Origin of the sequence: Cytobacillus kochii (assembly GCF_044790165.1) — a bacterium.
GTDB lineage: Bacteria > Bacillota > Bacilli > Bacillales > Cytobacillaceae > Cytobacillus > Cytobacillus kochii.
In genome coordinates this window covers 2997652-3459024 of the sequence record NZ_CP085254.1, presented here as the reverse complement: position 1 = coordinate 3459024, position 461373 = coordinate 2997652, and the positions used below count along the sequence as shown (strand labels likewise).

Genomic DNA, 461373 nt, shown 5'->3' with positions numbered 1-461373 from the left:
GAAGTGCTTGGGACGAAATCGTCACATCACAGCTTCCTGAGGTTGAAACGACATTATTTGATGCGGAAGAATACATAGATAAATATCGGTTCAATAAAGCTAAGGAAAGCTTAAATAAAATTGAAGCAGAATTGAACCTAGTAGAGGAACAAATCGACCAGATTTTAATAGAGCTAAAAGAGTTAGTGGGAAGTGAAGAAAAGAACCGCCTCGAAATGGAAGCGTTAAAAGATACATATCGCAATTATAAAAAACGATTACTAACACAACGTCATGCCTTTGGCAAGCCGGGGGAACAACTCGAAAACAGGTTAGGTGAAATGCATAATGAATTCGAGTTATTTACTCAAAAAACAAATGAAGGAAACTATCTTGAGGCAAGGGAAATCGTTCTCGCTTTAAATCAAAAGATGGAAGAAATGAACGATCATGTAGATCAAATTCCTGTATTATTAGTTGAGGTAAATACTAAATTGCCTAATCAGTTAGCAGAATTAAAGGATGGATTTGAGGAGATGAAGGAGCAAGGTTATCTACTCGAACACCTCCAAGTAGAAAAGAATATAAGTGAAATAGAAGAAGAAGTTAAAAAAATAATTGGGTTAGTTGAAGAGGTAAACGTGAAAGCTGCTTCTGAACTCCAAGATGAAATTAAGGAACGAATTGATAGTTTATATGAACAGCTAGAAAAGGAAGTAATGGCGAAACATTTCGTTTCTAAAGAAGAAAGCAAGGCGAAAGATCTCTTGATTGATAGCAGTGAAAGACATATGGATTTAATAGAAGAAATGCGAATGATTTCCGATACATATCATGTACCAGACACGGAAAGTGATACACAGGAAAGACTTCAGAAGCTATTAACTAATGCCATCAAAAGGTATGAAGTATTAGAAGATAAAATCAAGGAACAAAAAGTCCCTCATACAATTTTAAAAGAAGAATTGACAGCTGTAAAAGAAGAACTAGATATTATAAAAGAGGAACAAACTCGTTTTAGTGAAAAATTAGAAGCACTACGTAAAGACGAAATGGTAGCAAGGGAAAAAATTAATGATTTAAAAAAGCAGGTTAGTGACCTAGCTCGCTTAGTTTCAAAAAGTAATATTCCGGGGTTACCAGAAGAATATAAATTTGTAATGAAAGAAGCAAACGATCAGATTAAAGAGGTTATCTTACGACTTGAAGAAAAGCCACTAAATATTTCATCTGTTAACGATTATATGGAAATCGCCTTTATATCAGTAGAGAAAGCAGTTGAATATACGGAGGATATGATAGAGACATATTCGTTAACTGAGAAAGTCATTCAGTATGGTAATAGATATCGTAGTCGTCATCTAGGGTTAAAGGAAAAATTTACAAATGCTGAGCTTGCCTTTAGGAATTATGAATACAAAGCAGCGCTTGAACTGGCAGCAACCGCGATTGAAGAAGTTGAACCAGGAGCATTAGAGAAGATTAAGGATTGGATAAATGAAGAGGAAAAAAACTGATGTAGTTACATCAGTTTTTTTCGTTTGAATTCGCTTGCTATAGTTGTTTCATTCGGTTAATAAGTGATTTGCGACCTTAATTTAGTGCGACCGTCTGACCAAAAGCTCAAAAGAAATGAATAACATATAACAAAAAGCGAAGGCCCCTTTTCCTTCGCTTTTCTTAGTGACTATTTCTTTTTTTAATCTTCTTGAGTTTGTAACTGTTCTTTCGGGTTTGTATTGAAAGCGATAATAAAACCAACAATTGCACCAATGATAGCAGGTACAAGCCATCCAATACCTACACTAAATAACGGTAAGATAGAAAGTGTGTTATTTAGTCCTTCGCTTCCAAGACCAGCTGCATTTAATCCATCGATTATGCTAATTATTCCTGTTGGAATGAGCGCACAAATATAAACAATAGCTGCTCCTTTAAATACATTGTTTATTAGTGAGAGAAGAATAAGCACAATAGCTAATGGATAAAGGAATGTTAGCACTGGTACTGAGAAATTAATTAATTGTGTCAATCCGACATTTGCAATCGCCATACTAAAAATGGAGAATATAATAACGAACTTTTTATATGAAATACTTGGTACAATTTTATTAAAGTAAGTTGCGCAAGATGAGGTTAATCCCACAGATGTTGTTAAACAAGCGAAAATGATCGCAAATCCGAGAATATAACCGCCTGCAGAACCAAATAAAAATTGTGCAGCTACTGATAATAACGCACCACCATTTGGTTGTACACCTAATGTACTTGGAGATGTAGAACCAATATAAGCAAGTGATACATAAATAATAGCTAGACCAGCTGCGGCAATAAGTCCAGCGGCGATACAAATTTTTGTAATTGAAGCTTTTTTTGTAACACCAAAGCCTTTGATTGAACCGATAACGATAATACCAAATACTAGAGCAGCGATCGTATCCATTGTCAAGTACCCTTCAATAAATCCTTTAAAGAAGGCACTATCTACATAAGCGCCTGTTGGAGCTTGAGGGTCTCCTATTGGTGAGATAATCGCTTTTATTACAATTACAGCTAGAATAATTAATAGCAGTGGCGTTAGAATGTTACCGATTACATCTACAAGCTTACCTGGATTCATTGCTAATAAAGTCGTAAGCGCGAAGAAAACAATTGAGAATATTAAAAGTGGCCAAATTGAATTGGCAGCGTTTTCAGATAAAAACGGCAATATCCCAATCTCATAAGAAACTGTTCCTGTACGAGGAATGGCAAATAGTGGACCAATGACTAAATACATTACCACAGTAAAGATTAATCCATACAATGGGTGAACTCGGTTTGCCATTGTTTGTACATCACCAGATTTTGCAATGGCAATAACAGCAATGAGTGGTAGTCCGACACCAGTAATTAGGAAACCAATAATTGCTACCCATACAGAAGTACCAGCTTCTTGTCCCAAAAATGGTGGAAATATCATATTCCCTGCTCCGAAGAATAGAGCAAAGAGCATTAAACCTATTGAAAAGATTTGTTTGAACGAAAGTGTGTTATTATTCATACAATTTACCCCCTAAGTCGCTCGTCAATAGTCACTATAAAATTTTCAACAGAAACTATAGTACCATGGTTTTGACGAAATGTGTCGAATTATAAAAATGTTGTAATTTTGGGTATATTGAAATAACGGTGGCAAACTTTGAAAGGAATAGATTTTCGGAGTTTTTTTAAACCAATTATTTTCATTATAAATTAAAAACCCAAAATTATAAAGCAAAACCTGTATTAATACACAAAATTTTTTTTGATTGTGTATCGTAATAATTTGTTTTTACAAAATAGTAAAATTACATTTCGTCTTTATACAAATAACATTTCTATCTAAGCGAAAATTATGCTATGATTAAAAATTGCATAAGTGTTCTTCAAGGAGGAGCCGTAATGATTTATCTAGATAATAGTGCAACTACTCAACCATATAAAGAAGTAATTGATGCGTTTGTAAAAGTTTCTTCTACCTTTTTTGGTAATCCATCATCCCTCCATGGAGTTGGTGAGAAAGCTGAAAAACTATTGCAACAAGCGAGGAGACAGATAGCACAATTGCTTAAAGTAAAAGAAAAAGAATTACTGTTTACTTCAGGTGGTACGGAAGGTAATAATATGGCAATTAAAGGAATTGCTAAACAATATCAGCATCGTGGCAATCATTTAATTACAACAACCATTGAACACCCTTCTGTTATTGAGACAATGAAGCAGTTAGAAAAAGACGGATTTGAAGTGACCTATCTACCTGTAGATGGGGATGGAAGAATTTCTCTAGATGATTTACAAGTAGCTATAAAGGAAGAAACGATTCTTGTCTCTGTTATGCATGTCAATAATGAAATAGGTACCATTCAACCAATTAAAGCTATTGGAACTTTATTAAAAGAATATCCTAAGGTTTTCTTTCATGTCGATGCTGTTCAATCAGTAGGCAAAGTCCCACTTGAGTTATATGAATTTGGTATTGATGCTTGTACAATGTCAAGCCATAAATTTCATGGCCTAAAGGGTTCGGGTATTTTATATTTACGACAAGGAGTATCCTTAACGCCCCTTCTTGCAGGTGGTAACCAAGAAAGTGAATTAAGGAGCGGCACAGAAAATACAGGTGGAATTGTCGCGATGGCTAAAGCGTTGAGGATGACAAATGATTATTTCAACTCTAGCTCTAAACTTTCTCATTTAATGAATGAAATTAGAATAGCATTAAGTGAAATAGAAGATGTCATTATCCATACGCCAATAAAGGAGACAGCTCCACATATTCTTAATTTCTCTGTTAAAGGCTTTAAGTCAGAGGTTTTTGTTCATGCCTTAGAAGAGAATGATATTTATATTTCTACCACGAGTGCTTGTTCATCTAAACATGCTCAAGCGAGTAGTACATTACTTGCTATGGGTATAAAAGAAGAAATTGCCTTGAGTGCCGTTAGAGTGAGTTTAAGTTATCATACAACGGCTGATGAGGTAGAAAAGTTTATTCATGAAGTGAAAAACACTATATTTCAACTGAGAAAGGTAATGAAAGCTTAATGAAATACGATAGAATATTAATTCGTTATGGAGAAATTTCAACTAAAGGAAGAAATCGTAAGAATTTTATAGATAAATTAAGAAAAAGCGTAAAGAGAGTCCTACATGATTTTCCTGAAATCAAGGTCGAGGGGCAAAGAGATCGCATGTTTGTTCTGCTTAATGACCAACCACATGAAGAGATTATTGAGAGATTAAAGGGTGTCTTTGGTATCCAGTCTTTTAGTCCGGTTTTGAAGGTGGAAAAAGATTTAGATACAATGAAGGAAAAGGCATTACAATTAATTCAAAAGGTTTATCAAGAAGGCGATACGTTTAAAATCACAGCGAAAAGAGCAGATAAAAGTTTTGCATTAGATACGTTTGGTATTAACCAAGCATTTGGTGCACATATTTTAACAAATATGCCTTCTATCTCAGTTGATGTGAAAAAACCAAGTATAAACTTAGTCATTGAAGTGAGAAAAGAAGCAAGCTATATTTCATGTGAGAATATTAAAGGAGCTGTTGGCTTACCAGCTGGTTCAAGTGGGAAAGGTATGCTCATGTTATCTGGTGGGATTGATAGCCCTGTTGCAGGATATTTATCCATGAAAAGAGGAATTGAAGTCGAGGCTGTTCATTTTTATAGCCCTCCATTTACAAGTGAAAGATCAAAACAAAAAGTCATTGATCTTGCGGAAAAGCTTTCTCGAATTAATGGTGGCGTGGCGCTTCATATTGTTCCTTTTACTGAAATACAACAGCTGATACAGAAACAAATTCCTGATAACTATACAATGACAACGACAAGAAGGTTAATGCTTAGAATAACAGACGCGCTTCGAGAAAAATATCAAGGATTATCCATTATTACTGGTGAGAGTCTTGGGCAAGTTGCCAGTCAGACGATGGAAAGTATGTATGCTATTAATGAGGTGGTTAGCACACCCATTTTAAGACCTCTGATTATGATGGATAAAGCGGATATAATCGATATAGCCCAAACTATTGATACGCACGATATTTCTATTCGTCCATTTGAGGATTGTTGTACTGTATTTGTACCTTCTTCACCTAAAACGAAGCCGAAGCTTGAAAAGGTTCAACATTTTGAAAGCTATACAGACTTCGAGCCGTATATTCAAAAAGCAGTTGAAAATACCGAAAAACTTGTTATTATGCCGAATTCAAACATAGAAAAAGAGATGGAAGATCTTTTTTAAACGGTCTTTATTACAAAAAGATTACAAAAGGAAATATAAATGCAACAATTACCAAATATTTATTGCATAGTGCCATGTGATTCTACACATTCTATACTCACAAGGAGGTGAAATCACATGGCAAACAACAGCTCAAATAATCTTGTAGTACCTGGTGTACAACAAGCTCTTGATCAAATGAAATACGAAATCGCAACTGAATTTGGTGTAAACCTTGGTGGAGAAACTACTTCTCGTGCTAACGGTTCAGTTGGTGGAGAAATCACTAAACGTTTAGTTCAAATGGCTGAACAACAATTAGGTGGTTACCAAAAATAATTTAATATGATGGCTACAAAAGGGCGGAGTAATCACTTCGCCCTTTTTTATATTTAAAAAACTTCAAATTGACGTATTTTGCTTAAAAGTTTTTGAATGGCAGGCGTCATTGATCTGTCTTTCAAATAAGCAAGGTAAACAGTTCTATTAAGAAAAATAGAAGTGATTGGCAAGCCAATAATATGAGGTGTAGGATTATAATCTAAATAGCTTTTAGGCAAAATAGTCACGCCTAAACCTTCTTCAACCATTTTACAAGCAGTTTCTAAGCGCTCGATTTCATACTCAATTTTTGGATAAAGCTGTTCCTTCATAAAAGCTTGCAGCACATCTCCTCTCGTTTGGAACCCCTCACGGCTAATAATAAAAGCCTGATTAGCAATATCAGTGAGCTCTACAGAAGTTTTACGAGCAAGTGGGTGTGTTTCGTAAACTGCTAACATAAAAGGCTCATGATAAAGCGGGTGTGAAGTAATTAATTGATTATGCATAGGCTGATTGGTAATCGTAAAATGAACATCGCCTTCCAATATGGAAGAAATAACTTCTTTTTGGCCAAGTACTTCATTGAATTGAAAGTGTATATCAGGATAGGTATTTTTAAATTCCTTTATGACTTTGAATAGCCAAAACTTGGCAGATTCAATTATGCCTATATTAATATGACCATCACCGGTTTCGGCCATTTCTGCAACTTCTAGTTGGAAATGTTCGAATTGTCTTACTATATGTAGAGCTCTTTGATAAAAAACCTTTCCGATATCTGTCAAATAAATGCTTCTTGTATCTCGTTTAAATAGCTCCATCTTTAAATCATTTTCCAATTTCATAATGGCATTACTTAATGATGGCTGTGATATATGTAAAATTTGTGCTGCCTTAGAAAAACTCTGTTCATCAGCTACCGTAATAAAATACTTTAATTTCCTTATTTCCATTTTTTCACCTGCTTATAGTTAAAAGCTATAGATATATATATATTTGGTATTGGTCATTATAGCATAACTCTTTATATACTTTTTTTATACGAAACGTTTTAAATGAATCTAATCAAAAAGTTCAGAAATTTAATAAAAATGAGGGAGTTCGCAATGTACAGTCAAGGAAGGAAAGATCAATGGATAGGCAGAATAGACTCTTTAGAAGATCGGAAGAGTTTTAGATACCATCAGGTTATTAAAATGGAAAACCTTCTCACGCCGAGTGGTAAAACGCAAATATCTAGCTATGGACTTATAGGTTTCGAAAGTGAAGAAGGAGTAAGAAGAAACAACGGTAGACTAGGAGCGAAAGAGGGACCAAATGCCATAAAAAAAGCAGTTGCTAAATTACCTTTTCCATATGATGTTGATACCAATATTTATGATTTTGGTAATGTGGCTTGTGATAGTGAGCAGTTGGAAGAAGCACAAGTAGAATTAGGGGATTTTGTTAGCATAATTCTTAATAAAAAATCTACACCTATCATATTAGGCGGTGGTCATGAGACACTTTACGGTCATTATTTAGGTGTTAGGAAGTCGATAGGTAAACAAAAGAAACTAGGTATCATTAATATTGACGCACATTTTGATTTGCGATCATATGATGAAGCGCCGTCATCGGGTACGATGTTTAAACAAATATTAGATCAAGACGAAAATGCAAATTATTTATGCCTTGGTATACAAAAACAAGGGAACACTGCTTCTCTTTTCGAGACTGCCTCCAAACTGGGTGTAACCTATATTTTAGAAGAAACCATTCATGCGGAAGGTTTAAATCAAACAAAACAAGTAATAAATAATTTTATTAAAGAATGTGATGTGTGCTTGTTAACACTGTGCATGGATGCAGTTAATTCTGCCTACGCACCAGGTGTAAGTGCACCATCTCCATTTGGCTTAACTCCATTTGAGGTAAGGGAACTCGTTCGATTGGTTACAAATAATGATAAGACGATTTCATTTGATATATCCGAAGTTAATCCTTCATTAGACAGAGATGGACAAACAGCAGCAGTTGCAGCTCAATTAGTGAGTGAAGCAATCAGCGCATTTCACAGGAGGACAAAGAGATGAACATCACTTTAGATTCAATTTCAACATTGTTTCTTGCTGTTGCCCTTTTGTTAATCGGTAGCATATTAATAAAAAAGGTGACATGGTTAAATCGTTATTGTATACCTGCACCAGTTGTCGGCGGATTATTATTTGCTCTACTTATTTTAATTTTAAAACAAACAGGGCTAATGAACATTGAATTAGATACATCACTACAAAGCATTTTTATGCTTACCTTTTTTACAACGGTTGGTTTAGGGGCTAGTTTTAAATTAGTGAAGCTAGGTGGCAAGCTACTTATCTTCTACTGGATTGCCTGTGGCGTACTTGCCTTGTGTCAGAGTGCAATTGGTATTTCTCTAGCAACCGCTCTTGGTCTGGAACCGTTACTAGGTGTTATGATGGGGGCAGTTTCTATGGAAGGTGGACATGGTGCTGCAACGGCATTTGGCGGAACCATTGAGGAATTAGGAATAGAGTCTGCACTATCCACTGGATTAGCTGCTGCTACGTTTGGTTTAATAGCTGGTGGTTTAGTTGGGGGGCCGACAGTTAAGTATTTAATAAATAAATACAAATTAACACCTAAACAATCAAGTGATTCAGCCAGTGAAATTGCTCCAACATTAGAAGAGGAAAAAGATCATTCACCAACTTCTACTAATCATTTTATGGTTCAAGTTCTCATTATTACTTTTTGTATGACGGTTGGATCATTATTAGGAGAGTTATTCTCCGATGCAACAGGTTTTGTATTACCAAGCTATGTTGGCGCAATGTTTGTTGCTGTAATCGTAAGAAATATTGTCGATAAAGTAAATGGACGCATCATTGATATGAAATCAATCAATTTCATTGGTGATATTACATTAGGTATATTCCTCTCAATGGCGCTGATGAGCATTAAACTATGGGAAATTGCTGATCTTGCTCTTCCGATGCTATTCATTGTATTTATTCAAGTGGTCTTTATCGTATTGTTCTCTATCTTTGTTCTATTTAAGCTATTTGGAAAAGATTACGATGCTGCTGTAATGGTCGGTGGTTTTACAGGTCACGGTCTTGGGGCAACACCAAACGCGATGGCGAATATGTCTGCCATTACTGAGAAATATGGACCATCCCCAAAAGCGTTTTTAATTGTACCAATTGTAGGGGCTTTTCTTATAGATGTCTTTGCTATGCCGATTATCATTACGAGCATCAATTTATTATCTTAAACAAACATAATGTACGAAGAATCCGAGCAATTATTCCATTCAAGAGATGAGAATATAGCTCGGTCTTTTTGTATTTGATAAATTTAATTTAGATTCAGATATGGGTAATTAAGAGAATTTAAAAAAGAAAGATAGTGCTGAAAAGGAAAATATACCTATGTTTCAGAGAGGGGAAGTGAGTGTTTATTAACTAACTATTGAGATAGAGAAAGATAAATTATTTTAATTATTTAAATAATTTAGTATAATTATTAGTGACATCTTGAATTCCGCATAGATCTTGAGAAAAAGGAGAGATTTTTGGATGAAACGAGAGGATTTATTAGCACCCGAGGTTTATAACTTAGTCTCAGAGGTTGAGCACTATGCGCAAAATAGTGATAAACTGGCGATTCAATGGGAAGATGAGCAGGGGGAGAAAAAGGAAATTACATATAAGCAATTAATGAACAAAGCGAACAGAATTGGAAACGTTTTCGTGGATAAAGGCTTAGAAAAAGGCGATGTTGTTCTGGTAATCATCCCTCGTCTTGTAGAAGCTTATCAAACATATTTAGCTGCGCTTAAAGCAGGAATGGTTGTCATCCCTAGCTCAGAAATGTTAAAAACTAAAGACTTAAAATATCGTATTAATCATGGTGATGTCAAAGCAATTATTAGTTATGCACCTTATGTATCTGAATTCAACGAGATAAAAGAAGCGGAAAATCTTCCAAAATTCATTATTGGAGGAAAAGCGCAAGGGTGGATTTCTTTAGATGAAGAAATGGAAAGTGCAAATGAGTCGTTTAAAATAGTAGAAACGAAGAAAGATGATATGGCTTTTCTTTCGTATACTTCGGGAACAACTGGCAATCCAAAGGGTGTCGTTCATACCCATGGGTGGGCATTTGCTCATTTAAGAACTGCAGCTACACATTGGCTTGGTATTGAGGAAGGGGATACTGTATGGGCAACTGCAGGTCCAGGTTGGCAAAAATGGATATGGAGCCCATTTCTTTCCGTATTAGGATCAGGCGCAACAGGGTTTGTTTATAACGGAAAGTTTGAACCGAAAAAATATTTACAGCTCTTACAGGATTATGAAGTGAATGTGCTTTGCTGTACACCGACAGAATATCGTTTAATGGCAAAAGTAGACCGTATTGGTCAATATAATTTATCAAAGCTTCATAGTGCTGTTTCAGCAGGAGAACCTTTGAACCGAGAAGTTATTGATATTTTTGAAAAGCATTTTGGGCTTGAAGTAAGAGACGGTTATGGACAGACGGAAAATACATTGCTTGTAGGTGTCACAAAAGGTATGGGGTTAAGACCAGGTTCAATGGGAAAACCAACGCCAGGGAACAGAGTAGAGATCATTAATGAAGACGGCCAACCATGTTCAGTGGGTGAAGTAGGGGATATTGCTGTTCATGTTGATACGCCAGCACTATTTAAGAATTATTATAAAGATCCAGAAAGAACTTCCATGCAATTCCGTGGGGATTACTATATTACAGGAGATAAAGCTAAAATGGATAAAGATGGGTATTTCTGGTTTGAAGGACGAGGTGATGATATTATCATTAGCTCTGGTTATACCATTGGGCCATTTGAAGTTGAAGATGCCCTCGTGAAGCATCCATCCGTCAAAGAGTGTGCAGTTGTAGGTAGTCCAGATGAAGTAAGAGGTTTGATAGTTAAAGCCTTTATCGTTTTAAAAGACGACGTCGATGAAAATGATGCTAATTTAATTCCAAGTTTACAACATCATGTAAAAGAGCTCACGGCACCTTATAAATATCCACGAAAAATTGAATTTGTCAGCGATTTACCAAAAACAACTTCAGGAAAAATTATGAGAAGAGAGTTACGAAAACAAGAGGCTTCAAAAACGACAGCAAACTAAATATAAAAGACAGAAGAAAATAATAATCTTCTGTCTTTTTTATATGGAGTGATATAGAAGAATGTGCTTTTTTTGTTATACTGAAGAAAAATAATAAAAGGAGTCAAATGGAATGGGAACACTTTGGTTTGGCGGAAAAGTGTATACAATGCAAGCAGTAAATGATTATGTTGAAGCTGTTTTTACAAGAAAAGGGCGAATTATTGCAACAGGGAATGAAGCTGAGTTGAGACAGCTCTATCAGCATGAATTGACAAAATTAGTGGATTTAAAAGGTAGAGTAATGCTTCCAGGCTTTGTTGATAGTCATATGCACTTAATTGGTCATGGGGAAAAACTTATTCGCCTTGATTTATCGCAATTCACTTCAAAAGAAGCGAGCTTACAAGCTATAAAAGAATATAGTGAAGATGCCAACCCTGGGGAGTGGATTATTGGAGAGGGTTGGAATGAGAATCTCTGGGATGAAGCAGAACCTATCGTTGCTAGTGATATAGACAGATGGGTAAATGATCACCCTGTTATGCTTAAACGAGTGTGTAGGCATGCGATTAGTGTGAACACAATGGCAATGGCGCTTGCAGGCATTTCAAAAAAGACAGTCTGTCCCTCAGGTGGTGTAATTGAAAAAGATGAGGATGGACAACCGAATGGGTTATTAAAGGATCAAGCACAAGAACTGATTACAACTGTGATACCGTCAGTAACTGATGCTTATATGATGAAGGCTATGAATGCCGCTATTCGTGATGCACACCGATTAGGTCTTACAGGGGGACATACAGAAGACCTGAATTATTACGGTGGGTTTGAACAGACCTATCAAACTTTTAAAAAGGTGATAAAAGAGAGCAATCTTCCGTTTAGAGCGCACTTACTCGTTCATCACGAGGTGGTCGATGAACAGCAAGCGAAGGTGGTTTCTCCTCATCCATTTATTGAATTTGGTGCGATGAAAATATTTGCAGATGGAGCACTTGGCGGAAGAACTGCCTTATTAAGTCATCCATATGCAGATGATAAGGAAACAAGTGGAGTAGCGATATTTACGCAAGAAGAACTAAATAACTTAGTAGAGAAAGCTCGTTCGTATTCTATGCCTGTTGCCATACATGCGATTGGCGATCAAGCATTCGAAATGGCCTTAACTGCAATAGAGGCACATCCACAACATACTAAAGATAGAGATCGAATCATCCATGCGCAAATATTAACGGAGGAACTGATTGAGCGAGCGAAAAAACAACCATTAGTTCTTGATATTCAACCGAGCTTTGTTTCATCTGACTTTCCTTGGGTAATTGAACGAGTTGGAGAAGCGTATATGAAATGGTGTTATGCTTGGCGTACACTCATGCAAGAGGGTGTAATATGTGCAGGTGGATCGGATGCACCTATTGAACCACTAAGCCCTTTGCTAGGTATACATGCAGCAGTTACTAGAACAAATGTGAATGATCCGAATGAAACCGTTTATGATATTAACCAAACACTTTCACCTTTTGAGGCGGTATGGTTATACACGAGAGGAAGTGCTTATGCATGTAGTCATGAGCATGAACGTGGGATGATTGTAGAGGGGTTTGTAGCGGATTTTACGATTTTAAAAGAAGATATCTTTAACATTCCTGTGCAAGAAATTCCCAACGTCTCTATAGAAATGACTGTGGTGGCAGAGGAAATTGTTTATACAAAAAGTTGAAAAACTATTGTCTATTCCATTCTTTTAGGCGTATAATACATTTTATTTCGATAATAGAAAGAATTGAGGATGGGAAATGGCGCAAGATGTTAAGCAAGGTGTAATTTATGCAGGTTTATCGTATGTGTTATGGGGAATACTGCCGATTTATTGGAAGTTGATAGGTGGGGTTAGTGCTGGAGAAACACTTGCTAACCGAGTCATTTGGAGCTTTTTTTTCATGCTGATTCTATTGCTATTATTAGGTAAATTGCGTGCTTTTATGACTGTTGTAAAAGGACTATGGCAAACAAAGAAGCAGTTGTACGGATTAATTATAGCTTCTCTATTAGTAAGTGCGAATTGGTTTATCTTTATATGGGCTGTAAATAATGGACAAATCATTGAAACAAGTATGGGATACTATATTAATCCGTTGATTAGTGTCCTACTAGGGATGGTCGTATTTAAAGAGCGGTTATCTGTTTCTCAATATGTTTCTTTTGCCCTAGCAGCCATTGGTGTGATTATCTTAACAGTTTCGTATGGTTCATTTCCTTGGATTTCCTTTTTACTTGCTTTAACCTTCGCACTGTATGGGTTAGCGAAAAAAATGGTGAAAGTAGATGCAGCCATTGGTCTTACACTTGAAACGATGGTCATTACACCCATTGCTTTACTATATATGGGTAGTTTGTTTGTGCAGCAACGACAGATGCTGTTTCATGAAAATGTCGGTTTAGATTTATTGTTGATAGGTGCTGGAGTAGCAACAGCCGTACCTTTACTGCTTTTTGCTAACGGGGTCCAAAGAATACCTCTCTCAATGGTAGGTTTTTTACAATACATTGCGCCAACAATCATGCTTATTTTAGGTGTGTTTGTATATGGTGAATATTTCTCCAAAGCACATTTTTTATCCTTTTTGTTTATATGGATTTCGCTGAGTATCTATTCTCTATCCCGTACAAAATGGGTTTTATTATGGGAAAGTAAAATAGCCAGAGGAAAACAAGTAGGAATGTGAAGATTCGGCTGATATCACCTTTGTCTAATATCTTATCCGGTATCGGCAGTTTTCTTAAATGAAGGTCATTTAAGTTGGTGGATCTTCAACTTTAACTATTGGATATACCATTTAGAATAAAGCCGTTGAAATTTTATGATCTTAAAATTTCAACGGCTTTTCTTTTCGATATTACCATTCGGTTCAAACACTTATTACATAGCGTTTGTTTGTTGTCCTGACAATTCTTTATAAAAAGGTTCTCTTCACTTTTTCCCAAAAGGAGTTGTCTTTTAGCTTAACGGTTTTTATACTGTGCGGACTTAAGGTAATTTTTATTTCATCTACATGCTGGATACTTAACGCTTCATTATCCATCCCCATGATAGGGTGATCATTTCCCTCGTGTGTAATCTTTAATGTTAAGGTTCTTTGCTCTCCTAAAATAAATGAAGAACCTAGTGTGCGATATTTATTATTATTTAAAGAGGCAAGTTCGCTTACTTGTAGACAAGGTAGCATGGGGTCTACGATCGCACCGTTGACAGATTTATTATAAGCGGTACTACCAGTAGGAGTGGAAACAATCATTCCATCTCCACGGAATGTTTCAAATAATTGACCATCAATATAGATTTCCATCACTAATGTTTTGATAATACTAGAACGGATGGAGAATTCATTTAAACACTGAAACGAGGTTTCACCATCAACTGTAACTTGGATTGTGGGGTATTTACGTACTTCTATATTTTCATTTTGTGCTGCTTCTAGCATTTTCGAAGGCTCATTTAATTGGAAGTCACAGTAAATACCTAATGGCCCATGTGTCGAAATTCCAGCGTATAGACAATCATCACGAAATCCCGTTTTCCTTACTGCTTGTAAGAAAGCCCCATCTTCTCCAATACTAACAATAATGGTCGCATCTCTCGGATCTGTTACTATAGTAAATCCATGATGGGTTGCTTGTTGTTTTAAGTTTTCAACAATTACAAGTGTTTCGGCGTCTTGTTTATGGTAGAAATATAAAAGTCGTTGATGCATGAAAAAAACCTCCTTTAATGTTTCATAAAAAATGTGTTGGAAAGATAGAATGAATAAAGGTGCTTATGATTTGAAGAAGTGACATTTTTTGCTATCATAAGAAGAGATAACCTACTCTTCTCATTCTTATTCTATGGGAAGATGATGTATAATTCAAAGGAGGAATGATGGAATGACAGCAAAGAGATGGGCTGCCTTGGGAATTGCTGCTGTTTTATTTGTCTTTTCGGTAGGAATTAATTTCATGTCTAACGTGGCGTCAACAAATTTTGAAGATACCTTTTCAAACTTGATGGCCACAGGCGAAGATTCTTTTACTGAAGAAATGATCGAAACAGGAGACTCTTTAAATAAAATTGCTGTATTAAATTTAAATGGGACGATTCAGGATACGGGTGAGAGTGGCTCATTATTAGCAACTTCTACATATAACCACAATCGTTTTATGAAATTATTAAACCATGTGAAAGATGATACCACTGTTAAAGGTGTTGTAATTAAAGTGAATACACCAGGTGGGGGCGTTGTTGAAAGTGCGCAAATTCACGATAAAATTGTTGAAATTCAAGAAGAGGCGAATAAACCTGTGTATATTTCTATGGGTTCTATGGCCGCGTCTGGTGGGTATTATATTTCAGCTCCGGCGGAAAAAATCTTCGCTAGTGCAGATACAATGACAGGTTCATTAGGTGTCATCATGCAAGGGGTAAACATTACTGAGCTTGCAGATAAGATAGGCATTGAATTTAATACAATTAAAAGTGGCGAATTTAAAGATATTATGAGTCAAACGAGAGAAATGACTAAAGAAGAACAAAATATTTTACAAGATATGATTGATAATGCTTATCAAGGATTCGTAGAAGTGATTGCTTCTGGGCGAGAGATGTCAGAAAATCAAGTCCGTGAACTAGCAGATGGTCGTATCTATGATGGTCGCCAAGCATTAGATAATCAATTGATTGACGGGTTAGGCTATGCAGAAGATGTCATTAATGAGATGAAAAACGATGTGGGCTTAGAAGACGCTGCTGTTATTCAATATAGCGATAATGTTGGTTTTGGCTCACTTCTTAGTGTAGCAGCAAATAAAGTTGCTGGGAATGATCTGCAAATGGAAGGTGTAATGAAGCTTCTTACACAGCCGAATTCCCCACGCCTAATGTATTTATATGCTGAATAGAAAGGAGGCGCTTTAGGATGCATAATCAAGACGAACCAAAAGATAAGGAATTGTTCCAACAAGAAGGTTCTGAAGAAGCGGTGCTTTCCGAACAACCTGGGCAATTGATAACAATGACTGAAGAATATCGGTTAGCGGGGTTTTGGATGAGATTTTGGGCGTATTTATTAGATTGGCTAATTATTGGTAGCATTAATGGTATCCTTATTTACCCTGTTTTTAGAGCGTTAGATGTTTCTTTAAATAATTCATCTTACTTTTCTGCTGTCGCCATTGCAACCGCGTTGACCTTCTATTTGTATTTTGTTCTTATGACGAAATACCTCGGGCAAACTCTAGGAAAAATGGTATTCGGTTTAAGAGTCATACAAATAGACGGAGGCAAGCTTTCATGGGGAACGATTCTTTTTAGAGAGTGGATTGGTCGCTTCATTTCAGGTACAGTGATGATGCTTCCTTACCTTGTCGTTGCCTTTCATCCAAAAAAGAAGGGCATACATGACCTATTTGCTGATACAACAGTTGTCCATGAGAGATAATTGAATAGCTAGGCATAAAAAAGTCATTCCTGTAAGGGATGGCTTTTTTATTATGCAAAAGAATCAGTGTATGAGATTGATGTAGAATCATTTTTTCTTATCCAAGATTAGAAGTTAAGAAATGCTATTTTGAAAAAATTTATATGATAACCCATATTAATTGGATTTAAAGTTTAACAAAAGGTGAAAATGACCATACTAATTGCTTGAAAGGCAGGGGTGCTCATATGGTTTGGTTCATCATAATTGCTGGTCTTATTCTCTTATTTTTACTTCTTATTTTAGTTATATTATTTTCAAAACTCTCCATTACTGTTCACTTTTATCATTATGATAAACAAAGTCACCTTAGTATAAAGTTAAAATTTTGGAAATGGCTCAAGTATACAATTGATATACCTTTGATGGAAGTTGATCCGCAAAATGCTGAAATTAAAATAAAGGAAGAAAAAACAGCATCAGGAGGAGAGACGAAAGAGGACTCGAAGAATATTACTGCAGAAGATTTGTTAAATAGCTTTAAGGATATGGATGAGCTCTTAAAGCATGTTGTTTCTCTGTATCATATTATTCGTCATTTCATGAGTAAGGTCATTGTTCGTCAGCTGCGTTGGCATACAGTTATTGGTGTAGGTAATGCAGCGTTAACGGGTGTCTTAACGGGTGGGTTTTGGTCTGTGAAAGGCAGTATAATTGGTGTGTTAAGCCATTATATGAAATTAAAGACAAGACCGGATATTGCTATTTCTCCACAGTTTCAATTTGCGGTTGCCCAAACCTCTTTTATATGTATGATTCAATTTCGTATCGGGCATGCTATGCTTGCAGGATTTAAACTGATTAAATTTTGGAAAGGTGGCAAAGCTCATTTTAAGACAAGTCAGCTTTCTGTTTTATCAGGTGATAAACCTAAAACATACTAGATGAGAAGGGGCGATTGAGAATGTCTGATCATCCAATACAAGGCTTGATGACAACTGCAATGGAAAACCTGAAAGAAATGGTAGATGTAAATACGATAATTGGTGACCCAGTAGAAACACCCGATGGCAGTGTAATTATTACAGTTTCAAAAGTGGGCTTTGGTTTTGCTGCTGGAGGCTCGGAGTTTATGATGGATGCAAGCAAAAAAGATAGCAATAATGGTGAATCAAAGGGTCATCCTTTTGGTGGAGGTAGCGGTGGAGGTGTTTCTATCACACCAATCGCATTTCTTATCGTTAACTCTCATGAAGTAAAAATGGTTCATTTAGATGAGAGCACTCATCTATACGAAAAAATCTTAGATTTAGCACCTCAAGCAGTAGATAAAATCCAACATTTATTTAATAAAAAGGACCAAAAAGAAGAATCATCAAATGAGAAAGATCATCAAGAGAAAAATAATTTAGACTTTTAATCTAATATGTTTCAATTAAAAATCTGAACAATATTCAAATTCGACTGTAGGAGGTTTGAATCGTTCGGATTTTTTTGTGCCTGTCTTTTTTTCATTGGATTCATTTCAATTGCAAAAAAGATTCTGAAAAGCTATCATTTAAACGTACATACTTATAAATAAAGGAGGAAGTTATGATGGCATCAGTTACATTTAAAGGGAATCCTGTTACACTGCTAGGAAGTGAAGTGAAAGTTGGGGATCAGGCGCCTCAGTTCTCTGTCTTAGCCAATGATTTATCTGAAGTTACTCTAGCTAATACAAAAGGGAAAATCCGTTTAATTAGTGTGGTTCCTTCAGTTGATACAGGCGTTTGTGATGCACAAACAAGAAAGTTTAATGAAGAAGCATCTGGACTAGATAATGTAGAGGTATTAACCGTTAGTGTAGACCTTCCATTTGCTCAAAAACGCTGGTGTGCTGCTTCCGGATTAGAAAATGTGCAAACTCTTTCAGATCATAGAGATTTATCTTTTGGTGAAGCGTATGGTGTTGTAATGCAAGAGCTTCGTTTGTTAGCTCGTTCGGTATTTGTTGTAGATTCTAATGACCAAGTGGTTTATGTAGAATATGTTGGAGAAGGAACAGATCATCCAAACTACGAAGCGGCAATTGAAGCAGCAAAATCAGCAAAATAAGTAGGATAAAATGATAAAGCACGAGCAGTTTCTGAATCATTTTCAGAAGTTGCTTGTGCTTTTTAGTACAATCTCCTCTCACCATTTCGTTGTTCTATCAGTTGTCGCTTTGCAGCTCTCCCACTGTAAAAAGCTCTACATGACATGTTTCATTTACCACAGCCTCCTCTCTAGTAGAGCATACTATCCCTTATAGATAGTCAAAATTAGCGCAAGTATAGAAATGTTTTCCTTCGTTTTTTATTAAAATCAATTTGTTAGAATATATGAAATAAACTTCATTACTTGTGAATGGTTATAAAGCTAGGTACAATAAGGAGATATAGTATAGGAACGGGAGCGATGATGAACAATGAAAGTTTTGCCGGTGGAAGAAGTGTTTACATTATTAAATGAAACGGCGGAGTTATTGAAGGAAGAATTAAATGTTACATATCTTGAGGCATTAGCAGAAACGGGAGAAAATGTCTTTCAAGGAGCAATACTTCAAGAGGAACTAAGCGAACTGACAACCAAGCGACTTGAGAAAAGTTATGAATCCTTTCATATAAGTAAATTTGAAAAAGAAGATTTAAGAAAGGGATTTCAACTGGCTATTCTTAAAGGCATGAAAGAAAATGTTCAACCTAACCATCAAATGACACCAGACTCTATTGGATTGTTAATGGGGTATTTAGTTAATAAGTTTATTGATCAATCTTCTTTCTCCTTATTAGATCCAGCGGTTGGAACCGGTAACCTCATCACAACAGTGATGAATGCACAATCTGGTAAAGTGGTAGAAGCAACAGGTGTGGAAATTGATGATCTCTTGATTAAACTTGCTTATGTGAATGCGAACTGGCAGGAGCATCCTATCCGCTTCTACAATCAAGATAGCTTAGAGCCATTATTCATCAATGAAGTAGATGTGGTTGTAAGTGATTTACCAGTTGGCTATTATCCAAACGATTTACGCGCGCAAGATTATGAGCTTAAAGCTGATGAAGGTCATGCTTATGCCCATCACTTATTTATAGAACAAAGCTTTAAACATGTAAAAGAGGGCGGATTTCTGTTCTTATTAATTCCTAACGGTCTGTTTGAAAGTCCACAAGCACCAAAGTTACATGACTTTTTGAAGAAGTACGCAATTATTCAAGGTTTATTACATTTACCATTGAATTTATTCAAAAATGAACAAGCAGCTAAAAGTATATTTATCCTTCAGAAAAAAGGTGAAGCTGTCAAACCTCCAAAAGAGTCATTACTTGTCAATTTGCCTTCCTTGTCAAAAGCAGATGACGTTGATCGTGTCTTAACAAAAGTGAGTAATTGGATTAAAGAAAACAAAGGTTCCTAATGATAATGAAAGGATTTCGGTAAAAAATTGCCGAGGTCCTTTTTCGTTTTTGCAGATTATAAACTACATTAGTACACGATTATTATTATTCAGACATGTAAAAAGGAAGTCTTATTTTATGTAATACAATATTTCAGAATTTAACTATTTTCTATTTCCTGTTATTATTTCTTGAAATATGATGAAACTCATGTTTAAATGAATTTTTGATGAGATATAATTCAATCAATAAACGATGATTTTATAAATAGCGTAGGAGATATTAGATATAAGGAAGTGAATCATTTGACAAAAATTATTGCGATTAATGCAGGTAGTTCTTCTTTGAAATTCCAATTATTCGATATGCCAGAAGAAAAAGTAATTACAAAAGGAATAGTAGAAAGAATTGGATTAGCACATGCGGTTTTTACAATAGTAGTGAAAGGTGAAAAAAGAACAAAAGAACTAGAGATTCCCAATCATGAAGTAGCTGTGCAATTACTTTTAAATGAGTTAACAGCACATGAAATTATTGCTGAACTTGATGAAATCGTTGGTGTGGGTCATCGTGTGGTCCACGGTGGAGAAGATTTTTCGCAATCTGTGTTGATTACAGATGAAGTGATGGATAAAATCAGTAAACTATCTGATTTAGCTCCGCTACATAATCCTGCAAATTTAACGGGGATTTTAGCATTCAAACGTGTCTTACCAGATGTTCCAGCAGTAGCGGTTTTTGATACAGCCTTCCATCAATCAATGCCGGAAAGCTCTTATTTATATAGTCTGCCGTATAGTTATTATACTGAGTATGGTATACGAAAGTATGGATTCCACGGAACGTCACATAAATATGTATCGGAACGGGCAGCTGAACTGTTAGGGAGACCACTTGAACAATTACGATTAATTTCTTGCCACTTAGGTAATGGTGCGAGTATTGCAGCGATTGAAGGTGGAAAGTCTATCGATACATCGATGGGCTTTACGCCATTAGCTGGCGTAACTATGGGAACAAGATCAGGAGATATTGACCCTGCCCTCATTCCGTTTATCATGCAAAAAACGGAGAAGTCAGCAGATGAAGTGTTAGATGTATTAAATAAACAAAGTGGTATGCTTGGTGTTACTGGTTTTTCAAGTGATTTAAGAGATATTGAGATGGCAGCGGAAGAGGGCAATGATCGTGCTGAATTAGCATTAGAAATATTCGCAAACCATATTCACAAATATATCGGTTCATATGCAGCGAAAATGTATGGTGTCGATGCGATAATCTTTACTGCAGGTATCGGTGAAAACAGTGATGTTGTAAGAGAAAGAGTATTAAGGGGACTAGAGTTTATGGGTGTTTATTGGGACCCTGCTCTTAATAAAGTCAGGGGGCGTGAGGCGTTTATAAATTATCCGCATAGTCCGGTAAAAGTCATCATCATTCCTACAAATGAAGAAGTAATGATTGCAAGAGATACGATTGAATTAATATCATAATGGAATTAACATTTGCTCCGACTCGCCTTTTTGGTGGAGTCGGTTTTTATATTTTATAAGCAAATGGGTAAGGAAATATCATTCTATGTAAACAGAAGTAAACGATGAAAGATCGCAAAGGATGGTTTTCTATCTACCATTTAGAAAATCGCCTTGTTAGCCTAGAAAATCTTAATCGTCTGACTAACAGCTATCATTCATCAAAGAATTTTATAGTCAAAAACAAATAATTGATTTAGTAATAGTAAGTTTTTGATTATAAGAGCAACGTGCTTATTATCAGTTAATTTGCTATACTATTAACAAAATCTAGTAGCGAATGGAGGATAAGGAGATGCCATTATCTGCACGTGAACAAATGGTACTTAACGAAATCCGTGAATGGGAAAATCAATTATATAGCTACGAAGCGAATGACATCGAGCGTTCATATGAACATTATTTAGAATACTCTTTTGCATTATTACCAGAGAATGTACAAAAGCAAGTGTTTTCAATGATGGATAGTTGGATGTTTCATTTACATGCACTCATTCAAGGATCACAATTACAGCTTGATGCAAAAGAAAGAATTCTGTCTTCAGGAAGGATTTTTCAAAAAGATATTGATACATTACAAGATATGAATGCTTTGACGATTGATCAATTATCATACATAGCTAAACAGCAAATTGCTAGGCATCGAATGTATTCTTTAGCACAAGGCGGTGCAACAGGAACTGGCGGGTTTATGATGCTAGGGAGTGATATTCCGGCAATGGCTGTCATTAATTTAAGAGTCGTGCAGTTAATTGCCATGACTTATGGTGTCGAAGTCAATACACCATTTGAAATGATGAGTTCATTAAAAGTCTTTCATGCAGCTACCTTACCAAGGAGAATCCAAGGAGAAGCTTGGGAGGACTTAATGAATGACTTAGAACAGCATGACGATTTATATTTTTATGAGGGAAAAGAGGAATTAACAGATATTACATGGTTAGAACAACCGATGAAACAAATGTTTAAAGCAGTAGCGATTGTTTTACTTAGAAAAAAAACGTTACAAGGTATACCAGTCATTAGTATGGCGATAGGAGCGGGTACTAATTACCAATTAACGAGAAATGTAACGGACTTTGCTCATAAGTATTATCAGTATCGCTATCTATTAAATAAGTCAGGGTGATTGTAAACGATGAGCGTAACGGAACATAAGAAAGATTCGTTAACTGTAGGCTGTAAAGTCATCACAGTAAGTGATACAAGAGATAAGGAAACAGATAAAAGTGGGCAATTAATGATCGCATTACTTGAACAAGCGGGTCATAAAGTCAATGCCTATGACATTGTCAAAGACGAAAGTGTCGCAATTGAACAAAGTATACGAGCTGGATATAACCAAAAGGATGTTGAAATTATATTAACGAATGGTGGTACAGGCATTGCTCTACGTGATGTCACAATAGAAACGGTACAACGTTTGTTTGATAAAGAGATTGATGGCTTCGGTGAGCTATTTCGTATGCTGAGTTATACAGAGGATATCGGTTCTAGTGCCATTATGTCCAGAGCAATAGCAGGTGTGATTAAGCATAAAGCAGTGTTTTGTACACCTGGATCCTCTGGTGCTGTCAAATTAGCGATGAATAAATTGATATTACCTGAGATCAGTCATGTCGTGAAAGAATTGCGTAAAGATTTATTTTAATGAGAATGAGTCCGAACCATTTACGTTCGGGCCTATTCATTAATAATGACCTTTAAGTGTTACATCTTGATCTGTTCGGAACCACAGCCATAATTCATTGATTTGTGAGGCTAATTCGGCAATTTCGTGATTGAGCTTACAAGAAGTTTCAAAGTCGCTTTCATTAGAGAGCTCTTCTTGTTTCCTATTAATCAAAACTTCTATACTTTTTATCCGGTCAGGGATTTTCCCACGAATGGTTTCCCAATGTACTAAAATTTGTTGTTGCTCAATAGATGAAAATGCCTCCCAATCCTTTTTTATAGTCGGTAAATCGATAGATAATCTTTGGTTAAACGTAAAATGCTGATGCATTGTTTACCCCCCCTGCTAAAATTTTTATTATTTATAAGTGTATCTTCTTTTTCAAATCATAGCTATATACCCTTCCGTTTGCTTGGCCAAGTGAATATAGTAAAGTAATTATAATGAGAAAGGAATGGCAAATTTTGAAAAATATCGTTTGGATTCTTCTATTTATTCTGCTTTGCCTTTCTCCATCCCCTCCTAATGCTAAATCGAATACAAACACCATGCAAGCAAAAAAAAACTATTTTACACAATTACAAAAAGGGCTGCCCGAAGATGTGGGTATCAGTAGTGAGCGTTTAAAAGTCGTTGATGAATGTATAACAACGGAAATATCGCGTGGTTTTCCTGGTGCTGTTTTAGTAATCATTAAGGATGGAAAAATCATTAAGGATTCAGCGTATGGATTCGCCAAACGATATGATGGGCATTCCGAATTGTCGCAACCAATAAAAATGAAAACAACAACGATTTTTGACCTCGCATCAAATACAAAAATGTTCAGTACAAATTTTGCTATGCAACAGTTAGTTTCCCAAGGGAAGGTTGACTTAAAGCAATCTGTCCAATATTATTTACCAGCATTTAAAGATCGTGATAACGATGAGATAAAAGGAAAAGCAAAGATAACAGTAACCGATCTGTTGCAGCATACTGCTGGACTACCGAGCAGTATACACTATCACGATCCAAAAAAAGCGGGCGTGTTATATTCTCAAGATAGAGAGTTAACTAAAAAGATGGTCATAGCTACACCACTGAAGCATCCGCCCCATACAGCACAAATATATAGTGATATTGATTATATGTTATTAGGGATGATTATTGAAGAAGTGACGGGTGTATCATTAGACGATTATGTTGAAAAGGAAATATATAAACCCCTTGGCCTTAGTCATACTAAGTATAATCCTTTACAAAAAGGAGAAAGCCAAAATGAATTTGCCGCAACTGAGTTATTTGGTAATACAAGAGATGGTGCCATTTCCTTTCCCCATATAAGGAAGCATACATTACAAGGCGAAGTCCATGATGAAAAGGCGTTTTATAGCATGGCGGGTGTATCAGGACACGCTGGCCTATTTTCTACTGGTAGGGAAATGGCTGTATTATTACAAGTGATGTTAAATGGAGGTGGCTACGGGAATATTGAACTTTTTAATCAGTCAACCATCAATCAGTTTACAACCCCTTCGTCCCCTGACTCTTCTTTTGCATTAGGTTGGAGGATAAATAGTGACGATCATATGCATCAATTCTTTAGTGAAAGTGCACCGAGCACTGCCATTGGTCATACAGGTTGGACAGGAACGATGACTGTTATTGATAAGGAAAATCAACTTGGCATATGTTTACTAACAAATAAAAGACATTCACATGTAATTAATCCTTATAAGAATCCAAATGTTTTTGCGGGAGATCAGTCAGTTATTAGTAATTATGGGAAGGTAATAGACCTTATTTATAAGGCGATAATCTCTTAGCAATCATTGCTATAAATAAATAAAAACAAGAGTAAGGAAACTAAGATAAAAGCCAATAAGGTTTTTATCTTTTTTTATAATGATTTGCAATATATGCTGTAAATTTTGCTCTTCACTTGTTTCGGTTGGACGGATATTTATGTGGATTTATGCATTTGTGGATATTTTATAGAAATTGTAGATAACCTATTGCAATTTTAGGGAAAGGTTGTTAAAGTATTAACATAATCAGTTGAATAAAAATATAAGTTATTGAATATTTATACGTATCCACTTCAAGGAGGAAATAAAAAATGTCAAATCCAAAAGTTGTTCTTGCCTATTCAGGCGGTTTAGATACTTCAGTTGCAATTAAATGGTTAGGAGATCAAGGTTACGCTGTTGTTGCTTGTTGTTTAGATGTTGGTGAAGGAAAAGACCTTGATTTCGTAAAAGAAAAAGCACTTCAGGTTGGTGCGGTTGCTTCTTACGTGATTGATGCAAGAGAGGAATTCGCACAAGAGTTTGCCCTTGTAGCCTTACAAGCACATGCATTATATGAAAATAAATATCCATTAGTATCAGCGCTTTCTCGTCCGTTGATTGCAAAAAAATTAGTGGAAGTAGCTGAAAAAGAAGGTGCGGTTGCAGTTGCACACGGATGTACCGGTAAAGGGAATGATCAGGTCCGTTTTGAAGTGGCTATTGCGGGATTAAATCCTGACTTAGAAGTATTGGCACCAGTGCGTGATTGGAAATGGTCTCGTGAAGAAGAAATTGCTTATGCAAAAGAAAATGGTATTCCTGTACCGATTCAATTAGATTCTCCATATTCTATTGATCAGAACTTATGGGGGAGAAGTAATGAGTGCGGAATTCTAGAAGATCCTTGGGCTGCACCACCAGAAGATGCATATGATTTAACAAATAGTCTTGAAAATACGCCAGATACACCAGAAATCATTGAGATCGGTTTTGAGGAAGGCGTACCTGTGACATTAAATGGGAAATCATATATGCTTTCTCAGCTAATTACAGAGTTAAATTACATTGCAGGAAAACATGGTGTGGGACGTATTGACCATGTTGAGAACCGTTTAGTAGGGATTAAATCTCGTGAAATTTATGAAGTGCCAGGTGCTACTACTTTAATGAAAGCACATAAAGAGCTGGAAGATTTAACACTTGTGAAAGAATTAGCGCATTTTAAACCAATTATTGAGAAGCAGGTTGCTGAATTAATCTATAACGGACTTTGGTTCTCTCAATTAAGAACAGCACTCCAAGCATTCTTAAAAGAGTCGCAAAAATACGTAACAGGGACAGTAAGAGTGAAATTATTTAAAGGCCATGCGATTGTTGAAGGAAGAAAGTCTCCTTACACTCTATATGATGAAAAACTTGCCACATACACTTCTGATGATGAATTTGATCATAACGCAGCGATCGGTTTCATTAAATTATGGGGTCTACCAACAAAAGTACAAAGTGCGGTGCAAGGCAACAAGAAGGTGACAGTGTGAAAAAGCTTTGGGGAGGCAGATTCACCAAATCTGCTGAAGAATGGGTCGATGAATTTGGCGCATCCATCTCCTTTGATCAGGAGCTAGTACAAGAAGATTTGCAAGGAAGCATTGCTCATGTAACAATGCTTTCTGCAAATGGTATTATTAGCAACGAGGATGCTGAAAAAATTAAATCTGGCTTGCAAACATTACAAGAAAAAGCTGCTAATGAAGAAATTGAGTATTCAGTTAAACTTGAAGATATTCACCTTAACTTAGAAAGTGCATTAACTGAACTTGTCGGTCCTGTAGGCGGAAAGCTACATACAGCTCGTAGCCGAAATGATCAAGTTGCTACTGATATGCATTTATATTTAAAGAAGCAGGTTCAAACCATTATTATGCTTGTTGAAGAGCTGCAACATGCATTACTTACACAAGCGGAAGCGAACGTTGAAACCGTGATGCCAGGATATACACATTTACAGAGAGCACAACCGATTTCATTTGCTCATCACCTAATGGCATACTTCTGGATGCTTGATCGTGATAAACAACGTTATCAAGAAAGCCTCAAACGCATTAACATTTCTCCACTTGGAGCTGGTGCATTGGCTGGAACGACTTTTCCGATTGATCGCTATCAAACAGCCGAATTGCTTGGTTTTGAAGGGATTTATGAAAACAGCTTAGATGCTGTGAGTGATCGTGATTTTATTTTGGAATTCTTATCTTCAAGTTCAACACTGATGATGCATCTATCTCGATTAAGTGAAGAATTGATTCTCTGGTCAAGTCAAGAATTTCAATTCATTGAATTAGATGATAGTTTCGCAACAGGAAGCAGTATTATGCCGCAAAAGAAGAACCCGGATATGGCTGAGTTAATACGCGGTAAAACGGGACGAGTATACGGAAATCTTATGGGGATGTTGACTGTTTTAAAAGGCTTACCACTTGCGTATAACAAAGATATGCAAGAAGATAAGGAAGGCATGTTTGATACTGTCAAAACGGTCGTTGGTTCTCTAAAAATCTTTGTTGGTATGATTGAAACAATGAAGGTGAAGACAACACAAATGGAGAAGGCGACAAAGAATGATTTCTCTAATGCGACTGAACTAGCGGATTATCTTTCAAGTAAAGGTGTACCATTCCGTGAAGCGCATGAAATCGTTGGTAAGCTCGTGCTTACTTGCGTACAAAAAGGTTGTTTCTTAATGGATCTATCACTTGAGGAATACAGAGCTGTTAATGATTTATTTGAAGAGGATATTTATAAGGTGCTTGATCCATATACCGCTGTTGAAAGAAGAAATAGCGCGGGTGGAACAGGCTTCGACCAGGTGAGAATCGCTATAGATAAAGCGAAAGCTAAGTTAAATAAAGAAGAGCATGCCTAAATGCGCATGCTCTTCTTCGCTATTTTTAAGAGTGCTTCTCTGCCACGTTTGCCTCCCCACTTTTTTGCTTTGCGGATTTATTCGGTCTGACCACAAGTACATCACAAGGTGCGTGGCGTGTAATATATTCTGATACACTACCAATTAAGAAGCGTTCGACAGCATTCAGCCCCGTTGCTCCACATATAATAAGATCGATTGGCTTTGTTTTGGCGATATCTTTGGTAATGATGATTTTGGGAGATCCATATTCGATTATATACTCTACTTTAGTAACGTTTGCTTGAGTACAAACTTCCTTATAACGTGCCATTAAGTTTTCAGCAAATTCTGTAGCTCTAACAGAAGTAGAGTGATCATAAGCTTCAATAGCATTGGTACGAGTATCGACAACATGAGCTAAAATGAGATTGGCACCACTATCCTTCACCATTTCAATTGCTTGATTAAATGCCTCATCTGCTTCTACTGAACCATCTACTGCGACTAAAATGTTTGCATAATGTTTACTCATTTAAATCTCCTCCTTTACCTATTATTATACATACCCTTTTTATGAATAAATGTAGCCATTTTTCAAACAATAATGAGGAAAAAATAATGACAAAGGAGTGAACAATCTTGAAAAAAGAAGAAAGAAATGAATGGAATCAATTGTATGATGAAAATGAAGCAGAACAATCTATTAGCGATTCAATAATGGAGGCATATAACGGTGGTGCAGTTAGTCGCCAACAATTGACGAACGAAACCAATGAAGATGAATTAAGCTAAAGTAATATAAAAGGCGTTTTGTCATATGACAAGCGCCTTTTGAGCTTGTATTCAAAAAAACTTCATAAGAGTAGACAAAAACACCTTTACTGTTAAAATAATTTTGTGATAGATATATTGTCATTACCCCTCTATGTTAATAGATGTAAAAAACGGTTGGTTAAAGGAAGCAATTTATATAGGTCATGTCCATTGATAGCTATTTATATTAGAATAGAACGATAGGGGAAAGATTTAATAAGGGGGAGAAGAAGATGGAGCAAAAAAAGCTTGATCCAAGATATAAAGTTGCTAATCGGGAAGCACTTATCGGTGTCGGTATTGCGATGATCAACTTTTTCATATGGTATTCTTTTGCCTACGGCTTAGGTAGTAAGCCTGTTGAAGAGTATCAATATATCTTTGGATTACCTTCGTGGTTTTTCTATAGCTGCGTGTTAGGTTTTCTAATTATTACAGTCATTGTTTGGTTGGTTGTTAAGTTCTTGTTCTCTGATGTACCTTTTGAGGAGGAAGAACAATGAATTGGGGAGTAGCTATACCATTAATTATTTTTTTATGTTCACTATTCTTTTTTGGGATTTATGCAACAAAATATTTAAAGCATGGACCTGATTTTTTACAAGAATATTTTCTAGGTGGAAGAAATCTTGGTGGCTTATTATTGGCGATGACGATGGTGGCTACATATGGGAGTGCGTCAAGCTTCATCGGTGGACCTGGAATTGCTTATAATATGGGTCTTGGCTGGGTGTTATTGTCCATGTCACAGGTGGTAACAGGCTACTTTACACTTGCTATCTTAGGTAAAAAGTTTGCCATTATCTCTAGGAAGACAAAAGCGGTTACTTTAAATGATTTCTTAAGAGAACGCTATCAAAGTAAATGGGTAGTCATCATATCGTCAATTTGTATAGTTGTTTTCTTATTCGCTTCTATGTCTGCGCAGTGGATTGGTGGTGGCCGATTATTAGAATCATTTATGGGATTGTCGTATCAATCAGCACTTTTAATTTTTACATTATCTGTTCTTATTTTTGTTGTGATTGGTGGTTTTCGTGCAGTTGCCATCACTGATACAGTTCTCGGTATGATCATGATAATTGGTACAATTATTATTTTAGTAGGAACAATCATCGCTGGTGGTGGAGTACCGAATATTATCGAGAAATTAACAGTAGAGAATCCTAACTTGATTACACCCTTTGGTGCGGACGGTTCATTAACGCCTTTATACGTATCCAGTTTTTGGCTTCTGGTTGGTGTTGGTGTTGTTGGTTTGCCCCAAATTGCTGTCAGAGCAATGTCTTACAAAAACGCAAAGGCAATGCATACGGCGATGATTATCGGTACACTTGTTACAGGCGCTATTATGCTAGGTATGCATCTTACAGGTGTATTTGCACGAGTAGTGATTCCTGGAATTGAAGTAGGGGATACGGTGATGCCGCAATTGACACTAACCATTTTACCTTCATGGTTAGCTGGAATTGTGTTGGCAGCTCCGATTGCAGCGGTTATCTCAACAGTCAACGCATTGTTACTTCTTGTCAGTTCATCGTTGGTGAAAGATATTTACATAAATTATATTAATAACAAAGCAACAGATCAGTTTATTAAAAAGTTGACGTTATCTGTGACAGCCATCATTGGTATTCTAGTGTATATTGTAAGTATAGAGCCACCTGATCTTCTTATCTGGCTTAATTTATTTGCTTTTGGTGGCTTAGAAGCAGCGTTTATCTGGCCAATTATTATGGGGCTTTATTGGAAAAAAGGAAATGCCTATGGGGCTCTTGCTTCTATGATTACAGGGGTAAGTAGTTATATTATTATTGACCGTTTATTTCCGGACTTATTAGGGGTGCACCCGGTTGTTGTTCCAGTGTTCTTATCTTTCATACTTTATGTAGTTGTTAGTTTGTTCACACAGTATAAAAAACCAATTCAACAACAGCAGATCATCGATAAATTTTGGTATGTTTCAAAGTAGTTATTTTCGAAATGAAGCAAAGTAAAATAAAACCTGAACAAACACAACCTAATGTGTATGTTCAGGTTTATTACTGGATGCCAATCGTCTTTGAAATTACGATATAAAAAAAGACCCCGTCAATAAACTCGGGGTCTTCTCTGTGTTATTTAATGATTTGTAACTCTTTTGGGAATTGTGTTAATGGTATTGCTCCGTCTTTTGTTAGAACAAGATCATCTTCGATACGGACACCGGCAACTCCTGGTACGTAAATACCTGGTTCAATTGTATATACCATGCCTTCTTGTAGAAGCAAATCATTTGTTTCTGTTAATGAAGGATATTCATGGACGGAAATTCCAAGTCCGTGACCGAGACGATGTGGGAAGTAATCGCCATATCCAGCATCTGCAATAATTTTTCTTGCTGCTAAGTCAACCTCTGATGCTTTTGCACCTGGTTTACATGCTGCTATTGCGGCTAATTGTGCTTTGAGCACGGTGTCATAAATTTCTTTTTGTTTCTCATTTATTTCACCATAAGCAACCGTTCTCGTAATGTCTGAACAATAGCCTTTCCAAACAACACCAAGATCAAATAGAACTAGATCGCCTTTTTGAATTTTTGTCATACCTGGTGTACCATGCGGAGATGCTCCGTTTTTACCAGTTAGAACCATTGTTGAAAAGGACATTTCATTAACGCCTTTTTTCTTTAATTCATATTCGATTGTAGCTAAAACTTCCAGTTCTGTCTTTCCTTCAGCTATGGCAGCACAACCTGTTTCAATAGCGAAATCTGCAAGAGCTGTAGCTTCTTTAATAATCGCAAGCTCTTCTTCACTTTTTACCATTCGTAATGTGCGAAGCTTTTCTTCAGCAGATACCATACTTGCATGAGTGTAAAGTTCTTTCACCGCTTCATAACGTTCAACATTCATATGTTCTTTTTCGATGGCTATTTTATTAACTGTTGAAAGACGTGTAACAATGGCATCATTAATCATTGTCCATGGATTTTCAATATCTGTATATCCAATAATATCACCATTCCAACCAGCGTTTTTTGCATCCTCTATTTCCATTTTTGGACAGACAAGGAAAGGGTCAGCATCTTGGAAAACGGCTAATCCTAGTAAACGCTCATTAGGATCACTATGAAAAGAGCTCAAGTAAAATACATTTTCTGTTGATGTAATAAAAGATACATCAATTTTGTTTTCTTTCATCCATGATGATAAAATATCCATTCTTTGCTTCATGGTAGTCCCTCCTGGTCTTTATGTAGTAAGCTATAAGCAAGCGTATCAACTATATATGAAAAAGTAAACTTTTTGAACTGTTTAAATTGAAAGAAATAAGGGAAGAGACAGGATAACTTCATATTGATGTTGAAAAAATTACATAGGAAAAACAGAAAGGAGAATCATTTGTGAAAGTATCATTTCATGGCCATTCTATCGTAAAAGTAAAAACAGAGGATAAAACAATTTTATTTGATCCATTTATTACTGGGAATGAATTAACAGACCTTAAGGTTGAAGAAGAAAAACCGGATGTTATTATCGTAACGCACGGACATGGTGATCATTTAGGAGACACGATTGAACTGGCTAAGAAGAATCAATCGCTAGTGATATGTAATGCAGAACTCTCATATTATTTAGGTTTCCATGGTATTGAAGCACACGGCATGAGTATTGGTGGTGCGTATGATTTTGATTTTGGGAAAGTGAAATTAACTCCAGCTTTACACGGAACAGGGCTCGTAACTGAAGATAACCAAATTGTTTATTTAGGTATGCCGGCTGGTGTCTTACTAACAATTGATGGTAAGACAATCTATCATGCAGGAGACACAGGTTTGTTTTCGGATATGAAATTAATTGGAGAGAGACATCCGATTGATTTAGCATTTATCCCGATTGGTGATAACTTTACAATGGGGCCAGAGGACGCTGCTTATGCTGTAGAGTTGCTGCAACCGAAACAAGTCGTTCCTGTTCATTACAATACATTTCCACCAATTAAACAAGATCCACACGCTTTTGCTAAATTAGTAAAAGAATCTGATGTAAAAGTAATGGAAGCTGGAGAAGTTGTTGAATTATAATAAATTATTGTTGATAGAAACTGAGATAATGCCACAGATGACTGTCTGTGGTATTTTTGATTTCAATTTGTGAACCAACTAGTTACACTTTTTCATGGAAACGTGCGTAAGCTAATACAATTGATTAAACCTCAAACCTCTTTAATATAGTGGGATTAGAATTGAAAAGGCAACTGGGTACATATCAATACTTTTTCACATAATAAATACACTAGTATTGAAGACGATTACTGGTCATGTCCGCTTTCTTCTCTGCATAAATATAGATTATGAGAGGAGAGGATGAGATGAGGAGATATCGTTATATTATTTGTTTATTGCTTGCAGGTGCTATGCTCTTTTACGCAGTCCCTCGATTAGATGTTTATAGCAGTGGTCTTGAGGGTGTTTTTACCATTACTTGGTTAGCATTTGCATTGATAGTTATTGCCGGAAATTTGACAGCCTTATTATATGAGCCGAAATCAAAGGTAAATGTAAGGACAAGGCGAAAAGTGGTTACATCTAACCGCAAACGAATGAGGTCTTATGAATAATATTGCTCGTTCGTTGAACATCACAACTTTTCATTCTATAATAAGGCTATGAAGGATGAAAATAGAGGGTGATGTCTTGGCTACAAAGCATGAACAGATTTTACATTATATTGATGAGTTACCAGTCGGAGAAAAAATTTCCGTTAGACAAATTGCAAAGGCACTATCGGTGAGTGAAGGGACAGCTTACCGTGCCATTAAAGATGCTGAAAATAAAGGGTATGTGAGTACGATTGAAAGAGTCGGTACAATTAGAATAGAAAGAAAGAAGAAAGAAAACTTTGAAAAGCTTACTTACGCAGAAGTTGTCAATATCGTTGATGGACAAGTGCTAGGAGGACGAGCAGGACTCCATAAAACATTGAATAAGTTTGTGATCGGTGCGATGAAGTTAGAAGCAATGATGAGATATACTGGTGCCGGAAACTTATTAATCGTTGGAAACCGTACGAATGCCCATGAACTAGCGTTAAAAGCTGGAGCAGCCGTTCTTATTACGGGTGGTTTTGATACGGAAGAAGACGTGAAGCGGATTGCTGACGAATTAGAGTTACCTGTGATTTCAACAAGCTACGATACTTTTACAGTAGCAACGATGATTAACCGAGCAATATATGATCAGTTAATTAAGAAAGAAATTGTTTTAGTAGAAGACGTACTTACACCTGTTACTCAAACGATTAGCTTGCAAACAACAGATACGATTGAGGAATATTTAAAGCATAATCGAGAGACGAGTCATAGTCGCTTCCCGGTTGTTGATCAACATATGAAGGTTCAAGGAATGGTGACTTCCAAAGATATTATGGGCCATAATACAGATACACCTATTGAAAAGGTCATGACGAAAAACCCGATGACAGTTGGTGGTAAAACAAGTGTGGCTTCTTCTTCACATATGATGGTTTGGGAAGGAATTGAACTCCTCCCAGTTGTTGATCAATCGCATAAGTTAGAGGGAATCATTAGTCGGCAGGATGTGTTAAAAGCGCTTCAAGTCATTCAACGGCAACCACAAGTTGGTGAAACAATTGATGATACGGTGACAAACCAGTTGGTATTAGCGAATGGAAAAACGAAGAATGAAGCGATGTATCGCTGTGAAGTTACACCGCAAATGACGAACCATATTGGTTCCATCTCATACGGTGTTTTCACTACGATAGTGACAGAAGCTGCTAATCGCGTTTTAAGAATGTACAAAAAAGGTGACCTTGTAGTTGAAAATATGACCATATACTTTTTAAAACCAGTTCAAATTGAGAGTATGCTTGATATTTTTCCAAGAGTGCTTGATGTTGGGAGAAAGTTTGGGAAAGTAGATGTAGAAGTCTTCAATGGCGGGGTATTGGTTGGAAAAGCGATGATGATGTGTCAATTAACAGAAAGATAAGCACAAATCGGCTAGTTGATGGATACATCTTCTAATAGATAGTAAAACATCAACTAGACCGAATTTACTTACTACCTTACAATTGAAGCCACCACAGGTGAAATTGTAAGGTTTTAGTTTTGGTGCGATTTAATCCATTCTGATTCTTCAATCGCACGAGGAAGAAAATATTTATAGGCTTTCATACCAGCCCAAATACTGATTCCGCCAATAATGATAAAAAGAGCAGAGATGACATACGTGATCGTACCGCTATAAAGAAATAGTTGGTTGACACCGAAAAAGAATATAAAGGCACCTAGCGCCATACGTGATTTAGCTGAAATCCATTCTTTTTCTGCAGGACGTCTAGAACGTACGTATTTCACTTTATAGAATACGTACAAAGCAAAAGATAGTGCAATAAAAACTGCAAGTACAAGCATGTACAAACCTCCATAAATGAACATATGTCTTTATTTTAACTTCTATAAGAGGAAATTGCTAGAAGAGAGAGAATAATTATTATAATTGCAAGATGCTTTTCTTTCTTGTGTGTTATTTGAGAGGAGTATACAATGAAGAATAAAATTCTGTCCGCGATCAAAAAGTATGACAAAATCATTATCCATCGTCATATTCGCCCAGATCCAGATGCCTACGGGTCGCAAGGAGGGTTGGCAGAAATAATAAAAGCTTCTTTTCCGCAGAAACAAGTATATACAGTGGGGCAAGAGGACGAAACCCTGCTTTATTTGCGTAAAATGGACAAGATAAGTAATGACGTCTACGAAGGAGCTTTAGTGATTGTTTGTGATACTGCCAATACGGAGCGCATTAGTGATCAACGTTATACAAAGGGTGATCTATTAATAAAGATTGACCACCATCCTAATATGGATCCGTATGGAGATTTGCTTTGGGTAGATACTGAGGCGAGCTCTGTAAGTGAAATGATTTATGAGTTTTTTCTAAATGGTCAAAAGGATGGTTTAATAATGACAGATGAGGCAGCAAGGCTGATTTTCGCTGGCATTGTCGGGGATACAGGACGGTTTATCTATCCAAGTACTACGAATAAAACCTTTGCTTATGCAGGAGAACTAATTAAATATCAGTTCTCAAGGACAGAGCTTTTCGATAGAATGTATGAATTAGCACCCAATCTAATTAAGCTCCAAGGATATATTTTACAACATTTTCATATGCTTGATAGCGGAGCGGCGGTGGTGAAAATGGACAGTAGTTTATTGCAAAAATACGATGCTACACCTGCTGAGGCGTCGGTTCTAGTCGGTGAGCTCGGCCATGTTAAAGAATTGAAGGCATGGGTGTTTTTTATAGAAGAAGAAGATCAAATAAGAGTGCGCTTTAGGTCGAAAGGTCCGATCATTAATCAACTAGCTCGATGCTATAAAGGTGGGGGACATCCATTTGCAGCAGGTGCATCTATATATAGCTGGGATGAAGCTGAAAGAGTGATTTCCGACTTAAATGATTTATGTGAATCATGGACCATTTAATCATTAAAAGAGGTTGGGCAATTAATTTAATAACAGCTCAACCTCCAATACGAGTGTTGTATCTATAATAATGGATTGAATATCAGCTCGGTAGCGCTTCCCATTAATGGGGTGGGTTTTATTCACAATAATGCGTTTTACGAGTTCGATACTTTGTCCGACGCTTTTTATATCTCGCGCCATTAAAATACTGATATCTTCTTTGATCGCATCCTCCGTTTGATAGAGACTGTATTCGTCTAAATTATATTTCTTGAGTGCAGATTGGTCGATTTTAACAACGATCTCTTGGACAGTTAATAATTCTTCGTTTTCTTTATTTAATTTTTTAAATTCCTTCTGCCATATCTCCTTTTCATTTTCTAGTTCCTTAATTTCAGCTTCCTGTGTGTGGATTTCTAAACTATAACGCTCTTGCCATTCACCAAAAATGTAAACGAAAACACACCAACTTAATACGCCTCCGATAGCCATTCCAGCAAAAAAACGTTGCCAAGAAGGTCTGCGATAATAAGGGGGAATTCTCATTTAGGTAAATGCTCCTGAGTTAGCCATATGATGATTTGAGCGCCTGTTTGAGCCCCACCAAAAGCTGAGAGAATTAAGAGACATTGTTTGATAATATCTTTCGTTTGCCCATCAAGGACTCCACGCTCAAAACTATAAACCGTATCAAAAGTACCTCCAATAGCAGCGATAATTGCCCAAATTCTAATAGAATTAGATAAATTGAAAATTTCTGTTAAGGGAGGTTTTCCTGTGAAAAACGCGGCAATGCCACCGATGATTGAACCGCCAATCAAAACACCAAGAGCAATAAAGTAACTTTCTAAAAGAGAAGAAAAGAAGGGTTGCTCATTCATTTACATAACCGCCTTTTAGTGATGAATTCTCTCTATTCCATCATATGGACGAACATCAGAAATTATGTTTATTCTTAAATGAATTCATATGCGATTGTACAATGAGAGTTTTCATTAAGAAACAAACGTTCTATAATAAAAGAAGAAGAAAAATGAGGGTGTGAGAAAGTTGTCTTTTATTCACTTGCAAGTATATAGTGCCTATAGTTTACTAATGAGCACAGCTAGTGTTGAACAACTCGTAGCAGATGCCAAAGTAAAAGGGTATCCAGCAATTGCCCTTACAGATAGAAATGTAATGTACGGGACAGCACAGTTTTATAATGAATGTAAAAAGAATAATATTAAACCTATTATTGGGTTGACTGTCGATATTGAAAAGGAACAAGAAGAAGGGACGAACCCAATAGTATTACTAGCGAAAAATAACCAAGGTTATCAAAACTTACTCAAAATAACGAGTAGCCTGCAAACGGCAGCAGAAGGCGGGCTCCCGCTCAAGTGGTTGAGGGCTTACTCAAATGGATTAATTGCTTTAACACCTGGTTTAGAAGGCGTAATTGAGAATTACTTGTTAGAAGACCGGTTTATGGATGCTGAAAAATATGCTCGTATGTATAAAGAGATTTTTTCTGGTGACTTTTATCTTTCTATGCAAAGACATGGGCTAACAGAGGAAGAGAAATTATTGCCGATGCTGAAGGGTTTATCAGAGCAAAGTGATATATCTCTAGTTGTGACAAATGCAGTTCATTATTTAAATAAAGAAGATGCCTTTGCTCAACAATGTGCACTTGCTATACGCAATGGAGAAAAATTAGAAGACGAGAGTTGGGAAAGATTACAATCTGATCAATATTCTTTAAAACGTGTGAAAGAAATGGTTGACCTTTTTGTAGAAGAGGAAGAGGCCATTGTAAAGACGAATATGATTGCCAGTGAATGTGATGTGGAGATGGACCTTGGAATAAAAAGCTTGCCGAAATTCCCCACTGATGGCCATATGACAGCCGATCAACAATTAGAGCAGCTCTGTATGGAAGGGTGGGGTGAGAGATATCCTGATGGAAATGAGAAAGCCAGGAATCGCCTTTTATATGAGCTTTCTATTTTGAAGAAAATGAATTTTAGTGATTATTTTTTAATTGTTGCTGATTTTATGCAGTTTTGCAGAAGGGAAAAAATATTCACTGGACCTGGACGTGGGTCAGCAGCCGGCTCAATTGTAGCTTATGTGCTTTATATAACAGATGTTGATCCGATTCGTTACAATTTGCTTTTTGAACGGTTTTTGAACCCTGAGCGGATTTCTATGCCTGATATTGATATTGATTTTCCTGACCATCGCAGAGATGAGGTAATCCAGTATGTGGCCAGCAAGTATGGTCAGCAACATGTTGCGCAAATCATTACGTTTGGAACATTAGCAGCTAAGGCGGCACTTAGAGATGTGGGTAGGGCATTTGGCTTAAACTCAAAGGAACTAGATCAGCTATCTCGTGCGGTACCTAGTCGACTAGGTATTACCTTAAAATCAGCTTGGCAAGAGTCACATTCCTTGCAAACATTGATTAACCAATCATCGTTATATAAAAGATTATTTAATACAGCACTAAAGCTAGAAGGATTGCCTAGACATACTTCTACACATGCTGCTGGCGTTATCATAAGTGAGCGCCCACTTGTTCAAGTGGTACCAATTACCGGGGGACATGGAGATGTTTTTCTAACACAATTTTCAATGGAGCACTTGGAAAATCGTGGCCTATTAAAAATGGATTTTCTTGGTTTGCGTAATTTGTCACTTATTGAAAATATTTTACAGTCTATCAAAAAGAAAACAGGGAAACTTATTCCCATAAAAGAAGTGCCACTTCAGGACCAAAAAGCTTATCAATTACTATCTAGGGGAGAAACAACAGGAATTTTTCAGTTAGAATCAAGTGGGATGAGAAATGTATTAAAAAAACTGCAGCCGACTACATTTGAGGATATTGTTGCAGTCAATGCATTATATCGCCCAGGCCCGATGGAAAATATTCCGTTATTTATAGCGAGAAAGCATGGTGAGGAGGAAATCACCTATCCTCATCAAGATTTAGAAGATATATTGAAGCCGACTTATGGTGTCATTGTTTACCAAGAGCAAATTATGCAGATTGCAGCAAAGATGGCAGGATTTTCACTAGGGGAAGCGGACTTATTAAGAAGGGCCGTAAGTAAAAAGCAAGAAGAAGTTCTGAATAAAGAAAGAGCACATTTTGTGCAGGGTGCGATTATCCAAGGATACACAGAAGAAACTGCCAATCAAATATATAATTACATCGTCAAGTTTGCTAATTACGGATTTAATAGAAGTCATGCAGTAGCCTATAGTATGATTTCTTATCAACTTGCCTATTTAAAAGCTCATTATCCGCTACATTTCATGGCGGCATTGTTAACTTCAGCTATTGGTAATGATGCGAAAGTAGCCCAATATGTAAATGAGGCGAAGCAATTGGGGATTGCGATCTTACCTCCTTCCATTAATAAAAGTATCTTTTCTTTTCAGGTGGAAAATCAAGGAATTCGCTATAGTTTAGCGGCAGTGAAGACGATCGGGGTAAATGCTTGGAAGGAAATTGTTCGAGTGAGAGCAGGTAGATCATTCCAAGATTTATTTGATTTTTGTATCCGTATGTCAGGGAAAGTATTCAATAGGCGAATGCTTGAAATGCTAGTTCATTCCGGGAGTTTTGATGAGTTTGGTGAGGACCGAGCGACACTACTTGCTAGCTTAGATATTGCCTTAGAGCATGCCGATTTAGTTCAGCCAGATGATGATCAATTTGATATGTTTAGTGAAGAGGAATTTTTCCCTAAACCAAAATACGCAACTGTTGAAGAGATCCCCTTATTAGATAAACTTGCTAACGAAAAGGCGGCTTTAGGGTTATATCTTTCTGCACATCCGGTAACAACCTATGAATCATTTTTTTCACTGTTAAAATCTCAAACGCTACAATACATTGAGAGTCAAGAGAGAAAAGTAATTGTTCAATCAGTCGTGTATATCTCAGAAATGAAGAAGATTAGGACCAAAAAAGGAGAAGCGATGGCATTTTTACTTCTTAGTGATCAAACTGGAGATATGGAAGCAGTCGCTTTTCCGAAAATCTATAATAAGTATTCTTCTATCATGCAAGCTGGCGATATTGTCTTTATGAAAGGTGAAATAGAGGTAAGGAATGGAAAGAAACAATGGATTATTAGAAGTGTTGAAAATGTAGAAGAAGTGATTGAAAAGGAAGAATCTAAGCCACCTACCCTTTACATTAAGATTACGAAAGAGAATGAATCAGATGAGAAATTAACATTGTTAAAAGAAATTTTACAATATGAAGTAGGGAAATCACCTGTCGTTTTATTCTATGAAAATGATCGTAGATCCATCAAACTTAGTCAAGATGAATATGTATCATACAGCGAAAAATTGACTGAACGCTTAAAAGAATTATTCGGAGGAGAGAATATTGTTTTTAAGCGTTAGCCTTTACAAGTTTTTCAGATATGTTATATTGTTATCATAAACTGGTCAGACCACCATGAAGTTGATTTTTAAAGAATTTGTTTTAAGTGCTGCTTTCATTTCCTTATTTATAGGGAAATTGTTCTCTAGTACGGAAGCAATTCTTATTAATGAATACTGAATCATTTTTCTAGTATATGTTTATTGTGAGGTCGACTGCTATTTTGTAACGTCCTAGGTATTTAGTTGTTTTTGCCACATTCTTGATATATGTAATGAAGAATAAGAGAGACAAATTTTACATATTAAGAAAAGAAGAGACAGCTAGTATGTTGGGTTTGTGAAGAATTATAAGAAAGCACTAAGGGGTGTAGGTCATGTCATTAAGAGATGAAGCATTAAATATGCATAAGGTTCATAAAGGTAAATTAGAATCTAAATCAAAAGTAGCTGTTACAAATGCGAAAGAGTTAAGCTTAGCTTATTCTCCCGGCGTTGCAGAGCCATGTAAAGAAATTTATGATAAACCAGAAACAGTTTATGATTATACAATGAAAGGCAATATGGTAGCTGTGGTTTCTGATGGAACAGCCGTTCTTGGACTTGGCAATATTGGACCAGAAGCAGCATTACCAGTAATGGAAGGGAAAGCTGTGTTATTTAAAAGTTTTGCAGGTGTTGATGCTTTTCCTATTTGCTTGAATACCAATGATATTGATAAAATCGTTGATACGGTGAAGTTAATGGAGCCGACTTTTGGCGGTGTGAACTTAGAGGATATTGCAGCACCGAATTGCTTCTATATTGAAGAACGTTTGAAAAAAGAGACAAATATACCAGTGTTCCATGATGATCAACACGGCACGGCCATTGTAACTGTTGCTGGACTCGTCAATGCCCTTAAACTTGCTGGTAAAAAGATGAGCGAGATAAAAGTGGTTGCAAACGGTGCTGGTGCAGCAGGTATTGCTATTATTAAATTACTATACCGTTATGGTGTAAGAGATATTATTATGTGTGATACAAAGGGTGCTATCTATGAAGGGCGTCCAAACGGGATGAATGATATTAAGAGTGAAGTTGCCCGGTTCACAAATCGTAACCAAGTTAAAGGCAGTTTAACAGATGCAATTAAAGATGCAGATGTATTTATTGGTGTATCAGTGGCGGGTGCTCTGACAGCTGATATGGTACAATCAATGAACGACAAGGCAATCATTTTTGCTATGGCTAATCCAACACCAGAAATCATGCCAGAAGAAGCAAAAGCTGCTGGAGCGCTTGTTGTTGGTACAGGTCGTTCAGATTTCCCTAACCAAGTAAATAATGTTCTTGCCTTCCCAGGAATCTTTAGGGGTGCTTTAGATGTTCGTGCAACTCATATTAATGAGCATATGAAAATTGCTGCGGTTGAAGCAATTGCTGAATTGATTGCTGAAGAAGACTTACATTCTGATTATGTCATTCCAGCTCCATTTGACCCACGAGTGGCACCAGCAGTAGCATCTGCAGTAGCTAAATCAGCTATGGAAACTGGCGTAGCTAGAATTAAAGTTGACCCAGAAGAAGTGAAGCAAAGAACAGCACAGCTTGCAGCTATCGGAAAAGATAAATAACGATAGGCGGTGAGTTCGCTGGACAATTCAACGAAATTATATATAGAAATCGTGAAACAGCTGCGAAATATTATTCAAGAAGAAGGTTATCAAACAGGTGATAAACTACCTTCAGAACGTGAAATGTCAGAACGCCTAAATGTTGGGCGTTCTTCCGTTCGTGAAGCTTTTCGTGCGTTAGAGCTACTAGGTTTAATAGAGACGAGAAGAGGCGAAGGAACCTTTATTAAAGATTTTCGCGGTCATAATCTGGTACAATTACTGAGTACATTTATTCTGCAAGACAAACAAGCAAAAACTGATATTAAAGAAACGAAATATTTGGTAGAATGGGATTGTATATGGTTAGCGATGAGAAAAGCAACGCCAAAAGAACTTGAAGCTTTTAGAAATTGGGTCACTTCTGAGGTGTTTCAAGAGAATGAATTTTTTTATCGCATCGTTCTCATAGCAGATAACCATTTATTTAAGCGTCTATGGACGATTTTAACCGATTATTATAATTCGTTAGACTTTGGTTCAGCGATTGTTGATCAAAAAACCTATCTGACATTAATAGATGCGATGATAGAGAAAGATGAACAAACAGCAAAAATTCAATATTGTTTAATAAGAAATTTGTCGAGCATTTAACGACAATGTTTTCCATCTTTTTTAAGCCTATTATTGTATAGTGATGAGACAAGCTATATTCTCGCACTTACGTCGATAGGCAATTGTTTTTTTCTAAGTGGTCTGGCCACCTAGGGAATTGGTAATGATTACTAAAGTAGGAAAGGTAAATTTCACTTTTGTTATTTACTTTGTAATTACAAGGAGGTTTCACCTTGCTAAAAGACATCTTTACAAAATCAAAGAAGAAAAAATATGCAACTATTCCTTCTGAGGCAGCGAAGCAAGATGTCCCAGAAGGAATCATGACTAAATGCCCTGAATGTAAGAAGATAATGTATACGAAAGAACTAATGAAAAACATGAAGGTATGTATTAATTGTGGTCATCATCACCCAATGAACGCAGCAGAACGTTTTGAGAGCTTTCTAGATAAGGGGACATTTCAAGAGCTAGATCGTGAAATGATATCAGAAAACCCGCTTGCTTTTCCAGATTACCTTGAAAAAGTTGAAAAAGACCGTAAGAAAACAGGCATGAATGAAGCGGTAATGACAGGGATTGGAGAATTGGATGGTTTTCAAATTGTTCTGGCCGTAATGGATTCGACTTTTAGAATGGGAAGCATGGGCTCTGTGGTCGGAGAGAAAATCACAAGGGCAATCGAAAAGGCGGATGAATTGAAAGTGCCATTCATTATCTTTACTGCTTCTGGTGGTGCAAGAATGCAAGAAGGTGTATTGAGTTTGATGCAGATGGCGAAGACGAGTGTGGCGCTTAAGCGATTCAGTGATAATGGTGGCTTAATTATCTCGATAATGACACACCCGACTACTGGTGGTGTTTCTGCTAGTTTCGCTTCATTAGGAGATTTTAATTTTGCTGAGCCAAAAGCGTTAATTGGTTTTGCCGGGCGTCGTATTATTGAACAGACAATTCGTGAAGAGTTGCCAGAGGACTTCCAAACAGCAGAATTCTTATTGAAGCATGGGCAGCTTGATGCCGTTATTCATCGTTCTAAGCTGCGAGAGGAGATTGCTAACATTCTTTCCATTCATCAGCCAGGAGGTGAGCTTAAATGGTAACTGAATTAACGTTTGAAAAACCGATTATTGAACTAAGAAAAAGAATAGCTGAATTAAAAGAATTTACGAAGACAGCAGATGTTGATTTAGGAGCTGAAATTAATAAGCTCGAGACAAGATTAGCCAAGTTAGAAAAAGATATATATGAAAATCTAGGACCATGGGATCGCGTGCAAATTGCTCGTCATCCTAATCGTCCTACTACATTAGATTATATAGAGTATTTGTTTGATGACTTTTTTGAATGTCATGGCGATCGTGTATTCGGAGATGATGAAGCGATTGTTAGTGGGATTGCTAAGTTTAGAGGACATCCTGTTACAGTGATCGGCCATCAACGTGGAAAAGATACAAAAGAAAATATCCGTAGAAACTTCGGTATGCCGCATCCTGAAGGTTATCGAAAAGCGTTGCGTTTAATGAAGCAAGCGGAAAAGTTTCGCCGACCAATTGTTTGTTTTATAGATACGAAAGGTGCTTACCCAGGCAAGGCAGCTGAAGAAAGAGGGCAAAGTGAAGCGATAGCTAAAAACCTTTTTGAAATGGCTAGTTTGAAAGTACCGGTTGTGTGTATAGTAATTGGAGAAGGGGGAAGTGGCGGCGCTTTGGCGTTGGGCATTGGTAACTATATTCATATGCTAGAAAATGCTACTTACTCTGTTATTTCACCAGAGGGAGCTGCTTCTATTCTTTGGAAAGATGCGGCGAAAGCGCAAACAGCAGCTGAGTCGATGCGCATTACTGCTCCAGATTTAAAGGAGCTTGGAGTTATCGATGAAATCATACCTGAAGTAAAAGGTGGAGCTCATAAGGATGTTGAGCAGCAAGCACTAGCAATTGAAGATATTCTTTATCAGTCATTAAAAGATTTATCTCAACTAGATGAAAAGCAATTAGTAGATCATCGTTATGAGAAATATAAATCAATTGGGAAATATTCGTTTTTAAGAGATTATATTGGGGTAAAATAAAAACGTGCGAACTGCACGTTTTTCCTATTATTCACGTTATTTAAAAAAGAATTTAATAATTTGTACCAAACGAGAGCAACTATAAAGTAATTTATACTCTGATATGCTTCATAATAGAATGTATACCTTTGTTCATATTTGGCTTGAATATGCTTTTAGTAACAATTCTTTAACGAAACTTAATAAATTATAATTGTGATGTTTATTTTTTCGTGCTATTTTAACAGTAGAAGAAGCTTATTAACCTTTTGTAGGTCCTCTTTTCCCTTTCCCCTAGGTTCGTTCATATTAATAGAATACAAATTGTTTTCCCATAATAGAGGTGATAGAGAAGATGAAAAGAATTGGTGTATTAACGAGTGGAGGAGATTCACCTGGAATGAATGCGGCCGTTCGTGCAGTTGTTAGAAAAGCCATTCATGATGGGATCGAGGTATATGGTATTTATGGCGGTTATACTGGTCTAATTCATGGTAATATAGAAAAGCTAGAATTAGGATCTGTTGGTGATATTATTCATCGTGGCGGTACGATTCTTTATTCTGCAAGATGTGAAGAGTTTAAAACAGAAGAAGGAAGACAAAAGGGAATAGAGAACTTAAAGGCACATCAAATAGAAGGTCTAGTTGTGATTGGCGGAGACGGATCTTATCGAGGAGCGCTTGCCCTCACTGAAGCAGGTTTTCCATGTGTAGGTGTACCAGGAACGATTGATAATGATATTGCAGGTACACAATATACTATTGGATTTGATACAGCATTAAATACAGTCATTGATGCCATAGATAAAATCAGGGATACAGCGAGCTCACACGAAAGAACCTTTATTATAGAAGTAATGGGTAGAGATGCAGGAGATATTGCCTTATGGGCAGGCTTAGCTGGTGGAGCAGAAACCATTCTTATTCCTGAAGTAAATTACGATATAGATGAAATTGCAACAAAACTCAAAAGTGGACTTGATAGAGGAAAAAGGCATAGTATTATCATTGTGGCTGAAGGTGTTTGTAGTGGTATAGAATTCGCAAAACAAGTTGAGAGCGCAACCTCACTTGAAACGAGGGTGTCTGTTCTTGGTCATATCCAACGAGGCGGATCTCCAACGGCATTTGATCGTGTTTTAGCTAGTCGTTTAGGTGCTCATGCAGTGGAATTACTTGCCAAAGAAAAAGGTGGACAAGCAGTTGGTTTGAATAATAACCAAGTCGTAGCAAATAGCTTGCGTGATGTCTTAAGTCAACATAATAGGTTAGATTTAGAACTATACGAGTTATCAAGAGAGCTTTCAATTTAAGTGTACATAATTAGGAGGTATATATTAATATGCGTAAAACGAAAATTGTTTGTACAATTGGACCAGCTAGTGAAAGTATTGAAAAAATTATTGAATTAATAAATGCTGGCATGAATGTAGCAAGATTAAATTTTTCACACGGGAATTTTGCAGAACATGGTGAGCGAATTGCTAATATCCGCGAAGCATCCAAGCAAACTGGAAAGACAGTTGCAATTTTATTAGATACAAAAGGTCCGGAAATACGTACAAATGATATGAAAGACGGTGCGATTGAATTAGAAGCGGGTAACAATATCATTGTGAGTATGAATGAAGTGGAAGGGACAACAGACAAATTCTCTGTTACATATAGTGGCCTCATTGATGATGTTCACATTGGCTCTAGTATTCTTTTAGATGATGGGTTGATTGCTTTGGAAGTCGATGCTATCAATAAAGAGAAAGAAGAAATTCATGCGAAAATCTTAAATAGCGGTACGTTAAAGAATAAAAAAGGTGTGAATGTACCAGGTGTTTCAGTTAACCTCCCTGGCATCACAGAAAAGGATGCCAAGGATATTCTTTTTGGAATTGAGCAAGAAGTTGACTTTATTGCCGCTTCCTTTGTGAGACGACCATCAGACGTTTTAGAAATTCGTCAATTACTAGAAGAAAATAATGCAGAATATATTCATATTATCCCCAAAATCGAAAACCAAGAAGGCGTAGATAATATTGAAGGTATTCTAGAAGTGTCAGATGGTTTAATGGTAGCGCGTGGAGATTTAGGTGTTGAAATTCCAGCGGAGGAAGTACCGCTTGTACAAAAGCAATTAATTAAAAAATGCAACGAACTTGGAAAGCCGGTTATTACAGCAACACAAATGTTAGATTCCATGCAAAGAAACCCTCGCCCAACTCGTGCGGAAGCAAGTGATGTTGCTAATGCCATTTTTGATGGTACGGATGCAATCATGTTATCAGGTGAAACAGCAGCGGGTTCTTACCCTGTAGAAGCAGTTAAAACGATGCATAATATCGCTTCTCGTGCAGAAACAGCCTTAAATCATAGAGAGATTTTATCTCAAAGAAGTAAAAATAATAAACATAATGTGACCGATGCCATCGGCCAATCTGTTGCACATACAGCACTAAACTTAGGAGTCAGCGCCATTATCACACCTACAGAGAGTGGACATACAGCTAGAATGATTGCTAAATTCAGACCGGTGAATCCAATCGTAGCTGTCACTTCACATGAATACGTTTCTCGTCGCTTATCACTTGTATGGGGAGTATATTCGCAAGTTGGCCAAAAGGCTAAGACAACCGATGATATGCTAGATATAGCTGTAGAAGAAAGTCTACAAACAGGAATCGTTCATTCGGGGGATCTTGTTGTTATAACAGCTGGAGTTCCGGTTGGAGAAGCAGGAACAACAAACTTAATGAAAATTCATGTAGTTGGCGATATCATTGCAAAAGCTCAAGGAATTGGCAGAAAGTCAGCATTTGGTAAAGCAGTTATTGCCCGCAATGCGAAAGAAGCGATGGAAAAGGTTACAGAAGGCTCAATACTCGTAACAATTGGGTCTGATCGTGAAATGGTCCCAGCTATTGAAAAATGTAGTGCTTTAATTACTGAAGAAGGTGGTCTAACGAGCCATGGTGCTGTAATTGGTTTAAACCTTGGTATTCCGGTTATTGTCGGTTTAGATATGGCTACAAAATTAATTAAGGACGGTCAAGACATTACAGTAGACTCACAAAGAGGTGTCATTTATAACGGCCATGCGAGTGTCTTATAAACATAGAAGAACTGTCGGATACTATTAATCGGCAGTTCTTTTTTTTATATAAGATTGAAAAATAAGGTTGAAAAAGATATTTAGACAACCTAATTAAATTTTTAACTCAAAATAGAATATAATTGTTGCCAATATCGTTATATTAGTATAACATAATATTAAATATAATATATCACAATTATAATGATAACATATCTCTTAAATTATTTTGAATAGAAATATTGAAAAAAATAAATAAATACATAATTAAAGGGAGTGGTGAGGATATGCTGAATTATATGCAAGGATTTTGGATGGAAATGTGGAGGTTGCATGATCAAATAAAGGACTTATTACGGTTATTCTCAGTGAAGAACGAGTCTGATAAGAACCAATCAAATGAATTGAAGCAATCAGATGAAAATAATGGAGAGAATCCGAAACAGAGAAAAAGAACGAAAAAACAGAATATAGGTTTATTATTAGGGCCCATTCTTTTTGCTTTAACCCTCCTATTTGTTTCACCTGAAGGAATGTCAAGAGAAGCCCAAGCAGTGCTAGCAAGTACTCTTTGGGTTGCTGTCTGGTGGATTACTGAGGCCATACCAATACCAGTAACTTCACTATTGCCGATCATTCTCTTTCCCGTTACTGGTGCAGTGACTGAAGGAATTACGAGTTCATATGCGGATAATACAATATTCTTATTTTTAGGTGGCTTTATTATCGCCATTGCGATGGAAAAGTGGAATCTCCATTTAAGAATTGCACTTGGTATCATTACTGTGGTTGGTACTAGTACATCTAGGCTTGTTCTTGGGTTTATGGTGGCTACAGGTTTCCTTTCAATGTGGATATCGAATACTGCAACGGCCATGATGATGATGCCGATTGCCATTGCTGTTATTACACATGTAAACGATTCCATGAAGTCGGAAAGAGAATCTGCTAACCGGTTTGGTAAGTCACTAATGCTAGGGATTGCCTATGCAGCTTCAATAGGTGGTTTAGGTACTTTAATTGGGACACCTCCAAATATGATTTTTGCAGGTGTTGTAAAAGAAATTTATGGGATTGATATTTCTTTTGCTACATGGATGCTATTTGGGGTTCCTTTCGCAGCTATTTTATTACTTGTAGCCTGGTTTTACTTAATTAAAATGGCTTTCCCTATGAGAATCAAGGAGCTTCCAGGTGGAAAAGAAATCATTTCTTCTGAAAGAAAACGTTTAGGAAATATATCTTTTGAGGAAAAATTAGTATTAGTAGTGTTTCTTGCTACTGCGGTTGCGTGGATTACAAGATCGTTCATTCCTTTTGATTTTATGAGCCGAATCGACGACACGATTATAGCGATTGCTGCAGCGATTATTCTATTTCTTTTACCATCGAAAAGTAGTAAGGATTCTCAGCTCTTAAATTGGAAAGATGCATTGAATATTCCTTGGGGGATATTATTACTATTTGGTGGGGGATTAGCAATCGCCAAAGGCTTTAAGGATTCAGGCTTAGCCACATGGATTGGAGAGCAGTTAACTGTTTTAGAGGGTGTGCATCTTGTTATTGTCATTCTATGCGTAACAGCACTTGTGACATTCTTAACTGAGATTACATCAAATACGGCAACAGCTACAATGATGTTCCCTATTATGGCATCTTTAGCATTAGCGTTAGACCTTCATCCGTATGCGCTTATGGTAGCTGCTGCAATTGCTGCTTCATGTGCGTTTATGCTCCCTGTTGCCACACCGCCTAATGCTATTGTCTTTGGATCTGGCTATTTAAAAATAGGTGATATGGCTAAATCCGGATTTTGGTTAAGTATTTTTACAATTATCTTTGTTGGTGTAATGATTTATTTCTATATGCCAATTGCATGGGGTATCGATATAGGTACGTTCCCGAATTCGTTTAAGTAGCATTTTGTTCTTAAATTTATAAAGTGGGAATTTCCAATGATGGAAATGTGTTATGTTTCTCGGGAGCCCATAATTTTGATATCATTATATATATAAAATATAATGAGGTGGCTAAATGCGCTATATATTATTACCGCTAATTTTAATACCGGCGATTGAAATTGTTGTACTGCTTCTTGCCGGTAAGGCTTTAGGTGTGGCCGTGACATTTCTTCTAATTATATTGACTGGCGTTTTTGGCGTTTATATAGCAAAAAGGCAAGGGATGGAAGTAATGAAAAAGGTACAGATGGAAACGCGCCGAGGGGAAATGCCGGGTGATTCCATGCTAGATGGTCTTTGTATATTCATAGCAGGTGTTTTCCTTGTGTTACCAGGGTTTATTTCAGATTTCATAGGTGTTCTTTTATTAATTCCTTTTATAAGAAATAAATTAAAAATTATTTTGTATCACTTCCTTAGAAGACGTATTAATCATGGCAACATCAAAGTGATAAAATGGTGAGCATTTAGACAAAGGTGATCCCATATATTAAAAAAAGAATAGACAAAAAAAGATCCGAACATATCCAATTCATTTATGTTCGGATTTTTACATTGGCGAGAAGTTGGTTTATAGTCGAGGTTCAAAAAAGGAGTCCCTCAAATTTAGCATCTATTATAATGGCTGTCTTCTACTTCTCCTCTCTTCCATTTTTTATATAAAGCCAAATATCTGTGAATACTTTTGCTCTGTACAAAGTAGAAAGGATGACAAGAATAATTGGACCAATTATGAGTCCGAGGAATCCAAATAGTTTAAAGCCAATAAACAAAGCGATTAAAGTCGCCAATGGATCTAAACCAATATTGGAAGATAAAATCTTTGGTTCCATTACTTGTCTTTGGACAATAATAATAACGTACAGGATAGAGAGTCCAACTGCAATGGTCGTTTCACCAATAAAAAAGGAATAAATAATCCATGGAATAAAGATGATACCTGTTCCTAAATAAGGAAGAATATCAACCATACCGGCGATAATGGCGATTGTCATCGCATAATCTATGTTTAATATTAATAAGCCCAACAAGATGATAAGAGTAGTAATTGAAATTAAAGTTGCTTGTGCCTTTATAAAGCCAAAAAGGGCAGATTTCAGGTCAGTGAAGACGGTAATGCTACTGCGTCTTACATATTCAGGTGCCAGATTAAGAAAAAATAGTTTTATTTTTTCCCAGTCTTTACTAATGAAAAATGAAGCCAAAAGAGAAAAAATAATGACAGTTGCTGCATTAGGTATCCATGAGAATAATGCAGGAAGCTTTTCGAAAAAAGATTGCAGAAAAAGTCCTAATGATTGTCCAATATTCTTACCTATTTCTTCTATATTGGCCATAACGCTTGCTTGTTGTTCTGTTCCTAGATGGTTAAATAAACTGGTTAGTTTATTTAACACAGGCATAAATTGATTGGCGATCCAGTGTTCTATATGTGTAATAAACACTTGTACATGTGCTGGCACAACTTTTGATAGGTGAGCTGCCCCAGAGACCAATTCAGTGATCAAAATAACTGCGCCGCCCAGAATAACACCTATTAGTAATGTTAAAGAAATGAAAACAGAAAAAGATCGTGGTATTTTACATGTATATTGAAAAAAATTGACCGTCCTATTAATGATGTATGCGATACCCAACCCTATTAGAAAAGGATAAGCAATGGATGACAAGTAAAAACTAGCAGATAATAAAGTAAAGATGATGATTAAGACAAAAAAGAATCTCATGATTTGGTAATGTAGGGCACTTGTCATTGTTCGGCGCTCCTCCTTAATGGATTTTAAGTGAAAAAGGTTGAATAATCTGACATTGTTTTCTAGACGCTAATTTTAATCTTTTAACCTAAAATATGCTCTTTTGTCCTTATTATCTTTAGTGGCGTAATGAGCGAAATAGAAATTAATTTTATCTTTTTTCGAAATTATGTTAAAATAACATCATTAGCAGGAAGGTGAGATAGAATATGGAGTCATTCCTGTTTTTACTACTGCTTTTAGCTATCAGTATTGTGGCTAAAAATCAATCTCTTATATTTGCGATTGCTGTCCTCCTATTGTTAAAATTAGTCGGAACAGAGTTAAAAGTGTTTTCATTTATCCAAAGTAAGGGTATTAATTGGGGTGTAACGATTATTACGATTGCTGTTTTAGCCCCTATTGCAAGTGGAGCAATCGGGTTCAAAGATCTAGCAGATGCGTTTAAATCACCTTATGCTTGGGTTGCTTGTATATCAGGCATTATCGTTGCATTATTAGCAAAGGGTGGGCTTACCCTCCTATCAGAAGATCCACATATTACGACTGCTCTTGTTCTAGGAACAATTCTAGCTATTACACTATTTAAAGGAGTAGCAGTCGGTCCGCTAATTGGAGCGGGTATCGCCTATTTATTCATGAAGATATTTGAGTATATTCAATAATTGGTAGAAAGCTATCAATCACTTGTATTTTTATGAATTTTTCGTTTCACAAAAGTCAGATAATTGTTTATAATATACATGTACAAATAGGTTTGATAGTTGAGTCTATGAAAATAGTAGATACTTTATACCAAAAAGAAAATGTAAGCATTTTCTTTCATTATTGTTTGTACATGTTTGTACTGAGCATACGTTCAGAGATTGTTCTGTCAGATGGAAATCTGACTAAGAATGTCATTTAGTCTGTCTCCCAGCTTAATACATATTGGCTGGATTAAATCGGCTACAATAGCCAATAGAGCTATCAGGTTTATCTGATAACAACTTAATGAATAAGTTTCATGCAGACAGAGGGTTTGGGGAAAATATTTCAAAGAAGGAGATGGTTTGTTATGACAGCGACACGCGGTCTGGAGGGTGTAGTAGCTACTACATCTGCTATCAGTTCAATCATTGATGATACTTTAACATATGTAGGCTATAACATTGATGATTTGGCAGAGAATGCTAGTTTTGAGGAAGTCATCTATTTATTATGGCATGGTAAATTACCTACACAATCACAACTAGATGAATTAAAAGCACAATTGGCAGAAAATATGAATTTGCCACAAGAGGTACTTGCTCATTTTAAGACTTATCCAATTGATCAAGTTCATCCAATGGCAGCTCTTCGCGCCGCTGTATCACTTCTTGGTCTTTATGATGAAGAAGCTGATGTAATGGAAGAGGATGCGAACTATAGAAAAGCCATCCGTTTACAAGCAAAAATGCCAGCTATTGTTGCTGCATTTGCGCGTGTGAGAAAAGGCTTAGAGCCAATTGCTCCTAAAAAGGAATTAAGTTTTGCTGCTAACTTCTTGTTTATGTTAAATGGGGAAGAACCAGAAGATGTAGCAGTTGAAGCAATGAATAAAGCACTTGTTCTACATGCTGATCATGAATTAAATGCTTCTACTTTTACAGCTCGCGTTTGTGTTGCGACATTATCTGATATGTACTCAGGTATTACAGCAGCTATTGGTGCATTAAAAGGACCTCTACACGGTGGTGCTAACGAAGCTGTAATGAAAATGCTTAAAGAAATCGGGACATTAGATAATGTTGAACCTGCTATTCGTGAAAAATTAACAAATAAAGATAAAATAATGGGCTTCGGTCATCGTGTATATAGAAAAGGCGACCCAAGAGCGAAACATTTAAGAGAAATGTCTAAGAGATTAACAGAATTGACAGGCGAACCACATTGGTATGAAATGTCTACGAAAATTGAAGGAATTGTGACTGGAGAGAAAGACCTTCCTCCTAATGTTGATTTTTATTCGGCATCTGTATACCACAGCTTAGGAATCGATCACGATCTCTTTACACCAATCTTTGCAGTTAGCCGTGTATCTGGTTGGTTAGCTCATATTTTAGAACAATACTCTAATAATCGTTTAATCCGTCCTCGTGCTGATTATACAGGTCCAGGAATGCAAGCTTACGTTCCTGTTGAACAAAGAGGGTAAACTTTTTTATTGAGTTTTTTCAATACAGATGATAATAATAAATAAAGATAAACAAGCTACCAGTAAAAGGTTAGAGGGTTTGCCTTCTAGCCTTTGATTCTGATAAGTTTGTGATGTGTTACTTTTAACACAAGGAAATTGGAGGGAGAAATTATTATGGCAGCAGAAAAAATTACAGTAAATAATGGTGTTTTAAATGTACCAAACGAACCAATCGTTCCTTTTATCGAAGGTGACGGGACTGGGCCGGATATTTGGGCATCTGCTTCTCGTGTATTAGATGCAGCGGTTGAAAAAGCATATAAAGGTGAGCGTAAAATTGCTTGGAAAGAAGTTTTAGCTGGTGAAAAAGCATTTAACCAAACAGGCGAATGGTTACCAAAAGAAACTTTAGATGTAATTAATGAATACTTAATCGCCATTAAAGGACCACTTACAACACCAATTGGTGGAGGAATTCGTTCTTTAAATGTTGCATTGCGTCAAGAGTTAGATCTTTTCGTATGCTTGCGTCCAGTACGCTGGTTTGAAGGTGTTCCTTCACCAGTTAAGCGTCCACAAGATACTGACATGGTCATTTTCCGTGAAAATACTGAAGATATCTATGCAGGTATTGAATATGCTAAAGGTACAGATGAAGTAAACAAATTAATCTCTTTCTTAAAAGATGAAATGGGTGTCAATAAAATTCGTTTCCCAGAAACATCTGGAATCGGTATTAAACCTGTTTCTCAAGAGGGAACAACTCGTCTAGTTCGCTCTGCAATTGACTATGCAATCAACGAAGGTCGTAAATCAGTAACACTTGTACACAAAGGTAATATCATGAAATTTACTGAAGGTGCATTTAAAAACTGGGGTTACGAACTAGCTGAAAAAGAATACGGCGATAAAGTATTCACATGGGCTGAATATGACCGCATTAAAGATGAAAGTGGCGTAGATGCAGCAAACAAAGCACAAGCTGATGCTGAAGCTGCTGGTAAAATCATCGTTAAAGATGCAATTGCTGATATCTTCTTACAACAAATCTTAACTCGTCCAGCGGAATTTGATGTAGTAGCAACAATGAACCTTAACGGTGACTACATTTCTGATGCGTTAGCAGCACAAGTTGGTGGAATCGGTATTGCTCCAGGAGCAAATATCAACTACGAAACTGGACATGCGATTTTCGAAGCTACACACGGAACAGCTCCTAAATATGCAGGGTTAGACAAAGTAAACCCTTCATCTGTTATTCTTTCAGGTGTGCTTTTACTTAAACATTTAGGCTGGAATGAAGCGGCTGATTTAATTGAAAAATCTATGGAAAAATCTATTGCTTCTAAAGTTGTAACTTATGACTTTGCTCGTCTAATGGACGGAGCTACTGAAGTGAAATGTTCTGAATTCGGTGATGTCCTAATTAAAAACATGGACTAATTAACTTGATCTAGCAGGTTCAATTTAAAAATTGAGCCTGCTTTTCTTTTTATTCAAAAACCTCATCCTTATTGATTGCGATGCAAAATTCAGTAGAAGATAATTTCCATCATATCTGAAATTAAGTTGTTTCCTCATGTTTTAATCTCATAAGAAGCGGTTATAAATTGAATAGTTGTAAATGTATATATAAGGAGATGTTGCAAGTGTCTACACTCAAGCGTAAGAAAGTTTCTGTTATCGGAGCCGGTTTTACTGGAGCGACGACTGCATTTTTATTGGCACAAAAGGAATTAGCAGATGTTGTATTAGTTGATATTCCCCAAATGGAAAATCCGACAAAGGGAAAAGCTTTAGACATGTTAGAAGCAAGTCCAGTTCAAGGATTTGATGCAAATATCTTAGGTACAGCAAACTATGAAGATACGAAAGATTCAGATATTGTAGTGGTTACTGCTGGAATTGCACGAAAGCCAGGAATGAGCCGAGAAGATTTAGTTCAAACAAATGAAACGATTATGAAGAATGTAGCGAAGGAAATTGCACAGTATTCTCCCGATTCACTTATTATTGTGTTATCAAATCCAGTGGATGCGATGACTTATACAATATTTAAAGAAACAGGCTTTCCTAAAAACCGAGTTATTGGCCAGTCGGGCGTGCTCGATAGTGCCAGGTTCCGTACGTTTGTGGCTCAAGAGTTACAGATCTCTATAAAAGATATAACAGGATTTGTGCTCGGAGGTCATGGAGATGATATGGTTCCACTTGTTAGGTATTCATATGCAGGCGGTGTCCCTTTAGAAAAATTAATCTCCAAAGATCGTTTAGAACAAATTGTCGATCGAACGCGAAAGGGTGGGGGAGAAATCGTAAGTTTATTAGGGAATGGTAGTGCCTACTATGCACCTGCAGCAGCCTTAGTAGAAATGGCAGAGGCTATGATTAAGGACCAAAAAAGAATACTTCCTGCAATCGCTTATTTAGAAGGAGAGTTTGGTTATCAGGGCATTTATTTAGGTGTGCCAACAATCCTTGGTGCAAATGGGATTGAAAAAGTCATCGAATTAGATTTAACAAAAGAAGAAAAGGATGCACTAGATCAGTCAGCTGAGTCGGTGCGTCAGGTGATATCGATATTGTCGTAAACCTAATATATAAAGAAAGTACTTGTTGGCGAAGTTCAGTCTTTTACCTGAGCTTCGCTTATTTTTTGTTAACTTTATAATAGAAAGAAAATTATTATTACTATTTTTCTTTTACTTATTAAAATAAAATGTTAATATAATTATAAATAAACAGAAAAATTAGTTTATATTTTCATCTTTTGCAAGCGGTTACAAAAATCGGAGGTGCATCCATGTTAGGGAAAAAGAGAAAAATAGGTAGAAGACTTGAGGAAATTTCGGTTGGAGAGAAGCTGACCTTTACGGAAAAAATAGAAGATAGGGATTTATTATTATATCTAGGGTTAACAGATGATGCCAATCCCATATACTTACAGCATGACTATGCTTCGCAAACACCTTATAAAAAACCAATTGTACCCAATATTATGCTGAATGGTATGGTCTCATCTAGTGTTTCAAAATATCTCCCTGGACCGGGTAGCCACATACTTAAGCAAGAGTTAGAATATGTTAAACCTGTTTATCACTATTCTACAATTGAATTCTTGATGGAAGTAATTCATGTAGATGAAGAGAAGCATAGTATTGAAATGAAGGTACAAGCAACGAATGAAGAAAATGAAACGGTTTTATATGGCCAAATGAAAGTATGTCCACCCTATCCACTTGAGAGTCTCAACAGTAAAGTGCTAGAAAACTTCTAATCATGAATGGTAAGGCATAGATAACCAAAAAAACTAAGCAAAAGTAATTTATACTGCTTAGTTTTTTGTCGTGGGCACGCTTTTTTTTCTTTTTTATATTATAATACATTTATATAAGGGGTTTTACTAAAGTAATTGGTTTATACTAATGGGGAATCTATTTATCGGAGGCTTTTATGGATAAAAAAGTTCTAGTGGTTGATGATGAGCAGTCAATTGTAACGTTACTACAATATAATTTGCAACAAGCAGGTTATGAAGTACTAACAGCATCTGATGGAGAAGAAGGCAAAAATCTTGCTTTAAGTGAACAGCTAGATTTAATAGTGTTAGATCTGATGTTACCTAAGCTAGATGGAATTGAAGTGTGTAAACAAATTAGACAAAAGAAAGTGAATACACCAATACTCATGTTAACTGCAAAAGACGATGAGTTCGATAAAGTTCTTGGCTTAGAGCTAGGTGCAGATGATTATATGACAAAGCCATTTAGTCCGAGAGAAGTCGTTGCGCGGGTAAAGGCCATTTTAAGAAGGTCACAAGCTCAATTTGACGAACCTGTTTCAGAAGATGAGGATGATAGTATACGTATAGCTGGAGTGAAAATCTATCCAGATAGATATGAGGTCTATTATCAAGACGAATTACTTGAGCTGACACCAAAAGAGTTTGAACTACTATTATATCTTGCCAAAAATAAAGGTAGAGTATTAACACGCGATCAATTACTGAGTGCTGTGTGGAATTATGATTTTGCGGGTGATACGAGGATTGTAGATGTTCATATTAGTCACTTAAGAGATAAAATCGAGCAAAATTCAAAAAAACCAACATATATTAAAACGATTCGTGGGCTTGGTTATAAGCTAGAGGAGCCTAAGCCTGAATGAAAACTTTTCGTTCAAAACTATTTTTTGCTATCATTACGTTGATTATCGCTGTTTTACTTTGTTTAGGCTTGTTATTAGGTCAGCTATTTAAATCCTATTATATAAATGTTATAGATGAACGATTATCTAAAGAGATTCAGCTAGTAGCAGGCCAGATTGAGGAAATAGGTGGAATTGAACAACTCACTCAAGAGAAGGTCGACCAGTTTGCTAACTGGTTAGGTGTTAATGTTACTATTGCCAATGCAAATGATCGAGTGATATTTGATAGCGTGAATAAAGAAATTCAAATGAAAAACCGTAAGACAATAAATGAAATATTAGGTGCAGCTGACTCTGATGAGCAGGCTGGTAAAGTGGTAGGCGACGATTATCATTACTTTTGGAAGGAATTAAATGAAGGTACGAATTCCTATTATTTATTTTTAAGTGCCGAAATAGATGAAGTAAAAAGTGGTTACTCGCAAATCTGGTGGATCCTAATTATCTGTCTTAGCCTAGCATTAATTTTAATTATATTCTTAGGAGCTGCTATTACGAATAGATATACAAGACCGATTGATTCTGCAACGAGAGTGGCTATTGAATTAGCGAAAGGAAATTATCGGGCAAGAACCTATGATAATGATGTCGGTGAAGCAGGTAAGTTAAATAGCTCAATTAATATTCTTGCACGTAATTTGCAAGATATGGAGAAATCGAGAGAGATGCATCAAGATAGACTCAGTACACTCATTGAAAACATGGGTAGTGGGCTAATTTTAATAGATAGTAAAGGTTATATTAACCTTGTGAATCGTACATATAGAGAAGTTTTTCATGCTGATGTGACAGAATACATGGACGAACTGTATTATAATGTCATTGAATATAAAGAAATCACTGAGCTTATTGAAGAATTATTTATGACAGAGCAAAAGGTAAGAAAGCAAATACAAATCCTTATTGGCATTCATCGAAAACATTTTGAAGTCTACGGTGTTCCGATTATCGGCACGAATGATGTTTGGAAAGGTGTACTTTTGGTTTTCCATGATATTACTGAGATAAAGAAATTAGAGCAGGTGCGAAGAGATTTCGTTGCGAATGTTTCACATGAATTAAAAACACCTATAACTTCTATTAAAGGGTTCTCAGAAACGCTTTTAGATGGAGCAATGGATGATCAAGATGCCCTTAATCAATTCTTAACGATTATTCTCCAAGAAAGTGAACGATTACAAACACTCATTCAAGATTTGCTTGATTTATCAAAAATTGAGCAACAAGGATTTCACCTTTCTATACAAGAGGTGAATATTATTGGTGTCTTAAATGAAGTAGTAATGATGGTTAAAAGACGTGCGGAGGATAAAGAAATTACCATAGATTATAAATGTGAAGATGAAATAATCGAAATGGAAGCTGATGTTAACAGAATCAAGCAAATATTCCTTAATATTGTTTCCAATGCTATTTCTTACACGCCAAATGAAGGTAAAGTGTCTATTCGTGTAACAGAAGATCAACAAAAAGTGTATATAAAAATAATGGATACGGGGATAGGCATTAAAGAAAGTGAGATTCCGCGAATTTTTGAAAGGTTTTATCGAGTAGATAAAGCAAGGAGTAGAAATTCAGGTGGTACAGGTCTGGGTCTGGCAATTGTGAAGCATCTACTAGAAGCACATAAGGGATTGATTTCTGTTGAAAGCAAGAGTGGAAAGGGCACGGCCTTTTTACTTACGTTTTATAAGAAGTTACCTGATAGCGAATAAAGAGTTTTACAAAAAGTTTACATTGTTTTTTTATGTCATTAACAATAGGGGGTTACAATTAGTATTGTAAAACCCCTTCATCACATGATGTGAAGAAGAGAGAGCTACCCCGCTCTCTCTTTTTTTAAAAAGAAGTTCTAGTCTGAGATAAACATGAAATAAAAGGATGGATATTAAACATCTGCTATTTATAATATTGTAATTTGTGCTGCTATGCGCTAACAAAGTGACCATCACCTAAAAATTTCTACAGTTTCCACCTCCAAAAATACCCTATACTTCCTCGAAATTTGTAAATCTCTTACGTTAAAGAACAATAGCCCCATGAATTTCTATTCCTAATTTTTCTTTATTCTTTTAGACATGATAAAATATAGAATAGATAATGGCTTTTTTCGAAGTATATTCAATGACTTTGTGAGAAGCGAAGGAGGTTGGTGGCGAGATGACAAAGAAAAAACTCGTTTTAATAGATGGAAATAGTATTGCTTATCGAGCTTTTTTTGCTCTTCCATTATTAAATAACGATAAAGGCATACATACGAATGCAGTCTATGGATTTACGATGATGCTTATGCGCATTTTGGAAGATGAAAAACCTACTCATATTCTTGTTGCATTTGATGCCGGTAAAACTACGTTTAGACATAAAACGTTTACTGAATATAAAGGTGGAAGGCAAAAAACGCCGCCAGAACTTTCAGAACAGTTCCCGGTGATTAGAGAGTTACTAGATGCTTATCAAATTGCTCGTTATGAGCTAGAGAATTATGAAGCGGATGATATTATTGGTACGCTATCTTTAAAAGCTGAACAAGATGATTTTGAAGTAAAGGTCATTTCAGGGGACAAAGACTTAACACAGCTAAGTTCGGAAAAGACAACAGTAGGAATTACGAAAAAGGGGATTACTGATATAGAAGAGTACACCCCTCAGCATATCGAGGAAAAGTATGGTATCTCACCTGAACGTATTATTGATATGAAAGGGCTAATGGGAGATAGCTCCGATAATATCCCGGGTGTGCCAGGTGTCGGGGAGAAAACCGCACTAAAATTATTAAAGGAGTTTGGTACATTAGAACAATTAGTTCAATCGATAGATCAAGTGAGTGGCAACAAATTAAAAGAGAAGTTAGAGGAATTTCAAGACCAAGCTTTAATGAGTAAAGAATTAGCAACAATTTTAAGAGAAGCGCCGATTGAAGTAGAGCTAGATAAAATAGCCTTTGAAGGATGGAATGAAGATAAGCTATATCATTTATTTAAAGACCTCGGTTTTAATTCTCTATTAGAAAAAATAAGCTTTGATTTAGCAGAAGACGAAACGGCCGAGCTTGAAGAAATTAATTTTGAGATTGTTACTGATTTTACCGAGGAACAGTTGGATGGAGATAGTGCATTATATATCGAGGTGTTAGAGGATAATTATCATTACGCAGATATTCTTGGAATAGCAGTCACAAACAAAAATGGACACTTCTTTATTTCAACAAAAAACGCTTGTCAATCGAATGTGTTTAAAAAATGGGCAGAAGATGATGCCTCTCCAAAGATCGTATATGATGCGAAAAGGTCTGAAGTCTCACTAAGACATCATGGTATTCATTTAAAAGGTATCCACTTTGATATCCTTTTAGCAGCTTATATTATCAACCCTTCTGAAACAATTGAAGATTTAGCTTCTATTGCGCGTAATCACGGATACTCTGCAGTTCAATCTGACCAAGTTTTTTATGGGAAAGGAGCAAAAAGGAGTATTCCAAAGGAAGAAGAGCTTGCTCCTCATATTATAAGGAAAGCAGTGGCAATGGATTCGCTTTATGAAAAATTGGATACGTCGCTGCAAACGAACCAGCAGTCTGCTCTTTTTTACGAATTAGAATTACCCTTATCATTGATCCTTGCTGATATGGAATCGGCAGGTATTAAAGTGGATTTGAAACGCCTGCGTTCAATGGGAACAGAGCTATTAGAGAAACTTGCGGCCATTGAAAATCGAATTCACGCCTATGCTGGAGAAGCATTTAATATTAATTCTCCGAAACAATTAGGGGTAATCTTATTTGATAAGCTGCGTTTGCCAGTTATGAAGAAAACAAAAACGGGCTATTCTACCTCAGCAGATGTATTAGAAAAATTAGAATCCAAACATGAGATTATCAAAGAAATCCTTGAATATCGTCAATTAGCGAAACTACAATCCACCTATATTGAAGGTTTACTAAAGGTGGTCAATAAAGAAACAGATAAAGTGCATACCCGTTTTAATCAAGCGTTAACTCAAACGGGGAGATTAAGTTCTACAGACCCTAACTTACAAAATATCCCGATTCGCTTAGAAGAAGGTAGAAAGATTAGACAAGCATTTATTCCTTCAAAGAAAGATTGGGTTATTTTTGCAGCAGATTATTCACAGATTGAATTAAGGGTTCTCGCTCATATTGCAGGTGACGAAAAGCTAATCTCTGCATTCAAGGAAGATTTAGATATCCATACGAAGACAGCTATGGAAGTTTTTCATGTTTCTAAAGAAGAAGTGACGGCAAATATGCGGCGTCATGCAAAGGCAGTTAACTTTGGGATTGTTTACGGGATAAGTGATTACGGCCTTTCACAAAGTCTATCTATTACAAGAAAAGAAGCTGGAGAATTTATTGATCGCTATTTAACAAGCTACCCTGCAGTTAAACAATATATGGAAGATATTGTGCAAGAAGCAAAACAAAAAGGGTTTGTAGAAACTTTACTTCACCGTCGTAGATATTTACCGGAAATCACAAGTCGAAATTTTAATCTTCGCAGCTTTGCGGAAAGAACGGCTATGAATACACCTATTCAAGGAAGTGCCGCAGATATTATTAAAAAAGCGATGATTGACATGGCTGATCGCTTAGAGAATGAACAATTACAATCCAAGCTTTTATTACAAGTGCATGATGAACTGATATTTGAAGCACCGGTTGAAGAAATAGAAAAGCTGAAAGAAATTGTTCCAGATGTAATGGAGCATGCCGTAGAGTTAAAAGTACCGTTAAAAGTAGATTATTCATACGGTCCAACATGGTTTGATGCGAAGTAAGAGAGTTCACAATCGGATTGAAAAAAGGAGTCATTATGAATGCCTGAATTACCTGAGGTAGAAACAGTAAGAAGAACTTTAGAAGAGTTGATTATCGGAAAGACTATTGACCAAGTGTTGGTACACTGGCCGAAAATGGTGAAAGAACCAGACGATGTCGTTAGATTTACAAAGGCGTTAGAAGGGGAGACATTTAAAGCGGTTGCCCGTCGCGGAAAATTTTTGATTCTTTATACAGATGATTTAGCCCTTGTTTCTCATTTACGAATGGAAGGGAGATATGGGGTTTATCCGAAATCAGAAACGATTGATAAACATACACATGTGATTTTCTCCTTTACGGATGGAACAGAGTTAAGGTATAAAGATGTGCGCAAATTTGGCACCATGCATTTATTTAAGCGCGGAGATGAGCTTGGTCAACTACCACTTTCACAATTAGGTGTAGAACCTTTATCAGATGCCTTTTCGCCAAATATATTACAAAATGTATTGAATAAGACAGCACGGCCCATTAAGGCGGCTCTCTTGGATCAAAAACTAATTGTAGGCTTGGGCAATATATATGTCGATGAATCTTTGTTTAAAGCAGGTATTCACCCAGAGCGCTCTGCTAAAACATTAACAAAACAGGAAGTAGAAAAGCTTTATACGGAAATTAAAGCAACACTGTCCGAAGCGGTGGAACGAGGCGGCAGTACGATACGTTCTTATGTGAACTCCCAAGGCCAAATAGGATTATTTCAGTTAGAGCTATTTGTGTATGGGCGGCGTGGAGAGGAATGTAAAGTTTGTGCTACACCGCTTGAGAGAATCATTGCTGGAGGACGTGGGACTGTTTATTGTCCACAATGTCAGCCGAAAATAAAATAACCACATTTTTCTTTTGTCATCTTAGCCTAGATTATAGATAACATTGGATGGGCTTCTTCCATATAATATGTTAGCCATTTCATGGAAGGAGCTCTTTTAAATGACGCAGATGATGACACTTATCATACTAGCTATAGCTGTTAGCTTAGATAGTTTTAGTGTAGGTTTAACGTATGGATTAAGAAAAATGAAGATTCCAATTAAATCGATTTTAATTATTGCTTGTTGTTCAGCTTTTACTCTTCTCATTTCAATGGGGATTGGTCATACAATAGCAAAGTTTATCTCACCTGCTTTTGCAAACAGTATTGGAGGTATCATCCTTATTGTATTAGGTGCTTGGGTACTGTATCAGTTTTTCCGCCCTGAAAAGGAAAAGGATAAGGATGCTCTTCCACATGAGAAAATTCTTTTGAATTTTGAAATCAAGTCTTTGGGTGTAGTTATTAACATTTTAAGAAAACCGATGGTAGCCGATATTGATAAGTCAGGTACAATTACTGGTATTGAAGCCTTTTTATTAGGATTTGCTTTGTCACTGGATGCGTTTGGTGCAGGCATTGGAGCGGCTATGCTGGGGTATTCACCATATTATTTAGCTATATGTGTTGCGGTTATGAGTTCCTTGTTTGTTTTTGGTGGGATGAGTATTGGCTCGATATTTTCTAAATCTCAATGGATGCAACGATGTTCGTTTATACCAGGGTTAATTTTAATTATACTTGGAATCTGGAAAATTTAATTTGAGACAAAGGTGTGAAAGTAAGAATGACAGTTATTATCGGACTCACTGGTGGAATTGCAAGCGGTAAAAGCACGGTTTCCACCATGTTTAAAGAAAGAGCGATTACAGTAATAGATGCAGATGTTGAAGCGAAACGAGCAGTTGAAAAAGGTGCGACTGCTTATGATGAAATTGTCTCTCATTTTGGCCAAGAGATTCTTCTTGAAAATGGGGAGATTAACCGTCAAAAATTGGGCTCCATTGTTTTTTATAGTGAAGAGGAAAGAATGAAGCTCAACAGTATTGTCCACCCGGCTGTAAGGAGGAGAATGAACGAGCAAAAGGACGAAGCAGTTGCTAATGGTGAAAAAATGGTCGTTCTAGATATTCCGCTCTTATTTGAAAGTAAACTCACATATATGGTGGATTACACCGTTTTAGTGTATGTTAATAAAGAAAATCAGCTTCAGCGGTTGATGGAGAGAAATGGTTTTGATGCAGAAGAAGCGAATGCACGTATTCGATCACAAATGCTATTGGAAGAAAAAGTACAGCTAGCGGATTTTTTAATTGATAATAATGGCGATCTCGCAAGTACAGAGAAGCAACTAGATGATTTACTGTTACAATTAAAAGATAAACAGTAAAACACAATTACTACTTAGACTTCTACGTTTCATTAGTAATATTTCCACCCTTTTCGTCCACAATAATAAGTGGATTATTTTTTTCCGCTAAAGAAATAGGGCGTAACGATGCATTTTTCACGTAATGTCACGCGTTTTATGGTTTCTTTACATGCACAATATTTCTGAATAGTGGAACTTTAAAATATCCGCAATTTGCTCATCACATTTTGTGGTTAATATGTTATACTATTAGCATGAAAATGGTTAAAAAAGTATAACATTTATACGGAAGGGGCCGTAAGATGAAGGCGAAAATAGCGATTAATGGGTTTGGGAGAATAGGACGAATGGTGTTTAGAAAGGCCATTCTTGATGATACATTGGAAGTAGTAGCAATAAATGCTAGTTATCCACCAGAAACGTTAGCACATTTAATTAAATATGATTCTACTCATGGTGCATTCCAAGGTGAAGTGATTCCCGAAGATGATGCGCTTGTAGTGAACGGAAAAAGAGTTCAATTACTAAGCAATCGTAACCCTGAGGAACTTCCTTGGAAACAAATGGAGATTGATATCGTTGTTGAAGCTACAGGTAAGTTCAACTCGAAAGATAAAGCGATGCTTCATTTAAATGCAGGTGCCAAGAAAGTGGTTTTAACGGCTCCAGGGAAAAATGAAGATGTAACCATTGTGATGGGCGTAAATGATGAAGCGCTTAACATTGCTGAACATGATGTCATTTCTAATGCTTCTTGTACAACAAACTGCTTAGCGCCAGTTGCAAAAGTATTAGAAGATAAGTTCGGCATTGAAAACGGTTTAATGACGACTGTACATGCGTATACAAATGACCAAAAGAACCTTGATAATCCACATAAGGATCTTCGCCGTGCTAGAGCTTGCGCGCAGTCAATTATTCCTACTTCAACAGGAGCAGCGAAAGCATTGTCTCTTGTGTTACCACAATTAAAAGGCAAGTTACATGGTATGGCTCTTCGTGTGCCGACGCCAGATGTATCACTTGTTGATTTAGTTGTTGACTTAAAGAGGGATGTAACAATTGATGAGGTAAATGCTGCGTTTGAAGATGCGGCACAAAATGAATTAAAAGGTATATTAGATATAACAGAAGAACCACTTGTTTCAATTGATTTCACAACAAATCCACACTCTGCTATTATTGATGGGCTTTCCACAATGATGATTGGTGAGAATAAAGTAAAAGTTTTAGCTTGGTATGATAACGAGTGGGGTTATTCTTGTCGTGTAGTTGACTTGGTGAAATACGTAGCTGAAGAACTAAATAAATCTGCAGTGAACGCATAATTTTATGTAGGCAATCCTTTAATGGGATTGCCTATTTTTTGCATTTTTACTATGTAGATAAAATGAAATGTTAAACTGATTACTACATAGATGATCACAGGTTGGGGCAATCTTTTAAATAAAAAAGCTTTTTGATTGTCTTTTCGTTACGTATTTCTGAATGATGTCTATGAAAAATTTGAATAAATTGTGACATTTCCCTTGCTTAATGGAGGGGATGAACACTGATGATAACAATGTTTAGTCACCTTTCTTTATGTGAAAATGTAATTATTATTGAAATTCACTTAAATAAATTTTCTAGGATTTATTGCAAAAGAACATTAAACAAAGTATACTAAAAATCGTGAACTTCTCAACGAGTAAGGCGCTAAATGGCTACTTAAAGGGTTAGGACCTCTTTGGACTAACTTTCCCCCGTGGTAGTTATATGCTTTGCCCAGTAGAAATTCATGTCAATTAGTAAAGGGGGAAATTTGAATATGGAAACAATGGGTCGTCACGTCATCTCAGAGCTTTGGGGATGCGATTTTGAAAAATTGAATGATATGTCATTTATTGAGCAAACATTTGTAGCAGCTGCACTAAAATCAGGGGCAGAAGTGCGAGAGGTGGCATTCCATAAATTTGCACCACAAGGTGTAAGTGGGGTTGTCATTATTTCAGAGTCGCATTTAACTATACACAGTTTTCCGGAGCATGGCTATGCAAGCATCGATGTTTATACTTGCGGTGATCTTAATCCTCATATCGCGGCTGACTATATAGCAGAAGCTTTAGGTGCTGATACACGTGAGAATATAGAAATTCCTCGTGGAATGGGTCCTGTTCAAGTTAAGAACGCAACAAAAGCCAATGTGTTATAATAAAGAAGAAGTCTTCAAGAGTGCAAGCGAATAATTGCACTCTTTTTATTATGAAAAAAACATATCTACTTGTACTAACAACTCCTTTTTTATATGATAGTAAGTAAAGATACATTTTAGGAATGTAAAGATGAGACGGAGTTGATTGTATGAAATGTCCTTCATGCCAACATAATAATACTCGTGTGCTAGACTCTCGTCCTGTTGATGAAGGTAAATCGATACGAAGACGAAGAGAGTGTGAAAAATGTGGTTATCGGTTTACAACTTTTGAAAAGGTAGAGGAAATTCCTTTGATTGTTGTGAAAAAAGAAGGAACAAGAGAAGAGTTTAGCAGAGAGAAAATATTGCGTGGACTAATAAAAGCTTGTGAAAAACGACCGGTTGCATTAAAAGAACTAGAAGATATCACTTTTCAAGTTGAGAAGGAATTAAGAAGCAACGGAGTATCAGAAGTGAAAAGTGATGATGTTGGCGAAATGGTTATGGACAGGCTAGTGAAAGTTGACGATGTCGCCTATGTTCGCTTTGCTTCTGTTTATCGTCAATTCAAAGATATTAATGTATTTATAGAAGAGCTAAAAGAGTTAATGAAGAAGGAACAAGCGTAAAGGTGAGCAAATAGGCTAAAGTGAATTTAGCTTCTTTGCTCATTTTTTTCAAGATATGAAAGAAAGAAGGTATTTTTCATGGCCCAGCATTGGACTGAAGTCATCCCTAGTGATCATTATACAGTGGCTTTAAATGGGCTGTTACATGACTATGATCGAAAAATCTTAGTATTTCTTTATCAGCCACTTATTGGGACCATTGCGTACAGTTTATATATGACCTTATGGATGGAAGTGGAGGAAAACCGTATTTGGTCTTCATCTTCGCGTAACCATCATGGTCTGATGAGTATGATGGACTTAAGTTTAAAAGAAATTTATGAAGCAAGAAAAAAACTTGAAGGAATTGGCTTGCTAAAAGTTTATGTGAAAGAAGGGGAAAATCGTGAATTTATTTATCAATTACAGCCCCCCCTTTCTCCAAGTACATTTTTCTTAGATGGTATGCTCAATATCTTTCTTTATAAAAAAATCGGTAAAACTCAATATACAAGACTAAAGCGTTTTTTTAGTGATGAGGAGTATTCAAACCTTCCTCTTGATTATAAGGATGTAACAACAGCCTTTCATGAGGTTTATACATCTGGACACCAGCTTGCTAAAGAGTATAATGATGACTTATCTGTTTCTCCAAAAGGTGAATGGGTAGATAGAATGGAAGCGAATAAAATTCAAATCCCATGGCAAACATTTAATTTCTCGTTATTGGAAGCGGGCCTTAGTGAATCACTTGTTCCCCGAAAAGCACTTACGCAAACAGTAAAGGATGCCATTAGTAATTTGGCATTTTTATATGATATTGATGTTATGGAAATGAAGAATATTATTATAAGCGCGATGAACGAAGATGATGAAGTTGAGATGGATGAATTGCGGAAATCGGCAAGGGATTGGTATCAAATGAATCATCGTGACGAATTGCCATCACTAATTACACAAACTCAGCCTGTTCATAGTCTCTCAATAACTGAAAAGCCCAAAAGTAAAGAAGAAGAGCTTATTCAATACTTTGATACAACTTCCCCTATTCAATTTTTGAAAGATTTATCTGGGGGGGCGGAACCTTCAAAAGCGGAATTGAAAATACTTGAAGATGTGATGTTTCACCAAAAGTTGCCTCCCGGTGTGATGAATGTTTTGATTGATTATGTGATGCGTAAAACAGATAAAAAGCTGACAAAGGCATATGTGGAAACGATCGCTAGTCATTGGGCGAGAAAGAGCATTCAAACTACGGCTAATGCCATGGCTCTGGCGAAGAAAGAGCACCAACAATATTTGAAATGGGCAGAGAATAAAAAAGTAGGGAAACGTTCATCCAAATCTAATACGAAAAAAGCTGTCACGAGGACAGAGCTTTTACCTGATTGGTTTGACGAGGAAACAAGTAAAAATGAGACTGTCGACCAACAGAAGCAGGATAAGAAAGATGATCATGTAGATCTTAATATGAAGGAATTTCAAGAACTAATGAAAAGAAGAAACGGGGGTGGACAATAGATGGAAAGAATCAATGATACGCTTAAAAAACTTGCAGGAAATCAAGATTTTAAAACGAGATATGAAAAGCAACGAGCAGAGACTTTAAATGATTCAGATGTCCGAGCCTTTTTAACGGCACATAAGGATGAATTGTCAGCAGATATGGTTGAAAGAAGCTTAATTAAATTGTATGAATATAGCAAGCTAAGTAAAGAATGTAATCGCTGTCCGAGCCTAGATAGTTGTATCAATTTTATGCAAGGCTACCACCCAGAGCTCGTCATTGAACGTGGCCTGATTGATATTAAATATGATAAATGCCCACGAAAGCAAATCCATGATGAAAAAAGAAAAAATGAGAAGTTGATTCAAAGTTTATATGTCCCTAAAGACATACTAAATGCAACTTTTGATACGGTGTACAACGATGATGGAAAAAGAATGGAAGCGGTCAATAAAGCTCTTAGCTATTGTATGAATTTTAAAAAGGGCGATGGTCAGAAGGCGTTATATTTATACGGCCAATTTGGTGTCGGTAAATCCTATTTATTAGGTGCGATTGCCAATGAACTTGCCTTGAAGCAAGTTTCATCAATGATTGTCTATGTGCCTGAATTATTTAGGGAACTGAAAAGCTCAATTAGTGATTCGACTTTAAATGATAAACTTGAAGCTATTCGATCATCTTCTGTACTTATGTTTGATGATATGGGTGCAGAAACGATGTCAAGTTGGACAAGAGATGAAATTTTGTCGCCGATTCTACAATATCGTATGCTTGAAAAGTTACCGACTTTTTTCACCTCAAACTTTGATTATAAAGGACTTGAACATCACCTGACCTATAGTCAGCGAGGGGAAGAGGAGCGGATGAAGGCAAGAAGAGTAATGGAAAGAATTAAATATTTAACCGATCCTGTGCTTGTCGAAGGGCCGAATCGAAGGGTTTAGGCAAGATAATTTTTCAATAGTTTTTCTTCATGACTTCTATTTTGGCCAAGTCTCCCATATATATGAATCAGATAGATGTTAAGGGGGGATTTGGTTGATAGAGATCATTTTCCGGAATAAGCATGAAGCTGAGGAGCTATTTCAGCACGCAATCCGGATTCAGAACTATACGGAAGGCGAAACGACAATTCTTCATAATGAAGGTCAATATATAGTAAGAATGTATCCTGAACAATGCAGTGGGCGATCTATTGAAGAAGTAAAACGAACATTTTCTGCTTTTTTAATGGAGAGTAAATGCGATAGTTGGTTTAGAAAGATAATGGCCGAGAAGTTTTATTATCAAGATTCGGAAGAACAACAACAAATTCTTGAAATCATTCATTCCATATTAGAAGGGCAAAGAGAAGATTTATCTACTTTTTTACAGAGAGTGGATATACACGAGCAATTACGAGCGGCTATAGATCGCCTAGTGCATGATGATATCTCTTTTTCTTATGATGCTTTTATAAAGTTTCGTCTTAAACCGCTTTTAGATGATATGACAAAGTATGTTGAGTTGTCTATTGATGAATATAAAATGGAACAGGAATATCAAATGTTTATTCAAACCTTAAGAGACTTTATTAAGGATAGAGAAAGTAAGTTACCCACGATTCATTTATATTTAGGTGAAGAAGTCCGCTTTTTTAATCAGCATTTCGAGGAGCTTTCTCGAATGGATCTAACGGCAATGATAGATCGAAGGCTATTAATTAATCACCCTGTCTATGTAGATTCAGTTACAATCGCACCATTACTCTCAATCGCTCCTCAGGAAATATGTTTATATAGTGAAAGTGAAGAACAACCTTTAGTTCGTACAATTAAAAATATTTTTGAAGAGAGATTGAAAACCCTTCATATAAGTGAATTTAATATGCGTAAACAGCATGCGTGTAAAAATATAAGTGAACCCTCTTGATTTTCCGTAAATTAAAAACTATAATACTTACATATTGAAATTATCAATGAACAGTAATGATAAGGATATGGGTATTCTTTTACGGTTTATAGAGAGGGAAGACAAGGCTGCAATCTTCCTAACACGAATGGAATGCTTACCACCTTTGAACTCCAATACATAAAGATGTCTATGGCGTCGATTAAGTATTGGCGGCAACAAGACCGTTAACTTGCTACGAGTCACTTTTTAAAAGTGAGAAGTAGGGTGGAACCACGTGTATATGATACTCGTCCCTTTTTTTAGGGGCGAGTTTTTTATTTTTCAAAAACAAGGAGGAAGTTATGATGTCAGAAATGATTAAAGTTTCGTTTCCAGATGGAGCAGTAAAGGAGTTCTCCAAAGGAACAACAACGGAAGAAATCGCATCATCAATCAGCCCTGGCTTAAAAAAGAAAGCCATAGCCGGTAAAGTGAATAATGAATTATTCGACCTTCGTCGTCCAATTGAAGAGGATGCGGCTGTGGAGATCATTACCCAAGGCAGTGATGAGGCGCTTGAAATTATGCGCCACAGTTCAGCTCATTTAATGGCGCAAGCGATTAAACGTTTATATAAAAACGTTAAATTAGGTGTAGGTCCTGTTATTGAGAGTGGCTTCTACTACGATATCGATATGGAGGAGTCATTAACACCTGAAGATCTACCGAAAATCGAGAAAGAAATGAAGAAAATCATCAATGAAAATATTGAGATTGTGCGTAAAGAAGTGAGTAGAGACGAAGCTTTAAAAATCTATGAAGAGATTGGCGACGAATATAAGGTTGAACTGATTGGCGCCATTCCAGAAGGTGAAACAGTTACCCTTTATGAACAAGGCGAATTCTTTGATCTTTGTCGAGGGGTTCATGTTCCTTCTACAGGGAAAATTAAAGAATTTAAGCTTTTAAGTATTGCTGGCGCATATTGGCGTGGAGATAGCGACAATAAGATGCTACAACGTATATATGGTACTGCATTCTTTACAAAAGATGACTTAAAAGAACACTTGCGTTTGCTTGAAGAAGCAAAAGAGCGTGATCACCGTAAAATTGGTAAGGAATTAAGCCTCTTTACGAACTCCCAAAAGGTTGGACAAGGGTTACCGCTATGGTTACCAAAAGGTGCAACAATTCGCCGTAATATTGAACGTTATATCGTGGATAAAGAAGTGCGTTTAGGCTATGACCATGTATATACACCAATTATGGCAAATGTGGAACTTTACAAAACTTCAGGACACTGGGATCACTATCAAGAAGATATGTTCCCTGTAATGAAAATGGATAATGAGGAGCTTGTTCTTCGTCCAATGAACTGTCCTCATCATATGATGATTTATAAACAAGGAATCCATAGTTATAGAGAATTACCAATCCGTATCGCTGAATTAGGTACAATGCATCGCTATGAGATGTCTGGAGCATTATCAGGATTGCAACGTGTGCGTGGTATGACATTAAATGATGCCCATCTATTCGTTCGTCCAGATCAAATTAAAGAAGAATTTATACGCGTTGTTAATTTAATTCTCGAAGTATACAAAGACTTTGACATTAATGATTATTCGTTCCGCTTATCTTATCGCGATCCTGAGGATACTGAAAAGTATTTTGATGATAATCAAATGTGGGAAAAGGCACAATCGATGTTAAAAGAAGCAATGGATGAGATTGGCTTGCCTTACTATGAAGCAGAAGGGGAGGCCGCATTCTACGGTCCTAAGCTTGATGTACAAGTAAAAACAGCTCTAGGTAAAGAAGAAACGTTATCAACTGTTCAGTTAGACTTCTTGCTTCCTGAACGTTTTGACTTATCTTATGTTGGGGAAGATGGCAAGCCGCATCGCCCTGTTGTTATTCACCGTGGTGTTGTTTCAACGATGGAACGTTTTGTTGCTTTCCTTATCGAAGAATACAAAGGTGCATTCCCAACATGGCTAGCTCCTGTTCAAGTTCAGGTTATTCCAGTTTCAAATGATATCCATTTTGATTATGCGAAAAAAGTAAAAGAAGATTTACAGCTTGCAGGAATTCGCGTTGAAATCGATGATCGTAATGAAAAAATGGGTTATAAAATTCGTGAAGCACAAATGCAGAAAATCCCATATATGCTCGTTGTCGGCGATAATGAAGTAAGTGAACAGGCGGTTAATGTACGTAAATATGGAGAACAAAAGTCAGAAACTATCTCCTTTAATGAATTTAAACAATTGATTGAGAAGGAAGTTCAAAGAGGATAAAAATATTACAGACCAAGTATTTGATTGTTCAAAGGATCTTTATCCATGTCTTAACTCAAACATCATTTTATGCATGTTGTTAAGCTGGATAAAGGTGGGTACAAAAAAATTTCAAAAGTTGTTGCCAAACACCGCAACTTTTGATATCATTTTCTATGTTGTGAAAAAACAATACCATTTGACAAATATTATGCTTTGTGATATATTTTCTAAGGTAATTTGAATACAGTTTGAGTAAAGAAGAAGCGCCCGCTTCTCACCTGATTGACGCTTTTAGGCAGTTAGCAGGTTTACGTGAATTTTAACATTGTACGTAATGTGTGGGTGTCTTCACCCGCACTTTTTTATTTGCCTCGATTGTATCACTCGGTGCAGCTGGAAGCTTCTTTTAGAAAAGTGACCCAAACATTGTGTTCATATAAAACCATGGAGGTGTCTAACTATTAGCAAAGATATGTTGTTAAACGAGGGTATCCGTGCCCGTGAAGTTCGTCTTATTGACCAGAATGGCGAGCAACTAGGAATCAAATCTAAAAATGAAGCGCTAGAAATAGCCGCACGTGTAAATCTTGATCTTGTTCTTGTAGCACCGAATGCAAAGCCTCCTGTAGGCCGTATCATGGACTACGGTAAGTTTAAGTTCGAGCAACAGAAGAAAGACAAAGAAGCACGTAAAAATCAAAAAATTATCAGTGTTAAAGAAGTTCGCCTTAGTCCAACGATAGAGGAACATGACTTTAATACAAAGCTTCGTAACGCAATCAAATTCCTTGAAAAAGGCGATAAAGTAAAAGCTTCCATTCGTTTTAAAGGTCGTGCGATTACGCATAAGGAAATTGGACAGCGTGTTCTTGTTCGATTTGCAGAGGCTTGCTCTGAAGTCGCAACAGTTGAATCTCATCCAAAAATGGATGGCCGAAGCATGTTTATGATACTTGCACCTAAAAACGAAAAGTAAGAGGAGGAATTCCACATGCCAAAAATGAAAACTCACCGTGGTTCTGCTAAGCGTTTTAAAAGAACAGGATCTGGAAAATTAAAACGTTCTCACGCTTACAGAAGCCATATGTTCGCGAATAAATCTCAAAAACAAAAACGTAAGCTTCGTAAAGGTACTCTTGTATCTACAGGTGATTTCAAGCGTATCCGCAATATGTTAGTAGGACTTAAGTAAACTTGCAAAATAGGAGGGAAATATTATGCCACGTGTAAAAGGCGGTACAGTTACTCGCAAACGTCGTAAAAAGGTATTAAAATTAGCTAAAGGTTATTATGGTTCTAAACATACTTTATATAAAGTTGCTAACCAACAAGTAATGAAATCTTACAACTATGCTTATCGTGATCGTCGTCAGAAAAAACGCGACTTCCGTAAGTTATGGGTTACTCGTATTAACGCAGCTGCTCGTATGAACGGTCTTTCTTATAGCCGTTTAATGCACGGTTTAAAACTAGCTGGTATCGAAGTAAACCGCAAAATGCTTGCAGAATTAGCTGTTTCTGATGCAAATGCATTTGCAGAATTAGCAACTGTTGCAAAACAAAACCTTTCTAAATAAGAAAGTTTAAGAGTCGCTCTTTCGGGGGTGGCTTTTTTTGTTATATTTTTAGTCTATTGAAATTAAAGGAGACAAAATAAACACCTGCAAAGTTCAAGTATATACGTTAGTGAGCATCTCACGCGTATGAAACTAAAAGACCTTTGGCACCGAGTTTGAACTTATAAATACAATTAATCTATTTTATCAGCTATAATTTTGATAACGACATGAGAATAGGGGTGTAAGGAATGATTTTTGCTATCATAATCGTCTTTTTTATACTGAATGGCATTGCAGCAATTATGATGAAAATAGATAAAAGAAAAGCGCAAAGGGGAGAATACCGCATTAGTGAGCAAAATCTATGGCTGGTGGCTCTTTTGTTTGGAGCTATAGGAATGACTTGGGGAATGAGGCGTTATAGACATAAGACGAAGCATTTTTCTTTTAAACTTGGTCTTCCTATCTTATCCGTGTTACAGTTGATATTCCTCGTTTATCTCATCATGGAGTGGGCATAATTTTAGGGCCGTTGCCATATGATGTACTAACATCCAAGAATCTTATAGTTCATGGAAGGTGGGCGTTTATCAGGTGAATGAACATCTTGCTCTTGCAAAGGGGATTATTGAGACAGCAGGTATTCTCGCTCCATTCGCATTTATTTTATTTCATATTTTGCGGCAGTTCCTTTTTATCCCTGTGCCACTTGTTTGTATTGCTGGTGGTGTATTGTTTGGCAGTTTATTTGGTAGTATTTTATCTCTAGTAGGGTTAATGTTATCTTGTTTATTTTTTTATATATTAATTTATCAGCTTCCTACCTTTCATGAAAAACTATCTCATTTAAAAAAGAAATGGTTTGGAGAATATCGTAATTTAACCATTGGTCAAATTTCCATTCTTCGTTTGATTCCATTTATTCATTTTCATTTACTTAACTTTTGCTTGCTAGAAAAAAACCCGAAATTTCGTGATTTCTGCAAAGGTGCTTTGTTAACAAATATACCATTAGCAATCTTTTATACTGTTTTTGGTGAATTTATCAGTAGATTTACACCAACAATGATTGTTATGATTCTACTGTCTTTGTCCATTCTTCTCTATCTAATTAGAGAGAAAGTGACTGTGATAAAATGGCAAGAATTTTTTAAAACAACAAAGGTGAAAAAAGTTTCATAAATGAAAGGTTAGGGTCGTGTATCCTGGCTTTTTTTGTTTATTGGCTTTGAGAGGGGAATTATTTGATTGCAGAAAAGAGGAATATACCGACTGTAGTAAAAATCTAGCAAATGCTACTGAGAGCTATAAATATAGCCCTAACAAAATTTGTAAAATTTTGTTAGGGATTAAAGTTTGGGCTCATCTTTCACTGGTTACGCTTTTTATCCATTAGCTCTTTCACAGGGCTCTTCCAGTCGATTTTTGCATTCGTATAATGACTTTTTAATTTGCTTTCGATAAACATAAAGTCCTCGCCAACAAGTCCTTGTAACTCTGATGGCTGATGAGGCCAAATAAAAATTGAAACCACATCAAAGGAGTTATCTGTTGTACCTAGGTATTTTTCACCTTCAAACATAACCCCTTTATAAGTAATGAAGAAATTTTTCTGAGCGTTATTTGCGTCGTCATAAAAAAAGTATTTTTTTTGTTTATGGGCTTTTTCTAATTTACGCATCGGATTTGTAACATACTTAATGGCGCTATATATGAGCAAAATAATCAAAATGATTAGTAATAGGCGAATGATCAATAACATAAAGAATACCCCTTTGTACATTTTTTAAGTGTTTACGAATAAAAACGAAAAAGGTTTCAACTTTGTTTAAATTTGTTATAATTTTTTTGTTATGTAAAAAATAATTGGCTCTTCGATCGAAAAAAACTGAGGGACATTTACGGTTTATATACCCAATAGTAAGTAATTTTATGCAACAAGATAATAACATCATTCTATAATAAGATGAGGGATAAACAATGACGAATATATTAAACATTAAATTGATTCACAATGATGCTAAAATGCCTTACCGTGCAAATGAGGGGGACGCTGGGCTAGATTTATTTTCAGTTGAAGATGTAATCATACCATCAGGACAGTCAGCTTTAATTAGCACAGGTATTCAGATGGAGTTACCAAAAGGAACGGAAGCGCAAGTAAGGCCAAGAAGTGGTTTAGCTCTTAAACATAGTGTAACGGTTTTAAATAGTCCAGGGACGATTGATGAGGGCTATAGAGGCGAAGTGAAGGTCATATTGATTAATCATGGAAAAGAAGAATTCCGCGTAGAAAAACAGATGAGAATTGCCCAAATGGTAATAGCACCAGTTTTTCAAGTTGAACTTGCGCAAGTAAGTGATTTAACACAATCAGAAAGAAACAGCGGAGGGTTTGGTTCATCCGGAAAATAAGTGAGCGTCTAAACCTCAAAGGTACCTTCAAGTCATCCCGCTTGTTAACACATATGTATAAGTTCTATAGAAATGAAGTACAGTAAGAAGTAGTTTAAGTTTTTACAAAAGAAGGACTAACCATGTATAATAGGCTTAAATAATATTAAGGGAGTCGAAATATGTCTAAGCTTGATGAAACATTAACGATGCTAAAAGAACTAACTGATGCAAGAGGGGTTCCAGGTAACGAACGAGAAGTGCGTGAAGTGATGAAAAAATACATAGAACCCTTAGTAGATGAATTATCCACTGATGGACTTGGTAGTTTAATCGCTAAAAAAATTGGTCAAGCAGATGGGCCAAGGATTATGGTTGCTGGTCATTTAGATGAAGTAGGTTTTATGGTGACAAGTATTGATAATAAAGGTTTTTTGCGGTTTCAAACAGTTGGAGGCTGGTGGTCACAAGTGATGTTAGCCCAACGTGTGACGATTGTAACATCTAAAGGAGATGTAACTGGGGTAATTGGTTCGAAGCCGCCACATATTTTGCCAGCAGAAGCGCGTAAGAAAACAATTGAAATCAAGGATATGTTCATTGATATCGGTGCTTCTAGCCGTGAAGAGGCGTTAGGTTGGGGTGTAAAACCAGGAGATATGGTTGTTCCATATTTTGAATTCACTGTGATGAACAATGAGAAAATGTTACTTGCGAAGGCTTGGGACAACAGAATCGGGTTGGCGATTGCAATTAAAGTGCTAGAAGGGTTGAAAAATGAAAACCATCCAAATACAGTATATGCGGTTGGAACGGTACAAGAAGAAGTTGGCTTGCGTGGGGCAAAAACAGCTGCACAAATGATTGAGCCTGATATCGGTATCGCTGTTGATGTTGGTATACCAGGAGATACACCAGGTGTAACAGAAAAGGATGCGTTAAGTAAATTAGGTGATGGTCCTCAAATTATTCTCTATGACGCTTCTATGGTGTCACATAAGGGCTTAAGAGATTTTGTAACAGATACAGCAGATGAGCTCAATATTCCATATCAGTTTGATTCTGTACCAGGTGGTGGAACGGATGCAGGATCCATACATTTAACCTATAAAGGTGTGCCAGCGCTTTCAATTACAATTGCAACAAGATATATTCATTCACATGCGGGTATTCTTCATCGTGATGATTTTGAAAACGCAGTAAAACTGATTACAGCTGTTATTAAAAGACTAGATAACGATACAGTTGCAAAAATAACTTTTGAATAGAAAAAAAACAGCCTGATGAAAGGCTGTTTTTTTCTTATTGTAAGCCGTTTTCTAACGTCTCTAGCATTTCTTTTTTTTCAGTTTCAGATGAATTTTGCCAAATGACTTCAAATAATACGCCAAGGCCAGGGAGCATTTTCTCTTCGCCTGTTTGTATAGCATCAACAATAGTATCTTTTAATTCATCTTGTGAATTACCTGAAACATTGTGTAAGATGGCATTACGTAAATTTAAGTTCATAAAAGTAAACACATCCTTCGTTAGAATTCGTTACGATTATAGGGTTTCTCATTTAAGATTTATTATGTATGCGTTTTTCGGTATAATGAAATATTAATGGCACGTGTTTTATTGAAGGAGCGAAAAAATGAAGTACTTACAATCCGCAAAAAATCCACAGGTGAAGCAGTGGAAAAAGCTTCTCAAAAGGAAAGAAAGAGATGTAACAGGTACTTTTCTTGTTGAAGGATTTCACCTTGTTGAAGAAGCATTAAAAGAAAATCGTGTAAAAGAGTTAATGATTAGTGAGGAAAAGGATATACCAAAAAGCTGGAATGTAGGAGACTGTTCGATTTATATCCTACCGCCACATGTGATTGGAGACTTAACTGATACACAAACACCGCAAGGAATTGTGGCCGTATGTTATCAAGAAGAAGAGAGATCTTTCGATTCGCTTGGTACGAAGAAATTATTACTATTAGATGAAGTGCAAGATCCCGGAAACTTAGGAACAATGATTCGTACAGCTGATGCGGCTGGCATGGATGCGGTTATCATCGGTCAGGGCACAGTGGACCCTTATAATCCAAAGGTTTTACGTTCCGCTCAAGGTAGTCACTTCCATTTACCAATTATCCATGGCAAGTTGGATGTATGGATGAAGGAGTTAAAGGAAAATAATATTCCTGTATACGGTACTGCATTAGAAGGAGGCAAAGAATATCAAAGCTTTGCTCCACTGGATGAATTTGCATTGCTCGTTGGTAATGAAGGGAACGGTGTAAATAAAGATTTACTTACACAAACAACAGCCAATCTGTATATTCCTTTATACGGTAAGAGTGAGTCCTTAAATGTAGCTGTAGCAGCAGGTATATTGCTATATTATTTGCGAAACGAATAATGAGTAAAAAAATCGTGAGAACAATTTGAATGTCGACTCATAATGTAATATAATAAATAGCAAAATGAAATAATTAAAAGCTATGATAGAGACAAAGTAAAGTATGTTTTGTTCATAATAGGGAGAAAATGCCTGAGACTGAAAGCATTTTTATGAGCGACTTACTCGAAATTTCAGCTCTTGAGCAGACATCGGGACCATCGAATATTTTCGATGTAAAGATGCACCGGCTTTTTGCCGTTATCGAAATGAAGCGAATATAGCATGTTTTTTATTGTTGTATTAAAAAGGGTGGTACCGCGATTCCAAACCTCGTCCCTTTCATGGGATAAGGTTTTTTATTTTGTCAAAAAAGTATTAAAAGGAGGAGTTTCAAGATGCAAGAGCGTTTAAAAGAATTGCAAGCAGAAGCGTTAGAGAAGGTTTCTGCGGCAATAGATTTAAAAGAATTAAATGATATCCGCGTTGCTTATTTAGGTAAGAAAGGCCCGATCACAGAAGTACTAAAAGGAATGGGGAAACTTTCTGCAGAAGAACGTCCAAAAATGGGTGCATTAGCAAATGAAGTACGTGATCAAATTACGCAAGGAATAACGGCAAAACAAGTGCAGTTAGAAGAAGCGCAAATTCAAGCTAAGCTTGCTGCAGAAACGATTGATGTGACATTACCAGGTCGTCCTATACATACCGGTAATCATCATTCATTAACAAGGGTTGTTGAAGAAATTGAGGACTTATTCATTGGAATGGGCTATACGGTAGCAGAAGGACCTGAAGTGGAGAAGGATTATTATAATTTTGAAGCATTGAACTTACCAAAAGGTCACCCTGCACGTGATATGCAAGATTCATTCTATATTACAGAAGATATATTATTACGCACACATACTTCGCCTGTGCAAGCTAGAACGATGGAAAAGCATGAGGGGAAAGGTCCAGTGAAAATCATTTGTCCAGGAAAAGTATTCCGTCGTGATAATGATGATGCGACTCATTCTCATCAATTTATGCAAATTGAAGGACTTGTGATAGATGAAAATATTCGCATGACAGACTTAAAGGGTACGCTAGAAGTATTTGCGAAAAAAATGTTTGGTGAAGAGAGAGAAATTCGCCTTCGTCCAAGTTTCTTCCCATTTACTGAGCCATCTGTAGAAATGGATATTTCTTGTATGATTTGCTCTGGAAAAGGCTGTAATGTATGTAAAACAACCGGTTGGATTGAGATTTTAGGTGCAGGAATGGTACACCCAAATGTACTTGAAATGGCAGGTTTTGATTCTGAAAAATATACAGGTTTTGCCTTTGGAATGGGCGCTGAGCGTATTGCAATGTTGAAATACGGTGTCGATGATATTCGTCATTTCTATACAAATGATAGTAGATTCTTAAAGCAATTCTCAATTCATGAATAAAGGGGGAGGACAACGATATGTATGTTTCATATAAATGGTTACAAGAATATGTTGACTTATCTGGGATTACACCAGAAGAATTAGCAGAGAAAATTACAAAGAGCGGGATTGAAGTTGAAGGTGTAGAGACACTTGATGAAGGAATTAAGGGTGTTGTCGTCGGCTATGTAGCTGAAAAAGAGAAACATCCAAGTGCTGATAAATTAAATATTTGTCAAGTAGACCTTGGCGATGGCGAACTTGTGCAAATCATTTGTGGGGCTCCTAATGTTGATAAAGGACAAAAGGTGGCAGTTGCAACTGTAGGTGCAGTATTACCGGGGAATTTTAAAATTAAAAAAGCAAAATTACGTGGCGAAGCTTCGAATGGTATGATTTGTTCTCTTCAAGAACTAGGCTTTGAAAGTAAGTTAGTCGCTAAAGATTATAGTGAAGGTATCTATGTGTTTCCAGCAGATACAGAGCTTGGAACCAATGCATTAGAGCAATTGCACAGAGATGATCAAGTATTAGAATTAGGGTTAACACCGAACCGTGCAGATTGCCAAAGTATGCTAGGTGTTGCCTATGAAGTCGCTGCTATTTTAGGGAAAGATGTGAAATTACCGCAGCCAAAGGTAGAGACTGTTTCTGAGAGGGCCGCTGATTACATCACTGTAAATGTGGAAGCAGCAGATGATAATCCATTATATGTCGCTAAAGTAATCAAAAATGTAAAAATCGCTCCGTCACCACTATGGTTACAAGCTCGTTTAACAGCAGCTGGTATTCGTCCACATAATAATGTTGTTGATATTACGAACTATATTTTGCTTGAATACGGTCAGCCTTTACACGCGTTTGATTATGATCGCCTAGGTTCGAAAGAGATTCTTGTTCGCCGTGCCAACCAAGGTGAAAAAATCACTACGCTTGATGATGCTGAGAGAGAATTAACAACTGATCACCTAGTTATCACAAATGGGGAAGTACCAGTTGCCTTAGCTGGTGTTATGGGTGGAGCGAATTCAGAAGTTGGTAATGAAACAACGACCGTACTACTTGAATCAGCTTACTTCACTGGCGGTGCGATTAGAAAGTCCTCGAAAGATCACGGATTAAGGAGTGAAGCGAGTGCGCGTTATGAAAAAGGTGTTGATCCACAGCGTGTTCGTCCAGCAGCAGAAAGAGCAGCGCAGTTACTCACGCAATACGCAGGTGGAGAAGTATTAGAGGGATCAGTAGAGGTTGACACGTTAAAAGTAGAACCCGCGGTTATCACCATTACCATTGATAAAATCAATCGTGTCCTTGGAACATCGTTACTAGTGAGTGAAGCAAAAGATATTTTAGAAAGACTGCAATTCACGACAGTGGTTGAAGAGAATGAAATGACAGTAACAGTGCCAACAAGACGTGGGGATATTACAATAGAAGAGGATCTTGTAGAAGAAGTGGGTCGCCTATACGGATACGATAATCTTGCTTCAACATTGCCCGGTGGAACGGCTTCAGCAGGTAGTTTAACGCCTTATCAAAAGAAACGACGTATCGTTCGTCAATACTTGGAAGGCGCGGGATTATATCAAGCCATCACTTACTCTTTAACGAGTGAAGATAAAGCGCAAAACTATTCCTTAGAAGCTAGAGACCCAATCAAGCTTGCGATGCCGATGAGTGAAGAGCGGAGTGTGTTACGTCTAAGCTTAACTCCGCATTTACTAGAAGTCCTTAAATATAATAGTGCAAGACAAATTGACGCTACTGCTATTTACGAAACAGGCTCTATTTTCTTACGTACAGCTGAGAATGAGTTGCCTGAGGAAAAAGAACATTTAGCTGCGGCCATTACAGGTTTATGGGAGTTACATCAATGGCAAGGGGAGAAAAAGCCAGTTGATTTCTTTGTTCTGAAAGGAATTCTAGAAGGGTTATTTAGTAAACTTGGCTTGTTAGAACAAATCACGTTTACCAAATTTGAGAAAGATGGGCTACATCCAGGTCGCTCAGCAGAAGTATTTCTAAATGAAACGAGTATAGGGTTTATTGGTCAAGTTCATCCAAATGTTGAAAAAGAATTAGACTTAAAAGAAACGTATGTTTTTGAATTGTCATTAGAGAAATTATTACATGCTGAAATTAAACCTTTACGCTATGAAGCTATTCCTCGTTATCCATCTATTACGAGAGATATTGCTTTAGTGGTCGATCAAACAACGACGGCTCAAGCATTAAGCACTGTCATTCGTGAAGCAGGCGGCAAATTACTAAAAGACGTTCATGTATTTGATTTATATGAAGGCGATCGAATGGAAGAAGGTAAAAAATCAATTGCCTATTCACTGAAATATTTTGATCCAGAACGGACTCTTACAGATGAAGATGTTGTAAAAGCCCATGACAAAGTGTTAAAAGCATTAGAAGAAAAAACTGGTGCTGTCCTTCGTGGATAAATAATCATCAAAGTGATACTCACCGTTATTTTTCGGTAGTATCACTTTTTTTGTACAGTGTAATTGAAAAGAACAATTAGCTACTTAAGAGACTATAGATATAGGAAGAAATAAGAGCAAGAAAGTGGTAATACGAAGAAACGCTGGTCCCAGAAGAAGCGTCATGCTGAGAACGCAGTATAAGGGAAAAATACTGTATCAGAAGCAGCACATAAGCTGAGAGATTGAGAGCCGCCAGCAAAAGAAAAAATCCGCTCTTCATAAAAGAGCGGCGCCCGATTGCCTTATGCTTTATACTTCTTTCTATAAAGAGCTTTTGCTTTATCGGTGTTAGCAAAATGGAGTTTCACAAAGTGCGTTAGAGAATCTTCACCATGGATATGTATTAATTTCGCACCGCATTCGTCAACCTTAGGACCGGCACCTTTTGTTAGTGGAAAGCCAGCCTTTTTACTTAATTCCTCGAACCGAAGGAGAAACGCATAGCGTGCAAGGATTGATGCGGCTGCCACAGCGATATGTACAGATTCACCTTTCGTACTGAAATATACATTTTCTCTTTGTATATTGGCTTGAGATTTTAAATAATTATAATATACTCCTTCTTGAGCAAATTGATCGATTAAGACGGCGTCTGGCTTCTCTGGAGACATTTTTTCAAGCACACTATTAATAGCTTGGTTATGAAGGAGAGCTTTTAGTTTTCCTTGAGACATTCCTTTTTGTTGCATGTTGTTATATTTATCATTATGTAGTGTAAGTAAACTAAAGGGAATGACATCTTTAATTTGTTTAGCGATTTGGATAATTCTCTGATCATTTAAATTCTTAGAGTCTTGCACGCCAAGCTCTTTTAATAGCGGAATCTTTGTTGCACTTACATAAGCTGCTACTACTGTCATTGGTCCAAAGTAATCTCCTGTCCCAACTTCATCTGAGCCAACAACGGATAAAGATGCAAAATGATCCGGTAATTTGGATCCTTTTGGCAAGCTGGCTTTCTTTTTCGGTGCGACTTCGCTATTGGAGCCCCCCCATTTATCTGCTTCTGATTGACAGCCTGCTCCTTGAAATAATACTTTACCTGATTTGTAGGCAGTAATTGTACAGTTGTTTGTTTTGGCCGTGAAAATACTACCGGGAGGCTGTTTCGGTGATAGTAGAGCTTGGTAATGTGTTTTCATTTGTTGCAGTTCTGCTGTAGACTTTTTTAATACTATTTGACTCATAATTGATTCCTCCTATTTTGACAATTCCTCTGTCTTTTTGACAAGCTTTGACTTCCCTCAAAAAATGGTTCGTGTTATGATAATGTTTAGGATTCTTCAGAATGGGGGCTTGTATGTTGTCAAATACTGATAAAAACCGAACAAGGGTTGATATATATGGTATCCCGTATACAATTGTCGGCACGGAGAGCTCCAGCCACATCCGTTTAGTTGCATCCATGGTGGATGAAACAATGAGAGATATTAGTGCAAAGAATCCTTCGCTCGATATTAGTAAACTTGCTGTTTTAACAGCTGTGAACACAATGAACGATTATTTGAAACTTAAAGACGAAGTAGAACGTCTTAAAGAAGAATTAAATAGAGTAAAGGACTGACACGAATTATGCTTGATCTTGCCATTATTATCATGTTAATCTTCGGGTTTTTCATAGGTCTACGAAGAGGATTAATTCTTCAAGCTATCCATCTATTAGGCTTTATTGTCGCCTTCGTTGTGGCAAGACTATACTATGAGCCTTTAGCTCCTAAATTAACCTTATGGATTCCATATCCGAACTTCGGGAATTCACAGCTTGAAACGATTTTAGGTAACACAGACTTAGAGACAGCTTATTATCGCGCAATTGCGTTTGCAATCATTTTCTTTGCAGTTAAGATTGTATTACAAATTATCGGCAGTATGCTAGATTTTCTCGCAAGTTTTCCGATATTAAAACAATTAAACAGTTGGGCTGGAAGTATTTTAGGATTTATAGAAGTTTATCTTATCATGTTTATCTTATTATACATAGCAGCATTATTGCCAATAGATAGTGTGCAGTCAACTCTAGACGGCTCGTTTATGGCAAACTTTATTATTGAGCATACACCAGTGTTTTCCCAGCAGATAAAAGAGTTATGGATTGATTATGTAGCTTCTTAACTTCTCTACCTTAGGAAGAGAAGTTTTCTTTATTTAAAGCCAATCTTTTTTTGATAGGTCTACCATTAAGGGGCGAGACTGTCTGGAACGGTGGAAATATTGTATGATTTTATAGGTAGTAAGAAAACGGGAAAGACTAAGAAAATATGAAGGTAAATGAGGCGATACACTTATGACAATTAATAAAAAGGATGTTGTTCATTTATTAGAAACGATTGCTATTTATATGGAGTTAAAGGGCGAGAACCCTTTTAAAACAGCTGCCTTTCGTAAAGCAGCAACGGCGTTAGAGACAAGTGATTTAACGTTGGATGAAATAGAGGATTATACGAAGTTACCTGGTATCGGTAAGGGTACTTCTGCTGTTATCACAGAGTTTGTAGAAGAAGGCACAACGAGTGCACTTGATGAATTAAAGAAAGAGGTACCAGCAGGTTTGATTCCACTTTTGCAATTGCCGGGTTTAGGTGGTAAAAAAATTGCTAAATTGTATAAAGAGCTTGGGGTTAAGAATGCTGAAGATTTAAGAACGGCTTGTAATGATCATCAAGTACAAGCTTTAGCCGGATTTGGGAAGAAAACAGAAGAAAAAATTCTCGAAGCATTAGCTAATGTGGGAACTAGACCGGAACGCTTGCCTCTTGCTTTTATGCTACCGATTGCTGAGAAAATTGAAGGATTTTTATCTTCATTTATAGATATCGACCGTTTTTCTCGAGCAGGTAGTATTAGAAGAATGAGAGAGACGATTAAAGATTTGGACTTTATTATATCAACGACGGTTCCTGCTTCAGTGAAAGAACAGCTTTTACAAATAGGTGAGATTAAAGAAGTGATTGCGGCAGGAGAAACAAAAGTTTCTGTAGTGCTTGCAGAAAAATATGATGTCTCTGTTGATTTTAGAATTGTAACTCCTGAAGAGTTTGCTTCTACACTTCACCATTTTACCGGTTCTAAAGACCATAATGTTCGTATGCGTCAATTGGCGAAGGAACGGGGAGAAAAAATCAGTGAGTATGGTGTAGAAGATATAGAAAAAGGAACGATTAAAACGTTCCAAACAGAAGAAGATTTTTATGCTCATTTTAATTTACCTTTGTTTCCTCCTGAAATTCGTGAAGACGGTCAGGAAGTTGAGACATATACTGCAAACACGCCACTTATAGAAAACGAAGATATCAAGGGCGATCTTCATATGCATACAACATGGAGTGATGGTGCTAATTCCATTGAAGAGATGATTGCTGCCTGTCGCACAAAGGGTTATCGTTATATGGCAATTACGGACCATTCGCAATATTTAAAAGTAGCGAATGGATTAACAAAGGAACGGTTATTAAAACAAAAAGAAATCATTCACGAAATCAATGAAAAATATGATGATTTTCAAGTTTTGTCGGGGATAGAAATGGATATTTTACCGGATGGTTCCCTAGATTATGAAGATGATGTGCTGAAAGAGATGGATATTGTTATTGCTTCTATTCATTCAGCTTTTTCACAATCAGAAGAGCAAATCATGCACCGATTAGAAAATGCGATGAGAAACCCACATGTTGATATTATTGCTCATCCCACAGGCCGGTTGATTGGGAGACGGGAGGGTTATGCTGTCAACATTGAGAAATTAATTGCATTAGCAAAAGAAACGAATACGGTACTTGAATTAAATGCTAACCCGAATCGGTTAGACCTCGCAACAGAAGCATTAAAATTAGCACAAGAATCTGATGTGAAGATTGTCATTAATACTGATGCTCATAAAATAGAAACACTCGATCATATGGAAGTGGGTGTATCAGCTGCAAAAAAAGCATGGTTATTAAAAGATACGGTCCTTAATACATTTGAAGCCGATGATTTATTACAGTTTTTAAAGAGTCGTAAGTAAAGAGAGCGGATTGATAAGGAAAAATGAAGGGGGATTACTTCATGCAAGATAGAATTTTGAAAATGCTCGAATTTCATAAAGTGAAAGAACAGCTTTTAACCTATGTGTCCTCAAGCCTCGGGAAGAAAAAAGCGGAAGATTTAGTACCGTCAACAGATTTTTCCGAAGTGATTAAGTTGCAAAACGAAACGGATGAAGCAGCTCAAGTGTTACGTATGAGAGGTAGTGTACCTTTAGGGGGGATTTTTGACATTACTCCTCACTTAAAACGAACAAAGATTGGTGCAATGTTGAGTCCGCATGAACTGATGCAAATAGCCAGTACGATTCATGTAAGTCGACAAATGAAGCGTTTCATTGAAGATTTTGCTGATGAAGAAGAAAATGAAATACCAATCTTGTTCAGCTATAGTGAAAAAATCATTGTTCTAGTTGAGCTAGAAACGGCGATTAGAAATAGTATTGACGAAAATGGAGATGTACTTGATAGTGCGAGTGAAAACTTACGCCAATTAAGGACACAATTAAGAACGAGAGAGAGTCGGGTACGAGATAAATTAGAATCAATGATTCGTTCGTCCAGCGCACAGAAAATGCTTTCTGATGCGATTATTACTATTCGTAATGATCGTTTCGTTATTCCTGTTAAACAAGAATATCGTGGTCATTATGGTGGTATTATTCATGATCAAAGTTCTTCTGGGCAGACATTATTTATAGAACCACAGTCTATTGTCCAACTAAATAATGAATTACAAAATATCAGGGTAAAAGAGCAGCAAGAAATTGAGAAAATCCTGATTCAGCTATCATTATTAACGAATGAGTATAATAATGAACTGCAAACCATTGTTTATGTTTTAGGTGAAATGGATTTTATGTTCACAAAAGCAAGATATGGAAAGAGCATAAAGGCAAGTAAACCATCAGTAAACGACAAAGGTCATATTAGGCTTTTCAAAGCTCGTCATCCATTGATTCCAGCCAATGAAGTCGTAGCGAACGACATAACGATGGGAGAAGCTTATTCTTCCATCGTTATTACGGGACCGAATACAGGTGGTAAGACAGTCACATTAAAAACAGTTGGTCTTTCTACATTGATGGCACAGGCAGGATTACAAATTCCTGCTTTAGACGGGTCAGAAGTAGCGGTATTTGGCGCTGTTTATGCTGATATCGGTGATGAACAGTCAATTGAACAGAGTTTAAGTACTTTCTCGTCACATATGGTCAATATAGTTGATATTTTAGAAAAAGTGGACGGTAATAGTTTAGTCCTTTTTGATGAATTAGGTGCAGGAACAGACCCGCAAGAAGGGGCAGCTTTAGCCATTTCTATTTTGGATGAAGTGTATAACAGAGGAGCTAAAGTCATAGCAACAACCCATTATCCCGAGTTAAAAGCCTATGGTTACAATCGTGAGGGGGTTGTAAATGCCAGTGTTGAATTTAATGTAGAAACGTTAAGTCCTACTTATAAATTATTGATTGGCGTTCCTGGTCGTAGTAATGCTTTTGAAATTTCAGGACGACTTGGTTTAAATGAACGTGTAATTACCAATGCCAAGGAATATATAAGTGCTGATAGTAACAAAGTAGAAAATATGATTGCCTCATTGGAAAGTAGTAAAAAGCAAGCGGAGGCAGAGCGTGAAGAAGCATATGCATTATTAAAAAACGCTGAGAAGCTTCATAAAGATTTGCAAAAACAAATGGTTTCCTACTATGAAGAAAAAGATGAGCTAGAACAAAAAGCAAAGGAAGAAGCCGCATCTATTGTAGAGAAAGCGAAAGAAGAAGCAGAAAGCATTATTAGCGAACTTAGACAAATGCGCATAGAAAAGCATGCAGAAGTTAAAGAGCATGAACTGATTGAAGCAAGAAAACGTCTATCTGACGCCGCACCTGAAATAGTGAAGAAACAAAAGAAAAAAAGTGCAAATCAAACCCATCAATTCCAGCCTGGAGATGAAGTAAAGGTATTAAGTTTCGGTCAAAAAGGCCAGCTATTAGAAAAACTAGCTGAAAAAGAATGGAGTGTCCAAATCGGCATTTTAAAAATGAAGGTGGAAGAAAAAGATTTAGAGTTTATTAAAACACCTAAGCCGGTGGAAACAAAACCAATGGCCACTGTAAAAGGAAAAGATTATCATGTTAGTTTGGAGCTGGACCTCAGAGGCGAAAGATATGAAAACGCTCTTTTGAGAGTCGAGAAATATATTGATGATGCTCTTCTAGCAGGTTATCCGCGCGTGTCTATCATTCACGGAAAAGGAACGGGTGCTCTAAGGCAAGGTGTGCAAGAGTATTTACGAAATCACCGTTCGGTCAAATCCATTCGGTTTGGGGAAGCTGGTGAAGGTGGAACGGGTGTGACTGTGGTAGAATTTAAATAGCGATTATCTTACACATGCATGAAAAAACATGTAAGTACAAAAAGAATTCATTAAAAATTTTTGGGGAGAACATAAAATGAATCAGTTTTGGGAAAATGAATTTGTTCATACCGCTGCCTACTTTAGTGTGGTTATTCTATGTATGATTGTCTTTTTAGCAGTATTTGAGCTTGTAACGAAATATAAGAATTGGGAAGAGATTAAAAAAGGAAATGTTGCTGTGGCAATGGCTACAGGTGGTAAGATCTTTGGGATAGCAAATGTGTTTCGTCATTCGATTATGCATAATGATCATTTACTTGTCATGATCGGTTGGGGTGTGTTCGGTTTTATTTTATTGTTAGTCGCTTATTTTGTTTTTGAATTCATGAGTCCGAAAATAAAAGTAGATGATGAAATACAAAATAATAATATGGCTGTTGGACTGATATCTATGATATTATCTATCGGAATTTCTTATATTATTGGTGCGAGCATATCTTAGGGAGCGTAATTGAATGGAGAGATTAGCAAAAATATTACTTGTATTATGCGTATTATTTATCTTAGCGGGCGTCATCTTTATGATATAAAGGAATTGATTCATTAGTTAGATCTAGACAATTATTCGTATGCAGAATACAACGAATGGTTGTCTAGTTTTATTTTAGTAAAAGAGCGCCGTACTTTATTTGCTCATACAACTTTTCTCCTTCCCTCATGGTGGCCATGGTTTGTGCTATTTAGCATAAGATAAAGAGGTACCTTTAGGAAATAAGGCACAGGTTTATATAATTTCATTTGTCTTGCTTACAAGTGTATATTATAATAAAAGGTGAACAATTTTAAATGTTCTAAAAATATAATATTTGGGGAGGGTCGTAAATGTCTGAAGAAAAACCGTGGCTGAAGCTGTACCCTAATGAAATCCCATCAACACTTGCCTATCCAGAACAGCCTGTTCAGGAGTTTTTAGTTGCTGCCGCAAATGAGTTCCCTGAAAAAAAAGCCATTCACTTTATGGGGAAAGAATTTACGTATCGTTATGTCTATGAATCCGCTCTAAAAGTTGCAGGCTACCTGCAAAGTATCGGAATAACGAAAGGCGATCGAGTCGCTATCATGTTACCTAATACCCCGCAGTCAGTCATAAGTTATTATGGTGTTCTATTCGCAGGAGGAGTGGTCGTCCAAACAAATCCACTTTATATGGAAAGAGAACTTGAATTCCAAATGAAGGATTCAGGAGCGATTGCGATTATCACAATGGATATACTTTTTCCGAGAGTGACTAAAATACTACCTCAAACAGAATTGAAACATGTAATTGTAACCGCTATCAAGGACTTTTTACCATTTCCAAAAAATATTGTGTATCCATTTATTCAGAAAAAGCAATATGGCTTATCAGTCAATGTCAGACATGAAGGCAATTATCATTTATTAACAGAAATATTAAAAGGTGAAGCAAGTCCAGTTCAAACATATGAGATAGAATTCAATGAAGATTTAGCACTATTACAATATACAGGTGGGACGACTGGATTTCCGAAAGGAGTTATGCTTACCCACAAAAATTTAGTATCCAATGCTGCGATGTGTAAAGCATGGTTATATCAAACGAAAAAAGGCGAAGAGGTTATTCTAGGGATACTGCCATTTTTCCATGTATATGGTATGACAACTGTTATGATCTTGACAATTATGGAAGCTAACAAAATGGTTTTACTACCCAAGTTTGATGTTGAAACAACCTTGAAGACGATTCAGAAGCAAAGGCCAACACTTTTCCCAGGTGCTCCGACCATTTATATTGGATTATTGAATCACCCTAAAATTAAAGAATTTGACCTTTCTTCCATCGATTCCTGTATCAGTGGATCAGCGGCACTACCTATTGAGGTCCAACAAAAATTTGAAGAAATCACTGGCGGTAAATTAGTAGAAGGATATGGGCTAACAGAGTCTTCACCTGTGACACATGCTAATTTCCTTTGGGATGAACCGAGAGTAAAGGGGAGTATTGGGATTCCTTGGCCAGACACTGATGCAAAAATTATGTCTACTGAAAATGGCGAATTTTTACCTGTTGGTGAAATTGGAGAGATTTGTGTAAAAGGTCCACAAGTCATGAAAGGCTATTGGAACCGTCCAGATGATACGGAACAAACATTAAAAGACGGCTGGTTATTAACAGGGGATTTAGGGTATATGGATGAAAAAGGCTATTTTTATGTGGTTGACCGCAAGAAAGATATGATTATCGCCGGTGGATTTAATATTTATCCAAGAGAGATAGAAGAAGTGTTATATGAGCATGAAGCAGTCCAGGAAGTAGTAGCAGCTGGCGTGCCCCACCCTTACCGAGGAGAAACAGTTAAAGCTTATATTGTTAAAAAAGAGGGTGCCCATATTACAGAAGATGAATTAAATGAGTTTGCTAGAAAACACTTAGCTGCTTATAAGGTACCGAGAATTTATGAATTTCGTGAGGAACTACCTAAAACAGCAGTAGGAAAAATACTGAGAAGAACTTTAATTGAGGAAGATAAAAAGAAATTTGCTGAAGAGCAAAATGAGGCGATAAAATAATCGGGCCATGTGGCTCATTCTTTTTGAAACCTAGAGCTTGTCCAATTTAAAAACATAATAATTATGCAAAGTTTCTTGACAGAACAATCATTAGATAATAATATAATTTTATGAATGACTATTCATTCATTTTTATCATTCGGAATGGTTGTTCTGTTGATTAGGTGGAAACGAGTATCTCCATTCCGGTATACTCTTTGTTAGGAGCAAGAGTAATATAGGGGGAGAATGATTTTGAAGAAGAACAAACCAAAATACAGACAGATTATTGATGCGGCAGTGATAGTCATTGCTGAGAATGGCTACCATCAATCACAAGTTTCAAAGATTGCCAAACAGGCAGGCGTGGCTGATGGGACGATTTATTTATATTTTAAGAACAAAGAAGATATCTTAATTTCCCTCTTTGAAAACAAAATGGGTCACTTTGTTGAAATGATTGAGGAGAAAATAGCAGGAAAAGTAAGAGCAGCAGAGAAGTTATTAATGATGGTCGAAACCCACTTTCATATTTTATCTCAAGACAAACATTTAGCTATCGTGACACAATTAGAACTAAGGCAATCGAATATCGATTTACGGCAAAAAATTAATGCCATCTTAAAAGGTTATTTAGGCTTAATCGATTCAATCTTACTCGAAGGAAAAAAAACGGGTGAGTTTGCTAGTAATCTCGATGTCCGATTAGCTAGACAGATGATCTTTGGGACAATGGATGAAACTGCCACAACATGGGTGATGAATGATCAAAAATATGATTTAACTGCGTTAGCGCCCGAAGTTCATCGCCTTTTAATCAGTGGGTGCAAAAGCCAGTAATTAAAAATAATGGAGGTAAGCAAAAGTGGAATACTTAAATTGGAAGATTGATAATGAAGTTGCAACAATTACCATTAATCGCCCTCCTGCCAATGCACTATCATCTGGGTTGATTGAGGAATTAGGTGAAGTACTGGATCAGATTGAGCCAAACCAAGATATTAGGGTGATCCTCATTCATGGAGAAGGCCGCTTCTTCTCTGCTGGAGCAGATATTAAGGAGTTTACTTCTATCGAAAGTGGTGAAGGTTTCTCACATCTAGCAGAAAATGGACAAGCGCTCTTTGAGAGAATAGAAACCTTCAAGAAGCCTATTATTGCAGCCATTCATGGTGCAGCTTTAGGTGGAGGTCTGGAACTTGCAATGAGTTGTCATATTCGCTTAGTTGCTGAGAATACAAAAATGGGACTACCAGAATTGCAGCTTGGATTAATTCCTGGATTTGCTGGTACACAACGATTACCTCGTTTTGTTGGAACGGCAAAAGCAGCTGAAATGATTTTAACGAGTGATCCAATTACAGGGCTAGAAGCTGTACAACTCGGTTTAGCCAATCATGCTTACCCTGAAGAAAAGCTGTTAGAAAATGCCTATTCAATGGCACAAAAAATCGCCAAAAAGAGCCCAGTATCTGTCGGTGCAACATTAGAATTACTGAATTATAGTAAATCCAACCGTTATTATGATGGGGTGAAAAAGGAAGCAGAACTTTTTGGTCAAGTTTTCGTAAGTGAGGATGCAAAGGAAGGTATTTCTGCTTTTGTTGAAAAGCGAAATCCAGTTTTCTCAGGAAAATAATTTTTTAAATATAAACGTTTTCATTACCAATTTTGTTCATAATCTATTATAATAGATTTAATAATTTAAATTGTTAAATAATAATCGATTTGAAAAGTATTTTGGGAATAGGTTATTGTAAGACTGAGCATACGCTCAGTCAACAATTTAGTTTTATTTGTCAAAATCTTATGAAGCAATGGAATGTTTGTAAAATTAGGAGGCGAAACCATGAACATCTATGTACTAATGAAAAGAACATTTGATACAGAAGAAAAGATCACGATTTCAGGCGGTAAAATTAATGAAGATGGAGCAGAATTCATCATCAACCCTTACGATGAATATGCAATCGAGGAAGCAATCCAAGTTCGTGATGAACATGGTGGTGAAGTAACGGTTGTTTCGGTAGGGACAGAAGAAGCTGAGAAGCAACTTCGTACAGCATTAGCGATGGGTGCTGATAAAGCAGTACTGATTAATACAGAAGATGACGTTGAAGAAGGAGATCAGTTTACGACTTCTAAAATTTTAGCTGAATTCCTTAAAGATAAAGAGGTTGATTTGATTATTGGTGGGAATGTAGCCATCGATGGTGGATCAGGTCAAGTTGGCCCACGCGTAGCGGAGCTATTAGCTATTCCTTATATCACAACCATCACTAAGTTAGATATTGAAGGTACAACAGCTACAGTTGTTCGTGATGTAGAAGGTGATTCTGAAGTAATCGAGACTTCTCTACCATTACTTGTCACTGCACAACAAGGTTTAAATGAACCGCGCTACCCTTCTTTACCAGGGATTATGAAAGCAAAGAAAAAACCTTTAGACGAAATTGAATTAGACGATCTTGATTTAGACGAAGATGATGTAGAAGCGAAAACAAAGACAATCGAAATCTCCCTACCACCGAAAAAAGAAGCTGGAAAAGTGCTTGAAGGTGAATTAGAGGGTCAAGTAAAAGAATTAGTCAGTCTACTTCATAACGAAGCAAAAGTTGTCTAATAGTGAGCATAAAAGAATAAAAACGTTGGGGGTATAATAATGGCTAGAAAAGTTTTAGTATTAGGTGAAGTAAGAGAAGGTTCATTGCGAAATGTTTCTTTTGAAGCAGTTGCTGCAGCAAAAACATCTGCTGAAGGTGGAGAAGTTGTAGGTGTTTTGTTTGGTGATTCTGTAAGCGCTTTAGGAGCTGAATTCATTCAGTATGGAGCTGACCGAGTGGTAACAGTTGAGGATGAACTGTTAAAACAATATACATCTGACGGTTATTCCCAAGCCTTACTTGCCGTTATTGATCAAGAAGATCCTGAAGGAATTATTTTCGGACATACTGCCCAAGGTAAAGATCTTGCACCGAAGATTGCGGCAAAGTTAGAATCCGGTCTTATCTCTGATGTAACAGATCTAGAAGTTGAGGGTGGTAACTTAGTCTTTACTCGTCCGATATACTCAGGAAAAGCATTTGAAAAGAAAATTGTAACAGATGGACTTCTTTTCGCTACTATTCGTCCTAATAACATTGCACCACTTGAAAAAGATGAAAGTAGAAATGGAGATGTTTCATCTTTATCTGTAGAAATTAAAAACTTGCGTCAAGTCATCAAGGAAGTTGTACGAAAAGCAACAGAAGGTGTAGACCTTTCTGAAGCAAAAGTTATTGTTGCTGGTGGACGCGGTGTGAAAAGTGAAGAAGGTTTTGAGCCGTTAAAAGAATTGGCAGATGTCCTTGGTGGTGCTGTCGGAGCTTCACGTGGCGCATGCGATGCAGACTACTGTGATTACTCACTTCAAATCGGTCAAACAGGTAAAGTAGTTACACCGGACCTTTATATCGCTTGCGGTATATCTGGTGCGATTCAACATTTAGCTGGGATGTCCAATTCAAAGATTATTGTTGCCATCAACAAAGATCCTGAAGCGAATATCTTTAAAGTAGCGGATTATGGTATTGTGGGCGACTTATTCGAAGTCCTTCCATTACTAACGAAAGAGTTTAAAGAATTACTTGTAAATGCATAATTTTCGTTTATATCTGATATGAGCGGGTAGACTTATACTATCCGCTTCTTTACTATGTTGGCAAAAAGATTAATGTTGAATAAAATAGACATTGAATCCTTTTTAAAGGTTCAGTATGATACAATAAAAAAATGGGTAATCTATACGAGCAAAATAATAGCATCCATTATTAATCGATGATATACTTTCGATAAGATTTTTTAGTTATTTATTAGGAGGATATAAATATTATGGCTATCACACATGCAACAGATCAAAACTTTACTGCTGAAACTGGTTCAGGTCTTGTACTTGCAGACTTCTGGGCACCATGGTGCGGACCTTGTAAAATGATTGGACCAGTTCTTGAGGAAATTGATGGAGAAATGGGAGATAAAGTAAAAATCGTTAAACTTGATGTTGACGATAACCAAGAAACTGCTGGTAAATTTGGTGTTATGAGCATCCCGACTCTCATCGTATTTAAAGATGGTGCTGAAGTAGATAAAGTGGTTGGTTTCCAACCGAAAGAAGCACTAGTTGAATTGCTTCAAAAACATGGTGCATAAGAAGTACCATAAAAACAAACCCCGGCTTCTACTTTTAGAAGATCGGGGTTTTTTTACAGTACAAGTATGGCAAAATCAGTAAGAAGGGTATGGTTTCCTCCTGCAATGATATTCTTTTTAGGTATGGATGTGACAGCTAATTATGAATGATAATATAAAAAATAAATTACCTTTATTACCTGCTCAACCTGGTTGTTATTTAATGAAAGATCGCCAAGGGACAATTATTTATGTCGGTAAGGCGAAAGTGCTTCGTAATCGGGTTAAGTCCTATTTTACCGGTTCGCATGATGGAAAGACATTAAGGCTGGTAAATGAAATTGAAGATTTTGAATACATCGTGACCTCTTCCGATATGGAAGCATTATTATTAGAGTTAAATTTAATTAAAAAGCATGACCCCAAATATAATGTCATGTTAAAGGATGATAAGAGTTATCCTTTTATTAAATTAACAAATGAAAGACATCCGAGATTAATTACCACGAGAAAAGTAAAAAAAGACAAAGGTAAATATTTTGGTCCATATCCAAATGTGCAGGCGGCCAATGAAACAAAGAGATTATTAGATCGCCTTTATCCTTTAAGAAAATGTAACACCTTACCAGATAGAGTTTGTCTCTACTACCATATCGGACAATGTCTAGCTCCTTGTGTAAATGAAGTAAAATCTGACACATACAAACAAATGACAGATGAGATTACTCGCTTCTTAAATGGTGGTTATAAAGAGATCAAAAAAGAACTCTCAACGAAAATGGAAGAAGCGTCCGCAGCGCTAGAGTTTGAGAAAGCAAAAGATTTCAGAGATAAAATTATCCATATAGAAACGACGATGGAAAAACAAAAGATTACGATGACGGATTTTACAGACCGAGATGTGTTTGCTTATGCGGTTGATAAGGGTTGGATGTGTGTACAAGTATTCTTTATTAGGCAAGGGAAACTCATTGAAAGAGATGTGTCTATGTTTCCAATCTATAATGAGCCTGAAGAAGAGATGCTCACCTATCTCGGCCGTTTTTATGAACAAGCTAACCATTTTAAACCAAAGGAAATCTACTTGCCAGACTCTGTTGATGTGACGATGGCTGAGCAGCTTTTGGATGTGAAAATATTTATTCCTCAAAGAGGGAGAAAAAAAGAATTAGTGAAACTTGCCTATAAAAATGCAAAGATTGCTTTAAAAGAAAAATTCTCGCTTATTGAACGTGATGAGAAAAGAACGGTGAATGCAATAGAAAGCTTAGGTGAGGAGCTAGGAATTTACACACCCTATCGCATTGAAGCTTTTGATAACTCCAATATCCAGGGTACCGATGCTGTCTCAGCAATGATTGTCTTTATCGATGGTAAGCCTGCAAAAAGGGAGTATCGGAAATATAAGATTAAGTCAGTTAAAGGACCAGATGATTATGAATCTATGAGGGAAGTGACGAGACGGAGATATAGCCGGGTTTTAAAAGAAGGGCTCCCCCTACCTGATTTAATTATCATTGATGGTGGAAAAGGACATGTTGAAGTCGTTCGAGATGTGCTTGAGAATGAACTCGGTTTAGATATTCCACTAGCAGGATTAGTCAAAGATGATAAGCATAAAACATCTCAACTTCTTTATGGAAATCCATTAATGATCATTCCCCTCGCTCGAAATAGCCAGGAATTTTATTTATTACAACGTATTCAAGATGAAGTGCATCGATTTGCGATTACATTTCATAGACAAGTTCGTGGAAAGAGTGCATTTCAGTCACTTCTTGATGAAATTGATGGTATTGGGGAAAAAAGAAAAAAGCAGTTGTTAAAAGATTTTGGTTCTGTAAAAAAAATGAAATCAGCTAGTGTAGAAGACCTTAGGGAATCTGGCTTACCATTAAAAGTTGCACAAGAACTTTATGAAAAGTTACATGAATAGACATTGTCTGAAAAAAACAAATATGGTATAGTGTTTTTAACTTTATATCAAATCACTTTTTAACTTGAAAGTGAAGGTAGAGGTGCGAGTTTCATTAGTAAAAGTTCCTTAGAGGATTGAGCTTCGTTTGAAGGACTTTGAAAGGGAATATTCGCCGAAGTGAAGAAAGACTCAATATTTTCTTCGCTGGTTCTGCATTGAATAAATGCAGGATTGTCAAGACTATCTGTCTTGGAGGGCTATCTCACTGTGTGTGCGTAGATTGTTCATACGTTTGACTACACAGCAATGGGATGGGTTTCATCTCATTGCTTTTTTTTATGCCGAATATGGGTAGAAATGTGTTGGTTGTACATACAGGCGGCAGGGAATAAAAACGAATGACTTGAAAGTAGGGGAGAAAAGTGGGCTTAATTGTACAGAAATTTGGTGGAACCTCCGTAGGCTCGGTTGATCATATTCAAAATGTAGCCAACCGTGTCATTGAAGAAAAAAATAATGGTAATGATATCGTTGTCGTTGTGTCGGCTATGGGCAAAACGACTGATCAATTAGTTGGTATGGCAAAAGAATTATCACCTGCTCCAAGTAAGAGAGAAATGGATATGTTGTTATCTACAGGTGAGCAAGTTACAATCTCCTTATTAACAATTGCATTAAATTCCAAAGGTTATGAGGCAACTTCCTATACAGGCTGGCAAGCAGGGATTAAAACGGAATCAGTACATGGTGACGCAAGAATCACTGATATTGACACAAAGCCTGTTTCACAAGAGTTAAAGAAAGGGAGAATTGTTATCGTAGCGGGTTTTCAAGGTTTAAGTGAGACTGGCCAAATAACGACATTAGGTCGGGGTGGCTCTGATACAACAGCCGTGGCTCTTGCAGCAGTATTAAAAGCGGACAAATGTGATATATACACTGATGTAACAGGTGTATTCACAACTGATCCACGCTATATAAAAAATGCAAGAAAGCTTCCATCAATCTCTTACGATGAAATGCTTGAATTAGCTAATCTTGGTGCAGGCGTTCTACACCCAAGAGCAGTTGAGTTTGCAAAAAATTACAATGTAAAGCTTGAAGTACGTTCCAGTATGGAACGAGAAGAAGGAACAATTATTGAGGAGGTTGCGGAAATGGAAGAGAACTTAGTTGTTAGAGGGGTTGCTTTTGAAGATGATATTACAAGGGTTTCTGTACTAGGGATTAAAGACCCTTTAATAAGCCTTTCATCCATCTTTTCACTCTTGGCGAAAGAACATATAAATGTTGATATTATTATACAAAGTATTACAGATGATAAATCATCAGGCTTATCTTTCTCTATTAAAAACCAAGATCTTACAGAGACTGTGAAAATACTAGAAAAAAATCGAGAAGCCTTAAGTTATGATCAGATTGAATGGGAATCACAATTGGCGAAAATCTCGATTGTCGGTTCAGGAATGATTTCAAACCCAGGAGTAGCAGCGGAGATGTTTAATGTATTAGCTGCTAATAACATCGTTGTAAAGATGGTCAGTACATCTGAAATAAAGGTCTCGGCTGTGATTGACCAAGCGCATATGTTAAATGCTGCTCAAGCTTTACATCAAACGTTTAATTTAGCTGGGGATTTAATAAAAAATTAAATGAGCTAGCAGTAGTATAAGATAGGAAAATCCAAACACCATTTAAACGCCTTAAAAAGAATGATGTTTGGATTTTTTTTACTGTTGGGTATATTTATTAGGTGTGGATATTGTCCTTTTTATCCCATTTGACTGTGAAGAGGACCTTTCCACCTTTTTTACGTGGGTGCTCGAATGTTTCGCAAATCACTTCTTTTTTCTGTTCGATTTGTTGAGCAATAAAACCAGCTTCTAATTGGAATGTTGCGTGAGCATTTTCTTTACAGCGCTTTTGAATGACTTCACTTGTTAACTGGTATTCGATTTCTTTTTTGTTTTCGAGGTTTTTCGTTAATTTTCCCCAACCAGCCTCGACAAAGAAACTGAATAAGTCTTCTTCTGTTTGTAGAGGATATTTACGCGCTAGTCTCTTGCCTGCCCAGTATAAGATATCTGGTGCGTCTTTACCTAGCAAATCATGTAAAAGTTCTTCTCTAATTAATTCATAACCAAAGGATGGAATCACTTCTTTGTTTGGTTCGATTGATTCTGCCATGTTTTCGGTTTGTTCTATTTGGGCTTCTTGAGATGGCATATTATGCTAAATCTCCCCTCTTTCATAAAGTCTAATATATACAATTTACTTGGAAAAAACGAATACGTACAGTGAAAAGGGAAAAATTTTTAGTTTGTAAAACTGGTGTAAATTATGGGAATAATCTTAACACTAATAATAATCTAATGTAAATGCATTTTTATGCGTAAAATATGAATATTATTGCGTGATTTAAGCTATTTTAATATACCGCCAAATAGGGTTGAAAAAACTATATCATTGGTTTTTTGAGTGAAACTAGAATAGAAAAAATTTTCGTAATATCGACAAAATCTGTATCCGTTTTCTTGACGCTAATGGGCGATGGGAGTAAAATGGACATGTCATATAAATGTTTTGAAAATGATTTGCATTTTCTTAGTGATGCGAAGGATTTGTTATGTACATATTCAGCGTGTCATGCTACAAATTCAAGGGGGTAAACTTATGGCGGGTAATCGAGAGTTTTTAAATCGCAGATTGCATTCATTACTTGGAGTTATACCTGTTGGGGTCTTTCTGATCCAACATTTAGTAGTGAACCATTTTGCAACTAGGGGAGAAGAGGCATTTAATAGCGCATCACATTTCATGGAAAGTCTTCCTTTTAGATATTTCCTAGAAATATTTATTATTTTCTTACCTTTGTTATATCATGCAATTTACGGTCTTTACATTGCGTTTACAGCAAAAAATAACACTTCAAGATTCGGATTTTTCCGAAACTGGATGTTCTTAGTTCAACGTGTAACCGGTGTAATTACATTGATTTTCATCGTTTGGCATGTTTGGGAGACTCGTATTGCAGCAATGTTCGGTGCCGAAGTAAATTATGATATGATGGCTGATATTTTGTCTAGCCCATTCATGTTAGCATTTTACATCGTTGGTGTATTATCTGCAATTTTCCACTTTGCAAATGGTTTATGGTCCTTCATGGTAAGCTGGGGAATTACAGTATCTCCTAGATCACAATTGATTTCAACTTATGTAACTTTAGTTATTTTTATCGCATTATCAATTGTAGGTATTCGTGCTATTTTTGCTTTCGTGTAATGAATACATACATTTTTCTATAATTTGTTCGGTTTTTTTTAGAGGTATTAGTATTAAGGGAGTGAGTCAGATATGGGTAAAGGAAAGGTTATTGTTGTCGGTGGCGGATTAGCCGGATTGATGGCAACTGTTAAAATTGCTGAAGCTGGCGGACAAGTAGAATTATTTTCTTTAGTGCCGGTTAAACGTTCTCACTCTGTTTGTGCCCAAGGTGGTATTAACGGAGCAGTAAATACAAAAGGTGAAGGGGATTCTCCTTGGATTCACTTTGATGATACAATTTATGGTGGTGACTTCTTAGCTAACCAACCTCCAGTTAAGGCGATGGCAGAAGCAGCACCTGGAATTATTCACTTATTCGACCGTATGGGTGTTATGTTCAACCGTACACCTGAAGGGTTATTAGATTTTAGACGCTTTGGTGGAACACAGCATCACCGTACTGCTTTTGCTGGTGCGACAACAGGTCAACAATTGCTTTATGCATTGGATGAGCAAGTGCGTCGTCACGAAGTAGCAGGGTTAGTAACAAAATATGAGGGTTGGGAGTTCTTAGGAACTGTCATTGATGATGACGGTGTTTGTCGTGGGGTAGTTGCGCAAAACCTACAAACAATGGAAATCCAATCATTCTCAGCAGATGCTGTCATTATGGCTTCTGGTGGACCGGGAATTATTTTTGGTAAATCAACTAACTCTATTATTAATACAGGCTCTGCTGCATCAATCGTTTATCAACAAGGCGCGTATTATGCAAATGGTGAGTTCATTCAAATCCATCCAACTGCTATACCAGGAGATGACAAACTACGTCTAATGAGTGAATCTGCACGTGGTGAAGGTGGTCGTGTTTGGACATATAAAGACGGGAAACCTTGGTATTTCTTAGAGGAAAAATATCCGGCATACGGTAACTTAGTTCCTCGTGATATTGCTACACGAGAAATCTTTGATGTTTGTGTAAACCAAAAACTAGGTATCAATGGTGAAAACATGGTTTACCTTGATCTTTCACATAAAGACCCGAAAGAATTAGATATTAAATTGGGCGGTATTATTGAAATTTACGAGAAATTCCAAGGTGATGATCCTCGTAAAGTACCAATGAAAATCTTCCCAGCTGTTCACTATTCAATGGGTGGTTTATGGGTAGATTATGATCAAATGACAAATATCCCTGGATTGTTTGCTGCAGGTGAGTGTGATTATTCACAACATGGTGGTAACCGTCTTGGAGCTAACTCATTGCTTTCTGCCATTTATGGTGGTATGGTTGCTGGTCCAAAAGCGCTTGAATATATTGAAGGATTAGAGAAATCAAGTGAAGATTTATCTTCTTCATTATTTGAAGGTGCAGTTCAACAAGAACAAGAGAAATGGAATAAAATCATGTCTCTTGATGGAACAGAAAATGCATATATCCTTCACAAAGAACTTGGTGAATGGATGACTGATAATGTAACAGTTGTTCGTCATAACGATCGTTTATTAAAAACAGATGCTAAAATTGTTGAATTGTTAGAGAGATATGAAAATATCAACATTAACGATACAGCTAAATGGAGTAACCAAGGGGCGGCGTTTACTCGTCAATTACAAAATATGCTTCAATTAGCTCGTGTTATTACAATTGGTGCATATAACCGTAACGAAAGCCGCGGTGCCCATTATAAACCAGAATTCCCTGATCGAAATGATGATGAATTCTTAAAAACAACTATGGCTAAATTCGTTGATGGCAAATCAGCGCCACAATTCCATTACGATGAAGTGGATATCAGCTTGATTAAGCCACGTAAACGTGACTATACAACGAAACATTAAGAGAAAACTCGATGAAAGGGGAGTAATTAATCGTGTCAGAAGCAGCAGTAAAGTCTAAAACCGTATTATTTCAAATTACAAGACAAGATGGTCCTGATTCAGATTCTTATGTAGAAGAGTTTGAACTTGATTATCGTCCAAATATGAATGTGATCTCTGCTCTAATGGAAATTCGAAGAAACCCGGTAAATACAAAAGGGGAGCATACAACCCCAATTACTTGGGACATGAACTGTTTGGAAGAAGTTTGTGGAGCTTGTTCTATGGTCATTAACGGCAAGCCACGTCAATCTTGTACAGCTCTGATCGACCAATTAGAACAACCAATTCGTTTAGCACCAATGAAAACATTCCCGGTAGTACGTGATTTACAAGTTGATCGTAGTCGCATGTTTGATTCATTAAAAAAAGTAAAAGCATGGATTCCGATTGATGGAACATATGATTTAGGACCAGGGCCGCGTATGCCAGAGAAAAAACGCCAATGGGCTTATGAATTATCAAAATGTATGACTTGTGGTGTATGTTTAGAAGCGTGTCCAAATGTAAACAGCAAATCTGATTTTATCGGACCGGCACCACTTTCTCAAGTACGTTTATTCAACTCGCATCCAACGGGTGAAATGAATAAGGCAGATCGTTTAGAGGAAATTATGGGTGACGGTGGTCTTGCTAACTGTGGTAACTCACAAAACTGTGTGCAATCTTGCCCTAAAGGTATTCCTTTAACAACATCAATTGCCGCGCTTAACCGTGATACAACATTACAATCTTTTAAAAACTTCTTTGGAAGTGACCGTGTGTAATAGATTTTATAGAACACTGAGGGTTATAGCCTCAGTGTTTTTTTTATCCAGTTAAAAGAGTAAGAGGTGGATCTTCGTTTAAATTAGCAATATTTTTAATAGTATTAAGCAATAGGTACTGAAAATTCATAATAATAAAACAAAATACCTATTAATTAATAAATAAAGAAAGTACTTTCAGCTTATTTTTGGCAAAAAATGTAGAATTTTTGTTATAAATAAACACGAATCATAGAAAAACTGGTATATTTCAGTTGTTGAAAGATTAATAATAATTTGAAGGAGGAACAGAATGAAATTAGCTAGAAATCGATGGTTGGCCTTATTGATGATTTTTATGTTAATATTTTCTAGCTTCAGCCCTCTAGCGGGACAAGCAGCACAAGAAGATGTATTGACGGTGAATGAAGCGATTGAAAATAACGAAGGAAATGCAACAGTAGAAGGTTACATAGTAGGTCATACAGTTTCGACGAATAATTACAATTTTAATCCACCTTTCAGTAATGACTATAATATTGCGATAGCTGATGATGCGAATGAACAAGATTCGTCAAAAATTTTACCTGTTCAAGTGTCTAGCAGCTTTCGTGCGACATTTGGCTTACAGACTAACCCTGATATTATAGGTGAAAAAGTACAAATAACAGGCAATCTTGAAGCATATTTTACCGTACCTGGCTTGAAAAATCCAACTGCATTTACATTTGCTGATGGAAACCCTGATGATGGTGAAGAGGAAGAACCATCTGATGGTATTGAAGGTCTGCACATTCGTGATATACAAGGAGCGGGGCATGAGTCTCCTTATGTAAATCAAAACGTAACAGCCGTACAAGGTATCGTAACAAAAGTAGTAGATAACAGTAATTTTTATATGCAAGATGATACACCCGATGATAATCCCCATACATCAGAAGGGATTCTCGTGTACAAGCCTACGCATCAAGTGAAAGTTGGAGATAAGGTTACAGTGGATGGGCTTGTGAAAGAATGGGTTCTTGACGGATATAGTGAAAAGTTAGAAACAGATTTAGCCATGACGGAAATCAATGCCCAAAATGGGAAGTTAAGCATTGAATCATCAGGAAATGACCTGCCAGAAGCAATTGTTTTAGGCAAAGATCTACCTATACCTCATGATATTATTGATAATGATGAATTGCAATCTTTTGACCCTGAGGAAGATGGTATCGATTTTTATGAGAGTCTAGAAGGTATGCGCGTCGCAGTGGAGAATCCTCAAGTTGTTGCACCTCAAAAATATGGTGAAATACCTGTCATTGCGAATCAGGAAGAGGATAAACTCTATACGGATCAAGGCGGAGTTTTATTAACGGAAGATAATGCAAATCCAGAAAGACTGCATCTTTTATTAGAAGAGGATAATTATGTAGCTAAAACGGGTGATCGTTTTGATGGTACAGTCACCGGTGTAATTAGTTATGGTTATAGCAACTTTAAAGTATTAGTGGATATGGATTCTTTACCAGATCTTATTGAATCGGAAAAAGAAGAAGTAACGACAGAACTTGGTAAGGATGAAGGAAAATTAACAGTTGCCTCTTATAATATTGAAAATTATTATGAAGGTACAAGCCAAGAAAAGACAAATAGAATAGCGCAGTCAATGGTCAATGAGTTAAATTCACCGGATATTATTGGTCTTGTAGAGGTACAAGATGATAATGGCCCGACTGATGATGGTATAACAACGGCAAAAGCTAGTTATGAGAAATTAATTGCAGCCATTGCCGCAAACGGTGGTCCGACGTATGACTGGGCAGATATTGCACCAGAAGACAAGCAAGATGGCGGTCAACCGGGTGGGAATATCCGAGTAGGATATCTCTATAATCCAGAGAGAGTTACATTAAAAGAGGCACCAAAAGGCGGGGCTAACGACGCGGTTACGTATGAAGACGGTCAATTAACATTGAACCCAGGTCGCATCGATCCGACGAATGAAATTTTCCAAGATACAAGAAAATCGCTAGCTGCACAGTTTGAATTTAATGGAGAAGATGTGATTGTCGTTGCTAATCACTTTAATTCTAAGTCAGGTGATGAACCACTATTTGGGAAGAATCAACCTCCAGAATTAGTGAGTGAAGCACAAAGAATACAGTTAGCAGAAGCTGTAAATGGGTTCGTGAAAGATATAGAGTCTAAAAACCCAGATGCGAATGTTATTGTATTAGGGGATATGAATGATTTTCAATTCACTCCCACATTAGAAACATTAAAAGGTGAAGAGTTAACGAATATGGTTGATACTTTACCGGAAAACGAACAGTATACGTATAATTACCAAGGAAATATGCAAGTACTTGATCATATTTTAGTATCGAATCATTTAGCAGAAGCTGCCAAAGTAGATATTTTAAATATCAATTCTCTATACATGGAGGAGCATGGTAGAGCTAGTGATCATGATCCGTTATTAGTTGAGTTAGACCTCGCAGTTGAAGAGGAAAATGACGGGCCATTCTCAATGAGTATCCTTCATACAAATGATACCCATGCTCATTTAGAAAATGTACCAAGGTTATTTACTGCAGTGAATCAACTAAGAAATGAAAAAGAAAATACACTATTAGTTGATGCTGGGGATGTATTCTCAGGTACATTATTTTTCAATATGTACCTAGGACAAGCGGACTTACAATTTATGAATCGCCTAGGTTATGATGCTATGACATTTGGAAATCATGAATTTGACAAAGATTCGCAAGTGTTGGCTGACTTTGTATCCAATGCGGATTTTCCATTTGTTAGTGCAAATGTGAATGTTGAGAATGATGAGATTTTAAGTGAATTAAAAGTAAATGAGTTTGGATATCCTGGAGAAAACGGTAAGATCTATCCTGCCATTATTAAAGAAGTAGATGGTGAAAAAGTAGCATTATTTGGCTTAACAACAGAGGACACTTCATTTTTGGCGAACCCAGATGAAGCCATTGTTTTTGAAGATGCAGTTGAAATGGCCAGCAATACAGTAGCAGCGCTTGAAGAAGAAGGAATTAATAAAATTATTGCACTTTCACATTTAGGTTATACGCCAGATCAGGAATTAGCTGAAGCTGTTCAAGGTATCGATGTGATTGTTGGAGGACATTCTCATACGACATTAGAAGAGCCAGTTGTAAAAAATGAAGATGGAGAACCAACTTTAATCGTTCAAGCCAATGAATATCATAAATATTTAGGCTCTTTAGACATTGTTTTCGATGATGAAGGCGTACTGTCAGAGTGGGATGGTGAGTTACTTGATCTCGTTAGTCAAGATGAGAACGGTGAATATGTTTATGAAGAAGATGAATGGGCGCGTAATAAACTTGATGAGTTAAGTGAACCGTTGGAGGAATTAAAACAAGAAGTAGTCGGGTACAGTGAAGTTGCCTTGAATGGTGAACGTACTGATGTTCGTACGAAAGAGACCAATTTAGGAAACTTGATTGCAGATGGTATGCTCTCTAAAGCTAATGAATCTGTGCCAACACAAATTGCGATGCAGAATGGTGGCGGTATTCGTGCATCTATTGCTCAAGGTGAAATTACGCTTGGCGATGTTCTTACTGTGTTGCCCTTCGGTAATATGTTAGTAACCCTTGATTTAACAGGAGAAGAAATAAAACAAGCATTAGAACATAGTGTAGCAAATATTGAAGAAGGTGCTGGCCAATTTATGCAAGTGGCAGGTCTTCGCTTTAAATTTGACCAAGCACAGCCAGTGGGTGAACGTGTCCATGGCGTTGAAGTGAAAGTAGACGGTGAATATATAGCAATCAATGAAGACGAAACCTATACGGTTGCGACCAACGCTTTCACGGCCGATGGTGGAGATGGATATGATATGTTCAAAAAAGCCAAGGATGAGGGCAGAATTACTGAACTATTTGAAGTGGATTATGATGTGTTTTCCACCTATTTGGAAAACAATAATCCAGTAGCTCCGGAAGTTGAAGGAAGAATTATTGCAGAAGTGAAATCAACGGATCCAGAAGAGCCAGGTGAACCAGAAAACCCTGAAGAGCCGAGCGCATGTATTCCTGGCCCCGATACTAGCTGGTCTGAGTGTAAACAAGAAATCATTGATCACTTGAAGGACAAGGTAAGAGAATTCACAAGATGGATTTGGGAAATGATTAAAAAATGGTTTGGGTTTTAGGATAAAATCTATTTAAAGTAAGCCCCAGCACACACTTCGTAAAAAAGTTTGTGCTGGGGCTTTTTATTGTAGTGTTAACACCATATCTTTGAGATTTCTCGTTTTTTATAAGAAAGTGTTGGTAAATTATTTGTCGAGTCATCTTATCAGCTTTTTACATTTGAGAAGGAAATCCCTTCAAATGACACCAAAACACGTTTTACGCGGTTTGCCTTAAAGTTATTAAACATGAATGACTCAATTAAGCAATTATAGTTACAAAATCAGAAAAAGTAACATAAGAATATGTAAGAATTTCTCCTTTTGTATTTGTGTGAAAAAAGCTATAATAAGAAAAAGGGTGACTGAATGCTCATTCATTTTCAAGGAGGATTTAAAAGTGAAAAAAACTGATTATATAGAAAATATTGTGACATGGGAAGAAGAATTTATATTTGCTCATCCTGTTAAGGTGCGCTTTTCTGAAACAGATATGTTTGGTCATTTGAATAATACGGTTCCATTTGTTTACTTTGAAGAGGCTCGCATTGAGTATTTTAAAAGTTTAAATCTTATGGACGATTGGGTGAAGGAAGAAAACGAAACATTTATTGTCGTTGCAGATCTCCAATGTGACTATATGAAGCAAGTTTACTTCGATGAGCACCTCTTAATTTATGTAAAAGCAAGCAGAATCGGACAATCCTCGGTAGATATTCATTACATGGGTAAAAGAGAGAATGGTGACATTTGCTTTACAGGAAGAGGAACGATTGTTCAGGTATCTAAATTAACTGGTAAAGGTGCGCAGTGGACTGATGAAATGAAGCTTGCTTTTCATGAGAAAATAAATGTACCTCAATCTTAGATAGGGACAGGCGTACATTTAGAAAATAAACATTCTCTACTTCAAGAATTTCAGTCACTCTCATTGTTTAACATACATATGATATGATGACTAATACACACCCACCCCGCGATTCATGGCTGGCGAAAGGCAAGGAGGGTTACAATACTTGAAGGAGAATGATTATACTCACAAGCCGTTACTCACAAAACGAGAAAGGGAAGTATTCGAGCTGCTAGTACAAGATAAAACAACTAGGGAAATCGCTGGTGAATTATTTATAAGCGAAAAGACAGTTCGGAACCACATATCTAATGCCATGCAAAAGCTTGGTGTAAAGGGGCGTTCACAAGCTGTTGTAGAGCTCCTTCGTATGGGAGAGCTAGAGTTATAATTTTAGACCGGCAGTCCGTCTGGATTGCCGGTTATCAATGTAATAGAGTTTGAGTATTCTAGGCGGGCGCAATGCTCGTTTTTCTTTTCTTGACATATTTTTTTAGTTTGCTTACAGTTCTCGCTTGAATTTTCCTCCGAAAAAGGTGACAATAAAATTAGGGTTAAAAGTAACGGAATAACCGAATATTTCGATGATATATATAGGAGTGTAGTGAATGAACGTAAGAGAACATAGAAATGAACATGTTAATGAAGTTGTAGCAGATATAGAAAAGGATTTACGATATATTTCTGGAATCATTAAGCAACATGGCCGTGAAATTTTAAGCAATTATACCATTACTCCCCCGCAATTTATTGCCTTACAGTGGTTATTAGAGGACGGGGACATGACAATTGGAGAATTATCGAATAAAATGTACTTAGCCTTTAGTACAACGACAGATTTAGTCGATCGTATGGAAAAGAGTGAATTGGTGAAAAGAGTAAAAGATCCTAATGATCGTCGCGTTGTAAGAATCCACTTATTGGAGGAAGGCGAAAGAATTATAGAAGAAGTGATCGACAAAAGGCAAGATTATCTGCAAGAAGTATTAAAGGATTTTTCCGGTGAAGAGGTCGTTCATTTAAGGGAGAATCTAAGAAAATTGCATCAAGATATGAAAAGAGATTGAGGCGAGAAGAAAGTGAAACAACCGATAGGTATTATTGATTCAGGGGTTGGCGGATTAACTGTTGCAAAGGAAGTGATGCGTCAGTTACCTAATGAAAATATTATTTACTTAGGAGATACAGCTCGATGTCCATATGGTCCGAGGTCTGGAGAAGAAGTAAAAGAATTCACATGGCAAATGACGAAGTTTTTATTAGAAAAAGAAGTGAAGATGCTCATTATTGCCTGTAATACTGCGACTGCTGTTGCGTTAGATGATATTAAAAATGAGTTACCAATTCCGGTCATTGGCGTTATTTTTCCTGGAGCAAGAACGGCGTTAAAAGTAACAGAAAATCATATCATTGGCATCATTGGTACAGCGGGAACGGTGAAGAGTCGTGCTTATGAACTCGCTTTAAAAGGGATCAATAATCGTACGGTAGTTCATAGCCTAGCTTGTCCTAAATTTGTCCCACTAGTAGAAAGTGGGGAGTACGAGAGTGTATTTGCGAAAAAAATCGTTCTAGAAACGTTAGGGCCATTAACAAATAAAGGTTTAGACACATTGATATTAGGCTGTACACATTACCCGCTGTTGGAGAATCTTGTTAAGCAAGTGATGGGTGAAGGTGTTAACGTGATTAGTTCCGGAGATGAAACCGCTCGAGAAGCAAGCACGATTCTTTATGATCGCGGCTTTTTAAACACGAGTGAAGAAGATCCTCAGCACCGTTTTTTCACAACAGGTTCTGAAGCGATGTTCAAAGACATAGCAACAAAATGGTTGCATAGAGAGATAAACGATGTGGAGCGCATACAACTCGGATAATATGGAGACACCAAATATAATCAATGAACAATCATTGGTTGTATTTGGTGTTTTTTAAATGAATAGATTGCGAGAAAGAAACGATATGCGTTATGCTTTTAAATATATATCAATAAAAAATGAGGTGAGGATGGATATGCAAACAGCAGAGGAGCATTTGCAGAAGTATTTCGGTTATACAAGTTTTCGACCAGGTCAAAAAGATATTATTTACAATTTAAATCATGGCCACAACGTACTTGGCATTCTACCAACTGGCGGTGGTAAATCACTCTCCTTCCAAATTCCCGCACTTATGAATGACGGTGTGACGATCGTTATCTCCCCTTTAATTTCACTGATGAAAGACCAAGTAGATGCCCTTCTTGAAGCAGGAATTCCTGCAGCCTATATGAATAGTAGTCTTTCTTACAAGGAATATTCGGAAACAGAAGAGCGACTGTTAGCAGGGGAATATAAGCTTGTCTACATAGCTCCGGAACGTCTGGAGTCAATGGAGTTTCTAACGATTATGGAAAAGATTCATTTGTCAATGATTGTCTTTGATGAGGCTCATTGTATTTCTCAATGGGGACATGATTTTAGACCGAGTTATCGATCGGTAGTAGACAGGATTTTCTCTCTTACTGAAACGCCTGTAATTGCTGCATTAACAGCGACAGCGACGAAAAATGTAGAAGAAGATATAAGTCGCTTATTGCATATAGAAAAAGAACATATATTTGTTACAGGCTTTGCCCGAACGAACCTTTCTTTTCAAGTGTTAAAAGGAAGAGATAAGCGCAAGTATTTAGAAGCCTATGTTTCCAGTAGAAAAGAAGAATCAGGTATTATCTATACGTCTAGCAGAAAACAAACTGATCAATTATATGAACATTTTCTAAAGAAAGGTTATAAGGTTGAAAGATACCATGCTGGTCTTTCTGAGGATAATCGTAAACACTCTCAAGAAAAATTTGTCCATGATCAAGTGACGTTGATGATTGCTACCAATGCGTTTGGGATGGGGATTGATAAACCGGATGTGCGTTATGTGGTGCACTATAATATGCCACGAAACATCGAAGCTTATTATCAAGAAGCCGGAAGAGCAGGACGAGATGGGGAAGAAAGTGAATGTATTTTACTTTACTCACCTCAAGATATTCTCCTACAAAAATTTTTAATAGAAAAGAGCGAGCTGTCAACAAGCCTTCGCGAGCAAGAATATGAAAAACTAAGACAGATGACGAATTATTGTCATACGGAAAGTTGCTTGCAATCCTATATTGTCGCTTATTTTGCCAATCAAGATGTCTCGTCATGTAATAAATGTTCTAACTGTTTAGATGAAAGACAATCTGTTGACATTACGAATGAAGCAATGATGATATTCTCGTGTATTAAGCGAATGGGAGAGCGTTTTGGCGTTAAGCTAACAGCTCAAGTGTTAAAAGGGTCCGCGAATAAGCGGATTAAGCAATTGTCTTTTCATACACTTACAACATATGGGCTTATGAAAGAAAAGACGGAAAAGCAAATTGTTGATATGATTAATTATTTACTTGCTGAAGGCTATCTTTCAATGACAGATGGCCAATATCCGACCGTTACATTAGCAGATGAAGCTGTCCCGGTTTTAAAAAGAGAAGCCCAAGTATCTATGAAAATTTCTGAAGATAAAGAGCTAGAAGAACGTCCGGCTGGTGAAGAAAATAGCGAGTTATTTACTATCCTAAGGGAGTTAAGAAAAAATTTAGCGCAAGAACAAGGTGTGCCGCCCTATGTCGTTTTTGCTGATACAGCTTTAAAAGAAATGTGTACTTATTTCCCTACTACTAAAGAAGCGATGTTATCGATTAAAGGTGTTGGTGAAATGAAGTTTAGTAAATATGGGGAAGCATTTCTAGAGGAGATAAAAATTTTTACTGAAAAAAATGACATAGAGGTCAAAGAGCAACACTTTGTGAAGACACCACCAGTAAATAAAAAGGCGGCTGAAGGGACAGGAAGTCATATCCATTCATATGAAGCCTTTCTATTAGGTAAAACGATTGCGGAGATTGCTAAAGAGCGTTCCTTTTCACCGATAACGATTCAAAATCATATTTTTAGAGCGGTAGCAGAGGGCCATCCGATTGACTGGGATCAAGTTTTCAATGAGCAGGTAGAAGAGGAAGTACTTGTAGCTGCAGATAAAGTCGGTGTAGAAAAGTTAAGACCGATTAAAGATGAAATCAATGATGATACAATTGATTACTTTCAAATTAAGGCTGTTTTAACGAAACATCGTCTTGTTTGAATACGCTTTGTCCAAATTTGTCTAAAAGAATAGAAGACTTTCTTTCCTAAAGGCGGTCTATTTTGTAAATAGGCTCGTATACATGTAGTACAAACTGTCTTAGGAGGGAAAGGTTATGTCTTTAAATAAAAAAGCGACCATCGCAGTGTCCGCTGTATTAGTTTCATCTGCTTTGTTATCAGGTTGTGGATTATTTGGTGGAGAGGAGAAAGAGAAAATTGACCCACCGAGTGAAATGTCCATTAATAACGAAGATGCCAATGTAGAGACAGAAGAGACAACTGGTGAGGAAAGTGGAGCTGCTGATGAAGCGGCAGAAACAGCAACGATTCCAACAGAATTATACTTAATTGACAATAATGGATATGTTGTATCACAAACATTAGATTTGCCAAGTACGAATTCTGTTGCTAAACAAGCGTTAGAATATTTAGTGGTAGATGGAAAAGTAACTGAACTCTTACCAAATAATTTCCGTGCAGTCTTACCAGCCGATACAAAAATGACGGTTGATGTGAAAGATAAAGTGGCTCATGTTGATTTTTCTAAGGAATTTGCTGAGTATAATCCAGAAGATGAAGCAAGAATCCTGCAATCAGTCACATGGACATTGACCCAATTCGATGAAATAGAACAAATGAAATTGAGTATAAATGGGAATGCGATTAAAGAAATGCCAGTCAATGGTACACCGATTGGCGAAGAAGTAAGTCGTTCTATCGGTATCAATTATGATAACTCTGTTGTCACAGATATTACAAATACAAAACCAGTTACCGTTTATTACATGGGTGGCGAAGAAGATGATAAATACTTTGTTCCAGTAACAAAAAGAGTGTCCAATAATGTCGACAATAACGTGACGGCAATCATTGATGAGTTAGGGAACCCTTCTTTAGGATCTAAACTTTCTGCCGTCTTACCAAGTGAAGTTGCTTTATTAGGTGAACCTAAAGTAGAAGATGGAACGATTACGCTCGATTTCGATGAATCGATTTTCTCTAGTGGGGAAGAAAATGTCATTAACGAAAATGTATTAAAAGTTTTAGCGTTATCACTTACAGAACAAGCAGAAGTGGAATCTGTTGCTGTTACAGTGAATGGCGAGGGTGATTTACTTGATGAAGATGGCGAAAAGCTAGAGCCTGTTTCAAGACCTGAAAGTGTGAATACAGGAAGCTATTAATTGGTATCACCATCCTTTTATAGTAAAATGAGAAGAGTGAGGAAAGGGGCCTCCTCTTCTCTTTATTTTTTTAATGACGAACGTAAAAGGAAGGAAACGCTATATGTCTGAGATTATTATTGCGACAAAGAATAAAGGCAAAGCAGAGGAATTTAAAAAAATGTTTGCACCACTCGGTTATGAAGTGAAAACATTACATGATTATCCTGATATGCCAGATGTGGAAGAAACGGGTACGACTTTTGAAGCAAATGCCGTTTTAAAAGCAGAAGAGATTTCGCGCTTAATGAATCGACCGGTGATTGCTGATGATTCCGGATTATCAATTGATGCTCTTGAAGGACGCCCAGGAATATTTTCCGCTCGCTATGCAGGGGAAGATAAAAATGATGAAGCGAATATAGATAAAGTACTTGAAGAAATGAAGCATGTACCGGAAGAGAAGCGGGATGCTCGGTTTTATTGTGCACTCGCGGTAGCTATCCCTGGAAAGAAAACATACACCGTTTCGGGAACATGTGAAGGTAAAATTCTTTATGCACGAAAAGGAACAAATGGCTTTGGTTATGATCCCATCTTTTGGGCGAATGCAAAGAATAAGGCGATGGCAGAGTTAACATCAGATGAAAAAGCAGCCATTAGCCATAGAGGACATGCATTAAAGCAATTAGAAAAAGATCTTCCAACTATTCTTTAAGGAGGAGGATAACATGAAGTTACTCATCGTTAGTGACAGCCACGGTGATGGTGACATCCTACAAGAACTAAAAGCACGTCACAGTCAAGAGGTCGATTATATGGTTCATTGTGGTGACTCTGAATTAAGTAGTGACCGAGCTGAAATCACTGGATATGTCGCTGTGAGAGGGAATTGCGATGCCGATGCTCGCTATAAAAACGAAGAATTAATAGAAACGGATAACGGCAAAGTATGGATTACACATGGTCATCTATATGGCGTAAAATCGTCCTTATTAGGTCTAAGCTTAAGAGCAAAAGAAGTAGCTGCACGTATTGTATGCTTTGGTCATTCGCATCAATTGGGGGCTGAAATGGTAGATCAAATCCTTTATCTTAACCCAAATAGTATCTCGCTTCCAAGGCATCCGAAAGAAAAAACATATATGATGGTAGATTGGACAGCGGAAAAAGTGGTCGTTTCCATTTGGACAAGAGACGGTGTCGAGCTCGAGGAATGGCAGCAATCCTTTTCTTTTGCGTAGCCAGAGAACTGCTATTTTTACAGCAGTTCTCTTCCGATCATAAATTTATTTAAAAATTAATTGACACTTCAGTTTATCCTGCGTATAATAAATATTGTCTTGATATTAAGTCCCAGTAGCTCAGCAGGATAGAGCAACAGCCTTCTAAGCTGTCGGTCGGGAGTTCGAATCTCTCCTGGGACGCCATTAGCTACATATTTATCTACCAACACTAGCGTTGATTCCGGTGAAAACTTGGATTAGCGCTTTTTTTATTTGAGCTAGAGATCGATTTCATATTAGTTTTCTCCATAAGTAATCTTCCTTTGTTGTTCTCTATCCTCAATTAAAAACCCAAAAACAAATACAAAAATACTATCTTAAAATAATAGCGATAGGATGCAGTGAATAAAAACCTACTCAAATACTGGTGATTTTTATCGAATATGTACCGATGAGTCGGCATATGGTAGAATTTATCACGTTTGTATGTGATTAAATATTAAAAAAATGGATTAAAATGAAATGGTCTCTGAAGGTTGTAGTTTCTTTGTATAGTATTTATCGTAAATGAACGCACATGATTTATCTTGTAATAGCCTTCAACTAGACGTGTTCGTTTGTTCAATGAGCTGTTCAAATACCCACCTCATAAAAGTAATTCACATGCTTTTACGCATGCCACAGAATGAATAAAATAATAAAAAATTTTGTCCAATTAAAAGGTTAATAGATCAATGATGTAAGCGGATACATGAAAACAGACTAATCTAAATTATCAAATAATTTTCCAAAAAGGTGTTGACGACTTTTAAAAATGGGCGTAAGATAGTCCTCAACAAAGCAAAGCACAATAAAATAAATCGAAAATGAAATTGGAAGCAGCGTTATTTTCCTTTTATTTTTACAAACGAAATTTTAGTGGTTTAAAGTGAGAAACTAAAAGCGTTGATGAGGATAAGTAGTTTTTTGATGTAGGTTTTGCAGAGAGCCGGGCAAGCTGGAAACCGGTAAACCAGTCTTAAAATGAACTCACCTCGGAGTGGAGACTTGAACAATGATAAGTAGAGTCTTCCGGGTCGAAGGAACCCGTTATCTAAGCTTAGCAGTTATTATGCTGTTACTGAGTGCGCGTGGAGATTTAAAACGCGAACAAGGGTGGTACCGTGGAATGGTGATCAAAGCCTTTTCATCCCTTGACCAATGATTGGTCAATGAGGGATGGAGAGGCTTTTTTATATTTAATTTTATTAAGGAGGTTAAAGAGCGATGGTGCGGGAAGCTGCCTTAACAGAAGAAGTGAAAACAAAGCTTGAGACGATTACAGGCGCAGACTTATTAATGGATGCGTTAGAAAGGGAAAATGTAGAAGTCGTCTTTGGCTACCCTGGCGGAGCGGTTTTGCCGATTTACGATAAGATTTATGATGCGAAATTCCTTCATGTTCTCCCTAGACATGAACAAGGCGGCATACATGCTGCAGAAGGTTACGCAAGAATTTCAGGTAAGCCTGGTGTCGTCATTGCAACATCCGGGCCTGGAGCAACGAATATCGTAACAGGTTTGGCTGATGCGATGATGGACTCATTACCAATTGTAGCTTTTACAGGTCAAGTAGCAACAAGTGTGATTGGTTCAGATGCTTTCCAAGAAGCAGATATATTAGGAATTACCACACCGATTACAAAATATAATTTTCAAATTCGCCAATTGGAGGATATCCCAAGAGTCATTAAAGAAGCGTTCTATATTGCAAAGACAGGCAGACCCGGTCCAGTGCTCATTGATATTCCTAAAGATATAGCTTCGACGATTACCGAAAGGCCCGAAGAAGTAGAAATGGAGTTACCGGGTTATCAACCGACATTAAAGCCTAATCGCCTTCAGATTCGTAAGCTCTCAGATGCGATAGGAGCAGCACAGAAACCAGTTATTTTAGCGGGGGCAGGCATTCTTCATTCGAAGGGGGCAAACGAACTCTTACAGTATGTAGAAAAAACAAAAATACCAGTTGTCCATACATTACTTGGTCTTGGTGGTTTTCCAAGTGATCATCCATTATTCATAGGCATGGCTGGCATGCACGGCTGTTACACAGCAAACATGGCTCTTTCTCAATGTGACTTATTGATTAATATTGGTGCAAGGTTCGATGACCGCTTAACAGGTAATTTGGAACACTTTGCTCCGAATGCTAAGGTTGCTCATATTGATATTGACCCTGCAGAAATTGGTAAAAATGTACCGACAGTTATTCCGGTTGTAGCAGACGCAAAGGCTGCGCTTCTCGCACTTCTTCAAGAAGAATGTAATGAACCAGCTCATAGCGAATGGATGGAGACATTAAAACAGTGGAGTGTTGCACATCCTTTCCATTATGATAAAGCATCACCAAAGTTAAAGCCGCAAAGAGTAATGGAGCTCTTGTATGAAAACACGAAGGGCGAAGCGATTGTAACGACAGATGTCGGTCAACACCAAATGTGGGCTGCGCAATACTATCGCTTTAAACATGCGGATAGGTGGGTTACATCTGGTGGGCTTGGAACGATGGGATTTGGTTTACCTTCTAGTATTGGCGCTCAAATTGCTGATCCAGATAGTTGTGTGCTTGCCATTGTCGGTGATGCAGGCTTTCAAATGTCAACACAGGAATTAGCAGTTATACAAGAAATGAACTTACCGATAAAAATCGCAATATTCAATAATCAATCCTTAGGGATGGTTAGACAATGGCAGGAGTTTTTCTATGAATCACGTTTTTCACATAGCAAGATTCCGGTTCAACCTGATTTTGTGAAGCTAGCTGAAGCTTACGATATTAAAGGTTATACCATAACGACAGAAGAAGAAGCAGAGAGAGTGTTAGCTGAAGTATTACACACAAGAGAGCCTGTATTGCTAGATTTCCGTGTCGATGCTGACGAAAATGTCTTTCCAATGATCGCTCCGGGTAAAGGGATTCATGAGATGGTAGGTGTGAAAGAATGAAGAGAATCATATCGCTCCTTGTTTTAAATAAACCTGGTGTACTTAATCGAATTACTAATTTATTTTCTAAACGTAATTATAATATCGAAAGTATTTCAGTGGGTTTATCTGAACAGGAGGGGATGTCAAGAATCACATGTGTAATTTATGTAGAGTCCGACCAACAAAGTGAGCAAATTACGAAACAGCTCAATAAACAGATAGACATACTGAAAGTGACGGATATTACAAATCAAGCAGTGGTTGCTAGAGAACTAGCTTTGATAAAGGTACAGTCTAATCCGCACTCAAGAAATGAGATTTATTCTTTAATTGAACCTTTCAGAGCTTCTGTCATTGACGTAAGCAAAGATAGTTTAGTCATCCAAATCACAGGAGAATCTGAAAAAATCGAAGCTTTCCTAGAGTTAATTAAGCCTTATGGTATTAAAGAGATTGCTAGAACGGGTACAACAGCATTCCCAAGAGGGACACAAAGACAGTCGCAACAAAAACATAATTTTTCAATTGTATAAAAAAATAATGATGAATAGAGGAGAATGAATAATGGCTAAAATGTACTATAACGGAGATGCAAATGAGAACTACTTAAACGGGAAAACAGTAGCAGTAATTGGATACGGATCACAAGGTCATGCGCATGCGCAAAATATGAGAGATAGCGGTGTAGAGGTAGTAATCGGCTTAAGGCAGGGAAAATCATGGCAGACAGCAGTTGAAGATGGCTTTCAAGTTTACTCGGTAGGAGAAGCGACTGCTAAAGCAGATATCGTAATGATTTTATTACCAGATGAATTGCAAACGAAAGTATATAAAGAAGAAATTGAACCAAATTTAACCAATCAAGCATTGATGTTTGCTCACGGATTTAATATCCATTTTAATCAAATCGTTCCACCGAAAGAAAGTGATGTTTTATTAGTCGCACCAAAAGGACCAGGTCATTTAGTAAGAAGAACATATGAAGAGGGAGCGGGTGTACCAGCGTTATTCGCTGTTCACCAAGATGTATCGGGTGAAGCAAGAGAATTAGCACTAGCTTATGCAAGAGCAATTGGTGCACTAAGAGCCGGGGGCTTAGAAACGACATTTAAAGAAGAGACAGAAACAGATTTATTCGGAGAACAGGCAGTATTATGTGGCGGACTGACTTCTCTTGTTAAAGCAGGATTTGAAACGTTAACGGAAGCAGGTTATCAGCCGGAACTCGCCTACTTTGAATGTCTCCATGAACTCAAATTAATTGTTGACCTTATGTATGAAGGTGGATTAGAAGGAATGAGATATTCTATTTCAGATACAGCACAATGGGGAGATTTCGTCAGTGGCCCACGGGTTGTAGATGAACGGGTAAAAGCAGAAATGAAAGAAGTATTAAAAGATATTCAAGAAGGTAAATTTGCTAAAGGTTGGATTATGGAAAACCAGGTGAATCGTCCGGTGTTTACAGCTATTAATGCAAAAGAAAGTGAACATGAAATTGAAAGAGTTGGTAGAGAGCTTCGCAAAATGATGCCATTCGTCCAAAACAATAAAAAGAAAGAAGTGGTGAGCAGTGCAACAAATTAATATATTCGATACAACGCTTAGAGATGGAGAACAGTCAGCAGGAGTCAACTTGAACTTCTCTGAGAAATTAGAGATTGCTAGACAGCTAGAAAGACTGAATGTAAACATCATCGAAGCAGGTTTTCCAGCCGCGTCTAAAGGAGACTTTGGATCGGTAAAATCTATTGCAGAAACAGTGAAGAACGCTTCTGTAACAGGTTTAGCGAGAGCGGTTTTATCGGATATAGATGCAGCATGGGACTCATTGAAGGGAGGAGCCGAACCAAGGCTCCATACCTTCTTGGCAACTAGTCCTATCCATCGTGATTACAAACTTAAAATGACAAAAGAGCAAGTAGTAGAAACGGCAGTTAACACCGTTAAGTATGCGGCGGAACGCTTCTCCATTGTCCAATGGTCAGCAGAGGATGCTTCAAGGACAGAATTGCCCTTCTTGGCAGAAATCGTGGAGAAAGTCATCCAAGCAGGAGCAAGGGTGATTAACATTCCGGACACAGTCGGATATGCAACACCGAAGGAATATGGAGAGATTTTTAAATATTTAAAAAATAATGTCCCGTCTATTGATAAAGTAGCATTATCAGCTCATTGCCATGATGATCTAGGGATGGCGACAGCGAATTCTTTAGCTGCGATCGAAAATGGTGCGACACAAATAGAGGGAACGATTAACGGAATTGGTGAACGAGCGGGCAATGCAGCACTTGAGGAAATAGCTGTCGCCCTTCACATTAGAAAAGATTTCTATAATGCCCAAACAACGTTAAACCTAGGGGAGATTAGCCGAACAAGTAGCCTTGTAAGCAAACTTTCCGGAATGCCTGTCCCAGCAAATAAAGCCATTATTGGAGCAAACGCTTATGCTCATGAATCTGGTATTCATCAAGATGGCGTATTAAAAGAAGTAACCACTTATGAAATTATTTCACCGCAATTAGTCGGTGTGCAATCTAACTCTCTTGTTCTTGGTAAACATTCAGGACGACATGCATTTAAAAATCGTTTAGACGAATTAGGATTAGATGTGGCAGACGAAGATATCAAACCACTATTTACCGTATTCAAAGATTTAGCCGATCGCAAAAAAGAGATGACAGATGAAGACTTAGTCGCCCTTGTGCTAGAAGAAAAATTGTCGAAGGAACAACGATTCTATGAATTAATTCAAATTCAAATTCAATACGGTACGAATCAAGTGCCGACAGCAACGGTTACATTATCCGGTAGCGATAATCAAGTGATCCAGGAAGCGGGTACGGGTGCAGGTAGTATTGAGGCACTGTATAACACATTAGAAGCAAGTGTGAATGGTGAGATTAGTTTACTCGATTATCGCATTCAATCAGTTGGTGCCGGTAGAGATGCACTTGCGCAAGTGTTCGTTAAGTTAGCTTACCAAGGGGTAGAAACGAGCGGTCGAGGGCTCGCTCAAGATGTGCTCGAAGCATCAGCAAAAGCTTATTTAAATGCAGTTAACCGAGTCATATATATGAAGGAAAAAACGGAACCAGCTATGCAGAATAGTTAACATACATTTTAATCGGAGGGATAAAAGATGAAAAAACGTATCGCTGTACTACCAGGAGACGGGATCGGGAAAGAAGTTGCAAAGGGAGCAGTTGAAATTCTCCAAGCAGTCGGAGAGCGCTATAATCACCAATTTGAATTTTCTTATGGTATGATTGGCGGCCATGCGATTGATGAAAAAGGCAAACCACTTCCGGAAGAAACCATTCAACTATGCAAAGAAAGCGATGCGATTCTTTTAGGAGCAGTGGGTGGTCCTAAATGGGATCAAGTAAATCCTGAGATCCGTCCGGAGAGAGGGTTATTACAAATCCGTAAAGAGCTTAATCTCTATGCTAATCTTCGTCCAACAACTTATTTTGAAAGTTTGGCGCAATCTTCTCCTCTAAAAGATGAAGTGATCCAAGGTGTAGACTTATTGATGGTACGCGAATTAACTGGCGGATTATATTTTGGTCAACCGAGTGAACGCATGGATGCTAACGGGGAGTCTGCGGTAGTCGATACACTATTTTATAAAAAAGCAGAAATGAAGCGTGTAATCGAAAAAGCGTTTGTTTTAGCAGATAAGAGAAGAAAAAAAGTCACATCTATTGATAAAGCAAACGTGCTTGAATCAAGTAGGATGTGGAGGGAAACGGCAGAGGAAGTGGCAAAAGATTATCCGCATGTGTATCTTGAGCATATGTTAGTTGACAATGCGGCGATGCAGATGGTGACAAATCCTAAACAGTTTGATGTTGTCGTAACCGAGAATATGTTTGGTGACATTTTAAGTGATGAGGCTTCCGTTTTAACCGGTTCATTAGGTATGCTACCATCTGCTAGTTTATCTGAGAAGGGTCCATATTTATTTGAACCGATTCATGGTTCGGCACCTGATATCGCTGGCAAAAACGTGGCCAATCCGTTAGCAATGATTTTATCTGCTGCGATGATGCTTCGTGAATCGTTCGGGTTAGAAACAGAAGCGAATGAAGTAGAACGTGCTGTAAAACAAGTGTTAGATGCAGGCTTTAGAACGAGTGATATTGCGGAGTTCGGCCAACAAGTGACATCGACAACAGAAATGATTGCGGAAGTAAAAGCGATGCTACTTGATAATGAAGCCATTATGCATATTATGGGTGCGTACGCTTAAATAATGAAGAAGGGACACGGCCCTATTGTGGGTCCGTGTTTCTTTTAGAAAGGTGTGAATATTAATGGGGCAATCAATTATAGAGAAAATATGGGAACAACATATTGTTCATCAAGAAGAGGGAAAGCCGGACTTATTGTACATTGATCTGCATTTAGTGCATGAAGTAACATCGCCGCAAGCGTTTTCTGGCTTAAGAATGAAAGGAAGAACGGTTAGAAGACCAGATAAAACCTTCGCTACGATGGATCATAATATCCCAACAGATAATCGTAAAGTCATTAATGATAAGATTGCATTAAACCAGATGACAACACTAGAAAAAAACTGTGAAGAGTTCCAAATACCACTAGCAGGAATTGATCATCCAGACCAAGGAATTGTTCATGTCATTGGTCCGGAATTAGGCCTAACGCAACCAGGGATGACAATTGTATGTGGAGATAGTCATACATCCACACACGGTGCATTCGGCTCAATTGCATTCGGTATCGGTACAAGTGAGGTGGAGCATGTGTTAGCCACACAAACCATCTGGCGCCAAAAACCGAAAACGCTAAAAATCGAAATCAATGGCAAAAGGCAACAAGGTGTATCAGCAAAAGATGTTATCCTATATGTTCTTTCTCAATATGGGTTTGATTTTGGAACAGGACATGTCATTGAATATACGGGAGAAGTAATTGATCATATGTCTATGGAAGAGCGGATGACGATTTGTAATATGTCGATAGAAGGTGGCGCGAGGGCTGGATTAGTGAACCCTGATGAAACAACATTTTCTTACTTAAGAGGACGTAAGTATGTCCCAACAGGGGAAGCCTTTGAACAGCTAGTGACAAAATGGCAATCATTAGTGTCGGATGAAGATGCAACTTATGATCGTGTGATTACTATGGATGCAGCCAATATTGCCCCAATGGTTAGCTGGGGGACAAACCCAGCGATGACCTCTAAAGTTACTGATTCAATTCCTACATCAAGTGATTATGAAACAGCCGTGGAAAAGAAATCACTTGAGAGTGCTCTTAAATACATGGGACTAGAGGAAGGACAGAAAATAGAAGATATTCAGATTCAACATGTATTTATCGGTTCTTGTACCAATTCACGACTAGAAGATCTACGTGAGGCTGCTTCTGTAATCAAAGGCAATAAAGTTCATCCTGATGTGCGAGCACTAGTTGTGCCAGGTTCACAAACGGTCAAGTCGCTTGCAGAAGAAGAAGGTCTAGATGAAATTTTTAGAGAAGCTGGGTTTGAATGGAGAGATTCGGGTTGCAGTATGTGTTTGAGTATGAATAATGATATTGTCCCTAGCGGTGAACATTGTGCTTCCACATCTAATCGGAATTTTGAGGGTCGGCAAGGATCTGGAGCGAGAACTCATTTAGTCAGTCCAATTATGGCTGCAGCAGCAGCTATTCATGGTCATTTTGTCGATGTTAGAAAAATGGTTGAAAGACAACCAGTAAGATAGGGAGCGGAGTAGATGACTGGATTTAAAACTTTAAAGGAAAAAGCGATTGCATTTGACCGTGCCAATGTAGATACAGATCAGATTATTCCTAAGCAATTTCTAAAACGAATTGAAAAAACGGGCTTTGGTCAATATTTGTTCTATGAATGGCGTTATATGGCAGATGGTAGTTTAAACCCAACATTTGAACTGAATCAAGATAAAAATCAACATGCATCGATTTTAATTGCAAATGAGAACTTCGGATGTGGGTCGTCTAGGGAGCATGCTCCGTGGGCCCTTCTAGATTATGGGTTCAAAGTGATATTAGCACCATCCTTCGCAGATATTTTTCATCAGAATTGCTTGAAAAATGGTGTGTTACCGATTGCGTTACCAAAGGAGCAAATTGTGCAATTACTTGAAAAAGGCAAACAACAGCCTTATCAATTAGAAGTGAATCTAGAGAAGCAAACGATTGGTGATGAAACAGGGTTCCAAGTATCATTTGAAATTGATGCTTATTGGAAAACGATGCTAATGAATGGGTGGGATGAGATTGAAATTACCTTGCAATTAGCTGATCACATCACTGCATATGAACAAGCATTAAGATAAGAAATGAATCATTACTTGTGAGCCCGTATGCATTGTATATAGGGCTCATTTTTTTATGAAGTTTTTCCGCTAAACCTCTCAATGGCACAATCCTTTTGCATTTTTCTCTTTTCATGCTACACTTACCTCTAAATAAGGAATTAAAGGGACGTAGGCAAAATGACAAAACATAATCGTGATGACAAAAAAAATAAAGTGATTCCCTTTCCCTTTTTAGATAGGCGTTTATTAGAGAAAGGGTTAGAGGCTCTACACCGTAGGGAGTTTCAAGAGGCAGTAGAATTCTTAACAGAAGCTTCAGAGCTAAATGATAAGGATGAAGATATTCAAACAGGTCTTGTGCTTGCCTTTTTTGAATCAGGTCAATTGCAACATGCGCAAAAACAAGCGGAATACATGCTCCATAATGGGATAGGTGACTACCTTCAAGTGGTAGATATGTATTTGATGATATTAGTACAATTACATCGCTACGATGAAATTGTGACCACTATTGAATACTTATTTGAAGAGAATAAAGTACCTCATGAAAAATTTGAACATTTTAGTCGGTTGTTAGAATTCAGCCGTAGAATGGCTGAAGCAGATATAAAGTCCAGTGAGGTAGAGGACGACTCGGAAACTTACCTACAGCTTTTTGAAATAAAAGATCAACAAGAACAGATGATGCTCGCTAAAGAATTGGCAGAAAAGAATATTGTGCACAATGTAAAAGAAATCCTTTTCTATTTACGATCTGAGGAGGGACATCCCTTCTTTAAGACATTACTTCTCGATGTGTTAAAACAACATCTATATAATAAGGAAGTTATTGTTGAAAAAATGGGTAATATAAAAAGTTTCGTTCCTGCACATTTGCCGGACTTTGAGCATTTCCAACAAAGGGTTGAAATGCTCAAAGTGTTAGAAGAGAAAATGGAGCAAGATGACCCCATTTTACTTGAACATGCTGCCTCTCTTGTGAACCGTCATTTATTTCTCATGTATCCGATAGAATTAGAACCTTTTTCGATTGAAACATGGTCTGCAGCTTATCATACTCTTGCAATTGATTACCTAGGAATGGACCTTGCTGTGGATGAGATGCTTGAGAAATATTGTGTCGAAGAAGAGGATTATCATGCAGCTATTACTTATATTGAAGCAATAGAAGAATTTTCTTATCCTAAAATATAGTCTCATTGTTGAAAGCTAGAGACGTTATGTTATAATATAATGGTTGTATTATGTGGATAGAAAGCTGATTCACCTTATATAAATGAATAATCGATTAGACATATTCATTCTATTTGCTGTGAATGAAATGATCATAGATTTTGGAGGGAAATAATAGTATGTCTGCTAAATTTGAAAAGTTAGAAGGGAACCAAGGGGTTCTTACAATTGAAGTAGATGCAGAGAAGTTAAACGAAGGTTTAGACGCTGCATTTAAAAAAGTAGTTAAACAAGTAAATGTTCCTGGCTTCAGAAAAGGTAAAATGCCTCGCAGCCTATTTGAAAAACGCTTTGGTGTTGAGTCTTTATACCAAGATGCAGTTGATTTTCTTTTGCCAGAAGCGTATGCAAATGCAATTGATGAAACAGGCATTGAGCCAGTTGATCGTCCTGAAATCGATGTAGAACAAATTGAAAAAGGTAAAGCGCTTATTTTCACTGCGAAAGTAACTGTAAAACCTGAAGTAGAACTTGGCGAATATAAAGGCCTTGAAGTAGAAAAATTCGATACAGAAGTAACGGATGAAGATGTAGAAAACGAATTAAAAGGCCTACAAGAAAAACAAGCTGAGCTTGTTGTTAAAGAAGAAGGTACAGCAGAACAAGGTGATACAGTTGTTATCGACTTTGAAGGTTTCGTTGATGGAGAAGCATTCGAAGGTGGAAAAGGTGATAACTTCTCATTAGAACTTGGTTCTGGACAATTCATTCCAGGTTTTGAAGAAGAATTAATTGGTGTTTCTGCTGGAGAATCTAAAGAAGTAAATGTTACGTTCCCAGAAGAATATCACGCTGCTGAGCTTGCGGGTAAAAAAGCAGTATTCAAAACGACTGTACATGAAATCAAAACAAAAGAACTTCCTGCATTAGATGATGAATTCGCTAAAGATGTAGATGAAGAAGTTGAAACATTAGATGCACTAAAAGAAAAAACGAAGAAACAACTAGTTGATAGTAAAAACCATGAAGCAGAGCACCATGTGCGTGATACTGTAGTAGAAAAAGCAGCAGAAAACACGACAATTGATATTCCAGCTGCAATGGTTGATACTGAATTAGATCGCATGATGCAAGAATTCGAACAACGTATACAAATGCAAGGTATGAACCTTGAGCTTTATTATCAATTCTCTGGACAAGATGAGTCTGCATTACGTGAGCAAATGAAAGTTGACGCAGAGAAGCGCGTGCGTATTAACTTAACTCTTGAAGCAATTGCTGCTGCAGAAAACATCGAAGTTTCTGAAGATGAAATAAACGAAGAAGTAAATAAAATGGCTGAAATGTATAATATGACAGCTGAAAATATTCAAATGGCGCTTGGTGGTAGCCTTGATGGTTTACAATCTGATATTAAAGCGAAAAAAGCAATCGATTTACTTGTAGAAAATAGTAAAACTGTTTAAAATGAATATAACAAAGTAACGGTAGCAACCCGGAACTTAAACATAACAAGGCGCGATCACATCGTGCCTTGTTTTCTACAATTTTAGATAATACATAATAGCAGTACGGCAAAAGCAGGATACCTTATCACATACATAACTGCCTGAAAAAAATTCCACTTATGGATGGGCATAAAAATGGACATGCTTATGGAAGTACAAGTTTTATTGAGTGATTTCCTTCTGCGAATCATGAATAACGTATTACGTACATAACTTAGAGGTAAGTGTTATTATTTCCTGTCTTTTGCTGAAGTGTGTTACAATGCAATACATAACTTAAAGGTTAGTTTTTATCAAGCGTTTTTAATAAGAACTGGCGAGTGAATTGGCTCAAATATTTAGCTAATGATAAACAAAAGTTCGCAGAAGATATATCGCTTAGAAGTTTGATCAAGGGGTGAAGGATTTGTTTAAATTTAATGATGAAAAAGGTCAATTAAAGTGTTCCTTCTGTGGGAAAACACAAGATCAAGTTCGTAAGCTAGTAGCTGGTCCTGGTGTTTACATTTGTGACGAATGTATTGAATTATGCACCGAGATTGTGGAAGAAGAACTTGGAACAGAGGAAGAAGTTGAATTTAAGGATGTGCCAAAGCCGTCCGAGATTCGCGACATTCTCGATGAATATGTAATTGGTCAAGACCAAGCAAAGAAAAACCTAGCTGTAGCAGTTTACAATCATTACAAACGAATTAATTCGAACAGTAAAGTAGATGATGTAGAACTGGCAAAAAGTAATATTGCAATGATTGGGCCAACAGGAAGTGGTAAAACTTTACTAGCTCAAACTTTAGCAAGAATTCTAAATGTACCATTCGCAATTGCAGATGCGACTTCATTAACAGAAGCAGGTTATGTTGGTGAAGATGTTGAGAATATTCTCCTAAAGCTTATCCAATCTGCTGACTATGACGTGGAAAAGGCTGAAAAAGGCATTATTTATATTGATGAGATTGATAAAGTGGCACGTAAGTCAGAAAATCCGTCGATTACAAGAGATGTATCTGGTGAAGGTGTGCAACAAGCATTATTGAAAATTCTTGAAGGCACTGTTGCCAGCGTACCTCCACAAGGTGGAAGAAAACATCCGCATCAAGAATTTATTCAAATTGATACGACGAACATCTTATTTATTTGCGGTGGTGCCTTCGATGGGATCGAACAAATCATTAAACGCCGTTTAGGTCAAAAAGTGATCGGTTTCGGTTCGGATAATAAGCAGAAAGAACTTGAACAAAATGAGTTGCTATCTAAAGTTTTACCAGAGGACTTATTGCGTTTCGGTTTAATTCCTGAATTTATTGGTCGTCTACCGGTTATTGCAAGCTTAACACCATTAGATGAAGAAGCATTAATTGAAATTTTAACTAAGCCGAAAAATGCTTTAGTAAAACAATTCCAAAAAATGCTTGAATTAGATGATGTTGAGTTAGAATTCGAGGATGAGGCACTAATCGAAATTGCTAAGAAGGCAATTGAAAGAAAAACAGGTGCCCGTGGATTACGTTCAATTATTGAAGGAATCATGCTTGATGTCATGTTTGATTTACCTTCTCGTGAAGATATTAAAAAATGTATCATTACAAAAGATACGGTCCTTGAGAATGGTTCACCAAAGCTATTACTTGAAGACGGTACCATTGTGAAAGAAGAAAGAAAAACGTCTGCATAAGTTTGAAAGGAACTAAACTTCGGTTTAGTTCCTTTTCTATTACTCCAACAAAAAGGGTGAAGGACGATAGAGAAAAAAGATAAGTAATTTCGCCCCATCTACGGAGTAAACGGTAGTGGCTCGTAATTGTAGAGTGGAAATCGCAAAGATAGCAGAGGAAAGTCGATTAGCTCGTGCATGTAGAGTGGAAATGTCAAAGATAGCAGACAAAGTCAATTAGCTCGTACATCCAACGTGAAAACCACAAAGATGGCTGAACAAACCAACTCACTCGAAAAAGACCTTATAGTCAAGGTAAGCTGTGGGTTCTTTTAACGTAAAATAATAAATCCGTAAAAAATAGTAAAACTTGTTAATTACAGTACGATCGAGGTTTATTACTAGAGGTTAAACAGTAGATGAAAAGAATATACCACTTTCTTATGTATCACAATTACAGCTAAACAAAAGGCAAAATTTATTTCATTGATTTCCTTTTTTACTAAACTATAATAAATGCTAAAACAACCATAAGCTTCCTCTCATTGAATTTAAAATTCTTGTTTATTCCAACTTTGCGCAGGAGATACTATCCATTAACAGCAAGAAAATGTTCAGGAGGGAATAGGATGAGTTGGACGGGAATTGCATTGTTTGTACAGCTATTTTTTGGGATTGTTATTGGGCTCTATTTTTGGAACTTACTTAAAAACCAACGTACACAAAAAGTCTCTATTGATAGAGAGTCTCGTAAAGAAATGGATCAATTAAAGAAGATGAGGTCAATAAAACTGTCAGAACCTCTGTCAGAGAAAGTTAGGCCAACGACCTTTGATGATATTGTAGGTCAAGAAGATGGCATAAAATCACTTAAAGCGGCACTTTGTGGACCAAATCCTCAGCATGTCATTATTTATGGGCCTCCTGGAGTAGGTAAAACAGCTGCAGCCAGATTAGTATTAGAAGAAGCAAAGAAAAATCAAAAATCACCATTTAAACCATCCTCAGTCTTTATTGAACTAGATGCGACAACCGCTCGCTTTGATGAAAGGGGGATTGCTGATCCACTTATTGGATCTGTACATGATCCGATTTATCAAGGGGCAGGAGCAATGGGGCAGGCAGGAATCCCACAACCAAAACAAGGAGCAGTCACAAATGCCCATGGTGGGGTCTTGTTTATAGATGAAATTGGGGAGTTACATTCTATTCAAATGAATAAGTTGTTAAAAGTGTTAGAAGATCGCAAAGTATACCTTGAAAGCGCTTATTATAATGAAGAAAATATGCAAATTCCTTCTCATATACATGATATCTTTAAAAATGGTTTACCGGCAGATTTTCGGTTAGTGGGTGCGACAACAAGAACACCTAATGAATTGCCTCCAGCTATTCGTTCACGTTGTATGGAAGTGTTTTTCCGGGAATTAACCGAAGAAGAAATCGCAGAAGTTGCTAAAAAGGCAGCCGATAAAGTGAACTTAAAAATAAGTGAACAAGCTTTACAAACATTAGCATCTTATGCAAGAAACGGCCGTGAATCAGTCAACTTAGTACAAACGACGGCGAGTCTTGCAATACAAGAAGAGCGCGATTATATTAAGGACGAAGATGTCGAGTGGGTTATCCAATCAAGTCAGTTAGTGCCGAGAATGGAAAGAAAAATCGGAGAAACAGCAAAGGTTGGTTTAGTTAATGGCTTGGCTGTTCATGGACCTAATTCCGGTGCTTTATTAGAGATTGAAGTTACTGTGATTCCTGCTAAAGAAAAAGGATCAATTAATATTACAGGAATTGTAGAAGAAGAAAGTATTGGCGGACAAGGAAAATCAATTCGAAGAAAGAGTATGGCACGTGGCTCAATTGAGAATGTGATTACAGTTCTTCGCTCAATGGGTGTACCTGCAGATGATTATGATATTCATGTGAACTTCCCTGGTGGTGTGCCGATTGATGGACCATCTGCTGGGATTGCAATGGCTACAGGTATTTATTCAGCTATTTATAAACATCCAATAGACAATACAGTGGCAATGACAGGAGAAATTAGTATTCATGGTGCCGTTAAGCCTATTGGCGGAGTATATCCAAAAGTAAAAGCTGCTAAAAAAGCTGGTGCAAAGACGGTTATTATCCCTGAAGAGAATATGCAATCGATATTAAATGAGGTGGAAGGAATTCAAATTGTTACCGTTAAAACGTTGAATGAGGTGTTCGAGTTCGCCCTTCACAAAGAATATCAACATGAAAAGCCGTTAATTTCACCACTAGATGCGTCAGCGATTGATCTTGCTAAAAAGGAAAGTATGTGAGGTACTAATAACTTCGGCAACAACTGCCGGAGTTTTTCATTCCCTTCGTTTTAAAGTCCTATAAATAGGGAATGAAATAAGTAATTGTCAAGCTAGAAATGAAGAAAACAAACAAAACGGTTGTACTTTTTAACTCTTTTCGCAAACGAACTAGATTAAAAAAGTCGACACTGTGAAGTAAATAAGATAAAATTGTACAAAGAAAATGAATTGAAATCTTGATACATATGCATTTTGGAGGTGCAAGTATATGACGAATAAGAAAGAGATCATCGTCCCCCTCCTGCCGCTTCGAGGTTTGCTCGTTTATCCTACAATGGTCCTGCACTTAGATGTAGGTCGTGATAAATCAGTACAAGCACTTGAAAAAGCAATGGTAGATGACCATTTAATCTTTTTAACAACACAAAAGGACATTTCTATAGATGAGCCTGACAGCAATGATTTATATCATTTAGGTACTCTTACTCGGGTAAAACAGATGCTCAAATTGCCCAATGGTACGATTCGTGTACTAGTAGAAGGACTTAAACGTGCAAAAATAGCAGAGGTTTTAGATGATGAAGACTATTTTTCAGTAAAAGTTGAAGCATTCGATGAGTCTGAATCTCGCGATGTAGAAGACCAAGCATTAATGCGTACTCTTTTAAGTCATTTTGAACAATACATAAAAGTATCTAAAAAAATATCAACAGAAACATTTACATCTGTTACAGATATTGAAGAACCCGGTCGTTTAGCTGATATTATTGCTTCTCATCTTCCTTTAAAACTTAAAGAGAAACAGGAAATCTTGGAGACGATTAATATAAAAGATCGTTTGAATCGTGTGATCAGCATTATTCATAACGAAAAAGAAGTGCTTAATTTAGAAAAGAAAATCGGTAATCGAGTAAAGAAATCGATGGAAAGAACGCAGAAAGAATATTATTTGCGCGAACAGATGAAAGCCATTCAAACCGAATTAGGTGATAAAGAAGGTAAAACAGGAGAAATTGCAGATTTAAAAGCGAAAATCACAGAAGCAAATATGCCTAGTAATGTAGAAAATACTGCATTAAAAGAGTTAAATCGTTACGAAAAGGTTCCTTCTAGTTCGGCAGAGAGCTCTGTTATTCGTAATTATATCGATTGGCTATTAGCTATACCTTGGTCTAAAGAAACGGTCGATGATTTAAACATCAACAAAGCAGAGAAAATCCTTGATCGAGATCATTATGGTTTAGAGAAAGTAAAAGAGAGAGTGCTTGAGTATTTGGCGGTTCAACAGTTAACGAACTCTTTAAAAGGCCCTATCCTCTGTCTCGTTGGACCTCCGGGTGTAGGGAAAACAAGTCTCGCGAAATCAATCGCCTCCTCACTCAACCGAAATTTTGTCCGGGTATCTTTAGGTGGTGTCCGTGATGAATCAGAAATTCGCGGTCATCGAAGAACATATGTTGGCGCAATGCCTGGTAGAGTGATCCAGGGGATGAAAAAAGCAGGAACAGTCAATCCAGTATTTTTATTAGATGAGATTGATAAAATGTCTAATGATTTTCGTGGAGACCCTTCATCAGCAATGCTTGAAGTATTAGATCCTGAGCAAAATCATAACTTCAGTGATCACTATATTGAAGAGACATATGATTTATCGAAAGTTATGTTCATTGCTACGGCTAACAATTTAAGTACAATTCCAGGACCATTATTAGATCGCATGGAAGTCATTTCAATTGCTGGTTATACAGAACATGAGAAGCTTCATATTGCCAAGGACCATCTTTTGCCAAAACAAATTAAAGAGCATGGTCTTTCGAAATCTCAATTGCAAGTGAGAGATGATGCTGTTCAAGCTGTTGTTCGTTATTATACTAGAGAAGCTGGTGTTAGGAGTTTAGAACGTCAACTGGCTAGTATTTGTAGAAAAACGGCAAAAATTATTGTATCAGAGACGAAAAAAAGAGTAGTAGTTACGGCGAAATCACTTGAAGATTTCTTAGGTAAGAAACGTTTTAGATACGGCCAAGCTGAATTAGAGGATCAAGTCGGTATCGCTACAGGACTTGCTTATACAACTGTAGGCGGAGATACACTTCAAATCGAAGTCTCTTTATCAAAAGGTAAAGGCAAGTTAGTCTTAACTGGTAAACTTGGTGATGTGATGAAAGAATCCGCTCAAGCAGCTTTTAGTTATGTGCGTTCAAATGCGAAGGAATTAGGGATTGATGAGAACTTTCATGAGAAATTCGATATTCATATTCACGTTCCAGAAGGGGCTGTTCCTAAAGATGGTCCATCTGCAGGAATCACAATGACTACTGCACTTGTTTCAGCATTAACCGGTGTACCAATTAGAAGAGAAGTAGGAATGACAGGTGAAGTAACGTTGCGTGGTCGTGTCTTACCTATCGGTGGATTAAAGGAGAAATCACTAAGTGCTCATCGGGCGGGATTAACGAAAATTATCTTACCAAAAGATAATGAAAAGGATATAGATGATATTCCAGAATCGATTCGTGAGGAACTTTCATTTGTGCTTGTATCCCATGTAGATGAAGTGCTTAAAGCAGCGTTAGTAGACGGGGTGGAACAATGAAGGTTGTAAGTTCAGATATTGTCATCAGTGCCGTAAAGCCTGAGCAATATCCAGATGTAGAGTTACCAGAATTCGCATTAGCAGGTCGATCGAATGTAGGAAAATCTTCTTTTATTAATAAAATGTTGAATCGTAAAGGATTAGCAAGAATATCTTCTAAGCCAGGAAAAACGCAAACATTAAACTTTTATCTTATTAATGAAATCTTACATTTTGTTGATGTACCAGGATATGGCTATGCAAAAGTGTCAAAAAAAGAAAGAGAAGCATGGGGGAAAATGATTGAGACATACCTCACTTCTCGAGAACAATTACGAGCGGTTGTTCTGATTGTGGATTTAAGACATCAGCCTACTAAAGATGATGTTATGATGTATGAATTCCTTAAACATTATGAGATTCCTTGTATCATTATTGCCACAAAAGCTGATAAAGTACCAAAATCGAAATGGCAGAAACATATTAAAGTGACGAGAGAAACCCTTGATGTTGACCCTAGTGACTCCCTTATCTTGTTCTCTTCAGAAACAGGAAAAGGGAAAGAAGAAGCATGGGCCGCTATGAAAGGATTGATGTAACCGGGTTCAAGGTTAATATCAAACAAACATTTAAAAAGGCGAACAAACCGGATGAAGCCGGATTTGTTCGCCTTTTTTTTGTTAATGATTTCATTTGCTATATCTTTCATCTTGGTAGTATTCAATGGTTATCAAAATAAGTGAAAAGTTAATCATTTTTTGAAGTTTACGTTTATTTTTCTGAATTTAGGGAAATTAGACTATGTACGTAAATTTCGGTTTACATAATTTCACTTGAATCAAGTGAGCCCTTCTCCCGCTATACTTAGTAATAGAGATGATATAGGAGGATACATGTTTAATAAGGAGGATAGAGTATAAGAGGGATGTGTGAGACTTTCTTACAGTTTTATATCTTAAAATATCATAAAATATGAATTTTGAGAATAATTTGTAAGAGTGGTAAGGTTGATAGCGTATATGAAAAAAGAACATACAAGGGGGATATTTTACTAGTGAAAAAGATACTTAAGGGAATGATTGTTGCTGCATCTGTAGCTGTATTAGCTGCATGTGGCTCAAATGAAGAAGCGAGTAGTGGAGGAATGGATTTAGCAGAGGAAGGGAAATTCACTTATGCTTCATCGGGAGAATTTAATCCATTTAGTGTAACGCAAGATGATGGTTCAATGACAGGTTTCGACATTGAAGTAGCAGAAGCAGTTGCAAAAGAGCTAGGACTAGAACCAGTGCAGCAAAAATTTAAATTCGGTGGAATTGTTGAAGGTGTAAAATCAGGACGTTTTGATGCGGCTGTTGCTAGTCATACAATAACAGAAGAAAGATTACAAGCTGTTGATTTCTCGATTCCTTACTATTATTCAGGTCCACAAATTTATGTGAGACCGGATAGTGATGTAGAAACATTAGAAGATTTAGAAGGTCTTGAAGTAGCTGTAGCTAAAGGAACAACGTATCAAAAAACAGTATCAGAAGTTACTGATAATATTAAGTTTTATGATAGCGATGTCGTAGCACTCGAGGCTTTATCTAATGGAAAGCATGATGCTGTAATTACCGATTTTGTTACAGGTAAAGAAGCGATCGGTGCGGGTATGAATATTGAGGGAAAACAGCTTTTAGAAAAAAGTGAGCAAGCGATTGCTGTAGCCAAAGACAATGAAGAGCTACTTGAAAAAATTAACGATGCATTAGAGAAGCTTCATGAAGATGGAACCTTGACTGAAATTAGCAAGGAATATATCGGCGAAGATATTACTGTAGAATCAGAAGAATAATTTTCTGTTGGCGAATGCATCTCCGTTTATTGCGTATGCATTCGCCTCTTGTATCTAAAGAGAAAATACATTTTACCTTAAGGAGGAAATATGGACATACTAACAACGTTTGTTGACACCTTCCCAATGTTTTTTGAGGGAATGCTCCTAACTTTTCAATTAACAATAGTCTCAATTTTTATTGCTATTTTTATCGGTCTCTTTTTTGCTATGTTAAAGATATCTAAAGTGAAAGTATTAGAGTGGATTGCGGACCTCTATATCTTCTTAGTCAGAGGAACACCTCTCGTTGTGCAAATCTTTATCTTTTATTTCGGTTTAACTTCATTAAATATTTCCGGTTTTTGGTCCGTTGTTTTAGGTTTAGCTTTCCATAATGGTGCCTATATTGCAGAGATTTTCAGAGGAGCCATTCAATCTATTGAAAGTGGTCAAATGGAGGCAGGTCGTTCCCTAGGGATGAGTGCAGGCTTAACAATGAGAAGAATTATTTTACCACAAGCAAGCAGACGCGCTTTGCCACCACTCGGGAACCAATTTATTATTGCGTTAAAGGATTCTTCACTAGCTTCGTTTGTAGGTGTCTATGAGCTCTTTAATATTGCCACAACACAAGGATCAATCAATTATGATTATATGACTTACTTATTGATTGTTGCCGTCTATTATTTAGTGCTTGTTCTTCTATTTACAGTGATTGTGAACCTTGTTGAGAAGAAAATGTCTAATAGTGAGCGATAGAAAGGGATGAATATAGATGAGTGAATCAGTTATGATTAGTATAGAGAAATTAAATAAGTCTTTTGGTGATCTTCATGTATTAAAAGATATTGATTTTACAGTAAAAGAAAGCGATGTTGTTTGTCTAATAGGTGCCAGTGGTTCTGGTAAAAGCACATTACTAAGATGTCTTAACTTTCTAGAATTAAAAGATAGTGGAACAATTACATTAGAGGGTGAAGTAATAGAAAAAGACTCTCATGACTTAAATGAAATTAGACAGAGAGTTGGAATGGTGTTTCAGCACTTTCATCTCTTCCCTCATAAAACAGTCATACAAAATATAATGGAAGCACCGATGCAAGTGAAAAAATTATCGAAAAAGGATGCAGAGGAACAAGCGTTAGTACTCTTAGATAAAGTTGGCTTATCGGATAAGAAAGATGTTTACCCATCTAAACTATCAGGTGGTCAAAAACAGCGTGTTGCCATTGCAAGGGCATTAGCGATGAAGCCGGATGTAATGCTGTTTGATGAACCAACTTCTGCACTAGACCCAGAATTAGTTGGTGAAGTGTTAGCAACAATGAAAGAACTTGCTGAAGAAGGAATGACGATGATTGTCGTCACGCATGAAATGGGATTTGCGCGGGAAGTGGCAGATTGGGCAGTGTATATGCATGATGGTAAAATCGTTGAAGTCGGTCATCCTGAAGAGTTATTTAATCATCCAAAGGAAGAAAGAACGAAAAGCTTCCTAGATTCTGTTCTTTAAAAAGAGTTAATTACTAAAACGAAAAAAACGAACATTTTCTTTGCAGATATGTTCGTTTTTTCAATGGAAGTTTCTAATAGATTATTTTCTTTTAATAAGGAAAAAGAGGCCAATGATAATAAAAATAGCAGGCCAGAATTTCGTTATGTATGAAACGATTTCACCGTAGCTACCTGCATATTGCAAAATTTTTTCATAAAATAATAAAGTAATGGCTAATACTAACATAAGAAACCCTTGCAAGAGGCCATTGGCTGTTTTTAAGTAATATAATAAAAAGGCAAGGGCAATAATAAGGACAAAGGCACCAATATGATTAGGCCATATGCTTAAACGATCAACAATGATGAAATGTAAACCAAACCCAAAGAGAATCACACCGGGAAATATAGCATTATATTCTTTACCGCTATATGCTTGGATTAAAAAGGCCAAACCTGTAATAGCTAGTAATACTGGCCAGGTCAATAACGATTGTAAACTCTCAACCTGTAATTGCTGAATGAGAAAGAAACAGCCGTAGCCTATTAATATAATACCGGCAAATAGTCGTTGACTTTTCATTTATTCACCACTTTCAGTTAGGTACACTTGAATATTAGGCAGTTTTTTGGTATTGTACATAGTGGAGTGTTTATGATAATAAATATCAAATTATAATAGTTCTAAAGTAATCATTTACTACTCAAATATCATATCATATGTGTTCATACTCTGTTCACATTTTTTCGAAAAAGCTTGTAAAGATAATGTTATAATATATGTATGTATTTATGCAATTTTTTTGGGGGGTCTACTAAAAATGCATATCGTGGTCGTTGGTCTAAATTATAAAACAGCCCCTGTGGAAATTAGAGAAAGATTAACATTCGATCCTTCTCAATTGGGTGAAGCAATGCAAGCATTGCAACAAAAGAAAAGCATCTTGGAAAATGTAATTCTATCCACATGTAATCGGACCGAAATCTATGCGGTTGTCGATCAACTGCATACAGGGAGATATTATATTAAAGAATTTTTAGCCGATTGGTTTCAAATAGATCAAAATGAATTTTCGCCCTTTCTTTTTATTTATGAACATGATGGTGCGATAGAGCATTTATTTAAAGTCGGTAGTGGATTAAACTCAATGGTTCTAGGAGAAACTCAGATTTTGGGCCAAGTTCGCTCTAGCTTTTTGCAAGCGCAAGTTGAACATACAACTGGAACAATATTCAACCAATTATTTAAGCAGTCCATTACATTTGCTAAAAAAGCACATTCCGAAACAGATATTGGTGCAAATGCTGTATCTGTCAGTTATGCTGCAGTTGAGCTTGCTAAGAAAATATTCGGTCTTATTACGAATAAGCAAGTACTTATTCTTGGAGCAGGTAAAATGGGCGAATTAGCGATACAACATCTTCATGCAAATGGTGCGAATGTTACGGTTATTAATCGTACTTTTGAGAAAGCGAAAAATTTAGCACACCGCTATGAAGGGCAAGCGAAATTAATGCAAGAATTACAATGTGCATTAGTGGAAGCCGATATCGTGATCTCTTCTACAGGTGCAAACAGTTATATGATTACAAAAGAGATGATGGCAGATGTAGAAAGATTGCGGAAAGGTAAGCCATTATTTATGGTCGATATTGCTGTTCCACGTGATTTAGATCCAGCACTCGCTGATTTAGATAGCGTTTTCTTATATGATATTGATGATCTAGAAGGTATTGTTGAAGCGAATTTGCAAGAACGTAAAAAAGCAGCGGCGAAAATTCAATTATTAATCGAAAGTGAAATCGTTGAATTTAAGCAATGGCTTAAACTTCTAGGTGTTGTACCTGTCATCTCTGCTTTAAGAGAGAAAGCTCTTGCTATTCAGGCTGACACAATGAAAAGTTTGGAAAGAAAGCTTCCTAACCTAACAGAACGTGAAAGAAAAGTGGTTAGCAAGCACACGAAGAGTATTGTGAACCAAATGTTGAAAGATCCTGTATTACAGGCAAAAGAATTGGCAGGACATAAAAATGCTGATAAAGCATTAGAATTGTTCGTGAAAATATTTAATATAGAAGATCTTGTTGTTCAGCAAATCGAAAAACAAGAACAACCAAAATCAGATCGTGTAAAGGTGCAACAGACATCCTTTCAATCATAAAAAGGGGTACTGTCCATGTTTGATATCTATATGGCACGCCTGCATGAATTTACTGTCGTTCTTTATGCAGCGAGTGTACTTCTCTACTTTATTGACTTTTTAGCAAGTAACCGGAAGGCCAATCGTGTCGCCTTCTGGTTACTTGCATTTGTATGGGGATTACAGACGGTATTCTTATTACTCTATATGTGGAATACGGGTAGGTTCCCTGTGTTAACGATATTTGAAGGTTTATACTTCTACGCATGGGTACTTATTACATTTTCTTTAATTATTAATCGCATTATGAAAGTTGATTTTATCGTTTTCTTCACAAATGTACTTGGTTTTTTTATTATGGCTTTACATACATTTGCGCCTATTGAGATTGAATCAGATGTGCTGGCGAATCAATTGATGTCTGAGCTCCTCTTTTTTCATATTATTGGTGCGATTCTCTCATATGGTGCTTTTTCATTGTCATTTGTATTTGCTCTTTTATATTTGATTCAATATGATTTGTTGAAGAGGAAAAAGTGGGGTTCAAGGCTTATTCGAATTGCGAATTTATCACAACTAGAAAAAATGTCTTATCTATTTGCTAGTATAGGGGTGCCTATGTTAGTGATTAGTTTAATATTAGGGATACAATGGGCTTATATGAAATTACCAAATATGGTATGGTTGGATTCAAAAGTGCTTGGTTCCTTATTGGTACTCATTTTGTATAGTATTTACTTATATTTAAAGGTTGGCAGAGGAATGAGTGGTAAATCACTTGCTACTTGGAATGTGGCTGCTTTCCTTGTTGTATTAATTAATTTTTTCTTATTTGGAAGGTTATCGTCTTTCCATTTCTGGTATGAATAAGAAAAGGAATATGTTTTAAAGAATAGGGAGGCTGTCATGAGAAAAATAATTGTCGGTTCAAGAAGAAGTAAGCTTGCGTTAACACAAACAAATTGGGTGATTGATCAGTTACGCCGTTTGAATCCTGCAGTTGACTTTGAAGTAAAAGAAATTGTGACAAAAGGAGATAAAATCCTGGATGTTACCCTTTCAAAGGTAGGAGGAAAAGGCCTGTTCGTTAAAGAAATTGAACAAGCGATGTTAGATAAGGAAATTGACATGGCTGTACATAGTATGAAGGACATGCCAGCTGTCTTACCTGAAGGATTGACAATTGGTTGTATTCCGGAAAGAGAAGACTATCGAGATGCACTTATTTCCAAAGGCCATGTGAAATTAGCTGACTTAAAACCAGGTGCAATTGTCGGGACAAGTAGTTTAAGAAGAGGTTCACAAATTTTGGCTAAAAGACCAGATTTGGAAATTAAATGGATTCGAGGGAATATTGATACACGTCTTGCTAAACTTGAAACAGAAGAATATGATGCCATTATTCTTGCTGCTGCCGGCCTATCAAGAATGGGATGGACGAAGGAGATCGTTACAGAATTTATTGATCCAGATATTTGTTTACCAGCTGTTGGTCAAGGTGCACTCTCTATTGAATGTAGAGAAGATGATCATGAACTAAGAAGGCTTTTAGATGCATTCACTTGTGAGGAAACGAAAAGAACAGTGCTGGCCGAGCGTGCATTTCTTCATAAAATGGAGGGTGGTTGCCAAGTGCCGATTGCAGGCTTTGCCCGTTTAACTGAGAATGGAGAAGTAAGTTTGACTGGTTTAGTTGGCTCTCCAGATGGCCGTACGATTTATAAAGATATGGCTGTTGGTGATGATCCTGAGACAATAGGGTATCAAGTAGCAGAAAACTTATCGGAATTAGGTGCAAAAGCCTTAATTGATGCTGTCAAAGAGGAGTTAGACGAAGGATGATTCATGAGGACAGTGCCTTACATGGAATGTCTGTCCTTATTCCCCGAAGTAAAGATCAATCGGAGGCTAGTGGTGATTTGGTCAGATCCCTTGGTGGACATCCAGTAATTATCCCATTAATTTCGTTTAGAGAAACAACAGAAGCCCATTCTTTAAAAAATCTTGATTTCACACAATATCAATGGATTATTTTTACAAGCAGTGTGTCAGTTGAGGTGTTTTTTACATATGTGTCACAGAAGACAAACTTACCGAAGTTGGCCGTTATAGGAAAGAAAACAGCTGAAAAGTTATCACAATATGACTTGAAAGCTGATTTCATACCAACGGAATTTGTGGCTGAAACATTTACCCTTGAATTTTTAACAATTTTAGGGGATGAACAAAATATATTCTTGCCTAAGGGCAACTTGGCCCGAGATTATATTAAGCAAAAGCTTATGGAAGCAAAGCATAGAGTGACTGAACGAATCGTTTATGAAAATTTTTTTCCTAATGAGAGTAAACAATTATTAACGGGTCGTTTATTGAATGAGGGCATTGATATACTATTATTTACTAGCCCATCAACGATTGATCATTTTATGGAAATCGTAGAGCGTCATGATTTGAAGAATCAAATAAGGAAGAGTATCATCGGTTGTATAGGACCAATAGCTGCAAAAAGAGCAGAATTTTACGGTTTGAAGGTACATGCTGTACCAACTATATATACATTTAAACATTTAATTAAGGAAGTAGTAAAAGTCATTTCTTAATCAAGTTGGAGGTAGTACAAATGGATAGTCAATTTAATCGTCATCGCCGTTTACGTCGGACAGCTAATATGCGCAATCTAGTAAGAGAAACACATCTACATGTGGAGGATTTTATTTATCCAATTTTTGTTGCAGAAGGACAAGACATAAAAAAAGAAATTCCTTCTATGCCAGGCATTTATAATTTATCATTAGACCATTTAACTGAAGAGATGGATGAGGTTGTATCTCTAGGTATCCAATCTGTTTTATTATTTGGTGTTCCTCTTGAAAAGGATGCTTGTGGTACGCAGGCGTATCATGACCATGGAATTGTCCAAGAAGCAACAAGATTAATCAAGGAAAAGTATCCAGAAATTTTGGTCGTTGCAGATACTTGTCTTTGTGAGTATACTAACCATGGTCATTGTGGTTTGATTGAAAATGGCGAAATATTAAATGACGCTTCATTAGAATTACTTGTGCAAACAGCAATTAGTCAAGCAAAAGCAGGCGCAGATATTATTGCTCCTTCTAATATGATGGATGGATTTACAGTCGCTATTCGTGAGGGCCTTGATGAGGCAGGCTTTGAACATATACCTGTTATGTCTTATGCAGTTAAATATGCGTCTGCTTTTTACGGACCATTTAGGGATGCTGCTGGCAGTACACCACAATTTGGTGATCGGAAATCATACCAAATGGACCCTGCAAACCGCTTAGAAGCAATGAGAGAGGCAGAATCAGATTTAATGGAAGGTGCAGACTTCCTCATTGTAAAGCCTGGGATGCCTTATCTTGATATTGTTCGCGATGTGAAAAACAATATTAATTTACCACTTGTTACTTATAATGTAAGTGGCGAATACTCGATGGTAAAGGCCGCTGCACAAAATGGCTGGATTGACGAAGAAAGAATCGTGCTTGAGATGTTAACAGGGATGAAAAGAGCTGGTAGTGATTTAATTATTACTTATCATGCAAAAGATGCTGCCAAATGGATGAACTCACACAAATAAGAAAAGAGGGATGTTTATGCGTTCATATGAAAAGTCACAAGCCGCATTTAAAGAAGCAGTTAAATTGATGCCTGGTGGAGTAAACTCCCCAGTGCGTGCTTTTAAATCGGTTGATATGGATCCGATTTTTATGGAGAAGGGCCAAGGGTCCAAAATCTATGATATTGATGGTAATGAATATATTGATTATGTCCTTTCATGGGGACCACTCATTTTAGGACATGCTAATGAAAAAGTTGTTTCTGCGGTGAAGGAAGTTGCCGAAAATGGCACAAGTTTCGGGGCGCCAACGTTGATTGAAAATGAATTAGCACAGCTCGTCATCGATCGTGTTCCTTCAATTGATGTGATTCGTATGGTTTCATCAGGTACAGAAGCAACGATGAGTGCATTAAGATTAGCTAGAGGTTTCACAGGACGCAATAAAATAGTTAAATTTGAAGGCTGTTATCACGGTCATGGAGATTCTCTCTTAATTAAAGCCGGTTCTGGTGTAGCTACACTTGGATTGCCTGATAGTCCTGGTGTGCCTGAAGGTATTGCAAAGAATACGATTACAGTTCCATACAATGATCTTGAAGGTGTGAAATACGCTTTTGAACAATTTGGTGAAGATATCGCTGCCATCATTGTTGAACCTGTTGCTGGTAATATGGGAGTTGTTCCACCAGTAGAAGGATTTTTACAAGGGTTACGTGATGTGACAACTGAATACGGTGCCCTTCTTATTTTTGATGAGGTAATGACAGGTTTCCGTGTTGATTATAACTGTGCCCAAGGTTTCTTCGGCGTTACACCTGATTTAACTTGCTTAGGAAAAGTAATAGGTGGTGGACTGCCTGTTGGTGCTTACGGTGGTAAACGAGAAATTATGGAGCAGGTTGCACCAAGTGGCCCGATTTATCAGGCAGGTACATTATCAGGTAACCCGCTTGCGATGGCTGCAGGTTATGCAACATTAAGTCAATTAACACCGGATACGTATGCTAACTTTATTAAGAAAGCTGATAAACTCGAATTAGGCTTGAGAACAGTAGCAGAAAAATATGAGATTCCACATACAATTAACCGGGCAGGATCGATGATTGGTCTATTTTTTACAAATGAAGATGTCATTAATTATGATCAAGCGAGAACGTCTAATCTTGACTTCTTTGCCTCTTATTATCGTGAAATGGCACTTCAAGGCGTATTCCTTCCACCATCACAATTTGAAGGTTTATTCCTGTCTACAGCATTAACGGATGAAGATATTGATCAAACAATTGCCGCAGCTGAAAAGGCATTTGCGAAATTGAAATAAGTTTTTAGCGAACAAACTCCGGAATGGAATTGTTCGCTTTTTTATTCTCAATCGAAAGATGTCAATCTTTTAGAGAGTAGGGCAAAGAGAAGAGCAACGGTAGACAGAATGAGAAAAAGAGAGTTTGGTGCATTAAAATGGCTCACATCGAAAAATAGTCAAAGTGGAGAGTGGGAAAGATGTGAGATTTTAAATTCACAACACCTAAATTAATCTATTTCTCTTTAACAATATAGTTATTCTATCGAAGACGCGCTCCTTTCTAAGTAAAGTAATCATAATTCACTTTTCCTCCTCATAAAGTGTAAGAGAAAAGATGTTATTGTTTTGATGATATGGGAGGAGGAGTCGAATATGTCTCAAGGAAATCCGTCGAACTTGCGGTTTTCATTAGAGGAATCCGTTTGGTTTCAAAAAGGACAGGAAGTATCACAATTACTTTCGATTTCACTTGATCCGAATATAACGATTCAGGATAGTGAGCAGTATGTAACGATTCAAGGTGCACTAGAACTAACAGGCGAATATCATCGTGATGAATCAACCGAGGACAGTATGAATGAACCGCCATCTACATTAAGGTTTATCCAATCTGTGGAAGAAAGGGAAGAGGGGGTATGTGAGTTTACACACTACTTTCCTGTAGATATTACGATCCCGAATAACCGTATTGAGAGATTGGATGATATTGATGTCCAAGTAGAGTCATTTGATTATATGTTTCCTGAAAGAAGTTGCATGAAACTCCATGCTAATTTGACGATATCTGGTTTGTATGGTGACCAACAGCATGTGGCATATACTGAAGATGAGAATAACGTGCTTGAGCTTGATACGGTAGAACGTTCAACGGTTCAGGATCAAGAAGAAGAAGAAGACACCAGTCGTGAAGAAGAACAAACAGAAATTAACTTCTCCCTACCAGAGGAGAATGAAAAAGATGAAGATGTGTTTGTTGCTGAAGCGAAGCAGGAGCCAGAAGTGGTTGAAGAAGAACCGGTATTAAATCGATCCTTACCTATTCTTGAGCCTCAAGAAGAAGAACCCATTGATATGCCAGAGGTTTCTTTTATAGCTAATCGATATGAAGAGAAAAAGCAGGAAGCAGAAGAGATTTTTGAGGTTAAGCAAGTAGAAGAAACAAAACCAGTTCAAGAGCTTGAAGAAGTGACAGATGAGCTTGAATCCTCTTCAGAAGAAGTGAAACCACAAAAGAAAAAAGTAAAAGGCAAGAAAAGCATGAGTTTGACGGAATTTTTTGCTCGTAAAGAAGATGAAGAACAATTGACGAAGGTTAAGGTATGTATTGTCCAGCCTAATGATACGATTGATCTTATTTCAGAAAGATATGATGTGACACCACAAACATTAATGAGAGCCAATCAACTAGAATTGAATCAAGAAGTGCATGAAGGCCAAGTTTTATATATCCCTGTAGCTGTTACAAACTAGCGGGTAAGGGAGCACATTATGAGCAGATCTCCATCGGTCTGCTCGCATTTTTATCAGTGTCACTTGTTTACTTACACAGTTTAGGTAAGCGAGGAAAGTGAGTGGTCTAAGTGGCAAAGGAAAATAGATTAAAAAAATATGGTCCAATCTTAAAACACTATGCACTTGAGCCTAATTTCATCGAAAGTTTTGGTAGCGTTCAAAAAGTTTACTCTAGCAAAGGTGTTTTTTCTTTGAAAAAAATAAAAGCAAATCATGGTGCGGACTTCATACGTTATATTCAACAATTATACCAAATGGGGTACAACCGGATCGTCCCGATTTATCCGACGGTTGATGGTAGGTATGCCGTTTTACACAACCAAAAGCTGTATTATTTAATGCCTTGGCTACCTAATGAGATTAAAGAAGATCAATTTGAACGGCATCAACAAATGTTTAGAGAACTTGCTCGCTTGCATGTCTTAAGTACGAAAGAAGTGGAAGTTTCTAAGGAAGAACGTGAAGAGCATTATGAAAATACGTTACTAGAATGGGAAAAGCAGAGTGAATTTTTGGATGGTTTTATTGAAACATGTGAATCTAGGGAATATTTATCTCCTTATGAATTGATGTTTACACAATATTATAATGATATCGCTCAAGCGTTAACTTTCTCAACCAAGAAGTTAAAGGATTGGTACGAAAAAACGAAGGAAGAGGAAAAAGTTCGTACAGCTGTTATACATGGAAAAATTTCTACCGAACATTTCTTGTATGATGAGCGCGGATATGGCTATTTTTTGAATTTTGAAGAAGCGAAGAGAAGTTCACCTATGCATGATCTTCTTCCGTTCTTATCAAGGTCTTTAAAAACCTTTCCAAAGCGTGCCGACGATGCTGTCGATTGGATTTACACTTATTTTAAGCATTATCCGTTTAGAGAAGATGAAATGCTGTTATTTCAAAGTTATTTTGCTCATCCAGGGCCTGTCATTCGCGCAGCAGAAAAATATCATAATGGTAAGTCAAAAAAGAATGAAAGAAAGCATGTAGAGCATATACAAAGGCAATTTTGGTTATTAAAAAATACGGAATATGTGGCCATGAGAATTGATGAAATTGAGCGTCAGAAAAAACAAGCACAAGAAGCAGCTGAGAAAGCGAATGCAGAACAAGAAGGAGCCCAAAATGGATAAAAACTGGGCTCCTATATTCATTTTAAGAGAATCCCAATGGTAATTAAACGCCCGCTGTAAAAGCAAGGTCTATATCTAGGAGTATACCTTTCTACCTCTCCTCGAAAGTTTACATTTAGGTTGTGGATTTCTCTTTTGCATCCTCATCCCGCGCATAATTGCCTCATACATAGGCAGGCTCAAAATAGGAGCAATTTTTTTACAGGTTTGTTCCCTTTTTTCATTATCATGTATATAATAAAAAAAATTGGTCATCCTTATTGACTATAGTGACTGTTTTTAGGTAGTATTACTTTATATTCAAACAAATGAAAAGCTTTGATAGGGAAGAGTACATTGGCGCTTTGCTTTAAGAGAGGAAAATCAATTGCTGTGAGATTTTCTAAGCGAACCCATTGGAAGGTCGCCCTGGAGCTTCTTTCGTGAACGTAGGTTCTATTATTAGCGAAAGACGGGAACGCCGTTATCCATTCGAGAGTCAATTACTAAAGTTTATGGTAATTGAAAAAAAGGTGGTACCGCGGAAGCAACTCCATTCGTCCTTTTTGTGACGAGTGGAGTTTTTTATTTTGCTTTTGTTTGATTGTTAACGATAAGCGAATGTGAGAAAGGATGAATAGGCGATGGAAGAGAATAATATCACGATGCCAACAAAATATGACCCTCAGTCTATTGAACAAGGTCGTTATGATTGGTGGTTAAAAGGAAAATATTTTGAGGCAAAAGATGATCCGGAGAAAAAACCTTATACTATTGTGATACCGCCACCAAATGTAACGGGAAGATTGCATCTTGGTCATGCATGGGATACAACGCTTCAAGATATTTTGACGAGAATGAAGCGCATGCAAGGCTATGATGTTCTGTGGTTACCTGGTATGGACCATGCAGGTATTGCTACTCAAGCAAAAGTTGAGCAAAAACTTCGTGAAGAAGGAAAAAGCCGTTATGATTTAGGTCGAGAAGCGTTTGTAGAAGAAACGTGGAAATGGACGAATGAATATAAAGGACATATTAGACAACAATGGTCTAAGCTTGGTCTCGGTCTAGATTATAACCGTGAACGCTTTACATTAGATGAAGGGTTATCAGATGCTGTACAAGAAGTCTTCGTTGCTTTATATAATAAAGGCTTGATTTATAGAGGCGAGTATATTATTAACTGGGACCCTTCTACTCAAACAGCTTTATCTGATATAGAAGTTATCCATAAAGATGTGCAAGGGGCGTTCTATCATATGCGCTATCCATTAACAGATGGTAGTGGCCATATTGAAATTGCGACAACAAGACCTGAAACGATGCTAGGTGATACAGCGGTTGCCGTTCACCCTAAAGATGAGCGTTATCAACACTTGATTGGTAAAACGGTGAAACTACCTATTACTGGCAGAGAAATTCCGATTGTTGCAGATGATTATGTTGACATGGAATTTGGTTCAGGAGCAGTGAAAATTACACCAGCTCATGACCCGAATGACTTTGAAATTGGTAATCGTCATAACTTAACAAGAATTCTAGTAATGAATGAAGACGGGTCAATGAATGAGAATGCTGGCAAATATCAAGGGTTAGATCGTTTTGAATGCCGTAAACAAATCGTTAAAGATTTGCAAGAAGAAGGTATTCTTTTTGAAATTGAAGAGCATCTTCATTCTGTGGGTCATTCAGAACGTAGTGGGGCGGTTGTAGAACCTTATTTATCTACACAATGGTTTGTAAAAATGCAACCACTTGCGGATGCGTCGGTTGATTTGCAAAAGGGTGAAGATAAAGTCAACTTCGTTCCAGATCGTTTTGAAAATACGTATTTACGCTGGATGGAAAATATTCGTGATTGGTGTATTTCTCGTCAACTATGGTGGGGTCATCGCATCCCAGCTTGGTATCATAAGGAAACAGGTGAAGTATATGTAGGAACAGAAGCACCGAGTGATAGTGAGAACTGGAAACAAGATGAAGATGTGCTTGATACATGGTTTTCATCCGCGTTATGGCCATTCTCCACATTAGGTTGGCCGAATGAAGAAAGTGCAGATTTTAAACGCTATTATCCGACTGATGCGTTAGTAACCGGCTATGATATCATTTTCTTCTGGGTATCTAGAATGATTTTCCAAGGTATTGAATTTACTGGTGGTCGTCCATTTAAAGATGTACTTATTCATGGATTGGTTCGCGATGCGGAAGGTCGTAAGATGAGTAAGTCACTAGGTAATGGCGTTGATCCTATGGATGTAATTGAGAAATACGGTGCAGACTCCTTGCGCTATTTCTTATCAACAGGAAGCTCACCAGGCCAGGATCTGCGTTTCAGCTTTGAAAAAGTAGAATCTACGTGGAATTTTGCCAATAAAATATGGAACGCTTCTCGATTTGCCTTAATGAACATGAATGGATTAACTTATGATGAAATTGATTTAACCGGTGAAAAATCGGTTGCAGATAAATGGATTTTAACTCGCTTAAATGAAACAATTGAAACGGTAACAAGGTTGTCCGATCGTTATGAGTTTGGTGAAGTGGGCAGAATCCTCTATAACTTCATTTGGGATGATTTCTGTGACTGGTATATTGAAATGGCAAAACTGCCATTATACGGTGAAGATGAAGCAGCTAAACAGACAACAAGATCTGTTCTCGCTTATGTACTAGACCAAACAATGAGATTATTGCATCCATTCATGCCGTTTATTACAGAGGAAATCTGGCAAAACCTTCCTCATAAAGGAGAATCGATTACAGTTGCCTCTTGGCCGACTGTGAATGAAGAGCTTTCCGATAAGGCAGCAGCAGAAGAAATGAAACTGCTTGTAGAAATTATTCGTTCTGTACGTAATATTCGTGCAGAAGTAAACACACCATTGAGTAAGAAGATTGATATGCTCATCAAAACAAAAGATGAAAAAGTACAGAAGGTTTTAAGTAAAAATGTTGGTTATATTGAACGCTTCTGTAATCCTGAGCAATTAACCATTGCGATTGATGCAAAAGCACCTGATAAAGCGATGACAGCGATTGTTACTGGAGCAGAAATTATTCTGCCATTAGCAGGTTTAATTAATATTGATGAAGAAATTGCTCGTTTACAAAAAGAATGGGATAAGTTAAATAAAGAAGTAGAACGTGTTCAGAAAAAATTAAGCAATGAAGGTTTTATTAAGAAAGCACCTGAAAAAGTGATCGCTGAAGAAAAAGCGAAAGAACAAGATTATAGCGAAAAACGTTCAGCAGTTGAAGCAAGAATGAACGAATTAAAAGGTGAATAAGGTATAATAGGAGAGGAGGCGAAATATCGTCTCCTCTTATAATGGTTATATTAATAAAGGTGGCAGATAGAAATGTTTACAACATATGAAGAAGCAATTGGTTGGATTCATTCTCGTCTTCGTCTTGGGATCAAACCAGGATTACAAAGGATGGAATGGATGATGGAAAAGTTGAATCATCCAGAAAGAAGACTGAAGGTTATACATATAGGGGGAACGAACGGTAAAGGTTCGACACTAGCTTATATCCACTCAATCCTTGAAGCAGAAGGGATTATGGTAGGTACATTTACTTCTCCATATATAGAGCAATTCAATGAACGGATTACATTAGGCGGCAAGCCGATTTCTGATAAAGATATTGTCCAGCTAGTGAATGATATTTATCCGCTTGCAGTAGAGCTCGAAGGATCAGAACTAGGAGAGCCATCTGAATTTGAAATTATAACAACAATGGCGATTCATTATTTTGCCCATATTGAACCGGTTGATATTGCTTTGTTTGAAGTAGGATTAGGTGGCAGACTAGATTCAACAAATGTCCTTCATCCCCTATTATCTATCATTACAAATACCGGTCTTGATCACACAGCGATATTAGGTGATACGATTGAGAAGATTGCCTCTGAAAAAGCTGGGATTATAAAGCCTGGAACACCAATTATTACTGGTGTTAAGCAAGATGAGGCAGTGGCTGTTATCGAAAAGACAGCAAAAGAAAAACATGCAAAACTTTATCAAGCAAATAAGCAATTCCAAGCGGAGCATATCGTATCGACAGAAGTAGGTGAGGCCTTTTCTTTTCAGAATACATTTAGTCAAAGAGACTATTTAGAAATATCGATGCCAGGTGTTCATCAAGTAGAAAATGCCAGCTTGGCGTTGATGGCGATTGATTTTCTGAATCAATATTTTTCCTTTGTGATTTCAGAAGAAAGCATAGGGAGAGGCTTGAAGAAAACGTATTGGCCCGGTCGTTTTGAGCGCGTGGCAACAGGCCCACTAACGATTTTAGACGGAGCACATAATGAAGAAGGAATGGCTGCTGTTTGTGACGAATTAGAAAAGCGCTATCACGATCGTGATATTTATTTTATTTTTGCAGCATTAAAGGACAAACCACTGCAAGGCATGATTCAAAGAATGGAGGATTGTGCGAAAGCGATTACTTTTGTAGGGTTTGATTTCCCTCGTGCGGCAAAAGCTGAGGAACTGTCTGCAATCAGTCAAAAGAATCATCATTTAGTTACAGCTGATTGGCAAGAAGCAATAAAAGAAACGAAAGAAATGATGCGTGAAAATGATGTTTTAGTGATTACAGGTTCCCTATACTTTATTTCTGAAGTAAAGCGTTTTTTCGCTCATCAATAATGATTGGTTACGATGGATATTGCTCGTAGCCGTATAAGTAAAGGGCGTCAAATAGCTTTTAGAATCGCCCTTTACTTTTTAATTGACCAACATGAATAGAGCAATTGGCGTTTTATTATTATGTGTCTTATTCAAGAGGGAAATCCTTTTCTTGAGCAAAAAAATCACTAATCGGGATATAGTTCACTGTTGTTCCCCCATTCATAAGGTAAACGCCATTTTTAGCAATGATACTACCATTAAATTCTCCTCCATAAAAGGTTACACTTCCATATGGAGCAAATACAACTCCGCTAAATCGTTCAATCCATTGACTTTGTGAACCGATATATACATCACCGGTAGCAATAATTACTGCTTTTGAAAAGGAGTTTATATAACGGTATTTTTCGTCAAGATATGGAGAAATGGTAATATCTCCTCCAAATAATTTCATATTTTCACTTTTTACTGAGGAACCATAGCCATTTGCTTCATACCATCCTGCTGGTTTGGTTTTAAGAAGAGGGTAAGAAGGGATGCTACAACTCGTTAACTTTTCTAAAGATGTTCCTTTTTGATAAGCGGATAAATTTATATTATTCGGATGATACAATTCTCCAACATATGTTGCTAAAGCGGAAGGAGAAAAGGATGGAGTCCAATCAACCGTCAAGTCTTGATGAGAAAAAAGCGCCTTCTCAAAGTAAGCATCTTTGATGTAAGTGTCACCACCAATATGTACGATATCTTTATATGTTCCTCCAGGTAACACTGCATCCTTCATTATGGTTAGAGGTTGATAAAAAGTCGTATCCTTAATATTGGCCCTTCCATTCACAACGGTATGACCATATATAGAACGTCCACCTGTGGCTGAAAAGTCGCCGTTAATACAAACTTGCCCTGGCTTTGAGGCTGATCCTAATCCTGCACTACCTCCTTGTAAATTTACATCTCCATCTATAAATAGATTAGAAACACTACTTAAGGCCCCGCCATTAATGTGGGTAGTTTTTAATGAATCCCCAATATATATGGTTGCATCGCTACCATTGATTCGGTTACCATGAAAGGCAAATGAGGAACCATGGATAAATAGTTGACTTTCAATCATACATTGATAGAAGCTGTCAGAGCAAGTAGAATTTTCTCCTTCATTAGGGTCCTCGCCATTATCATCGCCCCCTCCTCCGTCGCCGGGATTCTCCTCGTTTCCAGAATCCTCCTCTTTATCTCCTAACAGCAGTTTGTTTATTTTAGTATGAACACTGAAAGTATCTTCTCCGCCTGCAAGAGTGAATTGAACATCAATTACATCACTAGAAATGAGGCAATCCTCAAGAGGTTTCACATCATCTTCATGATAACTACAATAAGGATCTGCTCTGCTTTGATTAGCAGGTTTAATCGAGATGTCTTTGAAGTGAATATCATTTCTTAATAGTAAAGAAGGTAGCGATAAAGAATATTGTGGCGTTGTTGCATATTTTACTTGATGTAAGTCTCTTAAATAAGCCATAATGAGGTTAGATTCTTGCCTTAAATTGACAGAAGTAAAAGTCTTACTTTTTGTTTTCTCTATTGAAATAAAAGTACCATAAATCACAGAACTAATAATTGAAAGGATAGCAATGGTCGCTAGTACTTCAATTAATGTCATACCTATGTTATTTTTATAGTTATATTTACCCATTTCTTTATACCCCCTTTATACCTTTATTTTACATAATAATTATTTGGAGGTGAATGAGAAATTTTTAAACTATTAAAAAAACAAAAGGGGATAACGCTAATTGAAGTCATTGTTTCTCTTTCGTTAATTACAATTGTACTTACTGTGTTTATTTCTGTCTTTATCAATGCAAACGGACAAATAACAAGAACGGAGGCTGATTTTACTGCAATACAACTAGCAGAGAAAGCATTAATAGAGGGAACGTGCGGTCAAGAAACTGTTGATATAAACGAACAAGAATATGTGATTAAAGTGATTCAAAAGATGGTGGAAGAAAAAGCTATTTTGAAGGTTACTGTCTCTACTGGAAAGGAAGGAGATGAGCCTTTAGAGGAACTCTATGGTATATCACAACTTGAAGGTGAGGGTTCAAGGTGCGAGTAAAGGAAAATGGCGAAAAGGGGTATGCACTTGTTACTGTTCTTTTGATTATATTGTTGCTATTTATTATCATCCCACCGCTTTTGTTAGGTGTCCTTCAATCAACCAAACAAATCACACAAAGTCAATTTGATATCCAACATCATCGTTTGATTGAAGTAGGAGTAACCCTATTTTCTACCCAAGAAGGGAACAAGGCGATCGCGCTATCTGACCATCACTGTGTGGTTTTCGCTACAAATACATCTTGGGTTGAGATAGGAGATGAGACGAGTGCTTGTACCTGTGACAATGCATTGGATATAGAAGGGTTAGGTATCATCCCTATTTATAAAAATAAGTGCGGAGCTGCAATGGCGTTCGTACATGAAGGTGAAGAAAAATGAAAGCAAGAATAATTCTAACAAGTATTGTACTAATTCTTTTGCTCATCATCGTTTGGCAGTATGTTGCTCATGCCACTCCTCCTTCTATTCATTCAAGTAAAACGAAAGTGGCAGATGTGGTCATTAAAGGTTTAAGTGAAGGAGAAATAAAAAGTAAGTTACTGCAAAAAGTTGAACAATGGCGAAATAAAGCACAAATAAAGGTTACCTATCTAGATGAAGAATGGATACTTGACCCGCAATTATTTCGCTTTAACGTGGAGGGTACTGTTAAAGAAATAACAGAAGGAACAAATCATCCACTTTTTGTTGAATATGATAAGCAATTGTTTTATGAGCGTGTAGAAGAATTATTTTCACAATTGACGTTGAATGAAGAAGAGATGAATAAAATCTATGAGGACATGGTAGATAAAGTTAGTAGATTAGAAACATCCTTTAATGTGCAAATAGAGGAGTACTTACCAGTAACACTGGTACAAGAACCACTCGCTCAAGTTGTACTACAAGTAGATGATGATTGGAGTGGCTATGCCCAATCCGTTGCTATCGATAAACGTTCCCTTTTCTCTGTGTTAGATCAATTCGGTGAGGAAAATGATCTACCTATAATAGCAACAGGCATTTATCAACTTATTTTACATACGAATTTTTCCATTGAAGAAAGATACATTCAAAATAAGCTTCCAAGCTTTACTGAGGCAGGATATGAAGCTTACGTGGACAAGAAAAGACAACATGATTTCAAATTCTACAACCCTCATACTGTCAATTATACAATCAAAATAGAAGAGAGCAGGGGGAGGATGTATTTTACTTTATTGGGGCCACCATTTATTTATGATTATGAGGCTGTAATAAAAGAGACGGAGCAAATTGAGCCACTGACAAAGGTATATAACCAAGAAGGGTTAGAAGACGGTGCGAAAATCATTGAAGAAGGTGCCATGGGTATACGGGTTGTCATTGAGCGCCAAAAGCGAAAAGGTATGTTCATAGAGACATTTGCTAGATTGAAAGATTATTATCCCCCCATATCTACAATTGAATGGAGAGGTGACGGTAGGGAAGAAGAAGAGAACAAAGAAGTAACAAAGGATTCAAATGAAGAAAGTGAACCGCGTGATGATTTATGGGGGATAGAGGGCGAAAAAATGGAGAAATAAAGGAGGAAATCTCTTGCGCAAAAAATTAGGCGAATTATTAATAGATGCTGGTGTCATCACCCATGGAGCATTAGAGAAGGTATTACGGGAAAAGAACAAGAGTCAAAAGCTTGGGGATGCCTTACTACAAAGCGAATTAATAACGGAGAAACAACTCATTCAAGCGCTCGAGTGGCAATTGGGCATTCCTCATGTGGACTTAACGGCTTATCCAATCAATCCCTCTATTTTGCAACTTATCTCAATGGAAGTGTCGAAGAGAAATCTTGTCATTCCTTTAAAGCTTGAGGGTGACCATCTCCTCGTGGCGATGGCGGACCCTCTAGATTACTATACAATTGATGATCTTCGTTTAACAACAGGGTATAAGATTCATCCGGCCATTGCTGCTAAAGATGATATTGTTCGTACGATCCATCGCTATTATCGAGATGAACCTAAAGAAGAAGTGGCAGCTGGGAGTGAAAGGAAAGGAAAGCAAAGAAGTAGAAGGAATGCACCGATTATCCAGTTAATAGATCAATTATTAAGTAGTGCCATTGCCATGAAGGCTAGTGATATTCATATAGATGCACAAGAAAACAGTGTTGTTATTCGCTTTCGCGTTGATGGGTTATTACATCGAGAGCGGGAATTACCGAAATCTATCCAAAATGAACTATTTTCAAGAATTAAAATTATGGCAGAGTTGGATACAACCGAGCAAAGGATAGCACAAGACGGACGTGTCAAAATACCAATTGATTATCGCACGGTCGATATAAGGGTGTCTCTTATTCCGACGGTTCATGGGGAAAAAGCGGTATTAAGAATATTAGATCGGCAGGAGCGGCTTATGCAGTTCGAACATCTTGGCTTTCAAAAAGAACATTTAATGCAAATAAGGCAGATGATTCAGCAACCAGCAGGTATCGTTCTAATTACAGGACCAACTGGTGCTGGAAAAACATCCACCTTATATGCCGCCTTACATGAATTGAATAAAGAAGAAGTCAATATCATTACGATCGAAGACCCTGTTGAACAAATTCTAAAAGGAATCAATCAGCTACAAGTTCATAAGCAAGTGGGGATGACCTTTGCTAGTGGATTGAGATCTATATTAAGGCAAGACCCAAATATCATCATGATCGGTGAAATAAGAGATCAAGAAACAGCCCAAGTCGCTATAAGGGCAGCTTTAACAGGGCATCTCGTTTTAAGTACTCTCCATACAAATGATAGTGTGTCAACGGTGATGAGGTTAATCGATATGGGAATTGAACCTTTTCTTGTGAGCTCAGCATTAAATGGTGTGGTTGCTCAAAGATTGGTACGCAAAGTCTGTCTTGAATGTAAGGAAACCGTTACACCGACTTCGTATGAACAAACGGTATTTGCTAACAAAGGAATTGAACTCGAAAACTTACAAAGAGGGAGAGGTTGCAGTCATTGCCAGATGACAGGGTATAAAGGGAGAATCGCTTTACATGAAGTTTTTACATTAAACGACGCTTTGCGAAAAATCATTACTACTGATCATGATACTACTACATTAAAAATCGCAGCGAAGAAAGCTGGGATGAGAAGCTTATTAGAAGACGGATTGCATAAAATCTCTCAAGGACTGACCACTTTAGAGGAAGTGTTAAAGGTAACGATGTTAGAGGAAGGGGGGAGTTTAGGGAATGAAAATGATAGATTTGTTAACGAGCGCGTATAACAAACAGGCATCTGACTTACATATTAGTGTAGGGACTCAACCGATTATTCGTAACAATGGTGTGCTAGAAAGAATCACAGAGGAAGTATTAACACCACAGGCGACTGAGGAGATGGCTAAAGAAATCATTCCTGTTCATCTATGGAAAAAATTTAAAGAAAAAGGGGAATTAGATTTCTCATATGGCATTCCTGGTTTATCACGTTTTAGAGTGAATGCTTATCATCAAAGGTCATGTATAAGCCTCGCAATTCGTGTTGTTCCAGTCAGCATTCCAACATTGAATCAGCTTTCTTTACCGCCGGTGTTAGCTAAAATAGTTGAGCAACCACAAGGGCTTTTCTTGGTGACTGGACCAACAGGTAGCGGCAAATCAACAACATTAGCGGCTATTATTCAACAAATGAATGATACTTTATCTAAGCATATTATCACTTTAGAAGATCCGATTGAGTATTTACATAAACATCATCGGTCAATTATTAATCAGAGAGAAGTCGGTTTTGATACACAAAACTTTGCCAACGGGCTGCGGGCTGCATTAAGACAAGACCCTGACGTCATATTGGTGGGTGAAATGCGTGACCTTGAAACGATTCAAACAGCGATTACAGCTGCTGAAACGGGTCATCTCGTTCTAGGCACATTGCATACATCTAGTGCTCCTTCAACCATTAATCGCATGATTGATGTTTTTCCGGCTGACCAACAAACGCAAATTCGCTTTCAACTTGCATCTGTCTTAGTAGGGGTTTTTTCGCAGCGACTCTTGCCCTTAAAAACGGGTACCGGTCGAACGGTAGCTACTGAATTATTAGTGAATACAGCAGCAGTAGCTAACCTTATTCGTAACGAGAAAATCCATCAGCTCATCAATGTGATGCAAACATCAAGAGAGATTGGCATGCATACAATAGAGACTAGCGTAACGAAATTATTACAAAAACAGCTCATCTCTCCGGAGGTGGCTTCTCCCTTTATAAAAGAAAGGAGACGTCATGGCTAGATTCTCATATGTCGCTAAAAGCTTAAAAGGAAAGCGAACAGGAATCATCCATGGCTGGACAAAAAAAGAGGCGGTTACTAAATTAGAGCAAAAAGGATTTCGGGTTATCGAATTAAATGAAGTGAGAGAAACATTCTGGACGAAAGATATTGCTATAAAAAAGGGATTAAAGACAAGTGTGCTTGTAGTGTATTTGAGGCAATTCGCTGCCCTTTTACAAGCTGGAATTACAGTAATTGAGGCAACAGATATGTTAGCAGAGCAGACGGAAAATAAACGATTAAAGCAAGCATTATTAAGTATGAGAGACACTTTGGATGAAGGAAAGCCTCTATCGGAAGCAGTAAAAGAACACCCTGATTTGTTTCAGCCTTATATGATTCATATGATACATGCCGGAGAAGCCGGGGGGATGCTAGATGATGTCGTACGCCGTCTGGCTGATTATTATGAAAAACAAAATCAGCTAAAAAACAAGGTTTTATCTGCCCTAGCCTATCCTATTGTTGTTAGCATCATTGCTATTTTTGTTGTTCTATTTTTAATGCTACAAGTGGTGCCGACATTCGTTCAAATGTTCGCAGGCTTCAATGCAGAACTTCCAGCCATTACGATATTTGTCCTTCGTATTAGTGACTACCTTACGATGAACTGGTATATGATTCTCTTTTTCTTATTCGTGCTTGTACTCACGATTTTACTATTTCGTGATCATAAACTCCTTAGAGGTTGTAGAGACTGGTTATTGTTACGTACCCCATTTGTCGGAAGAATGCTTATTATTAAAGAGGTCGCTTTATTTACAAGAACATTATCAAGCTTGTTAATCAGTTCTGTATCGATTGTAGAAGCACTTAAAATAGTGGAAAGAATGGCTTCCTTAACGGTAATAAAAACTATTCTACAAGATGCAAGTCTCAGTATTGAGACAGGAAGATCATTAGCGAAACCAATGAAGAATCGCCTACTACCTCCATTGCTTTCACATATGATTGCCGTTGGTGAAAGAAGTGGTTCCTTAGATGAGATGCTTGAAAAAGTAGCTGATTTATATGATAGTGAAATCGATCAGACAACCGAACGGATGAAAGCGCTGCTTGAACCGCTTATGATTATCATCTTAGCACTTATCGTCGGTACAATCGTTATCAGTATCGTTGTGCCGATGTTTGATATTTTCAATCATGTCGAATAAAATCTACCATTTAGAGGAAAAAATATCTATTTATTTCACAGAAAAATAGTATAATATACTTAGGTAATTATACCTATTTTAAATAAAAAGATAGAAAGGTAGATGAACATGTTGAAAAAATGGAAAAAACAGTGTAAAAATGAGCGAGGGCTAACGCTTGTTGAATTATTAGCAGTTGTTGTCATCCTTGGTATACTAGCTGCCATTGCTGTGCCTAGTATCGGAGGATTGATTGATAATAGTAAAAAGGATGCTCACGTCGCCAATGCAAGGCAGATGATTAGTTCAGCTAAATTAATGGTAGCTTCAGAGGATGTTATTCAAGAGAACAATGGAAATAAAATAATATACTTAGCTGATATAGAGGAATCTGGTTATTTGGAAAAGATGGATGATCCAGATAAAGTTAAAAATGGATATAAAAGAAATAAAAATAAAAATGGTTCCTATGTTGAAGTTGAAAAAGATAAAAGCAATATCACATACAAAGTTTTCTTAACAAACGGAGAAAGATCAGTTTCTGATGGAAATAATGAAGCCGTTCTAGAATCTGACTTATCTAGAGAAAGTGTTAAGGAATAAAGTTAGGAGGTCAATCACATACTACTAATCTACTTATTTATCATAGGCCTCATCCTCGGCTCCTTTTACAATGTTGTCGGTTTGAGGGTACCTGTGAAAAAATCGATTGTAAAACCGCGGTCAGCTTGTCCTGACTGCGGCCATAACTTACAAGCGTATGAATTGGTGCCAGTGTTATCTTATTTATTTCAGCGCGGGAAATGCCGTCACTGTGGTGTGAGGATCTCGCCCTTATATCCTATTGTTGAACTGTTAACAGGGCTGTTATTCGTGCTTGCGCTTGTCACGTTAGGTTGGACGCCAGAGCTTTTGTTTGCTCTAACGTTGATATCTTTATTTATGATTATTTTCGTTTCGGATATTCAATATATGTTAATACCGGATCGTATTTTGCTAAGTTTTGCAGTCATTTTTATAATAGAACGATTGATTTGGCCACTTTCACCTTGGTGGGATAGTTTAGTAGGTTGCGCTATTGGCTTCTTTTTGCTTCTTGCCATTGCAGTTGTGAGTAATGGTGGGATGGGCGGTGGTGATATTAAACTGTTTGCGTTATTAGGGTTTGCTCTTGGTGCAAAGCTTGTCTTGTTAACCTTTTTCCTTGCGACGATTTACGGCGCTGTATTCGGTTTACTAGCTATGCTAGTAGGCAAAGTTAAACGAGGCAACCCCATCCCCTTTGGCCCCTTTATTGCAGCTGGAGCGCTTTCTGCTTACTTTTTCGGCAAAGAAATATGGCTGTATTATTTACAAATCTTCTAGTTTAGACAAAGGAGTTTAAATGATGGCTTTATCTTTCTTAAGAAAAAGCTTTTGTAATATAGTCATAGAGGATGATTGCATTCGCTATTGCCAAGTGAACAAGCGGCAGTTTCCCTATGGTACAAAGCTAGCAGTGAAACCTATTGCAAAAGGAATCATTGAAGAAGGAAAAATAATAGATGAAACGGGGTTATCCTTAATCCTCCAAAGCTGTGTGGAAGACTGGCAGCTTCATCGGAAAAAAGTTAGATTTATAGTTCCGGATGGACAAAGTGTTGTAAGGTCAGTAGTTATTCCTGATGAAGTGCCTGCAAAGCATATTCATGGATATTTGGATATGGAAATAGGGGCTAGCATTCATTTACCATTTCAACAACCAGTATTTGATTATCACCTCATGCCTAATAAAGAGGTGAATGAAGAGAAACGTGTGTTGTTAGTTGCTGCGGAGGAGACGCTCGTTCATCAGTTTGAACAAGTAATCGCTCAAGCTAATGTTTACCCAGAAGAAGCAGAGATCACAGCATTATCTTTATGGAGGTTGAGCGCCTATTTAGGATTAGCAGAGGATAATGAGAGTGTTGTTATCATTCATTTTGAAAAACAAGGTGTTCATATCTCTATCATTCATCATGGCATTCCTATGCTTGTTCATTATTTACCCTATGATGACAATATAGAATTAACCAATGATGATTATTTATTTACCGAAGTGTATCGTGAAGTGGATCGATTACAAGATTTTCATTTTTTCACCCTTCAACAAACCAATCATGCAACTACAACTGTTTTATTAAGTGGTGAAAATATTATACATAGTTTTCAGTTGTTTTTAAGTAGTAGAATGACAAGCCGTATAGCTATTGTTGACGCTAGGAAAATAATGGATGATGAAACGATTGTACCTTCGATGAATAAGGTGCTGGGGTTAGCGTTAAAGGATGTGCTTTAAATGACGGTCAATATAAATTTGTTGCAAAAGCAAAAGCCTTTAGTTAACCCAACTTTTATAGTTATCTTGTTGGTCATCCTGCTGCTACTCTTAGCTTCGATTTTCGTAGGAGCCTACAAAATAAAAAGAAGTATCCAATCAAGTGAGGAAGAATTAGCGTATATACAAGTTGAAATAATAGAGCAAACAGAAATGTCGAATGAGAGAGAGCAATCACAATCGCTAGAAGAGTTAATGAATGCAACAACTTGGCTAGAACAAGAACGCGTGAATATCACCGGGTTTTTATCTGAATTAACAGCTCTTTTGCCAACAAGAGGCTATATTCTTTCGCTGCAGCTATCGAACAAAAATGAGGTTGAGATGCTTGTTCAATTTGATACACAAAGAGAAGCAGCTTATTTATTGCACAGTATTAAACAAGCTGATTGGTCTATAGATGCGTCTTTAGCAACGATTAATGAACAACAGGCAGCTGAAATGGAACGGTCTCGTTTTGAAGCAAGTTACTCCTTCACGTTTGATCCCTCTTATTTCTCAATTGTAGAGGAGGAAAAACGTTGACTGTGTTCAAAGGAAGTAAATATTGGTTGTTGGTAATTGTTTTATCCATGCTTATAACAGTTGTATTAACCTACGTTCTTTACTTATACCCACTCAAGCTTGAGGAATCGGCCATACAAAAAAGGGTCATCACAGAAGAAGCACGGTTAAATGGCTTAAAGGCACAAGGCTCTTCCACAACGGTATCACACACAGAACAATGGGAAGATGCTCGACTGCATCTACCTGTTGAGCCATTAGAAGAACAATTTTTATTATTATTAGATGAAGCGGCAACGGTCAATAGAATTCAGCTTACACAAATGGCCATTAATGTTGAAAGCGTTCATTCGGATGAGGCGGCAAATAGTGAAACAATCAATGATATTTCGACAACATCAGAAGAAGATATGGTTGAAGTAAAGTTGCCCAATGGATTAGAAAAGACCGTGATTAGCATGCACTTGCAATCTCAAAGCTATGAGGATTGGCTTTCATTCACAGAGGAATTACAGCATCTAGAGCGGTATACAACCATTGAGTCAATCGAAATCACCCAGGTGAAAGATGGTATAAGAGATTATATTATGGTTGTATCAGTTTATCATTTTCCTACCGCTATGGATTTAAAAGAAAATGATCCTAAAATCGTCAATGGTCAAGCTGCTGGCAAGTCCTATCCTTTTGAAGATAGAGACTGACGCCTTTCTTTGACAAAGTTTTTATCCATGATGGAATTTGACGAAATCATTCTGTAACAAGACGACAAAAGTCTTGTTATTTTTTTTTTCTCCTATGATAAAGTGATGAAAATAATAGTAAAAGGCAAGAGGGAGGGAAGTGGACAAAGATGGACAAGCATAATGGAAAGGCGAGAACAATCACAATAAAATTAAATCAGGACGGTCAACCGAAGCATAAAGAAGAAGGTGTAAAGGAGCAAGCGGCCACAAAGGAAAATGAAGCGGAGGATCAATTTGATTGGATTTTACCAAGTGGAGAAGAAGAAGTAGATTGGGAGAAAGAACTTGCAGATAGAGAAAAAGTGACGAAAAAGAAAAACAAATACAGTAAAAGCACAGCTAAGAAAAGTAGTTTTAAACAAATGAAATATCAATTAAACCCGTCGATGTTTTTTACCATTCTGTTTGCTGTTGTTATCGGAACGGGATTTGGGTTGGTAATGTTAAATGTTCTCGATAAAGGGGAAACGGCAGAAGGAGGCGCAGCAAGTTCCCAAGTAGGTGCATCAGGAGCAGTAACTGCGGGTAGTGAGACGGCAGAATTACCTGCTTTAGATACGTTTATCGTCCAAGGAGGTGTTTTTACTACCAAGGATAGTGCAGAGGGTATCGCTGCTTCGTATAAGGAAAAAGGCATTCCTACATTTATCCACCAGAATCAAGAACAATATACACTTATCATCGGAGTAGCAGCTACAAGTGAAGCGGCTAAGACTATGAGTACCCAATTAGAAGGTCAAGGTGCAGAAGTGTTTGCTAAAGAGTATACGATTGATGGTGCTAAGGTAGAAGGTTTAACGGCAGAAGAAAAGAAAATCTTAGAGTTCTCACCCCAAGTGTATCAATTATTGACAGGTGAAGCGTCCCCTGAACAAATTAATGCATATTCAAGTACGTTAAATGAGATTAATCAAGGGCTGAACCATGAAGACTTAATAGCATTAAAGGAAAAAATGCTTACTGCTCTAAAAGCTAATAACGGTAAGGACGCTCAACAGGCAGTCTTAAATTTCCTACAATCATATACGGTCATCGTTCAAACTTAAAAGTTTCTTAGTATATTATTTTCTGGGGAATAATTTAATTTTATTTCTAATTGAATCTATGAAACACTGATTTCACTGTCTATATTTATTTTTAGCAGATTACCTCTGTTTAGCTCGATTTTCTTCGGGCTATTTTTTGTGTGGAAATTCATATTATTAGATGATTTAAAATTGTTAATAGATGGATTGTTTGATACGATAGAGAGGTATCTCCCAATTTGAAATACGATGAAAGTAAGGTGAACCACATGCAAACACAAACCCTCATACTCGCTTCCACTTCTCCTCGTAGAAAACAGCTACTTGAACAAATAAATTTATCTTTCAAAGTAAAAGGCAGTCATGTTGATGAGCAGTTTGAAGCCAATTTAAAGCCGGATGAAATTGTGCAACAATTGGCGGAACGAAAAGCGAGAGCAGTCTACAATAACGAAAGTGATACTTTTGTAATTGGCTCAGATACGGTTGTTGTCCAAAAAGGCGAGGTTTTAGGCAAACCGATTGATGAAGATGAAGCGTATCTTATGCTTAAGAACCTATCGAACGGTACACATGAAGTGTACACAGGTGTAGCGATACTAACAGCTAATAAAATAACTCGTTTTTCCGTTGTTACAAAAGTTGAATTTTGGCCGCTATCAGAAGAAGAAATCTATGCCTATATCCAAACGGGTGAGCCTTTTGACAAAGCGGGGGGCTATGGGATCCAAGGAATTGGTGCCACACTTGTTAAACAAATACACGGAGACTATTTTGCTGTGATGGGATTGCCTATTTCACAAACGATTAGAGAGTTGCGCAAAATGGGCTATTCACTTCCTCACCATTTGTTTGGATAATGAAAAAGGAGGAAAGGGATGCATACGGAAAGCTTAATGATTAAAGACTTCCCTCAAGATGAAAGGCCGAGGGAAAGGTTAATGCAAAGTGGACCAGAGAGCTTATCCAATCATGAACTAATAGCTATTTTATTGCGGACAGGGACAAAAAATGAATCCGTTTTGCAGCTGTCCAATCGCTTGCTAACAAAGTTTGATGGATTGCGTTTATTAAAGGATGCTTCCCTTAGCGAAATTACCGAAGTGAAAGGAATTGGCCAGGCAAAAGCCATTCAAATCATGGCAGCTGTAGAAATCGGCAGAAGAATGGCTAATTTAACCTTCGATGAAAGATACAGCATTCGTTCACCAGAAGATGCTGCTAATTATGTGATGAACGAAATGCGTTTTCTATCACAGGAACATTTTGTTTGTCTTTATTTAAACACTAAGAACCAAGTTTTAAGCAAACAAACCATTTTTATTGGTAGCTTAAATGCCTCTATTGTTCACCCACGAGAAGTGTATAAAGAAGCTTTCAGACAGTCTGCCGCCTCGATTATTTGTCTGCATAATCACCCCTCTGGCGATCCGACTCCAAGTAGAGAAGATATTGATGTGACGAAAAGGCTAACTGAATGTGGTAAAATAATTGGGATAGATATTCTCGATCATATTATCATTGGTGAAAAGAAATTTGTCAGTTTAAAGGAAAAAGGTTATATCTAGCACTATGTTTTTATTTGACGATACGATATAATATTGTTTATGATTTTTTAGGGGAAGTATAGTATTTTACCTATCATTTTTTTAAGAATGAGGGACTGTCAGATGCCCTATTAAATAATCCTTATTTTAAAAATCGTATAGTATCAGAAAGGGAGATACAGGAATGTTTGGATTTGGTACAAAAGACCTTGGGATAGATTTAGGAACAGCAAATACACTTGTGTATGTAAAAGGTAAAGGAATCGTTGTTAGAGAGCCATCGGTCGTGGCACTTCAAACTGATACGAAACATATTGTTGCCGTTGGGAATGACGCTAAAAATATGATTGGTCGTACACCGGGAAATATCGTGGCATTAAGACCAATGAAAGATGGCGTAATCGCTGATTATGATACGACAGCAACAATGATGAAATATTATATGAAACAAGCGAATAAAAATAAGGGCATTTTTTCAGGTAAACCGAATGTTATGGTCTGTGTACCTTCTGGCATTACTGCAGTAGAAGAAAGAGCTGTAGTAGATGCAACTAGACAAGCTGGTGCAAAGGATGCTTTTACCATTGAAGAACCATTTGCAGCAGCAATTGGTGCGAATTTACCTGTATGGGAGCCGACAGGAAGTATGGTTGTGGATATTGGTGGCGGTACAACTGAAGTGGCTATTATTTCTTTAGGGGGAATTGTTACAAGCCAATCAATCCGCATTGCTGGGGATGAAATGGATGATGCAGTCATTAATTATATCCGTAAAACTTATAATTTAATGATTGGTGATCGAACTGCTGAAATGATTAAATTAGAGATTGGTTCTGCTAGTGAAGCGGAAGGTGTAGAAAACCTTGAAATCCGTGGGCGTGATCTTTTAACTGGATTACCAAAAACAATTGAGATTACAGGTGATGAAATTTCAAAAGCATTAAAAGATACGGTATACTCTATTGTTGATGCTGTAAAAGTAACATTAGAAAAAACACCACCGGAGTTAGCAGCTGATATTATGGATCGTGGCATTGTTTTAACAGGTGGAGGAGCGTTGTTACGCAATTTGGACAAAGTGATTAGTGAAGAAACAAAAATGCCTGTTCTTATTGCAGAAAACCCACTGGATTGTGTGGCGATTGGTACTGGCAAAGCATTAGATCATATTCATTTGTTTAAAAATAAATCTAAAGACTCTCGCTAAGAATAGTGACCTACAGAAAAATTAGGCATTAGTGGCCGTCATTAATGCCCTGTTTTTCAAGTTTTTTTATTGCATAAAATATAACAATCGAGGTGTTTAGCATGCCACAGTTCTTTCTGAATAAACGCCTGATTATTTTGCTTGTAAGTATCATTATTCTCGTATCGTTGATAGGCTTTTCTTTAAGAGAGAGAGATAGTGTTACATGGCCAGAACAGTTTTTAAAAGATATGACGGGATGGGTGCAGAACATTGTTGCCGGTCCAACACAGTACATTGCTGGTTTCTTTGAAAATGTTCAAGACTTGCAAAATACATATGAAGAAAATAAAGAACTGAAATCTAGATTAGATAAACTAGCATTTTTAGAGGCAGAGGTACAATTGTTAGAAAAGGATAATGCTGAGCTTCGTGAAATACTAGAAAAAGAAGATAGTTTAACCGACTATGAACCTATACAGGCTACAGTAATCGGTAGAAATCCTTTAAGGTGGGAAGAAAAGCTTACCATAAATAAAGGAACCAGAGACGGTATTGAGGCAAATATGGCGGTTATTACAGCTAATGGACTCATTGGTAAGGTGAAAAGTGCACAAACCTTTACGTCCACGATTCAGCTGGTGAGTTCTAAAGATCCAACGAACCGTATTTCAGCTGTTGTTCAAGATGGTGAGAAAAAAGAAGAAACTTTTGGTTTAATTGAAGGCTACGATGAAAAAACAAAACGTTTGCTTATGACGAAGATACCTTATGATGCAAAAGTAGAAAAAGGGCAAATGGTAGTGACATCTGGTTATGGTGGGGTATTCCCTAAAGGCTTGTCAATTGGAAAAGTTGTTGAGGTTACACCTGCGGAATATGGCCTTACACAAACTGCATATATTGAGCCGAATGCGGACCTATATGACATTCAACATGTAATGGTAACGAAACTTAACAGCATTAATCCAGAGATTCAAGAAGAGCTTGAAGAATTAAATGAGGAGGAAGAAAGTTGAGAAAATATCTTCTCCCTCTCTTATTTATTTTCTTATTCGTCATTGAAAGTACATTTGCCCTTATGGTCGCTCCAACAGAGATGTTTGCAAATGAGAGATGGCTTATCCCTCATTTTTTACTTGGAGCAATTATGCTTTTGGTTATTTTTGGCTCGAGGAAACTAGGTTTACTTTACGCTTTTATTTTTGGATTGCTGTTTGACATTGTTTATACTGAAATTATCGGTATTAACCTATTTTTATTTCCAGTTGTCACTTATATTGTGTATCAACTAATGAAGATCTTACAGAATAATCTTATTGTGACGACAATCATTACACTTTTTGGTGTAGCATTAATGGAGCTAGGATCTTATGGGGTCAACTATATTATTAGTATTACAACAATGGGATTCTCGGATTTTATCTTTATGAGATTCATTCCAACACTTATATTGAACCTCATTTTTATCGTCATAGTCATTTTTCCATTGAAGAAATATTTTGAAAAATATGTTGAACGACTATCGTTATAATGTTAAGTCTGTTCTAGTCAATAATGAAGAAAAACGAAGAAATAAAGTTGAATGACTGTTTGCAGGCAACTTTAGAAACCGGTTATCCGGTTTCTTTTGCCATATAATTATTCTTTTCAACCAGAGTGAAGATTGAGTTTGCAAGAAAAAAGGATTTTGCAAACTGATGTCGAATTTATTCCTACAATATGTATTGAGAATCAGAATGAGGCGAGATAACAGAATGGATCTGTTCTTGTCTTTCTTGAGGTGAACATCTTGAAATGAATAAAAGACAAAATGTAACGATGAAGGGCACAAAGGATGGGATTACACTCCATCTTGATGATGCCTGTTCTTATGAGGAACTTAAAAAAGAATTAAATCATAAATTAATAGAGAGTAGTAAAAGTCAAGAAGATAAATTGATATCTGTCCTTGTACATACAGGTAATCGCTATTTAACCTCCTCTCAAGAGGAAGAGATAAAAGAGTTAATCAGGCAAAAGAAAAATCTTGTTGTGGAGTCTGTGCTTTCTAATGTACTGACAAAGGATGAGGCTGAAAAGCAAAAGCAAGCAAATGAAATCGTCTCTATAACAAAAATTGTTCGGTCAGGTCAAGTGATTGAAGTCCCGGGGGATTTATTGCTCATTGGAGATGTAAACCCCGGAGGAACAGTAAGAGCTGGTGGCAATATTTTTATTATGGGCGAGCTAAAAGGAATTGCACATGCGGGTTACTATGGTAACCAGGAGGCTGTGATATCAGCTTCTATTATGAAACCGACACAGCTTCGAATTTGTGATAGTATCACTCGTGCGCCTGATGAAAAACAAGATGAAAACAGTCGCGAAATGGAATGTGCTTATATGAATGAAGAGCAGCAAATCATTATCGACAGACTACAAGTATTGGTACATGTAAGACCAAATATATCGAATTTGCAAGGGGGATTCTAGAGTGGGAGAAGCGATAGTCATTACATCCGGAAAAGGCGGCGTTGGTAAAACAACAACATCTGCAAATATTGGTACAGCATTAGCCCTGCAAGGAAAAAGAGTGTGCCTTGTGGATACAGATATTGGACTAAGAAATCTTGATGTTGTTATGGGCCTTGAAAACCGTATTATTTATGATTTAGTGGATGTAGTTAAGGGGCGTTGTAAGATGCAGCAAGCCCTTGTGAAGGATAAACGCTTTGATGATCTTCTTTATCTCCTGCCTGCGGCACAAACAAGTGATAAGAATGCGGTTGACCCGGACGAAATGAAAATATTAATAGACGATTTAAAGCAGGATTTTGATTATATTATTATTGATTGTCCTGCGGGGATTGAACAAGGCTATCGTAATGCCGTTTCAGGAGCAACAAAAGCGATTGTTGTAACTACACCAGAGGCAACAGCGGTACGCGATGCCGATCGCATTATCGGGTTGTTAGAGCAAGAAGATCATATCGAACGTCCAAGGTTAGTTATTAATCGTATCCGACCACAACTTATGAAAAACCGTGATACGATGGATATTGATGATATTACGAGACACCTCGATTTAGAATTATTAGGCATTGTAGCGGATGATGATCAAGTGATTCGGGCGACAAATCAAGGAGAACCCATCGCAATGGATCCAAATAATATCGCCTCTATTGCTTATCGAAATATTGCCCGCAGAATTCTTGGCGAGTCTGTACCACTTCAACAACTTCAAGAAGAGAATACCGGTGTTTTTACAAAGATAAAGAACTTCTTCAAAGTAAAATAACAAATGAAATCCTTAGTGATCTGTTGTCACTAAGGATTTCTTAATATTTGTCATGGGAAAAGAAATAGGAATATGGAATATTCTGCTAAGAATAATAAGAAGTACAGCAAACGGTCCAAATGCACCATCCATGAAGAAGCCATTCAATTGCAGAAATGTAAGCTTTTTATCAAAAAAGCGACGTATAGTCAATTACCCCTGTTAGTACCCCTATCTTCTTCTATAGAAAGCACTCTAAGAGTTAGATCGTTCATAATAAAAGGATTCACTATCAACAGTCTAAGAATAAACACAGATATAGTGATCATTTATAAGAGGGTAGCTTTCCAACTACAACTAGGTGTTTGACAACACAAAAAAACTTCTCCCTTATCTATCTGTCATACTTAAAAAATTCTCATCATAGACTTGTACAAATGCTGATGAATAGGTGGGAAGTTATAATGAGCTCAAGAGCTGATGATATAAGAAAACGGATGGCTAAAAGAAAAAAAGAGATGGAGAAGAATAAGCCTGTTCAAAAAAAATCGAAAAAAATGAATTGGTTGCAAGATGAGGAGAGGCATGGATTTGACCAACTTCCCTCATATGATAGTCCACCTCCTAAAGATTCAAATACGAATCACCCATTATTTAAAAAGGAAGTTTTTCTATTTAAAGTGCTCGTATCAGCCTGCTTATTCCTCATAGTGGCCATTATGTTTAAAAATGATGGAGCAATTTTTGAAAAGCCGAAAGCCTTTGTTGTAGAGGCAATGGATAAGAATTTTCAGTTTGCTACTGTTATTAATTGGTATGAAGAGCAATTCGGACAAACCTTTGCCCTTTTGCCAAAGCAGAAACAGACAGAAGAATCTGTTGAGGAAGCGCAACCAAGCTTACCAGCAACAGGCAAGGTATTACAAGCCTTTGAGCAAGATGGTCAAAAAATTTCGATTGAAACAAACATGGGTGAGAAAGTAGAGGCTGCAAATGGAGGAGTCGTTGAATTTATTGGCGAAAAACCTGGGTTTGGACAAACCGTTATCATTCAACATGCCGATCAAACTCAATCTTGGTATGGGAATTTAGCTGAAATTGATGTAAAAGCATATGACTATGTTGAAAAAAGTGCAGAAGTAGGAGAAGCGGCTACTAAAGAGGATGGGAAAGGCCTGTTTTATTTTGCCATTAAAAAAGGGGATGACTTTGTTGATCCTTCACAGGTGATTCCTTTTGAATAAATGGATCTTACTTTTTAAGCAGATACGTATCCATCCTTTACTCTGGTTGGTAGTCGGATTAGCTATTATCACTTCTCATTTCAACGAGCTTTTTCTTTTACTATTGATTATTTTTGTTCATGAAATAGGACATGCTGTGGCCGCACAGTTTTTTTCTTGGAGAATAAAAAGCATTGTGTTACTTCCATTTGGCGGTGTGGCAGAGATGGACGAACATGGCAATCGTCCATTAAAAGAAGAGTTAATGGTAATTTTAGCAGGGCCTATACAGCATGTTTGGATGATTGCTGTTGCCTTCCTATGTTTTGAATGGCAGCTAGTCACACCTGAGTTCTTTTCTTTGTTTGTCCAGTATAACTTGATGATCTTACTTTTTAATTTGCTTCCGATTTGGCCATTGGATGGTGGAAAACTAGTCTTTTTGTATTTGTCTTATTTTTATGCATTTGGTGATGCACATAGGAAGGCGTTACAGCTGTCTATTTTTATGCTCATATTGTTTTTAATTGCTTCTCTTTGGATTCTCCCTTTTAATATTAATATTTGCATCATCCTTGCATTCTTACTTTTTTCCTTATACTATGAATGGAAACAGCGCAGATATATATTTATGCGGTTCTTATTGGAACGATACTATGGAAAGCATAGTGAACTACGTAAATTAAAACCGTTAGTCGTTCAAGAATCTGAACCAATCATGAAAGTGCTCGAGAAATTTCAACGTGGTTGTAAACACTCGATTATTGTTGAGACGGGGAATAAAGAAAAGAGTGTGCTAGATGAAAATGAGTTATTACATGCGTACTTTGCGGAAAAGAATGTGTCAGCTCAAATAAGTGACTTAGTGTATGTTTATTAGAAGCGAGGAAAGTAGATTTGAAAAGATTAGTGATCAATACAATAAATAGAGAAAAAAGGTATGCCCTGCTCGATCAAAATGAAGTTGAAGAATTGTATATTGAACCTTTACAACTCGAGACAAAAGTAGGGAATATCTATCTAGGCATAGTTGAAAAGGTAATGCCGGGGTTAAATGCACTCTTTGTCAATATTGGTGAAGAAAAGAGTGGCTTTTTGCATAAGGATAAATTACAAAGTTATGCACTTGAAGATGATGATAAGAAGGAAAAACGTAACCTTTCTTCTTTTGTCCATCAAGGGGAAAGGTTACTTGTACAAGTAGAAAAGGATCAAACGGGAACGAAAGGACCAAGGTTAACTGGGATCGTTGAATTGCAAGGCAATTATATGGTCTATTTGCCGTTTGGGAATTATCTTGCTGTATCCAAGAAAATTACTAATCAGAGTGTCAGAGAACAATTAAAGCAAAACTGTGCGAGGTTGCTCGAAGCAAAGGAAGGTCTAGTGATTAGGACTGCTGCGAAAGATGTTGATATGGCTGTACTGGAAAAAGAATTAACACAATTGCGTGTAAAATATCAGCAACTCCATGCCGCCTCTCTCTTAATAAAAAGACCCGGTGTAGTTCAAACAGAAGATCAATTTTTACATAAATTACGTCAAGTCATACAAAAAATGAAAAGTGGGGAAGTAATTGTGGATGATGCTACTGTCAAAAAGCAGTTACAACCTAAAGACAATGTCACATTTCAACTTCATACGAATCAAGAAGCTATCTTCACAGCCTATGGTCTCGAACGTGAAATTGAAAAAGCATTAAAAAGAATTGTGTGGTTAGATAATGGTGCTTATCTGATTTTTGATGAAACAGAAGCGTTAGCTATTATTGATGTGAACACAGGTAAATTTTCTGGAAAACACCAATTGCAAGATACGGTCTTAAAAACAAATGAATTAGCGGCAAGGGAGGTAGCGAGACAAATACGTATCAGGGACTTAGCAGGAATGATACTGATAGATTTTATTAGTATGGAAAAAGAGCAGGATAGAATACATATTTTATCTGTTATAAAAGAGGCCCTAGCTACCGATGAAAGACAAATAAAAGTAATTGGATTTACACCTCTTGGTATTTTACAATTGACGAGAAAGAAAACGAAGGTGTCTCTTTCTGAAGCTTTACAAGAGAATTGTACAGTTTGTCATGGGACGGGTAAGGTATTGCGCGCAGAAACGGTTGCCTTTCGGTTAGAGAGAGAATTGTGGTCGTATCGGACCCGTGATGAGGAAGCGGTTCTTATAGAGGTGACAAGGGATGTCGTGGCTGTATACACTAAAGAGGAGTTACAGCAATTAGAAGAAAGCTGTGCGAAACACATTGTTTTCGATTTCATTGATCGCCCAAAACCAAGCTATCATATAAAAAGATTTGGTCCTTTGAAAGAAATGCAAGTGTAATCGTATTGACAGTACAGTATGTGTATGATAACATTTTGATGTTATGTTTGTAGCGCCCATGCTACAACCGCGCAGAAAAGGTCATTAAGCTTCTGCTTTGGCAGGACACCTGGGATGGCGAGTCTTAGTCTTAAGAGGAGGTGCAGTTATGTACGCAATTATTGAAACTGGTGGTAAGCAAATCCGTGTAGAAGAAGGTCAAACAATCTACATCGAAAAGCTTAACGCAGAAGCAGGCGAAACAGTTACTTTTGAAAAGGTTCTTTTCGTAGGTGGAGACAGTGTGAAAGTTGGAAGCCCAGTTGTTGATGGTGCTTCAGTTACGGCTAAAGTTGAAAAACAAGGTCGTGCGAAGAAAATCACTGTATTCAAATACAAAGCAAAGAAAAACTATCATAAGAAACAAGGTCACCGTCAACCGTACACTAAAGTTGTGATTGATAAAATCAACGCATAAGGTTGATGATTGATGATTGATGTAAGCATTCATCGTAATCGTTCTGGACTCATACAATCATTTGAAATAAGTGGTCATGCCCTGTTTGCTAATAATGGTGAGGACATTGTCTGTGCAGGTGTATCAGCTGTTTCAGTTGGGTGCGTTAATAGCATCCATCAGTTAGCGGGAGTTACCCCGCATATTCAAATGGAATCTGGACTATTATCCTGTATTCTTCCGAGCGATCTTGCTCAAGATATAGAAGAAAAAGTCCAATTATTGCTCGAGGGAATGGTTGTCTCATTGCAAACGATCGTTGAGAACTATCCGGAAAATATAAAAATAACCTTCAAACAGTAGGAGGTGGATTTCATGCTATTAAAATTAGATCTTCAGTTGTTCGCATCTAAAAAAGGAGTAGGTTCTACAAAGAACGGACGTGACTCAATCTCTAAGCGCTTAGGTGCTAAGCGTGCAGATGGTCAATTCGTTACTGGTGGTTCTATTCTTTACCGTCAACGCGGTACGAAAATTTACCCAGGTGTAAACGTGGGTAAAGGTGGAGACGATACTCTTTTCGCGAAAGTGGACGGAGTTGTAAAATTTGAGCGTCTTGGACGTGACCGTAAGCAAGTTAGCGTATACCCTGCAGCTCAAGAAGCATAAGATTGAGTGGAGAACTCTAACCATTAATGGTTAGAGTTCTCTTCATGTCATTCATCCCACATATATTCTCCTCAAACTGTCCTCTTTTGATAAAAGTCCGCTACTTTTTATGCAATTCTATTGATGGAACCTTAAATATAGGGGCAGATTTAAAAATTCTTACCTTTCTTTTTGCTAAGGTACATACGGCTATGGGTTTTTTTTGTTATACTAACACCATATCAATGTAATGGCTGAGGACCATAAAAGAAGATGTAGGAGTCAATTATGGAAAAAGATTGGGATATTGTTGAAGTGCTACGTCATGCAAGGCATGATTGGTTAAATAAAATACAACTAATTAAAGGCAATTTAAGCTTAAATAAGGTGGAACGGGCAAAAGAAATTATTGATGAAATTGTTGTGGAAGCGCAACAAGAGGCAAAGTTATCAAACCTACAAATGCCTCAATTTGCTTCACTTTTATTTACGTACAATTGGCGAAATCCAAAATTTCAATTAGAGTATGACGTTTATGAAGTATTCAAATGTGATCAACTGGATGATAAAAGTTTAACTGATTGGACAAGATCTTTTTTCTCTTGCTTAAATGATGCTGTACAGCCATTTGCTGATAATCATTTATCTATATCAATTAATCCAGAAAAGCAGGGTGTCCGTTTCTTTTTTGATTTTAGTGGAACAATTACTTATATGCAGCAGATTCGCTTATTTTTACTAGAGCAATCAACAAGTATGGGGCTTACAGTGAGGCGCTTAACAGAAGATGAAATATCATTTGATTTCTTTGTTCTTTTTGAAGAGAAGTAAAGTGGATTTATTTAATAGTAAAAAGCTAGTCAGTAAAAGATATTATAAACAGCGAGAGTCATGGGTGTTCATATTCATGTGCATCTTTTGAATAGGAGGAAATAGATCTTATGTTTGTCGATCAGGTCAAGGTGTATGTAAAAGGTGGCGACGGTGGGAACGGAATGGTAGCCTTTCGTCGTGAAAAATATGTTCCTAAAGGCGGTCCAGCTGGTGGGGACGGTGGTAAGGGCGCGAATGTTGTCTTTATTGTTGAAGAAGGTTTAAGAACGCTAATGGATTTTAGATATAAACGACATTTCAAAGCGGAACGTGGTGAGCACGGAATGTCTAAAAATCAGCATGGCAGAAACTCGAAGGACATGATTATAAAAGTACCGCCGGGAACTGTGGTTACAGATGCTGAGACTGGTGAAGTAATTGCAGATTTAACTGAGCATGGCCAACAGGCAATCATAGCAAAAGGTGGCCGTGGAGGTCGTGGAAATTCAAGGTTCGCTACACCTGCCAATCCTGCACCGGAATTATCAGAACATGGAGAGCCAGGTCAAGATAGAGAAGTTATGCTTGAGTTGAAATTGCTTGCAGATGTTGGGCTAGTTGGATTCCCAAGTGTTGGTAAGTCGACTTTACTTTCTGTCGTTTCTGCTGCTAGGCCGAAAATTGGCGCGTATCATTTTACGACAATCGTTCCTAATTTGGGTATGGTAGAAACAGAAGATAATCGTAGTTTTGTCATGGCTGATTTACCTGGGTTAATTGAAGGTGCTCATTCTGGAGTTGGCCTTGGACATCAATTTTTAAGACATATTGAACGTACACGAGTAATTGTTCATGTGATTGATATGTCAGGAATGGAAGGCAGAGATCCTTACGAAGATTATGTGACAATCAATAATGAATTACAGGAATATAATTTACGTTTAACAGAACGTCCACAAATTATTGTAGCTAACAAGATGGACATGCCTGATGCAGAAGAACACTTAGCGGCATTTAAGGAGCAACTTGAAGAGGAGTATCCAATTTTCCCGATCTCTGCTGTTACAAGATCTGGTCTACGTGAGCTATTATTTGCGATTGCAGATAAGGTAGAAGAAACACCAGAATTCCCACTTGAACATGAAGAAGAGGATACAGGTGTTCACCGTGTACTTTATAAACATGAAGCAGATCAAGTAGAATTTACGATTACAAGAGATTCAGCTGGTGACTTTATTGTGTCTGGTGATGCAGTTGAGAAATTATTTAAGATGACTGATTTTAGCAGAGATGAATCGGTTAGACGTTTCGCCCGTCAATTAAGAGGCATGGGTGTAGATGAAGCATTACGCGAAAAAGGTGCAAAAGACGGGGATATCGTCAAGTTATTAGATTATGAATTTGAATTTATTGACTAACCTTAAAATTTCAATGAGGTGAAAGATGAAACAGGATAAATTAGATAAAAAATTCTTCCTTGTCCGAGAAGATGTATTGCCTGAGGCTATGAAAAAGACTTTGGATGCAAAAGAAATGATTGAAAGGGGAAAAGCAGAGTCTGTCTGGGACGCTGTCCATAAGGTAGATTTGAGTCGCAGCGCATTTTATAAATATCGCGATACTGTTTTTCCTTTTCATACAATCGTGAAGGAAAGAATTATTACATTGTTTTTTCATTTGGAGGATCGGTCGGGCACATTGTCACAATTATTAAGTATTGTGGCTGGATCAGGTTGTAATGTATTAACCATCCATCAAACCATTCCGATTTTAGGTCGTGCCAATGTCACCTTATCACTAAATGTTGCTGATATGGCGGTAGGAATCGATCATTTATTATCCGATTTAAGGAAACTAGAATTTGTAGATAAAGTAGAAGTATTAAGTTCAGGCGCATGAGTTAAAAACTCTTGCGTCTTATTCATTTTAATAAGGGGATTATTATACCTAAAATGAATTACTCGAACAGCTTAGTAAAATAAACTGGTGAAGTTTCAAACGTACATGTAGAAACGAGTCAGAGGCAATGAAATAATAGGCAAGTCAAAACGTATAGGTTTACGCATCGACAGTTCATATAAACGATCTCGATTTTAAAAAGAAAGATATCTTATAAAAAAGATAAAAAACCTCTTTTACATCCATAAACTAAAGTGTTAAAGTATAGTATAATGAGTTTTTTCATAATTCAAATTTGTTGTGGCTACATAGAATGAAGCTACTGATGAAAGGTGTTCACAATGAAAAAAATAGGCTTCTTAGGACCAGTTGCTACTTTTACAGATATAGCCGTTCGCGGGTTATTTCCAGAAGATAGAGCAATTCCACAAGCGACCATTCCTGCTTGTTTAGATTCTTTAGCAAATGATGAAATTGATTTAGCTGTTGTACCAATTGAAAATGCTTTAGAAGGATCAGTTAATATTACTTTAGATTATTTAGTTCATGAGGCACTTCACCCAATTGTGGGTGAAATGACCATCCCTATTAGACAACATTTACTTATTCACCCTAGCCAAAAACTAGAAGATATTCAAACGGTATATAGTCATTCTCATGCGATTGCACAATGCCATCGGTTCCTACATTCGACTTTAAAAGATGTTGAACTTGTTAATATGACATCAACGGCTGCAGCTGCAAAATATGTAAGTGAACATCCTGACGAAAAGGTTGCTGCAATAGCCAATGCTTTAGCAGCAGAAGAATATCAATTAACCATAGCTCACAAAGATATTCATGATTATTCACATAATCATACACGGTTTATTGTAGTGGCAAAGCAAGATTGTCACCTCAAGACAGCGCAGAAGTCAAAAGGATATAAGACAACTGTAATGGTCTCGTTACCTGATGATCGTGCTGGGGCCCTTCACCAAGTGCTATCTGCCTTTTCATGGAGAAATTTAAATTTATCAAAAATCGAGTCAAGACCAATGAAAACAGGATTAGGGAATTATTTCTTTATTATTGATATCGACCAGAAAATAGATGATGTGCTTATTCCAGGCGTGAAAGCGGAATTAGAGGCTTTAGGTTGCAAAGTGCAAATTTTAGGTAGTTATCCTTCATATCAACTCGGGAAGATAGAAGAATTGACTCACAAATAACAAAAAAGAAAGTAGAGTGCATGCTCTACTTTCTTTTTATAAAGTACCATTTCCTAGCAAGTATTATGTATCTATTTCGATAAGAAATCCTGATTTTTTCAATGCCTCTTCTGCTTCATCAAGCTTTGCTTCACTGCTGCTCGTAATCGTGTGTAAATGAATCCCACCTGTTAATTCTGATAAATAACTAGATTGAGTAGAATGAATTTTCTTCATAAACTGTTTTACTTCTTTGCGGTCAGAAACCATAATAGATGCTGTCAAATCACCATATACTGGATGCTCGATGGTGACATCTTTTACGGTGACGCCATGATCAACAAGTAAGTTTAACTCTTCTTCTGTTTGTTCAGGTGAATGGTTACTAGCTATTGTTCTTGTAGCTACCGGATGTGGTGAAGTATGATTTAATCTTAAGTATCCTTGACTTGTGGCAATAATTGGTTCATTTCTTGCTTTTAACAGTGTAATATCACCAACGATTACTTGTCTGCTAACATGGTATTTTGCTGCTAGTTCACTACCTGTAATAGGCTCTTCACTTTCCTTCAATAATTGGAGTAGTTTCATCCGTCTGTCTTCTCCAAGCACCTTTTTTTGTTCGCTCATTCTTAATCCCCTCTACTATAACCATAATCAATAATTTTACCATAGGAATCCAGTATAAATAAAGTTATCCCATGCTTTCCTTTAATGTTGCTAGAAATTCGGCAAGTGCGATTAATTGTTCTTTCGAGGTTTCTGTTCCAGTAGATATTCTGAAAAATTCTTTCGCTGCTTTTCCATTAACCCCGATGGCAGACATAGCTGTGGATGGCATTTGCGCATTGGTCGCACAAGCACTGCCAGTAGCAATGCAAAAGCCTTTGCGGTTCGCTTCTAACATCACATACTGTCCTTCAATTCCAGGTATTCGCATCCCTATAGTAGATGGGATTTGTCTTTCTCTTGGTGCCTCATAAATAATAGAGTCAAAATGGGCACAATGAGTGATGAAAGCTTCGCGAAGGATTTGTGCGTGCGTTCTTGTTTGTTTCCATGTTTTCATGCTTTCATCTGCAGCTATTGTCATAGCGACTATAGCTGGTAGATTGACTGTACCTGGCCTCAATCCCTTTTCATGTGAAGTATTAGGTAGTAAGCCACGAATGGGATGTGCAGGATGTATATAGGCTAAACCTGCTCCTTTTGGTCCGTAAAATTTATGGGCAGATATAGCAAGACTATCAACGGCTTGGCTCATATGAGTGATATCTACTTTCGTAAAGGAATGGACACAGTCACAATGAAGGAAGATTTGATGAATTTTACATAATGCGCTTACTTCCTCGATTGGTTGGATTGAACCAAGTTCACTATTGGCATGTTGAATAATAGCAAGAATGGTATCTGGCCTAATAGCGGCCGCGAATTGCTTACAATCAATTTGACCATTATGATCAAATGGTAGATAAGTCACCTCATAACCATTATCTTCAAGTATAGATAAAAAGTTAGAAATAGAAGAGTGCTCAGCTAAAGTGGTAATAATATGTCCTTTTGTATCCGTTAAGGTTAAAAGAGATCGGATACAAATAAGGTTACTTTCCGTCCCTCCACTTGTAAAATAAATTCCACTACTCGGTACATGTAGAAAAGAAGCTAGTGTCAAACGGCATTGTTCTAGTAAATCATGTGCCCGACTGCCTATATCATGAAAGCTTTCTGTGTTTCCATAGAATTCAGTAGCAGTTCTTACATATGCATCTGCCGCTTCTTTTGATAAGGGGCAGGTGGCGGCATAGTCTAAGTAAATCATAAATGGCTTCATTCCTTTGTTTTTGATAGAAGGAGAAATAAATATTGTTAAAAACTCTTGTCATCAGTTTAAATCTGTGTAAATATAGGTGTCAAGACATATGTTAATTTAACCTGAATAGTTTACTGTCAGGAGGATCACAATGAAAAGTTTAGATGTGGTTATTATTGGGAGTGGTCTAGCTGCTCTTCAATTAGCACAAAAAATACGTAATGATTTGCATGTGATAATTATCACAAAGTCAGATATCAGAAGTAGTAATTCTTATTTAGCACAAGGAGGGGTTGCTGCTTCGCTCAGTAAAGAGGATGATTGGGCATTCCATCTACAAGATACTTTGAATGCTGGACGCTATCACAATGAGGAACAGGTTGTGGAAGCTTTAACAAAGGAGGCGCCTGATTTAATTCATGAGTTAAGTGCACAAGGCTTTCCATTTGATGAGAATACAAACGGGGAATTATCACTTGGGTTAGAAGGAGCGCATTGTAAAAAAAGAATTGTGCATAGTGGCGGCGATGCGACGGGGAAGCATCTTGTTGATTTTATGATCAGTCAATTACCTAGACATATTGAAGTAATAACAAATGCATTTGTTTATGAGCTCCTCGTTAAACGAAAAATTTGCTATGGCGTAAAAGTAAAAAAAGAAGACGAAACCCATATCATTTTCGCCAAACATGTGGTTTTAGCAACTGGTGGGTGTGGTCAGCTGTTTCAATATACATCTAATAGCCCTGTTGTTACCGGTGATGGTTTAGCTCTTGCACATCGGGCAGGGGCTATATTAACGGATCTTGAATTTATTCAATTCCATCCGACTTTATTATACGTGGATGGTGAAACGAAAGGTCTTATTTCTGAAGCTGTTCGTGGGGAAGGTGGCGTTTTAGTTGATGAACAAGGAATTCCGATAATGAAGGGTATTCACCCACTTGAGGATTTGGCTCCGAGGCATATTGTCGCTCAAGAAATTTATCAAGCTATGAAGCAAGGTAGAAAAGTTTATTTAAATATCCAGCAGGTGGCACGATTCACTACTCGATTTCCGACTATTAGTAAATTATGTGAAGCCAATGGCGTTATTGTTGAAAATCAATTAATACCAGTATCGCCTGGTGCCCACTTTCTTATGGGTGGGGTCAAGACCAATGATAGTGGCGAAACAAGTATTGCTCATCTTTATGCAATTGGGGAAGTGGCAAGGACGGGCGTGCATGGTGCCAATCGTTTAGCTAGTAACTCTCTTTTAGAAGGTTTGTATTTTGGTAAAAAAGTGGCTCAGCAAATAAATAAGAGTAAGGATTATGACGTAGGTAAAAGAAGGGATTATCGTTTTGAAATTAAGAAAGAGAATATCCAAGGAAGATTACCTGCAAAAGAAGATATTCAAAATCGAATGATGGAATATGTTGGCATAGTAAGGAATAAGGCCAACTTACAAGATCAGTTACGTTATCTCAATCATTTTCATCTCCCGCAATCATTAGATTATTTATCACAAGAGGAAATTGAAATCGTTTTTATGATGGAAATATCAAGATGCATTACGAAATCAGCCCTTAAACGGAATGAAAGTAGAGGGGGACATTTTCGTGAGGACTTTCCTATTGAAATGGAAGAATGGTTGAAACAAGAAATTAAGCATGAAAAGAAAGGTGATCATGATGAATACATTGAAACTTCGCAAACAATTAGAGCATTACTTCATTGAAGATATTGGTGAAAGAGATTTAACGACAGAATTGATCTTTGGAGAACACGAAAGAGGTGCAATTACTTTTCTAGCGAAGGATAGAGGTGTGTTTTGCGGTAGAGAGGTCATAACAGTAGGCTTCCCCATGTTATCTAATGAATGCCATTTTGAATTCTTCAAACAGGAAGGTGAGTGGTTTAATCAAGGAGAAGTCTTGCTTAAAGTGTATGGACCAATCTCAGCACTTTTAAAGGGAGAACGTGTAATTTTAAATTTGGTGCAACGAATGTGTGCAGTCGCAACGAAAACAAAGAAAGCGGTTGATTTATTAAATAGCACACATACACGCATTGTCGATACAAGAAAAACAACACCTGGATTAAGGATGCTTGAGAAATATGCAGTTCGAACAGGTGGTGGTTATAATCACCGCTACGGGTTATATGATGCGGTTATGATTAAAGATAATCATATAAGCTTTGCAGGCTCGATAAGTAAAGCAGTAGAAAGTGTGAAGTCAAAGATTGGTCATATGGTTAAGATAGAGGTCGAAATTGAGAGTATAGCGCAATTGAATGAAGCGATTGCTGCTGGCGTAGATGTCATTATGTTTGATAATTGTACACCTAGAGAAATAGAAGATTGGATAACTTATGTGCCGAAAGGTGTTATAACCGAGGCTTCAGGAGGTATCGGTTTAGAGGAACTTCATAAGTATGGGCAAACAGGTGTTGACTATATTTCAATTGGTGCTTTAACACATTCTGTTGCCGCACTTGATATTAGTGTGAGAATGTCTGTGATCGAGAAGGAGAAACGAAATGAATCTATTTGACACGATTGAAAAACAAACGATTTTACCAGAAAAATACCGTTCTTTATCTAATGTGCAGTTAGAAAATATTGTGCGTCGCGTGAAGGATACATTTGGAGACAAGCTGTATATTCCAGGGCACCATTATCAAAAAGATGAAGTGATACAATTTGCTGATAGTACAGGTGATTCATTAAAATTAGCACAATTTTGTGCGCAGAATACCCGAGCTGAGTTTATCGTGTTTTGCGGTGTACATTTTATGGCAGAAACAGCCGATATCCTAACAACTAAAAATCAAAAAGTCTATTTACCGGATATGAGAGCGGGCTGTTCCATGGCTGATATGGCTAATATCCATCAAACAGAAAGAGGATGGCATCTATTAACTGAACGATTTGGGGAGACCATTTTACCGCTTACTTATGTAAATTCAACAGCTGCCATCAAATCATTTGTAGGTGAACATGGTGGGGCAACCGTTACTTCTTCTAATGCAGAAGAAATGGTAAAATGGGCGCTCCAACAAAAGGAAAGGATTTTGTTCTTGCCGGATCAACATCTTGGCAGAAATACAGCCTATAAGTTAGGTATTTCTTTAGATGAAATGGCAGTCTGGGATCCGATTCAACATAGATTAGAATTTGAGGGAGGAAATGAGCAGGTCAAAGTGATTTTATGGAAAGGTCATTGCTCAGTTCACGAGAATTTTACAGTAAGGAACATCGAAGATATACGAAAAAACAGACCAGAAATGAAAATAATTGTTCATCCTGAGTGTAGAAGAGAAGTTGTTGAGCGGTCTGATATGGATGGTTCTACGAATGATATTATTCAGGCAATAGAAAAGAGTGAGCCAGGTTCTCAGTGGGCAATTGGCACTGAAATGAACTTAGTCAATCGTCTCATTCAATCACATCCAGATAAACAAATTGTTTCATTAAATCCACATATGTGTCCATGTATGACAATGAATCGCATTGATTTAATGCATTTGGCATGGAATTTAGAAATGTTGGAGAAAGGCGAACCCATAAATCAAATCAAGGTTGATGATCAAATCGCTGTAGGAGCAAAACAAGCTTTAGCACGCATGTTGGTGATAAAATAAATTGAAATAAGGCTACCTTTCATTAGGTAGTTTTTTTATGGGTAAATTAATTAATAGATGTTTCTGTGGACAAAAAATCATTTTCATAAGTCTGTTCAGAATTTTCATTAAAAAAATCCTTTTTTTTGTGCTTTCCTATAATGTTTATCATAATTTTCATGATTTCTGCATAAGTTTTTTTGAAGATTATTAGCAATTTGCCCATTCCTTCATAGAATATATGGACTCGTCGAGAAGTAGGTATGAGCCCGCACCTATTTATAGGTGTTAGGCAGCTACTTTTTATCCCGATTCGTTATAATCATTGATGGTATAAAGCTCTCATCAATGAAAGTTTGTTTTGTATAGGAGGGAACCAGCGTGAAAATCCATATCGTTCAAAAGGGTGATACCCTATGGAAGATTGCGAAGAAGTACGGCGTGAATTTCGAAGAGCTTAAAAAGATGAATACTCAGTTAAGTAACCCTGATATGATTATGCCGGGTATGAAAATTAAAGTACCAGGCGCAAGTGGGATGATTAAGAAGGAAGCACCCCTATCAGGAACAAAGATTAACGTAGGCTCTAAAAAAGAAATGCCAAAAGAGATGCCAAAAGAACAGGTAAAGAAGGAAGAAGTAAAGAAAGAAGCAGTAAAAAAAGAAGTGAAAAAACCGTATAAACCTAAAATGCCTAAACAAATCCTGCCGGATATCGATATAAACAACTACTATATGATGAATTTCGAAAAACAAAAACCTTTAAAACCTGTTCAAGAACAAAAGCCATTAAAACCTGTTCAAGAACAAAAGCCATTAAAACCTGTTCAAGAACAAAAGCCATTAAAACCTGTTCAAGAGCAAAAGCCATTAAAGCCTGTTCAAGAGCAAAAGCCATTAAAACCTGTTCAAGAGCAAAAGCCGTTAAAGCCTATTCAAGAGCAAAAGCCGTTAAAGCCTGTTCAAGAACAAAAGCCATTAAAACCTGTTCAAGAACAGAAACCGTTGAAACCTATGCCGCAACTACCACCAAAACCAACCAATATCTTACCTAAGTCGACTGAGTCATCACAATCTCCTTCTATTAAAGGGAAGGAGCAAATTCAAGGAGGTTATGATCAACTTATGTATCCTTACAACCCTAATATGTTCCAACCTGGCATGCAACAGCCTTATTATCCACAAAATCAAGGTGCTTATAACCCTTATCAGCAACAAGGTATGGTAGCGGGTGTAGAGAGTCCGAATTATCATGAAGAAAGTTCTTCATATATGTCACCATATCAAAATCAACAACAGGCACAACTGTCGCCACAAGTAGGAGGGATGTACGATCAGCAAGCACAACTCCCACCGCAAGTAGGAGGGATGTACGATCAGCAAGCACAGCTCCCGCCGCAAGTGGGCGGTGCCTACGATCAACAAGCACAGCTCCCGCCGCAAGTGGGCAGTGCCTATGATCAACAAGCACAGCTCCCGCCGCAAGTAGGAGGTATGTACGATCAGCAAGCACAACTCCCGCCGCAAGTGAGTGGTGCCTATGATCAACAAGCACAGCTTCCACCACAAGTAGGAGGAGCGTATGATCAGCAATTACCGCTACAACCGACTTATATGATGCCGGCGATGCAGCAGCCTTGCTATCCATGCCCGCCACCATGTCCACCGCCATGCCCGCCACATCATATGATGCATCATCATGGTGTAATGCCGTTCTATCCACAGGTGCAAGGTATGAGTGAGTCAGGAGAACAATTACCGTTAAGTCCAAGTCAAAGCCAGATGCCGTTAAGTCCTAGCCAAAGTCAAATGCCAATGCCTCCAACTGTAGCAGGAACACAAGATTGTGGGTGTGGTGGCCCTCAATATCAAGCACCGATGAATCAAGGTTTTGGCTATCCTTATAGTCCGATGCCACACCATGGTTCCCCATATGGGTATGCACCAATGGGTGGTGCACAACCGTTTGGAATGCCAAGAGGCTATGATGAAAGCAGTGACTTCGAAGGATAATGTTAAAGGAGACGATCATCATAGTCGTCTCCTCTCCTATTTACAAAAGCAAATACCATGGACCATATTGGAAATCAATCAAATCAGGCAAAATGTATTTAAAGTAGAAACAAACCACACACCATTTATATTAAAAGGGTTTCATTCGTATCATAAGTTTAAGCTTCAAGAAACATTTACCTCTTCATTAATAAAGGAGGGATTTGTTCATACTTATTCCTTTCTTCCTTTAGCAAAGGATCCACCGTTATTTTTTGATGGAATTTATTTTGGATGTTTATTTTATATCCTCCCTTCTGAACAGTCTTTTACTTACCAAAACGAAACCAACCGTAAAGAAGGGTTAGATCTCATTGACAAATTTCATCATGTCTCAAAAAAATTAAAGGATCGTTATGTTACATTATTGCCTCCCCACCACCAGCAAGATAAATGGAGAATTCGGACTGTGCAATTCAAAAAAAATGAAAGTATTTTAAAGTATTTTATACCAAAAGAGATAATGGCTGAATATTTAGCATGGGCAGATTGGTCTTTATCTGGTATGGGGGAAAAAGAGCATACAAAAGAGGCGAATGAAGTGATACTTCACGGTGATGTGGCTCATCATAATTTTATTCGCGATGATAGTAACCAATTATTTTTAATTGATTTTGACTTAATATCCATTGGCCAAAAGGAATATGATTATTTACAGTATGCAAACAGAATTTTGCCAACGCTTGATTGGGAGATAAATGAAATGGAAAAGTTCCCTCAATTAAAGGAACTCACTACTAGTAACCAATCTTTGTACGCTCTTTCTTATCCAACTGATGTCTTTCGGGAATGGAACAGGTGTATTCGGGAGCGAACCTATATTTATCCAAAGAAAATGCGACCATTATTATCCTTAACCATTGATCAATTTCAGAAAAGGAAATTATTTGTGGAAGAGCTGAAAAAAAGAATAGATGGATAAATCTAATTTGTATGACTGCCCCTTGTTTTTTGCAAAATAGTAAAGAGATGAAAAATCTCTAATATTACCAGTGGGGGGTATGTTAAATGCAAAAGAAGAGTCTATTTGTCCCTTTTGCTGTTGTGATGTCGATGAGTTTAGCTGCCTGTGGTACGAATAACGATGCGAGTGAGACGACAGATGAGAACCGGAACGGGACGGTACCTATGGGTTATTATACGAATGAACAGCATAATCAAAAATCAAAATTTAAGCTATTAAATGATGATGATGGTGCAGTAACAGAGTGGATGGATCATTCTCTAGGAGATGAAACGGATACAACAAGAGATGGGAAATTCAGCAAAACAGATGTCAATTATAATGGCCATATTGAGTATAATCATGTACCGAGGTCTAACTATTATCAATCTTATGAAGGAGAATTAATTGAAAAAGTTATCCATGGTGCAGAAGAAGTAGAGCAAGTAAAAGAAGCGAGAGCGGCAGAGCATGACGGGAAGTTAGTAATTGCTTTAAGATTAAATAAAGATGCCGATGAAAAGCAAGTTGAACAAGAGGTTTTTTCAAAGGTAAAATCCTTTGTTGGAGAGAGAAAAGTGAGAATTATTACGAACGAAAGTCAATTCTTTCGCCTAAATACAATTAATAATGATGTAAAAGCAGGTCTCCCAATGGAAAAAATAAATGAGAATATTGATGAAGTCTTTTATTCAAAGTAATCAATATAAATGAAGCACGAACAAGTTTGGAGTATAAATTTGTTCGTGCATTTTTTATGGAGTTAGATGATATACATAATGTTTGTTATTTGATTTTAGACCTGTGAATAAGCTCAATGGGGAGTATGCGTATAAGGAAGAAAAAAGTGGAGAAAATAAATAATATGAAGAGGTGGATATACTTGGTGAAGGAGGGGCAATAATGAAGAAATTAAGTGCGATAACCTTAATTATCTTACTCATCACTTTTCCCTTTAGTATTCATAATAGCGTCCAAGCTGTAAGTCGTGGGAATGAAAACCAAACAAATAAAGAAATTAAACCAGAACAAATAGATATTATTTTAGAAAGAGAATATATTGATGGAGAAATTAGTCAGGAACGAGTGCGCGAAACGATATGGTCATTTGAAGATTTATGGGCAAAATATGATGAGTGGCAATTAATGGATATGAAAAAAGGAGAAATGGTTTTTCGTCAACAAGTAAATGATATTTCGCCATTATTAAAAGCAAATGGATATTTTGGCATTACTGAAGATGGTGTACTCACCATTTTTAATGGGAAACCTAGAAAGGCACAAATTATTCAATCATTTTTTTCTATTGATTTAGGAAAGCTTGAAAGTAAAAAATGCGAGCAGTTGAAACAAGGGATTCCAATTAAGTCAAAGAATGATTACATGGAAGTTTTAAAATCTTTTAGCGGCTATTCTTTATAAATGAACTGTAGCGACCTTTTAAAGGTCGCTATTTTGAATGAGTAAAAGTTTATTTTTTCTTGGAGTGAGGAAAATCAAGAATGGTAGCAATTTTAAAAATATAAATAAATGGGCTAAACGGTATACTTACAAGTTGTAATGTAACTTAATTTTTGATAACATACAATTAAGTTACATTAAAATTTCTAGGAGGAAATCCTGTGGAGTTTGTGGATCCGATTAAGGATATAGAAGACATTAACAAAATTAAATCAGAATTAAGATTGCATTCACAAAGGGATGTACTCCTGTTTGTCTTAGGGATTAATACAGGGATAAGAGTGAGTGATTTATTATTTTTAAAGGTTAAAGATTTATGGGAGGAAGAGGGCTTAAAAGAATTTTTATATATTAAGGATGAAAAGAATGGTGACTCTCGTGCATTTTATTTAAATAACAGCATTTTGAAAGAACTTGCTTCTTATATGAAGTTATTTAAATTAAATGACAACGATTATTTATTTAAATCTAAAAAGAACAAACAACCTATTACGAGGCAACAAGCTTATCGTATCATTAACCAAGCGGCAAAAAAGGTTGGTGTACAAGGGAAAATCGGTACGCATACTTTAAGAAAAACTTTTGGTTATCATGCCTATCGGAAAGGGATTGCCATTTCCATTCTAATGAATATATACAATCACAATACGCCAGCTGAAACGTTAAGGTATATTGGGATTGATAAATTCGATAAAAAGCTAATAAAAGTAGATGTCAATTTATAAAAAAACACCTCCATATAATGGGAGGCGTTAAGAGGAAAGAAAGTTTTATTTTTCATCTTCCTCGTCAAATTCAGGAGCCATATCAACGTTTTTGAAATCTTTTATGACATCATCTGTACATTCAACCTGCAGTGTTTTTTTATCTTTCATGAACTTAAACACACCATTATTAAAATCGGTACCGAGATCTTTGAAGAATATACCTTCATATTCTACATCATTAGAATATTTGAAAGTAAGTCGATAATGGTCCCCGTCCTTAATGAGATAAGCGCGAACACCTTTTTCAAAATGACCTTCTTCATCTTTTAATGATCGTGATACTGAGATAATATGCAGGTCGACAAAAGGTACTTCTCTTAGTAGAGAGTTAATAATAGACCCTTTTGCAATTTGCTCCCAGCGGCTTTGAGCCGTTTGCCCAAGAATGATTTGTGTTATATTTTTTTCGCGAGCGACATCAGCAATAACTTTGGAAACAGGTCTTCTTTCATTATCTTTTAAAATGAAAGCATCAGCACTGTGCATTTCAGCTAATTGCTGCCATTTCGTAATATAATGAGACTTCTCTGCATCCATATCATCAAAAGGCTTAGGGTCAATCGTTAAAATATATAAAGGGCAATCCATCATGTTTGCAATCTTGCATCCACGCTGAATAAGTCTTTCACCATTTGGTCCATAATAGACGCATACTAAAATGCTTTCGTCCATACGTCCTTTAATTTTTTTCATGTTTTGTCACCTCGAAATAGATGTGAAATTCATAAAAATTTACATTTAATATCAATAAACTATGTATGACTATATCCTATGCGAATGAAACAGTCAATTAAAAAATGAAATTTAATGAATTCTGCCATTTTTGAAATGTGGCAAGATAGTTAGAAACATTATTTTCCCCTAATTAAAACATTAATGTAATGGATAAATTAACATAAGACAGAATAAGTATGTCACCCCCATTTTTAAAAAGCTTTTTTCATTAATATTCACCTATTCACAGTCATTTCAGGAGGAGGGACTACGGTTGACGATGTTGCACATCATGATTTTAATTCCATTTGTTTTTGCGATTTTTGTCCCGCTGTTATATAAATACTTCAATAAAAGATTGCATTCAGGTTGGTTTGTTATTCTCATTCCTATTATTATATTCGTTTATTTGCTTCAATTAATTCCTAAAATATCCTCAGGAGCAACAATATACGAAACGATACCATGGATCCCCTCGTTTGGTATTAATTTAGATATGTATGTAGATGGATTAAGTTTGATTTTTGGATTACTGATCACGGGTATTGGTGCTCTCGTTATCTTATATTCGATCTATTATTTATCAAAAGAAAAAGAAGCACTTCACAATTTTTATGTGTATCTCCTTCTTTTTATGGGAGCGATGCTAGGACTTGTATTCTCAGATAATATACTTGTTCTATATGTTTTCTGGGAATTAACGAGTATCTCCTCCTTTTTATTAATTGCCTATTGGTATGAGAGAGAAAAATCCAGATATGGTGCTCAAAAATCAATGTTAATTACGATTTTTGGTGGCTTAGCGATGTTATCTGGTTTTATTATGCTATCGATGATAACGGACACGTATAGCATTAGAGAAATGTTTGCTATGAGTGAGACAATCATTGCTCATGATTTATTCTTGCCAGCTATGATATTAATTTTACTAGGTGCTTTTACAAAATCAGCGCAGTTTCCTTTTAGTATTTGGTTACCTGATGCAATGGAGGCGCCTACACCAATTAGTGCTTATTTGCATTCAGCAACAATGGTAAAAGCAGGAATTTATTTAGTTGCAAGATTAACTCCCATATTTGGTGGTACAGCAGAATGGTTTTGGATTATATCAATTGTTGGATTAATTACGCTATTGTATGGTTCATTCAACGCTGTGAAACAAATTGATTTAAAAGGATTACTGGCATATTCCACCATCAGTCAATTGGGAATGATTATGAGCTTGCTTGGGATTGGATCAGCTGCCCTTTATTTCGGTTACGGAAATGAAGCTGCTGTTTATGCAGCGGCAATTACAGCAGCTATATTTCATATGATTAATCACTCTACATTTAAAGGTGCCTTATTTATGGTAGTGGGTATCGTTGACCATGAAACTGGTACGCGTGATATTAGACGTCTAGGTGGTTTAATGACTGTTATGCCTATCACATTTACAGTTGCCTTAATTGGTTCATTTGCAATGGCAGGTCTACCACCGTTTAATGGGTTTTTAAGTAAGGAAATGTTTTTTGCATCTGTTGTTAAAGTAACGGAAATGGATGTATTTAATATGGAAACATTAGGTGTATTGTTTCCAATTATCGCTTGGGTTGCGAGTGTTTTTACCTTTATATACAGTATGATTCTTGTCTTTAAGACATTTAGAGGGAAATATAAACCAGATCGTTTAGAGAAGAAGGCGCATGAAGCTCCCATAGGCATGCTTATTTCACCTATTATTCTTGCTTCATTGGTTATTGTTATTTTCTTCTTTCCTAATGTAATTGCTGATTTATTATTAGTTCCTGCCGTATCAGCGATTCTTCCTTCTTTAATAGAAGAAGGTGTACTGAATATTCATATTTCAGCTTGGCATGGATTTTCAGCCGAGTTATATATGACAATCGGCGTCGTTGTCGTAGGAACAATCATGTATCTATTGTTGAAAAAGTGGACCAAAGTTTATCGTCTTTATCCACAAAATTTAACCATTAATGCCCTATACAATAATAGCTTGGAAACATCGCAAAGAATTGCAGCAAGTATGACAAATAAATATATGACAGGATACACGCGTGATTATCTTGCTTATATATTTACATTCTTCGTTTTATTAATTGGTGGTACTTTAATCATTACTAATTCTATTACGATTGATTTGACCAATGATGCCCCTGTGAACATTTTTGAGTTAGCCATTATGTTCTCCATGCTAGTAGCTGCATTTACAATTTTATTAGCGAAATCAAGGTTGACTGCTATTATTTCGCTAGGTGTTTTAGGTTATTTAGTATCCTTGTTTTTCGTCATTTTTAGAGCACCAGATTTAGCTTTAACTCAACTAGTAGTAGAAACGGTCACTACAGCCTTATTCTTGCTTTGCTTTTTTCATTTACCAAAATTCAAAGAGCAAACGCAAAAGCATAAAAAGGGTGTGCCATTTAAGCCATTGAATTTAATTATCTCGATTGCGGTTGGTGCAGTGGTAACAGTATTCGCGTTTTCGGCAAATGGTACACAAATATTTGAACCGATAGCAAGTTATTATGAGGATTCATATGAATTAGCAGGAGCGAAGAATATCGTAAATGCAATATTAGTTGATTTCAGGGGTATTGATACGATGTTAGAAATCTTTGTGTTATGTATTACAGCGTTAAGTGTATATACACTGATTAAATTACGGTTTTCAAGGAGGGAGAAATAATGAAAAAGCCTAATGATATTATTTTAAGGGCAGTAACGAATGTTGCGGTGGTCATTATTCTTACCTTTGCGATTTATTTGTTTTTAGCTGGTCACCACAATCCAGGTGGCGGATTTATTGGAGGACTTGCCTTTGCTGCAGCCCTTACGCTTTTGTTTCTGACATATGATATCGATTCAATCCGAGCTAACTTTCCATTTGATTTTAAAGTATTGACGGCTGTTGGTGTCCTTATCGCTGTTTTTACTGGTTTGGGTGGAATTTTATTCGATAAACCATTTTTATTCCAAGCTTTCGACTATTTCAATTTGCCGATTTTTGGGAAGACTGAATTGGCTACAGCAGTACTATTTGATGTTGGTGTCGCATTAGCTGTTATTGGAACAGCAATGGTTATTATTATGACAATTAGTGAGGATCGATAATATGGAAACATTAATGTCGATCTTAATTGGTGTCTTATTTACAATTGGTACGTATTTAATATTAACGAAGAGCTTGATAAGAATTATTTTAGGAACTTCAATTATCAGTCATGGTGTTCATTTGCTTATTCTTACCATGGGGGGCTTAAAAAGTGGTGGTCCGCCTTTATTGGGGATAGATACAACTACATTTACGGATGCGCTTCCTCAAGCTCTTATTTTAACTGCTATAGTTATCAATTTCGCAACGACAGCCTTGTTTCTCGTGTTAAGTTACCGAGCTTATCAAGAGCTGGGAACGGATAACACTGCAGAAATGAGAGGTGACGAGAATGAATAACTTAGTCATTATGCCGATCATTGTACCTCTTATTATTGGTTTAGTGATGGTCATATTTAGACAGAAAATACTTTTCCATAAGATTTTAAGTGTGTTTACGCTAATAGCTACGGGAGTTATTTCAGGATTTTTGATTTACCAGGTGAAATATAATGGTATTCAAACATTACAATTAGGTGGTTGGGAAGCGCCTTTTGGTGTCAGTATGGTAGCGGATATGTTCTCGGGACTACTATTATTGACAACAAGTATTGTTGGTCTACTTTGTCTCGTCTTTGCTTTTGGTTCCATTGGTGAGGATCGAGAAAGGCATTACTTTTATCCGCTGTTCCTATTCTTAATTACAGGAGTAAATGGATCTTTTCTTACAGGTGATGTTTTTAACTTATTCGTGTGTTTTGAAGTAATGTTAATCTCCTCCTATGCATTAATCACGTTAGGTGGAGAGAAGAAGCAATTAAGAGAGTCTATCAAATATGTGTTAATCAACCTTCTAGCATCTTTCCTATTTTTAGCAGCTGTTGCATATTTATATTCAGTAACAGGGACGATTAATATGGCTCATTTAGCAGAACGTGTAGGAGAAGTAGGGCAGAGTGGGATTATTACTGCAGTGGCAATGATGTTTTTATTTGTCTTTAGTTTAAAGGCGGGTTTATTCTTATTCTTCTGGTTACCGGGATCTTATAGTGCACCTCCGACAGCTGTAGCGGCAATCTTTGCAGCGCTACTTACGAAAGTAGGAATATACGCGATCTTTAGATTCTTTACTTTGATTTTTTATCATCAACCAGAGGTTACACATTTAATTATTGGTATTATGGCAGCTATTACTATGCTGCTCGGTGCAATTGGTGCCATTGCCTTTAATGATATTAAAAAGATTTTAACATATAATGTCATAGTTGGTGTTGGATTTATTTTAGCAGGCTTAGCTACGTATACACATGAAGGATTAACTGGTTCAATCTATTATTTAATTCACGATATGGTGATTAAAGCAGTTATTTTCCTTATCGGCGGTGTGATTATTGCTCTTGTAGGTACAAGTAAACTGAATGATATTAGTGGTCTAATTAAGACACACCCTTATCTAGGATGGATGTTCTTTATTGTTGCTCTTTCAATAGCGGGTATTCCTCCATTAAGCGGTTTTATCGGCAAAGTATATATAACAGAAGGAACCTTTGCGGTTGGCTATTACTGGCTAGGGGCAATTGGATTAATAACGAGTTTGATGGTGCTCTTTTCTGTCATGAAGATATTTATGAACAGCTTTTGGGGAGAAACGATTCTATCAGAAGATATGGAAAAGAGCAGTACGAAAGGTGTCATGTTTCCTATAGTAACACTCGTTTTGTTAACAATTGGACTTGGATTAGGCGCAGAGGGATTATATGATTACGTGAATATAGCTGTTGAATCTTTAATGAATCCTTCTTCTTATATTGAAGCCGTTTTACTAGGGTATAGCGATTAATGTCATTCTAATAGAAAAGGGCGGTGAGCGAGCATGGCTATGCAAGTACTAGTCAATTTATTCATTGCTGCGTTGTGGATGTTTCTGCAGGATGAATGGAGTTTTTTATCTTTTTTTAGTGGTTATATTGTAGGGATATTTATTCTATTTTTAATAAGAAGATTTTTTGATGATAATTTTTATATCGTTACTTTTATGAACATCCTTAGTCTTTTGTTAGTGTTTATTCATGAGCTATTTACATCTAGTATGGAGGTTGTGAAACAAGTAATTAAACCAAAACTAGATATTAGACCAGGCATTTTCACATTGGAGACAGAATTAGAAGGTGATATCGAATTAGCATTGCTTTCTTTTCTGCTTTGTATAACACCAGGTTCGGTAGTGGTTGAGGTAGGAAATGATAACAAAACGTTTTATGTTCATGGACTTGATATCCCAACTTCGAGTGAATCGCTATTAAAGTCCAAGGTTCGATTCGAAAAGTCTATTAAGAGGGTGACAGGAAGATGATTGAGAGTTTATTAGTAGTTGCATTATGTTTTCTTGTCCTATCTATTTTAGCAGCAGTATATCGTCTTATTAAGGGTCCGTCTATTCCGGATCGCGTGCAGGCGCTTGATAATATAGGAGTAAATATTATTGCGGCGATAGCGATTATTTCTATATTCATGCGGACGAGTGCGTTCTTTTCAGTCATGTTATTACTGGGGATTTTATCGTTTATTGGTACGATAGCCTTTGCGCGTTTCCTAGAGAGGGGGAAAGTCATTGAATCTGACCGTAACAAGTGAGTTAGGAGCAGGAATTCTCATTATTATAGGGACATTGTTTAGTTTTCTTAGTGCAATCGGTATTTTGCGTTTACCAGATGTATATACAAGGTCTCATGCAGCTTCAAAGAGTTCGACGATTGGTGTGTTATTTACGCTTGTAGGTACTTTAATCTTTTTTCTTGTTCATGAAGGTGTCTTTAGTATTCGATTAATATTAGTCATTTTCTTTGTTTTTTTAACAGCACCTGTATCAGCGCATCTCATCTCACGCTCCGCTTATCGCTCAAAAGTTCCAATGGCTGATGTCACTGTTCAAGATGAGTTAAAGAAAGTATTGGTAGGGAAAGATCGGGAAGGAGACCAGTCTTAATGGCTGGTTTTTTCTTTTATACCCTAAGCGGCGATTTTCTTGCAAGCCTGTGCAGTTAATTTGCAATGGTTATTCCACTATTCTCAGGTCAACAGGTAAAAGTAATGATAGTCGTAGCGTAAATAGATATCCTTTTTTCTTCAAGACGATTTTGTAGTATAATGGTGGGAGGTATGCAAAAGAGGGAGAGAATAAATTTTGTTTGAATATATTATTGGTCGTGTTGACTTCATCGGGCCAGAATACATTGTAGTTGAAAATAATGGGATTGGGTACCAAGTGATTACACCAAACCCATTTAGATATACGACCGATCAAGAAGTGAAAATTTATACATATCATCATGTCAGAGAAGATATTGAATCACTATATGGTTTTACATCACGACAAGAAAAAGCTTTATTCATGAAATTGCTCAATGTAACTGGTATTGGTCCAAAAGGTGCACTGGCCGTTCTTGCTACAGGTCAGCCAGAAGCGGTTGTTCATGCAATCGAGCATGAAGATGAGGCCTTTCTTGTGAAGTTCCCAGGTGTAGGTAAAAAAACGGCTAGGCAGATGATTCTTGATTTAAAAGGGAAACTAGTTGATATTGTACCAGACTTGTTACCGAACTTGTTTACAGAAGAGAAACAATTAAAAAGTGATCGAAACCATGAATTAGATGAAGCTCTTCTGGCATTAAAGGCACTCGGCTATTCTGATAAAGAATTAAAGAAAATAACGAAAGATTTAAGTGCTGAAACATTAACTACCGATCAGTATATTAAATTGGCTTTGCAAAAGCTGCTTAAGTAAGAAAGAAGGCAAGGCATGGAAGGATGGTTAACAAATGGATGAGCGTATTATATCAGGAGAAGCGGATCATCAAGATACTTCATTTGAATATAGCTTACGTCCACAAACCTTAGCACAGTATATCGGCCAAGATCAGGTAAAGGAGAATTTGCGTATTTTCATCGAAGCAGCGAAAATGCGTAATGAAACATTGGATCATGTTCTTCTTTACGGACCACCAGGCCTAGGGAAAACGACTTTAGCAACGATTATTAGTAATGAAATGGGCGTTAATATTCGGACAACAGCAGGGCCTGCCATTGAACGGCCTGGTGATTTAGCGGCTGTCTTGACTTCACTTGAGCCTGGTGATGTATTATTTATAGATGAGATTCATCGTTTGCCAAGGGCGATAGAAGAAGTATTATACCCGGCAATGGAGGATTTTTGTCTTGATATCGTGATTGGAAAAGGCCCAAGTGCTCGTTCCGTCAGACTGGATCTTCCCCCTTTTACTTTAGTTGGTGCTACAACGAGAGCAGGCTCTTTATCTGCACCTTTAAGGGATAGGTTCGGGGTTATGAGTAGACTGGAATATTATAATGAGGGACAACTAAAGGAAATCGTTGTACGAACAGCGGCGATTCTCGATACAGAAATAGACAGAGAAGCAGCAGATGAGATTGCTCGACGCTCAAGAGGAACCCCTCGTATTGCAAACCGATTGCTTCGTAGAGTAAGGGATTATGCTCAAGTGCGAGGGGATGGTGCAGTAAACCAACAGTTTGCAAATGAGGCATTAGAGATGTTACAGGTCGATAGGTTAGGATTAGATCATATTGATCATAAGTTACTAAGGGGCATGATTGAACGCTTTCGCGGTGGTCCAGTAGGGTTAGAGACGATTGCTGCAACCATTGGAGAAGAAGCACATACGATAGAAGATGTGTACGAACCCTATTTATTACAAATTGGTTTCTTACAAAGGACACCAAGGGGCAGAATTGCGACACAGCTTGTTTATCAACATTTTCAAATGGAGGTGCCATCCAATTGCCAAAATGGTTCATGATTATTGGTGGTCTTCTATTTGTTATTGGCTTTCTTATGCATTTTTTCAATTTAGGAAAGCTCCCTGGAGATATTGTATTTAGAAAAGGGAATACAACTGTTTATTTCCCAATTGTAACGTCAATTATTATTAGTGTGATACTTTCCTTAATTGTCTATTTTATTGGGAAGTCACGTTAAATTTTTCAAAAGTTGGAGACGAGACAAAATGAAAGTAGATTTATTTGATTTTAATTTACCAGAAGAATTAATTGCGCAAACACCGCTTAGAGACAGAACAAGTAGCCGATTAATGGTATTAGATAAGGAGACGGGAGCGGTCCGTCATGACGTGTTTAAACATATTGTAGAATATTTACAGCCAGGTGATGCACTAGTATTGAATGATACAAGAGTATTGCCAGCACGACTTTTTGGAATGAAAGAAGAAACGGGAGCAAAATTAGAAGTGTTACTGTTGAAACAGCTTGAAAATGATCAATGGGAAACACTTGTAAAGCCAGCAAAACGGGTGAAAGTAGGGACAGAAATTATCTTTGGTAATGGTCAGCTGAAAGCGGTATGCCTTGAAGAGAGTGACCATGGCGGACGTGTTCTCAAGTTCAAATATGAAGGGATTTTCTACGAGGTATTAGAGCAATTAGGTGAAATGCCATTGCCACCCTATATTAAAGAACAACTAGAGGATCGAGATCGTTATCAAACGGTCTATGCAAAGGAGAATGGCTCTGCTGCAGCACCTACAGCTGGTTTACATTTTACTGAAGAACTATTAGAAGAAATTAAAGCTCGTGGAATTGAGGTTCTTTTCATTACCCTTCATGTGGGTTTAGGTACGTTCAGACCAGTAAATGTAGATGACATTGATCATCATGAAATGCACGCAGAGTTCTATCAAATGACAAAAGAAACAGCTCAAACGTTGAACCAAATACGGGAAAGTGGTCATAAAATCATCAGTGTTGGTACTACTTCAACAAGAACACTTGAAACAATTGCTACTGCTTTTAACGGACGTTTTGAAGAGTCAAGTGGTTGGACTGATATCTTCATCTTCCCTGGGTATGAATTTAAGGCGATTGATGGTATGATCACGAATTTTCACCTACCAAAATCAACGTTAATTATGCTTATTAGTGCATTGGCTGGTCGTGAGAATGTGCTTGAAGCATATAAGCAAGCAGTAGAAGAAAGGTATCGTTTCTTTAGTTTTGGAGATGCAATGTTTATTAAATAAAAGAGTTTGATATGGAAAAGGAGTTACGTCATGACAGCTATACGTTATGAATTGATAAAAACATGTAAACAAACAGGCGCGAGACTTGGGCGTGTTCACACACCTCACGGCTCATTTGAAACACCTGTTTTTATGCCAGTAGGTACGCTAGCGACGGTGAAAACAATGTCTCCGGAAGATCTAGTGAATATGGGGGCAGGAATAATTTTAAGTAATACTTATCATCTATGGTTACGACCTGGACATGAGTTGATAAAGGAAGCGGGAGGCTTACATCAATTCATGAATTGGGATCGTGCTATTTTAACTGATTCCGGTGGATTCCAAGTATTTAGTCTCAGTGATTTTAGAAAGATAGAAGAAGAGGGTGTCCATTTCCGTAATCATTTGAATGGGGATAAACTATTTCTTTCACCTGAAAAGGCAATGCAAATACAAAACGCATTGGGCTCAGATATTATGATGGCATTTGATGAATGTCCACCTTTCCCAGCAACACATGAATATATGAAAAAATCTGTTGAGCGAACATCTAGGTGGGCCGAGAGATGTTTAGAAGCACATGAACGACCAAACGACCAAGGTTTATTTGGTATTGTTCAAGGTGGCGAATATAATGATTTACGTGCTCAAAGTGCGAAAGACCTTGTCTCACTTGATTTTCCTGGCTATGCAATAGGTGGGTTATCAGTTGGGGAACCAAAGGATATAATGAATAGAGTGTTGGAAGAAACAACACCACTTCTGCCCAATCATAAGCCCCGTTACTTAATGGGTGTCGGTTCACCTGATTCCTTAATTGATGGTGCGATTCGTGGGGTAGATATGTTTGATTGTGTATTACCAACAAGGATTGCAAGAAATGGCACATTAATGACTAGCGAAGGAAGATTAGTTGTTAAAAATGCGAAGTATGCACGTGACTTTGGTCCTCTAGATGAGAATTGCGATTGCTATACTTGTCGAAATTATAGTCGTGCCTATATAAGACACTTAATAAAATGTGACGAAACTTTCGGAATAAGGCTTACAACTTATCATAACCTTTATTTTCTGTTAAAATTAATGGAAAAGGTCAGAGAGGCAATCAGAGAGGATCGTCTAGGTGACTTTAGAGAAGAATTTTTCGAGAAATATGGTTTTAATAAGCCGAACGCGAAAAACTTCTAATACTTGAAAGGAGGGGAAAAGAGAATATGGATATTTTAGCTACTATTGGGCCGTTAGTCATTATGTTTGTGCTGTTTTATTTCCTTTTAATCAGACCACAACAAAAACGTCAAAAAGCGGTTAATCAAATGCAGAATAGTCTGAAAAAAGGCGATAAAGTAGTTACAATCGGTGGTTTACATGGTTTTGTAGATGCAATCGATGAGGACAAAGTCGTTATCAAGTGTGGCGATGGAAGCCGTCTTACATACGACCGTCAAGCGATTCGTGAAGTAACTGAATCAGCTCCCGGTACCGTTTAAGAATGAAAAAGCTGTTTGAAGTAGTTTTACTACTTCAAACAGCTTTTTTCATTTTTACATAATTTCTATTTTGTTGATTTTGAACTCATGTTTACACCTAAAATACCACCCATCATTGCAATGAGAATATAGCAAATAAAGTATACGATTTGTTGAGGATTAAATAGTTTATCAAAACCGAGATATTGGAATAAAAAAATAATGATTGTATAAATCGCACCAGTTATCCCGCCGAGCATCCATCCCCTTTGTTTTCCTTTCCCACCTGAAATGAAACCTCCAGTAAAGAGGGCAATAAAAGAAATGGCTGTCATTACATATTGAACAGAAGACTCTTGTAAGGAAGTAAACCTCAATATAAGAGCGAAAATAAAACTACTAACAATTGCCAATGTGAAAATGGCTATAAGGCCATGTAAAACGGAAGTCCCTAATGCCTTCGATTCTTCGATTGGAAACCTCCCCTTTCTCTTTTGATAAAATTCCTTTGTACAAGCATATTCTGCGGATGGCAAAATAGAAGCAAAATCATAAAATATTTCTTACTCTATTTGATTAAATTGAGAAGTCCTGTACAAGCTAATCTTATAAAGAGGTGGCAATGTTGGAAGAATATTTTATTGTTATATTTCGAACGATTTTACTATATGTTTTAATGACTATCATCTATCGCATCATGGGGAAAAGGGAAATTGGTGAGCTTAGTATACTTGATTTAGTCATTTCGATAATGATTGCTGAGTTGGCAGTTGTTGCGATTGAGAAGAGTGACGAGAAATTATTTAGGAATATTCTTCCTATGCTTATTCTGATGGTTGTACAGATTGTTTCCGCCTATTGGTCCCTAAAAAGTAAGAAAATAAGGGATCTTGTTGATGGAAAACCAGTCATTTTAATTAATAAAGGGAAGATTGATGAGAAAGCGATGAAAAAGCTACGTTACAATTTAGATGATCTCCTTATGCAACTACGTGAAAAGGATATTTCACTAATATCTGATGTTGAATATGCAATACTAGAGGTATCCGGGAGCTTGTCTGTGATTGAAAAGAGCAATCAGTCATCACAAGCGGACCTTACCCCATCATTTACGCTTCCTCTTGTCCTGGATGGGAGAATAAATAGTGAAAACTTAACACTAATCAATAAGGATGAAGAATGGTTGAAGAAAGAATTAAAGGAAAAAGGGGTTCATGATATTTCAAGGGTGTCGTTATGTAGTTTTGAAAATTCTACATTTTATATTGATTTAATTGATGAGAAATAGACAATATGTTCAGGGGTAGAAAAAACTGAGTGAGTAAATCTTGTCACTCAGTTCATTATATGAGGGCTATCTAAACATAAATTTCGCTAAAAACTGACCGACTCCTGGAAGGCCTTGTACATCACCTTTTCTAATGAGCTTTGTGAAAATCATGATGATTAGATAGATTAAACTCATAACCATTGCCCCACATAGGATAGTAGGTACGATGGTGAAGTTTAGGAACTTAATTGTAATATATCCGATATAACCTGTGAGGAGCATAGCACCCGATGTGATTAAGTATTCCCGCATATGAATGGTATAAGAAATGGCTTTTAACAAAGTGGCGAAATGCAGTAGAGTGACTAATACAAAGCCAACAATTAAGCCGAGCGCTACTCCTGTAATACCAAAGGCAGGCTGGCTTCCAAGAATAAAGATAACCGCAATTTTAGCAACCGCACCAATCAGGCTATTGATCATGGCAGCACGTGCTAAATCTAGAGCTTGTAGCGCAGACTGCAGTGGCTGTTGGAAATAGTAGAATAGGAAAAGAGGCGCCATTAATTTTAGGAAGTCGGTACCTGTTGTCGAACCATACATCACAGTCATTAATGGTTCAGCCAGAATATAAATAACCACAACTGAAAGACCACCTGTTGTTAAAGAAATCCTTAATGCTTGCTGCAGACGATATTCAATTAAATGGAAGTTATTAACTGCTTTCGCTTCACTAATGGCAGGTACGAGTGAGGTGGAGAGCGCCATATTAATGAATGATGGTAGCATTAACAAAGGAAGTGCAAATCCGGTTAAGGCACCATACCCTTCTGTAGCAGCAATTGTAGAAACACCGGCTATAGCAAGACTATAAGTCACAACAATTGGCTCTAAAAACCAAGCGACAGAACCAATCATTCTACTTCCGGTCGTAGGTAATGCCACTTCCATAAGTTGTTTAAACGTATCCTTGCCCTTGCGGATATGTTGGAAAAATTGTTTTCGTACCTTAAACTTCTTTTTTAATTTAAATGATGTTAGTAAATAAATGAGTGAGGCTAATTCGCCAATTACGGATGCAAGCATAGCTCCCGCTGCAGCATATTCAATACCGTATGGCAAAAATGCTTTAGTTAATGCAGCAATTAATGTAATTCTTACAACTTGTTCAATAAGTTGTGAATAAGCGGCCGGCTTCATATTTTGCTTACCTTGGAAGTATCCGCGTATGACAGAAGAGACGGCAATAATCGGCACAACAGGTGCGATAGCTAATAATGGATATAGCGTCCTGTTATCTGTTAATAAATGCTCTGATAGATAGGGAGTTAATAAAATTAAAGCTGGTGTAAATAAGAGCGATAATGATAATGTACTAGCTAATGAAACAATGAGGATTTTTTTTGTTTTTTCCGTATCTCCTCTTGCTTCCGCTTCCGCCACATTTTTTGAAATTGCTACGGGTAAACCAAGCTGTGTAATTGTTACGACTAGAATAAATGTAGGAAAAGCCATCATATAAAGACCGACACCTTCAGCTCCAATGAACCTTGCGATGACAATCCGATTAATAAAACCGAGTACTCTAGTTACAAGTCCAGCAAATAAGAGAATAATCGTTCCTTGAATAAATTTCGACATTGTACACCCTGCCTTCTCAAATGAAAGGTATTCATATACAATTAATCTATATGCAAGAAGATGGACAAAGCATGACAAGCTTTCGTAATTAAAGTGAGTTATATTTAAAAAAGGGAGAGTTGAAGTTGAAAATGCATGCCTATGATATTTTTTTCGAAGAGGTAGAACCTGCACTTGATGTAAAAATCGATGAGTTTCGCTTTCTTGGATATGAACATGTGACAAGAGCGCAATTATGGGAATACTTAAAGAAGAAAAAGTGGAAAACGCCTAAATCAACGATACGATTATTTGAAATTGTGGAAGATGTTTTAGGGATAAAAGTTGGAGAATTTATTAACTATACAACTGTTGAAGCTTATATGGACACAGAATTTTCTCTTGAAAATGCTGAGGAAATGAAGCAATTACTAAAATAGAACGAGTAAGTTATCAATCACTTAGTACTCTAGTCATAAACGTTTATTTCTACATGTACGTTGATTAAATTGACAGTCCCTTCCTCTTGTTTCATAATAATAATATTGCGCTTGAGAAAGGTATTCATTAAACGGTTATAATCATATTTACTTCGTTTATCCTGTTAGAAAAGTCACGTTAAAAAGCTCAACATTTGGGCTTGTTTGGAAAGTGAGGAGGAAATATACATAATGGTGAAGCGTAGCAGAATTCTATCATTTTTTCTAATCATTATTTTATTTGCAAGTTTGATGGGATTCACTTCGAAAGATATTTTAGGAGATGTAAAGCTTGGTCTTGATTTGCAAGGTGGGTTTGAAGTGCTTTATGAGGTGTCGCCTGCAAAAGAAGGCCAAGAAATTGACCAAGCTGCAATGTCAGCAACAGCACAGTCCCTAGATCGCCGAATTAATGTCCTTGGTGTAAGTGAACCCAATATTCAAATTGAAGGGGACAACCGCATTAGGGTGCAACTGGCTGGAGTAACAGACCAAGAGCAAGCTAGGGAAATGCTTTCAACGGAGGCCAATCTAACGTTTAGAGACGTGGATGATAATGTGTTGATGGATGGGAGTGACCTTGTTGAAGGAGGAGCATCACAAACATTCGATGAAAATGGTCGTCCGAGCGTGTCTATTAAGTTAAAGAGTGCGGATAAGTTTAGAGAAGTGACTCAAGAAATTGTAAACAAACCAGCAGGAGAGAATCTACTGGTCATTTGGTTAGATTTTGAAGAAGGAGATTCATTCGCCGAAGAAGCGACAAAAGAAGATCCTAAATACTTATCAGCCCCACAAGTGAGCCAAGTATTTAATCAAGATTCGGTTTCAATTGTAGGTAACTTTACTTTAGAAGAAGCAAAAACTTTATCTGATTTATTATCGGCAGGCTCATTACCAGTTAAGTTAGATGAAGTCTATTCTACTTCTGTTGGTGCACAATTTGGTGAGTCAGCATTAGATAAAACCATTATTGGCGGAATAATAGGTATTGCTGCGATTTTCATCTTTATGATTGCTTATTACCGACTTCCTGGAGTCATTGCAGTCATCACTTTATCTGTTTACTTATATTTGACATTAGTCGTATTTAATATGATGAATGCGGTACTAACATTACCTGGTGTGGCGGCATTAATTCTTGGAGTGGGTATGGCAGTAGATGCTAATATTATTACTTATGAAAGAATAAAAGATGAAATAAGAGTGGGCCGTTCGATTAAAGCTGCATTTAAAGCAGGTAGTAAAAACTCTTTATCAACTATTTTTGATGCCAATTTAACAACATTGTTAGCAGCTGGCGTATTGTTTATTTATGGGACAAGTTCTGTAAAAGGTTTTGCTACGACTTTAATTTTAAGTATTTTAATGAGTTTCATTACGGCAGTATACGGAGCTAGGTTACTCCTCTGGTTATGTGTAAATAGTAATCTGTTTAAAAACATGCCAGGCATGTTCGGTGTTCATAAGAAAGATATACACCAATTAAATGAAAACCTAGATACAGTAGATTTAACAACCAAATTTGACCGTTTTGACTTCGTTAAACATCGGAAAAAATACTATAGTTTTTCTGGCTTGATGGTCGTCCTAGGAATTATTGTGCTCTTTATCTTCGGCTTAAACTTGAGCATTGACTTTTCACAAGGAACAAGAATTGAGCAAATGTCTAATGAGCCGTTAACGGAAGAAGGTTATCAAGCATCATTAGCAGAAATAGGTATAGAAACGGACGACATCGTTATTTCCGGTAATAATAATGAAATTGGTGTCGCTCGTATAAAAGACGAGGTATTCAATAAAGAACAAATTGCTGAGTATCAATCACAACTAGAAGATGAATATGGAAGTATTCCTAACATTAGTACTGTTACCCCAACAGTAGGAAAAGAAATAGCGATGAATGCAATAAAAGCATTAGCCATAGCGGCCATAGGAATTATTCTGTATGTCACCATCCGTTTCGAATGGAGAATGGCTTTAGCCGCAGTACTAGCTTTATTGCATGACGCCTTCTTTATTGTTGTTATATTTAGTGTGACAAGGCTAGAAGCGGATCTTACATTTATAGCGGCTGTCTTAACTATTGTTGGTTATTCAATCAATGATACAATAGTTACATTTGACCGCATACGTGAGAATATGGTTAGGAAGAAGAAAATTAAAACCTTTGATGAGCTTGCGCAAATAGCTAATCAAAGTTTACGGCAAACGCTGGGTCGCTCAATTAATACCATTATTACAGTCGTACTAGCTGTACTAGCTCTGTTAATATTTGGTAGTGAAGCGATACGTAACTTTAATATTGCTTTATTAATAGGGTTAATTGCTGGTACTTATTCATCTATCTTCCTTGCGACACAAATGTGGCTATCATGGAAAGGTGTGCAACTGAAAAAGCATGGCGTATTAATCACTTATAAAGAAAAGAAACAGAAAACAGACGAACCACAAGTTTAAAAGAAGATATCAAGCATCTGCATAAAATGGCAGATGCTTTTTTTTGCTTTCATAACATAGATGTCACTATATTCTTTACTAAATCGCAAGTATGGGTTTAGCGAGTTATCAAAGATGATATCGCTAGGTCTCTATTGTTTGCACCCTTTTTTATCCCCACTCTATTTAGAATCAGTAATTAGTTAAAGTAGGAAGCCCGCTCTAGTTATGGTTATGATTTTGGTCGTTATGGAAATAATAGGTAGATGAATGATCAAGAGGGGGATTTATAAATGCTTGTTGAGAAAGAAGTGAGGTTTAAACGGGCTGAGAATGCAGCAATTTTAGGAATGGGGGCAAATATTGCCCTAGCTATTTTCAAATGGGTAATTGGTGTTCATTCTGGTAGTAAAGCTTTAATAGCGGATGCGATCCATTCAGCTTCTGATGTAGCAGGTTCACTCGCTGTTTATATCGGCTTAATCGCAGCTAAAAGACCTCCAGATGAGGACCATCCATATGGACACGGTAAAGCTGAATTAATTGCTGCAATTATTGTTGCTGTATTTCTATTCTTTGTTGGTATTGAGATTTTCTTATCATCATTTCAATCATTATTTCAACCTGTTGAAGCTCCGAAGGTATACGCGATTATTGCTGTGATTGTTTCCATTATAGTAAAAGAGGGAATGTTTAGATATAAGTTTAAACTGGGAAAAGAGTTAAATAGTGATGCACTTATTGTAAATGCCTATGAACACCGCTCAGATGTCTATTCCTCATTAGCTGCATTAATTGGTATAGGTAGTGCGGTAATTGGAGGAAAATTAGGGCTCAATTGGCTAGAATATGCGGATCCTGTCATTGGTTTAGTAGTAGCATTTATGATTCTCCATATGGCTTTTCAACTAGGGAAGGAAGCCATTCATAATACAATGGACCATGTGTTAAGCCCTGAGGCATCAAGGTATCTATTTTCTGCTGTAGATAAAGTAGAAGGAATTAAACGAATAGAAGAGTTGCATGCAAGAGAGCATGGGCATTACTTAATTATTGATTTAAAGATAGCAGTAGACCCATCTCTCACTGTTGAAGACGGTCATCTCATTGTAAAAAATGCAAAAGAAAAACTAATGGCTTTTCATCAAGTGCAAAACGTTTTTATTCAAATGATTCCTTATGATCATACATAGGAGGGGAATAAATGAAAAATCAATGGATTATATTACTCAGTATTGTTTTTACATTAATTGTCGCTATTTTTGCTGTTATTAACGTCGATCCAGTTACGGTTAATTATCTATTTGGCGAAAGTAGTTGGCCGCTGATTCTCGTTATTTTAAGTTCTGTATTAATGGGAGGGCTAATTGTTAGTTCAGTCGGTTTAATAAAAATTTTTAATTTACAAAGAGAAGTCAAATCGTTGAAAAAACAGTTAGTAGCGCTTAAAGGAAATGAGGGACAAAAAGAAGCAGATAAAACGCATCAAGTGAAAAGTGAATATCATGATGCTAAACAATTAAAGGTAAGCAACAAAGAATAATTGAAACGAATACGACGCTCTAGTATAATGTAAAAGTTGAGGGGTGAACGTATGTTACATTCTAAAACGCGTTGGAATGTTCGTCAATCAGATGAAGCCTCTGTAGAGGAACTCATAAACGGATTAAATATTTCATCTGCGTTGGCTACATTACTTGTTAATCGCGGCTTTAATACCGTCGAATCAGCACGGTATTTTTTATTTGATGAAAAAAAAGAATTTCACGATCCTTTCTTATTAAAAGATATGGATTTGGCTGTTTCGCGTATACAACGAGCGATTAAAAATAACGAATCGATTATGATTTTTGGTGACTATGATGCCGATGGTGTTACGAGTACGACTGTCATGATGAGAACATTAACATCACTAGGAGCAGATGTGCAATTTTACATACCTAACCGGTTTACGGAAGGTTATGGGCCAAATGTTCCGGCATTTCAATATGCTAATGATATCGGTGTTTCGTTAATTATTACTGTTGATACAGGAATTGCTGCTATCGAACCTGCGCAAGCGGCTAAAGAAATGGGAATCGATTTAATTATTACGGATCATCATGAACCAGGCCCTATCTTACCAGAGTGTCTGGCAATCATTCATCCGAAACTTCCTGACAGTCGTTATCCTTTCAAAGAACTTGCTGGAGTTGGTGTAGCATTTAAGCTTGCTCATGCTCTATTAGGTAATGTGCCAAATGATTTATTAGAGTTTGTTGCAATTGGTACAGTGGCAGACCTTGTTTCATTGACGGATGAAAATCGCTTAATTGTGAAGAAAGGTCTTAAAAAGCTGCAATCAACACAAAATCTTGGTATCCGATCATTAATATCGTTAGCTAATGTCAAATTAGCAGAGATGACAGAAGAGACAATCGGCTTTACGATTGCACCAAGATTAAATGCTGTAGGTAGATTAGATTCTGCGGACCCTGCAGTAGAATTGTTATTAACTGAAGATGCGCTAGAGGCTGAAGCGTTAGCTGAAGAAATCGACCAAATGAATAAAGAGCGACAATCAATCGTTCATACGATGGCTGAAGAAGCGATTCAACAAGTTGAGGCGGAATATCCAATTGAGGACAATCCGGTCATCGTAGTAGGTAAAGAAGGTTGGAACCCTGGGGTTGTTGGAATTGTGGCTTCAAGGCTAGTAGAGAAATACTATCGTCCTGTTATATGTCTAAGTTTCGATTCACAACAAGGAATAGCTAAAGGATCTGCGAGGAGTATAACTGGCTTTGATCTGTTTCATAATCTTTCGCAATCTCGAGATATCCTTCCTCATTTTGGTGGTCACCCAATGGCTGCAGGAATGACCTTGAAACTTGATGATGTTGATATACTTCGTCAAAGGCTTATCCAGCTTGCAAAGGAACAGTTAAACGAAGATGACTTTATACCGATTACTGATTTAGATGCTGAATTAAGGGTAGCTGATGTTAATTTAGAAATGATCGCTGAAATACAACAATTGGCACCGTTTGGTATTGATAATCCTAAGCCGAAAGTAATGTTAAAAGAGGCGAATGTCAGTCTGTTAAAGAGAATTGGGACAAATAAAACACATCTGAAGATCACATTAGAAGATAATGATGTGACATTGGATGGAATTGGATTTGGATTTGGAGAATACGCAGAACAAATTTCTATGGATGCTAGTCTTGCTATTGTAGGGGAACTTTCTATTAACGAATGGAATAATATAAAGAAGCCACAAGTCTTTATCCAAGATATACGTATACAAGAATGGCAATTATTTGATATTAGAGGCGCCAAACGTTTAGACACAATTGTCACACATGTCCATCATGAAACCTCTGAATGGATCGTATTTAATAAGGAAAATTATGATAAATTTTTACCTTATAATCCCAATGTATCATTGATTCTGTCTGATGAAGAGGCAGAAAATATTATATTAGATGGTAAGCATGTGGTTTTTTGTGATTTACCACCACAAAAGGAAAGAATAGAGGCTATTTTGCGTGGGAAAAGTCCAGAAAGAATTTATTGTCATTTCTATCAAACAAATGATATATTCTCTATGGCGACTCCAAACCGTGACCATTTTAAATGGTATTATGCGCTCATTGCTAAGAGAGGGCCTTTTAACCTTGAAGAAAGAAAAGCAGAGGTAGCTAAATTTAAAGGCTGGCAAGTTTCTTATATTGATTTTATGACTGAAGTGTTTTTTGAACTAGAATTTGTTAAAATAGATAATGGGATGATTTCTCTTAGTGATGCAAAACAAAAGAGAGATTTATCGGAATCACAGGCTTTTTGCATAAAGCAACAACAAGTAAAGTTAGAAAATGAATTGCTTTATTCAAAAGCAGGTCAATTAAAGGATTGGTTTGATGGGCTGCTTCAGAATGCCTATGTGAATTGAGGAGGCAAAGGAAAGAAGATGGATTTAAAACAATATATTACTATAGTAGAGGATTGGCCAAAACCAGGTATCACATTTAAAGATATTACTACATTAATGGATAATGGTGATGCTTATAGATATGCAACAGATCAAATTGTTACTTATGCGAAAGAAAAACAGATTGATCTTGTGGTGGGACCAGAAGCGCGTGGATTTATTATTGGATGTCCAGTAGCTTATTCTTTAGGAGTAGGATTTGCACCTGTTCGTAAAGAAGGTAAACTACCTAGAGAAACGGTAAAAGTAGATTATGGTCTGGAATATGGTAAAGATGTCTTAACTATCCATAAAGATGCGATTAAGCCTGGTCAACGCGTATTAATCACGGACGATCTTCTAGCTACAGGTGGAACCATTGAGGCAACAATAAAATTAGTAGAAGAACTAGGTGGAGTTGTTGCAGGTATTGCCTTCTTAATCGAGTTAAGCTATTTAGATGGAAAAGAGAAATTAAAGGATTATGATGTTTTAACTTTAATGACTTATTAATAGTTCTAGAGAGCACTATATGTGTTCTCTTTTTTTATTAATAGTTATTTTTAGGATAATTAAGGATTAATTGGAATTAATTATTAGTAATTTCGACAAATTCTACGTTTTTTTGTAAAAATAAAACGCTAGCTCTTTACATCTATGTTATTTTTTTCGATAATAGTAACAATCGTTTCTTTTTTCTTAATGATATCTATTTATTTTTTATAAGGAAAAGAAGATATTACATGGTTAGGGTTATTAAAAATAATTTGGGATAAAGGTGATTCCATGGCGAACGATCAGGTGTTGACCGCCGAACAAGTCATCGATAGGACAAGAGAATATTTAAATGAAGAGCATGCCCAGTTCGTCAAAAGAGCTTACGAATTCGCTAAGTCTGCTCATAGTGAACAATACCGTAAATCAGGTGAACCGTACATTATTCACCCTATTCAGGTAGCGGGAATATTAGCGGATCTGGAAATGGACCCAGCTACAGTAGCAGCTGGTTTTCTTCATGATGTTGTTGAGGATACTGAATCCACTTTAGATGATATCGCAGAACATTTTAGTGAAGAAGTAGCTATGCTTGTAGATGGTGTAACAAAGCTGGGAAAGATTAAATATAAATCAAAAGAAGAACAGCAAGCTGAAAATCATCGTAAAATGTTTGTTGCCATGGCACAAGATATTAGAGTGATTTTAATTAAGCTTGCAGATAGACTTCATAATATGCGGACGTTAAAACACTTACCTGCTGAGAAGCAAAGAAGAATCTCGAATGAAACTTTAGAGATTTTTGCTCCGCTTGCTCATAGACTAGGAATTTCTAAAATTAAGTGGGAATTAGAAGATACAGCTTTAAGATACTTGAATCCGCAGCAATATTATCGAATTGTTAACTTGATGAAGAAGAAGAGAGCAGAGAGAGAACAATATTTAGTAGATGTTATTGCGATGATGAGAGATCGTCTGGACGACGTAACGATTGAACCTGAGATTTCTGGTAGAGCTAAACATATTTACAGCATCTATCGAAAAATGGCTCTACAAAACAAACAATTCAATGAAATTTATGATCTACTGGCCGTAAGGATTGTGGTAAATAGCATAAAGGATTGTTATGCTGTTCTCGGTATTATCCACACGCATTGGAAACCAATGCCAGGCAGATTTAAAGATTATATTGCGATGCCTAAGCAAAATATGTATCAATCATTGCATACAACAGTTATTGGTCCTAAAGGAGATCCATTAGAGGTGCAAATACGTACCTTTGATATGCATAGGATATCTGAATTTGGTATCGCTGCTCATTGGGCTTATAAAGAAGGAACAAAGGTCGATGAAAATTCTTCATTTGAAGATAAATTAAAATGGTTTAGAGAGATATTGGATTTCCAAGATGATTCGGTTGGTGCCGAGGAGTTTATGGAATCGCTTAAGATGGACCTGTTTTCTGATATGGTCTATGTTTTTACGCCTAAAGGAGATGTCATTGAACTACCATCAGGCTCTGTACCAATAGATTTTGCTTATAGAATTCATTCAGAAATAGGTAATAAAACGATTGGTGCGAAAGTAAACGGTAAAATGGTAACACTTGATTATAAGTTGCAAACAGGGGATATTGTTGAGATATTAACTTCTAAGCATTCTTATGGTCCAAGTCAAGACTGGCTTAAATTAGCTCAATCCTCACAAGCAAAAAATAAGATTAGACAATTCTTCAAAAAGCAAAGAAAAGAAGAAAATGTTGAAAAAGGGCGCGAATTAATCGAAAAAGAGATTCGTAATATGGATTTTGAAGTAAAAGAGATTATGACCGCAGAAAATCTAAATCGTGTATCGGAAAAATATAATTTCCCATCTGAAGAAGATTTGTACGCTTCTGTTGGATACAATGGCATTACGGCATTACAGGTAGCCAATCGCCTAACTGAAAAGTTAAGAAAGCAAAGAGACCTCGAAGGTAAAAAAGATATTTCCAATGCTGTGAGCGAATTGAAGCAGCTTCCTCAAGCGAAAAAACGTGAATCAGGTGTACGCGTATCAGGAATTGATAACTTGCTTATTCGTTTATCGCGTTGTTGTAATCCGGTACCAGGTGATGAAATTGTCGGATTTATTACGAAGGGTAGAGGTGTCTCTGTCCATCGTGCGGACTGTACGAATATTAATACAGATGATGCGAAAGCAAGACTTATACCTGTTGAGTGGGAGACCGCTTTAAATGATCAGAAAGAGTACAATGTAGAAATAGAAATTACTGGCTATGATCGACGTGGATTATTGAATGAAGTGCTTCAGGCAGTAAATGAAGCGAAAACAAATATATCTGCAGTAACGGGTCGTTCGGACAAGAATAAAGCCGCTTCAATCAATATGTCGATTTCTATTCATAATGTAAACCATCTGCAAAAAGTGGTAGAGCGTATTAAGCAGATACCCGATGTATATGCGGTTCGTCGAATTATGAATTAAAAGGAGTGGCTAGAGTTTTGAAAATTGTTGTTCAGAGAAGTAAAGCAGCCAAAGTGACTGTTGGTGAAAAAATAACCGGTAGCATTACGCATGGCTTTGTTTTGCTTGTTGGAATTACCCATGAGGATACGTTTGAAGATGCTGCTTATTTAGCTGATAAAATCGTACATCTTCGTGTGTTCGATGATGAAGAAGGTAAAATGAATAGGTCATTACTTGATATACAAGGTGAAATTCTTTCTGTATCTCAATTCACCCTATATGGGGACTGCCGTAAAGGGAGACGCCCTAACTTCATGAATGCTGCGCGCCCTGAGAAAGCGTTAGATATCTATCTTCGCTTTAATGAAATGCTTAAGGAAAAAGGTGTCCACGTAGAAAAAGGTGAATTTGGTGCGATGATGGATGTATCCCTCACCAATGATGGTCCCGTTACACTCATTTTAGAAAGTAAATAAAAAATAAGATCCAACCTGAACAAATCTTGATTGAAGGCGATTTGTTCAGGTTGTTTTTTGTGCTAATAATTGGGAGTTGTTTATGAGAGTAGAATGTGTGTGCTCTTACATATCGCAAAAGATAGCGTAGGAAAAAGGTTAAGCTCGTGCATCTAGAGTGGAATCGTCAAAGATAGCGTAGGAAAATGAATTAGCTCGTACATTTAGAGTGACAACATCAAACATAGACGAGCAAAACTACATTTTTTTATTGGGCTAAGGAACCCTTAATTTATACTAGTTCAAAAAATATAAATAACACCTGCCTAAAAGTAAAAAGGCAGGTGTGAGATTATTATTGGAAATGTGTACGTAATCCTTGGAAGATACCTGTCGAAACAGCTTCTTGGTATTGTTCAGATGTTACTTTTATTTCCTCTGTTGCGTTACTTAAATAACCTAGTTCAAGTAATATTGCTTTGCTGTTATTTTCACGTATAACATAATAATCACCATGTCTATATCCTCTATCATTTAAGTCGATCTTGGACATAATCCCTTGATGGACATCAGCAGCAAATTGCTGTTGATAATCGTGATAGTAATAAGTAGTCATGCCTCTTACACTTCGATCGTTTATGCTATCATAATGAATACTGATGAATGCATCAGCTTTATTCATATGAGACATACTTACCCGTGATTGGAGAGGAACATATGTATCTTGTTGTCTTGTGAATATTACAGTAGCTCCTGCTGCTTTTAATTTTGCAGCCAATTTTTCAGCAGTGCGAATCGTTACTGTTTTTTCAAGTGTACCGGATGCGCCAGTTGTACCATTATCTCTTCCTCCATGGCCAGGATCTAAGACAATCACTTTGTTTTTTAATCCTGGAGTAGAAGAAGATTGGTCGGTTGGTTGAGATTGTTTGCCATTAGAAACAATCCAGCCAGCAATAAAACCTGTTTGTCCATCACCTAATTTAATTTCATACCAATCTTTTTCTGTCCCCACAACTTCAAATGTATCTCCTTGATTGGCTCTTGCTACAATGGTGGCATTAGTCGTTGCGCTTTGGCGAATATTGGAGCCATTGTGCAGAATCGTTACATTTTTGACAGATGAAGACGATTTTGATTCCGTTGAGGAACTTTGATCTTTGTTCACATACCAGCTAGCAACCCATCCGTTTGTCCCATTTGGAAGCTCAATATTTGTCCAGTTATTTTCTTCTTTTAAAATACGAAAATTATCACCTTGAGCAACTGAACCGATGATGTTCCCGTTTAATGATGGTTTTTCCCTTACATTTAACGAACTAGCGGTGATGGTGCCATTATTATTAGTTTCTTGTTTTTTTTCTTGCTTATTGCCTGCTTGGATATATTGACTACTTATCCATGCATTTGTCCCTTGAAATGAGATTTCAGTCCAATCATTTTCTTGTGATAAAATATCTACGGACGTACCTGAATTTAACTTACCAATTACTTTACTGTTTGTATCTGGACTGGTACGAACGTTGAGGGAATTGCCAGTAATGACCCCTTGTTTAATCACCGTTTTCTTTTCTTCATTAGTTGAAGAGCTTGTTTCTTGGGTGTGGCCATTCACTTGAACAAAGTCTTTGTGTACCCATACATTTCCGTACTCTGTCGTAATATTGAACCAATCTTGGTCGGTGGAGACGACTTTGTATTCTTCTCCTTTTGAGACAACACCAACAACGCGATAATCAGTTGAAGGACCACCTCTAACTCTTAAACCATCAGCATTGATGGAAACGGTTTTTTCACTACCGCTATTTACTTGTTTTTCTTTTTCTTGCTTATTTTCTGTTTCCAGTACAACAAGCCAATTGGCGACCCACCCTTTTTGGCCGGATTCAAAATCAATCTGATACCAATCACCTTCTTGATCAAGGATTGTGTAAGTCTCGTCTCTTGCCGCCATGCCTAGACTTGCATAACTTAATCCTGGACCTGTGCGAACATTAAGACTATCTGTTGCAATTCGAAGCTTTTGTCCTGCTGATTCAGCCTCTGCCTCTTTCATGGGTATTAGAAGAGCTATCACTAGAATCATACAAATGGTTATCCAAAGATGTTTTTTGCCTTGCAACCACGTTCCTCCTTCCTGTTTGCCATTTATCAAGATAAGCAAATATTTCCTCTCTCGTCAAGATAAATGAGGTTATATATACTTTCTTTTTTATGTGGCCGTTTCCCTTCTAATATCGGTTTATCAACCTGTTTTGTAAACAAGTTGTAACGTAATTACCACTTCAAACCATTCGGGAGAATTGCATGGTTTTTGTCTATTTCTTTATTATTTTTATAAATATCATTCGATTTGCCCATACTAACATGAGTAAAAGACTATATGGTAAAAGGATGATTGTCTGTGAGATATGGTGAAAAAGGGATGAATGTGCAAAGTGGTGAGAACCAATTATTTGGTGTTGATTTTCATGATTTTATTCAGGCTGAGGGGGATGCCACGATGGTTGAACTTGCGAGTGAATTCGGAATTTCCTTACAAGATGTGAGAAAACTGAAAAAGAAAATTTCTAGAAAGTAAATCGCCATCAATTCTATATGGAGACTTGACATCTTGTACAATGGTTATTATGATAAGAAGGATAAAATGATATTTTAATACAGTAAATGATAAAATAAATTGAACCAATGATGAAGAAGAGTAATCATTCTCCACATAAAAAGAGAGGAAATGCCATAGGCTGAAAGCATTTCTATATGATGATTTGATGAAAGAACACTTCTTAGGTTTCTCCCTGAAAAATATAATTTATTAGGGGAAGAACGTATGCAGGCGTTATCTGTATAAAGAGGCAGTATATTTATTATGCTGTAACTAGGGTGGCACCACGGGATATTCAACTCTCGTCCCTTGTATTGAAAAATACAAGGGACGAGAGTTTTTTTATTTAAGCTTTAGGAAAGAGGAGGATTTGGTATATATGTCAATCCGTTTACCAAGGGGTACCCAGGATATTCTTCCTGGTCAAGTAGAGAAATGGCAATTAATAGAACAAAAAGCGAGAGAACTTTGTCATAAATTTCAATATCAGGAGATTCGCACACCGATATTTGAACATACAGATTTGTTTTTACGAAGTGTGGGAGATACAACCGATATCGTCCAGAAGGAAATGTACACATTTGAAGATCGTGGTGGAAGAAGCTTAACATTGAGACCAGAAGGAACAGCTTCCACAGTACGTTCATTTGTTGAACATAAAATGTTTGGCCAAGCAAATCAGCCTGTTAAATTATATTATATGGGGCCAATGTTTCGTTATGAAAGACCACAAGCTGGTCGTTTCCGTCAGTTTGTCCAATTTGGTGTAGAAGCGATAGGTAGCGATGATCCGGCCATTGACGCAGAAGTTATTGCTTTAGCGATGACGCTTTATAAAGAAATGGGGTTGAAAAAGTTAAAACTAGTCATCAACAGTTTAGGTGATAAGGAGAGCCGGGCAAAACATCGTGAGGCCCTCATTGCTCATTTCAGCCCGAGTATTAATGAATTTTGTTCAGATTGTCAAAGCAGATTAGAGAAAAACCCTATGCGCATTCTCGATTGTAAAAAAGATCGTGAGCATCCATTGATGAAAACTGCCCCATCAATTATTAATCACTTAAATGACGAATCCAAACAATACTTCAAAAAAGTGCAACAGTACTTAACAGACTTAGAAATTGAATTTGAAGTCGATGCAAATCTAGTCCGTGGTTTAGACTATTATACGCATACTGCCTTTGAGATTATGAGTGATGCGGAAGGGTTTGGCGCAATAACCACTCTTTGTGGTGGAGGCAGGTATAACGGTTTAACAGAAGAAGTCGGTGGACCGGAAGCACCTGGCATTGGCTTTGCTCTAAGTATTGAGAGATTTCTAGCTGCTTTAGAAGCTGAAAATGTTGAACTCCCAATTGATCAATCCATTGATTGTTATATCGTCTCATTAGGTGAAGAGGCGAGAGATTATTCTGTCGGTTTGCTCCACAAATTACGCCATGCAGGATATTCTGCTGAAAGAGATTATTCTGATCGTAAAATTAAGGCACAATTCAAAGCAGCCGATCGAATGAACGCAAAATATGTAGCTGTTATCGGTGAAGATGAATTAAAAAACAATAAGATTAACTTAAAAATAATGGATAGTGGGGAACAAAAGGAAATGGAGCTTGCTTCATTTATCCAAGACTTTACTGCGCTATATAGAAACTAGGAGGAATCATAGATGTTTGGAAGAACGTACTACTGCGGAGAGATTACCGAAAAAGCGATAGGTGAGAAAGTAACATTAAAGGGTTGGGTGCAAAAACGTCGTGATTTAGGAGGTCTTATCTTTATTGACCTACGTGACAGAACAGGCATAGTCCAAGTGGTCTTTAATCCGGAAGTTTCACAAGAAGCTTTAGCATTAGCAGAAAAAATTCGTAACGAATATGTGTTAGATATTGAAGGCGTCGTTATTGAAAGGGAACAAGGGACGGTTAATGAGAGCTTAACAACTGGTAAAATTGAAATTCGAGTGGAAAAGGTAACGATTCTTAATGAGGCGAAAACACCTCCATTTACGATTGACGAAAAATCTGAAGTATCTGAGGATGTTCGCTTAAAATATCGTTATCTAGATTTAAGAAGACCAGTGATGGCCAATACATTAAAGCTACGCCATCAAGTAACAAAAGCTATTAGAGGATTCCTTGATGATGCTGATTTTATCGATGTAGAGACACCAATCTTAACGAAGAGTACACCAGAAGGAGCGCGCGATTATTTAGTGCCAAGTCGTGTGCATCCAGGAGAGTTTTACGCGCTGCCACAATCGCCACAAATATTTAAACAATTATTAATGGTCAGTGGAGTAGACCGCTATTATCAAATTGCTCGTTGCTTCCGAGATGAAGATTTACGCGCAGACCGTCAACCGGAGTTTACGCAAATTGATATTGAAATGAGCTTTATGAGCCAAGAAGATATTATTGAGTTGATGGAAAGTATGATGGCTAAAATCATGAAGGATGTTAAAGGACAAGAAGTTCATATCCCATTCCCTCGTTTAACCTATCATGAAGCTATGTCAAGATACGGTTCCGATAAGCCAGATACACGTTTTGAAATGGAGCTAACGGATTTATCTGATATCGTAAAGGATTCGAGCTTTAAAGTATTTGCTGGTGCTGTTTCATCAGGTGGACAAGTGAAAGCAATTAACGTCAAAGGCGCTGCTTCCACCTATTCCCGCAAAGATATTGATGCCTTGACGGAATTTGTTTCGGTATACGGGGCCAAAGGACTTGCTTGGTTAAAAGCAGAAGATGAAGGTTTAAAAGGACCAATTGCTAAATTTGTATCTGAAGAAGAACAAACAGCAATTCAGTCAGCGCTTGGCGTGGAAGCTGGCGACTTATTACTATTCGTTGCGGATAAGAAATCAGTAGTTGCCGATGCATTAGGTGCGCTTCGTCTAAAATTAGGTAAGCAATTAGAATTAATTGATGAAAGCAAATTTAACTTTTTATGGGTAACGGATTGGCCGCTACTTGAGTATGACGAAGAAGATGGTCGCTATTATGCAGCACATCATCCTTTTACAATGCCACAAAGACAAGACTTGGAAAAATTAGCTGATCAACCAGCAGAAGTAAAAGCTCAAGCGTATGACCTAGTTCTTAATGGCTATGAACTTGGCGGTGGTTCTCTTCGTATATTTGAAAGAGATATTCAGGAGCGAATGTTTGAAATTCTTGGTTTTTCTAAAGAGGAAGCTGTGGAGCAATTTGGTTTTCTACTTGAAGCATTTGACTATGGTACCCCCCCGCATGGAGGGATTGCACTAGGACTTGATCGTCTAGTAATGTTACTTGCTGGTAGAACGAACCTAAGAGATACAATTGCTTTCCCTAAAACAGCTAGTGCAAGTTGCGTTTTAACAGATGCACCTGGGGAAGTAAGTGAAGCACAATTAAATGACCTTCATCTCGCTTTGAATGTAAAGAATCAAGATTAATTGGTAAAAAAAGTGATTTTTGAACTATATGTCACTTCTTGAATTCATATCTTAGCTATGATAAGATTACTTCAATCATAAAGAGTCCTGATGTGTACGTCGTCTACCCTAATTTTGACCGAACATATTACCTTCGGGAGTCCGGAGTTTTCTATGTAAGCGTAAATGCCTCATTTCTAGAGGACTTACAGATGCGAGGAGCAGGACACCCACCTGCTAAGTGCGGGTTCAAAATGAAGGACCAATAACGACGGCATAATTGGGACTCTTTCACTTTATAATTGTACGTAAAAACCTGATCATAGATATCAGGTTTTTTTATTTGTGGTCGAATAATAGTGCACTCATTAAGAGGTTTGCAAGTTAGAAACAACTCGGTGTATGAGTGCTTCGCAAAAATGGATTAGCAGGTCACTTAGAAGGAAGCTGGCGTATGAGCTCTTCGCAAAGTGGGTTAGCAGGTCCTTCAGAAGGAACTCCGGGAGTGAGCGCTTCGCAAAGTGGATTAGCAGGTCCCTTAGAAAGAACTCCGGGCGTGAGCGCTTCGCAAAATGGATTAGCGAGTTTCTCAGAAGGACCTCCGGGAGTGAGCGCTTCGCAAAGTGGATTAGCAGCTCCCTCAGAAGGAACTCTGGGAGTGAGCGCTTCGCAAAATGGATTAGCAGGTCCCTCGTAAGGAAGCCCGGGAGTGAGTGCTTCGCAAAGTGGATTAGCAGTTCCCTCAGAAGGAACTCTGGGAGTGAGCGCTTTGCAAAGTGGGTTAGCAGGTCCCTCGTAAGGACCCCCGGGAGTGAGCGCTTCGCAAAGTGGATTAGCAGGTCCCTCAGAAGGACCTCCGGGAGTGAGCGCTTCGCAAAGTGGATGAGCAGGTCCCTCAGAAGGACCTCCGGGAGTGAGTGCTTCGCAAAGTGGATTAGCAGTTCCCTCAGAAGGAACTCCGGAAGTGAGCGCTTCGCAAAGTGGATTAGCAGGTCCCTCAGAAGGACCCCCGGGCGTGAGCGCTTCGCAAAATGAATAAGCAAGTCCCTCAGAAGGACCCCCGGGAGTGAGTGCTTCGCAAAGTGGATTAGCATGTCCCTCAGAAGGACCCCCGGGGAGTGAGCGCTTCGCAAAATGAATTAGCAAGTCCCTCAGAAAGAACCTAGCGTATGAGTGCTTTACAAACGCCTTTTCTAACCGGCTAACGCCTGAAAGAAAAGCTCCCTCATTCTTTATTATTTTTAGGGTTTATAAAACCCAACAAATATGTACCAAAACAGGAAGGTCAAAAGAGATCATTTGACCATAAAAATCTGTTCACCTTTTTCAAAAGAGGGAACGAGAAATCCCAGTGATTTACTTGTATTTAACGGAAAGTATGATATATTTTTTTACGGGTATGATTATTTGTAGGATAGATATGGAATGGAGTTGAAATAGCATGTTACATCAGTTTTCGCGAAATGAGCTTGCCATTGGTAAAGATGGTTTAGAGACAATGAAAAATAGTACAGTGGCTGTATTAGGTATCGGGGGAGTGGGTACATTTGCAGCTGAGGCCCTTGCTCGTTCAGGCGTGGGCAGACTTGTGCTTGTTGATAAAGATGATGTGGATATTACCAATGTCAATAGACAAATTATTGCGTTGCTTTCTACTGTCGGTAGGCAAAAAGTAGAAGTAATGAAAGAGAGAATTATGGATATTAATCCAGAATGTGAAGTCATTGCTTTGAAAATGTTTTATACAGAAGAAACATATGAAGATTTCTTTAGTTATAACCCTGACTTTGTCATTGATGCTTCAGACACGATTTCTTATAAGATTCACTTAATGAAAGAGTGCTTGAAAAGAGATATACCGATTATTTCTAGTATGGGTGCAGCTAATAAGATGGATCCGACAAGATTCCAAATCGCTGATATTTCTAAAACGCATACCGATCCAATTGCTAAGGTAATTCGTACTCGTTTACGAAAGGAAGGCATACGTAAAGGTATACCCGTCGTTTTCTCTGATGAAAGCCCGATCGTTATTCGTGAAGATGTGAGAAAAACCGTTGGGAAAGATGATGCAAAAATACGTAAGGCGAAAATGCCGCCGTCTTCTAATGCATTTGTGCCTTCTGTATCAGGACTTATTATGGCAAGTTATGTTGTCAAGGAATTATTAGCCGACATCCCTATTAGTCGTGTAAATGACGAAAGTAAATAAATGAAGAAAAGCTTGTAGTTATTGTTACTACAAGCTTTTCTTCATTTATTTGCGATATTCTTTCATAACAGACATTAGTCCTTCGTAAAGTGAAAGCTCGTTTTCTAATTGATGGCTAGTTTCTTCCCATTTTTGATTAAGTTCGTTATTTCTTGCCTCTAATTGCTCATTTTCCAATAAAAGTGCCTTGTTCTCAGATAATAACAAAAGGTCAGGGGTTGTTTTTAAGTATTCAATCACTTTCTGTATAGATAAACTCGCAGAGTCTTCTCTAGTTTTCTTCATATTGTGATACCTCGTTTGACAGGCTGATTCTGTTCTACCTAATTTTTTTGCTGCCATGCGAAAGGCATCTGCTTTAGAATCACCATTTTGGCTATACTCGTTAACCAATTCTTCTAATAGTCGATCGTCGGATTCTTGCCAAGATGCATGTGTCATCGAAAGCCTCCTTATCAAAACATTTATTATTATCCTCTACCTTAAAAAAAGAATCATACATTAGGCTTGACGGAAACAAAGTACCGGTGTACTATTTAACTAATACACTAGATGTAAAAAGGAGGAAAAAATGAATCCTTTTCGTGGCTTGCTCGTAAAAGAATTAAAGATAATGAAATCTCACTTTTATGGCGTAATTTTAACCATGATTTTTGCCGTTTTAATAGGCTTCGCATTGACTCATTATTTTAAGGAAGGCAATATTTTACCTGCTTTTCTGTTTGCCTTATTTTTTGCACATATTCTGTTTTATCCTATTTTTATTTTATATTCCTTAAATTTTGAGACAAAGACGCAAGGGTGGCTGCATAACCCAAATCGGGGTTCTTATTTATTGAGTAGTAAGCTAGTGGCCATTAGTATTTATTTTGTAATGTCGATAGTCATTACCATTTTCTTAGCAATAGGGAGCTATTATTATAATCCTGGTGTCTCATTCTATGACAATATACCAGTTGTTCTTCCACTTTACTTATTATTATTTATTACTTGTTTGTCTTTCTATTTTGGTTTATGGTTCTGTTTTTATTGGTTCGTTTACTATAGCTTAAAAAATGTACCGATCTTAGGAAGGGTGCGCTCAGTATCTTTATTTTTCATAGTAGTTGTGCAAATGTTCATTTCTGGTTTAATAGGTGAAAGCGATTGGTACAAACAATTAGTTCATATGAGTGAGCTTGATTTAAATGTAGATTGGCTGCATTTCAACTTTTTTGTTCAATCAGACGGGTTCACATTCAATATGGCTGATAGTACAATCTCCATTGTAGAAATCCTTTTATACATCGTTACAGCTAGTCTGTTATTCATTACCTCGACTTGGTTGCTCGAAAAGAAGGTTGAGGTGTAAAAATGGCGGAAGAGTTTCATTCATCACAGCCGATATATCTCCAAATCATGGAACGGGTTTGTCAACAGATTGTGAGAAAAGAGTTAGCTCCAGGGGCAAAATTACCCTCTGTTCGTGAGATGGCACTTACATTTGGGGTGAATCCAAATACAATTCAAAGAACGTATCAAGAGCTAGAAAGGATGGAAGTCGCCTTGGCGAAGCGTGGGCAAGGAACATTTGTAACAGAGGATACTGCCAAGTTAATGAACTTAAAAAGAGATATGCAAAAACAGATCATCCAATCCTATGTAAATAATTTGCGAGAGTTAGGTTTTTCTAATGAGGAAATGAAACAAGGGCTATCTCAATTCCTGAAGGAGGATCATGATGATTGAGTTTCATAAGGTGAATAAGAAATATGGCTTTAATCACGTTTTGAAAGATATCAGCTTTACCATACGCCCTGGGAAAATCATTGGCCTAGTGGGACCGAATGGAAGTGGAAAATCGACCATTCTGAAACTCATCTCTGGTCTAACCTATCCTTCAAGTGGTGAAGTCAGTGTATTAGGGGAGCCTGCTAATAGAAGAATTGCGTCCAAAGTCATCTATTTAACAGAGGCAGACAGTTTTTATCCTTCTTTTACGGTTAAAGATATGCTGAATTTTTATGAGAGCCAATTTGCTGATTTTGAACAAGTTAAAGCAATGGAACTACTTCAATTTATGAACTTAAATGATTCAGTAAAAATTAGGTCATTATCGAAAGGAAACCGTGGACGTTTAAAGTTAGTATTGGCTCTTGCTAGAAGAGCACCTATTCTACTTTTAGATGAACCATTTTCTGGATTAGATCCAATGGTTCGGGATTCGTTGGTTCAGGGATTATTAAGCTTTATTGATTTTGAGAAACAAACAGTGCTAATGGCTACACATGAAATAGAAGAAGTTGAAACAGTCCTTGATGAATTAATTATGATAGAAGATGGAAGATTTCTTGGTCAGTATCATGTAGAAACAATAAGAGAAGAAAAAGGGCTGTCTATCAAAGAATGGATGAAAGAAACATATAAGGGGTGAGGAAAGAGATGAAGGCAGTAGTTAAAATTGAAAATGTAACAAAGATCATTAAAAAGAGAAAAATTATTGATTCTTTAAGTTTTGAAGTAATGGAAGGAGAGGTTTTCGGGTTTCTAGGTCCTAATGGTGCGGGTAAAACAACCACTATTCGGATGATTGTTGGCTTAATTGGCATTAGTGAAGGTGATATTAAAATTCTTGGTAATAGTGTGCAAACAAACTTTGAGAAGGCAATTCAACATGTAGGAGCGATTGTTGAAAATCCAGAAATGTATAAATTTATGAGTGGTTATCAAAATCTCCTACATTACGCAAAAATGTCAGAAGGAATTACGAAAGAAAAAATTATGGAGACAGTAGAGTTTGTTGGTTTGACTGAGAGAATACATGATAAGGTGAAGACTTATTCTTTAGGTATGCGGCAAAGGCTAGGGTTAGCCCAATGTTTGTTACATGATCCTAAAGTGTTAATTCTGGATGAACCAACAAATGGATTAGACCCCGCTGGTATTCGTGAAATCCGTGACCATGTAAGGAAGTTAGCAAGAGAAAGAGGAATGGCAGTCATTGTGTCTAGTCATCTACTATCAGAAATGGAAATGATGTGTGATCGAGTCGGTATCATTCAAAAAGGTAAATTAATTACGATTCAGTCTGTTCATGAGCAAGTAGAAGGAGGGGCAAAGGAATATGAAATCGACGTCGATCATCCAACAGAAGCAATGTTTGCTGTCAATAGATTAATTCCACAACAGCAAGCAGAAGTGAAGGGAAATACGCTTATGCTGCGAGCACAAAAAGAGGATATCCCTTTATTGGTGAAAGAGTGGGTTCATGATGGAATTAATATATATCGTATTCAAGAAACGACGAAAACGTTGGAAGACCGCTTTCTTGAAGTGACAACACTACAGAAGGAGGCGGAATAAGTCATGTTCTCATTAATTAGAAACGAATGGGTGAAAATCTTTAAACGAAGTGGCACTTATGTCATGATTGGCATTCTCTTATTTATCGTCGCTGTAGCAGGTGCTTTTATGAAATACCAAGATGTACAAGGGTCAGTCCCTCCAAATGAGCAATGGCAAAAAGGGTTACAAATGGAGATTGACTCCTATCAGAAGGAGCTGGAGAATTCCGGAGATATGCTGCCAGAGGATGTGAAAGAAAGCTATGAAAAGATCATTGCCATTAATGAGTATCGCATCGAAAACAATATATCACCAAATGGAGATTACGAAGCACTTAGTTTTATTTCTGATATGTCTTCGCTAATAGATTTTGCCGGTTTATTTATGATTATTATTGCTGGAGGGATTGTGGCAAGTGAATTTAATTGGGGAACGATTAAGCTGCTGCTCATTCGTCCAATTACTAGAAGTAAAATTCTTCTCTCCAAATACATAACTGTGCTGTTATTTGGTTTCAGTTTGCTCTTTTTACTTTTCATATTCTCTGGGATATTAGGCCTCGTTCTATTTGGTTTAGGTGGTAGTGAACCATATCTCTTATATCAAGATGGAGTGGTAAAAGAACAGTCAATGATTTTGCATTTAATTAATGTGTATAGCTTATCATCCATCCAAAACATTATGCTAGCGACGATGGCCTTTATGATTTCATCAGCATTCAGAAGTAGTTCATTAGCAATTGGATTATCTATTTTCCTTATGTTCGCTGGTGGGCAAATTACTCACCTCATTGCGATGAAGTATGATTGGGCGAAATATAGCTTATTTGCTAATACCGATCTGTTTCAGTACTTTGAAGGAACGCCGATGTTACCAGGAATGACGTTAACTTTTTCCGTAATCATGTTGATTGTTTATTTTCTGATATTCCAAATCATTGCATTCATCATATTTAAGAAAAGAGATATAGCTGGATAAAACCTAGAAGCTGCTGGAAATTTCCAGCAGCTTATTTTTATGGTTGAAATCTTGAAAACAATGAAAAGTAATGAATTTATATAGGTAACTGTGTCCGAGCTTATTTTACTTTCACAAGAGATTCCAACAACTATCTTCGATTAACTGGTTTACCATTTTTTGAGTGGACATAAGTGTAACGAAAAAGTAAGCGCTGCGATTTAAACGTACTAATCAAAGTGACAGAGATAGATGTAGGCCAGTGCCAAGTATTTGTTGTTAACAAATGAGGAAAATCCACTCAAACATTTAAGTCTGGGTGGATTTACTATCTTTTTTAGCAAGCATCTTACTGTTGTAGCCGTTTGTAAACAGTGGAAAGAGCTTGTTCAAATTTACCGTTCGTTTTTGGTTCATAATAAGTTTTCTGCTTAATGTTATTAGGCAAGTATTGTTGCTTTACCCATCCATTTTCATAATCATGCGGGTATTGATAGTCAATGCCTCTACCTAATTCTTTCGCCCCTTTATAATGAGCGTCTTTTAGGTGATCTGGAACCTCACCGCTAATGCCTGCACGTATATCTGATAATGCCCGGTCAATCGCCATAATAGCTGAATTAGATTTCGGTGAAAGGCATAGCTCGATCACTGCGTTAGCTAACGGAATTCTTGCTTCAGGGAAACCTAACCGCTCTGCTGATTCGATGGCTGATAATGTTCTTTGTCCAGCTTGGGGGGAGGCAAGTCCGATATCTTCATAAGCGATAACCAATAGTCTTCTTGTAATACTAACCATATCTCCTGCCTCAATTAATCTGCCCAAATAATGAAGGGAGGCATTCACGTCACTTCCACGAATGGATTTTTGGAATCCAGATAAAACATCGTAATGTGCATCACCATCTTTGTCATGTGCCATACTCTTTTTTTGCATGCATTCTTCGGCAGCTGAAAGTGTGATGAGGATAGTGCCTGAGTCATCTGGTTCAGTTGAAAGCACTGCCAATTCAAGCGCATTTAGCGAACTACGAACATCGCCTCCAGATGCAGTTGCAAAGTGAGTTAATGCCTCATCTTCTATGTCTACTGTCTTATTACCTAGCCCCCTATCTTCATCAGCAATAGCTACTTTTAATGCCGTCTTAATCTCTTCCACTTCTAATGGCTTTAGTTCGAAAATTTGACATCGACTTCTGATGGCGGGGTTAATTGCATGATAAGGATTGCTGGTAGTAGCACCTATTAAGGTAATCATGCCATTTTCTAAATAAGGTAAAAGAAAATCCTGTTTTGCTTTATCTAGGCGATGAACCTCATCTAATAATAAAATAACCTTACCTGACATCTTTGCTTCGGCTGCTACGACTTCCATATCCTTTTTATTATTTGTCACTGCATTTAAAGTGCGAAAAGCGAATTTAGTACTACCAGCTATTGCGCTAGCAATAGAGGTTTTTCCAATTCCTGGTGGTCCGTATAATATCATCGATGATAGTTGTTTCGCTTTTACCATTCTATGAATAATTTTACCTTCTCCCACGAGGTGTTGTTGACCAATAATTTCATTGATTGTTCTTGGTCTCATTCGAAAAGCTAACGGTTTGATACTCAACTATATCACTCCTAATTAGATAAGAGGCTTATTCTGTTCCTTTTGATAACATATCATAAAATTAAAATAGCTAAAATGATTAACGCTTGCAAATGTGCTATAATAGCAGGGTCTATTTTATGTTGTGAAGAAAAATGTTTTTAACTTATCCAACTACTTATTAAAGAGTATATTCTACCATTTAATGGAGGGCGTAAGAAAAAAGATTAAAAATAATCTATCCTGTGAGGGCTTGTCAAATGATCAATAATAATAAAATAGGGCAAACAGGACCGAGGTTTATTATCTATTTACTCGGTTTATTAGTAATGAGTTTAGGAATTGTACTCCTTATTGTTGCAGATTTAGGCGCAACACCTTGGGACGTATTGCATGTAGGTTTGTATTATCAATTAGGGTTATCAATTGGCACTTGGTCTATTATTGTGGGTATTCTTGTACTTGCCATTGCGGCAATCATTGGTAAAGAGATGCCAAAAGCAGGTGCTTATCTTAATATGATTCTTATTGGAATCTTTATTGATTTGTATTTATTATTACCGTTTATGACCACTCCTGAAACGATTTGGGGAAAGTTCATTATGTTTGCTTGTGGTCTTTTCATTAATTGTTATGGTATGGGCTTGTATATATCAGCTCGTTTAGGTACTGGGCCACGGGATAGTTTAATGATGGCATTAATGAATCGAACAGGTTGGAAAGTTGCCTATATAAGGTCAAGTATGGAAATTATTGTGTTAGTTATCGGTTGGCAGCTTGGCGGTCCTGTTTTTTGGGGGACAATCGTTTTAAGCTTGGCTACTGGTCCAATAGTCGGTGCAGCATTACCACAATGTCAACGATTTACGAATAAGTTACTTGCACGAATGAAGGAAAGAAAAGTATCGATTGCCTCATAACAGGTAACGATGGAATTTATAGAGAGAATAAAGATGAATAGAGGTGTCGGGAATGAAAATATCGACAAAAGGTCGTTACGGATTAACGATTATGATAGAACTCGCTAAGAAATATGGGGAAGGTCCCGTTTCATTAAAAACAATTGCACAAGCAAATGATTTATCAGAACACTACTTAGAACAATTAATTGCTCCTTTAAGAAATGCTGGTTTTGTTAAAAGTATAAGAGGAGCTTATGGCGGATATATACTGGGAGATGAACCATCAAAGATCACTTCAGGCGATATTATTCGCGTATTAGAAGGTCCGATTAGTCCAGTTGAAGGGATAGAAAATGAAGAACCAGCCAAAAGAGAATTATGGATGCGTATACGTGACGCAGTGAAAGAGGTACTGGATAATACAACGATTGAGGATTTAGCAAACCATAAAGATACTGGTGAATCCGATGCTTATATGTTTTATATTTAACAGATTGGCAAGAAGGTGAAAAGAGTGGAAAGAATTTATTTGGATCATGCGGCAACAAGTCCGATGCATCCTCAAGTAATTGATGTAATGATGCGAATGATGCAAGAGGATTACGGAAATCCATCAAGCATTCATTCTTTTGGTAGAGAAGCAAGACAAGTACTTGATCGGGCAAGAGAAGTAATGGCATCAAGTATTGGAGCTCTTGCAAACGAGATTATTTTCACAAGTGGTGGAACCGAATCCGATAATCATGCTATTTTTGGAGTAGCTAGAGCGAATCAAAATAAAGGTAAGCATATCATCACTTCAGAAATTGAACATCATGCAGTACTACATGCGTGCGAAGAGCTTGAAAGAGAAGGATTTGAAGTAACATATTTACCAGTCAACAATGAAGGGGTCATTGAAGTAGACACTGTTAAGAAAGCGTTACGAGATGATACGATTTTAGTTACCATCATGTATGCGAATAATGAAGTTGGTACCATTCAGCCCATCGCTGAGATAGGTAAACTGCTCGTTAATCATCAAGCGGTCTTTCATACAGATGCGGTACAAGCTTATGGCTTATTGCCTATAGATGTAAATGAAACAAATATTGACTTACTTTCTGTTTCAGCTCATAAAATAAATGGTCCTAAAGGGATTGGATTTCTATATTGCCGGAAAGACATTTCCCTTCCTTCAAGATTGTTTGGCGGCGAGCAAGAAAGAAAGCGTAGAGCTGGAACGGAAAATGTACCTGCCATTGCTGGTTTTTTAGAAGCTGTGAAAATAAGTCAACAAAATAGAGTGGCTAAAAGTACGCACTTTCAACAATTAAGAGATACGTTCATGCAAACATTGATAGAAAATGGAATAAAGTTTAAGCAAAACAGTTCGCTTGCTGAAACACTTCCTCATGTATTAAACTTAAGCTTTCCAGGAACAAATGTCGAAGCTATGCTTGTTAATTTAGATTTAGTAGGGATTGCCGCATCTAGTGGTTCTGCATGTACAGCAGGATCTATAGACCCATCGCATGTACTGGTCGCGATGTTTGGTAAAGGACATGAGCGGTTAGCTAACTCTATAAGGTTCAGCTTTGGCTATGGTAATACATTAGAACAAGCAAGTGTAGCTGGGAAAGAAGTAAGTAAAATCGTGCAACGATTTCAAGCATAAATAAAGTATAGCAAAGAGAGGTGAAGACAATGACAAAAGAGCCAAAAGATACGCGAGTCGTTGTTGGGATGTCCGGTGGCGTTGATTCATCGGTAGCTGCACTCCTTCTCAAAGAACAAGGCTATGATGTCATCGGCATTTTTATGAAAAACTGGGATGACACCGATGAAAACGGTGTATGTACAGCGACGGAAGACTATGAAGATGTAATCCGCGTATGTAATCAAATCGGTATTCCATACTATGCTGTCAACTTTGAGAAGCAATATTGGGATAAAGTGTTCACCTACTTTCTTGAAGAATATAAAGCAGGTAGAACACCGAACCCTGATGTTATGTGCAATAAGGAAATAAAATTTAAAGCGTTTCTAGAACATGCGATGCAGTTAGGTGCTGATTATTTAGCAACTGGCCATTATGCGCGTGTAGAAGAAAGAGGTGGCGAAGTAAAAATGCTTCGTGGCCTTGATGAAAACAAAGATCAAACGTATTTCCTTAATCAGCTTTCGCAAGATCAATTAAAAAAAGTAATGTTCCCAATCGGCAATATTAAAAAGTCAGAGGTAAGGGAAATTGCGGCAAAAGCGAATTTAGCAACAGCTACTAAGAAGGACAGTACAGGTATTTGTTTTATTGGTGAAAGAAACTTTAAAGAATTCCTAGGTAACTACTTACCAGCTCAACCAGGTAATATGGAGACATTTGATGGTAAAATAGTCGGTAAGCATGATGGTTTAATGTATTACACAATTGGTCAAAGACATGGTCTAGGGATCGGTGGAGCAGGTGAGCCTTGGTTTGCGATTGGTAAAGACTTGAAAAGGAATGTTCTTTATGTAGGACAAGGCTTTCACCATGAAAAATTATATTCCGATTCCCTTGTAGCTGTGAATGTAAGTTGGGTATCTGAAAAAGAAATGCCACAAACATTTGAATGTACAGCTAAATTTAGATATCGTCAGACAGACAATAGTGTAACGGTGGAACGCTTAGCAGACAATAAAGTTCGAGTTAAGTTTCATGAGCTAAGTAGAGCGATTACCCCTGGCCAATCAGTTGTCTTTTATAACGGTGACGAATGCTTAGGTGGAGCAACAATTGATGAAGTGTATATTAATAGTAATCAACTCACATATGTAGGATAAAAAATCAGGCAGATTGATTGCCTGGTTTTTTATTTTTCCCACGTTTTTTTGATAAATCTTCAACAGGTTACTGAGTCTAAAGTGATACGCACAAATGCCGGAAATCATCGAAGTTAACTTTTCTCCTCTCATTCTTTGGAGAAGCTGGGAAATCGCTGAGCTAACAGCATTAAATCAAGCTGTGTACTAATCATATTATGTCCAATTCTAAAAACCTCAACAAATTATGCCTGCATGGTTTAGCCTGTGAATGAAGTCTTATCGAAAAATATGCTATACTATTTCGAAGAGTAAAGAGATAGAAATGGAGTCGATAAATAATGGATAAAAACCAACAAGGTATTCAATATATGCAAGAAGGTAAATGGGAAGAAGCAGCTAAGATTTTTATGGAAGCCATTGATGAAAACCCTGAGGATGCGGTTTCTTATATCAATTTTGGTAATGTTTTATCAGCCGTTGGCGACGGAGAACGAGCACTGAAGTTCTTTCTAAAAGCAATTGAACTTGATGAAAACGCGGGTGTTGCATATTATAGTGTCGGAAATTTACTTTTTGAAAAAGAACAATTTGACGAAGCTAAAAATATGTTTGAACAAGCGATGCAAAAAGGAATCGACCATGGAGACAATTATTTTATGTTAGGTATTTCTCTTATGCAATTAGAGCAAGGGAAATTAGCATTACCATACTTGCAACGTGCAACTGAATTGAATCCACAGGATGCAGAAGCGGCTTTTCAATATGGTCTTTGCTTAGCACAATTAGAATTAATAGATGAAGCCATTAAGCAACTACAACAATGTATTGAATTAGATGAGGAACATGCAGATGCTCATTATAATCTCGGTGTAGCTTATGGTTTTAAAGAAGACGTGCAAAAGGCACTCGCTCATTTTAATCGTGCATTGGATATACAACCGGATCATATGCTTGCCGGCTACGGTAAAAAAATGATTGAAAAACAAGGCTAATATAAAAAACAAGATGCGCTTAAAGAGGAAGGAGCATATGGGATGGATGAGCAGAATTCTTTAGATTTATTTGCTGAACAAAAAACGTATGTAAAAGGCAAGCATCTTGTGACTATTTTCCATAATGAGAGTAATCTTTATACGGTTTTACGTATTCGGGTGCTAGAGACAAATGCACAATATGAAGAGAAAGAAGCGGTCATTACTGGCTACATACCGAAAATCCATGAAGAGGAGACCTATACATTTATAGGGGAATGGAAGGAACATCCAAAGTTTGGGTTGCAATTTCATGTAGAGCAGTACAAGAAAGAAATGCCTCAAACAAAAGAAGGTGTCGTTAATTATTTATCAGGTGACCTCTTTAAAGGAATTGGTAAGAAAACGGCACAAAGTATTGTGGACGAGCTTGGGGAAAATGCGATCAATAGCATTTTAAATAATCCTTCATTATTAGATGGGATACCAAAATTAGCAAGTGAAAAAGCGAAAGTTTTATACGACACACTTGTGGAGAATCAAGGAATCGAACAAGTCATGATTCACCTCAATCAACTTGGTTTTGGTCCACAACTATCTATGAAGATTTTTCAAACATATAAAGATCAAGCAATAGATATTTTGCAAAAAAAACCTTATCAACTCGTAGAGGATATTGAAGGGATTGGCTTTCATCGGGCAGATGAGATTGGACAACAAGTGGGAATGTCCGGTAGTCATCCTGACCGTATTAAAGCAGCTTGTTTGTATGTGCTTGATAGTGAAAGTGCACAGGCAGGTCACGTATATGCTGAAGCAGAAGAATTACTCCCTGCTGTCAAAAAACTATTAGAGGAAAAAGCGACTGAGGTAATCCCTTACGAGACGATTAGTGAAGCAATCATAAAGCTTGGAGAAGAGAGAAAAGTGATTGCAGAAGGACAGCAGTTATATTTACCTTCTCTTTTCTTTTCTGAAAAGGGAATCGTTACAAATATTAAACGTATACTCAATCAAACGGAATTTAATGAACAGTTTCCCGAATCGGAATTTCTCCTTGCTTTGGGACAATTAGAAGAGCGACTTTCTGTACAATATGCGCCATCTCAAAAAGATGCAATTCAAAAAGCGTTAATGTCACCAATGATGATATTAACAGGTGGTCCAGGTACGGGAAAAACAACGGTTATCCAAGGCATTGTTGAATTGTATGGTGAATTACATGGTTGTAGTTTAAATCCGAAAGACTATAAAAAAGAAGAGCCTTTTCCCTTTTTATTAGCTGCCCCTACTGGAAGAGCGGCGAAAAGAATGGCAGAATCTACAGGATTACCAGCTGTGACGATTCACAGATTGCTTGGTTGGAATGGAAGTGAGGGTTTTGACCATCATGAAGAAAATCCGCTTGAAGGGAAAATTCTTATTGTTGATGAAACTTCCATGGTTGATATTTGGCTAGCCAATCAACTTTTTAAAGCGATACCTGAAGAAATGCAAGTCATTCTTGTTGGTGATGAAGATCAATTACCATCTGTGGGTCCAGGTCAAGTATTAAGAGACTTATTACTTTCTGAACGTATCCCTTCGGTTATGTTGACAGATATTTATAGGCAATCGGAAGGTTCCTCAATTATTGAGTTAGCACATGAAATGAAAAAGGGAAGATTACCACAAAATATTACTCAGCAACAAAAAGACCGTTCCTTTTTTCAATGCCAACCAGGTCAAATTGGAACGGTTATCGGCCAAGTAGTGCGAAATGCAAAGAAAAAGGGTTATTTAGCAAAGGATATTCAAGTACTTGCACCGATGTATCGTGGTCCGGCAGGTATTGATCGCCTTAATAAAATGATCCAAGAAATTTTCAACCCTAATGAAGATGGTAGTAGAAAGGAAATTGCTTTTGGTGATGTTGTCTATCGCATTGGGGACAAGGTGTTGCAATTAGTCAATCAACCTGAAAACCACGTTTATAACGGTGATATGGGTGAAATTATCTCCATATTTTATGCGAAAGAGAACACAGAGAAACAAGATATGGTTATTGTTTCTTTTGACGGAGTGGAAGCTACGTATACAAAACAGGATTTAAATCAAATCACTCATGCCTATTGTTGTTCCGTTCATAAGTCACAAGGCAGTGAGTTTCCCATTGTTATTCTTCCGGTCGTTAAAAGTTATTACCGGATGTTACGGAGGAATTTATTATATACTGCCATTACACGAAGCAAGCAGTTCCTTATATTATGTGGTGATGAAGAAGCGTTAAAAATGGGTATACAACGATTGGATGATCAATCGAGGCGATCTAATTTACGATTGAAGTTACAGGATGAAATCTTCGAAGGAGAGACCATTGAAGCTATTGATGAATCATTAACATATGAAGATTATTTGATGAAAGTCGACCCGTTGATAGGAATGGAAAATATCACACCTTATGATTTTTTAGAGGCTGATTAGACTAAGATGAGAGATTTTTCTCATCTTATTTTTTTACCTATATACATAAAACAAATTGCCAACCTGGAAAAAGAATGACCCGCACCATCTTTGAACAAAATAACAATGTTCAAAGAAGGTGGGAGTAACTTTTGCGAACATTTTCCTTATTAAGAGGCTTGTCGGTAATCGTGTTGAATAACGGTAGGGCAATAGGTGAAGTGAATGATCTCTTCATCTCACCCGAAGGATTAGTAAAGGGACTATGGGTGAAGAACCACTCATTTATTCGCAAATCCTTTTTTCTAGATATTAAAGATGTGTACTCATTTGGTTGGGATGGTGTGATGATTGAAAGTTGTGCTGTATTAACAGCTATACCAAAGCATAGTAATTTTACAATTGCTAATGAAAATCGTCTGGCTGGCCGAATGATGATGACAAGAGAGGGCGATCGCTTAGGACTTCTTCAAGATGTATATTTCAATGAAGAAATGGGCACAATCGTAGGGTATGAACTATCAGATGGCTTCTTTTCTGATGTACTTGAAGGAAAGAAAGTAGTTAAAGCTAGTTGCGCACCAGCGATTGGAAAGGATGCCATTATTGTAAATGTAGAATAAGGTAGGTGTCCTTTCCATGATGCTTCAATGTCCTAATTGTCAAAGCAAAGATGTCGGTAAGATTGGCATAAATCAATATTACTGTTGGAATTGCTTTATCGAACTCTCATTGTCTAAAGGAATGATCCACACTCACCAAGTGGAAGAAGATGGGTCTTTAAGTTCTTTAGATGACTTATTTGATGAAGAAGAGCGTCGTTTTTCTTCATAAAAATTCTTATGAGAGGTGTCATATGATGAATAAAATGTTAACCTCAGCAGCTGTCATAGGCGCAGGTGTAGCCGCATATAGCTATATGCAGAAAAATAACATCGTCTCAAAAAGGGATATGAAAAAGATACAAAGAAAAGTAATGAAAATGTTTTAAATGTATATGGCGTCCTCAATCAAACGATTGGGGACGTTTTTCGTACAGATAATTGAGCTATGTCAATAAATGTATCCACTCCGCCCCATGTTTTAACTTGTATGTATAATTCATATGCTCTCTTCTCAAGATAGTAAAGGGAGGCGTAGTGTATGGACGTTCGTATGAAATGGTTGTACCGTTTAGGCTTTGTTTTGCTTGTTCTCATTTTACTTTTTATCTTTTTCCAATTAAAAGAATTATGGCTCCCTCTTTTAAAATTACTGCTTGTTGTGCTGATCCCGTTTTTACTTGGGGCATTTTTTACTTATCTCTTACACCCTATTGTTGAAAAGTTACATCAAACGGGTATGCACAGAGGATTAGCAGCTTTAGGAATATATTTATTATTTTTTGGTGGTGTTGGCTACGGATTGTATAAAGGGATTCCTGCTTTTATTCATCAATTAAATGATTTAGTTGATCATGCGCCAGAGTTTGCCGAGCAATATCGCTCTTTTATTGCTTTGATTCAAGAACGCACATCTGAATGGCCGGAAACCTTACAATTACGTGTTGAGGATGGGATTAACGATATTGAAGCAGCATTAGATAAATTATTAACAAAGGCAATCAATATATTGCTCGAGATTCTTAATTATGCTTTGATCATCGCCATTATCCCATTTATCTCCTTTTACCTTTTAAAAGATTATACGGATGTAAAAAAAGCAGTCTGGTACTTAACACCAAGAAGATGGCGAAAAGAGGCTGTTTTGTTTATAAGAGATGTTGATAAGTCGCTCGGAGGTTATATTCGTGGGCAGCTCCTTGTATGTTTAGTAATCGGGGTGATTTCAGCTACTTTATTTTGGGTGTTCGGTATGAAGTATCCATTATTACTTGGTTTTATCATTGCAATAACCAATATTATTCCGTATTTTGGTCCAATTATTGGTGCAGTCCCAGCGGTGATTATTGCAGCGACCCTATCAGTCAAAATGGTGATTATCACATTAATTATTATTGTCGTATTACAATTTGTGGAAGGGAATATTTTATCTCCTTTAATTGTAGGGAAAAGTCTACATATGCACCCCCTTATTATTATGCTTTCATTACTAGCTGGTGGAGAAGCTGGCGGTATCATTGGTTTAATTATGGCTGTTCCGATTTTGGCGATCCTAAAAATTAGTCTTATACATGCACGTAAACTGTTAATGAACCGACAGAGGACAGATAAGGTATAGTTTCAGCTGAATTTGTTGATACTGTTAGACATTGATATTGACAAAGGAGCAAAAAACTAGCTATAATTCGACTATATCTATTTAAATAATGTAAGATGTTGATGGAAGAAGTATGTTATAGCCCATTCGAAAGAGAGGAAATTCCATGGCTGAGAGAATTTCTCGATGAAGGATAACAGAAAGCTAATCCGGAGTGCAGTTAACTACTGCCGTTCACCGCGTTAAGGTGCTTTGAGAGGTGAGAGTTTTCTTTCACAATCAGGGTGGTACCGCGAGCTTAAGTTCTCGTCCCTGTATTGGGGATGAGGGCTTTTTTTTATGGTTACATAAATTTTTTAGGAGGTTTTTTTATGAAACATTTAACTGGTGCAGAAATTAGACAAATGTTTTTAGATTTTTTTAAAGAAAAAGGTCACGCAGTGGAACCAAGTGCTTCTTTAGTACCGCATGAAGATCCATCACTATTATGGATTAATAGTGGTGTAGCTACATTGAAGAAATATTTTGATGGTCGAGTGATTCCCGAAAATCCAAGGATCGTTAATGCACAAAAATCAATACGTACAAATGATATCGAAAATGTTGGGAAGACAGCACGTCACCATACATTCTTTGAAATGCTTGGGAATTTTTCTATCGGTGACTATTTTAAAGAAGAAGCGATTCTATATGCTTGGGAATTCTTGACGAGTCCAAAATGGATTGGTTTTGAAGAAGACAAATTATCTGTGACAATCCACCCTGAGGACGATGAAGCGTACCAATTATGGAGAGAAAAAGTAGGTGTACCAGAAGAACGAATTATTCGTTTGGAAGGGAATTTCTGGGATATTGGTGAAGGGCCAAGTGGGCCGAACACAGAAATTTTCTATGATAGAGGAGAAGAGTATGGTAACGATTTAAATGATCCTGAGCTCTATCCTGGGGGAGAGAACGAACGTTATTTGGAAGTATGGAACCTTGTATTTTCTGAGTTTAACCATAATCCAGATGGAACATATACTCCACTACCAAAGAAAAATATTGATACGGGCATGGGCTTAGAGCGTATGGCTTCAGTTGTGCAAAATGTAAAGACGAACTTTGACACAGATCTATTTATGCCAATCATTAAAGGAACAGAAGATATTTCTGCTGAGAAATATGGGAAAACTGCGGAACAAGATGTCGCATTTAAAGTGATTGCTGACCATATTCGTACAGTAGCATTTGCGATTGGTGATGGCGCTCTTCCATCAAATGAAGGTAGAGGATATGTCCTTAGACGATTATTACGTCGCGCGGTTCGTTATGCGAAACAAATCAATATTCATCGTCCGTTCATGTTTGAGTTAGTACCTGTGGTTGCAGAAATAATGGTTGATTATTATCCACAAGTAAAAGAAAAAACAGCTTTTATTCAAAAAGTCATAAAAAACGAAGAAGAACGCTTCCATGAAACGTTACACGAGGGTTTAGCTATTCTTTCAGAAGTAATGAAAAAAGAAAAAGCTAATGGACATACTGTAATCGATGGAAAAGATGTTTTCCGTCTTTATGATACGTATGGTTTCCCTGTTGAATTAACAGAGGAGTACGCAGAAGAAGAAGGGATGAGCATCGACCATGATGGCTTTGAAAAAGAGATGGAAAACCAGCGTGATCGCGCTCGAGCTGCTCGTCAAGATATAGATAGTATGCAAGTCCAGGATAGTGTCCTAGGTGAAATTACGGTAGAAAGTCAGTTTGTTGGGTATGAACAGTTGACGATCGATACTGAAGTAGCTTCAATTGTAAGTGGTGGAGAGCTAGTAGACCAAGCTGGTCAAGGCGAAGAGGTTCAATTAATATTGACAGCTACTCCTTTCTATGCTGAAAGTGGTGGACAAATCGCTGATAAGGGAACGCTAACAGCGAGTGGCGTGAGGGTTGAAATAAAAGATGTTCAAAAAGCTCCAAATGGACAAAACCTCCATCGTGCAGTTATCACTGAAGGAGAATTAAAAGCTCATTCATCGGTTAAAGCAACTGTGGATTATTTTAATCGTAATAAAATCGTAAAAAATCATACTGCGACACATCTTCTTCACCAAGCATTGAAAGATGTATTAGGTACGCATGTAAATCAAGCTGGTTCTCTCGTTGAACCAGATCGACTAAGATTCGACTTTTCTCACTTTGGACAAGTAACAGGAGATGAGTTAGAGAAAATCGAAACCATTGTTAACGAGAAGATTTGGAATAGCTTAAATGTGCAAATTGACCTGAAAGATATTGAAGAAGCAAAAGCAATGGGAGCAATGGCTTTATTTGGTGAAAAGTATGGGAAAATTGTACGAGTTGTTCAAATCGGCGATTATTCATTAGAACTTTGTGGTGGTTGTCATGTGGCGAATACTGCAGTCATTGGTTTGTTCAAAATCCAATCTGAAAGCGGGATTGGTGCAGGCACGAGAAGAATTGAAGCGGTCACAGGTGAAGGTGCTTATAAGTTGATGACAGAGCAAATCTCTGTTCTAAAAGAGGCTGGAGCTAAATTAAAATCAAATATAAAAGATGTACCAGTAAAAATTGACAGCTTACATGCAGAAATCAAGCAATTACAAAGAGAAAATGAATCATTAGCAACTAAATTGGGTAATATTGAAGCTGGAAGCTTGATTGACCAAGTGAAAGAAGTGAACGGTGTAAAAGTATTAGCTGCAAAAGTTCAGGCGACAGACATGAACCACTTGCGTAATATGGCAGATGAATTAAAACAAAAGCTTGCTTCAGCAGTGGTTGTACTTGGTAGTGCGAATGAAGGAAAAGTGAATTTAATTGCCGGTGTGACAGATGATTTGATTAAAAGTGGTTATCATGCGGGTAAATTAATTAAGGAAGTGGCTACTCGCTGTGGAGGCGGTGGCGGTGGACGTCCAGATATGGCACAAGCTGGTGGAAAAGACCCAGCAAAATTAGAGGGAGCGTTACAATTTGTAGAGGAATGGGTAAAATCCGTTTGATTCCCGAATAGTTTAGTGTAGAATGTAGGTAAACAAAAGCGAATCATAAAAAGAAGAGGTTACATAACACCTCTTCTTAATGAAACTTGGTGTAGCTATCCATCCTTCTCTTTTTGAATAGGTAGCTTAATCGCTTAAGAACAGAATAGTGAGGTGTAGCAATTGAGCTCATTTGACAAAACGATGAGATTTAATTTTCCTGAGGAACCATTTGAACAAGATGTCAATAAAGTATTGTTCCATGTTCACGATGCTCTGCAGGAAAAAGGGTATAATCCTATTAATCAAATTGTAGGTTACCTGCTTTCTGGAGACCCTGCCTACATACCCCGTCACAAAGATGCAAGGAATGTGATTCGCAAGTTAGAACGGGATGAAATTATTGAAGAACTTGTGAAGTCGTATTTAAAACAGCAACGAGAGGGATAATATGCGTACAATGGGATTAGATGTCGGCTCAAAAACTGTCGGCGTGGCTGTTAGTGATGGTCTTGGTTGGACAGCCCAAGGCATCGAAACAGTGAAAATAAATGAGGAACAGAATCAGTACGGATTTAAACGTATTGGTGAGCTGCTCAAAGAATATGAAGTAACAAAAGTTGTTGTTGGCATTCCTAAGAACATGAATGGTACAATAGGGCCTAGAGGTGAAGCGAGTCAGTTCTATGGCAATGAACTTAACAAACGTTTCGGTGTTGAGGTTATTTATTGGGACGAGCGTCTCACTACAATCGCTGCAGAGAGAGTCCTACTTGATGCAGATGTCAGTCGCAAAAAAAGGAAAAAAGTGATTGATAAAATGGCGGCAGTCATGATTTTACAAGGTTATTTAGATAGCCAGAATTAAGAGGTGAAAGAAATGGATCACGGAGAAAACAATATCACAGTAGTAGATGAGGAAGGTAACGAGCAGCTTTGCGAAGTGCTTTTTACTTTTGACTCTGAAGAATTTGGCAAATCTTATGTTCTTTATTATCCAATTGGTGCAGATGAGGATGAAGAAGAGGTTGAAATTCATGCATCTGCATTCGTTCCAAGTGAAGATAATACTGATGGTGAATTAATGCCAATTGAAACGGACGAAGAATGGGACCTTATCGAAGAGATGTTAAATACATTTTTAGAAAATGAAGAAGAGTAAGTTTGAAAAGACCCGCGTATTTAGTGGGTCTTTTTTTATGTTCTATATTCTTCGCAGGTGAACTTGCGACTAAGGAGAGGACTTAGCAAAATATAACTATCTCAAACAAAAAACCTCCACTTTCAGCATGGTCCTCATTTCTATTTCATTCTCTATAAACTTAACTCTTTTTTAAGGGAGAGGTATTATTGATTGATGCTTTCAGTATAACTGATTCGTTCTATAGAATCGTTCTATAGTAGAAGAATTTTGTCTAAATATGCTATCCTATGACAGAAAGTATAGTATAATAATCCGAGATGTATGAGAGCTATTTTCCAGCTATTAATACAGTAGCAACATGAGGCGTAAAGGAAGTATGAATAGTAAGGGGAAATAGTTGCAAGGAGGTTTACCATGACAGATGATAAAAAAGGTAAGATGAAAAAACAGTTGATAGAGAGGCAAACAGAGGCGAGAGTTGTGCGTAAAATCGTGTTAATTACAGCCATAATATTATTTGTAATCATAGGTGTTGGAGGGCTAGGTGGGTTCCTTTATGTGAATTCTGCTTTAAAACCTGTTAATCCAGATAACGACAAAGTCAAGAATGTCGAAATCCCCATTGGCTCATCCGTTTCAGGAATCGGACAAGTACTAGAGGAGAATGGGATAATAAAGGATGCTAGAGTATTCAAATACTATGTGAAGCTAAAGAATGAATCAGGATTTATGGCAGGAACTTATGAATTGGCACCGGCGATGACATTAGGTCAAGTAATATCAGAGCTAAAAACTGGAAATGTAGATCAAGAAGTCGTGTTTAAAGTCACACTTCCTGAAGGCAAGCAGTTGGAGCAAATTGCGGCAATTATAGCAGAAAAAGCAGACAGGGATGCAGAAGAAGTCTTTGCAGAATTAAATGATAAAGCATTTGTACAGAAAATGCAGGAGAAATTTCCAAGTGTCATTACTGATGATGTTTTTGCGGAGAATATTAAATACCCTTTAGAGGGTTATCTATTCCCTGCCACATATGATTACTACAAAGAAGATGCAACGATAGAAGAAATTATCACACCAATGATTAAGAAGACAAGTGAAGTGCTTACTCAGTACACAGAAGCAATGGAGAAAAAAGAGATGTCTGTCCATGAATTACTCACAATGGCTTCATTAATCGAAGAAGAGGCCACTGCACAAGTGGACCGCGATAAGATAGCCAGCGTTTTTTATAATCGTATGGATGAAGACATGCCTTTACAAACAGATCCCACCGTTTTATATGCACATGGTGAGCATAAGGAAAGGACATTGTATAAGCATTTAGAAATAGATGACCCATATAACACATATAAATACAATGGCCTAACACCTGGACCGATTGCTAATGCAGGTTCAACTTCTATTGAAGCTGCATTGAATCCTGAAGAAACTGATTATTTGTATTTCCTAGCTACACCAGAAGGAGAAGTTTTATTCTCTAAAACATTAGATGAACATAATGTGAAGAAAAATGAGCACATAACTAGTAATAATTAAAAAACAGAGGAAGCTAAAGGGGTGTGAATGATGTTAGATCATCATTTATGATAAAATCTCATAGCTTTCCTCTTTTTTTTGTGGTAAAATAGCACAAGCATTTTATATATTTTTTTTAGGTGGCGTATCATGCAAAAAGCGTAGATGGTCCAAGCTCTTTGACAATCTACTAAAGTGAGCGCTTTTTTTCTTGCATATGCAAAGGATGGAAGTTAAATTAATAGAGGTGAAAGTAATTGCTAAATGATGAGCTAATTACATATATGCAAAAATTAATACCGGATCGTACAAACCTCTTCATGGAAATGGAAGAATACGCTAGGGAAAATCGTGTGCCAATTATGGAACTAGAAGGTATTGAAGCCATGTTACAGATTGTACGAATTCAACAACCAACAAAAATATTAGAGATTGGGACAGCAATCGGATATTCCGCATTACGAATGGCTGAAGCTTGTCCATCTGCTCATATTATAACATTGGAAAGAGATCAGGAGCGCTATGAAAAGGCAGAGAACTACTTTGCAAGAAGCGGCATGGCGAATCAAATCACCTTACTTAAAGGCGACGCATTAGAGCAAGAAGATGAGGTTCGATTATTAGGTGACTATGATATGATATTTATTGATGCAGCAAAAGGGCAGTATAAGAAGTTTTTCGAGATGTATAGTCAATATTTAAATAATTCTGGTGTAATTATTACCGATAACGTGTTATTTAAAGGCCTCGTTTATGAAAAGGCAGAGATAGAAAAAAAACGCATCCGCAACCTAGTGCAAAAAATTGACCAATTTAATGAATGGCTTATGAAAAATGATCGTTACCATACCGTGATTTTGCCTATCGGTGATGGTGTTGCGATTAGTAGAAAGAAATAAGTTTTGTTGTGATAAAGAATTATTACTAGTATAAGTACCATATGTTTGGCAATCATAGCAAAAAGGTGTATATTGTTAAACAGTAGCAAAAACGCTACGATGTTAGGGAGATTGATAAAGATGAAGAGAAAACCGATTGTCATCGGTGTAGCTGGTGGATCAGGCTCTGGAAAGACAAGTGTAACGAAGGCGATTTATAATCGATTTCAAGGTCATTCTATTCTTATGTTAGAACAAGACTATTACTATAAAGATCAAGCACATCTACCTTTTGAAGAACGTTTGAAAACTAATTATGATCATCCACTTGCGTTTGACACAGACTTATTAATTGAGCATATCATCTCTTTAACGAATCACGAGGTCATCGAAAAGCCTGTTTATGACTATTCTATTCATACGAGGTCAGATGATGTCATCGTTGTTGAACCAAAAGATGTGATTATCTTAGAGGGGATTCTTGTACTTGAAGATGAACGTTTACGTGATTTAATGGATATGAAGCTATTTGTCGATACTGATGCAGATCTTAGAATTATTAGAAGGCTTATGCGTGATATTAAGGAACGAGGGCGTTCCATTGACTCAGTAATTGAGCAATATGTTAGCGTCGTTCGTCCAATGCATAATCAATTTATCGAACCGACTAAGAGATATGCCGATATCATCATTCCTGAAGGTGGACAAAATAAAGTGGCAATTGATTTAATGGTCACAAAAATTCAAACAATTCTTGAAGAAAAGTCTTTTTTATGACACAATAGCATAGAAAAATAATAAGGCTACAAACGTTTGCATAGTTAGGCGCGTTCGATAAGGACGCGCTGTAAATGCATTGTTTATAAAATTTATACATACTTTTGACCAATAATAATTGGTTATATATGGTAAAGGAGTGAGTGTTTTGAGTACAGAAAAAGTATTTCCAATGACACAAGAAGGTAAAGCGAAATTAGAACAAGAACTAGAAAACCTAAAAACCGTTAAGCGAAAAGAAGTGGTTGAACGTATAAAAATAGCTCGTAGTTTTGGTGACTTATCTGAGAACTCAGAATATGATTCTGCTAAAGAAGAACAAGCTTTTGTAGAAGGTCGTATTACGACTCTTGAAAATATGATTCGTAATGCTAAAATCATTACTGAGGATGAGATGAAAGGCGACGCAGTTAGCTTAGGTTCAACGGTTACTTTCATAGAATTACCTGATGGTGAAGAAGAAACTTATTCTATCGTAGGTAGTGCAGAGGCAGATCCTTTTGAGGGCAAAATTTCCAATGATTCACCGATTGCTAAAAGTCTTATTGGCAAAAAAGTAGGCGAAGAAGTGTCTGTGCAAACACCAGGTGGAGAAATGAGTGTTAAGATAACAAGTATTAACTAATAAAATTATCGTGTTTTAGCGTTTGAAATAGAAACACCTCGTCAACACTTTTGACGAGGTGTTTTTATGCAAAGAAAACGAGTCATTCTGTTTGTTTCTGTCATGATGATTATTTTATCAATACTTATTGTTAGACTGGCTCAAATACAGTTGTTTGAAACAAAGCATTTTACAAATCGAGACATAAACTTGATCAGTCAAAGTGTCGCACAACGTTCTAAGGAAATAGCCATAGATGCCGAGAGAGGGAATTTTCTTGATAGGGATGGTAAACAATTAACTGTTGCCTATAAAACGGTCTTAATCCTTTTTCCGTTCCTAAAAGATATAGAATGGGATGTCTCGAGTGTAGCTGAAATTCTTAAAGTTGATAAAAATCAACTCCGTCAAAAAGTTCAAGCAATAAAGAATCCTATTGTGTTTGGTGACCGAGAACCTTTCATTTTGTCTAATGAACAAATGGAGGAGATTAATCAGTTGGAAATACCAGGTGTGTTTGCAGTGAGAAAATCATACCCGATTTATGAGAGACCAGCAGAACAATTATTAGGGATTGCCAATAGAGATTTTTTACTAACCCAAAGATATCCTAATAAACACCTATCTAATATAACAAGACTAGGTGCAACTGGGATGGAAAAAAGCTTTGATGAACTTTTGTCTGGAGAAGGTGAAACAAAGCTCATTTATCATGTTGATGGAAAAGGAAGACCATTATTTGGCTCGAATGTAAAGTATGTTCACCCTGCGAATCCTTTTTATCCATTGAATATTAGAACGACGCTTGATTTTGAATGGCAGCAACGAATGGAAATGCTTGTCGATAAAAACGAGGTTACCAAAGGGGGGATGGTGTTAATAGATATTGAGGATAATTCAGTTGTCGCGATGGTTTCTCGTCCGAAAGTGAACCCAGTCAACCCTTTCGCTCATGGCGAAGAAGGTACGAATAATTTTATGGTGCAAAATCAAGTACTAGGGTCTATTTTTAAAACAGTTATCGCTGCAGCAGCGATAGATTATGGGCTAGATGCAAAAAGTCGTATGTTTGATTGTAATCAGTCAATCAATGGAGAAATAGATAAAAATTATCAATACGGCATGCTTAACTTTAAAGATAGTTTTGCGAGAAGTTGTAATTATACATTTGCAACGGTTGGCAAAGAACTGATGTCTATAGAACCATTGGTGATGGATAGCTATGCCAATAAATTAGGCCTTTCGATAAAAGTAGGATGGCAAGGAGATTTCTATCATTTAAAGGGCTTTCAGCAAATGGCAGATGAAGAACAAGGCCAGGTCTTTAGTGATCCACGGAATAGAAAAGATACAAATCTAATTGCTCTAACATCCATTGGTCAATTAGATGTCCGCAGTACACCGTTAGCTGTGGCAAATATGATGGCAACAATCGCGAGAGGGGGAGAAAAGCAGATGGTACGTGTCGCCTCGCAACTAGAATATAAAAATGGTACGAAAGTAAAGAGCTTTCAGCCTAAAAGAGTAGTTGGTAAAAATATAAAGCCATATACAGCCATATCATTACAAAAGCTTCTTCTTGAAGTTGTCAATCATGATTTGGGGACAGGTAGGCAACTACAAAATGTACCGTATCAAGTAGCAGGCAAATCGGGAACAGGGGAAACAGGAAAAAAACTGAATGGGCAGGAACTAGAAAATAAATGGTTTGCTGGCTATTTCCCATACGATAACCCGAGATATGCACTAGTAACTGTCCGGTTAGATGCCAAAAGTACCGACCCATCACCACTTTCTTTATTCGCTGATATTGTGAAAGAAATACATAGATTAGATCATTCCACGTAATGGTTATCCCTTCAAGTTTTTTAAAAGACATGTTAAAATGTTTTCAGCTATGATATTTCTTTTTTAAATTAGGAGGTATTCCTTTGAATAATACTGATAATGGTTCATCCCGTTATGATAAAAGATCGAAAAGGAAAAAAACAAACATAATCTTAAATGGCTTAATTGGCGTCGTTATCCTACTCATCATCGTTGTAGGTACGATTATTTTCTCCGGTGGAAAAGACGAGAATCAACCAGCGGATTCTGCTGCGAATGAAGAAGTAAATAAAGAAGAAACTTCTAAAGAAAATAACAGTGATGAAAAAGATGATGCAACAGATGAGGGAAGTCAAGAAGGTAACAGTGAAGAAAATAAAGATAATGAAGAGAATAAAGATGAAGAAACTAATGAAGAAGAAAACAATGAAGAAGAAGTAAAAGAGGAAGAGATTGTCACTGAAGGCGGCAGTAGTGCTGATGTAAAAAGTACAGTAGAAAATCCGGCTTGGCAACCTGTAGGTACAGTACAAGACGACCATCCTACAGCTGTGTATGATCAGAGTCATGTGGATTGGGATGAAATGCTTCGCGCAATCACTTATGCAACTGGATTAGATCGTTCAGCTATGACTGTTTATTTCCTTGGTAATGACGGTGTGAATCGTTCTGTTGGTACAGTCGCTTCACCAAATAAAGACGAAATGTATCGTGTATATATTGAATGGGTAGACGGAAAAGGATGGAAACCGACGAAGGTAGAAGAATTAAATAGTATATAAGAAAAACTGGTTTTCCTAGCCAGAATGAAACGCGAACATTCATTTGTTCGCGTTTTTTTTGCATCGAGAGTCAACATATGGTTGGATTTTAGAAAGTGGTGACTTCTAAGTGTCCACATGCAACAAAGGATAACCTGCTTCGCATGCAATTTTCACTCTACTTTTTCTTCAGTTTAAAATGAACAACAGCTGAATAAAACCTTTTGCCGTTTTCATCTAGATGCATTTGGTGAGCGACATGATGAACTTCTAGCATAATGGCTTTATTTGTTTCAATTTGCTCATTTATTTTCTTTTCTAAATCGTCCAGCTTTGTTGCTTCGAAAAATTCTACTTTATCCTCAATAAAATCTAATTGAAAGTTCAAGTTAATCATCCTTTCATACGCTATCACTCCTCATTTTAAGTAAATTTCATTTTCCGTGCAATGAGAAAAGTGGATATTGATTTTTCTTGAAACTTAAGAAGGGGTGTGGTAGATTGGGAACATGTTACAAATTAATTCATAGTATACTCATGGGAATTATTGCTATTGTAATTACGTGCAGGAGGTTGCGAAATGGGGAAAGAGTTTATTGAATTATTTGAAGAGTGGGCTAAAACATATGATGATACAGTAACAGGCCATGATGAAGAATATAAGGATGTTTTCTTATACTATGATCAATTGCTACAAGAGGTGGCGGATAGAGCAACAGGTAATGTATTAGAATTTGGCCCAGGTACAGGCAATTTAACCGTAAAATTATTAAAACGTGATTTAACTGTTATCGGAATTGAACCGTCGAAATCAATGAGAGAGATTGCTATCAACAAGTTACAAGACAAAGCAAAAGTGCTCGATGGTGATTTCTTAAACTTTCAAATAGATGAAAACGTAGATACCATAGTAAGTTCGTATGCCTTTCACCATTTAACAGATGAAGAAAAGTCTTTGGCGATTGAACAGTATGGAAAGATGTTACCTTCTGGTGGTAAAATAGTGTTTGCGGATACAATGTATGAATCTGTTGATGCTTATCAAAAGGCTATTACTGATGCCACTGAAAAGGGTTACCATAATCTAGCTGAAGATTTAAAGCGAGAATACTATACGACAATTCCCGTATTAAGAGAGATTATGCGGGTGAATGGTTTTTCAGTTTCATTTAATCGCTGCAATGATTTTGTTTGGATTATGGAAGGTGTCAAAGCTTAGAAAGAGGGAAAGTAATGAAAATAGCTATTATCGGAGCAATGGAAGAAGAAGTAACAATTTTAAGGGACCATATGGATGAGAAGAAACAGCAAGTGATTGCTGGCTGTGAATATACAGAAGGTAAAATGAACGGAGCAGACGTTGTTCTTCTTCGTTCTGGCATTGGTAAAGTGAGTGCAGCAATGTCCACTACCATTCTTTTGGAGAAGTTCAAGCCGGATTATGTCATCAATACAGGTTCTGCAGGAGGGTTCAACCCTGAATTAAATGTAGGTGATGTCGTTATTTCATCTGAAGTTAGACATCATGATGTCGACGCAACTGTATTTGGTTATGAATATGGTCAAGTACCACAACAACCTCCTGCCTTTATTGCACATGAGGCGTTATTGGAAATTGCTGAAGAGAGTGGTAAAGAGTTAGAAGGTATAACAGTTATAAGAGGACTGATTGCGACTGGAGATTCATTTATCAGCAACCCAGCGCAAACCGCACTAATACAAGATAAATTCACGGCATTGCAAGCAGTAGAAATGGAAGCAGCAGCGATTGCGCAGGTTGCTCATGCCTTTGATACACCTTTTGTGATTATTCGCTCTTTATCTGATATTGCTGGTAAAGAATCTAATATTTCTTTTGATCAATTCCTAGAGAAAGCAGCATTACACTCTGCCAATCTTGTTATGAAAATAGTCGAAGGAATCAAAAGTAAATAATCAACAAAGGACGGGAAGTTATGAAGGTTTACCGAAGCATTCATGAATTAATTGGACAAACGCCAATGGTAGAAATTTCGCAGTTTGACTTACCAGAAGGTGTGCGTTTATTTGCTAAGTTAGAATACATGAACCCCGGTGGCAGTGTAAAAGACCGCCTAGGACAAGAATTATTAAGAAAAGCTTTTGAAAGTGGTAAGTTAAAAAAAGGTGGAACAGTTATTGAGCCAACAGCAGGCAATACAGGTATAGGTCTAGCGCTAGCAGCATTAAAAGAAGATGTGAATGTGATTGTTTGTGTACCTGAGAAGTTTAGTATTGAAAAGCAAGATCTGATGAGAGCTTTAGGAGCTACAGTCGTTCAAACACCTACAGAAGAAGGAATGAAAGGTGCCATTGCCAAAGCAGAAGTGCTTTTAAAGGAAACCCCGAATGCATTTTGTCCACAGCAATTTGCAAATCCGGCTAACCCGGATACTTATTACCGAACTTTAGGCCCTGAAATATGGGATGATCTTGATGGGAATGTGGATATATTTGTAGCCGGTGCAGGTACAGGTGGCACATTTATGGGCACTGCTCGTTATTTAAAAGAAAAAAGAGAACAAATAAAAACCGTCATTGTTGAGCCAGAAGGTTCCATCTTAAATGGTGGCGAATCTGGTCCGCATAAAACAGAGGGAATCGGTATGGAATTTTTACCAGATTATATGGATACCACTTATTTTAATAGCATTCATACAATAAGTGATGAGAACGCTTTTAATAGAGTAAAGCAATTAGCCGAAAAAGAAGGAATGCTTGTCGGTAGTTCATCTGGTTCAGCTTTGCATGCAGCACTATTAGAAGCAGAACAAGCTCCAGCAGGTACGAATATTGTGGTGATTTTTCCAGATGGCAGTGAGCGTTATTTAAGTAAAAAGATTTATGAAGGAGGTATTTGATATGAAAAGAAAAACAAAATTAATTCATGGCGGAATTGCTGGTGATCCAACAACAGGTGCAGTATCTGTACCTATCTATCAAGTAAGTACTTATAAACAAGACGGCGTAGGTAATCATAAAGGCTTTGAGTATTCACGTACAGGTAACCCAACAAGACATGCATTAGAAGAGCTTATTAAAGATTTAGAAGCTGGGCATGCAGGCTTTGCTTTTGGCTCAGGGATGGCAGCAATCACTGCTACTGTGATGCTTTTTGATAGTGGGGATCATATCATTCTCACTGATGATGTATACGGGGGAACTTATCGTGTGATTACGAAAGTGCTTAATCGATTCGGTATTGAAGCGACATTTGTTGATACAAGTAACTTAAACAATATCACAGCTGCCATAAAGCCAAATACAAAGGCTGTATATATTGAAACACCAACAAACCCACTTCTGAAAATCACGGATATTGAAGCAGCAGCAAAATTAGCAAAAGAAAATAATCTATTAACAATTGTTGATAATACATTTTCAACACCCTATTGGCAAACGCCAATTGAGTTAGGTGCAGATATCGTGCTTCACAGCGCGACGAAGTACTTAGGTGGACATAGCGATGTTGTTGCAGGGTTAGTGGTTGTAAATAATGAGAAGCTCGCAGAAGAACTACATTTTGTTCAAAATTCAACCGGTGGAGTGTTAGGGCCTCAAGATTCATGGTTGCTAATGAGAGGAATTAAAACATTAGGAATCAGAATGGAAGAAACGGAAAGTAACACAAAGGCGATTGTCGAGTTTCTTATACAGCATCCTGCAGTATCAAAAGTGTATTATCCTGGGATTGAGTCTCATCCAAATCACGACATCGCCAAGAAACAGGCAGATGGTTTTGGAGGAATGGTTTCTTTTGATGTTGGCAGTGAAGCGAACGCTGATAAGCTACTTGAAAATGTGAGATACTTTACTCTTGCAGAAAGCCTCGGTGCTGTTGAAAGCTTAATCTCCGTTCCAGCAAGAATGACACATGCATCTATACCAAAAGAACGTCGTGATGAACTTGGTATCACAGACGGACTTGTAAGAATTTCTGTAGGTTTAGAGGATGTTGAGGATTTAATTGAAGATTTAAAGCTCGCTTTAGAAAAGTAAGTTTGAGGCTCACCTAAGGGGTGGGCTTTTTTCTGTTTTCAATGAAAGGTAGGGCGTTCTAAGGGGAAAAATAATTATTTTCGCCCTTTTTAAAATTTTTTGCAAAAAGCCGTTTACAAATGGTTGTTTCTTGGATATACTTACCAATGTAAGCGAAAATATTCTAAAGAAAAGGGAGGTCGGAAACAATGAAAAACTTATGCAATTTAACTACAGCAGTAAATGAAACTCAAATACAAATCAATTTCGACCTATTTGGAATGGATCGCTTCATTTAATTTTTGTCTATCCATGCCGCAGGGAGGAATTGTCATCTCCTGCGGCATTTTTATGTTTATTTCTTAATGCCGTACGGGGGTGAGTGCTCCTTTGCGGCATTTTTGTGTTCATTTTTGGATAGATAAAGAGAGGAGGTGCTGCAGGATGACATTAAATCTAATTTTTCTAACGGTGACAATTAAAGCTAGAAAACGCTCGACTGAAGAACGAATGCATGATGAATATGTGAACCGTCTTCTTGAAGACCATAAAGCACGACAAGAAGAAATCTATCGCAATTTTTACTAAGGATAAAGGAAAAAAAGAAAGGTGGAGGAGATCATGATGTTTTTATTACAAGGAAGAAAGGTTTATTTCTGGGTTGAGAAGGACTCAACCTAACGATGTTTTGTAGGGGGAGAGTATGTGGCGATAAAAATGACTCTATTCACGATTTATTTTACAAAAAGATATAGAAATCAAAAGAGAAAAATATAGAGACAGAATTGATGGGACCTCTAGCTTTTAGATGTCCCATCATGATTTTATTTATCAGGTCGTTTCCATAAAAACATAATTAAAAATAAACCAATGACAAAAATGACAACTGGTTTCCATGAAAAGCCTTCAAATATAATTTCAGCAATACTAACCATGGCGATGATAAGAAAAACAATCCCTAATACTAAACGATTCACTCCCAAACTAGCGTTCCCACTTTCTATCCATTTCTTATACCTCCATATTAACTGATTGGCATACACCGCGTCCAATTCCACTAAACCATAAACACTGTAATTGAAAATTAATACGCTAGGACAGACAATAACAGCTTTTCCACTACATAGAAATGGTTAATAGGCGAAAAGTTCAAACTAGCGGGGGTGGCTCTATGTCTGGAATTATGACAGCACTTGGATTTTTAGTTAAAGAAATTGTCTTTCTTGTCTCATATGTGAAGAATAATGCTTTTCCTCAGCCTTTATCTTCAAGTGACGAAAAAAAATACTTAAGGCAAATGGCAGAAGGGGATTCACACGCACGCAATATGCTGATTGAGCATAATCTTCGACTTGTCGCACATATTGTAAAAAAATTCGAGAACACAGGAGAAGATGCTGAGGATCTTATCTCTATCGGTACAATAGGGTTAATTAAAGCGATTGAAAGCTATTCTGAAGGCAAAGGAACAAAGCTTGCTACTTATGCCGCAAGATGTATAGAAAACGAAATTCTTATGCATTTGAGAGCTCTAAAGAAGACAAAGAAGGATGTCTCTCTTCATGATCCAATCGGGCAGGATAAAGAAGGCAATGAAATTTCGTTGATTGATGTGTTAAAGTCTGAATCAGAAGATGTGATTAATACGATTCAGCTGAATATGGAACTTGAGAAGGTGCGAGAATACATTGATGTATTGGACGAAAGAGAGAAAGAAGTGATTGTGGGACGGTTTGGGTTGGATTTAAAGAAGGAAAAGACACAAAGAGAGATAGCGAAAGAATTAGGTATTTCACGGAGCTACGTTTCTCGTATTGAAAAACGAGCCTTAATGAAAATGTTTCATGAGTTTTATCGAGCGGAAAAAGAGAAGAAGAAGAATTAAGAATACCGTATGTATTTACCACAGTTTCCATGCTGTGGTTTCTTTGTAGTATAGAAAAATGACTGCAATGAAGTGAGGTAAGAGCTATGGCAGATATAGTAGTGAAATGAACGAGCTTTGTGAAGAACAGGGTCGTTTAATCATTGACACAATAAATTTAAACTAAGTACTTTTTATTACAAGAATTTGAGATGTGTGAATATATTCGATTGCATACAGAAAAGCGGATTTCTTATGATTGATCTCCACATATAACTCGCCTAATGCAAGTGGGTATCGTAAAATGGAGAACCACTGTAACCTGTGTGATTTTCAAAGGAAACCTGCATCGATTTGATTATTTTATGAATGTACAAATCAACATAAGACTTTGTTTTAATGTTGACTGCGCTTATTTCCTTTCGTAAACGGCAATAGCAGACATTCAAGATCTCAAATGAAGCTGCACAGACCGCATTTTCTCAACATGTATAAAGCTTTTCCTTATAAAGAGAGAGACAATTTAACAATGAATCTGTATCTTATAGCTAACAGTGATAAGATTGTCATGAAATAGATCATACGGTTGACGATGATAATCATTATCGATTACAATGGAGTTATATCATTAAATGTAGAGGTGGATTTAAATATGTTCGTTCAAATGAAAAAATTTACTGTAACTGAAGGTAATGCCCATCATCTTGTGGAGAAATTCAGCCAAAAAGGCATTATTGATGAACAGCCAGGGATAATTGACATCTCAGTTATGGTAAAAAAAGTACGACGAGGAAATGAAGAAGTTATATTGCAAATCCGTTGGGAATCGGAACAGGATTGGAAGAACTGGGAGAAAAGCGAAGCACATATTGCTGGACATAAAGCAAGTAGAGGAAAGCCAAAGCCTGAATTTATTCTAGAAACTGAAGGCAGTCTATATCATATTGAAACAATTAAAACACCTGCAATCGAAGCAAAATAACCTCCTACATTTTGCATAATCTAGTAAAATTAAACGCAAAAAACACGATGATACGCTCCCTTATAGGTAGACAAGTAATAAGCTTGGTACTTATAAGGGAGTATTTTTATGCCATATAAATCGTTCTAAAAAGTATTAATAATCTGAAACCTCTGATAGTATTTAAATATTAGAAGGGAGAGATTAGAATGACTCATACAACTTATACGGAGGTTTGGGATTTAGAAAGTTTTTTTGAAGGAGGTAGTCAATCACAAACGTTTCAAAATTATCTAGAGAAAATAGGGATCTTAATGCAAGAATTTACTTCACTGGCTAACGATATGCAAATAACAGAAAATGAAGAACATACTATAAATAGTATAGGACAAGTTTTAAGGTCATCTGAAGAAGTATTTAAAAAGCTCATGCAGGTAAGCGCCTTCGTCAGTTGTTTAAAAGCTGAGAATACGGTAGATCCTTTGGTTGAACGGTTACAAATGCAAGTGATGCAACAATCATCCACTTTTTCTACAGCGCTATTAACCTTTCAAAATAAGTTGACACTTATAGGTAATGATGAATGGAAGCAATATGTAAGTAGTGAAACTCTTACTCCGGTAGCTTTTGTCTTAGATGAATGGCGCCAGATGGCTCAGGAAAAATTATCAATCCAAGAAGAAGATTTAATTCAATCATTAAGTATGGATGGATTTCACAGTTGGGGAGAGTTATATCACACCACTGTTAGTATGATTACCATTCCATATGAAGATGAGAATGGCCAAACAACATTATCTGTAGGACAAGCAAATAATATAATGGGACAGTCAAATGCAGCCTTAAGAGAAAAGGTCTTTAATCAAATGGAACAGGCATGGGAGGAGAAATCTCCTATCTTTGCAAAAGCATTAAATCACATAGCAGGATATCGGTTAATGGCAAATAAGAAAAGAGGTTGGAATAGCCCTCTAAAAGAGCCGCTTCTTAATAACCGAATGAAAGAAGAAACCTTACATAGTATGTGGGCAGCGGTAGAGAAATATAAAGAACCAGTCACTCGTTATTTAGAAAGAAAGGCAAAATTACTTGGGGTAAATAAATTAAGCTGGTTTGATTTAGATGCACCAATCGGTGAAGTCGATACAAAGAAAGATTTCACAGCGGGCGCGAAGTTTATCATTGAACAATTTGGTACATTTAGCCCTTTAATGAAAACATTTGCAGAACAAGCTTTTGAAGGCCGTTGGATTGAGGCTGAGAATCGTCCGAATAAGCGTCCAGGAGGATTTCACACATATTTTGCCGACAGTGGGCAGTCACGGATTTTTATGACGTATTCTGGGACACCTAGTAATGTTTCTACACTTGCGCATGAGCTTGGACATGGATTTCACAGTTTTGTAATGAAAGACATCCCTTTCTTTAATCGAAAATATGCCATGAATGTAGCAGAAACAGCATCGACTTTTGCTGAGCTAATTGTCGCTGATGCTTCAGTAAGGCAGGCGGAAACAATAATGGAAAAAGTGGTTCTTCTGGATGATAAGATTAGTCGGACTGTTACGATGTTTATGAATATACATGCACGTTATTTGTTTGAAACCGCTTTTTATGAAGAAAGAAAAAAAGGTACAGTCACACGAGAGCGATTAAATGAATTAATGACAAGTGCGCAAAAACAAGCATATGGTCATTCGTTAGAACATTATCATCCGTATTTTTGGGCTTCCAAATTGCATTTTTACAATACCCATACACCTTTTTATCAATTCCCTTACACATTTGGCTATCTTTTCTCATTAGGAATCTATAAACAAGCACAAGAAGTAGGTCCAAGTTATGAAAAGAAATACGTAAATTTATTAAAAGATACTGGTTCTATGACCGTTGAATCTCTTGCGATGAAGCATCTAAATGAGGATTTAACAAAACCTGACTTTTGGGAAAACGCTGCCAGCCTTTGTATAAAGGATATTGAGGAGTTTATGCAGTTGACTACTTCATTATAAAAGAAAGAATAGAGGCTAGGATAGTATGACCAAATTAATATACGATTTTTGCTTAGCCTCTATCATAAGATGAATCTTCACTATCTTCGAAAATCTCTAGAATGATGCCTTCTATCTATGTAAATCATCTCAAGTTTACAACATATTCATTCTTTCCTCTTTACAATCATCATTCCTTACGATAATTTTAATAGGCTGGACTGTTAACTAGTGATATAATAGCAGACGGTGAGGGTGGGTTATTAAATATGAAAGACACCTCTCGCTTTAATGCATGAAGAAAAAACATAAACATAATTGACTTTATTTATGATAATTATTCAGTGATGATAGATGAACTTTAAGAAATGAAGAACGAGTAGTAGGAATTAAAAAACCTAAATTGAAGAGAGACACCTTTACGAAATAGGTGCTTGTTCCTTGGAAAAAAAGTATAGAAAGGTGTTAAAGATGAAGCAAGCGATATATCGAACATTGATTGAATTAACGAATGGTCGAATGACCTCATCGATATTATATAAATTTGCAAGATCTAAAATGAGTAGATTTTTAATTAAACCGTTTTCTAAGACGTATCGTATCAACGAAGATGAAATTAAAGGCGGTTTGGATCAATTCCATACATTACATGAATTCTTTATACGTCTATTGAAGGAAGATGCTCGGCCTATTCATCAAGGGGAGGATACAATTGTCAGCCCTGTAGATGCAATGATTGAGGATATAGGTATGGTGGATAGTAAACATGTGATTACTGTGAAGGAGAAAGATTACTCTATTGCAGAAATGCTTGGTGGGGTGGAAGAAGCGGAGAAATATAAAGGTGGGACGTATATGATTTTCTACTTAAGTCCTAGTCATTATCACCGCATTCATAGTCCCGTAGATGGTCAAGTAAAGAGGCAATGGACTTTAGGAAAGAAATCTTACCCAGTGAATAAATGGGGTCTAACTCTTGGTAAAGATACTTTATCTAAAAATTATCGCAAAATATCAGAAATTCAATATGACGGTGGCGAATTAGCAATGGTCAAAGTAGGGGCCATGTTTGTCAATTCAATTGAGCGGACGTATCAAAATGACTCATTGAAAAAAGGTGAAGAGGTTGCTTATTTTTCATTTGGTTCGACAGTGATTTTGTTATTTCAAAAAGATGCCTTTCAATTGGTACCGACAATACAGTTTCCAGCCCCGATAAAAGTTGGAGAAGTAATCGGTCATATTGTGTAGACAAAAAGAATAGCCCTACAATTGTGGAGGGCGATGATTCTGCTAGGAAGAAGCTTTTATTCTATTTGATAAGGATCTTCTGTGAATTTCAGTTTCGATAAGGCGGATGAAATCCAATGATAATTGAAGTTGAATAGCTTTGTGATAAGATTCTATTAATAGCTCATCAGATAACTTTCGCATGTAGGATCACACCTCCATTACGGCTCATTCGTTCTCGTTTATCTAAAGAACAGGGCTATTTTAAAAGAAGTTCTTGTTGTTACTTCTACCATAGCAGAATGAATAGAATAGAACAATCGTTCGTTTATCCACAGTGGAAAGTGGATAAAGTGTGATTAAACTGTTCATATCTCTGTGCGAGTAAATAATCTCACAGTGTATAATGTGTATAAAGTTATCCACAAAAATGGTAATGTTGGAATTTGTCGAAAAGTTTTAGTTCTATTTATTCGATTATTCATTTTCGAATATAGAATAATGCTAATTGACCATTTGATTGTGATATGTCATATTAGGTCAGAATAAGATGATAGCTTGAAATAATGAAGAATGAGGTGTTTAAACGGTCGTGCTAAAGAATTTTCTACCGGATCAACATGTTAAGAATATTTTTGAAATTACTCCAGATATCTTGAAAGAACAAGGGATTAAAGGGATTATTACTGATTTAGATAATACGTTAGTTGAATGGGATAGACCTAATGCTACTCCAAAATTGATTAATTGGTTCGAACAAATGCGCTTAAGTGATATTAAAGTAACGATTGTATCTAATAATAATGAGAGCAGAGTAAAGAATTTCTCTGATCCTTTAAAAACACCTTTTATTTATCAAGCAAGAAAACCGATGGGAAGAGCTTTTAAACGCGCATTACTAGAAATGCAACTAGAAAAGCATGAAGTTGTTGTCGTTGGTGATCAGTTATTAACAGATGTATTAGGTGGAAATAGAAGTGGGTTTAACACGATTTTAGTAGTACCCGTCGCAAAAACAGATGGGTTTTTTACGAAAATCAATCGTACGATAGAAAGAAGAATACTCAACTGGTTTAAGAAAAAAGGTATGATTAATTGGGAGGATTAACTTTGAAAGAAGAATACGTTTGTATAGGATGCGGTGTGCATATTCAAACTGAGCATCCGAATGAAATAGGTTATGCGCCAAATTCTGCATTAAAAAAAGAAGAAATTATTTGTCAGCGTTGCTTTCGCTTGAAACACTATAACGAAGTACAGGATGTCAGTTTAACAGATGACGACTTTTTAAAAATTCTAAATGGCTTAGGAAATAAAGATGCTTTAATTGTAAAGATTGTTGATATCTTTGATTTTAATGGTAGTTGGTTGCCTGGATTGCACAGGTTTGTAGGTAATAATAAAGTATTATTAGTTGGTAATAAAGTAGATTTACTACCAAAATCAGTGAATCATAATAAATTAATTCACTGGATGAAGCAGCAGGCGAAGGAACTTGGTTTGAAACCTGAAGATGTCTTTTTAGTTAGTGCTGCAAAAGGGCAACAAATGAAAGAAATAGCAGCAGAGATTGATCGGTATAGAAAAGGTAAAGACGTATATATTGTCGGTTGCACGAATGTTGGAAAGTCAACATTTGTTAACAGGATAATAAAAGAGGTAACTGGAGAAGGAGATATCATTACTACTTCTCATTTTCCAGGAACAACATTAGATATGATTGAAATTCCTTTAGAGGATGGAAAAGCCCTCATCGATACACCAGGGATTATTAATCATCATCAAATGGCACATTATATTGATAAGCGTGATTTGAAAATCATTACACCGAAAAAAGAAATAAAGCCGAAAGTATACCAATTAAATGATGGTCAAACCCTTTATTTTGGTGGATTAAGTCGATTTGATTTTATTCATGGTGACCGGACATCATTTATTTGTCATTTTTCTAATGAAATCCAAATTCATCGGACAAAATTAGAAAAAGCAGATGAATTATACGAAAAGCATGCTGGAGAAATGCTGACACCACCTCGTAAGGATGAATTAGACGAGTTTCCTGAACTCATCCGTCATGAATTTACCATAAAAGAAGATAAGACAGATGTTGTTTATTCAGGTTTAGGTTGGATAACAGTACCTACAGCAGGGTGCAAAATCGCAGCATATGTACCTAAGGGTGTTAATGTTTCACTAAGAAAATCACTGATATAATCCTTATCGTCAAAGGGGAGAAGAAGAGTGGAGAAGTTTTATGCAGTAATTGGGGATCCTATTGCACATTCGATGTCACCTGTGATGCATAATGATTTATTTCAGTACTACGAAATGGATGCGCATTATTTACCATTGCATATTCAATCGGAAAATTTATCGGATGCAATAAAGGGCTTAAGGGCATGTGGTATAGCAGGATTTAATGTGACTGTGCCACATAAAGAGACAATTATGGCGTATTTAGATGAACTAGATCCTTTAGCAGAAGCAATAGGGGCGGTAAATACTGTCATTCACAGGGATGGAAAGTTAATTGGCTATAATACGGATGGAACGGGTTTTCTCCGGGGTCTGAAAAACCATCAACCACAGTTTAGCGAAAGTAAAATATTGGTAGTAGGTGCAGGAGGGGCTGCTAAAGCTATTGTCTATGCTTTAGCACAAGCGAGTGTTTCCCATATCACAATTGCCAATCGCACCGTTAATCGTGCGGCGCAATTGATTGCTGATTGTCCGTATGATGTAGATATGCGAGCATTGACATTGGATGATGCAGCACATAAACTGGACGAATATGATTGTATCATTCAAACGACTTCGATCGGAATGTCACCGAGAATGAATGAAAAACCACTTAATCTTAATCTTATGCGTGAAGACGTCTTTGTTAGCGATATTATATATAATCCATTTGAAACAGCCTTTTTAGCAGAAGCAAAAGCAAAGGGAGCACGTGTACAAAATGGGCTAGAGATGTTTGTTTATCAAGGAGCGTTAGCGTTTGAGTTATGGACTTCTCAAATGCCAGACACGGAACGAATGAGAAGAAATGTGGAGCAACAATTAGGAGGAAATTATGTTAACAGGTAAGCAAAAGAGATATTTAAGATCAGAAGCACATCATTTAAACCCGATTTTCCAAGTGGGAAAAGGCGGCGTAAATGATAATATGGTGAAGCAAATTGCAGAAGCATTAGAAGCAAGAGAACTATTAAAAGTAAGCATTTTACAAAACTGTGATGAAGATAAGGATACTGTAGCCGAATTGTTAGTTAAAGGAACTAAAGCGGAACTTGTACAGGTGATTGGCAATATGATTGTGCTTTATAAACAATCAAAAGAGAATAAACAAATTAAATTACCTTAAACGATCCTGTGGGGGGAAAAGGATGAAAAGAATAGGAATCCTAGGAGGTACATTTGATCCTCCTCACTTAGGTCACTTAATTATCGCTAATGAAGTATTGCATGCAAAAGACTTAGACGAGATTTGGTTTATGCCAAACCAAGAGCCACCTCATAAAAAGAAGAGTTACTATTTAAGTAATGAAGATAGAGTAGCATTATTAAGAAGAGCGGTTAGTGATCATCCACAATTTCAAATAGAATTAGTAGAATTAGAAAGAAAAGGTCCTTCTTACACTGTTGATACGATCAAGATCTTACATGAAAGAGAGAAAGATACAAAATTTTTCTTTATTATTGGCGCGGACATGGTAGAGTATCTGCATAAATGGCGTGATATAGATTATTTACTCGATCTAGTTACTTTTGTAGGTGTAAAGAGACCAGATTATCAATTAACGACCAAATATCCCGTTGATTATGTTGAGATTCCTGAGATTGGCATTTCATCTACTTTGATTAGAGAACGCATGCAAAATGGAAAGACAATTAAGTATTTAGTGCCAGAAAATGTCCGCACATACATGGAGGAGAATCACCTATATGAATCGTGAACAGGCATTAGAGATTGTCAAAGAACAATTAACAGACCATCGATATCAACATACTATTGGTGTGATGAACAGTGCCATTGAATTGGCAGAAAGATTCGGAGCAGATGTGAAGAAAGCTGAGATATCCGCCATTTTTCATGATTATGCTAAATTTCATCCTAAGGAAGAAATGAAAGCATGTATCATAGCAGAAGACATGCCTTCAGACTTACTAGAATATAATAGTGAGTTATGGCATGCACCAGTGGGCGCATATTTAGTTGAAACGAAAGTTGGTATTACTGATCGTGAAATATTAGAGGCAATACGCTATCATACTTCAGGGCGAGCTAATATGTCATTATTAGAGAAAGTTGTGTATTTAGCGGACTATATTGAGCCAGGTAGGCATTTTCCTGGTGTTGAAGAAGTGAGAGAACTTGCACAGCGTGATTTGGATGAAGCATTAATTCAAGCTGTGAAAAACTCTATTCTTTTTCTAATGAAAAAAAATCAATCAGTCTATCCGCTCACATTAACTATGTACAATGATTTAGTGATGAATAGAAAGGGTTGATGATATGTCAGAAAAACAATTACTTACAACAGTTGTTAAAGCAGTAGACAGTAAGAGAGCAGAAGATATTGTGGCACTAAATATGAAAGGAATCTCGTTAATAGCGGATTATTTCGTTATTTGTCACGGGAATTCAGATAAGCAAGTGCAAGCTATTGCTAAAGAGGTAAAAGACCAAGCTGAAGAAAGCGGCTATGAAGTCAAAAGAATGGAAGGATTTGATGAAGCACGCTGGGTTTTAGTTGACTTAGGCGATATCGTTGCACATGTGTTCCATCGTGATGAAAGAAGTTATTATAACTTAGAACGTCTTTGGGGCGATGCGAAAACGGAAGATATTAAAAGTGAGCTGCAACCGTAATGAGTTATCAGCAATTTGCTTATCTCTATGATGGATTAATGGTAGAGGCACCTTATGAAAAGTGGGTATCCATTGTTGCATCACAGTGTAATCTTCATCAATTAAAAGGTAAGCGCCTCCTAGATCTTGCTTGTGGAACAGGTGAGCTGTCTTTGCGATTGGCTAAAAAAGGATATGAAGTGACTGGGGCTGATTTATCAGACAATATGCTTGCGGTTGCACAAAGGAAAGCAGCGAACGAAGCCCTATCAATTCAATTTTTAGAGCAGGATATGTCCGAATTAGATGAAATTGGTTGCTATGATATCATTACTATTTTTTGTGATTCATTGAACTATCTCCGATCAGAAGATGAAGTAAAATCTACCTTCTCAGGTGTATATGAACATTTAGCTGATGACGGTTTGTTTATGTTTGACGTGCATAGCGTTCATAAAATTGATGATTTGTTTGTTAATCAAACGTTTGCCCTGAATGAAGAAGACGTAAGTTATATTTGGCAAAGTTTTGAAGGGGAATTTCCTCATAGTGTAGAACATGATTTGTCATTCTTCGTCCTTGATGAAAAAATAGGAACATACAAACGATATGATGAATGCCATTTTCAGAGAACGTATGAATTCGACGTATATAGACAGTGGTTGAAAGAGGCAGGTTTTGAAATAACTACTTTTTTCGTTGATTTTAATGAAAAAAATACAGAAATGAACCATGCTGAAAGATTATTTTTTATTTGTAAAAAGCTGAAAAACATAATATAAACAAAGAAAAGTCCCGGAAAAAATTCCGAGACTCTTTTTTTGTTAGAAGGGTTATGGCATTTTTTATAGAACTATTAAATAGTTGTATATTGCGTTTTAACCAGGTTTATATCCTCAGTAAACTTTGAGTGAGTCGCTTGGAACAAGTGTTCAAACATATCTCCTAACTCTTTTTCAAGTATCTTTATGCCTTCGCCAGTAACTCCGCCCTTTACACACACCTTTTCTTGTAAAGTAGGTAATGTATAATGTCCTTGGCGCAACAATTCCCCTAAACCTATCAGCATTTCACTAGCTAATTTTGTGGCTGTATCATTATCTATCTTTGTTTCCTTAACAGCGGCATCGATAAATCGTTGGGTTAAGTAACTAAAAAATGCAGGACCACAGCTAACGATATCTGAAGCCACTCTTGTGATATTTTCCTCAATAATGGTAGGGACAGAAATTTGTTCAAACAACCATTGAATACTTTCTCGCCATTCTTTTGAGCAATGATCTCCATATGTGACTAGAGAGACACCAGCTAATGCTCGGTTCGTAATACTCGGAATGACTCTTGCACTTGAACAGTACAAAACTGACTCTAATTGATTTACCGCAATAGGACTTGTTATAGAGATGACGCATTTGTCTCTATTTAGACTCGGTTGAATGGTTTGAATGACTTCGTAAACATCATGCGGTTTGACACACACGAAAATAAGTGAAGACATCTTTGCAGTTGTCAGTGCATCTCGTGCCACGTTGATATCTGGATACGCTTTTTTTATCTCTAATGATTTTGCAATGGTACGGTTTGTAATGGTAATGGAAGAAGGGGAAACAGCTTTGCTATCAAGCAAGGCTTCTGTCAAAATTCTCCCCATATTGCCTGTGCCAATTATACCGATATTCAAAATACATCCCTCCTTCGCCAACAAAAAATGACTCCTATTAAAAATATGAAGCACCAGTTGAAATTATGTCTATTGAAAGGAATTGATGAGAATGGAATGGGTGAAGCAATACGCCCTGTATATTTTAATAGTGGCTGGATTCATTGTTGGTGCTGTGTGTATGTGGTTGCTCTCCCCACTTCTAAATCAAAACAATACGGTTGAAGTGGAAAATGAATGGTTGCTTGATGATAAAGGTTTTGAAGAAGGGGGAGAAACATCTCAAGAAGAAGAGAATTATTCAGATGATGATGTTATGGTTGACATTAAAGGAGAAGTCAAAGATCCTGGCGTCTATGCATTAAAAAGCACCCAGCGTATTGTAGATGCTATTCAAGTTGCAGGAGGGTTTCTAAGTGAAGCGGATCAAAAACAAGTCAATCTTGCTCAGAAACTGACAGACGAAATGGTTATCTATATTCCAAAAGTGGGGGAAGAGGGCGTGTCGTCATTACCGCCGTTAAACGATGGTAATGATGGGAAAATCAATTTGAATCAAGCAACGGTTGAACAGCTTGAAACACTGCCAGGAATTGGCCCTTCAAAAGCAGAAGATATTCTTTCGTATAGAGAGGAAGTCGGCTCTTTTAAAGCTATTGAAGATTTAAAAGAAGTATCAGGAATTGGAGAAAAAACATTTGAAAAACTAAAAGATCTGATAAGTGTTGATTGATTAGATGAAAATGGATTTGACCATACATGTATGGTGTGATTAAACTAAAATATAAGGATGTTTGAAAAAAGGGAGAGACGTACAATGGACAGAATTTCTTGGGATCAATATTTTATGGCACAAAGCCATTTATTAGCATTAAGAAGTACATGTACACGATTAACTGTAGGGGCAACAATTGTTCGCGATAAACGAATGATCGCAGCCGGATATAATGGGTCAATCACAGGTGGCGATCATTGTATTGATGAAGGGTGCTACGTCATTGACAATCATTGTGTTAGAACAATACATGCGGAGATGAATGCGATTTTACAGTGCGCGAAATTTGGTGTACCAACAGAGAATGCAGAAATTTATGTAACTCATTTTCCATGCTTACAATGCTGTAAAGCGATTATTCAAGCAGGCATTAAAAAGGTATACTATGCAGAGGACTATAAAAATCATCCATATGGGATCGAGCTATTTCAACAAGCTGGAGTCTCGTTAAAGAAGGTACCTTTCGATCAACAACAGTTAGATGCAAAAGCAACAGAAAAGAACGACTTAATTAAGAAGTTATTGGTTGAAATTAGAGACTTAAAAGGTGAGAACGCTCTAGATGCTCAATTAAAAGAAGAAGTAGAAACAATTTTAAAATAATTGATGGATGAAACGGTTTGTTAGGTAGCGAGCCGTTTCATCCTCTTGGTGTACAATACTATTCTAAATGGGTGGTGAGATTTCTTTGCCAGGGAAATGGTTTTTTTGCTCCCTTGTCGCGATTTTTTCACTCTTATCTTCTTTCTCCTCTTATTTTTATTTCATTCCCCTTTTCCTATTTTTTCTCTTTAGTTTTTTTACAAGATATCTTTCTCGAAGACTGACATTAATATTTATTTTATGTAGTGTGTTATTTTTCATTAGAGGTTATGTTGCTTCTTATGATAATGGGACTGATTTAAGAAGTGAAAGGACTGATTTCACGCTGACCTTTACTCATGGATGGGTCATTGATGGAGATCGTCTCTCTGCACAAGCGATCGATCAACTTTCAAATGAAAAGCTCGTTTTTACATACTATATTCCATCTAAGGAAGAGAAAGACTCACTGGAGAAGATAACGAGTACAGGTCTGATATGTAATGTGATGGGCAAACTAGAAACGCCGCAAAAAGCAACAAATTTTCATAGCTTTGATTACCAAGAATATTTACAACGCAAAGGTATTCATTGGCAAATTCAAACTGAGCAATTTGATTTACGAAGCTGCCAAATGGGCAATACGAATATCGTTACACAAATTTGGCAATTGCGGGAAAAAGGGATCCAATACGTGAGTAAGTATTTTCCAAGTGAGACCGCACCACTCGTGAATGCACTAGTTTATGGAGACCGATCGCAATTAGATGAAACCGTTGAAACAGCTTATCAAAGATTAGGCATTATTCATTTATTAGCTATTTCAGGTATGCATGTAAGTTTATTAGCTGGAATGCTCTTATTTGTTGGCTTACGGCTAGGTGTGACAAGGCAGCATATGTTGATGATTTTAGTGGGTTTGTTACCGATCTATGGCATCCTTGCCGGAGGCACACCTTCAGTTATTCGAGCTGTAGCAATGCTTATGTTCGCAGCGCTTTTTAAGATATTTTTGTCAGCTATGAGAACGCAAGATGTGTTATGTATTGTATTTGTTTGTTATTTATTAATGAACCCATTTATTCTTTATGACGTTGGTTTTCAGCTTTCTTTCACAGTTACTTATGTTTTACTTTTGTCTTCTTATTCTCTCCTCAAAAGACGCACCTCTCCTATAAGATCTCTCTTTGTAATATCCTTTATTTGTCAGTTGGCAGCAACGCCAATATTACTATATTCCTTCTATGAAATTTCAATCTTCTCTCTCGTCACCAATATACTCTTTGTACCCATATTTTCTTTTGTTATTCTGCCGTTATTTCTGTTCTTATTGGCTTATCATATGATTGTTGGAACTTGGGCATGGTTTCCGATTCAATGGATAAATACATTACTAGAGCGAATGAATGATTTGAGTTTAACAATAGCGGGTTTTCCTCAGGCTGTATTAACATTGGGAAGGCCCTCTTTATGGCTTATTCTTCTCTATTTAATTGCAATCAATCTTTTCTTCTTACAATGGGAGAAAAGGGAGGGAAGAAAGAATTTTCTATTAGCAAGCATTGCACCTTTTTTCGTCTTTTTCATTCACTATCTCACTCCTTATTTTTATTTTACAGGTGAAGTATCTTTTATTGATGTAGGGCAAGGTGACAGTATTTTCATTCGTTTACCTCATAACAGGGGGAATTATCTAATTGATACTGGGGGAGTACTTCCGTTTGATAAAGAGGAATGGCAGGAAAGAACCGGCGCATTTGATCCTGGGGAGGATATCGTTGTGCCTTTTTTGAAAAGTAAAGGCATTAGGAAAATTGATAAACTTATTCTTACACATGGTGATAGTGATCATATGGGTGGTGCACCAGCTGTTTTGTCTATGATTGAAGTAAGTGAGATATTACTCCCGATAACGAATGAAAGAAGTGCGTTAGAAACAGAGGTAATAAAGATAGCTCACACAAAACAGGTTAATGTACGGCAGGTAAGCGCTGGAGTTCGTTGGCGTATGAAGGCTGAGGAATTTCAAATTCTTATGCCGTATGATAAAACAGCAAATAATAAAAATGATGGGTCTATCGTGCTTTATGCTGTCATAGGAGGATTAACATGGTTGTTTACTGGTGATTTAGAAGAAGCTGGGGAAGCGAAGCTAGTCAATAAATATGAAAGGTTATCTGTTGATGTATTAAAAGTGGGACATCACGGAAGTAAAACTTCGACGACTGAGAAGTTTCTTGATGGTGTAAAACCTAAACTGGCAGTTATTTCAGTTGGTAGAAACAATCGTTTCGGTCATCCAACGGAAGAAGTGTTACAGAGGTTAAAAAATCATCAAATTTCAATAGTAAGAACTGATCGTCATGGAGGAATTTCTTATGTTTTTTTCAGAGGTAACGGAACCTTTTCAACTGTCCTACCATAGGATATGTTATGCCTAGACAATAGAAAATAATTTAACTTTCTTTTCAAAAAATAAAAAAGACTGCAAGCGAAATGCAGTCTCTTCCGAAAGCTCGATGTCAATGCAATTTGCAGAAGTATGTATCTGCCAATGAGCCTTCAAGGGTTATGCGCCGATTGCTTTAATTGCGACCGCAATGACAAATAGAATGGTAAAGAATCCGAAAGAAGCAACGAATCCCATTGCGGAGTCACCAATATCGTGACGTTTCGATTGGACATTTTTTTCAAATTCGTTCACAGTCAACCCTCCTATTTCCTTAATTAGTATAAGTGATTTCCATGAAAAAATCTACACTTCTAGAAATGCTTTTCCTTTACTTACATGAGTTGACAGCGATAATTCAGCGACTGTCATGACATATTATAAGTATAAGGGTGCACCGCTTCAGCAAGAGAATCCTAGGCCTCTTGCTTGCAAGCGTTTCTATATAGATTGTTTGAAAAGCGCTTAAAAAGCGCTTTTCTTTATATTTATTGGTATTATAAGCAGCGTACATTCTTTTCATTCCACTTGTCAAAATCGATTTGCTTCTATAGGATAGATAGTACTTATAAAAAATGATCGGAGCGAGAAAAAGTGGTTTTTGATATATGGAAGCAAATTAAAGCAAAAAGCTTCTCATCTGTATATTTATTATACGGAACCGAGCCTTACCTTATAAATGAAACGAAACAATTATTAATCAATCATGCGTTACTGCCAGAAGAACTTGACTTCAATTTGTCTACCTATGATTTAGAAGAAACGCCTATTGAAGTTGCGCTTGAAGACGCTGAAACGTTTCCTTTTATGGGGGAGCGCCGTCTTATTATTTTACATAATCCCTATTTTCTAACAGCGGATAAAGGGAAAGCGAAGGTAGAGCATCAATTAAATGCACTTGAGAATTATTTGAAAGATCCTGCTCCTTACACGATTCTCGTATTTTCAGGCGCATATGAAAAGCTAGACGAGCGCAAAAAGTTAACGAAGCAAATCAAAAAAAGCGCTGCAGTGTTAGAAGCGAAACAATTGAATGAGAAAGAGCTACATGTTTGGATGCGTGATCGTGCATCCAAAAATGGCGTACAAATTGATGAAGAAGCAATCAATCTTCTACTTACACTTTCAGGTATGAATTTATTTATGTTAACGAGCGAAATGGATAAGCTTGCTTTATATGGAAGTGATGAAAGACGCATTACGGTTGAAATGGTGGATCAATTAGTGTCGCGGTCTTTAGAACAAAATATCTTTACACTTGTAGAAAAAGTCGTCCATAGAGATATAGAAGCAGCATTAAGAATTTTTTATGATTTATTGAAGCTAAATGAGGAACCTATCAAAATTTTGGCAGTCATTACAAATCAGTTTCGTCTCATTTACCAAGTGAAAGAATTGTCTAGAAGAGGTTACGGACAAAATCAGATAGCTGGATATATTAAAACGCACCCTTTTAGAGTGAAACTTGCCGCCGGTCAAGCGAGACTTTTTAGTGAAGAAGAGTTATCGCAAATCATGGATATTCTCGCAGATGCGGATTATCAAATGAAAACCGGAGGAATGAACAAGCAATTATTAATTGAGTTATTCTTATTTAAATTAAATAAACGGGATATGGAAGTTCTATAAATAATCTTTTATATGTAATGAAAAAAAGCTATCCATCATGCGGATAGCTTTTTATGATTTCTACAAATTAAGCATTTGCAGTATTCATTCTTTTCATTAAACGAGATTTCTTACGAGCAGCAGCATTTTTATGGATAAGTCCTTTTGCAGCAGCTTTATCTAGTTTGCTTGCAGCTTGTGCAAAGCTTTCAGCAGCATTAGCATCGTTGTTAGCAATCGCAGCTTCAGATTTTTTCACTGCAGAACGCATGTTAGACTTAGCTTGAATGTTACGTGCATAGCGTGCTTCGTTTGTTTTAACACGTTTGATAGCAGATTTAATATTTGGCATTCCATTCACCTCCTACAAAAAGGCATCGAATTTTTATGAACTCGATATTTGTATTCATCATTAATATAAATTCAGAACAAGTGATATTCTATCAAAACTGAGACAATAAATCAATACAAAACGAGGAAATCCATCTTCTCCTTCACTGTAGAAACATATTGTTCACATATAAAACATGCATGATTTGAACAAGTGGTGGTCATCCTAAAACTACTATAATACGCAAAAAAGGTGGTCGTTTGGCTTTGAATGAGAAGTTGGATTTAAGCAAATATGGGATAAGAACGGACTTAGCAATAGAAGCTCGCGAGGTCGTATTAGAAAACCAGGGAATACAAGGTGAAGATAATCAGTCCCAAATCGAAGGCGTTATTATTAAAGAACAAGAAAAAGAGGGCATGAAAATCTCTTATGTTGAAGTGACAGAACAAGGAAGTGAAATGCTAGGGAAAAAACCAGGTAAATATTTAACAATAGAGGTACAGGGGATTAGACAACAAGATACGGAAACGCAACTGCAAGTAGAAAAGCTATTTGCTAAAGAGATGGCCTACTTTATGAAAGACCTTGGTATTGGCCCTAATGATTCGTGTTTAATTGTTGGTTTAGGGAACTGGAATGTTACACCCGATGCAATTGGACCCGAAGTATGTGAAAACTTACTAATTACTCGGCACTTATTTGAGTTACAGCCAGAGAGTGTAGAAGATGGCTACCGTCCTGTCAGTGCGCTTTCGCCTGGTGTAATGGGTTTAACGGGTATTGAAACGAGTGACATTTTGTTTGGCATTGTTGAGAAAACGAAGCCTGATTTTGTCATTGCCTTGGACGCTCTAGCAGCAAGGTCAATTGAAAGGGTCAATTCTACTATCCAAATTTCAGATACAGGGATCCATCCCGGTTCAGGTGTAGGCAATAAACGAAAGGAAATTAGTAAAGAAACTTTAGGTGTACCAGTTATTGCAATTGGCGTACCAACTGTTGTTGATGCCGTTTCGATCACAAGTGACACAATAGATTTCATCCTCAAGCATTTTGGAAAGGAACTGAAAGAAGGGGACAAGCCTTCTCGTTCACTAATCCCGGCTGGAATGACATTTGGAGAAAAGCGCAAGCTATCTGAAGAAGATTTACCCGAGGAGAAAGAGCGACAAACATTTATGGGTATTGTGGGTACATTACCTGAGGAAGAAAAACGCAAATTAATCGGAGAAGTATTATCTCCCTTGGGCCATAACTTGATGGTGACCCCAAAAGAAGTAGACGTGTTTATAGAAGATATGGCTAATTTACTAGCTAATGGATTAAATGCAGCTCTCCATTCTAAAGTAAATCAAGAGAATACAGGCTTTTATACGCGATAAAAAGGTTCTATCTTTTCTATTCTTTTCATACAATCTATTACTAGAATGAGGGAAAGGTGATTCGAATGAAAAGATTCATGGTCGCAACTATATTAATTATATCTCTTATGTTCATTTCTGTTTTGTTTGGTATGAAGCAAGCGAATCACGCAATGGTAGAGATGAGTACGCTAACAGTCGGGGATGATAGGGGCGCATCCACACACGACTTACAAGGTAAGCAAAAACAATTAGAGGAAATGAAGTCCTTTAATCTCTTTTCATCTATAGGTAAGTCCATATCAGAAGGAACGCAAGCCATTACTAGAACAGGTATTGATATGGTAGTTGATAAGGTACAAGAAAAAGATGAGGAGTAATTGAGCATTCCCTAGGTGGATTCAAGGATCCGCCTAGGTCTAATAAAAAAGTTCAATAATCTCAGATGAAACAATTCCCCCAACTAGCTTTTCCATTCTTACACAAGAAATGAAACTCCGATTGAATATGTAAACCCATTCATGAATTTCGTTGAATCTTCCATTTTGTACTGCTATAATCAACAATATGTATGTCTTTTCGATTAGAAAGAGAAGCGAGTAAATAAATGAAGTACATATCATCCACTTTTTAAGTGCTAAGAAACTTGGCTAACAATCATGATCGTAATCGTGAGAGAAGGGTCGTATCGTATAGCGACTTTGTGCAGCCAGACAATTAGTGTACTTACTAGTGAAAACTGTTGTGAACCATACACATATGTGTGATTTGCGCTTTTATATAGGAGTGAAGAAAGTTACATGAACAGAGAAGAGAGACTGAATAGGCAATCTAGGATCCGTAATTTTTCCATTATTGCTCATATTGACCATGGGAAATCTACGTTGGCTGACCGTATTTTGGAAAAAACAAATGCACTTACTGCGCGGGAAATGAAAGACCAGCTCCTAGATTCTATGGATTTAGAGAGAGAACGTGGCATTACGATTAAATTAAATTCTGTACAACTCAAATATAAAGCTAAGGATGGAGAAATATATACCTTCCATCTAATTGATACGCCAGGGCACGTCGATTTTACATATGAAGTGTCCAGAAGTTTAGCTGCATGTGAGGGTGCAGTATTAGTCGTTGATGCTGCTCAAGGAATAGAGGCGCAAACGTTAGCTAATGTATACTTGGCATTAGATAATGATTTAGAAATATTACCTGTTATTAATAAAATAGATTTACCTAGTGCCGATCCAGAGCGTGTGAGAAATGAAGTGGAAGAAGTCATTGGACTCGATGCTTCTGAAGCTGTTTTAGCATCTGCCAAAGCCGGAATTGGGATTGAAGATATTCTAGAGCAAGTGGTAGAAAAGGTTCCGGCACCTACTGGAGATCCCGATGCGCCTCTTAAAGCGTTAATATTCGATTCGTTATATGATGCTTATCGTGGGGTTGTTGCTTATATCCGCGTCGTGGATGGAACGGTTAAAGTAGGCGACAAAGTTAAAATGATGGCTACTGGCAAAGAGTTCGAAGTGACCGAGGTAGGCGTATTTACACCTAAATCGACACCAATGGACGAGCTTTCCGTTGGAGATGTTGGTTTCTTAACAGCAGCAATTAAAAATGTAGGCGATACACGTGTTGGTGACACGATTACAAGTGCAAAGAATGGTGCAACAGATCCGTTACCTGGTTATCGTAAACTGAATCCGATGGTCTATTGTGGACTTTATCCGATTGATAGTGCGAAGTTCAATGATTTACGTGAAGCACTTGAAAAACTTGAACTGAATGATTCTGCTCTTCAGTACGAGCCTGAGACTTCCCAGGCGCTTGGATTTGGGTTCCGTTGTGGATTTTTAGGTTTATTGCATATGGAGATTATTCAAGAAAGAATTGAGCGCGAATTTAAGATTGATTTGATTACAACTGCACCAAGTGTAATCTATGATGTTATGCTAACAGATGGGACAGAGCTGAAAGTTGATAACCCCTCAGATATGCCGGATGCACAAAAAATTGACAGAGTAGAAGAACCGTATGTAAAAGCAACGATGATGGCACCAAATGAATATGTTGGGGCGATTATGGAACTGTGTCAATTGAAACGAGGCAATTTCATTGATATGCAATATATGGATGAATCTCGCGTGAATATTATATATGAGATCCCTTTATCAGAAATTGTTTATGACTTTTTTGATCAATTAAAATCAAATACAAAAGGGTATGCGTCTTTTGATTATGAATTAATCGGTTATCGCCCATCCAAGCTAGTGAAAATGGATATTTTATTAAATGCAGAGAAGGTTGATGCATTGAGCTTTATTGTTCATAGTGACTTTGCTTATGAACGAGGAAAAGTGATAGTTGAAAAATTAAAAGAACTTATTCCACGTCAACAGTTTGAAGTCCCTATTCAAGCAGCAGTTGGCCAAAAGATAATTGCTCGTTCAACAATAAAAGCGATGCGCAAAAATGTCCTTGCAAAATGTTATGGTGGAGATATTTCCCGTAAAAGAAAATTGCTTGAAAAGCAAAAAGAAGGGAAAAAACGCATGAAGCAAGTGGGGTCGGTTGAAGTACCGCAAGAAGCATTTATGGCTGTATTAAAAATGGATGATAATAATACAAAGAAATAAAATAAATTGCTTTATTAGGATAGGTTAGGTATGCTTTCCCATAGGCGTATCCTAGCCTATTTTTTTCCGTTTTATATTTTAAAATAGAGGCAAAAACAAAGAGACTATAATTGGAAAGTCTCAAGGATTGTTTTTGCTAGACTCATCACTAGATGAGAAACCTAAAAAAGTAAGGTTGTGAAAGTAATGATTCAAGCGGCATACCTTCATATACCGTTTTGTGAGCATATCTGTCACTATTGTGATTTTAATAAAGTGTTCTTAAAGGGACAACCAGTAGATGAGTATCTACAATATTTAGATAAAGAAATGGAAATTACGATGAACAGCAGCGACTACGCTCCTTTTAAGACTATATTTGTCGGAGGAGGTACACCGACTGCTTTGAATGAAAAGCAACTGGCAACTTTTCTAGAGTCAATTCGCAAAAGATTACCTCTTGCTGGACAGTATGAGTTTACGTTTGAAGCTAATCCAGGTGACTTGTCATACGAAAAACTTAAGCTTTTGTATGATTATGGGGTCAATCGATTAAGCTTAGGTGTACAAACATTTAATGATCAATTGTTAGAGAAAATTGGTAGAGTACATCGGGCGAAAGATGTATACCAGTCAGTGGAATCAGCAAAAAAAGCTGGCTTTAAAAATATGAGTATAGATCTTATTTATAGCTTGCCTACTCAAACGATGGCAGACTTCCAAGAAACTTTAACCACTTCCTTTCAATTAGATGTTCAGCATTATTCTGCTTATTCTCTCATCATAGAGCCAAAAACAGTATTTTATAACCTTATGCGCAAAGGTAAACTTCATACTCCTGGGGAGGATGTTGAGGCAGCCATGTATGAGTTATTGATGGAAAAAATGAAAGAGAATGGCTTTGAGCAGTATGAAATTAGTAATTTTTCTAAACCTGGCTTTGAAAGTAAACATAATTTGACCTATTGGAATAATGAAGCTTATTTTGGGTTTGGTGCTGGTGCCCATAGCTATGTGGAAGGTTATCGTCGCTCGAATTACGGTCCTTTAAAAAAGTATATGGAGCCATTAGACCAAAATGAGTTGCCTATTATGGATAAACATGAAGTGACGAAGAAGGAAAAAATGGAAGAAGAAATGTTTCTTGGACTTCGTAAAACACAAGGTGTTTCGATGAAAGCTTTTAAGGATAAATACAATATAGAAATCATGGAAATATTTCGTGAAGAATTACTGGCACATGAACAGAAGTCATTACTAGAAATACAAGGTGATTCGATTCAATTAACAAAGCAAGGCCGACTGTTAGGCAATGAAGTTTTTCAATCATTTATTAAATGATTAAAACGGTAAAAGCTACCGCTCTATTTCGTTCATCAGGTGATACGTAGAAAGAAGCAAAATATGTTGAAATCATTGTATTCTAAACAATGATTAAACGAGTGGTACATTCAACTTTCTTTCTTGAATGATGGTTTGTTGTCTTTCTTTTAATAATTATGATGGAGATAAGGCGCAAATGATTGACACTCGCTCCTAGATTTGATAATTTATTATTAGATTTAGCACTCATTAAATGAGAGTGCTAACAGAGGTGATTACTGTGTTAACAGATCGTCAATTGTTGATATTCCAAGTGATTGTTGATGATTTTATTCAGACGGCACAGCCGGTTGGCTCAAGAACATTATCTAAGAAAGATGAAATTTCTTTTAGCTCGGCGACAATTAGGAATGAAATGGCTGATTTAGAGGAGCTTGGTTTTTTAGAAAAAACACATACCTCATCAGGACGAATACCTTCTGAGAAGGGGTATAGATACTATGTCGACCATCTTTTATCCCCACAGCGACTAAATAAACGTGAAGTAGTACAAATGAAAAGTATTTTCAGTGATAAAATGTACGAATTAGAAAAAATTGTGCAAAAATCAGCTAAAATCCTTTCAGAAATGACGAATTACACTTCGATCGTTTTAGGTCCGGCAGTGAAGGAGAATAGGTTAAAAAGAATTCAAATCGTTCCATTGAATGATCACACAGCCATTGCAATTATTGTGACAGATACTGGGCATGTGGAAAATAGAATGTTTCATTTTCCTGAATCTATGAACCCAGCAGATATTGAAATGATGGTAAATATTTTAAATGATCGTTTAGTGGGTGTACCAATTGAACATCTGAATCAAACGATTTATAAAGAAGTTGCCATCGTTTTACGCCAGCATATCCAACATTATGACTTTCTTTACCACTCAATTATTGATACGATTCAAATGCCTGCAAATGAGAAATTGTTCTTTGGTGGGAAAACGAATATATTAAGTCAACCCGAGTTTCATGATATAGACAAGGTAAAAGACTTACTTTATATGATTGAGCAGGAAGAAGGAATATATGATTTAATACGTAATCATTCCTCAGGTATACGAGTGAAAATCGGTACCGAAAATAAAAATTCTGCGATGGATAATTGTAGTTTAATTACCGCAAGCTATTCTATTGGTGCAGAACAATTGGGAACGATTGCTATATTAGGACCAACCAGAATGGAATATTCCAGAGTCATTAGTTTGCTACAATTTTTAAGTAAAGGCTTATCTTATGAGTTGACAAGGCTGTATCAAAACGAATAACCCTGGAAATATTGAATAAGGGTGGAATTCGCTTCCACCCCTTTAACTATGAACCCAATAGCATTTAAGGGAGGTGAAAAAGTTGGCAGAAGAAAAAGAGACTCTACAAGAAGAGGTAAACAAATCCGAGCAAGAAAACATTCAACCAGAAGAAGTTTTTGGTGAAGCTGCTGACACTCAATCTGAAGGTGAATCATCTGAGGTAAATAGTGAGGTTTCTGCGCTGGAAGCTAAGGTGGCAGAGCTTGAGAAAAAGGTGGAAGAGGCCGATAATCGTTATTTAAGATTACAAGCTGATTTTGATAATAGCAGACGTCGTGCGAAATTAGATCGTGAAGCGTCTGAAAAATATAGAGCGCAAAGCTTAGTATCAGATTTATTACCAGCCCTTGATAACTTTGAAAGAGCACTACAATCTAATTCAGACGATAGTAGCGTGCAATCATTGCTACAAGGAATGGAAATGGTTTATCGCAGTTTAATCGAGGCGTTGAAAAAAGAAGGCGTTGAACAGATTGAAGCTGTAGGCCAAGTATTTGACCCTCAATTCCATCAAGCTGTAATGCAGGTGGAAGAAGAAGGCTACGATTCTAATGTAGTCGTTGAAGAATTTCAAAAAGGTTATTTACTGAAAGACCGTGTCATTCGACCGGCAATGGTTAAAGTAAATCAATAACTACATATTATGTAATGGAGGTATAGATCATGGGCAAAATTATTGGTATTGACTTAGGAACAACAAATTCATGTGTTGCCGTGCTTGAGGGCGGTGAAGCAAAGGTAGTTCCAAATCCTGAAGGAAATAGAACAACTCCATCAGTTGTTTCTTTCAAAAATGGTGAACGTCAAGTAGGGGAAGTAGCTAAACGACAAGCAATTACGAACCCGAATACAATTATTTCAATTAAACGCCATATGGGAACAGATTATAAAGTAGAAGCAGAAGGTAAAGAGCTTTCTCCACAAGAAGTTTCTGCAGCTATCCTTCAATACTTAAAAGGCTATGCTGAGGATTATCTTGGAGAAACAGTTGATAAAGCTGTTATCACTGTTCCTGCTTATTTTAATGATGCTGAGCGTCAAGCAACAAAAGATGCAGGTAAAATTGCGGGGTTAGAAGTTGAACGTATCATTAACGAACCAACTGCTGCCGCACTTGCTTACGGTATGGATAAAACGGACGAAGATCAAACGATTTTAGTATATGACCTTGGTGGTGGTACTTTCGACGTCTCTATCCTTGAATTAGGAGATGGCGTATTTGAAGTAAAAGCAACTGCAGGGGATAATCGACTAGGTGGAGATGACTTTGACCAAGTGATCATTGACTACTTAGTGGAACAATTCAAAAAAGAAAATGGTATTGATTTAGCTAAAGATAAAATGGCTCTTCAACGTTTGAAAGATGCAGCTGAAAAAGCGAAAAAAGATCTTTCAGGTGTTACTTCTACGCAAGTTTCTTTACCATTTATCACAGCAGGTGAAGCTGGACCACTTCACTTAGAAGTTACTTTATCAAGAGCGAAATTTGATGAGCTTTCTGCAGATTTAGTTGAACGTACAATGGGGCCAACTCGCCAAGCGTTAAAAGATGCTGACCTTTCTCCATCAGAAATTGATAAAGTCATTCTTGTTGGTGGTTCTACACGTATTCCAGCTGTACAAGAAGCGATTAAAAAAGAAACAGGTAAAGACCCACATAGAGGCGTAAACCCTGATGAAGTCGTAGCGATGGGAGCTGCCATTCAAGGTGGTGTCATCACTGGTGATGTGAAAGACGTTGTTTTACTTGACGTAACTCCACTTTCACTAGGTATTGAAACAATGGGTGCGGTTTTCACGAAGCTAATTGAACGTAATACAACAATCCCAACGTCTAAATCACAAGTATTCTCTACAGCTGCTGATAACCAATCTGCTGTTGATATCCATGTACTTCAAGGTGAACGTCCAATGGCACAAGATAATAAAACATTAGGTCGTTTCCAATTAGGAGATATTCCACCAGCACCACGTGGTGTACCACAAATTGAAGTATCATTTGATATCGATAAAAACGGTATTGTTAATGTTCGTGCGAAGGATCTTGGCACAAATAAAGAACAAGCTATTACAATCAAATCTTCAACAGGTCTTTCAGATGAAGAAATCGATCGTATGGTGAAAGAAGCTGAAGATAATGCAGAAGCGGATAAACAACGTAAAGAAGAAGTTGAACTTCGCAATGAAGCAGATCAATTAGTTTTCACTACTGAAAAAACATTAAAAGATCTTGAAGGTAAAGTAGAAGAAGCAGAAGTGACAAAAGCAAATGAAGCGAAGGATGAATTGAAAGCTGCCATTGAAAAAGGTGACTTAGAAGACATTCGCACGAAAAAAGATGCACTTCAAGAAATCGTTCAAGCTTTGACTATGAAGTTATATGAAGAAGCACAACAACAAGCACAAGCAGCTCAAGGTGCAGAAGGCGATGCATCTAAAAAAGCAGACGATAATGTGGTAGATGCAGAGTACGAAGAAGTAGAAGACGATAAAAAATAATTTTAAAGTCCTAACAAAAGTCAAAGTCAGGTATTACTTGGCTTTGGCTTTATTTTTGCATTAAAAATTCATTATTTAGGTGACATTCGTTTTAGAAATAAGAAGTAAGGAAGCAATCGTCAGCTTACTTCTTATTTCTAAACTATAAACCACACTTTGTTAATGAAAAGAACATAAAATAGTCATAAAAATCATGTATCCTCACCCGTAGAGGTGAAATAAAGTGGACGAACTGCTTTCGCTTTTTTATTGTCTAGCTGCAGGTACCATCGGCTCGAGGTCATAAGCCAATCCGCCAAAAAGGTTAAAGAACAACCTTTCTGTCGGCTCGTCTTATGCATGTCGCTCCAGAGCATGCCGCTTTCGCTTTTCTTATTGCCTTTTGGGTTGGTGGGATGATACAATTATTTTTATGTGAAATGGATCGGGGAGTGGTAATCATGGATAAAAGAGATTACTATGAAGTCCTTGGCGTAAGTAAAGGTGCGTCTAAGGATGAAATAAAGAAAGCATACAGAAAATTATCGAAGAAGTATCATCCGGATATTAATAAAGAACCGGGTGCGGATGAAAAGTTTAAAGAAGTGAAAGAAGCTTATGAAGTATTGAGTGATGATCAGAAAAAAGCTCATTACGATCAATTTGGACATACAGATCCAAACCAAGGTTTTGGTGGTGGAGGTGGCTTCGAAGGCTTTGGTGGCTTTGAAGATATCTTCAGTTCTTTCTTTGGTGGAGGATCAAGAAGAAGAGATCCGAATGCACCGCGCCAAGGTGCTGATTTGCAATATAATATGACGGTATCTTTCGAAGATGCTGCTTTTGGTAAAGATACTGAAATTGAAATTCCACGTGAAGAAACATGTGAAACATGTGATGGTTCAGGCGCGAAACCTGGGACGAAACCTGAAACGTGTAAACATTGTCATGGTTCCGGTCAATTAAATGTAGAGCAAAATACACCGTTTGGTAAGATTGTCAACCGTCGTGTATGTAATTATTGTAATGGTACAGGCAAAGAGATTAAACATAAATGTTCGACATGTGGTGGCGACGGTAAAGTGAAAAAACGTCGCAAAATCAGTGTGAAAATTCCAGCAGGTATTGATGATGGTCAGCAACTTCGTGTATCTTCTCAAGGGGAACCTGGTGTAAACGGTGGACCAGCAGGTGATTTATATGTTGTTTTCCACGTCCGTGCACATGAGTTCTTCGAGAGGGATGGCGACGATATTTATTGTGAAATGCCAGTTACATTTGTGCAGGCTGCACTTGGGGATGAAGTGGAAGTTCCAACACTTCACGGCAAGGTTAAGCTCAAAGTACCAGCAGGAACACAGACAGGTACAAAATTCCGTCTTAAAGGAAAAGGTGTAGCTAATGTGAGAGGTTATGGCACTGGTGATCAACATATTATTGTTAGAGTGGTAACACCAACGAAGTTATCAGATAAACAAAGACAGCTATTAAATGAATTTGCAGAAGTGAGTGGCAAAGTACCTCAAGGTGAACAAGAAGATGGGTTTTTCTCAAAAGTAAAGCGTGCCTTTAAGGGTGAATAAGTGAAATGGAGTTGGTAGTAAGATGAAATGGTCAGAGATTAGTGTTCACACGGCGAACGAAGCAGTTGAGCCGATTTCAAATATTCTTCATGAAGCAGGTGCAAGTGGTGTAGTGATTGAAGATCCATTTGAATTGACGAAAGAACGAAGAGATCAATACGGCGAAATCTACCAGCTCGATCCACATGATTATCCAGAGGAAGGCGTAATCGTTAAAGCATATTTACCGATTAATAGCTTTTTAGGGGAAACAGTAGAAGAAATAAAGAATGCCATTAGTAACCTTTTATCGTTTAATATTGATATTGGTAAAAATGAGGTCAGTATTAGTGAAGTGAACGAAGAAGAGTGGGCGACTGCTTGGAAGAAGTACTATCACCCTGTAAAAATCTCTAAACGATTTACGATTGTCCCAACTTGGGAAGAATATACACCAGTAAGTAGTGATGAACTCATTATTGAATTGGACCCAGGAATGGCATTTGGAACAGGAACGCATCCAACAACAGTGATGTGTATTCAAGCACTAGAGCATATTGTTACATCTGGTGATCATATTATCGATGTGGGAACGGGATCAGGTGTACTCAGTATTGCTGGAGCGATGCTCGGTGCAGAGAATATTACTGCACTCGATTTGGACGAAGTAGCTGTACGTTCAGCGAAAATCAATATCAAGTTAAATAAAGTGCAGGATATTGTTGAAGTCTCTCAAGGTAATCTGTTAGATAATATTACTGTACAAGCTGAAGTAGTAGTCGCCAATATTTTAGCAGAAGTAATTGTAAGTTTTACAGATGATGTCGCGCAAGTGGTGAAACCAGGAGGTCATTTTATTGCTTCTGGCATTATTCAGCAGAAAAAACAGGCTGTCAAAGAGGCGATGATTTCAAGTGGTTTTGACATTGTTGAGACAATTCAAATGGAAGATTGGGTTGCCATTATAGGTAAAAAGCAGTAATGTACTAGGGGGAGTCATGAATTCCCCCTATTTATTCGTTTAGTAAGGGGTTATATATATGCAACGATATTTTGTGAATCATAGAGAAAATGATCATTTTTTTATTACAGGTGATGATTATCACCACATTACCCGCGTAATGAGGATGAATGTAGGTGACGAAATTATTTGTGTAGACCCTGACGGAAAAGCAGCTCAATGTAAACTGGTTAACATTACCTCTGAAGTGGTAGAGTTAGAAGTTGTACAATGGATAGAGAAAAATGTCGAATTACCTGTTGATGTTACCATTGTGAGCGGATTGCCTAAAGGGGATAAGCTCGAATGGATAATACAAAAAGGCACCGAACTTGGCGCCCATCGGTTTATCCCTTTTATGTCAGCTCGTTCCATTGTAAAGTTAGACGAAAAAAAGGCGAATAAAAAGAAAGATCGTTGGCAAAAGATCGCTAAAGAAGCGGCCGAGCAGTCTCATCGCATCATAGTACCACATGTGTATGGACCACAGTCCTTACAGCAGTTACTAGAAATAAGTAAAAATTATGATTATAAATGTGTCGCTTATGAAGAAAGTAGTAAACAAGGTGAATCATCGGCTTTTCACCAAGTACTCAAGGGTATGTCCCGGGGAGACTCTTTATTATTTATATTTGGGCCAGAAGGTGGCCTGACGGAGAAAGAAATAACATTTTTAAAGGATGAAGGGTTTATTTCTTGTGGATTAGGACCAAGAATATTAAGAACTGAAACAGCACCTTCCTATGTACTTTCAGCTGTTTCTTATCATTTTGAATTAATGGAGTGAAGATATATGCCATCAGTAGCTTTTCATACACTTGGTTGTAAAGTAAACCATTATGAAACAGAAGCCATCTGGCAATTGTTTAAAGAAGAAGGATACGATCGTGTCGGTTTTGAATCTACCTCTGATGTGTATGTGATTAACACATGTACGGTTACGAATACTGGTGATAAAAAAAGCAGACAAGTCATTCGTAGAGCTATCCGGAAAAATCCGGACGCTGTCATTTGTGTAACAGGATGCTATGCCCAAACATCACCGGCAGAAATCATGGCCATCCCAGGTGTGGATGTTGTCGTTGGAACACAAGACAGGAAGAAAATGTTAGGGTATATTGAGCAATATAAAAGTGAACGTCAACCGATTAATGGTGTCGGTAATATTATGAAAAATCGGGTTTATGAGGAACTAGATGTTCCGGCCTTTACAGATAGGACACGTGCTTCATTAAAAATACAAGAAGGTTGTAATAACTTCTGCACTTTTTGTATCATTCCTTGGGCTCGTGGCTTAATGAGATCTAGAGATCCCAAAGAAGTGATTCATCAAGCACAACAATTAGTAGAAGCTGGTTACAAAGAAATTGTCTTAACCGGGATACATACTGGCGGTTATGGCGAGGATCTTAAGGATTATAATCTAGCTATGCTACTAAAGGATTTAGAAGAACAGGTTAAAGGCATTAAACGGATTCGTATATCCTCTATTGAGGCGAGTCAAATTACGGACGAAGTGATTGAAGTAATTAGAAACTCTAAAGTCGTTGTCCGTCATCTGCATATTCCGATTCAATCAGGGTCGGACACAGTATTAAAAAGAATGCGTCGAAAGTATACGATGGCGTTTTTCGCTGAACGTATTGAACGCTTAAAAGAAGCTTTACCTGGTTTAGCAGTTACGTCAGATGTCATTGTCGGTTTTCCTGGTGAGACAGAAGAAGAATTTATGGAGACGTATGATTTTATTAAAAAACATAAATTCTCAGAGCTGCATGTTTTTCCTTATTCAAGTAGAACAGGCACACCAGCAGCACGAATGACTGATCAAATTGATGAAGAAGTTAAGAATGAAAGAGTTCATCGCTTAATTCATTTATCTGATCAACTAGCGAAAGAGTACGCAAGTCGCTTTGAAGATGAAGTACTCGAGATCATCCCTGAAGAAAAATACAAAGATGCGCCAGACGGGAATTTGTATGTAGGCTATACGGATAATTACTTAAAAGTGATTGTCCCTGCAACAGAAGAGATGGTAGGTAAATTAGTCAAAGTGAAGATAACAAAAGCAGGTTATCCATATAACGAAGGGCAATTTATTCGTGTCATGGATGAGATGAAAGAAAAAGCAGTATAAACGATTAGAGCTGACCGTTCATTGACCGGTCAGCTTTTCTTACTGCATTTTTATTCCGTAAGAAAAATAGTCGGAGTAAGGTAAATGGTGAATCTAGGAAAACGAATGAAACCCTAAGTAATTCTTTATTTTAGTGATCCCTTAATAGGTTATTTTTCAATTTTATTCGGATTCTTTATCTTGTCGATTTTTTCTTAAGTAATAGATATAAATGATTGGAATTAGGCCACAAATAAATAGAATAGCACCCACAATTACTCCATTCATGATAGAAAATCCTTGTGTGAGAGATACAAAAAAACCAACAACTGTTGTAATCAAAATAAGAATTACTAATGAAATAATTAGACTTTTCCGGGGGTTTATCTTATTATCTTCATGGTCTGCACTAATACTCATTGATAAATAGGCTGAAACAACTGCGGTTATTATAAATACTGTCCATAGTGGGTTTTTTCTCATTTCGTCTAACCCACTTGTAACTAAGTCATAACCTAAAATTCCAAGAATTCCAATGGTCTGGATGATAAATGCAATACGTATATTTTTTAAATTTTGTAGAACTAAACGTTCATCTGTGATTTTTTTCATCTATTATCGGCCTCCTTTTTCTATCCAAAATACTTCATCTAAAGTTTTATTAACTGCGTAACATATATCCAGACATAACTTGAGAGAAGGGTTATACTTACCCTTCTCAATTAAACTGATAGTTTGGCGAGTAACACCTATCTTTTCTGCAAGTTGTTGTTGTGTTAAATCTACTTGTATACGAGAAATCTTAACCTTATTATCCAAATATTGTATCACTCCTTTTATAAATCGTAACATATATTTTACATTTTTCAATATATATATTACATGAATAATAGCTTTTCAATATAAGGATAATAAAAGTCCTGGGAATAAATAATGACCTTAACATCTTGTAAAACAGTCTTATTATCTTTTGGAACCTAAATTAAAACAGTTTTTCTCATTTTACTAAAGAGAATCTCGATATTTCATTCATTAAATGATATGATAACAGAGGTACGGACAACTAGCAGAAGAAATTAAGTATAAAAGCATTTTATAAAAAAAGGAGATTTCATTGATGACAAATAATATAGCAAAAATGATTGATCATACATTATTGAAGGCTGATGCAACGGTTGAGCAAATTAATACTTTATGTAACGAGGCAAAAGAGAACGGTTTTGCTTCTGTATGTGTAAATCCAACATGGGTTTCACAAGCGGCTAAACTTCTACAGGGATCAGATGTGGCTGTTTGTACAGTCATTGGCTTCCCTTTAGGTGCATCGGATAAAGAAGTGAAATCTTTTGAAACAACACAAGCCATCAAACAAGGGGCTACAGAAGTTGATATGGTTATTAATATTGGCGCACTTAAAAGTGAGAAATTAGAAGTTGTGGAGGAGGATATCCGTGCAGTTGTGGAAGCGGCAGATGGCAAGGCTTTAACAAAAGTGATTATCGAAACTAGTTTGTTAACAGATGCTGAAAAAGTAATTGCATGTCAATTGGCTGTTAAAGCAGGAGCGGATTACGTTAAAACATCAACTGGTTTCTCAACTGGTGGCGCGACTGTTGCTGATGTGAAATTAATGAGAGAAACGGTAGGTCCCGATATTGGCGTCAAAGCTTCTGGTGGGGTGAGAAGTGCAGAAGATGCACAAGCAGTTATTGATGCTGGTGCGACAAGAATCGGCGCAAGCTCAGGCATTGCTATCGTAAATGGATTAACAGGTACAACAGATTATTAATCTAGTTGTTGAAAGAGAGGCGGACATTCTGAATGTTCGTCTCTCTTTTTAACTGTGGTGTATATTAGCACAACGATATTCACTACTTTTTACGGTCATGTAGGCGAATAATCAAGTCACTAAAAGGTTTGGCAAAAGGTAGAACGAGAAGTGAAGTAATGACATTAAAAAGGACACCAACATGAGCAAGTTGCCTATCAATTTGGTCTGCTGAACCAATACCGAAATTTGTTAGCAGCTCAATAAAAGGATAGAAGAGAAGAACACCTATAATATTCAACCAAATGTGAGCATAGGCAGTTAACTTTGCTTCTCTACGTCCACCGATACTGGCGAGATATGCGTCAGCGCATGTGCCGATGTTGGAACCAAGCATAATAGCAATCGCTGTACTAAGGTCCATCCCACCTGCTGTTAAAAATCCCATTAGAATACCTGTAGTGGCAGTGCTTGACTGGATAATCGCAGTAAGAACAATACCGGTTATTACGGCTAATAATAGACTTTGATCTAATGTAATAAGAAAATCTTTTACCCATGGGGTTTCTTTAATGGTAAAAGCTAAATGTTCAAACCCCCTCATAGCAGCAAATACGCAAGCAATACCCATTAATCCAATGCCGATACTCTGAAAGGATCGCCTCTTGATGAATGCACATAACATGCCGATTATAGCAATCGGTAAAATAAAAGATTCTATATCGAAAGTAATTAACTCCGTTGTGATAGTGGTGCCAATGTTTGTCCCTAAAATAATACCAATCGTTTGGCGGAAAGTAAGTAAGTGTACGGCAACTAAACCAATGGTAATAATCATAACTGCGGAGCTACTCTGCATAATAGCAGTTAAGATAATGCCAACCATCATCCCTTTAAGAGGTGTATTTGTAAACTTAGTTAACCAGCGTTTAGTTGAATCTGCTGATAAATAGAATAGCCCTTTCCGCAATAAAGTCATGCCAAAAATAAAAACAGCAATCATTATTATAAAAATGAGTAATGAAGTCATGCTTTGTCCCTCCTAGGAAAGCATATGGTGAAAAATGGAGGGACATGCATAGGAAGAATCAAAAAATTAAATAATAAAAATAAATAAGACAAACGTACATTTATCTTTAAACAGCGAAAGACTAGGTGAAATACAGTTGACCTCACACCGCTGTTATATTATAATTGCAAAGTACATGGTATTCCATGTTGACATGTAAGTGTGTTGTGCTCGGAGGGAGGGAAAGAGAATGTCTAAAACCGTCGTTCGTAAAAACGAATCGCTTGAAGATGCTCTTCGTCGCTTCAAACGTTCAGTATCAAAAACTGGTACTTTGCAAGAAGCAAGAAAGCGCGAATTCTACGAAAAACCAAGTATCAAACGTAAGAAAAAGTCTGAAGCTGCAAGAAAGCGCAAGTTTTAAGAGAGGGTGTATGTAAGTGAGTCTTCTCGAGCGTTTAAATGAAGATATGAAACAAGCGATGAGGAACAAAGAAAAAGATAAGTTAACTGTGATTCGGATGATCAAAGCTTCATTGCAAAATGAGGCGATCAAGGAAGGAAAAGATCTTACCGAGGATCAGGAACTTACTGTCCTTTCTCGCGAAGTAAAGCAACGCAAGGATTCCCTCCATGAATTTGACAAGGCAGGTCGTGAAGATCTAGTTGAAAAAATTCGTACTGAATTACAGTACGTAGAGTTATATATGCCTGAGCAGCTCTCTGATGAAGAGGTATCTGCTATCGTCAAACAAACCATTGCCGATACAGGCGCTACATCGAAAGCTGAAATGGGTAAAGTGATGTCAGCCATTATGCCTAAGCTAAAAGGTAAGGCAGACGGTGCACTTATTAATAAACTTGTACAACAACACCTTTCATAAAAAGATGTACGGAAAGACCGGAGCTTTCGAGCTTACGGTCTTTTTATTTTTTCTAAAAGATGCCATACTAGGAGTAAGGTTTCTTTTATATATATTACATAGTCACACTTTTTACTTTATGTAATCATAATTAAAGTAAGTAAAGAAAAATGAAACCTTTTCACGCGTCAGCCGTATAACTATCATAGGTATTTCTGTAAAAGGGGGGAGGGGAGAAGAGAATGAGAAAAGCGACAATCATCCTTTCGTTTTTATGGGCATTTTTCGTCATGATGACACCGATCAGCAAGGCTGATAACGAGGTTGTGTATGTCGTACCAATAGAAGAGACTGTTGAAAAAGGATTGCATGCTTTTATCAATAGAGCGGTGACTACAGCTGAAGAAAATCAAGCAAGTGCGATTATTTTCGAAGTAAACACGCCTGGCGGTGAAGTAGAAGCGGCTAAGGAAATTGGCAGAGTATTAACATCTACAAATATTAAAACGATTTCATTTGTAAATAAACAAGCATTGTCTGCTGGTGCGTTTATTTCATTAAACATGGATGAGATTTATATGACGCCCGGGGCTACAATGGGATCGGCGGCGATTATCGATCAAGAAGGTAACACAGCTGATAAAAAAGCAGTTTCAGCATGGTTATCTGCAATGACTGCAGCTGCTGAACAAAGTGGGAGAAATCCAGAGATTGCTCAAGCAATGGCAGATGATTCAATCGATCTACCTGAATTAGGTGCACCAAAAGGAAAGCTATTGACATTAACTGCTAGTCAAGCAGACGAGGTGGAATATTCAGAAGGAACATTTGCTACGCAAGCAGAGCTTTTAGAACATTTAGGTTATGAAGATGCAGAAGTAAGGTCTATCGAGGAAAGTTTTTCTGAGAAATTGGCTAGATTTATTACACATCCAATCATCGTGCCTATTCTTCTTTCTATTGGAAGCATTGGATTACTGCTAGAGCTCTATTCTCCTGGTTTTGGTATTCCAGGTATAATGGGACTCACAGCTCTTGGTTTATTTTTCTATGGTCATATGGTTGCTGGATTTGCCGGGTATGAATCACTCATTGTATTTATTATTGGAATTGGGTTAATTATCGCAGAGTTTTTCCTCCCAGGTGGTATCGCCGGTGTGTTGGGGATTGCTGCAGTAATTGGGAGTTTATTCATGGCAGGTGCTGATGTGCAACAAATGGCAACCTCCATTATGATTGCGGCTATATTATCTATTGCGGTTTCTATTCTAATGGTAAAGGTGTTTGGTAAAAAAATGAAATTTTTCAAAAAACTAATTTTAAGCGATTCTACAAATACTGAAAGAGGATACATCTCAAATAAATCCCGTTCAGAGCTAATTGGAAAACAAGGTTATGCTTTAACAGGGTTACGTCCATCAGGAACGATTGTCATTGAAAATGAAAGAATTGATGTCGTTAGTGAAGGTGGATTTATTAAAAAAGATGCAAAAGTGGAAGTCATAAAAGCAGAGGGCTCGAGAGTAGTCGTCCGTGAATTAACAAATTTAGATAAATAACCAAGTATTTTAGGAGGTAATTGAATGGAACCTATTTCTATTATGACGATCGTAATTGTGGTATTAGCAATTATTGCTCTTGCCATACTTTTCACATTCGTACCAGTTATGCTGTGGATCTCAGCATTAGCAGCAGGTGTTAAGGTAAGTATTTTCACCCTTATTGGAATGAGATTAAGACGAGTAATTCCAAGCCGCGTAATTAATCCATTAATTAAAGCACATAAAGCAGGATTAGAAGTTCATACCAATCAACTTGAAAGTCATTATTTGGCAGGTGGTAATGTAGATAGAGTAGTGAATGCTTTAATAGCAGCGCATCGTGCCAATATGGAATTAAGTTTTGAAAGAAGTGCGGCGATTGACTTAGCTGGTCGTGATGTACTTGAAGCAGTTCAAATGAGTGTTAATCCAAAAGTAATTGAAACACCGTTTATTTCTGGTGTAGCGATAAATGGTATCGAAGTGAAAGCAAAAGCAAAAATTACTGTAAGAGCCAATATTGACCGACTAGTCGGGGGTGCTGGAGAAGAAACAATCATTGCCCGTGTTGGTGAGGGGATTGTCTCTACAATTGGTTCTTCTACAAGACATACAGAAGTATTGGAAAACCCAGACATGATCTCACAAACGGTCCTTGCTAAAGGGTTGGATGCCGGTACAGCATTTGAAATTTTATCCATTGATATAGCTGATGTGGACATCGGTAAAAACATTGGTGCAGAATTGCAAACAGAGCAAGCGGAAGCTGATAAAAATATTGCCCAAGCCAAAGCGGAAGAACGTCGTGCAATGGCTGTTGCCAAAGAGCAAGAGATGAAAGCGAAAGTAGAAGAGATGAGAGCGAAAGTTGTGGAAGCAGAATCTCAAGTTCCTTTAGCAATGGCAGATGCATTAAAAAGTGGCAATATTGGTGTGATGGACTATATGAATATCCAAAATATTGAAGCTGATACAGAAATGAGAGACTCGATTAGTAAAGTATCAGATGACTCAAAACAAGGGCCGAAGAAAGATTGAATGTCCTAATCGGACTCACCTCTAGAGGGGAGTGTTGTATCTCATGATTGATTTTTTGTTGGAAAATCCTTTATTATTGGTTTTTCTTATCGGGATCATTACTTCCTTATTTGGTAAGAAAGTAAATGACCAGCAGTCAGAAAAACAGAAGCAACCACGTGGAAAGTCTGTCGAAGAGCAAGAAGAAGCTAGGCGTCAGATGATGCAGGATGCTGAGAAACAAGAAGAAGGGCCACCTGTTTATGATCGCAATGAAGAGAAGTTAAAACGCTACGCGAAGGCTACTATGCAAGAAGCTAGTGTAGAAGTCTCGGATCGTAAAAAAGAAGCAGAAGAGCGACTGGCCGATTTAAGAAAACAAAAAGAAGAAGCGCAAAAACGAGCAAGTGCCTTCCTTTCAGCAACAAAAAATAAAGATGTGGCCAATAACCATGTAGATCAACCTAGTATGAGAGTCTCTAATAAACAATTAGTTGACGCGGTTGTTTGGTCAGAAATCCTCGGACAACCGAGATCAAGGAACCCACATCGAACGATGAAAAGAAAATAAAATTTGCTGTTGAATTCAGTGCTAGAACCATCCTTTCTCTCATACATATGAGATGAAAGGGGGTTCTTTTTTTATGGCAAAAAAATGGGGAGAACGACTAAGAAGCTGGATGACTAAAAATATGGAACTTCCTCAAGATGTCATGATGGATTTGCCCCGCATTACTATGATTGGACAAATTCATATTTATATTGAGAACCACCGCGGCTTACTTGGTTTTTCAGATAAAGAAGTAAGGCTGTTATTAGAGCATGGTCAACTGCTCATTAAAGGGAATAACTTTGTCATTAAAACAATTATGCCTGAAGAAATATTATTGCAAGGAACAATTGATCAAGTTCTTTTTGTAGCTGAGTAAATTTGATGTGGGAAGGGTCGCTATTCTATTACAAGGTTAGCGATTTCCACCTGCTCAAATATGAGGAGGATAAGATGAAAAATCAATGGCTCTTTTTTTTAAAAGGAATCGTCACAGTTAGGACAAGCGGTAGAGGAAGTGAAAGGTTTTTAAATACTTTAACGAGAGCTGGTGTATCCATTTGGAATGTTAAAGCTCATGGAAGCCAAGTGCTTACATTTCAAATGAAATTAGAGGATTTACCGACTTTAAGACAATATGCAAGAAGTGCCGACTGCAAATTTGAGTTTGTCGGCCGCAAAGGATTGCCCTTCATGAAAAAGCGTATGCTACGGAATAGTGGATTCTTATTAGGGGCAATAGCTTTCTTAGTTGTAGTTATTTTGTTGTCAAATATGGTGTGGGGAATCGAAATTAAAGGAGCAAATCCAGCAACAGAATATAAGATGGAAAAAGAGTTAGAGAAAATTGGCGTAAAAAAAGGGAAGCTACAATTCTTTCTAGATACACCTGAAGGTATACAACGGTATTTAACTGAAAATGTGAATGAAATTACTTGGGTCGGTGTGGAGCTGAAAGGGACAACCTATCATCTTCAAGTGGTAGAAAAAAATGAACCAAAGAAGACAGAATTATTAAGTCCGCAGCATTTAGTGGCAAAGAAAAAAGGAACCATTGTTGGTATGTTTATTGAAGAGGGAGAAGCAAAGGCGAAAATTAATGACTTTGTAAAACCAGGTCAATTATTAGTTTCAGGCCTAATTGGAAATGATGAAAGAAAGAAGATAGTGCCTGCCAAAGGGGAAGTGTTAGCGGAAACGTGGTATAAAGCGAATGTAGCTTATCCATTAGAGAAAAAGTCCAAAGTATACACTGGTGATCAAAAAGTGAAACATATATTGGAGCTTGGTTCATTAAAAATTCCTATTTGGGGCTTTGGAAATATAGGTTTTGACCACTATGTAAAGGAAGAGGACAAGCGACAAGTTAAATTTCTAAAATGGGAGTTACCGATTGCAGTTACAAAAAACATCTACAGAGAAGCAGAAGAGATGACACAAGTTTATACAGTAAAAGAGGCGATTGTAGAAGCGAAGAAATTAGCTAGAAGTAAAATTAAAAAGCAGCTAGATGAAGATGCTACTATTAAAGGGGAAAATGTTTTGCACCAAACGATAGAGAATGGTAAAGTTAAATTATCAATACATTTCCAAATTATTGAGAATATTGCTGAGGAACAACCAATAATCCAAGGAGATAAAGAATGACAGAAGATTTAAAGACATTAAATGTACATTTCGAAAACCCAAATGAAGCCATTGCCCTATTAGGTAATGGTGACACAAATATTAAACTAATTGAACAACAGTTATCGGTATCAATTGTTACAAGAGGCGAATCTGTTTATGTCTCAGGTGAGAAAGAAACTGTGGCCATTGCAGGTGACGTAATTGAGCAACTTCTTTATGTTATTAGAAAAGGTATTCAAATTAGTGGTAGGGATATTATTTACGCATTAGAGATGGCAAGAAAGGGTACATTAGAATATTTCAAAGAACTTTATGAAGAAGAAATAATGAAAAATGCAAAAGGTAAATCGATCCGAGTTAAAACTTTAGGTCAGCGCCAATATATTATGGCTATGAGACAGAAAGATTTAGTTTTTGGTATTGGTCCTGCAGGAACGGGAAAAACCTACTTAGCTGTTGTAATGGCAGTGAATGCCCTTAAGAATGGACAAGTGAAAAAAATTATTCTTACTCGTCCAGCTGTAGAAGCAGGAGAGAGTTTAGGGTTTTTACCAGGAGACTTAAAGGAAAAGGTCGATCCGTATTTACGTCCTTTGTATGATGCGCTTCACGATATACTTGGAGCAGAGCATACAGAAAGGTTAATTGAAAGAGGAACAATTGAAATTGCCCCACTTGCTTATATGAGGGGACGTACGTTAGATGATGCTTATGTTATTTTAGATGAAGCGCAAAACGCAACACAAGCGCAAATGAAAATGTTCTTAACACGTTTAGGCTTTGGATCAAAAATGGTTATTACAGGTGACAAAAGCCAAATCGACCTACCTCGTGGGGCTAGATCGGGTCTCGTGGTAAGTGAACAAATATTAAATGGTGTTTCTGGAATTAGTTTTATTCATTTAGAACAAAGTGACGTTGTCAGACACCCACTTGTTGCAAAAATCATTCAAGCATACGAAGAAAATGCTGAATAAATGGCTATTTCAGCAACACAATCAAGAACAAATTCTGCTTTTTGAATCAGAGTTTGTTCTTTTTTATCGTGAACGATGATTGGACTTTATGAGTGCCTTTAATCATACATGCTTATTAAAATAATCATACATGGGAAGAACTTGTAAGGTGAAATACTTAGGCAAAAAAGAGTGTATGTGACGATACCCAAAGGAATAAAACTCGCTCTTTGTTGGATTTCATACGACAATCTCTTCAAGCTAGGATTGATTGTTATTTGGAGTATATGGATGAATAGGGTAAGATAAGGATGATTACCTATTGTCATCAATTAAAAATATTAGTGTAATTTTGAAAAAAAACTGTTATGATTTTACATAATTAAGGAAGAAAAGAATTCCTCAGAGATACTTAGGATTGGAGGTCTCGTTAATGGATAAACTCCAGCACTACATACATAAAATTAGAAATTTATTAAAAATGACATTTGTGAGGGTTTTGCTCTTTGTTCTACTTGGAATCATTATGTACGCAACAATGTTTTCAAATGTACGCCCAGAGAAATTGGAATTAAGTCTTTTTTCTGTAGCAGAGCAAACGATTCGTTCACCGGTTACGATTGAAGATAAAGAAAGTACCGAAAAGAAAAAGAAAGAAGCTGAAAACCAGGTTGAGGACGTTTATGTCGTAAAAAAAGAAATTGCACAAAACCGAGTGGATCTCATAACATCAATTTTTGATACCGTTTCTGAAGTAAATGAAGAAGCGGCGGAGGAAAACGAGCAAGCTTCAGAAAAGGCGAAAGAAAGCGAAAAGGATGAAAAACCAAAGCTTGTTAGTCTTGATGAGAAACTTGAGCGCACAAAATCACAATTAACAGAAGAAGTAACGAAGGAAATCTCAGATAGCGTCTTAAGGACGCTATTAGAAGCCAGCCCGAATCACTTATCAATTGCAAAAGATGTCACAATTACTGAGATTAATCACGTTATGCAACAAAGGATCCCTGCTGATGGGGTAGAGAACGCTAAAAAACGTGTGCAAGATCAAATTAGCTTAACATCGCTCAACAATACTTTAAAAACTGCGATGGTGGAGCTTGGTAGGTATGCTATTTACCAGAATGAATTTTACGCTCCGGAGGAAACGCAAGAGAAACGACAAACAGCTGTTGAATCCGTTGAACCAGTCAAAATATTACAAGGGCAAATTCTGGTTGAGCAAAATCAACTCATAAGTAGGGAAGTCTATCGTCAACTTGAACTGGTAGGCATGTTGGATAATGAGAATTCCATCCAACCATTTATTGGACTAGCGCTAGTTGTTCTCATCATTCTAGCAGCCACATATTATTATTTTTATGAGCTCGATAAGCCACAAGAAGTGAAGCAAAATTTCTTATTAGTCTATAGCATTGTTTTCATCATTTCCTTACTACTAATGAAGGGGATTAGCTATATACAGGCATTTGAGTATTCTGATATACTCTATATATTTCCTGCTGCAATGGGTTCGATGTTGATTAAAATACTTATTAGCGAAAAACTTGCCCTTTATTATTCAGTAATTATTGCTATTTGTGGCTCCCTTATCTTTAATGGGTCTATTACTGGAAGTTTTCATGTGACTGCTGCCATTTATATCACTTGCAGTGGCATAGCGGGCGTATTATTTTTAAGTAAACAAAACCAGCGATCAAAAATTTTACAAGCTGGCCTACTGGTTTCCGTCGTAAATATTTTAGTGATTTTAGCACTGCTATTGCTAAGAAATGGTCAAATGGATCTTGTAGAGTACAGTTTTTATATGGTTTCTGGATTTATATCAGCCATTTCCGCAGCTGTTTTAACAATTGGGTTCTTGCCATTTTTTGAGGCAGGCTTCGGTATTCTTTCTGCCATGAAGCTAATAGAGCTATCGAGCCCTAATCATCCGCTCTTAAGAAAGATTTTAACAGAGGCGCCTGGAACATATCACCATAGTGTAATGGTTGCAAATCTGTCAGACTCTGCCTGTGAAGCTATTGGTGCCAATGGACTTCTAGCGAGAGTTGGTTGCTATTATCACGACATAGGAAAGACAAAAAGGCCACAATTCTTTATCGAAAACCAAATAAACATAGACAACCCACATGATAAGCTGCCACCATTGACGAGTAAAAATATTATTATTGCACATGCGCAAGATGGTGCTGATTTGTTAAGAAAGCATAAAATGCCAAAAGAAATTATTGACATTGCTGAACAACATCATGGCACGACTTTACTTAAATTTTTTTACTACAAAGCAAAAGAAAGTGGAGTTGAAGTGAAAGAGGAGGATTTCCGCTATCCTGGACCAAAGGCACAAACGAAGGAATCAGCTGTGATCGGTATAGCTGATAGCGTTGAGGCAGCTGTGCGCTCTATGTCTCATCCTACTCCAGAACAAATTGATGGTCTTATTCGTAAAATCATTGCTGACCGACTACAAGATGGGCAGTTAAACGAATGTGATTTAACATTAAAAGAGTTAGAGGTTGTAGCAAAATCATTTAATGAAACATTGAATGGTATTTTCCATTCACGAATTGAATATCCAGAAATGACGAATCAGAAGGTGACACAAGCATGACATTACACATTGACTTTATTGATGAAACAGAAGGACTTACAGAGACGCAAACAAAAGAGATTGAAAACCTTCTACAATTTGCAGCTGTAAAAGAAGTGGTTGAAGAAGATACGGAGATTTCTATTACGTTTGTTGAAAATGAACGCATACAAGAAATCAATCGTGAATATAGAAATAAAGACAAGGCCACAGATGTGATTTCATTTGCGATGGAAGAAATGGGGGAAGGGGAAATCCCTCTTATCGGAGAAGGTTTGCCTCGCGTGTTAGGCGATATTATCATCTCTATTCCTAAAGCAGTGGAACAAGCAGAAGAGTATGGACATAGTTTTATGAGAGAATTAGGATTTTTATCTGTACATGGTTTCCTACATTTACTTGGATATGACCATGAAACAACCGAGGAGGAGAAAATAATGTTTACTCGGCAAAAGGAAATTTTAGATGAATTCGGATTACAGAGATAAAAATTCACGTAAAAAACAATCATTAGTCTCATCATTTTATTTTGCATTTATCGGGGTCATTACCGCTTTAAAAGCGGAACGAAACTTGAAAATCCACTTTGTGATGACAGTACTAGTCATATTTTTCGGTATTATTTTTGAATTAACTAAAACAGAATGGCTGTTGATAAGTTTTGCAATAGCTGGAATGATTGCCCTTGAGTTAATGAATACAGCAATAGAGCGTGTCGTTGATCTTGTGACTACAGAGCAGCACCCTCTAGCGAAGCAAGCAAAAGATATTGCAGCTGGGGCAGTTCTTATTTATGCTGTTTTAACCGTGATCATTGGTCTTTCTATTTTTTTACCAAAGATTCTTTAAGTGTATAGCCGCAATATGCGGTTATATGCTTTTTTTACGTTTTAAAACCATTTGCTTTATTTTTTAAAAATAAGTACAAGATAGTATAAAAAAAAGTTGGATTCATGGGAAAATAAATTTTCATTTCTTGATTTGTGAAATGAAGATAAAACCGTTTGTATAGTACGCATGATTAAGCTAAAATGACAGAGCAGAAGAAATTTATTAAATGGGCTTATTTACTGAAAATTCAATTATTTTATTACAAAATGACAACAACCCATGATTTTACAAAAAAAATAGTGTAAAATAAAAGAAGGCAATCGGCCATTTCAGAAAGGAAGAAACAATTGAACATTGATAAACTAATCGAAGAAGCGAAAATAGCAAGGGACCGGGCATATGTACCGTATTCAAAATTTAAAGTTGGTGCTGCACTTTTGGCAGTAGATGGTACAGTTTTCCACGGATGTAATATAGAGAATGCCGCATATAGTATGTGTAATTGTGCCGAAAGAACGGCGCTTTTTAAAGCATATTCTGATGGCGTAACAGAATTTAAAATGTTAGCAGTTGTTGCAGATACTGACAGACCAGTATCACCATGCGGGGCGTGCAGGCAGGTAATCTCTGAATTATGTTCAAAAGAGATGCCGGTGGTTCTAACAAACTTAAACGGAGATACACAACAATTAACAGTAGAGCAACTATTACCAGGAGCTTTTTCATCGGAGGATTTACATGAATAATCAACAAGGACATCAATCAGGGTTTATTTCCATTATCGGCAGACCAAATGTAGGAAAGTCTACACTACTTAACCGTGTCATTGGACAAAAAATTGCGATTATGAGTGATAAACCACAAACAACAAGAAACAAAGTACAAGGTGTGCTCACAACAAATGATGCACAGTATATTTTTATCGATACACCAGGAATTCATAAGCCTAAGCATAAATTAGGTGACTTTATGATGAAAGTTGCACAAAATACGCTAAAAGAAGTCGATGCCATTATATTTATGGTGAATGCTGAAGAAGGGTTTGGCAGAGGGGAAGAATTCATTATAGAAAAGTTCCAATCAGTCAAAACACCTGTTTTTCTTGTCATCAATAAAATTGACAAAATTCATCCAGATGCACTATTGTCTGTCATTGAATCTTATAAGGAGAAATATAACTTCTGTGAAATTGTGCCCATATCCGCTTTAGAAGGGAGTAATGTTGATCGCCTTCTAGAGCAGCTTAAGGAATATTTACCAGAGGGGCCACAATACTATCCTGCTGATCAAGTAACAGATCATCCGGAGAGGTTTATTATTTCCGAATTGATACGAGAAAAAGCTTTACATTTAACCCGAGAAGAGATTCCTCACTCATTAGCGGTTGTGATTGATAAGATTGAGCGGCAAGATAAGAAGGATATCATTCATGTCATGGCTACGATTATTGTTGAAAGAGATTCTCAAAAGGGTATTGTTATTGGTAAACAAGGGAAAATGCTCAAAGAGGTCGGACAACGAGCAAGAGTAGATATAGAAAATCTCATGGGAAGTAAGGTTTTCCTCGAATTATGGGTGAAAGTTCAAAAAGATTGGCGTAACAAAATGACCCAGTTAAGAGACTTTGGATTTAGGGAAGATGAATATTAAACCTGTCAACATAGGTTATTGGTGAAATCAAAGAATTATGCATCCATTTAATTAACAATTTTTTCGTCTTATGATTTTCAGAAGACAGGCTATGATAAGAGTATAGATTTAATTGCTAGTAAAAACACAGTAAAGGTGGGGTTATCTATGAAAGATTTTACCTGGAAAGTGTTTTCCCAAACAGGTAATATTGACACATATCTTCTTTTTAAAGAAATTGAAAAAGATTACCATGATATACCCGTAGAACAAGATGAAGAACTAGCAGAATTTGATTTTCCGATTTCATAGGTTGTCATCTTATAAGGATGGTGACATCGATGCTTGAAAAATGTGAAGGCATTGTCATTAGAACAGTCAATTATGGCGAAACAAATAAAATTGTCACACTCTTTACAAGAGAGTGGGGAAAGGTTGGTGTGATGGCACGCGGCGCAAAAAAGCCAAATAGTCGGCTTGCTGCTGTCACCCAGCCTTTTACTTATGGCACTTATTTAATACAAAGAAGCAGAGGGCTGGGGACCCTTCAACAAGGTGAAATTTCACTTTCAATGCGGAGTATAAAAGAAGATATTTTCCTTACAGCATATGTAAGTTACATAGTAGACTTACTGGATAAAGGAACGGAAGAGAAGAAGCCTAACCCTTATCTTTTCGAACTTGTATTTAGATGCATACAAGCAATTGATGAAGGATATGATGCTGAAATTCTTACACATATTTTCGAAATGAAAATGCTTGGCTTATTTGGCTTATATCCTGAGCTTAATCATTGTGCTGTCTGTCAACGGACGGAAGGAACATTTGCTTTTTCTATTAGCCAAAATGGCTTCATTTGTCATCATTGTTTGGATAAAGATCCCTATCATTTAAAGCTTTCTCCTGCTACGGTTAGATTACTTCGCATTTTTTATTACATGGACTTGTCAAGGCTTGGGAATATATCTGTAAAAGAACAAACCAAACTTGAATTGAAAAAAGTAATAGAAACATACTATGATGAGTATGCAGGCTTGCAATTAAAAACAAAAAGGTTTTTAAATCAAATGAACAATATGAAGGGTTTCATGCAATAATAAGTAAAAGTAAGCTATTGACTTTCGAAAGAAATTCAGCTATTATTTCATTAAATTATAGCTATGTTTAGCAATGAAGGAGAAAAGTACTTCACTCCCTCTATAAAAGCGACTCTAGGAGAGTGTGAGCTAGAGAATAGAAAGTGAACGAAGGGCGCTCTGGAGCAACAGGTGAAGTAAAAGAGGCTACGTAAAAGTAAGTAGCAAATAGGGTGGAACCGCGGGTTAACTCTCGTCCCTATGTCTTTATTAAAGGCATAGAGACGAGAGTTTTTTATGCTTTTAAAAGAATAAATACTTGTCGAAAAGCAAGTATTTATCTAATGTAGATACCGGTCTTTGGTGACTGAAAAGGAAAGAAAGAGGTGGCTTATGAATATTCAAAATATGATTTTAACGTTGCAAAAGCATTGGTCAGATCAAGGATGTATCTTGATGCAAGCTTATGATACTGAAAAAGGTGCAGGTACAATGAGCCCGTATACATTTTTAAGAGCGATTGGGCCTGAACCGTGGAATGTTGCTTATGTAGAGCCTTCTAGAAGACCAGCAGACGGCAGATATGGTGAAAATCCAAACCGTCTCTATCAGCATCATCAGTTCCAAGTAATAATGAAGCCTTCACCAGATAATATCCAAGAGCTTTATTTAGCTTCTTTAGAAGCATTAGGTATTGATCCGTTAAAGCATGATATCCGCTTTGTTGAAGATAATTGGGAAAACCCGTCTTTAGGCTGTGCTGGACTCGGTTGGGAAGTATGGCTTGATGGTATGGAAATTACGCAATTTACTTATTTTCAACAAGTCGGAGGATTAGAGTGTAAGCCTGTTTCTGTTGAGATTACATATGGTATTGAAAGGCTCGCCTCTTATATTCAAGATAAGGAAAATGTATTTGAATTAGAATGGACAGAAGGTTTTACTGTCAGAGATATTTTTGGACAACCCGAATATGAGCATTCAAAGTATACATTCGAAACTTCAGATGTTGATATGTTATTTAATCTCTTTAATATTTATGAAAAAGAAGCTCATCGTCAAATGGAGGTGGGACTCGTTCATCCTGCATATGATTATGTACTTAAGTGTTCGCACACATTCAACTTATTAGATGCAAGAGGAGCGATTTCTGTCACTGAGAGAACGGGCTATATTGGTCGATGTCGTACACTTGCTCGAAAAATTGCTAAAACCTTTTATGAAGAACGTGAGAAATTAGGATTTCCGATGATACAAGAAAAGGAGGGGGAAGACCATGAGTAAACAAGATCTCCTATTAGAAATTGGCTTAGAAGAAATGCCAGCCCGTTTTGTAACAGATAGCATGAACCAATTATCGGATAAAGTAAAGGCTTGGTTAGTAGAAAAAGGTATTCAATTTTCAGGGATGAAAGCATACTCTACGCCTAGAAGATTAGCTGTACTTGTAGAAGATGTTGAGGAAGCACAGGAAGATGTCCATGAAGAAGCAAAAGGCCCGGCGAAAAAAATTGCACTGAATGACCAAGGTGAGTGGACAAAAGCAGCGATTGGCTTTAGTAGAGGTCAAGGAGCGACGCCTGATGATATTTTCTTTAAAGAAATTAAAGGTGTAGAATATGCACATGTTAAAACCTTTACTAAAGGACAAGAAACGCTGAAATTACTTCCTGAATTAAAAGAGCTCATTCTTTCTATGCATTTCCCAAAGAATATGAAATGGGCAGACAAAGAAATGCGCTTCATTAGACCAATTAAATGGTTAGTGGCAATGTTCGGTGAAAAGGTGGTTCCTTTTGAAATAACAGATGTACAAACAGGTAATACATCTAGAGGACATCGTTTTTTAGGAAAAGATGTTATTATTACGAATCCTAAATCATACGAAAAAGCTCTGCTTGCAGAATATGTGATTGTAGATGCTGTGGAAAGAAAAGAAGCTATTCGTAAGCAAATCGATAAATTAGAAGAAGAACAAAATTGGCTCGTCCCAATTGATGAAGACTTACTTGAAGAAGTAAATAACTTAGTAGAGTATCCTACTGCTTTATTCGGCAGTTTTGAAGAGGAGTATTTATCATTACCAGAGGAAGTGCTTGTGACTTCGATGAAAGAACATCAGCGTTATTTTCCTGTTAAATCGAAAAGTGGAGACTTATTGCCTCAATTTATAACAGTGAGAAATGGTGGCCACGAACATTTGGATAATGTCGCTCGAGGAAATGAAAAAGTGCTACGAGCAAGATTATCAGATGCAGCATTTTTCTATAATGAAGACCAAAAAACATCCATTGCAGCTTCTTTGAAAAAATTAGAAAAAATCGTTTATCATGAAGAAATTGGAACGATGTCTGAGAAAGTAGGTCGTGTACGAGCATTAACGAATCATCTCGCTCAATTATTAGCACTTTCATCAGAGGATAAAAAAGTAGCAGATAGGGCTGCAGAAATTTGTAAGTTTGACCTTGTGACACAAATGGTTTATGAATTTCCAGAACTTCAAGGTTTCATGGGTGAGAAATATGCCTTGCAAAAAGGAGAAGATACTGTAGTAGCTCAGGCTATTAATGAACATTATATGCCAAGAAACGCACATGATTCTACCGCAAAATCTGTCCCTGGGGCGATTTTATCTATTGCAGAAAAGTTAGATACGATTGTTTCTTGTTTTGCAATCGGGATTATTCCAAGTGGTTCACAAGACCCGTATGCGCTAAGAAGACAAGCGACTGGAATCGTCCAAACATTGTTGAATATGAATTGGGAGGTTTCGTTTGAGGAGTTAATTAATCAAGCTATCCACCTTACCGAAAATGCTGGCATTAATAAGCAAGAGAATGAGAAAATAAAAGAAGAGTTAATAGCCTTTTTCCGCTTAAGAATAAAGTATATATTACAAGAAAAAGCCATTCGCTATGATTTAATTGATGCTGTGTTAGGCAGCGCATTAACATCGGTCCCAGCGATTATTGAAAGGGCGCAAGTTCTTCATTCAAACAAAGATAATGACCGTTTTAAGGGTGAAATAGAAGCATTAAGTAGGGTCTTGAATATCGCTCAAAAAGCAGAAAGTATGGAAGCTGTTCAAATAGAGCTATTTGAGAATGAAGATGAGCATAAGCTATATAATAAATACATTGAAGTAAGAAATAACCTTGATGAAACAACAAATGCAGAGGATTACTTCAACTATCTTGTATCTTTAAAACCAGAAATTGATATGTATTTTGAACATACAATGGTAATGGCTGAAGATCCAAAAGTGAAAGCGAATCGTTTAAGCTTTATGGCCCATTTAGCAACGATGATACAATCGTTTGCACAAATGAATCATATACTTGTGAAATGATTTAAATGGAAAGAACCTTTAAATGCTGCCATATGGTTCTTTCCACCCTTTCTCATTTACTTCAACAAGCAAATTCTTTTCATTTCTGAGAAATAGTATATAATAATTATATAAAAGTATAACCTTATTGCTCGTTCATAATTTGCTTATTTGGGGAAACGTCTACATATGCATAGGTTTACTTAGAAGACGCTCCAACTCAAGGTGGTGAGATCAATGGAACTCAATAAACGGCAGGAAAAAATATTAGAAATAGTGAAAGAAAATGGTCCAATTACAGGGGAACATATCGCTGATCAATTACATTTAACAAGAGCTACGCTTCGTCCGGATTTAGCTATTTTAACGATGGCTGGCTATTTAGACGCAAGACCAAGAGTAGGATATTTCTATACAGGAAAAACAGGTGCTCAACTTTTAACTGAGAATATGAAAAAGTTATTTGTGAAGGATTATCAATCAATTCCAGTTGTTATTAGTGAAAATACTTCAGTTTATGATGCCATTGTCACAATGTTTTTAGAGGATGTTGGCACATTATTTGTTGTTGACAAGGACTCTTTACTAGTAGGTGTATTATCTAGAAAAGATTTGTTAAGAGCCAGTATCGGAAAGCAAGAGCTCGGTGCACTACCAGTAAATATCATTATGACGAGGATGCCTAATATCACAATGTGTAAGAAAGAAGATTTACTTATTGATGTAGCGCAACAACTCATTGATAAGCAAATTGATGGTATGCCCGTTGTGAAGGAAGCTGATAAAGGCTTTGAGGTTATTGGAAGAATAACAAAAACTAATTTAACAAAAGCATTTGTTGCACTAGCGGGTGAATAAGTAAAGCTCAAATAAGGAGTTGATTATGCTAGTATGGGTAATATGCCAATTATTTATGTAGTTTCTGATTCTGTTGGTGAAACGGCTGAGCTTGTCATAAAGGCGGCTGCAAGTCAGTTCAATAATGGGGATGTAAGAATTAAACGTTTTCCTTACGTCGAGGAACAAGCTCATATCGATGAAGTGGTCGCTTTAGCTAAACTCGACAAAGGATTCATAGCATATACGTTAGTGAAGCCACATATACGTAATTATATGCTTGAAACAGCTAAAAAAGAAAATATCTTCGCCTACGATATTATCGGACCGATCATGGATCAAATTCAAAATAATTATGGAAATGAACCATTGTATGAACCGGGTGTAGTAAGGAAATTAGATGATGATTACTTCAAGAAGATTGAAGCAATCGAATTTGCCGTTAAATATGATGATGGTAGAGACCCTAGGGGGATTTTAAAGGCTGATATCGTTTTAATAGGGGTCTCTCGGACATCGAAAACACCATTATCACAATATTTAGCTCATAAAAGGTTAAAAGTGGCCAACGTGCCGCTTGTACCAGAAGTCGACCCTCCTGAAGAGTTATTCCTCGTACCAAAAGAGAAGTGTTTTGGTTTGAAGATTAGCCCAGAAAAATTAAATCATATTAGAAGAGAAAGGCTTATCTCTTTAGGACTTAGTGATAGCGCAAGTTATGCAAATATAGAAAGAATTAAAGATGAGATTTCATATTTCGATCGCATTGTAAATCAGATAGGTTGTTCAGTGATTGATGTAACAAACAAAGCGGTTGAAGAAACAGCAAATCTTGTACTAGATCATTATCGTAAAAATCTTTTAAAGGATTAGCACATAATGTAATTGATTATGTGCCTTTTCTTTGTACATTCCAGATTAAACTGTATGCAATTTCCATTTTGCTGCATAAATAAGCTAGCGCTAGTAGAAGCATTCTATATAAAACTTATGTCTGGAAATTATCTGTTTTATATATTATAATAAAAAATCGTGATAAAAAATGATAAAATAGGTTTAGACTTGACTTTTAACGAATAAACTATTTATTGGGAGAAGTCAAGGGAATTATATAAAAAAAATTCGACAATCCTTCCATAATAAAGAAATTTCTTTATAAGGAGGAAATACTGGAGTGATGTAGAATTATAAGAACATCAGACGAACCAACCATCTTAGTTGATGCGGATGCCTGTCCGGTTAAGCAGGAAATTGTCGAATTGGCCAATATTCATTCGGTTGCTTACAAGTTCATTGCATCCTATGCACATATGAAAGCAGAGTATCGCACAGATGAGTGGACATTCGTGGATTCCAGTAAAGAAGCTGTCGATTTATATATCCAAAATTACTCCAAACGAGGAGATGTGGTAATTACCCAGGATATAGGTCTTGCTTCTACACTTTTGTTAAATGGTGTTCATGTTTTATCGCCAAGGGGCAATGTTTATGAGGAAGGTCATATCCATACAGCATTAGATATGCGATACCTATCTGCAAAAGCACGGCGCCAAGGTGTTTATGGAAAAGGTCCTAAACCGTTCAAGGAAGAAGACCGACAGCGATTCAAGAAAGAACTGACAAAAATATTGTCGAAAATTGAAGGATTTTAGCTTTTTTTCTAGAATACTTCTTTATGTAGTGGGGAGTTGTCGTTATGGCAGAACGTATTCCTGAAGAAAAGATTGATCAAATTCGAAATTCAGTTGATATTGTTGATGTTATTGGAGATTATGTGAATTTAACAAAGCAAGGCCGAAATTATTTTGGACTTTGCCCTTTTCATGGAGAGAATACACCATCATTTTCCGTATCTCCTGATAAGCAAATTTACCATTGCTTTGGTTGTCATGCAGGAGGAAACGCTTTTTCATTTCTAATGGATTTAGAAGGTTTTTCCTTTCAAGAAGCTGTTGTTAACTTAGCAGAGAAAGCAAATATTCCTATTGATATTGACGTTTCTTCACATGACAAAAACGTGAAACAGTCACCTGAATTGCAACAAATGTATGATGCGCATGAATTATTATGTAAATTCTACCATCATTTACTAGTAAACACAAAGGATGGTCAAGAAGCGTTAGAATACCTATTAAAACGTGGATTTACAATGGAGTCAATTGAGAAGTATAAAATTGGCTACTCACTAAATTCATGGGACTTTGTCTGTAAATTTTTGCAGAAAAGAAAATTTCCCTTGGATCTCATGGAAAGAGCAGGTTTATTAATCAAAAGAGAGAGAGATGGTAACTTTTTTGATCGATTTCGCCATCGTATCATGTTTCCTATCTATAATGAAAAAGGGAATATTATTGCTTTTTCAGGAAGATCATTGGGGGAAGAAGACCCAAAATATTTAAATAGTCCTGAAACGGCCATTTTCAATAAGAGCAAAACGGTCTTTAATTTTAATCGAGCAAAGAAGCACATTAAAAAAGAGCAAAGAGCTGTTCTCTTTGAGGGATTTGCCGATGTCATTGCTGCTGATGCGGCTGGCGTCATTAATGGAATTGCTACGATGGGTACTTCGCTTACAGATGAACATGTACAATTAATTCGAAAAAGTACTGACCATGTGACGATCTGCTATGATGGGGATACAGCAGGAATTCAAGCAGCCAATCGAGCCTTAGATATGCTTCAATCAGTCGGTTGTAATGTGCGAATTGCTTGGCTTCCGGAAGAGCTTGACCCTGATGATTATATAAAGGAATATGGCGCAGAAAAGTTTAAAAATGAGGTCATTGAGGCTAGTCTTACTTATATGTCCTTTAAAATGAGATATTTAAGACTAGGAAAAAGGTTGAATGATGAAGGAGAACGGCTTCGTTATATAGAAGAAGTACTAACAGAAATCAGTCGTCTAACGAAAGCAGTAGAAAGAGATCATTATTTAAGACAAATTGCTAGCGAATTTTCGCTTTCATTAGATGCCTTACAACAGCAACAAAAACAAATATTTTATTCAATGCAAAAAAATACAAAAAATCAGCCACAGTCATTACCGCAAGAACCGTTTTTATTACAACAAATGTCAAATAATGTATTACGGCCAGCTTTTCAAAATGCTGAGCGTATGTTGTTGGCTCATATGATGAATAATCACGATATTACATTGAAGGTTCAGGAAATGTTAAGTGGCAATGAATTTAATGTGGATGAGCACCAAGCGATTTATACTTATCTTCTTGCATATTATGAAAGTGGTCATGTGCCCAATACAAGTAACTTTATGCAATTTATAAAAGACAAAGAGTTGCGGCATATTGTAGCAGATATTGTGATGATGCCTGTCAATGAAGATTTTACTGAAAAGGAATTATCTGATTATATTAAGCATGTGTTAAATCATCAAAAGATGATTAAAATAAAAGAAAAAATTCATGATGAAAAAGAAGCAGAACGTCAAAAGGACTATGCCAAAGCGGCATTAATTGCGATGGAGATTCTACAATTAAGAAAATCATTAGAAAAGTGATTATCTCTCATCGTGTTAATTATATTATAGACTGCATAAGCAAAAGCAAATGATTACCATAATAACCATTTAAGTGTTATGCTGTCCCAGAGGTTTGTGATTTTTTGGAAGGAGGGGGACAAATGGCTGAAAAATCGGCCCGTTCGAAAGAGGTTGAAACAGAATTGACCCTAGAACAAGCAAAAGAGCAGATTTTAGAAACAGGAAAGAAGACAGGTGTTCTCGCCTATGATGATATAGCAGAAAGATTGTCTCATTATGAGTTGGATTCTCATCAAATGGATGAGTTCTATGAATTCCTTGGTGATCAAGGTGTGGAACTAGTTGGTGATAATGATGACGATGCAGATCCCAATGCGCAAGAATTAGCAAAAAATGAAGAGGAATTTGATTTAAATGATTTAAGCGTACCTCCTGGAGTAAAAATTAACGACCCTGTAAGAATGTATTTAAAGGAAATTGGTCGTGTCGACCTATTAACAGCAGAAGAAGAGATTTCACTTGCAAATAAAATTGAGCAAGGCGACGAAGAAGCGAAGCGTCGTTTAGCGGAGGCTAACCTACGTCTCGTTGTAAGTATTGCCAAGCGATATGTCGGTCGTGGCATGCTGTTTTTAGATTTGATCCAGGAAGGGAATATGGGTCTTATAAAAGCAGTAGAGAAATTTGACTATCGTAAAGGTTTTAAATTTAGTACTTATGCTACATGGTGGATACGTCAAGCAATTACAAGAGCAATAGCTGACCAAGCAAGAACCATTCGAATTCCGGTTCACATGGTTGAAACAATTAATAAGTTAATTCGTGTTCAACGCCAATTGCTACAAGATTTGGGCCGTGAACCTTCTCCAGAAGAAATTGCTGAAGACATGGATTTAACACCAGATAAAGTACGAGAAATTTTAAAAATTGCTCAAGAGCCAGTCTCATTAGAAACACCGATTGGTGAAGAGGATGATTCTCATCTTGGAGATTTCATAGAAGACCAAGACGCTACTTCTCCATCTGAGCATGCTGCCTACGAGCTGTTAAAAGAGCAGTTAGAAGATGTACTCGACACTTTAACAGACCGTGAAGAAAATGTACTTCGTCTTCGCTTTGGGCTAGATGATGGAAGAACAAGGACGCTAGAAGAGGTTGGAAAGGTCTTTGGCGTCACGAGAGAAAGGATTCGTCAAATTGAAGCGAAAGCCCTTCGAAAATTAAGACATCCTAGCAGAAGTAAAAGGCTGAAAGACTTTTTAGAATAGAATTCAACTCAAGATAGTTTACTCTTAATGGGTAAGCTATCTTTTTTTAGTGCAATATTCACTTCTAGTTGTGTGGATAATTCCTTTATTTGTATATGATACCATATATTAATAAATAAACAAATGTACGGTAATATCCATACTTATATTTACAATTTATTTTACTGAATAGTTAATTATATTGCAAATTACTTTTTGTAAAAAATTCTTAAATTATTTATTTTTTAGATAATTATTACTATATTGAGAAACAAAACAAAAGGTTTATAAAGCGGTTTTATTTAGTTCTAATGTTTTAAATTATTATTGAAACATAACTATGTACAATTTTAAATTTTTTAAATCTTGAGAATATTATAGAGGTGATTATATAATAGGAATTGAAAGCGTATTCAAAAGTCATAAGAAGGAGGATTTATATGAATTTTGACCTTACATCTGAACAAAAGATGATTTTTAAAACGATTAAAGAGTTCGCAATGGAAGAAGTGGAACCTGGTGCATTGGAAAGGGACCGAACGAAAGAATTTCCATTGGAAGTGTTCAAGAAATTATCAGACCTGGGTATGATGGGCTTGCCCTTTTCGGAAGAATATGGCGGTGGTGGAGCCGATACAATTAGTTTTGCAATTGTAACTGAAGAATTAAGTAAAGCATGCGCCTCAACAGGTATAACGTATTCTGCTCACATATCATTGGGCGGTGCACCTCTGTCATTATTTGGTACCGAAGAACAAAAACATAAGTATTTAACACCTATTTGTACCGGTGAGAGTCTTGGTGCATTTGGTTTAACTGAACCGAATGCTGGCTCCGATGCTGGTGGGACAAGAACAACAGCAGTAGAAGAGAACGGGGAATATATCATCAATGGGAATAAGTGCTATATCACGAATGCGAGTTATGCAAAACATTTAGCCTTAACAGCTATCACGAGTATGAATGGTACGGATAAAGAAATTAGTGCGATTATTGTTCCTACCGATGCGAACGGGTTCACTGTATTGGATAATTATGAGAAGATGGGACTCAATGCATCCAATACAACTGAATTGATATTAGAAGACGTGCGCGTGCCGACTGAGCACTTGCTCGGTAAAAAGGGCGATGGATTTAAGCAATTTTTAATCACTCTTGACGGAGGAAGAATTGGCATCGGTGCCATGGCAGTGGGCATTGCCCAAGCAGCATATGAGAAGGCACTAAAGTATGCTAAAGAACGTGAACAATTTAGTAGAAAGTTATCTCATTTTCAAGCTATACAATTCAAACTTGCCGATATGGCGATGAAAATTGAATTGGCGAGAAATATGGTTTATAAAGCAGCTTGGTTAAAAGATCAAGGAAAACCGTTTTCCAAAGAAGCGGCAATGTGTAAGTTATATGCATCTGAGATTTGTATGGAAATCGCTGATCAGGCCGTTCAAATTCATGGTGGTTATGGCTATATGAAAGAATATCATGTAGAAAGATATATGCGTGATGGTAAGTTAACAGAAATTGGAGAAGGAACTTCAGAAATACAACGTATGGTGATTGCCAGACAGATTGGTTGTTAATAGGAGTATATTTTTTGCATTAAAGGAAAATGCTATCTAAGAATGGTTAGAGAGGGTGGATTTTTAGAGACTTTAAGTGTATAAAATTACCCTCATTTATAATCAAAACTATTTTTTAGATAGTTTTTCTTTTTAAAAAATTCATGTTATACATAAAATATTTTTAAGGAATGAAAAGGGGTAAAATGGTAAAAAAATAAATGATAGGAAGTAAACTTTTTTGCCAGTTTATTAAAATAATTTTGAATTGCTGATAACAAATTCGTTTTAGGGCTTTTCCAATAGCGTTTTTTACAGTAAAATAGAGATTGTTTGTATATACTTACTTATATTGTGAAGTTCTTACATAAGGGAGGTTTAAACATTGAATCGTAATCCGTTAATACCGTTCGCTCTTATTGCTATCCTTGGGATTGGCGCAATGTTCCTTGTTTCATTTAAAGGATTAGGTGATCACAAAGAACTGACAAGTGAAGGGGACGAGGAAGCAACAGAAGAGGTAGCAGCGTCACCGGAGGAAATTTATCAACAATCTTGTATTGGCTGTCATGGTGACCAATATCAAGGTGGTGTAGGACCCGCACTAACGGGTGTTGGCGAGAGACTTTCAGAAGAAGAAATCGTTGATGTATTAACAAATGGTAAAGGTGCAATGCCAGGGGGACTTGTCTCTGGTAAAGAGCAAGAAATGGCTGAATGGTTAATGACATTGGAATAAACGAATAAGTCCTTTGCATATGCAAGGGACTTTTTTTATACTATAATCAGAACTTAATACATAGAAGTGGTGGAATAACGAATGAACACAAATCAATTATCTAATCGATTAAGAACAGTTGCTCAATATATACCAAAAGGTTCGAAAATAGCCGATATTGGCTCAGATCATGCTTACCTACCTTGTTATGCTGTTAAACAAGGGATTGCCGAAGAAGCGATTGCTGGTGAGGTTGTCGAAGGACCGTTTCAATCAGCGTTAGCACAAGTAAAAGCAGATAAATTAGAAGATAAAATCTCTGTGAGAAAAGGAAGCGGACTTTCTGTTTTAACGGACGATGAAGTAGATGTAATAACAATTGCAGGTATGGGCGGAACACTGATTGCGTCCATTTTGGAAGAAGGTTCTGATCGCTTAGGTGGGGTAAAACGATTAATTCTCCAACCTAATATTAGTAGCATCTCTATCAGGCTTTGGCTGCGTGAAAACGGATGGGCATTAATAAATGAAGAAATAATCGAAGAAGATGAAAAAATTTATGAGATCTTAATCGCTGAGAAAGGCGATATCAATCGAGGATACGGCGATTTAGAAGAAGGACTCTTGTTAGGGCCGTATTTATTACTTGAAAAATCGGCAGTTTTTATTAAAAAATGGAAACATGAACGAAAGAATTGGGAGAGAATAATTAGTCAAATCCAAGCAGCAAAATCATCAAATGAAAATAATGAAAAAATAGTTGCTTTACAGAAGAAAATAGCTATTGTTGGAGGGGTATTATCTTGAAGAAAGCAAATGGACATGAAATCATTCAGTTATTTGAACAGTTTTCACCAAAAGCCTACGCAATGGAAGGAGATCCTATTGGGTTACAAATCGGCAGCTTGAACCAAAAAGTAAGCAAAGTTATGGTTGCACTTGATGTGTTAGAGGAAGTGGTTGATGAAGCAATTGACCAAGGTGTTAACTTAATTATTGCACACCATCCACCGATTTTCCGTCCTTTAAAGAAATTAGACAGTGATACACCTGCAGGAAGAATCTATACAAAATTAATTAAGCATGATATAGCCGTTTATGCAGCTCATACGAATTTGGATGTTGCTAAGGGTGGCGTAAATGATCTATTAGCAACTGCGCTTCAGATAAAAAATACAGAAGTCCTTGTACCAACATATGAAATACCTTTAATGAAACTTGCTGTTTATGTACCTGTAGAGAACGAGGAAGCAGTCAAGCAAGCTTTAGGTAATGCTGGTGCAGGTGCATTAGGCGATTATAGTCATTGTAGTTTTTCAAGTGAAGGGAATGGACAATTTTTACCAAGTAAGGAAGCAAATCCGCATATTGGCCAACCGGGTACACTTGAAAAGGTGAAAGAAAATAAAATTGAAGTAATATTCCCATCTAATATAGAGAAGAAAGTTATCAAAGCAATGCTTGCGGCTCATCCATATGAAGAGGTGGCCTATGACCTTTACCCTTTAGCTAATCAAGGAGAAGTTCTTGGACTCGGTAGAATAGGTGATATAAAGGAAATGACCTTAGCACAGTTTGCAGAGCATGTGAAGGCGGTGTTGGATGTGCCTAGCGTGCGTGTAGTGGGAGATTTACAATCAATTGTAAAAAAAGTAGCCGTTCTTGGTGGAGATGGCAATAAATATTATGCAAAAGCGAAGATGAAAGGTGCAGACGTTTACGTTACGGGAGATATGTATTATCATGTTGCACATGATGCGATGCAAGCGGGTTTAAATATTATTGACCCTGGTCATAATGTCGAAAAAGTGATGAAATCAGGTGTTGCAGAATATATGAAGAAAAAATGCGCTGAAAAAGGGTTAGAGGTGGAGTTTATTGCTTCTAAAGTACATACAGATCCTTTTACATTTGTATAATTGAAAATAGAAAAAGCCATCTCCATATGGAGATGGCTTTTTGCTTACTTTTGTACAGCTTTTGGCTTTTTTATTTTCGGAAGGATTTTAGATAATGGTACTTTCTTTTCTGTAAGCCAAGTTGATTCTTCTTTTGGATCATACTGTTCAATAAAAGAAATCACTTCTTTTGTAATTGGTGTTGGTGTAGAGGCACCGGCCGTTACTGCAACCGTTTGAGCATCCTTAATCCAATCTAAATTAAGCTCGGAAATATCGCCAATACGGTAGGCCTTCGTGCCAGCAATTTCTTCGGAAACTTGAGCAAGCCTGTTCGAGTTATTACTTTTCGGATCTCCAACAACGATAAGGACATCTGCAGCCCCTGCTTGCTCTGCAACCGCTTCTTGGCGTACTTGAGTAGCAAGACAAATTTCTTTATGAAATTCAGCTTGAGGATATTTCTCTTTGATTTCTTCCATGATATCGCCGACATCCCATTGGCTCATGGTTGTTTGATTTGTAACGAGAATTTTTTCATTTGTTAATGTTAACGCTTGAACATCGTCAATCGTTTCAACTAAGTGAACGATCTCAGGTGCAACCCCAACCGCTCCTTCAGGTTCAGGATGTCCCTTTTTACCAATATATATAATTTGATAATTTTCGTCTTTCTTCTGACGAATTAAATCATGCGTGCTACTCACATCCGGGCAGGTGGCATCTAAGGTAACTAACCCTTTTTCTTTAGCTCTTTCTCGAATTTTAGGTGATACACCATGTGCGGTAAAGATAACCGTACCGCTTTGGACTTGGTCTAAAATATCATCACGGTTTTTCCCATCTAAAGTAATAATGCCTTCTTCTTCAAATGCATCAGTCACGTGTTTGTTATGGACAATCATGCCAAGGATATAAATTGGCCTCGGTAAGGTTTTATCGAGTGATGCGTTTTTAGCAATCACCATTGCGTCTACTACACCATAGCAGTAGCCCCTTGGTGATATTTTGATGACGTTCATTGAATATCCTCCCTATATCAGAAACATATATTTTGTATTATATAATTGTAAATAAAACATTGGATGAATGAAATTACTCATCTCTTCTAATCTATTATATAAGACATAAAGCAATAACACAAAAAGGAGAATTGATAAAAGAAATCCATGGTGAGTTAAGCTCTATTCTATTGTTCCGTAAGGACGAATGAAATAAGACAATGAAGGTGATAGATAGGTCCACTTTGCATGTTGGTACTTAAGAGATGACTCTAACAATGTTTTTAATTCATTTAATGAAGGAAATGAGCAATTTACAATAAAATAAAAACTCGCCAAAATGGCGAGCGCTAAGCACATGACTAAACATACAGTTTCGGTACAGACTGACCACCCGCTTTTTTAGGGGGTTGTTGAGTTGGCTGGTCTTCTAAAGACTCCATAGTGACTGATTTTTCTTTTTTAGTTTTCATTGCTGACATAGAAGGATGACTATCCTTTATCGGAGATGGTGAGCTAGATTCATTTTCTTCCTCTTTTTCTTCCGTTGTTGAACTCATATTCTTAAGACCGCGATAAAGCTTCCACATTGAAGGGATATTTTTAACCATCGGACCGTACTGTTGAACCATTGGACCGATTTGCCCTGCAGTATTTAAGAATTTTTGTGTATTTGTTAAAAAACCACTTATATTTGTTGGGTTTGTTATCGTTTGGAGAATACCTGCTCCACCAGCGGCTCTAGATTCTGTGGCAGCATTAGTAGCAGTGTTTACAGCTGCCTGCGCACCAGAACCACCTCTACCACCAAGGATTTTGGATAATAGACCTCCACTTCTTGAAGATCCGTTATTTCTCATTCCACCATTATTTCTTGGTTGTGTTGGTCCGTATGGAGTCATTCTGGGTGGAAATGGTGGCCTACCTGATAAGTTTTGCATCATTTGTGGTGTTTGGTGTGGTGGAGGGAAGCCTGGTCTCTGCCCTCGATTTGGTCCCATTCCTGGATACATCACATCTCCTCCTCTCAAAAGGGGATTTTACTTTCATTGTATGCAAAAAGGAGAAATGGGTTTATCTTTATAAAAGGATAAGAAGGAATAACAAGTATAACTGGTTATTTACCTGGAATTTTATTATAATAATATGATGGAGTAAATGTTTGCGATTTTAAGTGATCATGTGTGCAAGTACTTATGATCATTTCATAACGATAATGAGGAGTTAAAAAAATGAATGAAACAAGATTTGAAAGGTATGAGTTTAAACCTTTTATTATAGAAGCAGTAAAGAAGTTAGGGTTTTTTGAACCAACAGATATACAGGAAAGATTAATACCGACTGTCTTAAAAGGGGAAAGTGCCATTGGTCAATCCCAGACAGGTACAGGTAAAACACACGCTTATATTCTGCCAATGGTTGAAAAAATTCAAACAAACAAAAAAGGTGTACAAGCAATTATCACTGCACCAACTAGAGAGCTAGCCAACCAAATTTATCAAGAAGTTTTAAAAATCACGAGCCATAGTGAAGAAGCTATCGCAGTTAAGCTCTTTATCGGAGGTACAGATAAACAAAGAACAATTGAAAAGCTTAAAACGCAACCGCAAATAGTTGTTGGTACACCGGGAAGAATTAATGATTTAGTGAAAGAGCAGGCATTGCTTATCCATACAGCTTCATTGTTAGTTGTGGATGAGGCGGACTTAATGTTGGATATGGGCTTCTTGGAAGATGTTGACCAAATTGCGTCACACATGCAAGAGAAATTGCAAATGCTTGTGTTTTCAGCTACCATCCCAGAGAAGCTTAAACCATTTTTGAAAAAATATATGGAAAACCCAAAATATGTTCATGTAGAGCCGAAGCAACCAACCGCAGCTAAAATCGAACATCAACTCTTACCTTCAAGACACCGCAACAAAGTAAATCTTGTGTTTGATGCTTTACAGTCTTTTAACCCGTATTTAGCCATCGTGTTTACGAATACGAAGAAAAAGGCAGATGAAGTCGCAGATGGTTTAATGGCTAAAGGCTTGAAAGTCGGAAGAATTCACGGAGATTTGAATCCACGAGAACGAAAGAAAATGATGAAGCAAATCGTTGATCTCGAATTCCAATATATCGTAGCAACTGATTTAGCTGCTAGGGGTATTGATATTAAAGGAATTAGTCACGTAATTAACTACGAATTACCTACAGACTTAGATTTTTATATTCATCGTGTAGGTAGAACAGCAAGAGCAGGCACTTCAGGTATCGCCTTAACGATTTATGATCCAACAGATGAAGACGCATTAAATAAATTAGAGAAAATGGGCGTTACTTTTACTCATATTGATTTTGTTAAAGGAAATTGGGTAACACTTGACGATCGTAATAAAAGAAAAAACAGACAACGTCAAACAGATGAGATTGATAAAAAAGCTAGTTCACTTATACAAAAACCGAAAAAAGTAAAACCAGGATACAAAAGAAAGCGCAAATGGGAAATGGAAAAGATAAAGAAGAGAGAAAGAAGGATTAAAAGAAAATAAGAGAGAGGGATATTGTATGTTGAAAATAGGATCCCATGTTTCGATGAGCGGAAAAAAAATGTTATTAGCAGCCAGTGAAGAAGCAGCTTCTTACGGGGCGAATACATTTATGATTTACACAGGTGCTCCCCAAAACACGAGAAGAAAGAAAATAGAAGATTTAAATATAGAAGCTGGCCTAGCTCATATGAAGGAAAATGGCATAAGTGATATTGTTGTTCATGCCCCTTATATTATAAATATAGGGAATACAACGAACCCAGCTACATTCGAATTAGGAGTGAATTTTCTACGTTCTGAAATCGATCGTACAGAAGCGCTTGGGGCAAAGCAAATTGTCTTGCATCCTGGTGCACATGTCGGAGCAGGTGCAGAAAACGGTATCGCCAGGATCATTGAAGGTTTAAATGAAGTACTAAATGGCGATGAAAATGTGCAAATTGCGCTTGAAACAATGGCTGGAAAAGGGTCAGAATGTGGAAGAGATTTTGAAGAACTAGCGAAAATTATTGATGGTGTAACTCATAATGAACATTTATCTGTTTGTTTTGATACTTGTCATACTCATGATGCTGGATATGATATTGTTAATGACTTTGATGGTGTATTAAATGAATTTGATAAAATCATTGGTATCGATCGATTAAAGGTTCTTCATATTAATGATAGTAAAAACATTCAGGGAGCTAGGAAAGACCGCCATGAAAATATTGGATTTGGTCATATCGGTTTTAAGGCACTAAACAACATTGTTCATCATCCACAACTTACGACAATACCGAAAATCTTGGAAACCCCTTATGTTGGCGAGGACAAGAAAAATAAGAAACCGCCATATCAATTCGAAATCAATATGTTACGTAAAGAAGCGTTTAATAAAAATCTATTAGAAGATATTTTAGCACAATAAAAAAGCATGGAGGAGAGGGATCCTCTATGCTTCTTCTTTGCCCTTCTAATGGTCTGTTTAAATCGTAGATGTCAATGGCACTGGTAATAGACTTAAGAATTAGTAAACATAAGAAATATTTGGTTGACTGACTTTGCCGTGTCTACACCTGCAATATTGGCAATTTCTTTGACAAGTTTCTTTCGTTCATTTTCATTAAAGATATTCACCTTTTTACCGCGAAGATATTGGGCGATTTGCTCCGCTTCTGAGCGGCTAACTGAGATATTAAATTGTTTTCCATACTTTAATAATTCATCTGCGGTAATGTGATTGACTTTGTGATTAATGATGTTCTCAAAGATTTTCATGTGCATCACTCCTCATTAAACTGTATGCACCTGTACAGTAAAATTTGCCTTTTTTTCTACAAAAATTGATGAAACAAGCCTCATTTCACTCCTTTACAAGGTTAGGAACTTCATGTATACTACTCCTTGTACTAAATCGTAATGATTCTTAAAACGAAGGTGAATAAGATGGAAACACGGCAAGAGCCAGTGATTAAAATAGAGGATGTTTCCTTTAGATATGAAAAAAATAATGTATTAGAGCGGGTAAATTTAACTGTAAATGAAGGAGACTTCTTAGCCATTGTAGGTCCAAATGGTTCTGGAAAATCAACACTTCTCAAGTTAATATTGAACTTATTAAAATTACAAAATGGGAAAATCACTCTTTTCGGGGAAGAAATGAATCAATTTAAGGACAGGCAAAAAATTGGCTTTGTCTCGCAAAAGGCAAATTCATTTAATACAGGTTTTCCGGCAACGGTATTTGAAGTTGTTGCTAGTGGGTTAACAAAAAAACTTGGACTATTTAAATGGATGAAAAAGGAAGATAGGCGTCATGTTATAGACGCTATAGATTCTGTTGGATTACGCGAGTATGAAACGAGTAATGTGGGAGAGTTATCTGGAGGTCAGCAACAACGGGTGTTTATTGCAAGAGCGTTAGTAAGTGAACCTAAATTACTTATATTAGATGAACCGACTGTTGGTGTAGATGCACAACATGTGCAATCTTTTTATCATATGCTTGAAGATCTGAATAAAAACCGTGGCATTACGCTTTTACTCGTTACACATGATATAGGGACAATTTCTGAGCGGGTATCACATGTTGCATGTATGAATAAAACTCTTCATTTCCACGGGAAAACAGAGGAATTTGAGCGTCTTGATAAAGCTGAAATGTCGACGTTTTATGGACATGACGTTCATATCTTATCCCATGATCATCACCACCATCATGAAGGGGTGAGATAATGATTGCTGCTATATTTGAATATGAGTTTTTACAAAATGCTTTTTTAACTGGTATGATTATTGGTATTATTGCCCCTTTACTTGGTGTGTATATTGTAGTAAGGCGGTTATCATTGATAGCAGATGCGCTTAGTCATGTAACGTTAGCTGGGATTGCAGCAAGCTTATTACTTGAAAAGAAACTAACCGGTTTTAGCGGAGTCAATCCTGTTTATATGGGGATGGCTTTTTCCGTTACAGGATCTGTGTTTATTGAAAAATTAAGGTCTGTATATAAGCATTATCAGGAGCTTGCCATTCCTATTATTCTTTCTGGGGGAACCGGTCTTAGTGTAATATTTATTTCACTAGCTGATGGCTTCAATTCAGATCTGTTTGGTTACCTATTTGGTAGCGTTAGTGCAGTAAGTAGAGAAGATCTATGGCTTATTATCATCATTTCGGTGATTATTATAGCCATTATTGTTTCTTTATATAAAGAACTATTCTTATTATCTTTTGATGAGGAGCATGCGCAAGCATCTGGTATTCCAGTAAAAATTGTTCATTTTATTTTTATTGTTATGGTGGCACTTGTTATCGCTTCATCAATGCGTATCGTTGGAATTCTCCTCGTATCCGCACTTATGACTTTACCAGTTGCTGCGAGTATGCGGATTGCAAAGGGCTTTAAGCAAACGATTTTATTGTCAGTTATTTTTGGAGAAGTGTCAGTACTTGGCGGTTTATTTTTAGCATATTACTTAGATCTTGCTCCTGGAGGAACCATTGTGATCATTGCTGTGTTAATATTATTAGTAACGATACTTTTAAAGAAAGTAAAGACATCTAGACCAGCTAAAGTATAATTGCAAAAAAAGGGTGAATCAGTCATGAATGTGAGTGGCGCATTAGAACTGTTGAAAAATCGAGGCTATAAGCATACAGGCAAGAGAGAAGAAATGCTTGCACTATTTGCAGATAGTAATAAGTACTTAACGGCAAGAGAAGTCTTAGAGGAAATGAAACCAGATTATCCGGGCTTGAGCTTTGATACCATTTATCGTAATTTATCTTTGTTTGTGGACTTAGATATTCTTGAGATGACCGAGTTATCTGGTGAAAAACATTTTCGGTTTACTTGTTCTCATGAACATCATCATCATCATTTTATCTGTCTGGATTGTGGAAAAACGAAAGAAATAGAAACTTGTCCGATGAATACTTTGGCAGAAAACTTAAAAGGATATGATGTTTCTGGGCATAAATTTGAAATTTACGGCAAATGCCCAGAATGTTGTTAATTGGAAAAACCCCTCTTATAAGAGGGGTTTTTTTATATGAAGATAGTAAGATTACACAGATACTTTTAACCAATTCTCTACCCATGTGGCTGCTTCCTTCCAGCTTGTCACCCTTTTTACGCCGTCTGGAGTCGGTAAGCGGTTATAGGGTGTATCGAACAATATGACGGGAATTTGACACGCCTCATGGATCATAACAGCATTATCATGTTTATCTTCGAAGAATATGTCAATATCATATTGTTTAGCTGCTGAGACTTTATCATGAGAGCCAATAAGATCAATATGATCAAAAGTAATGCCATTCTGTGTGAACCAATTTTCAGTTACACTCATCAAATGAGTTGAGCGTGCACTAATAAAAAATAGTTCATGCTCTTCTTTCCATTTTGTTAATATTGATTTTGCGTTAGGTACAATGGTTGACTGGCGATAAATTTCCGGTTCATTTTCTTTAAACCATTGATCGAATGCTTGAGGTTCTATATCTACAAGCGGATACAAGTCATATTGTTTTATGTCTTCTAAAGTAAGTTGTAGCCCAAATGCTTTGTTCATAAAAGGAATCATTGCCGCTGGACTCGTGACAGTTCCATCGATATCAATTCCGAATCGTTTTTTCATTTCATTGCTCTCCTTTAAAACTTGAACATATAACCGTTCACTTCATTTTTTCTTTACTTCCTAATTTTAGCTGAAACTTTTCATTATATAAACCATAAAAGCCTTTTTGTTGCTAGAAAATCTTAACACAAGTAAAAGTGTAAAGCTTGTTAATAATAATAAATGCTCCACCACAGAAAAGTGGATACCATTAAAGCGAGGGATCATGATGGCAGATCAGATGCGTAAATATGATGAAGATCAGCTTCGTCGTGACAGAGTTGACGAGAACCAGTATGAAGTCTCAAGCGATTATTCAGAAGAAACTGCAGCCGAAATTGCTGCTCCTGTAACTTATGATGAGGACAGGGGAAGGGATATTGACGATAGAAAAGGGACGCGTAGTGGTGGCCGAGGAGTAGGTATTACTGCTTTAGTATTATCAATCCTTTCACTATTCATTATGCCGATATTTCTTGGAGCTGCAGGGATCGTACTTGGTATTGTTGCAAATAGCAAAGGAGCTAGAGGATTTGGCACTTGGGCGATTGGTATCGGTATAGTATCGCTTTTAGTAGGGATTTTTATTATGCCATTCTTTTAAATATAAACAACAAGCGCCTAGGAGTATCCCTAGGCGCTTTGTTTATTTAAACTGTTTCTTTGGCATTTTCTTCTTCTTCTTTTTGTTTTGCAAAATACTCTTCAGCTATTTTATCAATTTCAATCTTTAATTCATCGACCATTGTATCTTCTGGTACTTTGCGAACAATTTTCCCTTTGCGGAATAATAAACCTTCACCTCGTGCTCCAGCGATGCCAATGTCAGCTTCTCTTGCTTCACCAGGGCCGTTAACGGCACAGCCCAACACAGCGACTTTAATTGGTGCTTTAATTGTTGAGATATATTCTTCAACTTCATTCGCGATACTAATTAAGTCGATTTCGATACGACCACAAGTCGGACAAGAAATGAGTGTCGCAGCATTCGATGATAAACCATATACTTTTAACAGCTCTCTAGCCACTTTTACTTCTTCAACTGGATCAGCACTTAATGAAATTCTTAACGTATTTCCGATACCTTTATGAAGAATTGCGCCTAATCCAGCAGCACTTTTTACTGTACCGGCAAATAATGTTCCGGATTCAGTAATCCCTAAGTGTAGTGGATAATCAAAAGCTTGAGCTGCTTTTTCATAAGCTTCAATCGCTAAATTGACATCTGACGCTTTCATAGAGACGATAATATCATGGAAGTCTAGGTCTTCCAGAATTTTAATATGGTGAAGTGCACTTTCAACCATTCCGTCTGCCGTAGGATAGCCGTATTTTTCTAAAATACGTTTTTCTAATGAACCTGCATTTACACCAATACGAATAGGAATACCTTTCGCTTTAGCAGCTTTTACAACAGCTTCCACTTTTTCGCGTTTTCCAATATTACCTGGGTTAATTCTAATCTTGTCAGCTCCACCTTCAATGGCTTTTAAAGCTAACTTATAATCAAAATGGATATCAACGACAAGTGGAATATCGATTTGTTTTTTTATATCAGCAATCGCATTAGCTGCCCTTTCATCTGGACATGCTACGCGAACAACTTGGCATCCTGCTTCTTCTAAACGTTTAATTTGCGCAACGGTTGCTTCTACATCATGAGTTTTCGTTGTAGTCATACTTTGAATAAATAATTCATTACTTCCGCCAATGGTTAGCGGTCCCACTTTTACCGGACGAGTTTTCGTACGATGTATCATTTCACTCAATGGAGATTCGCTCCTTTATATATATAAAATATATTTGAACTTCTCAATGTAAGCTCTTATCATCAACTATTGTATCAATGAAGTGATTGAATTGACAAGAAATAGATGCTAAGCATTTAGTTTTCATTATTATATGAAGGAAATTTATAGGTATTACCGTATTGAATTTCTTCAGGCTTTATTCCATTATTTAATGTGCTGAAATCTTCAGCGATAACATTAATTGGAAGATTTTCGATGTTCATATTTTGCTGTTCAATAATGGATAAAACGGTATCTCCCCGATTCACTTCTTTTTCAAAATAAGGAAGGCCTACCTCTTGTTCGTCTTTTTCTAAATTTGTGACCTCTGCAGCAACGGGTGCAATATGTTTAGGGAGAGTTCCTTTGGAAAGATCGACGTATACAGCAAATGAAATGATAATAATTAAGATGAAGGCTGAAATTCTTCTCATATTTACAAGCTCCCGTCATTTTAGAATAACCATTATCATACTTATGCATGTCCACATCTAATTAGAACAGATTATGTATAAAAAAAAACTGTAGACGGTATATGCGTCTACAGTATGATTCCACTATTGTTCAGGTATTTCCTTTTTCTGATGAGGTATTTCTTTGATGGCTAACATAAGAATGATGATGGATATTAACCAGTTAATAAGTGCTCCATTTGGAACAACGGTTTGTAGTGTGTCCATGATAATAAAAAATACGGTTGATAATGTGATACTATAAGCGGCTATTCGCCACATGTAGCGATAAGGAAGGGTCTTCTGAACAATTCTCACAATCATTATACCGAGTAAGGCAATAATGGAAATTTCTATTAAGCGCATGGCTACAGAAAATAAATACAGTACAATAGCGACGATACTAATTAATATGATTAACCAAGAATCTGCCGCTTGTATTAATTCAATAACAGTTGATTTATCAATATTGATATCACCGAGCATACTATAGCTATAGGATTGTTGATTGTTTCCGCTAATAAACACCAATTCGTCTTGTAGAATGGCAATGGTATCATTTGTTTGCAATATTTCATCTTTCTTTACAATATTATTTGAGTCAAAAATAATGGTCACACCATCATTCTCAACAGTAATAGGTGCTGTTTCATTTGCTTGTAATGTCCCATTAGTAATCTCAAATTCAGGCAAATCATCCGTTATTGTTGATTCCATTGATTGTACACCATTAAAGACGGATGTACTGAGAAAAAAAATAGTGGGGATAATGGATAGGAAAGTGAGAAAAAAAACATAACCTATTGTCTTTCCTATACCTTGCTGACGAAAGGTTGCAATGTCTTTTGGAGAATAAATGCTTCTTATAAATTGTTTAATGATATTCAAAAATTTTCCACGTCCTTACTTGTCATTATTCTATTTATTTTAACGACAATACTTTCGTCATACAAGAATAATAAGTTTTTTGAATAATTAACCTTTTGTCATCTAATTGTAACATAAGAGAAAAATATTAAAGGTTTGTAAATTTAACCGTTACACTATTTACATTAATAGAGAAAGCTTTAATAATAGTGTGGGGTTTACATTTAGTGTTGAAAAACTTTCTAGGGGTTGAATAGCTTGGAATTAGATATTCAAAAGATGATATTTGAGTTTGTCGGTGGATTAGGTATTTTCCTTCTCGGGATAAAAACGATGGGAGATGGTCTACAAAAGTCAGCTGGAGATCGTCTTAGAGATATTTTGGATAAATTCACCACAAACCCATTAATGGGTGTTTTAGCAGGAATGTTAGTAACGATGCTTATTCAAAGTAGTTCAGCAACGACGGTGTTAACAGTAGGATTAGTTAGCGCTGGGTTTATGAATCTACGTCAAGCAATAGGCGTAATTATGGGTGCGAATATTGGGACAACCTTTACAGCGTTTATAATTGGTCTAGATATTGGTGAATATGCGTTACCAATCCTAGCGATTGGGGTATTATGCTTAGTATTCTTTAAAAATAACCGTATGCAAAACATTGGGTCTATTATATTTGGTTTTGGAGCATTGTTTTATGGATTAGAGTTAATGGGCGGTGGTATGAAACCGTTAAGTAACTTACAAAGCTTTCATGACCTGACAGTTAGTATGAGTGAGATTCCAGTATTAGGTGTTCTTGTGGGAACTGTGCTTACAGTCATTGTACAAAGCTCAAGTGCGACAATTGGAATATTGCAAGGTTTATTTTCTGAAGGGTTAATTAGCTTAGATGCAGCTCTTCCAGTTTTATTTGGAGATAATATTGGTACAACGATAACTGCTATTTTAGCTTCACTTGGGGCTACTGTGGCAGCTAAACGAGCAGCGCTAGTCCACGTGACGTTTAATTTAATTGGAGCTACGATCTTTTTAATATTACTGCATCCTTTTACTTTATTGGTTGAAATGTTCCAAGCGAATCTTGGACTGAATCCAGAGCTGACAATTGCGTTCGCTCATGGAACATTTAATATTACTAACACGTTGATTCAACTGCCATTTGTGGCTGTTCTGGCGTATATTGTGACGAAGCTTATACCGGGTGAAGATACAGTGATTGAGCAAAAAGCCAAACATTTAGACGCTGTTTTTATTCAACAATCGCCATCAATTGCTCTTGGACAAGCGAAAGAAGAGGTACTTCGAATGGGTCAATTTGCTGTTGAAGGATTAAATGAAACACGATCATTTTTAATAGATGGTTCGCCTAAACATGGTGAAAAAGCTTATCAAATCGAAAGTGCGATAAACAATCTGGACAGACAAATTACAGATTATCTTATTCAGCTTTCTAGAAGTTCTTTATCTAATAACGAATCGTCTGAACATACGGTTCTAATGGATACGATTCGAGATATTGAAAGAATGGGTGACCATTTCGAAAATATCGTTGAATTAATGGATTATAAGAAAGCAAATAAGGTAAGTATTACGGAATCCGCTATGAAAGATTTAGATGATATGTTCCAATTAACGATCTCTACGGTTTCTGAAGCATTAGAAGCGCTAGACCATAATGATAAAGAAGCAGCACAACATGTTGTACAAAAAGAAGATCAAATAGATAAAATGGAACGTAAATTACGTAAACAGCATATCATTCGCTTAAGTGAAGGAGTATGTTCTGGACAAGCAGGGATTGTATATGTGGATATCTTAAGTAATCTCGAACGAATCGGTGATCATGCAGTTAATATTGCAGAGGCTGTATTAGGCGAAGATTGAGTATTATAAAGAGGTAAGGATGGGTTCCTTACCTCTTTTTTTAAAATCTTTCGATGGAAAAGATAACATTTTAATGTTTTAATTATGGCGAGACTATGAGAAGTTTTTGTTATGAATAGGAGGGAACGGTTATGGATATTTTAGCTTGGGCAATCATTATCATCTTATTTGTTATAGCTTTTATCGGATTGATATATCCAATTATCCCGAGTGTACTTTTTATTGCTGCTGGCTTTATTGTTTATGGATTATTCTATTCCTTTGAACCTTTTGGTGTACTGTTTTGGTCCATCCAAATTTTATTTGTAATATTACTATTTGGTGCCGACTATATCTCCAATATGGTTGGTGTGAAAAAATATGGTGGGACAAAAGCTGGAATATGGGGAAGCACTATTGGAATACTAGTAGGGCCTTTTGTTATCCCGGTGGCAGGTATATTACTTGGACCGATAGTCGGGGCAATTATCGCAGAATTAATTGTACATCGTCGCCCATTTAAGGAAGCAGTTTTAGTTGGATTTGGGTCACTTGTAGGATTCATAAGTAGCATCTTTACTAAAGGAATTGTTCAAGTAGTGATGATTATCTATTTCTTATTTGTTGTTCTATAAAAAAATAATTTTTATGTTTGATTCTATGGCAAAGTGGTATAGAAAATATAAGAAGACATTTTTAATGATGTCTGCATATGATCATATTTTTAGTAGGAGGAATGTTTACATGGCTTATGAACTACCGAAATTACCGTATGCTTATGATGCTTTAGAACCTCATATCGACAAGGAAACAATGAATATCCATCATACGAAACACCATAATACTTATGTAACTAACTTGAATAATGCAATTGAAGGAAAAAGTGCATACGCATCGAAAAGTGTAGAAGAATTAATTACCCATATAAATGATATTCCTGAAGATATCCGTACAGCTGTCAGAAATAATGGCGGTGGACATGCCAACCATTCTTTATTCTGGCAAGTTCTTTCACCAAATGGTGGGGGTACACCAACAGGCGATTTAGGAGATGCGATAGCTAGTAAATTTGGTAGCTTTGACGACTTCAAGGATGAATTTGCTAAAGCAGCTACTGGTCGCTTCGGATCGGGTTGGGCATGGTTAATTGTTGATAATGGGGAATTAGCCATAACGAGCACACCTAATCAAGACTCACCATTAATGGAAGGCAAAACACCCCTTCTTGGGCTAGATGTTTGGGAACATGCTTATTATTTAAACTATCAAAACAAACGTCCTGAGTATATTAAAGCATTTTGGAATGTTGTCAATTGGGACGAAGTAGGCAGAAGATATCAAGAAGCGAAGTAAAAGCTAAATGAAAATATATAATAGTAAAAAAAGCGCTATTCATTGGAATAGTGCTTTTTTACATTTCTGTTCGATAAATGTCACTCCTTCCTAATGTATGGGATTCAATTGTTAGACATAATTGTTTCTTTATAAAAAGACCAAGCGACATGAAATATTTTTCCAATGGGGATCTTCCTTTTCTTGCATAACTCCATCGTTTTTGAAGGAGACTATTTGTAGAATCGAAGGGGAGTTTTTTTATGAGTAAATTGCAGAGAGTGATTGGAAATATTGAGCCGACCAGAGACCTTGTTTTGTTGCTGCTAATTGGAGGATTATATTCCTTAAGTGTTGCGTTATCCAATACTTTTGTGAATATTTTTTTGTGGAAGCAATCTGGTGAATACGTGGATTTAGGCTTATATAACCTCGCTGCTGTTGTTCTGCAACCTATTGCATTTATTATTGCGGGCAAATGGGCGAAAAAAGTAGATCGTGTTATTGTTCTAAGGTTAGGGGTTATATTTCTTGCCTTCTTTTATATTTCTGTGCTTCTTGTAGGGGATAAAGCGTCGTCATATCTCCTTTTATTAGGTTCTTTATTAGGTATAGGTTCTGGTTTTTATTGGCTTGCTTTTAATGTATTAACATTTGAAATAACGGATCCAGAAAATCGAGACTTTTTTAATGGTTTTCTCGGGTTACTTTCATCATTTGGTGGTATGATTGGACCTATTTCTGCCGGTTTAATTATTTCAAAAATGAAGGCGTATACTGGTTATTCAGTCATTTTTGGAATTTCATTAGCTTTGTTCGCGATTGCCGTATTTTTAAGTTTTTCTATTAAAAGACGTCCAGCAAATGGAAAGTATTTTTTTAAGCGGATTATTAAGGAACGAAAGTATAATAAAAATTGGAAGAGGATTACAAATGCCCATTTTTTCCAAGGGTTTCGTGAAGGTACATATGCGTTTGTCGTTTCTGTCTTTGTGTTTATAGCTACGGGGAGCGAATTAGCACTTGGTACATTCGGATTAATAAATTCAGGTATTGCATTAGTTTGTTATTATATTGCTTCAAGGTGGATTAAGAAAGAGCATAGGAAAAGAGCAGTATTAGTTGGAGGTGTGTTATTATTTCTGTCAATTTTCCTGTTAGTATTTCATATAACCTACGTTAACCTTTTGCTTTATGCTGCATTAATTGCCATCGCATATCCTTTATTACTCGTTCCTTATTCTTCAATGACTTATGATGTAATAGGCACAGCGTGGAAAGCAGCAGAAATGAGAATTGAATATATTGTTGTCAGGGAATTATTCTTGAACATCGGTAGAGTATTATCTTTGTTGTTCTTTATAGTGGGTGTAATCTATTTTGATGATCATGTGATCTTGCCGATATTGCTAGTAATATTAGGTGTTGGGCATAGTATGATCTATTTCTTTATTAAGAATATCGAATGATGTGAAAAAAAATATTCAAAATAACTATCATTTCCTTATAGTTATGAATAGAATTATTTTTGGTTTTCTTTTAAAATAAGTATATGTAATTAAGAGGGAAGTGTGGTTTTAGCAATTGAATAAGAAGAAAAAGAAGAATCGTGTGTCCTTTCGGTTGAACATGCTTTTCTTAATTGTCTTTGTGTTGTTCTCTGTACTTATTTTTAGATTAGGGTTTGTTCAGATTGTCTACGGTGATGACTATAAACGAGAAATAGAACGAACAGAAGAAATCACTGTAAATAACCCTGTACCTAGGGGAAAGATGTTTGATAGTACAGGAAAGATTATTGTCGATAATATCCCGCAGAATGCCATTACATATACGAATAATGGAGCTAGTCAAGAGGAAATGCTTGATACTGCTGAGAAATTAGCGGAACTAATTGAAAAAGAGACAGAAAAAGTCACGGAACGAGATGAAAAAGATTATTGGATTATGATTAATCCTGATCGCGCGGATGAAAAGGTAACAGAGAAAGAAAAGCAAAATATTCGCGAGGACGAAGAAGCCGATTACGATAAAGATGTCTATCAATTAACATTAGATCGTATTACGGAAGAAGAATTGGATGAACTGACAGAAGACGACTTGGAAGTGCTGGCGATCTATCGAGAGTTCTCTAGTGGGTATGCCTTTACACCACAAGTTGTTAAAAATGATGGAGTAACTGCAAAGGAATTCGCCCTAGTAAGTGAAAATTTAGATTATCTTCCAGGGGTTGATACAACAACTGATTGGGACCGTTACTATGCTTTTGATAATACATTGAAATCTGTCCTTGGATCTGTTTCGTCTTCTGAAGAAGGTATTCCGAAAGAAATGCTTGATTACTATTTAGCAAGAGATTATTCAAGAAATGACCGTGTAGGTAAAAGTTATCTTGAATATCAATACGAAGAAGTCCTCCATGGTCAAAAAGCCAAAGTGAAAAATGTCACTGATAAAGGTGGTACGATTCTAGAAACGGTGACAATTTCAGAAGGGCAGCGGGGGAAAGATTTAGTATTAAGTGTCGATATGGATTTACAATTAGCAACAGAAAAAATCATTGAAGAAGAGTTGCGTGCGGCTAAACAAACTGGAGGAACCAGTCTTTTAGATAGAGCCTATGTCGTGTTAATGGATCCGTATAGCGGCGAAATCTTAACAATGGCTGGTAGAAGGCTTGTGAAAGATGAGGAAACAGGCCAAACAAGAATGACAGATGATGCATTAGGAAATATTACGACCACTTATAATGCCGGTTCCGTAGTCAAAGGGGCTACGATTCTTACGGGCTATAAGGAAGGCGTGATTCAGCCTGGTACAGTAATTAATGACCAGCCACTAAAAATTGCTGGTACACCTGTAAAAAAATCATGGAAAACGTTCGGACCAATTAGTGATTTGTATGCATTAAGGGTTTCATCCAATGTGTATATGTTTGAAACAGCCATTCGAATTGGAGGCGGCACATATCGCTATAATAAATCATTGCCGTTAGATCCTAAAGGGTTTGATACAATCAGAGAATCGTTTGCTCAGTTTGGTTTAGGCGTTAGAACAGGGATTGATCTACCAAATGAACAAACAGGATTTAAAGGAATGAGTCAACTCCCTGGATTTATGTTGGACTTAGTGATTGGACAGTATGATACGTACTCTAATATGCAGCTCGTGCAATATGTGTCCACGATTGCTAACGGCGGGAATAGAATGGAGCCTCATGTAGTAAAAGAAATTAGGGAACCTTTATTAGAAAATGAAGAATTAGGCCCTATTGTAGAAGAAATATCGCCGAAAGTTCTTAATAAACTTGATATGGATGCTTCTTGGATTGAACGTGTAAAAGAGGGCTTCCGTCAAGTTGCACAAGAACAACAAGGTACGGCACTATCCTTCTTTGGTGATAAAGAGTATGACCCTGCAGGTAAAACAGGTACAGCAGAGGCTTTCTATGATGGACCACTACGTAGCAATTATGATGAGCCACCTGAAGTAATGAATATCAGCTATGTTGGTTATGCACCTTCTGATAAACCAGAAGTGGCAATTGCGGTCATGGTCCCTTGGGCCTATGAAGGTGGAAGTGGCCATAAAGCAAATATGATTATTGCCGAACGCGTCATGGATGAATACTTTGAACTAAAAGAAGAACGTGCGAAAGAAGAAAGTAAGAAACCAGAAGATTTAACGAAGCAAGAAGTAATTGATGTTAACAAAGAAGAGGAAGAATAAGCTTGTGTGTTTTGAAAAACACAGGCATAACAGATATAAACTAACAATCAAACTCGGATTCACCCTTTTTTGAAGGATGAATCCGAGTTATTTTTATGCTTTTTGTTTTTAACATCAGTAATGAAAGAGGCAAAGAAGGCTGACAATCCTACACAACTACCTCTATATTTTCGTTCTTTTTACTAAGGAGTGCCTCGACTATTCCTATGTTTATTACCTCTGCGATTTACAGCATTGTTTGTTTGTAAGGTAATGTCACTCGATTCCTTAAAAATAAAAATGATATATGATTATCGCTGAATTTCACTTTACATTTCTTCACATTGGTTTACAGAATATTTACACGACATTTATTTCCTATTAACGTTTAGGTCTTATGATGGGTTTGTAGGACAAAACAACTGATTTTCTAGGGGGAATATTTCTAATGAAGAAACGATTCAAGTATGTGGCATCAACATTAATGATTGGTTCTGTTCTTGCTTTTACAACGGCATGTGGAGCAAATGGCGGTGCGAACAGTTCAAGTAATGGAGAGCAAACAACTAGTGAAGAAAATCAACAGTTACAAGGAGAAATCAAAATTGATGGCTCCTCTACAGTTTATCCTATTATGGAAGCTGTTGTTGAAGAATTCAGTATGGATCAGCCAGGCGTACAAGTATCAGTCGCTTCTTCTGGAACAGGTGGAGGATTTAAACAGTTTATAGCAGGAACAACGGATATCAGTAACGCATCGAGAGAAATTAAAGATGAAGAGAAAGCCCAGATTGAAGAAGCAGGAATTGAGTATTCAGAATTAAAGCTAGCCAACGATGGATTATCAATCGTTGTAAATAAAGAGAATGATTGGGTCGATTCACTTACTATCGAAGAATTGAAAGAATTATGGATCAATACGGGAGAAACAAAAAAATGGTCAGATATTAGACCAGAATGGCCAGATGAGGAAGTCAAATTTTATTCTCCAGGAACAGACTCCGGAACGTATGATTACTTTAATGAAATCATTCTGGAGGATGAGCCAATTGTCGAACAAGCGACACTATCAGAAGATGACAACATCCTTGTTCAAGGTGTAGCAGGGGACGAAAATGCCATTGGATTCTTTGGATTTGCTTATTATGTTGAGAATCAAGATAAGTTAAAAGTTGTTCCAATCGATGGTGGGAATGGTCCGGTAGAGCCGACTCATGACACGGTTGAATCAGGGGAGTATGCACCATTATCACGTCCTTTATATATCTACGTGAAAAATGATTCCCTAAAGAATGAAGAAACATATGAATTCGTTAAGTTCACATTAGAAAATGCGGGGGCACTTTCAGAAGATGTCGGTTATGTGAAATTAAAAGATGAAGAATATGAAACAGGGTTATCAACAATTGAAGATTTAAAATAAGTGTTTGAATGATGAAGAGAGATCATCATCGTAATGAAGGGGGGATCAACTATGAATATACAACAAGAAGAAAAAGCGTTTTCTGTGCAAGAACTTATACAACAAAAAAAATCTAAAAGTAAAAATAAACTGAAGTCAGAAAAGATTGTTCCAGTTATCTTATTATTAACTGCGATTGTGTCAGTATTAACGACGATTGGGATCGTTGTAACATTATTTGTGGAAACGACGACTTTTTTCAGTCACGTAAGTATCAAAGAATTTTTTACCGCACAAAAGTGGTATCCATTTTCTGAAACACAAGGCTCATATGGAATTCTACCGCTTATTTCAGGAACGTTAAAAGTTGCTCTTATAGCTGCAGTTGTGGCAGTCCCGATTGGTCTCGCTGTAGCTATTTTCTTGAGTGAGTATGCGAGTGATCGAACAAGGAGAGTTATTAAGCCTATTTTAGAAGTATTAGCAGGCGTACCTACTATCGTTTATGGGTTTTTTGCTCTCACTTTTGTGACACCAGTGCTTAGAGAAATGATCCCATCTCTGCAAATATTCAATGCGCTTAGCCCAGGGATTGTTATCGGGATTATGATTACACCGATGATTGCCTCATTATCAGAAGATGCCATGTCGTCTGTACCTAAAGTGATGAAAGAAGGGGCTTATGCATTAGGGGCAACAAAACTTGAAGTGGCCATTAAAATTGTTATACCTGCCGCTGTTTCAGGTATTGTTGCTTCTATTGTATTAGCAATTTCAAGAGCAATAGGTGAAACAATGATTGTCGCTGTTGCAGGAGGCTCCACGCCTAACTTGAGCTTTGACGTGACAAGTAGTATTCAAACTATGACGGCTTATATTGTCCAAGTCAGTCAGGGAGATGCTGGATATGGCACGACCATCTATTATAGTATCTACGCAGTTGGATTTACATTGTTTATTTTCACCTTGTTCATGAATATGCTCGCCCAATTCATCTCCAAGCGCTTTAGGGAGGAATACTAGTATGAAATTAATTAATCATGATCAAGTACTAAAGAAAATGTCACCACGAAAATGGAAAAATTCCGTTTTTAAAGGTTTGTTCATGTTGGCGACTGCGTTTGCATTAGTGGTTCTTGCGATATTATTGTATCGCATTATCACTCAAGGAATTGGTTATTTAGACTGGCAGTTCTTGCAATCTTTACCTTCACGTGATCCAGAACAAGCGGGTATTAAAACAGCTTTAATAGGGACCATTTGGTTAATGGGTGTTGTTGCCCCTGTGACGCTTATACTTGGTGTAGGAACAGCCATTTACTTAGAGGAGTATGCGAGTAAAAATAAGTTTACCTCACTGATTCAGATTAATATATCTAACTTAGCAGGTGTCCCGTCGATTGTTTTTGGATTATTAGGATTAACGGTTTTTGTGAGAGCATTAACTTTAGGAACAAGTGTATTGGCCGCAGGCTTAACGATGAGTTTACTCGTATTACCAATCATAATCGTCGCGTCTCAAGAGGCGATTCGAAGTGTACCGATGGAATTAAGAGAAGCGTCATTTGGAATGGGAGCTAATAAATGGCAAACAATTGTAAGGGTGGTTATGCCGGCTGCATTACCTGGCATATTAACAGGAGCAATTTTAGCTCTCTCTAGAGCAATCGGGGAAACGGCACCATTAGTAGTGCTTGGTTTACCACTTTTCTTAGCGTTTTTACCTCAATCTGTTTTCGATATGTTTACTGTCTTACCAATGCAAATCTATAACTGGACGAGTAGACCGCAAGAAGAGTTTCATGCCGTTGCAGCGGGGGGCATTATTGTATTACTAGTAATGTTAATTGTGATGAATTCTATTGCTGTGTTGATCAGAAATAAATTCCAAAAAAGGTATTAAACGAGGAGTGGAGAATATGAGTACATTGGTTGCACCCAAAAAAGAAGCCGCCGATTCACTTGACAACTATAAAAATCTTAATGACAACAATAAAGTTTATCAAACAAAAGAATTAAATTTATGGTATGGAAGTAATCATGCATTAAAACAAATCAATTTAGATATTTATGAAAATGAAGTAACTGCGATTATCGGTCCATCAGGATGTGGTAAATCGACTTATATTAAAGCGTTGAACCGAATGATTGAAATGGTACCATCAGTAAAAACATCGGGAGAAATTCAATATCGTGGACGTAATATTTTTGATAAACGTTATGGTGTTGAAGAATTAAGAACAAAAGTGGGTATGGTGTTCCAAAAGCCGAATCCTTTTCCTAAATCTATCTATGAAAATGTTGTTTATGGTCCGAGAATTCATGGTATAAGAGATAAGAAAGTCCTGAATCAAATTGTTGAAAAAAGTTTAAAAGGGGCAGCGCTTTGGGATGAGGTAAAAGATAGATTGCAGGATAACGCTTATGGTTTATCAGGTGGTCAACAGCAAAGACTATGTATTGCAAGATGTTTGGCGATAGAGCCGGATGTTATTCTCATGGATGAACCTACCTCAGCGTTAGACCCGATTTCAACATTAAAGGTAGAAGAGCTTGTACAGGTATTAAAAAAAGAATATAGTATCATCATAGTGACTCATAATATGCAACAAGCAGCTAGGATATCTGACCGGACGGCCTTTTTCTTAAACGGTGAAGTTGTAGAGTTTGCAGAAACAGATAAAATCTTTTCTAATCCAACTGATAAGAGAACGGAAGATTATATTACCGGTAGATTCGGCTAATTAAGTAAAGGAGACTGATTATTTTGCCAGTACGAGAGAAGTTTGATGAAGAATTAGCAGTATTAAGAGGAAAATTATTAGACTTAGGTCATTTTGCTGAAGATGCCCTTTCTTTATCGATTCAGGCACTTGAGAATCATGATATTGAATTAGCTCTAGAGATCATGGAAAATGACAAAAAGGCAAACATATTGTACGAAGAAATTAATGACTATGCCATTTTATTAATTGCGAAACAACAACCAGTAGCTATTGACTTGCGAAGAATTATTGTCGCAATAAAGATAGCAACGGATATTGAGAGAATTGCTGATTTTGCTGTTAATATAGCTAAATCAGCTATTAGAATTGGGAAAGAAGACCATGTGAAACCAATTGTTCATATTAAACAAATGCATGCGATTTGTTTAACGATGTTAAACGATTCATTAACTGCTTTCAATGAAGAAAATCTAAAAAAAGCAAAAGCCGTTGCTGACATGGATGATGAAGTGGATGATTTATATGGGCAAACGATTGTTGATTTACTAAGAATAAGTGGGGAACAATCTGAGCGAATTCCGCAAATTACTCAATTATCTTTTGTTTGTAGATATTTAGAACGTGCAGCAGATCATGTCACAAACATTTCTGAGCATATCTTCTATTTAGTGAAAGGTAAGCAATTTGATTTGAATGATTGATAAAGTAACGAACCTCTTTCATCATAGAGGTTCGTTATTTTTATATAATAAGAACATGAATGTGAATCTTATTTATTTAATTTAATATTAGTTACTGATCCAACCACCGTCAACGACCAATTCTATTCCATTAACAAATTTAGATTCATCTGAAGCAAGATATAAGTATGCATTTGCAATATCCATTGACTCTCCAGCATAAGGAGGTAATGGAGCTAAACCTTTATAGTTCTCTCCCATTTCTTCTTGTGTTTTAATTCCAGCTTTCTCAACCATACCTGTAAAGATTGCACCAGGATGTACGGAATTCACTCGGATGTTATCTTTTCCAAACCACTGAGCACCATGTTTAGTAAGTGCTCTAACTGCGCCTTTTGATGCACTGTACGCTGCGCCTTGTGCATCAGCGACTCCGCCCACAATTGCTGCAATGGAAGATGTATTAATAATTGACCCTTTGCCATTCTGTTGCATATAAGGTATAACGGATTTCATTCCAAGCCATACACCGGTTGTATTAATGGCCATCACTTTATTCCAATCATCTAATTCTGCTTCTAAAATTCCTTTTGCCATATGAATTCCTGCATTATTGACTAAAATATCAATTTTACCGTATTTTTCTATTGTCGTTTGAACGACATTTAACCATGATTCTTGGCTTGAAACATCTAATTTTAAGGCAATGGCTTCTCCACCATTATCAATAATCTCCGCAACCTTCACTTTTAAAGCATCTTCAACTATATCAGTTGCTACAACCTGAGCGCCTTCTTTTGCGAAAATTTGTGCACCTGCCAAACCCATTCCGCTAGCAGCACCAGTGATAATAGCCACTTTTCCATTTAATCTACCCATATAAAAGTCCCCTTTAAATAATTATAGAATATAGCTTTTAAACATTGTTGTAATCGATTACAATACCACTATAATTATTTTTGTTTTCTTTAACAACCAACAAAAAAGTATATATTTGTTGGGGTTACACGGAGAGGTGGCTAAGTTAATGAGTAAAAATCTAATGACTGAACAAAGGATTAAAGATGCTCTGGTTACATTATTACTACTAAAACCATTTCATAAAATTACAATAACTGACTTAACAACTACTGCAAATATTAATCGAAGCACCTATTATTACCATTACTATAGGAAAGAAGAAGTTCTAAAAGAAGTGATGAACGAAGCAATTGGGGACTTAATCGACAAGATGGAAAATAGTACTTTAAATCAACGAGATTATGAAATTGACCAAAGTGTTTTACCTTCTACAAAAGAATTATTTAACCATATATTTAAATATAGACATTATTATAAGTCACTATTACAAAGTGATGTTTCTTATACATTTGAAAATAAGTTTATAAAAGCACTTAAGCAATATGTTCGAAATATTCAAATAGACTTTGGAGGAAATGATAAGTTTGTGATAGATCATCAATTATATACAAATTACCAGGCGTATACAGTTTTGGGGCTTATTAAGCATTGGATTGATACAGAGTTTGAAGAATCGCCCATTTATTTATCTGAACAACTAACATCTTTATTGCATGTAAAGGTAAATTCCGTATCATTTACTAGCAAAGGGAAATAAAGAAGTAGGAACTTTTTGTGACAAGCATACTCTTTTATTTAATAGATCAAGCGGGGGAATTGAGTGTCAATTTCTAAAAGAACTGATGTATTGAACGAAGTTCCGTAATCGTAACTATATTCTTCGGTAATTTAATAATAAAAAGGCTGTAATTAACTCTATTTTAAGAGTGTAATTGCAGCCAAGTAAGAAATATGGAGATAGAGGTTCGTTTTTTATGATTTGCTAAATAAATCAGCAAGCTCTTTATAAGACTGTTGATTATTCACTTGATATGTACCAACACGTAGCTTCTGACTATAATTGAATTCTTTTAAAAAGCTAGTAAAGTCCTCACTATATTCGATAATGCCTGCCTCTTCAAGTTGCTGCGCAATCTCTTGCGGAAGCATACCGCTCTCGATTTTAATTTCTGTTGTAATGGTAGTCTCTTCTTTAGGTACTTCTTCCTGTTGTTTATCAAGTTCTAATTTTTCTTCAATGAGTTTATCGATCTCATCATCCGTCAAAACATGAAAACCTTGTTCTTTTACATAAGCCTGAGCCGTTGTCTTATCAATCATTTGCTTGTTCTCTTCATTCATAAGCATATAACCAATAAGAAGAATGAAGGCGGTACAAAAAACACCAGCTGAAAAGCCTCTTAAAACATATTTATTCATACCTTTTCACCTTTAAGTTGACTAGCTGTGATAATGGCCAATACTTCATCTTCTAATAAAGAAGATTGCTTAGCGATTTGCTCTGTGGAAAGTCCCTGCTTATGAAGTAAAAGTACCTGATTTTTTATAATATCATGAACTTCCTTCTTCTTAGGTCTAGATAACCCAGTGTCATTCGGAAGTTTGATTTCGTCTATCAGTAATTCTTCTTCTAACAGCTTTAATTTTTTCTTTATTTGATACGTTTCTTTTACATGTTGGATAGATAGTTGGTCAATCTCATCCTTTAAGGAACGGTAAGGATCTTTAAGAAAAAAGGATAAAATAAATAGCAGTAAAGCGATAACTAATAAAACAGCAAATATATATATAATGATTCTCACCTCAAAGCTTTAATATCAAAGTTATTCTACCATAAATATCGACAAGTCGTGCTAACTTTGAAGAATCTCCTATAGAATTTGTCGAGTAAGTGTTCATAGTTTCTGTCGAATGAATGAAGAAATAAGTCGGTGAAGAAAAAATGCTTATCATAATAACAAGTGTAGCGATAGATAGCATAAACCGACAAAATCTGTTTATTGTGGGCTTGGCCATTCAGTGCTAACATTAATGTATAGAATAATCTGACAAGGAGAATGGTTCGAAAAATGGAAAGTAAACAGAATCACATGATACATTCGTCAGGATTATTACCTTTAAAAACTGAAATTATCAACAAAGATATTTATATTAGTTGGAAGGTTAGGCAAGAAAAGTATGACATCCTCTCGCTCTACTACAACAAAGATATAAGAAGCTGCTTACAGGTAATTCAGCTTCAATCATACAGTAAAAATCATTCCGATCTATATGAGTTTTTTATTCCACCATACCAATCGATGAGGATCATTAGAACCGCCATTAAAACAGAATATCACTCTTACCGCATCTCTCTTTGTTTGAAACTAATGGATGACAATTACCTCCCTTTACTTACTACTGAGATAGGTAGTGGAGCGGGAACTGTCAAGTTATCATCAGAAATAAATGCTGACTGGATCCATCAAGTGTGTGGGTATAGTTATTATGAAGTGAAGCAATGATGGGGAGTATTCTACTGTTAACTTGGGAATACCCACCGTATATTGTTGGTGGCCTTGGTCGCCATGTAAGTGAATTAGCCAGATCACTCGCACAAGAAAAGGTGTCCGTTCATGTGCTAACAGTGAAAAGGGATGAAGTTGACGAAGAATTTGAAGTGCAAAATAATGTAGTCATTCATCGTGTAGCACCGCTTATGCAAACGGGATCATTTCTTCATTGGGTTGCTTCGGTGAATTTAGCAATGGAAGAGAAAGCAAGAGCTTTGATTGAGCAAAATGATATAGATATGATTCATGCCCATGATTGGATAGTTGCAGCGAGCAGCATCATTTTAAAAAGGCGAATGGATATACCGCTTATCGCTACTATTCATTCGACTGAGGCAGGTAGACATAATGGAATTCATACAGAGAGTCAAGGCTTTATCGATAGACAAGAAAAATTATTAATGGCATATGCTGATCACCTTGTAGTTTGTAGTCATTTTATGAGAAATGAGTTACTACATAAATACCAACAGCCATCTTCGACCATTTCCATCATTCCAAATGGCGTAAGTAAGCCGAAGAAAAAAGATAGGAACCTACAATTTCATTTTGCCCAACATAGACCATACCTCTTTTCGCTGGGGAGGATGGTAGAAGAGAAGGGGTTCGATATTCTTATCGCACTTGCTGAAAAGTTAAAGAGAAAAAATACAAACTTAAAAATCATTGTCGCTGGGGAAGGTCCGTTATTATCGTATTACAGACAAAAAGTTCGTGCTAAACAAATCGATGAATGGATTCAATTTATTGGTTTTGTTGACGAATATGAGCGTGACAACTGGATGGCATATGCTAGCTTAGCTATTTTCCCTAGTTTGTACGAACCATTTGGAATAGTTGCTTTAGAAGCGATGGCAGCTGGACTACCAGTAGTTTTAGCTAAAACTGGCGGGTTCATTGAAATGATTATTGAAAATGAGTCGGGGGTTTTTTTCGATCCTCTAGATGTAGTAAATCTTGAAAGAAAAATAGATTCTCTACTTTCAGAACCTAACTTTAGAAGCCAAATCGTCAGTGCAGCTCAAAAAAGAATCAAGACAGAATTTAGCTGGCAATCGGTAGCGAAACAAACGTTAAAGGTGTATAGAAATCACGGACGAGTCAATAAATTCCAAAGAAAAGGTGATTAAAGTGAAAATAATTGAGCAAACGCCTTACACAACTGAATATTGGAATCAGTCGAATCAGGAAAACTTATTGCATCAAACGTTAGGTATCGCCGTTGGTAAAAGTGTTTATTGGATTGAAATGAATGATATGGCGGAAGGAAGAGAACATCAAGTAGAAGGTTTATCGATACGTACAGAAAAGCTGAGAATCGGTCATCATATTTCTATGTTAAATTTCAACATTTACAATGAACTATCTACGAGTAAAGAGATAAAAGTACTAATGGCGCATAGTAATCCAAGAGAGTGTGACTACCAGATTTCTTTTATATCTCCGATTGAACACTTGATATATCATATGATCGATCGCCAATTATTCTTAGTGAATGGTCATTTGAACGGGGTGAAAATGAAGGAAAACACAGTGATGCAACAAGCACAAGTGGAAAATAACAAAATATGGTCATATGGCAAAGGCGGAAAACAAACATTATCATACAATCCAATAGGAAAAGGAAAGGTAGTTAGTTTATGTGGGGATACAGTTAAAATAACAGGAAAATCTGCTATTGACGGACAAGCTTGGTCAATTACAGATGATTGTCAAAAACAGCTTTTACAAGTAAATCAAACACTTTTAAAAAAACATACTAGCATTTCAAACTAAAAAGTGATATTATATAAAAGTCGTATGAAACGAACTAGTGCTTAGTAGTTTGGAGGGAAATGACATGCGTGTAAATATTACGTTAGCTTGCACAGAATGCGGAGATCGTAACTATATTTCTAAAAAAAATAAAAGAAACAATCCAGATCGTCTTGAGCTGAAAAAATACTGCCCAAGAGAAAAGCGTTCTACAACACACCGTGAGACAAAATAAGCAGTAGGTAGATTCCTGCTGCTTTTTTTGTCTCTTTTTTTATGGTTTCATACAGGGGTGATGCCGGGAAAGGTTCGAGAGGTCAAATTACGAGCAATGGTTGTTACTTCATATGTTTAGATTGGAACTAATATTTTTATAAGACAAGTGTGTTTTTTATAAATAGAGGTATAGGAGAGTTAAATGGTGGATAAAAAACAACTGAGAAAGATGATTATGCAACAATTAACAGAAATGCCTAGTGAACAATATATATCACAATCAGAAAAATTAGCATCGCAATTATTCCTCACATCTCATTGGCAACAATCCAAAGTAGTTGCCCTTACAATATCACGCTTTCCAGAAGTCGATACTTTTCCAATTATTAATAAGGCTTGGTCAGAAGGAAAACAAGTGGCTATTCCAAAATGCTTACCAAAAACGAGGGAAATGGATTTCAGGATTTTTTCAAGTTATGACAACCTAGAAGTCGTTTATTCTGGATTACAAGAACCAGTAGTAGACAAAACAAAGAGTGTTCGGCCTTGTGAAATTGATTTATTAATAGTTCCAGGCGTTGCTTATACATTAAAGGGTGATCGTATTGGTTTTGGAGGCGGGTATTATGATCGTTATTTAGTGGATTATAACGGCTTTACACTTTCATTAGCTTTCCAAGAGCAAGTGGTTAATAATATACCAATAGATCATCATGATTTACCTGTTCAAAAGATTATTACAATAATGGAGTGAAAGAATTGATATTTATTTTTCTTGTACTCATTGCCGCCTTTTTAGGCTATCTCCTTCAACTTCTTACAATGTCAGGCACCATAGCAGCAATTGTTGTGGGTGTATTGATTAACTTAGGTTTTGGATGGAAGGGACTGCTGCTTCTTGGCTTCTTTTTCACTAGTTCAAGCTTATTGTCTAAATACAAGAAAAAGCAGAAGCAACAAATCGAAGCACGCCATGAAAAAGGGTCTACTAGAGATTGGCAGCAAGTGGTTGCTAATGGTGGGTTACCTGCATTATTTAGTGTGCTTTTTATTATTTTTCCTTCTCCCCTTTTTTTTATTGCTTTTACGATAACCATTGCGAGTGCGAATTCAGATACTTGGGCCTCAGAGATAGGTTCTTTAAGTAAAAGAAGACCTTTGTCAATTAGGTATTTTAAGCAGGTAGAACCTGGTACTTCAGGAGCAATGAGTTTTCTCGGAACCTTTGCTGCAATAATGGGTTCCTTCTCTATTGCTATTATTGCTATGTTGTCCTATTCATTATCTTTTTCCACCCTGTTTATTATATTTGTCTTTGGTTTCCTCGGAAATATCTTGGATACCTTATTAGGTGCCTTCATACAGGTAACCTATCGTTGTCCGTCTTGTGAGATGGTGGTCGAATCGAAATGGCATTGTAATCGTAAAACGGTATATATGAGCGGTAACACAATAGTTAATAATGACCTTGTTAACCTTTCATCGTGTGCTCTTGCGAGTATATTAGGTGTTTTGTTCTTTGTGACTGTAGCAGGTGGATAATTGCAGAGAATGATTCGCATAATAGTGATAGACAGGAGGGAATGAAATGGGAAAAATAATGACTTTGATACTGTTTGTATTGTCAGGTGTTTTCATTTATCAGTATCGTTATCGCCTAGTTGGTCTTTTAGCGAGACAAAATTTTATCATTGCTACCGTATTAAATTGCCCTTTTTTAAGAGAGAGAGCAATGAAGCTAGTTTTTCCTCAACCACAATATAATGATGAACGTTTATAACAATGTTACTTTTTGGCCCTGTTTATATAAGGGCTTTTTATTTTGTTAAAAAGAAACATTGACTATAATAAGATATATAACTGTAAGGATGTGAGAAAACAGTGCATAGTAAGGAAGCTTATTTATTTTGGTCATTGGCCAATCATCTGCTACATCAAGAAGAATATCGCTTCATTCAGCTTTCTGAAAAACAAGATGAACTCTGGATTGAGAAGTTAGAGAATAAACAGACAAAAATCATTCGTTTGCTAAGGAAGGATTTAGATTGGAGTAACTGGTTACAAAGAGATATAGAATCAGTTGCCTTTAATGGTGAGCGTATTCGAAAACAAGTAAGGCATAGAGAAATGACTGTCCTCAATATATATATTTCACCATTTGTACCTGTTGACGATTATGAGGATAAGCTTAATAAGCCCTTTCAGCATTCTAAACTGGAGAAGACAACGGTTGAATCTGTCATTATGACTATGGATAGTCTAGAAGAGGTAGCTAAACAGCTGCAGCAACACTTTATGAAACCTCTTCTCTTCTTAGAAGAACCATCTGATGATATTGATGAACAAGTAATCGAAAACTTAAAAAAACAGACATTATGGCTAGCAGCAAATAAAGCGAAAGAAGAAAAAGAGGTTTTTAATCAAGGTAAGCCCATATTTACATATCTATTTATTGTGCTACAAGTCCTAGCTTTTCTTTGGCTGGAGTGGAAAGGTGGAAGTACAAATACCTCGGTGCTGATTGAAAGTGGAGCAAAATATAATCCACTTATTTTGGCAGGTGAGTGGTGGCGTTTTTTTACACCGATCATTTTACATATTGGTTTCCTGCATTTATTGATGAATACTCTTGCTCTTTTTTATTTAGGCTCTGCTGTTGAACGAATAATGGGCAATACAAGGTTTATAGTTATTTACTTGTTATCTGGTTTTATGGGTTCATTGCTTAGTTTTATTACTAGTCCCAACGTATCAGCTGGAGCGAGCGGAGCGATATTTGGCTGTTTTGGAGCGTTGTTTTTCTTTGGAATATTGAAACCCAAATTATTTTTCCGCACAATGGGTATGAACATTATCATTGTTCTTGTGTTTAACCTTGCATTAGGCTTTATGATACCAGGAATTGATAACGCTGGTCATATTGGTGGTTTAATTGGCGGGTTCTTAGCAACGGGAATCGTTCTTTTGCCTAAGAAGAGAAACAGGATTGCTCAACTATTGATAGCTTGTTTCACGGCTCTTCTCATAAGTGGAGGACTCTATTATGGCTTTCACTTCCCTAATGATCAAACACAAGAAGAGATGGCTTTGATTGAAGCACAAACTTATTTAGAAAAAGAAAATTACTCAATGATGATTAAAGAGCTTACTCCGTTTGATAAAGAAGGTGCAACCGCACAAACTTATTTTTTATTGTCCTATGCGGAAATTCAAATAGGGGAAACAGAGAAAGCGAAGCGTCATTTGCATCTTGCTATTGAAGTAAACGAACAATTCCATGAAGCTTACTATAATCTTTCCTTATTATATTTAAGGGAAGGCCATACGGATGAAGCGAAAAAGTATCTTGATCAAGCTGTAGAATTACACGACTCAGAAGACTATCGGCAGCTACAAGACAATTTAAATGAAAACAAATAAGATATTTCGACAGGAAGGGAATATTTCCTAGGAAATTCTACATCTTTTCTTAGAAACTTAAAAAACTTGTTGTTTAACATAAAGTAAAAGGAATCAACCTCTTAGGAGGGTATGATTCCTTTTTAGTATGTCTATGATGTTTGTTAGGAATATATTTGAGAGGTGAACTCATGGAAACAAACAAACATCATAAAGTATCTAAGGAATTGATTAACAATACATCATATTTAAAAGAAGCATTAGCAGTCGGAAAAAACTTTGATGTGTTACAAATAGATGTGGAATATACTGGGATTGACATGGCGATCTATTTGGTTGATGGCTTTGCTAAAGATGATATTATGAATCGGTTAATGGAATTTCTTGCTCAGCTTGGAAGAGAACAATTAGAAGAGGATACTGTTCCGAAGCTAATGAAGAGATATATCCCTTATATCGAAATTGCTACAGAAAGTGATCTGGATGCAATTGTTGATGCTGTATTAGCTGGTCAAACGGCATTGGTCATTGATGGAGCAGATGAAGCGATATTAATTGATACAAGGACTTACCCGGCCCGCGGCCCAGAAGAGCCTGATATTGAAAGGGTTGTAAGAGGCGCAAGGGATGGCTATGTTGAAACATTAGTTTTTAATACAGCACTAACGAGGAGGCGCGTAAGAGATCGGACGTTAAGAATGGAGTATTTACAAATCGGTAGACGCTCAAAAACTGATATTGTCATTACATATATTGAAGATATTGCAGACCCTGAGTTGGTCAATAAAATAAAAGATAGTGTATCTAAAATTGATACAGATGGCTTACCGATGGCCGAGAAGACAATTGAAGAATATATTTCTGGTCAGCATTGGAATCCTTATCCGATGGTTAGGTATACAGAGAGACCGGACACAGCAGCTTCGCATTTATTTGAGGGTCATGTATGTATCATTGTGGATGGTTCACCGAGTGTGATTATAACCCCGACTACGTTCTGGCATCATTTGCAGCATGCAGAGGAATATCGAAACAAACCGATTATTGGTGCTTATTTAAAATTCGTTCGCTTTATTTCTGTATGGGCTTCGTTGTTCCTTTTACCTATTTGGTTCTTATTTGCTGCAAATCCAAGTTTATTACCAGATTCCCTATCATTTATAGGACCAGAGGAGGCAGGGAAAATCCCTTTGATTTTGCAAATCTTAATTATTGAGGTAGGTATTGATATGCTGAGGATGGCCTCCATTCATACCCCCTCGAGTCTTGCTACTGCTCTCGGCTTAGTAGCGGCACTCATGATTGGTGATTTGGCTGTTTCAGTTGGCTTATTTACAAGTGAGGTCGTTCTTTATTTTGCCATTGTAGCAATTGGTACGTTTGCAACACCAAGTTACGAATTAGGATTAGCTAATCGAATTGTCCGTATTGTATTATTATTACTGACAAGTGTATTTCATATGTATGGTTTTATCATCGGTATTACACTATTTGTCATTTGGTTATCTAAAATGAAGTCTTTCGGCGTCCCTTATTTATGGCCGTTTATTCCCTTTAACCTAAGAGCCTTTAGAGATGTCCTTTTACGTTCACCAATGCCTTTGAAAAATAGACGTCCGAGAATGTTGCATCCGAAAGATCCAGATAGATAAATGATCACTTTTCTTTTGATCGTTAGAATTACTCTTTCTCTCATGTTTTAATGATTGAGGAAGAGTTTTTTTTCGTTTATACTTTGCTTTATGAAAGAAAGAATCGAGGGAATGAATGTGAAAAGTTTTTATGATGTACAACAGTTGTTAAAAGCATATGGTGCCATTATTTATATGGGTGAACGTTTATTGGATATTGAAATGATGGAGCTTGAAGTGAGTGAATTATATAAAGCAAAAATAATTGAAGTAGATACCTATCGAGATGCTTTATTAGTCTTAAGGGCTGAGAGAGAAAAAGAGAGAAAGAAAACAAGAGAATAGTTGCTCATTACTTCTCTAGGGGGTGTTGTTTTGTTTGTTGGTGTGGATATAGGGGGTACAACAATTAAATTTGCTTTTGTTAACGAGAATGGCGACATTCACTTAAAATGGCAAGAAAAGACGAAGCAGAATTATACAGACAACAGTTTAGCAGAGCAAATAACCACTTCAATTGAACATCATAGAAAGAGGGCGCAAATAAAAAAAGAGCAGATTTTATCTGTTGGAGTCGGTGCCCCAGGACCGGTAGATAGCAAAAATGGAATTTTACTTTCAGCAACAAATATAAATTTGTCACCTCATTACCGCTTACAAAAAGAACTATCAGATTACATGGCGCTTCCAGTGATATTAGAAAATGATGCCAACTGTGCAGTGTTAGGCGAACGCTGGGTTGGTAGCGGAATTGGCTACAAAGACATTGTACTTTTAACAATTGGTACTGGTATCGGTGGTGGCATTATTAGTAATGGTCAGTTAACGCGTGGGAATGGTGGTTCTGCTGGTGAAATAGGCCATATCAAGGCCGTATCTTCTTATGGCGTGCGATGTAATTGTGGAAAATGGGGTTGTCTTGAAACGATTGCCTCAGCTACTGGAATAGTACGTGTGGCTAAAGAAATCATTGATTCTAACAAGAACACATTATTAGTTGACCATTTATCAGTTCAGAATATCTTTCACTTTGCAGGTAAGAATGACATAGTTGCTAAGGAAGTGGTTCAAAGAACAATGAAGCCATTAGGCATTGCCTTAGCGAATGTAGCAGCAATACTAAACCCTGAGGTGATTATAATCGGTGGCGGGGTTTCTCAAGCCGGTAAATTATTGCTAGAGCCATTACAATCCTATTATGACGAAAACTTATTTCCTGAGATGCGAGGGTCTACTTTATTGAAACTAGCTACTTTAGGGAATGATGCAGGAGTAGTAGGTGCCGCCTGGAGTGCAAAGCAATTAATAATAGGATAAGGTTTCTGTAATAGTGAGTAAGTCATCTTTTCTTCTCATTCATCATATGTATGAACTGATGGAGAGGAGGATAAAAGGTGAAGATTAAAGTTAGGTCAGGTGATTCTTTATGGTACTACAGTCAGCTGTTTATGGTTCCGATTAATTTAGTCATTGATAGCAATCCACAAGTGGACCCTTCCTCATTGCAGATTGGCCAAAGCATTCAAATTCCTGGCTTTCATACATCTACTATTCAACTTCAAAAAGGTGATTCACTATGGCAAATAGCATCAAAGAATAATCTCCCTGTCGATGCATTGCTTTTATTGAATCAGCAGTTACAGCCTCAAAATCTACAAGTAAATCAAACAGTCCTAGTGCCAACAAGAGTGATTATGCCTTTAATGGATAGGAAAAAAAGTTATAGTTTTAAAACTTTGCAAGACGACCTCAAACAATTAAAAGAAGTTTATCCATTTATAAAAATAAATGAGATTGGTTATTCGGTGACAGGCAAGCCTTTATATGAGATAAGAATCGGTACGGGTGAAAAGCAGGTCCATTATAATGCGTCATTTCATGCCAATGAATGGATTACGACGCCTGTCCTTATGTCTTTAATAAATGCCTACTTGTTATCTATGACTAATGCGAAACCTTTAAGGGGAATTGAGACTTTACCTTATTATAGTCGTGTTGAGTTATCGGTTGTTCCAATGGTCAATCCTGATGGAGTTGACTTGGTTTTAGGGGGACCGCCAGAAGGCTACAAAGAAGAAATATTAGCAATTAATGAACAAAAAGATGATTTTTCCCTATGGAAGGCGAATATTAGAGGAGTAGATTTGAATAAACAATATCCCGCAAATTGGGAATATGAAAAAGAAAGAAAGCCAGATGTTCCGTCATCTCGAGACTTTCCTGGATATGAACCGTTATCCGAGCCTGAAGCGATAGCGATGGCCAATCTTGTTGAGAATAATAACTTCAGCTTATTATTAGCTTTCCACACACAAGGTGAAGAATTTTACTGGGGATACGAAGGACTTGAACCGCCTGATTCAAAAGTCATTGCAGATGAATTTGAACGAGTAAGCGGTTATCGTTCCGTTCAGTATGTGGATAGTTTCGCTGGGTTTAGAGATTGGTTTATTAAAGAGTATCGACGGCCAGGCTTTACGATGGAACTGGGAAAAGGAGTAAACCCACTGCCATTATCACAGTATGAAGACATGTATGAAGAAATGCTTGGTGTCTTTTTAGCTTCACTTTATCTTTAATAAAAAATAGTTGTTGCTTGTATTTCCTCCATAATCAGTATAAAATTTACTATTGATTACAATGTTTTTGGGAATTAATTAGGAAGAATTTCGTAGGGAGCGAAGAAAAGCCGGAAACGGCTTTTTCTCGCGTCTATTCAGATAAAAGTGCGCTAGAATGAAGCTAGATTGGAATTCGATGGGGGGCAAGCCAAGTTTATGAAGCACAAAGCGGAACACCAAGATTATATGCTCATATTGCTTTTATTTTTTTCCACAATGATTATAGCTGGCTGTCAAGTGAATGAAACAGGTGATAAGCCACCTGTTAAAGAAACGAATATGACAGAGAAGCAAACTTCAAAACAATCAATTATTATACCTCTTGCTGTTTCAGAATCTGATCAAATTTTCTTCTTTGGCTGGTTAGATGCCAAGCACTTATTATTCCTCAATCACAAAGATGAAACATTGAACAAAATCTTTAAATATAATATTTATACCGGAGAACAAGAGTTGTTTTTTGAAGGTGAGGCACCAATTAATAATGTCTATATTAGCCCAGATCAACAATATATATTTGTCCAGACTGAACCAAGTAATCAAAAATGGCGTATTGCTATAGTGGATCATAAAGGTGATTACATATTGCAGGAGTTAATAGATGGCACCGAACTAGCTGTTTCTTGGAATCAATATGATCCGACAAAGTTATTGGTTTCGAGTTTTGCCGAGGACTGGTCTTACACTTCTTATTTGATATCAGCTGAAACAAAAAATATGGAACATATATCTATAGCGGAGCCGTTTGTCCATTGGTTAAGTCCTGATTCATTTGTGTATTTGGACTGGAGTACGGTTGGACCTTCAATTGTGACGGAGTTAAAAGAACAAAAGAAGACAGGAACGGCGGAAGTGAAGAAAGAAAATGTGTATTTTGTTGATACATTCAATGATTTAATGATGACCATTGGTGTAAACGAAAATCATGATGAAGAGGCACGATACACATTTATGAATAATGACTTTGAATCGGTGTTATCTTTTTCAGTTCCTCATTTAACAAGCTTTTCCGGTTGGATGGTTCCACAATATGCCATGCTGGATAAAGAGTTTTTCTACTTTAAGCCGGAGTACAGTACAGATGCAGATACGTATCGGGGTAGCTTTGATTTCATGGCTACAGATTTGGAAACGGGAGAACAGACCGTATTATTAGAAGATATGGACAACGAACCTCTTTCCTGTTCTAATAAAGCCAATGCCTGTTTATATGGTCATTATTTAGATAAAGTCATTTTATTAGATGAGAAAGAAGTCATTTCACTTATAAAATCTTGAGCAGATAAATTTTCTTCGCTCTTTATTTTGTGCATACTAATATTGATATTTAAAGGAGATGAAATGATGGCAATAGTAGACGTAACAATTATTCCAATAGGAACGGAGAGTCCAAGTGTATCAGCTTATGTAGCAGATATTCAAAAGGTTTTAAAGGAATATAAAGATGCTGGGAAAATTGATTACCAATTGACACCGATGAATACACTCATTGAAGGAGAATTACCAGTGTTATTCGAGGTTGTCCAAGCAATGCATGAAGTTCCATTTGAAAAAGGACTTGCGCGAGTGGCAACAAATATTCGCATTGATGACCGTAGAGATGTAAAACGTCAGATGGCGGATAAAGTTAAACGAGTAGAATCATTGTTACAAGAGGATGAATGATAAATAAAAAGTCTGCCCTTAATGAGGCAGACTTTTTATTTACATCCCCTTTTAATGGACAGCTGGGAATCCGCTATGAATTAATGTCATCACAGCAAACCATCCGAAAACGGCAGCTGTCCCGAAAGCGAATACAATCCCTAGGAGATTTTTGTTTCGTAGTGCACTGATTAGACCGAAAATTGCTAAAATAGCTGTTAAACCAGTAATAATTACTAGTCCCATGTTTATAGCCCCCTTTTCATTCAATCAACAAATGAGTCTATGCTCATTCCTTGCAAAGGTTTGGAACCGTATGTAATACTTATTTTTACATTCACATCATATTTTATACTTTTTTTCAAATTTTGTCGAGGTATATTCTACGAACTTTTCAGATAATAACATTTTAAGGAAGATACATCAAGTCCATTAACCATGTTTGCTTCTCGTAGACTATAGAGTTGTGTACAATAAAAGAAAATAACCAAGGAGGAATTCATTTGAAATACGCACAGTTACCATTAGGACCATTACAAACGAATTGCTATCTTCTTATAAAAGAAAACAAGAACTGTTTAATTATTGATCCAGGGGGAGAAGCAACAAAACTAATCAAAATAATGGATGATGAAAAATTGAATCCGAAGGCGATCCTTTTAACGCATGCACATTTTGATCATATTGGTGCAGTAGATGACGTAAAAGAAAAGTACCAAATTCCTGTTTACATACATGAAAATGAAAAGGACTGGCTAATAGATCCAGCCTTAAATGGTTCAGCAAGATTTCAAATGGGCACAGCGATACGTTTACAACCTGCCGATGAGTTATTTGTAAAAGAGCAAGAGATAGATATCTCAGGGTTTTCCTTCAAAGTATTAGAGACACCGGGTCATTCTCCTGGTAGTGTCTCCTTTTATTTCGCAGACATTGCCTTGCTGTTTGGTGGGGATGCCCTTTTTCAAGGCAGTATTGGGCGAACAGATCTACCTGGTGGCCATCATGAGACGCTTCTGCAAAGCATACATGATAAATTACTCATTTTACCTGAAGACACACTCGTCTTGCCAGGACATGGGCCAGTGACTACTATTGCCAATGAAATGGACACTAACCCTTTCTTGAACGGTTTTTCATAATGAATCCGATCATCCGCTATATCGAAGAAAATAGGATGGAACGGCTTACTTACGCCGATTTTATTCAGTTAGCCCTCTATCATCCTGATTTTGGATATTATATGAAGGATGATAAAAAGATTGGTGTAGACGGGGACTTTTATACATCAGCAACAATGTCACCTATGTATGCAACAATAATCGCTAAATGGTTTATAGAGCAGGTGAGAGTGAATCAACTGCCTGCGGCCGTGTTAGAAATGGGTGCAGGCGATGGTTCATTTGCTCAAGTCTTTATTAATCAATGGGAAGAGATGACAGATGAGACGCTAGTTTATATATTAGTTGATGAAAGCCCTCATCATAGAAGATTACAAAAGGATAAATTAAGTAAACATCACAGTGTAAAACTTCATTTTCTTCAATCATTAGATGAATGTCCTACGTTTTCAGGGCTTGTTTTTTCTAATGAACTACTTGATGCGCTACCTGTTCATTTAGTAGAAAAAAAAGATGATTGTTTATATGAAATAATGATTACTTCCAACCAAAATGTGCTAAACGAAGTCTATATTCCTATCGAAAATCAGAAAATCATTTCATACATCGAACAAATGTCGATTTCTTTATACAATGGCCAAAGAATGGAGATTCCATTATTTATGGATGGCATAAGTGCATCGATTAGCGATGTGTTAGAAAAAGGACTTGTATTGACAGCTGATTATGGTTACACGGACGATGATTGGTTAATGCCGACGAGAAAAGATGGCAGCCTGAGGGGATACAGGAAACATCAGCTTATCCCCAATATCCTTACACACGCTGGTGAGATGGATATTACTCATGATGTGCACTGGGATTCGTGGATCCGTTTTGGTGAGAAGTATGGGTTGACTTTTATGCAGAAATGGCGGCAAGATGAGTTTTTAATTGCATCTGGTATTCTAGATGAATTATCCAATCATAGTGGCGATCTATTTTCAAATGAGGCTAAGAAAAATCGTGAGATTCGAACATTATTAATGGATAGTGGAATCAGCCAATCGTTTCAGCTTGTTCTTCAGATAAAGAACCTTTAAAAACACAATAAAAAGAGGATGACGTTGCATCCTCTTTTTATTGTGTTTGTTATGTGTGCTTTTAGTGTGACCCCATACCTGGTACCATCATAAAGACAGTCCAATATGTGAATCCGATAAAGGCAACAGTCAAGTATGCGCCAAAAATATAAATGTACATACGCTCTGTAAGCTTTAAGTAGCCTAGTAGCACAAAGAAACCAGTTTGGCCAAGGAATAGTAGTGCTGGTGTATACATATCACCTACATAAAACATAATTGCAAAAATAGCAGTCCAGAATCCCATCACTCTATACATGCGATCCATATGTATCCCTCCTTTAACACACACATATGTCCATTACTCAATAATTATAAGGTAATACTTGGTTAAAAGTAAACAGTATGTTTTTTATTTTGCGACAGCTTCATAAGAACATGAAATACACCCGTTTAACATATTACCCAATTCCCTTAATTCTATATCTAAAAAAACCGTCTCAAACATGCCTCGTAAAAATTCAAAGTGCATATGACATATTTCACCTTGATTTTTCTTTGCGGTTTCTTTAAAGGGACAATTAAACATTTCAAACATGATCTTTTTTCCATCAAAATTAAATTCTGGCTGAAGACCAGCCACTTCTGCTGCTTCAATGACGAGAGCTAATTTTCTTTCAAATGAGTCCTCTAATGTAACCATTTGCCTGTGTAATGCTGTCTCCATCAATTTCTCGCCATATTTTTTACCAGTTATATATAATGCTTTTTTTCCTTCTGGCCCAAGTGTAATCATTGTTTCGAGAAGAATATCTGATAACATTTGATAATTCCGATAAGGAAAATGTAGTCCAATCTCGCTATCAGTTAGGTGATAGCGCTTGCTCGGTCGGCCACCTTGACCGGTTTTTTCTATTTTAGCTTCAAGCATGTGGATTTCTGCGAGTTTTGATAAATGCAATCTAGCAACATTCGGGTGAATAGAAAACTCTTTAGCAATTTCTTTAACAGTGACAGGGAAATGTTTTTTAAGAACATACTGATAAATATAGTATCTCGTTGGATCGGATAATGTATTCGTAATTTTTAATGTTTCATTCATTATTCTCACCTCTCATATGGTTGTCATTATTCTTTTTTTCGTGATATGAATAGGATTTTAAAGAAGCGATTGCACTGTCAGTCATTTGTGGATGTTTTATATTTGTTAATACCATTATATAGTAAAGCGTGTTGAAAGAGGAGAGGGTAGAGGGAATCTCTTAAATGTTCAAAAAAAGTTAAAGAAAAGGACTAAAATCATGCAGGAAACGATCTTTTTTTGGCGAATAATAAAATATCTTAAAAAAGGTGGTGACTAATTACTTGGTCTCAATGCAACGCATGGCTACCTTAATTTTAAGGGAAGCTGTGAAAACAGAAGTAACAGATATTCATTTTGTCCCCAGAAAGAATCACACAATCATTTATTTCCGCTATGGCAAGCGCCTTGTCCCTAAACATTACATCCCTCATTATGAATCTGACCGTTTAATTTCTCATTTCAAGTTTATTGCATCCATGGATATTGGTGAAAAACGAAAGCCACAAAATGGCGCCTATTCTACAGATATTGAAGGATATGATATAGGCTTACGTTTCTCCACATTGCCCTCTCAATACAATGAAAGTCTTGTCATCCGTATCCTGCCACAATCGTCTCATATTTCTTCTCACAATGTTTCACTATTTCCAACGATGTCCCGAAAAATCCTTGCTATGCTTAAACATGCGCACGGGATGATCATACTAACTGGTCCGACCGGTAGTGGAAAAACCTCAACCTTATATAGTCTGCTAAATGACAATTCCAACCTATTCAATCGAAGTATTATCACTTTAGAAGATCCGATTGAGAAAAAGACTGACTCCTTACTGCAAGTCGAAGTAAATGAAAAGGCAGGTGTAACATATGCTACTGGTTTGAAAGCTATCCTTAGGCACGACCCGGACATAATTATGGTTGGGGAAATACGCGACGCCCAAACAGCTAAAATAGCTGTGAGAGCAGCATTAACTGGGCATTTAGTATTAACGACGATGCATACGAGAAATGCTGTTGGAGCCATACATCGTTTAGTGGAGTTTGGGGTAGCGTGGAAACAAATAGAACAAACGTTAGTAGCCATAACAGCACAGAGGCTTGTAGAATTAACCTGCCCATTTTGTGAAGGAGAATGTACCGATTTCTGTTATAGCTGTGGCAGGTTAAAAAGAGCTGGTGTGTTTGAATTATTGAGTGGAAGGGAATTGAATCAAGCTTTGAAAGCGGCGAAAAGTAGTCAGAATAATTACGAACCATATTTTTCGCTCAGGTCAGCTTTGAAAAAAGGGGTAGCCTTAGGGTATGTAAAAGAAAGTGAGTTTAATCGGTGGATTTTAGATGAAAAAAGTTAAATGGACATTAAAGGAGCAATGCGACTTCCTTAAGAAAGTAGGAGAATTATTATCCAGGGGTTATTCGCTCTCAGAAGCGATGGCGTCGGCGAGTTTGCAATTGACCTTAGAGAAAAAGCTCCAATTACAAGAGGTTATTTATCAGTTAAAAGAAGGTTTCCATCTGCACTCGGCCCTAGGATCGATGAACTTTAATTCACATCTAGTTGGTTATGTCTTTTTTGCTGAGCAACATGGTGGATTACAACAAGCTTTTATTGATGGCAGTGAAATGATGCAAAAGAGGGGAGAGGATATGCGAAAGTTAAAAAAGGCATTAATGTATCCATGTTTCTTATTCCTTATCACCATACTACTGTTTTTTCTCGTTGAAAAAATCATTCTTCCTCGCTTTACCTCACTTTTTCAGTCGATGAATGTCAACGAAAATACCTTTATGGTACTCCTTCAATGGATTGGTTCTGTTGCTCCTCTATTTTTAATTGTAATGTTCATCCTGTTACTATTTAGTTCTTTGTATTACTACTTTATTTTTCGACGGTTTTCAATGATCAGACAAGTATCTCTTGTTGTTCGCATACCGATTGTTGGCAAACTAGTCGCCCTTTTTTATACACATTACTTTGCTATCCAATTGCATTATTTACTTGCATGTGGGATGTCTATCACAACTTCCTTGAACTTATTTGCTAAAGATGAAAAACAACCATTAATGAAGGAAGTTGGTCAATATTTGCGTCGTAAGCTAGAAAATGGTGAACAATTAGATGAATTGATTCAGGTTTTTCCCTTTTTAGAATTAGATTTAAGGACAGTTATTCGTCATGGGCAGCAAAATGGAAAGCTAGAAGAAGAACTACAATTCTTTAGCCGCTATTGTCTGCAGCTGTTAGAAGAAAAAATAGATCAATTAATGAAAGTAATACAACCCACTATTTATCTTATTGTTGGTTGTTTAATCATTTCATTGTATTTGGCAGTAATGTTACCAATGTTTCAACTAATGGAGGGCGTATGATGAAAAACATAAATAATGAAAAAGGGTTTACCATGATTGAAATGATGATTGTCTTGTTAGTCATATCTGTACTCTTAATTATTACAATTCCAAACATCACAAAAAACCAATCGGCAATAAACGAAAAAGGCTGTAGTGCTTATACAAAAATGGTTCAGAGTCAAGTCCAATCGTATGAATTAGCTAATAATAAGCTTCCTGAGTCATTGGATGTGCTTGTGACGGAGGAGTATTTAAATGAAGGTGAAACAACATGTCCGACCGGAGAAACACTTGTTTTAATAGATGGCATTGTGACGGCGGTGAGAGACGAATAAATTTACAGTCAGGGTTTACTTTAATTGAATCATTAATAGTTTGGTCTGTTTTTAGTGTTATTCTTTTTATTACTGCTATAAGCATGCAGCACCAATTTGAAGAGTATGATAATCAAGCTTTCTTTGCCAAATTTGAAGGTGACCTTCTATATGCTCAGCAGTATGCGATTGTAAATCAAACAACGGTTAGTGTTTATCTTTTACCTGATGAGCATGAATATATCTTTTCTAATGGTCGAAATCTTTTCCTTCGTCAGAAATATAGTGAGGATTATTTCATTACTAGCGGTACAATGCCATTACATTTCAAATTTTTAAATACTGGGAAAATTAACCGTTTCGGTTACTTGCAAATCAAAAGCTCGCTTAAGCAGTACAAATTTGTTTTTCAAATAGGCAGAGGGAGATTTTATGTGGAAGCATACTAGTGGTTTTATGCTCATTGATTTACTCTTCACGTTATCGGCGATGCTTTTAATCGCCACTCTTTTTATTCCTGTCATGATTCGTCTCTATACGTACACACATATAGAAAATTTGAGATATGAAGCCACTCAAATTCTATATGAGGAAATGATGGACAATGATAGGGTGCTACCTAGGACGGTGAGAAAAGACGAAATATCATTTCACCTTTTTAACAGTGAGGATAATAATATTTGTATCTCTTATCTCTATCAACGAGAAGTGATGATCTGTGAAAAGTATTAAAAGAAACGGCTTTACGTTAATAGAAGCACTTATAACCTTAGCTTGCTTTTTAATCATTGTGAGCTTTATGCCACTTGTGTTTAAGGTTATTTCCGTTAACGAAAATATTGATGAAAGAAAGCAAAAGATTGAATGGCTCGTATTTATTCAGCAATTAAAAAAAGAAGTACGCGTTGCTGAGAAGATTTCATTAGATAATCGAGGAGTGCTCATTTTATTAATAGACAATCAATCTATTAGCTATGAAAAATATGGTGATAAGTTAAGAAGGCGTGTGAATGGGGCAGGGCATGAAGTTGTGTTACAAAAGCTTCAATCCGTTCAATTTGAGGTGAAGGAAGATAACATGGTGCTTATTTATAAAAATATTTTCCAAAAAGAGTATCGGTCTTCTTTTTATCAAATGAAAATAAGGCGTACAAACGGTGACGAAGAAGATGAATGAAAAGGGACTCTTTTATCCTTTTGTATTAATCCTCATTGTTTTGTTTTCTTTTGTGATTACCATTCAAGCAGATTTTTTAATAAGAGAAAAAAGAATCTTGAAATTAAGTAGTATCCTTTTACAACAGGAGTACTATTTTAAACAATCTATTATTTATTTAGATGAACAATTTCATTTGAATGGTGAGCTACCAATAGAAGGGGAGTATTCATTCAATCATGGAACGGTTTATTATGATTTAGAAGATCAAGAAGGAAACCTCATCAAAATCATTCTGGAAGTACAAATAAACGGTGTTGCGAACGTAGAAGCGATTGCGTATTATTCATTGATTGAAAGAGAAGTGGTCAAATGGATAGAAATCGAGAGAAAATAATAGGAATAAATGGTTTATGAATGGGAAAGACTAGTAGCTAAAAAAGCAGGGATGCCAGATGAATTCTAATGATTATGTCAAGTTTATTACTCAGACATTCGTTCAATATATGGAACAACCAAAGTCTGAGAGAAAGAAACAAAGAATAGAAAGAAAGCAAGAAAAAGCGCCTGTTTTATTTAGGTGGTTTGGAATTGTACCTTATCTTTTGTTTTACGGAATGAAAGGAACGAAAAAAAGAAATCATTAATCAAACGACAATCAACAAAAAATATGAACAAACCCCATTGTTGGGTTTGTTCATATTTTTTTAGTATCGATAAGAATATTGGTGCCACCGTTGTAAAAAGAAAAATGAGGAATACGCTAGCAGTATGGTTAAGCATAGGTACTTAGAAAATGTTCCCTTAAGCAATCTCATGAGTCGTCCACGTTAGTTAATGCTTAACTAATCGCTTCATCTGTTAAATAAAATAATCCACCATTAACAATAGAAATATGAACTTGGGGTTCATATTGCTCTTGTAATGCAGTCATTTCGTTTTCGAAGCTTTCTCCTTTTTCATCCGCATCTTCATAGAATCTTTCTAATAATTGCAGGTCCTTTTGCCATCTTAGTCGTGCTTCATCTGCCCATGTGTGATCTTCCTTTTCAATTTCCGACTGTAAAAAATTCGCCACACGCATCACACCACTTTGAGGCTTGATAAATGGTGACAATGTAAAGCTAAAGTCTGGTATTTTAGGAGTAAGTGATAAATGAAGGAGCTTATCATGGAATTGTTCAACCATCTGCCCGTTAATTAAGTGCAAGCCGATTGACTTGAACAAATCTTTTTTACGATCACATTGATAGGATATCCGTAGATTTAGCCCTAGCCAAGGACGTAAGGCAGTTTGCGTTCCTGGTGGGGCCTCGTAATTTTCATACAGACGGATATAACCAGCCAAGTTTTTCGTCGATTGAAAAATTTGATGCAAGCGAGGTGATCCAAAGTGAATAATCTCTCCCTTTATATCATCTGGTGCTAAGGACGGGTTGGTTATAAGTGTAAGTTCCATAGGGTTTGCAACACCGCCTGTTTTCTCTAAATAATGCCAATAAAAGGGACGGTTCATTAATTCCTTGTCTAATTCTACTGTCAACTGAATGACTAAATAGCCTGGTTTATTTTCAAGGATTTCACAATGATTGGCATGAAAGTATCTTAATAGAAAATGGTGGATTTCATGTTGCTGCATGTTGATTTTCCTCCTTTACGGACTCAGCAAATTCAATCATAGATGTTAAATTATCCATTTTTATGCGCATTTCTCCTTCTGAAGCCGATTGCCCGAAAATATCAATTAGGTGATCATTAATACTGCCAAATTGTAGTTTAGTTAAAATATCATCCAATTCGCCAATCACTTTTTCGAAGAGATGGATTTTTTCATACAATAGTTTGAGTACATGTTCTTCTACCGTATCTTTTGTGGCGAAGTTATAAATATGGACATCGTTTTTTTGTCCAAGACGGTGAATTCTACCTATACGTTGTTCAAGTCTCATCGGATTCCAAGGAAGATCGAAGTTAATGATATAACTACAGAATTGTAGGTTGATCCCCTCACCGCCTGCTTCTGTGGCAATTAACACCTGGGCATGGTTTTGGAATAACTCGCGCATCCAATCTTTCTTCCCACGTTTGAAACCACCGCGAAAAGGAACAGACGTAATGTTATGCTGTTTTAAAAACCATTGTAGAAATAGCTGTGTGGCACGATATTCTGTAAAAATAATGACTTTATCATTGATTTGTTGAATGATCTCTAATGCTTTTTGTGCTTTTGCATTTTGTTGGATATTTTCTACTAACCCAATTAACTCTTCCATTTTTTGCTGAAAGGCAACTGAGGGTTGTTCCTGTTTCTTTAACATATTTCTTAAAGTGTAAAATACCGCTTCGCGACTGCTACATGCTTCACGTTGTAAAGTCATAAGTGAAAATTGGCTATCAGTCATCCAATTACCTTCTCTGTGCATGGAAGAAATCGCATCATATAAGGCTCTTTCTTCTTTTGAGAAATGGATGGGAACGGTTTCAACATGTCTTTTTGTCCATTCAATACCCGTATCTTGTCTACGATTACGAATCATTACTTTATTGACTAGTTCCTTTAAACCTTCATCATCATCGAGAGAGCGTGCATTTTTTTTGTATTTTTCATAAAAAGATGTTTCTGTTCCTAAGTGACCTGGTTTTAACAAAGAAACAAGATTAAAGATCTCACTAATTCGATTTTGTATAGGTGTTGCTGTAAGGAGTAAGCAAAATTTCTTTTTTAAAGACTGTACAAATTCATAGTTTTTCGTTTTATTATTCTTTAATTTATGCGCTTCATCAATAATAATCAAATCATAGTTTTGTTCAAAGACTAAACTCCTATGTGGTTCTCTTTTTGCTGTGTCGATTGATGATACGACGACATCACATTGCTCCCACACATAGCTCTTTTTTTGAGCGACAGCTGGGATGAAGAACTTACTGTTTAATTCAATTGCCCACTGAGACACTAAGGAAGCGGGTACAAGGATGAGTGCTTTCTTTACAAGCCCTCTGATCATGTATTCTTTTAATATTAACCCTGCTTCTATCGTCTTCCCTAATCCGACTTCATCAGCTAGAATTGCTTTACCATGCATGTTTTCCACTACTTGTTCGGCAACCTCTAGTTGATGTGGTAGTGGGGTGAGGTTTGATAAATGTTTGTCTACTTGCAGTCCATCAAACGCAGGGATGACCGTTTGATTCTCAACCTCAATGGTAAGCTTGAATAAATCCCAGTTTCCCCATGGTCCATCATTATCAATACGATTTTGAAATTCATCTTGCCAAGTTGCATCAAAATTTATTTGTAAAGTCATTTGCTCTCTCCTTTTTGTACGAACGTTATTTTAAATTTCTAAGATAATGTTCGTATTAAGCTTAAGTCTTGTTGAAAAAACATGAGATTTTTAAATAAAAATATTGCTCAAATAATGATAGGATGGTAGGATGTAAGTAGCTTTGAAAGTTGTGAATTTTCAACGCTAAATCTGCAAATACGTACAATACGTCTTTGTAAGCTTCGACTCTCTAAAGCAGTTAATTATAGTATGTGCAAAAATGGAAAAAATTATAAACGCGAATGATAGCAAGGGGAGAGACTGCAGTGCTGCAGCGCCGAAGGAGCAAACAATCATCGTATTGTGAATCTCTCAGGCAAAAGAACACTTGCTTGACGCAACTCTGGAGAGAGCTCAAGGTAATAAGCGAGCCACCAAAGGGGAAAGGCTGCAATATCGCCGTAAACTCTCAGGTGAAAGGACAGAGAATCTGCTCAAATGATCGGTTTTGAGGAGATTCTCTGTCCTTTTTTGTGTGCTTTAGAAAACTTAGCTTCTTTAATGGGTTAAAGTGGAAAGCGTTTAGCTTTCGTCGTAGCATTTGGCGAGAAGCCAAGTACTTCTATGGCTAGTATGCAAATATTCATCTTAGAAAAAAACAGAAATATAAAGGAGGATGAGTGAATGTCACAGTTGAAGAAAACACCACTACATGACATTTATCAAGAGTATGGTGGAAAAACGATTGATTTTGGTGGATGGGCTCTACCTGTTCAATTTTCTAGTATTAAAGAAGAACATGAAGCGGTACGTACTAAAGCGGGTCTGTTTGATGTATCCCATATGGGAGAAATTGAGGTTAAAGGTCAAGATAGTTTACGTTATCTTCAGAAAATGATGACAAATGACGTCGCGAAACTAAAAACGTTTGGCGCACAATATACAGCAATGTGTTATGAAAATGGTGGAACTGTGGATGATTTGCTTATTTATAAAATGACTGAAGATGAATACCTTTTAGTCGTAAACGCAGCTAATATCGAAAAAGATTATCAATGGTTACAAAATCATTTAGAAGGAAAGGTTGAACTTAAAAACCTTTCAGAGGATATGTCACAATTGGCCTTGCAAGGTCCTATGGCTGAGGTTGTTTTACAGAAGATTACAGATGTTGATTTAAGTGAAATTGGATTTTTTAAATTTAACCAAACAGTAAATATAAATGGCAAAAATGCATTAGTATCGAGAACTGGCTATACCGGTGAAGATGGTTTTGAAATTTATTGTCAAAATGAGGATGCAGTCTTTTTATGGCAGTCGATTTTAGAAGCAGGAAAAGAAGATGGAGTTCTTCCTTGTGGTCTAGGTGCCCGAGATACCCTTCGCTTCGAAGCCAATTTAGCCTTATATGGTCAAGAGTTGTCTTCTGAAATTTCTCCGCTTGAAGCAGGTATTGGCTTTGCCGTAAAAGTGAACAAAGAAGAAGATTTTATTGGAAAAGCGGCATTAAAATCACAAAAAGAAAATGGGTTAAGTAGAAAAATTGTTGGGATTGAAATGATTGAACGTGGGATTCCTCGTCATGGTTATGCAGTTTATGCTGACGACCAACGGATTGGTGAAGTTACTACGGGTACACAATCTCCTACTTTAAAGAAAAATATCGGCTTAGCACTTCTGGACAGTCCATACACAGCGCTAGATTCTGAAGTGGAAGTTGAAGTTCGTAATAAGCGTGTCCGTGCCAAAGTAATTGCCACACCGTTTTATAAAAAAGAGAAAAAGAACTAACTAATCAGGGGGAGAGAAGCGATGAAACACCGTTATTTACCGATGACTGATTCTGATCAAAAAGAAATGCTTGAAGCAATCGGAGTCAAAACAATTGATGATTTATTTAGTGATATTCCTGAAAGCGTTCGTTTTAAAAGGGAATATAATATTAAACCAGCTAAAACGGAATCTGCTTTAATGAAAGAATTGATGCTTCTATCACAAAAAAATGCAGATTTAAAAACAAATACTTCATTTTTAGGTGCAGGTGTTTACGATCACTATATGCCAGTTATTGTTGATCACGTGTTATCTCGTTCAGAGTTCTATACTGCTTATACACCATACCAACCGGAAATTTCCCAAGGTGAGTTGCAAGCGATTTTTGAATTTCAGACAATGATATCTGAACTAACAGGAATGGATGTAGCAAACTCATCTATGTATGATGGTGGAACGGCACTTGCGGAAGCTGCTATGTTAGCAACTGGACATACGAAGCGTAAAAAAGTATTGATTTCAAGCACAGTACATCCTGAATCCAAAGCTGTAATTGAGACTTATGCAAAAGGCCAATACATCGATGTAGTTGAAATCCCACACAAAGATGGATTAACAGATATGAGCGCACTAAAAGAAATGATTGGTGATGACATTGCCGCAGTAGTCGTGCAATATCCTAACTTTTTTGGAAGAGTGGAGCCACTTGCAGAATTAGAAGAAATTATCCATGCTCATAAATCCTTATTTGTTGTATCAAGTAACCCACTATCCTTAGGAGCGCTAACACCTCCAGGAAAATTTGGTGCAGATATCGTTGCTGGCGATGCGCAAGTTTTTGGTATTCCAACAGCTTTTGGTGGTCCTCACTGTGGTTACTTTGCCGTGACAAAGAAACTCATGAGGAAAGTACCTGGACGTTTAGTGGGGCAAACGGTTGATGAGAACGGACAACGTGGATTCGTGCTCACACTTCAAGCAAGAGAGCAACATATTCGTAGGGATAAAGCTACATCTAACATATGTTCAAACCAAGCTTTAAATGCACTAGCCGCATCTGTTGCAATGACAGCCTTGGGTAGAAACGGTGTCAAACAAATGGCGATAGATAATATTCAAAAGGCGCATTATGCGAAAGAACAATTTAGAAGTGCAGGCTTTGAAATTACTTTTGATGGCGGTTCATTCAACGAGTTTATTATTAAGTGTAATCGTCCAGTTCGTGAGGTAAATCAAGCATTACTGAAAAAGAATATTATTGGTGGTTATGATTTAGGCAGAGATTATAGTGAATTAGCTCATCATATGCTTATTGCTGTAACAGAGCTAAGAACAAAAGACGAAATTGATACATTTGTGGCAGAAATGGGGGATTACCGTGCATAACGAAAACCAGGCGCTCATTTTTGAGCTAAGTAAACCAGGGAGAATCGGCTATAGCCTTCCCGAGATGGATATTCCAGAAGTAGAATTATCTGATTTGCTCCCAGCTGAATATATCCGTCAAGAGGACGCGGATCTACCTGAAGTATCTGAACTTGATATTATGCGTCATTATACAGCTTTATCTAAGCGTAATCACGGAGTAGATTCTGGTTTTTACCCGCTTGGGTCTTGTACGATGAAATATAATCCTAAAGTAAATGAGAATGTAGCACGCTATAACGGCTTTGCTCATTTACACCCATTACAGGACGAAAGCTCTGTTCAAGGTGCAATGGAGTTGTTATATGATTTACAAGAGCATTTAATTGAGATCACAGGAATGGACGAAGTCACTCTACAACCGGCAGCAGGTGCCCATGGCGAATGGACTGGGTTGATGATGATTCGTGCCTATCATGAAGCAAACGGTGATTTTAACCGTACAAAAGTTATTGTTCCAGATTCAGCTCATGGTACAAACCCTGCCTCGGCAACTGTGGCGGGCTTCGAAACCTTAACAGTTAAGTCTAATGATCAAGGCTTAGTAGATTTAGAAGATTTGAGGAGAGTGGTAGGAGATGATACAGCTGCTCTTATGCTAACAAACCCTAATACGTTAGGTTTGTTTGAAGAAAATATTCTAGAAATGGCAGAAATAGTCCATGGAGCAGGCGGGAAACTTTATTATGATGGAGCCAACTTAAATGCCGTTTTATCTAAAGCAAGACCGGGAGATATGGGATTTGACGTTGTTCATTTAAATTTGCATAAAACATTTACTGGTCCCCATGGTGGAGGAGGACCTGGATCAGGTCCTGTTGGGGTAAAAGAAGACTTAATTCCTTATTTGCCTAAACCAATCTTAGTGAAAACAGAAGAAGGTTATACATTTAATTATGACCGTCCACAGTCAATTGGAAGAGTCAAGCCTTATTACGGTAACTTCGGTATCAATGTCCGTGCCTATACGTATATTCGTTCTATGGGTCCAGATGGTTTGAAAGCTGTTACTGAAAATGCAGTACTTAATGCTAATTATATGATGCGTAAGCTAGCACCAGCATTCGATTTACCATATGATAAACATTGTAAACATGAGTTTGTATTAAGTGGAAAACGCCAGAAAAAATTAGGTGTACGCACGCTTGATATCGCGAAGCGTTTGCTTGATTTCGGTTATCATCCACCGACTATTTACTTCCCGTTAAATGTTGAAGAGTGTATGATGATCGAACCAACAGAGACTGAATCTAAAGAAACACTCGACAGCTTTATTGATGCGATGCTTCAGATTGCCAAGGAAGCTGAGGAAAACCCTGAGGTCGTCCAAGAAGCGCCACACACGACAGTAATTGGCCGTTTAGATGAGACGCTAGCAGCAAGAAAGCCAGTATTACGTTATCAAAAGGACTAATATAAAACGCCCTCTTACAAATATGTACGAGGTCTAAATAAAACGTGAACAAATTCATTTATGTGTATTTGTTCGCGTTTTTTTTGCGAAAATCACCCCTAACAGGAGTTTATAATTGTAGATTAAGAACGGATCTTATTCTTCTAAATAAAAAAGATAAGTATATTGGGACTCTTTACGTATGATATAAATGGTCTAACGTGGTTAGTAATATGTAGTTTAGAGGGAATAGAGGCATCATGACGAATGAGAATAAACCACCCGTTTTAAGTCGGGTGGTATGAGAGATTTATTTTTTAGATTTAATTTTTCCGCCCCATTTTTTGAAGCCGCCTTGTAAATGAGAAAGATTTTTGTATCCCTTCCGATACAATAGTTGAGCCGCTCTACCGCTTCTCATTCCGCTCTGGCAGTATAAATAAACAGGCTTATCTTGACGAAGTTCAACAAGTCTTGTTTTTAACTGAGATAAGGGAATATTTCTGGCACCTAAAATATGGCCACCTTCATATTCATTTGGTTCTCGGACATCAATCAATTGCGCTTTACGATATCCTTCTCTGAATTCTTGTTCTGATAATGTTTTTACAATTCTCTTTTGATACAACCTTGTGATTACTGTGTAAACAATAATAGCACCGATTATAATTAATAAAAAATATAGAGTAGACAATTAATATTTGCTCCTTTCAAACATTGCTTACGCCAAGATATATTATATAAGTTTTTCATAGGTTTAGTAAAGGACAAGAACGAGAAAATTGTAATGAAAACTTAATGAAGCCCGCTTTTTTTGCACATTTAGAAAGGTAAAAAATCTTTCCATTAAGCGCTCATCTTTTTAATGCTTCATCAGTTGTAAGGACAAATCATTTTTTAAGACTATATGGAAAGAAGAATGTATGGCTTTTTTTTCTGGTCGAATTTTGATAGACTAAAATACGCTTAAACGTTTACTAAAAATAGATGTAAAAGAGGGTTATTATGGGGAAGGAAGTATGGCGATTTATCCATTCAGGTATGGGTTCTCCATCATTTAATATGGCTTTAGATGAAGCTTTATTAGATTGGAATAGCGAAGGGAAAATGCCACCAGTGATTCGTTTCTATGGTTGGAACCCAGCCACACTATCTATCGGGTATTTTCAAAAAGTTGATAAGGAAATTAAGCTTGAAGCTGTAAAGGAAAATGGATTAGGTTTTGTTCGTAGGCCTACAGGTGGACGTGGGGTTCTGCATGAACATGAGCTGACTTATAGTGTAATTGTTCCTGAAGAACATCCACAAATGCCGAAAACAGTTACTGAGGCTTATCGTGTGATTTCAGAAGGGGTATTACGAGGTTTTCAACAACTAGGCTTAGAAGCATACTTTGCTGTACCTCGTTCAAAGGAAGAAAAAGAAATGCTAAAGAATCCTCGTTCATCCGTTTGTTTTGATGCACCAAGCTGGTATGAATTAGTTGTAGAAGGTCGTAAAGTAGCAGGTAGCGCCCAAACACGGCAAAAAGGTGTGATTCTACAACATGGATCCATCTTACTTGATTTAGATGAGGATAAATTATTTAGTCTGTTTAAATATTCAAACGATCGCGTGAAAGAAAGAATGCAAAGAGCATTTAGTAGTAAAGCGGTAGCGATAAATGAACTGACGGATCGCACAATTACATATGAAGAAGCAGTAGTGGCTTTTAAAAAGGGGTTTGAAGAAGGACTTGACATCATTCTAGAACCTTACGAGCTTAGTGCAGAAGAAATAACTTATGTTGAAAAGCTGGCAAAAGAAAGATATGAAAATGATGAATGGACATATAAACGATAATAAATTTTTTTCGACTCGCTCTTTTTTTTAAAAGAGTAGAGTCGAATTGTTTTGTCTACTAGATTTGCGAGAAACGATTTAAAGTGCAAGTCGTAAAATTGGTGAAAATCATTTATTTTATTAACTTAAATAAATAATTGCTCTTGTTTTCGAGTGTTTATCCTCTTTCTTGCATTTGACAAAATAAAAATAACACAATATATAGTGTTATATTTTATAAAGTAGGTACTATATATTGATTATCGAGGTTTATTTATGATAACGTAAGGGTATTCTCTAAAAACAATATAAAAGCATATACGATGTAAACATAAAGAGAAGTAAATTTTTAATGATTGAAGGAGTTGTCGTAATGTCTGTTGCTGTAGGACAAGAATTAAAGTTAAATGTTGAGAGGTTAAATGAGGACATCCGCTTATTTCCACAAGTGCATCCTATTACTCCAGAGATGAAATTAACCCATAAAGGTGTTTCCCGCCTAGTTATGCTTGATAGATATACATTTAAAGATACAGAAAAAGTAACGTTATCTGAAGGTGACTTTGTTGTTCTAACGATTAAGGAGGATCCGAAGTTTCCTGCGCGAGGTTTAGGGTACATTGTAGAGATTGATTGGGAAAATAAAAAAGCAGTTGTACAAGTTGAACAAGATTATCGCGGTGTACTCGATACACAAGAAGAGATAGAAACGGGAATCATTGTACGTTCTTTAGACGTTATAGAGAAGCCGTTAGAAGTGTTTTACGAGCAAATTGCTAAACGCAATGCCACAGGATTAGCTTCGGTTGAGAAGACTGAAGAAAAACAGAATGAATGGTTTGAGAAGTTTTATCAGGAATTAGCTGATTTGAACTTTATTCCAGCTGGTCGTGTCTTGTATGGTGCCGGTGCTGATACTGAGGTTACATACTTTAATTGCTATGTAATGCCGTTTGTACAAGATTCTCGTGAAGGTATCTCAGAGCATCGTAAACAAGTCATGGAAATCATGTCTAGAGGTGGCGGTGTTGGAACGAATGGTTCGACATTAAGACCGCGTAATACACTAGCGAAAGGAGTGAATGGGAAATCTTCCGGTTCTGTTTCTTGGTTAGATGATATTGCGAAGTTAACACATCTCGTTGAACAAGGTGGTTCAAGAAGAGGTGCGCAGATGATAATGTTAGCGGATTAATTGATGCTGTAGTCCGCGTCATTCAAACCAATGAATGACTAGAAAATCGGGTGAATTGCGGGGATATCCTGTTAAAGGCAAAACTGCTACAACGTGACTGGCAACGGTGAGCGTGAACGCTATAAAAAATGTTTTGCATGGGACAATCCGCAGCCAAGCGCCACTGGGCATAGGTAGTGGTGAAGGTTCAACGACTAGAGAGTGAGCCCCAACAATAAACTCTCAAATAGCGCCCGGCCCCTATAAAGGGTGATGATATAGTCTAGTCCGACTGCTAAGAGCAGTGTAAATATCCTGAAAGGGACGGTAGTTAACGTGGCATCCTGATATTATTGAATTTATTATTTCTAAAATGCAAAATCCAAGAATTCTTCGTTTCTTACTTGAAAATACGGAAGATGAGACAATTAAACGTTACGCTAAGGAAAAACTAAAATTCACTCCATTTACAGAGCAAGAGATTGCCATGTATCAAGGAATAATTAATTATAAAACCATTCCAGGTTTAGGTGGATTTAATGAGAAAATCATTAAAGATGCAGAAGAAAAACTATTAATAGGTGGAACATATGCTGTTCATAATTCTGAATTCCTTACTGGGGCGAATATTTCAGTTTGTTTAACGAAGGAGTTTATGGAAGCAGTTGAAAATGATGGTGAATATGAACTTCGTTTCCCAGATGTAGAGAGTTACGATCGTGAGCAGATGGACAACTACAACAAGCAATGGCATGAAGTTGGCGATGTGCGTGAATGGGAAAAGTTAGGTCACGGTGTTCGTGTATATCGTAAAATTAAAGCAAAAGAGCTTTGGAACTTGATCAATATTTGCGCAACTTATTCAGCTGAACCAGGTATCTTCTTCATTGATAACGCCAATGATATGACCAATGCGAAAAGCTATGGCCAAAAGGTAGTAGCAACAAACCCTTGTGGCGAACAGCCATTAGCTCCTTACAGTGTTTGTAACCTAGCAGCAGTGAACTTAGCTGAAATGGCTGACAAGGAAAATAAGACAGTTGATTTCGCAAAGTTGGCAAGAACTGTTGAGATTGGCGTACGTATGCAAGATAATGTCATCGATGCTACACCTTATTTCCTTGAAGACAATAAAAAACAAGCTTTGGGTGAACGTCGAGTTGGCTTAGGTGTCATGGGTCTGCATGATTTATTAATTTATTGTGAAACAGAGTATGGCTCAGAAGAAGGTAATGTATTAATTGACCAAGTGTTTGAAACGATTGCAACAACGGCTTATCGTGCGTCAGTAGAAATCGCTAAAGAAAAAGGTAGCTTCCCATTCTTAAACGGAGAAACAACAGAGGAAACGAACCGCTTAAGAAAAGCCTTTATCGAAACAGGCTATATGGAAAAGATGCCGGCTGATATCAAACAGGCAATTCTAGAAACGGGTATTCGTAATTCCCATTTATTAACAGTTGCTCCTACAGGTTCAACAGGGACAATGGTTGGTGTTTCTACTGGATTAGAACCATATTTCTCATTCTCTTATTTTAGAAGTGGTCGCCTTGGTAAATTCATTGAAGTAAAAGCAGACATTGTTCAAGAATATTTAGATCGTCACCCAGAGGCTGATCCTGAAAATTTACCAAACTGGTTTATTGCTGCAATGGATTTAGCTCCGGAAGCGCATGCTGACGTGCAATGTGTGATTCAACGTTGGATTGATAGTTCCATAAGTAAAACAGTGAATGCGCCTAAAGGTTATAGTGTAGAACAAGTGCAAAAGGTGTATGAGCGTTTATACAAAGGTGGAGCAAAAGGTGGCACTGTATACGTGGATGGCTCAAGAGACTCTCAAGTATTAACTTTAAAAGCTGAAGAAAATTCTTTTGAAGAAGAAGCCTTAGAGAAGAAATCATCCACTAAACAGCATGTTGTCCTTGTTGATACCATCAATGACTTACGTTCAACTGATGTCACTATTGGATCTGAAGTTGGTAACACTTGCCCTGTCTGCCGTCAAGGGAAAGTGGAAGAAATCGGTGGCTGTAATACATGCACCAATTGTAATGCACAATTAAAATGTGGATTATAAGTAGCAAGACTGAAAGGAAAGCGAGCCGAGCTCACTAAATAAAAATACAAGCATGAGCAAATTATCTAGCGAATTTGTTCATGCTTTTTTTCTGTCTGTATAATCAGGAGCGGTCGCTAGACGGTTCTAGTTGGAGTTCACGTACAATTGACATAAGATCGTTTGCTTGAACATATTTAGTTAAAAATGGAAAGATAGTCTATGGCAAAAGGGAGTGTGCGTATAACTAGGTCAAAGATAACGAAGCAAAAGAGAATGGCTCGTACATCAAAAGTGTAATCGCCATAGATAGCAGAACAAAAGAGTTTCATCGGCCTTCATGAATATAAAAATTCCTGCCTACGCTGATCATAAAACGTGGGATAAAAAAGAATGCCAGCACCACCAGAAATTCTAATCATCCACATGAAAACTCCCCTCAACACTTCTTCTTCCTAGGGACTTAACAATTAATTTCACTGTCATCTTCATTAGCTTCAACATATTGTCCTGAAAAGAGTAGTCCGTTTAATAGGGGATTTACCGAGTTCTTTTATGAACAACTGTCAGTTTTTTGATTTTCGCAAAAATCGGACTATTGCCAAGCTCAAGTGATTACAAATGTATTATAATGCTTTTTCTTTTTGCAAAAGGGTGTATGCAAATTAGAATGGGGTGATTGTATACATGGAAATCGATGGTGTTTTTTCAGGAGGGGGCATTAAAGGGTTCGCTCTAATTGGTGCTCTTGCGGAAATAGAAAAACAAGGTTTCCAATTCAAACGTGTGGCTGGAACGAGTGCCGGGTCAATTATATCTGCATTAATTATCGCAGGCTATTCAAGTGATGAGATAGAAAGAATGATGGATGATTTGGATTTAAAAGTGTTTTTAGATAGTAGAAAATCACTTATTCCTATTGCTGTAGCAAAATGGATATTTCTATTTTGGAGTTTGGGATTATATAAGGGAAATGAATTAGAAAAGTGGATAGAAGCTCGATTAGCAGCAAGGGGGATCCGTACATTTGCAGACGTTCCCCCGCTTTCTCTACGCATTATTGCATCAGATTTAACGAATGGGAGATTACTCGTGCTTCCAGATGACTTACCGAAATACCAAATTGACCCGAATCGTTTTTCCGTAGCCAAGGCAGTGAGGATGAGTTGTAGTATGCCTTATTTTTTTGAACCTGTGAAAATCGGTGGTCGTGGCAAGCGTAATAATTTAATGGTGGACGGTGGTGTCTTAAGTAACTTCCCTATGTGGTTGTTTGATAAAGATAATGTAAAGAAAACGAGACCGGTTCTCGGGGTGAAATTGAGTATTAATAATAATGAACAACCACCAAGAAGAATCAAGAATGCAATTCAAATGTTTGAAGCATTATTTGAAACTATGAAGGATGCTCATGATTCCCGTTATATTTCGAGAAGTCATGAACAGAATGTTATTTTTGTTCCTACAGAAGGAGTATTAGCAACAGAGTTTGAGTTAACTGAAGAAGGGAAGAGAGATTTACTGAAACTAGGGAGGGAAAGAGCGAAGGAATTTCTTGCCACATGGACTTATTGAAAATTAGCCTAAAATGTCTCAAATAACGCAATCTGACATTAAAAAAATCGGAGCTCTTATAAAGAAGCCCGATTTTTCTTTTTGCCTTTTTTTCCTTCAATGACTGTTAGATGTACAGAGGTATTTCTTTTTGATTTTTTTATAGAAGTTAAAGTGACTGGCTTACTTCTTCGGTTTGAAGAAGTTTGATTCTCTTTATTTTTAAAACGTTTTTTTGACTTTTTAGCGGCTTGCGCAAATGCTTTTCGCTCACTCTTATTGGGACTTGATGACCCGCTAAGTTTCTGGACGACAAAATAGATGACGACCCCAACAAGCGCCATAATGGCTATACCTCGAAATAATCCGGCTGGGTCTTTAATTAATTGAGAACCAAGCCCAATCATTGCAAGTAAAATAAGTGCGCCAAAAATATATAAGGATTTCCGATTCTTCAAGAAAGCCACCTCCCTATGAGCATGATGAGCATATTTGTAAGCTTTTAAACTTCGAAAGAGCAAAAAACCAATTTATCGTACCCTTTTAAAGTTATCTTACCCAATATTTGAGATTTCAAGCAGTACTTTTATAAGAAAAATATTATCTTAGACTATCTTGTACAATCAATAAGATTTTATATATAAATTTCTCTATTTTCACTGTGAAACCCTCTACAAATAGATAAAAAACAAGAAAAAAATACGGATTTTAACAATTTTATGAAAGATGCAATGGTTTCTACCTGCTTTGGACATAATAAGCACGGAGGTGAATCATATGAGTGATAAACATGAATTAGAACAAAACGAACGGGAACAACCATTATCAATGACATCTTTAACTTTTATCACTGGATTTGTCGGAGGTGTTTTTTGGAGTACGATTGGTTACATCGCTTATGTCCTTAATTTAACAGAAGTAGGACCAAGAGTCATTTTAGAACCATGGACAATAGGTGATTGGAAGGATGGTTGGCTTGGAACAGTGATTTCGATTATTTTAATTGGAGCTGTTTCAGTTGTAGCCGCTTATATTTATTATTGGACAATGAGAAGGTTCAAGAAAATGTGGTTTGGTGCCCTTTATGGACTTGTTTTATTTGCCCTTGTTTTTTTTGTCCTAAATCCGATGTTTCCTAATATTGCCCCTGTAGGAGATTTGAAAATAAATACAATTATTACATCTGTTTGCTTATATTTATTGTATGGTGTATTTGTTGGTTATTCCATTTCATATGAAAATGAAGAACAACAAAAGATGAAAGAAGCACAAGAAACAGAAGAAGCTTAAATTGTTAGAAGATTGATTGCTTTTATTTGCTTTATTATAGTGAGTGTTCTCTATTTTGTGATAAAATAGCCATATTGAATATTTCAGTATTCGTAGGAGTGGCGCCATGAAAAAAATATTGCTCATCAATGGACCGAATTTGAATCTTCTAGGCCAACGTGAACCAGGGATATACGGTTCGGACACATTAGAGTCGCTTGAACATAATTTAAAACAAATAGCTGAACAAAGAAATGTTGCGCTTACTTGTGTGCAATCCAATCACGAAGGCGTAATCATTGATCAAATCCAACTGGCGAATAGGAAATATGAAGGTATTATATTTAATCCAGGAGCATTTACTCACTATAGTATTGCTATTCGTGATGCCATTGCAGCCATTGATGTCCCTGTTATTGAAGTACATATATCCAATGTGCATAAAAGAGAATCATTCAGACATCATTCCGTCATGGCAGCAGTAACACAGGGGCAAATTGTTGGTTTAGGAATGAAAGGCTATGAGCTTGCTTTATTTGCATTAACAGATGAATAAGAGGGAGAGTAGAAGTTATGACAAAGATAGATAAAATAAGAAATAGTTTTGATCAAGTAGGTATTGATGCTATTTTGATTACGAGTGCTTATAACAGACGGTATGTTTCTCATTTTACAGGGTCTGCTGGTGCTGTTTTAATTAGCCAAAACGATGCATTGTTCATTACTGATTTTCGTTATACTGAGCAAGCTAGCAAGCAATGTACTGGATATACGGTTGTGCAACATAAAGGAACCATACCTGAAGAAGTGGCAACAATCGTAAAGCAATTAGGTATTAAGAAATTAGGATTTGAAAAAGATTATGTTACATATGCTTCTTACCAAACTTTTAATGAAACAATTGATGCTGAATTAATTCCTGTATCAGGCGAAATTGAAAAGTTACGCTTGATAAAGGATGAATCAGAGATTAAGATATTAAAGGGAGCCGCGAAAATAGCGGATAGCGCTTTTTCTCATATTCTTAACTTTATTCAACCTGGTAAGACAGAAATAGAAGTCGCAAATGAATTAGAATTTTTTATGAGAAAAGAAGGAGCAACTTCATCTTCGTTTGATATGATTGTTGCTTCAGGTGTCCGTGGTGCATTACCTCATGGTGTAGCGAGTGAGAAAGTTATCGAAAAAGGCGAGCTTGTTACAATTGACTTTGGTGCATTATATAATGGATACGTTTCCGATATAACAAGAACCGTTGCTGTCGGTCAACCAAGTGATAAGATGAAAGAAGTATACGATATTGTTTTAGAAGCACAGTTACGTGGTATGAAAGGGATTAAAGCTGGAATTACTGGAAAGCAAGCTGACGCTTTAACGAGAGACTATATTTCAGAAAAAGGCTATGGTGAATATTTTGGTCATTCTACCGGTCACGGTATTGGCTTAGAAGTCCATGAAGGACCAGGGCTCTCTTTTAAATCTGACATCGTATTAGAACCAGGAATGGTTGTTACTTGTGAACCGGGTATATATTTACCAGGCATCGGTGGTGTTAGAATTGAAGATGATACGATTGTAACTAAAGAGGGTAATGAAAACCTTAATACATCAACAAAAGAATTAGTTATTCTTTAATGAGTGAATAGTAGGAGGAACTTTTTGCATGATTTCAGTAAATGATTTTAAAACAGGTTTAACCATTGAAGTAGATAATGGGATTTGGCGTGTAATAGATTTCCAACACGTGAAACCAGGTAAAGGTGCGGCGTTTGTTCGTTCAAAATTACGTAATCTACGTACAGGAGCTATTCAAGAAAAAACATTCCGTGCGGGTGAAAAAGTAGCTAAAGCACAAATTGATAATCGTAAAATGCAATATTTATATGCTAATGGTGATCAACACGTCTTTATGGATACAGAATCTTATGATCAAATTGAATTAAGTGCTTCAGCAATTGAATATGAATTGAAGTTCTTAAAAGAAAATATGGAAGTTTCCATTATTTTATATCAAAGTGAAACATTAGGTGTTGAATTGCCAAATACGGTAGTACTCGAAGTAACTGAAACAGAACCTGGCATCAAAGGTGATACGGCCTCTGGTGGTACAAAACCAGCCATTTTAGAAACAGGCTTAAGTGTGCAAGTACCATTCTTTGTGAACCAAGGTGATAAGCTTATTATTAACACAACAGATGCTTCTTACGTATCTCGTGCTTAATTTTTGAGTTTGATGACTTGTTATTTTCGTGATCTTATAGTAATATAATAATCAACTTGCTGCGTTGTTCGTTTGTATATGAAGTTTCAACCTTTACGTTAATTGAGGGAGCTTAAGATCATAATTGAAATAACATGCCTACATTGTTTAGGACGTTAGGAAGATTATTGCAAGCACCCACCTGGTGGAGCAGGTATGAAACTCCATATAAATCGGCGGCAACAGCGGCTACTTGATTTACTAATAAAGACATTTGAGATGATTCTCAGATGTCTTTTTTACGTTTCAACCTTAAAAATGACTTCCAAAGAGAGGCTATAGTAAGTCGAAGTTTACAATAAAAGAAAATAACGAGTAAGACTTATAAACCTAATTGGTTTACTGTATAAAAAAGTGAGTAAAATTTTATTCAACCATCTTAAAGATAAAGGTGGGAATTCCCCACCTATACTTTCCATCATTATTCCCATTGATAACCTAATAATTCCGCCATTTTTTTAGGGATATCTGTATTATCCAACATGCCATGAAAATGTTCTGCACCTGCACCGTAGGCAAATAACGGAACTGGATTGGCTGTATGGCCACCTGCACTGCTTATGCCACGGATTTGGTGATTAACGATACCAGTATTATATCTTTCTGAGATAAAGCTACCGAGTTCCCATGCAGCTTTATTTTTTTTGTATACTTTCCCCCGAGCGTTCATTAATCTTGCATTGAGCTGTATGCCTTCTTCCTCAGTTAAAAAAATCCCAGTAAATTTAAATAAATTGTCTACTAATTGAGAGGTAATGAATTTACCGTCCTCTCCCATTTTCGTTTGTGCAAGCACATATTCTGGTGAAGCTTGAATTTTCTTAATCATTTTTCGCTTTAGTGGTTCGGTCGCAGAAATACCCATTGTTTCATGATCAGCAACAACTACAATCAAAGTATCTGAACGGTTATGAGCCCATTCGACAGCCGTTTTCACAGCCTCATCAAATTCTACTGTTTCTCTCCAAACACTTGCTATATCTGCTGAATGGGCTGCGTGGTCAATCCTTGCGCCTTCCACCATTAAAAAGAAACCATTTGCATTATTAAGCTTTTGTAGTGCTGTTTTTGTCATTTCGCTTAAGCTGGGTTCTGTGCCATCTGTATATTTGCGGTCTATTTTAAATGACAGATGATACGGAGCAAAAAGGCCAAGCAGTTTATCCCCTGTCTGATTGCTTAATAAATCATGTCTATTTCTGACAATGGTATAACCTAACTTCTTTGCTTTTTCTAACAGGGCAGGACCATAAAAAACTTCTCCCCCACCTAACATGACATCAGGAGCGAGTGTGAGTTGTTGCTTCGCAATATCCGCCTGGTTTGCCCAACGATTAAGAACGCTTGCTGTGAAAGCGGCAGGTGTGGCATCCGTGATGGCATTGGTTGAGATGATACCAGTCTTTTTCTTTTGCTCTTTAAATAAATCGAGGATGCTTTTAACCTCCTTGCCATCTGGCGTGACTCCGATCATTTCATTATTGGTTTTGCTTCCTGTTGCGAGGGCAGTACCGGCAGCAGCAGAATCAGTTACGACTCGATTAGCCGAATAGGTTTGAACAAGGGCACTAAACGGGAGGGAAGTTAGAAACAATTGCCCCTCTTTGCCTCTTTCCAATTCCCGCGCTATCTCTAGTTGGCCCACCCCCATACCGTCTCCAATCATATAGATAATGTTTGTAGGCTTGTTTCCTTCTGCCGTAACAGACGTAGTATTTATTAGTAGGAATAAAGAAAAACATAGAATAGACAAGTACTTTAATTTCCTCACTCAATTTTCACATCCTCTTTAATAGATTGTCATGTGAATTATTGTCTCTCTTTTAATAATAATTATTTGCTATATGGTCATACGTTAGATTCATCTTGCATACATTGAGAGTAGAAAAGAGCAAGTCCTATGGAGACAAAGGAAAGGGAGGACTTTCGAGGTGGAAACAATTCTAGCATTTTTACCACGTTCAATCTCACAACAGTTACGGCAATTACCAACTCGTCAGTTAGCAGAAATAGAGGAAATAAGGATTAGGACTCATCGCCCGATTGAAGTTGTTACACATGGTAACTATGTTTTGTTACCTTATCAAGCAACGGAAGAGGATGCGATTCAGTTATTAGATAAGATGAGTCACTTCTCTATCTATACTTTGGAAGAAGAGTTACGTAGAGGTTATATCACGATAGAGGGCGGTCACCGTGTCGGACTAGCAGGTAAAGTTATTTTAGAAGGCGGACAAGTAAAAGTGATTAGAGATGTCGCTTCTTTTAACATTCGTATTGCCAAGGAAAAAATCGGGATTGCAGAAACTGTTGCTCACCATATTTATCAGAATGGTTGGATGCATACAGTTATTATCGGTCCTCCACAAACTGGAAAGACAACTTTGCTTAGAGATTTAGCGAGAATGGTCTCTAGTGAAAATAAATACACAACTGCTAAAAAAGTAGGCATCGTCGATGAAAGATCTGAAATAGCTGGAAGTATTCATGGTATACCACAAATGAGGTTTGGTCCGCGTGTTGATGTGTTAGATGCGTGCCCAAAAGCTGAAGGTATGATGATGATGATTCGCTCGATGAGCCCAGATGTCCTTGTGGTCGATGAATTGGGTAGCAAAGCAGATGTAGAAGCCGTATTAGAAGCAGTTAATGCTGGTATAAAGTTAATTACTACTACCCACGGCTTCTCGTATGAAGATATAAAAAAACGTCCGTTAATGGCACCTTTACTTGAATTAGATATATTTGAACGTTTTGTTGAACTTAATAGGCGTGCAGGACCGGGGAATATACAAGCTGTCAAAGATGGTAATGGTATGCGGTTACATGGAAGGCAAGAGGTATTAGGACCATGATTAAAATAGTGGGAGCAATACTAATTATCGTGGCTACTACTCTCGTAGGATTTGAGATATCAAAACGATTAAGTGAAAGGCCGCGTCAACTAAGGCAGCTAAAGAGTGCCTTGCAATCATTGGAAGCGGAAATCATGTATGGCCACACTCCATTACATGAGGCATCACGACGGCTCGCTTCTCAGTTAAGTCACCCAGTTTCGTTATTCTTTGCTGATTTTGCTTCTCGGCTAACAGAAACTGAAACGACAGTGATGAGGGCTTGGGAGAATAGCTTGAATCACATTTGGAAGAAAACGGCTCTGAAAAACAGTGAATTTGAAATCATGAAACAATTCGGAGAGACATTAGGGCGACATGATCGCATCTCCCAACAAAAGCAAATTTTGCTGACATTAGCCCATCTTGAACGTGAAGAAGTAGATGCGCATGAGAAACAGGCAAAATACGAAAGAATGGCGAAAAGCCTCGGGTTTTTATCAGGACTTCTGCTAATTATTTTATTAATGTAGAGAAAATTTCTCATGTTTGAGTGTAGGAGGAGAAAATAATGGGATTAGATGTCGAGATTATTTTTAAAATTGCCGGTGTTGGGATAGTCGTCGCTTTTTTACACACGATTCTTGACCAAGTGGGAAAGAAAGAATATGCCCAATGGGTCACTTTGTTTGGATTTATCTATATTTTATTCCTGGTTGCATCAGTGGTAGATAACCTCTTTCAAAAAATCAAATCAGTATTCTTATTTCAATAAGAAGGGAGAGGTATGCCATTGATATTCTTAAAATAGTAGGAATTGCTTTAATAGCTACATTCTTGGCACTAATTATTAAAGAACAAAAACCTAACTTTGCTTTTCTTTTAGTTGTTTTTGTTGGTTGTACGATTTTTTTATATCTTGTCGATCAGATCTATATGATTATTCATATGATAGAGCGCATTGCTGTTAATGCCAATATTAATATGGTGTATTTGGAGACCATACTGAAAATAGTGGGTATTGCCTATATTGCAGAATTTGCCTCGCAAATTACGAAAGATGCTGGTCAAGGTGCGATTGCAGCAAAGATTGAGATGGCAGGGAAGATTTTTATCTTAGCAATGGCTATCCCAATATTAACGGTTTTGATTGAAACAATTATTCAAATGATCCCAAGTTAATCAGTGTAAAGAGAAAATGAAGGAGCCACCCATGCGGTGTGAATAGAAAATGACAACATCATAAGAGAGTAGCACCTTCCCTATACAAAGAGGTGTAAAAGATGAAGCCCTATTTATTGAAAACACTGCTGTTTAGTATGTTGTTTATTTTCGTGACAGGCCACATTGTACATGCCTCAGATGAAGAGGCAGATAAGCCAGATGAATACCAAACTGAAGAAGCTCAAGAAGTTTTTAATCCGGAAGATATTGTAGAGTCGCAAATAGATACACTCCATTTGGATGAATTAAAGGGATTCTGGGAAGATATCACCAATGAATATGGGGGTTTTTTACCGGAAAGCCAAAAGGGCAGCATATACGATTTTATAAAAGGTGAAAAAGAGTTTTCATTTGATCAATGGGCATTAGGCATACTTAAATTCGTTTTTCATGAATTTGTTGTAAATGGGAAACTTTTAGGAACCTTAATCTTACTAGCTGTATTTAGCATGTTTCTGCAATCATTGCAAAATGCTTTCGAATCCGGAACAGTAAGTAAAGTCGCTTATGCGATAGTTTTGATGGTATTGGTTATTTTAGCACTGAATAGCTTCCATATCGCGATGGAGTATGCAAGTGATACTGTCCATAAGATGACTTCATTCATTTTAGCGCTCATTCCTTTGCTGCTAGCATTAATTGCCTCATCAGGTGGACTCATCTCAGCAGCCTTTTTTCATCCAGTTATTCTCTTTTTAATGAATACGAGTGGTGTGTTAATTCAATATGTTGTGTTTCCATTGCTTTTTTTATCCACGCTACTGCATATCGTCAGTACTTTGTCAGATCAATATAAGGTTACACAATTGGGTAATCTCTTGAGGAATTGGAGTGTGGGCTTACTCGGAATTTTCCTTACTGTGTTTTTGGCTGTGATATCTATCCAAGGAGTTTCGACAGCCATTACAGATGGTGTCACACTAAAAACAGCGAAGTATGTAACAAGTAATTTTATCCCTGTAATCGGCCGAATGTTCACAGACGCAACCGATACGGTAGTGACAGCATCTGTATTATTGAAAAACACTGTCGGAATTGCTGGAGTCGCCATTTTGATGATTATAGTAGCTTTTCCTGCAATCAAAATATTAATGATTGCGTTTATATATAAATTTGCAGCAGCTGTTCTTCAACCTTTAGGCGGAGGGCCGATTATTAAATGTTTAGATATTATCAGTAAAAGTGTCATGTACGTATTTGCAGCATTAGCCATTGTGTCTCTTATGTTTTTTCTTAGTATTACTGTCGTGATCGTAGCTGGAAATCTCACGATGATGGTGAGATAGGGAGGGTCGCTCATGGAATTTTTAAAAGAATGGATTACAACAATTATCATATTTATTTTGCTAGCAACGGTTATTGATATGATTCTTCCAAGTTCAAAGCTACAGAAATACACAAAAATGGTTACGGGCTTATTATTAATAGCGATTATCTTAACTCCTATATTTAAATTCGTTTCTAGTGATTTTGAACAAACGATTATGTCGTTACCAACAATTGAGTCTACTTCTTCAAAAGAAGAAATAGAAAATTCAATAGAAATGCAAAAAAAAGAAATACAAGCCTCCTCTCGTGCATATGCTTTAGAAAACGTAGAAAAAGCCATGAAAGCATCGGCGAATGAGGAGTTGGTAGAAAAGTACGGTGTAGAAATTACAAAGATAGAAATGATTGAAGACGATAGGTCCGAGCTTGAGTTCCCTCAAAACCTTCAAAAGGTCTATGTGCAAGTACAACCAGTAGAAGAAGGGGAACAAGAAGCAGTTGAAGTTGTCCAAAATGTAGAAGTAGACACAGGAAAGCCGATTGAATCAGAAGCAACAACTACTGTCCCAGGTGATATTACTTCTCTTCTGTCTACTAATTGGGAAATCGATGAAAAAGTGATGGAAGTATTTTTAGAAGAAGGGGGGATGGCGAAAGACGATGGGTAAAAAAGGACCAATTACATTACTGAAAGAATGGTTATCAAAAGAAAAAGATGGAGAAAAAAAACCCGGTAAAGTGCAATACTTGATGATCGTTCTCTTATTTGGTGCCGCGATTATGCTAATTAGTAATATATTTTTTAATAATGACCAGTCTGATGAAGTCTCTGTCCTTAACTCCGAGAGTGAGCAAGCAGAAAAAGAGCAAGAAGTCTTTGGACAATCTAAACCACAATCAGCCAATTCAATTGCTGATTATGAAAAGGCATATGAAGCACAGATTAAAGAAGCGCTTGACACAATAGTTGGAGTGGATGATGTCTCTGTTGTCGTAAATGTGGATTCCACAGAGAAAAAAGTATTAGAAAAAAATACTACGAATCAAGGTCAAATTACAGATGAGACGGATAGGGAAGGTGGCAAAAGGGTGGTGGAAGATCAATCGAAAGAAGAACAGGTTGTCATCATCCGTGAAGGAGAGAAAGAAGTTCCAATTGTAATAGAAACAAAAAAGCCTGATATAAGAGGCGTTCTCATAGTAGCAAAGGGTGCTGATAATATCCAAGTGAAAACATGGATTGTGGAAGCTGTCTCACGTGTACTAGATGTACCTGCACATAAAGTTTCTGTTTTACCGAAGAAAAAATAATGTTTAAGGGGGATTTAATGATGTTATTAAAAAAGCAAACGGTATGGTTATTAACTATGTTGAGTTTAGTCGTTGTTCTGTCAATTTATTACTTAACTTCTCCAGATGGACAAATGAATCTTGCGGGAAATGACCAAGAAGAAAATGAAAATGCAGAAACCGGTGGTGCGGTAATTTCAGATGTAGCATCTGATGAAGAATTTGCCCAAGAGAGACTTGATCAAATGAACGAAAGAAGTATGGAAAAAGAAAGATTAACAGAAGTCGCAGCTTCGACAGAATTACCTGCAGAGGAAAGAAGTGAAGCGAAGGACCAACTTGATTCTCTTAATGAGTTAGCTGCTAAGGAAGAAATGTTAGAGAACTTGATAAAATCAATGAACTACGAAGATGTTCTTGTGAAAGCTGATGGTGCCAATGTTAAAGTGGTTGTAAAGGCGGAAGAACAATCAAAAGCTGAAGCAAACAAGATTATTAGAGAAGTGATGAATGAGTTAGGCACACAAGCTTTGGTAGCAGTAGAATTTCAAGTAAGTAAGTAGTATGAAAGCTGAGCGATGAATACAATCGCTCAGTTTTTTGCATTTTTTTATACGGGAATGATAAAATAATTATAATAGTTAGATAATAGTTTTTGATCAGTACATAATTTTTGTACGTGTTTGACTGATGAATATTTTACATAGTTAAATAATCCGAAACTAGCAAGAATGAAGAACTTCAACTTTCACTCGTTCTCTTAATAAATCAGAAGGAAAGAAAGGGATATAAGTGGTGTTTTAGAGGGATACTTATTATTTGGATAATATTTACTATTAAAGTTAGTGTTGAACTTTCATTAGGTCTTAGCGTATGATTATAGTAGCTAGTCATAATTATTTACATAACTAGTATTTCATCTATTAAAGTTGAAGCGTAAATGAAGAACAGGGGTGTAAGAATGCTAAAAGTCCAAGAAATTCGTGAATTGATTAAATTAGTTGATCAATCTAATATTGATGAATTTGTTTATGAACATGAAGGTACAAAAGTAGAAATGAAGAAAAATGTCACTGCTATTCAAACTGCAGCAGTACCAGTTGTTCAACCACAGGCACAGGCTGTAGTAGCGCCTCCTGAACAACCTCAGAAAACAGCAGCAGTTCAAACGGAAGTACAAAGAGTAGAACAAGTAAATGAAAAGAATGAAGATAAAGATACTTCAAATCTGCATCAAGTAGTTTCTCCTATGGTTGGAACTTTTTATGAGTCATCCTCACCAGATGCAGATGCATATGTAAAAGTTGGTTCTAAAATCACCAAAGACTCTATTCTGTGTATTGTTGAAGCAATGAAATTATTCAATGAAATCGAAGCAGAAGTAGATGGAGAAATTGTGGAGATTTTAGTTAAAGATGGTCAATTAGTTGAATACGGGCAACCATTATTTTTAGTGAAGCCTGAGTAAGGAGGGCTTTTGTCGATGATAAAAAAAGTATTAATCGCAAATAGAGGAGAAATCGCTGTACGTATTATTCGTGCATGTCGTGAAATGGGTATTGAAAGTGTAGCTGTCTATTCAGAAGGTGATAAAGAAGCTTTACATGTTCAGCTTGCTGATGAAGCTTATTGTATTGGTCCAGTTTCTTCAAAGGATAGTTACTTAAATTTCACTAGTATCATTAGTGTGGCGAAGTTAACAGATTGCGATGCGATCCATCCAGGTTACGGTTTTCTAGCTGAGAACAGTGACTTTGCAGAATTATGTCGCGAGTGTCATATTACATTCATTGGGCCAACTCCAGAAGCGATTGCCAAGATGGGTACAAAAGATATTGCTCGTGAAACGATGAAGGAAGCAGGTGTACCAATCGTACCTGGTTCAAATGGAATTATTGAAGACATTAGTGAAGCGCTTGAATTGGTGCAAAAAATAGACTATCCTGTTATTATAAAGGCAACTGCTGGCGGTGGCGGTAAAGGAATTCGCGTCGCACGTAATGAAGAAGAGTTAACAAAAGGAATTAACATTACACAGCAGGAAGCATTAACTGCTTTTGGTAATGCAGGTGTATATATTGAAAAATACATTGAAGACTTTAGACATGTAGAAATTCAAGTACTAGCAGATACTTATGGAAATACGATTCACCTTGGAGAGAGAGATTGTTCCATTCAGAGAAGATTACAAAAACTACTAGAAGAAACGCCTTCTCCAGCCCTAGACGGTGAAACACGTGAAGAAATGGGGAAAGCTGCAGTAAAAGCAGCAGAAGCTGTAAATTATACCGGTGCAGGTACAATCGAGTTTATTTATGATTATCATAACCGCAAGTTTTATTTCATGGAAATGAATACACGTATTCAAGTGGAACATCCAGTGACAGAAATGGTGACAGGCGTTGATTTGATTAAAGAGCAAATTAAAGTTGCTTCTGGTGAACGTTTAGGTATGACCCAACAGGATGTTACTTATAGTGGATGGGCGATGGAATGTCGAATTAATGCAGAGAACCCGGCGAAAAACTTTATGCCATCCGCAGGGAAAATTACGATGTACCTTCCACCAGGTGGTTTAGGTGTTCGTGTTGATTCTGCTGCATATCCTGGATATACGATTCCTCCGTATTATGATTCAATGATTGCAAAAGTGATTACTTATGGTGATACGAGGGAGGAAACAATTGCTAGAATGAAACGAGCACTAAGTGAATTTGTTATTGAAGGTGTTCATACTACAATCCCGTTCCACTTAAGACTTCTTGAGAATGAGAATTTTGTTGCAGGGGAGTTTAACACGAAATTCCTGGAATTGAATGACGTTATGAAATCTGAATAAGAATTGGAGGTTTCAAAATGAGCGATCAAAACATTCTAGAAATGAACCAAGAGGAAACAGGGTTAGGTAAGGTGGAAATTGCACCTGAAGTAATTGAAGTAATTGCAGGAATTGCGGCATCTGAAGTGGAAGGTGTTGCACAAATGCGCGGCAACTTCGCATCAGGTGTAGTTGAAAAATTAGGCAAGAAAAACCATGGAAAAGGTGTAAAAGTCGAATTAGCTGAAGATGGCATTAAAGTGGATGTCTACTGTTTAATGAAATTTGGCGTATCTATTCCAACTGTTGCACAAAGTATTCAAGATAATATTCGTCAAGCTCTATTAAATATGACAGCGCTTGAAACGAAAGAAATTAATATTCATGTAGTTGGTATTCTTTTTGAAAACCAAAAACAAGAAGATGAATACGAACAAGAAATATAAAAAGACAAAAAAGCGGCTAGAGACATCGGTGTCTTTAGTCGTCTTTTTTTTTGCATTAATTTATCCGCTCCATGACTTAAAGGTTTGTTTCAACAAATTTTAGAGAAGTCTATTCATATCTGGCTATGGCTGCATTATTTAAAGTTCATCAGACTGTAAGGAAAAATAGAGGAAAATTATTGACTACACTGTGCGAATCATAGTCAGTTATGCTATTATCTTCTTATGTGTTTTTTTATGTGTCGTTAAAGAAATCCACGAGGACATTTATATAATAGATTGAATGACAAAGGAGAAATAAGAATGAAAAGAAGAACAGCAAGAGAAAAAGCATTGCAAGCGCTATTTCAAATCGATTTAAGTGGAACGGAAATGAATGAGGCCATTCATCATGTGTTAGATGAACAGCCAGAGGATGCTTATTTAAACCATCTTGTCAGTGGTGTTCTTCATCATAAAGCCCAGATTGATGAGTTAATATCTAACAATCTGGAGAACTGGAAATTGGATCGTTTGGCAACCGTTGATCGCAATTTACTACGTCTGAGTACTTTTGAATTTGCTTTTAGCGAGGATGATATACCGGTTAATGTTGTTATTAATGAAGCCATTGAGATTGCAAAGATGTATGGAGACGACCAATCGCCAAAGTTTATAAATAGCGTATTATCAAAAATAAAAGATAATTATAGTGAGAATTAAGAGCATCTATTTTATGCGATTACATCATTTGAATCCGCTGCTTAAACTTTCCTATTACAATTAATTCGTTGTAATAAAGAAGGAGATAAGAATGGAAGAAAAGAGATATTTAACAGTTTACGCATTAACAAAATATATAAAGCGGAAATTTGATAGAGATCCACATTTACAACAAGTAATGGTCAAAGGTGAAATCTCAAATTTCAAGCGCCATTCGAGTGGTCATATGTATTTTACATTAAAAGATGAGAAATCAAGAATTCTTGCAGTGATGTTTTCAAGATACAATCAAACGATGAAATTTGTCCCTGAGAATGGGATGAATGTTCTTATTACCGGTGATTTGTCCTTATATGAAGCAAGTGGACAATATCAAATATATGTAAAAGAAATGACCCCTGATGGTATTGGTGACCTTTATCTAGCCTATGAACAGTTAAAACAGAAACTCGAAAAGGAAGGGTTGTTTTCAGAGAAATATAAGCAACCGATTCCTAAGTATCCGAAAGCGATTGGGCTGATTACTTCACCAACTGGTGCAGCAATCAGAGATATGATTACAACATTAAAACGCCGATATCCTTCTGTTCCTATTTATATTTACCCAGCACTTGTACAAGGAAAAGGGGCCGCACCTTCCATCACTCAACAAATCAATCGAGCGAATGAAAGGAAAGAGGTTGATGTGTTAATTGTTGGTAGAGGTGGAGGTTCAATTGAAGAGTTATGGGCATTTAATGAAGAAGAAGTAATTAGAGGGATCTTTGCCTCATCTATCCCAATTATATCAGCGGTTGGTCACGAGACGGATTTTACGATTGCAGACTTTGTCGCAGACTTACGGGCACCAACCCCGACCGGTGCTGCTGAGCTTTCAGTGCCTCATATAGATGACCTAAGTGAACGCATCCATAACCAACAAGCACGGATGATCCGAGCAACGAGGGAGAGGTTAACAAGGCAGTTTGAACGTCTTCATAGAGTGGAGAAATCTTATGCTTTTCGTTACCCTCAAAAACTTTATGAGCAAAAATTAGAACAAGTTGATCGTACGAAAGAACAATTAATTAAAAGTACAATCCGCTTATTAAAATACAAGCAGGAACAAGTCGATCAGCAACGAAAACGCTTGCTAAGAACACCACCACACTCATTAGCCATAGAAAGCAGAAAACTATATATAGATATCAATAAACGGTTAAGACGTTCCATGAATGTTGTAAATGAACGAAAGCAAAGGGAATTCTCACATCTTATATCAAAATTAGAGACGTTAAGTCCGTTAAAGATTATGGACCGTGGATATAGTTTGCTGTATTCGGAAAAGGAAGAACTCATCAAATCTATTCACCAAGTTAAACAAAATGACGAAATAAAAGTAAAGGTAAAAGATGGTGCGATATTAGCTGAAGTAAAGAATATAATCGATAATCGAGGTGAAAAGTAATGGCTAAAGAAAAAACACCTACTTTCGAAGAAGCAATGGAGCAACTTGAGCAAATCGTAGAAAAGTTAGAGGAAGGGGATGTCCCTCTAGAAGAGGCCATTTCCATTTATAAAAATGGAATGGAACTTTCCAAGCTTTGTCACGATAAACTAAAAAATGTAGAAGAACAATTAACAGAAATGATTACTGATGATGGAAAAAAACAGCCGTTTGTTATACATGAGGAGGAGTAGGGAGAATGGGTGAGTCACTACAAGCTTTTTCACAACATCATAAAACACTACTGGAAGAGAAAATGGCATCCTTTGTAGAGAGATTAGAATCTCCAGCTGTGCTAAAAGAAGCAATGCAATATTCTTTGTCGGCTGGAGGTAAACGCATCAGACCTTTATTGCTTTTCGCTACTTTAGCTGCTTATGGACAAGAAACAATTAAAGGACTTAACAGTGCATGCGCACTTGAAATGGTGCACACATACTCTCTTATTCACGATGACCTTCCTAGTATGGATGATGATGATTTAAGAAGAGGAAAGCCGACAAATCATAAAGTGTATGGGGAAGCCAATGCAATTTTAGCAGGGGACGCGCTTTTAACTTATAGCTTTCAATTAATTGCAGAAACGGATGAAGCATTTGCTTCTCCTGAAGCTAAATTAGATTTAATTAAGGAATTTGCTCAATCAGCAGGAGCAGAAGGTATGGTTGGTGGCCAAGTTGCTGATATGTTGGGCGAACAGAAAACACTTACGCTTCCTGAATTAGAATACATTCATGTACATAAAACAGGAAAGTTACTAAGTTTTGGTGTCATCGCTGGTGCCATTTTAGCTGGTGCCTCAGATAAGGAAAAACAGCTTTTACTTGAATTTTCCACACATTTAGGTTTAGCCTTTCAAATAAGAGATGACATTTTAGATTTAGAAGGTTCTGAGGAACTTATTGGTAAGCCGGTAGGTAGTGATGAAGTCAATGCGAAAAGTACTTATCCAAGCATCCTAACAATGAATGGTGCAAAAGCAGCACTTGATGAGCATACACAGCTAGCGAAAGAAAAATTAGCAAAAACAGGTTTGAATACTTATTACTTGGAAAAAATTACAGATATGCTAGCTGAAAGAAACCATTAAAAGGGATAACATTTGGCTTATTTTTATTTTTGCTGTAATCTAGTACTAATCATGAAAAGGAAATGAGAAGAAGTATACTAATTTATGAATAAGTAATGAAAGTGAGTGATCCGGCTTATGGATCTGTTATCAATTAAAGACCCAAGCTTTTTAAAGAAGCTCTCTAATGAGGAATTAGAGAATCTAGCCTCGGAAATTAGACAATTTTTGATTGAAAAATTGTCAGTTACTGGTGGTCATATTGGGCCTAATCTAGGTGTGGTTGAATTGACCATTGCTCTGCATAAAGCGTTTGATAGCCCAACAGATAAAATTTTATGGGATGTTGGGCATCAGTCATACGTTCATAAAATCCTTACTGGTAGAGCTAGCCAATTCGATACCTTAAGAAAGTATAAAGGATTATGCGGGTTTCCTAAATTGATCGAAAGTCCTCATGATGTATGGGAAACTGGCCATAGCTCCACCTCTTTATCAGGTGCTATGGGAATGGTCATTGCAAGAGATATTAAAAAAGAAAATAGCCATGTGATACCAGTAATAGGGGACGGTGCCTTGACTGGTGGAATGGCATTAGAAGCGCTTAACCATATTGGTCACGAGCAGAAAAACATGATTGTTGTTTTGAATGATAATGAAATGTCAATTGCTCCTAATGTTGGCGCCCTTCATAATGTTTTAGGTCGTCTTAGAACTGCGGGGAAATACCAATGGGCAAAAGATGAATTGGAAGCTTTTCTGAAAAAGATTCCAGCTGTCGGTGGTAAAATTGCTTCAACAGCTGAAAGGTTAAAAGATAGCTTAAAGTATTTACTTGTTTCAGGCGTGTTTTTTGAGGAACTCGGTTTTACTTATCTTGGACCAATTGATGGTCATAATTATGAAGAATTATTTGAGAACATTAATTATGCCAAGAAAACAGAAGGTCCTGTTCTCTTACATGTAATTACGAAAAAAGGCAAGGGCTATGAGCCTGCAGAACGTGATACTGTTGGTACTTGGCATGGAACAGGCCCTTATAAAACGGAAACAGGTGACTTCCTGAAGCCTGTGAATACTGCACCTGCATGGAGTAAGTTAGTTAGTGAAACAGTCAGAGAACTGGCAAGAGAAGATGAACGAATTGTTGCCATTACGCCTGCAATGCCTGTGGGATCTAAGTTAGAAGGTTTTGCAAGTGAATTTCCAGATCGCATGTTTGATGTAGGAATAGCGGAACAACATGCGGCTACAGTAGCGGCAGGTCTTGCTACACAAGGAATGAAGCCATTTTTAGCAATTTATTCGACATTTTTACAAAGAGCATATGATCAAATGGTCCACGATATTGCTAGGCAAAACCTAAATGTTTTTATTGGGATCGATCGTGCTGGTTTAGTAGGTGCTGATGGAGAAACGCACCAAGGTGTTTTCGATATTGCCTTTTTAAGACATTTGCCAAATATGGTACTGATGATGCCGAAAGATGAGAATGAAGGTCGTCATATGACATATACCGCTATTCAATACAATGATGGTCCAATTGCAATGAGGTTTCCAAGAGGAAATGGACTTGGAGTTGAGATTGATGAAAAGATGACGGCACTTCCAATTGGTTCATGGGAAGTGTTAAAAGAAGGTAAAGACGCAGCTATTTTAACATTTGGAACAACCATTCCAATGGCTATGGAAGCGGCAGCTCTTCTTGAAACGAAAGGCTATTCAGTAAAAGTTGTTAATGCCCGCTTTATTAAACCATTAGATGAGACAATGTTACATGATATTTTAAGTATGAACATGCCTATCTTGACAGTTGAAGAAGCGGTCTTACAAGGTGGATTTGGTAGCGCCGTGTTAGAATTTGCTCATGATCATCATTACCATCATGCGAAAGTGGATAGACTTGGTATCCCAGATCATTTTATAGAACATGGTAGTGTGGACAAACTCTTAGAAGAGATTAATTTAACATCTGATGAAATTGTAAAGCGCATGAGTAGATTAGCTGAAAAAAAACAAAAGAGGGCATGAAGCGATAATGAGTAAAAAGGAACGAGTGGATGTTCTTCTTGTAGAACGAGGCTTGGCAGAAACAAGAGAGAAAGCAAAAAGAGCGGTAATGGCAGGCATCGTTTATAGTAATGAAATGAGGCTAGATAAACCTGGAGAAAAGGTAAAGAGTGATATTCCATTACAAATCAAAGGGAAAGCAATGCCTTACGTAAGTAGAGGTGGCTTAAAGCTCGAAAAAGCATTAGAGGTATTTGATTTAACCGTTGAAGATAAAATTCTATTAGATATTGGGGCATCAACAGGGGGCTTTACAGATTGTGCTTTGCAAAATGGGGCACAAATGTCTTATGCCCTAGATGTTGGATATAATCAGTTAGCCTGGAAGCTAAGACAGGATGAACGCGTGGTTGTAATGGAGCGCACTAATTTTCGCTATGTGACACCTGCTGATTTAGTCGGGCAAATGCCAAATTTAGCTTCCATTGATGTCTCATTTATATCTTTACAACTAATTCTTCCTGTTTTGCGAACATTACTCGTACCTGGTAGTGACGTGATCGCATTAATCAAGCCTCAATTTGAAGCAGGAAGAGAACAAGTTGGGAAGAAGGGAATTGTTCGTGATTCGTCCGTACATGAACAAGTAATCGACAAAATTCTAACCTTCGCTCAAACAGAAGGATATCACATTAAAGGCTTATCATATTCTCCGATTACAGGAGGAGATGGTAATATTGAATTCCTCGCTCATTTGCAGTGGCAACATGGCCCAGAGGAAGTGCATGCTACGAATGATTTTGATATCCAATCAGTAGTAAAAGAAGCCCACAAGCAATTAAAAGCAAAACTGAAAGAATAAACACAGACTAAAGTAAGCAGGCTAGGGGAGCATTTTCCAGCCTGTTCTTTTGTGTCAGGCATCATAACCGATATAAATGATATTTTGAAATTCTCTTAAGAAACAATCTTTTTTACCAAAAAAACACAAATTATGCAGAATAAATTGTACAATATAGAGAAAATCAGCTAACATATGAATTAAAAGATAATGAGAATCGTGTTGCTGGTTTCAAGCAACGCTTTGCATTCATAGAGGTGAAAAGAATGAATAAAGGACAACGACATATTAAGATTAGGGATTTAATTACGAACAATGATATTGAAACCCAAGATGAACTAGTAGAAGAGTTAAGAAATGCTGGGTTTAACGTGACACAAGCAACGGTTTCACGCGATATTAAAGAACTACATTTAGTGAAAGTTCCCCTTTTGGATGGAAGATATAAGTACAGTTTACCAGCTGATCAACGCTTTAACCCTTTACAAAAATTAAAGCGTAACTTAATGGATGCATTTGTTCGTCTAGATTCTGCCGGTCATTTACTTGTGATGAAAGTTTTGCCAGGGAATGCAATGGCGATTGGTGTATTGATGGATAACCTAGATTGGGATGAAATATTAGGAACAATTTGTGGCGACGATACTTGCTTAATTATCTGTCGAACACCTGAAGAAGCTGAAGTGATTTCCAAAAGATTTTTAGAAATGCTATAAGCTGGGGTGAAATGTCAGTGTTAAATGAAATATCAATTAGAAACTTTGCTATTATCGAATCAATCACAATTGCCTTTAATAAAGGGCTAACTGTGCTTTCAGGAGAAACAGGAGCAGGAAAATCAATTATTATTGACGCCGTTCACCTGCTCGTTGGTGGCAGGGGTTCTTCAGAGTATGTAAGACATGGTGAAGAGAAAGCCGAGATAGAAGGTTTATTCATATTAGATGATGAACAACATCCGTGTTACAAACGGGCGTTAGAATTTGGTATAGATATCGATGAAGGAATGTTGATTCTGCGACGAGATATATCTAAATCAGGTAAAAGTGTCTGTCGAATAAATGGAAAACTTGTAACCATTTCTATCCTTCGAGAAATTGGTAGTACGCTAATTGACATACATGGTCAACATGAACACCAAGAATTAATGAATGAAAGTTTGCATCTGCCTTTATTAGATCAATTTGGTGGTACCAAAATCGCTAAAAGTAGACAAGAATACGAAGAGGTCTATAGAGAATACGAGCAAACAATGAAAAGAATCAAGACATTAACAGAAAATGAACAGCAAATGGCTCATCGACTGGATCTTATTCAATTTCAATATGAAGAAATAACAAACGCCAATTTAAAATTGCTTGAAGATGATGCCCTCCTAGAAGAGCGAAACCGCTTACTTAATTTTGAGAAGATGTATGAAGGCGTAAAAATTAGCTATAATGCCTTGCAAGGAGAACAAAAAGGGCTTGATTGGATTAGTTTAGCTATGAATCACCTTCAACAATCGGCAGAAGTTGATGAAGAGTTAGTTGAGTTGCAAGAAGTAGTTGCTAACAGTTTTTATCAATTAGAGGACACGGTAGCTATTTTAAGGAGTAAATTAGATTTTATGGAATTTGATCCTGTTCGATTGAATGAAATTGAAGAGCGATTAAATGAAATCAATATGCTCAAACGAAAATATGGACCATCAATAGAGGAAATATTAGAATATGTTGCAAAGATTGAGGAAGAAATTGAAACATTAACCAACAAAGAAACACATATCGAACACTTGCTCAAGCAGGCTAAAGAATTACAAGCTGATTTACTTGTCGAAGGACAGGAATTGAGTGAATTAAGAAGAAATGCTGCGGAACGATTAACAAAAATGATTCATCGTGAATTAAAAGCACTTTATATGGAAAAGACTGTATTTGAGGTCCATTTTACTACGGATAAAGAAAGCTTTCATAAAAAAGGTATTGATACAGTCGAATTTTACTTATCCACTAACCCAGGAGAACCGTTAAAACCATTATCAAAAATTGCATCAGGTGGGGAACTATCCCGAATTATGCTTGCTTTAAAGAGTATCTTTTCTAAACATCAAGGGGTAACATCTATTATCTTTGATGAAGTTGATACAGGGGTAAGCGGAAGAGTCGCACAAGCTATTGCTGAAAAAATTCATCAAGTAGCGATTGATTCGCAAGTTCTTTGCATTTCCCACTTGCCACAAGTGGCTGCAATGGCAGATACGCATTTATTTATTTCTAAAACACTCAAAGCTGGCCGTACAAAAACAACGGTAAAGCCGTTGGATGACGAGGAAAAGATTAAAGAAATTGGTCGTATGATCTCTGGTGTGGAAATGACTGAACTGACAAGGGAGCATGCGAAGGAACTACTGAGCCTTGCCAAAAATGTAAAAATACCATGAAAAGCTATCCAATGGAGGGTAGCTTTTTTTATTAAGTTGCCAGTTATAATTGCTCTTGAAGCAGGCAAAATTATATATGTAGCCATGAAACAAGAAGCGAGGAGAGTGTTGAAATGACAAGAGATATATTGAGAAAAATAATTGGTGGAATTCTCCTTGTTTCAATCATATGTATAGGATTTTCTAAACCGTTTCAAGAGTATATTCACATTCCTATAAACCTTACCGTATTTGAGGGTGAACAAGTACGATATAATATGGCGGAAACTGTAAATGCAACAATACAAGCACCCAATGGACAATTGGCGGTTGTTCAGGATAAAGAAGTCATTACACTCTCTGCTAATGAACCAGGCAAGAACGAAATGTTTCTTGATTTGGCTGGTTTCCCGATAAAAAAAGTAGATGTGGAAGTTTTAAAGGACTTTAAAGTTATACCGGGTGGGCAATCAATAGGTGTAAAATTGAATACAGTTGGCGTATTGGTGGTCGGACATCACCAAATTAATACAATAAATGGAAAAATGTCACCGGGAGATTTAGCAGGTATTAAAATAGGTGATATTATTACAGAAATAAACGGAACAAAAATTGAAAAAATGTCTGATGTTGCTCCATTTGTACAAGCAGCAGGAGATAGTGGTAAACCCCTGAAAATATCAGTTACTCGTGATGAAGGAAAATTTGAGACAGAATTATTACCATTGAAAGATAAAAATGAACCAAACTTTAAGCTTGGATTATATATCCGTGATTCAGCGGCTGGAATAGGCACAATGACTTTTTATCATCCACAATCAAAAAAATATGGTGCTCTTGGTCATGTTATCTCTGATATGGATACAAAAAGGCCAATTGTCGTTGATGATGGTCAAATACTACGGTCTACTGTTACTTCCATTGAAAAAGGGAGTAATGGGAATCCAGGAGAAAAATTAGCACGCTTTAAAGATGAAAAAGAAGTTATAGGCAACATTGATCGAAATAGCCCATTTGGCATTTTTGGAAGGCTTAATCGTGGATTGGCTAACGGGCTAATGGATAAACCAATGCCAATTGCTCTTTCACATCAAGTAAAGGAAGGACCAGCAAAAATTCTAACAGTCGTTGAAAATGATAAAGTTCAACTGTTTGATATCGAAATTGTTAGTACGATCCCGCAAAAATTTCCTGCTACAAAAGGAATGGTCATCAAGGTCACTGACGATGAATTGCTTGAAAAAACTGGGGGTATTGTCCAGGGTATGAGTGGCAGCCCAATTATTCAAAAGGGCAAGGTTATAGGAGCGGTGACACATGTTTTTGTTAATGACCCGACGAGTGGTTATGGTGTGCATATTGAATGGATGTTAAATGAAGCGGGCATTAATATTTATGAAAATAATGAAGAGCGAGCATCTTAAACAAAAAAGCGGTTATGCCCGCTTTTTTGTTTGTTTAGATATATAGTCAGGTGTATGTTGATTTGAAATCATTTAATTTAGATTCTATAAGAAAAAGCATGACAAACATAAATATGTTAAAATAAGCAAGAAACAAAGATTTTTCGACAATGAAGCAGAAAGACATCGATTATAGTCGAATAATAGAGAAAAACAAAGAAAACTTAAGATTTTATTAGTTTTTTAAAGAAAAATAAAATTTGGTAAAGGATTTTTATCCCCTTTGTCGAAATTGTCACTTAGCAAATAGAGACAAAAATATAGAAAATAGATTCAACTATGGGTTGAGGAGGAAAAAATTAGTGAAAAAAATCAAAGTGTGTGTAGTTGATGACAATCGAGAGCTAGTAGCTTTGCTTGAAGAGTATATTTCATCTCAAGAAGATATGGAAATAGTCGGAGTGGCGCATAATGGACAAGACTGTTTAAATATTCTTGATGAAATCGAAACAGATGTGCTTGTATTAGATATCATAATGCCGCATCTTGATGGACTGGCAGTTCTTGAAAAAATGAGAGAACTTAACTTGAAGACTCTTCCTAGCGTTATTATGTTAACTGCTTTTGGTCAAGAAGACGTGACAAAGAAAGCTGTTGACCTTGGTGCATCTTATTTTATATTGAAACCTTTTGACATGGATAATTTGGCTAGTCATATCCGCCAAGTGAGCGGAAAATCAAGTCCGATGATTCGTAAATCACCTTCTACAACCAATTACCGTACACAAGCAGAGGCAAAACCCAAAAATCTTGATGCCAGTATTACAAGTATCATACATGAAATTGGTGTGCCTGCTCATATAAAGGGTTACTTATATTTAAGAGAGGCAATTTCAATGGTATATAATGATATTGAGTTACTTGGCTCGATTACAAAAGTTCTGTATCCTGACATTGCCAAGAAGTATAATACAACAGCTAGTAGGGTGGAAAGGGCAATTCGTCATGCAATTGAAGTGGCATGGAGCAGAGGGAATATTGACTCTATCTCTTCTTTATTTGGTTATACAGTCAGCATGACAAAGGCCAAACCAACAAACTCTGAATTCATTGCCATGGTTGCCGATAAGTTAAGATTAGAGCATAAGGCTTCTTGAAAAAGCTAGGCGTGTGAACAGATCGTCCACACGAATATACAAAAAAGCGTCAGCATTTTATTATGCTGACGCTTTTTATGATTCCTTCTTAAAACGGTCTTGCACTTTATTTCTTTTACGATCACGATGCAAAATAAATCCGGCGATAAAGCCAATTCCTAATATAACAAATAATAATCCACACACAAACTGCAAAGGTAAAGATGGGAAAGGGCTTTGTAAAATGCCAAATACCATATCCCTCATTAATTTAATTCCATATACCGCTAAAACACCGGGAAGTACAAGTATCATTAATGCTATTAGTCTAATCATATTTTTCCTTTCTTCCGCTGCTAAAATATTCAATAAACTCATTATATATGATAGGAAACGTTTATTAAAGGGAGATTTCATTGGTGGAACGTATGAGAAAAATATTAACACTAACAGTAGAAGATATTTGTCAACAAGGACAATTAAGGTTACATTATAAATGAAAGAAGTTGCATAGTAGATTTGAAAGAATATTCAGGGTAAGGTGAAAGTATGCAAAAAGTGATTATCATCGGGGCTGGTCAAGGTGGCTCCTCAATATATCGATTATTAAAAGAAACAGAAATGTTAAAAGTAACAGCGGTTGTTGATATTAATCGCGAAGCAAATGGACTACAACTTGCGAGTGAAGATGGTGTACAAATTGGTTACGATTGGCGCCAATTTATTAAAGAACCTGTTGATATTATTATTGAAGTAACAGGAGACGAAGAAGTTAGTAAACAAATTAGATCTTCAATCAAAGAAGAGATCATTTTTATCCCTGGTAGTGTCGCTTATTTAATGGCCAAACTTTTGTATCAAAAGGAAGAGCTCATATCCGCACTTTCTAATCAAACATATAAATTCAACCTCATTTTTAATACGACCGATAACGGTATGATCGTCATTAATCCTGACGAGGAAATTATACTTTTTAATAAAAGCGCAGAAACGATGACAGGAATAGAAAAGAAACAGGCGATAGGTAAAAAAATCGGAGATGTAATTAGTGGAAGCCTACTGCCGAGAGTATTGCATTCAAGGAGAGTGGAAACAAACCAAGAGTTTGTTTTAGGTAGTGGGTTGAAAATTATTACTACGAGAATCCCTGTAATCGGTGATAACGGTCAATTAATCGGTGCGGTTTCTATTTTTAAAGACATTACGGAGTTAGTTGATTTAGCTGAAGAAATTACTGATTTGAAAAACTTAAAAACAATGCTTCAAGCTATTATACAATCAAGCGATGAAGCGATCTCTGTTGTAGATGAAGATGGGAAGGGATTAATTATTAACCCGGCCTATTCAAAAATTACTGGATTAGCAGAAGAGGAAGTCATTGGTAAACCGGCAACTGCTGATATCTCAGAAGGTGAAAGTGTTCATATGAAGGTGCTCAAAACACGCAGAGCCATAAGGGGTGTACCAATGCGTGTAGGTCCGAAGAGAAAAGAAGTTGTCGTCAATGTAGCGCCAGTAATTGTAGATGGCATTTTAAAAGGAAGCGTCGGGGTTTTGCATGACGTTTCAGATCTGCAAAGTATGAGTCGCGAATTAAACCGCGCGAGACAAATTATTCGAAATTTAGAAGCTAAGTATACTTTTGAGGATATTATTGGTCAGTCTGATGAAATGGCCATTGCTATTGAGCAAGCTAAACTTGGAGCAAAAACGCCAGCAACCGTTCTATTGAGAGGTGAATCTGGCACAGGAAAAGAATTATTTGCACATGCCATTCATAATGCAAGTGACCGTAAATATAATAAATTTGTTCGTGTAAACTGTGCTGCCTTATCGGAATCATTACTAGAAAGTGAATTATTTGGTTATGAGGAGGGTGCTTTTTCTGGCGCGAAAAGAGGCGGAAAAAGGGGTTTATTTGAAGAAGCGGATAAAGGAAGTATCTTTTTGGATGAAATTGGCGAGTTAACTGCCAGCACACAGGCTAAACTATTAAGGGTGCTACAAGAAGGAGAGATTACCCGAGTAGGTGGTACAAAGCCTCTTCAGATTAACGTTCGAATTATTGCTGCAACGAATGTTAATCTGGAAAAAGCCATTGCGAACGGCGGATTTAGAGAGGATTTATACTACCGTTTGAATCGAATGCCAATTCATATTCCGTCCTTGAGAAAAAGAAAAGAAGATATTCCTTTATTAGTGGACCGCTTAATTGAAAAAATCAATATTGAATATGGCCGTAATGTAGAAGGTGTAACGGAAGAAGCGATGAAGGTTTTAATGGCATATGATTGGCCAGGTAATGTCCGTGAACTAGATAATATTATTGGAAGAGCGATTATATTTATGGGCTATCAAACACATATTGACAGTGAACATTTATCTACATTAGCGAATAGTGACAGTCCAGTTCTCGTAGATTCCGAAATGCATGCATCTATTCAACAAGGAGAGCCATTAGCAAAGCAACTGGAAGGTTTTGAAAAAGAAATTATTACGAAAGCAATGAAACAAGCTGAGGGTAATAAGACACAAGCTGCCAAACATTTAGGGTTGTCTGTAAGAAATTTATACTATAAATTGGAAAAATATCAGATTGAAAATAAAAGCATGCAATAATTTGCATAGTTTGCAATAAATTTCACAGTGGGTTTTTAGTAATAAAGCGTTTTCATCGCGTTTTAATTTTGGCACGGTAATTGCATAATAAAAAGATGAGTGCAGCAAAAAAACATTTTACTTGCACGCACTTTGAAGTAAAGGGGTTGAGACAGATGAAATTGGATTCGCTTATAGAGAAAGCAACCCAATATGAAGGCAATGTAGTTGCAGTTGCCGCAGCAGAAGACGAAGAAGTCTTAGAAGCTGTAGCTGGTGCACTAAAGAAAAACATGGCAAGCTTTCTGCTATTCGGTAACTCTGAAAAGATTACACAAATTCTGAATGCAAACCATGCAGATGTCGCTAGTAGCGATCACTTAACAATTATGCATGCTGAAACAGCTGCTTTGGCTGCTGAAATGGCGGTTAAATCTGTCAAAGAGAAAAAAGCAAGCGTACTTATGAAAGGAAATGTTCCTACAGCAGTTATTTTAAAAGCCGTACTTAACAAAGAATATGGCTTGAGAACTGGTAGCGTTCTTTCACATGTTGCTGTGTTTGAAGTTCCTAACTTTGACAAATTTACGATTGTCACTGATGCTGCGATGAACATTGCGCCTGATTTGAGTCAAAAAGCGCAAATAACAGCTAATGCAGTAGGTATTGCTAAGAGTATTGGGGTGGAAATGCCTAAAGTTGCACCAATTGCTGCGGTTGAGGTAGTAAACCCAAATATGCAAGCAACATTAGATGCAGCGGCATTAACGCAAATGAATCAACGTGGTCAAATTAAAGGCTGCATTGTTGATGGACCTTTAGCACTTGATAATGCAGTTTCTATTGAAGCTGCTGAGCATAAAGGCATTACAAGTGATGTTGCTGGACAAGCAGATATCTTACTTGTACCTACTATTGAAGTTGGAAATGCTTTATACAAATCATTGATCTACTTTGCTCAAGCAAAAGTTGGTGCAGTGATTGCAGGTGCAAAAGCACCAATCGTTTTAACTTCCAGAGCAGACTCAGCAGAGAGTAAGTTATATTCACTTGCTTTAGCTATTTGCTCTGCTAAATAATATATTTTCTTTTAAAAACAAGGAGGATTTACAACCATGGAAATTTTTAAATATCTAGAGAAATATGATTACGAACAAGTCGTTATTTGCCAAGATAAAGAATCAGGATTAAAAGCAATCATCGCTATTCATGATACAACTTTAGGACCTGCACTAGGCGGAACACGTATGTGGACTTATGAGTCAGAAGAAGCAGCGATTGAAGATGCTCTTCGTCTTGCAAAAGGTATGACTTATAAAAATGCTGCAGCTGGACTTAACCTTGGTGGCGGTAAAACAGTTATCATCGGTGATCCTAAGAAAGATAAAAATGAAGCATTATTCCGTGCTTTCGGACGTTATATTCAAGGTCTTAACGGACGTTATATCACTGCAGAGGATGTTGGTACAACTGTAGCTGATATGGACTTAATTCATGAAGAAACTGATTATGTAACTGGTATTTCTCCAGCATTTGGTTCTTCTGGTAACCCTTCTCCTGTAACTGCTTACGGTGTGTACGTAGGTATGAAAGCAGCAGCAAAAGCAGCATTCGGAACTGACTCTCTTGAAGGTAAAACAATTGCTGTTCAAGGTGTAGGTAATGTTGCATATCACTTATGTAAACACCTTCATGAAGAAGGAGCAAAATTAATCGTAACTGATATTAACAAAGAAGCTGTTCAACGTGCAGTTGATGATTTCGGTGCAGAAGCAGTAGGAATTAATGACATTTATGGTGTTGAATGTGATATCTATGCGCCATGTGCATTAGGGGCAACTGTAAATGATGATACAATTCCACAACTTAAAGCAAAAGTAATTGCAGGTTCTGCTAACAACCAATTAAAAGAAGAACGTCATGGTGATCAAATCCACGAAATGGGTATTGTATACGCTCCTGACTATGTAATCAATGCTGGTGGTGTTATTAACGTTGCTGACGAACTTTACGGTTACAATGCTGAACGTGCAATGAAAAAAGTTGAAGGTCTATACGATACAATTGACCGTATTATGCAAATTTCTAAAGAAGAAAATATCCCAACTTATAAAGCTGCTGACCGTATGGCAGAAGAAAGAATTGCGACAATGAAACAATCTCGCAGCACATTCCTTCAAAATGGTCATCACATCTTAAGTCGCCGTAAGTAATTATGGTTCATATTGAAGTGGCGAGCGCTTTAATAAGCGCTAGCTACTTCCTTATGTAATTTCAAAAATGGATAAATAATGGAGGGTCTGTTGTGCAAGATCAAATCAAGAGAATGCTCGTCATCAACCCAGGATCTACTTCAACGAAGATCGGTGTTTTCGATAATGATAGTTCTGTGTTTGAAAAAACATTAAGACATGATACAGACGAGATTAAAAAGTTTAAAACAATTTTCGATCAATATGAATTCCGTAAAAACGCTATTTTAGAAACTTTAGACGCTGAAGGAATTAACATTTCAAAACTAAGCGCAGTAGTCGGTCGCGGAGGACTTTTACGCCCAATTCCTGGTGGTACTTATGCGGTTAATAATGAAATGATTGAGGACTTAAAAGTTGGTTATGCTGGTCAGCACGCATCCAATTTAGGTGGGATTTTGGCTTACGAAATTGCTTCAGGTCTAAATATTCCTTCCTTTATTGTCGATCCGGTTGTCGTTGATGAATTAGCACCGATCGCCCGCGTTACTGGTTTCCCACAAATTGATAAAACAAGCATATTCCATGCATTAAATCAAAAGGCAGTAGCAAGAAGAGTATCAAAAAAATTAGGTAAGAAATACGAAGACTTAAACTTAATTGTTACGCATATGGGTGGCGGTGTTTCTGTTGGTGCTCATGAAAAAGGTCGTGTAATTGATGTGAATAATGCACTTCATGGAGAAGGACCATTTAGTCCTGAGCGTGCAGGAACGGTTCCAGCTGGCGATCTTATTGATATGTGCTTCTCTGGTGAATATTACCGTGAAGAAATCATGAGTATGTTAGTTGGTGAAGGCGGACTTGTTGGCTACCTTGGAACAAACGATGCTGTAAAAGTTGAAAAAATGATTGAAGCTGGCGATGAAAAAGCGAAGCTCGTTTATGATGCGATGGGTTACCAAATTGCAAAAGAAATTGGTACTGCAAGTGCGGTATTAAAAGGTAAAGTAGACGCGATCATTTTAACAGGTGGACTAGCTTATGGGAAAGCATTTGTAAATGATATTTCAAGCTATGTTAACTGGATTGCAGATGTCATCATTGAACCTGGTGAAGATGAACTTCAAGCGCTTGCAGAAGGTGCACTTCGTGTTCTTCGTGGCGAAGAAGAAGCTAAGAATTACACTATTGATGAATTAAATACAACAACAGTTAAGTAAGTAGTAATAGGAGGGTTTATTAATGGCACAAGAATATGATTTAGTCATTCTTGGCGGAGGTACTGGTGGTTATGTAGCTGCTATTCGTGCTTCTCAACTTGGTCTTAAAACAGCGTTAGTAGAAAAAGGAAATCTTGGCGGTACTTGCCTTCATAAAGGTTGTATCCCAAGTAAAGCATTACTAAGAAGTGCAGAAGTTTTTGCGACTGCTAAGAATAGTGATGAGTTCGGTATTTCTACTGGGGAAGTATCAGTAAACTTTGCAAAAGTGCAAGAGAGAAAAGGCAAAATTGTTGATCAATTGCATAAAGGCGTTCAACACCTTATGAAGCAAGGGAAAATTGATGTATACGACGGTTTCGGACGTATTTTAGGACCATCCATCTTCTCTCCAACAGCAGGAACAATTTCTGTTGAAATGAATAATGGTGATGAGAATGAAATGCTTGTACCTAAAAATGTTATTGTGGCAACAGGTTCTCGTCCAAGAACATTACCTGGTTTAGAAGTTGGCGGAAATGTAATGACTTCTGATGAAGCATTATCTATGGAAGAGATTCCTAAGTCAATTATTATCGTTGGTGGCGGTGTAATCGGTATCGAGTGGGCGTCTATGCTTGCTGATTTCGGTGCAGAAGTAACTGTACTAGAATTTGCTGACCGTATTATCCCTACTGAAGATAAAGATGTAAGTAAGGAAATGCAACGTCTACTGAAAAAACGTGGCGTTAATATCGTTACTAAAGCGAAAGTACTTCCTGAAACATTGAAACAAGATGGCGGTGTAACGGTTTCTGCTGAAGTAAAAGGCGAAACAAAAGAATTCACAGCTGAAAAGCTTCTTGTATCTGTAGGTCGTCAAGCAAATACTGAAGGTATTGGTCTTGAAAATACTGATATTCAAGTAGAAAAAGGAAGCATCGTTGTGAACGAACATTACCAAACAAAAGAGTCTCATATTTATGCAATTGGTGATGTAATTGGTGGACTTCAACTTGCACATGTTGCTTCACATGAAGGTATTCATGCAGTAGAACATATCGCAGACCAAAATCCAGAGCCAATGGATTATGATCTTATTTCTAAATGTATCTATTCTTCACCAGAAGCTGCAAGTGTAGGTATCACAGAAGATCAAGCGAAGGAACAAGGCTATAAAGTGAAAGTCGGTAAATTCATGTTCCGTGCGATTGGTAAAGCGCTTGTATTCGGTGAGTCTGACGGCTTTGTTAAAATTATTGCTGACGAAGAGACAAATGACATCTTAGGTGTACACATGATTGGACCACATGTGACAGATATGATTTCTGAAGCAGGTCTTGCAAAAGTATTAGATGCTACACCTTGGGAAGTAGCACATACGATTCACCCTCACCCAACTTTATCTGAAGCAATCGGAGAAGCTGCATTAGCAGTAGACGGAAAAGCAATTCACGGATAAGCGTTAGGATTTATTAAAGTGGACTTCTAGGTTTTGTTGGAAATCTAGAAGCCTCACTTCATTAAGTGGAGAATATAAGAGCGTTCCACGTTCTTCTATATATATTTAGGAGGTTTTGAAATGGGTAAAACTAAAAATCGTCATAAAGCTTTAGGTTTAAGTGATGAGCAAGTATTAGAAATGTATGAAACCATGCTTTTAGCACGCCGTATTGACGAGCGTATGTGGCTTTTAAACCGTGCAGGTAAAATTCCTTTCGTTATTTCATGTCAAGGACAAGAGGCTGCGCAAGTAGGTGCATCTTTTGCATTGGACAGAGAGAAAGATTATGCCCTTCCATATTATCGTGACATGGGTGTTGTTCTTGCATTCGGTATGACTGCGAAAGAATTAATGTTATCAGCATTCGCTAAAGCGGAAGATCCAAACTCAGGTGGCCGTCAAATGCCAGGTCACTTTGGGCAAAAGAAAAACCGTATCGTAACAGGTTCTTCTCCAGTTACAACACAAGTTCCTCACGCAGTAGGTATTGCACTTGCTGGAAAAATGGAAAATAAAGATCTTTGTACATTTGTTACTTTCGGTGAAGGTTCTTCTAACCAAGGAGACTTCCACGAAGGAGCAAACTTTGCAGGTGTTCATAAATTACCAGTTATTTTCATGTGTGAAAATAATAAGTATGCGATCTCTGTACCAATTGAAAAACAATTGGCATGTGAGAAAGTATCAGATCGTGCAATCGGTTACGGTATGCCTGGTGTAACTGTAGATGGTAACGATCCATTAGCAGTGTACCAAGCAGTTAAAGAAGCAGCTGATCGTGGACGTAAAGGTGAAGGTCCTACATTAGTTGAAACAGTTTCTTATCGTTTAACTCCACACTCTTCTGATGATGATGATCGCAGCTACCGTGATCGTGAAGAAGTAGATGCAGCGAGAGAAAAAGATTCGATTATTACTTTTGCAGCCTACTTAAAAGAAATTGGTCTTTTCGATGATGAAAAAGAAAAAGAAATGAACGATCGTATTATGAAAATCGTGAATGAAGCAACTGATTATGCTGAAAATGCACCATATGCAGATGCAGAAGATGCATTGAAATATGTGTACGCAGAATAAGTAGGGGGGAATAACACATGGCAGTAATGTCTTATATTGACGCGATCACTTTAGCGATGCGCGAAGAAATGGAAAGAGACCCAAAAGTATTTGTACTAGGAGAAGACGTTGGTCGTAAAGGTGGAGTTTTCAGAGCGACAAACGGCTTATATGAAAAATTTGGTGAAGATCGTGTATTAGATACACCACTTGCAGAATCTGCTATTGCTGGTGTTGGTGTTGGTGCGGCAATGTACGGTATGCGTCCTATTGCAGAAATGCAATTTGCTGATTTCATCATGCCTGCTGTCAACCAAATTATTTCAGAAGCAGCAAAAGTTCGTTACCGTTCAAATAACGACTGGAGTGCTCCAATGGTTATTCGTGCACCATATGGTGGCGGTGTCCATGGTGCCCTTTATCACTCTCAATCAGTAGAAGCTGTATTTGCAAACCAACCAGGTTTAAAAATTGTTATGCCTTCTACACCATACGACGCAAAAGGACTTTTAAAAGCAGCGATTCGTGATGACGATCCTGTTATGTTCTTCGAGCATAAACGTGCTTACCGTCTAATTAAAGGTGAAGTACCTGAAGATGATTATGTACTTCCAATTGGTAAAGCTGACGTTAAACGTGAAGGTGAAGATATTACAATCATCACTTACGGATTATGCGTACACTTTGCTCTTCAAGCAGCAGAAAAACTAGCGAAAGATGGTATCTCTGCTCACATTTTAGACTTACGTACGGTTTATCCATTAGATAAAGAAGCGATTATCGAAGCAGCTTCTAAAACGGGTAAAGTCCTTCTTCTTACAGAAGATACAAAAGAAGGAAGCATTATGGGTGAAGTAGGATCGATTATTGCTGAGAACTGCCTATTTGACTTGGATGCACCAATTATGCGCCTTGCAGGTCCAGATGTACCAGCAATGCCATATGCACCAACAATGGAGAAATTCTTCATGGTTAACCCGGATAAAGTAGAAAAAGCAATGAGAGAATTAGCTGAATATTAATCAAAAGTGGCAATGAGAGCGGAAATCCGACTCTTTTTGCCACATTCCAAATAGATGTTGATAAGTAATAAGGAGGTCACTTTAATAATGGCTATCGAACAAATAAAAATGCCTCAATTAGGTGAAAGTGTAACAGAAGGTACAATTAGTAAATGGTTAGTATCTGTTGGAGATAAAGTAAATAAGTACGATCCACTTGCAGAAGTAATGACTGATAAAGTAAATGCTGAGGTTCCTTCATCTTTTGATGGAGTAATTAAAGAGCTAATTGCCGAAGAAGACGGCACATACGAAGTAGGCGAAGTGATTTTAACAATTGAAACTGAAGGTGGCGGAAGCAGCGAGCCTCAAGCTACTGAAGAAACTTCTGCACCAGCAAAAGAAGAAGCGCCAAAATCAGAAAGCAAATCAGTCGCTCCTACACCTGCAGCAGATGCACCTAAAGGTGGACGTTATTCTCCAGCCGTACTTAAGCTTTCTCAAGAGCATGGCATTGACCTTAGCCAAGTAGCTGGTACTGGTGCAGGCGGAAGAATCACACGTAAAGACTTAAACAAAATTATTGAGTCTGGTAATATTCCAACTGCTGATAATGCACCAAAAGCAGAAGCACCAGCAAAAGCAGAAGCACCTAAGCAAGAAGCACCAAAAGCGGCAGCTTCTAAACCAGCTAAAGCCGCAGGCACAAATGTACCAGTTGTACCAGGAGATGAAGAAATTCCTGTGACTGGTGTACGTAAAGCAATTGCAGCTAATATGCTTAAGAGCAAACATGAGGCTCCTCATGGTTGGACAATGATGGAAGTAGATGTAACAAATCTTGTTGAGTATCGTAACTCAATTAAAGGTGAGTTCAAGAAGAAAGAAGGCTTCAACCTTACATTCTTTGCTTTCTTCGTAAAAGCAGTTGCGCAAGCACTTAAAGAATATCCACAAATCAATTCTATGTGGGCTGGCGATAAAATTGTACGTAAAAAAGACATCAACTTGAATATTGCAGTAGCAACTCAAGACGCTCTTTATACACCAGTTATCAAAAATGCTGATGAAAAAACAATCAAAGGTATTGCGCGTGAAATCGGTGAGTTAGCTGGTAAAGTGCGTGCTGGTAAATTAACAGGTGCTGATATGTCTGGTGGTACATTTACTGTAAATAACACTGGTTCATTCGGTTCTGTTCAATCAATGGGCATCATCAACCACCCTCAAGCAGCGATTCTTCAAGTAGAATCTATTGTGAAGCGTCCAGTTGTTATGGACAACGGTATGATTGCTGTTCGTGACATGGTTAACCTTTGTATGTCACTTGACCACCGTGTACTAGACGGATTAGTATGTGGTCAATTCATGCAACGTGTAAGAGAAATTCTTGAAAATACTTCTAAAGAAAACACATCTGTATACTAAGATGTGATTGTAAAAAATGAGAGGCGAATGGCCTCTCATTTTTTTTTGAAAATAAATATCAAGTTTCAACAACCCACAATAAATCACCCCATAGATAATGTATATCTAGATGAATAAATTGATGGAATTCTACAAAAGATTGCAGCTTTTTCCTATCTATACTACAATAAAATTAAGATTTATTAGAATTTTATTAATGTTTTGATCGCTATGATGAGGGGAGGTCCTGTCTTTTTTAGACAGATATTTTATGAATTTAAATAAAATGAAAAATGAGACATTTGCAAAGCCGACTTTACGCGATTGGCAGGAGAAAGCAGAGGAATCATTAAAGGGTGGGTCCATCGACCGTTTATCAACAGTCACTTATGAAGGGATTAAATTGAAACCGCTTTATTCACGAGAAGATTTACCTTCACCTATCCAAAATCCACTTCCAGGAAGTTCAGACTTTCGTCGAGGGTATACCTCTTCAGGATATCTTGAAGAACCATGGAACGTCTCGCAGCGGCTTTCTTCTACATCGGCAAAAGAAATGAAAAGACAATTATTAGAAGAATTAAATAAAGGACAATCAGCCATTTCATTTAACCCTGATCTTTACAAGCTTTCAGAAGTAGCAGAGATTGTTGAAGGCTTAGAAGAATATCCATTTTGTTTAATGACGGAAAATTCTTTACTCGATTTATACAAGACGATTGGTCAGCAAAATTCGAAAGGGTTTATTGGGAAAGATCCGTTAGCCAGTTTAATGAATAATAGTAAAGGTTACGATAATGATTGGTTGGAAGCAATTGTACATGCGAAAAATTCCTCACCTAAGCTAAAAACCATTTTAATTCATACGACCATATATCATGAACTAGGTGCAAATGCTATTCAAGAACTGGCCATTGCCATTGCTTCTGCTGTTTCTCATATTGAGCGCTTGCTCAGCGAAGACTTCTCTATAGAAGAAATAGTAGATAAGGTCGTGTTTCATTTTTCCATTGGCGCCCAATTTTTTACGGAAATCAGTAAATTAAGAGCGGCAAAAATCCTATGGTCTAAAGTTTTAGAAGCATACGGACTAAATGAGAAGCTAATGAACATGACCATTTCTGCTCAAACATCACCATTTACGAAAACATTGTACGACCCTTATGTCAATCTTTTACGGGCAGGGAATGAGGCCTTTGCAGCCATACTAGGTGGGATCAATTATTTACACGTCTCACCATTTAATGAACCTAGTGAAGCCTCCTCTTTTACTGCGAATCGAATTGCTCGAAATACCCAATTGATTTTAAGGGAAGAAGCGCATTTAAATAAAGTCGTTGATCCGGCAGGAGGCTCTTATTATATTGAAACAATGACGAATCAAATTGCTGAAAGAGCTTGGGATTTATTTTTAGCAATAGAAAATCAAGGCGGTATGGAAGGTGCCATCGAGACAGGTTGGATTCAAGAACAGATTACGCAAGTGCAAAAAAAGCGGCTAGCTGATATTTATACGCGAAAGCAAAGTATTGTTGGCACGAACAAATATGCGAATTTAGATGAATCACCGCTGCAGAATGCAGTGACGCTAGGCAACCGCTTATCCATTCCATATGAAAAGCTGCGCTATCAAGTAGAAATGATGAAGGCGAGTGGCGTTGATATTCAGGTGGGCTTATTATGTCTTGGAGATTTAAAAAAGCATAAGCCACGTATGGATTTTGTAAACGGCTTTTTAGCTCCAGGTGGTATTCGGTCTCATTTTATTCCAATTATGCATACAGAGAACCTTAAGGAACAAATAGAAAATAATCGTTTATCTCATTACGTGATTTGTGGTGCAAACGATCAATATGATGATGATCTTTTAACTGCTGTGAAGGTAATAATGACAGAGAAACAAAGAATATTTAAACTATATTTGGCCGGTCATCCTACAGTAGAGGAACAAAAATGTTGGAAAGAGGCGGGCATCACCGAGTTTCTCCATATGAAAAGTGATTGCTACCATATACTAAGCACCATTGTGGAAGATTGGGAGGGTGAAGTGAAATGACCAAACCTGATTTTACAAAAGTAAAATTATTTGATGAGGGTGTCAAAGCGCAACAACCTGATAAAATCCATCATGATTTGTTTGAAACAAATGAAAGTATAAATATTAAATCCGTTTATTCCCATAATGATCTAACATCGATGGAACACCTCGATGATATGCCAGGAATCGCACCTTACACACGCGGTCCATATCCAACGATGTATGTTAATAGACCTTGGACAGTTAGGCAATATGCTGGGTTTTCAACAGCGGAAGAAAGTAATGCGTTCTATCGTCGTAATTTAGCGATGGGGCAAAAAGGACTTTCAGTCGCTTTCGATCTTGCCACACATCGTGGCTATGATTCCGATCATCCGCGAGTGGTTGGCGATGTCGGAAAAGCAGGCGTAGCCATTGATAGTATTTTAGATATGAAAATCCTGTTTGATGGCATTCCTTTAGACCAAATGTCAGTCTCCATGACAATGAATGGAGCAGTTTTACCGATTATGGCGTTTTATATTGTCACGGCTGAAGAGCAGGGAGTGAGCCAGGAAAAGCTTGCGGGAACGATTCAAAACGATATCCTTAAAGAGTATATGGTGAGGAACACCTATATTTATCCACCTGAGATGTCAATGAAAATCATTGCAGACATATTTGAGTATACTTCACATTATATGCCTAAATTTAATAGTATCAGTATATCTGGTTATCATATGCAAGAAGCAGGTGCGCCTGCAGATATAGAATTAGCATACACGCTCGCAGATGGTCTTGAATATGTGCGTACAGGGATGAAAGCAGGGATTGATATCGATTCTTTTGCTCCTAGATTATCCTTTTTTTGGGCAATTGGGATGAACTATTTTATGGAAGTGGCAAAGATGAGAGCGGCTAGACTGATATGGGCAAAGATGATGAAAAACTTTTCACCTAAAAACCCGAAATCCATGGCGTTAAGAACACACTCGCAAACTTCCGGTTGGAGTTTAACTGAACAAGATCCATACAATAATGTGACAAGAACTTTGATAGAAGCGCATGCAGCAGCGATGGGACATACACAATCATTACACACAAATGCACTAGATGAAGCGATTGCCTTACCAACCGATTTCTCAGCAAGGATTGCGCGCAATACACAATTATTTTTACAAGAGGAAACAGGCATAACCAATGTTATCGATCCTTGGGGCGGTTCTTATTATGTAGAAAGTCTAACAAATGAGTTGGTAGAGAAAGCTTGGGCGCATATTGAGGAAATTGAAGAACTTGGCGGAATGGCTAAAGCGATTGAAACAGGATTACCAAAAATGAGGATTGAGGAGGCGGCTGCAAGAAGGCAGGCACAGATAGATTCGAATAAAGAAACAATCATTGGTGTGAATAAATACCGTCTTGAGCAGGAGGAGCCTCTAGATATTCTAAATATTGATAATACCGCAGTACGGTTAAAGCAAATAGAACGCTTAGAGCATTTAAGAGCGACAAGAGATGAAGATAAGGTGAAAGAAGCGCTTGCAGCTATTACGAGAGCAGCTGAGACAGGTGAAGGAAATCTTTTAGCTTTATCCGTTCAGGCTGCACGGGTGCGGGCATCTTTAGGAGAAATATCTGATAGTATTGAATTGGTCGCTAAACGACATAAAGCGATGATCCGTTCTATAAGTGGTGTATATAGCTCCCATTTTTCTAATGAAGAGGAAATAAATGAAGTAAAGGCAATGGCTGATGAATTTTTACAAAATGAGGGGAGAAGACCTCGTATTTTAATTGCTAAAATGGGACAGGATGGACATGATAGAGGAGCGAAAGTCATTTCTACAGCCTTTGCAGATTTGGGATTTGATGTGGATATTGGGCCACTATTTCAAACGCCAGAGGAAACAGCGATACAGGCAGTCGAAAATGATGTGCATGTGGTTGGGTTTAGTTCTCTTGCTGCTGGTCATAAAACATTGTTACCACAATTAGTGGCTGAGTTAAAAAAGCTAGGGCGTGAAGATATTTTAGTTGTAGTAGGTGGCGTAATTCCACCGCAAGATTATGAGTATTTGCTTGCTAATGGTGCATCTGCTATCTTTGGACCAGGAACCGTCATTCCAGTGGCTGCGCAAAAGGTAATAAGAGAGATTTATCATCGTCTAGGCTATGAGGAAGTGACGAATTAATATGGACACATATAAGAAGCGTGGAAGGCCGTCTAATGAAGGTTTTACAGATTCTGTTCAGGATGGTGACTTCTCATCCAGTTTTTCGTCTCTGACAAGAGGAAGTAACTTTAAAAAGAAAAAAGAAACCTCACTACCCATCGATGATCTGGAAAAAGGCTTATTAGAAGGTAACCGAAGTGCACTTGCTCGTGCTATTACTTTAATAGAGAGTAATGCTGAGCATCATTTTCAAGGAGCTCAAGAGTTATTGCATAGAGTTTTACCACATGCGAATCAATCTATTCGTATTGGCATTACTGGGGTGCCTGGTGCAGGGAAAAGTACTTTTATAGAATCTTTTGGTTCATTTTTATGTAATGAGTTAGGGGCAAAAGTAGCTGTTTTGGCTGTTGACCCTAGTTCAAAATTAAGTGGTGGTAGTATTCTTGGTGATAAAACGAGAATGGAGCAACTCGCCAGAAATCCTCTCGCATTTATACGACCATCACCAACATCAGGAAAACTAGGTGGTGTCCATCGCAAAACAAGAGAAACGATGATCTTATGTGAAGCGGCTGGTTTTGATGTCATCTTAGTTGAAACGGTCGGTGTTGGTCAAAGCGAAGTGATTGTACGTGATATGGTTGATTTCTTCATGCTCCTTGTTTTAACTGGAGCTGGTGACGAACTGCAAGGAATGAAAAAAGGAATTATGGAGTTAGCAGACACGATTATCGTTAATAAAGCAGATGGGGAAAATAAACATGCAGCCCAAAAAACGAAAGCTGAATATGAAAAGATTCTTCATTTCCTTCAACCTGCAACGAAAGGATGGCCATCTAGGGCTTATGTTTGTTCTTCCCTTTATGAAGAAGGTATAAAAGAAGTGTGGGAAGTGATTCAACAATTTATTGCCAATACACAAACTTCTGGTGTCTTCGAGCAGAGAAGAAGAGAACAAGCGAAAGAATGGATTTATTCCATGATCACAGATCAACTTCATTATCGTTTTTTTGGTTCACCTGTCGTGAAAGAAATGCTGCCTAAAATTGAAAATGATGTGATTGCAGGTAACCGAACCGTAACAGCGGTTGTCGAGGAACTTTTTAGGCAGTATACAAGAGAATAAAAAAAGCTGCCCCTTCACCGTGATAGGGGCAGTTCTAGTATATATAAGCCTGCTTTACTAGCAGGAACACCCAGGGGGAGGGTTATATATTGTATGTTACCCCAAAATTTTTCATTTAAAACTCAAAGATAAAAGTTTCTATACTGTAAAAAAACTCACGACCTTGGTATGATATAATTATACGTAAATGAATAAAACGTATAAGGACACTTTGATCCTAATTATTCTTTAGGGGGAATGAAATCATGAGTATGGATTTTAATTTGTTTATGAATGATGTTGTGCAACAAGCTCGTAAAGAAATCGTTCATGCAGGATATACAGAGTTAAGAACAGCAGACGATGTGAAAGAAGCATTAGATAAAAAAGGAACAACGCTCGTAATGGTTAACTCTGTTTGTGGGTGCGCAGGGGGAATTGCTCGTCCGGCTGCAGCACACTCTATTCATTATGATAAGCGCCCTGATCATTTAGTAACAGTATTTGCTGGTCAGGATAAAGAAGCAACTGCTGAAGCGCGTTCATATTTCACAGGTTTTCCACCATCTTCACCTTCCTTTGCTTTGTTAAAAGATGGAGAAATTATTACGATGGTTGAACGCCATGATATTGAGGGACACGATCCAATGGCAGTTGTTCAAAAGCTTCAAGCATCATTCGAAGAACATTGTGAAGAAGTATAATATCATTATTTTATCATGGAAAAGAATAGCCGTTCCGTACGGTTATTCTTTTTTTTGCATGTAACACTCCTACCATTTTTTACTAGAGAAATGAAAACTAGTAAAATTTTTCTTTTCATATACAATTCCTTCCTTTATACTAAAAATTAGTTAGAAAAATCAAAAAAATATAATTATGCAAATATATCATTGCATATTCATACATATGTGTTAAAATACATCTAGATGAATAAATATTAATTGATTAGAAACGAAATTTATTTTCATACTATATAATTTTTAGGAGGAAAGACCGTGAAGAAGCAATGGATACTTTTAAGTGTGTTATTGGTATTAATTGGAGGGTTTTTAGCTGCATGTGGATCAAGTGAAGAAGCTGGTGGCGATAGCGATAAAAAAACATTAGTAATGGGTACGTCAGCTGATTATCCACCATTTGAATATATCGATACAGCACAAGGAGAGGAAATTATTGGGGTTGATGCTGATATCGCAAAAGCAGTGACTGAAAAGCTAGGGTACAATTTAGAAATTAAAGATATGGATTTTGGTGGACTGATTCAAGCACTTAACTCCGAACAAGTTGATTTTGTTGCATCAGCCATGTCTGCAACGGATGAAAGAAAAGAGAATGTTGACTTTACTGAAATCTACTATACTTCTAAACATATGATTATCTCTAAAGAAGGTAGCGGGATTGAAACAGCTGAAGATTTAGAAGGAAAAACAGTTGGTGTACAATTAGGTTCTATTCAAGAGACAAAAGCAAATGATTTAGCTGAAGAGATAGATATGAAGGTTGAAAGCCGTAATCGTATTCCTGAGATCATTCAAGAGATTAAAGCAGGTCGCTTTGAAGCAGCCATTATTGAAGATACAGTTGCACAAGGCTTTCTTGAAAAAGAGAAAGATTTAGCTGGTGTAACGATTGAGGATGCTGACGGCGGCTATGCGATTGCTTTACCAAAAGGTAGTGAGCTAACAGAAGAATTTAATAAAGCCTTACAAGAAATGATTGATAACGGGGAAATCGAGGACATTATCACAAAGTGGTTCTCTGAACAATAAACCCAAATCAACGTTCAGAAGGGAAAAAACCTTCTGGACGTTTTTTCCCTTCAATGGGTGGATCAAATGAATTTCAAATATTAATTACTGAGAGGAATGGCACTATATGAATTTAGATTTTACCTCTGTCCTCCCTTCTCTACCTTTCATTTTACAAGGGCTCGGTGTCACACTACAGATTGTATGTTTAGCGGGTATTTTAGGGTTTTTATTAGGAATTATCCTTTCTTTATGTAAGATTAGTAAAATGAAGCTATTAAATTGGCTAGCAAATGCTTATACTTCCGTTTTTAGAGGTACGCCATTAATTCTACAATTGATGATTATTTATTTTGGCTCACCACAAGTACTAGGCTTTCAAATAGAGGGTGTAACAGCAGCCATTATCGGATTTGCATTGAACTCGGCCGCTTATATTTCTGAGATTATTCGTGCAGGCATACAAGCAATTGATAAAGGACAGCAAGAAGCAGCAATGGCTTTAGGCGTTCCGTATCGTCCGACAATGATAAATATTATTCTCCCACAAGCAATGAAGAACATTTTACCTGCGCTTATGAATGAATTCATTACATTAACGAAAGAATCTGCCCTTGTGACGACAATTGGGGTAATGGATGTGATGAGACGAGCGTATCAAGTAGGAGCGAATCAGTATCAATTTATGGAACCACTCCTTCTTGCCGGAATCATTTACTATATCTTAGTAACGATACTCACATTCTTAGGCAAACTAGTTGAAGGGCGGTTGAGATCCAGTGATTAAAGTGGAAAAATTGCATAAATCCTTCGGGAAGAATGAAGTGCTAAAAGGTATTTCAACACAGATAAATAATGGTGAAGTCGTTGCTATCATTGGTCCATCTGGTTCAGGTAAATCCACTTTTTTGCGTTGTATTAATAAATTGGAAGAGCCAACAAACGGGAAGATATGGATTAAAGATGAGGATATTACCGATCGACAAACAGATATATTAAAAGTCCGACAAAATGTAGGGATGGTGTTTCAGCATTTCCATTTATTCCCTCATATGACTGTTTTGGAGAATTTAACTTATGCACCATTAAAGGTGAAAAAAATAACAAAATCAGAAGCGGAAAAGAACGCTATGAAATTACTAGAAAAAGTCGGATTAGCTGTAAAAGCGCAGGAGTATCCTAACAAATTATCAGGGGGGCAAAAGCAGCGGGTAGCAATTGCTCGCGCCCTTGCGATGAACCCAGAAATTATGCTATTTGATGAACCAACCTCAGCACTAGATCCTGAAATGGTAAAAGAAGTGTTAGATGTAATGAAAACACTCGCACATTCAGGTATGACAATGGCTATTGTTACCCATGAAATGGGGTTTGCGCGTGAGGTGGCGGATCGCGTATTATTTCTAGATGGTGGCGTGTTAGTTGAAGATGCTCCGCCTAACGAATTCTTTTCCAATCCTAAGTCTTCGCGTGCGCAAGATTTCTTACAAAAAGTGTTATAAGCGAAAAAAACCCATCTAGGGCTGTTGAGAATGTCTAGTCTCAGCAGCCTTTTTTATTTTCAACGTCAACTAGTTCTATGAAATTTAGTGCGGTGAATTTATGATCAATTAGTTATTTTTCAATACAAGAACAACTAAGCAAAAATGAAGTTGAACTATTGCACGTATTCCCTGAAGAACATCTACTTTATCAGGTTGGTAAGACTTTTGTGTATCACTACAAGTGAGCTCTTCTTTGATCATTTGTTGATTAATATGTAAAAATCCATTTGTACTTTATATGTGAATCATTGAAAAGTTTTAAGAGTGTTTGCTGGTGATAAAGTTTAAGGGTCGTTTTCCCATATTCATATTCACTTAACATAGAGCTTGATGTAATAATATTGTATTTAAAGTACAGACACCTAATCATTTTTGCTAAATATACTACAGTGTTATAAATAAAATATTAGGAGTAATGTCTATGTTTTATCATATAAAAGAATTACAATATCATGCAAAACCAGAAAGACCTGACCCAGTCTTCGCTCGACAACTGCAAGAAGTAATTGGAGGGCAGTTTGGAGAAATATCAGTTGCGCTACAATATCTCTTTCAAGGTTGGAACGTTAGAGGCAATGGGAAATATAAAGATTTATTAATGGATACTGGTGCTGAGGAGTTAGCACATATAGAGATGTTAGCAACAATGGTTGCTCGCTTATTAGATGGAGCACCAGTAGGAGACTTAGAAGCAGCTGCTAAAGATCCTATTATTGGGGCTATTCTAGGAGGAATGAATCCTCAGCATGCCATTGTCTCGGGATTAGGTGCAATGCCAGCTGATAGTAACGGAAAACGGTGGTCAGCAGATTATATTATTGCTAGCGGTAATTTACTTGCTGATTTTAGAGCTAATTTAAATGCAGAATCACAAGGAAGGTTACAAGTTGCACGTTTATATGCTGCGACAAATGATAAAGGTGTGAAAGATATGCTTTCTTGGCTTCTTGCTAGAGATACGATGCATCAAAATCAATGGATTGCTGCTATTAAAGAATTGGAAGAAAAAGAAAATGTCGTTGTACCAAGTACTTTTCCGAGAGAACTTGAAAAACAAGAAGTATCTTATACCTTATTTAATTTTTCAGAAGGGAATGAAAGTGCAGAAGGAAGATGGGCACATGGACCGAGTATGGATAAGCTGGGTACTTTTAACTATGTGGAAAACCCTGTCCCTTTTGCAAAAAAACCGAAATTAAAACCTGCACCAGATTATATATTTAATACTCCACCGTCAGTAATGAAGGGTAGAGATGATCAAATACCACCTAGTTTATATTAAACTTTTTGCGCGCCAAAGGTTTCCAGGAAAAGAAAGACGCCTTTAGGAAGAGATTGAAACAATAAATAACTCCTAAGGGAATAGAAAAGGGTCTTTATCTTCATATTTTTGGGAGGTAAAGACCTTTTCCCTTTTTATATCTTATTTTTTCATTATTAGAATGTGATTATTGTATAATAATAAGAAATATCATGTTAGCTAGTGTGATATTCTTTCGTATTGTGGTTGGTGTGTTATCATCAATTATTTTCTGGGCTTTGGTTATAAGAGAAAGTATTGTTATCAGGGCAATAAAAAAAACGAAAATTCACTAAAGTAGATAAACGAGAACGATACGTACTTGATGCTCTAGCATGATGAACATACGAGGAGTAATAAGATGAAATTTAGAATAGGCTATAGAACAGTGAAAACGGCAGTCGGAGCAACTCTTGCTATTATGATTGCGCAAATGCTTGGTTTGGAGAATTATGTCTCCGCCGGTATTTTAACGATTTTATGTGTGAAGGTGACAAAAAAAGATTCCTTGCGTGCTTCATGGGATCGGATATTCGCGTGTTTCATTGCTATATTTGTTGCGTCTCTACTCTTTGAAATACTTGCCTATCATCCATTAGTTATTGGTATCGTCTTACTTGTGTTTATTCCATTAGCGGTAATGTTCAAAGCTAGCGATGGAATTGTTACAAGTTCCGTTATTATTCTACATATTTATTCAGCTGAACAAGTGACAGTGGGACTGATTTTAAATGAGGTAGGAATTATTATCATTGGGGTTGGCATTGCATTATTAGCCAATTTATACATGCCTAGCCTTGACGTGAAATTAAAGGAATATCAAGTAGAAATTGAACAAAATTTCAAACTGATTTTTGATGAAATTGTCATCTATTTAAGAACAAACGAAAGCACTTGGGATGGTAAGGAAATCACGGAGACGTATCAATTAATTGAAGAAGCAAAAGCATTAGCATTCAGAGAAGTGGAAAATCATGTATTAAGGAACGAGAGTCTCTATTATAGTTATTTCAAAATGAGAGAGAAACAATTTGAAATCATTGAGCATGTTTTGCCAGTTGTGACGGCGATTGATGAAAATGTTGAGCAAGCAGAGATGATAGCTGATTTTATTGAGGATTTATCCGAACATATCCATCCAGGAAACACGGCCAGTCTCTTCATCGATAAGTTACAACAAATGCGGGCCCAATTTGCTGAAATGCCATTACCACAAACAAGAGAAGAATTTGAAGCACGCGCGGATTTACTTTATTTTATTAAAGAAATGGAAGAATATCTCTTTATCAAAAGTCAATTTGCGGGGTTAAAAGGAAGCAAGAGCTTGTATCAAAATACGGCCACTGGAGAACAATAAAGGGAAAAAAGGATGTGATTCTATTGCTAAATGTGATGAGTCATCTTTTTCTAGTGTTAATGATTTCTCCACTTTGGCCCATTGGCCCAAACCCGTTACCGGGAGATCCTTTCGTGATTGTAAATAAGCGCACAAATGAGCTAACTTTTATTGATAATAGGGAGGTTCAACAGGTTGTTCATGTGGCTACAGGAAAGACTGATAGCTTAACGCCAGAGGGGATGTTTACGATTATAGTAAAAGCGGAAAATCCTTATTATCGAAAAAAAGATATCCCAGGTGGAAAGAAAAATAACCCGTTAGGCACACGCTGGATAGGTTTTGATGCGAAAGAGACAGATGGAAGAATTTATGGCATTCACGGCACCAATGACCCAGAGACGATTGGTCACTATGTCTCTAATGGCTGTATTCGCCTGAAGAATGACCATGTTGAAGCTTTATTTGAGAGAATTCCTATTGGAACGAAAATATTAATTGTTTCAACTGATGAAACCACAGAACAATTAGCGAAAAAATATGGCGCATTATAAAAGGACGGCTCAACATTCGGAATTTCCGAGTGCTGAGCCGTCCTTTTTCTTGTTAAGCTTCAAGTAGTTCCATGCTTTTTTAATTTTATATTAGAAGAACATCGTTAGACCCATTAGAAGTGTCGATGCAAGCATAACGAAAATCATCAAATAGACTATGATCTTCATTGTTTTTTTCGGCAATTTCTTTCACCCTCTCCTTGAGTGGTATTCCTCTTTATTTTACTAGGATTTTCTCATTTGAACAACATAGAGTTTTTTTCTTGTATATTCGACATATTCGTGGAAAATTATTATAATTATATATAGTTAGAAAATAATGATATTTTTAAATAGATAGAATAGGGGGGGTTTCGTTGATCAAAAAAATTGATCATATTGGTATCGCTGTTCGATCATTAGCGCAATCATTACCTTTTTATACGGAAACATTGCAATTACCTTTGTTAGGAATTGAAGAAGTGAAGAGTGAAGGCATTAAAGTAGCTTTTATTCAAATTGGGGAGATGAAGCTTGAGTTATTAGAGCCGCAAACAGATGAAAGCGCTGTAGCGAAGTTTATCGCTAAAAGGGGAGAAGGTCTTCATCATGTGGCATTAGGCGTCCATTCTATTCAAGAGAGAATCGAAGAAATGAAAACAAAAGGCATTCAAATGATTCAAGATCAGCCAAAAATGGGTGCAGGTGGAGCGAGTGTAGCCTTCATGCATCCTAAATCAACTGGCAGTGTTTTATATGAATTATGTGAAAAGAAGGGAATGACAAGCTAATGGCAGACATCTATGAAAAAATTAACGAACTTTATGATCGTAGAAGAGAAGTAGAGCTTGGTGGCGGAGACGAAAGAATTGAAAAACAGCATGAAAAAGGAAAACTAACAGCAAGAGAAAGAATTGCTTTATTAGTCGATGCTGGCACATTTGTGGAATTAAACCCGTTCATTGAACACCGTAGCAATGATTTTGGTTTAGATAAACAAAAAGGGCCTGGTGATGGGGTTATTACTGGTTATGGAAAAGTGAACGGGCGTCCGATCTTTCTTTTCTCACAGGACTTTACCGTTTTTGGTGGTGCACTAGGGGAAATGCATGCAAAAAAAATTGCGAATGTTATGGACTTAGCCGCAGAGAACGGAGCTCCGTTTATTGGCTTAAATGATTCCGGTGGTGCACGTATTCAAGAAGGTGTCGTTTCTTTAGATGGATACGGACAGATTTTTTATAGAAATTCAATTTATTCAGGTGTTATCCCGCAAATATCTGTTATTCTAGGTCCGTGTGCAGGTGGGGCTGTTTATTCGCCAGCTATTACCGACTTTGTTTTTATGGTCGAGAATACGAGCCAAATGTTCATTACAGGGCCAAAAGTGATTGAGACCGTTACTGGAGAAAAAATTACGGCAGAAGATTTAGGTGGAGCAAATGTACATAATACGATTAGTGGCAATGCCCACTTTAAAGGAAAGACAGAGGAAGAGGTTATTGCGCAAGTTCGGGATTTATTAAGTTATCTCCCGCAAAACAATGAAGAGCGCGCACCAAGAAAAGCAGATGAATCAACAGATGACTATCGACCAGATTTAACGGATATTATTCCATTTGATGCAATTAGACCTTATGATGTTCGCAAGGTAATTGATCAAGTGGTGGATGCTGATTCTTTCTTAGAGGTGCAACCTGATTTTGCCAAGAATACTGTTGTTGGCTTAGCGAGGATAAAGGGCGAATCAATTGGACTTGTTTGTAATCAACCTAAAGTGATGGCTGGCGGGTTAGATATTGATTCATCTGACAAAGCAGCTCGCTTTATTCGTTTCTGTGACTCATTCAATATCCCATTAGTGACTTTTGAGGACGTTACTGGGTTCTTTCCTGGGATTAAGCAAGAACATGGGGGAATTATTCGTCATGGCGCAAAAATTCTTTATGCCTATTCAGAAGCGACGGTACCTAAGTTAACCGTCATACTGCGAAAAGCATATGGAGGGGCTTATGTAGCGTTGAATAGTAAATCTATAGGGGCAGACTTGGTTTTTGCTTGGCCAAACGCTGAGGTGGCTGTCATGGGCCCTCAAGGGGCAGCTAACATTATTTTTGCTAAGGAGATTGCCACGAGTGAAAATCCTGAACAAACGAGAGCGCAAAAAATAGAAGAGTATCGTGAAAAATTTGCCAACCCATATGTCGCAGCCAGTCGTGGTATGGTAGATGATGTCATTGATCCAAGAGAAACAAGAATAAAAATTATCCAGGCATTAGATATGTTAAAAAATAAAAAGGAAACACGCCCGTTTAAAAAGCACGGGAATATGCCTTTATAGAAAGATAGAAGTCAAATTTTCTATAAAACATTCTTTATTTGCTGATAAGTTTCGTTAGGAGTATACTAATTAGTGTTGAAGAGAACTGTTTAAAAGCATAATAAGGCTCGTGAAATTTGGAGGTTATTGACGGATGATTAATGAAGAAAGACTGTTAAATGAGTTTTTAGAACTTGTGCAAATTGATTCTGAAACAAAGGATGAAGCACAGATTGCAAAAGTATTGAAAAAGAAATTCCGTGACATTGGAGTAGAAGTATTTGAAGATGATACGACTGCAGTGACGGGGCATGGAGCGGGCAACTTAATTTGTACACTTCAAGGAAATAAAGAAGGCGTTGACCCTATTTATTTCACATCTCATATGGATACAGTTGTACCTGGTATCGGGGTCAAACCTTCAATTCAGGATGGTTATGTAGTAACAGATGGCACAACGATTTTAGGTGCTGATGATAAGACTGGGTTAGCGGTAATGCTTGAAATCGTCAAAGTACTTAAAGAGCAAAATATTGTTCACGGTACAATCCAATTTATTATTACTGTTGGTGAAGAATCTGGACTAGTTGGTGCAAAAGCATTAGACTCTTCTCTCATTCAAGCAAAATTCGGCTACGCTCTTGATAGCGATGGAAAAGTAGGTAATATTATTGTTGCTGCGCCGACACAAGCGAAAGTGAGAGCAACGATGATTGGCAAAACGGCACATGCTGGAGTAGCACCAGAAAAAGGTATTTCTGCAATCACGATGGCATCAAAAGCGATTTCTAGAATGCCTTTAGGTAGAATTGATGAAGAAACAACAGCCAATATCGGTCGCTTTGAAGGCGGAAAACAAACGAATATCGTATGTGATCATGTCGACGTTCTTGCGGAAGCACGCTCTCTCATTGCTGAAAAAATGGAAGCGCAAGTTGAGAAAATGAAAGCAGCATTTGAAAGTGCAGCAGAAGAAATGGGTGGCAGAGCAGAAGTTAATATTGAAGTGATGTACCCAGGATTCAAATTTGCAGACGGTGACCATGTTGTCGAAGTTGCCAAAAAGGCAGCGGAAAAAGTAGGGCGTAAACCGGAATTATTGCATAGCGGTGGTGGCAGTGATGCCAACATTATTGCTGGATTTGATATTCCTACAGTAAACTTGGCAGTTGGTTATGAAGAAATTCACACAACGAACGAAAGAATGTCAATCGAAGAGCTCAATAAGTTAGCTGAAATGGTAATAGCAATTATCGAGGAAGTAGCAGCTTAAATCCTCATGATAGAGCATAGCTACAGCTCAAGTAAGGCCAACCTTGAAAGCCGCAGAGCACACTTTTATTTGTGCTAGCGGCTTTCTTTTTTGTGGATGAAAAATTATTCTGAGAGGGGTTTTGGTGAACATCAATGAGAAGAAAAGTAGCAGAATGAGTTGGACGGATAACTTTCATACACAGCAAATCTTTGCTGATGATTAGAAAGATATATGAGCAAATGGGGTGTGCTCGTTCAATTCAAAAAGAAGAAAGATTGGAGTACATCATGTTAACTGGCAAAAGCCAAAGGATAAGTTAGAGGGATGCACGAGTCACGTTTTTGTACAAAAATCACTAGAAAATAGATGAAATTGAGGTTATTTATTCCCGTAGTACATATTTGTACTTTCTTAAATAACCCAAAATTGTACATCGTTAGAATTAACATGGACATAAATGAATATCCTCATAGAATTCAGTGAAAATGTTGGGAGGAGCCTGATAGAGTCCTATCAAAGATATAATTCTCCATTAGGAAAATAGTCCTTACTCTTCTCTCTTCTTTTTTACTTAATATATGATATATTTTTACTATGAACAAAAGAAGGAGTGAATCTTTTGGATAAATATATTGTGTTTCGATGTAGGCAGGAAGAGTATGCGATTACTATTGATCAGGTCATTGCTATAGAACGGGCAGAAGGTTTTACATCTGTCCCACAACTCCCGCATTATGTAAAAGGTATGATACGTTCTCGGGGCCACCTTGTCCCGGTTCTTGATATTGAAATGATATTTTATAATCGAGCGATTGAAGAAAGTAAAGATAGAAGAATCATCATCATTCAAGGAGAAGAATTTGAATACGGCTTACTTGTTGCGGAAACGAAGGAGATTATTGATATAGCGGAAGGTCTTATTGAAAAGCCAGGACTTCTTTTACATATTCGTCTAGACTACTTAAAAGGAATTGCTAATTTTAAAAATAGATTAATTTCTATCATTGACAGCCATCGCTTCGTGAGCTCATTGGATGGTAATGTTTCCATTGCAGAATATATAACAGAAGCTAAGGAAGCAGAGGCAGCTTTATAATCTATTTGCTATAATTGGAGGATACAAACCTAAAGGATGTGCTTTAAGTGAATTCAATGTATCCTAAAGCCGGCCGAGTGATTTTACATGTTGATATGAATAGTTTTTATGCATCTGTAGAAATGGCCTATGATCCGACATTAAAGGGGAAGCCTATTGCTATTGCTGGAAATCCTGAGGAGCGTAGAGGGATTATTGTTACTTGCAGCTATGAAGCAAGGAGATTTGGCGTAAAAACAACGATGCCATTGTGGGAAGCGAAAAGGTTATGTCCGCAGTTAATTATTTTACGCCCTAATTTTGAAAGGTATCGTGCAGCGTCAATTGGTATGTTTGAAGTGCTTAATCATTATTCAGATCTTGTAGAGCCTGTCTCTATTGATGAAGGATATATGGATATTACTGCTAGCGACCAGTTTGGCACCCCTATTGAAGTGGCTTCAATTATTCAGAACCGTATAAAAGAGCAGTTAGATTTACCTTGTAGTATTGGCATTGCACCAAATAAATTTTTAGCCAAAATGGCCTCTGATATGAAGAAGCCTCTTGGCATTACAATATTAAGAAAACGGGATGTTCCTAGTAAATTGTGGCCTCTTCCTGTAAAAGAAATGCATGGTGTTGGTCAGAAGACAAGTGAGAAGCTTGAAAGTATGCGTATTTATACGATTGGTGATTTAGCGAAGGCAGACACGTTCATGATAAAATCTACATTAGGCATAAATGGTGAGCGTTTAAAAGATAGAGCAAATGGCATAGATTCACGTCCGGTTGATCCAGAAGCTGCCGAGGAATTTAAAAGTATAGGTAACTCAACGACACTCCCGCGGGATATGAGTAAGCAGAAAGAACTTTTTGAAGTGTTGAATCACCTCGCTTTTAAAGTGTCTACGAGGCTAAAACGAAAAAAAGTCTATGCTACTGGTATAAGCGTGATGATCCGTTATAAAAACCGCCATACGATTACGAGAAGCAAAAAAATCGGTTTTGCTATTCAGTCAGTGGAAGAAATCTATAATCAGGCTCAGCCTCTCTTTATGAAACACTGGAGTGGTGATGCTGTGCGGTTGCTTGGCATAACTGGTACGGACCTTGTCGAAAAAGGACAAGCTGTGAAACAATTAGATTTATTTCACTATGAAGAAGACGCCAAAAAAGAGCCTCTTTACCAAACCATTGAAAGTTTGAGGAAAAAGTATGGCCCATCGATTGTTGATCATGCAGCGTCTCTTGAGGCTATACAAAAGAAAAAAGCCAATATCGGTACATCAACCAGCTTTAATAAAGATTTTTTACAGCGATTAAAAAAAGAGAAAGAATAAGCGAAAATATGTACACCACAAACGATCTTGTTGTGGTGTTTTTTAAATCTTAAAAGTTGAATCTAAAAACAAAAGCATAGCATAAGGTTTTTTTCCCCTTACGCCATGCTTTATATTGTGCATACATATTAACGATAGTCGCCGCTTTCTACCGGCCACCAGTGGAAGCCGTCTTTTTCTAATAACTCGTCAGCCGCTTTTGGACCCATTGTTCCAGCTTCGTAGTTTGGAAATTGCTCTGCTTGTTGGTTTTCCCAAATTTGTGAGATCTTATCGACGAAGCTCCAAGATAAAGCCACTTCATCCCAATGAGCAAAGTTTGTTGCGTCTCCGCGCATACAGTCATAAAGGAGTCGCTCATAAGCTTCAGGTGTGTTCATGTGATCGACACTATTGTTGGAGAAGTTGAGCTTTACTGGTGTGGCATTCATTGTGTCACCAGATTTTTGTGCGTTTAAGTAAAGACTAATTCCTTCATCTGGTTGGATATGAATGACGAGTAAATTAGGGTTTAACGTCTTTTCATGCTGATAGTATAAATTCATTGGAATATCCTTGAATTGAACGACTATTTTTGTTGATTTCGTTGCCATCTTTTTTCCTGTACGGATGTAAATAGGAACGCCGGCCCAACGGAAATTGTCAATTATCAGTTTTCCGGCAACGAAAGTCTCGGTATTGGAGTCAGCTTTGACCATCGGTTCTTGACGATAACCGTTAATTGGCTCATTATCTTTTTTGCTTGGTCCATATTGGCCACGAACAAAATTCTCCTTTACAGCCTCTCCTTCAAGTGATTTCAAAGCACGGAACACTTTTACTTTTTCAGAACGGATTTCCTCGTCTGTCAGTTTAATTGGTGGCTCCATTGCAAGTAAGGCAACCATTTGCAGCATATGGTTTTGCACCATATCCCTAAGAGCACCGCTATTCTCATAATATCTCCCACGTTCTTCGACACCTAATACTTCACTTGATGTCACTTGGATATTAGATATGTAGCGATTATTCCATAGTGGTTCAAATATGGCGTTGGCGAAGCGAATGACCTCTATATTTTGGACCATTTCTTTTCCTAAATAATGATCTATTCGATAAACTTCTTCCTCAGCAAACGCTTGACGAAGGCGATTGTTCAATTCTATTGCAGAAGGGAGATCATGACCAAATGGTTTTTCAATTACTAAACGTTTAAAACCGTCAACTTCTGTTAGCCCATCTGATTTTAAATGATCGGCAATTGTCCCAAAGAATTCTGGTGCCATCGCTAAATAGAAAATGCGATTACCTTCTAATTGATAATGTGTATCTAAGTCATTTGCTAGTGTTTTTAACGCTAAATAAGAACTAGAATCTGTGACATCATGGGAATGATAATAAAAGTGTGTGATAAACTCATTAAGGTCATCATGATGTCCTTCAGCTTCTTCAATAGATTGTCGCACACTTTCTTGAAAAGCACCGTTCGTTAGTTCTCGTCTAGCAACGCCAATAATACAATAGCGTTCAGATAGTTTTCCTCTTTTAAACAATCGGTAAAGTGATGGAAATAGTTTACGTTTCGCTAAGTCACCTGTTGCACCGAATATCATAATCAATGCAGTTGGATTTTCAGAATTATTCACAATGATATTCCTTTCTATGTAAAAAAGTTCTATTTTTTTAGGTTCATCTCAACGATGAAATATATACCCACTCAAGTATAAAATTTTATCGCTTAAAGTGAAAAACAGCAACCTTTTTTGAAAGGAAATAACTGTAGCGCTTTAGCTTTATCGTGTTTTTCTGTATGATGATAATAATGAATGAGGAGAAAGGAAGAAAAGGCAGTGAAAGTTTTTTTCTTAGGAACAGGTGCGGGTGTCCCTGCGAAAGCAAGGAATGTTACAAGTATCGCTTTAAAGCTTTTAGATGAAAGAAGAGCCATATGGTTGTTCGATTGTGGAGAAGCCACACAACATCAAATTTTACATACAACAATCAAGCCAAGAAGAATAGAGAAAGTTTTTATTACTCATCTTCATGGCGATCATATATATGGTTTGCCGGGATTTTTAGCTAGTCGTTCACATCAAGGCGGCAAAGAAAAGCTAACAGTATATGGTCCAAAGGGAATAAAAGAATATATCGAAGTGTCTCTTTCGGTTAGTCAAACTTACTTGCAATATCCTCTTGAGATTATTGAAATAGACGAGGGGGTCGTTTGTTATGATGATCAATTCATAGTGACAGCAAAGAAACTTGACCATGGTATACCATCTTTCGGTTATCGTGTTGTAGAGAAAGATTTGCCGGGAACTTTAATGGCTGATCAATTGATAGAAGATGGTGTAAGGCCAGGCCCTATTTTTAAAAGAATTAAAGAAGGTGAGACAATTACTCTTGAGGATGGTCGCATAATTAATCCTAAAGATTATGTTGGACCACCACAAATGGGGAGAATCGTGACTATTTTAGGTGACACGCGTTTTTGTTCGGCGGCAATTGAATTAGCACGCAATGCAAATTTACTTGTTCATGAGGCAACCTTTGCGAATGGCGAGGAACAGCTCGCGCATGATTATTACCATTCCACAATTGCCCAAGCAGCTGCTGTAGCCCAACAAGCGGGCGTAGAACAATTATGTCTCACACATATTAGTTCACGCTATGAACGTAGTGAGTGGTCACAGCTAGAAGAGCAGGCAAAGGTAGATTTCCCTGCAGCAATCCTTGCTGAAGATTTTAAAGAAATAGATATCCCTAGGAAATAATTGCGTAGTTTATCAGTTTAAACAAATGCAACAGTAGAACCAACTCAGGACATAGGGAGAAATGTCTGTTTCATTTTATCTTAAAAATTTAAAAAAACAGTTATTGACTTATAGATAGTAATCGTACTATAATCACATTTATACTTTTAAAATTATATTTTATAAAGCAATGAAGAGAAACTAGTAAACCTTATTTCCCTAGTAAAGAGAGTCAGCGGTTGGTGTGAGCTGAACTATAAATAAGATGAATTTCATTCTTGGAGCTTTTTCTTTGCTGTCATGTTCGGCCGAAGACAGTAAGGACGGTCATCAATACCGTTATGAATTCGAGTGGAAAGTCGCAAGCTTTCAAAAAGGGTGGTACCGCGTGAGTCACACGTCCCTTTATGAGCTTTGCGGCTTTTTTGTTTATTTTCAATAAGGAATAGAGGATTTTTATAACAAAATTCACGTTGACAAATGTCTTAATTTCCAGGGGATGAAATAATGTGGAAGATATAGATAAAGGTTAAAAAAGGAGGAAAAAATCATGCAAAACGAACAATGGTCTTCTAAGCTTGGATTTATTCTTGCTTCTGCAGGTTCTGCAATTGGCTTAGGCGCGATATGGAAGCTACCCTATGTGACTGGGGAAAGTGGTGGTGGCGCTTTTATTTTATTATTCATTTTGTTCTCTTTATTTATTGGTTTTCCATTACTGCTGGCTGAGTTTGTTATCGGCCGTAGTACAGGAAAAGAAGCGATTTCTGCCTATAAAACGATCGCACCTAAAACAAAGTGGCATTGGGTTGGTTACTTAGGCGTATTTACTTCTTTCTTATTACTCTCTTTTTATAGTGTAATCGGTGGCTGGGTTATTCAATATTTATTTTATGGAGTAACAAGTGATAAAGGTGTAGGGATGTCGGGGTATGAGAGTCTGTTTAATGAAACTGTATCTAATCCGTATATTTCTTTAGGTGCACAGGCGTTATTCCTCATCATTACAATTTTCGTTGTTGCCAAGGGTGTACAGCAAGGGATTGAAAAGGTAAGTAAATTTATGATGCCAGCATTATTTATCTTGTTTATTATTATTATTATTCGTTCTGTTACATTAGAAGGCGCCTCAGAGGGAATAAAGTTCTTCTTGCAACCCAATTTCTCTTTATTAAACTCTGAAAGTTTATTATATGCCATGGGGCAATCATTCTTTTCTCTTAGTGTAGGGATTTCTGTAATGGTTACGTATAGTTCTTACTTATCAAAGAAAGAAAGTTTGTTACAACCGGCACTTTCTGTTGTCGCAATGAACTTATTCATTTCTATACTGGCTGGTTTGGCCATCTTTCCTGCCGTCTTTTCATTAGGGTTTGAGCCAACTGCTGGACCTGGGCTACTATTCATCGTCTTACCAGCTGTATTTGATCAAATTATTTTTGGAAAAGTTTTCTTGTTGTTATTCTTGGCTTTGTTCTTATTCGCGACACTGACTTCTGCCTTTTCAATGCTTGAAATCGCAGTAGCTTCCGTTACGAAAGGAGCGACAAAAAATAGGGGTAAAATCGCTTGGTTATTTGGTTTGGCGATATTCATCGTCGGAATTCCTTCTAATCTTTCTTATAGCTTACTATCTGACATAACTATTTTTGGTAAATCTATTTTTGATAGTGCTGATTTCTTAGTAAGTAATATTCTTTTACCTTTTGGTGCTTTGATGATTGCTCTATTCGTATCTTATCGAATGAAAAAAGACTTATTAAAAAGCGAAATTGTCATGAACTCTACGGCGCTGACAGGGATATTTAATGTTTGGTTCTTTTTGATGAGATATATCGTACCAATCATTATTATAATTGTGTTCATAGATTCTTCTGGTTTATTTGATCTATTCAAGTAACAGTTGAAAGACTGAGACAATATCAAGATGCTCCAGAGTAATAGAAATACGAGCAAATGGCGGTAATCCGGTTTGTTCGTATTTTTTTGTCCCAGTCCCTATCTATAATTAAGAAAGAATGCAAATAAAAAATGAATGTGCAGCAGTGTAATTCTTTTAATATCCATTCATTAGGTTAAACTTTCATGTTATTAGCAAAAATCTCACCAAGTTTTTTAGATTGTGCTGTCGCTGCTTTAATGCATTCTACAAATGCTTCTTGTACCGCATGTGCTTCGAGTACCTTTAATCCGGCCTCTGTTGTTCCTCCAGGGCTAGTGACCTCTTTTCGTAATTGGGCAGATTCTTTTGACGATTTCTCAAGCATTTCTGCAGCACCTATTAAGGTTTGGATAATAAACTTTTTTGCTACCTCTTTTTCGAGCCCTATTTCTACTGCACTTTTTTCCATCGCTTCAACTAGATAATATATATAGGCTGGACCACTTCCGGATAATCCTGTAACCGCATCTAAGTCTTCCTCTTTAACGATGGTCGTTAAACCAACTGTTTCAAACATCCCTTTAACCGTTTCTAATTGTAAATGGTTTACATTATGATTCATGGCTAATGCACTGGCAGATTTACCGATTGTTGCTGAAGTATTAGGCATGGCACGAACAATAGCTAGGTCTGTGTCTACCATTTCTTCAATAGAAGTAATGGATACCCCTGCTAAGACGGAGACGATTAACATATCTTTACGTAAATAAGCTCGAATACTTTGAATCGCTTCTCCGACATCCTTTGGTTTCATAGCTAAGCAGACGATATTGACATGAGAGAGGATGTCTTTTATGTCATAAGATATGTTGACACCATAAGATTGTTGTAATTCATAGAGCTTTTCTTGATTGCATTTGTTCGTTACCCATACATTGTTTCCACTTACTAATTTTTGTGTAATGATGCCAGATATTAGAGCTTCAGCCATTGAACCTGCGCCAATAAATGCGATTTTCATTTTTTTTCCTCCTTGATAATGTTGATAAGGTTCGTACTTGCAAACTCCGTCAAGGTCAATAAAAAAAAGCCCCTTCATCCTGTAAAGGACGAAAGGACGTGCTTCCGTGGTACCACCTTCATTTGTCATGTTCTTTGAGTTAGAACAGACAATCTCGACTCCGTTAACGCCGGCTACGGTTAGTTTTGCTAACACTCATAAGGTAGGTTCGATGGACTAGGGGACGGTGAAACCTTTCAGCCTAATTGAGTTTCACTCTCTTTTCGTCTTATGTTCATCTACTATTCTTATTCATCGCGTTAAATCATTAATTTATTGTGATTATGAGGGATAACAAGGGAAATTGTCAATAACATTTTTATTCGTTTTTAGAGATAATTTGTTAAAAGTTATGTGAAAATAATGACATTGTTGAGAAATAAAGCTAAGATTAAATATATATATGTTTAAAGATTAGATTGTTCTACACATATTTTATTTAAATATAATGATTGTTGGAGGGTATGAAAATGGCACAATGGATTAATGATATCGGTCGACTCGTGATTCCTACTCCTTTTCCTGTAGGTGATGTTAACCTTTATGTCATCAAAGGAGAGAAGCTAACCCTTATAGATGCTGGACCTAAAACAGAGGAAGCTTGGGAAGCGTTGCAGTCAGAACTAAATGAGTTAGGCTTAACACTGTCAGATATTGAGCAAGTGATTCTGACTCACCATCATCCAGATCACGTTGGTCTGCTGGATTATTTTCCGGCTGATATGCAAATTATTGGTCATCCTTTAAATGAGCGATGGCTCAATCGGACAGAGGCCTTCCTACAGCAAAATAATGATTTTTATCAGCATGTTCTCACTGAGTTTGGCTTGATTCAGTATTACGATAAAGTAATGACAAGACTACATACTGAGCTTGCCTATTTCTGTGATCGCTCATTAGCACAAGAGATTTGTGAGGGAGACGAACCTCCAGGGTTAAAGGGATGGCGTGTTATCGAAACGCCGGGTCATGCACAAAGTCATATTGGTTTATTGCGAGAAAGTGATGGAATTTATATTGGTGGTGACCATCTGCTGGCTCATATTTCTCCGAATCCGTTAATGGAGCCACCTTTACCTGGGCAATCTGAGCGCCCTAAATCATTATTGCAATATAATGAATCGCTTGATAAATTAAGCCGTTATCCGCTTGCACTTGTATTGCCAGGTCATGGAGAAGTCTTCACAAATGTAAATGAAATCATACCTCAACGAAAAAAAGCACAGCATGAACGTGCGATGAAGGTCAAGAAATGGCTCATGGAAGAATCAATGACGGTCTTTGATATATGCAAACGCCTTTTTCCGAAAGCTTACAAAATGCAATTACCTCTTACGGTATCTGAAACAATCGGTCAGCTCGACTATTTGCTTGCGATGGGGGAAGTAAATGAGTATAAGAAGGACGGTGTGTCTTTCTATAGTAGCCAAATGAGGTGATAAAATGGGAAAAGATTTACATGGAAAGAACATTATTATTACAGGTGCATCAGGTGGGATAGGTGAAAAGATGGCAAGGCTTTGTGCGGAAAGAGGAGCCAATCTTGCTTTAGTGGCTAGAAGGACAGATAAATTAGCTGCAATGAAAGAAGAGCTTGAGCAACGCTATGCTATTGATATTTATACATTTTCTTTAGATGTCTCTAATGTGGAAAAGGTAGAGGAAGTTTTCCCATTGATTCTCGAACGGTTTAAAGTAATCGATGTCCTTGTGAATAATGCGGGATACGGCATTTTCACTTATGCTCATGATGCAGATATGAAAGAAGTAAAAAGCATGTTCGATGTGAATGTACTGGGTTTAATTGCTTGCACACAGCAAGTATTGCCAAAAATGTTAGCGACCAAAAGCGGGCATATTATCAATATCGCTTCACAAGCTGGAAAAATTGCCACGCCGAAATCAAGTACCTATTCTGCAACCAAACATGCGGTATTAGGTTATTCTAATAGCCTACGGATGGAAGTTGCTTCTCAAGGTGTGTATATTACAACGGTGAATCCAGGCCCAATTGAGACGAATTTTTTTGATATTGCTGATAAAGAAGGCACATATGTGAAAAATGTTCAGCGATATATGTTAAAGCCGGAGTATGTTGCGCGAAAAGTTGTTGATGTGATGTTGACGCCAACAAGAGAGGTCAATCTCCCAAGGTGGATGAATTTAGGGAGTAAAGTATTTGCCATTGCTCCCAGATTATTTGAATGGGCTGGACGCGGTGTGTTTAATAAAAAATAATGTTTCAAGTTGAATGGTTTGCATCGGGCTGTTTTTATCTATATGGTGAAATCGTGAAGATATTTATAGAGAAAAGGTGATAGATATGAAAGCAAAATTTGAACCGTTATTTGAATCCTATACATTTCCTAACGGTGTGACAGTTAAAAATCGACTTGCACTCGCACCGATGACACATTATTCTTCTAATGATGATGGCTCTATTTCAGAAGAAGAATTAGTCTTTATTAAGGCCCGTGCAAAAGATTTAGGTACAGTTATTACTGCTTGTGCCAATGTAACACCAAATGGTAAAGCTTTTCCTGGTCAACCAGCTATTTACGATGACCAGTTTATTCCTGGTTTAAAAAAACTAGCTGAGACGGTTCAACAAGAAGGGGCAAAAGCGGTGATACAAATTCATCACGGCGGCATTTCATGTCCTTCTGAACTTGTTCCCGATGGTGATGTTGTATCTGCGTCAAATATCGATCGTGATAACCAAAAGGCTCGTGCCCTATCGACAGGGGAAATTGAAGAAATCATCGAAGCTTTTGGAGAAGCAACGAGAAGAGCAATTGAAGCAGGTTTTGATGGAGTAGAAATTCATGGTGCAAACGGGTATTTAGTACAGCAGTTTTATTCCCCTTATACGAATAACCGTACGGATGAATGGGGTGGATCTGTAGAAAATCGGATGAAGTTTCCATTGGCTGTTGCGGAAGCTTGCCAAAGAGCGATTGATAAGCATGCAAAGAGACCATTTATTTTCGGTTATCGCTTCTCACCTGAAGAGCCGTCGACACCTGGTTTAACAATGACTGAAACCTTTCAACTAGTGGATGCTTTATCAAATCTTCCATTCGATTATTTGCACATCTCTCTTATGCATGCACTATCTACTCCTCACCGCGGGGCGGATACAGAGCGCACAAGAATTGAGCTGGTGAATGAAGTAATTAACGGACGTGTTCCGTTAATGGCCGTTGGAAAAGTGAATTCACCTGATGACGCATTAGCTGTTAGAGAACGAAATATCCCGCTTATTGCTATAGGTAGAGAATTACTCATTTCACCAAGATGGGCTGCATATATTCAAGAAGATCGTCTTGAGAAAATAGAATATGCCCTGAATTTAAAAGAAAGAGATAAATATGACATTCCGAACGGATTATGGGAAGTGATCCTAGCTGCAGAAGGTTGGGTCCCATTTACTCGCTAGAAATCTTTAGAAAACATGAACATGAACAATTTGTTCATGTTTTTTTTTGTCTTATTTTGGTTACAAAAGCGGTTTGCTCATACATCAATAGTGAAACGGTCAAAGATAGCGGAAAAACAGTGATTTTTTTGACTATCCATTAAACATTCTCGTTAAATAACAGGCATGTCAAATAAAAGAGGAAAAGCTGGGACTTTTTTGATTATAGATTTAGGTAAAATATCATAATATGTCGAATATTTATACATAGGATAATGGAAGGAGCAGCCTTCTGCTGTACAAGAGTTTGTTTTTCCCCATAGTCCATCTCATCTAATGATAGAGCTATTCTTATTTAATCCCAGGTTTTGTCTAGACAGTAGAATATAAGAAATTCGTCGTAAAATTTCCATTGAAAGAGAACGTATATTCGGTTAATATTATGGGTATAAATAAACGGAACATAAGTTCTTATTTTATAGTGGGAAGAGGCAATCTAATGGTTGATTATAGTGTAATGCCAAAACAACAAATTTTATGTATAGATATGAAGAGCTTCTATGCCAGTTGTTCAGCTGTTATACGGGGATTAGATCCAATGGAATGCTATCTTGTAGTGGCGGGAAATCATGATCGTAAAGGCAGTGTCATTCTTGCTGCTTCACCGAGAATGAAGAAAGAATTTGGCATAAAAACAGGATCGAGGCTATTTGAAGTACCCAATGATCCCCGCATTATTATTGAAGAGCCAAAGATGGCTACGTATTTACGTGTCTCTATGGAAATTACACGTGTATTTCATCGCTATGTACCAAAAGAGGCTGTGCACACTTATAGTGTCGATGAAAGTTTTATTCGTATTGACGGAACAGAACATATATGGGGTGACGCCTATACGATTGCCCAAAAGATAAAAGATGATATCGAAAGGGAATTTCAACTACCTTCATCTGTTGGGATTGGTCCTAATATGTTAATGGCAAAGCTTTGTCTTGATTTAGAAGCAAAGAAGGCTGGTATTGCTGAGTGGACTTATGAACAAATAGAAGAAAAGCTTTGGCCGATTTCTCCATTAAGTCAAATGTGGGGTATAGGCAGTAGAATGGAGAAAAACTTGAACAGTATGGGCATTTTCACGGTTGGTCAGCTTGCCCATTTTAATCTAACTACACTAGAAAAAAAGTTTGGTATTATGGGCAATCAGCTTTATTATCACGCATGGGGAATAGATTTGTCAGAAATCGGTGCTCCGATTTTACAAGGTCAAATTAGCTTTGGGAAAAGTCAAATCTTGCTTCGAGATTATACTGATAAAGAAGAAATCAAGCATGTTGTTTTAGAAATGTGTGAGGAGGTTGCAAGAAGGGCGCGCACACATCGTAAGGCTGGAAGAACCGTTCATTTTGGGCTTGGATATAGCAAGGATGAGTTTGGTGGTGGATTTTATCGTTCTCGGACAATGGAGGAGCCGACAAATGTAACAATGACCATTTATCATGTTTGTTTAGCTTTATTAGATGAACATTATAACGGCAAAACGGTTCGGAAGATTACTATTTCTCTTGGACAAATAACCGATGATCACGAGTATCAGCTTAGTTTATTTGATCAAAACGGCTTTAACAAGCGCAAGCTCGGCTATACCGTCGATCGCATTCGTGCCCGCTTCGGATCTGCTTCCTTATTGCGAGCGGTTTCTTATACCGATGCAGGTACAGCGAGACATAGAGCAACACTTGTCGGTGGTCATAAAAAATAGTAAGGAGAAAGAAGGAATAAGTGATGCTTCGTGATCGTGGGAATAAGAAATGGGTTTCAATGATGCTACCGGAACATGTCAAGCTTTTAAGAGAGTATGATGAAAGTCACCATAAACAAACTAAACCTCAGTTAGATGAACAACAATATGAACAGTTCGATGAGGTGATTAGCGAGGCCATGGCGTTTCATACTTTGTTAACATTTACCTTGTTCCGTCGAGGAGAACAAGTGACTATTTCCGGTCGCATTCATTATGTAGATACATTCAAACAATCGCTTCGAGTCGTAAAGGAGGATGACCGTATTGATATCATTTTCCTACCAGAAATCATTCATATAGAAGAAAGTTAAGTTAACTATACCCCGTATCAATCGCCAACACTCTGATCGTCAAAATAAGTAAGAGCGATGTGTTTAAAAAAACGCACCGTAAATTGATGGAGATCAGTCGCAGCCTGAGAGAAATAACGTCCTTTATGCCAGGCGAGTCCAATATTACGTCGACAACGAGGAGCAGTGATTGGGATTTGCACTGTTTTCGGTAAATTCTCTTGTAATAATGATAACTGTGGTGTAAAAGAAATCCCTAAACCGAGCTCAATCAATCGTAAAATAGCTCCTGCTTCTTCAAGTTCAATCGGAGTATGGGGAGTGAAGCCTGCTTCAGAGCAAAACTGATCCGTTAAATCTCTAAAATCATAGCCCATCGGACGATTAATAAATACCTCGTTACATACTTCATTTAAATGAACCGAAGATCGGTGGGCAAGGGGGTGATCAGGTGGGACAGATAAAAAGATTTCCTCATCAAGGAGGGTCACCCACTCAATTTCTGTCCCTTCGATAGGCCTCATAGAAATACAAAAATCAATATCTCCATCCTCTAATTGCTTTTTCATCGCTGCTGCTGTGCCAGTGTATTGTTTAATATGAACATTAGGATGCTCCTTCATGAATTCTCCAATAAAGAAGGGTAAGATATGTGGCAGGGCAATGGAAACCGAAGTGATACGATGTTGTGTCGTTACCATTTCTTCTATTTCACGCTCGCCTTCCTCCAATTCAAAAAACACACGATTGATTCTATTTAAATAAGAGCGACCAAAATCATTTAAGCGAATGGTTCGTCCTTGACGATCGAAAAGAGATGCCCCCAAATCATGTTCAAGCCTTGCAATCATTTTACTCAATGCTGGTTGAGATACATGTAATTCATTCGCTGCTTTCGTGATGCTTTCTAAATGAGCTACTTTTTGAAAATAGCGTAACTGTAAAAGCTCCAAAACTATCCACCTCTTTCATAACTTCAAAGTTATAAATTATAGATAAAGATGTATTATACGTTATTAAAAGACTATTTTACAATAGTAAACGTAGGACAAAGGAATAGGCAATCACTTATCCTAATTTAATTTACGTTCAAAGGGGAGACAGTTATGAGATTACAAAATAAAGTAGCTATTATTACAGGGGCAGCATCTGGTATGGGCAAGGCTGAAGCCCTTCGTTTTGCTAGTGAAGGGGCGAAAGTAATTGTTGCTGACTTAAATATGGAAGGTGCTGAAGCAGTAGTAGCAGAAATAAAGGAAAACAACGGGGAAGCTTTAGCGGTAAAAGTCAATGTAACAGAACAAGCTGATTTAGAAAATATGGTAAAAGCAGCTATGGATCACTATGGTCAGATTGATGTTGTCATCAATAATGCTGGAATTTTTGATAAATACACGAACAGTTTAGAAACAACAGAGCAACAATGGGATTTAATCTTTGATATTAACGTGAAAGCCATTTATAAAATTACAAACCTTGTATTACCAAATATGATCAAGCGCGGTGAAGGAACAATCGTCAATATTGCTTCCATTGCAGGTCTTGTTGCACAAATGGGTGGAGCCGCTTACACGGCATCCAAACATGCGGTAGTTGGTTATACGAAGCATATTGCTGCGGTCTATGGTTCTAAAGGTATCAAAATGAATGCGATTGCACCAGGAACAATCCGTACGCCATTAACAGCAGATATGTTAAAAACACGTCCAACCAATAAAATACCGTTAGACCGTTTTGGCAATGACTATGAAGTGGCTGATCTAGCCGTATTTTTAGCATCAGATGAATCGAAATTTATGAACGGTGCAGTCGTACCGATTGATGGCGGCTACACAATCGTATAATTACTTTTTTGAAGATAGTCATTAAGCAGTAAAGGCTTAATGGCTATCTTTCTTTAAAGGTAAAAAGTGAAGCGATTGTTCGAAAAAGGGGGATAAACATGTCAACATCAAAGAAAGTACCAAATCGCTGGTTTATTTTCACTAGTGCCTGGATCATTATTTTTCTCGTCGCCTCTATTGCGATTTTTAGTGTTTTTTCGGAACCGATGACAAAATTACATGGATGGTCAAGTGCGGACTATAACTTAGCTTACTCATTGTACACTTTAATTTTTGCTATTGTTGCCATATTTGCCGGCATGATTACTGACCGCTATGGAGTCAAGTGGCTAATGTATATTGGTGGATTACTCTTTGGGTTAGGTTGGTTTTTAACCGCTTCAGTGACAACCATTCCTATGCTTTATGTAACCTTCAGCCTAATCGCTGGTAGTGGAGCGGGGATGATGTATAATTCGGCCTTAGTCACAGCTATGCGTTGGTTCCCTGATAAGGGTGGAAAAATTTCAGGGTTATTATTATCAAGTGCAGCAATTGGTCCATTTATATTGTCTCCGATTGCGGCGATGATCATTGAACGTTTCGGGGTGCTAGTATCATTCCGTATACTGGGGATCGTCTTTTTTATCGGTGTTTGGGCTGTGGGTTGGTTAATGTACACTGCACCAGCTAACTTTCGTCCCAAAGGCTGGAAATTACCATCGGAACAAGAACAAAGTCAAAAGAAAAAGGCGGCAATCATCAATCTAAATTGGAAGCAAATGCTTGCTACTCCGCTGTTTTATCTATTATTTTTAACTTTAGTGGCAGCGAGTACGGCAGGAACAATGATGGTATCTTCTGCTTCTGTAATCGCTCAAGACCAAGTTGGGTTAACAGCGACAGTTGGTGCAGTCATTGTCAGTATTAGCACATTATCGAACTTTGTTGGACGTTTAGCGTTTGGGGTTATTTATGATAAATTCGGTTCCTATATCGCTCTATTAATTAATTTAGTTATGACGATTGCTGCATTATTACTATTAACAATGGCGACATCACTTGTGTACTTCACCATTTGTATTGTTATCCTCGGTTTTGCTTTTGGTGGTTTACTTGTAGTGTTTCCGCCTTTAACTAGTCAGTCATTTGGTCCAAAGAATTTCGGTATGAACTATGCCATCGTTTTCCTTGGCTATTCTGGGGGCGCTTTTGTAGGTCCACGTATCGCTTCCTACTTTAAGGAAACGACAGGAAGCTTTACGACTGCTTATATCGCAGCAGCAATCTTAACAGCTATCGGTATTGGGCTTGTAGGTTTAGTGTTATTTTTAAATAAAAAGAAAGAAAAGAAACAGCAAGCAATCATTGTGTAAGCATAAGTGTTCCCCACCTGAGCCTTTTAAGAAAAGAAGTTCAGGTGGTTTTTTATTTTTTTTAAAACCATTGACAATTTATCTACTTAGTCATATTATGTAGTAGTACTTAGTTTTACTATATAGTTAGTGTCGTTTATGTTAAAAAACAAGTTGTTTATGCATACTACTTAGTATTACTATTTAGCAAAGAATGAAAGAGGGGTTTAGCGAGTGAAAGGGTTAACAGAATTATTGAAAGGTGTGTTAGAAGGGATTGTGCTTCAGAAAATAGGGCAGGGGGAGACCTATGGCTATGAAATCACACAGTATTTACAAAGCATAGGCTTTGAAGATATTGCAGAAGGAACTGTGTACACTGTGTTGCTTAGACTTGAAAAAAAAGAGCTGTTACATGTTGAAAAAAGAAAATCGGAGCTTGGTCCACCAAGGAAGTTTTATACGTTAAATGATTCTGGGAAGTATGAGCTCGATAAGTTTTGGGAGAAATGGTTTTTTCTCTCTAGAAAATTAAATGAAATAAAGGAGAATGATAGTAAATGAAAAACCTATTTGAAAAATTAATTGGTAGTAAAAAGCGATATAACGATTATAAAGCTGAAAAAGAGCAGTTGCCACAAAGTTACAAGGATGCCCTTCATGCGTTAGAACAGTATATGTGGAATTTCGCCAAAGGAGAAAATTTTATGGAAGTGTTAGAAAATATGCTTCAATTATTTAAAGAAAGTTCAATTGAACAACTTCCATTACAGGATATTATGGGTAATGACCCTGTTGAATTTGCAAATGCCATTATGGCGCAATACCCAGAGGAACTTTGGTTTATTAAAAGCCAAGAAAAACTCCGATTGGAAATAGAAAGATTAAATAAATAATATAACCAATTAGATAAATGGCAGTGGGATAGGTTGTCAAATGGTATCTAATGGACTGAAGCTGTTATTCAAACATTTTAGTTGTTATAATCATGGTTAACATAGAAAGAAAGGGCGGTAAAGTTGAAGATAACAATTACACCAAGAGCCATAATAAAACTCACAGAAAAATTAAAAAATAAAGAGGGTTATTTAAAATTAAAATATGATACTGAAGGGTGTGGCTGTGTTGTAAGCGGTGTAACGGCTTTGTGGCTTGTAAAAGAACTAGAGCCAGATGACAGCGAAGTCCAAACAGATTTTATGTCTATTTATATCGAGCCTTCTAAGGAAGTCTTTTTATCAGAAGAAGTAACGATTGATTATAGTGAACAGGCGAGATGCTTTCAATTAAAAAATAATTATGAATACTTGAATCCACGTATGGCTTTCATGGATTATACGAAATGAGAAAGAGAAGAAACAGAAATCTTCTCTTTTTTTGTTGACTAATTTAATAAACATATTTAAAATTTGTTTATATAAGGAGGGTAATATGGACTTTCAATCATTAACTTTCACTGAACTAAAGCAAGGATATCAATATCGATCACAAGAGGCTGTTTACGTATGTAATTATTGCCAACAGACTTTTGAAACAGGGCGGGTTTATCAATTTGCCGAAGAAATGTTTTTAGGAAAACAAGCAGTAGAGTGGCATATATCCGAAGAGCACGGAGGGAACTTTCTGCAGCTACTTTCAGACGAAAGTAAATATAATACGCTTACAGATAAACAAAAGCAGTTGTTAAGCGCCTTTCAATCGGGTAAAAAAGATGCCCAAATTGCAGAAGAGATGAATGTATCTCACTCAACGATTCGCCATCAAAAGTTTTCATTTCGTGAAAAGGCAAAGCAAGCAAAGCTATATTTAGCCATATATGAAAATGCATTTCTAGGTCATATTCAGGAAGAAATCATCCCTATTCATAACGGTGCGACGATGGTGGATGAGCGCTACTTTATGACAATAGAAGAACGAGAGCAAATCATAAAGGAAAATTTCGAGAGCCTCCATCCGCTCAAGTTAAAACGATTACCGAAAAAAGAGAAAAAGAAAATCGCGATTTTAAGTCGCATCATCAAGGAATTTGTTACTGGGCGCACATACGGAGAAGATGAAATGAAAGAAATACTAGTAGGCATATACGATGATTATGTCACTATAAGAAGGTATTTAATCGATTATGGATATATGAACAGGACGCCAGATGGCAAAGCCTATTGGGTAAATGATTAAGGAGGAATACTATTGAAACCCGATCGTAAGAAAGAATTAAAACAACAGTATAAAGAGATGAAAACCTATTATGGTGTGATTAGAATAAAAAACGAAAGCAATGGAAAAAAATTCATTGATGCTGTACCAAATGTGAAAAATCGTTGGCTTACTTCTAAAATGACCTTAAATGATGGTCGTCATATGAACAAAGAATTACAAGAAGATTGGCATAAATACGGTGAAGATGTGTTTAGTTATGAAGTACTCTGGCAGAAGGATAAAAGTGAAATCAACGATATGAAGTTCGAACTGCAAAAAAAGAGAAAAGAATGGATTCTTAAAGAAGAGGCTTATGATGACAAAGGCTATCACCATAAACCCGAGGAATAATAGGTTAGAAAAGTTATGCTAAGCAAATTTGATTTTCTATGCCTTGGTGAGGGCATCTATAAAGAGCTGTGTGCGTTAAAAAGAGAAATGAGCATCAAGTAAACAAAAGCTTCAGTCTAGTCAATCATAGAGGGTGGGAATTTGGTTGAAAATCAGCTTATAGTAGGCTATCGCTCAAATTTATGGGCAGGTGAATCTTCCACTTGAAAGGGGATTCCATTATCCGTAAAGAAAGAGTCGATGGCTGCTTCATAGGCTTCTTTATTTTCATTGTATGATTGAGCATGTGCACCATATTTAGCAATGAACAGTTTTTTTGGTCCATTTTTTTGTTCATAAAGCATTTCCGTCATAACAGGTGGGATAAATGTATCATCTTTACTATGGATAAAAAGAACAGGCTTGCTAATATAAGATACGACAGCGAGTGGTGACACGTCATGGATGGAATATTTGTCACGCAATCTAAGAAAAACGTTACTTATTGGCAAGATTACTTTAGGTGGTAATTTAAAGGTCGTACGCAAATGATGAGTAAGTTGACCAGATAAATCAGAAAAAGGGCAATCAGCAATATAAAAATCAGCATCATCAGCAAGGCTCCCAGCGTATAAGAGCATTGTCGCTGCCCCCATTGATTCACCATGAATACCTAAGAGTACATCAGGACCTTTCTGTCTTTTGAGCCAATCTACCACAGCTTTAAGATCATATTTCTCATAATAGCCATAGCTCGTTGTCTTCCCGCCAGATTCACCATGTCTTCGGTGATCATAAATAACGACATTGAAACCGCGAGATAAAAACAAGTTCATATATTTTATAGAGTTCGTTTTATTCTCTGTCACCCCATGAGAAATGATGACGTATCTATTACTAGGATAAGGTGCAGCAACGACAACTTTAAGAGAGTATCCTAATGGAGAATGGATAAAATGTTCTTCCTTTTCTAATTGATCATAGGCTGTGACATTTAATCTGCCAGCGATGCTTTCTCTTTCAACGATAACCGCGTTATCTTTTTTACGAATATACATTAATTTATTTGTGAAGTAGGTGCCAATAGAGAGAATAACAGTTAGCAGTAATAAACTATAGCGCAGGATTCTTTTCATTTTTTCCCTCCATGGTGTTTTCCTTTATTTTACCATTTGGACAAAAGAAATATCCATCTTAAAACACCGGTTCGTGTCATAAGATGGACAGATTGTTTAAGCATTTAGTTGAAAATAACTACTTTCAATTGACCTTGTCATATGTGGCTTTACGAGATGAATGGCTTCAACTAGCTTTTGCAAGTCTATATTGGTTGAGATACCCATTCTCTCTAACATATATACCACATCTTCCGTAGCAGCGTTCCCAGCTGCACCTGGAGCGAAAGGACAGCCGCCAAGTCCACCAGCAGAAGTATCAAAACGGTCGACACCAGCTTGAAGAGCAGCGAGGATGTTAGGAAGAGCTAATTTTCGTGTATCATGAAAATGAGCGGTAATGAGTGTTTCAGGAAAAGCATCTTTTAACTTTTTAAATACATCAAATGATTCATGCGGAGCTGCCATTCCGATGGTATCAGCAACACTTAACTCATCTGCTCCTGCATTGACAAAGGCCTGGCATAATTTTAATGTATCATTTACATCTACTTTTCCTTCGTACGGACAATAAAAAGCTGTGGAAATACAAGCACGTACAAAATATCCATTTCCTTTTAATTCTTTGATTATTGGCACAATTTCAGTGACACTTTCTTCGGTTGTTTTATTAATATTCTTTTTGTTGAACGTTTGACTAACACCAACAAAAGTAGCAACGGCCTGGCAATCAGTAGCATAAACACGATCAATCCCTTTTCGGTTGGGAGCAAGTACCATATCTCGCGTATGTGATGTAAGGGTATCAGCTACAATTTCAGCTGCATCACTCATTTGCGGTACCCATTTTGGCGAAACAAATGAGGTAAGTTCCATTTCTTTTACACCAGCACTTTTTAATTTTTGAATAAATTGTTTTTTGATATCTGTTGGAACGAAGTTTTTTTCATTCTGTAGTCCATCTCTCGGGCCCACTTCAATAATCGTCACTTCTTTCGGCAGTGTAAACATTATATTCCTCCTTTTATAGAAAACGTTTACTTTATTGTAGTGGTTTAATATTCAGAAATGCAAGAATTAAGTAAAGTATGGCATAATAGAGAGGTAGATTCATAACAAGGTAACCATGGAGGGGAAAAACAGTATGGAACGAGCAGAAGTCGTTATTGTAAGCGCTACAAGAACAGCGTTAGGAACATTTAATGGGAGTTTAAAAGGGGTATCCGCGATAGATTTAGGAGCAGTAGTTATTAATGAAGCATTAAAGAAAGCAGGGGTAGAAGCATCAGCAGTTGACGAAATTATTATGGGGAATGTGTTGCAAGCAGGATTAGGTCAAAACCCAGCAAGACAAGCGGCTATAAAAGCAGGTGTACCTGAAAGTGTTTCTTCAATGACTATTAATAAAGTGTGTGGCTCGGGTTTGAAAGCCGTTCATTTAGCAACGCAAGCAATTGTCGCTGGAGATGCAGACATTATTGTCGCTGGTGGCATGGAAAATATGAGCCAAGCACCTTATATTCTAAAAGGTGCACGTGATGGGTTTAAAATGGGTAATACTACTTTATATGACTCCCTTATTGATGATGGGCTAACATGTGCATTTAATCAGTATCATATGGGTGTAACTGCTGAAAACTTATGTGATAAATATGAGATTTCTAGAGCGGAACAAGATCAATTTGCGGCTGAGAGCCAAGAGAAAGCGACGCAAGCAATCGAATCTGGTCGCTTTAAAGATGAAATCGTTCCGGTAGAGATTCCGCAGCGAAAAGGAGAGCCAATCATTTTTGATCAAGATGAACATCCGAAAGCAGGTACAACGGCAGAAAAATTAGGTAAACTACGCCCAGCATTTAGAAAAGAAGGAAGTGTGACAGCAGGCAATGCATCCGGTATCAATGATGGTGCAGCAGCAGTGGTAGTAATGAGTAAACAAAAAGCGGAAGAGTTAGGAATTAAGCCACTTGTTACAATTAAAGGGAATGGGAATGCTGGTGTTGACCCAAGTATTATGGGAATTGGTCCAGTAGAAGCGGTGAAGAAAGCATTAACGAAAGCAAATACTACATTGGAAGAATTAGAGTTAATTGAAGCAAATGAAGCATTTGCGGCGCAGTCCTTAGCGGTTGATCGTGAATTGAACTTTAAGAAAGACATCTTAAATGTAAACGGTGGCGCAATTGCCCTAGGGCATCCAATTGGTGCAAGTGGCGCACGAATTTTAGTTACTCTCATCCATGAAATGCAAAAACGCCAAGCGAAGAAAGGGTTAGCAACATTGTGTATTGGTGGCGGACAAGGTGTGGCAACTGTAATAGAGCTTGCAGAATAATTTATGGTGAGAGGGTTCTATGCTATAATAACCATACATTCTATTTAAAAGAATGAGGGGGTAGGACACCAGTCATGAAGCAGAGAAAACAGCGAGCACAATCAAAGAAAATAAGTGAGGATAAGCCGCTTACTTTAGGAGATATGTTAAATCCTGAGCTTGTCAAAGGATTACAAGTGAAGAAAAATGAGCTAAAAAAAGCGGAAGAAATAAAGTTTGAGGAAGAATCACGTAGAAAAGCAGAAGAGCGTAAATTACGTGAGAAAAATAAAAGCTTTGAAGAGCTTTTAGGCGAAAGTAACTTAAATTGGAAAGAATTTAAATAATAGATTACGAGAAAAGATGACGTATCCAAAGGTACGTCATCTTTTTTTGATTTGTGTTAACGATGTGCCTCGTACTTATTCATTTTAGCTAATTGCTCCATGAAGGTTAATTCTAACTTAGATAATGGCTCTGCACGAACGGCGGCAACATTTTCTTTAACCTGCTCCATAGAAGAGGCACCGGCAATAATAGAAGTAACCCCTTTATGTGCCAAGTTATATTGTATAGCCGCTTCTTGTACATGGCGTGTTTCAGTAAACTTTGCTTTAAGCTCAGTCAGAAGAGCGCGCAATTCAGTTTCACTATAATCTAAATATCCTTGTTCCGATAGTTTATCAATCCAGTTTTCACTTAATAAACCTTTAGCGAGTGGACCTCTCGTAACGACACTAATGTTATTTTCAGCTAAAAGTGGTAAAACTTCTTCCTCTGGACGACGATCAAGTAAACTATATTGCATCATTACTGAATCAATAGAGGCATGCTTAACATATTCGCGAATCACATTAGGACGAATGGAGGAGATACCATATGCCTTAATAAAACCTTCTTGTTTAAGCTCTTCAAACGCGTCAATTGTTTCTAGTATATTATCTTCTAGCGTCCCGCCATGCAATTGATATAAGTCAATATATTCTACACTTAATCGTTTCAAGCTTTGTTTTACGGCTTCTTTTATATAAGCTTTTGACGGATCCCAGCGCCAGCCTTCTTTTCCTTCGGTCCACCGATTACCTACTTTTGTGGCAATAATAACATCCTCTCGTACGCGTTTTAACGCTTCTCCAACTAGCTGTTCATTCAAACCAAAGTCGTATAAGTCGGCTGTATCAAAATAATTAATGCCTTCTTCTAGTGCTGTTTCAATAATCGCTTGTGCCTTTCGTTTATCTGTTCCAAGTGACATACAACCAAGACCAAGTGGAGTAACCATTAATGGTGATTTACCTAACTGTACTTTTTTCATTGTGAACCTCCGCTCTTCTCTGAGTATTTTTTATCTATTTTACCGATACTGAGAGAGGTTAAACAAATCTTTTGATTCATTGCATGGAGAATTTATAAGTGACGTTTGCTATTTTTGGGCTCCTTGTAATAATCATCATTTGTTGTTCCATCTACCCATTCTCTTACATAAGTAAATGACTGCTGATAAACCTTTAGTTTTTCTTTAATTTCCCATGCCTTACCAACAAAGGTAACACCATTTTCATGTACGTATATTTTCATCAAGAGCTCTCCTAAACATAAGTATGTTAAAATGTATGAGCAGAATAATCGGATAGAACAGGAGTGACGAGAGAAAATGAGTCGCCTAGAAGAAAAAACGTTAAAAACGGAAAAAATCTTTGACGGTAGGATTATTCGACTCCAAGTAGAAGAAGTTGAACTACCGAACGGACAATTGTCGAAAAGAGAAGTAGTCAAGCACCCAGGTGCAGTGGCAATATTAGCACTAACGGATGAAGGAAAAATGGTTATGGTTGAACAATACCGTAAAGCACTTGAGAAGACGATAATTGAAATACCAGCAGGTAAATTAGAAGGAAACGAAGATCCCCTACAATGTGCAAAAAGAGAATTAGAAGAAGAAACAGGGTATGGGTGTGATGAAATAGAGTGGCTTATTTCTTTTTATACCTCTCCTGGTTTTGCTGATGAAATTGTTCATTTGTATATAGCAAAAGGTTTACATGTGATAGAAAATTCGGCCACTCTTGATGAAGATGAATTTGTTAATCTGAAAGAAGTCACTGTTCAAGAAGCTGTCCAATTAATAGGAGAGCAAAAAATCTATGATGCGAAAACCGCTTATGCAGTTCAATATATGCAACTAAAAGAAGCGTTGCTGCAAAAATGAAATCTTATTATGCAGATTTGCATATTCATATTGGGAGAACCGCTACTGGAAAGCCGGTTAAAATCACAGGTTCAAAAAACTTGACTTTTACAAACATTATTCATCATGCAAAAAATCAAAAAGGGTTAGACATCATTGGGATCATCGATTGTCATTCTCCAGAAGTGATAACTGAAATAGAGGCTTTACTTCAGGAGGGTGAGTTACAAGAGCATGAGGATGGCGGATTATTATTTGATGATATGATGATTATTCTTGGTTCAGAGCTCGAGATTTATGATCAATATTGCCATGGGCCCATCCATGTTCTGTCGTTTTTTCCGACACTTAGCCACATGAAAGATTTTTCAAACTGGTTGTCATTTCTAATGAAGAATATTCAACTGAGTTCACAGCGTGTTTATATAGAAGGGCGTGTGCTTCAACAAAAGGTAAAGGAATTAGAAGGTTTGTTTATTCCAGCCCATGTGTTTACACCTTTTAAAAGCTTATATGGAAAAGGGGTAAAGCATTCACTCGCGGAAGTATTTGACCCTCATTCGATTGATGCAATTGAATTAGGGTTAAGCGCAAATACAGAAATGGCAGACGTGATAGCGGAGTTACATGATTATCCATATATAACAAATTCTGATGCGCATTCATTAGCGAAAATTGCAAGAGAATACCAAAGAATCTCCCTCCAAGAATTAAGTTTTAAGGAGTTAACTATGGCACTGCAACAAACGGATGGAAGAGCAGTTGAAGCAAATTATGGATTAGATCCGCTTCTTGGTAAATATCATGAGACGGTCTGTGTTAAATGTGGTGAGGCCCAACCACAAGGGACAGTACAATGCAGTAACTGTTCTAGTAAGAAAATCATTAAAGGGGTAAAAAATCGTATTCAAGAGTTAGCAAACGTCACTCCAATGGCTCAAGGGAGGAAACGACCACCATATATCCATCAAATCCCTTTAGAGTTTATTCCCGGAATCGGGGTAAAGACATTAGAAAAGCTACTTCTTCATTATGGCACAGAAATGGCCATCATCCATGATGTCCCTCTTGCTTCATTGCAACAAGTCATACCTGAACAAGCAGCGCTTCTGATAGAGCAGGCGAGATCAGGGAGCTTACAATTTGACGTAGGTGGCGGAGGAAGATATGGTAGAATACGCATTGATTAAATACTAGACTTGACAGACTACCCATGTCGGGGATAAGATACAGTGGTATAAAAAATTGAATGCCAAAACCGGTACGGATTTGTGGACTTTTTAAGAGTAGACACTCTTTTTTCGCCACACATTGATGCAAGCAGCATTGATGTGTGGCTTTTTGTATTTTAAAAAAATGCTCTTATCTTTACTAAAACGATATTTGTTAACCGGTAGATTGAGGAGGAAATACGGATGAAACAATCAATGTATCCTTTAGCAGTCCTTATCGGAGGTGCTTGCTTTGGTGTATTATCAACCTTTGTCAAGCTTGCCTACGGTGAGGGATTCGAACTTGCTGAAGTTTCTGGAAGTCAATTTTTAGCTGGGACGTTACTGATTTGGCTTATATTCTTGTTTACAAAAAAACAGAAGATAAGCTTCAAGCGTTTTAGCTTTCTCGTATTATGTGGTGTGCCAACTGGTTTAACGGGAATTTTTTATTATCAATCCTTACAGTCTTTAAATGCATCGTTAGCCATCATTTTCTTATTTCAGTTTGTTTGGATTGGTACGGCTATCGAGTTTATTATTGATAGAAAAAAGCCAGGAATGAAAAAATTACGTGCGATTTTGCTATTACTTATTGGCTCTTTCTTGGCAACAGGTATTTTGTCACAAGGATTTAATGACTTTTCTCTAGTTGGTGCAGGATGGGGGATGCTTGCGGCATTATCTTTCTCCATCTTCGCCTATATTAGTAGCACGGTCGGGAAAGAAGTACCGCCGATCCAAAGAAGCGCTGTCTTTGCCATTGGTGGATTACTTATTACTTTTGTCATCTTCCCGCCAGTTTTCTTAGCTGATGCTGCAACTGTAACGGCACTTTTGCCGTACGGATTGTTTCTAGGTCTTTTTGGTGTCACTTTACCACCGTTGTTATTTGCGATCGGAATGCCTCATGTGGGTGCTGGGTTAGGTACGATATTGACATCGTCAGAATTACCAGTTGCTTTACTAATGTCTGTACTGGTTTTACAGGAAGAACTTGTCCCGCTTCAGTGGTTAGGGGTTTGTATTATCATTTTAGGGATTATTTATGGTAACGTGGCTCATAAAACAAAAAAGGACCACGACCTCATTCAGTCGTCAAAGGCGAGTTAATGAATCGGGGATAGGTTTATTTTTTTCTTGAGATGGTGGGGACTTTGTCTAAGATCTTGACAAGGCCCTCACCTTTTTTTATGAGGATATCAATTAGTCATCAACTTTTACTTTTGCATACACACATGTACTTCTCAGGGATATGTTATCTGTTGCTAAGCTATCGTTACGCAATATGCCCTCTAATGGGAAACCGAGACGTTCCGGTATTCGCCGACTATCTATATTTTTTTCATCACAGCGGATTTCAACTCTATTCGCTTTGAAATGCTCAAAACAGAAAGCTGTCAAAGCTTCTGCAGCTTCTGTTATATAGCCATTCTTTATTTGGCGGCTATCACACCAATAACCAATTTCAAATTTTTTAATATCCCAATTGATCCGGTGAAGGCCGATTGAGCCAACAAAAAGATGATTCTCCTTCAGATAGATATGTAGACGGAAATCGCTTCGGTTAATAAATTCGGCAAAAGATGCGCGTATTCCAGCTTCTACTTCTTCAACAGTCTCTTCTTTTACAGCAAAAGGCAGCCACTTTTTTAGAGAATCTCGCGACACCGCAATGGCTTCATGCACTATTTTGCCGTCACCAGGCAAACATGGTCTAAAATACAAACGTTCTGTTTCTATTTTCTCTGGAAAATCTACTAAGATGGGATTCATTCTTTATTCTCCTTTTTAATTTAATAGCGCCTATCGCCGGTCTATCAAACCCTTTTACATCAAGTAAATATAACTTTCTTAAAGTGTAAATAAATAACATCTTATTTACAACAACAATTTTAATAGATTAGTTATATTATTTCGTATCTTTCTGTCATGATCTCAGCAAGTCTAGCATACATTCTAGTAAGTGAAATCATTTTCAGGAGGAAGAGCAATGATAAAAAAAATGTACCAGAACGTCGTAGTAAATCATTTCCGTGAGCATTCCTCAATCTACTTGTTTGTTATTATATTGTTTTTGATGGGTGTCATATTTGGAGCGGTGGTCGTAAACAGTTTAAGTTTGACGCAAAAAGAGGATTTATTTCAATACTTGACTCAGTTTTTTGGTCATGTTTCAAATGAAGAAATGGCGACACCGGCTAATATATTTGAACAAAGCTTACTTCATAATGGAAAATATATAGGCGTGATATGGCTATTGGGGATATCTATTATTGGATTACCGCTTATTTTAGTTTTATTATTTGTGAAAGGGATGGTCGTTGGCTTTACTGTCGGTTTTTTAGTAAGTCAATTAAAGTGGCATGGGTTTTTACTATCTTTTGTGTCCATTTTGCCACAAAATATGATTATCATTCCAATTTTTATTATTACATCTACTTTTGCAATTTCATTTTCAATGAAGATGATTCGTCGGCTATTTATGAAGAAAGTAAATAATCCATTTATGCCGTTGCTAGGTAAATACTTAATTTCTTTCCTTATTGCCATTATTATATTAGCTGGTGCATCAGCTATTGAGGCCTATATTTCACCGGTGCTAATGAAGTCAGTCATTGACTCAGTCCTCTAAACTCATCGATTGCTTATATAAGGTTTGAATGCTATAATTCTTTTATCATATGAGTTTAGTAATAATGACTACTTGGATAAATGATCATGTACAGAGCCTACGTTAGGTTCTGTACTTTTATGTTGTTTTAGGTATTATAACAATTCTAATATAAGAGTTATTATAAAGGTCTCTTTATAATGATTTTAGTTTGATTCTATACATCTATCTGTTATAATGAGAATGTTAGTGGTGAGGGAGGGACTTTCGGTATGGAAAGCAGAATTGACAGAATCAAAAAACAGTTGCATTCATCCAGTTATAAACTAACACCACAACGTGAAGCCACGGTTCGCGTTTTGTTAGAACATGAAGAGGACCATTTGAGTGCGGAAGATGTATACCTCCTTGTTAAAGAAAAGTCGCCAGAAATCGGTTTAGCAACTGTTTATCGAACACTTGAATTACTAACTGAATTAAAAATTGTTGATAAAATTAATTTTGGTGATGGCGTTTCCCGATATGACTTACGTCAAGAAGGTGCTGCTCACTTCCATCATCATCTTGTATGCATAGAATGCGGTGCAGTAGATGAAATTCAAGAAGATCTACTAGAAGATGTGGAAGAAGTTGTTGAGAAGCGTTGGCATTTCAAAATAAAAGACCATCGTCTTACTTTTCATGGCATCTGCTATCGATGTCAAGATAAAAAAAATGATGAAGAGCCAGAAGCATAAGGCACAACCCTTTTCTAATTTCATTGGAAAGGGTTTTCTTATTTTTCTCTAACTCGTGTCTCAAGCTGCGAACGAAAATAGGGTTTTTGTTCGGTAAAAGCTCACAGAACTTAAATGATTCCTCATTGGAAACAGGTATAAATCTTGTCCAAAATGGCATACCCTCTAATAAGACGTTTTATTTGGGGGAGAAATGATGAGTGCATGGATTAAATTAGTCTATCAAACCATTAAGGTTTTTGTTCTTTTTACAGGAAGCACAATTCTTTTTTATTATGGAATTATGTGGTTAAATGAAGAGTATCAGGATTATCATCGTTATGATGAGCCGAGTGGGGCAGCCGTGAAGGTAGCAGCAAGTGCGAATGCAACGGACTCTTCTTGGTTGGATCGGTTGATTCTGTTTTATTTAAATGGGGAGTAATGATTTTATGAATGATCATCTGCAGGATTTTATCCACTATTTAATGATTGAAAAAGGGCTAGCCAGAAATACGATAATGTCATATGAAAGAGACTTAAGAAGTTATATATTGTTTATTGAGCAGAAGATGATGAAGCAATCGATGAATGAGATTGAACGTGTTCATATTGTTCAGTTTCTAGCTCAGCTTAAGGATGATGGCAAGTCTGCTAAAACAATTGCAAGGCATATAGCGTCTATTCGTTCCTTTCACCAATTTGCACTGCGTGAAAAAATAGCAGATCACGATCCTTCTATTCATATTGAGACACCGCAAGCTGAAAAATCTTTGCCAAAGGTTTTAAATATGAAGGAAGTTGAGAGATTGCTAGACCTCCCGAACAATGGCAGCCGCTTTTATTTAAGGGACAAAGCTATGCTAGAAGTACTCTATGCAACAGGAATCCGCGTCAGTGAATTAATCCATTTAACAATAAATGATGTTCATCTAACGATGGGTTTTTTAAGATGCATTGGTAAAGGAAATAAGGAAAGAATCATTCCATTAGGAAAAACAGCACAAGCAGCTGTTCAAGATTATTTAGATAAGGGTAGACAACAGTTGTTATCACCAAAACACCCGACAGAATACTTATTTTTAAATCATCATGGGAAAGGGTTATCACGGCAAGGATTTTGGAAAAACTTAAAAAAAACAGCACAAGCAGCTGGTATTCAAAAAGAGTTAACGCCTCATACTTTAAGGCATTCATTTGCCACCCATTTACTTGAAAATGGAGCAGATTTAAGAGCTGTACAAGAAATGCTTGGCCATGCAGATATTTCTACGACACAAATATATACACATGTGTCAAAAACGAGATTAAAAGATGTATATAAACAATTCCATCCGAGAGCTTAACAGGAAATATGTAGGAAAACAGTGAAAAGTGATATAAAAGACTGTTTTTCTTTTTTTATTTTCAGTACAATATAGATGTCAGACTTCTGACGAAAGAGATCTTTCTTAAAGGTGAAGTATATTAAAGTCTTTCATGACATTCCTCTTTGTTAGGTTCTAGACGTTTTACACTATCCTTCGCTGTTGATGAAAGCCTTTTTGGGGTATGATAAGTAGGGATTCTGTAGTAAAGAAATAGTTAGAAAGGAGTGTTAATTGTGAACACATTTACATATAAACGTATTTTTCTTATTGTAATGGACTCTGTTGGAATAGGAGAAGCACCTGATGCGAAAAATTTCGGTGATGAAGATGCTCATACGTTAGGCCATATTGCCGAGGAGATGGGCGGTTTGCATATGCCTCATATGGAACGTCTCGGATTAAGTAATATCAATGAAATAAAAGGGATAGCCAAAGTCGCACAACCTGAGGCTTTTTATACAAAGCTTCAAGAAGCTTCTGTTGGGAAAGATACAATGACAGGACATTGGGAAATAATGGGCCTTCATATTCAAAAACCCTTTCAAGTATTTCCTAATGGATTTCCAGAGGAGTTAATTCAAGAATTAGAAGAAAAGACAGGTCGAAAAGTGATTGGTAATAAACCTGCGAGTGGCACAGTGATTTTAGACGAATTAGGGGAAGAGCATATGGAGACAGGCTCTCTTATTGTTTATACATCGGCTGATTCGGTGCTCCAAATCGCCGCCCATGAGGAAATCATACCAATTGAAGAACAGTATCGTATTTGTGAAATAGCTAGAGAATTGACTTTAAATGAAAAATACATGGTAGGTAGAGTCATTGCTAGACCATTTGTTGGTAAAGCTGGGGCGTTTACAAGAACAGCGAATAGACATGATTATGCATTAAAGCCATTTGGCAGAACAGTAATGAATGAGTTAAAAGATGCCAATCTAGATGTCATTGCCATCGGAAAAATTAATGATATATATGATGGAGAAGGCGTAACAGAAGCAATTAGAACCACTTCAAATATGGATGGCATGGACAAGATGGTAGCTATAGCAAAAAAAGACTTTACAGGCATTAGTTTCTTGAATTTAGTAGACTTCGATGCCCTTTATGGACATAGAAGAGATCCACTAGGGTACGGTCAAGCATTAGAAGAATACGATGCTCGTTTACCTGAACTTTTCGAGCAGTTAAATGAAAATGATCTTCTGATTATTACAGCGGATCATGGTAATGACCCAATCCATCATGGTACAGATCATACGAGAGAATATGTGCCATTACTTGTTTATTCTAAGCGCTTAACTCATGGAGAAGAACTGCCTCAAGGCAAGACATTTGCTAACATTGGCGCGACTATTGCAGAGAATTTCCAAGTAAATAAGCCATTAATTGGAGAGAGCTTTCTTAAAAATGTCAAGGGAGTAGGAAAAAAATAATGACTAGTTTACATGAGGTAAAAGCAGCGCAAGAATTAATTCAATCTAGAATAGATCAAACACCAACAGTAGGACTTATATTAGGTTCTGGACTTGGGGTACTTGCTGAAGAGATAACAAATGCGATAAAAATACCGTATAGAGATATACCGGGTTTCCCGCAATCAACAGTAGCTGGTCATGCAGGTCAACTCGTTATTGGTCGATTAAACGGTGTAGCGGTTGTTGCTATGCAAGGAAGATTTCATTATTACGAAGGCTATACTATGCAGCAAGTTACGTTTCCAGTCCGTGTAATGAAGGAGTTGGGAGTACAGAAATTAATCGTAACCAATGCTGCTGGAGGCGTTAATGAAACTTTCTCACCAGGTGATTTAATGATCATCACAGACCATATTAACAATATGGGGGTAAACCCACTTATAGGTCCTAATGATGACCATTTTGGTGTGCGTTTTCAAGATTTGTCATCAGCGTATAATAAAGAAATGATACAAGTCGCAAAAGAGGTCGCAGAACAACAACAATTAGACATACAAACTGGTGTATACGTAGCTAATACAGGGCCAGTTTATGAAACACCTGCAGAAGTAAAAATGCTTAGAATTTGCGGTGGAGATGCAGTTGGTATGTCAACTGTTCCCGAAGTTATTGTTGCGAATCATGCTGGTATGAATGTACTTGGAATCTCTTGTATTTCTAATATGGCTGCAGGTATATTAGACCAACCATTAAATCATGAAGAAGTAATAGAAACAACGGAGAAAGTAAAACAACAATTTTTAAGCTTTGTCAAAGGAATCGTGACAAAAATTTAAATTTAGTGGGGGAACGATACGATGAGAATGGTGGACATCATTGAGAAAAAAAGGGATGGTCATTGCTTAACGACAGCGGAAATTAACTATTTTATTCAAGGCTATACAAATGAAACAATTCCTGATTATCAAGCAAGTGCACTTGCTATGGCGATTTATTTTCAAGGAATGGATGAAAGAGAAACAGCTGATTTAACAACGGCAATGGTTAAATCAGGCGATGAAATCAATCTTTCAAACATTGATGGAATCAAAGTCGATAAGCATTCTACTGGGGGTGTAGGAGATACTACTACGCTTGTATTAGGGCCGCTAGTAGCTGCTGTAGGTGTGCCGGTTGCAAAGATGAGCGGAAGAGGTCTGGGCCATACAGGTGGAACCATTGATAAATTAGAGGCTATAGATGGATTTCATGTGGAGATTGATAATGACGAATTTATGAATTTAGTCAATCGTAATAAACTAGCAGTCATAGGTCAAAGTGGAAACTTGACACCAGCTGATAAGAAGCTCTATGCGTTAAGAGATGTGACTGCTTCTGTTAATAGCATCCCTTTAATTGCATCAAGTATCATGAGTAAAAAAATTGCTGCGGGTGCAGATGCAATTGTTTTGGACGTGAAAACGGGTTCAGGTGCATTTATGAAAACGATTGAAGAAGCAATTGCTTTAGCAAAAACAATGGTGAAAATCGGGAATCATGTTGGTAGACAGACAATGGCTGTCATCTCAGATATGAGCCAGCCCCTTGGCCTTGCAATCGGTAATGCTTTAGAAGTAGAAGAAGCGATTAATACTTTAAAAGGAGAAGGCCCGGAAGATTTGACTGATTTATGTTTAACTCTTGGAAGTCAAATGGTCGTTTTAGCGAAAAAGGCCGATTCGTTAGAAAGTGCGCGCACGCTATTACAAGAAGCAATCAGTAGCGGTAAAGCGTTAGAGACTTTTAAAACATTTATCCAATCTCAAGGAGGAGATGTTGCAGTCGTTGATGACCCATCTCTACTTCCACAGGCAAAATATCAAATAAAGGTAGAAGCTGCACAGAGTGGATATATTTCTGAAATTGCTGCAGAAAAACTTGGTACTGCGGCAATGATGCTTGGTGCGGGTAGAGCAACAAAAGATTCTATTATAGATCTCGCAGCAGGCCTCCTTCTTCATAAAAAAGTTGGCGATTCTGTCCAAAAAGGGGAAGCGTTGCTAACGATTCATAGCAATATGGAAGATGTTGAAGAAGTGAAAGATATCCTTATTAATCATATTAAAATAGTGTCAGAAGAAGTAACAGCACCAACATTGATACATCAAGTCATCACTGAATAAAAATACTAGAAAAAGCTTAAAGGAAATAAAACCTGTTAATGTCCCCTTTAAGTAGACATTCAAAAAAACCTTCATGTTACCATGAAGGAAAGAATACTACTTGGAGGGGATTTTTCTATGGCAAAGAAAGGACAAACTTTTAATAGTTATTCGGAAGAGTTTAAACATAATGCCGTCATGAAATATGTGAATGGGTCTAAAAGTTATAAAGCATTGGCAGAGGAACTGGGAATCCGTCACTGTAGCCAGCTTAAAGTGTGGGTTAAGAAATGGAAAGAAGGAGCCCCGTTTGATGAGCGTAAAGGAGTTTCTAATCCTTTAAAAGGCAGGCCTAGGACTAAATTTAAGTCGGTTGAAGAGGAAAGGGATTATTTGAAAGCACAAGTTGAATTTCTAAAAAAGCAGTATCCAAATCTGGTAAAGGAGGAGAAAACCCCAGACGAATGAAATATGAATTGGTGGATGAGTTAAGGGTTACCTATCCGGTCTCCTGGCTGTTGGAGATTGCCTATATCAAACCGGCAAGCTACTACAAATGGAGAAAAAACAATCATAAACGAGAAGAAAAAGTTAGGGATGAACAAGAGATTCGAGAGCACATTTTGGGCATACATTTCATGCATCCCGAATATGGACGACCCCGTATTACAGACGAATTAAATGAAAACGGGTATTTAATTAATCACAAAAAGGTCTACCGATTGATGGCGGCAATGAACATCCAATCAGTCATCCGAAAAAAGAGAAAACGACATGGTCATATTCCTTCTAACCTCTTTCCTAACCGTCTGAAAAGGAAGTTCAAGGCGGTAGGACCTAATCAAAAAATGGTAACGGATATCACATTTGTGTCTGTTGGCGAAGAATATTATTATTTATCGGTCATACAGGATCTCTTTAATAACGAAATAGTAAGTTGGGAGCTAGCCCAAAGAAATGATTTGGAACTTGTGTTAAAAACGGTAGAGAAATGGACAAAGAAAAAAGACGTGGCTGGAGCCGTTCTCCATTCGGATCAAGGCTTCCAGTACACGTCAAAAATATACAGCAACCGATTAAAGGATTATGGTATCGAAGGCAGCCACTCTCGCAAAGGAAACTGCCTGGACAATGCCTGTATAGAATCATTCTTTTCACACCTCAAAACCGAGAAGCTGTATATAAGTAAGTGTAAGGGAGAAGAAGAGCTAGAGCAAGCTCTTGAGGATTACATTTACCATTACAATTACAAACGAAGACAAAAGAAACTAAAGAAACGCGCGCCGATTGAATATCGACACGCGCTCACTGCTTAGCTTTTTATGTTGTCTACTTGACAGGGGCAAGACCAACCTTTAAGCTTTTTTATTACAATTTAACTGAAAGATGCTCATTCTTAGAATATTTCCTTCGAATCATGCCCACATCAAAGTATACAAGGTCTCATTCCATCCCTCTTACCTTCCGAACTTTTTTCATAGTAAAACACGGAATTTTTCATTTATAAAATGTAGTTTATGGTATTTTCATTGGTATAAATTATCAACAAATGGTAATCATGGAAACTATAAAGAATGGAGGGTTTGTGCGATGAAGCGAATAGTAAGTGTATTTTTTATATGTATTCTCATGGTTTCTACCATAGCACCACAAGTATTTGCACGTGAAAGCGAAAAAATGACTGAAGAAGAAGTTGTGAAAAATGTAAAGTCAGCTATTTTAATTGAACGAGATACAGGCAAAGTGCTGTATGAAAAAAATAGTGATGTTCAATTACCACCTGCAAGTATGACGAAAATTATGACGATGCTTTTAATTATGGAAGCAATCGATGAAGGCAAACTTAAATGGGATGAAAAGATTAAGACAAGTGAATATGCTGCTTCAATGGGTGGTTCACAAATTTTTCTTGAGCCTGGAGAAGAAATGACAACAAAAGAAATGTTACAAGGGATTGCAATCGGTTCTGGAAATGACGCTTCTGTTGCTGTAGCAGAACGATTAGCCGGTACGGTAGATGACTTTGTCAAAATGATGAATGCAAAAGCAAAAGAGCTAGGTTTAAAGGACACTGTATTCAAAAATCCTACAGGCCTCCCGGTAACGGATCATTTTAGTACGGCTCATGATATGGCGATGATGGCAAAGGAATTACTGAAGTATGAAGATATTACTAACTTTACCGGTACTTACGAGGCTTATTTGCGTGAAAACACCGATAAAAAGTTCTGGTTAGTAAATACGAATAAATTAGTGCGTTTTTATCCGGGTGTAGATGGTCTTAAGACTGGATTTACTCAAGAAGCAAAGTATTGTTTAACAGCGACAGCTGAGAAAAATGGCATGCGTGTCATTGCGGTTGTTTTTGGTGCACCTAGCTCAAAAGAGAGAAATGCAGAAGTGACGAAAATGCTAGACTATGCTTTTAATAAATATGAAACACATGCCATGTATAAAAGGAATCAAGCGGTGGCAAAAGTGAAAGTATCAAAAGGTGAAAAGAAACAAGTAGAAGCATTAACAAGCGAACCCATTTCAATATTAGCTAAAAAAGGTGAAGATATTAAAAACGTGAAACAAACGGTTGTACTCGATGAGAATATGAAGGCTCCTGTTAAAAAAGGTGATGAAGTCGGCAAGATTATTTTTGAAAAAGACGGAAAAACAATGGTTGAAAGTCCTTTAGTCGCAAGTCAAGATAGTAAAAAAGCCAACATTTGGACATTATTTAAGCGTTCAATGGGAATGTTTACGAAAGTATCAGAGTAATATGTCGAATCGAGTGATGACAAGTCCTGTTTTAGCGAATAAACACTAGTTTTGTCTTCATGAAGGAAAAACAGTTCATAGTATAGAATTGGACTCACTAAAGGCAGGTTGATATTCTATATGTGTCAATCCTGTCTAATCCATAGAGACAACTGATTACAAAGGAGGCTATGGTTAGTGAGTCTAGCAATTAATTTAGAAATAAAAAACAACGTATTATGTATTCGTTTAAGCGGGGAGCTTGATCATCACTCTGCGGATGAATTAAGAGCAAAAGCAACAAAAACGATTGAGGAAGACGATATCCACCATATTATTCTTAATCTGGAACAATTAACATTCATGGATAGTTCTGGACTTGGAGTAATTCTTGGCAGATATAAACAAGTGAAACAAAAAAATGGAGAAATGGTTGTATGTGCAATTTCTCCATCTGTAAAAAGACTTTTTGATATGTCTGGTTTATTTAAAATTATTCGCTTAGAACCTACTGAAGCGTTTGCCCTGCAACGATTGGGGGTGGCGTAAGTGAAAAATGTTATGCAAATGCAGTTTACTGCTCTCAGTCAAAATGAATCATTTGCTCGCGTAACAGTGGCAGCTTTTATTGCTCAGCTGGATCCAACAATGGATGAATTGACAGAAATTAAAACCGTTGTCTCAGAAGCTGTAACGAACGCTATTATTCACGGCTATGATATGAGCCCAGATGGCATTGTACACATTTCAGTAACCATTGAAGAAGGAATAGTCGAACTGTCCATTAAAGATGAGGGTCTCGGTATTATGGATATAGAAGAGGCAAGACAGCCTCTTTATACAACAAAGCCAGAGCTAGAGAGATCAGGCATGGGCTTTACGATTATGGAAAATTTTATGGACGAAATTAGTATTGTATCACACCCAGGTGAAGGCACAGAGGTCCGTTTAAAGAAGCATTTATCAAATAGTAAAATGCTATGTAATTAAGGAGTCTTGCTATGGATGTGGAGGTTAAAACAGGAAAGACGCAATATTTAAAAGATCATGAAGTTAAAGAGCTCATTGGTAAAAGTCAAAATGGTGATCAAGCGTCTAGAGATTTGATTGTCCAAAAGAATATGCGCTTAGTATGGTCAGTTGTCCAGCGCTTCCTCAATCGAGGATACGAACCAGATGACTTATTTCAAATTGGCTGTATTGGATTGTTGAAATCGGTTGATAAATTCGATTTGAGTTATGATGTGAAATTTTCTACTTACGCTGTTCCTATGATTATTGGTGAGATCCAACGTTTTATAAGAGACGATGGAACAGTTAAAGTCAGCCGTTCACTTAAAGAACTCGGAAATAAAATTCGGAAAGCAAAAGATGAGTTATCGAAATCATTAGGTAGGGTGCCAACCGTATCAGAGATTTCTGAATTCCTTGATATCCCAACAGAGGATATTATCATGGCCCAAGATGCTAGTCGACTTCCCTCGTCAATTCATGAAACCGTGTATGAAAATGATGGTGACCCTATTACTTTGCTTGACCAAATAGATGATGGGGATGAGGGGAGATGGTTCGATAAAATCGCGTTAAAAGAAGCGATAAATGAATTAGATGAAAGAGAGAGACTGATTGTTTATTTGCGCTATTACAAAGACCAAACACAATCAGAAGTAGCAGTCAGGCTTGGTATATCACAAGTACAAGTCTCGAGGCTTGAGAAGAAAATATTGAAGCAAATGAAAGAGCATATGGACTTATAGTCTATATGCTTTTTCATTTGCTTCTTTTAAGTGAAGAGAGTCGAGGTTTATAAATTTACTAATAACAAGCAAGCAATATCAGTGTGAGGAAATTATTGGATTTCATGAAGTGAAATACCTTTACTCATACTATATGCAAGGAAATCTTTGTGTGGGAAGTGAAAGGATGGAACGTATCGTTTATTTACGCTTGCGACATCGATTGCAGGTTAAACCGCACG

454 protein-coding genes, 1 tRNA gene, 2 other RNA genes, 3 pseudogenes, 2 riboswitches and 7 other annotated features (2 of these 469 cut by a window edge) are annotated in these 461373 nt (G+C 37.0%); of the genes and pseudogenes, 398 read left to right on the top strand and 62 right to left on the bottom strand.

Annotated features, from left to right (window positions below):
- Nucleotides 1-1496: the 3' portion of a septation ring formation regulator EzrA gene (gene ezrA, locus LG276_RS17620; RefSeq protein WP_224935747.1), read on the top strand. It extends 202 nt beyond the left edge of the window; 1496 of the gene's 1698 nt are visible here — the last part of the coding sequence; its start codon lies beyond the left edge, outside the window; it ends in the stop codon at nt 1494-1496.
- Nucleotides 1497-1678: 182 nt separating this feature from the next.
- Here the strand turns inward: ezrA and brnQ are convergent, their stop codons facing one another.
- Complete coding sequence (gene brnQ, locus LG276_RS17615; protein ID WP_224935748.1) at nt 1679-3022, bottom strand: branched-chain amino acid transport system II carrier protein; 1344 nt, start codon at nt 3020-3022, stop codon at nt 1679-1681.
- A gap of 380 nt (nt 3023-3402) precedes the next feature.
- Here brnQ and LG276_RS17610 point away from each other — a divergent pair, with 380 nt between their 5' ends.
- From LG276_RS17610 to LG276_RS17600, 3 genes are all read left to right on the top strand, one after another.
- Nucleotides 3403-4545: a cysteine desulfurase family protein gene (locus LG276_RS17610; protein WP_224935749.1), complete on the top strand. Its 1143-nt coding sequence runs from the start codon at nt 3403-3405 to the stop codon at nt 4543-4545.
- Nucleotides 4545-5750 carry a tRNA uracil 4-sulfurtransferase ThiI gene (gene thiI / locus LG276_RS17605; protein ID WP_224935750.1) on the top strand — a complete coding sequence of 402 codons (1206 nt, stop codon included), beginning with the start codon at nt 4545-4547 and terminating at the stop codon, nt 5748-5750. Before LG276_RS17610 ends, thiI begins: the two co-directional genes overlap by 1 nt.
- 117 nt (nt 5751-5867) lie before the next feature.
- Nucleotides 5868-6068, top strand: coding sequence for an alpha/beta-type small acid-soluble spore protein (locus tag LG276_RS17600; protein ID WP_066191274.1), 201 nt, complete (start codon nt 5868-5870; stop codon nt 6066-6068).
- Between the two features lie 53 nt (nt 6069-6121).
- Here the strand turns inward: LG276_RS17600 and LG276_RS17595 are convergent, their stop codons facing one another.
- Complete coding sequence (locus LG276_RS17595) at nt 6122-7006, bottom strand: LysR family transcriptional regulator (protein ID WP_251162567.1); 885 nt, start codon at nt 7004-7006, stop codon at nt 6122-6124.
- 153 nt (nt 7007-7159) lie between these two features.
- Between LG276_RS17595 and hutG the strand changes: the two genes are divergently transcribed.
- From hutG to rarD, 5 genes are all read left to right on the top strand, one after another.
- On the top strand, nt 7160-8128 hold the full coding sequence (gene hutG / locus LG276_RS17590; RefSeq protein WP_251162568.1) for a formimidoylglutamase: 969 nt from the start codon (nt 7160-7162) through the stop codon (nt 8126-8128).
- On the top strand, nt 8125-9330 hold the full coding sequence (gltS, locus tag LG276_RS17585; RefSeq protein WP_251162569.1) for a sodium/glutamate symporter: 1206 nt from the start codon (nt 8125-8127) through the stop codon (nt 9328-9330). Before hutG ends, gltS begins: the two co-directional genes overlap by 4 nt.
- 304 nt (nt 9331-9634) lie before the next feature.
- A complete protein-coding gene (gene mbcS, locus LG276_RS17580; RefSeq protein ID WP_224935754.1) occupies nt 9635-11221 on the top strand; it encodes an acyl-CoA synthetase MbcS in 1587 nt (528 codons plus the stop codon).
- A 112-nt stretch (nt 11222-11333) separates the two neighbouring features.
- Complete coding sequence (locus LG276_RS17575; RefSeq protein ID WP_251162570.1) at nt 11334-12923, top strand: amidohydrolase; 1590 nt, start codon at nt 11334-11336, stop codon at nt 12921-12923.
- 76 nt (nt 12924-12999) lie between these two features.
- Nucleotides 13000-13929, top strand: coding sequence for an EamA family transporter RarD (rarD, locus tag LG276_RS17570; protein WP_224935756.1), 930 nt, complete (start codon nt 13000-13002; stop codon nt 13927-13929).
- Nucleotides 13930-14157: 228 nt separating this feature from the next.
- Here rarD and LG276_RS17565 read toward each other — a convergent pair whose 3' ends face one another.
- Nucleotides 14158-14955, bottom strand: a complete 798-nt coding sequence (locus tag LG276_RS17565) for an NAD kinase (RefSeq protein WP_224935757.1) — start codon at nt 14953-14955, stop codon at nt 14158-14160.
- Between the two features lie 172 nt (nt 14956-15127).
- Here LG276_RS17565 and sppA point away from each other — a divergent pair, with 172 nt between their 5' ends.
- The 9 genes from sppA to LG276_RS17520 all read left to right on the top strand — a co-directional run bounded on the left by sppA (nt 15128) and on the right by LG276_RS17520 (nt 23258).
- Nucleotides 15128-16138 carry a signal peptide peptidase SppA gene (sppA, locus tag LG276_RS17560; RefSeq protein WP_224935758.1) on the top strand — a complete coding sequence of 337 codons (1011 nt, stop codon included), beginning with the start codon at nt 15128-15130 and terminating at the stop codon, nt 16136-16138.
- Between the two features lie 113 nt (nt 16139-16251).
- Nucleotides 16252-16677, top strand: coding sequence for an RDD family protein (locus tag LG276_RS17555; RefSeq protein ID WP_224936189.1), 426 nt, complete (start codon nt 16252-16254; stop codon nt 16675-16677).
- A 227-nt stretch (nt 16678-16904) separates the two neighbouring features.
- Nucleotides 16905-17600 (top strand): DUF2953 domain-containing protein, encoded by a 696-nt coding sequence (locus LG276_RS17550; protein ID WP_224935759.1) that lies wholly within the window; start codon nt 16905-16907, stop codon nt 17598-17600.
- A gap of 20 nt (nt 17601-17620) precedes the next feature.
- Nucleotides 17621-18076 (top strand): GerW family sporulation protein, encoded by a 456-nt coding sequence (gene ytfJ, locus LG276_RS17545; protein WP_224935760.1) that lies wholly within the window; start codon nt 17621-17623, stop codon nt 18074-18076.
- A gap of 176 nt (nt 18077-18252) precedes the next feature.
- Entirely contained in the window at nt 18253-18753 is a 501-nt protein-coding gene (gene tpx, locus LG276_RS17540; RefSeq protein ID WP_095372280.1) for a thiol peroxidase, read from the top strand.
- Nucleotides 18754-19105: 352 nt separating this feature from the next.
- On the top strand, nt 19106-20095 hold the full coding sequence (locus LG276_RS17535; RefSeq protein WP_224935761.1) for a class I SAM-dependent methyltransferase: 990 nt from the start codon (nt 19106-19108) through the stop codon (nt 20093-20095).
- Between the two features lie 285 nt (nt 20096-20380).
- Nucleotides 20381-21568 (top strand): acetate kinase, encoded by a 1188-nt coding sequence (locus LG276_RS17530; RefSeq protein ID WP_095372282.1) that lies wholly within the window; start codon nt 20381-20383, stop codon nt 21566-21568.
- Nucleotides 21569-21902: 334 nt separating this feature from the next.
- Nucleotides 21903-22736, top strand: a complete 834-nt coding sequence (locus tag LG276_RS17525; RefSeq protein ID WP_251162571.1) for an EcsC family protein — start codon at nt 21903-21905, stop codon at nt 22734-22736.
- A gap of 9 nt (nt 22737-22745) precedes the next feature.
- Complete coding sequence (locus LG276_RS17520; RefSeq protein ID WP_251162572.1) at nt 22746-23258, top strand: molybdenum cofactor biosynthesis protein B; 513 nt, start codon at nt 22746-22748, stop codon at nt 23256-23258.
- A gap of 39 nt (nt 23259-23297) precedes the next feature.
- Here the strand turns inward: LG276_RS17520 and LG276_RS17515 are convergent, their stop codons facing one another.
- Nucleotides 23298-23612, bottom strand: a complete 315-nt coding sequence (locus tag LG276_RS17515) for a hypothetical protein (protein WP_224935763.1) — start codon at nt 23610-23612, stop codon at nt 23298-23300.
- Between the two features lie 134 nt (nt 23613-23746).
- On the opposite strand from LG276_RS17515, the gene pbp4b reads away from it, so the two are divergent.
- The 3 genes from pbp4b to argH all read left to right on the top strand — a co-directional run bounded on the left by pbp4b (nt 23747) and on the right by argH (nt 27977).
- The gene (gene pbp4b / locus LG276_RS17510; RefSeq protein ID WP_251162573.1) at nt 23747-25090 is read left to right on the top strand and encodes a penicillin binding protein PBP4B; all 1344 of its coding nucleotides are present in this window, start codon (nt 23747-23749) and stop codon (nt 25088-25090) included.
- A gap of 293 nt (nt 25091-25383) precedes the next feature.
- Nucleotides 25384-26592, top strand: coding sequence for an argininosuccinate synthase (locus LG276_RS17505; RefSeq protein WP_095372287.1), 1209 nt, complete (start codon nt 25384-25386; stop codon nt 26590-26592).
- Nucleotides 26589-27977, top strand: a complete 1389-nt coding sequence (gene argH / locus LG276_RS17500) for an argininosuccinate lyase (protein ID WP_251162574.1) — start codon at nt 26589-26591, stop codon at nt 27975-27977. The genes LG276_RS17505 and argH overlap by 4 nt, the downstream gene beginning before the upstream one ends.
- 25 nt (nt 27978-28002) lie before the next feature.
- On the opposite strand, the gene LG276_RS17495 is transcribed toward argH, so the two are convergent.
- Nucleotides 28003-28491, bottom strand: a complete 489-nt coding sequence (locus LG276_RS17495; protein ID WP_251162575.1) for a universal stress protein — start codon at nt 28489-28491, stop codon at nt 28003-28005.
- A 107-nt stretch (nt 28492-28598) separates the two neighbouring features.
- Here LG276_RS17495 and LG276_RS17490 point away from each other — a divergent pair, with 107 nt between their 5' ends.
- The 3 genes from LG276_RS17490 to panF all read left to right on the top strand — a co-directional run bounded on the left by LG276_RS17490 (nt 28599) and on the right by panF (nt 30744).
- Complete coding sequence (locus LG276_RS17490) at nt 28599-28751, top strand: hypothetical protein (RefSeq protein WP_157733921.1); 153 nt, start codon at nt 28599-28601, stop codon at nt 28749-28751.
- Nucleotides 28752-29005: 254 nt separating this feature from the next.
- Complete coding sequence (locus LG276_RS17485) at nt 29006-29275, top strand: YhdT family protein (RefSeq protein WP_095372290.1); 270 nt, start codon at nt 29006-29008, stop codon at nt 29273-29275.
- Nucleotides 29272-30744 (top strand): sodium/pantothenate symporter, encoded by a 1473-nt coding sequence (panF, locus tag LG276_RS17480; protein ID WP_224935768.1) that lies wholly within the window; start codon nt 29272-29274, stop codon nt 30742-30744. The genes LG276_RS17485 and panF overlap by 4 nt, the downstream gene beginning before the upstream one ends.
- Nucleotides 30745-30889: 145 nt before the next feature.
- Here panF and LG276_RS17475 read toward each other — a convergent pair whose 3' ends face one another.
- Nucleotides 30890-31987: a Xaa-Pro peptidase family protein gene (locus LG276_RS17475; protein ID WP_251162576.1), complete on the bottom strand. Its 1098-nt coding sequence runs from the start codon at nt 31985-31987 to the stop codon at nt 30890-30892.
- 170 nt (nt 31988-32157) lie between these two features.
- On the opposite strand from LG276_RS17475, the gene LG276_RS17470 reads away from it, so the two are divergent.
- The 3 genes from LG276_RS17470 to LG276_RS17460 all read left to right on the top strand — a co-directional run bounded on the left by LG276_RS17470 (nt 32158) and on the right by LG276_RS17460 (nt 34767).
- Nucleotides 32158-32838, top strand: a complete 681-nt coding sequence (locus LG276_RS17470; protein ID WP_251162577.1) for a metal-dependent hydrolase — start codon at nt 32158-32160, stop codon at nt 32836-32838.
- A 287-nt stretch (nt 32839-33125) separates the two neighbouring features.
- Complete coding sequence (locus LG276_RS17465; RefSeq protein WP_224935771.1) at nt 33126-33374, top strand: hypothetical protein; 249 nt, start codon at nt 33126-33128, stop codon at nt 33372-33374.
- Nucleotides 33375-33450: 76 nt separating this feature from the next.
- Nucleotides 33451-34767, top strand: a complete 1317-nt coding sequence (locus LG276_RS17460; protein WP_224935772.1) for a CBS domain-containing protein — start codon at nt 33451-33453, stop codon at nt 34765-34767.
- Between the two features lie 113 nt (nt 34768-34880).
- On the opposite strand, the gene LG276_RS17455 is transcribed toward LG276_RS17460, so the two are convergent.
- Nucleotides 34881-35192, bottom strand: a complete 312-nt coding sequence (locus LG276_RS17455) for a YtpI family protein (RefSeq protein ID WP_251162578.1) — start codon at nt 35190-35192, stop codon at nt 34881-34883.
- A gap of 132 nt (nt 35193-35324) precedes the next feature.
- Between LG276_RS17455 and LG276_RS17450 the strand changes: the two genes are divergently transcribed.
- Complete coding sequence (locus LG276_RS17450) at nt 35325-36269, top strand: bifunctional oligoribonuclease/PAP phosphatase NrnA (protein ID WP_224935773.1); 945 nt, start codon at nt 35325-35327, stop codon at nt 36267-36269.
- Nucleotides 36270-36290: 21 nt separating this feature from the next.
- Here LG276_RS17450 and ytrI read toward each other — a convergent pair whose 3' ends face one another.
- Both ytrI and LG276_RS17440 read right to left on the bottom strand, forming a co-directional pair.
- A complete protein-coding gene (gene ytrI, locus LG276_RS17445; protein WP_095372297.1) occupies nt 36291-36797 on the bottom strand; it encodes a sporulation membrane protein YtrI in 507 nt (168 codons plus the stop codon).
- Nucleotides 36794-37132: a YtrH family sporulation protein gene (locus LG276_RS17440; protein WP_095372298.1), complete on the bottom strand. Its 339-nt coding sequence runs from the start codon at nt 37130-37132 to the stop codon at nt 36794-36796. The genes ytrI and LG276_RS17440 overlap by 4 nt, the downstream gene beginning before the upstream one ends.
- A 160-nt stretch (nt 37133-37292) precedes the next feature.
- On the opposite strand from LG276_RS17440, the gene dnaE reads away from it, so the two are divergent.
- From dnaE to LG276_RS17395, 9 genes are all read left to right on the top strand, one after another.
- The gene (gene dnaE, locus LG276_RS17435; protein WP_308937075.1) at nt 37293-40664 is read left to right on the top strand and encodes a DNA polymerase III subunit alpha; all 3372 of its coding nucleotides are present in this window, start codon (nt 37293-37295) and stop codon (nt 40662-40664) included.
- Nucleotides 40665-41020: 356 nt separating this feature from the next.
- Nucleotides 41021-42259, top strand: coding sequence for an NADP-dependent malic enzyme (locus LG276_RS17430; protein WP_224935775.1), 1239 nt, complete (start codon nt 41021-41023; stop codon nt 42257-42259).
- Between the two features lie 9 nt (nt 42260-42268).
- Nucleotides 42269-42892, top strand: coding sequence for a FadR/GntR family transcriptional regulator (locus LG276_RS17425; protein WP_251162580.1), 624 nt, complete (start codon nt 42269-42271; stop codon nt 42890-42892).
- A gap of 194 nt (nt 42893-43086) precedes the next feature.
- The gene (accD, locus tag LG276_RS17420) at nt 43087-43956 is read left to right on the top strand and encodes an acetyl-CoA carboxylase, carboxyltransferase subunit beta (protein WP_095372302.1); all 870 of its coding nucleotides are present in this window, start codon (nt 43087-43089) and stop codon (nt 43954-43956) included.
- Nucleotides 43950-44927, top strand: coding sequence for an acetyl-CoA carboxylase carboxyl transferase subunit alpha (gene accA, locus LG276_RS17415; protein ID WP_251162581.1), 978 nt, complete (start codon nt 43950-43952; stop codon nt 44925-44927). The genes accD and accA overlap by 7 nt, the downstream gene beginning before the upstream one ends.
- 334 nt (nt 44928-45261) lie before the next feature.
- On the top strand, nt 45262-46221 hold the full coding sequence (gene pfkA / locus LG276_RS17410; protein WP_251162582.1) for a 6-phosphofructokinase: 960 nt from the start codon (nt 45262-45264) through the stop codon (nt 46219-46221).
- A 29-nt stretch (nt 46222-46250) separates the two neighbouring features.
- Nucleotides 46251-48011 carry a pyruvate kinase gene (gene pyk, locus LG276_RS17405; RefSeq protein ID WP_224935778.1) on the top strand — a complete coding sequence of 587 codons (1761 nt, stop codon included), beginning with the start codon at nt 46251-46253 and terminating at the stop codon, nt 48009-48011.
- 266 nt (nt 48012-48277) lie between these two features.
- The gene (locus LG276_RS17400) at nt 48278-49909 is read left to right on the top strand and encodes a DASS family sodium-coupled anion symporter (RefSeq protein ID WP_251162583.1); all 1632 of its coding nucleotides are present in this window, start codon (nt 48278-48280) and stop codon (nt 49907-49909) included.
- Between the two features lie 115 nt (nt 49910-50024).
- The gene (locus tag LG276_RS17395; protein ID WP_224935780.1) at nt 50025-50414 is read left to right on the top strand and encodes an FxsA family protein; all 390 of its coding nucleotides are present in this window, start codon (nt 50025-50027) and stop codon (nt 50412-50414) included.
- Nucleotides 50415-50583: 169 nt separating this feature from the next.
- Here LG276_RS17395 and ytvI read toward each other — a convergent pair whose 3' ends face one another.
- Nucleotides 50584-51705, bottom strand: a complete 1122-nt coding sequence (gene ytvI, locus LG276_RS17390; protein ID WP_224935781.1) for a sporulation integral membrane protein YtvI — start codon at nt 51703-51705, stop codon at nt 50584-50586.
- A gap of 209 nt (nt 51706-51914) precedes the next feature.
- On the opposite strand from ytvI, the gene LG276_RS17385 reads away from it, so the two are divergent.
- From LG276_RS17385 to LG276_RS17275, 23 genes are all read left to right on the top strand, one after another.
- Entirely contained in the window at nt 51915-52370 is a 456-nt protein-coding gene (locus LG276_RS17385) for a DUF441 domain-containing protein (RefSeq protein ID WP_095372309.1), read from the top strand.
- 392 nt (nt 52371-52762) lie between these two features.
- Nucleotides 52763-53881: a citrate synthase gene (gene citZ / locus LG276_RS17380; protein ID WP_224935782.1), complete on the top strand. Its 1119-nt coding sequence runs from the start codon at nt 52763-52765 to the stop codon at nt 53879-53881.
- Between the two features lie 153 nt (nt 53882-54034).
- Nucleotides 54035-55306, top strand: coding sequence for an NADP-dependent isocitrate dehydrogenase (gene icd, locus LG276_RS17375; RefSeq protein ID WP_180317068.1), 1272 nt, complete (start codon nt 54035-54037; stop codon nt 55304-55306).
- A 206-nt stretch (nt 55307-55512) separates the two neighbouring features.
- Nucleotides 55513-56454, top strand: coding sequence for a malate dehydrogenase (mdh, locus tag LG276_RS17370; protein WP_404292449.1), 942 nt, complete (start codon nt 55513-55515; stop codon nt 56452-56454).
- 212 nt (nt 56455-56666) lie between these two features.
- The gene (locus tag LG276_RS17365) at nt 56667-57140 is read left to right on the top strand and encodes a MaoC/PaaZ C-terminal domain-containing protein (RefSeq protein ID WP_251162584.1); all 474 of its coding nucleotides are present in this window, start codon (nt 56667-56669) and stop codon (nt 57138-57140) included.
- Between the two features lie 176 nt (nt 57141-57316).
- Nucleotides 57317-58030 carry a response regulator transcription factor gene (locus LG276_RS17360; RefSeq protein WP_224935783.1) on the top strand — a complete coding sequence of 238 codons (714 nt, stop codon included), beginning with the start codon at nt 57317-57319 and terminating at the stop codon, nt 58028-58030.
- On the top strand, nt 58027-59787 hold the full coding sequence (gene pnpS / locus LG276_RS17355; RefSeq protein WP_251162585.1) for a two-component system histidine kinase PnpS: 1761 nt from the start codon (nt 58027-58029) through the stop codon (nt 59785-59787). Before LG276_RS17360 ends, pnpS begins: the two co-directional genes overlap by 4 nt.
- 445 nt (nt 59788-60232) lie before the next feature.
- On the top strand, nt 60233-62869 hold the full coding sequence (polA, locus tag LG276_RS17350; RefSeq protein WP_251162586.1) for a DNA polymerase I: 2637 nt from the start codon (nt 60233-60235) through the stop codon (nt 62867-62869).
- 39 nt (nt 62870-62908) lie between these two features.
- Nucleotides 62909-63742: a DNA-formamidopyrimidine glycosylase gene (mutM, locus tag LG276_RS17345; RefSeq protein WP_224935786.1), complete on the top strand. Its 834-nt coding sequence runs from the start codon at nt 62909-62911 to the stop codon at nt 63740-63742.
- A gap of 100 nt (nt 63743-63842) precedes the next feature.
- Nucleotides 63843-64484, top strand: a complete 642-nt coding sequence (gene ytaF / locus LG276_RS17340; RefSeq protein WP_224935787.1) for a sporulation membrane protein YtaF — start codon at nt 63843-63845, stop codon at nt 64482-64484.
- Between the two features lie 26 nt (nt 64485-64510).
- Complete coding sequence (gene coaE, locus LG276_RS17335) at nt 64511-65113, top strand: dephospho-CoA kinase (RefSeq protein WP_224935788.1); 603 nt, start codon at nt 64511-64513, stop codon at nt 65111-65113.
- Nucleotides 65114-65397: 284 nt separating this feature from the next.
- The gene (locus tag LG276_RS17330) at nt 65398-66423 is read left to right on the top strand and encodes a glyceraldehyde-3-phosphate dehydrogenase (protein ID WP_095372319.1); all 1026 of its coding nucleotides are present in this window, start codon (nt 65398-65400) and stop codon (nt 66421-66423) included.
- A 482-nt stretch (nt 66424-66905) separates the two neighbouring features.
- Nucleotides 66906-67289: an adenosylmethionine decarboxylase gene (speD, locus tag LG276_RS17325; protein ID WP_095372320.1), complete on the top strand. Its 384-nt coding sequence runs from the start codon at nt 66906-66908 to the stop codon at nt 67287-67289.
- A 149-nt stretch (nt 67290-67438) separates the two neighbouring features.
- Nucleotides 67439-67900: a transcriptional regulator NrdR gene (gene nrdR / locus LG276_RS17320; protein ID WP_095372321.1), complete on the top strand. Its 462-nt coding sequence runs from the start codon at nt 67439-67441 to the stop codon at nt 67898-67900.
- Between the two features lie 78 nt (nt 67901-67978).
- Complete coding sequence (locus LG276_RS17315) at nt 67979-69400, top strand: replication initiation and membrane attachment family protein (protein ID WP_251162587.1); 1422 nt, start codon at nt 67979-67981, stop codon at nt 69398-69400.
- The gene (gene dnaI / locus LG276_RS17310; RefSeq protein WP_251162588.1) at nt 69401-70333 is read left to right on the top strand and encodes a primosomal protein DnaI; all 933 of its coding nucleotides are present in this window, start codon (nt 69401-69403) and stop codon (nt 70331-70333) included.
- A 94-nt stretch (nt 70334-70427) separates the two neighbouring features.
- Complete coding sequence (ytxC, locus tag LG276_RS17305) at nt 70428-71300, top strand: putative sporulation protein YtxC (RefSeq protein WP_224935791.1); 873 nt, start codon at nt 70428-70430, stop codon at nt 71298-71300.
- A gap of 326 nt (nt 71301-71626) precedes the next feature.
- Nucleotides 71627-73561: a threonine--tRNA ligase gene (gene thrS, locus LG276_RS17300; RefSeq protein ID WP_251162589.1), complete on the top strand. Its 1935-nt coding sequence runs from the start codon at nt 71627-71629 to the stop codon at nt 73559-73561.
- Nucleotides 73562-73792: 231 nt separating this feature from the next.
- Nucleotides 73793-73913: a sequence feature (ribosomal protein L20 leader region), on the top strand.
- 102 nt (nt 73914-74015) lie between these two features.
- Nucleotides 74016-74519, top strand: a complete 504-nt coding sequence (infC, locus tag LG276_RS17295; RefSeq protein WP_095372325.1) for a translation initiation factor IF-3 — start codon at nt 74016-74018, stop codon at nt 74517-74519.
- Between the two features lie 15 nt (nt 74520-74534).
- Nucleotides 74535-74735, top strand: a complete 201-nt coding sequence (rpmI, locus tag LG276_RS17290) for a 50S ribosomal protein L35 (RefSeq protein WP_095372326.1) — start codon at nt 74535-74537, stop codon at nt 74733-74735.
- Between the two features lie 25 nt (nt 74736-74760).
- Nucleotides 74761-75120, top strand: a complete 360-nt coding sequence (gene rplT, locus LG276_RS17285) for a 50S ribosomal protein L20 (RefSeq protein WP_224935793.1) — start codon at nt 74761-74763, stop codon at nt 75118-75120.
- A 230-nt stretch (nt 75121-75350) separates the two neighbouring features.
- Nucleotides 75351-75623: a DUF1294 domain-containing protein gene (locus tag LG276_RS17280; RefSeq protein ID WP_224935794.1), complete on the top strand. Its 273-nt coding sequence runs from the start codon at nt 75351-75353 to the stop codon at nt 75621-75623.
- Nucleotides 75624-75696: 73 nt separating this feature from the next.
- Entirely contained in the window at nt 75697-76284 is a 588-nt protein-coding gene (locus LG276_RS17275) for a TVP38/TMEM64 family protein (protein ID WP_224935795.1), read from the top strand.
- 187 nt (nt 76285-76471) lie between these two features.
- Here the strand turns inward: LG276_RS17275 and LG276_RS17270 are convergent, their stop codons facing one another.
- Nucleotides 76472-76864 carry a sigma-w pathway protein ysdB gene (locus LG276_RS17270; RefSeq protein WP_224935796.1) on the bottom strand — a complete coding sequence of 131 codons (393 nt, stop codon included), beginning with the start codon at nt 76862-76864 and terminating at the stop codon, nt 76472-76474.
- Nucleotides 76865-77082: 218 nt separating this feature from the next.
- On the opposite strand from LG276_RS17270, the gene dut reads away from it, so the two are divergent.
- Entirely contained in the window at nt 77083-77517 is a 435-nt protein-coding gene (gene dut, locus LG276_RS17265; RefSeq protein ID WP_251162590.1) for a dUTP diphosphatase, read from the top strand.
- 161 nt (nt 77518-77678) lie between these two features.
- A complete protein-coding gene (locus LG276_RS17260; RefSeq protein WP_251162591.1) occupies nt 77679-78764 on the top strand; it encodes a M42 family metallopeptidase in 1086 nt (361 codons plus the stop codon).
- 34 nt (nt 78765-78798) lie between these two features.
- Here the strand turns inward: LG276_RS17260 and sspI are convergent, their stop codons facing one another.
- Entirely contained in the window at nt 78799-79005 is a 207-nt protein-coding gene (gene sspI, locus LG276_RS17255; protein WP_095372333.1) for a small acid-soluble spore protein SspI, read from the bottom strand.
- 127 nt (nt 79006-79132) lie between these two features.
- On the opposite strand from sspI, the gene LG276_RS17250 reads away from it, so the two are divergent.
- The 3 genes from LG276_RS17250 to pheT all read left to right on the top strand — a co-directional run bounded on the left by LG276_RS17250 (nt 79133) and on the right by pheT (nt 83738).
- Nucleotides 79133-79891: an RNA methyltransferase gene (locus LG276_RS17250; RefSeq protein WP_251162592.1), complete on the top strand. Its 759-nt coding sequence runs from the start codon at nt 79133-79135 to the stop codon at nt 79889-79891.
- 377 nt (nt 79892-80268) lie between these two features.
- The gene (pheS, locus tag LG276_RS17245) at nt 80269-81306 is read left to right on the top strand and encodes a phenylalanine--tRNA ligase subunit alpha (protein ID WP_251162593.1); all 1038 of its coding nucleotides are present in this window, start codon (nt 80269-80271) and stop codon (nt 81304-81306) included.
- A 17-nt stretch (nt 81307-81323) separates the two neighbouring features.
- On the top strand, nt 81324-83738 hold the full coding sequence (gene pheT / locus LG276_RS17240) for a phenylalanine--tRNA ligase subunit beta (RefSeq protein WP_251162594.1): 2415 nt from the start codon (nt 81324-81326) through the stop codon (nt 83736-83738).
- A 284-nt stretch (nt 83739-84022) separates the two neighbouring features.
- Here pheT and rnhC read toward each other — a convergent pair whose 3' ends face one another.
- The gene (gene rnhC, locus LG276_RS17235) at nt 84023-84967 is read right to left on the bottom strand and encodes a ribonuclease HIII (protein WP_263624126.1); all 945 of its coding nucleotides are present in this window, start codon (nt 84965-84967) and stop codon (nt 84023-84025) included.
- Between the two features lie 116 nt (nt 84968-85083).
- On the opposite strand from rnhC, the gene zapA reads away from it, so the two are divergent.
- The 13 genes from zapA (at nt 85084) to LG276_RS17170 (ending at nt 100469) form a co-directional block, all read left to right on the top strand.
- Entirely contained in the window at nt 85084-85344 is a 261-nt protein-coding gene (zapA, locus tag LG276_RS17230; RefSeq protein ID WP_095373635.1) for a cell division protein ZapA, read from the top strand.
- An 8-nt stretch (nt 85345-85352) separates the two neighbouring features.
- Nucleotides 85353-85892, top strand: coding sequence for a CvpA family protein (locus LG276_RS17225; protein WP_095372338.1), 540 nt, complete (start codon nt 85353-85355; stop codon nt 85890-85892).
- A gap of 172 nt (nt 85893-86064) precedes the next feature.
- A complete protein-coding gene (polX, locus tag LG276_RS17220) occupies nt 86065-87783 on the top strand; it encodes a DNA polymerase/3'-5' exonuclease PolX (RefSeq protein ID WP_251162595.1) in 1719 nt (572 codons plus the stop codon).
- A 41-nt stretch (nt 87784-87824) separates the two neighbouring features.
- On the top strand, nt 87825-90182 hold the full coding sequence (locus LG276_RS17215; protein ID WP_289434255.1) for an endonuclease MutS2: 2358 nt from the start codon (nt 87825-87827) through the stop codon (nt 90180-90182).
- Between the two features lie 76 nt (nt 90183-90258).
- Entirely contained in the window at nt 90259-90666 is a 408-nt protein-coding gene (locus LG276_RS17210; RefSeq protein WP_251162597.1) for a DUF350 domain-containing protein, read from the top strand.
- 380 nt (nt 90667-91046) lie between these two features.
- Nucleotides 91047-92753 (top strand): AMP-binding protein, encoded by a 1707-nt coding sequence (locus LG276_RS17205; protein WP_251162598.1) that lies wholly within the window; start codon nt 91047-91049, stop codon nt 92751-92753.
- A gap of 234 nt (nt 92754-92987) precedes the next feature.
- Nucleotides 92988-93572 carry a TetR/AcrR family transcriptional regulator gene (locus LG276_RS17200; protein WP_095372342.1) on the top strand — a complete coding sequence of 195 codons (585 nt, stop codon included), beginning with the start codon at nt 92988-92990 and terminating at the stop codon, nt 93570-93572.
- Nucleotides 93573-93597: 25 nt separating this feature from the next.
- The gene (locus LG276_RS17195) at nt 93598-94371 is read left to right on the top strand and encodes an enoyl-CoA hydratase (RefSeq protein WP_251162599.1); all 774 of its coding nucleotides are present in this window, start codon (nt 93598-93600) and stop codon (nt 94369-94371) included.
- 210 nt (nt 94372-94581) lie between these two features.
- Nucleotides 94582-95355 (top strand): electron transfer flavoprotein subunit beta/FixA family protein, encoded by a 774-nt coding sequence (locus tag LG276_RS17190; RefSeq protein ID WP_224935805.1) that lies wholly within the window; start codon nt 94582-94584, stop codon nt 95353-95355.
- 39 nt (nt 95356-95394) lie between these two features.
- Nucleotides 95395-96372, top strand: a complete 978-nt coding sequence (locus tag LG276_RS17185) for an electron transfer flavoprotein subunit alpha/FixB family protein (RefSeq protein ID WP_095372345.1) — start codon at nt 95395-95397, stop codon at nt 96370-96372.
- Between the two features lie 230 nt (nt 96373-96602).
- On the top strand, nt 96603-96920 hold the full coding sequence (trxA, locus tag LG276_RS17180) for a thioredoxin (protein ID WP_095372346.1): 318 nt from the start codon (nt 96603-96605) through the stop codon (nt 96918-96920).
- Nucleotides 96921-97062: 142 nt separating this feature from the next.
- Nucleotides 97063-98835, top strand: a complete 1773-nt coding sequence (gene uvrC, locus LG276_RS17175) for an excinuclease ABC subunit UvrC (protein WP_251162600.1) — start codon at nt 97063-97065, stop codon at nt 98833-98835.
- Nucleotides 98836-98904: 69 nt separating this feature from the next.
- Nucleotides 98905-99085: riboswitch (Lysine riboswitch) on the top strand.
- 154 nt (nt 99086-99239) lie between these two features.
- Nucleotides 99240-100469: an aspartate kinase gene (locus tag LG276_RS17170; protein WP_095372348.1), complete on the top strand. Its 1230-nt coding sequence runs from the start codon at nt 99240-99242 to the stop codon at nt 100467-100469.
- 97 nt (nt 100470-100566) lie between these two features.
- Here the strand turns inward: LG276_RS17170 and LG276_RS17165 are convergent, their stop codons facing one another.
- Complete coding sequence (locus LG276_RS17165; RefSeq protein ID WP_251162601.1) at nt 100567-101043, bottom strand: YslB family protein; 477 nt, start codon at nt 101041-101043, stop codon at nt 100567-100569.
- Between the two features lie 447 nt (nt 101044-101490).
- Between LG276_RS17165 and LG276_RS17160 the strand changes: the two genes are divergently transcribed.
- The 29 genes from LG276_RS17160 to LG276_RS17020 all read left to right on the top strand — a co-directional run bounded on the left by LG276_RS17160 (nt 101491) and on the right by LG276_RS17020 (nt 138095).
- On the top strand, nt 101491-102099 hold the full coding sequence (locus LG276_RS17160; protein WP_095372349.1) for a succinate dehydrogenase cytochrome b558 subunit: 609 nt from the start codon (nt 101491-101493) through the stop codon (nt 102097-102099).
- 72 nt (nt 102100-102171) lie between these two features.
- Complete coding sequence (gene sdhA / locus LG276_RS17155) at nt 102172-103923, top strand: succinate dehydrogenase flavoprotein subunit (protein WP_224935808.1); 1752 nt, start codon at nt 102172-102174, stop codon at nt 103921-103923.
- 32 nt (nt 103924-103955) lie between these two features.
- Nucleotides 103956-104729 carry a succinate dehydrogenase iron-sulfur subunit gene (gene sdhB, locus LG276_RS17150; RefSeq protein WP_095372351.1) on the top strand — a complete coding sequence of 258 codons (774 nt, stop codon included), beginning with the start codon at nt 103956-103958 and terminating at the stop codon, nt 104727-104729.
- Between the two features lie 292 nt (nt 104730-105021).
- Nucleotides 105022-108900, top strand: coding sequence for a 5'-nucleotidase C-terminal domain-containing protein (locus LG276_RS17145; protein ID WP_404292443.1), 3879 nt, complete (start codon nt 105022-105024; stop codon nt 108898-108900).
- Nucleotides 108901-109279: 379 nt separating this feature from the next.
- Nucleotides 109280-109747, top strand: coding sequence for an acyl-CoA thioesterase (locus LG276_RS17140; protein ID WP_404292441.1), 468 nt, complete (start codon nt 109280-109282; stop codon nt 109745-109747).
- Between the two features lie 148 nt (nt 109748-109895).
- Nucleotides 109896-110120, top strand: a complete 225-nt coding sequence (locus tag LG276_RS17135) for a response regulator transcription factor (RefSeq protein ID WP_066191568.1) — start codon at nt 109896-109898, stop codon at nt 110118-110120.
- Between the two features lie 217 nt (nt 110121-110337).
- On the top strand, nt 110338-110796 hold the full coding sequence (locus LG276_RS17130) for a MarR family winged helix-turn-helix transcriptional regulator (protein WP_095372354.1): 459 nt from the start codon (nt 110338-110340) through the stop codon (nt 110794-110796).
- 12 nt (nt 110797-110808) lie between these two features.
- Nucleotides 110809-111606 carry a glutamate racemase gene (gene racE / locus LG276_RS17125; RefSeq protein WP_095372355.1) on the top strand — a complete coding sequence of 266 codons (798 nt, stop codon included), beginning with the start codon at nt 110809-110811 and terminating at the stop codon, nt 111604-111606.
- 58 nt (nt 111607-111664) lie between these two features.
- The gene (recQ, locus tag LG276_RS17120) at nt 111665-113887 is read left to right on the top strand and encodes a DNA helicase RecQ (RefSeq protein ID WP_306470050.1); all 2223 of its coding nucleotides are present in this window, start codon (nt 111665-111667) and stop codon (nt 113885-113887) included.
- Between the two features lie 115 nt (nt 113888-114002).
- Nucleotides 114003-115073 carry a GerMN domain-containing protein gene (locus LG276_RS17115; protein ID WP_251162604.1) on the top strand — a complete coding sequence of 357 codons (1071 nt, stop codon included), beginning with the start codon at nt 114003-114005 and terminating at the stop codon, nt 115071-115073.
- Nucleotides 115074-115176: 103 nt separating this feature from the next.
- Nucleotides 115177-115770 (top strand): XTP/dITP diphosphatase, encoded by a 594-nt coding sequence (locus tag LG276_RS17110; protein WP_251162605.1) that lies wholly within the window; start codon nt 115177-115179, stop codon nt 115768-115770.
- 13 nt (nt 115771-115783) lie between these two features.
- Nucleotides 115784-116296 (top strand): metallophosphoesterase, encoded by a 513-nt coding sequence (locus LG276_RS17105; RefSeq protein ID WP_251162606.1) that lies wholly within the window; start codon nt 115784-115786, stop codon nt 116294-116296.
- Between the two features lie 109 nt (nt 116297-116405).
- Nucleotides 116406-116482: transfer RNA gene (locus LG276_RS17100), tRNA-Arg, on the top strand.
- A 732-nt stretch (nt 116483-117214) separates the two neighbouring features.
- Nucleotides 117215-117475 (top strand) — a binding site (T-box leader).
- 69 nt (nt 117476-117544) lie between these two features.
- Entirely contained in the window at nt 117545-119266 is a 1722-nt protein-coding gene (ilvB, locus tag LG276_RS17095; protein ID WP_224935814.1) for an acetolactate synthase large subunit, read from the top strand.
- Entirely contained in the window at nt 119263-119781 is a 519-nt protein-coding gene (gene ilvN, locus LG276_RS17090) for an acetolactate synthase small subunit (RefSeq protein ID WP_095372360.1), read from the top strand. The genes ilvB and ilvN overlap by 4 nt, the downstream gene beginning before the upstream one ends.
- A gap of 31 nt (nt 119782-119812) precedes the next feature.
- A complete protein-coding gene (gene ilvC, locus LG276_RS17085; RefSeq protein ID WP_095372361.1) occupies nt 119813-120835 on the top strand; it encodes a ketol-acid reductoisomerase in 1023 nt (340 codons plus the stop codon).
- Nucleotides 120822-122363: a 2-isopropylmalate synthase gene (locus tag LG276_RS17080; protein WP_224935815.1), complete on the top strand. Its 1542-nt coding sequence runs from the start codon at nt 120822-120824 to the stop codon at nt 122361-122363. Before ilvC ends, LG276_RS17080 begins: the two co-directional genes overlap by 14 nt.
- A gap of 27 nt (nt 122364-122390) precedes the next feature.
- Nucleotides 122391-123503 carry a 3-isopropylmalate dehydrogenase gene (leuB, locus tag LG276_RS17075; protein ID WP_224935816.1) on the top strand — a complete coding sequence of 371 codons (1113 nt, stop codon included), beginning with the start codon at nt 122391-122393 and terminating at the stop codon, nt 123501-123503.
- Between the two features lie 64 nt (nt 123504-123567).
- Nucleotides 123568-124983: a 3-isopropylmalate dehydratase large subunit gene (gene leuC / locus LG276_RS17070; RefSeq protein ID WP_224935817.1), complete on the top strand. Its 1416-nt coding sequence runs from the start codon at nt 123568-123570 to the stop codon at nt 124981-124983.
- Nucleotides 124984-124995: 12 nt separating this feature from the next.
- Nucleotides 124996-125580, top strand: a complete 585-nt coding sequence (gene leuD, locus LG276_RS17065; RefSeq protein WP_251162607.1) for a 3-isopropylmalate dehydratase small subunit — start codon at nt 124996-124998, stop codon at nt 125578-125580.
- A 159-nt stretch (nt 125581-125739) separates the two neighbouring features.
- The gene (locus LG276_RS17060; RefSeq protein WP_251162608.1) at nt 125740-126756 is read left to right on the top strand and encodes a tetratricopeptide repeat protein; all 1017 of its coding nucleotides are present in this window, start codon (nt 125740-125742) and stop codon (nt 126754-126756) included.
- A 158-nt stretch (nt 126757-126914) separates the two neighbouring features.
- The gene (gene tig / locus LG276_RS17055; RefSeq protein WP_224935820.1) at nt 126915-128201 is read left to right on the top strand and encodes a trigger factor; all 1287 of its coding nucleotides are present in this window, start codon (nt 126915-126917) and stop codon (nt 128199-128201) included.
- Nucleotides 128202-128649: 448 nt separating this feature from the next.
- On the top strand, nt 128650-129915 hold the full coding sequence (gene clpX / locus LG276_RS17050; protein WP_224935821.1) for an ATP-dependent protease ATP-binding subunit ClpX: 1266 nt from the start codon (nt 128650-128652) through the stop codon (nt 129913-129915).
- A 608-nt stretch (nt 129916-130523) separates the two neighbouring features.
- A complete protein-coding gene (gene lonB / locus LG276_RS17045; protein WP_224935822.1) occupies nt 130524-132206 on the top strand; it encodes an ATP-dependent protease LonB in 1683 nt (560 codons plus the stop codon).
- A 250-nt stretch (nt 132207-132456) separates the two neighbouring features.
- Nucleotides 132457-134784, top strand: a complete 2328-nt coding sequence (gene lon, locus LG276_RS17040; protein WP_251162609.1) for an endopeptidase La — start codon at nt 132457-132459, stop codon at nt 134782-134784.
- Entirely contained in the window at nt 134781-135362 is a 582-nt protein-coding gene (gene yihA, locus LG276_RS17035; protein WP_224935824.1) for a ribosome biogenesis GTP-binding protein YihA/YsxC, read from the top strand. Before lon ends, yihA begins: the two co-directional genes overlap by 4 nt.
- Before the next feature lie 455 nt (nt 135363-135817).
- Nucleotides 135818-136600: a transporter substrate-binding domain-containing protein gene (locus LG276_RS17030; protein ID WP_224935825.1), complete on the top strand. Its 783-nt coding sequence runs from the start codon at nt 135818-135820 to the stop codon at nt 136598-136600.
- Nucleotides 136601-136690: 90 nt separating this feature from the next.
- Entirely contained in the window at nt 136691-137341 is a 651-nt protein-coding gene (locus LG276_RS17025; RefSeq protein WP_224935826.1) for an amino acid ABC transporter permease, read from the top strand.
- Between the two features lie 16 nt (nt 137342-137357).
- Nucleotides 137358-138095 carry an amino acid ABC transporter ATP-binding protein gene (locus tag LG276_RS17020; protein WP_281202221.1) on the top strand — a complete coding sequence of 246 codons (738 nt, stop codon included), beginning with the start codon at nt 137358-137360 and terminating at the stop codon, nt 138093-138095.
- An 81-nt stretch (nt 138096-138176) separates the two neighbouring features.
- Here the strand turns inward: LG276_RS17020 and LG276_RS17015 are convergent, their stop codons facing one another.
- Nucleotides 138177-138659 (bottom strand): LiaI-LiaF-like domain-containing protein, encoded by a 483-nt coding sequence (locus LG276_RS17015; RefSeq protein WP_251162610.1) that lies wholly within the window; start codon nt 138657-138659, stop codon nt 138177-138179.
- Between the two features lie 238 nt (nt 138660-138897).
- Here LG276_RS17015 and hemA point away from each other — a divergent pair, with 238 nt between their 5' ends.
- The 10 genes from hemA (at nt 138898) to LG276_RS16965 (ending at nt 152391) form a co-directional block, all read left to right on the top strand.
- The gene (gene hemA, locus LG276_RS17010) at nt 138898-140238 is read left to right on the top strand and encodes a glutamyl-tRNA reductase (RefSeq protein WP_224935828.1); all 1341 of its coding nucleotides are present in this window, start codon (nt 138898-138900) and stop codon (nt 140236-140238) included.
- Between the two features lie 15 nt (nt 140239-140253).
- Nucleotides 140254-141087 (top strand): inner membrane protein YpjD, encoded by an 834-nt coding sequence (locus LG276_RS17005; protein ID WP_095372377.1) that lies wholly within the window; start codon nt 140254-140256, stop codon nt 141085-141087.
- Nucleotides 141088-141123: 36 nt separating this feature from the next.
- Nucleotides 141124-142059 (top strand): hydroxymethylbilane synthase, encoded by a 936-nt coding sequence (hemC, locus tag LG276_RS17000; RefSeq protein WP_224935829.1) that lies wholly within the window; start codon nt 141124-141126, stop codon nt 142057-142059.
- Complete coding sequence (locus tag LG276_RS16995; RefSeq protein WP_251162611.1) at nt 142056-142817, top strand: uroporphyrinogen-III synthase; 762 nt, start codon at nt 142056-142058, stop codon at nt 142815-142817. The genes hemC and LG276_RS16995 overlap by 4 nt, the downstream gene beginning before the upstream one ends.
- A gap of 20 nt (nt 142818-142837) precedes the next feature.
- Complete coding sequence (gene hemB / locus LG276_RS16990; protein ID WP_404292436.1) at nt 142838-143818, top strand: porphobilinogen synthase; 981 nt, start codon at nt 142838-142840, stop codon at nt 143816-143818.
- A 16-nt stretch (nt 143819-143834) separates the two neighbouring features.
- Complete coding sequence (gene hemL, locus LG276_RS16985) at nt 143835-145121, top strand: glutamate-1-semialdehyde 2,1-aminomutase (RefSeq protein WP_404292434.1); 1287 nt, start codon at nt 143835-143837, stop codon at nt 145119-145121.
- Nucleotides 145122-145475: 354 nt separating this feature from the next.
- Nucleotides 145476-146573: a stage VI sporulation protein D gene (spoVID, locus tag LG276_RS16980; protein WP_251162613.1), complete on the top strand. Its 1098-nt coding sequence runs from the start codon at nt 145476-145478 to the stop codon at nt 146571-146573.
- 110 nt (nt 146574-146683) lie between these two features.
- Entirely contained in the window at nt 146684-147751 is a 1068-nt protein-coding gene (gene ysxE / locus LG276_RS16975; protein WP_224935834.1) for a spore coat protein YsxE, read from the top strand.
- 309 nt (nt 147752-148060) lie between these two features.
- Nucleotides 148061-148298, top strand: a binding site (T-box leader).
- A 76-nt stretch (nt 148299-148374) separates the two neighbouring features.
- Nucleotides 148375-151020 (top strand): valine--tRNA ligase, encoded by a 2646-nt coding sequence (locus tag LG276_RS16970; protein ID WP_404292431.1) that lies wholly within the window; start codon nt 148375-148377, stop codon nt 151018-151020.
- Nucleotides 151021-151092: 72 nt separating this feature from the next.
- A complete protein-coding gene (locus LG276_RS16965) occupies nt 151093-152391 on the top strand; it encodes a bifunctional folylpolyglutamate synthase/dihydrofolate synthase (RefSeq protein ID WP_404292429.1) in 1299 nt (432 codons plus the stop codon).
- A gap of 127 nt (nt 152392-152518) precedes the next feature.
- Here the strand turns inward: LG276_RS16965 and LG276_RS16960 are convergent, their stop codons facing one another.
- Nucleotides 152519-154066 carry a PilW family protein gene (locus LG276_RS16960; RefSeq protein WP_404292427.1) on the bottom strand — a complete coding sequence of 516 codons (1548 nt, stop codon included), beginning with the start codon at nt 154064-154066 and terminating at the stop codon, nt 152519-152521.
- Between the two features lie 60 nt (nt 154067-154126).
- Here LG276_RS16960 and LG276_RS16955 point away from each other — a divergent pair.
- The 20 genes and pseudogenes from LG276_RS16955 to minD form a co-directional block, all read left to right on the top strand.
- Nucleotides 154127-154180 (top strand): annotated as a pseudogene (locus tag LG276_RS16955) (hypothetical protein); the annotation flags it as partial.
- Nucleotides 154181-154210: 30 nt separating this feature from the next.
- Nucleotides 154211-154492, top strand: coding sequence for a hypothetical protein (locus tag LG276_RS16950; RefSeq protein WP_263624127.1), 282 nt, complete (start codon nt 154211-154213; stop codon nt 154490-154492).
- Nucleotides 154483-154875: a hypothetical protein gene (locus tag LG276_RS16945; RefSeq protein WP_404292425.1), complete on the top strand. Its 393-nt coding sequence runs from the start codon at nt 154483-154485 to the stop codon at nt 154873-154875. The genes LG276_RS16950 and LG276_RS16945 overlap by 10 nt, the downstream gene beginning before the upstream one ends.
- Entirely contained in the window at nt 154872-156041 is a 1170-nt protein-coding gene (locus tag LG276_RS16940) for a hypothetical protein (protein ID WP_404292423.1), read from the top strand. Before LG276_RS16945 ends, LG276_RS16940 begins: the two co-directional genes overlap by 4 nt.
- A gap of 13 nt (nt 156042-156054) precedes the next feature.
- The gene (locus LG276_RS16935) at nt 156055-157743 is read left to right on the top strand and encodes a GspE/PulE family protein (RefSeq protein ID WP_404292421.1); all 1689 of its coding nucleotides are present in this window, start codon (nt 156055-156057) and stop codon (nt 157741-157743) included.
- Entirely contained in the window at nt 157709-158749 is a 1041-nt protein-coding gene (locus LG276_RS16930; protein ID WP_281202224.1) for a type IV pilus twitching motility protein PilT, read from the top strand. The genes LG276_RS16935 and LG276_RS16930 overlap by 35 nt, the downstream gene beginning before the upstream one ends.
- Nucleotides 158742-159944 carry a type II secretion system F family protein gene (locus LG276_RS16925; RefSeq protein WP_404292419.1) on the top strand — a complete coding sequence of 401 codons (1203 nt, stop codon included), beginning with the start codon at nt 158742-158744 and terminating at the stop codon, nt 159942-159944. The genes LG276_RS16930 and LG276_RS16925 overlap by 8 nt, the downstream gene beginning before the upstream one ends.
- A 111-nt stretch (nt 159945-160055) precedes the next feature.
- Nucleotides 160056-160526, top strand: coding sequence for a type II secretion system protein (locus tag LG276_RS16920; RefSeq protein WP_404409898.1), 471 nt, complete (start codon nt 160056-160058; stop codon nt 160524-160526).
- An 18-nt stretch (nt 160527-160544) separates the two neighbouring features.
- Nucleotides 160545-161288 carry a prepilin peptidase gene (locus LG276_RS16915; protein WP_404294449.1) on the top strand — a complete coding sequence of 248 codons (744 nt, stop codon included), beginning with the start codon at nt 160545-160547 and terminating at the stop codon, nt 161286-161288.
- Between the two features lie 22 nt (nt 161289-161310).
- Nucleotides 161311-162240 carry a type IV pilus biogenesis protein PilM gene (gene pilM, locus LG276_RS16910; RefSeq protein WP_404292417.1) on the top strand — a complete coding sequence of 310 codons (930 nt, stop codon included), beginning with the start codon at nt 161311-161313 and terminating at the stop codon, nt 162238-162240.
- Nucleotides 162241-162804, top strand: a complete 564-nt coding sequence (locus tag LG276_RS16905) for a hypothetical protein (protein ID WP_095372396.1) — start codon at nt 162241-162243, stop codon at nt 162802-162804.
- A complete protein-coding gene (locus LG276_RS16900) occupies nt 162801-163484 on the top strand; it encodes a hypothetical protein (protein ID WP_404292415.1) in 684 nt (227 codons plus the stop codon). Before LG276_RS16905 ends, LG276_RS16900 begins: the two co-directional genes overlap by 4 nt.
- Before the next feature lie 149 nt (nt 163485-163633).
- Nucleotides 163634-164572 carry an SPOR domain-containing protein gene (locus LG276_RS16895; RefSeq protein ID WP_404292413.1) on the top strand — a complete coding sequence of 313 codons (939 nt, stop codon included), beginning with the start codon at nt 163634-163636 and terminating at the stop codon, nt 164570-164572.
- A 248-nt stretch (nt 164573-164820) separates the two neighbouring features.
- On the top strand, nt 164821-165411 hold the full coding sequence (locus LG276_RS16890; RefSeq protein WP_224935848.1) for a nucleoside triphosphate pyrophosphatase: 591 nt from the start codon (nt 164821-164823) through the stop codon (nt 165409-165411).
- Between the two features lie 18 nt (nt 165412-165429).
- Entirely contained in the window at nt 165430-166119 is a 690-nt protein-coding gene (gene radC, locus LG276_RS16885; protein WP_251162622.1) for a RadC family protein, read from the top strand.
- A 163-nt stretch (nt 166120-166282) separates the two neighbouring features.
- Nucleotides 166283-167305: a rod shape-determining protein gene (locus tag LG276_RS16880; RefSeq protein ID WP_095372401.1), complete on the top strand. Its 1023-nt coding sequence runs from the start codon at nt 166283-166285 to the stop codon at nt 167303-167305.
- Between the two features lie 101 nt (nt 167306-167406).
- Nucleotides 167407-168303 (top strand): rod shape-determining protein MreC, encoded by an 897-nt coding sequence (gene mreC, locus LG276_RS16875; protein WP_404292411.1) that lies wholly within the window; start codon nt 167407-167409, stop codon nt 168301-168303.
- A complete protein-coding gene (gene mreD / locus LG276_RS16870; RefSeq protein ID WP_341106538.1) occupies nt 168300-168818 on the top strand; it encodes a rod shape-determining protein MreD in 519 nt (172 codons plus the stop codon). The genes mreC and mreD overlap by 4 nt, the downstream gene beginning before the upstream one ends.
- Before the next feature lie 263 nt (nt 168819-169081).
- Nucleotides 169082-169759, top strand: coding sequence for a septum site-determining protein MinC (minC, locus tag LG276_RS16865; RefSeq protein ID WP_224935852.1), 678 nt, complete (start codon nt 169082-169084; stop codon nt 169757-169759).
- Between the two features lies 1 nt (nt 169760).
- A complete protein-coding gene (minD, locus tag LG276_RS16860) occupies nt 169761-170564 on the top strand; it encodes a septum site-determining protein MinD (protein ID WP_095372405.1) in 804 nt (267 codons plus the stop codon).
- Between the two features lie 12 nt (nt 170565-170576).
- On the opposite strand, the gene LG276_RS16855 is transcribed toward minD, so the two are convergent.
- Complete coding sequence (locus LG276_RS16855) at nt 170577-170756, bottom strand: hypothetical protein (RefSeq protein ID WP_404292408.1); 180 nt, start codon at nt 170754-170756, stop codon at nt 170577-170579.
- 251 nt (nt 170757-171007) lie between these two features.
- On the opposite strand from LG276_RS16855, the gene LG276_RS16850 reads away from it, so the two are divergent.
- The 10 genes from LG276_RS16850 to pheA all read left to right on the top strand — a co-directional run bounded on the left by LG276_RS16850 (nt 171008) and on the right by pheA (nt 179113).
- Nucleotides 171008-171787, top strand: a complete 780-nt coding sequence (locus tag LG276_RS16850; RefSeq protein WP_404292406.1) for a peptidoglycan DD-metalloendopeptidase family protein — start codon at nt 171008-171010, stop codon at nt 171785-171787.
- Complete coding sequence (locus LG276_RS16845; protein ID WP_224935855.1) at nt 171780-172646, top strand: M50 family metallopeptidase; 867 nt, start codon at nt 171780-171782, stop codon at nt 172644-172646. Before LG276_RS16850 ends, LG276_RS16845 begins: the two co-directional genes overlap by 8 nt.
- Nucleotides 172647-172663: 17 nt before the next feature.
- Entirely contained in the window at nt 172664-174106 is a 1443-nt protein-coding gene (locus LG276_RS16840; RefSeq protein ID WP_251162623.1) for an Rne/Rng family ribonuclease, read from the top strand.
- A 55-nt stretch (nt 174107-174161) separates the two neighbouring features.
- Nucleotides 174162-174241 (top strand) — a sequence feature (ribosomal protein L21 leader region).
- Nucleotides 174242-174254: 13 nt separating this feature from the next.
- On the top strand, nt 174255-174563 hold the full coding sequence (rplU, locus tag LG276_RS16835) for a 50S ribosomal protein L21 (protein ID WP_095372409.1): 309 nt from the start codon (nt 174255-174257) through the stop codon (nt 174561-174563).
- 12 nt (nt 174564-174575) lie between these two features.
- Nucleotides 174576-174905: a ribosomal-processing cysteine protease Prp gene (locus LG276_RS16830; protein ID WP_224935857.1), complete on the top strand. Its 330-nt coding sequence runs from the start codon at nt 174576-174578 to the stop codon at nt 174903-174905.
- Nucleotides 174906-174917: 12 nt separating this feature from the next.
- The gene (gene rpmA / locus LG276_RS16825) at nt 174918-175211 is read left to right on the top strand and encodes a 50S ribosomal protein L27 (protein ID WP_009333115.1); all 294 of its coding nucleotides are present in this window, start codon (nt 174918-174920) and stop codon (nt 175209-175211) included.
- A gap of 267 nt (nt 175212-175478) precedes the next feature.
- A complete protein-coding gene (locus LG276_RS16820) occupies nt 175479-176021 on the top strand; it encodes a sporulation initiation phosphotransferase B (protein WP_095372411.1) in 543 nt (180 codons plus the stop codon).
- A gap of 110 nt (nt 176022-176131) precedes the next feature.
- Nucleotides 176132-177421 (top strand): GTPase ObgE, encoded by a 1290-nt coding sequence (obgE, locus tag LG276_RS16815; protein ID WP_224935858.1) that lies wholly within the window; start codon nt 176132-176134, stop codon nt 177419-177421.
- A 25-nt stretch (nt 177422-177446) separates the two neighbouring features.
- A complete protein-coding gene (locus LG276_RS16810) occupies nt 177447-177902 on the top strand; it encodes an ACT domain-containing protein (RefSeq protein ID WP_095372413.1) in 456 nt (151 codons plus the stop codon).
- A gap of 341 nt (nt 177903-178243) precedes the next feature.
- Nucleotides 178244-179113 (top strand): prephenate dehydratase, encoded by an 870-nt coding sequence (pheA, locus tag LG276_RS16805; RefSeq protein WP_404292404.1) that lies wholly within the window; start codon nt 178244-178246, stop codon nt 179111-179113.
- A 63-nt stretch (nt 179114-179176) separates the two neighbouring features.
- On the opposite strand, the gene LG276_RS16800 is transcribed toward pheA, so the two are convergent.
- Together LG276_RS16800 and LG276_RS16795 are read right to left on the bottom strand one after the other, a co-directional pair.
- On the bottom strand, nt 179177-179722 hold the full coding sequence (locus tag LG276_RS16800) for a transcription repressor NadR (protein WP_224935860.1): 546 nt from the start codon (nt 179720-179722) through the stop codon (nt 179177-179179).
- A gap of 64 nt (nt 179723-179786) precedes the next feature.
- Entirely contained in the window at nt 179787-180911 is a 1125-nt protein-coding gene (locus LG276_RS16795) for an IscS subfamily cysteine desulfurase (protein WP_404292402.1), read from the bottom strand.
- Nucleotides 180912-181053: 142 nt separating this feature from the next.
- Here LG276_RS16795 and nadB point away from each other — a divergent pair, with 142 nt between their 5' ends.
- The 8 genes from nadB (at nt 181054) to LG276_RS16755 (ending at nt 189692) form a co-directional block, all read left to right on the top strand.
- On the top strand, nt 181054-182625 hold the full coding sequence (gene nadB, locus LG276_RS16790) for an L-aspartate oxidase (protein WP_404292400.1): 1572 nt from the start codon (nt 181054-181056) through the stop codon (nt 182623-182625).
- Nucleotides 182579-183442, top strand: a complete 864-nt coding sequence (gene nadC / locus LG276_RS16785) for a carboxylating nicotinate-nucleotide diphosphorylase (protein WP_251162626.1) — start codon at nt 182579-182581, stop codon at nt 183440-183442. The genes nadB and nadC overlap by 47 nt, the downstream gene beginning before the upstream one ends.
- Nucleotides 183429-184532: a quinolinate synthase NadA gene (nadA, locus tag LG276_RS16780; protein ID WP_404292398.1), complete on the top strand. Its 1104-nt coding sequence runs from the start codon at nt 183429-183431 to the stop codon at nt 184530-184532. Before nadC ends, nadA begins: the two co-directional genes overlap by 14 nt.
- Nucleotides 184533-184892: 360 nt before the next feature.
- A complete protein-coding gene (gene safA / locus LG276_RS16775; RefSeq protein ID WP_404292396.1) occupies nt 184893-186524 on the top strand; it encodes a SafA/ExsA family spore coat assembly protein in 1632 nt (543 codons plus the stop codon).
- Entirely contained in the window at nt 186499-187485 is a 987-nt protein-coding gene (locus tag LG276_RS16770) for a phosphotransferase (RefSeq protein ID WP_404292394.1), read from the top strand. Before safA ends, LG276_RS16770 begins: the two co-directional genes overlap by 26 nt.
- A gap of 86 nt (nt 187486-187571) precedes the next feature.
- Entirely contained in the window at nt 187572-188207 is a 636-nt protein-coding gene (locus LG276_RS16765) for a YhcN/YlaJ family sporulation lipoprotein (protein WP_404292392.1), read from the top strand.
- A 202-nt stretch (nt 188208-188409) separates the two neighbouring features.
- Complete coding sequence (locus LG276_RS16760; RefSeq protein ID WP_224935868.1) at nt 188410-188928, top strand: intercompartmental signaling factor BofC; 519 nt, start codon at nt 188410-188412, stop codon at nt 188926-188928.
- A 200-nt stretch (nt 188929-189128) separates the two neighbouring features.
- Entirely contained in the window at nt 189129-189692 is a 564-nt protein-coding gene (locus LG276_RS16755) for a tyrosine-type recombinase/integrase (RefSeq protein ID WP_095372424.1), read from the top strand.
- 45 nt (nt 189693-189737) lie between these two features.
- Here LG276_RS16755 and LG276_RS16750 read toward each other — a convergent pair whose 3' ends face one another.
- Nucleotides 189738-190427, bottom strand: a complete 690-nt coding sequence (locus LG276_RS16750; RefSeq protein WP_095372425.1) for a universal stress protein — start codon at nt 190425-190427, stop codon at nt 189738-189740.
- A 295-nt stretch (nt 190428-190722) separates the two neighbouring features.
- On the opposite strand from LG276_RS16750, the gene LG276_RS16745 reads away from it, so the two are divergent.
- From LG276_RS16745 to yajC, 13 genes are all read left to right on the top strand, one after another.
- Nucleotides 190723-193137 carry a Na+/H+ antiporter subunit A gene (locus tag LG276_RS16745; RefSeq protein WP_224935869.1) on the top strand — a complete coding sequence of 805 codons (2415 nt, stop codon included), beginning with the start codon at nt 190723-190725 and terminating at the stop codon, nt 193135-193137.
- Nucleotides 193137-193562 carry a Na(+)/H(+) antiporter subunit B gene (locus tag LG276_RS16740; protein ID WP_224935870.1) on the top strand — a complete coding sequence of 142 codons (426 nt, stop codon included), beginning with the start codon at nt 193137-193139 and terminating at the stop codon, nt 193560-193562. Before LG276_RS16745 ends, LG276_RS16740 begins: the two co-directional genes overlap by 1 nt.
- Nucleotide 193563: 1 nt before the next feature.
- On the top strand, nt 193564-193902 hold the full coding sequence (locus LG276_RS16735) for a Na(+)/H(+) antiporter subunit C (RefSeq protein WP_095372427.1): 339 nt from the start codon (nt 193564-193566) through the stop codon (nt 193900-193902).
- Entirely contained in the window at nt 193895-195382 is a 1488-nt protein-coding gene (locus LG276_RS16730; protein WP_224935871.1) for a Na+/H+ antiporter subunit D, read from the top strand. The genes LG276_RS16735 and LG276_RS16730 overlap by 8 nt, the downstream gene beginning before the upstream one ends.
- Nucleotides 195383-195415: 33 nt before the next feature.
- Nucleotides 195416-195895, top strand: coding sequence for a Na+/H+ antiporter subunit E (locus tag LG276_RS16725; RefSeq protein WP_224935872.1), 480 nt, complete (start codon nt 195416-195418; stop codon nt 195893-195895).
- A complete protein-coding gene (locus LG276_RS16720; protein WP_095372430.1) occupies nt 195892-196176 on the top strand; it encodes a Na(+)/H(+) antiporter subunit F1 in 285 nt (94 codons plus the stop codon). The genes LG276_RS16725 and LG276_RS16720 overlap by 4 nt, the downstream gene beginning before the upstream one ends.
- The gene (mnhG, locus tag LG276_RS16715) at nt 196154-196528 is read left to right on the top strand and encodes a monovalent cation/H(+) antiporter subunit G (RefSeq protein ID WP_095372431.1); all 375 of its coding nucleotides are present in this window, start codon (nt 196154-196156) and stop codon (nt 196526-196528) included. Before LG276_RS16720 ends, mnhG begins: the two co-directional genes overlap by 23 nt.
- Before the next feature lie 198 nt (nt 196529-196726).
- Complete coding sequence (gene ruvA / locus LG276_RS16710) at nt 196727-197326, top strand: Holliday junction branch migration protein RuvA (protein WP_224935873.1); 600 nt, start codon at nt 196727-196729, stop codon at nt 197324-197326.
- Between the two features lie 34 nt (nt 197327-197360).
- A complete protein-coding gene (gene ruvB, locus LG276_RS16705; RefSeq protein ID WP_224935874.1) occupies nt 197361-198377 on the top strand; it encodes a Holliday junction branch migration DNA helicase RuvB in 1017 nt (338 codons plus the stop codon).
- Nucleotides 198374-198556 (top strand): DUF2905 domain-containing protein, encoded by a 183-nt coding sequence (locus LG276_RS16700; protein ID WP_095373638.1) that lies wholly within the window; start codon nt 198374-198376, stop codon nt 198554-198556. The genes ruvB and LG276_RS16700 overlap by 4 nt, the downstream gene beginning before the upstream one ends.
- Nucleotides 198557-198584: 28 nt before the next feature.
- A complete protein-coding gene (queA, locus tag LG276_RS16695) occupies nt 198585-199613 on the top strand; it encodes a tRNA preQ1(34) S-adenosylmethionine ribosyltransferase-isomerase QueA (protein WP_404292390.1) in 1029 nt (342 codons plus the stop codon).
- 30 nt (nt 199614-199643) lie between these two features.
- Nucleotides 199644-200783 (top strand): tRNA guanosine(34) transglycosylase Tgt, encoded by a 1140-nt coding sequence (tgt, locus tag LG276_RS16690; protein WP_224935876.1) that lies wholly within the window; start codon nt 199644-199646, stop codon nt 200781-200783.
- A gap of 26 nt (nt 200784-200809) precedes the next feature.
- Nucleotides 200810-201085, top strand: coding sequence for a preprotein translocase subunit YajC (yajC, locus tag LG276_RS16685; protein ID WP_095372435.1), 276 nt, complete (start codon nt 200810-200812; stop codon nt 201083-201085).
- 65 nt (nt 201086-201150) lie between these two features.
- Here the strand turns inward: yajC and LG276_RS16680 are convergent, their stop codons facing one another.
- The gene (locus LG276_RS16680; RefSeq protein ID WP_263624128.1) at nt 201151-201600 is read right to left on the bottom strand and encodes a TIGR04086 family membrane protein; all 450 of its coding nucleotides are present in this window, start codon (nt 201598-201600) and stop codon (nt 201151-201153) included.
- Nucleotides 201601-201686: 86 nt separating this feature from the next.
- Here LG276_RS16680 and LG276_RS16675 point away from each other — a divergent pair, with 86 nt between their 5' ends.
- A complete protein-coding gene (locus LG276_RS16675) occupies nt 201687-202352 on the top strand; it encodes a DUF421 domain-containing protein (RefSeq protein ID WP_318247526.1) in 666 nt (221 codons plus the stop codon).
- Nucleotides 202353-202418: 66 nt separating this feature from the next.
- On the opposite strand, the gene spoVB is transcribed toward LG276_RS16675, so the two are convergent.
- On the bottom strand, nt 202419-203975 hold the full coding sequence (gene spoVB / locus LG276_RS16670; protein WP_404292388.1) for a stage V sporulation protein B: 1557 nt from the start codon (nt 203973-203975) through the stop codon (nt 202419-202421).
- A 131-nt stretch (nt 203976-204106) separates the two neighbouring features.
- On the opposite strand from spoVB, the gene LG276_RS16665 reads away from it, so the two are divergent.
- The 8 genes from LG276_RS16665 to dtd all read left to right on the top strand — a co-directional run bounded on the left by LG276_RS16665 (nt 204107) and on the right by dtd (nt 214264).
- Nucleotides 204107-204394: a post-transcriptional regulator gene (locus LG276_RS16665; RefSeq protein WP_251162681.1), complete on the top strand. Its 288-nt coding sequence runs from the start codon at nt 204107-204109 to the stop codon at nt 204392-204394.
- A gap of 231 nt (nt 204395-204625) precedes the next feature.
- A complete protein-coding gene (gene secDF, locus LG276_RS16660) occupies nt 204626-206893 on the top strand; it encodes a protein translocase subunit SecDF (protein ID WP_251162636.1) in 2268 nt (755 codons plus the stop codon).
- 272 nt (nt 206894-207165) lie between these two features.
- A complete protein-coding gene (locus LG276_RS16655) occupies nt 207166-208065 on the top strand; it encodes a cation diffusion facilitator family transporter (protein WP_404292386.1) in 900 nt (299 codons plus the stop codon).
- A gap of 11 nt (nt 208066-208076) precedes the next feature.
- Entirely contained in the window at nt 208077-208415 is a 339-nt protein-coding gene (locus LG276_RS16650) for a lipopolysaccharide assembly LapA domain-containing protein (RefSeq protein ID WP_224935881.1), read from the top strand.
- Between the two features lie 51 nt (nt 208416-208466).
- On the top strand, nt 208467-210806 hold the full coding sequence (gene recJ, locus LG276_RS16645) for a single-stranded-DNA-specific exonuclease RecJ (RefSeq protein ID WP_404292384.1): 2340 nt from the start codon (nt 208467-208469) through the stop codon (nt 210804-210806).
- Nucleotides 210807-210824: 18 nt separating this feature from the next.
- Nucleotides 210825-211337, top strand: coding sequence for an adenine phosphoribosyltransferase (locus LG276_RS16640; RefSeq protein ID WP_095372443.1), 513 nt, complete (start codon nt 210825-210827; stop codon nt 211335-211337).
- 273 nt (nt 211338-211610) lie between these two features.
- Complete coding sequence (locus LG276_RS16635; RefSeq protein ID WP_224935883.1) at nt 211611-213806, top strand: bifunctional (p)ppGpp synthetase/guanosine-3',5'-bis(diphosphate) 3'-pyrophosphohydrolase; 2196 nt, start codon at nt 211611-211613, stop codon at nt 213804-213806.
- 17 nt (nt 213807-213823) lie between these two features.
- Nucleotides 213824-214264, top strand: a complete 441-nt coding sequence (gene dtd, locus LG276_RS16630) for a D-aminoacyl-tRNA deacylase (RefSeq protein WP_251162639.1) — start codon at nt 213824-213826, stop codon at nt 214262-214264.
- A 334-nt stretch (nt 214265-214598) separates the two neighbouring features.
- On the opposite strand, the gene LG276_RS16625 is transcribed toward dtd, so the two are convergent.
- Nucleotides 214599-216365 (bottom strand): SH3 domain-containing protein, encoded by a 1767-nt coding sequence (locus LG276_RS16625; RefSeq protein WP_404292382.1) that lies wholly within the window; start codon nt 216363-216365, stop codon nt 214599-214601.
- A 282-nt stretch (nt 216366-216647) separates the two neighbouring features.
- On the opposite strand from LG276_RS16625, the gene LG276_RS16620 reads away from it, so the two are divergent.
- The 7 genes from LG276_RS16620 (at nt 216648) to LG276_RS16590 (ending at nt 222478) form a co-directional block, all read left to right on the top strand.
- Entirely contained in the window at nt 216648-216824 is a 177-nt protein-coding gene (locus LG276_RS16620; protein ID WP_251162641.1) for a hypothetical protein, read from the top strand.
- Nucleotides 216825-216922: 98 nt separating this feature from the next.
- Nucleotides 216923-217158 (top strand) — a binding site (T-box leader).
- A 66-nt stretch (nt 217159-217224) separates the two neighbouring features.
- Nucleotides 217225-218499, top strand: a complete 1275-nt coding sequence (hisS, locus tag LG276_RS16615) for a histidine--tRNA ligase (protein ID WP_404292380.1) — start codon at nt 217225-217227, stop codon at nt 218497-218499.
- Between the two features lie 12 nt (nt 218500-218511).
- The gene (gene aspS / locus LG276_RS16610; RefSeq protein WP_404292378.1) at nt 218512-220287 is read left to right on the top strand and encodes an aspartate--tRNA ligase; all 1776 of its coding nucleotides are present in this window, start codon (nt 218512-218514) and stop codon (nt 220285-220287) included.
- An 81-nt stretch (nt 220288-220368) separates the two neighbouring features.
- Nucleotides 220369-220557: non-coding RNA, 6S RNA (gene ssrS, locus LG276_RS16605), on the top strand.
- A 163-nt stretch (nt 220558-220720) separates the two neighbouring features.
- Nucleotides 220721-220963 carry a hypothetical protein gene (locus LG276_RS16600; protein ID WP_404292376.1) on the top strand — a complete coding sequence of 81 codons (243 nt, stop codon included), beginning with the start codon at nt 220721-220723 and terminating at the stop codon, nt 220961-220963.
- Between the two features lie 216 nt (nt 220964-221179).
- Nucleotides 221180-221305 (top strand): hypothetical protein, encoded by a 126-nt coding sequence (locus LG276_RS16595; protein ID WP_404292374.1) that lies wholly within the window; start codon nt 221180-221182, stop codon nt 221303-221305.
- Between the two features lie 402 nt (nt 221306-221707).
- A complete protein-coding gene (locus tag LG276_RS16590; RefSeq protein WP_095372451.1) occupies nt 221708-222478 on the top strand; it encodes a ThiF family adenylyltransferase in 771 nt (256 codons plus the stop codon).
- Between the two features lie 45 nt (nt 222479-222523).
- Here LG276_RS16590 and LG276_RS16585 read toward each other — a convergent pair whose 3' ends face one another.
- The gene (locus LG276_RS16585) at nt 222524-222919 is read right to left on the bottom strand and encodes a hypothetical protein (protein WP_404292372.1); all 396 of its coding nucleotides are present in this window, start codon (nt 222917-222919) and stop codon (nt 222524-222526) included.
- Between the two features lie 130 nt (nt 222920-223049).
- On the opposite strand from LG276_RS16585, the gene LG276_RS16580 reads away from it, so the two are divergent.
- The 5 genes from LG276_RS16580 to LG276_RS16560 are packed head-to-tail and all read left to right on the top strand — an operon-like array spanning nt 223050 to nt 226780.
- Nucleotides 223050-223829, top strand: a complete 780-nt coding sequence (locus LG276_RS16580) for a hypothetical protein (RefSeq protein ID WP_404292370.1) — start codon at nt 223050-223052, stop codon at nt 223827-223829.
- A 2-nt stretch (nt 223830-223831) separates the two neighbouring features.
- Entirely contained in the window at nt 223832-224206 is a 375-nt protein-coding gene (locus tag LG276_RS16575; RefSeq protein WP_224935891.1) for a GntR family transcriptional regulator, read from the top strand.
- Nucleotides 224196-224891: an ABC transporter ATP-binding protein gene (locus LG276_RS16570; RefSeq protein WP_404292369.1), complete on the top strand. Its 696-nt coding sequence runs from the start codon at nt 224196-224198 to the stop codon at nt 224889-224891. Before LG276_RS16575 ends, LG276_RS16570 begins: the two co-directional genes overlap by 11 nt.
- A gap of 8 nt (nt 224892-224899) precedes the next feature.
- Nucleotides 224900-225820 carry an ABC transporter ATP-binding protein gene (locus tag LG276_RS16565; protein WP_224935893.1) on the top strand — a complete coding sequence of 307 codons (921 nt, stop codon included), beginning with the start codon at nt 224900-224902 and terminating at the stop codon, nt 225818-225820.
- 3 nt (nt 225821-225823) lie between these two features.
- Nucleotides 225824-226780 (top strand): ABC transporter permease, encoded by a 957-nt coding sequence (locus tag LG276_RS16560; protein ID WP_224935894.1) that lies wholly within the window; start codon nt 225824-225826, stop codon nt 226778-226780.
- A gap of 328 nt (nt 226781-227108) precedes the next feature.
- Here LG276_RS16560 and LG276_RS16555 read toward each other — a convergent pair whose 3' ends face one another.
- Nucleotides 227109-228374 carry a replication-associated recombination protein A gene (locus LG276_RS16555; RefSeq protein WP_289434176.1) on the bottom strand — a complete coding sequence of 422 codons (1266 nt, stop codon included), beginning with the start codon at nt 228372-228374 and terminating at the stop codon, nt 227109-227111.
- Nucleotides 228375-228613: 239 nt separating this feature from the next.
- Between LG276_RS16555 and LG276_RS16550 the strand changes: the two genes are divergently transcribed.
- The 20 genes from LG276_RS16550 (at nt 228614) to LG276_RS16455 (ending at nt 248165) form a co-directional block, all read left to right on the top strand.
- Complete coding sequence (locus tag LG276_RS16550) at nt 228614-229273, top strand: YitT family protein (protein ID WP_224935896.1); 660 nt, start codon at nt 228614-228616, stop codon at nt 229271-229273.
- 52 nt (nt 229274-229325) lie between these two features.
- Complete coding sequence (gene cymR / locus LG276_RS16545) at nt 229326-229745, top strand: cysteine metabolism transcriptional regulator CymR (RefSeq protein WP_224935897.1); 420 nt, start codon at nt 229326-229328, stop codon at nt 229743-229745.
- A 24-nt stretch (nt 229746-229769) separates the two neighbouring features.
- Nucleotides 229770-230912, top strand: coding sequence for a cysteine desulfurase family protein (locus tag LG276_RS16540; protein WP_289434173.1), 1143 nt, complete (start codon nt 229770-229772; stop codon nt 230910-230912).
- Nucleotides 230913-230941: 29 nt separating this feature from the next.
- Nucleotides 230942-232057 (top strand): tRNA 2-thiouridine(34) synthase MnmA, encoded by a 1116-nt coding sequence (gene mnmA / locus LG276_RS16535; protein WP_404292367.1) that lies wholly within the window; start codon nt 230942-230944, stop codon nt 232055-232057.
- A gap of 320 nt (nt 232058-232377) precedes the next feature.
- Complete coding sequence (locus LG276_RS16530) at nt 232378-233031, top strand: tetratricopeptide repeat protein (protein WP_404292365.1); 654 nt, start codon at nt 232378-232380, stop codon at nt 233029-233031.
- Nucleotides 233032-233073: 42 nt separating this feature from the next.
- Nucleotides 233074-235473, top strand: a complete 2400-nt coding sequence (locus LG276_RS16525) for an ATP-dependent RecD-like DNA helicase (protein WP_404292363.1) — start codon at nt 233074-233076, stop codon at nt 235471-235473.
- Between the two features lie 131 nt (nt 235474-235604).
- A complete protein-coding gene (locus tag LG276_RS16520; RefSeq protein WP_224935901.1) occupies nt 235605-236075 on the top strand; it encodes a PRC-barrel domain-containing protein in 471 nt (156 codons plus the stop codon).
- Between the two features lie 19 nt (nt 236076-236094).
- Entirely contained in the window at nt 236095-236286 is a 192-nt protein-coding gene (locus LG276_RS16515; protein ID WP_191811331.1) for a hypothetical protein, read from the top strand.
- Nucleotides 236287-236311: 25 nt separating this feature from the next.
- Nucleotides 236312-236443 carry a DUF3918 family protein gene (locus LG276_RS16510; RefSeq protein WP_095372467.1) on the top strand — a complete coding sequence of 44 codons (132 nt, stop codon included), beginning with the start codon at nt 236312-236314 and terminating at the stop codon, nt 236441-236443.
- 152 nt (nt 236444-236595) lie between these two features.
- Nucleotides 236596-237672 carry an AI-2E family transporter gene (locus LG276_RS16505; protein WP_224935902.1) on the top strand — a complete coding sequence of 359 codons (1077 nt, stop codon included), beginning with the start codon at nt 236596-236598 and terminating at the stop codon, nt 237670-237672.
- 89 nt (nt 237673-237761) lie between these two features.
- Nucleotides 237762-237968 (top strand) — a binding site (T-box leader).
- Nucleotides 237969-238022: 54 nt separating this feature from the next.
- Complete coding sequence (gene alaS, locus LG276_RS16500; RefSeq protein WP_224935903.1) at nt 238023-240656, top strand: alanine--tRNA ligase; 2634 nt, start codon at nt 238023-238025, stop codon at nt 240654-240656.
- Between the two features lie 162 nt (nt 240657-240818).
- On the top strand, nt 240819-241085 hold the full coding sequence (locus LG276_RS16495; RefSeq protein WP_095372470.1) for an IreB family regulatory phosphoprotein: 267 nt from the start codon (nt 240819-240821) through the stop codon (nt 241083-241085).
- 1 nt (nt 241086) lies between these two features.
- Nucleotides 241087-241503, top strand: coding sequence for a Holliday junction resolvase RuvX (gene ruvX / locus LG276_RS16490; RefSeq protein ID WP_095372471.1), 417 nt, complete (start codon nt 241087-241089; stop codon nt 241501-241503).
- 12 nt (nt 241504-241515) lie between these two features.
- The gene (locus LG276_RS16485; protein WP_095372472.1) at nt 241516-241797 is read left to right on the top strand and encodes a DUF1292 domain-containing protein; all 282 of its coding nucleotides are present in this window, start codon (nt 241516-241518) and stop codon (nt 241795-241797) included.
- 396 nt (nt 241798-242193) lie between these two features.
- Nucleotides 242194-243318 carry an endolytic transglycosylase MltG gene (gene mltG / locus LG276_RS16480; RefSeq protein WP_404292361.1) on the top strand — a complete coding sequence of 375 codons (1125 nt, stop codon included), beginning with the start codon at nt 242194-242196 and terminating at the stop codon, nt 243316-243318.
- A gap of 236 nt (nt 243319-243554) precedes the next feature.
- Complete coding sequence (locus LG276_RS16475) at nt 243555-244196, top strand: O-methyltransferase (protein ID WP_224935905.1); 642 nt, start codon at nt 243555-243557, stop codon at nt 244194-244196.
- A 120-nt stretch (nt 244197-244316) separates the two neighbouring features.
- Nucleotides 244317-244952, top strand: coding sequence for a uridine kinase (gene udk / locus LG276_RS16470; protein WP_224935906.1), 636 nt, complete (start codon nt 244317-244319; stop codon nt 244950-244952).
- A 148-nt stretch (nt 244953-245100) separates the two neighbouring features.
- Nucleotides 245101-245577: a transcription elongation factor GreA gene (greA, locus tag LG276_RS16465; protein ID WP_404292359.1), complete on the top strand. Its 477-nt coding sequence runs from the start codon at nt 245101-245103 to the stop codon at nt 245575-245577.
- A 66-nt stretch (nt 245578-245643) separates the two neighbouring features.
- Nucleotides 245644-247404: a penicillin-binding protein 2 gene (locus tag LG276_RS16460; RefSeq protein ID WP_289434167.1), complete on the top strand. Its 1761-nt coding sequence runs from the start codon at nt 245644-245646 to the stop codon at nt 247402-247404.
- Between the two features lie 83 nt (nt 247405-247487).
- Entirely contained in the window at nt 247488-248165 is a 678-nt protein-coding gene (locus LG276_RS16455) for a DUF1510 family protein (RefSeq protein WP_404292357.1), read from the top strand.
- A gap of 157 nt (nt 248166-248322) precedes the next feature.
- On the opposite strand, the gene LG276_RS16450 is transcribed toward LG276_RS16455, so the two are convergent.
- Entirely contained in the window at nt 248323-248541 is a 219-nt protein-coding gene (locus LG276_RS16450) for a DUF2536 family protein (RefSeq protein WP_289434166.1), read from the bottom strand.
- A 183-nt stretch (nt 248542-248724) separates the two neighbouring features.
- Between LG276_RS16450 and LG276_RS16445 the strand changes: the two genes are divergently transcribed.
- From LG276_RS16445 to LG276_RS16425, 5 genes are all read left to right on the top strand, one after another.
- Nucleotides 248725-249363, top strand: a complete 639-nt coding sequence (locus LG276_RS16445; protein WP_224935911.1) for a class I SAM-dependent methyltransferase — start codon at nt 248725-248727, stop codon at nt 249361-249363.
- Nucleotides 249364-249377: 14 nt separating this feature from the next.
- Nucleotides 249378-250079, top strand: coding sequence for a 5'-methylthioadenosine/S-adenosylhomocysteine nucleosidase (gene mtnN, locus LG276_RS16440; RefSeq protein ID WP_224935912.1), 702 nt, complete (start codon nt 249378-249380; stop codon nt 250077-250079).
- A gap of 20 nt (nt 250080-250099) precedes the next feature.
- Nucleotides 250100-251023: a PLP-dependent cysteine synthase family protein gene (locus tag LG276_RS16435; protein WP_404292355.1), complete on the top strand. Its 924-nt coding sequence runs from the start codon at nt 250100-250102 to the stop codon at nt 251021-251023.
- A gap of 1 nt (nt 251024) precedes the next feature.
- Entirely contained in the window at nt 251025-252161 is a 1137-nt protein-coding gene (locus LG276_RS16430; RefSeq protein ID WP_289434165.1) for a bifunctional cystathionine gamma-lyase/homocysteine desulfhydrase, read from the top strand.
- A gap of 423 nt (nt 252162-252584) precedes the next feature.
- Nucleotides 252585-252728 (top strand): YrzI family small protein, encoded by a 144-nt coding sequence (locus LG276_RS16425; RefSeq protein ID WP_224935915.1) that lies wholly within the window; start codon nt 252585-252587, stop codon nt 252726-252728.
- A gap of 236 nt (nt 252729-252964) precedes the next feature.
- Here the strand turns inward: LG276_RS16425 and LG276_RS16420 are convergent, their stop codons facing one another.
- Complete coding sequence (locus tag LG276_RS16420; protein ID WP_224935916.1) at nt 252965-253192, bottom strand: hypothetical protein; 228 nt, start codon at nt 253190-253192, stop codon at nt 252965-252967.
- A gap of 119 nt (nt 253193-253311) precedes the next feature.
- On the opposite strand from LG276_RS16420, the gene sigK reads away from it, so the two are divergent.
- The 4 genes from sigK (at nt 253312) to LG276_RS16400 (ending at nt 258207) form a co-directional block, all read left to right on the top strand.
- Nucleotides 253312-254025, top strand: a complete 714-nt coding sequence (sigK, locus tag LG276_RS16415) for an RNA polymerase sporulation sigma factor SigK (RefSeq protein ID WP_095372484.1) — start codon at nt 253312-253314, stop codon at nt 254023-254025.
- Between the two features lie 631 nt (nt 254026-254656).
- Entirely contained in the window at nt 254657-254986 is a 330-nt protein-coding gene (locus tag LG276_RS16410; protein WP_224935917.1) for an antibiotic biosynthesis monooxygenase, read from the top strand.
- Between the two features lie 188 nt (nt 254987-255174).
- Nucleotides 255175-256977, top strand: a complete 1803-nt coding sequence (locus LG276_RS16405; RefSeq protein ID WP_404292353.1) for a M3 family oligoendopeptidase — start codon at nt 255175-255177, stop codon at nt 256975-256977.
- Nucleotides 256978-257427: 450 nt separating this feature from the next.
- Nucleotides 257428-258207, top strand: a complete 780-nt coding sequence (locus tag LG276_RS16400; protein ID WP_224935919.1) for a phosphatidylserine decarboxylase — start codon at nt 257428-257430, stop codon at nt 258205-258207.
- 42 nt (nt 258208-258249) lie between these two features.
- On the opposite strand, the gene LG276_RS16395 is transcribed toward LG276_RS16400, so the two are convergent.
- The gene (locus LG276_RS16395; protein ID WP_095372487.1) at nt 258250-258390 is read right to left on the bottom strand and encodes a sporulation histidine kinase inhibitor Sda; all 141 of its coding nucleotides are present in this window, start codon (nt 258388-258390) and stop codon (nt 258250-258252) included.
- 388 nt (nt 258391-258778) lie between these two features.
- Between LG276_RS16395 and LG276_RS16390 the strand changes: the two genes are divergently transcribed.
- The 8 genes from LG276_RS16390 to LG276_RS16355 are packed head-to-tail and all read left to right on the top strand — an operon-like array spanning nt 258779 to nt 263820.
- Entirely contained in the window at nt 258779-259294 is a 516-nt protein-coding gene (locus LG276_RS16390) for a YqeG family HAD IIIA-type phosphatase (protein WP_224935920.1), read from the top strand.
- A gap of 2 nt (nt 259295-259296) precedes the next feature.
- Nucleotides 259297-260400 carry a ribosome biogenesis GTPase YqeH gene (gene yqeH / locus LG276_RS16385; RefSeq protein ID WP_404292351.1) on the top strand — a complete coding sequence of 368 codons (1104 nt, stop codon included), beginning with the start codon at nt 259297-259299 and terminating at the stop codon, nt 260398-260400.
- Between the two features lie 27 nt (nt 260401-260427).
- Nucleotides 260428-261273 carry a shikimate dehydrogenase gene (aroE, locus tag LG276_RS16380; RefSeq protein WP_404292349.1) on the top strand — a complete coding sequence of 282 codons (846 nt, stop codon included), beginning with the start codon at nt 260428-260430 and terminating at the stop codon, nt 261271-261273.
- Nucleotides 261260-261550: a ribosome assembly RNA-binding protein YhbY gene (gene yhbY, locus LG276_RS16375; RefSeq protein WP_095372491.1), complete on the top strand. Its 291-nt coding sequence runs from the start codon at nt 261260-261262 to the stop codon at nt 261548-261550. Before aroE ends, yhbY begins: the two co-directional genes overlap by 14 nt.
- A gap of 22 nt (nt 261551-261572) precedes the next feature.
- Entirely contained in the window at nt 261573-262142 is a 570-nt protein-coding gene (locus LG276_RS16370; RefSeq protein ID WP_404292347.1) for a nicotinate-nucleotide adenylyltransferase, read from the top strand.
- Entirely contained in the window at nt 262132-262698 is a 567-nt protein-coding gene (gene yqeK / locus LG276_RS16365; RefSeq protein ID WP_404292345.1) for a bis(5'-nucleosyl)-tetraphosphatase (symmetrical) YqeK, read from the top strand. Before LG276_RS16370 ends, yqeK begins: the two co-directional genes overlap by 11 nt.
- A gap of 4 nt (nt 262699-262702) precedes the next feature.
- Complete coding sequence (gene rsfS, locus LG276_RS16360) at nt 262703-263059, top strand: ribosome silencing factor (protein ID WP_224935925.1); 357 nt, start codon at nt 262703-262705, stop codon at nt 263057-263059.
- Nucleotides 263059-263820, top strand: coding sequence for a class I SAM-dependent DNA methyltransferase (locus tag LG276_RS16355; RefSeq protein ID WP_404292343.1), 762 nt, complete (start codon nt 263059-263061; stop codon nt 263818-263820). The genes rsfS and LG276_RS16355 overlap by 1 nt, the downstream gene beginning before the upstream one ends.
- A gap of 74 nt (nt 263821-263894) precedes the next feature.
- Here the strand turns inward: LG276_RS16355 and comER are convergent, their stop codons facing one another.
- The gene (gene comER, locus LG276_RS16350; RefSeq protein WP_095372496.1) at nt 263895-264719 is read right to left on the bottom strand and encodes a late competence protein ComER; all 825 of its coding nucleotides are present in this window, start codon (nt 264717-264719) and stop codon (nt 263895-263897) included.
- A 91-nt stretch (nt 264720-264810) separates the two neighbouring features.
- On the opposite strand from comER, the gene LG276_RS16345 reads away from it, so the two are divergent.
- The 3 genes from LG276_RS16345 to LG276_RS16335 all read left to right on the top strand — a co-directional run bounded on the left by LG276_RS16345 (nt 264811) and on the right by LG276_RS16335 (nt 268480).
- Nucleotides 264811-265431: a helix-hairpin-helix domain-containing protein gene (locus LG276_RS16345; protein WP_404292341.1), complete on the top strand. Its 621-nt coding sequence runs from the start codon at nt 264811-264813 to the stop codon at nt 265429-265431.
- Between the two features lie 84 nt (nt 265432-265515).
- Complete coding sequence (locus LG276_RS16340) at nt 265516-266076, top strand: ComE operon protein 2 (protein WP_404292339.1); 561 nt, start codon at nt 265516-265518, stop codon at nt 266074-266076.
- Between the two features lie 85 nt (nt 266077-266161).
- Complete coding sequence (locus tag LG276_RS16335; RefSeq protein WP_404292337.1) at nt 266162-268480, top strand: DNA internalization-related competence protein ComEC/Rec2; 2319 nt, start codon at nt 266162-266164, stop codon at nt 268478-268480.
- 144 nt (nt 268481-268624) lie between these two features.
- Here the strand turns inward: LG276_RS16335 and LG276_RS16330 are convergent, their stop codons facing one another.
- Nucleotides 268625-268759, bottom strand: coding sequence for a YqzM family protein (locus LG276_RS16330; protein WP_095372500.1), 135 nt, complete (start codon nt 268757-268759; stop codon nt 268625-268627).
- 339 nt (nt 268760-269098) lie between these two features.
- Here LG276_RS16330 and holA point away from each other — a divergent pair, with 339 nt between their 5' ends.
- Complete coding sequence (holA, locus tag LG276_RS16325) at nt 269099-270133, top strand: DNA polymerase III subunit delta (protein WP_095372501.1); 1035 nt, start codon at nt 269099-269101, stop codon at nt 270131-270133.
- A gap of 67 nt (nt 270134-270200) precedes the next feature.
- Here the strand turns inward: holA and rpsT are convergent, their stop codons facing one another.
- Nucleotides 270201-270464: a 30S ribosomal protein S20 gene (gene rpsT / locus LG276_RS16320; protein ID WP_224935929.1), complete on the bottom strand. Its 264-nt coding sequence runs from the start codon at nt 270462-270464 to the stop codon at nt 270201-270203.
- Nucleotides 270465-270709: 245 nt separating this feature from the next.
- On the opposite strand from rpsT, the gene gpr reads away from it, so the two are divergent.
- From gpr to mtaB, 11 genes are all read left to right on the top strand, one after another.
- Complete coding sequence (gpr, locus tag LG276_RS16315) at nt 270710-271828, top strand: GPR endopeptidase (RefSeq protein ID WP_224935930.1); 1119 nt, start codon at nt 270710-270712, stop codon at nt 271826-271828.
- A 65-nt stretch (nt 271829-271893) separates the two neighbouring features.
- Complete coding sequence (locus tag LG276_RS16310; RefSeq protein WP_224935931.1) at nt 271894-272187, top strand: DUF3679 domain-containing protein; 294 nt, start codon at nt 271894-271896, stop codon at nt 272185-272187.
- 420 nt (nt 272188-272607) lie between these two features.
- Complete coding sequence (lepA, locus tag LG276_RS16305; RefSeq protein WP_224935932.1) at nt 272608-274443, top strand: translation elongation factor 4; 1836 nt, start codon at nt 272608-272610, stop codon at nt 274441-274443.
- A 186-nt stretch (nt 274444-274629) separates the two neighbouring features.
- Nucleotides 274630-275763 carry a radical SAM family heme chaperone HemW gene (gene hemW / locus LG276_RS16300; protein ID WP_404292334.1) on the top strand — a complete coding sequence of 378 codons (1134 nt, stop codon included), beginning with the start codon at nt 274630-274632 and terminating at the stop codon, nt 275761-275763.
- Nucleotides 275764-276025: 262 nt separating this feature from the next.
- Complete coding sequence (gene hrcA / locus LG276_RS16295) at nt 276026-277057, top strand: heat-inducible transcriptional repressor HrcA (RefSeq protein ID WP_095372507.1); 1032 nt, start codon at nt 276026-276028, stop codon at nt 277055-277057.
- An 82-nt stretch (nt 277058-277139) separates the two neighbouring features.
- Complete coding sequence (gene grpE, locus LG276_RS16290; protein WP_224935934.1) at nt 277140-277733, top strand: nucleotide exchange factor GrpE; 594 nt, start codon at nt 277140-277142, stop codon at nt 277731-277733.
- Between the two features lie 29 nt (nt 277734-277762).
- Nucleotides 277763-279598 carry a molecular chaperone DnaK gene (gene dnaK, locus LG276_RS16285; protein ID WP_095372509.1) on the top strand — a complete coding sequence of 612 codons (1836 nt, stop codon included), beginning with the start codon at nt 277763-277765 and terminating at the stop codon, nt 279596-279598.
- A 440-nt stretch (nt 279599-280038) separates the two neighbouring features.
- Nucleotides 280039-281160 (top strand): molecular chaperone DnaJ, encoded by a 1122-nt coding sequence (gene dnaJ, locus LG276_RS16280; protein ID WP_224935935.1) that lies wholly within the window; start codon nt 280039-280041, stop codon nt 281158-281160.
- 22 nt (nt 281161-281182) lie between these two features.
- Nucleotides 281183-282121, top strand: coding sequence for a 50S ribosomal protein L11 methyltransferase (prmA, locus tag LG276_RS16275; protein WP_095372510.1), 939 nt, complete (start codon nt 281183-281185; stop codon nt 282119-282121).
- 58 nt (nt 282122-282179) lie between these two features.
- Nucleotides 282180-282926: a 16S rRNA (uracil(1498)-N(3))-methyltransferase gene (locus tag LG276_RS16270; RefSeq protein WP_404292331.1), complete on the top strand. Its 747-nt coding sequence runs from the start codon at nt 282180-282182 to the stop codon at nt 282924-282926.
- A 6-nt stretch (nt 282927-282932) separates the two neighbouring features.
- A complete protein-coding gene (mtaB, locus tag LG276_RS16265) occupies nt 282933-284276 on the top strand; it encodes a tRNA (N(6)-L-threonylcarbamoyladenosine(37)-C(2))-methylthiotransferase MtaB (protein WP_095372512.1) in 1344 nt (447 codons plus the stop codon).
- A gap of 162 nt (nt 284277-284438) precedes the next feature.
- Here the strand turns inward: mtaB and LG276_RS16260 are convergent, their stop codons facing one another.
- The gene (locus LG276_RS16260) at nt 284439-284867 is read right to left on the bottom strand and encodes a hypothetical protein (RefSeq protein ID WP_404292329.1); all 429 of its coding nucleotides are present in this window, start codon (nt 284865-284867) and stop codon (nt 284439-284441) included.
- Nucleotides 284868-284870: 3 nt separating this feature from the next.
- Nucleotides 284871-285074 (bottom strand): helix-turn-helix transcriptional regulator, encoded by a 204-nt coding sequence (locus tag LG276_RS16255; RefSeq protein ID WP_341106641.1) that lies wholly within the window; start codon nt 285072-285074, stop codon nt 284871-284873.
- 298 nt (nt 285075-285372) lie between these two features.
- On the opposite strand from LG276_RS16255, the gene deoC reads away from it, so the two are divergent.
- A complete protein-coding gene (gene deoC, locus LG276_RS16250; protein ID WP_341106642.1) occupies nt 285373-286044 on the top strand; it encodes a deoxyribose-phosphate aldolase in 672 nt (223 codons plus the stop codon).
- A gap of 82 nt (nt 286045-286126) precedes the next feature.
- Here the strand turns inward: deoC and LG276_RS16245 are convergent, their stop codons facing one another.
- The gene (locus LG276_RS16245) at nt 286127-287053 is read right to left on the bottom strand and encodes a Na/Pi symporter (protein WP_251163385.1); all 927 of its coding nucleotides are present in this window, start codon (nt 287051-287053) and stop codon (nt 286127-286129) included.
- A gap of 229 nt (nt 287054-287282) precedes the next feature.
- Between LG276_RS16245 and rpsU the strand changes: the two genes are divergently transcribed.
- The 26 genes from rpsU to LG276_RS16115 all read left to right on the top strand — a co-directional run bounded on the left by rpsU (nt 287283) and on the right by LG276_RS16115 (nt 312824).
- Nucleotides 287283-287456: a 30S ribosomal protein S21 gene (gene rpsU, locus LG276_RS16240; protein ID WP_066201342.1), complete on the top strand. Its 174-nt coding sequence runs from the start codon at nt 287283-287285 to the stop codon at nt 287454-287456.
- Between the two features lie 16 nt (nt 287457-287472).
- The gene (locus LG276_RS16235; protein WP_095372517.1) at nt 287473-287916 is read left to right on the top strand and encodes a GatB/YqeY domain-containing protein; all 444 of its coding nucleotides are present in this window, start codon (nt 287473-287475) and stop codon (nt 287914-287916) included.
- Between the two features lie 221 nt (nt 287917-288137).
- On the top strand, nt 288138-289454 hold the full coding sequence (locus tag LG276_RS16230; RefSeq protein WP_251163386.1) for a nodulation protein NfeD: 1317 nt from the start codon (nt 288138-288140) through the stop codon (nt 289452-289454).
- Between the two features lie 24 nt (nt 289455-289478).
- Nucleotides 289479-290474: a flotillin-like protein FloA gene (gene floA / locus LG276_RS16225; protein ID WP_095372519.1), complete on the top strand. Its 996-nt coding sequence runs from the start codon at nt 289479-289481 to the stop codon at nt 290472-290474.
- Nucleotides 290475-290517: 43 nt separating this feature from the next.
- Nucleotides 290518-291024 (top strand): hypothetical protein, encoded by a 507-nt coding sequence (locus LG276_RS16220; RefSeq protein ID WP_224935941.1) that lies wholly within the window; start codon nt 290518-290520, stop codon nt 291022-291024.
- A 73-nt stretch (nt 291025-291097) separates the two neighbouring features.
- A complete protein-coding gene (gene yqfC / locus LG276_RS16215; protein WP_095372521.1) occupies nt 291098-291382 on the top strand; it encodes a sporulation protein YqfC in 285 nt (94 codons plus the stop codon).
- A gap of 74 nt (nt 291383-291456) precedes the next feature.
- On the top strand, nt 291457-292650 hold the full coding sequence (gene yqfD / locus LG276_RS16210; protein ID WP_341106647.1) for a sporulation protein YqfD: 1194 nt from the start codon (nt 291457-291459) through the stop codon (nt 292648-292650).
- Nucleotides 292647-293609, top strand: a complete 963-nt coding sequence (locus LG276_RS16205; RefSeq protein WP_224935943.1) for a PhoH family protein — start codon at nt 292647-292649, stop codon at nt 293607-293609. The genes yqfD and LG276_RS16205 overlap by 4 nt, the downstream gene beginning before the upstream one ends.
- Nucleotides 293610-294021: 412 nt before the next feature.
- Nucleotides 294022-296202, top strand: coding sequence for an HD family phosphohydrolase (locus LG276_RS16200; RefSeq protein ID WP_224935944.1), 2181 nt, complete (start codon nt 294022-294024; stop codon nt 296200-296202).
- Nucleotides 296199-296669, top strand: coding sequence for an rRNA maturation RNase YbeY (gene ybeY / locus LG276_RS16195; protein ID WP_224935945.1), 471 nt, complete (start codon nt 296199-296201; stop codon nt 296667-296669). The genes LG276_RS16200 and ybeY overlap by 4 nt, the downstream gene beginning before the upstream one ends.
- Nucleotides 296647-297030, top strand: a complete 384-nt coding sequence (locus LG276_RS16190; protein WP_095372526.1) for a diacylglycerol kinase family protein — start codon at nt 296647-296649, stop codon at nt 297028-297030. The genes ybeY and LG276_RS16190 overlap by 23 nt, the downstream gene beginning before the upstream one ends.
- 329 nt (nt 297031-297359) lie before the next feature.
- Nucleotides 297360-297758, top strand: coding sequence for a cytidine deaminase (locus LG276_RS16185; protein ID WP_224935947.1), 399 nt, complete (start codon nt 297360-297362; stop codon nt 297756-297758).
- Nucleotides 297751-298662 carry a GTPase Era gene (era, locus tag LG276_RS16180; RefSeq protein ID WP_281202243.1) on the top strand — a complete coding sequence of 304 codons (912 nt, stop codon included), beginning with the start codon at nt 297751-297753 and terminating at the stop codon, nt 298660-298662. Before LG276_RS16185 ends, era begins: the two co-directional genes overlap by 8 nt.
- A gap of 147 nt (nt 298663-298809) precedes the next feature.
- A complete protein-coding gene (locus tag LG276_RS16175; protein ID WP_095372529.1) occupies nt 298810-298953 on the top strand; it encodes a YqzL family protein in 144 nt (47 codons plus the stop codon).
- 29 nt (nt 298954-298982) lie between these two features.
- Nucleotides 298983-299738: a DNA repair protein RecO gene (gene recO, locus LG276_RS16170; protein WP_095372530.1), complete on the top strand. Its 756-nt coding sequence runs from the start codon at nt 298983-298985 to the stop codon at nt 299736-299738.
- A gap of 372 nt (nt 299739-300110) precedes the next feature.
- Entirely contained in the window at nt 300111-301001 is an 891-nt protein-coding gene (gene glyQ, locus LG276_RS16165; RefSeq protein ID WP_095372531.1) for a glycine--tRNA ligase subunit alpha, read from the top strand.
- Nucleotides 300994-303066: a glycine--tRNA ligase subunit beta gene (glyS, locus tag LG276_RS16160; RefSeq protein ID WP_404292324.1), complete on the top strand. Its 2073-nt coding sequence runs from the start codon at nt 300994-300996 to the stop codon at nt 303064-303066. The genes glyQ and glyS overlap by 8 nt, the downstream gene beginning before the upstream one ends.
- Nucleotides 303067-303282: 216 nt before the next feature.
- Entirely contained in the window at nt 303283-303903 is a 621-nt protein-coding gene (locus tag LG276_RS16155; RefSeq protein WP_263624130.1) for a helix-turn-helix transcriptional regulator, read from the top strand.
- A 33-nt stretch (nt 303904-303936) separates the two neighbouring features.
- A complete protein-coding gene (locus tag LG276_RS16150; RefSeq protein ID WP_095372534.1) occupies nt 303937-304755 on the top strand; it encodes a pyruvate, water dikinase regulatory protein in 819 nt (272 codons plus the stop codon).
- A 314-nt stretch (nt 304756-305069) separates the two neighbouring features.
- Nucleotides 305070-305534 (top strand): DUF188 domain-containing protein, encoded by a 465-nt coding sequence (locus tag LG276_RS16145; protein WP_404294446.1) that lies wholly within the window; start codon nt 305070-305072, stop codon nt 305532-305534.
- 44 nt (nt 305535-305578) lie between these two features.
- A complete protein-coding gene (gene dnaG, locus LG276_RS16140; protein ID WP_341106657.1) occupies nt 305579-307399 on the top strand; it encodes a DNA primase in 1821 nt (606 codons plus the stop codon).
- A 122-nt stretch (nt 307400-307521) separates the two neighbouring features.
- On the top strand, nt 307522-308649 hold the full coding sequence (rpoD, locus tag LG276_RS16135; RefSeq protein ID WP_095372537.1) for an RNA polymerase sigma factor RpoD: 1128 nt from the start codon (nt 307522-307524) through the stop codon (nt 308647-308649).
- A 419-nt stretch (nt 308650-309068) separates the two neighbouring features.
- The gene (locus LG276_RS16130) at nt 309069-310208 is read left to right on the top strand and encodes an acyl-CoA dehydrogenase family protein (RefSeq protein WP_095372538.1); all 1140 of its coding nucleotides are present in this window, start codon (nt 309069-309071) and stop codon (nt 310206-310208) included.
- Between the two features lie 364 nt (nt 310209-310572).
- On the top strand, nt 310573-310926 hold the full coding sequence (gene cccA, locus LG276_RS16125; RefSeq protein ID WP_095372539.1) for a cytochrome c550: 354 nt from the start codon (nt 310573-310575) through the stop codon (nt 310924-310926).
- Nucleotides 310927-311007: 81 nt separating this feature from the next.
- Entirely contained in the window at nt 311008-311712 is a 705-nt protein-coding gene (locus LG276_RS16120) for a tRNA (adenine(22)-N(1))-methyltransferase TrmK (RefSeq protein ID WP_224935951.1), read from the top strand.
- The gene (locus LG276_RS16115; RefSeq protein ID WP_224935952.1) at nt 311709-312824 is read left to right on the top strand and encodes a Nif3-like dinuclear metal center hexameric protein; all 1116 of its coding nucleotides are present in this window, start codon (nt 311709-311711) and stop codon (nt 312822-312824) included. Before LG276_RS16120 ends, LG276_RS16115 begins: the two co-directional genes overlap by 4 nt.
- Nucleotides 312825-312868: 44 nt before the next feature.
- Here the strand turns inward: LG276_RS16115 and LG276_RS16110 are convergent, their stop codons facing one another.
- Together LG276_RS16110 and LG276_RS16105 are read right to left on the bottom strand one after the other, a co-directional pair.
- A complete protein-coding gene (locus tag LG276_RS16110; RefSeq protein WP_224935953.1) occupies nt 312869-313825 on the bottom strand; it encodes a 4-hydroxy-3-methylbut-2-enyl diphosphate reductase in 957 nt (318 codons plus the stop codon).
- 341 nt (nt 313826-314166) lie between these two features.
- A complete protein-coding gene (locus LG276_RS16105) occupies nt 314167-314817 on the bottom strand; it encodes a YqfQ family protein (RefSeq protein ID WP_251163392.1) in 651 nt (216 codons plus the stop codon).
- 219 nt (nt 314818-315036) lie between these two features.
- Between LG276_RS16105 and LG276_RS16100 the strand changes: the two genes are divergently transcribed.
- Both LG276_RS16100 and LG276_RS16095 read left to right on the top strand, forming a co-directional pair.
- Complete coding sequence (locus tag LG276_RS16100) at nt 315037-316341, top strand: DEAD/DEAH box helicase (protein WP_281202249.1); 1305 nt, start codon at nt 315037-315039, stop codon at nt 316339-316341.
- 16 nt (nt 316342-316357) lie between these two features.
- Nucleotides 316358-317251: a deoxyribonuclease IV gene (locus LG276_RS16095; RefSeq protein WP_341106667.1), complete on the top strand. Its 894-nt coding sequence runs from the start codon at nt 316358-316360 to the stop codon at nt 317249-317251.
- A 92-nt stretch (nt 317252-317343) separates the two neighbouring features.
- On the opposite strand, the gene LG276_RS16090 is transcribed toward LG276_RS16095, so the two are convergent.
- Nucleotides 317344-317601, bottom strand: coding sequence for a DUF2624 domain-containing protein (locus LG276_RS16090; RefSeq protein WP_095372545.1), 258 nt, complete (start codon nt 317599-317601; stop codon nt 317344-317346).
- Between the two features lie 168 nt (nt 317602-317769).
- On the opposite strand from LG276_RS16090, the gene LG276_RS16085 reads away from it, so the two are divergent.
- From LG276_RS16085 to LG276_RS16075, 3 genes are read left to right on the top strand one after another with little or no spacing between them, the layout of a single operon-like run.
- On the top strand, nt 317770-318558 hold the full coding sequence (locus LG276_RS16085; protein WP_251163395.1) for a metal ABC transporter ATP-binding protein: 789 nt from the start codon (nt 317770-317772) through the stop codon (nt 318556-318558).
- A complete protein-coding gene (locus LG276_RS16080; protein WP_095372547.1) occupies nt 318558-319406 on the top strand; it encodes a metal ABC transporter permease in 849 nt (282 codons plus the stop codon). Before LG276_RS16085 ends, LG276_RS16080 begins: the two co-directional genes overlap by 1 nt.
- A gap of 24 nt (nt 319407-319430) precedes the next feature.
- Nucleotides 319431-319841: a Fur family transcriptional regulator gene (locus tag LG276_RS16075; RefSeq protein ID WP_095372548.1), complete on the top strand. Its 411-nt coding sequence runs from the start codon at nt 319431-319433 to the stop codon at nt 319839-319841.
- Between the two features lie 51 nt (nt 319842-319892).
- Here the strand turns inward: LG276_RS16075 and LG276_RS16070 are convergent, their stop codons facing one another.
- The gene (locus LG276_RS16070; RefSeq protein WP_224935958.1) at nt 319893-320465 is read right to left on the bottom strand and encodes a 5' nucleotidase, NT5C type; all 573 of its coding nucleotides are present in this window, start codon (nt 320463-320465) and stop codon (nt 319893-319895) included.
- 208 nt (nt 320466-320673) lie between these two features.
- Here LG276_RS16070 and LG276_RS16065 point away from each other — a divergent pair, with 208 nt between their 5' ends.
- Nucleotides 320674-321048: a DUF4190 domain-containing protein gene (locus LG276_RS16065; protein ID WP_095372550.1), complete on the top strand. Its 375-nt coding sequence runs from the start codon at nt 320674-320676 to the stop codon at nt 321046-321048.
- Between the two features lie 46 nt (nt 321049-321094).
- Here the strand turns inward: LG276_RS16065 and ispG are convergent, their stop codons facing one another.
- The 3 genes from ispG to LG276_RS16050 form a co-directional block, all read right to left on the bottom strand.
- Nucleotides 321095-322204, bottom strand: coding sequence for a flavodoxin-dependent (E)-4-hydroxy-3-methylbut-2-enyl-diphosphate synthase (ispG, locus tag LG276_RS16060; RefSeq protein WP_180317072.1), 1110 nt, complete (start codon nt 322202-322204; stop codon nt 321095-321097).
- A gap of 125 nt (nt 322205-322329) precedes the next feature.
- On the bottom strand, nt 322330-322668 hold the full coding sequence (locus LG276_RS16055) for a hypothetical protein (RefSeq protein ID WP_224935959.1): 339 nt from the start codon (nt 322666-322668) through the stop codon (nt 322330-322332).
- Between the two features lie 123 nt (nt 322669-322791).
- The gene (locus LG276_RS16050; RefSeq protein ID WP_251161994.1) at nt 322792-323574 is read right to left on the bottom strand and encodes a DUF1189 domain-containing protein; all 783 of its coding nucleotides are present in this window, start codon (nt 323572-323574) and stop codon (nt 322792-322794) included.
- A 258-nt stretch (nt 323575-323832) separates the two neighbouring features.
- On the opposite strand from LG276_RS16050, the gene LG276_RS16045 reads away from it, so the two are divergent.
- The 10 genes from LG276_RS16045 (at nt 323833) to phoU (ending at nt 335288) form a co-directional block, all read left to right on the top strand.
- Nucleotides 323833-325440 carry a Na/Pi cotransporter family protein gene (locus LG276_RS16045; protein WP_373370922.1) on the top strand — a complete coding sequence of 536 codons (1608 nt, stop codon included), beginning with the start codon at nt 323833-323835 and terminating at the stop codon, nt 325438-325440.
- Between the two features lie 131 nt (nt 325441-325571).
- Nucleotides 325572-326054, top strand: coding sequence for a DUF456 domain-containing protein (locus LG276_RS16040; protein ID WP_341106673.1), 483 nt, complete (start codon nt 325572-325574; stop codon nt 326052-326054).
- A 109-nt stretch (nt 326055-326163) separates the two neighbouring features.
- On the top strand, nt 326164-326772 hold the full coding sequence (locus LG276_RS16035; protein ID WP_341106675.1) for a superoxide dismutase: 609 nt from the start codon (nt 326164-326166) through the stop codon (nt 326770-326772).
- A 242-nt stretch (nt 326773-327014) separates the two neighbouring features.
- Nucleotides 327015-328220, top strand: a complete 1206-nt coding sequence (locus tag LG276_RS16030; protein WP_224935964.1) for an MFS transporter — start codon at nt 327015-327017, stop codon at nt 328218-328220.
- Nucleotides 328221-328380: 160 nt separating this feature from the next.
- The gene (locus LG276_RS16025; RefSeq protein WP_224936202.1) at nt 328381-330480 is read left to right on the top strand and encodes a penicillin-binding protein 2; all 2100 of its coding nucleotides are present in this window, start codon (nt 328381-328383) and stop codon (nt 330478-330480) included.
- Nucleotides 330481-330907: 427 nt separating this feature from the next.
- The gene (locus tag LG276_RS16020; RefSeq protein WP_224935965.1) at nt 330908-331882 is read left to right on the top strand and encodes a PstS family phosphate ABC transporter substrate-binding protein; all 975 of its coding nucleotides are present in this window, start codon (nt 330908-330910) and stop codon (nt 331880-331882) included.
- 51 nt (nt 331883-331933) lie between these two features.
- Nucleotides 331934-332884: a phosphate ABC transporter permease subunit PstC gene (gene pstC, locus LG276_RS16015; RefSeq protein WP_095372558.1), complete on the top strand. Its 951-nt coding sequence runs from the start codon at nt 331934-331936 to the stop codon at nt 332882-332884.
- 1 nt (nt 332885) lies between these two features.
- The gene (gene pstA, locus LG276_RS16010; RefSeq protein ID WP_224935967.1) at nt 332886-333764 is read left to right on the top strand and encodes a phosphate ABC transporter permease PstA; all 879 of its coding nucleotides are present in this window, start codon (nt 332886-332888) and stop codon (nt 333762-333764) included.
- Between the two features lie 25 nt (nt 333765-333789).
- Nucleotides 333790-334605, top strand: a complete 816-nt coding sequence (gene pstB / locus LG276_RS16005; protein WP_370873266.1) for a phosphate ABC transporter ATP-binding protein PstB — start codon at nt 333790-333792, stop codon at nt 334603-334605.
- Nucleotides 334606-334628: 23 nt separating this feature from the next.
- The gene (gene phoU / locus LG276_RS16000) at nt 334629-335288 is read left to right on the top strand and encodes a phosphate signaling complex protein PhoU (RefSeq protein WP_404292318.1); all 660 of its coding nucleotides are present in this window, start codon (nt 334629-334631) and stop codon (nt 335286-335288) included.
- Nucleotides 335289-335375: 87 nt separating this feature from the next.
- Here the strand turns inward: phoU and LG276_RS15995 are convergent, their stop codons facing one another.
- The gene (locus LG276_RS15995) at nt 335376-336146 is read right to left on the bottom strand and encodes an SDR family NAD(P)-dependent oxidoreductase (RefSeq protein WP_404292316.1); all 771 of its coding nucleotides are present in this window, start codon (nt 336144-336146) and stop codon (nt 335376-335378) included.
- Nucleotides 336147-336294: 148 nt separating this feature from the next.
- Here LG276_RS15995 and LG276_RS15990 point away from each other — a divergent pair, with 148 nt between their 5' ends.
- Nucleotides 336295-336885: a TetR/AcrR family transcriptional regulator gene (locus LG276_RS15990; protein WP_341106682.1), complete on the top strand. Its 591-nt coding sequence runs from the start codon at nt 336295-336297 to the stop codon at nt 336883-336885.
- A 215-nt stretch (nt 336886-337100) separates the two neighbouring features.
- Here the strand turns inward: LG276_RS15990 and LG276_RS15985 are convergent, their stop codons facing one another.
- Nucleotides 337101-337547: a hypothetical protein gene (locus tag LG276_RS15985; protein WP_341106684.1), complete on the bottom strand. Its 447-nt coding sequence runs from the start codon at nt 337545-337547 to the stop codon at nt 337101-337103.
- Nucleotides 337544-337930: a hypothetical protein gene (locus LG276_RS15980; RefSeq protein ID WP_308937068.1), complete on the bottom strand. Its 387-nt coding sequence runs from the start codon at nt 337928-337930 to the stop codon at nt 337544-337546. The genes LG276_RS15985 and LG276_RS15980 overlap by 4 nt, the downstream gene beginning before the upstream one ends.
- Before the next feature lie 267 nt (nt 337931-338197).
- On the opposite strand from LG276_RS15980, the gene LG276_RS15975 reads away from it, so the two are divergent.
- The 14 genes from LG276_RS15975 to LG276_RS15910 all read left to right on the top strand — a co-directional run bounded on the left by LG276_RS15975 (nt 338198) and on the right by LG276_RS15910 (nt 349967).
- Nucleotides 338198-338632: a hypothetical protein gene (locus LG276_RS15975; RefSeq protein WP_404292314.1), complete on the top strand. Its 435-nt coding sequence runs from the start codon at nt 338198-338200 to the stop codon at nt 338630-338632.
- Entirely contained in the window at nt 338632-339810 is a 1179-nt protein-coding gene (locus LG276_RS15970; protein ID WP_341106688.1) for a glycosyltransferase family 4 protein, read from the top strand. Before LG276_RS15975 ends, LG276_RS15970 begins: the two co-directional genes overlap by 1 nt.
- Before the next feature lies 1 nt (nt 339811).
- The gene (locus tag LG276_RS15965; protein WP_289434143.1) at nt 339812-340456 is read left to right on the top strand and encodes a hypothetical protein; all 645 of its coding nucleotides are present in this window, start codon (nt 339812-339814) and stop codon (nt 340454-340456) included.
- Between the two features lie 64 nt (nt 340457-340520).
- Nucleotides 340521-340670: a 50S ribosomal protein L33 gene (gene rpmG / locus LG276_RS15960; RefSeq protein WP_057771568.1), complete on the top strand. Its 150-nt coding sequence runs from the start codon at nt 340521-340523 to the stop codon at nt 340668-340670.
- 183 nt (nt 340671-340853) lie between these two features.
- A complete protein-coding gene (locus LG276_RS15955) occupies nt 340854-341405 on the top strand; it encodes a 5-formyltetrahydrofolate cyclo-ligase (protein ID WP_341106690.1) in 552 nt (183 codons plus the stop codon).
- A complete protein-coding gene (locus LG276_RS15950; protein WP_404292311.1) occupies nt 341402-342193 on the top strand; it encodes a DUF92 domain-containing protein in 792 nt (263 codons plus the stop codon). Before LG276_RS15955 ends, LG276_RS15950 begins: the two co-directional genes overlap by 4 nt.
- Nucleotides 342194-342239: 46 nt before the next feature.
- On the top strand, nt 342240-342431 hold the full coding sequence (locus LG276_RS15945; protein WP_224935977.1) for a hypothetical protein: 192 nt from the start codon (nt 342240-342242) through the stop codon (nt 342429-342431).
- 101 nt (nt 342432-342532) lie between these two features.
- Nucleotides 342533-344071, top strand: coding sequence for a rhomboid family intramembrane serine protease (locus LG276_RS15940; RefSeq protein WP_404292309.1), 1539 nt, complete (start codon nt 342533-342535; stop codon nt 344069-344071).
- Between the two features lie 170 nt (nt 344072-344241).
- Nucleotides 344242-345702: a spore germination protein gene (locus tag LG276_RS15935; RefSeq protein WP_224935979.1), complete on the top strand. Its 1461-nt coding sequence runs from the start codon at nt 344242-344244 to the stop codon at nt 345700-345702.
- Nucleotides 345703-345819: 117 nt separating this feature from the next.
- A complete protein-coding gene (locus LG276_RS15930; RefSeq protein WP_224935980.1) occupies nt 345820-346026 on the top strand; it encodes a YqgQ family protein in 207 nt (68 codons plus the stop codon).
- A gap of 30 nt (nt 346027-346056) precedes the next feature.
- On the top strand, nt 346057-346998 hold the full coding sequence (locus tag LG276_RS15925) for an ROK family glucokinase (protein ID WP_251161985.1): 942 nt from the start codon (nt 346057-346059) through the stop codon (nt 346996-346998).
- A gap of 77 nt (nt 346999-347075) precedes the next feature.
- Complete coding sequence (locus tag LG276_RS15920; protein ID WP_251161984.1) at nt 347076-348260, top strand: M14 family metallopeptidase; 1185 nt, start codon at nt 347076-347078, stop codon at nt 348258-348260.
- A 198-nt stretch (nt 348261-348458) separates the two neighbouring features.
- A complete protein-coding gene (locus LG276_RS15915) occupies nt 348459-349580 on the top strand; it encodes a hypothetical protein (protein ID WP_341106702.1) in 1122 nt (373 codons plus the stop codon).
- 66 nt (nt 349581-349646) lie between these two features.
- Nucleotides 349647-349967, top strand: coding sequence for an MTH1187 family thiamine-binding protein (locus LG276_RS15910; protein WP_251161982.1), 321 nt, complete (start codon nt 349647-349649; stop codon nt 349965-349967).
- Between the two features lie 51 nt (nt 349968-350018).
- Here the strand turns inward: LG276_RS15910 and LG276_RS15905 are convergent, their stop codons facing one another.
- Nucleotides 350019-350192 (bottom strand): DUF2759 domain-containing protein, encoded by a 174-nt coding sequence (locus LG276_RS15905; protein WP_095372578.1) that lies wholly within the window; start codon nt 350190-350192, stop codon nt 350019-350021.
- Nucleotides 350193-350449: 257 nt separating this feature from the next.
- On the opposite strand from LG276_RS15905, the gene LG276_RS15900 reads away from it, so the two are divergent.
- Both LG276_RS15900 and LG276_RS15895 read left to right on the top strand, forming a co-directional pair.
- Nucleotides 350450-351088, top strand: a complete 639-nt coding sequence (locus tag LG276_RS15900) for an MBL fold metallo-hydrolase (protein WP_341106705.1) — start codon at nt 350450-350452, stop codon at nt 351086-351088.
- Nucleotides 351088-352149, top strand: a complete 1062-nt coding sequence (locus LG276_RS15895; RefSeq protein WP_224935985.1) for an SAM-dependent methyltransferase — start codon at nt 351088-351090, stop codon at nt 352147-352149. The genes LG276_RS15900 and LG276_RS15895 overlap by 1 nt, the downstream gene beginning before the upstream one ends.
- A gap of 61 nt (nt 352150-352210) precedes the next feature.
- Here LG276_RS15895 and LG276_RS15890 read toward each other — a convergent pair whose 3' ends face one another.
- The gene (locus tag LG276_RS15890) at nt 352211-352456 is read right to left on the bottom strand and encodes a DUF2626 domain-containing protein (RefSeq protein ID WP_095372581.1); all 246 of its coding nucleotides are present in this window, start codon (nt 352454-352456) and stop codon (nt 352211-352213) included.
- A gap of 84 nt (nt 352457-352540) precedes the next feature.
- A complete protein-coding gene (locus tag LG276_RS15885) occupies nt 352541-353230 on the bottom strand; it encodes a metalloregulator ArsR/SmtB family transcription factor (protein WP_095372582.1) in 690 nt (229 codons plus the stop codon).
- 263 nt (nt 353231-353493) lie between these two features.
- Here LG276_RS15885 and comGA point away from each other — a divergent pair, with 263 nt between their 5' ends.
- The 8 genes from comGA to LG276_RS15845 are packed head-to-tail and all read left to right on the top strand — an operon-like array spanning nt 353494 to nt 357681.
- Nucleotides 353494-354564: a competence type IV pilus ATPase ComGA gene (gene comGA / locus LG276_RS15880; protein WP_404292305.1), complete on the top strand. Its 1071-nt coding sequence runs from the start codon at nt 353494-353496 to the stop codon at nt 354562-354564.
- Complete coding sequence (gene comGB, locus LG276_RS15875) at nt 354551-355582, top strand: competence type IV pilus assembly protein ComGB (protein ID WP_404292303.1); 1032 nt, start codon at nt 354551-354553, stop codon at nt 355580-355582. Before comGA ends, comGB begins: the two co-directional genes overlap by 14 nt.
- Nucleotides 355582-355899, top strand: coding sequence for a competence type IV pilus major pilin ComGC (gene comGC / locus LG276_RS15870; RefSeq protein ID WP_224935988.1), 318 nt, complete (start codon nt 355582-355584; stop codon nt 355897-355899). Before comGB ends, comGC begins: the two co-directional genes overlap by 1 nt.
- Nucleotides 355836-356327 carry a competence type IV pilus minor pilin ComGD gene (comGD, locus tag LG276_RS15865; RefSeq protein WP_404292301.1) on the top strand — a complete coding sequence of 164 codons (492 nt, stop codon included), beginning with the start codon at nt 355836-355838 and terminating at the stop codon, nt 356325-356327. The genes comGC and comGD overlap by 64 nt, the downstream gene beginning before the upstream one ends.
- Nucleotides 356311-356610: a hypothetical protein gene (locus LG276_RS15860; protein WP_224935990.1), complete on the top strand. Its 300-nt coding sequence runs from the start codon at nt 356311-356313 to the stop codon at nt 356608-356610. Before comGD ends, LG276_RS15860 begins: the two co-directional genes overlap by 17 nt.
- Nucleotides 356597-357055 (top strand): competence type IV pilus minor pilin ComGF, encoded by a 459-nt coding sequence (gene comGF / locus LG276_RS15855; protein ID WP_404292299.1) that lies wholly within the window; start codon nt 356597-356599, stop codon nt 357053-357055. The genes LG276_RS15860 and comGF overlap by 14 nt, the downstream gene beginning before the upstream one ends.
- A complete protein-coding gene (gene comGG, locus LG276_RS15850) occupies nt 357036-357431 on the top strand; it encodes a competence type IV pilus minor pilin ComGG (protein ID WP_404292297.1) in 396 nt (131 codons plus the stop codon). Before comGF ends, comGG begins: the two co-directional genes overlap by 20 nt.
- A gap of 58 nt (nt 357432-357489) precedes the next feature.
- Entirely contained in the window at nt 357490-357681 is a 192-nt protein-coding gene (locus LG276_RS15845; protein ID WP_095372590.1) for a YqzE family protein, read from the top strand.
- A 194-nt stretch (nt 357682-357875) separates the two neighbouring features.
- On the opposite strand, the gene LG276_RS15840 is transcribed toward LG276_RS15845, so the two are convergent.
- On the bottom strand, nt 357876-358673 hold the full coding sequence (locus LG276_RS15840; RefSeq protein ID WP_224935993.1) for a YqhG family protein: 798 nt from the start codon (nt 358671-358673) through the stop codon (nt 357876-357878).
- Nucleotides 358660-360339, bottom strand: a complete 1680-nt coding sequence (locus LG276_RS15835; RefSeq protein ID WP_340975474.1) for an SNF2-related protein — start codon at nt 360337-360339, stop codon at nt 358660-358662. The genes LG276_RS15840 and LG276_RS15835 overlap by 14 nt, the downstream gene beginning before the upstream one ends.
- A gap of 263 nt (nt 360340-360602) precedes the next feature.
- A riboswitch (glycine riboswitch) is annotated at nt 360603-360698 on the top strand.
- Nucleotides 360699-360984: 286 nt separating this feature from the next.
- Between LG276_RS15835 and gcvT the strand changes: the two genes are divergently transcribed.
- The 3 genes from gcvT to gcvPB are packed head-to-tail and all read left to right on the top strand — an operon-like array spanning nt 360985 to nt 364912.
- The gene (gene gcvT / locus LG276_RS15830) at nt 360985-362091 is read left to right on the top strand and encodes a glycine cleavage system aminomethyltransferase GcvT (RefSeq protein WP_340975472.1); all 1107 of its coding nucleotides are present in this window, start codon (nt 360985-360987) and stop codon (nt 362089-362091) included.
- A 21-nt stretch (nt 362092-362112) separates the two neighbouring features.
- Nucleotides 362113-363459, top strand: coding sequence for an aminomethyl-transferring glycine dehydrogenase subunit GcvPA (gene gcvPA / locus LG276_RS15825; protein WP_341106723.1), 1347 nt, complete (start codon nt 362113-362115; stop codon nt 363457-363459).
- Nucleotides 363452-364912: an aminomethyl-transferring glycine dehydrogenase subunit GcvPB gene (gcvPB, locus tag LG276_RS15820; protein ID WP_095372595.1), complete on the top strand. Its 1461-nt coding sequence runs from the start codon at nt 363452-363454 to the stop codon at nt 364910-364912. Before gcvPA ends, gcvPB begins: the two co-directional genes overlap by 8 nt.
- A 289-nt stretch (nt 364913-365201) precedes the next feature.
- On the opposite strand, the gene LG276_RS15815 is transcribed toward gcvPB, so the two are convergent.
- A complete protein-coding gene (locus LG276_RS15815; protein ID WP_095372596.1) occupies nt 365202-365585 on the bottom strand; it encodes a rhodanese-like domain-containing protein in 384 nt (127 codons plus the stop codon).
- Between the two features lie 311 nt (nt 365586-365896).
- On the opposite strand from LG276_RS15815, the gene LG276_RS15810 reads away from it, so the two are divergent.
- The 4 genes and pseudogenes from LG276_RS15810 (at nt 365897) to LG276_RS15795 (ending at nt 371520) form a co-directional block, all read left to right on the top strand.
- Nucleotides 365897-366733: a biotin/lipoate A/B protein ligase family protein gene (locus LG276_RS15810; protein WP_251161971.1), complete on the top strand. Its 837-nt coding sequence runs from the start codon at nt 365897-365899 to the stop codon at nt 366731-366733.
- 352 nt (nt 366734-367085) lie between these two features.
- A pseudogene (locus LG276_RS15805) lies at nt 367086-367904 on the top strand (ribonucleotide reductase N-terminal alpha domain-containing protein); the annotation flags it as partial.
- Between the two features lie 319 nt (nt 367905-368223).
- A pseudogene (locus LG276_RS15800) lies at nt 368224-369966 on the top strand (vitamin B12-dependent ribonucleotide reductase); the annotation flags it as partial.
- A 666-nt stretch (nt 369967-370632) separates the two neighbouring features.
- Entirely contained in the window at nt 370633-371520 is an 888-nt protein-coding gene (locus tag LG276_RS15795; protein WP_224935999.1) for a patatin-like phospholipase family protein, read from the top strand.
- A 56-nt stretch (nt 371521-371576) separates the two neighbouring features.
- On the opposite strand, the gene LG276_RS15790 is transcribed toward LG276_RS15795, so the two are convergent.
- Complete coding sequence (locus LG276_RS15790) at nt 371577-371966, bottom strand: SA1362 family protein (RefSeq protein WP_224936000.1); 390 nt, start codon at nt 371964-371966, stop codon at nt 371577-371579.
- Nucleotides 371967-372276: 310 nt separating this feature from the next.
- Here LG276_RS15790 and LG276_RS15785 point away from each other — a divergent pair, with 310 nt between their 5' ends.
- The 5 genes from LG276_RS15785 to ssrS (LG276_RS15765) all read left to right on the top strand — a co-directional run bounded on the left by LG276_RS15785 (nt 372277) and on the right by ssrS (LG276_RS15765) (nt 375224).
- Nucleotides 372277-372789 (top strand): YqhR family membrane protein, encoded by a 513-nt coding sequence (locus LG276_RS15785; RefSeq protein WP_224936001.1) that lies wholly within the window; start codon nt 372277-372279, stop codon nt 372787-372789.
- A 106-nt stretch (nt 372790-372895) separates the two neighbouring features.
- A complete protein-coding gene (aroQ, locus tag LG276_RS15780; protein WP_251161969.1) occupies nt 372896-373324 on the top strand; it encodes a type II 3-dehydroquinate dehydratase in 429 nt (142 codons plus the stop codon).
- 17 nt (nt 373325-373341) lie between these two features.
- Nucleotides 373342-374403 carry a Xaa-Pro peptidase family protein gene (locus LG276_RS15775; RefSeq protein WP_289434088.1) on the top strand — a complete coding sequence of 354 codons (1062 nt, stop codon included), beginning with the start codon at nt 373342-373344 and terminating at the stop codon, nt 374401-374403.
- A 28-nt stretch (nt 374404-374431) separates the two neighbouring features.
- The gene (efp, locus tag LG276_RS15770; protein ID WP_224936004.1) at nt 374432-374989 is read left to right on the top strand and encodes an elongation factor P; all 558 of its coding nucleotides are present in this window, start codon (nt 374432-374434) and stop codon (nt 374987-374989) included.
- A gap of 53 nt (nt 374990-375042) precedes the next feature.
- Nucleotides 375043-375224: non-coding RNA, 6S RNA (ssrS, locus tag LG276_RS15765), on the top strand.
- 225 nt (nt 375225-375449) lie between these two features.
- Here ssrS (LG276_RS15765) and LG276_RS15760 read toward each other — a convergent pair.
- On the bottom strand, nt 375450-376799 hold the full coding sequence (locus LG276_RS15760) for an alkaline phosphatase (protein WP_224936005.1): 1350 nt from the start codon (nt 376797-376799) through the stop codon (nt 375450-375452).
- A gap of 160 nt (nt 376800-376959) precedes the next feature.
- Here LG276_RS15760 and spoIIIAA point away from each other — a divergent pair, with 160 nt between their 5' ends.
- From spoIIIAA to spo0A, 21 genes are all read left to right on the top strand, one after another.
- The gene (gene spoIIIAA, locus LG276_RS15755; protein ID WP_224936006.1) at nt 376960-377883 is read left to right on the top strand and encodes a stage III sporulation protein AA; all 924 of its coding nucleotides are present in this window, start codon (nt 376960-376962) and stop codon (nt 377881-377883) included.
- Entirely contained in the window at nt 377880-378395 is a 516-nt protein-coding gene (gene spoIIIAB, locus LG276_RS15750; protein WP_224936007.1) for a stage III sporulation protein SpoIIIAB, read from the top strand. The genes spoIIIAA and spoIIIAB overlap by 4 nt, the downstream gene beginning before the upstream one ends.
- Before the next feature lie 38 nt (nt 378396-378433).
- Nucleotides 378434-378637 carry a stage III sporulation protein AC gene (gene spoIIIAC / locus LG276_RS15745; RefSeq protein WP_095372604.1) on the top strand — a complete coding sequence of 68 codons (204 nt, stop codon included), beginning with the start codon at nt 378434-378436 and terminating at the stop codon, nt 378635-378637.
- A 17-nt stretch (nt 378638-378654) separates the two neighbouring features.
- On the top strand, nt 378655-379044 hold the full coding sequence (gene spoIIIAD, locus LG276_RS15740; RefSeq protein ID WP_095372605.1) for a stage III sporulation protein AD: 390 nt from the start codon (nt 378655-378657) through the stop codon (nt 379042-379044).
- A gap of 101 nt (nt 379045-379145) precedes the next feature.
- Complete coding sequence (spoIIIAE, locus tag LG276_RS15735) at nt 379146-380372, top strand: stage III sporulation protein AE (RefSeq protein ID WP_404292294.1); 1227 nt, start codon at nt 379146-379148, stop codon at nt 380370-380372.
- 12 nt (nt 380373-380384) lie between these two features.
- Complete coding sequence (gene spoIIIAF, locus LG276_RS15730) at nt 380385-381023, top strand: stage III sporulation protein AF (RefSeq protein WP_281202278.1); 639 nt, start codon at nt 380385-380387, stop codon at nt 381021-381023.
- Nucleotides 381016-381666, top strand: coding sequence for a stage III sporulation protein AG (spoIIIAG, locus tag LG276_RS15725; protein WP_224936010.1), 651 nt, complete (start codon nt 381016-381018; stop codon nt 381664-381666). The genes spoIIIAF and spoIIIAG overlap by 8 nt, the downstream gene beginning before the upstream one ends.
- 20 nt (nt 381667-381686) lie before the next feature.
- Entirely contained in the window at nt 381687-382208 is a 522-nt protein-coding gene (locus tag LG276_RS15720; RefSeq protein WP_095372609.1) for a SpoIIIAH-like family protein, read from the top strand.
- Between the two features lie 398 nt (nt 382209-382606).
- Entirely contained in the window at nt 382607-383113 is a 507-nt protein-coding gene (gene accB, locus LG276_RS15715) for an acetyl-CoA carboxylase biotin carboxyl carrier protein (protein WP_281202279.1), read from the top strand.
- 15 nt (nt 383114-383128) lie between these two features.
- Nucleotides 383129-384484 (top strand): acetyl-CoA carboxylase biotin carboxylase subunit, encoded by a 1356-nt coding sequence (accC, locus tag LG276_RS15710; RefSeq protein ID WP_224936012.1) that lies wholly within the window; start codon nt 383129-383131, stop codon nt 384482-384484.
- A 17-nt stretch (nt 384485-384501) separates the two neighbouring features.
- Nucleotides 384502-384909, top strand: a complete 408-nt coding sequence (locus LG276_RS15705) for an Asp23/Gls24 family envelope stress response protein (protein WP_224936013.1) — start codon at nt 384502-384504, stop codon at nt 384907-384909.
- 303 nt (nt 384910-385212) lie between these two features.
- Nucleotides 385213-385611 (top strand): transcription antitermination factor NusB, encoded by a 399-nt coding sequence (gene nusB / locus LG276_RS15700; RefSeq protein WP_224936014.1) that lies wholly within the window; start codon nt 385213-385215, stop codon nt 385609-385611.
- Between the two features lie 91 nt (nt 385612-385702).
- Nucleotides 385703-387058, top strand: coding sequence for an exodeoxyribonuclease VII large subunit (gene xseA, locus LG276_RS15695; RefSeq protein WP_404292292.1), 1356 nt, complete (start codon nt 385703-385705; stop codon nt 387056-387058).
- Nucleotides 387058-387291, top strand: a complete 234-nt coding sequence (locus tag LG276_RS15690; RefSeq protein ID WP_095372615.1) for an exodeoxyribonuclease VII small subunit — start codon at nt 387058-387060, stop codon at nt 387289-387291. The genes xseA and LG276_RS15690 overlap by 1 nt, the downstream gene beginning before the upstream one ends.
- 5 nt (nt 387292-387296) lie before the next feature.
- Nucleotides 387297-388187 carry a polyprenyl synthetase family protein gene (locus tag LG276_RS15685; RefSeq protein WP_224936016.1) on the top strand — a complete coding sequence of 297 codons (891 nt, stop codon included), beginning with the start codon at nt 387297-387299 and terminating at the stop codon, nt 388185-388187.
- Nucleotides 388188-388304: 117 nt separating this feature from the next.
- Complete coding sequence (dxs, locus tag LG276_RS15680; RefSeq protein ID WP_224936017.1) at nt 388305-390197, top strand: 1-deoxy-D-xylulose-5-phosphate synthase; 1893 nt, start codon at nt 388305-388307, stop codon at nt 390195-390197.
- Nucleotides 390198-390201: 4 nt separating this feature from the next.
- Entirely contained in the window at nt 390202-391038 is an 837-nt protein-coding gene (locus LG276_RS15675; protein ID WP_224936205.1) for a TlyA family RNA methyltransferase, read from the top strand.
- A gap of 245 nt (nt 391039-391283) precedes the next feature.
- On the top strand, nt 391284-391733 hold the full coding sequence (gene ahrC, locus LG276_RS15670) for a transcriptional regulator AhrC/ArgR (protein ID WP_095372619.1): 450 nt from the start codon (nt 391284-391286) through the stop codon (nt 391731-391733).
- Between the two features lie 17 nt (nt 391734-391750).
- Nucleotides 391751-393439 (top strand): DNA repair protein RecN, encoded by a 1689-nt coding sequence (recN, locus tag LG276_RS15665; protein WP_251162028.1) that lies wholly within the window; start codon nt 391751-391753, stop codon nt 393437-393439.
- 113 nt (nt 393440-393552) lie between these two features.
- Nucleotides 393553-394842 (top strand): SpoIVB peptidase, encoded by a 1290-nt coding sequence (gene spoIVB / locus LG276_RS15660; RefSeq protein WP_404292289.1) that lies wholly within the window; start codon nt 393553-393555, stop codon nt 394840-394842.
- Nucleotides 394843-395183: 341 nt separating this feature from the next.
- Nucleotides 395184-395978 carry a sporulation transcription factor Spo0A gene (spo0A, locus tag LG276_RS15655; protein ID WP_224936020.1) on the top strand — a complete coding sequence of 265 codons (795 nt, stop codon included), beginning with the start codon at nt 395184-395186 and terminating at the stop codon, nt 395976-395978.
- 75 nt (nt 395979-396053) lie between these two features.
- On the opposite strand, the gene LG276_RS15650 is transcribed toward spo0A, so the two are convergent.
- Nucleotides 396054-396293 carry a DUF2627 domain-containing protein gene (locus LG276_RS15650; protein ID WP_095373649.1) on the bottom strand — a complete coding sequence of 80 codons (240 nt, stop codon included), beginning with the start codon at nt 396291-396293 and terminating at the stop codon, nt 396054-396056.
- A gap of 213 nt (nt 396294-396506) precedes the next feature.
- Here LG276_RS15650 and LG276_RS15645 point away from each other — a divergent pair, with 213 nt between their 5' ends.
- The 18 genes from LG276_RS15645 (at nt 396507) to LG276_RS15560 (ending at nt 418704) form a co-directional block, all read left to right on the top strand.
- Nucleotides 396507-398576 (top strand): sigma-54-dependent Fis family transcriptional regulator, encoded by a 2070-nt coding sequence (locus LG276_RS15645; RefSeq protein ID WP_224936021.1) that lies wholly within the window; start codon nt 396507-396509, stop codon nt 398574-398576.
- A gap of 155 nt (nt 398577-398731) precedes the next feature.
- A complete protein-coding gene (gene yqiS / locus LG276_RS15640; protein ID WP_233435223.1) occupies nt 398732-399634 on the top strand; it encodes a phosphate butyryltransferase in 903 nt (300 codons plus the stop codon).
- A gap of 36 nt (nt 399635-399670) precedes the next feature.
- Nucleotides 399671-400768 (top strand): branched-chain amino acid dehydrogenase, encoded by a 1098-nt coding sequence (gene bcd, locus LG276_RS15635; protein WP_095372644.1) that lies wholly within the window; start codon nt 399671-399673, stop codon nt 400766-400768.
- Nucleotides 400769-400881: 113 nt separating this feature from the next.
- Complete coding sequence (gene buk / locus LG276_RS15630; protein ID WP_285840858.1) at nt 400882-401970, top strand: butyrate kinase; 1089 nt, start codon at nt 400882-400884, stop codon at nt 401968-401970.
- A gap of 22 nt (nt 401971-401992) precedes the next feature.
- Nucleotides 401993-403411: a dihydrolipoyl dehydrogenase gene (lpdA, locus tag LG276_RS15625; RefSeq protein ID WP_095372646.1), complete on the top strand. Its 1419-nt coding sequence runs from the start codon at nt 401993-401995 to the stop codon at nt 403409-403411.
- Between the two features lie 120 nt (nt 403412-403531).
- On the top strand, nt 403532-404530 hold the full coding sequence (locus LG276_RS15620; protein ID WP_224936024.1) for a thiamine pyrophosphate-dependent dehydrogenase E1 component subunit alpha: 999 nt from the start codon (nt 403532-403534) through the stop codon (nt 404528-404530).
- A 17-nt stretch (nt 404531-404547) separates the two neighbouring features.
- Nucleotides 404548-405531, top strand: a complete 984-nt coding sequence (locus LG276_RS15615; RefSeq protein ID WP_095372648.1) for an alpha-ketoacid dehydrogenase subunit beta — start codon at nt 404548-404550, stop codon at nt 405529-405531.
- Nucleotides 405532-405618: 87 nt separating this feature from the next.
- Nucleotides 405619-406938, top strand: coding sequence for a dihydrolipoamide acetyltransferase family protein (locus LG276_RS15610; protein ID WP_404292287.1), 1320 nt, complete (start codon nt 405619-405621; stop codon nt 406936-406938).
- Between the two features lie 265 nt (nt 406939-407203).
- The gene (locus tag LG276_RS15605) at nt 407204-408973 is read left to right on the top strand and encodes a methylmalonyl-CoA mutase subunit beta (protein WP_281202286.1); all 1770 of its coding nucleotides are present in this window, start codon (nt 407204-407206) and stop codon (nt 408971-408973) included.
- The gene (scpA, locus tag LG276_RS15600; RefSeq protein ID WP_281202287.1) at nt 408970-411129 is read left to right on the top strand and encodes a methylmalonyl-CoA mutase; all 2160 of its coding nucleotides are present in this window, start codon (nt 408970-408972) and stop codon (nt 411127-411129) included. The genes LG276_RS15605 and scpA overlap by 4 nt, the downstream gene beginning before the upstream one ends.
- 1 nt (nt 411130) lies before the next feature.
- On the top strand, nt 411131-412240 hold the full coding sequence (meaB, locus tag LG276_RS15595) for a methylmalonyl Co-A mutase-associated GTPase MeaB (protein WP_404292285.1): 1110 nt from the start codon (nt 411131-411133) through the stop codon (nt 412238-412240).
- Nucleotides 412241-412485: 245 nt separating this feature from the next.
- Nucleotides 412486-412923: a BrxA/BrxB family bacilliredoxin gene (locus tag LG276_RS15590; RefSeq protein WP_224936029.1), complete on the top strand. Its 438-nt coding sequence runs from the start codon at nt 412486-412488 to the stop codon at nt 412921-412923.
- Nucleotides 412924-413217: 294 nt separating this feature from the next.
- Entirely contained in the window at nt 413218-413991 is a 774-nt protein-coding gene (locus tag LG276_RS15585; RefSeq protein WP_404292283.1) for a transporter substrate-binding domain-containing protein, read from the top strand.
- A gap of 106 nt (nt 413992-414097) precedes the next feature.
- On the top strand, nt 414098-414757 hold the full coding sequence (locus LG276_RS15580) for an amino acid ABC transporter permease (RefSeq protein WP_224936031.1): 660 nt from the start codon (nt 414098-414100) through the stop codon (nt 414755-414757).
- Nucleotides 414750-415472 carry an amino acid ABC transporter ATP-binding protein gene (locus LG276_RS15575; RefSeq protein ID WP_224936032.1) on the top strand — a complete coding sequence of 241 codons (723 nt, stop codon included), beginning with the start codon at nt 414750-414752 and terminating at the stop codon, nt 415470-415472. Before LG276_RS15580 ends, LG276_RS15575 begins: the two co-directional genes overlap by 8 nt.
- 463 nt (nt 415473-415935) lie before the next feature.
- On the top strand, nt 415936-416796 hold the full coding sequence (locus LG276_RS15570) for a manganese catalase family protein (protein WP_224936033.1): 861 nt from the start codon (nt 415936-415938) through the stop codon (nt 416794-416796).
- Nucleotides 416797-417175: 379 nt separating this feature from the next.
- Nucleotides 417176-418171 carry an aromatic acid exporter family protein gene (locus LG276_RS15565; protein WP_224936034.1) on the top strand — a complete coding sequence of 332 codons (996 nt, stop codon included), beginning with the start codon at nt 417176-417178 and terminating at the stop codon, nt 418169-418171.
- A gap of 35 nt (nt 418172-418206) precedes the next feature.
- On the top strand, nt 418207-418704 hold the full coding sequence (locus tag LG276_RS15560) for a L,D-transpeptidase (RefSeq protein ID WP_224936207.1): 498 nt from the start codon (nt 418207-418209) through the stop codon (nt 418702-418704).
- A 90-nt stretch (nt 418705-418794) separates the two neighbouring features.
- Here LG276_RS15560 and prli42 read toward each other — a convergent pair whose 3' ends face one another.
- Complete coding sequence (gene prli42 / locus LG276_RS15555) at nt 418795-418872, bottom strand: stressosome-associated protein Prli42 (RefSeq protein WP_218971988.1); 78 nt, start codon at nt 418870-418872, stop codon at nt 418795-418797.
- A gap of 188 nt (nt 418873-419060) precedes the next feature.
- On the opposite strand from prli42, the gene mce reads away from it, so the two are divergent.
- The 5 genes from mce to LG276_RS15530 all read left to right on the top strand — a co-directional run bounded on the left by mce (nt 419061) and on the right by LG276_RS15530 (nt 424676).
- Nucleotides 419061-419474, top strand: coding sequence for a methylmalonyl-CoA epimerase (gene mce / locus LG276_RS15550; protein ID WP_224936035.1), 414 nt, complete (start codon nt 419061-419063; stop codon nt 419472-419474).
- On the top strand, nt 419474-421024 hold the full coding sequence (locus tag LG276_RS15545) for an acyl-CoA carboxylase subunit beta (RefSeq protein WP_404292281.1): 1551 nt from the start codon (nt 419474-419476) through the stop codon (nt 421022-421024). Before mce ends, LG276_RS15545 begins: the two co-directional genes overlap by 1 nt.
- Before the next feature lie 133 nt (nt 421025-421157).
- A complete protein-coding gene (locus LG276_RS15540) occupies nt 421158-422276 on the top strand; it encodes a M20/M25/M40 family metallo-hydrolase (protein WP_224936037.1) in 1119 nt (372 codons plus the stop codon).
- A 601-nt stretch (nt 422277-422877) separates the two neighbouring features.
- Nucleotides 422878-423354 carry a chemotaxis protein CheW gene (locus tag LG276_RS15535; RefSeq protein WP_224936038.1) on the top strand — a complete coding sequence of 159 codons (477 nt, stop codon included), beginning with the start codon at nt 422878-422880 and terminating at the stop codon, nt 423352-423354.
- Nucleotides 423355-423401: 47 nt separating this feature from the next.
- Nucleotides 423402-424676 (top strand): DNA polymerase IV, encoded by a 1275-nt coding sequence (locus LG276_RS15530; protein ID WP_224936039.1) that lies wholly within the window; start codon nt 423402-423404, stop codon nt 424674-424676.
- 128 nt (nt 424677-424804) lie between these two features.
- Here the strand turns inward: LG276_RS15530 and zwf are convergent, their stop codons facing one another.
- A complete protein-coding gene (zwf, locus tag LG276_RS15525) occupies nt 424805-426301 on the bottom strand; it encodes a glucose-6-phosphate dehydrogenase (RefSeq protein ID WP_224936040.1) in 1497 nt (498 codons plus the stop codon).
- 204 nt (nt 426302-426505) lie between these two features.
- Here zwf and rnz point away from each other — a divergent pair, with 204 nt between their 5' ends.
- Nucleotides 426506-427429, top strand: coding sequence for a ribonuclease Z (rnz, locus tag LG276_RS15520; RefSeq protein WP_224936041.1), 924 nt, complete (start codon nt 426506-426508; stop codon nt 427427-427429).
- Between the two features lie 160 nt (nt 427430-427589).
- Nucleotides 427590-427816 (top strand) — a binding site (T-box leader).
- Between the two features lie 139 nt (nt 427817-427955).
- Complete coding sequence (locus tag LG276_RS15515) at nt 427956-429308, top strand: sodium-dependent transporter (protein ID WP_404294441.1); 1353 nt, start codon at nt 427956-427958, stop codon at nt 429306-429308.
- A gap of 175 nt (nt 429309-429483) precedes the next feature.
- On the opposite strand, the gene proC is transcribed toward LG276_RS15515, so the two are convergent.
- Nucleotides 429484-430311 (bottom strand): pyrroline-5-carboxylate reductase, encoded by an 828-nt coding sequence (gene proC / locus LG276_RS15510; RefSeq protein WP_224936042.1) that lies wholly within the window; start codon nt 430309-430311, stop codon nt 429484-429486.
- Between the two features lie 509 nt (nt 430312-430820).
- On the opposite strand from proC, the gene LG276_RS15505 reads away from it, so the two are divergent.
- The 5 genes from LG276_RS15505 (at nt 430821) to LG276_RS15485 (ending at nt 435880) form a co-directional block, all read left to right on the top strand.
- Entirely contained in the window at nt 430821-431789 is a 969-nt protein-coding gene (locus LG276_RS15505) for an MBL fold metallo-hydrolase (protein WP_224936043.1), read from the top strand.
- Nucleotides 431790-431793: 4 nt separating this feature from the next.
- Complete coding sequence (locus LG276_RS15500) at nt 431794-432588, top strand: SDR family oxidoreductase (RefSeq protein WP_251161957.1); 795 nt, start codon at nt 431794-431796, stop codon at nt 432586-432588.
- A gap of 85 nt (nt 432589-432673) precedes the next feature.
- The gene (locus tag LG276_RS15495; RefSeq protein WP_224936045.1) at nt 432674-433789 is read left to right on the top strand and encodes an NADH-dependent flavin oxidoreductase; all 1116 of its coding nucleotides are present in this window, start codon (nt 432674-432676) and stop codon (nt 433787-433789) included.
- Nucleotides 433790-434267: 478 nt separating this feature from the next.
- Entirely contained in the window at nt 434268-435527 is a 1260-nt protein-coding gene (locus tag LG276_RS15490; protein ID WP_095372669.1) for a DNA polymerase thumb domain-containing protein, read from the top strand.
- A 23-nt stretch (nt 435528-435550) separates the two neighbouring features.
- Nucleotides 435551-435880: a YolD-like family protein gene (locus LG276_RS15485; protein ID WP_224936046.1), complete on the top strand. Its 330-nt coding sequence runs from the start codon at nt 435551-435553 to the stop codon at nt 435878-435880.
- A gap of 17 nt (nt 435881-435897) precedes the next feature.
- Here the strand turns inward: LG276_RS15485 and LG276_RS15480 are convergent, their stop codons facing one another.
- Complete coding sequence (locus LG276_RS15480) at nt 435898-436812, bottom strand: LysR family transcriptional regulator (protein ID WP_251161956.1); 915 nt, start codon at nt 436810-436812, stop codon at nt 435898-435900.
- A gap of 153 nt (nt 436813-436965) precedes the next feature.
- On the opposite strand from LG276_RS15480, the gene LG276_RS15475 reads away from it, so the two are divergent.
- The 7 genes from LG276_RS15475 to LG276_RS15445 all read left to right on the top strand — a co-directional run bounded on the left by LG276_RS15475 (nt 436966) and on the right by LG276_RS15445 (nt 441584).
- Entirely contained in the window at nt 436966-437703 is a 738-nt protein-coding gene (locus LG276_RS15475) for an SDR family NAD(P)-dependent oxidoreductase (protein ID WP_224936048.1), read from the top strand.
- Nucleotides 437704-437801: 98 nt separating this feature from the next.
- Entirely contained in the window at nt 437802-439058 is a 1257-nt protein-coding gene (locus LG276_RS15470) for an OFA family MFS transporter (protein WP_251161955.1), read from the top strand.
- A gap of 213 nt (nt 439059-439271) precedes the next feature.
- Nucleotides 439272-439601, top strand: a complete 330-nt coding sequence (locus tag LG276_RS15465) for a PadR family transcriptional regulator (protein ID WP_224936050.1) — start codon at nt 439272-439274, stop codon at nt 439599-439601.
- The gene (locus tag LG276_RS15460) at nt 439598-439933 is read left to right on the top strand and encodes a DUF1048 domain-containing protein (protein ID WP_224936051.1); all 336 of its coding nucleotides are present in this window, start codon (nt 439598-439600) and stop codon (nt 439931-439933) included. Before LG276_RS15465 ends, LG276_RS15460 begins: the two co-directional genes overlap by 4 nt.
- Nucleotides 439934-440056: 123 nt before the next feature.
- Nucleotides 440057-440383: an iron-sulfur cluster biosynthesis family protein gene (locus tag LG276_RS15455; protein ID WP_251161954.1), complete on the top strand. Its 327-nt coding sequence runs from the start codon at nt 440057-440059 to the stop codon at nt 440381-440383.
- 85 nt (nt 440384-440468) lie between these two features.
- Nucleotides 440469-441212, top strand: coding sequence for a DUF2087 domain-containing protein (locus LG276_RS15450; RefSeq protein WP_224936053.1), 744 nt, complete (start codon nt 440469-440471; stop codon nt 441210-441212).
- A gap of 12 nt (nt 441213-441224) precedes the next feature.
- Nucleotides 441225-441584, top strand: coding sequence for a GIY-YIG nuclease family protein (locus LG276_RS15445; protein ID WP_251161953.1), 360 nt, complete (start codon nt 441225-441227; stop codon nt 441582-441584).
- 167 nt (nt 441585-441751) lie between these two features.
- On the opposite strand, the gene LG276_RS15440 is transcribed toward LG276_RS15445, so the two are convergent.
- Nucleotides 441752-442699, bottom strand: coding sequence for an alpha/beta hydrolase (locus LG276_RS15440; protein ID WP_251161952.1), 948 nt, complete (start codon nt 442697-442699; stop codon nt 441752-441754).
- Nucleotides 442700-442795: 96 nt separating this feature from the next.
- Nucleotides 442796-443689: a hydroxymethylglutaryl-CoA lyase gene (locus LG276_RS15435; protein WP_263624138.1), complete on the bottom strand. Its 894-nt coding sequence runs from the start codon at nt 443687-443689 to the stop codon at nt 442796-442798.
- 133 nt (nt 443690-443822) lie between these two features.
- On the opposite strand from LG276_RS15435, the gene LG276_RS15430 reads away from it, so the two are divergent.
- Complete coding sequence (locus LG276_RS15430; RefSeq protein WP_251161951.1) at nt 443823-445013, top strand: acetyl-CoA C-acetyltransferase; 1191 nt, start codon at nt 443823-443825, stop codon at nt 445011-445013.
- A 74-nt stretch (nt 445014-445087) separates the two neighbouring features.
- The gene (locus LG276_RS15425) at nt 445088-445339 is read left to right on the top strand and encodes a YqkE family protein (RefSeq protein WP_224936056.1); all 252 of its coding nucleotides are present in this window, start codon (nt 445088-445090) and stop codon (nt 445337-445339) included.
- 56 nt (nt 445340-445395) lie between these two features.
- Here the strand turns inward: LG276_RS15425 and LG276_RS15420 are convergent, their stop codons facing one another.
- Together LG276_RS15420 and mciZ are read right to left on the bottom strand one after the other, a co-directional pair.
- Nucleotides 445396-446307: an aldo/keto reductase gene (locus LG276_RS15420; protein ID WP_251161950.1), complete on the bottom strand. Its 912-nt coding sequence runs from the start codon at nt 446305-446307 to the stop codon at nt 445396-445398.
- Between the two features lie 92 nt (nt 446308-446399).
- The gene (mciZ, locus tag LG276_RS15415) at nt 446400-446570 is read right to left on the bottom strand and encodes a Z-ring formation inhibitor MciZ (RefSeq protein WP_224936058.1); all 171 of its coding nucleotides are present in this window, start codon (nt 446568-446570) and stop codon (nt 446400-446402) included.
- Nucleotides 446571-446646: 76 nt separating this feature from the next.
- Between mciZ and LG276_RS15410 the strand changes: the two genes are divergently transcribed.
- From LG276_RS15410 to LG276_RS15400, 3 genes are all read left to right on the top strand, one after another.
- Complete coding sequence (locus LG276_RS15410) at nt 446647-447201, top strand: NUDIX hydrolase (protein WP_251161949.1); 555 nt, start codon at nt 446647-446649, stop codon at nt 447199-447201.
- Nucleotides 447198-448370: an endonuclease Q family protein gene (locus LG276_RS15405; protein ID WP_251161948.1), complete on the top strand. Its 1173-nt coding sequence runs from the start codon at nt 447198-447200 to the stop codon at nt 448368-448370. Before LG276_RS15410 ends, LG276_RS15405 begins: the two co-directional genes overlap by 4 nt.
- 225 nt (nt 448371-448595) lie before the next feature.
- A complete protein-coding gene (locus tag LG276_RS15400; RefSeq protein ID WP_224936061.1) occupies nt 448596-449504 on the top strand; it encodes a DMT family transporter in 909 nt (302 codons plus the stop codon).
- Nucleotides 449505-449597: 93 nt separating this feature from the next.
- Here LG276_RS15400 and LG276_RS15395 read toward each other — a convergent pair whose 3' ends face one another.
- Complete coding sequence (locus tag LG276_RS15395; RefSeq protein ID WP_224936062.1) at nt 449598-450167, bottom strand: GNAT family N-acetyltransferase; 570 nt, start codon at nt 450165-450167, stop codon at nt 449598-449600.
- A gap of 217 nt (nt 450168-450384) precedes the next feature.
- Here LG276_RS15395 and spoIIM point away from each other — a divergent pair, with 217 nt between their 5' ends.
- The 14 genes from spoIIM to LG276_RS15325 form a co-directional block, all read left to right on the top strand.
- The gene (spoIIM, locus tag LG276_RS15390) at nt 450385-451026 is read left to right on the top strand and encodes a stage II sporulation protein M (protein WP_224936063.1); all 642 of its coding nucleotides are present in this window, start codon (nt 450385-450387) and stop codon (nt 451024-451026) included.
- A 251-nt stretch (nt 451027-451277) separates the two neighbouring features.
- The gene (locus LG276_RS15385) at nt 451278-451742 is read left to right on the top strand and encodes a Fur family transcriptional regulator (protein ID WP_224936064.1); all 465 of its coding nucleotides are present in this window, start codon (nt 451278-451280) and stop codon (nt 451740-451742) included.
- 196 nt (nt 451743-451938) lie between these two features.
- Nucleotides 451939-452166, top strand: coding sequence for a YqzK family protein (locus LG276_RS15380; protein ID WP_095372690.1), 228 nt, complete (start codon nt 451939-451941; stop codon nt 452164-452166).
- A gap of 7 nt (nt 452167-452173) precedes the next feature.
- Nucleotides 452174-453067, top strand: a complete 894-nt coding sequence (gene xerD / locus LG276_RS15375) for a site-specific tyrosine recombinase XerD (protein WP_224936065.1) — start codon at nt 452174-452176, stop codon at nt 453065-453067.
- 257 nt (nt 453068-453324) lie between these two features.
- Complete coding sequence (deoB, locus tag LG276_RS15370) at nt 453325-454524, top strand: phosphopentomutase (protein WP_251161947.1); 1200 nt, start codon at nt 453325-453327, stop codon at nt 454522-454524.
- Complete coding sequence (locus LG276_RS15365) at nt 454524-455342, top strand: purine-nucleoside phosphorylase (RefSeq protein WP_224936067.1); 819 nt, start codon at nt 454524-454526, stop codon at nt 455340-455342. The genes deoB and LG276_RS15365 overlap by 1 nt, the downstream gene beginning before the upstream one ends.
- Nucleotides 455343-455363: 21 nt before the next feature.
- Nucleotides 455364-456668, top strand: a complete 1305-nt coding sequence (locus LG276_RS15360) for a pyrimidine-nucleoside phosphorylase (RefSeq protein ID WP_251161946.1) — start codon at nt 455364-455366, stop codon at nt 456666-456668.
- A gap of 117 nt (nt 456669-456785) precedes the next feature.
- Nucleotides 456786-457115 (top strand): transposase, encoded by a 330-nt coding sequence (locus LG276_RS15355; RefSeq protein WP_251161713.1) that lies wholly within the window; start codon nt 456786-456788, stop codon nt 457113-457115.
- Nucleotides 457112-457963, top strand: a complete 852-nt coding sequence (locus tag LG276_RS15350; protein WP_373370910.1) for an IS3 family transposase — start codon at nt 457112-457114, stop codon at nt 457961-457963. Before LG276_RS15355 ends, LG276_RS15350 begins: the two co-directional genes overlap by 4 nt.
- Before the next feature lie 274 nt (nt 457964-458237).
- A complete protein-coding gene (locus LG276_RS15345) occupies nt 458238-459416 on the top strand; it encodes a D-alanyl-D-alanine carboxypeptidase family protein (RefSeq protein WP_251161945.1) in 1179 nt (392 codons plus the stop codon).
- 177 nt (nt 459417-459593) lie between these two features.
- Entirely contained in the window at nt 459594-459944 is a 351-nt protein-coding gene (gene spoIIAA / locus LG276_RS15340; protein ID WP_251161944.1) for an anti-sigma F factor antagonist, read from the top strand.
- Nucleotides 459945-460385, top strand: coding sequence for an anti-sigma F factor (gene spoIIAB, locus LG276_RS15335; protein WP_095372697.1), 441 nt, complete (start codon nt 459945-459947; stop codon nt 460383-460385).
- Between the two features lie 11 nt (nt 460386-460396).
- Nucleotides 460397-461152: an RNA polymerase sporulation sigma factor SigF gene (sigF, locus tag LG276_RS15330; protein WP_095372698.1), complete on the top strand. Its 756-nt coding sequence runs from the start codon at nt 460397-460399 to the stop codon at nt 461150-461152.
- Between the two features lie 166 nt (nt 461153-461318).
- Nucleotides 461319-461373 carry the beginning of a stage V sporulation protein AA gene (locus tag LG276_RS15325; RefSeq protein WP_224936210.1) on the top strand. It continues 566 nt past the right edge of the window, so only the first 55 of its 621 coding nucleotides appear in the window; its start codon is at nt 461319-461321; its stop codon lies off the right edge, out of view.

What these genes read in the sequence shown, in the direction of transcription:
- queA (WP_404292390.1), top strand. Translation starts at nt 198,585, where the DNA reads ATGAAAGTAGATTTATTTGATTTTAATTTACCAGAAGAATTAATTGCG.
- LG276_RS17455 (WP_251162578.1), bottom strand. Translation starts at nt 35,192, where the DNA reads ATGCTTGTACTTGCAGTTTTTATTGCACTATCTTTTGCTTTGTACGTA.
- recO (WP_095372530.1), top strand. Translation starts at nt 298,983, where the DNA reads ATGCTTGAAAAATGTGAAGGCATTGTCATTAGAACAGTCAATTATGGC.
- LG276_RS15470 (WP_251161955.1), top strand. Translation starts at nt 437,802, where the DNA reads ATGTCAACATCAAAGAAAGTACCAAATCGCTGGTTTATTTTCACTAGT.
- LG276_RS15990 (WP_341106682.1), top strand. Translation starts at nt 336,295, where the DNA reads ATGAGTAAAAATCTAATGACTGAACAAAGGATTAAAGATGCTCTGGTT.
- LG276_RS16720 (WP_095372430.1), top strand. Translation starts at nt 195,892, where the DNA reads ATGATTGAGAGTTTATTAGTAGTTGCATTATGTTTTCTTGTCCTATCT.
- yqfD (WP_341106647.1), top strand. Translation starts at nt 291,457, where the DNA reads ATGAAAAATCAATGGCTCTTTTTTTTAAAAGGAATCGTCACAGTTAGG.
- ahrC (WP_095372619.1), top strand. Translation starts at nt 391,284, where the DNA reads ATGAATAAAGGACAACGACATATTAAGATTAGGGATTTAATTACGAAC.
- LG276_RS16665 (WP_251162681.1), top strand. Translation starts at nt 204,107, where the DNA reads ATGCATGCCTATGATATTTTTTTCGAAGAGGTAGAACCTGCACTTGAT.
- rsfS (WP_224935925.1), top strand. Translation starts at nt 262,703, where the DNA reads ATGTCAGAAAAACAATTACTTACAACAGTTGTTAAAGCAGTAGACAGT.
- LG276_RS15775 (WP_289434088.1), top strand. Translation starts at nt 373,342, where the DNA reads ATGACAAAGATAGATAAAATAAGAAATAGTTTTGATCAAGTAGGTATT.
- accB (WP_281202279.1), top strand. Translation starts at nt 382,607, where the DNA reads ATGCTAAAAGTCCAAGAAATTCGTGAATTGATTAAATTAGTTGATCAA.
- LG276_RS16200 (WP_224935944.1), top strand. Translation starts at nt 294,022, where the DNA reads ATGGATAAACTCCAGCACTACATACATAAAATTAGAAATTTATTAAAA.
- LG276_RS16355 (WP_404292343.1), top strand. Translation starts at nt 263,059, where the DNA reads ATGAGTTATCAGCAATTTGCTTATCTCTATGATGGATTAATGGTAGAG.
- LG276_RS17485 (WP_095372290.1), top strand. Translation starts at nt 29,006, where the DNA reads ATGGAGCAAAAAAAGCTTGATCCAAGATATAAAGTTGCTAATCGGGAA.
- LG276_RS17015 (WP_251162610.1), bottom strand. Translation starts at nt 138,659, where the DNA reads ATGAAAAGTCAACGACTATTTGCCGGTATTATATTAATAGGCTACGGC.
- LG276_RS16045 (WP_373370922.1), top strand. Translation starts at nt 323,833, where the DNA reads ATGATATTTGAGTTTGTCGGTGGATTAGGTATTTTCCTTCTCGGGATA.
- accC (WP_224936012.1), top strand. Translation starts at nt 383,129, where the DNA reads ATGATAAAAAAAGTATTAATCGCAAATAGAGGAGAAATCGCTGTACGT.
- ytaF (WP_224935787.1), top strand. Translation starts at nt 63,843, where the DNA reads ATGACGCAGATGATGACACTTATCATACTAGCTATAGCTGTTAGCTTA.
- LG276_RS15860 (WP_224935990.1), top strand. Translation starts at nt 356,311, where the DNA reads ATGTGGAAGCATACTAGTGGTTTTATGCTCATTGATTTACTCTTCACG.
- thrS (WP_251162589.1), top strand. Translation starts at nt 71,627, where the DNA reads ATGTCAGAAATGATTAAAGTTTCGTTTCCAGATGGAGCAGTAAAGGAG.
- LG276_RS17385 (WP_095372309.1), top strand. Translation starts at nt 51,915, where the DNA reads ATGGAGTCATTCCTGTTTTTACTACTGCTTTTAGCTATCAGTATTGTG.
- nadC (WP_251162626.1), top strand. Translation starts at nt 182,579, where the DNA reads ATGAATACATTGAAACTTCGCAAACAATTAGAGCATTACTTCATTGAA.
- LG276_RS16640 (WP_095372443.1), top strand. Translation starts at nt 210,825, where the DNA reads ATGGATTTAAAACAATATATTACTATAGTAGAGGATTGGCCAAAACCA.
- LG276_RS15835 (WP_340975474.1), bottom strand. Translation starts at nt 360,339, where the DNA reads ATGACTTTACAAATAAATTTTGATGCAACTTGGCAAGATGAATTTCAA.
- spoIIIAF (WP_281202278.1), top strand. Translation starts at nt 380,385, where the DNA reads ATGGAATTTTTAAAAGAATGGATTACAACAATTATCATATTTATTTTG.
- secDF (WP_251162636.1), top strand. Translation starts at nt 204,626, where the DNA reads ATGGTGAAGCGTAGCAGAATTCTATCATTTTTTCTAATCATTATTTTA.
- LG276_RS17465 (WP_224935771.1), top strand. Translation starts at nt 33,126, where the DNA reads ATGAGGAGATATCGTTATATTATTTGTTTATTGCTTGCAGGTGCTATG.
- LG276_RS16515 (WP_191811331.1), top strand. Translation starts at nt 236,095, where the DNA reads ATGCTTCAATGTCCTAATTGTCAAAGCAAAGATGTCGGTAAGATTGGC.
- LG276_RS17190 (WP_224935805.1), top strand. Translation starts at nt 94,582, where the DNA reads ATGAACATCTATGTACTAATGAAAAGAACATTTGATACAGAAGAAAAG.
- nadB (WP_404292400.1), top strand. Translation starts at nt 181,054, where the DNA reads ATGAAAAGTTTAGATGTGGTTATTATTGGGAGTGGTCTAGCTGCTCTT.
- LG276_RS16655 (WP_404292386.1), top strand. Translation starts at nt 207,166, where the DNA reads ATGCTTGTTGAGAAAGAAGTGAGGTTTAAACGGGCTGAGAATGCAGCA.
- LG276_RS15720 (WP_095372609.1), top strand. Translation starts at nt 381,687, where the DNA reads ATGTTATTAAAAAAGCAAACGGTATGGTTATTAACTATGTTGAGTTTA.
- spoIVB (WP_404292289.1), top strand. Translation starts at nt 393,553, where the DNA reads ATGACAAGAGATATATTGAGAAAAATAATTGGTGGAATTCTCCTTGTT.
- lepA (WP_224935932.1), top strand. Translation starts at nt 272,608, where the DNA reads ATGAACAGAGAAGAGAGACTGAATAGGCAATCTAGGATCCGTAATTTT.
- LG276_RS17575 (WP_251162570.1), top strand. Translation starts at nt 11,334, where the DNA reads ATGGGAACACTTTGGTTTGGCGGAAAAGTGTATACAATGCAAGCAGTA.
- LG276_RS15945 (WP_224935977.1), top strand. Translation starts at nt 342,240, where the DNA reads ATGGGAAAAATAATGACTTTGATACTGTTTGTATTGTCAGGTGTTTTC.
- lon (WP_251162609.1), top strand. Translation starts at nt 132,457, where the DNA reads ATGACGAATAAGAAAGAGATCATCGTCCCCCTCCTGCCGCTTCGAGGT.
- LG276_RS17060 (WP_251162608.1), top strand. Translation starts at nt 125,740, where the DNA reads ATGACAAAACATAATCGTGATGACAAAAAAAATAAAGTGATTCCCTTT.
- rpmI (WP_095372326.1), top strand. Translation starts at nt 74,535, where the DNA reads ATGCCAAAAATGAAAACTCACCGTGGTTCTGCTAAGCGTTTTAAAAGA.
- LG276_RS16430 (WP_289434165.1), top strand. Translation starts at nt 251,025, where the DNA reads ATGAAAAGAAAAACAAAATTAATTCATGGCGGAATTGCTGGTGATCCA.
- LG276_RS16270 (WP_404292331.1), top strand. Translation starts at nt 282,180, where the DNA reads ATGCAACGATATTTTGTGAATCATAGAGAAAATGATCATTTTTTTATT.
- ytfJ (WP_224935760.1), top strand. Translation starts at nt 17,621, where the DNA reads ATGTCTGATCATCCAATACAAGGCTTGATGACAACTGCAATGGAAAAC.
- LG276_RS17250 (WP_251162592.1), top strand. Translation starts at nt 79,133, where the DNA reads ATGAAGTACTTACAATCCGCAAAAAATCCACAGGTGAAGCAGTGGAAA.
- LG276_RS16080 (WP_095372547.1), top strand. Translation starts at nt 318,558, where the DNA reads ATGATTGCTGCTATATTTGAATATGAGTTTTTACAAAATGCTTTTTTA.
- LG276_RS17520 (WP_251162572.1), top strand. Translation starts at nt 22,746, where the DNA reads ATGAGCGTAACGGAACATAAGAAAGATTCGTTAACTGTAGGCTGTAAA.
- LG276_RS16450 (WP_289434166.1), bottom strand. Translation starts at nt 248,541, where the DNA reads ATGATTAACTTGAACTTTCAATTAGATTTTATTGAGGATAAAGTAGAA.
- dut (WP_251162590.1), top strand. Translation starts at nt 77,083, where the DNA reads ATGACGAATATATTAAACATTAAATTGATTCACAATGATGCTAAAATG.
- dxs (WP_224936017.1), top strand. Translation starts at nt 388,305, where the DNA reads ATGGATCTGTTATCAATTAAAGACCCAAGCTTTTTAAAGAAGCTCTCT.
- LG276_RS16025 (WP_224936202.1), top strand. Translation starts at nt 328,381, where the DNA reads ATGCTTTTCTTAATTGTCTTTGTGTTGTTCTCTGTACTTATTTTTAGA.
- spoIIIAE (WP_404292294.1), top strand. Translation starts at nt 379,146, where the DNA reads ATGAAGCCCTATTTATTGAAAACACTGCTGTTTAGTATGTTGTTTATT.
- mreC (WP_404292411.1), top strand. Translation starts at nt 167,407, where the DNA reads ATGCCACAGTTCTTTCTGAATAAACGCCTGATTATTTTGCTTGTAAGT.
- mutM (WP_224935786.1), top strand. Translation starts at nt 62,909, where the DNA reads ATGCCTGAATTACCTGAGGTAGAAACAGTAAGAAGAACTTTAGAAGAG.
- LG276_RS16460 (WP_289434167.1), top strand. Translation starts at nt 245,644, where the DNA reads ATGCAAAGAAAACGAGTCATTCTGTTTGTTTCTGTCATGATGATTATT.
- pfkA (WP_251162582.1), top strand. Translation starts at nt 45,262, where the DNA reads ATGAAAAGAATTGGTGTATTAACGAGTGGAGGAGATTCACCTGGAATG.
- LG276_RS17565 (WP_224935757.1), bottom strand. Translation starts at nt 14,955, where the DNA reads ATGCATCAACGACTTTTATATTTCTACCATAAACAAGACGCCGAAACA.
- LG276_RS17360 (WP_224935783.1), top strand. Translation starts at nt 57,317, where the DNA reads ATGGATAAAAAAGTTCTAGTGGTTGATGATGAGCAGTCAATTGTAACG.
- LG276_RS15410 (WP_251161949.1), top strand. Translation starts at nt 446,647, where the DNA reads ATGAGTCGCCTAGAAGAAAAAACGTTAAAAACGGAAAAAATCTTTGAC.
- LG276_RS16970 (WP_404292431.1), top strand. Translation starts at nt 148,375, where the DNA reads ATGGAAGAGAATAATATCACGATGCCAACAAAATATGACCCTCAGTCT.
- LG276_RS16065 (WP_095372550.1), top strand. Translation starts at nt 320,674, where the DNA reads ATGGCAGATCAGATGCGTAAATATGATGAAGATCAGCTTCGTCGTGAC.
- yhbY (WP_095372491.1), top strand. Translation starts at nt 261,260, where the DNA reads ATGTTAACAGGTAAGCAAAAGAGATATTTAAGATCAGAAGCACATCAT.
- LG276_RS17600 (WP_066191274.1), top strand. Translation starts at nt 5,868, where the DNA reads ATGGCAAACAACAGCTCAAATAATCTTGTAGTACCTGGTGTACAACAA.
- deoC (WP_341106642.1), top strand. Translation starts at nt 285,373, where the DNA reads ATGACAAATAATATAGCAAAAATGATTGATCATACATTATTGAAGGCT.
- scpA (WP_281202287.1), top strand. Translation starts at nt 408,970, where the DNA reads ATGACCAAACCTGATTTTACAAAAGTAAAATTATTTGATGAGGGTGTC.
- LG276_RS15355 (WP_251161713.1), top strand. Translation starts at nt 456,786, where the DNA reads ATGGCAAAGAAAGGACAAACTTTTAATAGTTATTCGGAAGAGTTTAAA.
- yqiS (WP_233435223.1), top strand. Translation starts at nt 398,732, where the DNA reads ATGAAATTGGATTCGCTTATAGAGAAAGCAACCCAATATGAAGGCAAT.
- LG276_RS16245 (WP_251163385.1), bottom strand. Translation starts at nt 287,053, where the DNA reads ATGACTTCATTACTCATTTTTATAATAATGATTGCTGTTTTTATTTTT.
- LG276_RS17610 (WP_224935749.1), top strand. Translation starts at nt 3,403, where the DNA reads ATGATTTATCTAGATAATAGTGCAACTACTCAACCATATAAAGAAGTA.
- LG276_RS16550 (WP_224935896.1), top strand. Translation starts at nt 228,614, where the DNA reads ATGATCAATAATAATAAAATAGGGCAAACAGGACCGAGGTTTATTATC.
- uvrC (WP_251162600.1), top strand. Translation starts at nt 97,063, where the DNA reads ATGAATGATAATATAAAAAATAAATTACCTTTATTACCTGCTCAACCT.
- LG276_RS17115 (WP_251162604.1), top strand. Translation starts at nt 114,003, where the DNA reads ATGTCTTTAAATAAAAAAGCGACCATCGCAGTGTCCGCTGTATTAGTT.
- pyk (WP_224935778.1), top strand. Translation starts at nt 46,251, where the DNA reads ATGCGTAAAACGAAAATTGTTTGTACAATTGGACCAGCTAGTGAAAGT.
- rpsU (WP_066201342.1), top strand. Translation starts at nt 287,283, where the DNA reads ATGTCTAAAACCGTCGTTCGTAAAAACGAATCGCTTGAAGATGCTCTT.
- LG276_RS16600 (WP_404292376.1), top strand. Translation starts at nt 220,721, where the DNA reads ATGAGCTCTTCGCAAAGTGGGTTAGCAGGTCCTTCAGAAGGAACTCCG.
- LG276_RS15610 (WP_404292287.1), top strand. Translation starts at nt 405,619, where the DNA reads ATGGCTATCGAACAAATAAAAATGCCTCAATTAGGTGAAAGTGTAACA.
- LG276_RS15985 (WP_341106684.1), bottom strand. Translation starts at nt 337,547, where the DNA reads ATGAATAAATATGTTTTAAGAGGCTTTTCAGCTGGTGTTTTTTGTACC.
- LG276_RS16345 (WP_404292341.1), top strand. Translation starts at nt 264,811, where the DNA reads ATGGAATGGGTGAAGCAATACGCCCTGTATATTTTAATAGTGGCTGGA.
- pheT (WP_251162594.1), top strand. Translation starts at nt 81,324, where the DNA reads ATGTATGTTTCATATAAATGGTTACAAGAATATGTTGACTTATCTGGG.
- polX (WP_251162595.1), top strand. Translation starts at nt 86,065, where the DNA reads ATGACAATTAATAAAAAGGATGTTGTTCATTTATTAGAAACGATTGCT.
- nusB (WP_224936014.1), top strand. Translation starts at nt 385,213, where the DNA reads ATGAAAAGAAGAACAGCAAGAGAAAAAGCATTGCAAGCGCTATTTCAA.
- LG276_RS17595 (WP_251162567.1), bottom strand. Translation starts at nt 7,006, where the DNA reads ATGGAAATAAGGAAATTAAAGTATTTTATTACGGTAGCTGATGAACAG.
- LG276_RS17400 (WP_251162583.1), top strand. Translation starts at nt 48,278, where the DNA reads ATGCTGAATTATATGCAAGGATTTTGGATGGAAATGTGGAGGTTGCAT.
- rplT (WP_224935793.1), top strand. Translation starts at nt 74,761, where the DNA reads ATGCCACGTGTAAAAGGCGGTACAGTTACTCGCAAACGTCGTAAAAAG.
- LG276_RS15505 (WP_224936043.1), top strand. Translation starts at nt 430,821, where the DNA reads ATGGCACAATGGATTAATGATATCGGTCGACTCGTGATTCCTACTCCT.
- LG276_RS15910 (WP_251161982.1), top strand. Translation starts at nt 349,647, where the DNA reads ATGGCAATAGTAGACGTAACAATTATTCCAATAGGAACGGAGAGTCCA.
- LG276_RS15450 (WP_224936053.1), top strand. Translation starts at nt 440,469, where the DNA reads ATGGACTTTCAATCATTAACTTTCACTGAACTAAAGCAAGGATATCAA.
- LG276_RS16850 (WP_404292406.1), top strand. Translation starts at nt 171,008, where the DNA reads ATGAGCTCAAGAGCTGATGATATAAGAAAACGGATGGCTAAAAGAAAA.
- LG276_RS15545 (WP_404292281.1), top strand. Translation starts at nt 419,474, where the DNA reads ATGGCAGACATCTATGAAAAAATTAACGAACTTTATGATCGTAGAAGA.
- LG276_RS16110 (WP_224935953.1), bottom strand. Translation starts at nt 313,825, where the DNA reads ATGAACGTCATCAAAATATCACCAAGGGGCTACTGCTATGGTGTAGTA.
- LG276_RS17555 (WP_224936189.1), top strand. Translation starts at nt 16,252, where the DNA reads ATGACTGAAGAATATCGGTTAGCGGGGTTTTGGATGAGATTTTGGGCG.
- hisS (WP_404292380.1), top strand. Translation starts at nt 217,225, where the DNA reads ATGTCAATCCGTTTACCAAGGGGTACCCAGGATATTCTTCCTGGTCAA.
- LG276_RS16395 (WP_095372487.1), bottom strand. Translation starts at nt 258,390, where the DNA reads ATGCGAAAGTTATCTGATGAGCTATTAATAGAATCTTATCACAAAGCT.
- LG276_RS16530 (WP_404292365.1), top strand. Translation starts at nt 232,378, where the DNA reads ATGGATAAAAACCAACAAGGTATTCAATATATGCAAGAAGGTAAATGG.
- aspS (WP_404292378.1), top strand. Translation starts at nt 218,512, where the DNA reads ATGTTTGGAAGAACGTACTACTGCGGAGAGATTACCGAAAAAGCGATA.
- pstA (WP_224935967.1), top strand. Translation starts at nt 332,886, where the DNA reads ATGAAATTAATTAATCATGATCAAGTACTAAAGAAAATGTCACCACGA.
- gltS (WP_251162569.1), top strand. Translation starts at nt 8,125, where the DNA reads ATGAACATCACTTTAGATTCAATTTCAACATTGTTTCTTGCTGTTGCC.
- LG276_RS17475 (WP_251162576.1), bottom strand. Translation starts at nt 31,987, where the DNA reads ATGAAGCAAAGAATGGATATTTTATCATCATGGATGAAAGAAAACAAA.
- LG276_RS16700 (WP_095373638.1), top strand. Translation starts at nt 198,374, where the DNA reads ATGATTATTGGTGGTCTTCTATTTGTTATTGGCTTTCTTATGCATTTT.
- LG276_RS17330 (WP_095372319.1), top strand. Translation starts at nt 65,398, where the DNA reads ATGAAGGCGAAAATAGCGATTAATGGGTTTGGGAGAATAGGACGAATG.
- radC (WP_251162622.1), top strand. Translation starts at nt 165,430, where the DNA reads ATGCATACGGAAAGCTTAATGATTAAAGACTTCCCTCAAGATGAAAGG.
- polA (WP_251162586.1), top strand. Translation starts at nt 60,233, where the DNA reads ATGACAAAGAAAAAACTCGTTTTAATAGATGGAAATAGTATTGCTTAT.
- prli42 (WP_218971988.1), bottom strand. Translation starts at nt 418,872, where the DNA reads ATGAAGATCATAGTCTATTTGATGATTTTCGTTATGCTTGCATCGACA.
- LG276_RS15580 (WP_224936031.1), top strand. Translation starts at nt 414,098, where the DNA reads ATGAATTTAGATTTTACCTCTGTCCTCCCTTCTCTACCTTTCATTTTA.
- LG276_RS15485 (WP_224936046.1), top strand. Translation starts at nt 435,551, where the DNA reads ATGCTTCGTGATCGTGGGAATAAGAAATGGGTTTCAATGATGCTACCG.
- spoIIIAG (WP_224936010.1), top strand. Translation starts at nt 381,016, where the DNA reads ATGGGTAAAAAAGGACCAATTACATTACTGAAAGAATGGTTATCAAAA.
- LG276_RS16175 (WP_095372529.1), top strand. Translation starts at nt 298,810, where the DNA reads ATGAAAGATTTTACCTGGAAAGTGTTTTCCCAAACAGGTAATATTGAC.
- LG276_RS15570 (WP_224936033.1), top strand. Translation starts at nt 415,936, where the DNA reads ATGTTTTATCATATAAAAGAATTACAATATCATGCAAAACCAGAAAGA.
- LG276_RS16570 (WP_404292369.1), top strand. Translation starts at nt 224,196, where the DNA reads ATGATGATTGAGTTTCATAAGGTGAATAAGAAATATGGCTTTAATCAC.
- LG276_RS15620 (WP_224936024.1), top strand. Translation starts at nt 403,532, where the DNA reads ATGGGTAAAACTAAAAATCGTCATAAAGCTTTAGGTTTAAGTGATGAG.
- LG276_RS15885 (WP_095372582.1), bottom strand. Translation starts at nt 353,230, where the DNA reads ATGAATGAAACATTAAAAATTACGAATACATTATCCGATCCAACGAGA.
- LG276_RS16575 (WP_224935891.1), top strand. Translation starts at nt 223,832, where the DNA reads ATGGCGGAAGAGTTTCATTCATCACAGCCGATATATCTCCAAATCATG.
- LG276_RS15350 (WP_373370910.1), top strand. Translation starts at nt 457,112, where the DNA reads ATGAAATATGAATTGGTGGATGAGTTAAGGGTTACCTATCCGGTCTCC.
- LG276_RS15955 (WP_341106690.1), top strand. Translation starts at nt 340,854, where the DNA reads ATGGTGGATAAAAAACAACTGAGAAAGATGATTATGCAACAATTAACA.
- yajC (WP_095372435.1), top strand. Translation starts at nt 200,810, where the DNA reads ATGGATATTTTAGCTACTATTGGGCCGTTAGTCATTATGTTTGTGCTG.
- LG276_RS16580 (WP_404292370.1), top strand. Translation starts at nt 223,050, where the DNA reads ATGAATCCTTTTCGTGGCTTGCTCGTAAAAGAATTAAAGATAATGAAA.
- rpoD (WP_095372537.1), top strand. Translation starts at nt 307,522, where the DNA reads ATGGCTGAAAAATCGGCCCGTTCGAAAGAGGTTGAAACAGAATTGACC.
- LG276_RS16635 (WP_224935883.1), top strand. Translation starts at nt 211,611, where the DNA reads ATGGCGAACGATCAGGTGTTGACCGCCGAACAAGTCATCGATAGGACA.
- LG276_RS16190 (WP_095372526.1), top strand. Translation starts at nt 296,647, where the DNA reads ATGAATTCGGATTACAGAGATAAAAATTCACGTAAAAAACAATCATTA.
- ilvN (WP_095372360.1), top strand. Translation starts at nt 119,263, where the DNA reads ATGAAGAGAATCATATCGCTCCTTGTTTTAAATAAACCTGGTGTACTT.
- rpmA (WP_009333115.1), top strand. Translation starts at nt 174,918, where the DNA reads ATGCTATTAAAATTAGATCTTCAGTTGTTCGCATCTAAAAAAGGAGTA.
- LG276_RS15495 (WP_224936045.1), top strand. Translation starts at nt 432,674, where the DNA reads ATGAAAGCAAAATTTGAACCGTTATTTGAATCCTATACATTTCCTAAC.
- LG276_RS17395 (WP_224935780.1), top strand. Translation starts at nt 50,025, where the DNA reads ATGCGCTATATATTATTACCGCTAATTTTAATACCGGCGATTGAAATT.
- thiI (WP_224935750.1), top strand. Translation starts at nt 4,545, where the DNA reads ATGAAATACGATAGAATATTAATTCGTTATGGAGAAATTTCAACTAAA.
- LG276_RS16820 (WP_095372411.1), top strand. Translation starts at nt 175,479, where the DNA reads ATGGAAAAAGATTGGGATATTGTTGAAGTGCTACGTCATGCAAGGCAT.
- xseA (WP_404292292.1), top strand. Translation starts at nt 385,703, where the DNA reads ATGGAAGAAAAGAGATATTTAACAGTTTACGCATTAACAAAATATATA.
- LG276_RS15435 (WP_263624138.1), bottom strand. Translation starts at nt 443,689, where the DNA reads ATGTTTACACTGCCGAAAGAAGTGACGATTATTGAAGTGGGCCCGAGA.
- LG276_RS16105 (WP_251163392.1), bottom strand. Translation starts at nt 314,817, where the DNA reads ATGTATCCAGGAATGGGACCAAATCGAGGGCAGAGACCAGGCTTCCCT.
- brnQ (WP_224935748.1), bottom strand. Translation starts at nt 3,022, where the DNA reads ATGAATAATAACACACTTTCGTTCAAACAAATCTTTTCAATAGGTTTA.
- spoVB (WP_404292388.1), bottom strand. Translation starts at nt 203,975, where the DNA reads ATGTCGAAATTTATTCAAGGAACGATTATTCTCTTATTTGCTGGACTT.
- mnmA (WP_404292367.1), top strand. Translation starts at nt 230,942, where the DNA reads ATGACAAAAGAGCCAAAAGATACGCGAGTCGTTGTTGGGATGTCCGGT.
- LG276_RS15810 (WP_251161971.1), top strand. Translation starts at nt 365,897, where the DNA reads ATGGGGAAGGAAGTATGGCGATTTATCCATTCAGGTATGGGTTCTCCA.
- LG276_RS15395 (WP_224936062.1), bottom strand. Translation starts at nt 450,167, where the DNA reads ATGAATCCCATCTTAGTAGATTTTCCAGAGAAAATAGAAACAGAACGT.
- pheS (WP_251162593.1), top strand. Translation starts at nt 80,269, where the DNA reads ATGCAAGAGCGTTTAAAAGAATTGCAAGCAGAAGCGTTAGAGAAGGTT.
- LG276_RS17165 (WP_251162601.1), bottom strand. Translation starts at nt 101,043, where the DNA reads ATGCCATCTCAAGAAGCCCAAATAGAACAAACCGAAAACATGGCAGAA.
- LG276_RS16020 (WP_224935965.1), top strand. Translation starts at nt 330,908, where the DNA reads ATGAAGAAACGATTCAAGTATGTGGCATCAACATTAATGATTGGTTCT.
- LG276_RS17225 (WP_095372338.1), top strand. Translation starts at nt 85,353, where the DNA reads ATGCTTGATCTTGCCATTATTATCATGTTAATCTTCGGGTTTTTCATA.
- floA (WP_095372519.1), top strand. Translation starts at nt 289,479, where the DNA reads ATGGAACCTATTTCTATTATGACGATCGTAATTGTGGTATTAGCAATT.
- LG276_RS15365 (WP_224936067.1), top strand. Translation starts at nt 454,524, where the DNA reads ATGACTAGTTTACATGAGGTAAAAGCAGCGCAAGAATTAATTCAATCT.
- mbcS (WP_224935754.1), top strand. Translation starts at nt 9,635, where the DNA reads ATGAAACGAGAGGATTTATTAGCACCCGAGGTTTATAACTTAGTCTCA.
- LG276_RS16055 (WP_224935959.1), bottom strand. Translation starts at nt 322,668, where the DNA reads ATGAGAAGAATTTCAGCCTTCATCTTAATTATTATCATTTCATTTGCT.
- yihA (WP_224935824.1), top strand. Translation starts at nt 134,781, where the DNA reads ATGAAGGTTGTAAGTTCAGATATTGTCATCAGTGCCGTAAAGCCTGAG.
- pilM (WP_404292417.1), top strand. Translation starts at nt 161,311, where the DNA reads ATGGCTTTATCTTTCTTAAGAAAAAGCTTTTGTAATATAGTCATAGAG.
- LG276_RS16370 (WP_404292347.1), top strand. Translation starts at nt 261,573, where the DNA reads ATGAAAAGAATAGGAATCCTAGGAGGTACATTTGATCCTCCTCACTTA.
- pstC (WP_095372558.1), top strand. Translation starts at nt 331,934, where the DNA reads ATGAATATACAACAAGAAGAAAAAGCGTTTTCTGTGCAAGAACTTATA.
- LG276_RS17185 (WP_095372345.1), top strand. Translation starts at nt 95,395, where the DNA reads ATGGCTAGAAAAGTTTTAGTATTAGGTGAAGTAAGAGAAGGTTCATTG.
- rnhC (WP_263624126.1), bottom strand. Translation starts at nt 84,967, where the DNA reads ATGAGTCAAATAGTATTAAAAAAGTCTACAGCAGAACTGCAACAAATG.
- comGC (WP_224935988.1), top strand. Translation starts at nt 355,582, where the DNA reads ATGAAAAACATAAATAATGAAAAAGGGTTTACCATGATTGAAATGATG.
- LG276_RS15605 (WP_281202286.1), top strand. Translation starts at nt 407,204, where the DNA reads ATGAAAAATGAGACATTTGCAAAGCCGACTTTACGCGATTGGCAGGAG.
- LG276_RS17205 (WP_251162598.1), top strand. Translation starts at nt 91,047, where the DNA reads ATGTCTGAAGAAAAACCGTGGCTGAAGCTGTACCCTAATGAAATCCCA.
- spoIIIAB (WP_224936007.1), top strand. Translation starts at nt 377,880, where the DNA reads ATGATTAAAATAGTGGGAGCAATACTAATTATCGTGGCTACTACTCTC.
- LG276_RS16445 (WP_224935911.1), top strand. Translation starts at nt 248,725, where the DNA reads ATGGGGAAAGAGTTTATTGAATTATTTGAAGAGTGGGCTAAAACATAT.
- sspI (WP_095372333.1), bottom strand. Translation starts at nt 79,005, where the DNA reads ATGAACTTAAATTTACGTAATGCCATCTTACACAATGTTTCAGGTAAT.
- rpsT (WP_224935929.1), bottom strand. Translation starts at nt 270,464, where the DNA reads ATGCCAAATATTAAATCTGCTATCAAACGTGTTAAAACAAACGAAGCA.
- LG276_RS17440 (WP_095372298.1), bottom strand. Translation starts at nt 37,132, where the DNA reads ATGAATGAGCAACCCTTCTTTTCTTCTCTTTTAGAAAGTTACTTTATT.
- LG276_RS16070 (WP_224935958.1), bottom strand. Translation starts at nt 320,465, where the DNA reads ATGAAAAAACGATTCGGAATTGATATCGATGGAACTGTCACGAGTCCA.
- comGD (WP_404292301.1), top strand. Translation starts at nt 355,836, where the DNA reads ATGTCCGACCGGAGAAACACTTGTTTTAATAGATGGCATTGTGACGGC.
- LG276_RS15425 (WP_224936056.1), top strand. Translation starts at nt 445,088, where the DNA reads ATGAAGCAGAGAAAACAGCGAGCACAATCAAAGAAAATAAGTGAGGAT.
- LG276_RS17215 (WP_289434255.1), top strand. Translation starts at nt 87,825, where the DNA reads ATGCAAGATAGAATTTTGAAAATGCTCGAATTTCATAAAGTGAAAGAA.
- mtnN (WP_224935912.1), top strand. Translation starts at nt 249,378, where the DNA reads ATGAAAATAGCTATTATCGGAGCAATGGAAGAAGAAGTAACAATTTTA.
- LG276_RS16510 (WP_095372467.1), top strand. Translation starts at nt 236,312, where the DNA reads ATGAATAAAATGTTAACCTCAGCAGCTGTCATAGGCGCAGGTGTAGCC.
- LG276_RS16585 (WP_404292372.1), bottom strand. Translation starts at nt 222,919, where the DNA reads ATGACACATGCATCTTGGCAAGAATCCGACGATCGACTATTAGAAGAA.
- gcvT (WP_340975472.1), top strand. Translation starts at nt 360,985, where the DNA reads ATGTCACAGTTGAAGAAAACACCACTACATGACATTTATCAAGAGTAT.
- LG276_RS16090 (WP_095372545.1), bottom strand. Translation starts at nt 317,601, where the DNA reads ATGAAAATCTTTGAGAACATCATTAATCACAAAGTCAATCACATTACC.
- accA (WP_251162581.1), top strand. Translation starts at nt 43,950, where the DNA reads ATGGTAACTGAATTAACGTTTGAAAAACCGATTATTGAACTAAGAAAA.
- LG276_RS15385 (WP_224936064.1), top strand. Translation starts at nt 451,278, where the DNA reads ATGGAAAGCAGAATTGACAGAATCAAAAAACAGTTGCATTCATCCAGT.
- aroQ (WP_251161969.1), top strand. Translation starts at nt 372,896, where the DNA reads ATGAAAAAAATATTGCTCATCAATGGACCGAATTTGAATCTTCTAGGC.
- LG276_RS16150 (WP_095372534.1), top strand. Translation starts at nt 303,937, where the DNA reads ATGGGTAATATGCCAATTATTTATGTAGTTTCTGATTCTGTTGGTGAA.
- minC (WP_224935852.1), top strand. Translation starts at nt 169,082, where the DNA reads ATGAATAAAAGACAAAATGTAACGATGAAGGGCACAAAGGATGGGATT.
- LG276_RS15995 (WP_404292316.1), bottom strand. Translation starts at nt 336,146, where the DNA reads ATGGGTAGATTAAATGGAAAAGTGGCTATTATCACTGGTGCTGCTAGC.
- LG276_RS17535 (WP_224935761.1), top strand. Translation starts at nt 19,106, where the DNA reads ATGAAAGTTTTGCCGGTGGAAGAAGTGTTTACATTATTAAATGAAACG.
- LG276_RS16230 (WP_251163386.1), top strand. Translation starts at nt 288,138, where the DNA reads ATGAGAAAAGCGACAATCATCCTTTCGTTTTTATGGGCATTTTTCGTC.
- infC (WP_095372325.1), top strand. Translation starts at nt 74,016, where the DNA reads ATGTTGTTAAACGAGGGTATCCGTGCCCGTGAAGTTCGTCTTATTGAC.
- LG276_RS16760 (WP_224935868.1), top strand. Translation starts at nt 188,410, where the DNA reads ATGAAGAAATTAAGTGCGATAACCTTAATTATCTTACTCATCACTTTT.
- yqeK (WP_404292345.1), top strand. Translation starts at nt 262,132, where the DNA reads ATGAATCGTGAACAGGCATTAGAGATTGTCAAAGAACAATTAACAGAC.
- LG276_RS16725 (WP_224935872.1), top strand. Translation starts at nt 195,416, where the DNA reads ATGGCTATGCAAGTACTAGTCAATTTATTCATTGCTGCGTTGTGGATG.
- alaS (WP_224935903.1), top strand. Translation starts at nt 238,023, where the DNA reads ATGAAACATTTAACTGGTGCAGAAATTAGACAAATGTTTTTAGATTTT.
- LG276_RS16525 (WP_404292363.1), top strand. Translation starts at nt 233,074, where the DNA reads ATGGATGAGCAGAATTCTTTAGATTTATTTGCTGAACAAAAAACGTAT.
- LG276_RS15440 (WP_251161952.1), bottom strand. Translation starts at nt 442,699, where the DNA reads ATGAAAAGAATCCTGCGCTATAGTTTATTACTGCTAACTGTTATTCTC.
- ilvB (WP_224935814.1), top strand. Translation starts at nt 117,545, where the DNA reads ATGGTGCGGGAAGCTGCCTTAACAGAAGAAGTGAAAACAAAGCTTGAG.
- dnaI (WP_251162588.1), top strand. Translation starts at nt 69,401, where the DNA reads ATGGAAAGAATCAATGATACGCTTAAAAAACTTGCAGGAAATCAAGAT.
- LG276_RS16100 (WP_281202249.1), top strand. Translation starts at nt 315,037, where the DNA reads ATGAATGAAACAAGATTTGAAAGGTATGAGTTTAAACCTTTTATTATA.
- LG276_RS16765 (WP_404292392.1), top strand. Translation starts at nt 187,572, where the DNA reads ATGCAAAAGAAGAGTCTATTTGTCCCTTTTGCTGTTGTGATGTCGATG.
- LG276_RS16960 (WP_404292427.1), bottom strand. Translation starts at nt 154,066, where the DNA reads ATGGGTAAATATAACTATAAAAATAACATAGGTATGACATTAATTGAA.
- LG276_RS15615 (WP_095372648.1), top strand. Translation starts at nt 404,548, where the DNA reads ATGGCAGTAATGTCTTATATTGACGCGATCACTTTAGCGATGCGCGAA.
- LG276_RS16675 (WP_318247526.1), top strand. Translation starts at nt 201,687, where the DNA reads ATGTTGGAAGAATATTTTATTGTTATATTTCGAACGATTTTACTATAT.
- pheA (WP_404292404.1), top strand. Translation starts at nt 178,244, where the DNA reads ATGAAAAAAATAGGCTTCTTAGGACCAGTTGCTACTTTTACAGATATA.
- LG276_RS17020 (WP_281202221.1), top strand. Translation starts at nt 137,358, where the DNA reads ATGAGTGAATCAGTTATGATTAGTATAGAGAAATTAAATAAGTCTTTT.
- gcvPA (WP_341106723.1), top strand. Translation starts at nt 362,113, where the DNA reads ATGAAACACCGTTATTTACCGATGACTGATTCTGATCAAAAAGAAATG.
- LG276_RS15905 (WP_095372578.1), bottom strand. Translation starts at nt 350,192, where the DNA reads ATGGGACTAGTAATTATTACTGGTTTAACAGCTATTTTAGCAATTTTC.
- lonB (WP_224935822.1), top strand. Translation starts at nt 130,524, where the DNA reads ATGAGTTGGACGGGAATTGCATTGTTTGTACAGCTATTTTTTGGGATT.
- LG276_RS15540 (WP_224936037.1), top strand. Translation starts at nt 421,158, where the DNA reads ATGATTAATGAAGAAAGACTGTTAAATGAGTTTTTAGAACTTGTGCAA.
- leuB (WP_224935816.1), top strand. Translation starts at nt 122,391, where the DNA reads ATGAAAAAACGTATCGCTGTACTACCAGGAGACGGGATCGGGAAAGAA.
- citZ (WP_224935782.1), top strand. Translation starts at nt 52,763, where the DNA reads ATGACAGCGACACGCGGTCTGGAGGGTGTAGTAGCTACTACATCTGCT.
- LG276_RS17280 (WP_224935794.1), top strand. Translation starts at nt 75,351, where the DNA reads ATGATTTTTGCTATCATAATCGTCTTTTTTATACTGAATGGCATTGCA.
- LG276_RS16895 (WP_404292413.1), top strand. Translation starts at nt 163,634, where the DNA reads ATGGACAAGCATAATGGAAAGGCGAGAACAATCACAATAAAATTAAAT.
- LG276_RS15650 (WP_095373649.1), bottom strand. Translation starts at nt 396,293, where the DNA reads ATGATTAGACTAATAGCATTAATGATACTTGTACTTCCCGGTGTTTTA.
- sppA (WP_224935758.1), top strand. Translation starts at nt 15,128, where the DNA reads ATGACAGCAAAGAGATGGGCTGCCTTGGGAATTGCTGCTGTTTTATTT.
- LG276_RS15590 (WP_224936029.1), top strand. Translation starts at nt 412,486, where the DNA reads ATGAGTATGGATTTTAATTTGTTTATGAATGATGTTGTGCAACAAGCT.
- LG276_RS16035 (WP_341106675.1), top strand. Translation starts at nt 326,164, where the DNA reads ATGGCTTATGAACTACCGAAATTACCGTATGCTTATGATGCTTTAGAA.
- LG276_RS16905 (WP_095372396.1), top strand. Translation starts at nt 162,241, where the DNA reads ATGACGGTCAATATAAATTTGTTGCAAAAGCAAAAGCCTTTAGTTAAC.
- LG276_RS16800 (WP_224935860.1), bottom strand. Translation starts at nt 179,722, where the DNA reads ATGAGCGAACAAAAAAAGGTGCTTGGAGAAGACAGACGGATGAAACTA.
- cymR (WP_224935897.1), top strand. Translation starts at nt 229,326, where the DNA reads ATGAAAATATCGACAAAAGGTCGTTACGGATTAACGATTATGATAGAA.
- LG276_RS16085 (WP_251163395.1), top strand. Translation starts at nt 317,770, where the DNA reads ATGGAAACACGGCAAGAGCCAGTGATTAAAATAGAGGATGTTTCCTTT.
- LG276_RS17160 (WP_095372349.1), top strand. Translation starts at nt 101,491, where the DNA reads ATGGCGGGTAATCGAGAGTTTTTAAATCGCAGATTGCATTCATTACTT.
- LG276_RS16425 (WP_224935915.1), top strand. Translation starts at nt 252,585, where the DNA reads ATGACATTAAATCTAATTTTTCTAACGGTGACAATTAAAGCTAGAAAA.
- LG276_RS16485 (WP_095372472.1), top strand. Translation starts at nt 241,516, where the DNA reads ATGGATCACGGAGAAAACAATATCACAGTAGTAGATGAGGAAGGTAAC.
- meaB (WP_404292285.1), top strand. Translation starts at nt 411,131, where the DNA reads ATGGACACATATAAGAAGCGTGGAAGGCCGTCTAATGAAGGTTTTACA.
- hemA (WP_224935828.1), top strand. Translation starts at nt 138,898, where the DNA reads ATGCATATCGTGGTCGTTGGTCTAAATTATAAAACAGCCCCTGTGGAA.
- hemW (WP_404292334.1), top strand. Translation starts at nt 274,630, where the DNA reads ATGATTCAAGCGGCATACCTTCATATACCGTTTTGTGAGCATATCTGT.
- LG276_RS16120 (WP_224935951.1), top strand. Translation starts at nt 311,008, where the DNA reads ATGAACACAAATCAATTATCTAATCGATTAAGAACAGTTGCTCAATAT.
- LG276_RS17005 (WP_095372377.1), top strand. Translation starts at nt 140,254, where the DNA reads ATGTTTGATATCTATATGGCACGCCTGCATGAATTTACTGTCGTTCTT.
- LG276_RS15475 (WP_224936048.1), top strand. Translation starts at nt 436,966, where the DNA reads ATGAGATTACAAAATAAAGTAGCTATTATTACAGGGGCAGCATCTGGT.
- LG276_RS17025 (WP_224935826.1), top strand. Translation starts at nt 136,691, where the DNA reads ATGGACATACTAACAACGTTTGTTGACACCTTCCCAATGTTTTTTGAG.
- rarD (WP_224935756.1), top strand. Translation starts at nt 13,000, where the DNA reads ATGGCGCAAGATGTTAAGCAAGGTGTAATTTATGCAGGTTTATCGTAT.
- LG276_RS16795 (WP_404292402.1), bottom strand. Translation starts at nt 180,911, where the DNA reads ATGATTTACTTAGACTATGCCGCCACCTGCCCCTTATCAAAAGAAGCG.
- recJ (WP_404292384.1), top strand. Translation starts at nt 208,467, where the DNA reads ATGTTACATTCTAAAACGCGTTGGAATGTTCGTCAATCAGATGAAGCC.
- glyS (WP_404292324.1), top strand. Translation starts at nt 300,994, where the DNA reads ATGAGTAAACAAGATCTCCTATTAGAAATTGGCTTAGAAGAAATGCCA.
- bcd (WP_095372644.1), top strand. Translation starts at nt 399,671, where the DNA reads ATGGAAATTTTTAAATATCTAGAGAAATATGATTACGAACAAGTCGTT.
- LG276_RS17110 (WP_251162605.1), top strand. Translation starts at nt 115,177, where the DNA reads ATGTCTGAGATTATTATTGCGACAAAGAATAAAGGCAAAGCAGAGGAA.
- LG276_RS16030 (WP_224935964.1), top strand. Translation starts at nt 327,015, where the DNA reads ATGAGTAAATTGCAGAGAGTGATTGGAAATATTGAGCCGACCAGAGAC.
- LG276_RS16930 (WP_281202224.1), top strand. Translation starts at nt 157,709, where the DNA reads ATGAAAATGATAGATTTGTTAACGAGCGCGTATAACAAACAGGCATCT.
- tpx (WP_095372280.1), top strand. Translation starts at nt 18,253, where the DNA reads ATGGCATCAGTTACATTTAAAGGGAATCCTGTTACACTGCTAGGAAGT.
- udk (WP_224935906.1), top strand. Translation starts at nt 244,317, where the DNA reads ATGAAGAGAAAACCGATTGTCATCGGTGTAGCTGGTGGATCAGGCTCT.
- LG276_RS15970 (WP_341106688.1), top strand. Translation starts at nt 338,632, where the DNA reads ATGGGGAGTATTCTACTGTTAACTTGGGAATACCCACCGTATATTGTT.
- ruvX (WP_095372471.1), top strand. Translation starts at nt 241,087, where the DNA reads ATGCGTACAATGGGATTAGATGTCGGCTCAAAAACTGTCGGCGTGGCT.
- hemL (WP_404292434.1), top strand. Translation starts at nt 143,835, where the DNA reads ATGCGTTCATATGAAAAGTCACAAGCCGCATTTAAAGAAGCAGTTAAA.
- LG276_RS16925 (WP_404292419.1), top strand. Translation starts at nt 158,742, where the DNA reads ATGGCTAGATTCTCATATGTCGCTAAAAGCTTAAAAGGAAAGCGAACA.
- LG276_RS16750 (WP_095372425.1), bottom strand. Translation starts at nt 190,427, where the DNA reads ATGAAAAAAATTAAAGGACGTATGGACGAAAGCATTTTAGTATGCGTC.
- yqfC (WP_095372521.1), top strand. Translation starts at nt 291,098, where the DNA reads ATGGCAAAAAAATGGGGAGAACGACTAAGAAGCTGGATGACTAAAAAT.
- LG276_RS16040 (WP_341106673.1), top strand. Translation starts at nt 325,572, where the DNA reads ATGGATATTTTAGCTTGGGCAATCATTATCATCTTATTTGTTATAGCT.
- LG276_RS17505 (WP_095372287.1), top strand. Translation starts at nt 25,384, where the DNA reads ATGTCAAATCCAAAAGTTGTTCTTGCCTATTCAGGCGGTTTAGATACT.
- trxA (WP_095372346.1), top strand. Translation starts at nt 96,603, where the DNA reads ATGGCTATCACACATGCAACAGATCAAAACTTTACTGCTGAAACTGGT.
- LG276_RS17105 (WP_251162606.1), top strand. Translation starts at nt 115,784, where the DNA reads ATGAAGTTACTCATCGTTAGTGACAGCCACGGTGATGGTGACATCCTA.
- recQ (WP_306470050.1), top strand. Translation starts at nt 111,665, where the DNA reads ATGAATAGATTGCGAGAAAGAAACGATATGCGTTATGCTTTTAAATAT.
- mciZ (WP_224936058.1), bottom strand. Translation starts at nt 446,570, where the DNA reads ATGAAAATATACGTACATGAAAATGGTGTTACCTTTGTTGGTAAGGCA.
- LG276_RS16940 (WP_404292423.1), top strand. Translation starts at nt 154,872, where the DNA reads ATGAAAGCAAGAATAATTCTAACAAGTATTGTACTAATTCTTTTGCTC.
- spoVID (WP_251162613.1), top strand. Translation starts at nt 145,476, where the DNA reads ATGTCTCAAGGAAATCCGTCGAACTTGCGGTTTTCATTAGAGGAATCC.
- hutG (WP_251162568.1), top strand. Translation starts at nt 7,160, where the DNA reads ATGTACAGTCAAGGAAGGAAAGATCAATGGATAGGCAGAATAGACTCT.
- LG276_RS15915 (WP_341106702.1), top strand. Translation starts at nt 348,459, where the DNA reads ATGAAGCACAAAGCGGAACACCAAGATTATATGCTCATATTGCTTTTA.
- ruvB (WP_224935874.1), top strand. Translation starts at nt 197,361, where the DNA reads ATGGATGAGCGTATTATATCAGGAGAAGCGGATCATCAAGATACTTCA.
- spoIIM (WP_224936063.1), top strand. Translation starts at nt 450,385, where the DNA reads ATGATAAAAAAAATGTACCAGAACGTCGTAGTAAATCATTTCCGTGAG.
- LG276_RS17270 (WP_224935796.1), bottom strand. Translation starts at nt 76,864, where the DNA reads ATGTTATTGATCATTCGCCTATTACTAATCATTTTGATTATTTTGCTC.
- LG276_RS17130 (WP_095372354.1), top strand. Translation starts at nt 110,338, where the DNA reads ATGAACGTAAGAGAACATAGAAATGAACATGTTAATGAAGTTGTAGCA.
- LG276_RS16075 (WP_095372548.1), top strand. Translation starts at nt 319,431, where the DNA reads ATGAATGTGAGTGGCGCATTAGAACTGTTGAAAAATCGAGGCTATAAG.
- LG276_RS16740 (WP_224935870.1), top strand. Translation starts at nt 193,137, where the DNA reads ATGAAAAAGCCTAATGATATTATTTTAAGGGCAGTAACGAATGTTGCG.
- LG276_RS17525 (WP_251162571.1), top strand. Translation starts at nt 21,903, where the DNA reads ATGCCATTATCTGCACGTGAACAAATGGTACTTAACGAAATCCGTGAA.
- LG276_RS15490 (WP_095372669.1), top strand. Translation starts at nt 434,268, where the DNA reads ATGGTTGATTATAGTGTAATGCCAAAACAACAAATTTTATGTATAGAT.
- LG276_RS15645 (WP_224936021.1), top strand. Translation starts at nt 396,507, where the DNA reads ATGCAAAAAGTGATTATCATCGGGGCTGGTCAAGGTGGCTCCTCAATA.
- lpdA (WP_095372646.1), top strand. Translation starts at nt 401,993, where the DNA reads ATGGCACAAGAATATGATTTAGTCATTCTTGGCGGAGGTACTGGTGGT.
- LG276_RS16830 (WP_224935857.1), top strand. Translation starts at nt 174,576, where the DNA reads ATGATTGATGTAAGCATTCATCGTAATCGTTCTGGACTCATACAATCA.
- LG276_RS15405 (WP_251161948.1), top strand. Translation starts at nt 447,198, where the DNA reads ATGAAATCTTATTATGCAGATTTGCATATTCATATTGGGAGAACCGCT.
- LG276_RS16410 (WP_224935917.1), top strand. Translation starts at nt 254,657, where the DNA reads ATGTTCGTTCAAATGAAAAAATTTACTGTAACTGAAGGTAATGCCCAT.
- sigF (WP_095372698.1), top strand. Translation starts at nt 460,397, where the DNA reads ATGGATGTGGAGGTTAAAACAGGAAAGACGCAATATTTAAAAGATCAT.
- ybeY (WP_224935945.1), top strand. Translation starts at nt 296,199, where the DNA reads ATGACATTACACATTGACTTTATTGATGAAACAGAAGGACTTACAGAG.
- LG276_RS16130 (WP_095372538.1), top strand. Translation starts at nt 309,069, where the DNA reads ATGAATTTTGACCTTACATCTGAACAAAAGATGATTTTTAAAACGATT.
- LG276_RS16890 (WP_224935848.1), top strand. Translation starts at nt 164,821, where the DNA reads ATGCAAACACAAACCCTCATACTCGCTTCCACTTCTCCTCGTAGAAAA.
- LG276_RS16400 (WP_224935919.1), top strand. Translation starts at nt 257,428, where the DNA reads ATGAAGCAAGCGATATATCGAACATTGATTGAATTAACGAATGGTCGA.
- proC (WP_224936042.1), bottom strand. Translation starts at nt 430,311, where the DNA reads ATGAAAATCGCATTTATTGGCGCAGGTTCAATGGCTGAAGCTCTAATA.
- LG276_RS15380 (WP_095372690.1), top strand. Translation starts at nt 451,939, where the DNA reads ATGAGTGCATGGATTAAATTAGTCTATCAAACCATTAAGGTTTTTGTT.
- ytrI (WP_095372297.1), bottom strand. Translation starts at nt 36,797, where the DNA reads ATGAGAATTCCCCCTTATTATCGCAGACCTTCTTGGCAACGTTTTTTT.
- LG276_RS15890 (WP_095372581.1), bottom strand. Translation starts at nt 352,456, where the DNA reads ATGGATCGCATGTATAGAGTGATGGGATTCTGGACTGCTATTTTTGCA.
- LG276_RS16435 (WP_404292355.1), top strand. Translation starts at nt 250,100, where the DNA reads ATGAAGGTTTACCGAAGCATTCATGAATTAATTGGACAAACGCCAATG.
- LG276_RS16730 (WP_224935871.1), top strand. Translation starts at nt 193,895, where the DNA reads ATGAATAACTTAGTCATTATGCCGATCATTGTACCTCTTATTATTGGT.
- tgt (WP_224935876.1), top strand. Translation starts at nt 199,644, where the DNA reads ATGACAGCTATACGTTATGAATTGATAAAAACATGTAAACAAACAGGC.
- LG276_RS16260 (WP_404292329.1), bottom strand. Translation starts at nt 284,867, where the DNA reads ATGAAAAAAATCACAGATGAACGTTTAGTTCTACAAAATTTAAAAAAT.
- speD (WP_095372320.1), top strand. Translation starts at nt 66,906, where the DNA reads ATGGAAACAATGGGTCGTCACGTCATCTCAGAGCTTTGGGGATGCGAT.
- LG276_RS16205 (WP_224935943.1), top strand. Translation starts at nt 292,647, where the DNA reads ATGACAGAAGATTTAAAGACATTAAATGTACATTTCGAAAACCCAAAT.
- LG276_RS15420 (WP_251161950.1), bottom strand. Translation starts at nt 446,307, where the DNA reads ATGAAAAAAGTACAGTTAGGTAAATCACCATTAATGGTTACTCCACTT.
- dnaG (WP_341106657.1), top strand. Translation starts at nt 305,579, where the DNA reads ATGGCAGAACGTATTCCTGAAGAAAAGATTGATCAAATTCGAAATTCA.
- ytvI (WP_224935781.1), bottom strand. Translation starts at nt 51,705, where the DNA reads ATGACAAGTGCCCTACATTACCAAATCATGAGATTCTTTTTTGTCTTA.
- LG276_RS15685 (WP_224936016.1), top strand. Translation starts at nt 387,297, where the DNA reads ATGGGTGAGTCACTACAAGCTTTTTCACAACATCATAAAACACTACTG.
- LG276_RS15360 (WP_251161946.1), top strand. Translation starts at nt 455,364, where the DNA reads ATGAGAATGGTGGACATCATTGAGAAAAAAAGGGATGGTCATTGCTTA.
- LG276_RS16405 (WP_404292353.1), top strand. Translation starts at nt 255,175, where the DNA reads ATGACTCATACAACTTATACGGAGGTTTGGGATTTAGAAAGTTTTTTT.
- sdhA (WP_224935808.1), top strand. Translation starts at nt 102,172, where the DNA reads ATGGGTAAAGGAAAGGTTATTGTTGTCGGTGGCGGATTAGCCGGATTG.
- LG276_RS16650 (WP_224935881.1), top strand. Translation starts at nt 208,077, where the DNA reads ATGAAAAATCAATGGATTATATTACTCAGTATTGTTTTTACATTAATT.
- mltG (WP_404292361.1), top strand. Translation starts at nt 242,194, where the DNA reads ATGACAGATGATAAAAAAGGTAAGATGAAAAAACAGTTGATAGAGAGG.
- LG276_RS15785 (WP_224936001.1), top strand. Translation starts at nt 372,277, where the DNA reads ATGAGTGATAAACATGAATTAGAACAAAACGAACGGGAACAACCATTA.
- glyQ (WP_095372531.1), top strand. Translation starts at nt 300,111, where the DNA reads ATGAATATTCAAAATATGATTTTAACGTTGCAAAAGCATTGGTCAGAT.
- LG276_RS15500 (WP_251161957.1), top strand. Translation starts at nt 431,794, where the DNA reads ATGGGAAAAGATTTACATGGAAAGAACATTATTATTACAGGTGCATCA.
- comGB (WP_404292303.1), top strand. Translation starts at nt 354,551, where the DNA reads ATGAAAAAAGTTAAATGGACATTAAAGGAGCAATGCGACTTCCTTAAG.
- LG276_RS15705 (WP_224936013.1), top strand. Translation starts at nt 384,502, where the DNA reads ATGAGCGATCAAAACATTCTAGAAATGAACCAAGAGGAAACAGGGTTA.
- ispG (WP_180317072.1), bottom strand. Translation starts at nt 322,204, where the DNA reads ATGATACATCGTACGAAAACTCGTCCGGTAAAAGTGGGACCGCTAACC.
- LG276_RS15560 (WP_224936207.1), top strand. Translation starts at nt 418,207, where the DNA reads ATGAGTCATCTTTTTCTAGTGTTAATGATTTCTCCACTTTGGCCCATT.
- LG276_RS15840 (WP_224935993.1), bottom strand. Translation starts at nt 358,673, where the DNA reads ATGCAGCAACATGAAATCCACCATTTTCTATTAAGATACTTTCATGCC.
- LG276_RS17430 (WP_224935775.1), top strand. Translation starts at nt 41,021, where the DNA reads ATGTCATTAAGAGATGAAGCATTAAATATGCATAAGGTTCATAAAGGT.
- LG276_RS17145 (WP_404292443.1), top strand. Translation starts at nt 105,022, where the DNA reads ATGAAATTAGCTAGAAATCGATGGTTGGCCTTATTGATGATTTTTATG.
- LG276_RS16340 (WP_404292339.1), top strand. Translation starts at nt 265,516, where the DNA reads ATGGACAGAATTTCTTGGGATCAATATTTTATGGCACAAAGCCATTTA.
- ilvC (WP_095372361.1), top strand. Translation starts at nt 119,813, where the DNA reads ATGGCTAAAATGTACTATAACGGAGATGCAAATGAGAACTACTTAAAC.
- LG276_RS17210 (WP_251162597.1), top strand. Translation starts at nt 90,259, where the DNA reads ATGAATCAGTTTTGGGAAAATGAATTTGTTCATACCGCTGCCTACTTT.
- LG276_RS16770 (WP_404292394.1), top strand. Translation starts at nt 186,499, where the DNA reads ATGAAAGCAGTGACTTCGAAGGATAATGTTAAAGGAGACGATCATCAT.
- LG276_RS15795 (WP_224935999.1), top strand. Translation starts at nt 370,633, where the DNA reads ATGGAAATCGATGGTGTTTTTTCAGGAGGGGGCATTAAAGGGTTCGCT.
- spoIIIAC (WP_095372604.1), top strand. Translation starts at nt 378,434, where the DNA reads ATGGGATTAGATGTCGAGATTATTTTTAAAATTGCCGGTGTTGGGATA.
- LG276_RS15430 (WP_251161951.1), top strand. Translation starts at nt 443,823, where the DNA reads ATGGAACGAGCAGAAGTCGTTATTGTAAGCGCTACAAGAACAGCGTTA.
- LG276_RS16565 (WP_224935893.1), top strand. Translation starts at nt 224,900, where the DNA reads ATGAAGGCAGTAGTTAAAATTGAAAATGTAACAAAGATCATTAAAAAG.
- LG276_RS16880 (WP_095372401.1), top strand. Translation starts at nt 166,283, where the DNA reads ATGTTTGGATTTGGTACAAAAGACCTTGGGATAGATTTAGGAACAGCA.
- LG276_RS15690 (WP_095372615.1), top strand. Translation starts at nt 387,058, where the DNA reads ATGGCTAAAGAAAAAACACCTACTTTCGAAGAAGCAATGGAGCAACTT.
- LG276_RS16310 (WP_224935931.1), top strand. Translation starts at nt 271,894, where the DNA reads ATGAAAAGATTCATGGTCGCAACTATATTAATTATATCTCTTATGTTC.
- LG276_RS17495 (WP_251162575.1), bottom strand. Translation starts at nt 28,491, where the DNA reads ATGAGTAAACATTATGCAAACATTTTAGTCGCAGTAGATGGTTCAGTA.
- buk (WP_285840858.1), top strand. Translation starts at nt 400,882, where the DNA reads ATGCTCGTCATCAACCCAGGATCTACTTCAACGAAGATCGGTGTTTTC.
- LG276_RS17315 (WP_251162587.1), top strand. Translation starts at nt 67,979, where the DNA reads ATGGCCCAGCATTGGACTGAAGTCATCCCTAGTGATCATTATACAGTG.
- hemB (WP_404292436.1), top strand. Translation starts at nt 142,838, where the DNA reads ATGGATAGTCAATTTAATCGTCATCGCCGTTTACGTCGGACAGCTAAT.
- sigK (WP_095372484.1), top strand. Translation starts at nt 253,312, where the DNA reads ATGTCTGGAATTATGACAGCACTTGGATTTTTAGTTAAAGAAATTGTC.
- era (WP_281202243.1), top strand. Translation starts at nt 297,751, where the DNA reads ATGAATAATCAACAAGGACATCAATCAGGGTTTATTTCCATTATCGGC.
- LG276_RS15895 (WP_224935985.1), top strand. Translation starts at nt 351,088, where the DNA reads ATGAATCCGATCATCCGCTATATCGAAGAAAATAGGATGGAACGGCTT.
- LG276_RS17515 (WP_224935763.1), bottom strand. Translation starts at nt 23,612, where the DNA reads ATGCATCAGCATTTTACGTTTAACCAAAGATTATCTATCGATTTACCG.
- LG276_RS16965 (WP_404292429.1), top strand. Translation starts at nt 151,093, where the DNA reads ATGTTTACAACATATGAAGAAGCAATTGGTTGGATTCATTCTCGTCTT.
- mtaB (WP_095372512.1), top strand. Translation starts at nt 282,933, where the DNA reads ATGCCATCAGTAGCTTTTCATACACTTGGTTGTAAAGTAAACCATTAT.
- LG276_RS16155 (WP_263624130.1), top strand. Translation starts at nt 303,283, where the DNA reads ATGGAACTCAATAAACGGCAGGAAAAAATATTAGAAATAGTGAAAGAA.
- efp (WP_224936004.1), top strand. Translation starts at nt 374,432, where the DNA reads ATGATTTCAGTAAATGATTTTAAAACAGGTTTAACCATTGAAGTAGAT.
- LG276_RS17450 (WP_224935773.1), top strand. Translation starts at nt 35,325, where the DNA reads ATGAAGAATAAAATTCTGTCCGCGATCAAAAAGTATGACAAAATCATT.
- coaE (WP_224935788.1), top strand. Translation starts at nt 64,511, where the DNA reads ATGACAGTTATTATCGGACTCACTGGTGGAATTGCAAGCGGTAAAAGC.
- LG276_RS16810 (WP_095372413.1), top strand. Translation starts at nt 177,447, where the DNA reads ATGAAACAGGATAAATTAGATAAAAAATTCTTCCTTGTCCGAGAAGAT.
- dnaK (WP_095372509.1), top strand. Translation starts at nt 277,763, where the DNA reads ATGGGCAAAATTATTGGTATTGACTTAGGAACAACAAATTCATGTGTT.
- LG276_RS17365 (WP_251162584.1), top strand. Translation starts at nt 56,667, where the DNA reads ATGTTAGGGAAAAAGAGAAAAATAGGTAGAAGACTTGAGGAAATTTCG.
- LG276_RS16590 (WP_095372451.1), top strand. Translation starts at nt 221,708, where the DNA reads ATGTTACATCAGTTTTCGCGAAATGAGCTTGCCATTGGTAAAGATGGT.
- LG276_RS16220 (WP_224935941.1), top strand. Translation starts at nt 290,518, where the DNA reads ATGATTGATTTTTTGTTGGAAAATCCTTTATTATTGGTTTTTCTTATC.
- obgE (WP_224935858.1), top strand. Translation starts at nt 176,132, where the DNA reads ATGTTTGTCGATCAGGTCAAGGTGTATGTAAAAGGTGGCGACGGTGGG.
- xerD (WP_224936065.1), top strand. Translation starts at nt 452,174, where the DNA reads ATGAATGATCATCTGCAGGATTTTATCCACTATTTAATGATTGAAAAA.
- LG276_RS15975 (WP_404292314.1), top strand. Translation starts at nt 338,198, where the DNA reads ATGGAAAGTAAACAGAATCACATGATACATTCGTCAGGATTATTACCT.
- rplU (WP_095372409.1), top strand. Translation starts at nt 174,255, where the DNA reads ATGTACGCAATTATTGAAACTGGTGGTAAGCAAATCCGTGTAGAAGAA.
- LG276_RS17550 (WP_224935759.1), top strand. Translation starts at nt 16,905, where the DNA reads ATGGTTTGGTTCATCATAATTGCTGGTCTTATTCTCTTATTTTTACTT.
- LG276_RS15460 (WP_224936051.1), top strand. Translation starts at nt 439,598, where the DNA reads ATGAAAAACCTATTTGAAAAATTAATTGGTAGTAAAAAGCGATATAAC.
- LG276_RS15345 (WP_251161945.1), top strand. Translation starts at nt 458,238, where the DNA reads ATGAAGCGAATAGTAAGTGTATTTTTTATATGTATTCTCATGGTTTCT.
- nadA (WP_404292398.1), top strand. Translation starts at nt 183,429, where the DNA reads ATGAATCTATTTGACACGATTGAAAAACAAACGATTTTACCAGAAAAA.
- leuD (WP_251162607.1), top strand. Translation starts at nt 124,996, where the DNA reads ATGACTGGATTTAAAACTTTAAAGGAAAAAGCGATTGCATTTGACCGT.
- leuC (WP_224935817.1), top strand. Translation starts at nt 123,568, where the DNA reads ATGGGGCAATCAATTATAGAGAAAATATGGGAACAACATATTGTTCAT.
- prmA (WP_095372510.1), top strand. Translation starts at nt 281,183, where the DNA reads ATGAAATGGTCAGAGATTAGTGTTCACACGGCGAACGAAGCAGTTGAG.
- LG276_RS16995 (WP_251162611.1), top strand. Translation starts at nt 142,056, where the DNA reads ATGATTCATGAGGACAGTGCCTTACATGGAATGTCTGTCCTTATTCCC.
- LG276_RS16095 (WP_341106667.1), top strand. Translation starts at nt 316,358, where the DNA reads ATGTTGAAAATAGGATCCCATGTTTCGATGAGCGGAAAAAAAATGTTA.
- LG276_RS15845 (WP_095372590.1), top strand. Translation starts at nt 357,490, where the DNA reads ATGAATTCTAATGATTATGTCAAGTTTATTACTCAGACATTCGTTCAA.
- LG276_RS17260 (WP_251162591.1), top strand. Translation starts at nt 77,679, where the DNA reads ATGTCTAAGCTTGATGAAACATTAACGATGCTAAAAGAACTAACTGAT.
- nrdR (WP_095372321.1), top strand. Translation starts at nt 67,439, where the DNA reads ATGAAATGTCCTTCATGCCAACATAATAATACTCGTGTGCTAGACTCT.
- tig (WP_224935820.1), top strand. Translation starts at nt 126,915, where the DNA reads ATGTCTGCTAAATTTGAAAAGTTAGAAGGGAACCAAGGGGTTCTTACA.
- rpmG (WP_057771568.1), top strand. Translation starts at nt 340,521, where the DNA reads ATGCGTGTAAATATTACGTTAGCTTGCACAGAATGCGGAGATCGTAAC.
- LG276_RS15565 (WP_224936034.1), top strand. Translation starts at nt 417,176, where the DNA reads ATGAAATTTAGAATAGGCTATAGAACAGTGAAAACGGCAGTCGGAGCA.
- pnpS (WP_251162585.1), top strand. Translation starts at nt 58,027, where the DNA reads ATGAAAACTTTTCGTTCAAAACTATTTTTTGCTATCATTACGTTGATT.
- LG276_RS16735 (WP_095372427.1), top strand. Translation starts at nt 193,564, where the DNA reads ATGGAAACATTAATGTCGATCTTAATTGGTGTCTTATTTACAATTGGT.
- LG276_RS15400 (WP_224936061.1), top strand. Translation starts at nt 448,596, where the DNA reads ATGAAACAATCAATGTATCCTTTAGCAGTCCTTATCGGAGGTGCTTGC.
- LG276_RS15935 (WP_224935979.1), top strand. Translation starts at nt 344,242, where the DNA reads ATGGAAACAAACAAACATCATAAAGTATCTAAGGAATTGATTAACAAT.
- hemC (WP_224935829.1), top strand. Translation starts at nt 141,124, where the DNA reads ATGAGAAAAATAATTGTCGGTTCAAGAAGAAGTAAGCTTGCGTTAACA.
- LG276_RS16505 (WP_224935902.1), top strand. Translation starts at nt 236,596, where the DNA reads ATGGACGTTCGTATGAAATGGTTGTACCGTTTAGGCTTTGTTTTGCTT.
- dnaJ (WP_224935935.1), top strand. Translation starts at nt 280,039, where the DNA reads ATGGATAAAAGAGATTACTATGAAGTCCTTGGCGTAAGTAAAGGTGCG.
- panF (WP_224935768.1), top strand. Translation starts at nt 29,272, where the DNA reads ATGAATTGGGGAGTAGCTATACCATTAATTATTTTTTTATGTTCACTA.
- LG276_RS16560 (WP_224935894.1), top strand. Translation starts at nt 225,824, where the DNA reads ATGTTCTCATTAATTAGAAACGAATGGGTGAAAATCTTTAAACGAAGT.